This window comes from Tritonibacter mobilis, from assembly GCF_001681715.1.
GTDB classification, from domain to species: Bacteria; Pseudomonadota; Alphaproteobacteria; order Rhodobacterales; family Rhodobacteraceae; genus Epibacterium; species Epibacterium mobile.
The window spans coordinates 57,672-432,968 of record NZ_LNWY01000006.1 but is presented as its reverse complement, the minus strand read 5'-3'; the positions used below and the strand labels follow the sequence as shown (position 1 = coordinate 432,968).

The window sequence follows — 375,297 nt, the reverse complement described above, 5'->3', positions numbered from 1 at the left end:
GTCTCGGTGATCCTTGGCGGATTTGGCGGCAGCACCGGTCCCGCGATGGAGGTCGAGGGCGAGCAGGTAGCGATTGACGCCGATGGCGTGGCCGCAGCCCTGGAAGAAGCCGACAGCGTGGTGATCATCCCCGGCTACGGCATGGCGGTGGCGCAGGCGCAATCCAATGTGGCCGAGCTCACGCGCCGCCTGCGCGCCAAGGGCAAGAACGTGCGCTTTGCGATCCACCCGGTGGCGGGGCGCTTGCCCGGACACATGAACGTGCTCTTGGCCGAAGCCAAAGTGCCCTATGACATCGTGCTGGAGATGGACGAGATCAACGACGACTTCCCGGAGACGGATGTGGCCATCGTGATCGGCTCCAACGACATCGTGAACCCGGCCGCGCAGGAAGACCCCAACTCGCCCATCGCCGGCATGCCGGTTCTGGAGTGCTGGAAAGCAAAGCAGGTGTTTGTCTCCAAACGCGGTCAGGGCACCGGCTATTCCGGCATCGAGAACCCGCTGTTCTTCAAGGACAACACCCGCATGTTCTACGGCGACGCAAAACAATCCCTCAGCACGCTCCTCAATATCATCGAGTGAGGTCAGTGCAGAAAACCCAAAGAAGGGCGCCCTGAGATCGGGGCGCCCTTTTTCATATGTCTAGAGCGCAATCCGAAAAGTGGGAACCGGTTTTCGGATAATTTTGCGCGACAATACAAATGGATAGAGCATCGCCCATGTTGCAGATTTGCAGGACGATGCTCTAGTTTTATGTCCACAATTTCGCATAAACGGCGCACCCTCTAGGGGATCAATCGCCACTTTCACCCGTCGTGGTCACGCTCTCAGTGGTGGGCGCATCAATCGCCTGCCCTTCGACGCTTGTGAGGTCATCCCCAAGCCCGAAGATCGCAAGACCAAGCAAGATCAGCGCAACGAGAGCAATCAGCCAGTAGAGCCCGCGCTTGCGCTGGCGAACCTCACGCTGGGTGGTCATCGGTGTGTCAGCTTCAGACATGAGCTTCTCCTTTCAAATGAGGACGAAGGGAGCTTGCCCGTCTGCCCTCGGTTGCATAGGTCTTGGAGGTGAAACGCACGCGCCCCGGCGCAGGTTCCCAAAAATCGCGAAGGATGTATCCATGAACGACGCCGCTCCAAGCACCCAGCCAGAGACGTTCTACCTGAAGGACTATGCCCCGTTTGGCTTTGTCGTGGAGAGTGTCGAGCTGACCTTTCGCCTCGCTCCGGAAACCACGCGGGTGCTGTCAAAGATCCGCTTTGCGCCCAATCCAGACGCCCCAGACCGGCATTTTTTCCTGCATGGTGAAAAGCTTAAACTGATATCTTCACGCATCAATGGTGAGGCGGTCACGCCAGTTCTGACCGACACGGGACTAACCTGCGATGTGCCGGATCAGCCATTCACCTGGGAGGCGGAGGTCGAGATCAACCCACAGGCCAATACCGCGCTTGAAGGGCTGTACATGTCCAATGGCATGTATTGCACCCAATGTGAGGCCGAAGGGTTCCGCAAGATCACCTATTACCCCGATCGCCCTGACGTAATGAGCACTTTTAGCGTGCGCATTGAGGGCGAGGAAAAGGTCATGCTGTCCAATGGCAACCCCGGTGATCGCGGGGCGGGCTATTCCGAATGGCACGATCCATGGCCCAAACCGGCTTATTTGTTTGCGCTGGTGGCCGGCGATCTGGTCAATCATCCGGATCGCTTCTCCACAGGCTCCGGCAAGGATGTCGAACTCAACATCTGGGTGCGCCCCGGTGACGAGGACAAATGTGCCTTTGGTATGGAAGCGCTGAAAAAGTCGATGACATGGGACGAGGAAGTCTATGGGCGTGAATACGACCTGGACGTGTTCAATATCGTCGCGGTGGATGACTTCAACATGGGTGCGATGGAAAACAAGGGATTGAACATTTTCAACTCTTCTTGTGTTCTGGCCAGCCCAGAGACCTCTACAGATGCAAATTTCGAACGTATTGAGGCGATTATCGCCCATGAGTACTTTCACAACTGGACCGGGAATCGGATCACCTGTCGAGATTGGTTCCAGCTCTGTTTGAAGGAGGGTCTGACGGTCTATCGCGATGCGCAGTTCACGGCCGACATGCGCTCTGCCCCGGTGAAGCGGATTGAGGATGCGATTGACCTGCGGGCGCGCCAATTCCCCGAGGACAATGGCCCCCTCGCCCATCCGGTGCGCCCCGAGGCGTTTCAGGAGATCAACAACTTTTATACCGCAACCGTCTATGAAAAGGGTGCCGAGGTGATCGGCATGCTGAAACGGCTGGTTGGGGACGAGGCCTATTACACCGCGCTTGATCTCTACTTTGAACGTCACGATGGGCAGGCCTGCACCATTGAAGACTGGATCAAGGTGTTTGAGGATTCCACCGGTCGCGATCTGGCACAGTTCAAGAATTGGTACAGTCAGGCAGGCACGCCGCGTGTATCGGTGCAGGACTCCTATGAGGGTGGAACCTATACGCTAACGTTCCGCCAGACCACGCCGCCGACCCCCGGTCAGGATCACAAAGACCCAAAGGTCATTCCGATTGCGGTGGGACTACTCAACCCCAATGGCGACGAGGTGGTTCCAACCACCGTGCTGGAAATGACAAAGGCCGAACAGAGTTTCCGCTTTGAGGGGCTGTCGGCCCGTCCGATCCCGTCAATCCTGCGGGATTTCTCCGCGCCGGTCATTTTGACGCGCGAAACCTCGGCCGAGGAGCGTGCGTTCCTGTTGGCCCACGACACGGATCCCTTCAATCGTTGGGAAGCGGGGCGTGAGTTGGCCAAGGCCTCGCGCATTGCAATGGTGACCGAGGGCGCAAGCCCGGATGCGCAATATCTGGACGCACTGCAATCTCTCGTGCGGGATGATGCGCTTGATCCAGCCTTCCGCGCACTGGTGTTGTCGCCCCCTTCCGAGAGCGAGATTGCGCAGGCGCTTGCCGATCAGGGTGTGACGCCCGACCCGGATGCCATCCACGATGCGGCCGAAACCTTTGCTCAGACATTGGCTCAGAATCTCTCAGATAGCCTGCCTCGGTTGTTTGCGGCCACTAAGGTCGAGGGGCCTTATAAGCCGGACGCGCGGGATGCGGGCCTTCGGGCGCTCAACGGGCGCATTCTGGCGCTTTTGACCCGCATAGATGGCGCAGAGGCCGCGGCCAAACAGTTTGAAACGGCCGACAACATGACAGTGCAAAACACCGCACTGGCGTGTTTGCTAAAGGCCGAAAAAGGCGAGGCGCAATCACAGGCGTTTTATGAGCAATGGCAAGACGACCGGCTGGTGATGGACAAATGGTTTGCACTGCAGGTTGCCACCGCACGTCCTGAACGTGCCCCCGGCGTGGCCGAAGCGCTGACCCGGCATCCGCTCTTTACCATCAAGAACCCCAATCGCTTCCGCGCGGTGATGGGGGCCTTGTCGATGAACCATGCCGGTTTCCATCAGGCGGATGGCAGCGGCTATCGCCTATTGGCAGATCAGTTGATCGCGCTTGATCCGCTGAACCCACAGACCACTGCCCGCATGTGTACCGCGTTGCAGACGTGGAAGCGCTATGATGCGGATCGGCAAGAGAAAATCCTGACCGAGCTCAAACGGATCAAAGCAGTAGACGGCCTGAGCCGCGACACCAATGAGATGGTGAGCCGCATCCTTGATGCCTGAGACGGGCGACACAAATCTCCGCGCGTTCCGTTTCAGACGGGACGCGCGCTCGACTGGCACCATATTGGTGATCAGCGCATGGGCGCTGGCGGTAGGCATGATCGCGTTCATGTTTGGGGCGCGCGGCTGGATTGTTGTGCTCCTGACCTTGCCGCTGCTCCCAGCCCTTTGGGAAATGTGGCGCAACCCCGTGGCGTGGCTTGAACTCTCCGAAGATCGCTTGCGCTGGCAGAGCGTGCGCAGTAGCGCCGATATCGCACTGGGCGAAATCGATCATATCTTACTGGTGACACGCTGGGATTTTTCCATTCGCGCGACCGTTCACACGCGCATCGGCACGCATCATCGCATTCCTGCAGAGGTCACTCCCAAGTTGTCCGCCTTTGAGGAGGCATTGGCCGCGCGCCAGATCGCAATGAAAAAACAGCATTTTACTGTTCCCTAAGCCGCACCAATCGGCGGCCTTCTGCCCGGACTTTTCGCGCTATCGGCAAAATGCCGCGCTTTTGCCGCCATTACCCGGCGGCCTGTCGAAATTGATCTGGGGAACACCCCGCCCCTGCCATGTTTGCGCCTCAAATCTTTCAGACAGTTTGGTTCAGAACAGACTGCTGAAAATAATTGGGACCAGCTGATGCCACTCTCTGCACCACCGGCAAAAGACGGTTTAAAAAAAGCGCTCCGCTTGATCGCACCTCGCGTGTCGACGTTGCTTGCCCGTGATGGGATGAATTTTCCAAAGCTCCGTTTGCCGGTATCGCTGGCATCGGCACGGGCACAGGCCAAGGAACCGGAAGCCCCCTTGCGACTTGAGGACGTGTTGTCCATCCCGGTGCCCGCGACCAATGCAGAGGACGAAGCCGCCGATGCCGCCATTGCCCAAGGGCAATTTCTGGCGCGCCAAGAACGATGGGACGATGTCGAGGCGCGGATCATCGCGGCAGATACTGCCCGCGAAGCGACGCCCGGCGGCACGCCCATTGCGGATCTCATTGCCTATGGGGCCCGAGCGGATGTCATAAATGCTGTTGAGCATGCGCTGAGCGAAGGCCTGTCGCCCTCCGAACGTGTCACACTGGATGGAATTATGTCGCTGGAACGGATGCGGCTGGAATGTGAGCGCACCCCGGTCATGTCCACGCTGGTGGCGCTTGCCCATCTGGATATTGCCTGGGCCTGCCGTCGGATTTCAAAGCGCAAAGCGAACCGGCAACGGGCGACCCTGACGTCGCGGTCAGAAGCTCATCAAAACCGTGCCAAAGCGCTGTTGCTGCAAATCCCGGCGCAAGCGGCAGCCAAACCCTTTGTAGCGGCAGCGCGTTGCGCGCTTTACAGTGCGGATCGCTCGGCCGATCTGCGGCAAATCGCCGATGATTACATTGATCTGATCCGCCTCGACCCCGGCAACCCGCGCCATTTGCGCGCGCTTGGGACGCATCTTGTGGAACAAGGTGCTGAAGGCTTGATGGCACTGGAATTAGAAGCACGCCGCGTCGCTTCCTTGGTGCAGGACCACTGGGGCGCTGCGGGATATACTTGGGTCTATTTCGACGCGCTAGCGCAGTCCGATGCCGCTTGTCAGGGTGTCGATGTGGCGTTTTTTCTGGATGGTGTGGCCGATATCGTTGCCCGTGCGCCCTCGCAGGAACGCATCAACCTGATGTCAGCCTATTGTAGTATCGCCCTGCGCTCACAGGCTGAAACGCCAGCCGAGGTTGCACAGATCCGGGCACAGATCGCTGAGGCCGCCCATTGGCTGATCCGCAACCATTTGCGTGAATTGCATCCGATGATCTGGGCGCATGCATCAACCGGATTTGACAATGACACGCAGGTGCGGTCCGTTCGGCAATTTGCCGAACGGGGCAGAATGGATGCGCTGCGCGCCATTGCAGATCTGTTTCGCGATGACATTGAGGCGGGCTATCGGGTGGTTTTCACAGACACCGGTCCCGAAGTCACCGCAGGTTAGAGGGGGCGCTGCCCCCTCGGCCCTTGCAGGGCCTCTCCCCCGGGATATTTAAGGTTAGAAGAGGACAGGGGCAGCGCATCTCCCTTGCGCTATTTCTTCTTGAACGCGTCCATCAGAGCCGCGCCCAGCGCACCGGTGTCGTTGTTGGCTTTGCCTTTGGGCGTGGCCGACATCTTCTGTCGTGAGTGTTGCGATGAACGCCCCTTAGCGCCATCGCGCTGGCTCCCCTTTGCGGGACCACGGGCATTGCGATCATCCCGTGCAGACGCGCCACCGTCTTTTTTCATCGTAAGACCGATGCGTTTGCGGGGCACGTCGACCTCGACCACCGTGACTTTCACCACCTGACCGGTTTTCACGATCTCATGCGGGTCTTTCACGAATTTGTCGGCCAGCTGGCTGACGTGCACCAACCCGTCCTGATGCACGCCGATATCGATAAAGGCCCCAAAGGCCGCGACATTGGTCACCGTGCCTTCGAGTACCATGCCCGGTTTGAGATCGGTGATCTCTTCCACACCATCGGTGAAGCTGGCGGTCACAAAGGACGGGCGCGGGTCACGACCCGGCTTTTCCAGCTCCGCAAAGATATCCCGAACAGTGGGCAGGCCAACGTCGCCCGCAACAAATGTTTCAGCGCGCAGGGATTTTAGTGCAGCAGCATCACCCATGATTTGGCGAATATCGCGCCCACAGGCGGCCACGATTTTACGCGCGACATCATAGCTTTCGGGGTGTACGGCGGACGCATCCAATGGCTCTTTGCCGTCTTGGATACGCAGGAACCCCGCGCATTGCTCAAACGCCTTGGGACCGAGACGTGCGACTTTCAACAGCTCCTTGCGGGTGGCGAATGCGCCGTTGATATCGCGATGGGCCACGATGGCTTCGGCGAGGCCGGGGCCAAGGCCCGAGACATGCGCCAAGAGCGGGGCTGAGGCCATATTGAGGTCAACGCCCACCGCATTCACCACATCCTCAATGACTGCCTCCAGCGATTTGGAGAGTTTGTGCTGGTCAACGTCATGCTGGTACTGGCCGACACCGATGCTCTTGGGTTCGATCTTGACCAGCTCCGCCAGCGGGTCCTGCAGGCGCCGCGCGATTGAGACCGCCCCGCGCAAGCTGACATCCAGATCCGGGAACTCCCGCGCGGCCAGTTCAGACGCGGAGTAGACCGACGCACCAGCCTCAGAAACCACTACCTTGGTCGGGGCTTTCACCTTGGCGGGCAGGTTATTCAGAACCTCTGCCACCATGCGTTCGGTTTCGCGGCTGGCGGTGCCATTGCCAATCGCGATCAGTTCGACGCCGTGTTCTGCGATCAGCTTCAGGATGGAGACCTGCGCCCCGCGCAGATCATTTTTGGGTTGAAACGGGTACAGGGTCTCGGTGGCCACCAATTTGCCGGTTGCATCAACCACCGCCGCTTTGACGCCGGTGCGAATGCCCGGGTCCAGCCCGAGAGTCGGTCGCGCACCGGCCGGCGCTGCAAAGAGCAAGTCCTTGAGATTGCGCGCAAAGACGGCGATCGCCTCATCCTGTGCCCGCGTGCGCAGATCGCCCATCAACTCCAGCATCATCGACAGCGACAGTTTCACCCGCCACGTCCAGCCCGCCACCTTACGGAGCCATTTGTCGCCCGGTGCACTGCCGCGCACATCCAGCACCGCCGCGACCATCTCCTCGGCCCGCGTCACACCCTCTTCGCCCGGAGGTGCAATGTCCAGCGTCAGGATGCCCTCATTGGAGCCCCGCAGCATCGCCAGCGCCCGGTGCGAGGGCGTGGTTTTCCAGCTTTCAGAGTGTTGAAAGTAATCCGAGAACTTTGCGCCTGCCTGTTCCTTACCTTCGACAACCTTGGCGCTCAGTACGGCCTCGGATTGCATATAGGTCCGCAAACGCCCCAACAGATCGGCGTTTTCAGTCAGGCGTTCCGTCAGAATGTCACGGGCACCATTCAGGGCCGATTTGGTGTCTTCTACCGCCTCAGAAAGATAACCTGCCGCCAGCGCCTCGGGGTCGGCTCCGCGATCCGTCAGAATTGCATCCAGCAGCGGCTCCAGCCCGTTTTCCCGCGCGATCATCGCCTTGGTGCGGCGTTTGGGCTTGTAGGGCAGATAGATGTCTTCCAGTTGTGCTTTGGTCTCCGCCTTGGCGATGGAGGCCGCCAGATCATCCGTCAGCTTATCCTGAGATTTGATCGACTCAAGGATCGCCGCACGGCGTTTCTCCATCTCGCGCAGATACTCCAGACGCTCCGACAGGGTGCGCAGCTGCGTGTCATCCAACCCGCCAGTGACCTCTTTGCGGTAGCGCGCGATGAAGGGCACGGTCGCGCCTTCGTCCAGCAGCGCGACGGCAGCGCTGACCTGTTTGGCGTTGGCACTGATTTCACCGGCGATGGTCTGGCTGATGCGTGCTTGCGTCTGGGGCATGGTGTCCGCGGTGGTCAACGGGGCGTCTCCTCTGGCAACCTGATCCGGGGCTACAGATACCACCGGGAAATCTGTCTTAGCCGGGGTCACGTCGCCCGCCAAGGGGGCAAACCGCAGCAAGCGGTGCGCTGCCGCGCGGTCCAGACACCAAAGCCCCTTGCTCCTGTGCGCTCTCCCGCCTAGAACGCCAAGGAACACATGGATCAATCGCAAGAAGGGCCGCTCGATGCTCGACCTGACATATGAACTCCCCAAGCCCAAAGTGATCGCGGGTGCCAAGCATGACTGGGAACTGGTCATCGGCATGGAGGTGCATGCCCAGGTCAGCTCCAATGCCAAGCTCTTCTCGGGGGCCTCGACCCAATTCGGCGCCGAACCCAACTCTAACGTGGCCTTTGTGGATGCGGCGATGCCCGGCATGTTGCCGGTGATCAACGAATATTGCGTCGAACAGGCGGTGCGCACGGGCCTTGGCCTCAAGGCAGATATCAATCTCTGGTCCGCCTTTGACCGCAAGAACTATTTCTACCCCGACCTGCCGCAGGGCTATCAGATCTCCCAGCTCTACCACCCCATCGTGGGCGAAGGCGAAGTGCTGGTGGAACTTGGCGATGGCACGGCGCGCATGGTGCGGATCGAGCGCATCCACATGGAACAGGACGCCGGCAAATCCATTCACGATATGGACCCGTCCATGTCCTTTGTGGACCTGAACCGCACCGGCGTGTGTCTGATGGAGATCGTCTCGCGCCCGGACATCCGTGGCCCCGAGGAAGCCGCCGCCTACATCGCCAAGCTGCGCCAGATCATGCGTTACCTTGGCACCTGCGACGGCAACATGCAGAACGGCAACCTGCGCGCCGATGTGAACGTTTCCATCTGCCGCGCGGGCCAGTACGAGAAGTATCAGGAAACGCAGGATTTCTCGCATCTCGGCACCCGTTGCGAGATCAAGAACATGAACTCCATGCGCTTTATCCAGCAGGCGATCGAGGTCGAGGCCCGTCGTCAGATCGCCATTGTCGAGGCTGGCGGCGAAGTGGAGCAGGAAACCCGGCTCTATGATCCCGACAAGGGCGAAACCCGTTCGATGCGCTCCAAAGAAGAAGCGCATGACTATCGTTACTTCCCCGACCCCGATCTGCTGCCTCTGGAGATCGAACAAGACTGGGTGGATGGCATCAAGGCCGCCCTTCCCGAGCTGCCCGACGATAAAAAAGCGCGCTTCATCAAAGACTTCGGCCTGACCGATTATGACGCTTCCGTGCTGACTGCAGATCTGGAAAGCGCCAACTATTTCGATGAGGTCGCCAAGGGCCGCAGCGGCAAACTGGCCGCGAACTGGGTCATCAACGAACTGTTCGGTCGCCTGAAAAAGGACGACAAGGACATCACCGACAGCCCGGTTTCGCCCGTGCAACTTGGCGGTGTGATTGATCTGATCGCCTCTGGCGCCATCTCCGGCAAGATCGCCAAAGACCTCTTTGAGATCGTCTATACCGAAGGCGGCGACCCGGCCCAGATCGTCGAAGAGCGCGGCATGAAGCAGGTCACCGACACCGGTGCGATTGAGGCAGCTCTGGACGAGATCATTGCTGCCAACCCCGCACAGGTGGAAAAGGCCAAAGAGAACCCGAAACTTGCAGGCTGGTTCGTCGGTCAGGTGATGAAAGCCACCGGCGGCAAGGCCAACCCCAAGGCCGTGAACGAACTGGTCGCGAAGAAACTGGGCTAAGGCGACGTCCTGCCCTTCCAATGAAAAAAGGCGACCTCCGGGTCGCCTTTTGTGTATCGCTCTGGCTGTTTGCAGCGCCTATTCCGCCGCCATCGCGCGCTCTTCCTTAAGATAGCTCAGCAGATCAGCGTTGCGGCAATAGTCGGGCGTGCGCTCGACCTCCTCGGTCAAACCACCCAGATAGCGAGAGCAGGTCTTGGGACAGGCGCAGCGCGTACAGCGCAATACCGCCTCGGCAATCTCGTCGAACTGCAAGTTGCCATTTATGGCTTCTTCTTCGAGATCGAGACCGACCGCTTTGCCCATCTTGTCAAAAAGGGCTGCGTGGGTTTTGAGCTTGTCCGGGTCAATCATGCTGCGCGCTCCTGTTCTCTCGTTCAGGGAAAAGCATGCCGTCACCCGACACATAGCGCCTTGATGCAGGTCAAATAGAGGTTTTACGCCTGCGCCTCAGAGCGCTTCTATATAGGCGCGGACTGCATCCTGCACCCGGCGAAATCGATCTCCACCGAGTTTTTTGCCCCCATACCAACGCGTTACGATGATCACATGATCGCTGAGGCCCTCACGTTCCATCATGCGCAGGATCACCATCCCGGCGCCACTTTCACCATCGTCAGCCTTGAGCGCACCGGTGGGCAGCATTGCGGCCCATGTATTGTGGGTGGCCTTGGCGTAGCTGCGTTCTGCTTTGAGGGTGGCGAGCACTGCATCCACATCCTCGCGGCTGCGCACGCATGCACCACTCACCGCGTATTTTGATCCGCGATCTGTCAGTACCACGCCAAGCTTTTTGAGGGCCAGCCGCGTGACCTCGGTATCCTTTGACATGATGCCCTCTCAGTTCAGGCGGTATTTGCGGATGGTTTGATTGACCAAACGGATGCGATCCGGATTGGCGGGATGGGTGCCCAGAAATGCATCACCGGGATCGGGGATCGCATCAAAGTACTTGACGCCAATGCTCGGGCGGTAGCCCGCCTGATGAGTGATGATCGTGCCGAGCGTGTCGGCTTCGAGCTCAAACGCCTTGGAATAGCTGCGTGCGCCCACAACTGCGCCGACATATTGGGCATTGGCCACCTGCTCCGGCGTGCCCCCTTCGAGGGACACCAATTCACCGAGGAAAACCGCTCCCTTCACCGCATTGATGCGTTGCTGATCGAGATGGCCAAGGATGTGGTGGGCCATCTCGTGGCTCATGACGAAGGCCATCTCGTCGGCATTGCGAAAGCTCTTCAGCATCGTTCCTGTAAAAATCACCACCGGACGACCGCTGCGGTCTACGGTTTGAAAGGCGTTCGCCGGTGCTGCGGGATCAAGATCAAGCTGGACCTGGAAATCACAATTGCGGTTTGGGTTCTTCTTCCGGCACTGTGCCTCGCCCACAGGCTCTACCTTCTGCGCCACATCAACAAAGGCACGATAATGCGGATCGTCCGGGTTGATCCCGGTACAAGCTGCAACCCAGAGGACGAGAAGAATCAGGAAACGGCGCATGGTACTCCACAATCGGTTGCCTCAGGCTAGCCCGGATTTTGCAGTATATGCAATCAACTGCCCGTCACAGATACTGGAACCGGTTGTCGAACGCGACTTGCCAGCGTAGCGAAACCGGTGGCAAGCTCAGGTCATGTTTACCATTGAGCATGAATTTGATTCCACTGTGATCACGCTCGTCGATGAGGGTAAAACCCATCTGAACGAGGATGTGATCATCAATGCTTTCGCCGAATGTGTCACAATCGAACAATTCGATCCCCGCACCAATTCGACGTTACGCATCACCTTGTCGCCCGAACAGGTTCAAGACCTCGCTGCGGCACTGGACCTGCCCGAGGGGGTTTACCGGCTGGTGATGGAAAAGAACGGCTGACCCAACCCGTGGCTCGCCTCAGCGCGCGCGTCACTGCTCTGTCAGAACAAATGTCTTATCCCGGCTGGTTGCCCCGCGACGCAGGGTGATCTGCGACGGTGCTACACCCAATGCGCGCGCCAAAAGTGCTGCCACATCCGCAGTTGCCTTGCCGCCCTCTGGGACGGTGGTCACCATCACTTTGATCACATCCCCTTGCCGCAGCACTGCGTTATAGGCCGCTTTTGGCGTGACACGCACCGTGATCTCTGCGCCGGGTTGAGCCAGATCACTCAGGTCGGCCAACGCGCGTGCTTTAGGTTTTGCCATGGGTCATGGTCCTTGCTGAGGCGCGCAAAAAGCCTGTTGTGCGTTGGCGCCACTTTCATGTGCGATGATGCCCGTGGACACATTCTCGTGGCAGCAATACACCCGCAGAAGATGCGTTCCCAGCCCCCAGTCCCGCGCACTCAAGTGACTGGCCCCGCAAGGCCGCTTTCCCCTTGAAACCCGCCTCCAGCTGCCCGACATAGGGCAAGACAAGATGTAAAAAGGTTTTACATATGCCACAACGCAATGATGCCGCCCTCGACTTTCTGCACAATCGCCGCTCTCGCCCGGCCAAAACGCTGATCGCGCCTGCTCCCACACGTGAAGACCTCATGCCGCTGCTGACGGCAGCCGCCCGTACGCCGGATCACGGCAAGCTGGAGCCTTGGCGTTTTATCGTGGTGGAAAAGGGTGCGATGCAGCGGCTGGGTGATCTCACTGCAGAAGCGGGCACGCGTCTGGGCAAATCCTCCGAGGATATCGCCAAGGCACGCAGCCAGTTTGACCTCGGCCAGCTTGCAGTGGTGGTGGTTGAGATCCAAAAAGACAGCCCCAAGATCCCACCATTGGAGATGACCTATTCTGCAGGCGCCGTTTGCCTCGCCCTGCTGAACGCCGCACTGGCGGCGGGTTGGGGCGCAAACTGGCTCTCTGGCTGGATGAGCCATGATCGCGGATTTTGCAAAGCTGCCTTTGATCTGGCGGAAAACGAACGTATCGCGGGCCTCATCCATATCGCCACCGAAGGTGCCGTGCCGCCTGAGCGCCCACGTCCGGATGTCGACGCGATCACCACATGGGTTGAAACATGATCTTTACCGCCTTTGGCAATGCTCTTGGCCAAATTGGAGACCCGCGCTTTCGCCGGGTTCTCTTTCTCGGTGTGGGGCTTACGTTTGCGCTGCTGGTTGCGGCCTATGCAGCGCTTTTGATCCTGATCCAATCGCTGGTCGGGCCTGAAACGACATTGCCGCTGATTGGTCAGGTGACATGGCTGAATGATCTGCTTTCGGTCGGATCATTCTTCTTCATGATGCTGCTGTCGGTGTTCTTGATGGTTCCGGTCGCCTCGGCGATCACATCGATGTTTCTGGACGAGGTGGCCGCCGCCGTCGAGGCCAAACACTATCCCCACTTGCCGCCGGTTCCGGGGTTATCGATTTGGGAAGGCGTCAAAGACACCGTGAATTTTCTCGGCGTTTTGCTCACTGCAAACGTGCTCGCGCTCATCCTCTATGTGATGTTCCCCCCAGCGGCGTTGTTCATTTTCTGGGGTCTCAACGGGTTCTTGCTGGGGCGTGAGTATTTCACCCTCGCCGCCGCGCGCCGGGTTGGGCTGGTGGAAGCCAAACGCCTGCGGCGACGCCATGGCGCCACGATCTGGGCAGCGGGTGTGTTGATGGCGATGCCGCTGTCGATCCCGTTGGTGAACCTGCTGATCCCGATCCTGGGCGCTGCGACCTTCACGCATATCTTCCACGCCCTCTGGCGTCAGCGCTGATGCATCACAGGCCGGGGGCTCCCGCGCCTGTGCGCTGCATCAAAGATGCAGCACAAACAGCCTTGGGCCCAGCGCCCCTTCGGGGCGCAGGCCCACTACGTGCCCTAACGATGCTCTTCTGCAGCGATGGCGACCAAAGCCCGGTTATAGGCCTTGAGCGCATCGATATGATGGATGACCCCAATCAGGGTCATCTTTGGCTCTCCGGTCTCTTCGGAGAGCTCTTCTTCATCGACCACGGGAATGAACTCCACCCCTGCCCTGTCAAAGATCGGCAATGCCGCCTCCAGCGTCGCAGTTGGGCTGATTGCAATGCCTTCGTCTATCAGCAATTGCGCGCTCTCAGGATCTGAGGCTGACAGCGGGCGCATGACTTTTCCGACCCGCAGCGTGCCCAGAAGGTAGGCCTGTGGTCCTGCGGCGCAGTGAATGTCACGCTTTTCCAGTTGGGTCAGGAAAAACGACCGATCCACAAGGCGCGAGGCCAGAGCGGTGGACATTGACACAGAGACCATCACCGCAAGACCGATCTGCCAGTCCCCCGTCAGTTCGAACACGATAAGCGTGGTTGAGATGGGCGCGCCCAGCACCGCCGCCGCCACAGCCCCCATCCCCGCAAAGGCATAAAGCGTGTGGGTGCCCGACACATCTGGCAGCAGGTTGGTGGCGATAAGCCCGAAGGCAAGCCCCGTCAAAGCACCAACCATCAGGGAAGGCGAGAACACGCCCCCGCCCATGCGCCCGCCCATCGTGATGGAAACGGCGGCCACTTTGACGATGGTGAAGAGGATCGCCTGGCTGAGCAGCAATTGACCAGATAGCGCCAGAACCGTGGTTTCATAGCCAACGCCGATAATGTGGGGAAACCAGATCGCGATCATGCCGAGCAGAAAGCCAGCAGCTGTCGGACGCAACCAGCGCGGCACGCCAAGCGCGGATTGGACCGCACTCCCTAACCTGTCGGTCACGAAGATCGAGCGCATCAGCACCACCGCCACAACGCCGCAGATCAGACCAAGGATCAAGAAGGCGGGCAATTCCACGTAGAACTGCAACGCGCCGGGGGTTGTGAGAACGAACTCGGTCACATCGCCATATTCCAGCCGGTTGATCACCGTGCCAGCAACAGAGGCCACCACGATCGGGGCAAAGGTATTGACCGAGAAATGCCGCAGCACCACTTCCATGGCAAAGAGCGCACCCGCGATAGGTGCGTTAAAACTCGCAGAGACCGCTGCCGCCACCGCACAGCCCAAGAGGTCCCGCCCGGTAACCCCATCGGCGCGAATGCGATCGCTGATCCATGTGGAAATCATACCTGCGATATGCACCACAGGCCCTTCTCGGCCCGAAGACCCGCCGGTAGAGAGCGTCAGAAACGAGGCGCAGGCTGAGGCAAGCCCTTCACGGATCTCGACACGCCCGTCGCGCAGGGCCGCACCCTCGATCACATCGGCAACAGAGCGTACACGGCCGTCCGGCGTAAAGCGATGCAGGATTATCCCCACAATCAGCCCCCCAAGCACCGGGACTAAAAGCAGCACATACCAAGGCAGCGTGGCGGCGAAACTATGCAGATAGTCGACGTCCTCCGCACCATAGACCGCGCCCTGCAATGCGGTGATCCCCTTGCGAAAGAACAGTGCAGCAAAGCCTGCAAGGATACCGATGATCATGGCAATCAGCCAAAACTGTAGCTGGCTCGGGCCACGGTGGACCAGAACACGCTGCGCATCCTTCAGGCTCGCCTTGGCTTGGGCAAAATATTCGGACAGTGCAGAGCGTTCAAATCGCGCCATTTAGGTTCTCCGATCCCTTCACTGACCTATCAGGGCCACACCCATCCTGTGATGGTTAACAAATATTCTTGCGGCGCGTAGCTAGACGTCTGCCAGCAGAGCTTTGGCCGCCGCGCGTGCCTCTGGTGTGATGCGGTCCCCCGAGACCATACGCGCGATTTCATCAATCCGCTCGTCATCACTGAGTGGCACCACTTGCGATAGCGTCACGCCCGCCTCAACGGATTTCTGCACCCGCCAGTGATGAGCCCCCTGCGCCGCCACCTGCGGCGAATGGGTGACAACCAGCACCTGGCTGCCATCTGCGAGCGCCTTGAGCCGCCGCCCAACCGCATCTGCAGTTGCGCCTCCCACCCCACGGTCGATCTCGTCGAAGATCAGCGTTTTTTCTGCATCCTCGCCGCGCAGACAGACCTTAAGCGCCAGCAGGAAGCGGCTCAACTCGCCACCGGATGCGATCTTATTAAGCGGACCCGCAGGCGCGCCGGGGTTTGTCGCGACGGTGAAGGCCACCGCATCCACACCTTCTGGGCCCGGTTCTGCGTCAGCGATCAAGGTTTCAAACACCGCGCGTTCCATTTTCAACGGTGCCAGTTCCGCCATTACCGCCGCATCCAACGTCGCCGCGCTATCGCGACGTTTGGCGGACAGACGGCCTGCTGCGGTCTGATATGTGGCCTCTGCGGCCTTCAGCGCTTTTTCCTGATCCGCAAGATTCTGATCACCCGCATCCAGTGCCTGAAGTTTTTCGCGCAACACATCCGCATGCTCTGCCAGATCATCTGGCTGGACATTGTGTTTGCGGGCCAAGGCGCGGATCGCAAAGAGGCGCTCTTCACAATCTTCCAGATCGCCGGGGTTAAAATCGAGCCCTTCGAGAAACCGCTCCACCCCGTCCTGAGCATCGCCCAACTCGATCATGGCGCGGCTCAGGGCAGCCAATGGTGCATCAAGCGCTTCGCCCGCATCACCTGAGACGGCTTCCAGCCAGCGTTGCGCCTCTCCCATCGCGCCCTCCGCCCCTTCAGACAGCAGGCTGTGCGCGCGGGCAATGTCGCCCCGGATACGCTCAGCGGCCTGCATATGACGGCGGCGGGTGTCTAAATTCTCATCTTCGCCGGGTTCCGGGTTCAACTGGTCCAGTTCGGACACCGAATGACGCAAGAATTCCTCTTCTGCGCGCACGTTTTCCAAGGCTGCACGGGTATCGGCCACCTGCTTACGCGCGCGGGCTGCGGCGCTCCATGCGGTGCGCACCTCTTCCACTTGGGCAGTGGCATTGGCAAATTCATCCAACATCGCCCGGTGGCCACGCGGATTAAGGAGGCCCCGGTCGTCATGCTGGCCATGCAGCTCCAGCAATGTATCAGAAAGCGCTCTGAGCACCTCGCCCGAGCAACGGCGATCATTGACCCATGCCGTTTTACGCCCATCCGCGGTGTTTACCCGCCGCAACAGCAGACTGTCAGAAACCGGCAACCCAGCCTCTTCAAGCACCGCCCGCGCCGCGTGTCCCTCGGGCAAATCGAATTCCGCAACGACCTCCCCTTGCTCAGCACCTTGGCGCACCAATGCAGCACGTCCGCGCCAGCCCAGCACAAAGCCCAGAGAATCAAGAAGGATGGATTTACCGGCACCGGTTTCCCCGGTGAGTACATTCAGACCCGGCTGGAACGTCAGTTCCAGATGGTCGATGATCAGAAGGTCGCGAATATCAAGCGCGCGCAGCATCTAGATGCCCCGTATTGAGCGCGATCCGAACGCTGCACACCAACGCTCGGATCCAATTGCGCAGAACTGTAGTCCGTCAGAGCCATTGGCCCTTGATCGACTGGCGATAGATCTTGGCGAGCCAGTTGTTGCCACGATCCTTGAGCTTGAGGCCCTGCGAGGTCAGCAGTTTGTAGCCATCCTCGTACCAATCTGTCGATTGGAAGTTGTGACCCAGAATAGCGCCCGCAGACTGTGCCTCATCTGTCAGGCCGAGCGACAGATAAGCCTCGATCAGGCGATACAACGCCTCGGCCGTGTGCGAGGTGGTCTGGAAATCCTCAACCACCACACGGAAGCGATTGATCGCTGCGGTGTAGTGCTGGCGCTTCAGATAGTAGCGACCGATCTCCATCTCCTTGCCCGCAAGGTGATCAAAGGCGAGGTCGAATTTCAGGATCGCGGAAGAGGCATATTCACTATCGGGATAAACCTCGATCACCGTGCGCAGCGCCTGCAACGCCTGGAATGTCAGCCCCTGATCGCGCCCGACCTCATCAATCTGGTCATAATAGCTCAGCGCCAGAAGATACTGAGCGTACGCTGCATCCTCATCAGTGGGGTAGAAATCTATATAGCGCTGTGCAGCGGAGCGACTGTTCTCGTAATCCTCGGCCTGATGATAGGTGAAGGCCTGCATGATCAGCGATTGCTTGGCCCATTCAGAATAGGGATAGAGCCGCTCAACCTCGGAGAAATAATAAGCCGCATCCTGTTCGCGGTTGCGAGCAAGCTCAAACTCACCGCGTTCGTAGATCTGAGCCGGAGTAAATACTTCGAGATCTTGTCCCGAGCGCTGTGCATCACCATCCGCACCACCGCACGCGGCAAGAGTCGCCATCAGTGCGACCACTCCGATCCCTTTGGCTGCTGCCCTGATGCCGATCATTCCTGCCTCACTTCACCGTCTCGTTCTGCAGCCTCGCGACCGCGTCCTTTCGCCTGCGTCTTGGCGCTGGCGGGGCCTAACATCCCATGTATGGGACGGGGCGTCGCCACGGTCTAGCACATTCATATGATGTGCAAAACGCCTTTCACACTGCTCAAGCTCAATTGGCAGAGAAAGCCGGTGAGGGTCAAGTCTGCTTGCTTCCTCAAACCGCAGCATTCCATGGCCTCAAACACGCGCACCGATCCACAAAATGAAAAACGGCCGACGCAAGCCGACCGTTTCATATCTGATTGGAGTATTTGCACGACCCGCGATCAGGCGACGCGGCGCACCTGAGCAGGGATTTCGGACCAGACCAAGCCTTGGCCCGGCAGGCGTGCGGTCATGATCGGATCACAGGTAACTTCGCGCACGGCACCCGGCGTGTCAAAGAGCGCACGAAGCAGAGTATTGGTGAGCGAGTGCCCTGCCCGTTCCCCGACATAGTGACCAAAGATCGGCAGGCCTGCCAATGCAAGATCCCCAAGTGCATCGAGCATCTTATGACGAACAGGCTCATCCGGGTGGCGCAGACCAGAACCTGCATGGACCACAGGGCCATCAAAAACCACTGCGTTCTCTCCTGGCACACCGCCGAGCGCGAGACCATTGGCCTGCATCGCCTCAACGTCGGAGCGACGGCAGAATGTGCGGCTGTCGCAGAGTTCGCGAGCAAAAGTGCCGTTACGCAGGTCCAGTTCGCGGCTCTGATGGCCAATGCCTTCTTCCGCAAACTCGATGTCAAAAGAGATTTTCAACCGGTCGCAGGGCAACAGGGTTGCGCGCGCGTCCTCGGTTTCCACCATGACCGGTTTCAGCACTTTCCATGCACGGACAGGTACGCCCAGACGACGGATGCCAGTCGCCATCATCTTGCGGACAAATTCTGCAGATGAGCCATCCATGATCGGCACTTCAGGTCCGTCGATCTCGACACGAGCATTGTGGATACCGCAGCCTGCAAGCGCCGCCATGATATGCTCTACGGTTGAAACCGACACACCGGCTCCGTTCACAAGACGTGTACACAGCGCGGTGCGCTCCACCATGTCCCAGCGCGCTGGAATGAGTGTGTTACCCAAGGCAATGTCGGTCCGCATGAAGGTGATGCCATGCTCGGCGGGAGCCGGGCGCACAATCATCTTGGCCGGTTTGCCTGAATGCAGGCCGGTGCCTTCAAAGGTAACTGCTGCTTTGAGCGTGTTTTGCACAATGTGCCTCATGGGTAGCTTCGGCCTCTGGGGCCGCCTTGCCGGTACACCTAAGGGCTCTGTGCACTAGCCTCAATTCAATCTTTGTAACCGAATGAAACATGAATATTACAGTTTGGCAAAACACCGCTGAGGCCAACCTAACCTCATGAAAATAAAAAATAAAAGACCGCCTTTCGGCGGCCTTTTTTCACGTATTTATTGACAGATCAATTGGCCTGACGACGCAGGAAAGCCGGAATTTCAATCCGCTCCTGATCTTCATCATGCGGCTGCTCAGCCTGTTGGGGCTGTGCGTTCTGCATGCTCGGCTGGACCCGTTGCGCCGCTTGGGGACGATTTTGCGTCGTCTCCTGCGGATGGCCGGTCATACGATTGATCAGAGAATTCAGGCCGAAACGACGCTGCTCTTGCGCATCTGCTGCACGACGCTGCGGTTGCTGCTGTTGCGGCGCGGCCGCTGCAGGTTGCTGCTGTTGCTGGCCACCCTGATGACGCTGAGCCGCCTCACGCAGACGCACGATTGCATCCTGTGATGGCGTTCCCGGCGCCGGGGCACGCGGTGCAACGAACACTTCAGCCTGCGTTACTGCGGGTTGCTGCTGCACAGGTTGCTGTTGAACCTGCTGCGGCTGCTGTTGTTGCATCTGCTGCTGAGGTTGCGGCTGATACGCAGGCGGCGGCAGACCATCGGTCGCATCCGCGCTTTCGCGCACATCCTCGATCAGGTCATCGCTTTGTGCGCCCTGCTGTGAGTCAAACTCGGAAAAGAGCGAAGGCTCTTGCCCGGCAGGAACCTCAGCCGCTGCCTGAGCAACCGGGGCTGCAGTTTCCATCGGCTCGGTCAGCTCCAAGGGTGCGCGACGGTTTTCTTCAACGCTCACGGTTTTGGTCAGCGGAGCAGACATCGGACGGCGCGGAACCGGAACCTCATGGGCATCTTCAGACGCGTCGATACCCGTTGCAACGACGGAAACGCGCATCTTGCCTTCCATCTCGGTATCCAGCGTGGAGCCAACGATGATGTTTGCGTTCGGGTCGACCTCTTCGCGGATGCGGTTTGCCGCCTCGTCCAGTTCAAACAGGGTCAGGTCATGCGCACCGGTGATGTTGATAAGCACACCTTTGGCACCCTTGAGGCTGATTTCGTCGAGCAGCGGGTTGGCGATGGCCTTCTCGGCAGCCTGAATGGCGCGATCTTCGCCTTCACCTTCTCCGGTGCCCATCATCGCTTTGCCCATCTCATCCATCACGGCGCGAACGTCGGCAAAGTCGAGGTTGATGAGGCCCGGACGGACCATCAGGTCGGTGACGCCTTTAACACCCTGATAGAGCACGTCATCCGCCATGGAGAACGCCTCGGTAAAGGTGGTTTTCTCATTGGCGAGACGGAACAGGTTCTGGTTCGGAATGATAATCAGCGTGTCGACGACTTTCTGAAGGCTCTCAACACCCTCTTCCGCCTGACGCATCCGCTTGGCACCCTCAAACTGGAAGGGTTTGGTCACGACCCCCACGGTCAGAACGCCAAGTTCGCGTGCCGCCTGCGCAATGATCGGAGCCGCGCCGGTACCGGTGCCACCACCCATGCCCGCAGTAATGAAGCACATATGTGCGCCTGCGAGGTGGTCCACGATCTGTTCGATGCTTTCTTCTGCTGCAGCAGAGCCCACCGAAGGACGTGCGCCCGCACCGAGACCTTCGGTCACTTTAACGCCGAGCTGCACCCGATTCTTGGCCGCGTTTTGCTGCAACGCCTGCGCGTCGGTGTTAGCCACAACAAAATCTACGCCCTCAAGCTGCTTGGCGATCATGTTGTTGACGGCATTGCCGCCCGCACCGCCTACACCAAATACGGTGATCTTGGGGCTCAGCTCTTCTTGTCCGGGCATCGAAAGGTTCAGGGTCATGCTTTTTCCGCCTGTGTTTTTAGCCCTCCCGCAAGGGCGTCGATTGTCACTCTTCTGCCTTAATCTTATCGCGACGCATGAGTCTCGTCATCCCCAAAAGCGCATTGCCCCACAAAATATGGGCCAAAAGGCGTGGGAACTTGCCGAATATCGCCTTTCTGGCGAAATATGGTGTAAATTACAGGACCAACACACAACAGAAGGTCACCCCGCACGCAAAACGCGGACGGCAAAAACCTTAACTTCAGATTGCGGCGAACCCCTGCTCGGCCTCGCACATCGCTGATTTTCAGCCTATTTCATGCAGCTTTACCTGATCCGCACGGGCCTGTCACGACCAATGTGGAGAAGCTGTGGGAAACCTGTGGGTAACTTTTGGCGCATTTGCGGCAATCGGCAAAGGTTTGCCGAGCGCCGCGCAAATCACCAGTTGTCCTTAAACCAACGCACGACGCGGCGCATCGATCCACCCGCCATCCGGTCCACAGGCGCATCGAAATCCCACCATTCATCCTGCGGATGGGCAGCAAAGAGACACATCCCCACCGCCGAGGCAAAGCCCGGCCCGGTCACCGCCTGTGGCAGCCCGTGCACCCGCATCGGGCGCCCCAGACGGACCTGCTGGCCAAGGATGCGGCTTGCAAGCCCATCAAGCCCGAGGATCTGGCTGGAGCCGCCGGTCAGAACGATTTGCTGGCTGGGCAGATGGTCGAACCCGGCGGCGTCGAGACGGACGCGCACCTCCTCCAAGATCTCCTCGACCCGGGGACGCATGATCCCGATGAGTTCGGCCCGGCTGACCGTGCGGCGGTCGCGCTCCCAGTCGCCGGTCTCGCCACCGATGTCGATCATGTCACGGTCATCCGCCCCGGTGGCATGCACGCCCCCCGACATGGTCTTGATCCGCTCAGCGGTGGCAGTCGGCACCCCGAGCCCCATGGAAATGTCGCTGGTGATGTGATCACCGCCCATACGCACCGCATCGGCATAGATCATGTGTTTCTTCATGAAGATCGACACCGAGGTGGTTCCGCCCCCCATGTCGATACAGGCCGCGCCCAGCTCCTGCTCGTCCTCAACAAGGGCGGAAATGCCCGACACATAGGCCGAAGAGGCAATCCCTGCGAGTTCCAGATCACAACGCTGCACGCAGCGCACCAAGTTCTGGATCGCCGCCGCCTCGACCGTCAGCATATGCATATCAACCGAAAGCGCCTGCCCCATCTGGCCGCGTGGGTCCTCAAGACCGGAACGATTGTCGAGTGCGAAATTCACCGGCTGCGCGTGCAGCACCTCGCGCCCCGCGCCATATTCCGGCACCTCGCAGGCGGCCAGCACGCGGGCGATTTCATTCTCGGTGACTTCCTGCCCTTCGAGTTCGACCGTGGCGTCCAGCCCATAAGAGCGCGGCAGGGCGCCGGAGAAACAGGCAATCACATGATCGACCCGAACCTCGGCCATCTTCTGCGCCGCCTGAACGGCAGTGCGAATGGCGCGCTCGGTTTCCTGCATGGCGGAAATCTCGCCAAACTGTACCCCGCGCGAGCGTGTGGTGGCCGCACCAATGACGCGGAACCCCGACTGCCCCGCCAGCGAGCCGATGGAGTTGTCCTCACTCAGCCGCCCGATCCCGTCGAACCGCAGCACCAGACAGGAAATCTTGGAACTGCCCACATCCAGAATGGCCACCACACCGCGTTGCATGGCCTGGCGGCGCATCTGCCGCATCGCACGTTGGGATTGATACAGATCTGTCATATCAATAGGAGCTCTCATTCAATTGACGGATGCGCCACCAGTCCTCAACGGCTGGTGCATTCATCCGCACGGTCAGACGGGCGGGCAGGCGCAAATCCACGACAGCCACGTCCCGTTCCAAAAGGTCTTTTACTTCACTTACGGCAATCACCCGCTCAAGCGCTGCCACCGGGCGTTCCACCGGCAACTGAATGCGCTGACCGCGATCCAGCACAACGTCCCAGCGCCGTTCACCAATGCGCACGATGCCGCGCAAGCGATCCCCAAGTGGGCGCGCCGCCGCAAACAGACGCAGGGCCTCCGCTGCGCGTTTGTCCGCGCCCCGCCCTGCAATCAGCGGCAGTTCAGGATGAAGGCTGCGCTGACCAAGTTCGGCCACAAAGGCACCGGTTTCATCGAGCAGCGCCAGACCATCCCGGCTGCGCCACACAATCGCAGGCTCACGCTCCACCACATCGACTTGCAGGATGCCACCGGGGCGGATGCGCACGGCTGCGGTTTTGACCGGATCAAGCCCCACAATCAGATCGCGAATGGCTGGAAGATCCAGATCAAAGGAGCTTAGCGGCAAATCCAGAGAGGTGACTTCGCGGATGTCGGTCGCAACACTCTCTCCTGCCCCGTCGATGGCCATCACGTTAACCATGAATTCAGGGCGGGTCTCAAAGGATGCGCGCGCCTCATTATAAAGAGCCACCAAGTGATCCCGGCGCGCCTCGCTCGCCAGATAACTGCCCGCAGCGATCAAAATGACACCAAGCGGCAACCCCACACGCAGCCCGGTGCGAATACCGGGGGTGAGCATCCAGCGCTGAATACGATACTTCAGCCGGGAGGGCGCGGGATCGGCCTTTCCCTCGGCGGCACGATTGCGAGACATACGGGAGGTCAACGCTCGCATGAGGCGTCCTCCACCAGCCATGCGCACAGCTGGCCAAATGTGATCCCGCAATGCTCCGCCTGTTCAGGCGACAGAGAGGTTGGCGTCATGCCCGGCTGTGTGTTGGTCTCAAGAAGCACCAGCCCCTCGGCACCGCGTGCCTCATCCCAACGAAAATCTGTACGTGAGATACCGCGACAGCCAAGCACGTGATGGGCGCGAGCCGCGTAGTCAAGGCAGAGATTGGTGATCTCTTCGGGCACATCCGCAGGCAGCACATGGCGCGACCCGCCCGTGGCATATTTGGCCTCATAGTCGTACCAACCATCGGTGAGGATGTCGGTCACGCAAAGTGCGCGATCGCCCATCACCGTCACTGTCATCTCGCGACCCGGCGCATATGTTTCGACCATCACCCGCGCGGGCATCTCGTCCGAGAGCTGCGGCGGGCTGTTTGCGGCCTCATGCACGATATAGATCCCGACGGAGGAGCCCTCATTGTTGGGCTTTACCACATAAGGCGGCGCGATCACATGCCCGGCCATCACCTCATCTTTTGAGGCCAGAACGCTATCCACCACCGGCAGACCAGCGATGCGATAGGCCGCTTTGGAACGTTCTTTGTCCATCGCCAAGGCGGAAGCCAGCACGCCGGAATGGGTGTAGGGAATGCGCAGCCATTCAAGGATGCCCTGCACGCAGCCGTCTTCGCCCCAACGACCATGTAGCGCGTTGAAAACCACATCCGGTTTGATGTCTTTGAGTTGCGCCACAAGGTCCTGGCCTGCATCGACCTCGATCACCTCATAGCCCTCCCCCCTCAGCGCGCGGGCGCATTCACGCCCCGTCGACAGTGACACCTCGCGCTCCGCAGAGGGGCCGCCCATCAACATCGCAACCTTCGGGAGTGTTCCGCTCGCTCCACCCACGATCACTGCCTCAATTTTACTCGGGCATTTGCGCCCGTATTATCATTATAACGGCACCGGTTTTCCGGCTCCCGTACAGCAATTCTTTGTCTCGACAGCGGGGGCCTGTTCCCCTTTGCCGAATTTTCACACCTGCGAACACGTCACGGCCCGCTCCGACAGTGCCCAGATTATGACTAAAGCGTTACAGCTTCATTAACCAAGGTAACCTGTCAGCGCGCCCTGATCCCCTCGAAACCTCGCCGCAGAGCCCGGACGGCACATCGCCACACTGGCCCAAATTCATGAATTCACTTGAGTTTTCGGAGGTTACGACCGCTCAGGATCGCCCACACGCATGATTTCCCATTCTAGCCAAATGCCGGAGTCCGCGTAAACCTTTTTTCGCACATTTTCGCCCAATCCTTCAAGATCAGCGGCTGTTGCATCACCGGCATTAATCATGAAGTTGGAATGTTTTACGCTCATTTGCGCGCCGCCAAGGGTCGCGCCCCGCAATCCGGCGTTGTCGATCACCTTCCACGCCTTGAGGTCCATCACGTCATCTGCCTTGCCCGTGGAGGAAAATCCCGCCGGATTGCGAAAGGTCGATCCCGCCGAGCGCTCTTTGGTGGGCTGGCTTTCGTCACGCTTACGCAATTGTTCTTCCATGCGCGTGGCGAGTGCATCGGGATCGCCCTCAGGGCCGCATAGCGTGGCAGAGACCAGTACAGCCCCCTTTGACAGATCGGTCTGGCGATACTGGAAATTCAGGTCTTCAGCGGTCAACGTTTTTAGACTGCCATCGCGCAACACCACCTGTGCTGAGACAAAGACATCCGCGACATAGGAGCCATAGCATCCGGCATTCATTCGCACAGCCCCGCCGATACTGCCGGGAATGGTGCGCAGGAACGTCAAATCCACCCCAGCCTCAGCAGACTTGCGGGCCACATGCGCATCCAACGCCGCTGCGCCTGCGGTGACGGTGTCGCCCTCGATTTCAATCGTGTTGAACCCCCGACCAAGCCGGATCACCACTGCGCGCAAACCGCCGTCCCGTACGATCAGGTTTGACCCGACCCCCATGGGAAAAACATCCACATCTGCAGGGAGATCCCGCAGGAAGCTCTGCAAATCCTCAAGATCTGCGGGCTGAAACAGGTAATCCGCAGGCCCGCCCACGCGCAGCCAAGTGAGGTCAGAGAGGTCTCGGTTCGGCGTCAGTCGCCCGCGTACGGCAGGAAGGTCGGTCATAATGGCTCGCTTCAGGTTTTGCGGTGGGTTTAGGCCATGCCCATCCAAAGGAAAACCCCTGAGCCATTCACCCGCGCCGCAATCCGCGCAGCCAGCGCACCAGATAGATCACCGGCCAGCGCAGGATCGACATGCCCGCAACCAGCATCGCCAGCCCCCACCATGGGCCATTTTCATAGGTAACATATCCGAGGATCGGGATGCCGATTGCGATCAGCACATAGGCGCGGGTCCAGTGGTTGTCTTTTGACGGGATCAGCGCCAGCACATTGGCCAGCACCACCCAGAGACAGGCAAGGATCAACGAGGTGTTCATGGCCGGGGACCTCCACTCTCGGTCCCGCCAAAGGAGCGGCGCAATAGGTAAGTCAGAGGTTTGCGGAACATCGACAGCAGCGCAAACAGGCCAAAACCTGCGGCGGGCAAGCCAAAATCTCGATACAGCAACCAGATCAGGGCGGGCGCAATCAACAGAAGCAACAGCCCGGGTGGGCGTTGGTAGCGTAGCGGCAGGAACGCCACCTCGCTCGCACATAGCACCCAGACCGCGCTGGCAATGAGCGAAAGGGACATCATCTGCCCCTCCCCTCTGCCGTCGCGGGCCGGAGTGCGTCCGACCTCACCCCTTCAGTCTTTCGGGCAAGCCGTTGGCCCAAGCCGAAATCGTACCGGCACCGAGGCACACAACCATGTCGCCGGGGCGCGCCTGTTCGCGCACCAGACGCAGCAGATCGTCCTCGTTGAGGATCGCGCGGGCATGGCGGTGGCCGTGGCGGATCAGCCCCGCCACCAAATCATCGCGGCTCGCGCCCTCAATAGGGTCTTCGCCGGCGGCAAAGACCTCGGCAATGGCGACCACATCGGCGTCATTAAAACAGGCGCAGAAATCGTCAAACAGGCTCGACAGGCGCGAGTAGCGGTGGGGCTGATGCACCGCGATGACACGGCCCTCACCCTCAGAACCAATGGCCTGACGCGCAGCCTTCAGCACTGCGGCAATTTCCACCGGGTGGTGGCCGTAATCGTCGATGATGGTGACGCCGTCGACTTCGCCCACTTTGGTGAAGCGACGGTTCACGCCGCCAAAGGCCGCAAGTGCTGCGCGGATCTCGTCCAGCTTCATGCCGAGGTGACGGCACACCGCCACCGCCGACAGCGCGTTAGAGACGTTGTGATCGCCCGGCATCGGCAGGGTGCAACCTTCGATCTTTTGCCCCTCGGCCTGCAGCAGGATGTCGAAATGCGCAACGCCGCCTTTGTAGGTGAGGTTCACCGCCCGCACGTCCGCTTGTGCGTTAAAGCCATAGGTCACCACGCGGCGGTCGGAAATCCGTCCCACCAGCGCTTGCACCTCGGCGTGGTCGGTGCAGCAGACCGCAAGACCATAGAAGGGGATGTTGGAGACAAACTCATAAAACCCGTCGCGCAGCCGGTCAAAGTCGCCCCAGTGTTCCATATGCTCGGGGTCGATATTGGTCACCACGGCGATGGTGGCGGGCAGCCGGTTAAAGGTGCCGTCGCTCTCGTCGGCCTCGACCACCATCCATTCGCCCTGCCCCATCCGCGCGTTCGATCCATAGGCGTGGATGATGCCGCCGTTGACCACGGTGGGATCAAAGCCGCCCGCGACCATCAGCTCGGCCATCATGGTCGTGGTAGTGGTTTTCCCGTGGGTGCCGCCGATGGCGATGTTGGATTTGAGCCGCATCAGCTCGGCCAGCATCTCGGCCCGGCGCACCACCGGCAGGCCACGCGCGCGGGCTTCGTCCAGCTCGGCATTACCGGGTTTGATCGCGGAGGAGATCACCACCACTTCGGCGTTTTCCAGATTCTCGGCGCGCTGGCCCTCGAATACTGTGGCTCCGAGGGTTTCCAGCCGCTGGGTGATCTTAGAAGATTTCAGATCCGAACCCTGCACCACATAGCCGAGATTGAGCAGAACTTCGGCGATGCCAGACATACCGATGCCGCCGATGCCGACAAAATGGATTGGGCCGACGTCGCCGGGCAATTTGGTGGCAGGGGTCATTGGGCAGCTTCCTCGGACAAATGTTCAACAAGCGCCACGAGACGATCCGTGGCATCGGGGATACCTGTGCTCAATGCTGCGTTCGCCATCTGGGTGGCCCCTTGGGCATTGGTCAGGACTGCGGCGATTTGCTCTGCGAGTGATGCGGTGTCAAGGGCGCTCTCCGGGATACGAATGGCACCGCCTGCTTCAACCAGCCCACGGGTATTGGCAGTCTGGTGATCCCCTGCAGCTGTGGCGAGCGGGATCAGGATCGAAGGCCGCCCGATCACCGAAATATCCGCAATAGAGGACGCACCAGAGCGCGAAATCACCAGCTGCGCCTCGGAAATGCGCGCAGGCACATCGGTAAAGAACGGCTGCACCTCGGCATCAATCCCCGCATCGGCGTAAAACTGCGCAACACGCGCCTGATCCTCATCGCGGGCCTGATGGCTGACGCGCAAATGGCGGCGAATGGCTTCGGGCAGCGCGGCAATTGCGCCGGGTACTACATCCGACAGGATGCGCGCGCCCTGGCTGCCGCCGATCACCAATAGCGACATCGGATAATCGCCGGGCGGAATATAAGGCGCGCCCTGACGTTCCAGCACCGCGCCGCGCACCGGATTGCCGACATGTACGCCCTGCGCGCCCTCCGGCAGCTCCGTGGGCCAGACGCCGCACGCGACCTGTGCCACGCGGGTGGCGAATTTCTGGTTCACTTTGCCCAGCACGCCGTTTTGTTCGTGGATCATGCGCGGCAGCCCCAACAGCGTCGCCGCCCCCAGTGCCGGGATCGAGGGATAGCCGCCAAAGCCGATCACCACATCGGGTCGTTCACGCCGCATTTCCAGCGCCATCGCCGCCACGCCAGCCGCGATGCGGGGCGCGACCATAGCCTTTGCCAGCAGGCCGCCACGCGCAAATGTGGCCGAAGAAACTTCGGTGATCTCGGTCATATGGGGAAAGCCGCCGGTATAGCGCGCACCACGCGCATCGGTAGAGAGCTTCACCCGCCAGCCTCTGCGCAACATCGCTTCTGCCAAGGCCTGCGCGGGGAACATATGCCCCCCGGTGCCGCCCGCCGCCATCAGGAGCAGTTTCTGTGTCATCTTGTGCCTGCCTTCGCGTTCTTATCCGTTGACCGGCCCACCTCTCTTATCCGCGCCCACGTCCGCGCAAGGCGTCCGCGATTTCGCCCTGAGGTCGGGACCGGGTGAAGGCTAGGAGCATACCCATTGCGATGCCGCCTGCAATCAGGGAGGAGCCGCCATAGCTTACGAACGGCAAAGTCATGCCTTTCGCGGGCAGAAGACGCACCGCAACACCCATGTTGATCATCGCCTGAACGCCGAATGTGCAGGCCAGACCCGCCCCGGCGAGGCGGATGAATGTGTCCCGCTCGCGCATCAGGCGGAACAGCGAGCGCACAACGATCATCGCATAGAGGAAGATGATGATGGAGACGAGCACCAGACCGTACTCCTCGGCCGCGACGGCAATGATGAAATCGGTATGCGCATCCGGCAGTGACCACTTTACCTGTCCTTCGCCGACGCCGACACCAAACAGACCACCCTCACGGATCGCATTGGTGGCATAGCCAAGCTGCGTGGTCGGGTCGAGGTCCGGGCTCAGAAAGCCGTCAATCCGGCGGGCAAAGTGTTCTGAGTTGGAATAGGCAACGACGCCGCCAAAGATCACCACGCCGGCCATGCCCACCAAGAGCAGCATCGGCGCGCCGGCGACGAAATACATCACACCCCAGCCAAAGAGGATCAGACAGGCCTGACCGAAGTCGGGTTGCAGCACCAATAGCATCACAACTGCCATGCAAAGCCCAAAGGACAGCAGCGTCCCCGGAGGGCCATAAATCTGCTGGCTAGCGGCGATCATCCAAGCGGCAAGCACGATGAAACCTGGCTTTAGAAACTCCGACGGTTGCAGCGACGCAAAACCAAGGCTGTACCAGCGCACCGCACCTTTGCCAAAATCGGTGCCAAATATGGGCAAGAGCGCCATCGCCACGAAAGCAAAGATAAAACCGATCACCGCCAACCGACGCACCAGCGTCGGCGACATCATCGAGGTCAGCATCATCGCCACCAATGCGCTACAGCCAAAAAAGGCCTGACGTTGAACATAGTGAAAATTGTCCAGACCGTTGCGCGCCGCCAGCGGAACCGACGCCGCCAGCCCCAGAAGCAGGCCAACAATGAACAGGGACACGATGAAAGTCGTCGTCCACTTGTCCAGTGTCCGCCACCATTTCGGGAGGATCGGCTCCCCCTCTTGCGCGGGAAGCGCGCCATAGACCATCTCAGTCATGGGTTCACTGCCTTGATTGGGCCCATAGATGCAGGGCCTGTTTCGCCTCGATGTGTCCCGTTTTTGGGACTTATTGGCTAAAGTGTAACCCGATTGCGCCGATCAGGCCAGCATCTTCCGGGCATCCAGCCGGGGAAAATGACATCATTCCGCCCCGCAGTGGTCACATTTGCTTTTGCAGCTGCGACTTGCGTGGTGCGCGCTTTCATGGTCGATGCGGCCCATGCGGATAAAAACCTTGATTCTCGGCGCTGGCGCAGCTGGCATGATGTGCGCGGCGCGCGCAGGGGGCGACTGCCTCGTGGTGGATCACGCCAAGGCACCGGGCGAAAAGATCCGCATTTCTGGCGGCGGGCGCTGCAACTTTACGAATATGTATGCAGCACCGGAAAACTACCTCTCGCAGAATCCGCATTTCTGCAAATCGGCGATGGCGCGCTACACCCAGTGGGATTTTATCGAGCTGGTCACCCGCCACGGTATCGCATGGCACGAGAAAACCCTTGGCCAGCTGTTTTGCGACGACTCCGCCCGACAGATCGTCACGATGCTGGTGAAAGAGCTGCGCGATGCGGGCGCAGATCTGTGGTTGCAAACCTCGGTGGTCGATGTGTCTCATGGCAGCGACGGTTTCACCGTGCGGCTGGAACGCGAAGGCAAACCCGTGACGGTCACCGCGCAAAACCTCGTGCTGGCAACGGGGGGCAAATCGATCCCCAAAATGGGCGCAACGGGGCTTGCCTATGAGATCGCCACGCAGTTCGGCCTTCATGTACTGGACACCCGCCCTGGCCTTGTGCCCTTCACCTTTGGGGCGGATCGGTTCAAACCCCTTGCGGGCGTGTCGGTCCCTGCACGCATTTCCAATGCCGAAGCCAGTTTTGATGAGGCCCTGTTGTTCACGCACCGTGGACTTTCTGGCCCTGCGGTCCTGCAAATCTCCAGCTATTGGCGCGAGGGCGAGGAGATCGCAGTGCACCTCTTGCCGGATGTGGATCTCTTTGTGGCCCTGCGCGAGCAACGCCAACAGAGCGGGCGTAAGGATCTGACCACAGAGCTTGCCCGCCATCTGCCCACACGGTTGGTAGAGGATCTGGCGGCAGATGGCAGCCTCAAGGGGCGATTGGCCGATCAGTCCGACGCAGCGCTTCAGGCGCTGTGCGACCGGCTGAAAGACTGGCGATTGAAACCCACAGGCACCGAAGGTTACCGCACCGCCGAGGTCACATTGGGCGGCATCGACACCGATGCGCTGTCGTCGCGCAGCATGGAGGCCAAGGCGATGCCCGGCCTTTATGCAATTGGCGAAGCAGTGGATGTGACCGGCTGGCTTGGCGGTTATAACTTCCAATGGGCATGGGCGTCAGGCCACGCCGCAGGAACCGCTATCCGGGGTTAATCGTTGGGGCCCTGACCGTTCAGACGCGCCGTGACCTCTGCAATAAAATCCTCGCCGCGTTTTTCAAAGCTGTCGTATTGATCAAAGCTCGCCGCTGCTGGAGCCAAGAGCACAGTCTCCCCCTCACCCGCATCGGCCATCGCATGTTCAACCGCCGCTGCCATAGTGGTGCAGACCTCCGCATCGACGTTGAGTTGCATGGCAAATTGCGCCGCCTCGCGACCGATCACATAGGCTTTGAGCACCTCACCTGTCGCACCCTTCAGCGCCTCAAGCCCGCCCTCTTTTTCAAGGCCGCCGCAGATCCAGCGGATTTTTTTGAATGCACTCAGCGCCTTGGCCGCGCTGTCCACATTGGTGGCCTTGCTGTCATTTACATAAGACACCCCATTCACCTGCGCGACACGCTGGCTGCGGTGTGGCAGGCCCGGGTAGGTCTTCATCGCAGCCTCGATCACCCGCGGCGCAAGACCAAGGGTGCGCGCCGCCGCATAGGCCGCGCAGGCGTTTTGGTGGTTGTGCGCGCCGGGCAGGCCGGGAATGTCGCGCAGATCAATTGATCCCGCCTGCCGACCCTTACGGTACTCCGACAGAAACCCTTTGCGGGCGAATACGCTCCACCCCGCACTGCCAGAGAGTTTTTGCCCCGATGAGACGCGGATCACCCGGTCATCACCATTGCCCTCACTCATTTGCCCCGCAAGGAACAGGCCCTCATCCTCGTCGATGCCAATGACCGCGCGGTCAGGGCCACCTTCTGCAAACAGGCGTCGTTTGGCAGCGAAATAGCCCCCCATGCCCGCGTGGCGATCCAGATGATCCGGGGTGAGATTGGTGAAAACAGCCACATCCGGGGTGAGCGCACGCGCCAGATCCGTCTGATAAGATGAGAGCTCCAGCACCACGACACCGCCGTCCACGGGTGGGTCGATATCCAACACCCCGCGCCCGATATTGCCCGCCATCTGGCTGTTGCGCCCGACATGTTCAAGAATGTGGTGCAACAGCGCGACCGTGGTCGATTTCCCGTTGGAGCCGGTCACCGCGATCACTTTTGGCGGTGTGTCGAACTCATCCCATTCCGACGTCGCCACTGAGCGGAAGAACAGGCCAATGTCATTGTCCACCGGGACACCCGCGCTCAATGCCGCACGCACCACCGGGTTCGGTTTGGGATAGAGGTGCGGGATACCGGGTGACACGATCAGGGCTGAGATGCCTTCGAATGCGCCCTGCTTGCTCAACTCGCGGCAGGTGAACCCCTCCGCTTCTGCGGTTTCGCGCGCGGCAGGATTGTCATCCCAACAGATCGCCTCGGCCCCGCCCTCGCGCAACGCACGTGCAGTGGCAAGCCCCGAACGCCCCAACCCCAGCACTGCCACGTTTTGTCCTGTGACACCTTTGACCGGGATCATGCTTCACCTCATTTATAGTGGTTTAAATCGGCGCGACATTGCACCTGAGCGCGGCCAGAATGCAAGCGCAGACAACATGTGGCGGGAACCACCTCCCCACACAGGCCGACGACAAGTCACCCGGTGTTGTGGCGCAGGGTCACCCGCTCACCAAAGCAGCCAGCGCAACGAAAAAGGCCTCCCGCTGGGGGAGGCCTTGAGGATCAATCGTCCATCTTCAGTGCAGAGATAAACGCCTCTTGCGGGATATCGACACGACCAAATTGGCGCATCTTTTTCTTACCGGCTTTTTGCTTGTCCAAGAGCTTGCGCTTCCGGGTAGCATCGCCGCCGTAGCATTTCGCGGTCACGTCCTTGCGCATCGCGGAAAGGGTCTCGCGGGCGATGACCTTGCCGCCGATGGCCGCCTGAATCGGAATCTTGAACATGTGGCGCGGGATCAGCTCCTTGAGCTTTTCGCACATCGCACGCCCCCGCGCTTCGGCGCGGTCGCGGTGCACCATCATCGACAGCGCATCCACAGGCTCATCGTTCACCAGCACCGACATTTTGACCAGATTATCGATACGGTAGCCGATCATCTGATAGTCAAAAGAGGCATAGCCCTTGGTCACCGACTTCAACCGGTCATAGAAATCAAAGACCACTTCGTTCAGCGGCAGATCATAAACGACCATGGCGCGCGACCCCGCATAGGAGAGGTCTTCCTGAATGCCGCGGCGATCCTGACAGAGTTTCAACACATCGCCGAGATATTCGTCCGGCACCAGAATGGTCGCTTTGATGCGCGGCTCTTCGACGTGATCCACTGTGGACAGATCGGGCATGTCAGCAGGGTTGTGCAGTTCGGACATCACACCGTCTTTGCCAAAGACGTGATAAACCACGGAGGGCGCGGTTGTGATCAGTTCGATATTGTATTCGCGCTCGATCCGGTCACGGATCACCTCAAGGTGCAAGAGCCCCAAGAAGCCGCAGCGGAAGCCAAAGCCCAGTGCCGCAGAGGTTTCCATCTCGTAAGAGAAAGACGCATCATTGAGGGCAAGTTTCTCAATCGCGTTGCGCAGGTCCTCGAATTCGGAACTGTCCACCGGGAACAGACCACAGAACACCACCGGCACCGAGGGTTTAAAGCCTGGCAGCGCAACCTCGGCACCCTTTTTGTCATGGGTGATGGTATCACCCACTTTGGTATCACGCACCTGCTTGATCGAGGCGGTGATAAAGCCGATCTCGCCGGGGCCAAGCTCATCAACGGTCTGCATGGCAGGGCGGAACACGCCGATGCGCTCAACACCATAGCGGGCGTTGGTCTGCATCATTCTGATTTGGTCACCCTTTTTCAGAACGCCATCCATGATGCGCACCAGCACGATGACGCCGAGGTAGGCATCATACCAGCTATCCACCAGCATCGCCTTCAGAGGGGCGTCGCGCTCCCCTTTTGGTGCGGGCAGGCGCTTCACGATTGCTTCAAGGGTTTCCTTGATGCCAATGCCGGTTTTGGCTGACACCTGAATGGCATCTGTCGCATCAATGCCGATCACATCCTCGATTTGCTCGGCGACGCGATCACAATCGGCGGCGGGCAGGTCGATCTTGTTGAGAACCGGTACGATCTCATGATCTGCATCGATTGCCTGATAGACATTCGCCAGTGTTTGCGCCTCAACCCCTTGGGTCGAGTCGACCACCAGCAGAGAGCCTTCTACCGCGCGCATGGAGCGGGAGACCTCATAGGCGAAGTCGACGTGACCGGGGGTGTCGATCAGGTTCAGCACATAGCGTTCACCGTCGTCTGCCTCGTAATCGATGCGGACGGTGTTCGCCTTAATGGTGATGCCCCGCTCGCGCTCGATGTCCATGGCGTCGAGCAGCTGCTCTTTCATGTCACGATCCTGCACCGTCCCCGTCGATTGGATGAGGCGGTCAGCAAGCGTGGACTTGCCGTGGTCGATATGAGCGACGATGGAGAAATTGCGGATTTTCGAGAGCTCTGTCATGACAAGCGCATATGATTGGGATTTTGCATTTGGTCAAGGTGGATCGTGCGCTTGTCCGCCAGTGAAATGCACGCAGATGCGACGTGTTGCCGCCTACGAGATCCTAAGCAGCCAAACTCCGCTGTCTCCCCATTGAAATATCCCGTTGAGATGTGGAATAGGTGGTCAAATTTCTCGTATTCCCAACCGTGCCAACCGGAGAATGATGATCGTGTTCCGACTGACCCTCGCCGCCTGCCTATGCGTGACCTCCACCCTCTTTGTCGCACCGTCAGCTGAAGCCGGCGCGATTGAGCGCGCATGCCGCAATTCAAATAGAAGCGCTGCCGAGGCAAACCTGTGCCGTTGCATCCAGCAGGTCGCCGAAGGCCGATTGACCAAATCCGAACAGCGCACCGTCTCCAAATGGTTTGCTGATCCCCACCGGGCACAAGAAGTGCGCCAATCAGCACGCAGCAGCGATGCTCGCCTGTGGAAGAAATACAAAGTTTTTGGAAGTGACGCCGAGCGCATCTGCGGTTAATGCTGCGCATACCGTCAACTTTGATCTTTGATGGGAAAATGGTTAATTGGCGCCGCCCGTGACCATTTTTCTTTCAAAAACGTGAAACTTCTTATAAATCATCTGAATTGATAACTTTTTCCTTTTCAAACTAATAAAATAAAAATAGAAACATTGAAGATTGTTTCGCATGCAGGGAAATCCTGTGATGTGTAGTGTTCAGACGCTCCCCCGGCAGAAGCATCGCGTGACGGAGTTTGAATGAAATTGGACTTTTGGGAGCCAACCTATGCTTATGAAAGGCGTTACTCTCCGAGGGCTAGAAGTTTTTGAAGCTTTGGCCAAGTCGGGTTCTGTTGCGCAGGCTGCCGACATTACTGGTCTTAGTCAGCCAGCGGTCAGCCAGCAGCTTCGCAACCTCGAAAAAGCCCTTGGCTCCGATCTCGTAGATCACGGTCGTCGCCCCATGGTTCTAACTTCGGCCGGGCGCAGCTTCTTGTCCCGCACTCAGGCGGTTTTGAGCGAATTACGACTGGCCCAGAGCGAGCTTACGGTGATGGATCTTTCACATCTGCCCGCGCTTTCCATGGGGTTGATTGATGATTTCGACAATGATCTGACACCGCGTCTTGCGACCATTTTAGCCGATAGCCTGACCCAATGCCGCTTTAAGATGGTCACCGCGTCCAGCCATGACATTTATAAAGCCATGGCAGAAAAAGAACTGCATATCGGCGTCGCCGCTTCCACCGGAGAGCTGCGTTCCGGCATGAACGAATATCCGCTGGTCGAAGATCCGTTCATCGTTGTTGCGCCGCGCGGCCGCGTCACCGACCCGGATGACGTTGGAAATCAACTGAATCACCTGCCTTTGTTGCGCTATGCCCGTGATCAATTGATCTCTCAGCAGATCGAATCTCATCTGACCCGCCACAAGATGGAGTTTGATGACCGTTTCGAAATCGGCTCTCATCTTGCGCTGATGGCAATGGTTGCACGCCGCATCGGTTGGGCGATCACCACGCCGCTGGGTTACATGCGTGCCGCGCGTTTCCACGAAGAGATCGACGCGTTTGCCCTGCCCTTCGCAGGCTTTTCACGTCGCATTTCTCTGTTTGCGCAGTCGGATTGGCCGGACACGGTTCCGCTCGAAGTTGCTGGCACTGTGCGTCGCCTTACCCAAAGCCAGATCATCGCACCCGCAATCAACCGCCTGCCATGGCTGGCCGGGCAATTGCGCGTGCTTGAGAGCTAAGGCCTACCGACGCCCCCTCCCAATCACCGCTACGAAATCTTGCGCTGCAATCCAATTGCAGCGCTTTCTAATAGGTCTAGGCAGCCGTCGAAGTCGCGGGAGTAATAGGGGTCAGGCACCTCATCTGCAGCCCCCTCCGCAGCCAAGGGCGCAAATAGCTCGACCGGGGTGGTATTTCCGGCTGGACGCAAGCTCTCCACGTTGCGCCGGTTTTCTTTATCCATCACGAAGATAAAATCAAAATTTCGAAAATCACTCGTAGTGAATTGTCGTGCCCGCAAATCGCTCATATCAATTCCACGCGCGCCTGCTGCGGTCGCCATAGGCGCGTATGGCGGCTCTCCCACGTGGAAATCCGAGGTGCCAGCACTATCCGTTCGTATATGAGGGCATCTTTCTCGAAAAAGCGCCTCCGCAGCGGGCGATCGGCAAATATTTCCAAGGCAGACAAACAATACGCTTTTCACGGAAGATCCCTTTTAGATTTGAAATGCTGAAATTAAGTATTTTCGGCACCTGCCAGACTATGCAAGTTTATCAACATAGCGACCATGAATAAACCGCGACACAAGGGGCCTGACATGAGCAAGATTGTGATCCTCACCGGTGCCGGGATTTCAGCAGAAAGCGGGCTCGGCACATTTCGCGGCGAGGGCGGGTTATGGTCCCAGCACCGGATCGAAGATGTCGCAACACCTGATGGTTTTGCCCGTGACCCCGAGCTGGTGCATCGCTTTTACTCCGCACGCCGCCAACAGGCCGCAGAAGCCCAGCCGAACGCAGCCCATCTCGCCCTCGCGCAGCTCGAACAACACTGGGCGGGAGAGGTCGTCATCGTGACGCAAAACGTGGATGGGCTGCATGAAGCAGCAGGTGCGCGCAATGTGCTCCACATGCACGGCACATTAAGAGGTGCTCTCTGTGCTGCCTGTGCGCATCAATGGCAGGCCCCTATGGAGATGACACTGGAGACAACATGCCCCGCCTGTGGCGCTCAACAGGCGCGCCCCGATGTGGTCTGGTTCGGTGAAATTCCCTATCACATGGAAGAGATCATCTCCCATCTGGAAGAGGCCGATCTGTTCGCGTCCATCGGGACTTCTGGGCAGGTTTACCCAGCCGCGTCCTTTGTGCAGGAGGCGGCAGTCAATGGCGCTGATACGGTTGAGCTGAATCTGGAACCCTCGGAGATCAGCCGGGCCTTTGGTGTGCGTCATTTTGGCCCTGCAACAGAGATTGTGCCAAAATGGGTTGAAGGCCTGCTGACGGGCAGCAACGCATAAAAAAGCCCCGACACATGCCGGGGCTTTGCCTTCATCTGTCTGCGGTCAAAGGGCGGCAGACGATCAGTTGGAATGCTCGCTGTGGTCGCCGTGATTATCGTGGCCCGCATGCCCTTCTGTCGGCTGACGGTCCATATCCACCTCGATCCGAACCGGGACCTCTCCGGCCTTTTCAAACACCAAGGTGACGTCGATTTTATCGCCATCCTTGAGTTCACGGTTGAGGCCCATGAACATGATGTGATCGCCACCCCGCTGGAACATATGCGTCCCACCTGCCGGGATCGCAAAGCCCTCTTCTACAGGCATCATCTTCATAACGCCGTTGGCGTCTTCTTTGCTGGTGTGCAACTCCACCCGCTTGGCCACGTCAGAGCGCGCCTCCACAAGGCGGTCATCGGTGTCGCCCTGATTGAGGACCTCCATGAAGGCCCCGCCCGACATTTTATTGCTGGACCGCGCATAGGCGTCCTGCACGACCATTTCCGCCGCAGCGGTGCCCGCAAGAGCGAGGGTTGCAATCGCGGAAAATGCTGCCGAGCGGCTGAGAGATTTAAAGGACATCTGTTGTCTCCTTGAGAATTTGACTGTTGGCTCCGGGCACATGCGTGCAACCGGCCTGACGTAAAGTTTGGGAACAGGTCAGACCAACGGCGGCGCGCGCGCACGGGCCGTGCGCTCCGTTGCAACATCGCTCTGCGCGCGCGAGGGAAGTCGATGCGCTTGCCGCGTCACGGCAGCGGGCGCACGGAACACCATCGGGCTCTGAGCCAGATCAAGGATGTGATTGATGCAGTCCGGGCAGATATGCGGCGCGCCCGTCGGTTCGCCGTTCTCGTCGACATAGACGGTCACAGGCCCCGTGCCGGTGCACAGGATGACCTGCCCCGTCGCATCGCGCGCAAAGCGGCTGGCAGCGGCGCTATGGCCGGTCAGCAACAATGCCGCCGCGAGCAGCAGGGCGGTATACCGTCTAAGCAATGTCATTGGCGCAATCATATCTCAGGAAGACAGACATGCCACAAGCCCAGACCCAAAGCCGCGGGCAAAGAGTCGCGGACATGAATCATTGGCACCAAACGGAAAAAGACCACCGAGATTCGCACTCGGTGGTCTTTTAAAATTCTTGGGCAGGATCAAGAAATCATGCGGCCTATCAGGCCTGCGCGGCTTGTGCCTTTGCGATTTCTTTTTTGACCTTCAGCGCCGCGTCAGACAGCTCTGCGTCTTTTGCTTTGGCAAGGAAGGCGTCCAGACCACCGCGGTGATCAACCGAACGCAGGGCTGCAGCAGAGATGCGCAGCTTCACACCGCGTCCGAGAGTCTCGGACTGCAGGGTGACGTCGTTCAGGTTCGGCAAGAAACGACGCTTGGTTTTGTTGTTGGCGTGGCTGACATTGTTGCCAGTCATCGGGCCTTTTCCGGTCAGTTCGCAACGGCGCGACATGGTGTTATCCTTCGTATCTGCGGCGTCCCGACCCGAGTACAGCCTGCCCGGCCTTTTGGAATCAGTCGCCAAATTACAAGGGCGCTGCCATTGGCTGCGCCCGAAAACTGGTTGGATGCGTTTAGGAGGAATCGCGAAGATGGTCAAGCCATATGCGACGCTTTTATGGCAGACCAGCCGACATTCCCGCGCCATCCCCTCCAGCGCTGGCGGGCTTTTACAATTTCGGGGCCAAGATGCAAGCGTGTGCACGCCATATCAGGCCATGAGCACCCCCAACCGTCGCACCTGAGTCGCAGGTCTTAGCCCACGCGCGACGGATCAAGGTCCGCGACACCCAAACCCGTCAACAGATCGCGCGCAGCCTCTTGTGGGGTTTGCGCGCCCTCGGCCACCTTTTTCGACAATTCCGTCATGCGCGACTTTGCCCAAGAGGTCTGAAGCCGCGCCAAAAGCGCCTGTCGCACCTCCTCAGAAAACCAATACTGCGCCTGCTGCGCCCGGTTTTGATCCCAAAACCCGTTTTCGCGCCTCCACCCGGCCAGCGCCTGCACCTCTGCCCATGCGGTCTCCAGCCCAGCGGCCTCGATCGCGGAGACGGTCAACGCCTTGGGGAAACCATCCGGATCTTGCGGACGTTTACGCAACAGCCGCAGCGCCCCGGCATAATCGGCGCAGGTGCGAGTCGCGGTCGCTTTCAGATCGCCATCGGCCTTGTTGATCAGAATCATGTCTGCGATCTCCATGATGCCGCGCTTCACGCCCTGGAGCTCGTCGCCGCCCGCCGGGGCCAGCAACAACAGGAACAGATCGGACAGTTCCGACACAACGGTTTCCGACTGCCCCACCCCCACGGTTTCGATCAGCACCACGTCAAAGCCTGCCGCCTCGCACAGCGCCACCGCATCGCGGGTGCGGCGGGCAACACCACCAAGGTGGCTCTGGCTCGGACTGGGACGAATGAAGGCCGCGCGCTCACGGCTGAGCCGCTCCATCCGGGTTTTATCCCCCAAAATTGATCCACCGGACCGCGCCGAGCTGGGATCAACCGCCAACACCGCAACCCGCAGCCCCTGCCCAATGAGCATCATGCCAAAGGCCTCGATAAAGGTGGATTTGCCCACCCCGGGCGTTCCTGACAGACCGATCCTAAGTGCCTGACGGTCGCTTTTGGCCAGACGCGACAGCAAGTCATCCGCCTGCGCGCGGTGATCCGGACGGGCGCTTTCCACCAATGTGATGGCGCGGGCCAAGGCCCGACGGTCCGCGTTTAAGATCCTGTCACTCAGCTGTGCGATGTCCATGGCGCGCCTCTCGTCCTTGCCGGGCATTGATGGCGCAGCCGGGGCGCGCTTGTCCAGTGGCCCTGCCGCAAAACCTCAATGCCGCTTCGAAACATGCGCTTGATATTGGAAAGGAATTGCCTTGATGCGCCGTTACCTTGTCCTCGGAGGGGTTATCCTGCTCGCGGCCTTCATATCGCCCGTAGCTGTATTCGCGAATGACCCCAGCACGAGCGATCAGCAGCACTATGTCGTGCGGGGCCTCGGCGTCAAACTTGGCACTTTCACTCTTGCCAGCCAGCGCAGCGGTGGCACCTATGGCGTGCGCAGTCGCTTTACCTCGACCGGTGCGGTGGCGCTATTGGCAAAGGTTCATTTCGAAATGCAGGCACGGGGGCGCTGGACCTCCGCAGGCCTTCGGCCCGCGTGGTTCCTAGAAAACGTCAACACCGGGCAGCGGCAATCGACGGCCCAACTCGAGTATACAAATGGCGTGCCCCGCGTCACGGGTGGGCGTCTTGGCTCTGACACCCCGCCTCTTCGCCCGGACAACCAGCGCGACACAGTTGATCCGGCGACCGCCATTTTCCGCGCGGTGGCACCGCAGGCCGTAGATGATCTCTGCTCTTTCGATCAGCCGATCTTTGATGGGGCACGGCGCACGCGGCTGGTGCTGGGCTCGCCACGTCCAAAGGGAGCGGGGTTTGTCTGCCGGGGCACATTGCACCGCGAAGACGGCTACAGCGCGCGAGAACTGGCGCGGGCAAAGTCCTTTGATCTCGAACTCAGCTACGAGGCCGGGCCGGATGGGCGTTTCCACATGTCCACCGCCAAAGTCGCCACGGTTTTTGGCACTGTCACGCTGCAAGGTGGGCTTACGCAGGCTGGACGTTAAGCCCGCGATTGGCGATAAGCGCCGCCATGATACGGCTCCCGATTGATGACGCGCTCCCCGACCTGATTGATGCTCTGCGCGCGCGGGGCCGTGCGGTGTTGCAAGCGCCCCCCGGTGCGGGCAAGACCACCAAGGTGCCGCTTGCGATCCTTGAAGCAGGCTTGACCACCGGGCGCATCCTGATGCTGGAGCCCCGCCGCCTCGCCGCTCGCACCGCGGCAGAGCGCATGGCGTCAACATTGGGGGAAAGCCCCGGCCAGACCGTCGGCTACCGGGTGCGCGGCGAGGCCAAGACCTCAAAATCCACCCGCATCGAGGTTGTGACCGAAGGCATCCTGACCCGGATGCTGCAATCGGACCCGGATCTGCCGGGCGTCGGCGCGGTGATCTTCGACGAATTTCATGAACGCTCCCTCAATGGCGATTTGGGGCTCGCCTTCTGCCTTGAGGTTGCAAGCGCCCTGCGCGACGATCTCTTGCTGCTGGCGATGTCCGCCACGCTGGATGCAGGCCCGGTGGCGGCCCTGATGGATGCGCCCATCGTCACCTCCGAGGGCCGCAGCTACCCGGTCGAAACCCGCTGGCTCGACAGCCCCCTGCCCGCCAAGGCACGCAAACTGGACGCGCTGGTGGATCTGGTCACCCGCGCGGAAGGTGAGACCCGCGAGACCGGTGGTGGCCTTTTGGTGTTCCTGCCCGGCGAGGGCGAAATCCGCCGTGCCGCCGGCGCGCTGGAGACCCGGCTGCCCGGCCATTGCCAGATCCGCCCGCTGTTTGGCGCCCTCCCCTTTGCCGAACAACGCGCCGCCATCGCTCCCGTGTCCGAGGGGCGCAAGGTGGCGCTGGCGACCTCCATCGCCGAAACCTCCCTGACGATCGAGGACATCCGCGTCGTGGTGGATATGGGACAGGCCCGGCGCGCGCGGTTTGACCCCGGTGCAGGCATGTCGCGGCTGGTGACGGAACGGGTGACCCGCGCCGAAGCCACCCAGCGACAGGGCCGCGCCGGTCGCGTGGCCGAGGGCACTTGCTATCGGCTCTGGTCCAAGGGCGAAGAGGGCGCGCTGATGGCCTACCCCCCGGCCGAGATCGAGGCCGCAGACCTCACCGGTCTGGCGCTGGAACTGGCACTTTGGGGGGCGGATCCCGCAGATCTGCCGCTGCTGACCCAGCCCCCCGCTGGTAGCCTGTCCGAGGCGCGTGCCCTGTTGCAGATGCTCGGCGCGCTGGATGGGCAGATGCGGATCACCGACCATGGCCGCGCGCTGGCCCGCCTGCCCCTGCACCCGCGTCTGGCGCATATGCTGGCGGTGGCGGGACCAGAGAGCGCCACACTGGCGGCGCTGATGGCGGACCGCGACCCGTTGCGCGGCGCGCCGGTCGATCTGGCACTGCGTCTTGAGGCCCTGCGGGATCTCCGCCGCTTCCGCGACCGCCGCCCCTATCAGGTCAAGACCCCCGCTCTGCAGGCCATCACCAGTGAGGCAAAGCGCCTGCGCCGGCAACGCGGCGGGCAGAGCGACACTTCGGCCAGCGCCGAGGGCAGACCCGCCGCCGCCACATCAGAGCCGCTCTCTCCGGCGGCCATGGCCGCGCTGGCCTATCCGGATCGGGTGGCCCAGCGCCGCAAGGGCGACGATGCCCGCTATGTGCTCTCCGGTGGCAAGGGCGCGGTGCTGGAAAATTCCGACCCGCTGGCCGCGGCCCCCTATCTTGTCGTCACAGACAGCGACGGCAATCCGCGCGAGGCCAAGATCCGCCTTGCGGCGCAGATCACCCTGGCCGAAATCCGCGCGTTGTTCGCAGATCAGATCCACTGGCAGGATCTCTGCAGCTGGTCCAAACGCGACCGCCGCGTGGTGGCGCGCAAACAGGAGCGCTTTGGCGCGCTGGTGCTGGACGACCGCATCTGGAAGGACGTCCCGCCCGAGGCCACCGCCACCGCCATGCTTGACGGTGTGCGTGACCTCGGCCTGCGCCTGTCGCCCGCCGCCGCGCGTCTTGCCACCCGTATCGAACTGCTGCGCGCCGAAGGCCACGACCTGCCGGATTTCTCCGAGGCGGGCCTGATGGCAACTCTCGAGGACTGGCTGCTGCCCATGCTCACGGGCGTGCGCTCAGACGCCGACTGGAAGGGTTTCGACGCACTCCCGGCCCTGCGCGCCGCGCTGACGTGGGAGCAGACCCAGCTCCTTGACCGCGAGGTTCCGGGCAGTTTCATCACGCCGCTTGGGCGCAAGATCCCCATTGACTACGCCAGCGACACACCGGGGATTGAGGTCCGCCTGCAGGAGATGTTCGGCGTCACCCGCCATCCGACCGTCGCGGGTGTGGCGCTGAAGGTCACGCTCTTGTCGCCCGCCCGTCGCCCGATCCAGATCACCCGCGACCTGCCGGGATTCTGGTCCGGCTCCTATGCCGATGTGCGCAAGGACATGCGCGCGCAGTACCCCAAACACCCCTGGCCCGAAGATCCCACCCAAGCCGAAGCAACCCTGCGCGCTCGCCCGCGCAAGTGAATGGCCGATGCAACGATGATATAAGAGCAACGGTAGCGAAAGTTTAACACAAAGAAGTTGTACTCACCCCAGAACAAGACTATCTGCACTTCCTCGTTCAGCTAAAGAGTATAAGAACACGCCCAAAAGGCTTCGAGCATTCGATGCAACAGTTACTGCAGAAATTCTGGTCTCAGACCTTTCTCCCCATGCTGTCGCGCCCGCGCAGGCTGCAGGTTGCTGCGCTGTGCTTTCGCCGCACCGACACGGGGTGCGAGGTATTGCTTGTAACAAGCCGAGATACAGGCCGCTGGGTCATCCCGAAAGGCTGGCCCATGGAAGGTAAATCCAGTGCGGAAAGTGCCGCACAGGAAGCCTGGGAAGAAGCAGGCGTGCGTCAGGGGCAGTTCGATGAGGCTCCGGTGGGGCGTTTTGAATATGACAAACGTCTCGATAACGGCACTGCGGAGCCTTTGGAGACTTTGGTCTATGCAATCGAGGTCGAAGATCTGCGCGATGATTTTCCAGAGGCTCACGAGCGCAAGCGCAACTGGGTTCCACCTCAGGAAGCCGCGCAAATGGTGCGCGAACCTCAGCTTCAAGACCTTCTGAACAGCTTCCGCCCCTCTTGAATTCGCTGTTACCCTTCGCCCTTATCCTTGCCCACAAGGCATCCGGTCATTCTGCCCGATATGCCGGGCATACCGTAGCCAATTGTCGTATTGACGAAAGTTCCCTGTGATGGCGCGCCCTGACTGGAGATTGCTGGACAAAGATCTCGCCCGTCTCAACCAGATGGAGCGCACCACAGGCTATGTCGTGCGCCCGCTTCTGGGGCTTGGATTGGCGCTCGCATTCATGGCATTGGCCGGTGTCGAGGCCGCACTCGTGCTCGGCACATCGCCCACAACCATCATGGCCATGGTCGCCGCAGTGTTTGGTGCTTATCTGGCGCTCAACATCGGGGCCAATGACGTGGCCAACAACATGGGGCCCGCGGTTGGTGCCAAGGCGCTTCCGATGACCGCGGCCCTGATTGCCGCCGCCTTGGCCGAGGTCTCGGGCGCGCTCCTTGGTGGCAGCGAAGTGGTTGCGACGGTGTCCAGCAAGCTGATCGACCCAGAGGCCATGAGCGCCCCACAAACCGTTGTGCAGGCGATGATGTCGGCGATGATCGCTTCGGCGCTCTGGGTCAATCTGGCCACATGGATGGGCGCACCAGTTTCCACCACCCAGAGCATCATCGGCTCCATTTTGGGCGCGACCACCGCAGCGGCGGGATTTGGCGCGGTAGATTGGTTCACCTTCAGTGGTATTGCGACCAGCTGGATGCTGTCACCGCTCATCGGTGCTGTGCTTGCGATGGCGCTTCTTGCTTTGATCCGCCAGCTGATCACCCAACAGGATGACAAAATGGCAGCAGCGCGGCGTTGGGTTCCGCTGTTGCTGGCCGGAATGGGGGGGGCTTTTGGTACGTTCTTTGTGCTGAAACTGCCCGAAAGCCTGTCGTCTACAACGTCCAGTCAAGCGCTCTTGGCCGGGGTTGGTGTGGCGCTGTTATCGTTCCTCATTGCGCGACCGCTTATTCTGCATCGCGCCGCGCAGCTGGAGCATCAAAAAGGCGCGATCAAAGCGTTGTTCCGACTGCCGCTGGTGATCGCAGCGGTGCTGATGTCTTTTGCTCACGGGGCCAATGATGTCGCCAATGCCATCAGCCCGCTGGCGACCATCGTACATGTCATGGGCCAACAGGAGGCAGGCACTCACCCGGCCGAAATCAATGCGCTGGCCTCGCTCCATGTCCCATTCTGGGTGCTGATCATCGGCGCTTTTGGGATGGCGATGGGGGTGCTGCTGTTTGGCCCTCGGTTGGTCAATATGGTGGGCAACCAAATCACCAAGCTCAACCCCATTCGCGCCTATTGCGTCTCTACCTCTGCAGCTCTCACGGTGATCGTGGCCAGTTGGCTTGGGCTGCCAGTCTCATCGACGCATGTGGCCGTCGGTGCGGTCTTTGGCGTGGGGTTTTACCGCGAATATGCGGCCGCTCATGCGCGCCGTGCTGGGCAAAAGGCGGAGCGGCCCGGCCTTCCACGCGAAGATCGCAGCCGCCGGCGCTTGGTGCGTCGCAGCCATGTCCTGACCATTCTGGCGGCATGGCTGATCACGGTTCCTTTATCCGCCGCGCTCTCTGCCGGCATCTATGCCTTGATGCATGTATTCTCGGTCTGATCAGCCGCCTCGCACATCTGCCTGAAGCAGAGAGGCACTGACCGGCATCGCCATCCCGACGCGCGCGCCAAGATTTGACAAGTCTTGCAATAGCGACAGATCTGCCTCTTTCGCGGAGCCACCTTGAACCATCGAAACCTCTGGCCAGACCAAGGTGTTCAATAGACCACCCACTCGCAAGGCCCTGAGCCGCAAGGACAGCGGCAAGCCCCGCGCTGGTTTTGGGCGAATGCCCGCTTTTCGCAGCACAACCAGCACCTCTTCAAGCAGGTCGGCACACAGGTTGCGCCACACGCGGTCCCGCAAGAGCGCGCGTGGCGCAATCCCTGCAAGGCTCGCGCACAGCGGCAACAGCCTGGCCAATTTGCTCCCCCAAATCACACCCGAAATATCAGACTGAGCTTTGACATCGAGACAGGGTACGCTCAAATCTCGAGCCCAAATGCCTGCTTCTTCCGCGACGCGCATTGGCCCGCCTGCCCCATAACGGTGCACCCAGAGTGCTTCATCTTGCGAGCCCTCGATATGTTGGTCCACACACCATGGCGCAAGGCCCAAGACCATCTGCCGTCCCGTGGGTGGGTCCGGCGGTAGCACGTAGTTTGCGGAGGTCGCAGAAGTGACGTTCAGCACCATGGTGCCCACAGGCGCGTTTGATGTGATTTCGGACCAGACTGTTGCGGCTTCCAATTCGTCCAGATCCAGCAGAACCACAAGATCAGCACACCGCAGAGCGTCGCGCGCCGGCAGACAGTCCAACACATCCGGCCCGATCCGTGCATCTAGCCCGCTGGGATCGGTAAGGCGCAATCCGCCGCGTTCAAACTGCGCTTGGGTTTGTGGAGCCACAGCCCATGTCACCCTATGCCCGGCCGCCGCCCAAAGCCCTGCGCAAAACCCCGCCAGAGCCGGAGCTCCCAGCACAACGATATGGCCCTCACTCACAACGGCACTCCCTTGCCGGTCCACTCAGCGCCACTGTGTCAGACGCGGGCGGTCCTGACCAGATCTGACCCGGGGAACGCAACGCGCCGGGCCAAAGGCCCGGCGCTACGCCCAACGGGAGGAGCTGCATTTTAATGCGGCTGTGACGGGCGGGAGCGCTCCCGCCGTGGGCAGATCAGACGCCCAAACACCAGCGCATCACGGCCTTTTGCGCGTGCAGCCGGTTTTCCGCCTCATCAAAGATCACGGACTGTGGACCGTCCATCACCGCAGAGGTCACTTCCTCTTCGCGGTGTGCAGGTAAGCAGTGCATAAACAGCGCATCCGGTTTTGCATGCGCCATCAACGCATCGTTCACCTGATAGGGGCGCAGCATGTTGTGACGCCGCTCTTTAGATGACTGGCTGTCGTGCATGGAGACCCAAGTGTCTGCCACCACCAGATCAGCACCCTCGACCGCCTTGGCCGCGTCGCGTTCGATGGTGATCTTAGATCCGGCCCTGCGTGCAAGGCCGATGAACTCATCCTCAGGATCCAGTTGCGAGGGGCCTGTAAAGGTCAGATCAAAGCCAAATTGCCCCGCCGCGTGAATGAATGAGGCGCAGACATTATTGCCGTCACCCGTCCAGACAACTTTCTTGCCTTTGATCGGGCCACGGTGTTCCTCATAGGTGAGGATATCGGCCATGATCTGACAAGGGTGCGTGCGGTCGGTAAGCCCGTTGATGACTGGCACATCCGCGTATTCCGCCATTTCTGTCAGAACTGTTTCATCAAAGGTCCGGATCATGATAAGATCGACGTAGCGCGACATGACACGCGCCGTGTCGGCAATGGTTTCGCCATGCCCGAGTTGCATATCCTTACCCGAAAGAACCATCGTCTCGCCACCCATTTGGCGCACACCTACGTCAAAGGACACTCGGGTCCGCGTCGATGGTTTTTCAAAGATCAGCGCCACCATGCGGCCAGCAAGCGGCTGGTCGTCATCGGGCGTGCCCTTGGGCCGGCCCAGACGCGCAGATTTCATCTGGCCTGCCTGATCAATGATTGTGCGCAGATCAGCCGGTGAGGTTTTATGGATATCGAGAAAATGGTTCATACTGTCGTCGCTTTCTGGAGAGGGAGACGTGGGGGCCAGCCCCCACACCCCCGAGATATTTATGAAAAGATGAAGATCAGGCGGCTTCAACCGCCGCGGCCGCAGCCTCAAGGCGCAAGATGGCTTCGTCGATGTCGGCATCTGAAATCGTCAGCGCAGGCAGCAAACGGATCACATTGTCGGCTGCAGGCACTGTGATGACCTCAGCCGCGTAGCCCGCCTTGACCACCTCTGCATTCACCGCCTTGCATTTGAGACCCAACATCAGACCGGAGCCCCGGACTTCTTCAAAAACCGCTGGATGGGACGCCACGAGACCTTCGAGTTTCTGACGCAAAAGACCTGCCTTGCGGTTTACCTCGGCGAGGAATTCAGGAGCCGCTACATGGTCCATCACCGCGCAACCCACCGCGCAACCAAGCGGGTTGCCGCCATAGGTCGAGCCATGGGTTCCAGCGGTCATGCCGGAGGCAGCGTTCTCTGTGGCCAACACTGCACCAAGAGGGAAACCGCCGCCAATGCCCTTGGCGACCATCATGATGTCCGGAGTGATCCCTGCCCATTCATGCGCAAAAAGCTTGCCGGTGCGACCTACGCCGCATTGCACCTCATCGAGGATCAAAAGAATGCCATGTTCGTCACAGAGGGCACGCAAATCTTTGAGATCCTGATCGGGCATCGGGCGGATGCCGCCTTCGCCCTGCACCGGCTCGACCAAGATGGCCGCAGTGTTTTCATCAATGGTCGCTGCGACCGCCTGTGCATCGCCCCACGGCAGATGCACAAAACCGGGAAGCAGTGGACCAAAGCCTTTGGTCATTTTCTCAGACCCTGCCGCAGCGATACCCGCAGAGGAGCGCCCATGGAACGACCCTTCAAAGGTGATGATTTCGACCTTCTCAGGAGTGCCCTTCTCAAAATGATACTTACGGGCCATTTTAACGGCCAGTTCACAAGCCTCGGTGCCGGAATTGGTAAAAAATACCGTATCAGCAAAGGTTTCCGCGACCAACTTATCCGCCAGCGCCTGCTGCTGGGGGATCTCGTAAAGGTTCGAGACATGCCAGAGGTTTTGCGCCTGACTGGTCAGCGCCTCCACCAGAGCGGGATGTGCATGGCCCAGCGCGTTTACCGCAATGCCAGAGCCCAGATCCAGAAAACGTCGGCCATCCGCCTCGATCAGCCAAGACCCTTCGCCTTTGACGAAGTTCAAGGGCGCCCGGTTATAGGTCGGAAGAACGGAGGGGATCATCTGAAACATCCTTTAAGAGAGATCTAACGGGGTCAGGACCAAATCAGTGCCCCACCACGGGGCGACGGTCAACAACTGGTCCGGTTTGGTTTGAAAGGGGGCGCCATTTTGAAGAACAAGCGAGGCGCGCGGGATCAAAAGCGCTGCGATTGGCAGCGTGTCAGGCACATTGGCGTCGACGTCGAGTCGACAAGAGAGTTGCGTGTTTGATCATAAGAAGGCTCCATAACGGAAGCATCAACGCGTGGAAACCCCCTTCGGCACCTATTTTGGAACAAAACGACGGGCGCACTGACTGGCGTGCTGGATGGGCACAGGAACAATGTCTGGAATGCATCGATCAACCGCGCAACCTTTGCGCTTGCCTTTAGGGGCGCGCTGTCGCACCGATTGTCGCATGACGCATGAGACCCCACAAAACCCTCCCCTTGCCGCGGCACTGATCCTACTGGCAACTGTGTTTATTGCAGGCACCACCCTGCTGGCGAAATCGCTCGGCACAGATGTGCTGGGGCCGCCCTTGCATGCGCTGCAAATCAGTCAGGGGCGGTTTGTCTTTGCCTTTATGGGGATTTCAGCGGCCGTTGTGGTCTTGCGTCAGAAGATCCACAAACCCCATTGGGGGCTGCATATCGGGCGATCCACGTTTGGCTGGGGCGGTGTCACGCTGATGTTTGCCTCTGTAGCCTTTATTCCGCTGGCAGACGCAACGGCCATTTCATTCCTCAACCCGGTGATCGGCATGATGCTGGCGATCCCGTTTCTCGGCGAAAAGGTCGGGCCGTGGCGGTGGCTTGCGGCTGCGATTGCTCTTGCGGGGGCAATGATTCTCTTGCGGCCAACACCTGAGAGTTTTCAACCTGCAGCGTTGCTGGCACTTGGCGCGGCCCTAGCCATGGGGGCTGAGCTGATCTTCATCAAGAAACTGGCAGGTGGCGAGCCGCCGGTGCAGATCCTGTGGGTCAACAACCTGATTGGGATGGTTATTGCCTCTTGCGCCGCGCTTGCCGTCTGGCAAATGCCAACAGCAGCGCAATGGGGGGCGCTGGCCGCGCTCGGCGCGCTTATGGCCTGTGCGCAGGCCTGTTTCGTCAATGCGATGGCGCGGGCGGATGCGTCATTTGTGGCCCCATTTGCCTATGGGACACTGGTCTTTGCAGCGATCTATGATGCGGTGATCTTCGGCGTTGTACCAGATTGGGTCACAATCCTCGGGGCTGGCATTATCCTGTCTGGCGCGGGGCTGCTTGCATGGCGTGAAAGCGTCAATGGCAAGCGCCCCACAGTCACAGAACGCCTGCCCCGCCCCGAGACAGAGCGCTAGTTTTTCAACCGGTATCCTGTGCGCAGCATTTGCCACGCCAGCGCAACAATGACAGCTGTCGCCCCCAGGCAAACGAGCGCGCCGAAGGCCGGATCGCTGTCAGATACGCCAATCATGCCGTAGCGCACCCCATCGATCAGGTAGAACACCGGATTGACGTGTGAAATTGCATAGAGCACCGGTGGCAGCGCCTCGACCGAGTAAAAGGTGCCAGACAAAAACGCCAATGGCGTCACCACAAAATTGGTGATCGCCGCCATCTGATCGAACTTATCTGCAAAAACCCCGGCGACAATGCCCAGCCCGCCTAGGAACGCCGCCCCCAAGATGACAAAGCCCAGCGCCACCAGCGGGTGAGCGGGCACCATTCCAAGTACCAACACCAAACCGAGCCCGATCCCGACCGCAACCAAAGCGCCGCGCGCTATCGCACCCGCAAGATAGCCGAGCAGGATCTCAAATCCCGACAGCGGCGGCATCAAGGTGTCGACTATATTTCCCTGCACCTTTGAAATCACAATCGAAGACGATGTATTGGCGAACGCGTTCTGGATCACCGTCATCATCATAATGCCCGGCGCGATAAAGGACATAAACGGCACCCCCATCACATCCCCACGGCGTGGACCGATTGCGATGGAGAAAATCAGCAAAAACAGCGCTGCCGTCACCATCGGTGCCAGCAGGGTCTGAGTGTAGACCACCAGAAAACGTTTGATTTCACGCCCGGCGAGCGTCTTGAGACCCAGCCAGTTCACCCTGCCAAACCGGCGTTCACCCACTTCGATGCGAAAGCTCGACTGTGTGTTGTTATCTGACATGCCACCCTCATATTCTCGCTACCCCCTGCATAATCGCTCATCACAGGGATGCAAGCTGCGGTTCTATGCAATGAGACGTCGGTTCATGGCTTGTATCTCGCCCGCCAGTGACTATTGTAGGGCGGTACTCTGGAATTCGATGGCGGCCACAGGTTTCTTGAGGCCGCTATTAGCTTTGAAAGGCACTTTATGTCCTGGACAGACGAGCGCGTCGAACTGCTCAAGAAAATGTGGGGCGAAGGCCAGTCGGCCAGTCAGATCGCAAAAGAACTTGGTGGCGTGACCCGGAATGCGGTCATCGGCAAGGTTCACCGCCTCGGTCTGTCCAACCGCACCACCGGCGGCGGCAGCAAGGCTGCGGCCGAGCCGAAGGAAAAGCCAGCGCCTAAGGCGGCCGCAAAGCCCAAGGCCCAGCCCAAGACCGAACCGGCACGCCCGGTGACGCCGGAGCCGGTGGCCGAAGCCCCCGCAGTGGAGCCAAAGCCCTCGACCCCTGCGCGCAAGCAGATCATTCCGGCAGGCCAACCCCTGCCGCCGCAGCCGTCTGCCAATGAGATTCCGGCGGAGGCACTGGCAAAGGTCAACGAGATCGAGAAGAAAGCCAAGAAGCTCTCCTTGATGGAACTGACCGAACGGACCTGCAAATGGCCCGTTGGCGATCCCGCGACCGAAGATTTCTGGTTCTGCGGCCTTCCGGTGCAGCAGGGTAAACCCTATTGCGAAGCGCATGTCGGTGTTGCTTTCCAGCCAATGAGCTCGCGCCGCGACCGCAAACGCTAAGCTTGGCGCGATCAATGCTACCGCAAACCCCGGCATCCAAATTGGATTCCGGGGTTTTTCTTTGTGTGTTGGCACCAAAGATCCATTCGCACCTGAGTTTAGACGGAAGCCCATCCTAGGAGTGCATCTTCGCCCCTTTGGTAATTTTATCGACCACTTTCTTCTCTTCTCGAAGCGCCAGCCCCACGAGGTTTAAGTCTGCGGCTCCAAACTCTGCGACCACAGCGCGGTTGGCGGCGTCGTGCCCTGTGGCGAACATCTCCTCTGTGTAGATCGACATCCCGGCGCCCCGCGTCACGGCCCGTTCATAAATCTTGCGAAGACCTGCGACATCACTTGCAAGCACGATCACCGGCTGGATCGCCAATGCGTTGTAGGTATTGCCGTCCCCATCGCGGTAGCTCTCACCAATCAGTTCTGGCGCTGCGCCCACAATACCTGACATCAAAAACGCTGTAACATTGAGTTTCTGCCATGTGGCAAGATCTGCGTTCAGCACAATGGCGATCTTGGTATCAAATTGCATCACTCAACCCTCAGCCTGCAGATATTTCGGGTTAGCAACCGTCAGGGCGCTGTCGGCGTCTCCGGTGTTGAGCGTGCCTGCCGGTTCCACCATGATGACCACTGGCTCGGGCGTGAGAGCGCGCGGGCGATGTTCCATGCTCCTCAGCACACATAGGAACTCACCCTGCCCCAGTTCGACAGTGCCATCGCGAAAATCTATCGCAACACGACCACGCAACACAAAAAACGCCTCGTCTTCCGATGGGTGACTGTGCCAATCGAACTGGGGACCGAATTTTGCGACCTTAACCTGCGCATCGTTTACATCTGCCACGATATGCGGATCAAAGACCTGCGTGATCTGCGCATCTACCTGTTCGAGAATATTGAGTTTGTTCGGCGGCAAAGGGATACTCCTTATTGCACGGTGGCGGGTTCGCAACGCGCCAGCCGCTAATCTTCTGTGCCGTCCAAGGATCCGCCCATGACCGACACGTCATCAGAGCAACAGATTGTCAGAGCGACGCCGCGCGGTCTTGAACGATCCTGCGCATTGCCCAGCGCAGGTGACTGGCTGCGAGTTGCGCCCAATACGCAAGGTCTGGAGCGGATCGAGGCGCATTTTGATGGCCATGCCTACGCCCCGCACCGCCACGATACCTATGCAATCGGCTATACGCTCAACGGCGTGCAGAGCTTTCGCTATCGAGGGGCACGCGCAGACAGTCTTGCCGGGAATGTAATCGTGATCCACCCTGATGAGCTGCATGACGGCGAAGCCGGGCATGAGGCCGGATTTTCCTACCGGATGCTCTATATCGCACCCGCCCGCATTCGAGAGGCGCTGGGAGGCGAAGCGCGCGCCCTGCCCTTTGCGCGCGACCCGGTTTTCACCGATGGCGCGTTGTTGCAGGCACTCCACATCGCCTGCGCAGATATGCAGCGCCCGCTAGAGCCGCTGCAATTGGATCAGGTGATCACTTTGCTGGCTCAGGGTTTGCTGTCCAAAGACCATAGCGCTGGCCGTCTGCGCCCCACACGCATCGATCATCGTGCCATTGAGCGGGCGCGCGCTTATTTGCACACCAACGCGGATCAGGTGGTGCGTTCAGAAGAGTTGGAAAATGTTACTCAACTCAATCGCTACAGCTTGTCCCGGCAATTTCGCGCTGCACTTGGCACCAGCCCTTACCGTTACTTAACGCTGCGCCGCGTGGATCGCGCGCGAAAAGCCATCTCTGAGGGCATGTCGCTTGCGGAGGCGGCAGCGTATGCGGGCTTTAGCGACCAGCCGCATATGACCCGTCAGTTTACCGCTGCGGTGGGCATGTCGCCGGGGCGCTGGCAGCAGGTGGTATGCCCGCCGCCGCGCCCTTGATCTGAACCTATGCGCTGCGACGAATGGCAGCGGTGGCCACCCCCATCGCCACCAATGCGCCGCCGCCCAGACGCGTGAGCATGGGCATCACCGCTGGATGACGGATGCGCTGGCGCAGTTTGTCGCCAAGCAACGCATAGGCCAGTGCGTTCAGGGCGGCAAAACCCACGAAGGTTGCAACCAGAATGCCAAATTGCGGCAGCAATGTTGCCTGCGGATTGATGAACTGCGGCACAAAGGCGATGAAAAACACGATGGATTTAGGGTTCAGTGCTGTCACCGCCGCTGCATGTGCAAAGACACGCCCCGCCGCCGCATCTGCCACGTCCCCCACCGGATCGAGCGAGGCTGCCGCGGCGCTGCGATAGAGTTTGATCCCCAAATAGATCAGATACGCCGCGCCCACCCACTTCAGCAGCAAAAACAACTCCGCCGAAGCGAGCACCAAGGCCCCAAGCCCCGCAAGAGAGCCCGACATTGCCACCAGATCGCCCAGCGCAACACCGGCAGCCGTTGCAACCGCCACGCGTTTCCCTTGGCTGATCGCATAGCTCAACACCAAGAGAACCGTGGGGCCGGGGATGAGCAGCAACGCAATGGAGGCGGAGGCAAACGCGAGCCAGACATGAAATTCCATATTCTCAAAACCTCTTAACTCTGATCTGCACTCAGCCAGCTACAGTTTTCCCGTTCTGTAAAGTCCAATTTCTGCACACAGACGCCGCAACAAGAAAGCCCCGCAACAAGTGCGGGGCTTTTGCAGGATCTAAGCCGAGGCGTTTAGTCCTGTGCAGGAGCGCTGGATGAAAAATTCGGGATCGGATTTGTCGACGCAGGATTTGGGTCGATATCCGGCCAATTCCCTTCGGCGAGAGTAATGTTACCGGGGATGTCTTCTTCCCAGAAACCCACCACATTTTTGGTGATATTCAGGTAGAGTTTATCGTCCACGATCCGCCACAGATTGGGATTGCCCGGCACCTTGCCCCCTTTGGATACACCATAGGCGCAGTGACCGTCATAAGCAGGAGCAAAATAGGCCGGGTTTTCAAGGAAAGTGTCGCGGTTTGCCTCAGTGGCGAAAGCGAATGTCGCGCCGTTGTATTCCGCCGTTATGTCAGCCTTGCCGGGCACTGCGGCGGGCTGTGCTTGCCCGACCGGAGCCTGCGCAAGACTGCGGTAAGCGACAACATCATAGCCGGAAACAGCAAAACCGGTGTCATCGACAAACTGCTCACCCGCAAAGGCAGGCAGACCAAAAGACAGGGCTGCCACCGCAGCCAAAGCAAAACGTTTCATCGCGAATTCCTCTTCTCGCGCCGGGCGGCACGACATATGTCGGTTGACCTGCGCCAGCCGCAGTGTCTGCAGCGAAGATACGCGAGAATGGCCTCAGGCGAAGCACCTCTCACGCGCCTGTGTTAAGAGACGAGACCGCGTGAGATAACTGTGATCGCTTTCAACCCTTGGGCTGAGTTTTCTCATGACGCGCACGCCCGATCTGGCCAAGATGTGTAAATTCAAAGCCTTGCGGTGACTTTAACCCATAGCCGAGCATCCGATCCAAACCGCAATGCGCCAACCAGAGCGCGCCAAGCTCCCACATCAATGGGGCTTGCCACAGGTGACCCAGCGCTAATGTAACAATTCCGGCGGCGTATAGGTGAACCATGTTGTAACAAACCGCCCCAACACGCCGCCCGAACAGATAGGCGAGAAAGCTCAGGTCAGGGGTGAAAAACAACAAAACCGCAGCCCAAATCGGCAGCATCGTTTCCGCACCGGCATATAGCCACAGGCCAGCGGCACAGATCACTGCCCCCTCGGCCTTTTGCCATGTCACAGCTAGGGGTGTGGGTGCGTCCATCAATCGAGCCTGCGTACAAGGATCTGATTGCCCTCGCCCCTACGGGTTTCAAGGATCTTCATCGTTGCGATCAGGTCTGAGAGTTTGCGCTTGCCATAACTGCGGGTGTCGAAATCGGGGCTGGCGGCTGTGATATATTGGCCGATCTGCCCGAGTGAGAACCATTCGTCCTCCTGACTGATCGCATCCATTGCGCGCAACACCAGTTTTTGTGGATCTTCCAGCTCTGCCGGAGCTTGATCATCCTGCGCCATGACAGCCTGTTCGGGCGCTTCCCCAGTGGTGTGATTTGCGGGTTTCGGTTTTGGCTTTTGCGGTTTTGGCACCTCATTGAGGAGGTTTTCCACATAGATGAACCGCTTACAGGCCCGTACAAATGCAGCCGGCGTTTTGCGCATGCCCATGCCGTACACATCCAGCCCCTGTTCACGGATACGGCTGGCCAATCGCGTAAAATCGCTATCCGAAGAGATCAGAACAAACCCGTCAAAGCGGCCCGAGTGCAGGATATCCATTGCATCAATCACCAGCGCAATGTCGCTGGCGTTCTTCCCGGTGGTATTGGCAAATTGCTGATGCGGGACAATGGCATAGGCTGCGAGTTTGTCTTTGCTCCACCCTTGCGGACCGCCACCCGAAAAATCCCCATAGATGCGCCGAATGCTGGCCTCGCCCAGGGACGCAATCTCTTCGAACATAACCTCGGCATGTTTGGCAGAGATATTGTCCGCGTCGATCAGGACCGCCAATAGGGGTGGTTTTTCGCTGTTAGCCATAAAATGTCCTGCCTGTGTAAAAGTCAGCGTGAAGCGCTTGCCCCATACATACCCTGATGCGCGAGAATAGAAACCGCTGAGGCCGATACAGGGCTCCCTTTGCCGCCGATCACTGCGCATTGATCGGCGGCGCACAAACCAGTGTGCAAATTTTAACCCCTGCCAGACCTTCCAGTCGTTGGAATTTTCACTATCGTCCCCATTTGAGGTGAAGCCCTGCCCGACGGGCGGCCCGATCACCAACGTCTGACACGAGAAGAAAGAGGCCCTGCATGAGCGATTCGACCTATACCCCTCCGAAGGTCTGGACCTGGGAGCAAGAAAGCGGTGGCCAGTTCGCCTCCATCAACCGCCCCATCGCCGGTGCCACGCATGACAAAGAGCTGCCGGTGGGCGAACACCCTTTCCAACTTTATTCTCTGGCAACGCCCAACGGCGTAAAGGTCACAGTGATGCTGGAGGAGCTTTTGGCCGCTGGCATCAAAGAAGCAGAGTATGATGCGTGGCTGATCAAGATTGGCGACGGTGACCAATTCGGCTCCGGCTTTGTGGAGATCAACCCGAACTCCAAAATCCCGGCACTGCATGACCGTTCCGGCGGTGCGCCTGTGCGAGTGTTCGAGAGCGCCTCGATCCTGATGCATCTGGCCGAGAAGTTTGGTCATTTCCTTCCCAAAGATGGTAGCGCGCGTACCGAAGTCCTGAACTGGTTGTTCTGGCAAATGGGCTCCGCGCCGTATTTGGGCGGCGGGTTTGGCCATTTCTATGCTTACGCCCCAGAAAAGTTCGAATATCCCATCAACCGTTTCACCATGGAGGCCAAGCGCCAGTTGGACGTCTTGAACCGGGAACTGGCGACCAAGACCTATATCGCAGGCGAAGAGTACTCGATTGCCGATATGGCGATCTGGCCGTGGTATGGCCAGTTGGTGCTCGGCCGTCTTTACGATGCGGCAGAGTTCCTTGATGTGGAGAGCTATGAGCATGTGATGCGATGGGCCAAGGCCATTGATGCCCGCCCCGCAGTCCAGCGTGGCCGCATGGTGAATCGCGCCTTTGGAGAGCTGTCCTCCCAGCTGCGCGAACGCCACTCTGCCGAGGATTTCGAGACCAAGACGCAGGATAAACTGGAAGCGGCTGAGTAAACGCCCACCCCTGCGGGGGCCTATGGCAACGCCCCCTGTCAGAATTGAGCCGAGCCTCAAGCCCCATAAGGGGCTTGAGGCTGCGCCGGGCCGAACGGCCCGGCGCCCCGCCCAACGGGAGCGGATCATTTGAATGATCCAGCGACGGGCGGGAGTGTTCCCGATTCAAAGCGCTATTTTGCGATTATTTCAGGCGCGGCGGCTTGTCCGGATCAGACCCCGGTATCTGCGGTTGATAAGACCGTGCGGCCTCAACTTCCGGCAAGTCAAAGCGCAGACCGACACGCGCCAACCGCGCGGACATCTCGTCACTGGCGGAAAAAAAGCCCACATCCAAAGCGCCCGCTTCAATACCAGAGAATGTCAGCGCTTCGCCTGCCGCTTTGGCCAATGCCGGCTCAGCCCCCTCTTGCGCGCCAACAAATGCCAGCAGATGCCCACTGCCGCCACTCTCATAGGTCACAGCCACCAGATACGCCATGCGCGCCAAACCAGCAGCGGTTGCAAGTTTTGCGTCCAAGGCGGTCAAAAGCACCTCCGGCAACCCTCGCGGTGGGCGCACCTCTGAAATGGCAGCCTCCACTTCGCCCGGTGCATGAGACAGGGTTTCCGCAAGCCACCCCATCGCCGCGTCTGGAATGAGAATTGAAGACGGCGCAACCTCAAGATTGACCCCCAATCCTATTCCCTGCCCGGCGAGCATCGAGGCGATCACCCGTCCCGACAATGCCGCATAGGGCACAATCCGGTTGGCAAACTGCGCCAGCCGTTCCTCACGATCAAACACCAGAACAAAACGCCCCTCGCCAGTATCAAAGATCTCGGGGCTGATCCGGTCGCCTTCGGGTTCTTTATCCAACAGGATAAACAGCTCACTGTCGGCCAGCCGCTCAAAGAACCGCAAACGTGCCGCATCGTCTTCTGGAGCGGCTTCCATTGCCGCATGGGCCTGATCAAGCGGGGTTGTTTCAGTCATATCGCATCAGCTCCTTCACCCGAGCGCGCAGAACCGGGATCAGCTCCGCCTCAAACCAGGGGTTTCGTTTCAGCCAAGCCGTATTGCGCCACGAGGGATGAGGCAAGGCAAAGACCCCATCCGGCAAACTGCGCCAATCTCGAACCACTTCTGTCACGCCCTTGCGGGTCTTGAGGTGGTAGCGGTGCGCATGCCCGCCGACGATGATGCGCAACCTCACGCGGCACAGGGCTTCCATCACTCGGTCATGCCATGTTTCACCGCAGATCGGTGGCGGCGGTAGATCCGCATTCTTGGCATCATATCCCGGAAAGCAAAACGCCATTGGCACGATTGCCACCCGCGATTGGTCATAGAATTCTTCCTCATTCAACCCAAGCCAATCGCGGAGCCGATCTCCCGATGGATCGGTAAAGGGCTTGCCGCTTTCATGAACCCGCAACCCCGGTGCCTGCCCTGCGATGAGAATCCGGGCACCCGGCTGAAACCACACCACCGGACGCGGCTGATGGGCTGTCTTTGTCGCGGCAAATCGCGTTGCGCAGAGTGTACATGCCGCAATCTGGTGTTTGAGAGGCGCGCTGTTCATCTGGTTCGATCCACTTGCCTTGTGCAGCCCGTCTTTGTGTTCTCGAATACCGGACCGCTGTTGATCTGCCACAACACTACCAAATCAGCAGCACCGCATTGCTCAAATTCGACATATTTGCGCCTAAATCAGCGCGTAGTCCGTTAACTAACTTGTGCTAGGGCTGGATTTACAGGCATTCGCAGTCCCATCGAAGATGGAAATACCGCCGGTTATCTGCATTCGGCACCCTCCTTCGATGTTCGAAGGCAAAAAGACAACACAGCGGTGCAGGGCCAATCACCTTATGGTGACCAGCTCTGCCCACATCCGAGGTAAAGAGGCTATATACTGAGCAGATCATGTTGGAATTCGTGAACGTCAGCAAATCCTATTGGACCGGGACTCAGCGCAAGATCATCCTGGACAAGGTCTCCTTTCAGGTGGAGCTTGGGACCTCGCTTGGCATTCTGGCACCCAATGGAACCGGCAAGACAACGCTGATCAACATGATGGCAGGCCTTGAAAAGCCCGATGAAGGCGAGATCAATCGCGGCTGCAAAATTTCCTTCCCACTCGGTTTTATGGGCGGCGTCGTGAACCGCCTCTCCGCCATGGAAAACAGCCGCTATATTGCGCGCCTTTATGGTTTGGACCCGGACTATGTCGAAAGCTACTGCCGTTGGCTCTGCGGGCTAAATGAGTATTTCGATCAACCGCTTGGAACCTATTCCGCAGGGATGAAATCCCGATTTTCCTTTGCGCTGATGCTGGCGCTGGATTTCGATATCTATTTGATCGACGAAGGCATGCCCAGTTCCACAGATGTGGAGTTCAACCGCAAGGCCGGTACCATTTTGCAAGAGCGACTTGAGACCACGACAATCGTCATCGTCTCTCACCAGCCCCGCACACTGGAGAAATTCGCCAACAGCGCCGCTGTTTTGATGAATGGGCAGCTCCATATGTTTGAAACCTTGGAAGAAGCGAAACAGCTCTATGACTACGAAACCCAAGGCTAAAAAATTTCGCATCCGCCGCACCACGTCCGAGGCGGAACAGGCCAGCGAGACCGAAGCAGCGACCGCACGTCCGGTTGCCCCCCCACAGCCACAAGGTTCTGATGGGGCCGTGACTAATGGGACGCCGTCCTCTCAGGGTGGCGTCAAGGGCTCGCAGCCAGCCGGAGCGACTGCACAAGAGCGTCCCTCCACCACTGAGGGCGCGAGAGTCCGCGAGGGGCAAGTTTCTTCCGCCAACGAGGAAGCAGGCGCAACGGACATCGAAGAAATCAAGCGCGAGGGGCTTACAGGTCGCCAACTGCGCTTGGCCCGTCGGGTTGCACAAAAGCATGACCTGCCAGCAACATCCGATTACGATGCCGTTCGCCTGTTGCGTCAACGCGGGATCGATCCGTTTAAACGCGCCAATATGCTGGAGCTTGTCGTTCCTCAGGGACAAAAAAGTAACGTACCGGCGACCCAACCAGCAGCAAACGCACCCAAACCACAGACGCTGCCCCAAACCGTCGACAAGGGAAAAACCAACGTTGCCGCGCCCGGACAACTTAGCCCGGCAGAACGGCGTAACCGTGAAATCCGTTCGATACAGCGCGACATTGCCCGGCGGCGCCGGCGCAAAATGGCACTGTTGGGGGCACGGCTGGGGGCCTTCGTGCTTCTCCCGACTTTTATCGCGGGCTTTTACTACTATAACGTCGCGACCCCTATGTATGCGTCGCATTCGGAATTTTTGGTGCTTAAGGCTGACAGCGCCGGGGCCTCCGGGTTTGGCGGCTTGCTGAGCGGCACCCAATTCGCGACCAGTCAGGACTCGATCGCTGTTCAGGCGTATCTCCAGTCCAAAGTTGCTATGCGCCGCCTCGATGAAGAGGCAGGCTTTCGCACGCATTTCTCTCAGGATTGGATTGATCCCATCCAGCGGCTTACACCGGATGCCACCAATGATGACGCGTATAAGATCTACAAACGCAACGTGAAAATTGGCTACGACCCGACCGAGGGCGTTGTGCGGATGGAGGTATCCGCCGCAGAACCAGAGGTCGCCGCCGAATTTTCGCGCCGCCTTATTTCCTATGCGCAGGAAAACGTGAACCATCTGTCCGAACAAAAGCGGGCCGACCAAGTGGGCGACGCTGAAGATGCGCTGGAGTTGGCGGAACAACAGCGTCGCGATGCTCAGGCTGAACTGGTGCGCCTGCAACAACAAGGTTCTGTTCTCGATCCTGAAGGGGTGATCGCGTCATTGCGCTCGCAGATCAATACCTTCGAGTTGCAGTTGCAGCAAAAACGTCTGGAACTCGCCGCGCTTGAGGACAACCTGCGTCCCAACGCCGCCAAGGTTGAAGGCACCGCAGCCGACATCAAACGGCTTGAAGCTCTGATCGACACGCTCAACAAACGTATGACTGACGCATCGCAGGGCGAAAACTCGCTGGCCTCGCTGAGTGTGAAAATCCAGATGGCGCAGGCTGACCTTGCGACACGGGACATGATGTTGCAATCGGCCCTGCAGCAGGTCGAACAAACCCGGATGGAGGCCAACCGGCAGGTACGCTACCTCACCACCGCGGTCGAGCCAGTTCCCGCCGACACACCTTCATCCCCGCGCAAGTTCGAAAATACGATTTTGGCTTTCCTGATCTTTTCCGGTATCTACCTGATGTGTGCCCTCACGGCATCCATTCTTCGGGAACAGGTCTCTTCGTAAGCTCATGAAAAAAATTGACATCAATGGTCTCACCATTGGCAATGACTGTCCGCTGACCGTCATTGCCGGCCCCTGCCAACTGGAAAGCGCCGATCACGCGCAGATGATTGCCGGTAAGCTCAAGGAAGCTTGCGATGCTGTGGGGGCGCAATTTGTCTTTAAGGCCTCCTACGATAAAGCCAACCGCACCTCCCTCTCTGGCAAACGTGGGCTTGGCATCGACAAGGGGCTCGATGTTCTCGCAGGTGTGCGTGATACCTTTGATGTGCCAGTTCTGACCGATGTCCACACTGAGGCTCAGTGCATCGTCGCCGGTGACGTGGTTGATATCTTGCAGATCCCAGCCTTTCTTTGCCGCCAAACTGACATGCTGCTGGCCGCCGGAAACACCGGCAAAGCCGTGAATATCAAAAAGGGCCAGTTCCTGGCACCATGGGACATGGACAATGTTGTGTCCAAAGTCGAAAGCACAGGCAACGATAAAATCCTGCTGACAGAGCGCGGTACCTCCTTTGGTTACAATGCTTTGGTCGCGGATATGCGCGGCCTGCCCCGTATGGCGCAAACCGGCTATCCGGTGGTCATGGATGCCACCCACTCGGTGCAGCAGCCGGGCGGTCAAGGCGGATCCACCGGTGGCCAGCGCGAATTTGCTCCGGTGATGGCGCGCGCTGCTGTTTCTTTGGGCATTGCTGCCGTTTTCATCGAAACGCATGAAGATCCGGACAATGCGCCCTCCGACGGGCCAAATATGATTTACCTGAAAGACATGCCGCAATTGATTGATACATTGATGGGCTTTGACAAACTTGCCAAAGCCAACCCGATCCGTATTTGATTTACAAAGGACGAGTATTTCCCATGCCCAAACCGCTGCCAGAGGTCACCCCTAACAGCTGGAGTTTCCTGCGCGACGCCATGATCAAACCCACAGGGTTTCGTGAATATGATGCGCGCTGGAAATATCCCGAAGAAATCAATCTACCGGGGATGACTGCTCTGGGGCTTGGGCTGGGTACGCAAATGATCCGTCGCGGGATCGAACCGGTGATCGCCGTTGGCAATGACTACCGCGACTATTCTTTGGCGATCAAAAATGCGCTGATCCTTGGCCTGATGCAAGCCGGCATCAAGGTAAAAGACATCGGCCCCGCGCTGTCGCCCATGGCCTATTTTGCACAGTTCCACCTGGATGTGCCTGCCGTCGCCATGGTCACAGCATCTCATAACCCAAATGGCTGGACTGGCGTGAAGATGGGCTTTGACCGCCCCCTCACGCATGGACCGGATGAGATGGGAGAACTGCGCGACATCGTCCTCAACGGCGAAGGTGAGCGCCGCGATGGTGGATCTTATGAATTTATTGAGGGAGTGAAAGAGGCCTATATCGACGATCTCGTGGGGGATTTCAAAATGTCCCGCCCGCTGAAGGTCGTCTGCGCCACCGGAAACGGTACCGCCTCTGCCTTCGCACCAGAGATTTTCGAACGCATCGGGGTCGACGTTGTCCCCAGTCACAACGCGCTGGACTACACGTTCCCGCACTACAACCCCAACCCCGAAGCCCTTGAAATGCTGCATGATATGTCCGACAGCGTAAAGGCATCGGGGGCGGATCTGGCGCTTGGGTTTGACGGCGACGGGGACCGCTGCGGTGTGGTTGATGATGAGGGTGAAGAGATCTTTGCTGACAAGGTCGGCGTCATCATGGCGCGGGATCTGTCAAAGCTCTATCCAAATTCCACTTTTGTTGCAGATGTGAAATCCACGGGCCTCTTTGCCTCCGATCCGGAACTCCAGAAAAACGGCGTTAAGGCCGATTATTGGAAAACGGGCCACAGCCACATGAAGCGGCGCGTCAAAGAGATCGGCGCCCTCGCAGGCTTTGAAAAGTCCGGCCACTATTTCCTCGCCGAACCCGTGGGGCGCGGTTATGACTGCGGCATGCGCGTGGCCGTAGAGGTCTGCAAAATGCTGGACCGGAATCCGGATATGAAAATGTCCGACCTGCGCAAGGCCCTGCCCCGCACCTGGGCCACCCCAACCATGTCGCCTTATGCGGCAGACACCGAAAAATACGGCATCCTCGCCCGGTTGGTTGAAAAACTCGTCGCAAAACACGAGGCGGGCGAGAGCCTCGCTGGCCGCGCCATCAAGGACGTCGTGACCGTAAACGGTGCCCGGGTGATCCTCGACAACGGGTCTTGGGGGCTCGTGCGTGCCTCATCCAACACCCCCAATCTGGTGGTGGTCTGTGAAAGCTCCGAGAGCGAAGATGAAATGCGCGCGATCTTTGCAGATATTGATGCGGTGATCCGAACGGAACCCGGCGTTGGTGAGTACGACCAAACAATCTGATCCCAACCTGTCAGACTAAAAAAAACCGCGCCATCCTGCTTTGGGGGGCGCGGTTTTTACATCCCTAGAGGCTTTCATCTTTTCACAAATATCTCGGGGTCCGGGGCAGAGCCCCGGTCTCCCCTTCGAAGCCAGACCGCCCTCACTGACCCCTGCGTCAGGCTTAATTGCCCCCGAGAAACTTCAACAACTGCTTGCGGGCCTCTTCCTCGACCCGGCGTTTCAACGCATCATTGACGTCTTCCTTGGTTTCCACTGGAACACCCAATTCCTCGCTGAGCTTGTCACGCACCGCTTGCTTGGCCTTTTCCTCAGCCTCATCCAGCTTAGGTTGAACCAATTTGCTCAGGTCCGGTTTAATTTCAGGATCAAACCAGGAACCACGAATGCGCACCGGCACCGATACGCCAGATGAGGTCTCGCTCGCAAATGCGGTCGGCGTAAAGGTATAATCCAGATCCTGGGCACCCAATCCGACACGCCCCTCGCCTTCGGCCTTCAGAACCTTGAGTGCGGCACGCAGATCATCGTTACGCAGCGTTCCATCCGCCATCGCAAAACTCGCGCTCAGCCCTTCAAAAATCGTGGTGCCGCCGTTGCCACCGTTCGGGTCCATGATTGCCTGCAAGTCAAAGCCAGTAAAGAACCCTTTGCCAAGCTCGACATTCCCTTTGCCGTCCAGTGACCGCATGATCTGGTCCATGGAATTTCCGACACCCAGAAACTCCAGCGTGCCCAATGCTTCACCGTTGAGCTTATCGTATCCTGCGAGTTGCCCCAGCGCCTCGCGCATCTCGATATTGGCAAACTGCAATTTACCCGCCACCGAGAGACCGTTTCGATTGTTGGCAATCAAATCACCTTGCAGCGAGCCTCCAAATGCCTGCACTGGCAGGAACGACAAAACCGCCCGTGCGCGCTCAATTTTCAGCGTCAATCGGCTGGGGCCAAGCGTCACAGAAGAGGTCTTTAACCCTTGGACATCCAGCGAGATTTGCCCATCCGCAAGGCCAAGCATAGAAGCATCGATGGGATCTGTAGACCACCCCTGAGAAGATGCCTCCGACCCTCCGCCTGCACCGCCCGCAGTCGTTCCGAGGGCATCAAGCGCGCTGAAGTCCAATACGTCCCCTTTCAGCGCAGCCGTAACCTGCATCGGCGAGGCCCCGAGGTTCAGATCCGCACCACCTCGCAGCGCATTCTCATCCAAGGACAGACTCAGATCCCGCAATGAGATGCGGCCATCAGGCGTGTAGGTCGTATCGGCAGCAAAGAGCACCTTGCGTCCCAGCCCCCGCGGGATCTCGACAGGTTCCATTCCCAGCGCCGCCATCAGTGCACGGGTGTCTTCGCTTGCGCCCGTGATGCGGCCATCAAATGCGCCGGTCAAATCGGCAAGCCCGTCAAAACGCGCCTTGCTGGCCTCTGCGGTGAGGCTCATCCCGATAGAGGTCACCTCTCCAAGCAGGAAGCTCTTGAAACGGCCTACCTCGCCTTGCAGCCGAACCGGTTTACCAGCCGGGCGCAGGGTCAGATCTACATTTGCGGTGCCATTCGGATCAGGCCATTTCAGGCTCAGATCCACTTGGTTCATCTCAATAACGTCCTGCCCAAAGGGGGCATAGCGCAACGACGCCCCGTTCAGTGTCACCGCCTCAATCGCAAAAGACGCCTTATCGCCACCGGTCTCAGACGCTGTACCATCCGCCGGAGCATCAGAACTGCCTCCTTCGAACACCCAATTCCCAATGCCATCTTCGCGCGTTTCAAGGTTCAGGTGCGGGATAATGGCGGTGAGTTCTGTGATTCGAATATCGCCACGGATCAAATCTGCGGCATCCACCCCGATCGTCAGGCGTCCTGCAGTCAAAAGCGGCTCAGGCCCGGCCCAATCCGCATTTGCAAACGCGACGTTATCGGCCTGAATACCAAGCGTAGGCCAAAACGAGAATCGCACGTCCCCGCCAAAGACCACCTGCCGCCCGGTCTGTTTTTCGATCTGCTGGGCTGCAAGCTCGGCGATTTTTTGCCCCGGCAGGAAGGTCAAAATGGCAATCCCTGCGGCAACGGTGATCACGATGGCGGAAAGAATACGGAGGATCAGGCGCATAGCTCGTGGCCCTTTCTGGGGATGCGTATGGTGTTTGCCCGCAAAGTCAGGGCTTTGGCGCAGATTACAGGCCTTGCGCGAGGGATCAATCCGCACTTCCGCGAAAATCCTGCGTCAACGCAAGCAAATTAGCCGTGATCTAAACACCGCGTCAGACTTCATCATAGGCACCGCGCAGACCAGTTGCTCCGCGTGTCAAATCCTCCATTCCCAAGCGCCGCACTCCGGTTTATAGGACGCCAATGACCAGCAATCCGCCAGATCTTCGCCCCGACCTCGCGCCGAAACCAACCTTTGGCGTTGCCCCCCGACCTGACCAGCCGACCCTTGGCATGGTGTCTTTGGGCTGCCCCAAAGCTCTGGTGGACAGCGAACGCATCCTGACCCGATTGCGCGCCGAAGGCTACGGGATCTCGGCCGACTATGCCGGTGCCGATGCGGTGATTGTGAACACCTGCGGGTTTCTGGATAGCGCCAAGGCTGAAAGCCTTGAGGCCATTGGCGAGGCGTTAAAGGAAAACGGTAAGGTGATCGTAACCGGGTGCCTCGGCGCGGAGCCGGATTACATCCGCGAGCATCACCCGCGTATTCTTGCCGTGACCGGTCCACATCAATATGAGCAGGTGCTGGATGCCGTGCATCAGGCGGTGCCCCCCAGCCCCGATCCATTTGTGGATCTGCTGCCCGCAACCGGTGTCAGCCTCACCCCGCGACACTTTAGCTATCTGAAGATTTCCGAGGGCTGCAATCACAAGTGCAAGTTCTGCATCATCCCCGATATGCGCGGAAAGCTGGCGTCACGTCCCGGTCATGCGGTGCTGCGTGAGGCGGAAAAGCTCGTCGGTGCGGGTGTTCGGGAACTGCTGGTGATTTCTCAGGATACTTCTGCCTATGGGCTTGATCGCAAATATGACGTGAACCCGTGGAAAGATGGCGAGACCCGCAGCCATATCACCGATCTCAGCCGTGCCTTGGGAGAACTTGCCCCCGCCGACGAGCTGTGGATACGGCTACATTATGTATACCCCTACCCGCATGTGCGCGAGTTGATCCCGCTGATGGCCGACCCGAACAATGCGGTGCTGCCTTATCTGGACATCCCTTTTCAGCACGCGCACCCGGATGTGCTGCGCCGCATGGCCCGCCCGGCGGCAGCGGCAAAAACACTGGACGAAATCCGCGCATGGCGTGACATCTGCCCCGACATGACCCTGCGCTCGACCTTTATCGTCGGCTACCCCGGCGAAACAGAAGCCGAGTTCCAGCACCTTCTTGACTGGATGGATGAGGCGCAACTGGATCGCGTCGGCTGTTTTAAATATGAAAACGTCGATGGCGCGCGCTCAAATGATCTGCCCGATCATGTCGCAGATGAGGTCAAACAAGACCGCTGGGAGCGCTTCATGGCAAAGGCGCAGGCGATCTCTGAGGCAAAGCTTGCCGCCAAAGTCGGCCAGACCTTGCAAGTGATCGTGGATGAGATCGACGCGGATGGCATTGCCACCTGCCGCACCAAAGCTGATGCGCCGGAAATCGATGGCAATCTCTTCATTGATGAAGGGACAGAGGGGCTGAGCGTCGGTGATCTCGTGACGGTCGAGGTGGATGAAGCCGGGGAATACGATCTTTGGGGCGCATTGCGCTAAAACGCCTTGGCTTGATGCGCGGGAAAACAGGCATGGTGCAGCACACGGCAAACATCACCTTGACCTGCCTGCGCACCGTCACAATCTTGCATACAACAGCAGGAGATTTTGCATGACCAACACCTTTGACGATGTCCTTCAGGCGCGCCTTGTGCGCTATGCCGCGATCGACAGCCAAAGCGATGAGAACTCGCCCTCAGCACCGAGCACCGAGATCCAGTTCAATATGCTGAACCTGTTGTGCGATGAATTGACCACAATCGGCGCGCAGGATGTTGAATTGACCGACTACGGCGTCGTGCTGGCCACCATCCCCGGCAACACCAATGCGCCCACGGTGGGGTTCCTTGCACATGTGGATACCGCTCCGCAGTTCAATGCAACCGGCGTAAAACCGCGTGTGATCAAGGGGTACAACGGTGGCGACATTACCTTTCCCGACGATCCGGAATTGGTGCTCTCTCCGACCGAGCATCCCTATCTGGCAGAGAAGATCGGCCATGATTTAATCACGGCCTCGGGCACCACGCTGCTGGGCGCGGATGATAAGGCCGGTGTTGCGATCATCATGACAATGGCAGAGCATCTGCTACAAAACGCTGATGCCGCCCGCCCGCCGATCCGCATTGCCTTCACCCCGGACGAGGAAATCGGGCGTGGTGTGCAACCGCAGCTCCAGAAAGATCTGGGCGCAGATTTCGCCTATACACTCGATGGCGGTGAGGCGGGTGAAGTGGAATACGAGAGCTTTTCCGCTGACCGCGCGGTGGTGAAAATCACCGGTGTTTCCATCCACCCGGGCCTTGCCAAGGAAAAGATGGTCAATGCGATCCACCTTGCGTCAAAAATCATCCAGACCCTGCCTCAGGCCACGATGACACCGGAAACCACCGACGCGCGCGAAGGTTTCATCCACGCCACGGATATGTTCGGTGGCTCATCCGAGATGGAATTGCGCTTCATTCTGCGCGATTTTGAGATGGCCGACCTTGAGGCCAAAGGCGCCTTGTTGCGCAGCGTGTGTGATGCGGTTGCCGCGACTGAACCGCGCGCTGAAATCACCTGCGAGATCACACCGCAATATCGCAATATGCGCTACTGGCTGGAAAATGACATGACGCCGGTTGAGCTTGCACATGCAGCCTGCCGCGATGTCGGACTGGAACCGGTATCCGTTCCGATCCGTGGCGGTACCGATGGCTCTCGGCTTACGGAATTCGGCACACCAACGCCGAACATCTTTACGGGGATGCAATGTATCCATGGCCCCTTGGAGTGGATCTCGGTTCAGGATATGTCGCTGGCAACGCAGATGTGCCTGAAGCTGGCAGCGCGCGCCGCTGTTGTGCCAAAGTAACAAACGCTTTTGATCTTCTTTCTCTCTGCCCCGCAAAGCTGCTAGGCTGCAGGCGTGGGCCGCACAGGAACAATCGATGCAGAACTACGAGTATAAGGTCGTCCCCGCCCCCAATCGGGGCAAGAAGGCACGCGGCGTGAAAACCCCCGAAGCCCGTTTTGCCAATGGGATCGAAGGGGTGTTGAATGAGATGGCCGCGCAAGGCTGGGAGTTTCAGCGTGCCGAAATGCTACCCAGCGAAGAGCGCTCAGGTCTGACCGGAACCAAAACCACATGGCGTAATTTGCTGGTCTTTCGGCGGGCGTTGAACGGCGGTGGCCACATGGTCCCAACATCCGAGACCGCGGCTGAACCTGTGCTTGCAACAAACGCTGCGCCCGAAGCCGCGGCCGCAGCGGCAACTTCGGAACCAGAAGCGGAACTGATTGCCGAAACCCCGCGCGTCTCCGCGCCCGAAGCCCATCATGCGCCCGAGCCCGCCCCACTTACAGCCATCGCAGGCGACCCCGAAGCGCCACCAGAAGCCATCCCGGTTCCCGGACCCGGCGCTCGCCGCATGGTTGCCGATGATGGTGTAGAAGAGTTGAGCCCGGTATCTGGCCTTACCGCAGCGCTCAAAGCGCGCGCCAGCCGCGGCAAACCGCAAGACTGACCCAAGCGGTTTGGTGACCCGGCCACCTCTTTGGTGGCCGGACACAAAGTCTTAGCTGCCGATATCCAAGGCCAGCGCATGAATGCGCGGCACAATATCGCCAAGGGCTTTATGCACGGCGCGATGCTGGGCCACCCGGTTCATCCCCTGAAAGGCCTCTGAGCGGATCAACACGTTAAAATGGCTTTCGCCCTTTCCGTCGTGCCCCGCATGACCGATGTGACTATTGCTGTCGTCCACGACCTCTAAGCGGCTGGGCGCAAAGGCTTCTTTCAAAGTGGTTTCGATCTCGTCTCTTACGCTCATTGTAGCGTTACTCCGCCTGTTGTTCATAAAACTGTGCCCGCCCCCCTTTTATCTCTCGACCGTTAGACTAAACTGCTGCCTCCGAGTCGAACAGATGCGTCTAGAAGGTGCTCCCGCATGACCAAATCCGATCCCTTTGGCTTCGATATGTCCATTCGCTCCGCGAAAAAGAAGAACCCACGTGGGCGGCGGAGCATGTCCGGCGCCTCGGAAACTTCGGTGCGCATATGCGATCACGAAGGATGCGAAGAAGCCGGTAAATTCCGCGCGCCTAAAGCCCCCGACGTGCTTGATGACTTCTTCTGGTTTTGTCAGCAACATGTGCGCGAGTACAATCAGAAATGGAACTTCTTTGAAGGCACCACTGAGGCCGAGATGAATGCGCAGGCCTCTAAAGACAAGGTCTGGGAGCGCACAACCAAGCCGCTTGGCGATCCCGAAGCGCGCGCTTGGGCGCGTCTGGGTATCGAAGACCCACATCAGGTTCTCGGCAACAACGCCACCCGCAATCCCGGTAAAAATGGTCAGTCTGCAGGACGACGTCTGCCGCCGACCGAGCGCCGCGCCATTGAAATCCTTGAAGCCAAGGATGACTGGACCAAGGCCGAAATCCGCAAGGCTTACAAAAAGCTCATCAAGGTCTTGCACCCGGATATGAACGGCGGCGACCGCAGCCAGGAAGAGCAGCTGCAAGAAGTCATGTGGGCTTGGGATCAGGTCAAGGACAGCCGCAGTTTCAAGTAACTGCATAGCGCACACTGCATAGACTGCATTGAGTGAACCGCCCGACCCGTCATGGTTTGGGTGGTTTTTCGTTGTGTCATCCCGCAAGCGTGAAAAGGAGTGAACCTCTCAAGACGTCAGAGAGCGCGATTTATTGTTACATTGAGTTGTTAGGCGATGCGTCATCCGAGGTATCGCCCGGATCGTCAGTCACAAAGTCCACGACCTCCGCACAAAGGATCCGAAGACGCCATGTACGACCTTCTCCTGACTTTTCATGACATCGCATTGCTGGTGGCCATTCTCTCCGCGGTCTCATTGGCTGCGCATCTGGGACTAAGCCTGAAACGTCCCGACCTTGGCCTGTGGCCTGCGGCCGAGGGCTGGCGGCACCATCTGGCCTTTGGCCTCTTTCGGGTTTTCTGCGGGGCGACTGTGGTCTTTGCTCTTGCCGAAATTGGCGTGAACGGCTGGGGGCATTGGGCACGCTACGTTGTGGGTGTGCCTCTCATGGTGATGGCCTTTGGTATTACGCTCTGGGGCTACCGCTTCCTCGGGATCGACAACACCTATTGCGACAGCAGCGGGCTCGTCACCGGCGGGATGTATGAATATTCCCGCAACCCGCAGTATGTGACATCCGTATTGGCCACGGTTGGCCTTGGTATCACGACGGGATCTTGGATCACCGTCGCCCTCGCCCTCGTCCTTTTCGCGCTCTATTTCCTGTTCGTATTGAACGAGGAGCGCTGGCTCCTCAAAGGCTACGGTCAGGCCTTCGCCGACTACATGCGCACTACCCCGCGTTTTGTGGACGAGCGCAGCTTGGAGCGTCTGCGCGCCGCACTTTGATCCTCGCCAGGTGCAGTTCTCTGCCTCTATTCAGGACGGCTCCCTTCCACGGGAGTCGTCTGACGTTTGGCCGTCCGTCAAGGCGAGCATTATGTCGGCATTTTTTGACGCTATCGGCGGCGCAAGACACCTTCGGCGTATCAACACAACGGTTTCCCTTGCCCTCATCGGCATCTTCAGGCACCAATCCTGCGATTACGTGATAACGCATCCCAAGATTGACCGACGGGCCACCTGACAGACGCCAATTGCCCGCGCCCGAGACTGACAAGACAAGGACTGACACCTATGACCGACGGCCTGCTGGATATGAACGCAAAACCGACTGAGACGATTTCGGTTCGTGAGGTCTTTGGCATCGACACCGACATGACGGTGAAGGGCTTTGCTGAAGGCACCGACCGCGTTCCCGCGCTGGACCCCACCTATAAGTTCGACCCTGACACCACGATGGCGATCCTTGCGGGCTTTAGCCACAACCGTCGGGTCATGATCCAAGGCTACCATGGCACCGGCAAATCCACCCACATCGAACAGGTCGCCGCGCGCCTGAACTGGCCTTCGGTGCGTGTGAACCTCGACAGCCACATCTCCCGGATCGATCTGATCGGTAAGGACGCAATCAAGCTGCGCGATGGCAAACAGGTCACCGAATTCCACGAAGGCATCCTGCCCTGGGCGCTGCGCAATCCCGTGGCGATCGTATTCGACGAATATGACGCGGGCCGCGCCGACGTGATGTTCGTGATCCAACGTGTGCTGGAACATGACGGTAAGCTGACATTGCTGGACCAGAACGAGATCATCACCCCGAACCCGTTCTTCCGCCTGTTCGCAACCGCCAATACCGTGGGTCTTGGCGACACCACCGGGCTTTATCACGGCACCCAGCAGATCAACCAGGCCCAGATGGACCGCTGGTCGCTGGTGGCGACGCTGAACTACCTGCGTCACGATGCGGAAACCGCCATCGTCCTGTCCAAGGCGCCGCATTACAATACCGAGAAAGGCCGCAAACAGATCGCCCAGATGGTGACCGTCGCGGACCTCACGCGCACCGCCTTTATGAACGGCGACCTGTCGACCGTGATGAGCCCGCGGACCGTAATCAACTGGGCGCAGAACGCCGAGATCTTCCGCGACATCGGCTATGCTTTCCGCCTGTCCTTCCTCAACAAATGCGACGAGCTGGAGCGCCAGACGGTGGCAGAGTTCTACCAGCGCTGCTTTGACGAGGAACTGCCGGAGAGTGCTGCCAACGTAAGCCTCGGCTGACCCAAACAGGAGCAGACATGCACATCGGATTGATCGGAGGGATCGGCGTCGCCGCGACCATCGTTTACTATCAGCGGCTTACAGCTGCTGTGGCAGAACGCGGGGCGACGCTCGATCTCACCATCAGTCACGGTGACATTCAGACCCTGATCCAGAACAACCTCGCTGATGACCGGCAACCACAGGCGGAAATTTTCGCGCGCCAGATCGACCAACTCAAGGGCGCAGGCTGCGATTGCGTGGCGCTGACTTCTCTGGGCGCGCATTACTGTGTCGAAGAATTGAATGCGCTGTCCAGTCTGCCGGTTGTTTCCGGCGTTGCGCCGCTGGACGCCTATTTTGCCGCCGAAGGGTTGGGAACCGTAGGTCTTCTTGGAACGCGCGTTGTGATGCGGACTCGGCTCTATGGTCAGTTGGAATTGACCCGCGCCGTGGCACTGGATGATGAGATCGACACCCTCGGCCAGACCTATCAGGACATCGCAGTGGCGGGCATCTGTGCGCCTGGCCAGCAAGCAGAATTGCTGGACGCGGGCAAACGTATGGTGCGCGATCTTGGGGCCGACGCGATAGTGCTTGCCGGTACAGATCTGAACCTAGCCTTTGACGGTCAGGGTCCGGGGTATAGAGTAATTGATGCGCTGGACGTGCATGTGTCGGTTCTGGCCGACCTTGCATCCGGACGCCTGAGCCTAGACGAAGTGGCAATGACGAGATGAGCAAACCCTCAGACAACCCGGCAGATCCGTTCAAGAAGGCATTGGCCGAGGCCACCAAGGTCATGGCCAATGATACCGAACTGACGGTGAACTACTCGGTCGACCCCTCTGGAATGAGCGGCGACACCATGCGCCTGCCGCAGGTCTCGCGACGCATGACCCGCGAGGAGGTGCTGCTGGCCCGCGGCACCGCCGACGCACTCGCCCTGCGTCGCAAGTACCATGACGAAGGCGTCGCCAGCCGCTACGCGCCATCAGGCGATATGGCGCGCGAGCTTTATGACGCGATGGAAAGTGCGCGGTGCGAGGCAATGGGCGCGCGCGACATGCCCGGCACAGCCTCCAATATCGACGTCAAAATCCAGAACGAAGCGCTGCGGCGTGGCTACGATCAGGTCACATCTGCATCCGAGGCCCCCTTGGCGGTCTCTGCCGGCTACCTGATCCGCCACCTTGCCACCGGACGTCCCCTGCCCGAAGCAGCCGCCAACGTAATGGAACTATGGCGCGGGTTTATCGAGGCGCAAGCCGGTGAGACGCTGGAGAACCTCGACGAGACCATCTCAGATCAGGCGGCATTCGCGAAATTCGCCCGTCGGGTGATTTCCGATCTTGGTTATGGCGACCAGCTCGGCGATGACCCGGATGACCTCGATGACGAGATGAACGACGAGTCCGAGGAATCGGCTGAGGAAGAGGAACAGCCTGACAGCTCTGGTCAGGACGACAGTGACGAAGAAGAGGCCGACGCCTCTCCCGAGCAAGCGCAGGAACAACAGCAAGACGAAAGTCAGGCGCAGGTTTCTGCCGACGATATGGCCGAGGAAGAAGTCACGGATGAAACCGAGATGCCGGATGGTGAGGCACCGCTCGAGCCGCCCGCGCCGCAGCCGGTATCAGATGCGGACCCCGATTACCGCGTGTTCCTCGATACTCATGACGAGGAGATCGCGGCCGAAGATCTGGCCGAACCACAAGAGCTGGAGCGCTTGCGCGCCTATCTTGATCAGCAGTTGGAGCCCCTGAAAGGTGCGGTGTCGCGCCTCGCCAACAAACTGCAGCGCCGTCTGCAAGCACAACAGAACCGTTCTTGGGAGTTCGACAAAGAAGAAGGTGTGCTGGATGCGGGCCGACTGGCACGGGTCGTGGCCAATCCCACAACGCCTCTGTCCTTCAAGGTCGAGAAAGATACCGAATTCCGCGATACCGTGGTGACGCTGCTCTTGGATAACTCCGGCTCGATGCGCGGTCGCCCGATCTCCATCGCTGCCATCTGTGCAGATGTTCTGGCCCGCACGCTGGAACGCTGCAACGTCAAGGTAGAGATCCTCGGCTTCACCACCCGCGCGTGGAAAGGCGGGCTGTCGCGTGAGGCTTGGCTCAATGATGGACGCCCACAGCTGCCCGGGCGCTTGAACGACCTGCGTCACATTATCTACAAGAGCGCCGATGCGCCCTGGCGCCGGGTGCGACCAAACCTAGGCCTGATGATGAAAGAGGGTCTTTTGAAGGAAAACATCGACGGCGAAGCGCTGGAATGGGCACACCGTCGCATGGTCGGACGACCAGAGGCGCGCAAGATCCTGATGGTAATCTCTGACGGTGCCCCGGTGGATGACTCGACGCTGTCGGTGAACCCTGCGAACTATCTCGAAAAACACCTGCGTGATGTGATTGCGATGGTGGAGAAGAAAAAGCAGGTCGAACTGCTGGCGATCGGCATCGGCCATGATGTGACCCGCTATTACGACCGCGCGGTGACCATTACCGATGTGGAGCAATTGGCGGGCGCAATGACCGAGCAGCTCGCCGCGCTCTTTGACAGCGACCCGCGTGCCCGTGCCCGTGTCATGGGGATGCGTCGGGCGAGCTAATGACTTTCGCCTGCGGCGGGCAGCGGAATGCTCCCGCCCCTTATGACTGCATCAAAGATGCCGCCAGACGCGTTGGGCCCGGCCGCGCGCCTGACGACGCGCCGCACTCCGCTACCACCCTTTTGTTCCAATAGAGCTGTTCTTGACGCGACCGCGCCGCGCCTTTCCAAAGGGAAGGCGCGGCGCTTGGCCCAACGAATGCCACTGCCCTGCATGGGGCAGTGGTATTGGGCGGGAGCTTTTCCCTCTTGCGTTTGAGATCTTTCCGCAGCCGGGCTTGTTTGCAGGTCTGTGATCTGTAACAAAACAACTCCCGGTCGCACCGCACCGTAACTCAGCTTCAATTTGTCCGATTGCCACACTCTGGGTGCATGCCGGATATTGCCGCCACATTCAGGAGAGAGAGATGTTTCAGACCTTCGATGTTACAGCACGCCCGGAACAGGGCCTGGATCGTCTCGCCGCATTGCGCTCCCAGCTTGAGAACGAAGGCCTGGACGGATTTCTGATCCCCCGCGCCGACGCACATCAGGGGGAATACGTGGCGCCGCATGATGAGCGGCTCTCTTGGCTCACAGGATTTACCGGGTCGGCGGGGTTCTGCGCTGCGCTACACAGCGTCGCTGGCGTCTTTATTGATGGGCGTTATCGCACGCAGGTCAAAAGTCAGGTGGCAGACGTGTATACGCCCGTACCTTGGCCCGATGTGACACTTGGTGATTGGCTGGTGGAGCAGCTACCTCAGGGCGGAACCATCGCCTATGATCCGTGGCTCCACTCAATGCGTGAAATTCGCGAATTGAATGCGCGGCTAAAGTCTTCGCAGGTTTCTCTCATCGAAAGTGACAATCTGGTAGATCGGATTTGGCCCGATCAGCCCGCACCCCCCATGCAGCCCGCCATCGCACATCCGGAAGAATACGCCGGAGAAAGCGCGCAATCGAAAGCCCAGCGTCTTGCCGATGGGCTGCGCAAGGGTGGGCAGTCTGCAGCCGTCATCACCTTGCCTGACAGTATTATGTGGCTGTTGAATATTCGCGGATCAGACATTCCGCGCAATCCCGTCGCCCATGGGTTTGCCATTTTGTATGACGATGCGCGTGTGGATCTGTTCATGGCGACACAGAAGCTGGCTGGGCTGGATCTCGGCGCGCATGTGACATGCCATGCACCTGAACATTTCCTCGACGCTGTCCAAACCCTCGATGGCCAAGTGGCAGTGGATGAGCGCAGCCTGCCACAAGCTGTCGCCAACGTCTTGGGCGACAAGATCGCCTCTGTCGGTGATCCCTGCGCCCTGCCCAAAGCACGAAAGAACACCGCCGAGATCAAAGGCAGTGCCGCGGCGCATGTGCGCGATGGCGCAGCCGTGGTCGAAACCCTTGCATGGCTTGACGCCCAAGCCCCCGGAACGCTCACCGAGATCGATGTTGTGAAAACGCTCGAGGGATTCCGCTCTGCTGATCCTGCATTGCGTGATATCAGTTTTGAAACCATTTCCGGCACCGGTCCCAATGGGGCCATCATGCATTACCGCGTGACAGAGGAAACCAATGCCACCCTAGAAGATGGCCATCTGCTCGTGCTCGACAGTGGTGGTCAGTATCTGGACGGAACCACCGACATCACCCGCACCATTGCAATCGGCACGCCGGGGCATGAGGAATCGCAGGCTTTCACCCGCGTGCTGCAGGGCATGATTGCTGTCTCCAGACTGCGTTGGCCCGAGGGGCGTTCTGGACGTGAGCTTGAAGCAATTGGCCGCTTGCCCTTGTGGATGGCAGGTCAGGACTTCAACCACGGTCTAGGTCACGGGGTCGGTGCGTTTTTAAGCGTCCACGAAGGCCCGCAGGGGCTTTCGCGTTTGAATACCGTGTCGCTTGAACCCGGCATGATCCTCTCCAACGAGCCGGGGTATTACCGCGAGGGGGCCTTTGGCATTCGAATTGAGAATCTGGTGGTCGTTGAGGAGGCTCCGGCCCTTGACAGCGCCGACGCAGACCGCAAGATGCTCGCGTGGCGCACGCTGACGTTTGCGCCCATCGACCGCCGTTTGGTGGTGCCCGAGATGCTGTCCCCGGGCGAGCGCGACTGGCTCAACAGCTATCACGCAGAGGTAAACCGCATGATCGCACCGCGCGTCAGCGCAGCTGCGGCTAAGTGGTTGGACGCGGCCTGTGCGCCGCTCTGATACTCGACTGTTACATTGACCGGGCAGAAGCCTTACCAAAGCTAGAAGGAGGGGGAACCCGATGACCAAGATCACGATCCAAAAAGCGACAGGCCGGTGGGTCGTCCGTTCAGGTGGCGCCATATTGGGCGAAACCGAGAATGCACTGGAACTGATCGAAGGCGACTTGCCTGCGGTCATTTATTTCCCCCGCGAAGACGTCGCCATGGCGTTCCTCGACAAATCGGAGAAAACCAGCCACTGCCCCCATAAGGGGGATGCCACCTACTACTCCATCGTCAATAAATCCTCGACCGATGAAGATGCTGTCTGGAGCTATGAGGCGCCTTTGGCGACGGCTTCAGAAATCAAGGGGCATCTGGCGTTTCTGCCCCTTCCCTCGGTCAAGGTCGAGCAGATCTGATCCGCCTTCGGCAACACACGCTTGCCGGGCAATATGATCTGATATCAGATCAATAATTTATCATTAGAATTGACAAAGCCGGGCTGATTGACAGTCCGGCTTTTTTGCAACAGTTTTCCACTTTCTTGTTTCACGCAAGCAGCGGTTTCCATTTTTTTGAAGAAATCACCCAATTCGAGGATGCGCCAATTAACAGTCTGCCGCGTCGGTCAGACTTTCGCAGGTTGGAAAACGGGGTACATTCGCAGCGATCCTGCGCTATGCCGTCAACACCACTTCACTCAGGCTGCGGCGCAGATCATCAGCGCTATCTCGACTAGGAGATTCCTGAGAATTACATGTCGTTTCAACGACATAGTTGATGAGAGCCGTCAGCGCTGCCCGCTCGTTTTCCTGCTCATTTTTTGTCCCTAAGGACCCGATCTCACTCGGATCGCCTGCCCAAGCACGCATTATTTTCTTCCACCCGATGCCTGCTATTGTTAATCTTTTAGTAGTAATAAGTGCCCGGATTAACCTTTGTTATCAAGTCCTAAATGCTGGTGGCCACATGCATAGAATTGACATCTCTCAAATCAGTGGGAGGGTGTTACGCGTTTTCCTGACGGTTTATGACGAGAAATCCGTCAGCCGTGCCGCCGATGTGCTGAACAGCAGTCAATCGACCATTAGCCACAACATTGAGAAACTACGTGGACTACTGGGGGATGCACTCTTTGTTCAATCAGGACGTGGCATCGTTCCCAGTGCACGCGCGGATGCCCTCGCGCCCAAAGTCCGCCGCATCCTCATCGAAATGGAAGGGCTTGCGGATCAGGGGATCTATGATCCGATCACCGATCCTGATCCATTCATCATCGCGCTCAGTTCTAGCGTTTTGGACGGCGAACTACAGACCATTTACACGGCGCTCAGGGCAAGCCTTCCGCAAAAACACCTCATATTCCGAGACCTCGGTAAGCAGACCCAAATCGAACCCCTCTTGGAAACGAGGCAGGTGGATGTCGTTTTGACATTGCGGCCGCGGTCGTACTCCAACACCCTGTGTCACATGGCGCTATCGCAGGACACTATGCGGGTATTCTATGATCCCAAAGTACGTGGCCCGGTCGAGAGTATTGCCGATTACTGTTCTGCCTCGCATGCGACCGTGGCGTTTGGACAGGGCCGTAAGAGCGTGTTGCAGACCGAACTAGAGGCACTGGCCATACATCGCCGGATTATCTTGGGGGTTCCAAACCTCTGGATGCTGATCCGGCTGCTGCAGGGAACCGATATGCTGGCCAGCCTGCCCGCGCGCGCCGTCCGCAATACCGAAGGCATTCTGGCCTCTTCCCCCTTCCCTGTTGAGCTGCCTCCGAACCAATACGATCTGGTGTGGCATCGCCGGTTCTCAAATTCCGCACGGTTGCAATGGTTGCTGATGACGATTGAAACCGCGCTATCCCACCGTGGGCAAAGTCAACCTGATGAGGCCGGGCATGATACGCTGCGTATGCTTTGGAATGAATAACCCCGCGCGAGTCAGCACTCAGCACGGGGCAAACACATCAGAACAGAAGGTCGGAACGCAGCTCAGAGACTTCGGGGCGTTCCAGCCTTGAGTGCTCAGGGGCGCTGCGGCAACCGACCAAACCAGTCAAAGTCGCTGACACTGACCGCCCCTGTCAAAATGACCCCGGCAATGACCGCCCAGATCACGGCAGCTGCACCGGTGGTGATCCATGCCTTCTGCTTCAGATAGTGGCGCTCAGGTGCCCCGGCATGAGTGCCCGGCACAATCTCTCCCGCATCTCCCTGCGTCTGCAGCCGGATCGGGATGACCACCAAAAAGGTCATGAACCAGATGACCGCATAAAGCACGATACCGGACGTGATACCCATGAGACGTTCCTTTCAAAAGGCTGAGGCATGCAGAGGGGCGTGATCGCGCGCTCTGCGGTGCATCTAGCGTCAAACCTGTTCGAGTTCCACCAGGCAGCCGTTGAAATCTTTGGGATGCAGGAAAAGAACTGGCTTACCATGGGCACCGATTTTCGGCTCTCCTGTTCCCAGAACGCGGGCTCCTTGTGCTTTGAGGTGGTCGCGCGCTGCAAGGATGTCTTCGACTTCGTAGCAAATGTGGTGAATCCCGCCAGCTGGATTTTTGTCAAGGAACCCTTGGATCGGAGACCCCTCCCCCAGTGGATAGAGCAGTTCTATCTTGGTGTTGGGCAGCTCGATGAATACCACCGTCACACCATGGTCCGGTTCATCTTGGGGGGCACCGACATTTGCACCGAGCGCATCTCGATACTGAGCCATAGCAGCCTCCAGATCCGGTACAGCGATGGCGACATGGTTTAAACGTCCGATCATGGCAGGCATCCTTGGTTTTGAAACGATATGTCTGCGTAAAGATCAAAACCGCATGTTTCTTGCAAGCCCGCACGCACACGCCACGGTTGAAACTGACCGCGTCCAGACGTCACGTCGCCGCCTATTAAGAACTTGTTAGCCCAGAATCCATAGCGTTGAGGGCATGTAATCAGTGAGGTCAGGACATGGACGATTCGGATCTTTTTGCTTCCGCAGCCCGACTTGGGAGCGGACGCCGCCCGCTTCTGGGTTTGACGATCCTAGTAGTAGAAGACAGCCGCTATGCTTGTGAGGCAATGCGTTTGCTGTGTTTGCGCAGTGGCGCGCGCATCCGTCGGGCCGATAGCCTGAAGTCAGCGCGCAAACACCTGCAGGTCTATCGCCCGTCTGTCGTCATTATTGACCTCGGCCTCCCCGATGGCTCGGGCGCTGAATTGATCGAGGCGCTCTCGACAGCCTCGCCGCGCGTTGCGGTCATCCTTGGTACCTCTGGCGATGAGAATGCCGCGAGCGCCACGATGCAGGCAGGGGCCGATGGATTTTTGCCAAAACCGATCCTGTCTCTCGCCGCATTTCAGAATGCGATCCTCAGCAATATGCCTCCCGAGCGCCAACCGATTGGGCCGCGCCCGGTCACCGATGAGGCGGTGGAGCCTGATATGCTCGCGTTCCGTGATGATATGGCGCATGCCGCAGAGGTTCTGGACGAGGCCAAGGACGAACGCACGCTGGACTATCTGGCGCAATTCCTAGGTGGTGTCGCCCGCAGCGTCGGAGATACGCCACTGGCAACTGCTGCGACCCGTCTGGCGGAAACCCGGAAATCCGGCGGACCGCTGGCAGTTGAAACCGCTATGATTGCCGACCTCGTGCAAGAGCGGCTTCATCGCAAGATCGCGATCTAACATGCTACAATCGTTGCTGATCGCATCACTGACTCTGATCATCGTACTCGGGCTTCAGTCCCGCCTGATCCCGAGCCGAACGGATGCGAGCAAGCCCCGGACCGCCCGTCGTCGGTTCGGGCTTCGTTAGATCCGGATCTCCAGTGCTCGCTGCAATAGATCAATCAGCGGGCCCGGGTTTCCTACCGGCACAAAATAGCGGTAGTCACCGCGCCCCGAATTGAGCGCCCCCTGCAATACGCCCTCGGGTGACAGGATCGTTGAGCGCGGAATATAGTCACCATCCGGTGCGTAGGCTTGACTGATCTCCGTTTCCTGATTGCGGTCAACCAACACGCATATGAGTTTTTGACAAAGCACCTCGACGCGGCGCTCAAAGAAAACGGACCAAAATGCGCAACACATCGGGCACCAAGTTGCGCGCACCAGCATTTAAATCGGCTTGCCTTCGACCTGCGCCCGATCCGGCCCCTCAGCATAGCTATCCCAAGAAATACCGCCTGTGTTGAAAGACGCAGCCCCGACATCTGCGAAAACGCGCGTTGGCCAAAGAAAAAGGGGCCGCCCAACTGGCAGCCCCCATCATAATCTGTCGACGCCTCAGCATCAGTCGTCCTGCGGGATCACGCGCAGGCCCAATTCCATCAGCTGCTCTGACATGGGCTCGCTTGGGGCGGCCATCATCAGATCTTCGGCGCGTTGGTTCATCGGGAACATGATGACCTCGCGGATGTTGGCCTCATCCGCCAGAAGCATCACCATCCGGTCGATACCGGCTGCACAGCCCCCATGCGGCGGGGCGCCGTACTGAAACGCGTTGACCATACCGCCAAAGCGCTTTTCGACTTCTTCCTTGCCGTAGCCTGCAATCTCGAACGCTTTGAACATGATCTCCGGCTTGTGGTTCCGGATCGCACCAGAAACCAGCTCGTAGCCGTTGCAGGCGAGGTCATACTGGTTGCCACGCACGTCCAGCGGATCACCATTGAGCGCATCCATCCCGCCCTGCGGCATGGAGAAGGGGTTGTGCTCAAAGTCGATCTTGCCGGTCTCTTCGTCCTTTTCATAAATCGGGAAATCCACGATCCAAGCAAAGGCAAAGCGGTCCTTGTCAGTGAGGTTCAGCTCTTCACCAATCACGTTGCGCGCCCGGCCAGCGACCGCCTCAAACGTCTTCGGCTTGCCGCCAAGGAAGAAGGCCGCATCCCCAACGCCAAGACCAAGCTGCTGGCGGATCGCCTCGGTGCGCTCAGGGCCGATGTTTTTCGCAAGCGGACCGGCCGCTTCCATTTCACCGTCTTTCTCGCGCCAGAAGATATAGCCCATCCCCGGCAGACCCTCTTTCTGCGCGAAGGCATTCATGCGGTCACAGAATTTGCGGCTGCCACCGGTGGGCGCGGGGATGGCGCGAATTTCGGTGCCTTCTTGCTCCAGCAGTTTGGCGAAGATCGCAAAACCAGAGCCTGCGAAATGCTCAGAAACCACCTGCATCTTGATCGGGTTGCGCAGGTCCGGCTTGTCCGAACCATACCACAGGGCCGCGTCCCTATAAGAAATCTGCGGCCACTCGTTGGCTGCGTCCACCTTGCGGCCCTGACCGAACTCCTCAAACACGCCCGCGATCACCGGCGCGATCGTGTCGAACACATCCTGCTGGGTGACAAAGGACATTTCCATGTCGAGTTGGTAAAAATCGGTGGGCGAACGGTCGGCACGCGGATCCTCGTCGCGAAAACAGGGCGCGATCTGGAAATACTTGTCAAAGCCCGAGACCATCATCAGCTGTTTGAACTGTTGCGGCGCCTGCGGCAGCGCGTAGAACTTGCCCGGATGAAGACGCGACGGCACGAGAAAGTCGCGCGCGCCCTCGGGGCTCGATGCGGTGATGATCGGTGTCTGGTACTCATTAAAACCCTGATCCCACATCCGGTTGCGGATCGAGCGGATCATGTTGGAGCGCAGCACCATGTTACGCTGCATCTTCTCGCGGCGCAGGTCGAGGTAACGATAGCGCAGGCGGGTTTCTTCTGGGTATTCCTGCTCGCCAAAGACCATCAGCGGCAGCTCTTCGGATTTGCCCAGAGCTTCGATGTCACGGATGAACACTTCGATCTCACCGGTCGGGATCTTGGCGTTCACAAGGCTCTCGTCACGCGCCTTTACCTCGCCATCGATGCGGATACACCATTCGGAGCGGACCTTTTCGATCTCTGCAAATACGGGGCTGTCGGGGTCGGCCATGACTTGCGTGACGCCATAGTGGTCGCGCAGGTCGATGAACAACAGGCCGCCGTGATCTCGGACACGGTGGACCCAGCCGGAGAGGCGAACGGTTTCGCCCACGTGAGATTTGTTCAGTTCGGCGCAGGTATGGCTGCGAAATGCGTGCATGGATCTGGTCTCTTTCGGTCTGCGGCGGGGGCACGCGTGCGTGTGCCGGGCCCAAGCAAAATTCAACCTTCCGTACACAAGGTTCCCGCCCGGTTGTCAAGCAACGTGGGCGATTTGGTGCGCTTTCGCGACCGTTCACCGTAGAATGCCAGCGCATAACAAGCACGGGGGCTCTCCCGCCCGTCGCGGAGCGCATTAGAAAATGCCTCCGCTCCCGTTGGGCCCGGCGCGGGTCCCCACGGGGACCCGCGGTGGCAGGGCACGCCGAGGGTGCGGGAGCCGTCTGCTATTTCTGAATCAAAACGGCGGGAATTTCGCCGCGCAGCGCGTTAACAAGATGGATTGCCTTCGCATCCCTCAGGTCTGCAACCCTTAGGACGGCCTCTCGCACGTGGCCCGCGTCAATCAAGCTCTGACGATACACTCCGGGCAAGCACCCCGAGGACAGTGGTGGCGTCACTCGCGGGCCTTTTTCAAGTGTCACGACAATATTGGTGATTGTACCTTCACAGATTTCAGCGCGTTCGTTGCAAAACACCAGTTCATCAATCCCTGCGGGCAAAGCGTGCCTTGCACTGTCATAAACCCCACGCCGTGTTGTCTTGTGGCGCAGAAACGGATCTCCGGACCATAGGGACGTATCCGCTATTGCAAATCGCCATCTATCGGCAGACGCGGGCATCGCTGTCGTCGTCAGCTCAAACCGCCCGTCTGGGGCGAGGGTCAATCGACAGCGCAATGGGACAGCATCGGACAGGCCAGCCACCCCACCGCGTGCCTGTGATAGGTCGAAATCGATCCCAAAGACCTCTGCGGTGCGCGCCATGCGCGCCAGATGCAATTCAAGCCGCGCCACGCCCAGCTTTGGCACAAAAGCAAAGGTCTCGATCAGGCGGAAATCGGGGTCGTCACTTGCGCGAAACGGGCTTTCCACAATGCTTCCTCATATTCCGAGCTGGCGGTGCTGTCCCACACCAACCCGCCGCCTACGTTGAACGTGGCCGCGTCGCCCTCCAGCATCATGGTGCGGATGGCCACGTTAAATTCTGACCGTCCGTCCGGCGCAGCCCAGCCGATGGAGCCACAATAGATATCGCGCGCCCATGGCTCCAGCTCGTGCAGCACCTCCATTGCGCGGATTTTTGGCGCTCCGGTGATAGAACCGCAGGGATAAAGCGCTGCGAATATATCAGCCAAACCAGCCCCGGCCTTTAGCCGTGCCCGCACCAGTGACACCATCTGATGCACGGTGGCGTAGCTTTCTACTGCAAAAAGTTCAGGCACTTGTACTGAACCGGTTTCCGCGATCCGGCTGATGTCATTGCGGAGGAGATCGACAATCATCAGGTTCTCAGCGCGGTTTTTTTCATCCACCTGAAGGAACGCGCGGCGGCGGGCGTCCTCCACTGGGTCCTGACTGCGCGGTTGCGTGCCTTTCATGGGCCGCGTTTCAATTACGCCATCAGGGGATGTGCGAAAGAACAGCTCCGGGCTGCGCGACAGGATCGTTGGCAGACCGTCTTGCGTGATGAGCGCACCGTATCCCACTGGTTGACGCTCGGCGAGGGCAGCATAGAGCGCCTCCGCCCCGCCCCAAACCTTCGCATCAATCGGAAAGGTCAGGTTGGCCTGATAAATATCGCCTGCGCCTATATAGGCTTTTACGGTATCAAAGGCCTGCCTATAGCGCGCCGCACTCCAGCGCGCTGTGCTCTCCCCAACCCCAGCATCGCCGGCCCAAAGCGGAACATCAGCCTGCACCGGCGCGCGATAGACCCCAAATTGCAAGAGCGGCAGACGCCGGTGCGTGGGAAGCTTATGCTCCAGTCGCGGCTCCAGCGCATAACCCAGCTCATATGATGCATATCCCGCGACCCAATGCCCCGCGCTTCGCGCGCGGTCCAGAGCTGCCAGCGCCGGGCGCACCTCATGGGGCCGCTCCGCGTGGATCAGCTCCAGCGGTGCCTCGAACTGCGCCGCAGCCCCAAATGGGCCATTGTCAAAGCGGATTTGCACCGTCAGGGTCTCCGTGAGCAGTCAATGTCTCCCTTGCCCCCGCATATAGCGGTTTGGCCGCCACACGAAAGGCCCGAAAACGGCAATTTGCACCGCAACGCCGATCCCCCTTGCACCTTTCGTCTCGCTGCCTATAACGCAGGACAATTTGGGCGCTGCCCGCGCCTGATTCAGACTGCCACGCCGTAATTTCTGTCAAAAGGACGCCCGCCATGCCGAAGAGAACCGATATCAAGTCGATCATGATCATTGGCGCCGGGCCCATCGTCATCGGCCAGGCCTGCGAATTCGACTACTCCGGCGCACAAGCCTGTAAAGCGCTGCGCGAAGAAGGTTACCGCGTTATCCTCGTGAACTCCAACCCGGCAACGATTATGACCGACCCGGGCCTTGCGGATGCCACCTATATCGAACCGATCACACCTGAGGTGGTCGCCAAAATCATTGAGAAGGAACGCCCCGACGCGCTCTTGCCGACCATGGGCGGGCAAACCGGCCTCAACACCTCGCTCGCGCTTGAGGAAATGGGGGTGCTGGAAAAATACAACGTCGAGATGATCGGTGCCAAGCGCGAGGCCATTGAGATGGCCGAAGACCGCAAGCTCTTCCGCGAAGCGATGGACCGCCTCGGCCTTGAAAACCCTCGGGCCACCATCGTCACCGCTCCGAAAAAAGACAACGGCAGTGCGGATCTTGAGGCCGGGGTGCAGATCGCGCTCGAGGCGCTTGAGGATATCGGCCTGCCCGCGATCATCCGCCCGGCCTTCACCCTTGGCGGCACCGGCGGCGGTGTGGCTTACAACCGCGAAGACTACATCCATTACTGCCGCTCTGGCATGGATGCCTCGCCGGTGAACCAAATCCTCGTCGATGAGAGCCTTTTGGGCTGGAAAGAATATGAAATGGAAGTGGTCCGCGACAAAGCGGATAACGCCATCATCGTCTGCTCGATTGAGAACGTCGACCCGATGGGTGTGCACACTGGCGACTCGATCACTGTCGCTCCGGCATTGACCCTGACCGACAAGGAATACCAGATCATGCGTACCGCCTCGATCGCAGTTCTGCGCGAGATCGGCGTCGAGACTGGTGGTTCCAACGTGCAATGGGCCGTGAACCCCGATGATGGCCGCATGGTCGTGATCGAGATGAACCCGCGTGTGAGCCGTTCTTCGGCGCTCGCCTCCAAAGCGACCGGCTTTCCGATTGCCAAAATCGCCGCGAAACTCGCCGTGGGCTACACGCTCGACGAGTTGGACAACGATATTACCAAAGTAACGCCTGCGTCCTTTGAGCCGACCATCGACTATGTGGTCACCAAGATCCCGAAATTCGCCTTCGAGAAATTCCCCGGCTCCGAACCTTTCCTCACCACCGCAATGAAATCCGTGGGCGAGGCCATGGCGATTGGCCGCACCATCCACGAATCGATGCAAAAAGCGCTCGCCTCGATGGAATCCGGCCTCACCGGCTTTGACGAAGTCGATATTCCCGGTGTGCATGCGGGTCTCTGGGAAAGCGTTGGCGCCGACGATAAGGCAGCCGTCATCAAGGCCATCAGCCAGCAGACACCGGACCGGCTGCGCACCATCGCGCAAGCCATGCGTCACGGTCTGTCGGATGCCGAAATTCAGGGCGTCACCAAATTTGACCCTTGGTTCCTCGCCCGCATCCGCGAGATTATCGACGCCGAGCGTGAAATTCGCAAAAACGGCCTGCCGATGCGCGAAGACAAGCTGCGCGTCCTCAAGATGCTCGGCTTCTCCGACGCCCGCCTCGGCGCGCTCACCGGTCGTGACGAGGACAACGTCCGCCGCGCGCGCCACAACCTTGGCGTCAAGGCGGTGTTCAAACGTATCGACACCTGCGCGGCAGAGTTTGAGGCGCAAACACCCTATATGTACTCCACCTATGAGAGCCCGATGATGGGTGAGGTGGAATGCGAAGCGCGCCCCTCAGATCGCAAAAAGGTCGTCATCCTTGGCGGTGGTCCGAACCGTATCGGTCAGGGCATCGAATTCGATTATTGCTGCTGTCATGCATGTTTCGCGCTTACGGATGCGGGCTATGAGACCATCATGGTCAACTGTAACCCGGAGACCGTCTCGACTGACTATGACACCTCGGATCGCCTGTACTTTGAGCCCCTGACGATGGAGCATGTGATGGAGATCCTGCGTGTCGAGCAGGAAAACGGCACGCTCCACGGCGTTATCGTCCAGTTCGGCGGCCAGACCCCGCTCAAACTCGCCAACGCGCTGGAGGCCGAAGGCATCCCGATCCTCGGCACCACACCGGACGCCATCGATCTGGCCGAAGACCGCGAGCGGTTCCAGGCACTGGTCAACGAACTTGGCCTGAAACAGCCAAAGAACGGCATCGCCTCCACCGATGAACAAGCGCTGAAAATTGCTGAGGAAATCGGCTTCCCGCTGGTGATCCGCCCCTCCTATGTGCTGGGTGGCCGCGCGATGGAAATCGTGCGCGATATGGATCAGTTGAAGCGCTACATTAAAGAGGCCGTGGTGGTCTCTGGCGACAGCCCGGTGCTGTTGGACAGCTATCTGTCCGGTGCGGTGGAACTCGATGTGGATGCGATCTGTGATGGCACCGACGTGCATGTCGCTGGCATTATGCAACACATCGAAGAGGCTGGCGTCCACTCCGGCGATAGCGCCTGCTCCCTGCCGCCCTATTCCCTTGATAAGGACGTGATTGAACGCATCAAGGAGCAGAGCTTTGCGCTGGCCAAGGCGCTCAATGTGGTTGGCCTGATGAACGTGCAGTTCGCGATCAAGGACAATGAGATCTACCTCATCGAGGTGAACCCGCGTGCGTCCCGGACCGTACCTTTTGTCGCCAAAGCCACCGACAGCGCAATTGCATCCATCGCGGCCCGCGTGATGGCGGGGGAGCCGCTCTCAAACTTCCCGCAACGCGCCCCTTACGAGCCCGATGCAGGGTATGATGTGAACACCCCCATGGCCGATCCGATGACGCTTGCAGACCCGGATATGCCTTGGTTCTCCGTCAAAGAGGCCGTGCTGCCCTTCGCCCGGTTCCCAGGCGTCGACACCATTCTGGGTCCAGAGATGCGCTCCACCGGCGAGGTCATGGGCTGGGATCGCAGCTTTGCGCGTGCCTTCCTCAAGGCTCAGATGGGGGCTGGCATGGTCCTTCCCAGCAAGGGCCGCGCGTTCATCTCAATCAAAGATCAGGATAAAACCGAGGTGATGCTCGACACCGCCCGTATCCTGATTGGTCAGGGGTTTGAACTGGTCGCAACCCGTGGCACCCAAGGCTGGCTTGCCGGTCACGGGGTCGAATGCGCCATTGTGAACAAGGTCTATGAGGGCCGTCCGCATGTGGTGGACATGCTCAAGGACGGTGGCATCCAGCTGGTGCTGAACACGACCGAAGGGACGCAAGCCGTCGAAGACTCCAAACCGATGCGTGAAGTGGCGCTCTATGACAAGATCCCCTACTTCACAACTGCGGCTGGCGCTCATGCTGCAGCACGCGCCATTCAGGCGCAGGCTGAAGGTGAGGTCGAGGTAAAAAGCCTTCAGGGCTAAACACCAGAATGCGTGCCCACTGGCACTCTATCGAAGAAGAAACGCCCTCGGTTTTCGGGGGCGTTTCTTTTTGATCTCTACCCATCGGCTAAGAGCGGTTGGATCGCCATAGGCGATCCGATCCGGGGGGTTGCAGCGCAGGCCCACTCGGGCCTGCGCTGCAACCGCCACCCTCCAATCCTCTGCATGATATGGTGGAATGCGCTCTGGCCGACCCAAATAGTTTCAGACAATTGGATCTGATATTTGCGCGCATCTAACGGCGCGCCCGTTGCGACGACTCATCTGCGGCTGCACACTCATTCCTGCATAGAGCGGCCCAGAAGGGCAGCGGAAGATCATGTTCCCTCCGGTCATCATTTGCTCTCTCACCCCTCACAGATGGCCAACCTTTGATCTCCCCATAACGGAAAAGCCCCGTGGCTCAGGTCCACGGGGCTTTTCTTATTTTGAAGATATGCCACTCTGAGAAATGGACATGTCGGCCGCATCGCCCTCAAAACAGATGAGGGCGATTGTCTTAGACTGCGGCAGCAGCTTTTTGTTCCTGCCGTTCTACCCCTTTGAAAAAGATCAGATAGAAGACAGGCGCGGCCACCAGCGTAAGGACGGTTGCAAACGCCAAACCACCCATGATCGTGACAGCCATAGACACAAAGAACGCATCACTCATCAAAGGCGCCATGCCGAGGATGGTCGTGATCGCCGCCAGCATCACCGGTCGCAGACGCGACACAGAGGCCTTCACAATGCTCTCGCGCAGCGGCAGCCCCTCTTCGCGCCGAACAATGTCGATTTCCTCCACCAGAACAATACCATTCTTGATCAGCATGCCCGACAGGCTGAGAAGCCCCAGAAGTGCCGTGAACGTAAAGGGCAACCCGGTGCCCAAGAGGCCAAGAACGACACCGTTGACGCTCATCGGGACCAACAGCCAGATGATGATCGGCTGACGGATCGCGTTGAACAACAGCACCGAGATCAGCACCATAATCAACAGCGACAAAGGCAGCTGCTTGCCGAGGCTTTCATTGGCTTCGGAGGAGTTTTCATGCTCCCCGCCCCATTCCATCTTGTAGCCCACCGGCACCTCAATGGCCTCAATCGCAGCCTGCACCTCACTGAAGGCCGTGGCCGCTGTCACGTCCGGCAGGACATCTGCCCCAACAGTGATCGTGTAGACCCGGTCGCGGCGATGCACGAGTGTGTTCTGCACCTCATAAGTGATCCCGTCGATCATCTGTTCAAGCGGGATCCAGCTGCCAGACGTTTCAGAGAAAACCACCTGATTCATGACATTATAGGGATCCTCAGGCGGCTGGCGCATGACGATCGGGATAAGCCGCTCGCGCTCGCGGAACACACCCGTTGTCACCCCATTGGTGGAAAACTGCAGCGCGTTAGAGATCGCCTCACGGGTGATCCCCGCCGTTTGTGCCCGGTCCGTTGCATAAATCGGCTTTAGCACCAATTCCTGCTCGCGCCAGTCATGACGGATATCACGTGTGAGACTGCTCTCGGTTTCAAGCACAGTCTTTGCTTCTTCCGCGAGTTTGCGCAGCACGGCCGGATCCGGTCCGGAGAAGCGCACCTCAACAGGTGCGCCGCCACCGGGACCAAAGACCAGCCGCTCGGTGCGGAACTCCCCTTCCGGGAAATGCTCCTTACCCCAAGCCTCAAGTTCCGCCTGCAACGGCGGGATCTGCTCTAAGTTTTCGGTGCGGATAATCAAATGTCCGTAGCTCGGGTTCGCCTTTTCCGCGGCATAAGTCAGCAGGAAACGTGTTGCGCCCTGCCCCACGAACGTGGCTGTGGACACCACGTCATCGCGCGCAGCAAGCCACTCCTCAACCTCCGCCATATGTGCTGACGTGGTCTCGATCGCGGTTCCCTGCGGGAGTTTGTAGTGCACGTAGAACAAGGGTGTGTTGGAGTTCGGGAAGAACTGCTGCTTGATCAGACCAAAGCCCATGAAACACATCACGGTTATGCCAACCAAACCAACCACCACGAGCCAACGCGCTTGCAGTGCCCCGCGCAACAACGCCCCATAGCTGCGGAACAGGAAGCCACTGTAGCTGTCCTGATCGTCGCCAGAGCCACGTTTGAAGAAGTAGTGCCCCAGCAAAGGGGTCACTGTCAGCGCCAAGATCCAGCTCAACAGCAATGAGATGCCAATCACCGCAAAGAGGGAGAACATGAACTCACCCGTGGCATCCGGACTGAGACCGATACCCGCAAAAGCCATGATGCCGATGACCGTCGCCCCCAGAAGCGGGATCTGCGTTTTGGATGCAGCCTCATGGGCAGCCTCGCGTGAGGATTTGCCTTTTTGCATGGAGATTTGCATGCCTTCGGCAACCACAATGGCATTGTCCACCAACATCCCCATGGCGATGATTAGCGCACCGAGCGAGATACGTTCCATCTCGATCGAGAACAACGCCATGAAAAAGAGCGTCCCCACCACCGTCAAAAGCAGCGTTGAACCAACGACAACAGCCGCACGCCACCCCATGAACAGCGCCAGCACCACGATCACAATCGCGACCGACATGGCAAGGTTCACAAGGAAGTCGTTCGAGGCTTTTTCAACCACGATATGCTGTTGATAAATCGGGTGCAGTTCGACGCCAAAAGGAATGTCGCTGTCCAATTCCGCCAGCTTGGCGTCCACACGGTGACCAACATCAACGATGTTTTCATTGGCAACCCCCGACACACCAAGCGTGAACGCCTCGACACCGTTGAAACGGATCAGCTCGTTTGGATCAATCTCGCGCCCACGCCAAACGTTGGCGACGTCGATAATATTGATGGTTTCACCGCCGACACCCACCGTGAGGCCCGCAATTTCCGAGACGGAATCTGACCCTTCCGGCGTCTGCAGGATCGTGTTCATCGACCCGGCCTTGATCTCACCTGCAGGCGTGACCGAGTTGGATGTCGCAATGGCATTGGCGATCACGTTCACCGAAACCCCGAGGTTCGTGGCAATCGGCATGTCAGGCTCGACATAGATCGTCTCGTTGCGCAGTCCTGCGATGTCGACATCTGCCACGCCGTCGACGGTCAGAAGTTCCCGACGGAGATAAGTGGAGAGTTCGTATTTCTCCTTGTCGGAAAAGCCTTCCGCCGTCACAGCGTAGAAAATCCCAAACACATCACCAAAGCTGTCGTTGACCAGTGGTTCACTGACCCCGTCCGGCAGCCCACGCGCGGCATCACGCACTTTGGCCCTCAGTTTCGTCCAGATTTGCGGCAGCTCAGAGCCGTCATATGTGTCTTGCATTTCCACTTCGATGATCGACACGCCCGGCCGGTTCATCGATGTGATTTCTTTCACCTCCTCCATCTTCTGGATGGCGGATTCCAATGGTTCGGAGACTTCCAACGCTACTTGTTCGGCGCTGGCGCCTGCATAGGTGGTCTGGATCACCGCCTGTTTGATGGTAAAGGCCGGGTCCTCCAGTCGACCCAGAGAGAGAAAGCCCCAGATGCCCCCGAACAGGGCAAAGAGCATGATCAGCCACGTGTAGAGTGGCCGCTGAATAGATCCGCGTGCAATGTCCATGTTTCAGTGCCTCAGTTGCTGAAGCCGACAAAGCGACGTACGGCTTGCCCATCCTTGAGCGCAGCGCCCCCGGTCAGAACAACCTCGTCACCATCGTTTACACCCGACAGCACATCAAAGGTGCCAAACTGGTTGGGTTCGATTTCGACCTCCGTCCATGTGACCGCGCCCGCATCGGCACCTGTCGGGGTGAAAATCATAACCCCTGTCACACCCTCTGGTGTTGTCACAATGGCCGTCGCAGGCAATGCAATGCGGTGCAGCCCTGTCATGACGCGCACACTCACGGTGGTCGACGCGCCCGGTAGAATATGGCGGTCTTCTGGCGGCTCCATCGAAAGGGTCACCCGGTAGGTTTGCCCCACCGCAGAGGCCTCTGCGACATATTCGAGGATCTCAAGCGGATACTCATTCTTGCTACCGGGAAAGGTCGCCACGATTTCAAAGGCATCGCTCTCATTGGCCTTTTGGAACAGTAGTTCAGGAACGTCGATTTCCACGTGCAGCTCTGACATGTCATGAAGGCGCGCAATGGGGGTGCCTGCAGAAACGGTCGAGAATTGCGCAACCTCACGCCGTGCAACAAGCGCATCAAAAGGCGCATAGAGCGTGGCATGATCGAGATTGGTTTGCGCGGTGCGAAGCGCGACTTCGGCAAGACCAGCCGCAGTTTCGGCGTCTTCAATCGCCACTTGGCTCACAGTGCCCGCAAGACGCGCGTTGCGCTCCTTGTTCCGATCTGCCTGCTGCTTGTTCAAAACCGCCTGCTCAAGCTGCAGTTTGAACGTCTCCAGATCAAGCTGCGAAATCAATCCGCCTTCCGGGATGACATCACCTTCGGTCACCGGCAGTTCCAGAACCTGACCGCCCACCTGAAAGGCCAGATCAACCGTTTCTTTCGCTGCGACCTGACCAAAGAACCGCCGCTCCAGCGGGGCTGATCCCCCATCGGCGGTCATCAATTTGACCGGCTTTAGCAGTTCCTTGTCTAGCGTTTCATCCTGCGCCTGCGCTGCCAGTGGCCCCGCAAGAACCACCCCAAGCATCACAGCCCGGATAGATAACATTGTCATGTCTGATCTCCTTCACAGGGTCCCACAGCGCCCGACTGAACGGCCTTATTGTGAATTTTTTGTGCGAGCCGGGCGAGGATTTCCGCTTCATCCCGCGTCAGGCCCGATGTTTCGTAAAATATCCCGGATGCCGCATCGACCAATTGCTCTCGACGCTTGCGTCCCTCATTCGTCAGTTCCAACAACCATGCTCTGCCATCACCGGGGTCCCTCACCCGGTGGATCAGACCTAGTTGCTCCAGCACAGCCGCAGCTGCTGTCATTGCAGACGGCGTCTTGCGCGTCAGCCGTGCCAGTTCCCCCATGCGGCGAGGCCGCGCGAGGATAAGCAGCAACTGGTGCTCAGAGCGCCCCAGCTGCCCCTCAAGACAGACATCATTCAGACGTTGCTCCAACTGCCAGTGCAGTGCAAAGACCCCCATCATGGCCTGCACTTCCGGCGTGTAAAGTTCCCAAATATCTGAATGTTCAGTGGTCATATCTCGACTCCTGCACGCCAAATAGTTCACCGCGTGAAGTATTTAAAGGTACATGTCCGGTTTTTCGCGGAAATTTCCTCAAAAACACATCCAACTGCCCCAAGGGCATGCAGGCCAGGTTACGATGCTGCCCTTGACCTTGAGTGTTGAAACGGGCCCTATATGCGCCACCTTGAGACAAGGCCCGAACAGTGGGCCCGCGACCTGGGACGTTAAAATGTACACAGCTGCCATTACCGGCACCGGGGTCTACACCCCATCCGAACGCATCACCAACGCAGAACTGGTCAAGGCCTTCAACGCCTATGTGGACCTGCAGAACGCAAAGCATGCCGAGGCCATCGCCGCCGGTGAACGCGAGCCCCTCCAGTATTCTTCCGAGGAGTTTATCCTCAAAGCCTCCGGTATCGAGAACCGCTTTGTCATGGATAAAACCGGTGTGCTTGACCCTGAAATCATGCACCCGCAGTTGCGACAGCGCAGCGATGACGAGCCTGGCATCATGGCGGAAATGGCCGTTGATGCCGCCCAAAAAGCGCTGGCGCAGGCCGGGAAGACTGCCGCAGACATCGATCTGGTGATTTGCGCAGCTTCCAATATGGAGCGCGCCTATCCCGCCGTCGCCATTGAGATCCAACAGCTGTTGGGTATCAACGGCTTTGCATTTGATATGAATGTCGCTTGTTCCTCAGCAACCTTTGGCATTCAGGCTGCCGCGGATATGATCCGCTCCGGCTCCATCCGCGCGGCATTGGTCGTAAACCCAGAAATCTGCTCTGGGCACCTGGAATGGCGCGACCGAGATTGCCACTTTATCTTTGGTGATGTGGCCACCGCGACGCTGATTGAGCGGAGCCAAGACGCCACTGGCGCGCATTTCGAGATCCTCTCAACGCGCTGCGCCACCGAGTTTTCCAACAACATCCGCAACAACAACGGCTATTTGCGCCGCTCCCGCCCGGATGGGGTGGCCGACCGTCGTGATATGCAATTCATGCAAAACGGTCGCAAAGTGTTTAAGGAAGTGTTGCCCATGGTCAGCCAGCACATCGCCGACCATATGGCGGCAGAAGGTGTGGAAGCCACGGATCTCAAACGCCTTTGGCTGCACCAAGCCAATAAAACCATGAATGATTTCATTGGCAAAAAGGTTTTGGGACGCACCCCAGAACCAAAAGAGCAACCCAACATCCTGCAAGACTATGCGAATACCTCATCTGCTGGATCAATCATCGCCTTCTCGCAATATTCGGACGAATTGGTGGATGGTGAGACCGGCCTGATCTGCTCTTTCGGCGCAGGGTATTCTGTCGGCTCTGTCCTTCTGCGCCGCAAATCCTGACGCCACTCCCCAACAAAAAAGCGCGCGCCCGGTCAGGGCGCGCACCGCTTAATCACATCAGGCTCTTAATGTGCCTCAGCTGGTCTTCGACACACGTGCGTGAACGGCCTCAACAGTCTCCACACGCTCGGAATAGCGATCCGTCAGATAAGCGCTGCGTCCACGTGTGAGCCACGTGAATTTCACCAACTCCTCCATCACATCAACGATCCGGCGGTAATAGGCCCCCTCAGGCAGCCGATCCCCCTCGGCAAACTCAAGCCAGGCCTTGGGTATGGACGATTGGTTGGGGATCGTGACCATGCGCATCCAGCGGCCCAGAATGCGCATCTGATTGACCGCGTTGAAACTCTGCGAGCCGCCACAAACCTGCATCACCGCAAGCGTCTTGCCCTGCGTTGGTCGAATGCCGCCCAATGGAGCAAGAGGCAACCAGTCAATCTGCAGCTTCATGATCCCTGTCATCGCGCCGTGACGCTCTGGACTGGACCAGACCATCCCTTCGGACCAAAGCGCAAGACTGCGCAATTCCTGGACCTTGGGATGGTCTCCCGCGCCTTCGTCATCAACCAACGGCAAACCAGAAGGGTCGAAAGCCCGTGTTTCACAGCCTAAGGCCCGCAGCACGCGCGCGGCCTCCTCAGCTGCCTTTCGCGAATAACTAACCTCGCGCAGTGAGCCATAAAGCAGCAGAATGCGCGGCGGATGACGCGGGTCGTCAGGTGCAGCCAACAAATCTACATCAATAGGATGCAACGCACCGTCTACGATTTCTGGTAGATCATCGAGGTCCACAGGCATGAGACCAGCCGTTTCAGCCACTCTCTTCTTCCAGATGCAGCTTCATATCCAAAAGCACCTGCTGCAACAAAACCGTTTCCTTCAACAGGCGTTTGGCCTCGTTCACAGTAATAATGCCATCCGCGATCGCATCTTGATACTCGCTCATCAGCTGCGCAAAACGTCGGCTCAATGCGATAACATCTGTGTTTACACCGCCGGGGCGTGACACGGCACCCTTCTCACCAGACGCGTATGACAGCGTGATATTTTTCAGATCCGCAAGCGCAGAAGTGACATGCGGAAATGACGCAGCCCCTTCGAGTTTTGCAACTGCATCGACCGGGATGAACCTGTCGGCATGCTCCGAATTCTCAGAATAATAGCGCCCTAATGTGGCTTTTGATTTTCCGGTGATCTGGCAGGCGGCCTCGATCCCCACATCCTTCACAAGTGCTTCGGTATGCTTCTTCAGATACGTCCCGATATCCGCCATAATGCTCTTTTACCCAAGTGGATGTCCCCGCGCATACGCATCGGGGAACCTCGCGATTAATTTCCCATTAAGTTTGCTTACCCGAATTGCCATATCTTTGCCAGACCCGGCGTGACGGCTTGATTTTCAAGAGTGGTGTGAGTGTGTGTATCGGTCACGCTGGATCTAAAGGGCCGGCCCTGTGAGTGAGTGATCGGTCTTTTTAAAGAGGCAATTGGTCTGCCCGATCTGATGTCCCCCAAAGGACAAAAAGCATTTCAGTATTAAGCGCTTGGCGTTCTGGACTGCACTCTATCCTTTGGGGGCGTCACACCACACGAATATGTGATAATTGCGTGACCACATTAAGGTCACACTCTGCTCCTCAATGCGTTTTTTGACCGAACCGAGCACTGCAACCGGCGCGATGACGTTGCGGCAACGCCCCCTCGCCCAGCAACGGCCCAGCACATCAGAGCTTTCATCTTTTCTAAAGCTTGCGATGCGGTTAGACCCTGCCCATGGCCAAGCTCTATTTTAACTATTCCACGATGAATGCGGGCAAATCCACGGTTCTGCTGCAGGCGTCTCACAACTATCGCGAAAACAAAATGCAGACCTACCTGCTCACCGCGCGCGTCGATGACCGCGCGGGCACCGGTCGGATTGCATCTCGTATCGGCATCAGCGCCGAGGCGGACATCTTCGCCGCAGAAGACAACCTGTTTGAGAAAATCGCGAACCGCCTGAAACAGGGATCCGTTGCTGCGATTTTTGTCGATGAGGCCCAGTTCCTGACCCGCGAACAGGTCTGGCAACTGGCCCGTGTGGTAGATGATCTGCGTGTTCCGGTGCTGGCTTTTGGTCTCAGGGTCGATTTTCAAGGCAACCTCTTTCCCGGTTCCGCCACCCTGCTGGCGCTGGCGGACGAAATGCGAGAAGTCCGCACCATTTGTCATTGCGGAAAGAAAGCCACGATGGTGGTCCGCCAAGACGATCAGGGCAATGTGTTGACCGAAGGCGATCAGGTTCAGATCGGCGGCAATGAAACCTACGTCTCACTCTGCCGCCGCCACTGGCGCGCTGCAATGGGCGATCTCCCAGCGTCATCAGACGGCAGCTAGGCCATTCTTCTAACCCAAAATATCCCGGGGTGAATGGGCCCCATAGGGCCCAGAGGGGCAGCGCCCCTCATGTGACAGGCGTCAGGACAACAGATTCAAACCGGATTGGGAACAGCCTCTCCCCGCAGGGCGGCTGCGACATTGTCCAGCGCCATATGCCCCATGGCACTGCGCACCTCTTCTGTCGCGGTGCCCAGATGCGGCAGCAAGGTGACATTTTCCAAGGCCCGCAATGCTTGCGGCACGTGGGGCTCAAACTCATAGACATCAAGACCCGCCCCAGCGATCTGACCGGTTTGTAGCGCAGCAATCAGTGCCGCTTCATCCACCACTTCCCCACGGGCAATATTGACCAAATGCGCATGAGAGCGCATCGCACTCAACACCTCTGCGTTGATCAAATGATGCGTTCCTGCACCACCGGGAACGGCCACCACCAACATATCAATTGACGCCGCCAAGGCGATCAGGCTTTCCGCACGAACAGCCGGGTAATCCGTCGTTTTATCGCTGCGTGCCAGATAGGAAATCTCCATCCCAAAGCCGAAATGTGCCCGGCGCGCGATCGCATTACCTATCCGCCCCAATCCAACGACCCCAAGCCGTTTACCAGACAGGTGCAGACCCAACATCTGCGTCGGGTGCCAGCCCTGCCACTGGCCAGACCGCACCAACCGCTCTCCCTCGGCAGCGCGGCGGGCGGTCATCAGCATTAGCGTCAGGGCAATATCCGCCGTGGCATCCGTAACCGCACCGGGCGTGTTGCTCACTTCGATCCCAGCCGCACGTGCCGCAACCGCGTCGATGTGATTAAAACCAACCCCGAAGTTTGCCAGCAACCGGCAACGCGGTTTTGGAACCTCTGCAAATATCGCAGCGCTAAAGGCATCCCCCAATGTCGGCACCACCACGTCGAAATCTCGAAGGCTCGCAATCATCTCCTCACGGCTCATCGGTTGTGTGCTCTGGCGGAACTCCACATCAAATTCTGACCGTGCGCGCGCTTCAACAGCTGAGGTCATCGGCCGCGCGATCAGAACACGTCCATTTGCATGCGTGCCCATCAGTGCATCCGCCCACCGGTTGGCACATCAACCGGAACATCACCATCCGGGCCGATCAATACGATCTCGCCACTCTCATCCGGCAGACCCAGCACGAGAACCTCTGACATGAATTTTCCGATCTGGCGTGGTGGGAAGTTCACCACTGCCATCACCTGTTTTCCGACCAAAGCCTCGGGCGTGTAATGCGCCGTCACTTGAGCCGAGGATTTTCGCTCGCCAATCTCATCGCCAAAATCGATCCACATCTTGATCGCAGGCCTGCGGGCCTCCGGATAGGGTTCTGCCCGCACCACCGTGCCCACACGCACATCGACCTTGAGAAAGTCATCAAAAGAAATCTCAGCCACGGGACAATTCCTCCGAACGCTTCGCGGCAGCCTCAACCGCGCGCTTGAGCAGCGGCGGGAAGCCTGTGTTTTCATCCATCAAAACCTCGAGCGCCGCCTGCGTGGTCCCATTCGGGCTGGTCACATTGACCCGCAGCTGGCTTGGGTCCTCATCTGCGGCCTCCGCAAGCGCGCCCGCGCCCGCAACCGTCGCTTTTGCCAATTGCATCGCAAGCTCCTCAGAGAGCCCCCGCGCCACACCTGCTGCTGCCAATGTCTCAATCATATGAAACACATAGGCAGGCCCAGAGCCACTGACGCCGGTCACTGCATCCATTTGACCCTCATGCTCAAGACGCACAGTCTGCCCCACAGCTTGCAGCAAAGCCTCGGCCTGAGCCAACTTCGTCTCATCCACATGCGCGTTTCCGATCAAAGCCGTAATCCCGCGACCGACCGCCGCGGGTGTGTTGGGCATGGCGCGGACAATCGGCGTTCCCTCCCCGAGCATCGTTTCAAAGGTTGCAATCGACGTGCCTGCCGCCACAGAGATAAACTGCGTCCCACCACCGCCATAGGATTTCGCAGACGGCAGCGCCGCCCCCATGACCTGCGGTTTCACGGCAACCAGCACAATCGCAGGCTGCTCTGGCACCTCGGCGTTGATATGAACACCGGTTCCTTTCAACCACTCGGAGGGATTGGGGTCCATTACAAAGACCGCTTCGCGTGGCAGTCCTCGTTCCAGCCAGCCCTTCAGCATGGCCGACCCCATCTTACCGCAGCCCAAAAGAACCAGCCCTCGCGCTGCGATCTGTTCTATATCCATGATATCCCCCATCTGTCCTGTTGGTTGCTGCCAGTCTGCGACCGGTCGATGGGGGTAAGACTTACGCCCGGCCGTAGGCCTCTGCAATGGCGACCTGCATCGCTTCTTTCGCGGGACGCTCGCCCCATACCATCAACTGGATTGCAGGGTAGTAGCGCTCGCAATTGCTGACAGCGGCCTGCACAATGGCATCCACCTGTTCCGGAGTGGCCATCTGCCCGCCCGAAAGCACCAGCCCATAGCGATACAGCATCAGCTTATGTTCCGGCCAGTAGCTGAACGCCCCGGCCCAGCACTGATCATTCATGTGATTGATCAGCTCATAAAGCTGCGGCACTTTCGCCTCTGGCGGCTCCATCTCAAAGCTACACACCAAGCGCAGGGTCTCGTCGTAATCAGACCAAGCAAGGGTCAACGAGTAAGTGCGCCACTGCCCTTCGACCGCCATCGCGATCTGGTCGTCGGCGATCCGGTCGAAATCCCAGTCATGATGGGAGGCGAGGTTCTCGACGATATCGATGGGGTGAAGGTCGTCCTGCAGCTCGTGCTCGGAAAGTGCCATGATGCCACCTCTCTGGTCTCTAGCTTACGGAGCCCCGATGCGCCCCTAATGCTAGCTGTCTGATCTAAGGACGGGGCGAGTTCCCCCGTTCCCTACTAAATATGGTGATCCTGCCGTCCGCATCTGGCAACCCTTTATTTGGGGACAACTGCAATAAGTTGTGGATGACTGGAAAAAACGTGCAAAATATCGTTGTTGCGTTAAGCTGACATAAGAGCGTTACCCGAACCGCTTACACTGGCGGCCCGGGATAGGAGCTGGCGGGCCAGACCCATCGCCTGGTCTCACGAGATTTCACTCTTTGCGCCGTTAACCATTCGAATCTTGCGACGGGAGCCGGAGATCTCTCCCAGCTCACTATTGGGTCAGTCCAACGGCCCCGGGCGTCAGCGCCACTGTCGGAGCGCAGTCTCCGACAGTGGCTCAAACTGAAAAAGGGATGCGTGAACGCATCCCTTTTCCCATTGAGCAGCGCACGCATTCAAAACACTGACACCGCCAGTGCCTGTACGGCGCGCGAAATCAGCCTTAGTTTGACTTGGCTTCCAGCGCGTCCAGACGGGCTTTCAGCGTCTCGTTTTCTTCGCGGGCCTTTTGTGCCATGGCACGCACCGCATCGAACTCCTCACGGGTCACAAAATCGCGATCCGCGAGCCAGCGATCAATCATGCTTTTCATCGCTGTTTCGGCTTCATCCTTCGCGCCTTGCGCCACGCCCATGGCATTGGTCATCAATTGCGAAATATCATCCATAATCTTGTTGCGGGTCTGCATGGCCATCTCCCGGTTCATGTCTTACCTACGTGAGGCTTACCCCCTATATGGGCACTTGAGGCGCAAACGGCAAGCCGTTGACAGGACTTGCCCCAAAGAGGCACAGAGGACCCCATGCTGGCAGAAATGATCCAATTCCCAAACCTGTCGCCGGAGATATTTTCCATCTCCCTATTCGGGACGGAATTTGCGCTGCGCTGGTATGCGCTGGCCTATATCGCAGGCATCCTGATCGCGTGGCATCTGGCTGCGCGCGCCGTCAAACGCCCTGCACTTTGGCCCAATGAAGCGGCGCCGATGACGCCCCGTCAGGTCGAGGACCTGATGACCTGGATTATCCTCAGTGTGATCCTTGGTGGCCGCCTCGGGTATGTCCTGTTCTATCAGCCCTCTGTCTATCTAGAAAATCCCGCACAGATCCTACGCATCTGGGAAGGCGGCATGGCCTTTCATGGCGGTCTTCTGGGAGTTGTGGTGGCCACATGGCTCTATGCCCGCGCGCAGAATATCGACAAACTGCAAATTGCCGATCTGGTCGCCCACACCGTTGCGCCGGGCTTGCTGCTTGGGCGGCTTGCAAACTTCGTCAATGCCGAACTCTGGGGCCGCGCCACTGATTTGCCATGGGGTGTGGCCTTCCCGGGGCGCGCTGCACAGGACTGCGGCCAAGCCTTGGGCGAAATCTGCGCACGCCACCCCAGCCAGCTCTATGAAGCCGCGATGGAAGGGCTGATCCTCGGCGCACTCATCCTTTGGATGGTCTATCGCCGCAACGCGTTTCATGCGCCGGGCCGCATTCTTGGCACCTTCCTTGCAGGGTACGGTATCGCACGGTTCATTGTTGAGTTTTTTCGCCAACCTGACGCGCAGTTCATCTCTGACGGTAACCCTCTGGGTCTGGCGTGGCAGATCGGCGGCTACGGGCTCACTCAGGGTCAGGCTCTCTCAGTGCCGATGATTGCTCTGGGTCTTTGGTTCATCCTACGTGCACGCCACGCGGCCACGACAGAGTCCCGCGCATGAGCCTCATGGACACACTGCGCCGCCGCATTCATCTCGACGGCCCGATGAGCGTGGCTGAGTATATGTCTGAATGCCTGCTCCACCCCGAGCACGGGTATTACACGACGGCCACCGCAATCGGTGCGGAAGGTGACTTCATCACTGCGCCGGAAATCAGTCAGATGTTTGGCGAACTATTGGGTCTCGCGCTGGTTCAGGCGTGGCTTGATCAGGGTAGCCCAGCGCCATTTACACTGGCGGAGCTTGGTCCCGGTCGCGGAACACTGATGGCAGATATGCTGCGTGCAACACGCGCGGTGCCGGGTTTTCACGACGCCATGGATCTGACGCTCATTGAGGCCTCTCCGCGCCTGCGCAACCTCCAAGAGATCGCGCTTGCGCCTTACGCGCCGCGCTGGCTGCCATCGGTTGAGGATCTGCCGCAACAGCCACTTTTTCTGGTGGCCAATGAGTTCTTCGACGCATTGCCAATCCGACAGTTTCAGCGCGACGAGACCCAATGGCGCGAACGGCGGGTGGGGCTGACTGATGATGCCAGCGCCTTGGCCCTTGGGCTTGGTGCAGCCGCGCCGCAGCCTGCCCTTGCCCATCGGATCGAGGACACCAAACACGGTGATCTGGTTGAACATTGCGAAATTGCCGCGGTCGTGACCGAAGCCATCGCCCAGCGCATAGCCGACCATGGTGGCGCAGCCCTAGTGGTCGATTACGGTGACTGGCGCTCACTTGGTGACACGTTACAGGCGTTGCGCGCCCACGCACCCACTGACCCGCTGCAAGACCCCGGTCAAGCCGATCTGACAGCACATGTAGATTTCGAAGCGATATGTAATGCCGCACGGATCTCGGGATGTGCCCACACACGCCTGACACCACAGGGGGTGTTTCTGGAGCGGCTCGGCATCACCGAGCGTGCGCGCTCGCTCGCGAGCGGGCTAGAAGGCGCGCCGCTCGACCAGATTGTTTCTGCACATCGACGGTTGACGCACCCGGAGGAAATGGGAAACCTGTTCAAAGTGCTCGGCCTCTATCCCACTCAATCCCCTCCCCCCGCAGGACTGGAAAAATGACACTCGAATCCGTCAAATCCGCTCTATTGTCTCCCGTTGCGCACGGCTTTTTTACCCGCAAAGGCGGGGCGTCTTCGGGGGTGTTTGAGGGTCTCAACTGCGGGGTTGGGTCATCTGACCAGCGCGAGGCTGTCATGCTAAACCGGGCCCGTGTTGCGGATGCGATGGGGGCGCCAACTGGGGCGCTCTTGGGTATGCATCAGGTCCATTCGGCAGATGTGGCTGTGATTGATGCCCTGCCCACAGATCCTGACGCGCCAAGACCCAAAGTTGATGCAATGGTGACCACGAACCCGGATGTGGTGCTTTCTGTCTTAACGGCGGACTGTCAGCCTGTGCTTTTTGCCGACGCTTCAGCCGGAGTGATTGGGGCTGCACATGCAGGCTGGCGTGGTACTCTCGATGGCGTGCTAGAGGCCACGGTCGACGCAATGCTCACATTGGGCGCGACACGAGACGGCATACGCGCCGTGATCGGTCCGACCATCTCTCAGCGTGCGTATGAAGTCGGACCAGAGTTTTTCGAGGACTTCCTAGCGCAGGATCAGGCAAACGCCCGCTTCTTTGCCCAAGGCGAGGGCGATCGAATGCTCTTTGACCTTCCGGGCCTTGGGCTCGCCAAGCTGCGCGGTGCCGGGGTCGACGCCTGTGAGTGGACGCGACACTGCACTTATTCAGACCCGGAGCGCTTTTATTCATACCGTCGCGCAACGCACGCAAAAGATGCGGACTACGGACGGTTGATTTCCTGTATTCGCCTGTAGGTCTGAAACGCGCGCAAATTCCATTCAATTTGTGGCAAATCACACCTGACTGCGCCACAATCCACGTGTGTTTGCACGCCAGCGCCCCTTCCCCTGCGTCATCCAGCACCTTTTACGCATGAAAATCAAACCCGTAGATTCTCTTGCCGCTCCTATACTTTTGATACCGACCGCTCCGCGTCTTTCCATGTATCGGTCATATTCAGACCTCAATGTTCGTCGAAAACAGTCTCCATGAAAGAATTCAACCACCGCCTCAGGTGGACAGGAGACAAAGAATGCCCGCGCAATCACGCTTCGTGAAATCCATCGTTTCGACTTCCAAATCTCAGGATGTGAAAATGCCATGGACACGCGGCGCAACGCGCAAGGCCATGATTGCCCGGCGCCAGAAGGCAACGATTAAGGCTGTTTCTGTCGCCAAATCCGCCTGACCGGTCTCAGACCGTGTCTTGAGCGGCCGCCGGAGAATCCGGCATCCCTGTGGGATTCCCCTGCAGGATTCATAACCCAGTCCAGCCAACCTCTGGCTAAGGCATCTGAAATGCGCGTGTCCAACTTTCTGCGGGTTGCACGTATCGGAATAGATCCTGATAGGGCGCGAGATTGGGCATAAAGTCACGCGTATGTGCATCGGTGGGGGCCGAAGCGCATGCCAAGAGTAAAGAGGACCGGTAATTTGACCTTACCTCAGTCATTAGAGCGCGCTGCCGCCAACATAGCCAAAGTCAAGCCACTGATGCCGCAGGCTCAGGCGTTGCCCGGTGGGTCCAAGCCACAGCTACGCCGCTATGAGGTTGCAAGCCTTTTGCCAAACGGTAACCCGGCTGAGACCCGGCACATTGCTCCGGCCCTGCCCCTGTTTGAGCAAGCCTTTACAGCTTTCACACGTGGCTCACTGATTGAAACTGACTTTGGCCCGGTCGCAATTGAGGATCTCTATCCCGGTGACCGCGTGCTGACGCGGGACGGCAGCTACCAGCCATTGATCTGGAAGGGCATGACCACAATGGTGCCCGGCCATAAGGCCGCCACCGGGGCGCAGCTTTCGCTGACCAGCTTCATGGCCGACAGTCTTGGCATGGAGAAACCAATGTCATGTGTGGTGACAGGGCCTTCGGCACGACTCTTGCGCACGCCGATTCACCTGCGGCACGCCGAAGGCGATAGCCCCCTGCTGACGCCGGTGGTGGAATTCATAGATGGTATGAACATCGTCGAGACCACGCCCCCCGCACCGGTGGACATGTATCATCTCTGCGTTGCGCAACATGCGGTTATCAAGGTTGGCGGGCTTGAGTTTGAAACCTACCATCCCGGCCCAGATGCGCTAAAGCTGGTGAGCTATCCGATCAAGACGTTGTTCTTGAACATGTTCCCGCACGCGGACAAGATCTCCGATTTCGGTGCACTTGCCTTTGATCGGGCCCGCACGACGCAGGCCTGATCACGGGTTCTAATGCTACGGCGAGGCTTGTTCAGGCTTCGCGCGACAACCGCTCTTCGAGCACATCAAACGGCACACCCGGTTCATCCTTGGCGCCCCGGATGACAAGCGATGTTTTGACACTGGCCACATTTGGCGTGGTCAGCAAATCGCTGGTGAGAAAGCTTTGGAACGTCGACAGGTCTGGCGCCACGCATTTCAGGATGAAATCGACCTCGCCATTCAGCATGTGACACTCGCGCACCAAGGGCCAGCTGCGGCATTTTTCCTCAAACGCGCTCAGTTCAGCTTCGGCCTGGCTTTCCAGCCCGACCATCGCAAAGACCTGCACCTCAAAGCCCAGTTCACGGTCATTCACTTCTGCATGATAGCCGCGGATCAATCCCGCTTCTTCAAGCGCGCGTACGCGGCGCAAACAGGGCGGCGCAGAAATCCCGACGCGCTTGGCCAGTTCGACATTCGTCATCCGGCCATCGGCCTGCAGCTCCGACAGAATCTTCCGGTCAATCGGGTCCAGACGTGTGGTGACCATTGGGTGGCTTTCTCCTGAAAATTGCGTTTCTTATAGCAGAGACGGGCTGTCACGCAACATTATTTCACAAACTGGCAACATTCTTGTAGCGCGCTTCGCTCTGCTTGGGCGTGTCCATTCACACCTCAGCGCGCTCGCACCTGTGACGAGAACGAACGAAGGTCTTTAAGCATGCTCGCGTCGCAGTTATATGCAGTCTCCGACGGCGGCAAGACCGCAAGCACAAATCATCTGGGGAAAAACCATGAGCGAAACGCGCCACACAAAGGTTCTTATCATCGGCTCCGGCCCAGCAGGCTACACGGCCGCCGTATATGCCAGCCGCGCGATGCTGGAACCGATCCTTGTGCAGGGCATCGAGCCGGGCGGCCAGCTGACCACCACCACAGAGGTGGAGAACTGGCCCGGTCACACCGAGATCCAGGGTCCTGATCTCATGATCAACATGGAATCCCACGCCCGCGCCATGGGCACCGAGATCATCGGTGACATCATCACCTCACTCGACACGTCCAGCCGCCCGTTTGTGGCCAAGGGTGACAGCGGCACCACTTATACCGCGGATGCAGTGATCCTCGCCACCGGCGCGCGCGCCAAATGGCTGGGTCTACCCTCGGAAGAGAAGTTCAAGGGCTTTGGCGTTTCCGCCTGCGCCACCTGCGACGGGTTTTTCTATCGCGGTCAGGAGATCGTGGTGATCGGTGGCGGCAACACCGCCGTCGAGGAAGCGCTGTTCCTCATCAACTTTGCCTCCAAGGTCACCCTGATCCACCGTCGCGACGAGCTGCGCGCCGAAAAGATCCTGATCGACCGGCTGATGAAAAACGAAAAGATCGAGCCGCTGTGGTTCCACGAACTCGATGAAGTGGTCGGCACCGATGCGCCCTTGGGCGTTGAGGCCGTGCGGGTGAAACACACCAAGACCGGCGAGATCACCGAGATCCCGGCCAAGGGTGTGTTCGTCGCCATCGGTCACGCCCCTGCAACCGAGTTGGTCAAAGATGTGCTGGAGACCCATAACGGCGGCTATGTGAAGGTAAAACCCGGCACGACTGAGACCTCAATCCCCGGTATCTTTGCAGCAGGCGATCTGACTGACCACAAATACCGTCAGGCTGTCACCTCTGCCGGTATGGGCTGCATGGCCGCGCTTGATGCAGAACGCTTCCTTGCCGAGCAGGAGTGAACTGGTAAGATTCTCCGGCACCGTCTGGAGGATCTTGTTCGCGGACCAGTCTAACGCTCCATTTGAAGCCGCCCGCGCGCCTGCCGGGCGGTTCCACCACTCTGGTCAGTTTGCGATATACACGTCCCTCACCGCAGAAGGCTGTGGCGTCGCGATCAAACGATATGTCACCGCCCGTGATCCCGCTCGGGTGATCCTCGCGCTAGATGTGCGCAATGCCAGCTTACTGGATGTCACGCACAACAATGACGCCTCGATGGTGTGGCAAGATGTTCACGAAAGCGGGCAGCCATCGCCAACTTGGGCTTTTAGCGATCAAGCCCGCGCACATAATGCAGATGGAATTCTATATTCCTCTCGCTCCCGACCCGATTTGACACATGCTGTATTTTTCAGCGCGGACATCTTTTCGGGTCGCATTAACACCTGCCAACCTTGGCCAAGAGCCACCGAACCTCGTCTAGAAGAATAGCGAGGGCCACAAGGAGGGTTTTACCTTTAGATGGCAGATAACGGCACTGAAACGCGGACGTGAGGCATATCAAGCGTGACACAAGCACTTTGGCAGGGAAACTGGGTCCACCGCAGCCGGCTTATCTCCGGCCTTGTGCTGTTCACCTTTGCCTTCTTTCACTTCTTGAATGTCGCGGCGGGCCTCGTTTCGCCCGATTTGATGGAAGCAGTGCAAGAGGTTCGCGAACCCATTAGCAAAAGCCCCCCCGGTCAAGTGCTCCTTTACGGGTCTCTCTTGGTACATGCGGGTCTAGCGCTTTGGCAGGTTGCGATGCGGCGCACTTTGCGGATGGCCTTCACACAGTGGCTGCAATTGCTCCTCGGTGTGCTGATCCCACTGCAACTGATCCAGCATATCGTACACACCAATTACGCGGCCCGAGTTCAGGGGTATGAGGACGAAATGTCCTCCGTTGTGTTGATGCTGTGGTCCGGCCCCGAAGCCTTACATCAGTATCTGCTGCTGCTGGCGGTATGGATACATGGATGCATTGGTATCCATATGTGGCTGCGCCTGACCCGTTGGTGGGGGCCACTGGTTCCCTACATGATCGGTATTGCGGTTCTTATGCCCACCCTTGCGCTTGCCGGGCTGGTGACCGAAGGGCGACGAATGTGGGGATTTTTTGCAGAACAGGGCTTCGCCCAACAGATCATGGAGGATTACAACTGGCCTGATACGGCTGGGTTTGCACATCTGGCAACGGTCACCAATATCGGCGTTTGCATCTTTTTCTCCCTGTTGTTTGTGGCATTGGCAACCTTTGGCTTGAGACGCCTCATCCGCCGCACGCGTTCCGTGCGTATCACCTATGAGAACGGTCCAGAAATTGTCGCGGACAGAGGGCTGACGCTCTTGGAAATGTCCCAAATGAAGGGCATCCCCCACCCTTCCCTTTGCGGCGGCAAAGGACGTTGCACGACATGTCGAGTGATGGTGCTGGCAGGCGGCGATGAGCTTCCGCCTCCAAATGCGGCAGAGGCGCGCAGTCTGGCTGCGATCAAAGCGCCCGACAATATGCGCCTTGCCTGCCAGATCAAACCAAACGCGGCAATGACGGTAAAGCGTCTCTACACCCCCAAGGGGCGCCGCCAGATACATGCCACACAGGGCGAGGAGAAAACCATCGCGGTCTTGTTCCTCGACATTCGCGGCTTTACCGCGCGATCTGCGGATTTGTTGCCGTATGATGTTGTTTTCCTTTTGAACCGGTTCTTTGACGCAATCGTCCCAGAGGTCACCAAAGCCGGGGGCGCGGTCGATAAATACATGGGCGATGGGTTATTGGCCTTGTTCGAAACAGATGACACCGCGAGCTCAGCACAGGCCGCTTTGACCGCCACCGCAAATATCGGCGCGTCATTGGCTCGGTTTAACCGGCTGTTGGTCTCTGAGGGCGAAGACCCCATTCGCATCGGTATGGGACTGCACACGGGAACCGTTGTTCTGGGAGAGATCGGCGCAGCAGGGCATGCCCCCCGTACATTGATCGGTGCAACAGTAAATGCCGCCAGCCGTCTTGAGGCAAAAACCAAGGAGCTTGGGGTCGAACTTCTGGTCTCGCGGGATGTATTTGAGGCCGCCAGTTTGTCGCAATCAGAAGCAGAGTATCAGCAGTTTCAACTGAGAGGGGTTGAGAAAGCTGTAAGAGCACTGCCGCTTGAACGCGCATCTCACCTTCAGACAATCATTCTAGGTTCAAATTCACACAGCTGAATGAGTAGCTTTGATCGGCGTATTGCAGTGCCCCGCGAATGCTGTTCTAAATCCCAACCCATTTCCATAACCACCGGCCCAAACACGACAGAATAGGCCCATATTTTCCTTTTTTTCCTGCACCGCTAGACATTCGTCACGCTCAACGAGTATTGCCCAAACCCAGCGCTGCCATTGCGAGAGCGACGCAAGACGAGAGAGATTTCTTATGCCCATGTCGAGTAATCTGGCTCCAATCCCGGAGCTTTATGTATCTTATGATTCCGCACAAAAGCTAAAAGTCGAAGCGGCGGAACTGACCAGCCACGACCTCACCCCGCGCCAGATTTGCGACCTAGAACTTTTGATGAATGGCGGTTTCAACCCGCTCAAGGGCTTCCTCTCCGAAGAGGATTACAATGGCGTTGTAGAAAACATGCGCCTTGCGGATGGCCAATTGTGGCCGATGCCAATTACCTTGGACGTATCCGAAGATTTTGCAGCCTCCATCGAGATCGGTCAGGATATCGCCCTTCGTGATCAGGAAGGCGTAATCCTCGGCACCATGACCGTTACCGACCGTTGGGAGCCTAACAAATCCCGCGAGGCCGAGATGGTTTTTGGCGCGGATGATGACGCGCACCCGGCAGTGAACTATCTTCACAACACCGCAGGAAAAATCTACCTCGGTGGCCCCGTGACCGGCATCCAGCAGCCGGTGCACTATGATTTCCGCGCTCGCCGCGACACCCCGAACGAGCTGCGCGCTTATTTCCGCAAACTGGGCTGGCGCAAGGTTGTGGCCTTCCAGACCCGCAACCCGCTGCACCGCGCCCACCAGGAACTGACCTTCCGCGCAGCGCGCGAAGCGCAGGCCAACCTGCTGATCCATCCGGTGGTCGGCATGACCAAACCGGGCGATGTGGATCACTTCACCCGCGTGCGCTGCTATGAGGCCGTGCTGGACAAATATCCGGCGGCCACCACCTCCATGAGCCTGCTGAACCTGGCAATGCGTATGGCGGGCCCGCGCGAGGCCGTGTGGCATGGGATCATCCGCAAGAACCACGGCTGCACCCATTTCATCGTGGGTCGCGACCATGCAGGCCCCGGCAAAAACTCCGCCGGTGAAGATTTCTATGGCCCTTATGATGCACAGGATCTGTTCCGTGCCCATCAGGAAGAAATCGGCATCGAAATGGTCGACTTCAAACACATGGTCTATGTGCAGGAACGCGCCCAGTACGAGCCCAACGACGAGATTGAGGACAAGGACAACGTCACGATCCTCAACATCTCCGGCACCGAGCTGCGTCGCCGCCTGTCTGAGGGTCTGGAAATCCCTGAGTGGTTCTCCTTCCCCGAGGTTGTGGCAGAACTGCGCAAGACCAAGCCACCACGCGCGCAGCAGGGCTTCACCGTTTTCTTCACCGGCTTCTCAGGGTCCGGCAAGTCCACCATCGCAAACGCTTTGATGGTCAAGCTGATGGAGATGGGCGGCCGCCCGGTGACGCTTCTGGATGGTGATATCGTGCGGAAAAACCTCAGCTCCGAGCTGGGCTTTTCCAAAGAACACCGCGATCTCAACATCAAGCGTATCGGCTATGTGGCGTCTGAGATCACTAAAAACGGCGGTATCGCCATCTGTGCGCCGATCGCCCCCTATGCGGCCACCCGTCGCCATGTGCGGGAAGAGATCGAGCAATTCGGTGCCTTCGTTGAGGTCCATGTCGCCACCTCCATCGAGGAATGTGAGCGCCGCGACCGCAAGGGTCTGTATAAGCTCGCGCGTGAAGGCAAAATCAAGGAATTCACCGGGATCTCTGACCCCTATGACGTGCCGCAGAACCCCGAGTTGAGCGTCGAGACCGAGAATGTCGAGGTCGACAACTGCGCCCATCAGGTACTTTTGAAGCTCGAAAGCATGGGGTTGATCAACGGAAACTGATCACTCACCCTTTATGACCAGCGGCCCGCCATTTTGTGCGGGCCGTTTTTTGTTGCCCGCGCATGTTTGCAACTATGTTGGAACAGCGAGGTCGCAGTCAGGCAATAATATCAGGCAGCAGCCGGTCTTCGATCAGCGAGATTTTGTCCTTCAGCACCAGCTTTTGCTTTTTCAGACGCCGAATCGTCAGCGCATCCGCCGTGCCCTTCTCTTCGAGCGCCTGAATCGCCTCGTCGAGATCGCGATGTTCCCTACGGAACACCTCCAGCTCTACCCGGAGGACATCTTCGTTGGCCATTGCCAGATCAGACCGCTTGTTCATTTGCGACTCTTGTTAAGGACAGTGAAACAGTACGCATATTAGGCTTCCTCAGATCGCAGCGCTAGGGGCGACTGTGGAGGGAAAGGTGAACCCGGGACTTGTGAAACGGCAGATACATCCCATATCCTATAACATAGCGGTTGCCAGATTGGGACCGCAAGAAACCGTCGCTTTCGAATTAAGGACGAGAAAACAGTGTCGAAACTTACCTTGGGCTCATACCCGCATATGCTGGGCTTCGAGCAACTGGAACGCCTGCTGGAGCGTTCTGCCAAATCCGGCAATGAAGGCTACCCTCCCTATAATATCGAACAGACCTCCGATCATTCGTATCGTATCACGCTCGCTGTGGCGGGTTTTGCGGAAGAGGATCTGGCGATTACGGTCGAGGACCGGCAACTCGTGATTCGTGGCCGTCAGCGTGACGACTCGGACGGGCGCATCTTCTTGCACCGCGGCATCGCCGCGCGTCAGTTCCAGCGCATGTTCGTATTGGCCGATGGAGTCGAAGTTGGCGAAGCCGTGATGGAAAACGGTCTGCTCCATGTGGATCTGACCCGCTCGCGTCCCGAAACCGTTGTGCAAACCATCAATATCAAAAAGGGGTAAATCATGCAGACACCTGTAGAAATGGCTCAGGTTGGCGGGCGCACCGTCTACGTCAAGACTGTCGCAGTTGCCGATCTGCCCAAAGATGTGCAGGCCTCTGTGCCGGGGCGTACGCAGCTATATGCGGTACATGATGAGGCGGGCGAACAACTCGCGCTCGTTGCGGATCGCAAGATGGCCTTTGTACTGGCCCGTCAACACGACTACGCGCCGGTCGCTGTTCACTGACATCCAGTTTATAAATTTCGCAGCGCCCCGGCGTTGCCACGCCCCCGCACCTCCCTGAGGCTGCGGGGGTTTTATTTTGCGCTGCACCAATGGGTTCCGCCATGCACTGAGGCTACATGGCACCAGCCCCAGCCATTGGTGTGGCGGTTCTCAATGTGAAAAACACCGGTCACACAAGACTTCGACCCGGCATATGCGTTGCCCGGCTGTTACAAAACCGTTACAGACACGGCGCGCAAAAACGAATGGAGAGGACGGGTGTCCCAAAACGACCTAGAGCCGCGTCACCTTGAAACCCTGGACCGCGACCTTGATCGTCTGTCCTCGCTGGAACAGGCAACGGCCTATGTGGGGCGATCCAACGTCGGGCTCGGGATCGCCTTTGTGTTTATCCTGATCGTCGCCGCCGCGACTGGGCTAATGCTGGGCGATGCCAACAACACGGTGATCGTCGTGATCGCCGCCGCTTTTGGGGCCTATATGGCGCTCAATATCGGGGCGAATGATGTTGCCAACAATATGGGGCCTGCGGTGGGCGCCAATGCGATGTCGATGGGCTTTGCCATCGTTGTCGCCGCCATTTTTGAAAGCGCGGGCGCATTGATTGCAGGTGGTGATGTGGTTTCTACCATCGCCAAAGGTATCATCTCGCCCGAGACCATGGCCACCTCCTCCATGTTCATCGCCGCCATGCTTGCCGCTCTTTTGGCTTCGGCACTTTGGGTGAATTTGGCCACATGGATCGGCGCGCCAGTGTCGACCACCCACGCGGTTGTGGGCGGAGTGATGGGCGCAGGCATCGCAGCTGCGGGGTTTGCTGCTGTGAACTGGGCCAAGATGGGTGCGATTGCGGCCAGTTGGGTCATCTCCCCACTGCTGGGCGGTCTGATCGCAGCCGCATTCCTGTGGTTCATCAAGTCGCGCATCATCTACCGTGAGGATAAGATCGCGGCCGCCCGGACTTGGGTTCCCGTTCTGGTGGGCATCATGGGCGGCGCGTTTGCGTCCTATCTCGCGGTGAAAGGTCTCAAGAAGCTGATCAAAATCGACCTGTCGCAGGCGCTTATGATTGGCGTGGCAGTCGCCATCTTAATTTGGCTGGTTATGATCCCTATCATCCGAAAACAGTCTCAAGGTCTTGAGAACCGGAATAAATCTCTGAAGATCCTGTTCTCGATTCCGCTGATCGTCTCTGCCGCCCTGTTGAGCTTTGCGCATGGTGCAAACGACGTGGCCAATGCGGTCGGCCCCCTGGCGGCCATCGTGCAGGCATCGACTTCGGGTGACTTCACTCATGCCGTTTCGATTCCCTTCTGGGTCATGATCATCGGGGCTTTTGGGATTTCCTTTGGATTGTTCCTGTTCGGGCCCAAGCTGATCCGTATGGTTGGCAGTCAGATCACCAAGCTAAACCCCATGCGTGCCTATTGCGTTGCCCTTTCGGCAGCGATTACGGTGATTGTGGCAAGCTGGCTCGGCCTGCCGGTAAGCTCCACGCATATCGCGATTGGTGGCGTCTTTGGTGTGGGCTTCTTCCGCGAATGGGACACTGAGCGCCGCATGCGGAAAACCAAAACCATCACACCTGATGCGCCCCGGATCGGCGCGGATGAGCGCCGCCGCCGCAAACTGGTGCGCCGTTCGCATTTCATGACCATCATTGCGGCTTGGGTGATCACAGTTCCCGCTGCCGCGACACTGTCTGGTGTGTTGTTCATCCTGATCAACCGCATGGTCGGCTAGGCACGGCCAACACTTGCTAAAATTCTTAAACGACCCGCCCAACCGGCGGGTCGTTTTGTTTTCAGGTGATGCCCGCTAGTATTCCAGGGACGAGAAGGAGCACGTGAACATGCCCAAACAGGATGTTTTTCACCGCACCGAAGCTGCAATGGGCATGACGCCACAAGTTTGGGTCCGCCATAGCAACCCATGGAGCGGGTGGAGCCGTCTGACCGTGCTGCCGCTTTTTGCCTTAGCGGTCTGGAGTCGCATATGGCTGGGCTGGGGGGCACTGGGTCCTATCCTGTTGGTTCTTGTCTGGACATGGCTCAACCCGCGCATTTTTGCCACGCCCAAGCGCACCGACAATTGGATGTCGCGTGGTGTGCTCGGTGAACAGATCTGGCTGCGTCAGAAGGATGCGCCCGAATTGCAGCACCATCGCCCTGTTGTGCGAATGCTTACGTTTATCAGCGGCGCTGGAGGACTGATCTATCTTCTGGGTCTGATCCTGCTCTCACCCGGCCTGACATTCACAGGGCTTGCAGCGGCGATGCTCGGCAAACTCTGGATGCTGGATCGGATGGTCTGGATATCTGAGGATGCAGCACGATGTAAGATAGACCACCCCAGCCAGCCAGATTAGGACATCTCCGGGTGCCCTTCAAACTGTTCGGCAGTGTCACAAATTTCGTACCACGAAGGTTTCTCTGAAACGAATTCATGGAACCGGTTACGGATATCGAGATCGGTATCGAGTGTTTGAGCCGAAATTGGAAAGCTGTCTTCGTTTGACAGAATCTCTCCAAGAGATGTTCCGCAGGTTTTGCAAAAACACCGCGTGTATTTATACGGCGTTTCCGGTTCATAGAGTGCGATATTATCCCGCCCTTGTCGCCATGTCAGACTATCACGGCGAATAAAGACCATTACGTTTGCACCCAGCTTTCGACAACGCGTGCAATGGCACGTCCCCATCATGGATGGCGGCGCATTCAGAGTGAACTTTACCACTCCACAACAACAACTTCCTTCGATCATATGGCATCTCCCTGTCGCTGGCCAATACGTGACCAGATGATAGGAACATAACATGAACATTTAGAGCCTGCCAAGTTTCGTAATGGCGTGTTTAAGATATTTCGCTTCGGTCTGAGACCGAAGCGACCAGCGCGGCACGCGCCCTGCGGGCGCGTGCCGCGCTCAACCCAACTGAGAGGCAGGACCGCATAGGAGCAGATCAACCAGACGACTATGCCATATCCCTAATCCAGCGGCGCTTCCGGCAGGTCTACTGAGCCGCGCATCAAGACAAACCCTTTTCCTCCTACACGGATACCATCTGGCGCATCGGGACGCCCTACAAGTGATACATGCGCCTGACCAGGCCGCCCCATCAGATGCCCCTGCTCGGCAATAAAGCTTGGCTTTGTCATCAAGCCGTGACGCCAAAGATACGCGGCCATCGCGCCAGTGGCTGAGCCCGTGAAGGGGTCCTCAGGTGGGCTTGGCGGCAGCATCAGCAAGCGCGAGAATGTATCGCCAATGCGCGTAAACCCCTCGAGCGTCACCAGAAACGGTTCCATCACATCTTGGCCATCCGCGCCCAGAGCCTCGCCCAATGGCGCTATCGCTGCTGCATTCAGACGCGCCGCCCTCAGGCTGTCTTGATCCTTCAGTACCGTAATGCAGAACGGGAGACCGGTTGACACCAGTTGCGGCTGACCGAGGATTGCTGCCTCAGGTAAATTGATAGCTGCCGCCACCAGTTCAAGGTCCGGACATGGGCCGAAGTGCGGGGCAACCTGCTGCATCACGATTTGATCACCGTCCAGTTCAACAGGCACAATTCCTGCAGCTGTCTCCAGCGTGATCCGCTGCCCCGAGATCAGCCCGCGATCCCGCATCGCTGCAACCGTGGCAATGGTAGGATGTCCTGCAAACGGGATCTCCCGGCTCGCGAGGAAATACCGCACTTTGACATCTGCGATGTCCGAGGGGCCGGTAAACGTACATTCAACCAGCGAGGTTTCCCGCACATAAGCGCAGGCAACCTCCTCGGGGAGATGAGCCCCGCCATGCACCACCGCACAGCCGTTGCCACCAAAGGGGCGGTCCGTAAAGGCATCGACCCAGTCAAATTGAAATTCTGGCATCTTTTGCGTCCCGAGATAGTGATTTTCGACAGGCAAACACCCATGCCCGCAAAGCTCAAGCTGTAGCGCTGTGCCGATACAATTGAGACGGCACGCAGCGAACAAAGAGATATGCGCGACCCGCCGGGCGGGCCGCACCAACGCACAACAGATAAACCCCGGCACCGTTTGGCGGAGGGTTCTTCGCAACCGCAGCAAATCTCGCGCCGCAACGCATTGCCATTTTGGTCATTTTCGCTAAGGTGCGCGCTCCTTCCACTGTAGAGGCGAGATATGGCCGACATCAAAGTAGGGATCATCATGGGGAGCCAGTCCGACTGGCCCACGATGAAGGAAGCAGCCAACATCCTTGACGAGTTGGGCGTGGCCTATGAGACGCGCATCGTCTCGGCCCACCGCACGCCGGATCGGCTGTGGGACTACGGTAAGACCGCGGCCGATCGCGGCCTGCATGTTATTATTGCGGGCGCAGGTGGTGCGGCGCATTTGCCCGGCATGATGGCGTCCAAGACCCGCGTACCTGTGGTGGGGGTACCGGTGCAAACCCGTGCTCTCTCCGGTGTGGATAGTCTTTACTCCATCGTCCAGATGCCAAAGGGTTTTCCGGTTGCAACCATGGCGATCGGTGCCGCCGGTGCCGCCAATGCAGGACTGATGGCAGCTGGCATTCTCGCCACAGGCGATCCAGAACTAGCAGCCCGCCTTGATACGTGGCGCGATGCCCTTGCCGCATCTATCCCCGAGGAGCCAACCGATGACTGATCTCGACCAAATCCTCGAACCCGGTGCCGTTATTGGCATCCTTGGCGGTGGCCAGCTTGGTCGAATGCTGTCTGTTGCAGCCTCACGGCTCGGCTTTACCACCCATATTTTTGAACCTACTGCCAATCCGCCTGCCGGCCACGTGGCTGACAAGGTGACCACTGCAGACTACGAGGACGAAGCTGCGCTGCGGGCCTTTGCCGAAACGGTAGATGTGATCACCTATGAGTTTGAAAATATCCCCACCTCGGCTCTCGATATCCTTGAGGATCTGAAACCGATCCGCCCAGGTCGCGAGGCGCTCCGGGTGTCGCAAGATCGCCTGACAGAAAAAATGTTTCTTCAAGATCTGGGCCTTGCGACGGCTCCCTTTGCTGAGGTCAATGACGCTGCCAGCTTGGATGCCGCACTCGAGCAGGTTGGCACGCCTTCGATCCTGAAAACCCGTCGCTTTGGCTATGACGGCAAGGGTCAGATGCGCATTATGCACCCCGAAGAAGCCCCTGAGGCACTGGCCGCGATGCAGGGTGCTCCGGCGGTGCTTGAGGGGTTCGTGCCCTTCAGCCATGAGGTGTCGGTCATTGCCGCACGCAGCCTCAACGGCAAAGTGGCCTGCTATGATCCCGGTGAGAATGTTCACCTCGAAGGGATCCTCAGCACCACGACTGTTCCTGCGAACCTTACGACCGGTCAAAGTATGGACGCGGTTCTCATGGCAGGTAAAATCCTGAACGCGCTGGATTATGTCGGCGTTCTGGGGGTCGAGATTTTCGTTACAGGCCATGGGCTGGTGGTCAATGAGATCGCCCCCCGGGTCCATAACTCCGGTCATTGGACTCAAGAAGGCTGCACTATCGACCAGTTTGAACAGCATATTCGGGCAGTCACCGGCTGGACCATCGGCAATGGTGCGCGTTACGCCGATGTCGTGATGGAGAATTTGATCGGTGAAGACGTCGAACGCATTGCCGACCTCGCACGCGACCCGGATTGTGCGATCCACCTCTATGGTAAGGCCGAGGCCAAACCCGGCCGCAAGATGGGACATGTCAACCGTGTAATCCACACTGAAGGTCGCGACGGATACTGACGAGCGCCCTAGTCATTTGGCCATATGGCCGAATGACTGCGCCGCAAGGAGGGCTCGTAAGGGCCTGACGCGCGGCGCGCCCCTGCCCGCCGCAGGCGCATGTGGTGCAGGTCGGAGCTGGGGGCGCTGCCCCCAAACCCCCGAGATATTTATGAAAAGATGAAAGCCTATTGGGATGCGCTCTCAGGCCAGGAAACGTGCTGCAATCGCTCCATTCATGTAGCTCACACGTCCGCCCGAGAGGGTTGCTGCGACCTGATCCTGCGCATCAAGGATCACCAGATCGGCGCGCTTGCTTTCTTCCAGTATCCCGCGATCCCTGAGACCGAGCACCCGGGCCGGACCAGAAGACACAAGCCCCCAAGCGCGTTCCAGAGGCAAAAGCCCCGACTTTTCCAACATCAGCGTAGCACGGCGCGGGCTTGGATAGTGGTAGTCTGACGCGAGTGCATCACACAGCCCCATGGTGATCAGATCCAATGCGGAGGCATTGCCTTTGTGACTGCCTCCACGCACCACATTGGGTGAGCCGAGGATAATGTGATCCCCCGCAGCCCGCGCCGCTTCGGCGGCCTCAGCGGTCTCGGGAAACTCTGAAATCCGTGCGCCCCGCTCGCGCCAATTTGCCCGATCACCCGCAGTGTGATCATCATGGCTCCCGATCCGGACGCCCTTGTCGTTAAGTACCTTACAAAGCGCATCCAGAGCGGCAGGCACGTCATCTTTGCCGGCATGCAGGTCCAGCAGCATTTGAAAGTGCTTTTCCGGGTTGCGCCCGGCCTTCAGCGCCTGACCGGTCAGGCGTGGGGGCTTTTTTCCCTCTGCAAGCCGATCATGCGGCAGGTGATCATTGAACACCACATAGGGCACACCCCATTTTGAAATCTGCTCCGGTAGATCCGCATAGGCATCAAGCAGGTGGATCTCAAACCGCAATTGCGGAATGAGATCAGTGACCAAATGCTCACGCACTTCGGCAATTCCGGCAAAAACCTCTGCGGCAAACTCTGGTCCGCGCAAGCCCCCTTCCCAAGAGTAGAACTGCGCAAGCACACCTGTGGTGATGCCATTGGCGGCAAGCTCGGCCTCAGTCGCGCGGATGCCCTCAGCCATCTGCTTCATTGCGCCGCGACGCGGAGCCACGTGGCGCTCAAAACCGTCACCATGTAGGTCGATAATACCGGGCAGGATGCGATAACCGCTGAGATCAATTTCTCTGGCCTCACGGACATCTTGCAGGACACCATCTGCAAGACCTATTGCCCCGCCGCGCTCTAAACCATCTGTGCGCAGCACATCCGCGCCCACCAACCGCAGCGCAACCGTTCCTTGTCCACTCATGTCCTAGTCCAACCCGTTGAGGCCACCATCCCAATCGCGACCCAATACCCCATCGAGCCAGCCAAGCGAAGGCTCAAAACTCCCGGTCTCGATAAACTGCACCACCTGTGCAATCACACGCGGGTTGTTCATCAGATAAGTATGGGTCACCGGCAGGACCAACTGGCTTTTCATCCCATCAACCGCTGTGCTTGCAACCGACACTTTGCCATCGTCCGGTCCGGGGATCAGCGCAGAGAAAACAGGGTTCAACGACTGATTGCCCGCGATCACGCCAACCGGATAATCCACTGGCGGCAAGCGTTTCGGCAGGCTGTTTGGGCCAGTTCCCAGCTCTCGCCCTGCGGGCCCGTGTATCAGATCAAAAACCGCCCAATCGCCCATCTCGTCGACCAGTTCGCTACCCTGATTGGGAGGCGCAAGCATCACTACACGACCAAGTGTCACAGGCCGGGTATGAGACAGCCAGTAACGCACCAGAATACCGCCCATCGAATGGGTGACCAGATTGACCGGTTCTTGTGTACAGGCATCAAAGGCGCGCGGCAGCACCGCATCCGCAAGGCGTTCAACCGTGTATTCCGTCGAAGGATAACCCGGTCGCACAACCTCATAGCCTCGGGCCACAAGGGCTTCTTCCATCAACAGAAAAGAGGTTTCAGTGCGCGCCAGCCCATGCAACAGGATCACGCATCCTTTCTGCGCCTCCACATCACTGATTTCGGGTATATGCGATTGTAGAGGTGCCTCTTGTGCGCAAAGCGGCGAGGCAAGACTGAGAAGCATAAAAGCAAGGCATTGTCTGATCATTCACAGCACATAGGCACTCTCATATGATCAGGAAAGCCCCTACCCTTCTGGAACCCTCCTGCGTGGGCGTGCAGGACACAGGATCACCGCTGCAATCCCCCCTAGCACAGCAGCCGTGCCCAACAGCAATCGGGTACCCACGGGTTCGCCAAGGATCACCGCGCCTGCAAAAATGGCAATGACAGGCACACTCAATTGGACGGTGGCAGCCACAGGGGCGGGTATCTGGGGCAAGACCCGGTACCACAGAGCGTACCCCAGCCCCGACGTCACCGCACCAGAGATCACCGCGAGCAAACATCCAAAAGCCGTGACCACAGCGCCGCCATTCATGAACCAGACCACGGGCAGGATCATTCCAGTCGCAAGAAGGAAATTCACAGCACTGGAGGCAAGCGGCGTTGTCGTTCCTCGTCCGACCAGACTGTAAATGCCCCAACCAAGCCCCCCTGCCGCCATCAACAGGACAGCCCAAAGCGGTGCGGCGGCTTCTCCGCCCGGCCACACCACATACGCAAGCCCCGCAAGTGCGACACAGGCACCAAACATTTGCGCGGCAGACACCGGCTCACGCTGAACAAGGCTCCAGCCAAACATCGAAACCTGCACAACACCAAACAGCACCAAAGCGCCAAGCCCCGCATCCAGCGCGACATAAGCCACTGAGAAACCAACCATATAAAGAGTGAGCGAAGCACCTCCGGCCATTGATCGTCGCCAACCGTCGGTCGGGCGTTGTCCCTGCACGAGACACAAGGCCCAGAGCGTCACCGCCCCGGACGCCAATCGCAACAGCCCAAAACCAGTGGCGTCCATATGCCCCGGTCCAATCGCCCATCGTCCCAGAATGGAATTCGCCGCAAAGGCGATCATAACGAGTGTTGTGAGGGCGATCAGCCGCATGGATATGTCCAACGCAATAGTTTCACAGACCTTCAAGAGGCCTCGGGCAACGAGCCCGCCACGCGCCGCTTTGTCAAGGAACAGTCAGACACAAACCTGTGGACCACTCCGCTTGGTTGCGCATCAATAGCCCACCCTTTGCCTCACCGTTGGTATCATCCACGGCACCGGGGCAGAGATCACCTCTGCCCCGGCCACTTTAGAAAATGGGAGGAGGGTACCATCTCGGCGGATCTGCACGATCATATGTCGATGGTAAGCCGATATCCGCGCGAAGATGCGCGTTGAGGCTTGCATCGATCACACCGGCACGCGGAGGCCGCGTGATCAGGATCATGCGCACCGCCAGCACCAACCGACGTATCAGGCTGAGGCTGCGGAAGTGCTCCTCGACAACAAGGCGAGCAAGCATTGGGTTGGGTGCCATATCAGGCAAAACAGGGTTAGGCGTCATGAAAACTCTCCCCCGGCACACCGGGGCTCCTATCGTGTTGAGTTTGAAAAAGTGATGGATCGATACACTGATGCCCGATGAGTGGGCGGAGGTGTTGAAATCCCCTCAGTGCGAGCAAACCTGTGACAACAAACATCACAAGCACACGCCATGAGCGAGTGAACTTCAAAGATCTATCAACAAGTGGAAGTGGTGTTCAGCTCAATCCAGAGCCCATCGAATGAGATCGTTCAGCAGGTGCCTGCTGGTCGACCCATATATGCGCCGCCCACGTATAGGCCTGCACCAAATTGATCGGCCCAAACAGCGGTAGAGCGCATCTTGATCACAAAATTGGTCATAGGTGCCTCCTTCTGCCTTGGGTTGAACACAGGCGTCTCGTAACATGGCGGTACAAAATTCAGGTAGCGATAAATTGTGCCGACACAATCACTGTGGCCGCTCGGCAACTTTGCCGATGGCAAAAACGCAAGTTGCATCCGGGACAGATCGCCACAATGCGGCAGCGATACTTGCACGTCACGCCCCCGAGTGGGCCGCCCTGCATATGCTACGCGGTAGACACTGGCTCAGCTGCACCTCCTGCGCTGACGCGACAGCGACTTCAGGCCGTCGCAACACAAAAAAGGGCCGCCCAAAGGCGACCCTTTCGGCCCCGAGGGGCCATCATCCAAGACTGGATGGCGTGACTTACATCATGCCGCCCATGCCGCCCATGTCGGGCATGCCACCTGCAGGTGCCGCGCCTTCTTTGGCCGGTTTGTCTGCAACCATGGCCTCAGTCGTGATCAGCAGACCCGCGATGGAGGCTGCGTCTTCCAGTGCGGTGCGGGTCACTTTGGCCGGATCGATCACGCCGAAGGAGAACATGTCACCATATTCTTCGGTCTGCGCGTTGAAGCCGAAGTTCTTGTCTTCGGATTCGCGGATCTTGCCTGCAACCACAGCGCCGTCGACGCCTGCGTTCTCAGCGATCTGACGCAGCGGTGCTTCGAGCGCGCGGCGCACGATGGCGATACCTGCGTTTTGGTCTGCGTTCACACCGGTCAGACCATCGAGGGATTTGCCGGCCTGAACCAGAGCAACACCACCGCCGACGATCACGCCTTCCTGCACAGCTGCGCGGGTTGCGTTCAGAGCATCGTCCACACGGTCTTTGCGCTCTTTGACTTCCACTTCGGTCATGCCGCCGACGCGGATCACAGCAACACCGCCGGCCAGTTTGGCAACGCGCTCTTGCAGCTTCTCACGGTCGTAGTCAGAGGTGGTTTCTTCGATCTGAGCGCGGATCTGAGCAACGCGTGCTTCGATCTCTGCTTTCTCGCCCGCACCATCAACGATGGTGGTCTCGTCTTTGGTGATCTGGATTTTCTTGGCGGTGCCAAGCATGTCCATGGTCACGGACTCGAGCTTCATGCCGAGGTCTTCGGAGATCACTTGACCACCGGTCAGGATCGCGATGTCCTGCAGCATGGCCTTACGGCGATCGCCGAAGCCCGGTGCTTTGACAGCTGCGATTTTCAGGCCGCCGCGCAGTTTGTTCACAACCAGAGTTGCCAGCGCTTCGCCTTCAACGTCCTCAGCAATGATGAGGAGCGGCTTCTGGGACTGGATCACTTGCTCAAGGAGCGGAACCATCGGCTGCAGGGAGGAGAGTTTCTTCTCGTGCAGCAGGATGAGGCAGTCTTCGAGCTCTGCGGTCATCTTGTCGGCGTTGGTCACGAAGTAGGGCGACAGGTAGCCGCGGTCGAACTGCATCCCTTCGACAACATCGGTCTCGGTTTCCAGACCTTTGTTTTCTTCAACGGTGATGACGCCGTCGTTGCCGACTTTCTGCATCGCATCCGCGATCTGACGGCCGATTTCAGCTTCGCCGTTGGCGGAGATGGTGCCAACCTGTGCAACTTCGTCGGAGTCTTTGACTTCGCGCGCCATGGCTTTGATCGCTTCGACAACTTTGTCGGTTGCCAGATCGATGCCACGCTTGAGGTCCATCGGGTTCAGGCCCGCTGCAACCTGCTTCAGACCTTCGCGAACGATGGACTGAGCCAGAACGGTCGCGGTGGTGGTGCCGTCACCTGCTTCGTCGTTGGTGCGGGAAGCAACTTCCTTCACCATCTGCGCGCCCATGTTCTCGAACTTGTCTTCCAGTTCGATTTCCTTGGCCACGGAAACACCGTCTTTGGTGATGCGCGGTGCGCCGAAGGATTTTTCCAGAACCACGTTGCGGCCTTTGGGGCCGAGGGTCACTTTAACAGCGTCTGCGAGGGTGTTCACACCCTTCAGCATACGGTTGCGGGCATCGGTGTCGAATTTGACGTCCTTAGCAGCCATTTTTCAGTCTCCTTGAGAATACTGTAGTGTTGCGCGATGTGGGGTGTGTCGGAGCGGAGCTCAGACGATCACACCCATGATGTCGCTTTCTTTCATCATCAGCAGCTCTTCGCCGTCGACGGTGACTTCGGTGCCGGACCATTTGCCGAAAAGGATTTTGTCACCCTCTTTAACGGCCATCGCGATCAGCTCGCCGCTGTCCTTGCGTGCACCTTCGCCACACGCGACAACAACGCCCTCGGACGGTTTTTCCTTGGCGCTGTCGGGAATGATCAGACCACCTGCGGTTTTTTCTTCGCTTTCGGTACGGCGAACCAGCACACGGTCATGAAGCGGTTTCAATGCCATCTTTGCAGCTCCTCAAAAGGCTCAAAGTGTTTTCCTTTCCCCACGCCCAGAATGGGCCGCGGAGACGTTAGCACTCACCTCAGTCGAGTGCTAACTGCGGGATAGTTAGGCATAGCGAAATCGCGAGTCAACATGAGGCGACCAGAAAATTTGCGGTTCTTTGTGACAGCCCAGGCTAGCGTATGCGAGGGGCGCTGCCCCTCACACTCCCCGGGATATTTCTCGTTAGAAGAAAAACAAAAGGCCCTCAGGTCATTTCGTCTTTGGCTGGGCGGGTTGCGGTGTGGATGTGAGCCAGTTTTGATGCTCAGTTCGCCCCTTATCGGTCAGCGCATAAATTCCTTTCTCTACCCGCTCAAACCAGCCGTAATGATTGGAATACATCACTTGCGTTGCACGCGCGATTCCAGTGGTTTTGACAATATCCGCGCCGCGAGCCGGGCCGTATTCCAAAAGATGCAATGCGCAGGTCAGCGCATCCTGACGATACCCTGTCATCAGCCCGCCGCGTGTCGCCCCACCGGTATTAGGGTCGCCCTGGATGCGCGCAAATTCGCGCAGCAAGCGGGCAATTTTCACTTTGGATTTGCGCGGCGTATAAGGTCCGGGATCGCAATGAACCTCAGTACGACCATCCGCACGCACAGTGATCAACCCCAGCCCCAGACGGCGGCAAAGTGCAAGATTGTCTTTGAGAGTTCTGCGCGCGACTTTGCCGGTGGGGCGCGGGACAGCGATGTATACCGTATCTGATACCGCCAGTCGCGTAATCGCCTGATGGAACAAGCTGAGCGAAAAGCGCAGTTTCAGCTCTACAACCACCGGGGCCTCGCCACCGCGGATCGCGACCACATCGGCAGCCCCAACCTCGCCCTTCACCTCGTAGCCTTGCGCCTCAAGCAGCGCTTTGACCGGGGCATATAGATCCTGTTCACGTTCCATCACGGCCATGCTTGCCCCGCCCCGGTCGCAATGGCAATGTAGCACAACAGGAAAATTTCGAGCGGTGCGTCATGACTGGATTATTCTCTCGCCTCCGTCCCGTAGGCGGCTGGTTGGCGCGACCTTTGGAATCGTGGCGCACGGCACTAAGGGTTCGCCGCCTATTGGTCAGCGCGTCGATCTGTCTGCTGCCCCTGAGCATGGCGAACCCACTTCAGGCAGCCTGCACAGGCACGGATCTGCGCCGGACTGCTTCGCCCGAACTGCTTCGCGAGGTTCACGACGAGCTTGCTCGCACGCCCTATGCAAAAGGGTTGAGCTGGATTGCAACCAAAGACGAACGTCGGCTGCATATCATCGGTACCATGCATCTGAATGACCCCCGTCACGACGCCTTGGTCGCGCATATGACCCCAGCCATTGAACACGCAGATGCCGTGCTTTTGGAAGTGAACCGCGAGGACAAAGCCCGGCTGAACCGCGCGCTGGCTGAGACTCCTTCGATGGTATTCATCACCGATGGGCCAACGTTGATTGACCGGCTGCCACAAGAAGATTGGCAGCATATCGCGGCTCAAGCCAGTGCTGCAGGCATTCCGCCCTTCATGGCCGCAAAGATGCGCCCGTGGTTTCTGTCCTTGTCGCTGTCGGTTCCGCAATGCGCCCGCACCATAAAAGATGTGACCGACGGCCTTGATGCAAAGTTGATGCAGGTTGCCGAAGCGGCGGATGTGCCAACATTGTCGCTCGAAGATCCGCTTCGGCTGTTTCAAAAGTTGGATGCGGCGCCATTGGAGGAACAAGTCGAAGAACTGCGCAGCTACATCGCCATGATGGGGGTTGGGCCGGATGATTTCTACACAATGGTAGAGAGCTATTTTGACGGCGAGGTGCAGGAATACACCCTGTTGCAGCTCAAGCAGTTTCTTGCGGCCGAAGGCGAGATACCTGTAGCGGAGCGTCAGGCTCAACTCGACGAGTTACTGGAAACGCTCCTTTATCAGCGCAACCGCGATTGGATTCCCGTAATCGAAGCCACGGAGGGTGCGCAATTGGTCATTGCAATCGGGGCTGCCCATCTGCCCGGCGACCAAGGCGTGCTAGCCCTGCTGGAGGCCGAAGGCTACCAGATCGAAAGGGCCCCGCTATGATTGCCCGATTGAGAAAGCAACATCTGCTTCAGCGGCTGACACAAGGGCTGCGTAGCGCAGCTGTGATATTGCTCCTGTCGTCCTTCTCTCTTGGAGCTGGCACAACGGACGCCACCGCCCGGTGCGGGGGCATAGATTTGCGTGATCACCTGACCGACAGCGCCCGGGCGCGACTTGACGCTGATCTGGCCAAAGTGCCCTATGCCCTCGGAAATCACTGGATTGCAACGCGCGGCGCGCAACGTATCGATGTGATCGGCACCCAACACAGCGGCGATGCGCGCATGTCATCCATGATGCGGCGCATCCGGCCTTTGATCCGTCAGGCGGACGCGGTCTTTCTGGAAGTGACCGAGCCGCAAATGATCGCGGCCGATAGTGACCAAAGCGCTTTTGCCCGGTATTTTCTGCTGCCTCCCGGTCAGCGACTTGATCGAATGATGCCCGCAGACGACTGGAAGCTTCTGACCGCGCGCCTCGCGGCGCTTGGGATCGCGCCCGAGGCAGCTGCGAGAATGCAGCCGTGGTATCTCTCGGATTTCCTCACGGGCACCGACTGCCGCAAGCGCGGCTTTGGCAGCCAGCGGGGGCTGGACGACCGCATCGAGCGCACCGCCCGAACCGCCGGCACCCCTACATTGGGATTAGAAGCCCCGGAGGCTGGGCTGGCGGCGCTCGCGTCAATGCCGCTGCCTGATCAGGTCAAGATGTTGCGTTTTGATCTGCGCAGCAAAACCCGCCACGAAGACCTTTACATTACCCTGTCAGAATCCTTCTTCGACGGTCGTCTCACCGAAGGTCGCATCCTGCTGAGTTGGATGATCTACCGCGATCTCGACGTGCCCCGCCGAGAGGTGCATCGGCTCTTGGCGAGTTTCGACCGCGTTGTGCTGGAAAAGCGCAACCGCGCTTGGGTCAAACGGCTCACCGCGCGGCAGGAGCCACGTCTTGTTGTTGCGGTGGGGGCTGCACATTTGGCGGGTGACACCGGGCTTTTGAACATGTTGCGCCGCGCCGGGTATCAACTGGCGCCTGCACAAGACTGATCACGCCCGTGACCATGCCTGGTCAGCGCCCCGCCAGAGAGAACGCAAGGATCGGGATGGCGTTTTGCGCGCAGAGCCCGTTAATTTTTGCTTCGACGACCTGCCCCGCGCCAAAATAACTGGCGTTGGGGGTAAGAAGCTGTGGTTGATTATCAACGGTAACCAAGGGCGCATTATCGACATAGAGCTGCGCCGACAGATCGCTGCACCCTGCAGTGCTGTAAAACGCGATGGAAAACTCGCGTTCTTTGGCAAAGCCACCCAGCAGGATGTTATCGCTGGGACGTACATCCACATGCACCGTATCTAGAGGTGTACCAGAATCGCGCATTGCCACCCAGTCGCATTGCACGACCTGACCTGCACCCGCTTCACGTAGCGCGAGTTGTCGCGCCTCTACAAACGCCGCACCACTTTCGTTGATCGGCCAGCGGTACTCCCCGGCCTCTGTCACCAGCAGAAAGCTGGGGAACTCCTGATCGTTGGAAATCCCCTCGCATGTAATCTTGATCAGGCGGCGCTCAGTCATGTCATTGATGATCCACTGTTTGTCGACATCCACGCTGCGCCAACTGCCACTATAAAATGGCTGCGGCGAGGCATCGCTCTTTACCGCGTCGTTGCTGTCCTCCGCCAATACAGAGGTCGCCCCCAAGAGAAGAAGAACCGCGCTGGCAATTCGGTTTTGTAATGTGCTCGTCATTTAAAATATCTCCGCGACTAAGGGGGACGGCAAGTGCCACATATCAGGATAGGCATATGAGGCATTTCCCAGCAAGCACGTGCGCTCCAACACCGAACCCAGCCATGCGCTGCGCAGGAACCGGGGGCGCGACTGACGCGGGGTGACAAACCATGCGTCCCTGTTATAAGGCGCGGCAACAGACCCCGTCAGACAGGATCGTATTCATGACCATTCAAGTTTTCGGCCACAAATCTCCCGACACCGATTCCACCGGCTCCGCCATCGTCTGGGCTTGGTATCTGAACGAGGTGAAAGGCGAAGCGGCAACCCCCGTCCTCTTGGGCGAACCCAACACCGAAGCCGCCTTCATGCTGAAGCGCTGGGGCTTTGAGAAGCCAGCCATCATCGCCGACGTTGAAGCCGACGCACCGGTCGTGATCGTAGACACCAACAACCCGGCAGAGCTGCCTGCCTCCATCAACTCTGCCGATATCCGGGCGATCATCGATCACCACAAACTGGTCGGCGGTCTGGAAACCAAAGGCCCAATCGACATCACCGTGCGCCCGCTGGCCTGCACCGCCACCATCATGCATGATCTGATGGGCACCGATGCAGACCGCATGCCCGAGGACATCAAAGGTGCCGCGCTGACCTGCATTCTGTCGGACACGCTGGAGTTCCGCTCCCCCACCACAACCCCGCATGACCGTGCCGTGGCGGAAAAGCTGGCCATAGACCTCGGCCTCGACATTGCTGACTACGCAGCAGAGATGTTCGCCGCCAAATCCGATGTCTCTGCGTTTTCCGACGCCGAGCTGATCCGTATGGACTCCAAGGAATATGAGGTCGACGGCACCAAATTCCGCGTCTCCGTGCTGGAAACCACCGCACCGGAAATCCCACTGGGCCGCAAGGACAGCTTGATGGAGACGTTCAAAACCGTGCAGGCCGAAGACGGCGTTGATCAGGTGCTGCTGTTCGTGGTCGACATCCTGAAAGAAGAAGCCACCCTGCTGGTGCCAAATGATCTGGTGAAAGCCGTGGCAGAGAAGAGCTTTGGTGCCACAGTTGAGGGTGACCTCGTGGTGCTGCCCGGCGTAATGTCGCGCAAAAAGCAGATCATCCCGAACCTCAAGGTCTGATAGGCTGCACAACCTGCTGCAGATAAGAGCAAGGCCCGCTGCTTTCAGCGGGCCTTTTGATTTCTCTTTCGAACTTTGCCGATCCCAGACGGGAACTCAGTTGGCGTTGCGCAGACCGACCTGACCATCGATTTGGGCTTTGGTTGCAAGAACTGTCGCTACGCGCCTGCGATCTGGTGGATGGGTGCCCCAAATCGAATAGCCGCCCCCCGACCCGCGGGCCGCTTCTGACCTGGCAAAAAACTTTGCGCCCTCGACCGGATCATAGCCCGCATCATAAGCGATCCGGGTTCCAAGCGTGTCGCTTTCCAACTCATACGATTGCGAATAGACGATCCCACCCGCGCTGGCGCCAACGCCCATACCGATCCCCACAGCATCACTACTGTCGCCAACGATACCGGCCAGCGCCCCACCAATGAGCGCGCCAGCGAGCACTTGTTGCTGCTGCTTTTCGACATGCCTGCCGATCAGGTGCCCATATTCATGCGCCAGCACAAAGGCGACCTCATCATCGCTTCCGGTGTCCTGAATAAGCGGCAAGGAGATCCGAATGATAGGTTGCCCATTCTGATAGGTGAAATAGGCGTTGCGTTCATCCATCTCGCGATCAATGGCGATATCGACGTTGCAATTTACACCGGTCTTGAGCCGCAAACAGGTCTCACGTCCCGCACGCATCACACGGGGTTCGACACGCGCGAAACGTACTTCAGCGGCGCTGCGCGACAGGGTTTTTGGGGGCGGGCTTTGGCGCGCCTCGGCAAAAAGCCGCGCGGCTTCGTCAGAGTAGGCACCTCCCGTATCCGGCAACTCGTAGGTTGTCCCACAGGAGACCGCAGTAAGAAGTCCCGCCACCATCAACGCGGGTAAGGGAAAGCGCGAAAAACGGTTTAACATCATCTCTCTACTTTTGCATCTGGCGGCACGCCAAGACTAGATCGCCAAGAGATTACCACCCCCCGCTGCCACCACAAGCGAAAGAAGCCACCGCTTTGCCGAAGGCATACCCCCGGCAGCGATGTGCAGCCTGCAAATCGCTCAAACGGCGGCGAGCTGTGCCAGATGGGCGTTCAAATCATGTCCGACGCCGGATGCATTCACCGTGTCAAAATAATCATGCCAACCAGACGCGACGATCCCGTCCACCAAAGCCCTCATGGCCACTGCATCGGGTGCGCGCCAGATGGCAAAAAATTGCTGCGTTGGCGCATGCAGCATTCCCGCATCCACCTTGCCCAGCGCCAGCGGCTCGATACCAAGCTCCATCAAAGGCCCCATGCCCGCACCGATCCCATCAAAAAACTGACGCCGCGCCTCGGCATCAAGGTTCAGCCACGCGGGCTTAGGGGAATAAAGCTCAGCTAAATAATGCGACATGATTGTAGTCCTTTGAAATCACGTTTGTTTCTTTTTTGCGATAGAGCGCAGAGCGCGTTTGCAGATACGGGCTGTGGCCGGATTGCCGTTCTCTTGTTGCCAGCGATCACATAGAGATTGCACCCATCCCGGCTGATCCTTGCTGGCATCGTTGAGCCAATTTCCCACCGAATCCTGTACGTAGGCCGCAGGGTCCGCTCGCAGGGGCTCTAAAACCGGCAGAGCCTGCTCGGGGCGTTGACGTAACGGGGTAAGGTGCGCGCACCACACGCCGCGCGGGCGAATGGCCTCTGATGCGAAACGTCGGATGCGCTCGGAGGGATCAAGTGCCCAGACGCTCAATTCTGAAATCGCATCATCAAGGTCTGCTGCAATATTAGGGCGCAGCGCAAGCCACGCCCATTCGCGAACCCCGAAATGTGCATCATCTGCCAGACATCGCATGGACATAAGCCGCGTGCGCAGGGGCATCTCCTCTTGTTCGGCGATGAGATAGCAAGCCCAGCCGCGCAGAGTGTCCGATTTGTGCTGACAAAGCGCTGCGCCCATGCCCTGCGGGTAGGCATCGTGGATCAACTTCGCCGCCAAGGCCATGCGGCGCGTGATCCCCGCCCCGGAGGCGGCTTGCATTGCCGATAGCCGCTCTTGCCCGATGTCGGGAAAGGTTGCGCGCATGAGCGCTGCAAAATCCACGGCAAGACACTCCGTAAGTGTCGTGGACTCGGCCTGACCCGTGTTTAACAGGTTAAGGCGCTCTGACGGGATGTCTGCAACACGCATTTAGGCACCCTCAGCGCTCGGCGTATCGGTGTGTTTACCCTCCGCCAGATTGTGCCTGACCCGCGCCAACAGGTTTGAGAGCGTCTTGCGATCCTCTGGTTCGAACTCATTGAACAGCGATGCAATCCACTGACTGTGCTCGTCAAAAAGCGCGTCTGCCAAGACTTGTCCGGATGGGGTCAGCGTCACCAAGATCTTGCGCCGATCCTCACGATGGGCCTGCCGGGACACATATCCGTCGCGCTCCAACCCATCGAGAAGGCCCGTTACCGTGGCGCGCGTCACCCCCGCCCGTGTCGAAAGCTCATGCGGTGCGAGCCCTTCGGATCGATCGTGCAGCAGGCAGAGCAACACAAATTTCCCTTCGGACAATCGGTGTGGTGCAAGCCGGAGGGCGCACGAGCGATCAATTGCGCTTGCCAGAGCTAGCACTTCAAAACAGAGACGAATGCCACCGGCATCCCCCCGGCCCCGCCTCTGTGCCTCTGCGATCATTGAGATATGTTTTTGTTCCAGCGATTCCATATGGCACCTTATGATTAGGTGCCTTACTATAATCAAGCTCTAAGAACACACCACATAGAACCTTATCCCCCTCAGCCCGGTGAATGGCCACTTCGCACAAATGCAACACAGCCATGCAGCTATGGCGCATGAGATGTGCTATACAAAGCCTCAGCCTTGCGTTATACGCGCGATCTTGACCCAACGGGCGCAGGAAAGTGCCCTCTTTGTGATACGAACGGATCCCCCTCTTGATACCCACCTTGCAGCAGGCGCTGGAGCGCCGTGGTTACACGTCTCTCACCCCTGTTCAGGAGGCGGTCTCGGACCCGGAACTGGCAGGTGCGGATCTTTTGGTGTCCGCCCAAACCGGTTCCGGTAAAACAGTTGGCTTCGGCCTCGCCATTGCGCCTACCATTCTGAATGAGGACGGTCAGTTCGAACGTGCCGCCAGTCCGTTGGCTCTGGTTATCGCCCCCACCCGCGAGCTGGCGCTGCAAGTAAAGCGTGAGCTGAGCTGGCTTTATGGCGATGCAGGCGCAGTTCTGGCCTCTTGCGTGGGTGGGATGGATATGCGCGACGAGCGCCGTGCGCTTGAACGTGGGGCGCATATCGTTGTCGCCACACCGGGCCGTTTGCGCGATCACATCACCCGTGGCTCCATCGACCTGAGTGGCGTGGCCGCCGTGGTTCTGGATGAAGCAGACGAGATGCTCGATCTCGGGTTCCGCGAGGATCTGGAGTTCATTCTCGAAGAGACCCCGGAAGATCGCCAGACCCTGCTGTTTTCGGCCACCGTGTCAAAGCCGATCGCCGCACTGGCGCAGACCTATCAAAATGACGCGCAACGGATTTCAACAATCAACAAATCCGAGCAACACAGCGATATTTCCTATTTCTCTCATGTGGTTGCCCCCCATGACATCGAGAATGCGATCATCAACGTCCTGCGGTTTCACGAGGCTCCCAACGCCATCGTTTTTGCCAATACCCGTGCCGCAGTGAATCGCTTGCTGACCCGTCTGTCGAACCGCGGTTTTCAAGTTGTGGCATTGTCTGGCGAGTTGTCGCAATCCGAACGCGCAGGCGCTTTGCAGGCCATGCGTGACGGGCGCGCCCGGATCTGCGTCGCAACCGATGTGGCAGCACGCGGCATCGACCTGCCGAACCTCGATCTGGTGGTGCATGCTGATCTGCCGTCGAGCCATGAAACCCTGTTGCACCGGTCTGGCCGTACTGGCCGCGCGGGCCGCAAGGGCGCAAGTGCCCTGATGGTGACGCCGCGCTCCGTACGCAAAGCAGAGCGCCTGCTGCGGGATGCCAAACTTTCTGCAGAATGGGTCGATGCGCCATCCGCCGACGAGGTCCGTGGCCGCGATCTGGAACGGATGCTTTCGGATACCGTCTGGACCGAAGAAGCCCCAGAAAGCCAACAGGAAACATTGGTAAAGCTGGTCGAGAGCTTCTCGCCCGAGCAACTGGCGGCAGGGTATCTGCGGCTGTGGTCGGCAGCACGCTCGGCACCGGAAGAGCTGACCGATGTGGCCGCGATGGACACCCGCAAGAAAAAAGAAGACCGCGCGCCCTTTGGGCCGTCTGTCTGGTTCGCCATTGAGGGCGGTCGGGACGCAGGCGCAGATCCGCGCCGCCTGTTGCCGATGCTGTGCAAGGCTGGTGGCATTGATAAAACTGCCATTGGAGCCATTCGCATCGTTGGCGACAAAAGCTATGCCGAGATTGCCGAAGACAAGGTCGAAGGTTTCATGGCAACCCTCGGTGGTGACATGGCGCTGGATGATGGCTCCGCACTTGAGCGCCTGAACGAGGCCCCGAACCTGCCTGAGCGTAGCAAACCTCCGTTCCGCAAGGGCGGTGGACGCGGCGGCTTTGGCGGTGGCAAGCCCGGATATAAGGGCGAACGCAAAGGTGGGGGCGACTACTCCAGCGACCGCAAACCCTATCGCGGGCGCGACCGCGATGACGCAGCTGACCGGCCCGTGAAACCCCGCCCGGCCAAGCCCCGTCCCGCTGGTGACAAACCGGGCTATGACAAGCCACGTGGCGAGCGTTCCGAAAAGGGCAAATTTGACAAACCACGCGGGGACAAGCCGCGCGGCGACAAACCTAAATTCGACAAGCCCCGTGCAGATAAACCTCGTGGGGACAAGCCGAAGTTCGAAAAACCCAAAGGTCCGCCGCCCCCAAAAGGCAAACCAAACAGCAAAAAGAACAAAGCCCGCCGCGCTGATGCGACCAACACATCAAAGCGTTTCACCCCTCCGGGTCGAAAAGGGTAAAAGCCGCGACAACCTGCGGATATGAAACAGCGCCCTCGCTCGGGGGCGCTGTATTGCATTGTGGCGATCCATCGCCTGCCCTAGCCAAATCCGGCTGCCTCTGCCATAGGATGGGCAATCCTAACCGCGCATGAGGCCGCACCATGAGCCAGATCATCTCCACCCTTTCCGAGGTCTCCGACCGATACAAGGCGCTGTTTGTGGACCTCTGGGGCTGCGTCCATAATGGCATTACGGCCTATCCCGATGCAGTGGCGGCCCTGCAATCTTACCGTAAGGCCGGTGGCGTCGTGGTGCTTGTCACCAACTCTCCAAAACCGCGTGCAGGTGTGGCCGAGCAGCTCAGCCAGTTTGGCGTTCCCGATGACGCATATGACACCATTGCAACCTCTGGCGATTCCGCGCGTGCTGCCATGTTCACCGGCGCAGTCGGCTCGAAGGTCTATTTCATGGGTGAATGGGAGCGCGATGCCGGTTTCTTTGAACCGATGAAGGTGGTCGATAATCCCATTGAGATCACCCGCACTCCCCTGAAAGAAGCCGAAGGTATCGTGTGCTGCGGCCCATTCGACACGATGGCCGATCCTGAGGTGAATCGCGCTGATTTTCTTTATGCAAAACAGATGGGTATGAAACTCCTCTGCGCCAACCCTGATATCATCGTTGACCGGGGAGAGGTGCGCGAGTGGTGCGCGGGCGCACTTGCGAAACTCTATACAGAGATGGGCGGCGAGAGCCTTTATTTCGGCAAACCGCATCCACCAATTTATGATCTCGCCCGGCGTCGACTGACGGAAATCGGTCACGATATTTCAGACCGTGACATCCTCGCAATCGGTGATGGCCCACATACGGACATCTCCGGCGGCATGGGGGAAGGCGTGGACACGCTTTTCATCACTGGCGGCTTGGCCGCAAAAGACACCAAGACCGACACACAACCTGATGCCGCGTCGCTGGAATCCTATCTCACTCAGGAACAGATCGCTCCGACTTATAGCATCGGCTTTCTGCGTTAACCTAACGAAACAGACCCAAACGGGCCCGTCTTCTCCGACAGGAGAAGGCGGGCCTTTTGCTGTCGCCCAACGGGCGTCCGGTTGGCGACATCTGCCGGGTTGACTTTCTGCAGTTGCGAGGTAATAAAATTACCAATCAAGCAACAAATGAAACGCATTATTGCCAAACGGCCATCTCTGAGAGGTAAGATGTTGGATAATTTCCCCCGCGGAACCATCTGTATCGAGGATATCGAGATGGGTATGATCCGTTACCTGCGCAAGCAAGTGACCGATCGCGACATCGAACTGTTTGCCGAAGTGTCCACCGACCGCAACCCAGTGCATCTGGACGAAGATTACGCTCAAGACACCATGTTTCACGGCCGCATCGCCCATGGCATGCTGACCGCTGGCCTGATTTCTGCCGTGATCGGCGAGCAACTCCCCGGGCATGGCACGATCTATATGAGCCAGAACCTGAAATTCCTCGCTCCTGTACGGCCGGGCGACATGGTTTTGGCAGAAGTAGAAGTGACCGACATCCAGATCGACAAACGCCGCGTGAAGCTGGACTGCCGCTGCATTGTAGACGGTAAGAAGGTGTTGACCGGTGAAGCCATGGTTATGGCCCCGTCCCGAAAGTTCGACTGATCCTGCGAAATACTGCCTAACGACGCAAAAGAATATCTTTGCAACAGTAACACTTACAGAGCCCACAAAGCCACCTGTCAGCGTGAAACATCGCGATACTTCGCTGCTGCACCGTCACCGTTAAGTTGCGATTTGACCGCAACTTTGACGCACTTTACTTTTATCCTCGCGATAAAAGGGCAGACAGGTCGGGAAGATGCAGATCATTATACATGCCGGGGCGCATGGCACAGAAGAAGATCGGCTGATGAAGACCTTGCTGCGCAACAAGGAGGATTTCCTTGAGCGCGGCACATCCGTTCCCGGTCCTGCAAAATATCGCTCTCTGCTCAAGGATTGTATGTTGGCAGCCCAAATGGGGGAGCCCTCCCCTGATTCACGCGATTTTCTCTGGGATGCTATCCTCGAAGAGGAAACCGCCGAGCGCGTCATCCTGTCCAATCCACATTTCTTCGGCTCCCAGCGCGACGCGCTCGAAGGTCAAAGGCTATATCCCGAAGCAGAGCAGCGCCTGATGGCAATGAAAGCGCTGTTCCCCGAAGACGACCTGCACCTCTTTATGGCTATCCGAAGCCCTGTGAGTTTTTTGTCCAAACTACTGGAAAAAGCAGGCAACGGACGCAGGCAAACGGTTCTGAACAACACCAACCCGCTGGATCTGCGCTGGTCCGCAATGGCAGCCCGCATCCGCACCGCCGTGCCAGATGTCCCGATCACGCTCTGGTGTTACGAGGATTCTCCATTCCTTTGGGCACAGATCTTGCGCGAAATGGGCGACATGAAACCCGACAGCAAGATCAGAGGTGGCATGGATCTCTTGGCGTCGATCATGACGCGCGAAGGTATGCGCCGCCTGCGGCAATATTTGCATGAGCGCCCTGAAATGACCGAGGTCTTCAAACGCAAGGTCTTTGCCGCGTTTCTTGATAAATTCGCGCTGGAAGAAGAACTCGAAGAAGAGTTGGACATCGCCGACTGGACGCCGGAATTCGTCGAAGAGATCGAGCAAGCCTATGACGCAGATGTCGCCCAGCTGCAAAAAATTCCCGGCGTCACCTTGCTGACACCCTAGTCTGTGACGGCCTCTTTCGCTGGTGCCAAAGGTGTTTACGCTCAAGGTGCAGGGCGATAGGAAGGTCTGGTGAATTTCCCAGATCACAAAGAGAGTGTCATGTCCGGGCAGGTCTTCAACATCCTAATCGTCGGCCAATCTGGCCGATTGATGTATGAAGCCGTCCTGTTTGCAGCATCACTGCGTCACATGAGCCCGAACTTTCAGGGTCGCTTGATCGTTGCGGTGCCGCAGCCGGGCCATCTGTGGTCACAAGATCCATCCATCCGAAACGAACCGGTGCTCGAAACGCTCTCGCGTCTGGATGTCGAAATCATCCCCTTTGAAAACCATCACTTCGGGCAGGCCTATGCCTATGGCAACAAGATCGAAGCACTCTCTGTGTTGCCAAAAGATGAACCCTTCGTGTTCTTTGACACGGACACATTGATCACCGGTGATATTGGCGCTGTACCTTTCGATTTCTCTCGCCCCTCAGCCAGTTTGCGCCGCGAGGGCACGTGGCCAAAGCCGACCTTATATGGTCCCGGATATAGCGAAATCTGGCGTACACTCTATGACCGGTTCGGGCTGGATTTTGAAAGCAGCCTCGACCGCTCTCAACCGGACGAGTATTGGAAGCGCTACCTTTATTTCAATGCAGGTTATTTCTACGGCCCCTGCCCGCATGTCTTTGGCTCACGGTTCTTGGAGTATGTCGTTTCAATCCGGGATGATCTGCCGCAGGCACTGGTGTGCCAGTCGCTTGATCCATGGCTCGATCAGATCGCCCTGCCTTTGGTGATCCATTCCCTGGGCGGTGCGCGTGACAGCCTGCCAGACGGCTATCTCGATGGCTCTACCAGCTGTCACTACCGGACCTTTCCGCTGCTCTACGCGCGTGAGAGCGACCATGTCGTGGCCACCCTAGAAGAGGTCTGCGCCCCAAACTGGATCAAAAAGGTCCTCAAATCCTATGAGCCAATTAAGCGCTTGGTCTATCAGGGCAAAGGTCAGCGTGTACGGGTGCTCTTTGATCGCGACAACCTCCCCCGACGGGAGCAAGCCATTCGCAATAAAATTAAATCCGAAGGCCTGTGGATGCGCTGAGGCCGGGCTTTGCCGCACCTTCCCGAACACTCGTTCCATAGCAACGCTTAAATTCAGAGAACTGTCCCACCGGCTTTTGCTTGCACTGACGCCGCGCCCGGTGTGTGCTGTCGAAATATCAACACCGATTGCGACACAAGGGAGAGTTTAAATGTCCGACGGCCCAACCTATGGCTTTGATACGCTGCAAATTCACGCAGGCGCACGCCCTGATCCGGCCACCGGCGCAAGGCAGACACCCATCTATCAATCCACAGCTTATGTGTTTCGTGACGCAGATCATGCTGCGGCTCTCTTTAACCTGCAGGAAGTAGGATACATCTACTCTCGCCTGACCAACCCAACGGTAGCGGTCCTGCAGGAACGTCTGGCAACACTCGAAGGTGGCGTTGGCGCGGTTTGCTGTTCGTCTGGCCACGCGGCACAGATTATGGCGCTCTTTCCCTTGATGGGGCCGGGCAAGAATGTGGTCGCTTCAACGCGCCTTTATGGCGGCACCGTCACCCAATTCAGCCAAACCATCAAACGCTTTGGCTGGTCCGCGAAATTCGTCGACTTCGACGATCTCGACGCCCTGCGCGACGCAATCGACGATGATACCCGTGCCGTGTTCTGCGAATCTGTCGCCAACCCTGGCGGCTATGTCACAGATGTGCGTGCGGTTGCGGATGTTGCCGATGCCGCTGGTTTGCCACTGATTGTCGACAACACGTCTGCGACACCCTATCTGTGCCAACCGATTTCTCAGGGGGCGACCTTGGTGGTGCATTCCACAACCAAATATCTCACCGGCAACGGCACTGTGACCGGTGGCTGCATCGTGGATTCGGGTAAATTCGACTGGTCCGCCTCAGATAAATTCCCCTCCTTGTCCGCACCGGAACCCGCATATCACGGGCTGAAATTCCATGAGACCTTCGGAAATCTGGCCTTCACCTTCCATGGTATCGCTATCGGCTTGCGTGATCTTGGCATGACCATGAATCCGCAAGCGGCGCATTACACTTTGATGGGGATAGAGACCCTGTCATTGCGCATGCAGCGTCACGTTGAAAACGCAGTGAAGGTCGCAACATGGCTCGAGGACGATCCGCGCGTGGACTATGTGACCTACGCTGGTCTGCCATCCTCGCCCTATTCCGACCGCGCGAAACGTTGTTATCCCAAAGGCACCGGTGGCCTGTTCACCGTTGCGCTCAAAGGGGGCTACGACGCCTGTGTCAAATTCGTCGACAGCCTTGAGATATTCTCGCATGTTGCAAATCTGGGCGACACCCGCTCTCTGGTGATCCACTCGGCCTCCACCACCCACCGCCAACTGACACCCGAGCAGCAACAGGCGGCCGGAGCTGGCCCGAATGTCGTGCGTATCTCGATCGGCATTGAAGACGCAGATGATCTGATCCGCGATTTGGATCAGGCTCTTGCAAAGGCCTGCGGCTAGGGTAACACGTCGGCGAAACACCCTTTTCAAGACTGCAAAAGGCCGGGAAAACCCGGCCTTTTTCTATTTAATAACAGTCAGGTACCGTCAATCAATTCGGCCCCGAAGGTTCTTTGATGTCAAAGGTCACAGACACGCTGTGGCTCAGGCTCAACGAACCGGGGGAAATTGGCATATCTGAGGAGCGCGCCATTTCCATCGCCATCATCGGTGCACCGCCCGCAGGCCCGCCATCGCGGATTTCACGCACGGATCCAAGCGCCATACCGGACGCCTCGGCCAGTTGACGGGCTTTCTTGAAGGCGTTTTCAACCGCCTGAGTGCGCAGCAAATCTTCTGCCGCATCCCGTTCGCTGTAAGAGAAGGTCAGCCCACGGAATTCATTTGCTCCGGCATCCAGCACATCGTCCAGAACACCGCCCATCGCGTCGAGATCGTGCAAGGTCACGCGCAGCAGGTTGGAGGCTTCAAAACCCGTTACCTCGCGGCCATCCACACCGTCATGTTTCACTTGGCTCCAGACCGGGTGCATGGAGATCTGCTGCGTTTGCATGTCTTTTGCATCAATGCCGCTTTCTCCGAGGCTGGTCATTACCTCGTTCATACGCGCCGAAACCTGTTCCATGGCCGCTCCGGCTTCTTTGGCCTGAGCCCGCACACCAAGTGTGATGTAAGCCTGATCCGGCGCCACATCTGTGGTCGCCTCACCCGTGACATGGATCTGCCGCAGCTCTTCCGCGCTTAGGGAGAAAGGGGCAAGGGCAACGGCGCCAGCCAACATCAGGGCTGCGGTTTTTGTGTTCAACATCTGGTTTCCTCAACTTGTGTAGGTCTGTCCTCTAAATGGGAGCGGCAAAACCCCGCGCGCAAGGGGAGCTATTGCGCTTTTACTTCCACTCGGCGGGTTCCTGCTCTATGGTTTGCGCAACGATAACGGCGTCCCGGCACGGGGTGTCCCGGTATGAGATCTCGGCCCTCTTGGGTTGTATCACACCGGGGGCAACGTGGCTCCTACGGGTGAGGCGCGCAGACAGAAGATCCTGATGACCTGATGAAACCGGAGTTCGCGCTCTCTCTTTCGTTTGATGGCATTACAGTGCTGACCCGTGGCGCGGGCGGCTGGTATCGTTTGGGTTCGGTATCACCGGACGCAGAAGATATGGCCGCGCAGCTCGCGGAATTGCGCAGTCAAGCCATTGCACTGTCCGACAAGCCCCTGCATTCCAAATTGGTGCTGCCCGATACTCAGATCCGTTATCTTAGTATCGAGACAGGCGATCTGCCTCATGATGCGCGGATTTCCGCAGCTTGTGACGCGCTGGAAGGGGCAACGCCCTATCCGGTCTCTGAACTGGCCTTCGACATCAGCGCAGATGGCGCAACCACTCATGTCGCAGCTGTCGCGCTTGAAACACTTCAAGAAGCTGAGAGCTTTGCATCCGAACATGGATTTGGCCCCGTGAGCTTTGTCGCCGCGCCCGGTGACATGCCATTTTTGGGCGAACCATTCTTCGGAACTGCCAAAGCTGCGCGCAAGCTGAAGGTCGAACCGGATGGTATTGCAGTTGTCGAGGTTCCTGCACCGATCCCTGAAGAGACATCTGCGACCAACACCGCAGAGACTGAAGAGCCGAACCTATATCCTGAAGACGCGGCGGATGACGAACTCACTCCGCGCAGCGGCATTCCCATCATCTTGCCTGCGGCCCCGCCCCCCGCAGAGCCCCCAAAGACCACCGGCGCGGAGACCGCAGAACTGATCACTTCTCACGCATCGTCGGACGACACCTCAATCACAGAGGACACCGACACCCTTGATGTGGACACCGATGAGGCTGGCCCCGCGATTGGCTTTACAACGCGCCGCAGCCGCGATCAGGCCCCCGAACTCAGCACAACACCTGCGGAGGTCTCTCAGAAACCTGCGCCGAAGGTGATCTTGGCGGAAACGACAAAAGCGGTGGATACGCCGCACTCCAAAGCGCCCGTGCTAACCGGTCCCAAAGCTGCAACGTTTGTTGCCGCAATATCAACCGTACCTGCAGCGCCGAACCTCGCTTTGCCGACGCCGGTTCTCGCACATACCACATCCGCACCGCCAAAACCTGAAGCGCCAGCCAAAGCGCAGCCTATAGCTTCGCCTAGCGGCGACCTCACCACTCCGCAGGCCCGCCCCCTGCGGTCTCGATCCGGTCGAATTGGCCTTATGGCAGCGGGACTGGCAGCCGCTTCTGCGATTGGCGCTTGGGCCGTGGTTCAGCAATTGCCCGATTTGTGGTCCGACCTCAAACGCGCAGACCTTGTTGAAACCGAAGACCCTGTGGCGCCGCCCGTTCTTGCCACCTCTGCGTCGAACACAGACCTCAACAAAGAGCTGACGACCACCATCAGCACTGACGGCACCACACCGACCGCAGCCGATGGGGCACAAACAGTCTCGTCAAAAGAACTGACCGTCACCGATGCCGCCGTCCTAGAAGCCCTTGGTACGCCTGTCGTGGACGAGGTTGCACCAATAGATGGCCAAGATCTGATCATTGCCTCCCTGCCCTCGCCGCGTGACATTTCCACCGGCGCTGCCGGACAGGCGCAAACCGCAACCACTGATGATGACGCAATCTTTGAGGACAGCGAGGAGATAGACCCAGAGGCGCTTGCCGATGGCATGGTGCCGGAAGATGAGACTGCGGGTTTTGCCGTTGATGCAGGCACGGACCTCGAACAAGCCGCGCAATATGCCGCAACCGGCATTTGGCAAAAAGTGCCTGAAATTTCAGATGTGCCGTCGGTCATCAGCCTCGACAACGTTTATGTTGCCTCAATCGACAACACCGATCTGTCTCAGGACGCTATTGCCCTACCCGCGCAAACCGCGATCGACACAGACACTCCCTTTGGTGCTGTTTCCAGCCCCACAGAAGCGGGTCGACAGTTTGACCTTGATGAACGCGGCTTGGTAAAGGCGACGCCGGATGGCACGTTGAACCCTGATGGGATCATGGTGTACGCAGGTCGGCCCGTGAAAATCCCACCAGCAACCCCAGACCGCCCGACAGCACGTGAACTAGAAGCCGCAGATGAGGCTGCACGGATTGCACGTCTTCAGCAGGTGCGCCCACGCACACGCCCAAATGACTTGGTGGAACAGACAGAGCGGGCTCAGCTTGGCGGGGTGGTGCGTGCGGAACTCCTGTCCAAACGCCCAAAGCTGCGCCCTGAAAGCCTGAAGACCGAAGAGCAAGAGAGCCAACCGGCAACCGCTCTGGCGGTTGCCGCAGCGCCGCAACCGCGTGCGCGCCCTGCAAATTTTGCCAATCTGGTTGACCGTGCCCAGCGTCGACAGGAGCAGACGCAAACGGCCGCCGTTACCGCCGCCCCGGCTGCTGTCACGCCAGCAATTCCGTCCTCTGCGTCCGTCGCACGGCAAGCGACCACACAGAGAGCCCTGAACCTCAGACGGCTGAACCTCATTGGGGTGTATGGCAAACCTTCTGACCGACGCGCTCTGGTGCGCCTTCCTTCAGGCCGTTACGTCAAAGTCAAAGTGGGTGACCGCCTCGACGGTGGCCGCATCGTCGCCATTGGCGACGGCCAGTTGCAGTACCAAAAAGGGAGCCGAAACACGGTTCTCAACCTGCCAAACGGGTAAGGGGTGCAACCACCGTATTGGTCAGTAACCGCAGTCAGAATATGAGAAAGCCGGGCAGTTCGCCCGGCTTTCTCATTGCATCTGTTGGTTAGTCACTACGGGGACCGACGGCAGATGTCATGTTATAGTCATTCAGCCGCAGCGATCTCACCGTTGTTGATCTGCTCCTGCTCGATCGATTCAAACAGCGCTTTAAAGTTGCCCTCACCAAAGCCATCATCACCTTTGCGCTGAATGAACTCAAAGAAGATTGGCCCGATCACGGTCTTGGAGAAAATCTGCAACAGAATGCGTGTCTCACCACCGTCCAAGACGCCCTCACCATCGATAAGGATGCCGTGTTTCTTCATGCGATCCAGCGGCTCTTCGTGACCTGTCACGCGATCATGGCTCATGTCGTAATAGGTTTCAGGCGGCGCTGGCATGAATTGAATGCCGCGTTCGGAAATATCGTCGGTTGCATCATAGATATCGCGCGCACCCACCGCGATATGCTGGATACCCTCGCCATTGTATTTCTTCAGATAGGCCACGATCTGGCCAGTTTCGCCGCGATCCTCGTTGATCGGAATGCGAATACGACCGCAGGGCGAGGTCAACGCACGGCTGAACAGACCAGTGAACTTGCCCTGAATGTCAAAGAAACGAATTTCTTTGAAGTTGAACAACTCACCATAGAAATGGAACCACTTGTCCATATTCCCCTTAAATACGTTGTGGGTCAGGTGATCGAGGTAATAAAAACCCACACCACGCGGCTTGGATTGCTTTAGCCATTCGAATTCTTCGTTATAGGGCGAGGTCTCGTAATACTGGTCGATGAAGTAGATAAGCGAGCCACCGATGCCTTTGATCGCAGGCACATCCATGGTCTTGTCGTCACCTTCATAAGGTTCTGCGCCTTTGGCAACCGCGTGATCAAAAGCCTTTTTTGCATCCACAACGCGCCAGCCCATTGAAGGTGCGCAAGGGCCATGAAGCTCGACAAATTTCTCCGCAAAGGAGCCCTTCTCTGCGTTCAGGATGTAGGTGATATCACCTTGCTGCCACAGCTCGATCCCCGGCTTCGTCTTGTGGCGTCCCACCAGTTCGTAGCCCATTTTTGCAAACAGTTCGCGCAGCTCTTCCGGGTTCGGACTGGCAAACTCTACAAATTCAAAACCATCGGTGCCTGCGGGGTTTTCATCGCTGATGACCGATTTAGGGGCGTCGTGAGGGAAAGGTCCCATGCGTAACTCCTGAGTTGCTTGCTGCGTTTCTCCAAGTCTACCGCATCTGGGACGCATAATTTGCGCAAAATCACCACGCAAACTTTCATGTCGCGCGTATTTCACGCATAGTTTGCTGATCGTATGGGGGAATCGCGCATGCTGGACGGAACTGATATTAAATTACTCGCGCTCTTGCAGAAAAACGCTCAAGCGACGGCTCAGGAGTTAGGCGAGGCATTGAATCTCTCGCCCAGTCAGGCAGGTCGGCGGCGACAACGGCTAGAGACAGAAGGCTATATTCAAAGCTACGTCGCCCGCCTTGACCCCGGCAAACTGGGCCTCGCGGTACAGTGCTTTGTGCAGGTTCATCTGCACAGTCATGGCCCCGATAATGCCGCGAGCTTTGCGCGGCTGGTGGCAAACCGTGCAGAAATTACCTCCGCTTGGACCATGACAGGCGAAGCGGATTATCTTTTACGGGTCTACTGCCATGATTTGCAGGAGTTAAATACGCTATTGCACGAAATCATTTTACCCCATCCAGCGGTTGGACGCGTCCACAGTCAAATCGTAATGGCACAGTTAAAAGGCGATAGTCCTCTTCCAGTTTAAGGATGTGTGAACCACTGCAACACTATCTTGAGTGCAAACAAATCATCAGATGGAATCGCCCTCGTGTCTTTTGTCGACCGCCGCATTGAAGCCCGCCCCAGCAGCGGAGCCGCCCCTTTCGAGTTGAACGAGGTTTTCTTCTCCCGCACCGATGAGCGTGGGATTATTTTGGCATGTAACTATGTGTTTCAGAGGGTGGCCCACTATGAATGGGACGAGATCCTTGGCGCACCGCACAAACTTGTACGCCACGGTGATACGCCAAAAGGGCTCTTCCACCTGTTTTGGGAGACGCTGAAATCCGGCCGGACGATCGGTGCCTACGTCAAAAACAAATCCAAAGATGGGCTATATTACTGGGTTTTTGCGACGGTTGTACCCTGTGAGGGTGGTTATCTTTCCGCTCGCATCAAACCAAGCAGCAAGCTCTTCACGGAAATTCAGGCGCTGTATGCCAAAATTGTAAAGGCTGAAAAAGAGGGCGGACTTTCACCGGAAGAAAGCAGTCAGATCATGATCGACTGGGTTCACGAGAAAGGCTTTGACGACTATCAGCATTTTGCCTCCCATGCCTTGGCCGAAGAACTTATTGCACGGGACGAAGGTCTCGGTCGCAAGGTAGATCCTCAGATTTCCGAACTGCGAGACATGCTGCGCAATGCGGAAAAACTCCTGGATGAAACCCATGGCCTCGTCAAAGATTTTGAAGCCATGCACACGATTCCGCACAACCTGCGTGTCATTGCATCGCGTATTGAACCGTCGGGCGGCCCCGTCACTGTTCTTTCGCAAAACTACGGCGCCATGTCGCGGGAAATGTCGGATTGGTTCGAGCGCAATGTGATGGGGGAGAACACCAACTTCGCCACGGTTAAGCACTCGGTGAACTCCAGCCTCTTTATCGCAGGCATGACCCGCATCCTCATGGAATGCGACTCACAATTGCAAACTGAACGCCGCGATCTCGGCGATGTGGATATGGAAGACGAGCGCCGTCGGCTCGCGGAACTGGTCAAACAACAGGCCAGCTTTGCGCAAAAAGGCATGGCTGAGGTTGATATTGAGGCGGTGCGGATCATTAACGCCTGTCAAGTGATGCATCGACATTTCCTTGGTCTCAGTTCGACGCGCGTCCTGTGTAAAATCGAAAGCGCCCGCCTGCCCTCCTCCGGAGAGACCCTGTCTGACATCATTGATCAACTTGGTGCATTTCAGGAACGCATTTCCGAACGGCTCGAGCATATCGCAAAGCTCGGTGAAGAAATCCGCTCTCTCGAAGGCGAATAATTACCTCAGTCAGGTTGGCGTGTTATGACGACACGCCAACCTGAACAGGCAGACAGCCCGCGCATACTGAGGCAGTTCTGTCACGCTGGCGAAAATTAACTCATCATCCGAGCACAGAGCCTCAAGACGACCTATCTCGTTGCCAACCCTTCAAAAGCTGGCAATATTCTCCCATGGATAGTTTTCTCTCACAGGCATCGATTTATCTCGCCGCAGCGGTCATCGCCGTCCCCATCGCTGCCCGTCTCGGGCTGGGATCCGTCCTCGGCTACCTTGCTGCTGGTATAATCATTGGACCGATCTTGGGGCTCGTAGGATCCGAAGCCGAGGAATTGCAGCATTTTGCCGAATTCGGCGTGGTGATGATGCTATTTCTCATCGGTCTGGAGCTTGAACCACGCGCGCTTTGGGCAATGCGACACCATTTGATAGGCTTGGGTGGCCTTCAAATTACCGCTTCGACCGCCTTACTCGCGGCAGCGGCAATATTCTTCGGCCATAGCTGGCAGGTGGGCCTGGCGGTAGGGCTTGCATTGTCACTGTCCTCCACTGCGATCGTCTTGCAAACTCTTTCTGAGAAAGGGCTGACCCGTACCGGGGGCGGCAGAGCGACATTCTCTGTTCTGCTCACACAAGATATCGCTGTGATTCCGATCCTTGCCCTCCTGCCTCTATTGGCTGCACCGCATGCGATGTCTTTGTCGGAAGATGGCTCAATCGTGAGAACGGATGACGCGCAAGACGCAGCGCATCATTCCTTGTCTCTTGTCGAAGGGCTGCCCGGCTGGGCCGTAACGCTGATGACAATCGGTGCGGTCGCCTTTGTGATCCTCGCAGGCGTATATCTGACACGCCCCGTCTTTCGCTTCATCCACGCGTCAAACCTGCGCGAAATGTACACTGCACTGGCGTTGCTGATCGTTGTTGGGATTTCGTTCTTGATGACGTTGGTTGGCCTGTCCCCCGCTCTCGGCGCTTTTCTCGCGGGCGTGGTTTTGGCCAACAGCGAGTTCCGCCATGAACTGGAAAGCGACCTTGAACCCTTTAAAGGGCTGCTCTTGGGGCTCTTTTTCATCACCGTGGGTGCCGGCATCAACTACAAGCTGTTCCTCGCAGAGCCGGGCGATGTAATTGGTCTCGCCCTTTTGGTTATACTCGCAAAAGGGACGGTGCTCTACTTTGTGGGCAAAGCCTTTGGCCTGAAGCGGCGCAACCATTGGCTCTTTACCCTTGGCCTTGCACAGGCCGGGGAATTTGGCTTTGTGTTGCTGGCTTTCTCGTTGCAACTCAATGTTGTGACTCCCGATCTTTCGGAAAAACTGCTCTTGGTGATCGCTCTCACAATGCTGATCACGCCGCTGCTGTTCATCCTATATGAAGTTCTGTCCAAGCGGATGAAAGAGGCGCAGGTCGAACACACACCCGACGAAATTGATGAGGAAGGCACTGTCATCATCGCGGGGATCGGGCGCTTTGGGCAGATCGTGCATCGCCTTGTGAACGCAAGCGGGTTCAAGACCGTTCTTCTCGACAGTGATATGAAAGCCGTCCAGTTGATGCGCCGGTTTGGGGTCAAGAGTTTCCTCGGCGACCCCACGCGCCCTGAACTGCTAAAAGCTGCGGGGATCAGCAAAGCAAAGGTGCTGGTTGTTGCTTTGGACGATCAGGAAAACGCAACGAAACTGGTGGCGTATGCACGCCGCAACTACCCAAACATCCACATTGTCGCGCGCGCCTACGATCGGAATCATGTGTTCGCGCTTTATAAGGCTGGTGCCAATGACATCGTGCGTGAGATGTTCGACAGCTCCCTGCGGGCTGGCCGTTACGTGTTAGAGAACATTGGCCTCAGCGAGTATGAGGCGGCCCAAGCCGAGCAGACATTTTATGCGCACGACCGCCACACGGTGCGCGAGTTGGCGGCGCATTGGATACCGGGCACGCCTGCAAGCGAAAACCCGGCCTATATCAAACGCGCAAAGGAATTGGAAAAGGATCTGGAAACGGCGCTGTTGTCTCTGGCCGAAGAGCACGTCAAACGCTCCGCGTAAACCTACTGCGCATTGGCTGCCCCGTCCCGGCGGGTCAGCCGTCTGAAACGCCAGCCTCGGCAAAGGTCGCCATGCAGCTGTGGCACGCCAGTGCCCCCTTCAGGACCTGAATGGCCAAAGCGGCCCCCGAGCCTTCTCCAAGGCGCAGCCCCAGCGACAAGAGCGGCGATTTTCCCAGCCGTGAAAGCAGCGCCTGATGACCGCCTTCCGCGCTCTGATGGCCTGCAATTGCATGATCCAATGCGTGATCCGAGATCTCGACAAGACACGCGGCCGCAGCACAGCAAATGAACCCATCAAGGATCACCGGGATGCGCCGGATGCGTGCGGCGGCAATCGCTCCGGCCATTGCTGCGACCTCCCGACCGCCAAGGCAGCGCAAAACGTCCAGACCGTCGCGACTGTCATGAAGCGCCACAGCCTCGGCGACCACCTGTGTTTTCAACGAGAGAGCGTCATCCCCTACTCCGGTGCCTCGTCCCGTCCAGTCGCTGGCCACACCGCCGTACAGAGCATTGCAGATTGCCGCAGCAGATGTGGTGTTACCGATGCCCATCTCGCCGACAACCAGCAGGTCAGTGTCGGAATGCACAGCTGACCACCCTGTTTGCAATGCTTGAAGAAGGTCTGCCTCGCTCATCGCGGGCTCACGCGTGAAATCCGCAGTCGGACGTTCCAAGTCCAACGCATGCACATCCATGCGTGCGCCAGCAAGCCGAGCCAGCTGGTTGATCGCCGCGCCACCTGCCTTGAAATTGGCAACCATCTGCACGGTGACCTCGGACGGAAAGGCTGAAACTCCACGCGCTGTCACGCCGTGATTCCCAGCAAATACAATCACTTGCGGGGTTTCGATTTCTGGGCGATCCGTCTTGCGCCAACTTCCGTACCAAATCGCGATTTCTTCCAATTGCCCCAACGCGCCAGGCGGCTTGGTCAATTGACCGTTGCGGGCCTCGCAGGCAGAACGAGCTGCGGCATCCGCGGCAGGCGCCTGCGCGAGGGCATTGCGAAAATCGGAAAGCGTATTCAGGTCTGGCAGCATCAAAAGCCTCGTTGCGTCGCACCGCACCGCACAGGTAAAGCGGTGTCAGACCTGTTTACCGCTCTCGCCCCGTGCCGAGAAGCCCTGCCAGAGGCATCGACATGCGAAAAAACGACTTCAAAGCAATCGATTTGCTGCTGGCCTTGGTTCTGTTGACCCGTCTGCCCTTGCCACATCTGCCCAAAGCCTCTTTTGCACGGCAGTCGCGTGCGGTCTGGGCCTTTCCATTGGCCGGTGCGGTTGTTGGCCTGTTGGCAGTGATCACCGCAGCATTGGCATTGATGTGTTGGCCCCCGATGATTGCGGCGGGTTTAACCCTTGCGGCGCAAGTGGCGCTGACTGGAGCCATGCACGAGGATGGGCTGGCAGATACCGCTGATGGGTTTTGGGGAGGTTTCGAGCCTGCACGACGGCTAGAGATCATGAAGGATAGCCAGATCGGCACATATGGTGTGCTCGCCCTGATCCTTGGGCTTGGGCTGCGCTGGAGCATTCTTGCAGCACTGTTTAGCACTGGAGCAATCTGGGCCCCAGTTGCGCTTGCGGCACTTAGCCGTGCTGCAATGCCGGTGATGATGGCGCGTATGCCCAATGCGCGCGGGAGCGGGTTGGCACACACGGTTGGTCGCCCCGGCCGAACCGCAACGACCTTTGGCATTCTCATTGCTCTGCTGTTGGGCTTGCTTTGCATGGGTTGGGCGATTTTGGGGGCGGCACTGATTTTGGTTCCCCTGCTGATTGGTCTGCGCAGGCTCGCCATGGCCAAGATTGGAGGCCAGACCGGAGATGTCTTGGGCACCACACAACAACTGAGCGAAATCGCACTGGGGCTGATGTTGCTCGCATTGATCTGACGCAATGAAAAAGGCCGCCCTTATCGGGCGGCCTTTCGAAATTTCAGCCCTCAGAGATCAGGCCGCGCGGGACGTCAGAACCTCATCCACCTGCTTCGCGGCAGCGATCTCATCACCACCGGATACGGCTGCAACCTCACGGGTCAGACGCTCGAGCGCTGCTTCATAAAGCTGACGCTCAGAGTAGCTCTGCTCGCGCTGGTCATCGGTGCGGTGCAGGTCACGCACCACTTCTGCGATGGAGATCAGATCGCCAGAGTTGATCTTCTGTTCGTATTCCTGCGCCCGGCGGGACCACATGGCGCGCTTGACCTTGGCCTTACCCTTCAGCGTCTTCATCGCCTGATTGATAACATCAGGAGAAGACAGCGAGCGCATGCCAATGTCGACAGCCTTGTGAGTCGGAACCCGCAGGGTCATCTTGTCTTTTTCAAAGGTGATCACGAATAGCTCCAGCTTGTAGCCGGCCACTTCCTGCTCCTCAATCGAGATGATCTGTCCAACCCCATGGGCTGGATAGACAATAAAATCGTTGGGGCGGAACTCGAGCTTCTTCGATTTGGTCATACAGGTCTTTCCTCGCGATGACACGGCAATCATGCCGTTTTGGCTACGCCAAAGAGGACCCTCGCGGAACATAATCTATGCCCGCCGGGTGTCGGTTCGGCGCAGAAAACCCACCAAGAGACCCATCTTAGCGTGGGTCATCACGGCAGGCGGTATTCTACGTGTTTCATTTCATCGATAGAATATAGCATAAAAACGCGCCCTCCGAAAGGCGGAGAGCACGTCATTGTGAGGCCTAGCGCGGCGTTTCACGTCGAATTCGCGCAATTATATCGCGCGACATGGCAGAGCTTAGCCGCCCTCACCCGGAGCTTCGGAGAAATACTTCTCCAGTTTGCCCTCTTCGCCATCACGCTCCTCATAACCCGGCATCGGATCCTTTTTGGATACGATGACCGGCCAGAGTTCGGCATACTTGCGGTTAAACTCCACCCATTGATCCATATCCGGCTCAGTGTCCGGACGAATCGCGTCGGCGGGGCATTCCGGCTCGCATACGCCACAGTCGATGCATTCATCGGGGTGGATCACCAGTGTGTTCTCACCCTCGTAGAAACAGTCAACCGGGCATACCTCGACGCAATCGGTGTACTTGCAAGCAATACAATTGTCCGTAACGACGTAGGTCATCTTGGCTTGGATCCCGTTTCAAGTGTCTGGGCGATTAGCTAATCCACAAGAGCAACGGCTTCAAGCCGTCAATGCCCTTCCCAGACACGAGTAAGACCAAGCGCCCTGCGCTCTTTCTTATCCGGGCGACCTTTTCCTTCGTATTTCGGATTGGCAGGCGGTTTGTCCTGCTTCTCTGTCATATCGAAGTACAATGTCTGGGCTTCGGGCGCAGGTCCGCGCCGTTCAGAGAGCGCGAGGATGCGTATGACGCGCACCTGATGCCCCTGAGAGAAGGTCAGAACGTCACCAACAGCGACGTTCTGAGAGGGTTTTGAGGCCTTGGAGCCATTCACGCGGACATGACCGGCGCCGACTTGTTTGGCCGCCAGCGAGCGGGTTTTGAAAAACCGCGCATGCCACAGCCATTTGTCGACCCGCATCTTGTCCGCGTGATCGCTCATCGCGAGATCAATCGCCCTGCTTCAGCCCCATAAGAGCTGCCGCAAAGGGATTATCGGGATCGATCTGCTTTTCCTTCTTGAGCGGACGCGCAGAATAGGTTTTGCCGCCCTTGTCGCCACCGCGATCCGGGCGACCGCCTTTTTTGCCGCCGGGTTTGCCTTGCGGTTTGCCCCCGCTGCGCGGCTTGCCCCGCCCAGCGCCATCCGCTTTAGCGCCACGGCCCTCACCACGGCGTTGACCGCGTGCGTTGTTGCCCTGACGATTATTGCGCCCCCAAGTGAAGGTGTAGAACACCTCAATTTCAGGTTCCTCCACAGCAGCGTCTGCGGCCTCACCCACAGGGGTTTCCGTCTCAGCGGTCTCGGCAATCGGCTCAGCGACATCGGCGTCAGAAGGTTCTGCTGCAACGGGTGCAACACCTTCATCTGCGATCTCTGCAGTGCCTGCGGGAACATCGGCCGGTGCATCTGCCGCAGTACCCTCGACAGGCGCTGCCGCCGGGGTGTTTTCAGCCTCAGCTGCTGCATCCATAACCGGTTGGTCCGCTGCAGGGGGGCCGCCATCCTTCACGACCTCATCAACAGCTTTGACCTTAACCCGTTCGCCCTTTTCGGCGCGGTAGCCAAGGCCCTGCATCAGGTCAGAGAACTGCTCCAGCGTCATACCGGTGATCGACAGCATATCGGGTTTGGCCTCAAAGCCCCCACGGCTGTCTTCGTTGCGCAGCAGATCAGCCAGACGCTCCAGCATGTCGATACGGATCATGCGCTGACCTGCGGAACGATAGCCTGCCATCGTGTCATAGCCTTCGGGCGCATCCGGCATGGAAGGCACGGTGACCAGCCCCGGAGGCGGTGCCTCTGGGAATTCCTGCAGACCATTTGCAAGCGACCACAACAGCAAACGCAGGCGAGTCGGTGCAGGTTTCAGCAGCAGCGGCATGAAGATAGTGAACTGACCGAATCGAATGCCGTGTTTGCGCAGCGCACCACGGGCATCCTGGTCCAGATCTTTCACTTCCTGCGCAACGCCGGCACGGGGCAGAATGCCCAGTCCCTCAACCATGCGGAAGGCAAAGCCACGCGCAAGCCCGGTCAGTGCCTCATCTTTTTGCAGGTTGATCAGAGGCTCAAACAGCGCCTGAATCTTGCGAGAGATGAAATGTTGCAGACGGCGTTCGACCTTTTGGGCCACATCTGGCCCCGCAGTCTCATCGACAAAAACCTCGATCTGCGGAGAAAGCGCATCCGCACCGGCAACAAGTTTGCCGACCGCATGCTCACCCCACATCAGGCCGCCCTGATCAGTGTAATCAATTTCAGTATCGGGTGCATTGTAGAACCGGTCCGCGCGCAGATGATACTGCGGAGCGAGCGCTTGCAAGGACGCCGATTTCAGCGCCTTGGCTTCTGCGCCCTGCGCGGTTTTGTCCGGCGAGAACCGGAAGCCTTCAAGCTTACCGACGAATTCGCCTTCGACGGTGACTTCACCCTGGTCATTTACTTCGGCCAAAAGGGCCTCCTTCTGTTTGAGCCGCCGCAGCAAAACTGATGTGCGCCGGTCCACAAATCGTTGCGTAAGACGCTCATGCAAGGCGTCAGACAACCTGTCTTCTACAGTGCGGGTCTCCTCCCGCCAATGACTTTCGTCACGCAACCAACCGTTTCGCTGCGCGACATAGGTCCAAGTGCGGATAAACGCCAAGCGTTTCGACAATGTGTCAATATCACCTTCCGTACGGTCAAGTCGCCGAATTTGGCGAGAGAACCACTCATCCGGCACCACTCCGCCGTCCTGCAGATAACCAAAGATCCCGCTGAGCAGTGAGGAATGCTCTGCATGGCTGATGCCGCGGAAATCGGGTATGCGGCAGACATCCCACAAAAGACGTACCGTTGTCGCATCACTGGCCCTGTCGCGAATTGCCGCATCCTGCGCCAGAGATTTGAGCGCCATCAGATCATCGGCCTCACGCGCCTTGATCAGTACTTCATGGTTGGGACTTGATTCGAGCGAGGCAATCAGTGCCTCAATCGTGCCAAACCGCAGATCCGCAGAGCGCCAGTTCAGTTTTTGTAGTGGCGTAAAGCGATGATCCATGATCGCCTGCGCAACACCCTCGTCAAGCGGACGTGCATCACCTGTGACGCCAAAGCTGCCATGGCTCATTCCTCGGCCCGCACGACCTGCAATCTGTGCCAGTTCGTTAGGCGCAAGCGGGCGCATCCTGCGGCCATCAAACTTTGAGGTCGACGAAAATGCAACGTGATCCACATCGAGGTTCAACCCCATGCCGATCGCATCCGTCGCCACGAGGTAATCCACCTCGCCGTTTTGATAGAGCGCCACCTGCGCGTTTCGTGTCCGGGGCGACAGTGCGCCCATCACCACCGCAGCGCCGCCCTTTTGACGGCGGATCAACTCGGCGATGGCATAAACACTATCGACGCTGAAACCCACAATGGCGGTTCGCGGTGGCATGCGGGAGATCTTTTTTGACCCTGCATAGACCAGTTCCGACATCCGTTCGCGGCGCACGAACTCGACACCCGGCACCAGTGCCGAAATCGGCCCGCGCATGGTATCCGCGCCCAGAAACAGCGTCTCTTTCAAACCGCGGGACCGCAACAGACGGTCGGTAAAGACGTGACCACGCTCCGGATCGGCACAGAGCTGGATTTCGTCAATCGCGAGGAAATCACAGCCCATACCCTCTGGCATCGCTTCCACCGTGCAGATCCAATACTGCGCGCGCGGTGGCACGATACGTTCCTCGCCGGTCACCAATGCCACAACCGAAGGGCCACGTAGCTTTACGATTTTATCGTAAACTTCACGCGCAAGCAGACGCAGCGGGAAGCCCATGATCCCGGTCCGATATCCAAGCATACGGTCAATGGCGTAGTGGGTCTTACCTGTATTGGTCGGGCCAAGGACGGCCACAACCCGGGATGCAGAAGTCATTGCATCAATCTCCACGCGCCTGGATGCGACTCAACGGCCTGACATCAGGGAATAAAATCAGGGATCACCCGTTTGCAGACCTCGTTAAAGTGCCTGCCCGCCCACCACTGTGGACAGACGATCCAGAGCCTTGGTTACTTCCTCATGATACGGATGTATAGCCTTGGCCCGCTCGTAAGCAGCATAAGCGCGCTCTGGATCTCCAAAGAACTCAAACACCTGCCCAAGACCGAAGATGGCGTTGTAGTCGTTTGGGTTCAAGGCCAAGGCACGCTCCAGATCGGCAACGGCGGGGCCAAACAGCTCTGCGTGGAAAAAAGCGCGTGCCCGCTCAGACCAGCCCTCTGCAAAATCGGGCGCATGATCCGTAAGCGCAGTCAGGTGCTCTATCGCCGCCGGCCAATCCTGCCGTTCCATCGCATCGCGCCCCCGGCGCAACAAAAGATCCATGGCAGCAGAACCGCTCTTGCTCCAAAGGGCCTGTAATTCCCGCTCCACCGCTGCAGCGTCTGTCGGGTCGGCGTCCTCGAGACGTTCCAAAAGCTCTGCTTCGCTCAATGCAGAGAGGTTCGCCCCTGACTGCGCCGCCAAAATTGAAGGCAAACAGGGGATGACGACCAAAGAGATTGCCGCCACGATAGCTTTGAGATTCGTGCAAGTTCTGCCCATAGTGCAAAGGGTAACGGCACCGGGCCGAATTACCAGTGCCCGGACCACAGGATTCACGGTTTTGTGCGCAGGCACAGACCCTATACACAGGAAAGACAGTTATGAGCGACACTCTGGAACAGGCAGCCGCAACGCTGAACGAGAAGATGGACGGCGGTTTTGAAAGCTCTGCCAAGTTCGAAATCACCGGGATGGGTTCCATCATTCTTGACGCCAATGGCGCGCGCGTCGGGGACGAAGAGGCAGAGGTCACGATGACTGCAGATGCAGAGACCTTTCAGGAGATCCTCTCCGGCGAACTCAACCCGACGGCGGCCTTTATGGGCGGCAAGTTGACCATTGACGGCGACATGGGCGTCGCAATGCAGCTGGCACAAGCGCTGGCCTGACGACAATGAAGGATCAGCCAATGGCAGAGACCTCCCCCGCGCCGTTTTTCACTGAGATCGCGCGCGGCCCGGATGGTGGCGAGGCCCATTGGCTGGCCACCCGCGATGGCCAGCGTATTCGTGCAGGCCATTGGCGACCAGCAGGTGAGGCACTGGGCACAATCCTGATGTTTCCCGGCCGCACCGAATATATTGAAAAATACGGCCCCTTTGCATCTGACATGACCGAGCGTGGCTTTGCCGTGCTGGCAGTGGACTGGCGCGGACAGGGGTTGGCTGACCGTGCGCTGGCAGATCGACGGCTCGGCCATGTCGATCATTTTGATGATTTCCAGCAGGATGTCGCCGCACTGATGGATCATGCCAGAACGCTTGATCTGCCACAGCCATGGTACCTGATTGGCCATTCCATGGGCGGCGCCATTGGCCTGCGCGCGCTATACGAGGGGCTGCCGGTCGCAGCCTGCGCCTTTACTGCGCCCATGTGGGGCATTCGCATTCCCTTCGCGTTGCGTCCTGCGGCCCGTTTGCTGGCGCGATTTGGGGCGGCGCTTGGGCTCAGTGAAAAGCTGGTCCCCACAACCACCATTGAACAATACGTTCAGGTCACCCCGTTTGAAGGCAACACGCTGACCACAGACGCGGATATGTACGCGTTTTTACAGCTACAGATGGCGAAAAAACCGGATCTCGTTTTGGGAGGCCCCACAGTCCAGTGGTTGGCACAGGCGATGATTGAATGCGCCGCCTTGCGTGAAAAAACCTCTCCAGATGTGCCCTGTGTTACGTTCTTGGGCGAAAACGAGCAGATTGTCTCCACCGAAGCCGTGCATGATCGTATGACGCGCTGGCCATCGGGGACATTGGATCTGGTCCCTGAGGCACAGCATGAAATTCTGATGGAGCAACTCCACATCCGAACCCGTGTCTGCGATGCCATTGCCACCCACTTCAAGAAACATAAATTAACTCAATGACATAAATCCTCTGTAGGCGGGTAGAACATCTGAACTGACGACCAGCGCCGCGCACCCACAGGGTGCGCGGCGCTGGTCGTTTCGGGCAAAGCCCGAAGCGAAACACCTCTCAGAGGTTTCTACGCAACCCACCCGCTCTACGCTTGTGCCTCCGGGTTCGGGGACCTAAGTGTTTGAGGAACCGATACACGGGCCACCGCGGCGTTCTCTTAGGCCGCTTGCACGCCCATTCAGCCACCAGACGGAGGTCCTATGTTCCAACTCCCCTTCCCCGTACGCGATGCCAATGCCTCTTCCGGATCTGGAGATCTTGGCAAATTGCCGGAATGGGACCTGAGCGATCTTTACGCAGGCGAAGATGCGCCGGAATTGTCCCGCGATCTCGATTGGCTGCAAAAAGAATGCGCAGGTTTTGCCGCGGATTATGAGGGAAAGCTCGCCGATCTCAACGCCGATGGCTTGTTAACCTGCGTGCATCGCAATGAGAAAATCAACAACATCGCCGGTCGCATCATGTCCTATGCGGGCCTGCGCTACTACCAACTGACCACCGATGCCGATCGTGCTAAATTCCTGTCCGACGTTCAGGAAAAGGTCACCATCTTCACCACGCCGTTGGTGTTCTTCACGCTGGAGATCAACCGGATCGAGGACGCGACCCTGGACGCGCTGTTTGCCGCCAATGCCGATCTCGCCCGCTATAAGCCGGTGTTCGACCGCATCCGCGCGATGAAGCCCTATCAGCTCTCCGACGAGCTAGAACGGTTCATGCATGACTTGGGCATCGTCGGCGACGCCTGGGAAAAACTCTTTGACGAGACCATCGCCGGCCTCACGTTTGAAATCGGCGGCGAGGAGCTGGGCATTGAGGCAACGCTCAACTTCCTGACCGAACAGGACCGCAGCAAGCGTGAGGCTGCCGCGCGCGAGCTCGCCCGCGTCTTTGCCGACAACATCAAGATCTTTGCCCGCGTGCACAACACGCAGGCCAAGGAAAAAGAGATCATTGACCGTTGGCGCGGCATGCCCAGCCCACAGATGGGCCGCCACCTATCAAACGATGTCGAACCCGAGGTGGTCGAGGCCCTGCGCGAGGCGGTCGTGGCCGCCTACCCCAAGCTCAGCCACCGCTACTACGAGTTGAAGCGCAAATGGCTTGGCCTGGACCGCATGCAGGTCTGGGACCGCAACGCGCCCTTGCCGATGGAGACAACGCGCATTGTCGACTGGGACGAAGCGCGCGCCACGGTGATGGAAGCCTACGAGGCCTTTGATCCGCGCATGGGCGAGCTGGCACAGCCGTTCTTTGACAAGGGCTGGATCGACGCGGGCGTGAAACCCGGCAAGGCTCCCGGGGCCTTTGCCCATCCGACCGTCACCAATGTGCACCCCTATGTGATGCTGAACTACCTCGGCAAGCCGCGCGACGTGATGACACTGGCGCATGAGCTGGGCCACGGCGTGCATCAGGTGCTGGCCGCAGATCAGGGCGAGATGCTGTCCTCGACGCCGCTGACGCTGGCGGAAACCGCATCCGTGTTTGGCGAGATGCTGACTTTCCGCAAGATGCTGGAGAAGGCCAAGACCAAGGAAGAGCGCAAGGTGCTGCTCGCCGGCAAGGTCGAGGACATGATCAACACGGTTGTGCGGCAGATCGCCTTTTATGACTTCGAGTGCAAACTGCACGCCGCCCGTGCCGAGGGCGAACTCACACCCGAGGACATCAACGCCCTATGGATGAGCGTTCAGGCGGAATCCCTGGGCGAAGGCTTTGACTTCATGGAAGGCTACGAGACTTTCTGGGCCTATATCCCGCATTTCGTGCATTCGCCCTTCTACGTCTATGCCTATGCCTTTGGCGACGGCTTGGTGAATGCGCTCTACTCGGTCTACGCCGAGGGCGCCGAGGGGTTTGAGGACAAGTATTTCGACATGTTGAAAGCGGGTGGCTCCAAGCACCACAAAGAGCTGCTGGCGCCCTTTGGTCTGGACGCCTCCGATCCGAAATTCTGGGACAAGGGTCTGTCGATGATCTCCGGCCTCATTGACGAGTTGGAAGCGATGGAGGACTAACACCTCCCCCTCTTCGTGAGGAGCGCGGCAATCCGCCTCTCGCGCCTGGAAACGCCCGCCGCATCGTGACGGCGGGCGTTTTTTATGCATCTTTGCGTCAGTATGGCAGTAGAATCGAACATAAACTTCTTGCGGCTGAGCCAGTCCGACCATGAGCTGGTCCGCCATATCGAGGTCGCCCCTGAGCAGATCGTCTATTGCGGCACGGTCGATATGGCTTTCGCTGCGCTTGAAGAAGAACTCGACCTCTATGCGATACTCGCAGAGAACAAAGCCGTTGGGTTCTTCAAAATAGATCTGAAGTTTCCGCGCACCTATAGCTTCGCACGCGCGGGGGATCTGGGGCTGAGGGCTTTCATGATTGACCATCGCCAACAAGGACGCGGTCTGGGCAAAGCCACCTTGCAAGCGTTGCCGGCTGCATTGCGCAAATTATACCCCGCAGCACAAGCCTTGGTTCTGACCGTAAACCTGCGCAATCCAATCGCAGTCCGAAGCTACCTTGGGGCCGGATTTGTCGACACGTGCGAGCTCTATGAAGGCGGGTTAGCGGGCCCGCAACACGTGATGCGCCTGCCACTGGCAAGGGCCTGAAACCACCCCCTATCCTTATTTCAACTGGCTGTCTTTGCTGCCGCGCCTGTTGATCCCACCACGGGCTTTCAACGTACCATCGCGTTCCTGCTGGCACTCGATACAGAGTTTTACACCCGGTATCGCACGTTGCCGGGCCACAGGAATTTCTTCTTCGCAATCTGCACAATGTGTGAGGCTCTCGCCTTGCAATGCTGGGCGGGACTTAAGCCGTGCAAGCTCATCCGAGATTGATGCCTCAATCTGCTCACTCACCGCGCCATCTTTTGCCCAGCCACCCGCCATCTAAGTCACCCTCACGTATCTCGGAGTAAGATTTTAGCACCGGCCTCCCGCAGGAGACCAGCTACAGAGATAAACTGGTGCGATTTGCCCGCCGATCAAAGATCGGTTGCAACCTTGAACACACCGTCGATCATCGCCTGGGTTCCGCGCGAGAACTCCAGCGGGCATGGGTAGGCCACACCTTCGCGCAAACTGCGCCCGAAGGCTTCCACCTGCAGCTTGTAATGGTCTGCAACCGGGAAACGCTCCTCGCTCATCCGTCCAGAACCTCCCGCATGGGACGACTGGTGTAGCTCCAGTCGTGCCTCGCCAAAGACGCGGGGATTAAACGGTGCGGTCAGGCGCAACACCCCTTTGTCTCCGTGAAACGCCATCTCTTGATGAGGCTGAAGACGGGTGCTCACATAGGCGGTGTAAAGGAAGCTCGGGAACTTTGCCTGTACGTTTGACAGCACATCAACACCGTTTTCCCATTCGATCTGCGCGCTGATCTCTTGCGGCTCTTCACCAGTCACAAATCGCGTTGATCCAAAGACATAAACGCCAATGTCTCGCAACGCACCGCCCCCGGTTTCTGGTCGGTTGCGAATGTTGTCGACATCGGCCCGGTTATCGAAAGAGAATCTACCTGAGACATGTTTGACCTGCCCAAGCGCGCCGGATTGCACCAGTTCACGCGCGCGTTGCCACTGCGGGTGGTGCACAATCATATAGGCCTCTGCCGCCAGAACGCCCGCCTCACCTCGCGCTGCAATCAGTTGATCGAACTCCGCTTCGTGCAGCGCGGCTGGCTTTTCCACCAGAACATGTTTTCCTGCCTGCATGGCCTTGAGCGCCCATTCCACATGCAGGTGATTGGGGAGCGGGATGTAGACCGCATCAATTGAGGGATCCGCCAGCAGCGCCTCATAACTCTGGTGGACTGCAATTCCCGGCGCAAACGCCTGAAACGGAGCCGCCTTCTCCGCACTGGAGGTCGCAAGCGCCGCAAGCTCCGCCCCATTGGCGGCATGAATAGCCGGTCCCATATGTTCACGCGCGAACTTTGCCGCACCCAGAATGCCCCAGCGCACAGGTTTCGTCATTTTAGGTCTCCCACGATCCCAACCTTACAGTGTTTGCGCTCACAGTAGCTATATAACCGCGCCTCAGCAAACATCGCGCAATACATCTGGAATGACGCATAGGGTTGAACTTGCGATTTCTTGTCGTAGCCTGTCCTCAAAAACCTCATGAGGATCTTATCAATGGCAACTCTTGCGAGATGGTTCAGACGGCTGTTGGTTATCGGCGCTTTGGCCATCGTTGCGTTTTTTGTGTTCGCGCCTGCCTACCTCGACAAGCAGCGCAATCCGGTTATTGAGCATGCCCCCTACGCTATCAGTGACGCCGCACGCACCCTGCACAACAGTCTGGTGATTGGTGATCTGCACGCAGATCCGCTGCTGTGGAAACGCGACCTCACCAAGCGCAACACGCGCGGGCAGATGGATATTCCCCGCCTCATTGAGGGCAACGTCACGCTGCAGGTCTTCACCGCCGTGACCAAATCGCCGGCGGGACAGAATATTCACCAGAATGAGGCTGACGCACGGGACAACATCACCCTGCTTGCGATCGGGCAGCTTTGGCCAGTCCCCACATGGACCTCCCTTTATGAACGCGCACTACATCAAGCAAAGAAGCTGCATCGATTTCAGGAACGGTCTGACGGGCGCCTGCGGATCATCCGCACCGAAGCAGATCTGGATGCCCTGCTGGACCTGAAACGCGCAGGTGAGGACGTGGTCGGCGGTCTGCTCGGCATCGAAGGGGCTCACCCGCTCGAGGGCGATCTCGATAAGCTGCAGGGGCTGGTGGATGCGGGATACAGGCTGATCGCGCTGCAGCATTTCTTTGACAATGCGCTTGGGGGCTCTCTGCATGGGACTGGAGATCATGGCCTCACTGAATTTGGTCGTGCCGTTGTCACCGCCACTGTTGAGCAAGGGCTGATCCTTGATGTTGCGCATTCAAGTCCGCAGGTGGTGCGTGATGTGATTGCCATAACCGACGTCCCCTTGGTGTTGTCGCATACCGGCATCCACAAGGCTTGCCCGGTCAAACGCAACCTGCCTGATGATCTGATGCGCGACATCGCCGCGACCGGTGGTGTGATTGGAATCGGCTATTGGGCGAACGCGGTTTGTGACACCTCCCCCGCAGGCGTTGCGAAGACGATACGCAGTGCAATTGAGGTGGTCGGCGAGAATCATGTCGCGCTTGGTTCTGACTTTGATGGCTCGGTTAAGACGGCTTTTGACACCTCAGAGCTTGCCGCGCTTACTCAGGCGATGCTCGATGAGGGCCTGAGCGAGACACAAATCCGCAAGATCGCGGGCGGCAATATGCTCCGCGTCGTTCGGGCCCGCCTCGACTAACGGCAATCCGTTTTTGAAACTTACCTCACGCTATTGAGTTGCAAGGATTTTTCCTTGCAACTCAAATCTGACTTCAAAAGTCAGGAACCTAATCCCGACAACAATAGTCAAGCATTTGATTTTGTTGAATTTTCTCGTTGACGCCTCTCAGATCAAAGGATAAAAAGGTCTCAACTGCAGCAAGCCAGATGAACAGGCCGCCAGCAGCAAGCCATCCAGCAAGGCACCTTCGGGTCCCAGCCAGATCGCAAGCGAAGCCAGCTCCCCATGTCATCAAGCCAGCATAAAGCAGTCCGCGCTGCTGCCCGCCACGCAGATACGTCGCCAGCACCGCAGCGCTATTCAGGCAGATCGTTCGCAAGCTCAGCCCGACCATTGCCGTACTTTGGCATGTCCAGCTGCCCGCCTGATCAACCAAGAACTTCTTATTGAAATTTGGGGAATGCTCACGCGCGCAACCGTGCCAGCCAACCCTCCCCCAGATTATCTCGACGCCTCTACAATCTGCGTAGCATCAACACAAAAGGGGCCACCCCGATGGGTGACCCCTTTCCATGTCCGCGCCGAGGGAGAAAGGCGCATCATTGGACAATTTCTGCGAATGGCAGCTCAGACGGGCTGCAACATCCCTTTGCCAGCAGCCAATTCGCGCATCTTCTTTTGCAGCTTCTCAAACGCGCGCACTTCGATCTGCCGGATACGCTCGCGGCTCACGTCGTACTGAACGCTCAACTCTTCCAGCGTCTTGGCCTGATCTGCCAGACGACGCTGCGTCAGAATATCTTTCTCGCGATCATTGAGAACGCTCATTGCCTCCGCCAAAAGCTCGCGGCGCGCCTGCAACTCGTCTTGGGCCTCGTAATCTCCAGCCTGGTCGGCACCCTCATCCTCGAGCCAGTCCTGCCACTGCATGGTGCTATCACCATCGCCGCCGACCATCGCATTGAGGGATGCATCCCCACCGGACATCCGGCGGTTCATCGAGATCACCTCATCCTCGGTCACACCAAGGTCGGTTGCGATCTTCTTCACCGCTTCTGGGCGCAAATCGCCATCTTCCAGCGCACCGATACGGGCCTTTGCCTTGCGCAGGTTGAAGAACAGCTTCTTTTGCGCCGAGGTGGTGCCAAGCTTCACCAGAGACCAGGACCGCAGGATATACTCCTGAATCGAGGCACGGATCCACCACATTGCGTAGGTGGCCAGTCGAAAGCCTTTTTCAGGGTCAAAGCGCTTCACCGCTTGCATCAAACCGACGTTGGCCTCGGAAATTACCTCCGCTTGCGGTAGCCCATAGCCGCGATAGCCCATAGCGATTTTAGCTGCCAGACGCAGGTGGGACGTGACCATTTTATGCGCCGCCTCAGTGTCTTGCTCTTCGACCCAGCGCTTGGCCAGCATATATTCCTCTTCCGGCTCCAGCAGCGGGAATTTGCGGATTTCCTGCAGGTAGCGGTTCAGCCCACCTTCGGGAGACGGGGCGGGAAGATTTGCATAATTTGCCATCAGAACTGTCCCTTTCGAATTTGCAAGGACTTCAAGATCAGCCCATTTGAGTGTTGTGGTCGCCGTTTTCAAGCGACCCTTACCCAGTGTTATACAAACACAACTACGCGTCCTCTGTGAAATGCGTCACAAAAGATCACGAAAAATCTCACACTTCCCATAACCATCTGAATAATATGAAAATAAATCAATCCTCGGAACAACCGTGACACACCATTCACACCAGATCACGGCACTGAGAGTACTGTTTCATCCCCAGTACCGTTTCGATCAATTGCGTCGTTTTTCACCAAAAACCACGTTCTATTCACCTTTTTCCAAATACCTCCGGGGTGAGAGCCGAACAGCTCAAGGGGCAGCGCCCCTGCTTCAACTCACATCATACCCAACCGAGACAATCGCCGCATGCAGCGCTTTGACAAAGAGGCTCTCTAGTGGTGTGGGCTCAGCATCTTGGCGCTGCATCAACCCGACCGGACCCTTTGTAAGAGATGTGTCAAACGGCAGGCGGATCAACCGCCCGTCCGAGAGCTCATTGCGCACGACCCCATGTGAAATCATCCAAATCGCGTCCGTGTCTCGAGTATAGACGCGCGCAAAGGCACCCGAGACAGTCTCAATGCGTTGCGCCGGTTCTGACAGTCCGTGACTGATCAACCAGCGCTCCACCTGCGGGCGAATGGCGGCCGTGGTCGGCGGAAATATCACTGGCCAACGAGACAGATCGCCGAGATCAGGCGCTGCGAGACAGGGATGGTCCGGTCTGACCACGCACACCACCTCTTCTGTGTAGAGTTGAGTAAAAGACACCCCTTGCATGGAAGCGGGGTCCCCCATCCGACCAATCACCATGCTCACCGCACCGTTGCGCAGCATATCAATCAGCATGCCATGCGGCCCATCCGACAGCCGCAGAACGGCTTCTGGCGCGAGTCGTTGAAACCCTTCAGCCACTTTTGGCATCAGCCCCGCCGCAACACTGGGCAACGCGCCGACCTTCACCTCCTGCTTCAGGATGCCGCCGCGCGTTCTGTCTATGCTTTCCAACCCATGATCGAGCGCCGCCAGACTCATCCGGGCAAAATGCGCAAAAACCTCGCCCGCTTCGGTCAGCTCAACTCCGGCCCGACTGCGCAATAACAGCGTTGTACCGAGGATCTCTTCCAGTTCTTTTAGCGTGCGCGAGATGGCAGGCTGCGTCAGATGCAATCGCTCGCCCGCTGCCTTGAGGCTCCCGCATGACACGACCTCCAACAGACATTGCATGTGTCGGATTTTGACCAGTCGGGAGAGGTTATAGTTTACCATATTGGTATCTATATTTCTGAAATACTCATTTTTGAATGCAGAAATCGCATGATAGCCTCCATTTCAACAGGAGGAGAGTTTCATGCGCACACAGGTTGTGATTGTCGGCGGTGGCCCGTCGGGGATGCTTTTAGGGCAGCTCTTACACCTCAATGGCATTGACACCATCGTGCTGGAACGCCGCACCAAAGCGCATGTGCTGAGCCGCATCCGGGCCGGCATCCTCGAACAGGGTATGGTCGAACTGATGCACAAGGCGGGCGTCGGTGCGCGGCTGGAGCGCGAGAGCTTTCATCACGAGGGCACTCAGATCGCCCACAATGACCGGATGTTCGGCATCAATTTCAAGCAGCTGATCGGCGAATCGGTGATCCTCTACGGCCAGACCGAAGTCACCCGCGATCTCTATGAGGCGCGTGAGAAGGTCGGCGCACAGACGATCTTTGACGTGGCGGATGCCGCCATCCACGACGCGGACACCGATGCGCCCTATGTGACTTTCCACAAAGACGGGCGGGAACAGCGCATCGACTGTGATTTCATCGCAGGTTGTGACGGGTTCCATGGCGTCAGCCGCCGCACCATTCCGGCCTCCGTGCGGACCGAATATGAAAAGGTCTACCCCTTCGGCTGGCTCGGCATCCTCTCAGAAACCCCGCCGGTCAACGAAGAGCTGATCTATGCTAATTCTGAGGACGGCTTTGCGCTCTGTTCGATGCGCAATGCCAACCTCAGCCGCTATTACGTGCAGTGTTCTTTGGGTGATGACGTCGGCGACTGGACCGACACGCGGTTCTGGGACACGCTGCGCCGCCGCCTGCCCGCCGAGGTCGCCGAGGCGCTGGTGACAGGTCCCTCTATCGAGAAATCCATCGCGCCGCTGCGGTCGTTTGTGAGCGAGCCGATGCGCTGGGGGCGGTTGTTCCTCTGCGGTGATGCCGCCCATATCGTGCCGCCCACCGGGGCGAAGGGTCTGAACACCGCAGCCTCGGACGTGCATTACCTCTATACCGGGCTGCTCCGGTTCTATCAGGACAAGGACAGCGCAGAGCTGGATCGCTATTCCGAAAAGGCGCTTGCTCGCGTCTGGAAGGCAGAGCGATTCAGTTGGTGGATGACTTCACTGCTGCATCGGTTCCCGGATCAAAGCCCTTTTGATGTAAAGATGCAGGCGGCGGAACTGGCCTTCCTGCGTGACAACGAGGATGCGCAGCGGGTGCTGGCGACCAATTACGTCGGGTTGCCCTACTGATGCAGGCGGCGCGACTGACACATGCCACGCTGCATTGGCGCGCGGATGGCGACCCAAACGGGCCAGCGGTGGTTTTTGCCAACTCGCTGGGCACGGATCTGCGACTCTGGGATGCGGTGATCGACCGCCTACCCAAGCATTTGCGGTTGATCCGGAATGACAAGCGAGGTCACGGCCTCAGCTCCTGCCCCAAAGGGCCCTATTCCATCGACGATCTCGCCAATGATGCGCTGGAGCTGTTGGATCATCTGGGTGTTGAGACTTGTGTTTTTGTCGGCCTGTCCATCGGCGGCATGATTGCGCAAACCCTAGCGGCCCGCGCGCCGGAGCGGATCTCGGCGCTGGTGCTCTCCAACACCGCAGCGAAAATGGGCGAGGCGCAGATGTGGCAGGACCGGATCGCGGCCATCGAGGCGAGCGGCATTGCGGCCCTGTCGGGTGCGGTGATGGAGCGCTGGTTCGCACCCGATTTCCTGAGCACCGACGCCTACATACCGTGGCGGCACATGCTGGAGCGCACACCACAAGCGGGTTACATCGCCTGTTGTCAGGCCATTGCGGGCGCAGACCTCAGCGAGACCACCAAAACCCTGTGCCAACCGACCCTCGGCATCGCGGGCAGTGCGGATGGCGCCAGCCCTGCCGCGCTGGTGGAAGCCACCATCAACCTGATCCCCGACGCACAGTTCACTGTGATCGAGGACACCGGCCATTTGCCCTGTGTCGAGGCGCCCGAGGCCTATGCCGGGGCGCTATTGGAGTTCCTAGAGGAGTTGGGCCATGTCTAAACAGTCCCAAAGCGACCGCTATGTCACCGGCATGACCATCCGCCGCAAGATCCTGGGCGATGACCACGTGGACCGGGCCGAGGCGAAGAAAACCGCCTTTGACGCGCCATTCCAGACGCTGATCACAGAAACCGCCTGGGGCAATGTCTGGGCCAGCGACGGGGTCTCAGACCGTGAACGCTCCATGCTGACGCTGGCGCTCCTGGCGGCATTAGGCAACTTTGACGAGATCCCCATGCACATCCGCGCCACCGCCCGCACGGGAGCGAGCAAAACCGATGTGCTGGAGGCGTTTCAACATGTGGCCATTTACGCAGGGGTGCCGCGCGCCAATCACGCGCTGAAACTGGCCAAGGAAACCTACGCGGAAATGGACCGGGAGGGGAAACAGACATGACCAACGGCTATGTAAACCGCGACCGGCGCTGGCATCCGCCCAGCATCACGCCCGACTACAAGACCTCCGTGGCGCGCGGCCCGCGCCATGCGCCGCTGTCCTTTCCCACCACTTTGGTCGAGGAAACCGGGCCGGTCTTTGGCCACGACATGCTGGGCGAGCGGGACAACGACCTGATCCTGAACTTTGCCAGCGGCGACGGCATGGCGATCGGCCCGCGCATCATCGTGCATGGGCAAGTGCGCGACGAGTTTGGCCGCGGTGTTCCGGGTGCCCTGATCGAAGTCTGGCAGGCCAATGCGGGCGGGCGCTATCGCCACAAGAAGGAAAGCTATCTGGCGCCGCTGGACCCGAATTTCGGCGGATGCGGGCGCTGCATCAGCGACGAACAGGGGTTCTATGAGTTCCGCACCATCATGCCCGGCCCCTACCCTTGGCCCAATACGATGAACGATTGGCGCCCGGCGCATATCCATTTCTCGATCTTTGGCCACGGCTTTGCCCAGCGCCTGATCACCCAGATGTATTTCGAGGGCGACCCGCTGATCTGGCACTGTCCCATCGTCGACACCATCCCGACCCGCGAGGGGATCGAGAGCCTGGTCGCGGCGCTCGACATGGCGCGCACGGTTCCGATGGATGCGCGGGCTTACAAGTTCGACATCACCCTGCGCGGCCGTCGCCAGACGATGTTTGAAAACCGCATGGAGGGGCTGTGATCATGGTGCAACCGTTGAGCTATCTGAAGGAATCTCCCTCGCAGACCGCAGGGCCTTACGTCCACATCGGATGCACGCCGAATTTTGCCGAGATCGAAGGCGTCTACCCGCAAGACCTCGGCCATGAGATGATTACCGGCAACGTGCAGGGTCAGCGTATCCGCATCACCGGCCGCGTTATCGACGGCACCGGCACGCCCTTGCGCGATGCGCTGGTGGAAATCTGGCAACCGGATGCGGCAGGGTTGTTCAACTCCCCCGCCGAGACGCGCGGCACGGCAGATCCGAACTTCACCGGCTGGGGGCGCTGTGCCTCGGATATGACGACGGGCGAATTTGCCTTTGACACGGTCAAACCCGGCGCGGTGCCCTTTGTCGATGGCCGCATGCAGGCGCCGCATGTGACGCTCTGGATCGTGGCGCGGGGCATCAACCTTGGCCTGCACACGCGGATGTATTTCCCCGACGAGGCGGACGCCAATGCCGCCGACCCGATCCTCAGCCGCATTGAACATCAGGCCCGCGTCAAAACCCTGATTGGCGCGGATAAGGGCGACGGTCATTACCATTTCGACATTCGCCTTCAGGGGCACAATGAAACCGTGTTTTTCGACATCTGAGGCCAGATCATGAGCAACCCTTGTATCCTTTGCGTCGCGATCACCGGCTCGCTGCCCACCAAGGCCAACAATCCGGCGGTGCCGATCACCGTGTCCGAACAGATCGAGAGCACCCATGAGGCGTTTGAGGCCGGGGCCAGTATCTGTCACGCCCATGTGCGCAATGACGACCAGACGCCATCGTCCGATCCGGAAAAATTCGCAGCGCTAAAAGAAGGGCTGGAGAAACACTGCCCCGGCATGATTGTCCAGTTTTCCACCGGCGGCCGGTCGGGCGCGGGCAAGACGCGCGGCGGCATGCTGCCGTTGCAGCCCGACATGGCCTCCTTGTCGGTGGGGTCGAACAACTTCCCCACCCGCGTCTATGAAAACCCGCCGGATCTGGTTGACTGGCTGGCTGGCGAGATGCGAACGCATCACATCACACCGGAGGTCGAGGCCTTTGACCTCAGCCATATCCTGCAGGCGATCCGGTTGCATCAGGAGGGTACGCTCTATGGCAAGCTCTATGTGCAATTCGTGATGGGCGTGAAGAACGCGATGCCCGCCGACAAGGAGGTATTTGACCTCTATGTCGATCTGGTCCAACACCGCGCACCCGGGGCCAATTGGTGTGCCGCCGGAATTGGGGCGAACCAGCTGATCGTAAACGAATGGGCCATTGCCGCCGGTGGGCATACGCGCACGGGGCTTGAGGACAATGTGCGGCTGGATCGCCAGACGCTCGCGCCCTCCAATGCGGCACTGATCCGGCGCGCGGCGGAGCTCTGCGAGAAATACGAACGCCCCGTCGCCACCTGGCAACAGGCGCGAGATATCCTTGACGTGCCCCTGCGCGGCTGATCTGGTTTCATCATTCCGCCTCAAAGGACTGCCCCACTCGTGAACCCGCTGACCTCGACCAACCCCTATTTTGCCGGTCTCTTTGCCGATGATGAGATCACGGATCTGTTCAGTGGTCCTGCGACCGCAGAGGCTTTCCTCGCCCATGAGGTCGCGCTGACCCGCGCGGCGGCAGAGGTCGGGCAGATCGAAGCGGATCTTGCAGCGCGGGCAGTGGCGGCGATGGTGGGGTTCGCACCCGATGTGGTGGCATTGCAGGCGGATCTGAAGACAGACGGCATGGCGGTGCCGGGCTATGTGCGGCAACTCAAGGCGCATGTAGGCGCAGAGCTTGCCCCTGCGATCCATCCCGGTGCCACCAGTCAGGACCTGATCGACACCGCGCTGATGCTGGCGATCCGCGCGGCAAACGCGATTTACCTGTCGCGGCTGGAGGCGTTGAACAACGCACTGGAGGAGTTGGGGCGGACACAAGGCGAAAACGCCCTGATGGCCCGGACTCGAATGCAGGCAGCCCTGCCGATCACCGCCGGGCACCGGATCACCACCTGGGCCGCGCCTGTGGAGCGCCATACAAATCGGCTGGAGGTCTTGCGCCCCGAGGTGGAGTTGTTGCAATTCGGCGGTCCGGTGGGGGATCGCCAGCGCAGCCAGCCGCATGGCGATGCGATGGCCCGGTTCATGGCAGCCGAGTTGGGGCTGAGCGCCCCTGTCCGCAGCTGGCACACGGAGCGGGATGGGTTGGCGACATACGCCAGCTGGCTCTCGGCCCTGACCGGCAGCCTCGGCAAGATCGGGCAGGACATCTGCCTGATGGCACAACAGGGCGTGGATGCGCTGGCGCAGCAGGGCGGCGGCAGCAGCTCCGCCATGGCGCATAAACAGAACCCGGTGACGGCGGAACTGCTGGTGACGCTGGCGCGCTATAACGCAGGCCAACTGCCGTTGATGCATCAGGCGATGGTGCATGAACAGGAACGCTCTGGCGCGATGTGGACGCTGGAGTGGATGGTGCTGCCGGCCATGATGACCTGCACCGGCGCCGCCCTGCGTCTGGCCACCGAGCAGATACAGGCGATCACCCGGATCGGGGAGCCCCCCTCCCCCAGCTGACCCGCCACCCAAAACTTTTTTCAAAAAAATTCTCCCCTGCTGCATCCAAATGCGGCCCTGACGGAGTCTCCCCTCTGACAGCGCACGGATGGTCCGTGCCTCAGTCAAACAGTGAGGAGCTTTTTATGCATCCCCTTAAGACCGCTTTTGTGACCGCATCCATTTTCGCAACCGCCCAGCTGGCGCAGGCGGACAACCATGCCGCCCCGATGGCGATCGGGCTGAGTGGCGACAATATGCTGCATATGATCAATGCCGAAACCGCCAGCGTCACCGGCTCAATGCCCGTCAAGGGCGTCGACAAACTGCTGGGCATCGACCTGCGCCCGGCAACCGGTCAGCTGATCGGCGTCACCTCCACCTTTGACATCGTCGAGATCGACCCCAAGACCGGCGAGGCCACGGTGATTTCCACCATGGATAAGGAACTGCCGATTACCGAGGGCGCACCGGTGATCGTGGACTTCAACCCCAAGGCCAACAAATTGCGCTTCATGAGCGGCACCACCAACCACCGGGTGGACATCGAAAGTGGTGCCGTGACCGTAGATGGCTCGCTCGCCTTTGAGGAGAAAGACATGCACGCAGGCGAGGCTCCGGCCATCGTCGCGGCGGCCTATATCAACTCCTACGGACAACCGGATGCGACGGCGATGTATGACATTGACGCAACCATCGTGGCGCTGATCCAGCAGACCTCGCCCAACGATGGCACGTTGGCGGCAATCGGCAAGCTGGGTATCGAGGGCACCGAGGCCTATGCGTTTGACATTGCAACCGATGCGCAGGGCAATAACACTGCGTGGCTGGCGGCAGGCAGCACACTGAATACGGTGTCTCTCGAAAGCGGCAAGATCCTTGAGAGCTGGGAAATCAAAGGAGCCGATGCGCCATTGCGTGACATTACTTTCATGACCGCGATGTAAAATCACAAGTTGCATACCCTACACAAATTCGTGCTATGGTTGCATTTGTGAGTACGAGTACACCTGGGGCACTTATCGCCTGTAGGACTGTTGCTTCGGGGGCGCAAGGAACCCACTCCCTGCGCCCCCGGCTCTCGATATATAAGAAAAATCATCACATTGACCGCCAGAGTCCGCAGCAATACGCTTCGTCTGACGATGCCTCCTCTCAGCGATCAAAAACCGGCTTAGAAAGATGGCGTCAGTTTAAGTGCCCATAGGGATGAGGACAGGCGAGTGAGCGAACTGGCAGAGCGGATCAAAGCCTGCGCCAAAGGGGACCGCGCGGCACTCCGCGCGATCATGTACACAGAAGGGTCGCGGCTACTTGGCATTGCGATCCGGATGTTGCGACGGCGTGATCTGGCAGAGGATGCAGTGCAGGAGTGCTTTGTCTCGCTATGGCGCAAGGCGCATCAGTTTGACGCCAATCGCGGAGCGGCACAGGGATGGCTGACCACTATTTTGCGCAACCAGTGCCTGACGATGCTGCGCAAAGAGAGCTGGGAGATCGCCGAAGATGCCGAGACGCTAGAGCGTCGGCAAGATGAGGATATCGTGATGGACGCCTATGGCAGGTTGGACGCAAATAGCGATCTGCGCCGTTGTCTGGACCGGCTTGAGCCACCAAAACGGATCGCCATCCTGCAGGCCTATGTGCTCGGGTATACCCACGGCGAGATATCTGGCCGCATTCAGGCGCCGCTCGGGTCTGTTAAGGCCTGGGTCCGGCGTGGCCTAATCGCCTTGCGGGAGTGCCTGTCATGAGTGATGAACGATCCCTGAGAGATGTGGCAATGGAAGTTGCGCTTGGTCTTTCAGATGAGGCCGAGACGGCCGAGCTTGAGGCGCGCGCGCTGCACGACCCCGAAGTCGCAACAGCGTTGGAACAGGCGCGCGCACGGCTTTCAGAGCTGGACGACACCGCCACGCCCGAGGCGCTGCCCGATGACATGTGGTCGCGGATCACAGCCCAGTTGGACGTGGTCCCAACAGCGATTGCACCCGGCTCCGTGCCGCAGTTCGATGCCGAGACCGATACGATCCTCCCCGCAAACGAGCCGCATGCGCCACGCAACTGGTTCATCGCGGCCTGTGCCGGGCTGGCGGCGTCACTTGTGCTGGCTCTGGCTCTTGGCTGGTCGGTGATGACACGCCCCGACCCGACGGTGATCGCGGTGCTGATCAACGACACCACAGGCGAGGCCGTCGCCGTGGTTGAGGGCACCGAAGAGAACCTGACCCGCGTAACCCTGCTGGGGCAGACCGCAGTGCCCGAAGGGCAGGTCATGCAGGTCTGGACCAAACCCGAGGACGATGGCCCGCCGGTTTCGCTTGGTCTGCTGACGGACAACCGGGGCACCGCACTGGCAGTAGATGGGTTGCCGCCACCGGGGCCGGAACAGCTCTATGAGATCACGTTTGAGCAGACGGGCGGCTCTCCCACTGGACTACCAACCGGACCGATCCTCGGCAAAGGGCTGGCAAAAGAAGCGCTTTAGGCCGAAACAAAATAGGGGGCGCCGCTTGGCACCCCCTTTTGCATCATCCCTGTCAGACGACGGCTATTTCACGCGTCAGGCTGCCGCTTTGATCGACTTGTCCTGCTTGGCTGCGACACCTTCGACCAGCACCTTGTGCAACGCACCAATTACTGGTTTCAGGTCTTCGCGTTCTACGATGAACTGAACATCCACATTTCGGGGCCCTTGCGAGGCCCCAAGGCTCGCCAGCCCCACGTCCGCAATCGCCTGAAGACCGCGTGTCAGCACCGACAATCCCTTGAGATCGCGCCCAATCGCAGAGGCCATGGACAGCAATCGTGCGGAGATCTCCGCATTCGGGTAGATCTTTGCCAGATCCTTCTCCACCCGTTTCAGGACCGTCAGAGAAGTGTCGAGGTAATGGGTGATCGTGTTGGCGTTCGACGTTTTGGAAACGATACGCACATCGTGACGCGTCAGCACCTCAAGGATCGCAGCATCATAGCCCTTCACCCCGACCATATCCTGCTCGAAGACCTCCAGCGCGATGATATCCAGCCCGGTGATCATCTCAACTGCTGGGGTATCTGCGGGCTTGTCGTCGATCAATGTACCCGGATCTTCGGGTTCAAAGGCGTTGGTCACCCGCAGCGGCACATCGGCCTGCCGCAGGGTCTTGGCCGCCTTGGGGTGGATCGCCTCCATCCCCATGTTCGACATCTGATCCGCCACGTCATAGTTGGTGTGGCCGAGCTTTTGCGCAACGCCCTCGCCCACCAGTTTCGGGTCGGCGGAGGAGAGGTGGAACTCCTTGTGGATGATCGCCTCGCTGGCGCCGGTGAGGGCGGCCAGACAGGAGAATGTCACCTCGGAATAGCCACGATCAAACTCGCGCATCAGACCTTCGGCGCATTGCGCATAGCCGGTGACGATGGGCATCTCACTGGCGGGGTCGACGTCGTTGAGCGCACCGGAAATACGTTCCTCCAGCGTCACGTCACCTTCGTCACGCCAGCCGGAGAGGTCCACAAAGCGGGCATTCACCCCCACGCGCTGCAACAGGAGCGCGGTGACAAAGGCGGAATGCGCCTCGCCCAGCCCCGATAGCAGTTCACGGATTTGCAGCATGTGTTCCGCCAGACGAAAATGCCCGTAGCTGCACAGGCGCTGCAGATCGATCAGGCAGTTGCGAGCGCCTTCGATACGTTCGGAGACAAAAGCATCTGCCTGCGCCACATCACCGGCATTGTCGAGCACCGCCTCATGGGCTTTGCGCATCTCGTCGCCGACGCGGCTCAGGGCCTCGTGCCAGCCATGGTCGGATTCGGCGTCGGCAAACCGGGCATAGACGCCCGGCTCACCGGTTTTCTTGTGTTCGAGCAGCAGATTGGTGATGCCACCAAAGGCAGAGACCACAAAGACGCGACCATAAAGATCATCCGCCTTGCGCCCGCCGGTAAACAGCGTGTCCACCAGCTCGTTCACGCGGGACATCGAGGTCCCACCAATTTTTTCAACAGTATGTGTCATGCGTCACCTGTTCCTCAGGCCAGCTCCTCCGCAGGAGCATAAGAGCCGTCCTCGCGATGGACTTCGGTGCCGGTCACCGGCGGATTGAAGCAGCATGCCATATGCAGTTCTTCCTCGGCCCGCAGGATGTGCTTGTCATGCAGGTTCAGCGCATACATGACGCCGGGCTTGATCTCGTGGGTCCCGCCGGTGGCGATATCGGTGATCGAGCCCTTGCCTTTCATGCAATAGACACTCTCGAAGTGGTGCTTGTAGTGGAACTGATGCTCCGAACCCGCTTCGAGTACGGTGATGTGGAAGGAAAACCCCATCCCGTCATCGGCCAGCAGCATGCGGGTGGAGGTCCAGCGCGCATCAGAGACGGAGCGGTCGGTGTTTTTCAGTTCGTTGAAATCGCGTACGATCATGGGTCTTGGTCTCCGGTCTTCAGATTATTGCGCGGCAATTTTGGTTTTGGCGGCCACTTCGCGGGCGGCGGTGCTGAGAATGGCAAAGCCTTCGCAGAACAGCTGCTCGGAGGTGGTGAGCGGTGCGAGGATCTTAACCACCTCGTCATTCGGACCAGAGGTTTCCACCACCAGACCCAGCTCATAGGCGCGGGCACAGATGTCGCCGGCCAGATCGCCGCATCCGACATCCACCCCCTGCATCAGACCACGGCCCTTGAGGTATGCTCCGGGGATGTGGCTCGCCACTTCTTGCAGGGCGCTTGTAACCAGCTCAGACTTGCGTGCGAGCTCTGTTTTAAAGGCATCATCGGCCCAGAACTTCTCGATCGCCACGCGGGCAGTCACAAAGGCATGGGTGTTACCGCGGAAGGTGCCGTTGTGCTCGGCAGGGCCAAAGACGTCATGCTCTGGGCGCACCAGAACCAGTGCCATCGGCAGGCCAAAGCCGGATACGGATTTCGCCATAGTGACGATATCGGGCTTCACACCCATTTCGTCGAAGGAGAAGAAGGTGCCGGTCCGACCGCACCCTGCCTGAATGTCGTCGATGATCAGCAGCGCGCCATGGGCATGGGCGATGGTTTCAAGCTTTTTCACAAACTCGGCGGAGGCCGCGTTGAGGCCACCCTCGCCCTGAACGGTTTCCAGCATGATCGCTGCCGGGGCGTCGATGCCGCCGGAGGGGTCGGAGAGCATCTTTTCAAGCAGTGCCGCACTGTCGACACCATCAGCATAGGCTTCAAATGGCATGCGCGTCACGCCCGCCTTGTCCATGCCAGCGCCGCCACGGTGGTAGCCGTTACCAGTCGCTGCCAGCGCCCCCATGGTCACACCGTGAAAGCCGTTGGTGAAGGAAATCACGTTGGTGCGACCGGTGACCTTGCGGGCGATCTTCATCGCGGCCTCGACGGCGTTGGCGCCGGTCGGGCCGGTGAACATCACCTTGTGATCCATGCCGCGCGGCGTGAGGATCAAGTCGTTGAAACTGTGCAGGAAGGCTTCTTTGGCCTCGGTGTGAAAGTCGAGACCATGGGTGATGCCGTCCTTCAGGATGTGCTCAACCAGCGCATCCTTCATATCGGGGTCATTGTGGCCGTAGTTCAGCGAGGAACAGCCCGCCAGAAAGTCGATGTAACGGGTGCCGTCTTCGGTGAACAGCTCGGACCCGCGTGCGGTGTCAAAGGACGCGGTGAACGAACGGCAGTAGGAGCGCGCATTGCTTTCGCGGCGCTTATAGATAGACGAGTTTGTTTCCATGTCTTTGGGCATGGGGGAATCCTTTTCGGATAAGATAAATTCTGGATGAGGAGAGGAGTTCAGGCCGCGCGCTTCAGGACCTTGGCATCACTGTCGAGAGTGATGGTCACCATATGCTCGGTGTCATGCGCGCCGTCGAAATGGGCCTCTTTCTCGAAATGCGGCTCGTCGCTAAGCTCCCCGCCGATATCGCAGGCAAAGCTGCGGAAGAGGCCCCAGGAGGCCGCATTGTCTTTGGTGATGGTTGTTTTCAGCACGGCGGCGTCGCTGATGCCATCACGCGCGATCAGCGCCTTCAGCATCTTCTTGCCCAGTCCCATGCCGCGCGCGGCTTCACCCACCGCGACCTGCCAGACGAAGAACGCATCATCGCCCGGGATCATGTGGCCGGAAATCCAGCCAACGATTTCGCCATCAAGCTCCGCCACCACGCAGGTGTCGCGGAAGTGATCCGCCTGGATCAAGTTGGCATACATGGAGTTGCGGTCGAGCGGCTCGCAGGCCTTGACCAGCTCCCAGATTTCGGCCCCGTCCGTCGCGTTTGGCTTGCGCAGGCGGGGCTGGCAAGTTCGGGGGCTATCAGTCTCAGTCTGCAAGATGTCTTTAGGCATCGCTCACCGTCTCCATTTTCGTTCGCCTTTCTAAATATAGCGAAGATGTAAAAACTTCAAGAACCTCAGTAATTTTATTCCCCAATGTGATTATTGCCTGATTTCAAAGAGAAATACTGTTTAGAAAGGCAAATTATGCTGTAAAAAACTTGCTTCGTCACAAGGAAACACTTCGACAATACTTAGTGTATTGAAGGAATTCGCCATCCGTGACACTTTAGAGCGCTATGAATGACCGCCCGCGTAACAGAACTGACGAAAGCCTGATTGCACTCAGACGTATTCTGCGTGCAACGGAGCTTTATTCCCGCAATCTGGCGCAGGCCTCTGGTCTAACGCCAGCGCAGTTGCGCGTGCTGCAATTGCTTGCAACCAGCGGGGGCAGCGCCACCCCCAAAGAGCTGGCGCAGACCATGGGTGTGGCTCAGGCTACGGTGACTGCTCTTGTCGATAAAATCGTCTCACGTGGGATGGCGACACGTATGCGCTCCGAGGCGGATCGTCGACAAACCAATGTCGTGCTGGAACCTGCGGGGCGCGAGGCCGTCAAAGCGGCACCGGACGCGCTGCAGCAGCGCTATGTGCGCGCCTTCGAACAGTTGAAAGACTGGGAGCAGGCGCAGCTGCTTGCCTCGCTCGAACGCGTGGCCGCGATGCTTAATGCGGACGATATGGATGCTGCTCCGGTACTGACCACGGGCGACATCAAGGGCGTCGGCCGTCCGAGCTGAGCCACCTGTTGCTATTCAAACCAGTGATTTGAAGCGCGCATCCAGATCGACAAAGTAGCGCAACCAAACACGAGGATCGCATTCACGTTCCGCGTTAGCGCGGGCGCGCGCTGCTCTCTCTCGCGCACCAGCAGGGTCGTCCGCGATTGCGCGCAAGGCCTGCGCCATATCAGCGGCCTCCTGCGGTTGCACCATCAAAGCCGTTTGCCCATCGACATAATCCGCCACCCCCACTGAACGTGTGACCACCAACGGCACACCAAGCCTTTGCGCACCTACCATCGTCACATGCCCATTGGGGGTATGACCTGAGCGCAAGGCGATCGCCATCCCGCAGGATTGTTTGGCAATTGCCCATGTCACAGGAGCAGGCAAGTTGGTGAAGATCTTCACATTGTCGGGAAATGAAATGCCTTCGACGCTGGCAGGACGCGCCACGATCGCCAAGCGTAACTCTGGTGTTATACGCATCGCGTCGGCGAGGACGCGGTAATCCCGCCCCTCTCCGCCGATGGCACAAAGATAGGGGCGTTCAAACGGCCTTGGTTGATCTTCCGCAACCTCGGGCACCTCCATCGCCCACGGCAAGAAAGTGAAGCGTTCAGACGGCAAATCAAACAGCTCAGCGTAGAGCCGGACTTCATACCGCGAAAAGACCGTGAACTCCTGCACAGCCTTGAAATGGCGGCGCGACAGATCAAGGCGGCGGCCCGTGGGCAAATGGGTGTAGTTGAAAGCAAAAGCGATGTGAGAGCAGTTCGGAGCGATCACACGCGCCATGGCCGCTGTCGCCAGTGTCACGTTCGGCAAATGCGACACCAACACCGCGCTTTTTCTTTGGCGCGCAGCCCAGACTGCAGACAGGCAGGCCCGATACCGCCCCAGAGCTGGGCGCGTGATGCGCCGCTCTAACATGTTGCGGGGACGCCCGTAGTGCATGTCCCAAGTCAGTTCAGGCGAGGTGTTGTAGGGTTCCAGAAAGCGCCAGTCTCGATCTGCGAGATCGGAAATATTGATATAGTGCATCTCTCATCCCATTGGCGTCGGACCCGCAATCAACGACGCTCTGTTGCCGAGACTGCCTGACCCCGCAGTTGAAGACAATGGGTGCGCAAGAGGTTGAAATTCGATTCGTTCGTGCAGGATCGACTGAACAAAAGGTCAGAACACATCAACCCTGAGGACAATCACACCAATATGAGGTGATTGTTCCTGTGAATTGATGCTAATTTGAGCTAAATTCGGCTCAAGCTTAACTGAATTTTGACATTGTTAGAGGTCAGCGAGAAGCTGCTGACATCAAACAAACAGCTTTGCAGCTGCTGCGGAACGGGGGTGGGGACTCCTGTCGCGATGCGGCCAGTGGCGTTGCAGGGCAACTAGTCGGGTTGTGGGGAACCGTGTCAGCAATTTCGCTTAAAGTGATTGCGGCAAGCTGTGGCTTGTCGCCTGCCAGCATAGTGCCGTTTGGCATCAAAGGGGCTTCGGAGTGAGCCGCTTTGCATTCCATTACGAAAAGCTCGCCGTAAAGGCGGATGCGCATAAGGTTTTTGATGACCCGCGCAGGCTGCGCTTTCGTCGTGTGCGTGCCATCGTGGCCCTCAGCATGCTCTGTTTGATGGCGTGGCTTTATCTGTTTCTGAACGGCACGTTTTCTTGGCATACCGCCTGGGATGAAATCACAGGAAACTGGCCTGAACAGCAAGTGCTTGCGCTGCCTGCAACAGATCCCGTGACACAGACCGACGATATACGTCTGGCATCATTGATGCCCGTGTTGCCTCCAAAACCCTCCTGCGAGGCCCCCAGTCAGCCGTTTTTTGCGGCCATGGCAGGCCCTACTGCGCCCGTGGTCTACGGCCATATCCCATCGGATAATGATTGGGGTCAGTTGTCCCTGACCGAGAGCTGCAATCAATTGAGCGTCCTTGTTCCCGACTGGCTTCGCATCGAGGCAACGGCCAGTGGTGCCAAAGTCTCGATGGAAACAGAGGAAAGTCGCGCGCCCGTCATGGAGTACCGCAGCAAGTCCGGCAATGCGCCCGACCTGATGCCCAAGATTGAGCTGGATACCGGCGAGGACAAAGCCGCCTTCATCAGCGCAATCAGCAGCAAAGCTGTCGCCCAGCGCACCACCGCACAGGTGATAGAACATCTGCGTCCGCTCTACCCGCAAGGTGCGTGCCTCAGCATTCCCGGTTTGGAAACCTCTGACCTTCCGGCACTTCAGCCTTTCTTTCAGACACTGAGCTCAGGGTTGAATGCCGAAGGCATGGCCTCCTGCATCGTTCTGAGCGGCACATCATCCGCGTGGAAGTCAAAGGAGACCACCGCGCTTTTTGATAAAGTGATCCTGAAGCTCTTCCTAGATCCATGGGTTGGCACCGCCCCGTCACCGCTCGCCGCCGATGTTTGGTTTGAAGAAACCGCAAAATCCGCAGCAGAGCAGATTGGCAAAGACAAGCTCGTCGTAGCGCTTGGGAATTTTGCGGTGGAATGGACCTCCGGCAAGCCTTTGCCCGATGTGCTGCCTTATGCAGCCGCCATGGAACGTATCGCAGATGCCGGGACGAAAGTCCGGTTCAGTGCCAAAACCTCTGGCAGCCTTGCGTCCTACCGCGATGCTGAGGGGCGCAGCCGCAAGATTTGGATGCAGGATGCAGCAAGTCTGATCAATCAGATGGCCATCCTGCGCGATCTGGGCATCACCGACAATGGGATTTGGTCGCTGGGCCTCGAAGATCCCGGCATCTGGACCGTGCTACGCAATCGCAACCTCAGCACGCAGACACTGAGCGCAGAACTGGCACTGGTAAAGCTCGACAACTACGTCAATTATTCTGGCGAGGGGGCGCTGTTGCGACTGACCCACCGTCAGTCCCCCGGCATCCGTCAATTGAACTTTGACACAGAAACCGGGCGCGTAATCGGGCAAACCTACGATCTGCTTCCCCGTCCCTATTCGCTTGAGCGTTACGGCAAACCCGCAGGTCGCAAGGTCGTACTCACCTTTGATGACGGCCCGCATCCGGTTTACTCCGAACAGATCCTCGACATCCTGAAAGAGACCAAGACGCCTGCAACATTCTTTGTGACTGGCAGAAGTGTCATGGACGCGCCTGCGGTCTTGAACCGCATGATCGATGAAGGGCACGAAATCGGTGCGCATACCTTCTCCCATCCGCGCATGGATCAGGTGTCCAAAACCCGCGCAACGCTTGAATACTCCATGCTGGACAAGGTCGTAGCGGGTGCAGCGGGTCGTCAGATGACGCTCTATCGTGAACCGTTTCAACGCAGCGGCGGCCCGGTCACCGCGGATCGTGTCGCAGCGCTGGAAATCGCGTGGGATCGCGGCATGCAGGTTGTGGGCATGGACGTCGTGCCCCACGACTGGACGGGCTGGAGTGGCCGCGAGATCGCCGACTTTGCGATCAAGGAAGTCGAACGCGGCGCTGGCAACGTCATCCTGTTGCACGACGGCGGTGAAGACCGGACGGCATCGGTGGAAGCGACACGTTTTATCATCTCAGAGCTTGGCGCCTTGGGCTATGAATTCACAACCATTGCCGATCTGACCGGCAGCACACGCGCAGCACTGATGCCGGTTGCCGAAGGCGGCTATCAAACCTTTGACCGTGTCTCTTTCTCTCTGGTTGCATGGGGACAGGATGCCATCGTGACCCTCTTCTGGCTCGCACTGGCAATCGGCGTGATCCGCTCGCTCGCCATCTTGCTTCTTGCTCTGCTCAACTGGCGGGGCCATCGCACCGTTTCCCTCACCAATCCTAAGGTTGCGGTGATCATCCCCGCACATAACGAGGAAAAAGTGATCCGCAGCTGCATCCAAAGTGTGCGGGCGAGCGACTACAAGAACATCGAGATCATCGTCGTGGATGATGGGTCCAGCGACAACACGTTGAACGAAGTCTTTACATTCTCGCACAACCAAGAAGTGCGCGTTATCTCGCAGCCCAATCAGGGCAAATGGAGCGCCTTGAACCGTGCCCTCCTCAACACTTCAGCCGATATCGTGGTCTGTATTGATGCGGATACTCAGGTCGAGAAGAGTGCGATCAGTCATATGGTCAGACATTTTGACAACCCCAAGATCGGCGCGGTTGCGGGCAAAATCATGGCGGGTAACAAAGTCAATCTGCTGACCTGCCTGCAGGCACTTGAATATACCACGGCGCAAAACGTCGAACGCAAAGCTTTTGACCTCATCAACGGCATGCTCGTGGTACCGGGTGCCTTGGGTGCATGGCGTGTGGCTGCGCTTCGAAAAACGGGGCACTTCAGCGACGAAACCATGACCGAAGACACCGATTTGACCATTCAGGTCAATCGAGCCGGCTACCGCATTATCTACGAGGCAAATGCGCGCGGCTATACCGAGGTCCCCGAGCGGATCGGGCAACTTTTAAAACAACGTCTGCGTTGGTCCTTTGGCATGTTCCAAAGCGCATGGAAGCACAAGAAAGCAGTGTTTGAGGGACGCTCTGTCGGACTTGTCTCCATTCCTGACATGTTTATCTTTGGCTACCTCTTCCCGCTGCTTGCTCCGATTGCTGATCTCTTTGTCGCGCTTTTGCTATACCGTTTGGTCAGCGGTGGCTGGGATGGCAGCGCCGCCAGTTCGCAGGATATGCAGTATCTTCTGGCCTATCTCACATTGCCTGCGCTGGAGTTCCTGATCGCGGCCTTTGCCCTTGCACGGGACAAAGACGAAAGCATGTGGTCGCTGTTGTTGTTCCCGATCCAGCGGGTGTTTTACCGCCCAATCCTTTACTATTCCGTCATTCGCGCCATCCTGCGTGCACTCACCGGCCGTCTGTTCAGCTGGGGCACTCAAAAACGGTTGGGGCGTGATTATAGTTTGGCGACGAGCGGCACATGAAACGCAGAACCTTCCTCAAAGCTCTCGGTGTCGGCGCTGCGTTGATCCCGGTAAAAACCTTTGCCGCTGACTTTATCGGCGCAGTGACTCCGCAAACCTATCCGGTGATCACGGGAATAGACGCGTCAACCTCCGTGCCACATCTGATTGCCGTGCTTGATACCCTGTGGGAGCGCAATATCCCTGTGACCTGTGTGGTCTCGCCGTTCGATGCCGAAGGTCAGGTGTTGTCACCCCAACACCCTGTAGCGCGTGTGCTCGCGGGATATCTACTGGGTGGCAGCGGCATCGAGGTGGCACCGTTTCAGGCCGATCTGGCAACCCTATCCCAGCATTTTCAGGCGCGCGCTGCACATAACGTGCTCAACGCGCTTCGTGAAATGTTGAACCCGGTAGAAAGAACACTCGGAATCCCCATCCGAGTTCAGACCCTGGCCTGTCACGACGTGACGCGCCCCGCCTCCCCCACGGCGGTGCGCTCGGCCGGGGTCTTCAATATTCTGAGCCTCCCTCAGAAAACCGCAGCTGTCGTTTCTGAAACATGGGAAAACGGTGTTGCGCGGCTGTTTGGCGGCACGCTTGTGGACTTGGCCAACCCAGTCACGCTCGCAGCTGACGCGCGGACGCCAACACAGAACGTGGCCTATCTGTCAGCCAATGCGTTCTCAGATTTCTCGATCGAAGATCTGACAGCAGCGGCAGAGCTGTTTGCCGAAAGCCTGGTGCAGCAAGAGGTTGACGGGAGAGCCTCGCTGTTACCTGTGTCTGATCTGCAGTTGCGCGACGCTTATGATTTCAAACGCAATCTTTGCCTCCACCTGCTGGAAGGGGCGAGTGAAACTCTGTCTGATACTCCATCGGCCCTCGCTAACCTTCTGGACCGGCTCAAATTACCTTATTCGTCAGGCGTGGACGCAGGCCCTGAAGACGAACTGGCGATCTGGGTGCCGACCGAGATACCAACATCCGAAAATGATGCAAACCCTCAGCCGCACACTATTGAGATCACAGGAGTTTCCGCGAATGGCACTCCCACCATCAGTACCACCCGTCCCCTGAGTGCAGGCATCGCGGTTCGCCTGAGCGGGGGGGCTACGGCGCGGCGTGGCATCGGCGAAGACGGCGTTTTAACGCTCCGCCGTCGCGACTTGACCCGCCCCATCACCGCCGAAAGCCTACAAACCGACTTTGCAGGGCTGCAGGATATGGTGATCGTCTTGCGTGACCGTGATTTCACCGATGACGTCACCCTCACATTGCTGGAACGGCAACTCATCAACACCCTTCGCGCACCTGTCACGCAGTTCACGACGCTTACCCGCCAGATTGAGTGTCTGGTCCCAAACGGGCCGCTGCCATATCGCTATCGCCGTGTTGCAGCCGCGCAGCCAGAGCTGATCTCTCAGCGCGAGAAGCTGCCAGATCAACAACGTGCGGAATTGATGGAAGATGCAAGGGCAGCATGGCGTTATCTGGAGCAGTTCACAAATCCTAAAACGGGTCTTTGCCCTTCAACGGTAGACTCCTCTCCGGGTGGGCGGCTGCATGAAGCCGTCACCATGTGGGATGTCGGTAGTCACATTAACGGGCTTGTTGCGGCAATACAAATTGGCCTGCTCGACGAAAAAGGTTTCGAGACCGCGATTAAGAAGATTCTACCCAATATCGCGGGTCGCGTCTCGCAAGACCGTCGCCTGCCGCAAGGCTGGATTCGCACCGATCGCGCGCGCTGGGGCAATAAAAACTTTGACGGCAGCGACGCAGGGCGCCTCCTCGCTTCACTCGACAATCTGCGCCGCCATAGTGGCTTTGGCGAGCAGTTGGTGGAGCTGGTTGGATCATACGACCTCGATAAGATTATCATCGACGGCGAAATCCATTCTGTAACCGAAGGTGAGCTACATAGCTCTTACGTCTCACACAGCGCACACTACTCGGCGTTGGCCTTTCGGCGCTGGGGCCATGCCGCCCGCTCCCCCTACGAGGTCTATGCGGGTAAATCAGAACCCGACGGACAGATGGCCCTGCTTGAAGCGGTGGCACGGATTGGCCCAATCGGGGCCGAGCCGCTGCTGTTGGAAGGGCTGGAGTTGGGCATGTCGCGCCAGAGCGCTTATCTTGCGGATGTATTGTTCACCACCCAACTTGAGGACTTTCGCGAAACCGGCCGCTTGATCTGCGTCTCCGAAGGGCCGATCGATACCAGCCCGTGGTTCCTCTATCAGGGGCTGCAACTGGATGCCGAGACCCGCACATGGGCGATGGATACGGTTGGCAGTGAACCCGAATATCGCACGCCAGAGTTCCGGGATGAATATCTCGCGGTGAGCAGCAAAGCCGCCTATCTTTGGTCGGCGATGCAGCCCCATTCCTATTCGGACACTTTGCGCGAATACGTCCGCAACACCGCCAAAACAGAGAACGGCTTTTCCTCAAGCATATTTGTGAAATCCGGGCGCCCTACACGAGACTACACCGACCTCAATACCAACAGCATCATCTTGCAAGCAATCGCGCATCAGCTGGAAACCTCCGGCTGACGCGCGACGCTGAGCGCCATATCAGAAGGTGCGGCATCCGGTTGCCGCAATTTCGCCGGGCGTAACCGGGTATCCCGGACGTGGGTTCAGGACCACCGATTGAATGCCCGTAATATGACGCATGCAGGCATCAACCGAAGCCTCATCCATACGGCGACCACCGACATAGATGTCGATCCAGTCATGCCCGCGATGCCCGGTGTGACAGGGCCCATCCTGAGGGCGCGGACCGTCGCCGCACATATCCTCGACGATTGCGTATTTCTGCAGTTTCTCGATGTAGAAACGCGTTCCGGGTCGGTAGTCCATCACGCTACGCCCGCCTGTTTTCTTGTGGCCGACAGCAAGCGTGATAGGGTCTTCATAGGTTCCGACTCCACCAGCGGTGCGGTGAATCACAGGCCGGGCAATCTGAGCCGATCCACGCGGCGTATTATCCCACCAGCTATAGCCAGTTAGAAATACGTTCATGCTTTGCTCTTGATCGGGCGCGATTGCAACACGGGTCAGACCAGACAGGTCATTGTCTACATTAAGCCGTGTGCTCACACTGCTGAATTCATGGTAGTCGGTGCGCACATTGTCACCACATGCGGAAAGGGCAATCGTTAACGCGGCTGCCGCGACAGCCTTGAGAGATACACTTGTCATGAGACCATCCTACTGAACAGAAACACTCCGGCTGCAGTGAGATCCTCACACCGAAGTTACCTCAGAAGGTGGGTCATAGGTGTTGACGAAACCCTAACAAATACACCTCTAACAAATTGAAAGGATTATAAATATTTCCATTAATTTAGTTCAAATTTGAACAGTCTACTTGGCTTCCAATATGCTGCGGCCTTATGCAAGACGAGCTGCGTGGAGCGTGTTCACCTGAATAACCTCACACCCCGCATCCGCACATTTGTCCAATATCTCTTTGGAAAACGCAGCCGCCGACACCACCACATCGTAGTCCCAAAGCACATGCTTACGGCAGGGCAACTCTCGGCCCAGTTTGGCCTGATCCACCACCAGAACCTTGCGCACAGCGCAGCCTGCAACCGCCACCCGTGCTGCGATCTCATCGGTGTTGTAGTCCAAAACCTCGCCAGCCAGAGAGATGCCTCCACAGCTGAAAATCGCAATGTCGACCAGATAGTCAGCAAAGAAATCCCGGCTCGCGGTTCCGATCAGATCCAGATCCCGCAATCGCACCGCTCCTCCGGCAAGTGATACCGAGGCTCCCTCGGCGCCTTGCATGGCAATCACCGCATGGATGTTGTTGGTTGCAACGAACAAATCCTTACAGGTGGCCGCCAAAATCCGCGCACAGGCTTCGACTGTCGTACCAGTGCCCAGCGCCACACGACTGCCGTCGCCAACAAGCGATTTAACCGCAATGGCGATTTGCTGTTTCTCGCTGCGCGCAACAGACATTCTGGGCGCATAGCCAATGTTCTCAGACTGTTGCCGAAGCCGGGCATTGCCGTGGCGGCGCTGAACAAGTGCGGCCTCATCAAGCTCTCGCAAATCGGTTCGGATTGTCTGAACCGATACCCCCAGCCGCGTGGCCAGATCCGTCGCAGACATCTCGCCTTGCTCGCACAGCAGCCTGATGATCGCATCACGACGCCGATTTAGCTCGCCTCTTCGCATTCGCTTTCCTTTGAAAGTGAACTTCAACACATCAGCAGTAACAACCACGGACGTGGCCGGGCAAGATAATATTAGATTTAGGAAACTGTCACAAAACCGTTTCAGACTCAGGCGATACGGGCGGCGTCATAACTTTCGAACGAAAGCCAAACGGAGATTCCGGATGAAACCCCTTCTGCCCGCTGCCCTTCTCGCTCTGACCGCCTCGGCCTCCTTTGCCGAGACGCTGACCCTCTATACATCGCAACCCAATGCCGATGCGCAAATGACCGTCGATGCCTTTATGGAGGCCAACCCCGACATCGAGGTGGAGTGGGTTCGCGACGGCACCACCAAACTGATGGCGCGCCTTATGGCCGAGATCGAAGCTGGGAACCCGCAGCCTGACGTTCTGCTGATCGCAGACACCGTAACCCTTGAGGGCATGGCCCAGAACGGTCAGTTGCAGGCCTATAAATCCCCCGAAGCCGACGCCTACGATCCCGCGCTTTATTCGGCGGATGGCTATTACTATTCGACCAAGCTGATCACCACTGGCATCGTTTACAACACCGGCGCCGAGATGCAGCCAAGCTCTTGGGCCGATCTCGCCGATCCGGCGTTGAAGGGTCAGATCGCCATGCCTTCGCCGCTTTACTCCGGTGCTGCCCTTATTCACCTTGCCACCCTGACAGGTGACAAAAACCTGGGCTGGGATTACTACACCGACCTCGCCACCAACGACGCTCGCGCCCAAGGTGGCAACGGCGGGACATTCAAGGCCGTCGCCTCGGGTGAGAAACCCTACGGTGTCGTTGTCGATTTCCTCGCCATCCGTAACAAGGCTGACGGCTCTCCGGTTGAGTTTGTGTTCCCCAAAGAGGGCGTCTCTTATGTGACTGAGCCAGTTGCAATCCTTGAAAGCGCCAAAAACGTGGATGCTGCGCAGAAATTCGTTGATTTCGTACTGTCCCAAAAGGGTCAGGATCTGGTTCTGGACATGGGCTATATCCCGGCCCGCAATGACATGGATGTTCCCGCAGGTTTCCCGGCGCGCGCAGATATCAAGCTGATGTCCTTTGATCCCGCTCAGGCGCTGGCAGATGCCGATGCCAACAAAGCGAAATTTGCAGAGCTTTTTGGCGCGGAATGAGCCTCGTCGCCACAAACTCCAGCAGCAGCCGGTCCGAGGGCCGGCTGCTGTCGCTCATTCTTGCCGTGGCGGTGCTGATCACACTCGCACCCGTCGCACGACTGTTTTTCGAAGGCATCACGGCAGGAGGCAACCTCAATCTCGGGTTCTTTACCGAGGTTCTTGCCAAACCTGCGACCCTCTCTGCCCTGCGCCATTCGCTGATCACCGCAGGTTTCGGTACAGTGATTTCGGTGTTGATCGGCGGCACTTTCGCCTTTCTCGTGGCGCTCACGGATCTGCGCCGTAAGGGCGCGCTGGTCTTTTGCCTGATGATACCGATGATGATCCCGCCGCAGATCACAGCCTTGTCCTGGACGCAGATCATGGGGCCTTCGTCAGTGTTCCTAAAGACACTTGGCCTTGCGCCACCGCTTGGCGCGCCGCAGCCTTTATACTCTGCCGGGGGCATCATCCTGCTCATGGGCATTCAGCACACATCGATCATTTTCCTCACCCTGCGCGCCGGTCTGCGTGCGATCCCTCAGGAGGTTGTCGAAGCGGCTCGCATCTCTGGCGCAAGCGGTCTGCGCATCTGGGGGCAAATCGTATTGCCATTGACCCTGCCGAGCCTCTTGGCCGGTATCGCGATCACGTTTGTAACTGCATTGGGAAATTTCGGCATTCCTGCCATGCTGGGCATCCCCGCAGGTTATGCCACCCTGCCAACGCTGATTTATCAACGGCTTGCAGGCATGGGCACAACTGTGCTGGCCGAAGTCGCGGTGCTTGCGATCCTGATTGGCGTGGTCGCCATCTGCGGCATCTTGCTGCAACGATTTTTCCAACAACGCCAACGCGTGCACCTGGTGGGCAGCACTGGCCGCCCCCTTTCTATCCCATTGGGGCACGCCAGACTGCCGGTTGAAATCGCGCTTTGGACAGTGATTGCTGCCATTTTGGTACTGCCTATGGCCGGACTACTGGCGACGTCTCTGGTGCCTGCTTATGGTGTGCCGCTCAGGTTCGATACCATCTCACTTGATGGCTGGCATGAGGCGCTTTTCCGTCAGCCCGTCACACGGCGAGCCTTCCTCAATTCCTTTGTACTCTCGGTGAGTGCGGCAGCGCTACTGATGGCGCTTTGCCTGCCGCTTGCGTGGCTGATGGATCGCCACAAGACGCCGCTGGGCCGGGTCTTTGATAGCCTGTTAGACCTGCCATATGCCCTGCCCGGCGTGGTACTGGCGATCGCGATGATCTTGCTGTTGATCAATCTGCCTTTCACTGAGCTCACACTCTACGGCACCATCTGGATCATTTTCCTTGCCTATCTGGCGCGCTTCTTTGCGGTCATGTTCCGCCCCGTGCAATCGAGCTTGCGACAACTTGACCCCGCCATGGATGAGGCCGCGCAATCGGTTGGGGCATCGCTGTCACGACGGCTCAAGGACATTATCCTGCCGCTGTCCGCACCTTCCGCGGCGGCGGGGGCGATCCTCGTTTTCCTCACCGCGTTCAACGAACTGACCGTGTCTGCCCTCTTGTGGTCATCGGGCACAGAGACGCTCGGTGTGGTGATCTTCAATCTCGACGACAGCGGCGAGACGGTGATGGCCTCCGCCGTCGCCATGACGATCGTCTTTGTCGTGATGTTCCTGATGGCGGTGATCCAAGCAACCTCCCGCCGCCTGCCCAAAGGAGTAGTGCCATGGCAGAGCTGACCCTGTCCCATGTGGCCAAGCATTTCGGTGATGCCGCCGCGCTCAAATCCGTCTCCACCACCGTACGCGATGGCGAATTTCTTGCGCTGCTTGGCCCGTCAGGCTGCGGCAAGTCGACCCTGCTGCGTCTTTTGGCGGGTTTCGAGCAACCTACAGAAGGCCGCATCCACATTGGCCAACGCGAGGTTGCCAATGCCGCCAGCCGCCTCAACGTGCCACCCGAGGATCGCAATATTGGCTTTGTGTTCCAATCCTACGCACTCTGGCCTCATATGAACGTGCGCCGCAATGTGGGGTATCCGCTGGAAATCCGCAAACTGTCCAAAGCAGATCGCGACGCCCGTATCGATGCTGCGCTTAGTGCCACGGAACTCACCCCCTATGGGGACCGCATGCCTTCTGATCTCTCTGGCGGGCAGCGTCAGCGTGTGGCGTTGGCCCGATGCCTGGTTTCTGATCCAACGGCCGTCCTGCTGGATGAGCCACTCGCAAATCTCGACGTGGCTTTGCGTGCATCTATGCAAGAGGTGTTCAGCGATTTTCACCGTCGAACCAGCGCCACTATGGTCTATGTCACCCATGATCAGGCCGAGGCAATGGCCATGGCCGACCGCATCGCGGTGATGAACCAAGGTGTGATCGTACAACTTGATACGCCCGAGGCACTCTATACCCGCCCGCGCAGCCGTTTTGTTGCCGAGTTCATTGGCGAAGGCGCAGTGGTACCATTGACCGGCGCGACGCACGGTGACGCAGGTGCAGAGGCCACGTTGCTCGGCATGCGCCTGAGGGTGGAAACGGACACAGAGCACCCGGCTCTCGCCTGCCTGCGCCCAGAAAACCTGCGCATTACGGAAACCGGCGATATCCGCGCCCGTGTTGAGCGCGTCACCTACCTTGGCGGTCGCTATCGCCTCGATCTTACCGCAGCGAGTGGAGACGCGCTGGTCACGCAATCCGCCACACGGCTCCAACCCGGCGACCAAATCGGCCTTGCGCTTAGCGCGCCTTGGGCCTTTGCCGCCGCCTGACAGGATCCCACTCATGAGCACCATTACCGTTCTCTCCGGCATCGGAGACAAGGGCCCTGCCGCCATGCGCCTTGATACCGGGCGTCACCGCTGGTTGCTGGATTGTGGCTTCGGCCCGGAGGCCAACGCCAATTTCGACCCCAAGTGGCTCGACGGGGTCGATGCGGTCTTTGTGACTCACGACCATATCGACCACATCGGCGGTGCGGCTTACGCAGTCGAGGCAGGCCTGCCGATCTACGCCACACGCCGCACATCACAGGCCCTGCCCCCCTCCGCACAGGTAAGGGAACTGCCAGAACGCGGGGAAACCCTGATCGATGGCATCCGCCTGACCACTGGCCGCAACGGCCACGCGCTTGGCGGCGTCTGGTTCCACTTTAATCTTGGAGAGGGCCTGTTCTACTCCGGCGATTGGTCGGAAGAAAGCGACTGGTTCGCTTTTGACGCACCGCCGCAAGCTGCCACCGCCATCATCGACTGCTCATATCATCTCAGCGACGTGCCGCAGTCCCGGCGTCTCGAGGATCTTGATGCGCTGATCGACACTCTGCCCGGTCAGATCTTATTCCCCGTGCCTCCCTCGGGACGCGCGGGTGAGCTTGCCTTGCACCTCATGCGCCGCTTTGGACCCACAGCTGTTCTGCTTGATCCGGAATGTTGCCACACCCTACGCGCCGCATTGACCTCGGGCGGTGTTGCGCCCAGCGCAGATGAAATCGCGCCGCTGCTGGACCGAGGCCCGTTGGATGAAGCGCGTTTTCTGATATGTGATACCCCCAACGCAGATGGCGGAGCCGCCTGGGCATATGTACGTGCCTGGCGTGAGAGCGGTCGCTTGGGACGTGACGCACATGTGATTTTCACAGGCCATATGACGGCCCATGCACGTGGGATCGAGGCCGTTGAAGGCGGGTACTTCCGCCGCTGGAATGTCCACCCCCCCCTTTCAGATCAAATCGCTATGATACACCGCCTTGGTGCAAAACGATTTGCACCTGCATTCTGCACGATGCCAGAGGACTATCTGGTGGAAGCAGGGTTTGGTGCACAGGTTTTTATGCATGACACGTTGGACTTATAATGAAGAACCTCCCGCCCCTGCCCCCGCGCAGCCTATGTTTGATCCGACATGGTGAAACCACCGCCAACCGTGACGCGATCATCGCCGGGCGGCTCAACGTCTCGCTGACAGAACAGGGGCGCAACCAAGCGCGCGCGTTAGCTCAGACCCATTGGCCAGAGCCTATCACGGTTTTTTGCAGCCCGATGGAACGCGCGTGCGAAACAGCGCATCTTGGTTTCCCAATGTCAAAGCCGACAGTCATTTCTGGTCTGCATGAACGGGATTGGGGCATATTCGAAGGCCAGCCGCTCTCGGAGCTTCCACCACGTGAGCGCACCCCCAAGGACGGAGAAGGCTGGCGAGACATGGTGCTACGCGTCCATGCCGCAATCACCGAAGTTTGCTCAATCGCCGTTGACAGTCTTCCAGTGCTCGTCTGCCACTCGGGCGTCATACGCGCAACGCGTTTGCTCGCAAAACAAGAGGGTGTGGGGATACGCCCCGACAATGCACGGCCAATCCTGTTCGACTATCGCGACGGACACCACGCAGAAACACCCCTTGATTAAATTCCCCCAAGGAGTTCGCTCTACGCGCTCGGGGTCCCGGCACCTGCCTCTACGGCTATTTAGATCAATTTGAGAGATATTTTGTTAATTTTTCTCTTCTAGCATCCAAACGGACCCAATCATGGATGCCATCGAACAGGTATTCCATACCAACCGACGTTCAGCCTTCCCCCAACGGAACGGCGGAGGAAACCGTGCTAGATTCGACCCTATCAGACAACTCAAGCTGCCTGATTTTTATGCCCGCGCGAAACTGTGAATTGTTCGCGGCAGAAGCCATCAGGAGTGTGTCACGTCAGACTATGGATGATGTCTTCATTCTCTACGTCGACGACGCATCAGAAGACCAAACAGGCGAGATCGCGCAGCATTACCTGAAAGAGCTCTTTCCAGGTCGGCATGCGTATATCCGCAATGACACGCGCATTGGGAAGTCTCATAACATCTGGAAACACTTGCGACCGCGAGCGGATGAGGCCGAATTCATCGGAATTTTGGATGCCGACGACCAGCTTGCAGATATGACCATCTTGGACAAACTCGCGCAAAGATACGGTGCCGGCAAGGACGTGGTTTGGACCAACTATTTTATGGATAACGGGCATCGCGGCATGAACGCGGCGCTGGATCCGGAACTCTCTCCGCGCAAGCAGAGATGGAGCACCAGCCATTTCTTCAGCTTCCGCGCCGCGTTGCTGAAGAACATTCCCGAAAGCTACTATAAAGATCAGGAAGGAAATTGGTTTCAGGGCGCATGCGATGTGGCCTTGGCGCTTCCTATTCTGGATCAGACGCGCAACTACGAATTCATCCCCACACCGGCCTATCGGTATACGTCCAGCAATCACCTGTCGTTGCACAACAGCACCCCAAAGGTGAATGCGATCACGTCAAAGATCCAGTTGCAAAACTCAAACCAAGTTTTTGCAAAACCACCCCTTCCCCTTTTCACCAATGCCAAGGTTGAGGAATCCGTTTCCATGCACCCGCCAGACACCACAGCCACGCATTCTGCCGCCCCGCTCTCCACCAACATCTGGAGCGAGAAAGCCGCGCAACTGCTAATCGCGCGCCATCCCACGCTACTGAACGCACAAGCAATCTGTGGTGCAGATCATCTCTCTGCCCTGCAACTTTGGTCCATCAGCGAGTTGTTGCAATCAGCCAGTGGCGAATGCCTTTTTATCGGCGCCCCGGATACTGCGCTGATTTTGACCGCACTCGCGAAAGACACGCCAAAGATCCACCTGACCTGCCTCGTCGAAGAGAAAGAGGACGCGCCGCACTTGCAGGCACGCCTTGCATTGTTGGGGCTGTCAGAGCAAACCAAGGTGATCTCAGGCCCTCATGCCAAGGTAGAAATGAACCAGCAGAGCTGTTCTTTCCCCGCATGTACCGAACTGGAGGGGCTTTCACCGCTTTCCTTGATCGTGGTCGATGGACGCGCCTCCGAGAATGAGGAAATTTATACAGCGATTGCGCTTCCCGCGGTCTCGGAGCACCTCGCAGAACGATCCTTCCACTTCTGTGCGCTGACGGGTGAAGTTTCCACAGCACAAAAGGTTGCGACCAGCTTGGGGCAACTCACGGTTGGTCTGGAATTTTGCACCGGCGCGCTCGGCGGGACGGGTCTTGTGTGTTTTCCTGCAAATCAGGAGTAACGACCAATGGGCCTTATGACCTCTTCGCAGGCGATATCAAAACATGCCAAAGGCGGCCGCGTGAATACCCCCGCCACTAAGTCGATAAAGCGCTTTACCGCATTTAATGTGGATATTGCGCTGAGCCTGCCCACGACAACCGATCATGTCCAACGCACCATTCGCGAGAACGGCGTATTTTATGAGCAGCAAATGCTCGCAGAGCTGTCCGCACTTTTGCCCGAGTCCCCCTGCATCGTGGATGTGGGGGCCGGTATTGGCAATTACAGCCTGTTTTTCGCCCTTATCGCAGGCGCGCGCACCCTCTGTTTTGAGGCAGACCCGCAGGTCTTCAGCACGCTTGAGCAAAACATCGCGCTGAATGACATGGTAACCCCAGTCGAACCGCACGAGGTCTCACTGGGCGCGGAACCTGCGTCCGGCACTAGCGAACATATTGCGACCCTTGATACATGTCTGGCTGATCAACATGTCGATTTGATCCGCCTCGCCCCAAGCGGAACAGAAGCGGACGTATTGCGTGGTGCCACCGCCGTTCTGGAACGCAGCCATCCGATGGTTGCTGTACAACCCGCATCACTTGATGCGCTTGCCGAGATTGAGGCGCTGCTGCGTCCTTTTGGGTATCGGAAAACTCGCAGATATGGCGACGCACCTGTCTTCCTGTTTGAAAAAGGGTTGAAAGCAAGTGCGGATCAAGGTTCGTATACCCAGCAACTTTTAGAGAGCGTCAAACAAAACCTCCCGCAAACCACCGGCATTTATGCAGGTCTTTCGACAACGCCGGGAAATGAAGTCGCGTTGCGCGCAAGCGTCATGTCTCTTTTGCCGCAGGTAGACGGTTTATTCGTCTACCTCGCAGGATATTCCGAAGCACCAAACTTCCTGAATAAGTTTGACAAAATCAAATATACCGTCAGCAAAGAAACTGCGGACTTCAGTGAGGTTGGGCGCTTTTGGGGTTTGGGTCAGGTTGAAGATGCGGTCTTTATCACATGTAGTGACGAGATCATCTATCCCACTGATTTTACTGCGCGCATGGTTGCCGAACTGGCGCAAACCAAAGGCGTGGGCATGGCCTGTGTCGAAGGCACACTCTTGGTGCAAGTGAGCGGGGATGCCCAGTCGCAGCCCGCCAGCAGCAGCTTTGCATTGGAGCGAGAACTGATCCGCCGCAGACGCGTACATATCCCTGCGACAACGGCCTGCGCCTTTCACACCAAAACTGTTCCAGTCTCTTTTGCAGAGTGCGATCCGGGCATCCCTGCAGATGCACAGATTGCCACTTACGCGGAGACGCATAATATCTCACGCTATGTGATCCCCAGACCAGCGGCGTGGTTGCAAACCCTCAAGACCGAGCGCAGGACTGCGGGCAAAACCGACAAGGGAGCGCTGAGGACTATCCCGCCGCTCTCTCTTGCATCCTCTGAGGATCGCGTGCCTACCATCGTGCTGTCTCTTGAAAAAGATGACAACATCATCTCGGCACTGAGCGCTTTGAAACCTAAGGTCAGGGACTTGGCCCTCTGCATTGTCTGTGATGCCGCGACGGACCGCCTGAAGACGCTTGTCTCTCAGCATCAATGCAAATGGGAAATCCACCTGTTGGAACGAAAATCTCCACTCTCAGAGTTTTATCAAAAGCTCTTGGAAGACAATGCCGAGCGGACCACCTATCTGGAGGTTCGAGGCCGAGGGTTGGAACCGCTCACTCTTGACGACGGCCTAAATGAGTGGATCGACGCGACATTCTCAAAGAGTGAGCACTCATGATCCATCGCGCCTTAGCATGGCCCCAACTGACAAATAGGAAGCAGGCGCAGCACAGTGCCTGCTATTCCTGATCTGGAACCTCACCCGTATCTTCCGGCGACGCTTCGGAAACCGGGTTGAGGCGCACATAGGTAAGGGCCGCGCTGGCTTCGAGGTTTTTACTGCGGATTTCATCGAGAATCTCTGGCAAGACGCGCGCGCTCGAACTGCCGTCTCGCAACAAGGCCGCGCGGGTAAGAGGCGCGCTGCTGGACACGGCAAGGATCAGCTGTGGTGCAGCCTCGGCTCCCTGTGCCAGTGTCAGCCCAAAGTCCAGCGTATAGCCTCCAGAACCAGTGCTGCTGAGACGCTGTGTCAGATTGTAGAGATTTCCATTGGGACTAACGAGCGCCACCCAAACAGGCCGCCCCACCTGACTGTTTATCCGCGCCTGCAAAGCCGCGCCGCTTTCAACCTCGTCGGCCGAGAGTGACAGGCCAATCGGGTGCGGCCAACGCCCTTGCAAAGTGCGCACAAAGTCCAACGCACTGCATTGCTCAGAATTGACCTCGCGGGGCAACACCGATGGCCTTGCGCCAAACCGTTCCTCATAGGCCGCAGGTAACCCCTCAAAGCCGCCATCGGTGGTCGAATATGTTTCTATCCGACCCGCATTCTGACCTGTAGACAGCCGTGTGCTGAAACTACACGCTCCGGTGTCGAGCAATGCCAAGAACCCCTCTCTGGTATCACCCGCAACCGAAGGGAGATCACCATTGGAGGCAGCCGATGTGTTCTCCTCCTGCGCCGCAGTTTGTTGCTCTGCACCTACATTGAGTACCCCGGATTGCCACGCGTACCAGCCGCCACCGGCAGTCACCACACAAAGCAACCCCGCCCACAACACCCCATTTCGGCGTTTGGGTGGCTCCTCCTGAAATGGGTTCGGGGCAATAGCCTGCGCCGTAGGGTAAGCAGAGACATGTGATGTATGGGCAGGTGTTGGCACCTGTAGCCCGGTCATAGTCCCTTGCGGTGGCAGCGACAAATGTGACGCCGTTGTTGCGCCAGCCTGTCCGATATTGTGCGGAGTGAAACCATCTTGAAAATAATGCGCAGGAATTGCTGAGGGGTTTTCCAGATAATTCAGCACATCACGCATCGTGGCCGGGCGATGGGTGGGCTCTGGCTCCAGCATATGAGACAAGAGCGGGCGAAACTGCGCCGGAACATCACTGAGATCAGGGATCTTGCGGCGCGCTTCGACGGCCTCAACGATGGAGCTGCCCATATCCAGCGGCTTGCCCCGCAACGCAGCCGCAGCAAGCAGACCCAATCCGTAGACATCCACCGCCGCACCCATCTGTCCCCCAAAGTGGCCCAGCTGTTCCGGCGCGACATATTTGAATTTTCCGGCAAATTGCCCGGCGATGGTCCCTTCCGAGAGGGTTTGCGCCTTGGCGATGCCAAAATCGATCAGGCGCGCCTCGCTAATGATACCGCTGGCGAGCATAACGTTGTCGGGAGAAAGATCTCGGTGCACCACCCCCTTGGCATGCGCCTTGGCAAGCCCGTTGGCGATACGCTCAATCAGCGTCTGCCCTGCCGCAGCAGGTAACGCACCGTATTGGTGTATGTGATCGGACAGCGGAATGCCGTCGATGAACTCCATCACCAGAAAATAACGGTCCAGATCACGATCATGAACATAGTTGTAATAGCGCACGATCGCATCGTCGTGCAGCAGACGCAGGGTACGCGCCTCGCGGCGAAACATCTCGCTGGCTTGTGCATCCCGGATCAGATCCGGACGGATCGCCTTGATCGCCACGGGATCTTCGGTCCCAACCTCAACGCCGCGATAAACCTCGCCCATGCCGCCACTCTTGAGCGCCGCTTGGATTCGGTAGTTATTGTTGATGACCGTCCCCGGAGCCAGCGTGATCTGTGCCGGATCTTTTATCTCAGTTGACGTCGGCGCAGGGATCGGTTGCAACTCGGTTGCCTCACTCCCCTCTGGGACGGACGGCGACGAGGGCATCGGTACCGGAGGCGATGAAGGATCAGCAGGCGCTACCTCGATAGACGGATCAGCAGCGATCAGGCGCGTTCGCTCATCATCCTCGTCGTGGACCTCGGGCGTGAGGCCGTCTTCGGGTTTATCTGCATCACTCATGCGAGGTCATCCAGGACATCTTCATCCAATGCATCGCCCTCACCAATTGGGGTCTGAGTACAGCGGAGTGCAACCACGGTGACATTGTCCTTCGCACCTCTTGCGAGCGTTTCGCGGATCAATTCATCACAGGCCTGTTGCGGCGGCAGAGCGGCAAGGCACTGTGCAATCTCGTGGTCTTTCATATGTTCTGTCAGGCCGTCCGAGCATAACAGCAACACATCTCCCGACTGCAACTGCCCCTGAATCTGGTCGCATTTCACAGTGTCATCGACCCCTACAGCGCGGGTGATCACATTCTTGCGCGGCCAGTTTTCGGCCTCTGTTTCCGAGATGGTTCCCGCCGCCAGCAATGCGTTGACTTCAGTGTGATCGCGCGTTTGCTGCACCAATTGCCCCGCGCGATGCAAATACACGCGACTGTCGCCCGCCCAGATACACGAAAACGCCGGCCCATGCGCCAGCACGATCACAACAGTTGCGCCAATGGTGCTGCCACCAAGCTCTGCACTGCGCGCCCGGATCACATCATTGGCCCGATGCAGCCGCTCCATCGTTCGCGCGACCAGATCTTCTGGTGAGACAGCGCAGCCCACCGTGTCGAGATACCGCACAATGGTCTGGCTTGCGAAATCTCCGGCAGCGTGACCGCCCATGCCATCCGCGACGACCCACAAGCCAAGGTCAGGACGGGCGAGCAGTGAATCTTCGTTGATTTCGCGGCGACATCCAACATCCGTTGCAAGGCCTGTCTCAAACCCGAACTGCAGCGCATTTGTCATCACTCGGCCCCTTCGCGCGCATGAGGTGCTCCGGCCAATAGCCAATGCAGTGCCGCAGCAGACGGAAGACCGGCACAGCCAAGCCAGACTGCGGCCTTTGTTTCCGTCGCAGGAGACCACCAGTAACTGCGGTTGAGCAATGCGCGTTCTGCATCTGCCCCGCCCGCAGCATCTAACAGCGCCGCCAGATCGCCATTGGGCTGATGCGCCCAAAGAGTGTCTCCGGTGCGGGCGGTTTCCTCATCCTCCTCAGGGAGTTGCAATTGCAACCCATCCAGCAAGGCAGACCCACCCTGCCCCGGCTGCATCGCCGAGAAATGTGCCGAAAGCGCCTCATAAGCAGACTGGTCGCCATCCTTGATCGGGGCTGCGACCGCCGCGCCCTGAGCGATCAAAATCAACGGGTAGCGCCGCCCGGCCCGATCCTGAGAGCACCGCATCACCCCCATCAAACTGCGCCCAAGCACAGCGCGCCCGATCCAGAACCTCAAATCCTGAGCCTGTTGCCAGAACGCAGGCCACGCCTGCCCTTGCTGGTCGCGGATCTCTGCAAGAGCCTGTTCTAACCACGTCTCCAAATGCTCAATGACAGATGTCTCGACATTGGCGCGCAGGAAGTCCCCATACCCCGGGTGTTTTCCCAATAGTCCAATTTGGGCTGTCATAGGCGTTACTCCAGCGAAATCGGGCAGGAAAAATTCGTCAGTTCCGGCATCAGGAAGGGCACCGTGGTACTGTCAAACTCGATCCGGTAGTTGATGGAACGCCCGCCGATTTCGTGACGCACGTCCACAACATTGCCCGTCACCTTGGCGCGCCCACCGCGCAAGAAGTTCACAATGTCCCAACGCCCATCCGCAAAACTAAGGGTGGAATCGCGATTGCGTTTTTCAGGGAACAGCTGGACCGAGACACCAGAGGATTGCCCCGGCCAAGAGAGCGCGGCCGGGCTGCTGCCGGGCTGGGTACGCACAGAGGCACCGTTCACGGACAACACGGCGAGCTCGACCGAGGGCGATGAATCCGTATGGATCACAGACATCCCCACTTCGGGTTCCGGCGCCCCCGTGGCAAAGAAAGCCAGTTGGATCGCCTGCGCATTATCAAATTGGCGCAAGGTCTGTGGGGACAGTCGTTGTCCAATGGCACTACCGGGTGCGGGACGCAACCCATCCGGCGTGCGGATCACATGTGGCTGCAGATAGGAGCTGTAATAGCGATCCATGCGCCCACCCGGGCCGAAGAACTGACCGAACACCGCAGGCGACACATGCCGACCACCCCCGAACGGGAACAATGGAGCGATGAAATCACGGCAGAACTGGCTAACATCATCGTTAAGCGCCCGGTTGAGCTGCGCCATCGATGCATCCTGCGCCTCAGAACGGAACTCCGTTTCGGCCTCATTGAGCAGACGAGCCAGCGGTGCGGGCAAGGCGGTGTTGTTCATGGTGAGTGCAAGAAGCGTCTCGTTCAACATCACCTCATCTGCGGGCGTCGGCGCGACTGCCGCCTGACGGCGATTTTCGCGCAGATCCCCCAGTGACGAGAGGACGATATCGATAGGACGCTGCCCCGGTTCACCTTTAAGCAGGCTATGCCATTGGGCGAAATCGTTAGAAATCCGCTCCACCTGACGGCGTTGCAGATCCTCAGCGCCCGCCTGACCAGCGGCCCCGGCCTGCGCCTGCACCTTGCTGCTGTTGCGGAAGCTGTCCATTGCGACCCGCTGGAACACGCCGGACTGGCTGTAAATCCGGCTAAAGACCGCATCCCCCATGCTGGCGCTCAGATCACCGCCAGAGGCAGCAACCGCAGCTGGATCAAGGTTGTCGAGTTGCTCATAGAGACGCACCAGACGGGTTTCGCTCTCGATGGCCTGCACGAGGTTGAGGAGCGGTGACCCCACTGGCGAAGACGCCGCCGCAAGGGCCGCATATTGCGGTGCATCTTCGGACATGCTTTTCAGGCCGATCCGCGCCAACATTTCTTTCCACGCTGCCGTGAATTCCAGCCGGTACATCCGGTGCAGCTCGCCCTCAAGACCCGCAAGCTGGGTGTCATAGCCGACCCGCGTTGCAGCCTCTCCCAACACCCATTGATCCTCGCGCAGGCGGCTGCGCGCAGAGGTCAGCTCTTCCAGAAAATAGCCCCAATACCCCTCAAAGGTATAAAGCGCAGGTACCCCAACCGTATTCAGCGGCGCGCCATCGGTGGTGTCCAGAACCTGTTGCACATTTCCTTGCAAGCGCTCCACCAAGTTGAAGTCGGCAATACCGGAGGTCGCCACGCGTTCCTTGATCGAGGCATAAGCCTGATCGGCAAGCGGCAAATTCACGATAGATTCTCGGGCTTTACGCAGAATTTCCGGGTCGATCCCAATTTCGGGCCTGCGGTCACCATCCAGCGCCAACATAGCAGTAAGGTGCGCCTTCAACTGCTCGCGCTCATCATACTGCCCGGTGGAATTGAACTGCGCGCGCCACAGCGTTTCAAAGTAGTTCACCACAGCCGCATCATTGGCTTCTACGTCGCCCTGCCCTTCACCGCCAAGCAGCAAATAAACCTTGAGCGCGCGGTAGACTTCCGCCGTTTCCTCATCCGCGATGAGCTGCGGAATAGCGTTTTCCATGTGCAGGATCAGGCGCGGGCGCAACATACGCTCCAGCCCGTCGGAGTATGCCCGCTCTGTCGCACCAGACAATTCCTGATACCGCGAAAGCCCCATACCCTCCCAGAAACTGGGCTCGCGCGTGTCTCCGTAACCGGTGGTCATATCTCGCAAATCCTGCAGATATGGCATCACCACAGAGGGATCACTGTCATCTATCACTGAACGGGACAGCTCGTTGCGAGCCGCATCAAAGAACGCCACCGCATCCTTTTCCGCACTACGGGTAAGGGTCGCGTTCTGCCAGTAGCTATAGCCAAAAGCCCCGACGGTGCCGAGCGTGACAAGCACAATGGAGATCAACGCAGCACTGCGCAAAACAGCGGTGCGACGCATCGCGATGCGATCATACCCGACCCAATCACGTTCCTCAAAAATCACCTTTTTGACGAGGTCGTGCAGGAAGTAGGATTTGCCCTTACCCGACATGAAGGCGGGCTGGAACATGTCGCTGCTGTCACTGTTGCGCGACATCTCGCCCAGTACCTGATCGACGGGCGTGCCCTCTTGTGTGCCGGAGGTGAAATAGAACCCGCGCAGGATGGCATTGGTCTTGTAGCGGGTTGGTTCGAACACCACCCGCAGGAATTCGCAGATATTGTCGCGCAGCATGCCCATCTGACCGGGCAGACCAAAGATCGCGATACGGCTGGCACCGTCAGGCTCTTCATTCATGCGGTCGATGACCTCATCAGAGAGACGGCTCAGGAGCAGATCGAATTCCGTGCCCGCTTGTTTGTAGGTATCAAGCTGGCGGTCCTTGGTCTGAAAGGTCACACCCCAAGCTGCTTTGCGTCTGCTCAGGCTGAAACTGGAGAAATACTCCCTAAATCCTGCAACCAGATCCGCTTTGGTAAACAACACGTAGACCGGGAAATCGATGCGCAGCACCTCGTGGATTTCCGCCAGACGCGCCCGCACCGTTGCCGCATGCGCCGCGATTGTCTCGCTGGAACCCGACATCATGTCTTCGATTGAAAACGCAAGGATCACGCCATTGACTGGCTGATCCGGGCGGCCCTTTTTCAACAAACCAAGGAACGCATCCCAGCTGGCCTTGTCCGCTGCGGCGTCACTGTCGTGCATCGTATAGCGACCGGCCGTATCAATCAGCACCGCATCTTCGGCAAACCAGAAATCGCAATTACGCGTCCCGCCAAAACCCTGCGCCTTGTCTGGGAGTGCCTCTTGGCCGGGAAACTCGATCCCGGCGTTGGTCAGCGCCGTGGTTTTCCCGGCTGCCGGAGGACCGATGATCACATACCACGGAAGATCGTAGAGATAGTTCTTACCGCCCGCTTTTTTCAGCTTCGCCATCGCCTCTTGCATACGTTCCGTCAGGACGGAGGCATCCCCCACGGGTTCGTGCAACAAGCTGTCTTCGAGTTCCTGCGCGCGGCGGCGACGACGGCGCCAGCGGATACCATAAACCAGCGCAAGAATGGCAAGGAAGATGCCAATAACCATGGCGCGGAACCAGATCGATGCGGCCAGCGCAAAGCCCGTCATCGGAAAGCCAAACCAGATCGCGGCGATCAATGCCAGCACGCCAAGGATGGCAAATGCCACCCGCGCCCAAGGCTTTTTCATCCAGCGAAACATCTGGCTAAAGAGGTTGAAGAACCAGCGCATATCAGTTCTCTCTCGGGATCAGAATTTCGACGCGCCGATTGCGGGCGCGGCCTTCACGGGTGCCATTGTCTGCGATCGGATCAACCGGGCCTTTGCCCTCGACCGTGATGCGATCAGGGGCCTCAAGCTGTGCCGCCAAAAGGTCAGCAACGGTCTGTGCCCGCGCCTTTGAAAGCTGCTCGTTTGATTTGAACCGCCCCCGACCGGACATCGGCACACTGTCGGTGTGACCCACGACGCGGATCGGCCCTTGCTCTGCATTGAGCGCCTTGGCAGCCGATGCGATCAAAGAGTCGATATCGCTGGTCAGATCTTCGGAGCCGGAGCGGAACCGCAGCGCCTCGCTCACCCGGATCAGCACCCAATCGTTGGTCCGATCAAGTTCAATCTGACCGGTTTCCAGCTCGCTCTCCAGCGCGGCCGACAGACGCTCCATCTGCGTGCTCGGTGGTGCTTCATAGGGGCGCACAACGGGTTGCGTGCGTTCGATTGCAATGCTTGGCTGACCACGGTGCAGCGCCAAGATGCCGTCTCGTACCTCAGCGCTTTGTTGGGTCAGCACGGTCGACAGCGTTGCAAAAAGCCCAGTCACCACCACCGCCGACAGGCTCAATGCGATCCAAAGCGGCAGTTTGCCCTGATTGCGACGCCCTCCCATGGGAACCGCACTCCAACGCGGCGAAATATCATCATCGGGACGAGGCTGCACACGGCGCAGGGTTTCGTAAATCGCGTTACGAATGCGGGCGCTTTCTACCGTGCCATTGGGCATCGCTCTGTATTGTCCCTCAAACCCGAGCGACAGACAGGTGAGCATCAGTTCCAACAGATGGAACCGTTGGCCGGGCGCGCGCATGGCCTCATCCATTTTCTGGAAGAACCCCACGCCGGACGAGCGATCACCAAAGAACCGCGCCGCCATCGAGTATTCCTGCCACATGCCGCGATTGGCTCCGGGCAGGTTCTGCACGATGTCATCTGCGGTTGCCGACAGCGCATATTTCGCGTCAAGCACATCCTGCGACGGCAGCCCCTCGGCCTGTGCACGGCGTTCAAACCCGTCAATCTCGCGGGTGACGTGGTCAATCAGTGGTCCCGCCTGCATTTCGACCAATCCGGTCCGCAAACGTCCCAGCAACACCAAGAGATCCGCAGATGCCGCGATCAGGGGGTTAGAAGACTTGCCGGCACCGCTGCCCTTGGCGTTCAACGCATCGGCAAGTGAGATCCGAGGCTGTTGTTGGGCGTGCTGGTGCTGCGGTGCTTGTCCGATTTCGGGGAAAATCCCGTTCCCGGCTGCTGCCTGGCCGGTGCCCGGCGTGTAATAGGGCTGCTGTGGTGCCGGGCGCGGCGGTTGCGCCGAGGGCATTGGCGCAGGCTGGGGTTGCGGCGCAAGCGGCCCACGATGCCACGTGTCATCCGGTGACGGAGGGGCATAGCCCCCGCCCGGCGCTGGCGGAGGTTTGGGTTGCCCGAAAACGGTTTTTTCCGGCGCAGATCGCGGCGGAGACACAGGTGAGATCGGCTGACCAAATACCGTCTTGTCGTCGTCGTCCGACATTACGCCCCCTCTGGCACTGCCCAGCATTCCAGTTTCATATCAGGCCAATTGCCCGCAAAATGCATGCCGATGGCCGGTGCGGTGGAGAACTCGCGCCACAGATCTGAGGATTTATCCAACAGGAAGTAGACACTGGTCGACACCACACGGATCTGACGCGGTGGGTTGGGCAGATGCACCAATCCAATCCCCGGCAAGTTGTTGCTGACGATCTGTTTCATCGCCGTCGATGGTCCCACCTTGCACAAGCGCGGGAATTCCTGCTGTACCTGTGTCAGCGGCAGCCCGGACGAGACCTCAATCACAAATGTAGCCTTGGCAAACAGGCTGCGGTCGTTGACCAGCGCCGCATAAGAATTCGCACGCACCTCGTTGAGCGGCAGGCGCACCGCACGCCCTACGTCACGGGCCAGCAATTGCTGGATATCCTGCACAAGCGCTGTGAAGCCGCTGCGGCTGGCCTGGTGGTCGTAGCGCGCATAATCCGGTGCCTTGCGCGCCCCATGATCAAAGGTCGAAAGCTCGCCAGCCAGTGCCAGAAGTTTCTCATAGAGCCGCTCTGGGTGGAGATTGGCGAGCCCCTGCATATGCCGCAGCACCGGCAATTCCCGGTTCAGCACCATCAGCATTAGATAGTCCGTCGCCTGCATACCACCGCCAGAGGTCGGATCAGCAGCAAACCGGGCAAGCGTGTCCAGTTTTGCTTCGATCCAGCCAATCACACGGCTAAGATACCCCTCATAGGCCGGATGCACGCGCGTCACCAACCCAACGGGTGGAACAGTATCATCCAACGTCACGATGCCATCGCGCATCTCGATGATACGGCCAAGGCGGATGTTCTGGTATCCGGGTCGCGGCGTTTTGCGCAGCACCAGTTCCAGCCGGGGTTGCGCAATTTCCACCAGATGCTCTGAACGGCTGTTGGAGGCGTTGTTGACCACCGTCTCCGCATCCAAAACGTAGCGTGTTGCCGCATCGGCAGCAGCGGGGGAAACATCCTGCCCACTGACGCTTGCATCTGGCAAAGTCAGCCACACGTCCAGCCCCTGCGCTTCATCTTCGGGCACCGATACCGGAACCGGTAACGGCACCGAACCGGGCGCGTCAAAGGCGATCCCATCGGGCATTATCCCGGCCACTGCGCGCAGGCCGATCTTTCCCTGCTGCGCCAAATCCCGATCAAACCGTAATTCGCTCACGCCCCAAGGATAGGGCGTGATGGTCGCCGTGCGTTCCCGCAACTGGTGTTCCAGATAGCGGTCTGCTTGCTGTAGATGATGTGGTTGAAGGAAGAGCCCCTCTTTCCACGCGACTTTACTGAAATTCGACATGTGCTGTTCAATCGCTTCTGTTTAACAAGGACCCTAGTCCCGTGCGGAAACGAAACAACCTTTAAGGCCTCCCTCCCTGCGGTCAACACGTCCCAGTGGAATATTCTAGAACTGAATACGGAACTGCGCCGTCAGCCCCCAACTATCAAGCTTGTCACTAAAGCGGCTGTCCAGTCGGACGGACGTGTCCAGCTGACGCCCCGGCATCGCGCTCCCCGGCTGCAAAATTTTGGTAAAGTTCATCCCAAGACTAAGTTCGCCGTACGTACCCAGATTGCTGCTGGAGCTGCTCAACACATCACCGCTGCGGTCTGTGGTACCGGACTCATAGAGGTAGAAGTTCGACACCGCAGGCGACCCAAAATCGTGATAGACCGTGGCCGTGGCAAAGTAGTTGAAGGCTGCCGTTCCGGAGGGTGCGATCTTTGTTTTCGCAAGTGTCAGCCCGGCAAAGCCCACGCGGCTCTCGATATCTTCGATCTCCAGCTCACCATTGGAAAAATAGAGCGTATCTGTCTCAATATTTGCCAAAGAGAAGCCCAGTGTAGGCACCAGACGCAGATCTTTTGCCTCATTCAGAGGGATAGACAGACCCGCAGAGGCCCCGATGGTGACGCCCTTGCTGTCGTAAGATTGATCTTTCACGCCAAAGCTCAGGTCTTCGGCAGTGAGCGTCGCATCGCCGGTCAGCGTCCGCACAGCATCCAAGGCCGCTGCATTCACACTATTGTCGAGATCAAACGCGGTCTTGTCACCCCGGACCTGAACATCTGCAAAGAGCACCCGGCCGCTGTTGGCAAAGCTGCGCGAGGCCGCGATGTAGGCGCTGCCATAGCTTTGCGAGAAGCTGGTCCGGTTGGTGCTGGTCAGCACGTCGGTGTTCACTTGTCCGGTATTTGCGTCAAAGAAATAGACCGGCTGCGTCGTGGTACCGCCGTTGTAACCGGCAACACCACCAAAGCTCAGGTCCCAACCGTTGAAGGCCCCGCCAAAGCAAGAGTAATCCGCACCGATCTGCATCCCGTGATAATTCGCGGTCAGCTCACTGTTGTAAGTCCCAAGCGCCGTTTCGGACGAGCCGGACGCTGTCGCGCGACCACCGGTCGCCCGGCTCCATGTGCCAAATCCGCAAGGCTCATCCCCCGGCACCGCAAGCCCTGTTACAAACGGGCTTGTCGGGCGGTTCACAACGCTGCCGATCAACGATTGCGTCAGCGCCAGCCCCGTGGCGAGACCGCCAACCGCCGGGTTGGCACCACTTTGCAACTGATAGGCATCGGCGTCAGTATTGTTGACCAACGCAAAGACCGCAGCCCCAGAATTGGGCAGGCCGTTCACGGAATAGCTGTCCAACTGGCCAGAGCCGTAGCTCAGCACGTTCACGGTGCCCAAAAGATCGACCGCATCTGCATCCGTCAAATTGAAGTTGAAGGTCGCGTTACCGGATACCGCACCTGCCACCTGGATTTGGTCGCCAACCAGTTCCTCGCCTTCGAGGGTGATGTCGAGTTCGATCGTCCCATTCAGCACCGCATCGCCAGCGATCATAAACACATCGTCTCCGGTGTCATCACCCAGATCGAGAATTGCGCCCGTTTGATGGGTGAAGTCGCCCGCCCCCGTTACACTCCCGTCGGCAATAATCGTCCCGCTGTTGATGACCGCAGATGTGATGGTCGCACCATCACTCAGACCAATCGAAGAGCTGTTGGTCAGGGTCCCCGATGTAAGGGCACCACTGCCAGAGACCCGCAGCACGGCATCCGTTACAAGCATCGTATCAGACCACGCGGGTCCGCTCGCGGAGTTGGTCAGATTGCCATGTGCAAGCGTATCATTGACGAACATGCTTCCCGCATTCGTCAGCGTCCCGGTCACGGTCGAAGCGCCGTCAACCATAAGCATGCCAGTATTGCCGAGGGTTCCCGCCACGCTGCCACTCAGATCCAAGGTACCCGCGTTTGATAGATTGCCACCAACAGCGCCGTCCAGATTGACCGAACCGCCAGAGCCGTTTTGCAACGTCCCCCCGACAGAGCCCCCATCTGCGATCTGAACAGTTCCGTCGTTGTTCAGATCCATATCGAGATTGCCGCCAGCGCCAACGCTCAGGTTCGCGAAACCAGTGTTGGCAAAAACCGCATCCCCGGTTGCATCCAAGGTCGCAGAGGTCAGCGTGAAGCTGCCGGAGTTTGTAACTGTGCCCGCACCCGCAAGCGTCGTTGTACCAGAGTTGATGGCAAATGTTCCGCTGCCACCATGGGTGATCGAGGTCACGCTGTCCAAATCACCATTAACCGTGACGCTGGCGCTGTCTTGGGTGGTGATCGCGCCACTCACTGTGCCGCTCAGGTTTGCAGTGGCATTGCCCTGATTGGTCAGATCGCCATTGATCGTTCCGGTCGATACCAGCGTAGCATTGTTGGTGACCGCACCACCAAGCGTGCCGGAGTTGTCCAGACTACCGCCGCTCAGCACTGTGGTCCCTGCAATGGTATTGCTGTTGGTGACAGACCCACCGCTGATGGTCGCATCACCAGTGACCGATCCCGTGTTGGTGAAGGTACCATCGCTATTGGTCAGCGCCCCAACCGTGCCCGCGTTGCTGGCAGTGCCTGCGTTGCTCAGCGCTGTGACGCTACCATTGGTATTGATCACCAATTGGCCCGTGCCGCTGTTGGTCAGCGCAGCCACGACCCCATCATTCACAGTTGCCGTGTTTGTGTTGTTCAACCCCGCAACAGTGCCACCGCCGACGGTCACCGTGCCATCGTTGTCAATCGTGCCACCAACCGTACCATTGGTGTTCAATGTCCCGGCAGCGGCAACGTCGACATTTCCAGTCAGTGTGCCGCTATTCTCAACGGTACCGCCACTGACGGTACTTACCCCCGTCACGGTTCCGGTGTTGGTGAGTGTCCCATCGGTATTGGTGAGTGTCCCGATTTCGCCCGCATTGCTTGCAGTACCAGCGTTCGCCAATACTGTGACTTCGCCATCGGCCTCAATTGTCAGCTGACCAGAGCCGCCATTGTCAAGATCCGCGACCACACCATCACTTATTGTCGCGGTACCGCTATTGTCGAAGTCAGAAACGCTGCCCCCCGTGACCGTCGCGGTGCCACTGTTGTCCAGCCCAGCCACCGTCCCGCTGGTTACGGTGGTCACGCCGCTGTTGGACACTGTTCCATTGATGGTGCCACTGGTCGACAATTCAGCACCGCTTGCAACGGAGACATTGCCCCCTAGAGTACCGCTGTTCACCAGATCTCCACCGGTGATCGTGCTGGTGCCCGTGACCGTGCCCGTGTTGGTGAAGGTGCCATCGCTATTGGTCAGCGTACCCACCTCACCCGCATTGCTCGCAGTGCCCGCATTGGTAAGAACTGTAACCTCACCATCTGCGCCAATCGTGAGCTGCCCCGCCGTGCTGTTATCGAGATCAGCAACCACGCCATCGTTCACCGTCACCGTACCGCTGTTGTCCAGATCGGCAACCGTGCCGCCCTCTACCGTAGTGGTGCCCGCGTTGGAAACGGTCCCTGAAATAGTGCCGCTTGTCGTGAGGCTAGCGTCGGCACCCACACCTACGGTGCCCTGCATCACGCCGGTGGCGGCATTGGTAATATTGGTGGTGCCGCTGGTTGTAATCGCCCCACCGATGGTTCCGCTATTGGTCAGCGATGATGTACCGGTAAGACTGACAGTTCCCGTGACCTGACCGCCGACGGAGTTGGCAAGTGTGCCATTCCCGTTCACCCCAACCGACCCAACAGTTCCCGCATTTGTTGCAGAGCCATTGTTGACGGTCATTTCCGTTACGGTGCCACCAGATTGCACGTTAAACGTGCCCGCACCAGCCAGATCATCTACGGTACCGCCAGAAATGGTAATCACGCTGCTGCCGTTACCATTCAAATCGTTAACCGTGCCGCCAGACACATTGACCGTACCGCTATTGCTTGTCAGTACCGCAACGGTACCACCGGACACATTCGCTGTACCCGAGCCAGCTACCGAGGCAACGGTGCCGCCAGTTACGTTTGTGGTACCGGCGTTGGTGACATCTCCGACAGTGCCACTTGTGGTGAGGGTGCCGTTGGTCCCAACCGTCACATCTCCGGTCAGCGTACCACCGTCGTTGTCCAACGTACCGCCCGTCACAGAGCTGGTACCGGTAACGTTCCCCGTATTCGTGAATGTTCCACCCGTGTTGGTGAGCGTACCAACCTCACCTGCATTGCTCGCGGTGCCCGCATTGCTCAGCGTGGTGACCGTGCCGCCGGACCCAATCGTCAGATCACCGCTGCCGGAGTTGTCGAGATCCGCAACAACACCGCCACTCACGGTGGCATTGCCCGTGTTGTCCAGATCCGCAACACTTCCATCCGTCACAGTGGTGGTCCCGGCGTTCGTCAGCGTGCCCGTGACAATGCCGCTGGTGGTGAGATCACCATCCGCTCCGACTGTCACAGCCCCCGTCAAAGTGCCGCCGTCATTGTTCAAAGACCCATCCGTCACCGTGGTCGTATCGGCAAAGGTTCCAGAGTTCGTCACCGCACCGCCGGTAATATCAACCGCCCCGGTCAGGGTGCCGCCGTCGTTGTTCAGCGCGCCCCCGGAGACGGAGGTGGTGCCGCCGAACACACCTGTGTTGGTGGTCGCGCCGCCCGTCACCTCGACCGCGCCATTCACCTGACCCACGTTCGAGAATGTGCCGGCACTCTGGACCCCGTTCTGGATCGTCCCGGTGGCCGTGTTGGTCAGCACAGCATCGGCCTCGTTCATCAGCGCTCCGCCAGAGGTGGAGATCGTCCCTGCGTTAGTGATCTCCCCATGGGCGCCGTTGGTCAGGCTAGCGACGCTCAGCGATGAACCGGTGCCAAGCGTGATCGTGGCGTTCGACCCCGCCACACCGCTGTTCACCATGGTTGTGCCAGAGCCAGTCACAATATCACTGTCACCAATCGCAAGCATGCCGCCAGCCGCATTGGTGAAGGTATCATCTGTGCCATCACCCAACGTCAGCGTGTCATTGCCACCATCAGCGGTCGAGATCGTGCCGGAGTTCGTCAGACCATCGCCATCATTGTCTGTATCGGCGTTGAGCGTGCCCGAACCGGTGAAGGTAATCGTCCCGGTTGCCTCGTTATTGATATCGCCCGCATCCTGCACGGTGCCACCGTCACCAACGGTGATAATACCGCCGTTGTTCAGCGTGTTACCTGTCCCGCTCAGCGTCGCATTGCCGCCCAGCGAAATCGATCCGCCGTCTTCATTGTCGATCGTCTCAGCCTCAAGCGTGGCGCCCGTTCCAACGGTGATGTCACTCTCGTTGGTAAGGGCACCTATGCCCGTAAAGGCAACCCCATCCGCAACCCCGAGAGAACCACCTTCGACATTCACATCATTGCCGTTGCCCGCAACGTCCCCCACGATATCCGACTGGGACCCGTCAATCGTGGTCAGATCACCGACGAGATCGGTATCTAGAGTCAAGACGCCTTCATTTGTCGTATCACCAATGAGGTTCACACCGGTGCCGACAATCGAGGTCTCGCTCAGATAGATCTCATCCGCCGTGATATCCAGGCCATGCGTGCCCCCATTCAGGGTGCCCGTATTGGTCAGACTGTGACCACCCGTCACATCAAGAGAAATCGAGCCGCTGCCGTTCGCTTCAATGGTGCCGTTATTGACCACATTGCCATTGATCGCTGTGTCGGTCTCAAGAGACAGCGTGGCATTTGCACCACCCTCAATGGTGACATCACCGCCAAAGCTGCCGCCGTTGTTTGTGACGGTCCCGTCGGTGATGGTGGTGCTACCGGAAACCGTGCCGGTATTCGTGAATGTACCACCCGAGTTGGTGAGCGTGCCGACCTCACCTGCATTGCTCGCGGTGCTTGAGTTGCTCAGCGTGGTGACCGTGCCGCCAGCCCCAATCGTCAGATCGCCGCTGCCAGAGTTGTCCAGATCCGCAACAACACCGCCACTCACGGTGGCGTTGCCCGTGTTATCGAGATCTGCAACCTCACCGCCACTTACCGTAACATTGCCCGTATTGTCGAGATCCGTAACCTCACCGCCACTTACGGTGGCATTGCCCGCGTTGTCCAGATGCGCAACACTTCCATCCGTCACAGTGGTTATGCCGTCGTTTGCGATCGTGCCCTGCACATCACCACTCGTGGTCAGCGTGCCGTTGGTCCCAACCGTCATATCTCCGGTCAGCGTACCGCCGTCGTTGTTCAGCGTGCCGCCCGTCACAGAGCTGGTACCGGTAACGTTCCCCGTATTCGTGAATGTACCACCCGAGTTGGTAAGCGTGCCGACCTCACCCGCATTGCTCGCGGTGCTTGAGTTGCTCAGCGTGGTGACCGTGCCGCCAGCCCCAATCGTCAGATCGCCTCTGCCGGAGTTGTCGAGATCCGTAACAACACCGCCACTCACGGTGGCATTGCCCGTGTTCTCCAGATCCGCAACACTTCCATCTGTCACAGTGGTGATGCTGTCGTTTGCGATCGTGCCCTGCACATCACCACTTGTAGTCAGCGTGCCGTTGGTCCCAACCGTCACATCTCCGGTCAAGGTGCCGCCGTCGTTGTTCAGCGTGCCGCCGGAGATGGAGGTGGTGCCGCCGAATACGCCTGTATTGGTGGTCTCGCCGCCCGTCACCTCGACCGCGCCATTCACCTGACCCGCGTTCGAGAAGGTGCCGGCGCTCTGGACCCCGTTCTGGATCGTCCCGGTGGCCGTGTTGGTCAGCACAGCATCGGCCTCATTCATCAGCGCTCCGCCAGAGGTGGAGATCGTCCCTGCGTTGGCGATCTCCCCATGGGCGCCGTTGGTCAGACCCGCGACGCTCAGCGAGGAACCGGCGCCCAGCGTGATCGTCGCGTTCGAACCCGCCGCACCGCTGTTCACCATGGTTGTGCCAGAGCCATTCACAGAATCGCTGTCACCAATCGCAAACGTGCCGCCAGCCGCATTGGTGAAGGTATCGTTGCTGCCATCGCCCAACGTCAGCGTGTCATTGCCACCAGCAGTGGTCGAGATCGTGCCGGAGTTCGTCAGACCATCGCCATCATTGTTTGTATCGGCGTTGAGCGTGCCCGAACCGGTGAAGGTAATCGTCCCGGTTGCCTCGTTATTGATATCCCCCGCATCCTGCACGATACCACCGTCACCAACGGTGATAATACCGCCGTTGTCCAGTGTGTTGCCTGTCCCGCTCAGCGTCGCATCTTCGCCCAGCGAAATCGATCCGCCGTCTTCATTGTCGATCGTCTCAGCCTCAAGCGTGGCGCCGTCTCCAAGTGAAATCGTCCCGCTGTTATTCAATTCGCCCGAGCCAGCGGTCGTGCTCACGGTCACATGTGTGTTTGCCGCTAGATTAACGCCTTTGTCTGGGGCTGCAGAAGCATTGTCCAATGCGCCAATCGTCGACTGAGTGGCACTATCGAAATCCAGCTTTCCATCGACCCCGACAGTTACTGCTGAGGAGGCGATACTCCCCGTCACCGACAGCTCACCAGACGTCACTTCCGTCGCACCCGTGTAACTGTTTTCGCCAGTGAGAGTGACTTCCGCTGTCGCACCATTCACCGTGAGACCGCCGGCCCCGGAGATCTCTCCACCCACAGCTGATGGTCCCGACGTCAGCGTCAACGTGCCAGAGGTCACCTCAGTGGTGCCCACCCCGTTCAAGCTCGCGATCGTCTCCGAACCACCCAGCGTCACGGCACCGGCATTTTCCAGTTCCGTGCCAGCAGCCAGCGCGCCGCCATCCGTCGTCAGCGTGCCGCCCGAGGCGACATTCACATCCGTCGACGCCAAGGTTCCAGACCCCGTCACCGACAGCGTGCCGGACGTCACTTCCGTTGCGCCCGTGTAGGTGTTCTCGCCAGTGAGAGTGACTTCCGCTGTCGCACCATTCACCGTGAGACCGCCGGCCCCGGAGATCTCTCCACCCACAGTTGATGGTCTCGACGTCAGCGTCAACGTGCCCGAGGTCACCTCAGTGGTACCAGACCCGTTCAGGCTCGCGATCGTCTCCGAACCACCCAGCGTCACGGCACCGGCATTTTCCAGTTCCGTGCCAGCAGCCAGCGCGCCGCCATCCGTCGTCAGCGTGCCGTTTTCCTCAACACTCACATCCGTTGACGCCAAGGTTCCAGCCCCCGTCACCGAAAGCTTGCCAGACGTCACTTCCGTTGCGCCCGTGTAGGTGTTCTCGGCCTCCATCACGACGGTCCCGCCGCCGCTCACCTCCACCCCAAGCGCGCCGCCTGTTTGCTCAAGTGCCCCGGCAAGCCGCGTCGTAGTGTCTGCTCCGGCCTTCACCTCTAATAGCTGGTCCCCCTCGGCAGTAATTGTCGCGTTAGAGACGAAATCAGCCAACATGGTGAAGACCGCGTTGGCGCGCAGGCGCAGGCTCATATCAGAGGCAAAGGCAGATCCTGTGGCAGTTGCTGCGACGTTTACGGTGGGATCCACTCCATCGAGTACAAGGGTGCCACCCGACAACTGCGTCCCGGTCTGGATGTCGAGCGAGTTGACGGTGAAAGTATCCTGAGTTCCACCCGTATCTGCAAGGCCGACTGCACTATCCACACCCGGGTCATCAAAGACGACGCCACTGCTGGCGTCATCGGGAACGTCACCTCCGTCCCAGTTCCCGGCATCCCCCCACAAAGCGGTGCCGTCACCGTTGGTCCAAGTCTGAGATCCAAGAGGTTGGGCCGTGAGGCCAGCATAAATTGCGGTGGTTCCGAGCAGAAGAATGCGCATTAAAATACCAGACGTTAGAAACTATGCAAAGGCGAGAAGGCGGCTCGCGCCGCACCAATAGCGAGCAAAAAAGCAAGTTAAGGAGATATGTCAATAAAACAACGGTGAAACTTAACCAATTATTTACCCTTGCGACACCATCGCGGGCTGCGCATCAAATCCCAATATGACCGTTAGTTCATTGTTATATATTGATATTCATGATCATAGCTGACCCCACGTCAGCAACTTATGGTCGCAGACCTCCAAAACCAAGCAACCTAGCAGTGCGCGTGATGCCGGAGCGCCACCAGTTGTCTGCAGATCGGACCTTCTGACAGTAACACAACGTAGAGGAGACCGTCCGCCGTTCTCTCCCCCTTGCGTGTTCGAGTACAAACGATACAAATTGAGCAGCATTCTCAGCCAAGCGCATGTCGCCACAGCTCTTTTCATCGCCCTTGTCATCGCCCCTGTATTTTGCAGATCCCCGGCCCCTAGCTTTTTGGACAACGACCGCCGTGACCTCAGACCTAAATGAAATAAACTCTCCCGCCGGGCAGCCGTCCTCGGATAACGATGACTTTGATAAAACGCAGCCGCCGCTGTCGGCCCTGCGTCACGAAATCCCGACAGGGCTATACCGCCAGATGCCGCAACTTGGGCGGCTCACGCAAAACCACCCGCGCGACAATGAGGACGGTTTGACGTTTTTGATGCGCCTGCGTGCATCAACGACGCCAGAGGATGCGGTAACCTTTACGGCATTTGCGGCAAAACCAAAGATGGCGATCTGGTGGGGCTATGAATGCCTGCGGCATGCGGCCAGCGAACTGAGCGCCAATGATCGGCACATGATGGAGCTTGTTGCAACATGGACCACCTACCCCGACGACGAGAACCGCTTTCGCACCGCGCGTGAGGCTCTTTATGCACCGGTACGTAGCCCTGCAGTCTTTTTGGGGCTGGCGGTCACATGGTCTGGCGGCAGCATTGCCCCCAACGACCCCGCACAGGTTCCCGAACACCGGGCACCTCGTGCAATCAACTCTGCCGTGTTATCGTGCCTGAGCGGCGCGGCGCTGAACAATCGGCCCATCCAGCTCGCCCGTTTTATTGACCTTGCAGCCCCGCTCTTTCGCTCCTTCTAATCACCCCAACCACACATTCGGGGTAGCCCAAACGTGACACGAGACCAAATTCGACTATGACACTGACCCTGCGACTGGAAAATTTTGAATTGCTGCAGGACGGCAGCCCAGCCTGGATCACGCTACAGGAAAACAGCATCAACGTCGGGCGCAACCGTGCCATGGATTGGGTGCTACCCGATCCGTCACGGCACGTCTCCGGGCATCACTTTGATGTGAGCTTTCATGATGGTGCCTATTGGCTGACAGATGTGTCGACCAACGGGACCTTTATGCAGGGGCAGCATCACCGCATCCAAGGAGCGGTTCAGCTACGTGGCGGTGAGCGGCTGGTCGTCGGGCATTATATCATCGCGGTGGAGAGCGGGGCCGCTGGCGCGCAGCCTGCTGCAATACCACAGCCCGGCTATGGGACGAGCGACGAAGAGGTTGACCCATGGGATTTGGGGCTGCAGCCGCAAGATCCGGTCAACCCATTGCCACGTGCACCTGCCAGTGCGCACGCTTTTGATGACGTGGCACAAGAGTTCCTGCAACTCACGCCACAAATGCCACCGGCGCAGGCCGCACCTGCCACACCACCACCCATCCCGTCACCGCCACCAACGACCCCATCGCCTTATGTGCCGCCCGCCGAACCTGCGGCAGGACAAGCGCCCATTGCGCCGATGCCGATGCCCTCGCCAGCCTCCCCCGCTCATCCGCCGCAAGCCACCCCGGCGACGCCTCCCAGTCAGGCGATGCAAGCCGCCGCCCAACCGGCGCAGGCGCCCGCAGCCGACAGTGGCGCGGCTGTTTTACGTGCATTTTGCGAAGGCGCGGGGCTTGATCCGCAACTCGCAGGCAGCGCTGATCCTGAAAAGCTCGCTCATGCGCTTGGACAGGCGGTGTCCTCGGCCACGGGAGAGATCATGCGCATGTTGCAAGATCGTGCCAGCGTCAAACAGTTCACCAAAGGTGGCGAGCGCACCATGCGCAACGCCCATGGCAACAACCCTTTGAAATTCCTGCCCGATCCTCATCAAGCCATGGACACCATGTTTCTGACCCCGCGCGAAGGCTTCATGGAGGGGCCCGAGAGCTTTGCCTCGGCGCTTGCAGACTTGCGCGGGCATCAGCAGGCCGTTTTTGCCGCGCTGCAACCTGCGCTTGCTGCGGTTCTCATGGGGTTATCGCCCGAGGAAATCGAATCATCCGAAGAGGGGCGCGCGCTTCTGGGCGGCAGCCGTCGCAGTAAACTATGGGACAGCTATGTCGCGCGTTGGGACAAGAAGGCCTCTGAGGCAGAGCACGGCATGTTGGACGTCTTCCTGAAGGCATTTGCACAAGCATACGCGGACGCTGCCGCCAAACATGGGAAATTTGACTGAACCGTCACCCTTGACGACACTCCATAGTTGATTAACTTCACCCCAAGAATTTCGAAGTGAAAACTCTGGGTTACAAAAAAATAGGATTGATTGATGCGCACCAGCGCGCGCGCCACACCTCTCTCAGACGATTTGCCCTGCGGGCCGGACCTCAACGCAAGTTTTGATCCGGCATACGAGGAGTATTACTTTGGTGCGGTCGGACGGCTACCCGGTTTCTACATGCAACCGGGCGTGGAGCGCCCTGATGGCAGTCGCTCCCCTGATCGCCTGTTTGATCCCAAGGACGTCGATCACCGGGCAGAGACACGCGAAATCGATGCGCTGCTAGACCGCACGCGCGATCTTCGTTTGCTGTCCTTGCAGGCCCAGTGGGATGCGTTGGCGGGTAATCGCAGCGCGTTGCGCGATACCGTCGAGGCCATGGCGACCTTGCTGGAAACCTTGCCAGATGCGGTCCACCCGTCTCTTGAAGATGGTCCCGCCGAGCGTCGTGATGCGATCAATGACCTGAACCAGACGGTCACAGTGGTGCAGCCATTGATGTTCATGGGGCTCACTGGCACCACCGAGGTTACTCTGCGAAAAATCCGCGTGGCCAAAGGTGAAAATGCGCCGCTCGAGCATGAATCCGAAATCGAGCTCAAGCCCCTGCTGGATGCATTGACCAATCCGGGCAACAAGAAGCAGGTGGAAGATGCCCATCAGGATTTCACGACAATCCGCTCGGCCGCGTCGCGGATAAAGTCCGCCTGTACGACTCATCCAGCGACACCGTTTCAGCCGAATTTCGAGCAGCTTTTTGCAGTTCTCGATGAAATCTTGGACGTGCTGACCACCGCGCGCCCCGACTTGGCCACAAGCGCAGCACCCGCGCCTGCGCCCGCAGAAATCGCCGCTGAAAAACCTGATCTGCAGGCCCCGCCTGCACTCGCCACGGCCCGCACGGCCAATGTTGAGCCGCTGCGCACACCGGTGCAAATCGTCAGCCAACTGCACGCGCGAAGAGTGCTGGAATCCTGCGAAATCTACTATCGCAAGAACGAGCCCTCCTCTGCGGCTTTGCTCTTGGTGACACAGGCGCGCCTGCTGATCGGCAAACCTCTGGTTGAGGCGCTGCAAGCTTTGTTGCCGTCACAAGCATCCGCGGCAGTTGTAGATTTTGGTGCACCAACAGGATTTTTGCTGGGCGCGGATCGCTTGGCGGAACTGAGCGGCGCGCTGCCCGATACCTCGGATGCGGCGACTGAATTGCCGCAAGATCCCGGCCCTGATCCAAAAATCGCCTCTGCTGCTCAGGCCGCTCAGGCCTTGCAATCGGTCGAAGTGTATTTCCGCCAGACCGAACGCTCCAGCCCGGTCCCGGTTCTTCTGAAACGTGCTCAAAGCTATCTGGATATGGACTTTCAATCTCTGATTGAAGAACTTATACCTCAGGAGAACACAGCCTGAGATGGCAAAAGCATATAGATCCTCGTCATTGCGACGCACATTAGCCCTCGCGGGGCACACAACAATCTTCCGGTTCAGCATGAACCGCACCTAACGGGAGTAGCCAGCATGGCCTCAGATTCAGGTTCCAGCTTCATCAAACGCAACCGTCCGCCACGCGTGCAGATCCAATATGAGGATCCTTTCGACAGCGAACAAATGGTCGAGTTGCCCTTCGTCATGGGTGTCATGTCGGATCTGTCCGGCAACACCCCCGGCGTCGAAAAAGCGCCCGTCGAAGAGCGCACCTTTGCGGATGTGACCAAAGACACCGTAGATGACTACATGGCGTCACTGCAGCCGGGCATGACCTTCATGGCCGAAAACCGCCTGAGCGGTGATGGCGGTGAAAAGCTGGGCGTTGAGCTTAAATTCGAAAGCCTTGCTGATCTTGAGCCTGCGGCCATCGCGCGTCAGGTTCCGGCGCTGAAAAAACTGCTGGAAGCGCGTGAACAGCTTGCAAACCTGCAGCGCTACATGGCGTCCAAGCCCAAGGCGCAGGACCACCTCAAGAAATTGTTGGAAGACCCAGAGCTGATGGCAGCGCTGGCGGAACGTGCCGCAAAAGAAGAAACCGATGGCGAGGACGCCTGAGCGCACTGAGCGTTCGGACAGGGACAGGTGACACATATGGACAACGAAGCACAGGTACAGGCTGGCGAAGGCGCCGCAGAACTGGATGAACTGTCGGAGTTCTCCGACATTCTGAAACAGACGATCAAACCGCGCACCGATATCGCCGCACAAGAAGTCGATAACGCGGTTGTGGCATTGGTGCGTGAAGCGCTCGACGATCAATCCGTGGTCGCCGAAGATATGATCGATACCGTGGACGCAATGCTGGCGAAACTGGACAAAAAGCTGTCCGACCAGATGAACGCGATCATCCACAACGAAGAATTCCAGCAGTTCGAAGCCAGCTGGCGCGGGCTTGCCTATACGCTCAACAACGCTGAGACCGATGCGACGTTGCGTGTGAAGGTACTGAACGTCTCCAAAAAGGAACTGCAGGGAATGATGCGTCGTTTCCCCGGTGCCAAATGGGACAAATCTCCGCTGTTCAACATTGTGTACGAGCAAAACCTCGGCACGCTCGGCGGTAAACCTTTCGGCTGCTTGGTCGGCGATTATCACTTCGATCACTCCTCGCCGGATGTGAACCTTCTGAACTCCATCGGCAAGATTTCCGAGGCCGCGCTTGCGCCCTTCATTTCTGGTGCCTCGCCCAATCTTCTCGGGCTTGACGACTGGAACGAAATTTCTGCTCCGCCGGATCTTTCTGAAATCTTCGAGACACCGGAATACGCCCAGTGGAACAGCCTGCGCGACAGCGAGAACTCTCGTTTCGTTGCGCTGACCCTGCCCCGCGTCCTGTCGCGTGAACCCTACAGCCAGAACTCCAATTCCGTGGTTGAAGAGTTCAACTTCGAAGAAGAAACCGACGGTCACGCAGGCACGCAATATGCGTGGATGAACTCCGCCCATGCGATGGCGGCCAACATCAACCGCGCATTCAAGGAACACGGCTGGACTGTCCGCATCCGCGGCGTCACCTCCGGTGGTGAAGTGGCGAACCTGCCGACCCATGTGTTCGATACCGGCGATGGTGCCAAGGATCTGAAGTGCCCCACCGAAGTGTCGATCACCGACCGTCGCGAAGGCGAGTTGAGCAAGGCGGGCCTGATTGGCCTGATCCACCGCCAGCACACCGATAAGGCTGCCTTCATCGGCGCTCAGAGCCTCTATCGACCCAAGACCTACGTCGACGATCAGGCGACCGCGTCGGACAACATGTCCTCGCGCATTCCCTACATCTTTGCCGTATCGCGCTTCAGCCACTATCTGAAGGCGATGGTGCGCGACAAAATCGGTCAAAGCCCGGATGTCTCGCAGCTTCAGCGTGACCTGCAGGCATGGGTGAATAAATACGTCTCCGGCAACCCGGAAAGCGCAAGCGAGATGGAAAAGGCCAAAAAGCCACTGGCCGGAGCCAAAGTAGAAGTTGTCGAGGACGAACTGAACCCCGGCTACTATCAGGGCAAGTTTTTCCTCAAACCTCATTTCCAGATGGAAGGTATGGATATCGGCATGAGCCTTGTGTCGAAACTGCCATCTGGGAAGTAATTCGTTTTCCCCCCTGGAGAGCGATATGTAGCGCCTAAAGGAGTTATTTCATGGCGATTGATTGTTTTTTGAAACTTGACAACGGCATCGTTGGCGAATGCCAGGATGACAAACATAAAGACTGGATCGACATCCTGTCCTGGGGCTGGTCCATGTCTCAGTCCGGCACCACCCACATGGGCGGCGGCGGCGGCGGCGGTAAAGTCGACGTGCAGGACATTCAGGTCACCAAATACGTCGATAAAGCGACGCATGACCTGATCAAGCGCTGCTGCTCGGGCGAACATATTAAGTCCGGCCAGCTGGTGGTTCGCAAATCTGGCGGCACCGCTCCTGTCGATTACCTCAAAATCGACTTCGAAGACGTGATGATCACCAACTACCAGACCGGTGGCAGCAAGGATGGCCTGGACCGCGTTCAGGAAACCCTGACCCTGAACTTCCGCCGCTTCCAGGTGACCTACACCTTCCAAGAGCAGTCCGGTGCCGCTGGCCCCGAGAGCCTCGCAGGTTGGGAAATCGCCGAGAACAAGGAATGGGGCAAGTAAGACCGCCCTCTTTCGGTTCTACGGATTTTCGGGAGGGCCGCGTCCTGCGGCCCTCCCCTTTCGAGCAGATTGGCCCGTGTTATTGCAACGGACCCGACGCTCCACGTTATTTTTAGTCCCGGTGCAGAAGGTACAAACATGCGGCGCGGCGATGCGGACAATTCTGAAACCGATGATCCCCGCTGGCAAACGGGCCGCAAGGCAAAGACGTCGATCCTGCAGGTCTTTCGGGCGTCTCACAATGAAAAGGACGCGCATCACCGTCGCGAAATATCCGGTGATGGCATCACAAAGCTGACCTCTGCGCGCAAACAACGCCGCTTTGGCGTCTCGGAAACAGAGTTGCGACAGCATCTTGAGGCTGATCTGGCGGCCCTTCTCAATACCATCCACCTTGAGGCGATCTGTCCATTGGACGATGCACCGCATGTGGCCGACTCTATCGTCAACTACGGGTTTCGCGATCTCAGCGGACTTGGCAAAGTCGCTCTTAATACGCCTGCAGTGGTGGCAACGCTGCGCGAGTCTCTGATCCGGTTCGAACCGCGATTGATCGCAGAGAGTCTGGACGTCCAGATCCGCGATACCAGCAATGGTAAGACGCATCACCTTGCAGTGTTTGTGACCGCTGAAATGCTCGGCGACCCCGTCGATGTATCTCTGGATTTTGACGCTGAAATCGACCTCGGCGCGGGCAAAATGTCCCTCTCTCACCTGCGGGTGAACGCATGAGACGCGCATTAAGAGACGCCTATAATCAGGAACTTGGCCTTCTGAAGGAACGCGCAGCGGAGTTTGCTGGCGAATATCCGGGCCTTGCTGATCGGCTTGGTGGCCTCCTTGAGGAGAATATGGACCCTGCAGTGGCAGGGCTTCTGGAAGGCTCTGCCTTTCTCTCCGCCCAAGTGAAGGTCAAGATGGATGAGGAATACCAGACCTTCACCCGCGAGTTGCTGGAACAGATCTTTCCCGATGCACTCGCTCCGACCCCCAGCGTCATGCTTGTCCGGGCGCAGGCCCCGGCCGACAGTCCGGAAATCGAATCCGGTCTTTCGTTTGCGGCAGGCGAGTATATGGACGCCCGTTTCCTCGATGCGCAACAAAGGGTGTCGTGCCGCTTTGCGCTGGCTTCCCCGCTGACAGTTTGGCCGATTGGCGTAACACAGGCCACCTATCATGCCAGTGCAGGACCGATCAGCGCCTTGGGGCAGGAAATCGCCGCCAGCACCAAAGCGGGCCTTGTGGTTGATGTGGCGCGCCTCGACAACGACGGCCAACCAAACCCCACCGAGACGCTAAATACGCTGGAGATGGACAGCCTGACGCTGAACTTCACCGCGCCGATGGACGAGGCGGCCATTCTCTACGAGCAGATTTTCTGCGATTGTACGCGGGTCTCACTGCGCTGGCTCAATGCGCAGGGTGATCCGGTCTTTGCCCGTCTCGCCCCGAACCAGCTGCACAAGATTGGCTTTGACGAAGGTGAGCAGCTCTTTCCGCACCAAAAGCGCTTGTTTGATGGGTTTGCACGGCTGCGCGAGTTCTTTGTGTTCCCGCGCAAGTTTCTGGGTTTACGGCTCACCGGCCTGCGCGATGTGCTGCCGCATGTGCGCAGCAACACGGTTCAATTGGTTTTTGAATTTTCCAGCCCACGGCAACGGCTGGCGGCAAATCTCGACCCGCAGGATCTTGCGGTCAATGCCGCGCCTGCGGTCAATCTGTTCGAAGAAATGTCGAGCCACCTGCATCTGGACCGCAAGCGCCACGAATACACCATCACGCCCAATTCCTCGCCGATCACCCATTACGAGGTGCATCACATCACCGAGGTCTGGGCGCATTATACTGATCGGCAAAGCAAATCCGAGGTGCATCCGCTCTATGCCTTGCCACCCGAGGGGCGCAGTGCCCGTCAGGCGCTTTATTACACCACGCGGCGCAAGCCCCGCCGACGCACGCTGGCAGAACAGCGCAACGGCATCCCGCGCAATCTCTACCGTGGCACCGAGACCCTGATCAGCCTCTACGAGCCACCGGAGCAAGAACCAGCCAATCGGCTGCAGGTCAAACTCTTGTGCTCCAACCGCCATCTGCCGGAATATTTGCCGATCGCGGACAGCGCCGAGAGTTTTCACCTATGCGACGACCAGACCGTGGCATTGAAATGTCTTGCCGGACCGTCCCCACCGCGTGACAGCCTTGCAAACCGTGAAACCACCGCCAACCACCGCACAACTGCTGGGGATACCTATTGGCGCCTGTTGTCCTATCTGTCGCTCGGCACCTCTGGCGTCCAAAGCCCTGATGGCGGCATGTCCGCGGCGTCTTTGCGGGAAATGCTCTCTCTCTTTGCCGATCTCTCCGACAGCGTCAGCGAGGCGCAAATTAGCGGTGTGCGCAATCTGGAATGCACCCCGGTGACCCGCACCATTGCCGCACCAGACGGATATCACACCGCGCGCGGGCTGCTGATCCGCGTGACTTTTGACGAAACCGAATTTGAAAGCACCGGCATCGTTCCCTTAGGCGCGGTGCTGGATCATTTCTTTGCCGAATATGCGGCGGTCAACAGCTTCACCCAAACGGTGATACACAGCTTGCAACGGGGCGAAATCACGCGCTTTGCGCCCCGCTCTGGTACAGGGCCGTTGTTGTGAGTGGTGACGTCGTCTCAGCTGCGGCCTCGCCGGCCGCAACCCGCGTCAGCGAGACGCTGGAACGCCGCGAGCACCAGGAAAAAGCCGCCAGCGGTGTTGGTCTGTTTTCGCTCCTGCGAGAACTTGAGCGACGTGCAGGTCACAAACCAGCCATTGGCCAGAACAAGCGGCTGCGCGATGCCATCGTGCATCTGGGTCAAGACCCGGCCCTTGCCTTTCCCACCCGCGATGTGGCGCGTGTTGACCTGACCCAAAGCACCCCACGCCTGCGGGCGCAGTTCATGGGGTTGTTCGGCGCATTCGGCGCGCTACCGCTCAACTGGACCGAAGAGGTTGAGTCGTGGTTCTCTGCCGGGGACGAGAGCTTCGTCGCCTTTTGCGACATCTTCACCGCACGGTTTCAGGAGCTGTTTTTCCGCGCATGGTCCGATGCCCGGGCAATAAGCCAGTTCGACCACGCCGATAGTGACCGGTTTCAGGCTTATATTCTATCGCTTCTTGGCTGTGGCACCGCAGCCAACCGGTCCGGGGCGCGCCCCGATGACATGACCAAGCTACATCTGGCACCACTGGCAACCGGGCGCGTCAAAAGCCCCGTACGCCTGCGCCAAATGCTGGAGCTGCATTTCAACGGTCGCGCCCGTTTTCGGATCGAAGAGCACGTTCCCTGCTGGCTCGAACTCGAACCAGATGCGCATTGCCTCTTGGGGGCCCAAGGCTGCACCCTCGGTGAGAACAGTGTTCTGGGCGGGTATGTGCAATCCCTCAGTGCCAAGATCCGCCTTCACGTGATGCTCAGTGATCTGGCCCAATATCAGCGTTTCCTTCCCGGCGGCCCCGATCACGCGGCGCTTCAGGATATTGTGTTCTGGTATCTCGGACAGGCCTTTGACATTGAAACCGCGCTATGGCTGCCGCGCCCGCAAATATCGACCGCCGTGCTGGGAAAAAGCACACAAGTAGGTTGGCTCGCCTGTGTCGGTTCGATCAGCACGCCCGACCTCCCGACCGCGACCAGCCCCCTACCACGCAGCGCCGATGGATACCTGCAAGTGAGCCGCTATCCGCTGCTTCCCGAACCCTTTGACCAAGATGAATTGAAGTCCTCCGCCGCCTGACAGGTGTGCGGCCCAATCGAGGCCCCTGTTTCATGACTGAAATTACAATTGAAAAATACGCCGGCAAGATGAACCGCGCAGGCTATGATGCCTTTCTTCAGGGCATGCGCGACGCCAGAACAGCGCGAAATCGCTACGTCGATCTCTGCCACTGGCTGTTTCATTCCGTCTCCAACCAGAACGCCGACATCTCCGTCACCCTGCGCCAGCTGAACCTTGATCGCGGTCGCGTGCTCAAGGACCTGTCGGGCGCGATGGACCGTCTCGACAAAAATGTGACGGAAACACCGGGCATCAGCGATCATCTTGCTGACGCGCTGAACCACGCCTGGACCTATGCGACACTGTTTTTTGGCGAGGCGCAGATCCGCACCGGCCACGTTCTGACCGCGCTGCTCAACGATCCCTCCCTGCGTCGGCAGTTGCTGCGCTACTCTTCCGTGTTTGAACAGATCTCTGCCGAACAGCTGGGTCAGGACAGCCGCAGCCTCTGGGCGGGCAGCGAAGAGGACACGATGCGCCCGATGGATGGCGCGAACCTCTCAACAGCCGAGGACAGCGGCGCTGCCTCTCAGGGCAAAGGCGGCACCACCGCGCTTGGCCGGTTTGCCAAGGACATGACCGCCGCAGCGGGCGAGATGGACCCGATCAAGGGCCGCAACGACGAGATCCGTCAGCTCATCGATGTGCTGCTGCGCCGACGCCAGAACAACCCGATCCTGACGGGCGAGGCCGGTGTCGGCAAAACCGCCGTGGTCGAGGGTTTTGCCCAGTTGCTCGCCGCCGGGGATGTGCCGCCCAAGCTCAAGGGCACGCGCCTGTTTGAGCTGGACATCCAGTCGATGCAGGCTGGTGCCTCGATCAAGGGCGAGTTCGAGCAGCGCCTGAAATCGGTCATTGATGAGGTCCAGTCCTCGCCCGAACCGATAATCCTCTTTATCGATGAGGCCCATACGCTGATCGGTGCGGGCGGTCAGGCCGGAACCGGGGACGCCGCCAATCTGTTGAAACCGGCGCTGGCCCGCGGCACCCTGCGCACCATCGCCGCCACCACCTGGAGCGAGTATCGCCAGCACATCGAAAAAGACCCGGCCCTGACCCGACGGTTCCAGCCGGTAAATGTAGATGAACCCTCAATCGAGGTCTGCTGCGACATGCTGCGCGGTATCCTCGGCCCGATGCAGGACCACCACAAAGTGCGTATTTCCGACGCTGCCATCGTCAGCGCGGTCACGCTCTCGCACCGCTACATCCCGGCCCGGCAACTGCCGGACAAGGCGGTCTCGCTTCTGGATACCGCCTGCGCCCGGGTGGCGCTTAGCCAGTCCGCCCTGCCCGCCCTTATCACCGCCACCCGCGCCCGGATCGACGCGCTCGAGGCAGAGCTTGCCGGCAAGACAGAGGCCCGCGATCTGGGCGAAAGCCACGAAGACCGCATCGCCGAGATCAAAACCGAGATCGTTGAACTGACGGACCGGCTGGCCGCGCTTGATACCGGCTACGCCCGCGAAAAAGAGATCGTCGATCAGGTGCTCGACCTGCGCCAGCGCCTCAAAGCGCAGACCTCTGACACGCCCGGCGCACAGGACGCTGCCAACAGTGAAACAGCGGACGCCGGGCCACCGGAGGCGAACTCCTCTGACGCAACAGCCGACATCGACCCGGATGCCTTGCGCCGCGAGATGCAGGCGCAGATGACCGCGCTGGACGAGACCAACCCGGACGAGCGCATGGTCTTCGCCCATGTGGACGAACAGGCCGTCGCCGCCGTAATCTCGGACTGGACCGGCATCCCTGCGGGTCGAATGATGCAAGATGAACTCGACGCGGTGCTGAACCTCTCCGATGATCTGCGCGCCCGCGTCATCGGTCAGGATCACGGCCTCAAATCCATCGCCAAACGCATCGAGATCAGCCGCGCGGGCCTTGGCAACCCCAACAAGCCCATCGGCGTCTTCATGCTCTGCGGCCCCTCTGGTGTCGGCAAGACCGAAACCGCGCTGGCGCTGGCAGAGGCACTTTATGGTGGCGAGCAGAACGTCATCACCATCAATATGAGCGAATTCCAAGAGGCCCATACCGTCTCGCTCCTGAAAGGCGCGCCTCCGGGCTACGTCGGCTATGGCGAAGGCGGACGCCTGACCGAGGCCGTGCGCCGCAAGCCCTACTCCGTGGTCTTGCTCGACGAGATCGAAAAAGCGCACCCGGATGTGCACGAGATCTTCTTTCAGGTCTTTGACAAAGGCGTCATGGAAGACGGCAATGGCCGCATGATCGACTTCAAGAACACGTTGATCCTGCTCACCTCGAATGTGGGCACCGAGGTCATCATGGACCGTGTCGGCCCCGACGGCAGCGCAGCAGACCTTGATCTGGAGGAACTCGACGTGGCGCTGAAACCCAGCCTGCTGGAGGTCTTCCCCCCCGCCTTGCTAGGCCGCATTGTCACTATCCCATACCTGCCGCTCAGCACTGATGTCCTTGGCGGCATCACGCGCCTGAAGCTCTCTGCAGTCGAAAAACGCCTCAAGGGCGCGCATGGCACTGAACTGGTCTATGGCGACGATGTGATCGAGCATATCACCAGCCTCTGCCGCGACCCCGACAGCGGCGGGCGGATGATCGACAATATCATCTCCAATTCCATCCTGCCGGAGCTGAGCCGCAAGGTGCTAAAAACCCTTAGCACCGGAGGCGAAATCCATCGCGTCACCGTGACCGCCGATACTGAGGGCTTCCACTACGCCCTGAGCTGACCTTTTTCCCACTGGTCTTTCAATCCACTTTATTCCTCAAGAGAGTTCCCATGCCCGAAACGCTTCAGACTGGTAACTGCACCATTAAAACCGACAGCCGCGATATCACGTTAGAAGAGACGCTGCTTTATGTTGTCGAGATCAACAACGATATGGCCGAGGCCAGCGGAATCGACCTTGTTACGGCGGCCACCGCAGGGATCGACAGCGCAGGCGCTGCGAAACTTGTGCAAACCCTTGGCCTCAGCGGTCGCGCCTACATCAAATCCGTCAACGGCAAAGAATACGTGATCATCAAAGGCTACCCCGGCCAGCGCGCCACATTGACCGGCACACGCTATCTGAGTTCAAACCCCAAGGTTGCCAAACTCGTGCTTGGCTCCAAACAACTGGCCAAAGGCGCGGTGCGCATGACTGGTATCGCAGTGGTCGCCTTTGCTGCGTTGCGCGTGGTTGAACACGTGCTGTCAGACAATGATCCGCGTCTGACCCAGTTGCTGGGAACAATTGCGTCAGATGTTGGCAAATTCGCGGTTTCCGCCGGGGCGGGTTTCCTTGCTGGGATGGCAGTGGGCGCTTTGACGACAATCGCCGCTGGTCCGGTGATCGCAGCCGTCATCGTTGGGATTGGCGTGTCGATCCTGCTGGATCGCGTGGATCGTAAGTTTGGCCTCACCGAAACACTTGTACGCGCCATCGAGGATACCGTGGATTCCTTTGAAAATCCCTTCCGCGTGCTCGCCCGTCAGATCCGCGCGTGGGAGCAGCATCTGATCAATCAGGCGCTGAAACACACCGGACCCTATTGATGTCCCGCAGTGTTGCGATTTGCATACTCGCCGCGTTCTCCTCGCTGGGGATTGCGGTGGCTATTTGGGGGCTGTGGGATATTTCCGCAGCCCTGAACGCTCTGTCTGCATGTGCAGAACGCGTGTATTTTGACACCAGCAGTTTCTGGTTCCTCGCGCTCGCTGTATTGCCGTTGTTCCTGTTGCTTGCACCGTTGTCAAAGCGCCATCACGCCCGCCTGTTGGCTGGGATTGTGGCATTGGCCTTTCTTCTTCCAGCCGCTGGTTTTTGGGTGCTCAAACGCAGCTCTGATGCGCAAGGTTACGTATTCGCCCCGGAACTGGCGCTCTTTTCTTTGCAAGAGACCTCCGCAACGCCCGCGCAGAGCTGTAGGCCCTGAGCGCAGGCTGCCTCCTCAGAGATCTGCCAGCAAAGCATCAATCCGGGTCATATACGCCTTCACCTGTGGTGGGATCACCACTGCGACACGCTGCCCCCGCGATTGCATCTTGCGATCGGCCCACGTAAGAAGGTCCGAGATGTTCTTACCGCGCAAGAACGGGTTGGCAGAGACCACTCCGGCCCCCATCACCTCTTCCACACTCAGATTCGGGTCACTGGAAAGCGCCTGATTGGCCCCGGCCGCGCCAAGGAAATGCGCCAGATACAGCCGCCCTGCAGTGACCTGATGCCCACGTGCGCGCAGATAGCTTTCACTTTCCTGCGCCAGACGTTGCACCATGTCGCGGCTTAGTACCGGATCGTTGCGCAGATCCAGCAGTTCCTCCCGGGTCAGCTGCTCAACCAGATCGGGGCGATAGGTATTCATCATGCGCACCCAGGTGCTGGAGATGAACTGCCCAGCACCGGTGGCCGAGGATAGCGGGTTTTGCGCCGTGGCATTGCCACCGCTTTCGACATGGATAATACGATCCACAAGCGACGCGACCGCACTGCTGCCATATTGTGCGGGGTCGGTCGGGCGACCATCCACCCAAAGCTCGAAATGCAGATGCGGGCCGGTCGAACGTCCTGTGGTCCCCACATAGCCAATCTGTTGACCCGCCGCGACGGTGACACCCGGTGCAATCCCGTCCGCAAAGCGTTGCATGTGGGCATAGCGCGTCTCCATGTTGCCCTCATGCGTGATTGCCACGAGGTTGCCGTAGCCGCCACTGTCCCCGGCGGCGCGGATCGTGCCCGCCCGTGCAGCAAAGATCGGCGTGCCCTCGGGGGCTGCCCAATCCACCCCATTGTGCGGCTTCATTTTCTTGAGGATCGGGTGCATGCGCATTCCAAACCCGCTGGTCTTCACCCCTCGCACAGGGATTGCCAGCCCGGCCCCAAGCCGCATCCCACTGACGCCCGCTTCTCCCGCGTCAAAGCAGCCAAAGCCCCCTTCCGGCCCCGGTAGCGCCGTCACATAGCAGCGCATCTCTCCCGAAGGCCCCTCAATCCCCGCATAGAGGATTTGCCCGGCACTTCCGGTGTCAGGCTGGCCTGAAAACAGCAGGGTGATCCGATCCCCCTGCTCCGCCAGACGTTCCAGATCAAATCGGCGCGACATCATCACGATCAACTCACCCACGATACCAGTGGGCACACCGTTGCGCAGCGCAGTGGAGTATAGCGCATCCATCAAGCGCACATTGCGCCCCGGCATCTCAGTACTGACCAGCTGGCCAGAGCGTTGCAGCAAGTCTTTTTCCGCCCACGGGTCAGCAGCGCTGGCAAAACGACCCGGCCCGTTTTGGGCAAGGCTGACCAAGAACCTGTCCGGGCCATAAAGCGACAGCTGTAAAAGCAACGGCGTATCCGCCTGTCCCGTCCGGTTACGAGAGCGCAGCGCGACCACGCTTCCTGCAACAAGGGTCTCACCCAACTCGCCGATCCGAATGGTGGCGGAGGCAATACTCTCGGCCTGCGCGGCATCAATGCCACTGTCCACCAGCACATCGCGCAGCGACCTGTCGGTGTTTAGGACAATGATCTCGTCGTTGAACAATGCAGAGCGGCGAGTCGATGGGATCGTCAGCGCCACGCTGGCGTCACGCGCCAGCAAGGTATTGCGCCCCTCTTCTTGCGCCGCCTCCAGCGCATCGCGTCGTTGCGCCTGAAACAGCGCAAAATCATCGCGTCCCGACGGCAGTTGCAGGACCAGATTGCGCCCCGCCGTCAACAGATCATCCTGCAACAACGAAATCGGCAAAGGCTCTGGCCGGCCGTCGCGGATCAATGGCTGGCCTGCGGGTAAGGCCAATTCTCGCATCGCCTGATCGCCGGTCTCTTCCACATGCAGCATCATGGGCGCACGGCGCAGATTGAGCATTGCCCGCACCCGCGCCTGCTGCACCGAAGGATCAGGCACCGCCGTCTCCGTCGGCACCATCGCCAGTTCTGCATCAAGATCCGCGCCACTGCGCCCTATCCACCAAAGACCAACGCCGGACAGCGCCGCAAGAACCGCCGTCGCACCACCAAGCCGCAGAAAGAGGCGGCGCCGCCGACGCTTGCGGGCTTGCGTTTTCGCCTTACGAAAGGCTGGATTGATGGTATATGCCATCCGGTCTCAGCCTAGCGAAACACACCACCCAGTGCCGCACCGGGAGCGATCTGGGTCTGCGCGGGGGTGCGCGGTGCAGCCGGTTGGGCGGCTGGACCGCGCGTTGTCGGCGCCGGGCTGGTATTGCGCCGAGGCTGCGGCACGGCAGCCACGGGGGCCGTACAGGTCACATCTTCACGGCCAATAATATCCCGATAAAGCGAGACCTCCGCCGCCTGCGTCGCCACCTGCACACCCGCTTCGTCATAATAGCGCACCACCGCGCGTTGCGACCCTGCCCCCCAAGCACCATCAACGCGACTGGTATAACAGCCCATACGCGCCAATTCCTGCTGCAATGCCCGCACCAGCAATGGACCCGGTGGATCAAAAGCACCACTTGCCAGCAATCCCGCATAAAGATCCGGATCTTGCCGCATCAATCTTCGGCGCGCCTCGACATTGTCATAGCTGATCTCATTGCCAGACAGATCAGACGGATCAAGGGCCGCATCAAAGTTCTGATCCGCGCCTTCAATAAGGCCCACGATAATCGAAGGTTCCGGCAGCCCATCCGCCTGTGGTAGCGCCGCGAGCTGCTGATTGGAAACCGGAGAGAAAATCACAACCGGAGCTGATGCATCCGACCGTTTCGGTCTGCGCTGGGTAGAGGCCGCAGGCACGCTTACCGGCGTCAATCCTGCCGGTGCGCTGGCGGGGATCACCCGCACCACATCGGTAATCAGCACCTGATCTCGTCGCGCCGGTGTGGACGCGACCGCATCGCTTTGTGGCTGCGGTTGATCCGGCAAATCATCAAGTTCGCCCTGCTGCACATAAGCTGCAAGTTCCGGCACCATCAGCGCCTCGGCCTTCCCGACCTGTTTCAGGGTATCACTCAGACGCTCTCCAGCGGGCGGACAGGCCTGCGCCGCCCCCGCACTGGCCAGCACCACGACACTCAGATCAGATATCCCCTCACCAATCTCGGGTAGTGGCGCGGCGGTCCGCGCATCTCCTGCGCAGTTTTCGAACATCAACAATACATGTTTCAAACCCGCACTCTGCAAACGTGCAATGCCGGAGCCTATCTCAAATCTGCGCCCGTCGACCTGCATTCCGCCCTCCAACGGGCCTGCAAAATAGAACGCAACCTGCGTCTTTCCGCTTAAGTCGTCAAAATCAGCGGAGACGGCGTCATAGCTGGCATTTCGCAGCAAAGTTACGGGCGCCCCGCCAAAGTCTTCTAGGGCGCGTGCGGCGTAATAACTGTCAGCAAAGGCGCGCCCCGCACCCTGGCCTGTGTCGCCGACCACCAAGGCAGACCAATCCTGCGCGGCGGCGACGTCACTCCACAGGCATCCGCACGCCCCCAGCACATAAGCAAACCAACGAGAGGAAAACGACAAAACCAGCCTCAATGCATCTTGAAAAGAAGGAGCATCCTTATTGCTGCAACCTTACCTTGCAGCGTTGCGAGAAGCGACCGCAAGATGCCTTTAATCCGCAGCAGACCGCAGAAAAAATGTCCAGCTGTCGGACTGCTGCGTGTCTACCTCATGAAAACGGGCATCAATATAGCCGCGAGTCAGGCACTCTTCTTCTCCCCGGATCTGAAACCGCCCGGTATCCACACACATGGACGCAACACCATCCAGCAGCGCACGCCCAAAGACATCCTTGGCAAACACATAGACAAAACGAGATCGCAAACTCTGACTAATGACCTCCGCGCATTGGTTGGGGCCGACCACCCACCACCCAGAGCTTTCAAATGCACCGTCGTTGAAAGCAGAGATCGCAACATTCGCAACATCCAACGTCTGGTTGCAAAAAGTGAACTTCGCCTGCCCCGCATTGGGCACAAGCGTTGTCAAAGCAGCAACGACCCCAGACAAAACGCTTAGCTTCATGTTTTACATACTCTTTTCACATCGATAATTCAGCTACTCGACTGCACGCACACACGTAATACGTGCGAAATTCGCAACAATCATATTAGCCTGCGTGCAAACAATGACTGAAAGGGCTGGCATTTGCCAACCAGAGATCTACATTGGAAGACATGGTTCGGTACATTGTGATCATAGCAGGCACGGCCTGCCTTTCTATCACCGCAGGGCTCGGCCTTGCGCTCAGTCACAATGCTTTGTCCGGATCTGATGAAGGCAGCAGCGCACGGCTGAGTTCATTGACGCGCCTGCAAGCACCGGTTCCTGAATTGCGTGCAGAGCCGAGCCTACAAACCCCACGCGTCGAATCGCATACCTCGCCTGCATTTGATACACGCGCGGACCTTGCGCGTGTGGCATCCTTTGACACTCCGGCACGGCTGTTGCCAAACGCCAGCCCCACGCAGGCTGATGCAGCTTTGCCGGTGATTGGCTTAAGCACCCCACCCCCCTCACCGGCAGTGACACCGGCATCCGCTGATGCATCGCATGAGGTCACGCGTACGCTGGATGTACGGCCGCTGAAACGCCCTGTTTCGACCACTGCAGAAGACCGCTATGTGGCAACACCTCTGCCACAGACCTATGAGCGCACCGCATCTGTGGCGCCTGCGCCGCTGTATCAAAGTGAGCCTCAGCCGGAACAGCAGCTGGTTTCGCTGCCGCCGCAGTTGTCGCGCCGCAGCAGCACCTCCCCCAGCCCCAGTTTCTTCATCGGCGTTTTCCGCTGATTCTCTCCCTCTGGGAGAAATAAATCCCCAAATTCCCGGTTGACCTGTGCGCTGGATTATCGCCCAAATGGCCGCGATTTCTTTATTCAGACTCATTGGGGGTATCATGGGCATTATGACTGCGGCCAAGACAACGGTTCTGGCTACCGCGCTGCTGACACTACAGGCAACTGCGCTCTGGTCTCAGGATGCAACGCAGGACGCCGAGGCATTTCAGCTCGACCTCAACTCCGTGACAGAAACGACAGAAGGCAGCTGCCGCCTGACCTATGTGGCGGCAAATCAGTCCTCAACGGCTCTCGATCGCGCCTCCTATCAGATTGCTCTGTTTGATGGCCAAGGTGTTGTCACACGCCTGCTGGTGCTTGAATTCGGTGCCCTCAGCGAAGGCAAAACAAAGGTTCTGCAATTCGACTTGGCCGAAACGGAATGCGGGTCGATCTCCCGCATCGTGGTCAATGATTCCCCCGCCTGTATCGCAGGCGATGGAAATCCCAGCGACTTGTGCATGAATGGGCTTGTCGCAAGCTCGCGCACCCCAATCCAGTTCGGTATTTAAACCACGCCCTTTTTGCATTGACGCGCGGTCCCGCCTGACGTGACCGCGCTGTGGAGTAACCCCATGAGTAATTTTCGGGCGGACATGTTTGATCCGCTGACACTGGTCGTTTTTGCAGCGCTGGGCGTGATGTCCCTCACCGTACTGTCGGTCTTTATCTTCAAACTGCTCCAGTTCTCGCGCCTTGGGGTTGGCAAACGGCAGATGGCCGAACAGATCATCAACACATGGCTCTCCGGTCAGGCCGAAGCCGCGATGCAACAGGCGGCAGCGCGCAAATCCGTGCTCTCGCGCATCCTGCACGCAGTCTTTACCGGGCTGCGTGCCCGCCCGGGTGAAACAGCCTATGCCGAGGAACTGGGTCGCCAGACCGCGATCTCAGAGCTTGCAACCCTGTCTGATCGTATTCGCCTGCTGGAAATCGCCGTGCATGCGGCCCCCATGTTGGGCCTCTTGGGCACCGTGATCGGCATGATCGATGCGTTTTCGGTACTGGCCCAGACACAGGCCGCGGCGGACCCTGCCGCACTCGCGGGGGGGATCTGGACCGCGCTGACCACAACGGCGGCCGGGCTTGCGGTCGCACTTGTTGCATATTTTCTGACCAGTTGGCTGGATGCACGGATTGAGCGTGAACGCAATCTGATCGAAGTGCTGATCTCTGCTGCTATTCACGGGCGTGTTGATCAGTCCGCCCGCCAGCAAGGCTAAGACCTAATGCACATCAACCGGCTTGATCTTCCTGTCCGAAAGCGGCGCGTGACCTTCACGCTGACGTCGCTTGCGGATGTGATGTTCCAGCTTCTGGTCTTTTTTATGCTATCGTCGAGCCTCACACCCTACGCGCTTTTGACACTGAACCGAACCGATGCGGCCTCGGATCAGCGGGTCGGTTCCGGCGCGGGTTCCAGCCCCGACACCCCTCTGCCCAGTGGCGCCGCCGTTTCCGCGCCTCTCTGGAACATCGGGGCAGATGGCATGGTCATCCAAGGGCAAACTTTCGGGTTTGAAACACTCCCCGATCTTGTTGCCGCATTGGGCGATGATCTCGCCCCTGCGTCGGTGATCTTGATCGTCAAATCATCGGCCCGTGTGCAGGATCTCGCTACTGTGCTTGCGCATCTACAGGCTGCCGAGGTCACAGCCGTACAGATCAGCGCTGGGGGGCTATAGCCATGGTGCGCCGTACTCCCCTCTTGCCGCCGCGCGCACAGCGGGTGCAGACCGACACCTCGCTGGCCATCGTGAATGTGGTTCTGCTGCTGCTTTTGTTCTTTCTCGCCAGCGGGTCGCTGATATCTGCGCAGGATACTGATATAGACCTTCCGACGACACAGGAGCTTTTGCCAGAACAACTGCCCAGCCCGCTCTTGGAGGTGCGCCTCGACGGCAGCCTGTTACTGGACGGCGAGCCTGTAGCGCTCTCTCAGCTTGATGACATGCTGGAGGGCGGGCAGTCACTCTATGTGCTGATGGAACGCACGGCACCGGCGCTCGATTTGCTTGAACTGCTGGCGCAGCCCCCCTTTGGGACGCTCAATGTCACATTGGTCACAATCCACGAGCAGGCAGACACGTGAGCATCCTCCCCTATGGCCAATCCGACACGCCCAACTGGCTCCTTGCCGGTAGCGGCTCATTAGTGACACATGTCGCAGTTGGCGCTTTGCTTCTGGGCGGGTTACATCCCTTCCTGACCGGACCGGGAGTGGCACCCGACCAGCCACGATACAGCGTGACCCTGCAACCACTGGATTCCGACACCCTCGCGGGGCTTGAACTTCGCGAGGGCATGGCTGGCGCTGAAGCTGTAACCGAAAGCAGCACACCAGAGCAGCTTGCAGCCCTGGAAGGCGAGGCAGAACGCCTCTCTCCGGAAGAGAGCGAGGTGGAGAAACTCACCGCCCTCACTCCCGCTCCGACAGCGGCACTCCCCGTCGAAGCGCTCCCTCCGGTCATTGCCGATCCGGTCTCACCCGATGCCGAACCATCAGCGACAGACGCCACAACACTTCCCCCTGAAGAGGTGCCAACCTCGCCGACGGCCCCGCTTTCGCCCCTTATTCCCGAGGACACCAGCCCGCTGATCCCGGAAACTGTCACAGCACTTTCGTCGTCAACTGGCGATCAGGTGGCGGTCGCTCCGATCACATCGGGCGCGGCGGTGGCTGCACCCGTTGTGATCAGCCAGATCGCGAGTGTGGAGCCTGTTACCGCCCTACCCTCACCCGTTAGCGGTGCCACCGATCCGGGGCGCTCCACAGGTTCCACGACCGCCCGCCCGCCCGCCAGTGCGCAGGATCTCGCGGTGGGTGATCTCATCCGCAAAATTCGCTCCAACGCCGGGGAGGAATGTCTGCTCACCCTGCCCCGTCGTGACGGAGAGGATGGCGTCGGCCTCGATATGATGGCTGCTCAGGACACCGCGTTCTCGCGCTTTTCCGAGACCGTTCTCACCCAGTCGGATAGCGATTTGCGGCAAACCCGCACCCTGCTTGACCCGCGGCAATGCCCGGCAGTGGAATACATCAAGGACAATCGGGACTATCCAGCCACCCGGCTGGGCCTGCGGCTTGATGCGAGCAGTGTCGCCAGCGGGACGCGCCTGACTGGCGTATTGCGCGGCACGGCCGGCAAATACGTGGCGTTGTTGTTGGTGGATAACAATGGCGTCGTGCAGGATCTGCAGCGCTTTTTGTCTCAATCCGGTAATTTCACCCGGTTTGACGTCCCCGTCACCCGATCCGGCCCGCGCCGGGACACAGCCCAGATGCTCATCGCCATCGCCAGCCGCAGTCCCATGCAACAGATCCGGGACCGGAATGGTCGTCTGGCAGAGGATGTCTTTGCAGGGCTGCAAGGAAGCCTCTCAGGTCAGGCGGCGCTGGCCATCACGACGTTCGACGTGCGCTAAAGCAGCAGGCACACACAGCCCGTTGCGAACAGATCTAACGCCAGATCAACTCATTCAACGCCGATTGTATTGAGTTTGAACGCGGCCATATTCCGGATGATCCGGTGCTCAAGCGCTTTTAGTTCAGGAAGAAAATGGCTGGGATGGTAGGATTCGAACCTACGGTACACTGTACCAAAAACAGTTGCCTTACCACTTGGCTACATCCCAACACTGTCTGTGAGGGGCCTTCTAATGACAGTTTGGAGGGGCTGCAAGGGGTTTTTCCGAAAAAATGCCACCTCTCTCAAAAAATGCTCAGATATTCTTTGAGAACACATAGTTACCAGCTCATACGCCCGACAACTTCGGGCCCTGCAGGGCGCATATTCACCAAAAAAACCCCTTCAAAACCATGCGGTTCCAAAGGGGCATTGCCTGAGTGGTGGCGGGTAGGCGTTATTCTGGAACACCTGCCTCCCGCAACGCGCTGGCCCAATCAGGGCCGGACGGGGTGAAGGCGGCAGCATGTTCCTGCATGTAGCGCGACAGTGAAAAATCCGGCGTGACCTTCATCAGGCACTCGACCACATCACGCGCCTCCTGTGCGCGGCCCGACATCTGCAGAGCGATCGCTTTGGTACGTAAGGTCGACGGATAGCTGTCATTCTCCTGCAGCGACTGATCTGCCAGTTCTATCGCACGATTGTAATCGCGTGCCGCAAGACTCACAGAGGCTGCGAGTGAATCAAAATAGTACCGCTGCGGCCCCAGCGGGGTAAGTTTGCGCGCCGCCTCTGTCAGCAACACCCCCTCATCCGGGCGATTCTGCATGGCGCGGGTCGCCCCCTTCAACAACAGCGCCAGAGCCTCGTTTGGGTTGTCCTGCAACGCCTTGTCGTAGGAGTATTGCGCATTGTCGAAGTCAAACGTCAGATAGCTCGCGATCATGCCCTTGAGCGTATGAGCCAGAGAGAACGCCGGGTCCTGCGCCAGCGCTGCATTGGCGAGATTCTCCGCCATCAGGGTGCTTTTGCGACGATCGTCCGACAGCCCCTTTTGAACCCGCATCACCTGCCAAATGCCTGCCCATGTCAGAACGACAGGGTGGTGCATCTCGCGTTCCATCAGCGTGTCGAGGATCTCGTTCGACTTCTCAAACTGATCGTGATGTTTGCTCTGCATCATCACGATTGCAGCCATCAGCAATGTATGATTGGCGAGATTGGAAAGCGGTCGAAAACTGACCAATCGCACGGCCTCTCCAACAACAGTTTGGCCAATTTGGCTGGTGGCATCACGCAAAGACCCGCTCTGCCCCATTAAGAGATCTGAAAGACTCCCGCGAAACTCCCGAGACCAAATGACTTTTTCACGATGCGCGTCATGCAAATCAATTTGCGAAATGAAATCATGACCGCTCACAAAAACAGAGCCAGAAACGAGGTAACTGACCCCGGCAATTGAGGAAACTTCTGCGGGGCGGACCTCTTCGATGCTGAATTGCCGGGACGCCATGTAGGATGTGACGGAAAACGCCTGACTACGCGATAGCTGCCGTGACAATTCTTCGGACAAGATCGCACCAAGTGGCGCACTCGCCCCACCCGGCGAGCGCTGGGCAAAAGGCAATACTGCAATCGACGGCAGCAATTCGTCCAATATGACGCGGCTTCTGTCGCGCGGTGCCCAAGGCTGCTCTTGCACAGATGTTGCGGTGTTTGCACTCTGCGATCGCATCTCTGACAACCAGTCGGCAAAGGCATGTTCATGTGGAAGTTCAAAGCCTTCCATGAATTCTCCGCGCGATGTGTCCTGCTCCACCTCGATCATGCTGAGATCAAGCGTCACCCGTTCCCGGTTGGCGCGCAACGCAGCCGACGCGGAGGGTCCGATGTGTTTTCGCAGGGTAGACAATGCCGTACGCAGGCTTGCTTTGGCCTGCTCCGGCTGAGCAAAACTCCACAGCGTATGCTCAAGAAACGCCCGAGTTCGAATGCCTTCTTCGGCGGTAATCATCAGAGCCATAAGCGCCTGATGTTTTGCGCCAAGTTGAATTGGTTCTCCGTCTGGCCGGTAAACACCAAACGCGCCATATTGACGAACTTTCAAAACTACAACCATTGGATACTCTCGCCATACAAGTTACGCGAACCACAAGAGCAAAAAAACAGATAAATAAGCGCCTGCAGCCTTACGGTAACCATTAAAACAGCAAATACCCAAACCGACAAACAAAAAATAATTCCTTTGAGAAAACCCCATCAACGCAACGAGTTAACAAAGTGCAAACAGGTAAATCATGAATTTAACGAAGGTAAATTGCGCACAACCTATGGTAGCTAAACAAAATGATTCATATGCAATCAGAGAGGGATCGCGGCACGGGAAAGCCTTGATAACATGCGGGTTTTTGCATGCATTTTGCGGTGAAGAGTCACGCCCCTCCTACCCTAATCTCGTGAAGGATATCCGCTTCGTCCCCCCTTCGATTTCGTCGAGAACCACACGCCGCCATCACCACTTTGAGTAGCCGTCGGGCAACCGGTGCGCAGGATATCAGCCCTGCACCGGCGACTGCTCGAACTTTCACCACAAAAATATCGCTAAACGCGCGCGCCCTCAGGACAGGGCGTCACAGCAGCGCTTGAACATATTGAGAACGACGCTCCGCGATTCTCCGCGCCAGTGTCATCTGAAAGTCATCTGCTTGTAGCAATGTGATGCTAGGCGGTGGCGCATACAGTTTTAAAAAGATGAAAACTCCATGCTGCTTCCTCCCTTCAATGCTCCGGGCAATTTCTACCGTGGCAATCTCCATACGCATTCCGATGTCTCTGATGGTGCACTGCCGCCGGCTGAGGTGTGTCGCCGATACAAGGCGCAAGGATATGACTTTATCTCTCTGACCGATCACTTCGTGGGGCGATGGGACTATCCGATCACAGACACCACCCCTTACCGCGACGCGCAATTTACAACGCTTCTGGGGATCGAAATGCACTCTGGCGCGCAGGATAATGGCGAGCTGTGGCACCTTCTCGCGGTTGGCGTACCCGCAAATTTCGCCCCCTCACACACGCCTGACTTTCAGCCCGTAGATGGGCAGGAAACCGGCCCCGAAATCGCCCAGCGCGCACGCGAGGCCGGAGCGTTTGTCGCCATCGCTCACCCCCAATGGTCTGGCCTGACCGAGCACGACGCCCGCAGCATCGAAGCGGCCCATGCCGTGGAGGTCTACAACCACGGCTGTCACACCCTGTCGGATCGCGGCACCGGCATGCCCATACTCGAACTGCTGCTGAGCGAAGGGCGCAAATTGAACCTGATCGCAACGGACGATGCCCATTTCAAGGGCCCCGATGCCTTTGGCGGCTGGGTCATGGTCAAGGCCGCGGCCAACACTCCCGAGAACCTTCTCGCTGCGTTAAAAGCCGGGCAATTCTACGCCTCACAAGGCCCCGAAATCCACGGCATCTGGTATGAAGGCGACAAGGTCCGCGTAAAAAGCTCCGCCGCAAGCACCGTAATCGTTCAGGGCGACAACAACGCCACGATGGATGTATGCGGTGAAAGCCTGACGGACACGACCGTCGAACTTGGGCGCTTGCAAGACAGCCCGTGGCTGCGGGTCACGGTGATTGATCGAGCAGGCCAGCGTGCTTGGTCAAATCCCTTCTGGCCCAGCGGATTGTAAAACGGCCCCCTGCTGCGCGACGCCTCAGGGGGTAAATGCAACAGAACCTTAGAGTATCAAACGCGGGCGGCCTTAGCCCGCGTCTTCACATTCGCCCGACAGGTCCTTCAGGATGGGACAGTCGGGGCGATTATCGCCAGAACAGCAGGTGATCAACTCACTCAAGGTGGCGCGCATCGCCTCCAGATCATTGATCTTTTCCTCGATCTTGCTCAGATGCGCCTGCGCCAACTGCTTTACGTCCGCGCTCGCACGGCTGTCGTCCTCGTAGAGACCCAGCAGCAGGCGGCAGTCCTCAATCGAAAAGCCAAGCGCGCGTGCGCGACCCAGAAACGCCAGTTTGTGCAGATCCCGCTCTTCAAAGCAGCGGTAGCCATTGGCGCTGCGATTTGGGCAAATCAGACCGATGTCCTCATAGTAGCGGATTGTCTTGGCCGGGAGACCCGACCTGGCCGCAACATCACCGATGTTCATCTGTCTGTGCCTCCCACAACCTTGCTGCAGAAACAGCCTATAGCGTTATCCTGCGTCTCCCCCAAGATGGACATGACTGCAAGCAATCTCAAGCCACTCCACGGAAACTTGAGCGCAGGCGTGCTTGTGACGCAGCACACTATGCTTGCGTCGGTTTTGAGCACCTCTCCCCTCTCATGCGCCCGCTATAGGTATGAGGACCGCTATCACGCGCCGCCTGCCGTGGTTTTCGATGGTTGCGCACGCCCCTTGGCGTGATGTACCCCTGAACCCACTGGTGCAGCGCCCAACGGCCCCGCAAAATACGGTCGCAACCGCGATCTCAAGAGCCAAGACCCGTTTGTTTACGCCTGCCCTGCCATTCCAAACGCGGGCGTAACGGTCTGAAAAGTCTGAGAAGAAGGACAAAGTGATGATCAAGACCCGCGCCGCAGTGGCCCTCGAAGCAGGCAAGCCGCTGGAAATCATGGAAGTGAACCTCGAAGGCCCAAAAGCGGGTGAGGTTCTGGTAGAGATCAAGGCCACCGGCCTGTGCCATACGGACGAGTTCACCCGTTCTGGCGATGACCCCGAAGGTATCTTCCCGGCGATCCTGGGCCATGAGGGCGCAGGTGTGGTGATCGAGGTGGGCGAAGGCGTCAAAAGCCTGAAACCCGGCGATCACGTGATCCCGCTTTATACGCCCGAGTGCCGCGAGTGTGATTACTGCCTCAACCCCAAGACCAACCTGTGTCAGGCGATCCGCTCCACGCAGGGTCAGGGTCTCCTGCCTGATGGCACAACCCGTTTCTCGCTTCCTGACGGGACGCCGATCCACCACTACATGGGCTGTTCCACCTTCGCCAACCACACTGTGGTGCCCGAAATCGCGCTGGCCAAGATCCGTGAGGACGCCCCTTTTGACAAGGTTTGCTACATCGGCTGCGGCGTCACCACCGGCATCGGTGCGGTGATCAACACGGCCAAGGTCGAAATCGGCTCTACCGCCATTGTGTTTGGCCTCGGCGGCATTGGTCTGAACGTCATTCAGGGCCTACGTCTGGCTGGCGCGGATCAGATCGTGGGCGTTGACCTCAACCCCGGCAAGGTCGAGATGGCCGAGAAATTCGGTATGACCGACTTTGTGAACCCCTCCGAAGTTGAGGGCGATTTGGTGGCGCATCTGGTTGAACTCACTGGCGGCGGTGCCGATTACACCTTTGACGCCACTGGCAACGTCAATGTCATGCGCACCGCGCTTGAAGCTGCCCACAAGGGCTGGGGCGAGAGCATCATCATCGGTGTTGCGCCCGCAGGCGCCGAGATTTCTACCCGTCCGTTCCAGCTGGTCACCGGCCGTTCGTGGCGCGGTACGGCCTTTGGTGGGGCCTCTGGTCGCACGGACGTCCCAAAGATCGTGGATTGGTACATGGACGGCAAAATCGAGATCGACCCGATGATCACCCACAAGCTGACGCTGGACCAGATCAACGAAGGGTTCGAGCTGATGCATCAGGGCAAATCCATCCGCGCCGTGGTCGAATTCTGATCATACTGATCTGAAACGCAAAAGGCGGGCCCCGGTAGTCCGCCTTTTTCTTTGTCACCTCTTACGGGGCCTAATGTGGTCCATCCGCAACCGCGTCAAGCTTCACATCATACCCCCAGAGCCGGCGCAGGTGTTTTAGAACCTCATCCCGGTCGGCCTCGGCCAGATGCACATTGTCGCGCACTTTGTGAGTAAGCTTGAGCGTGCGATCCCCTTTTAGATCCGCATCGCTCACCTGAATATCGGGTTCGATATAGGCCAGATCATATTGCTTCGCGAGGTCGCGGCGAATGGCCTTATAGCCCGCGCGATTGTGGATCTGGCTGATCACCAGCTTTGGGTGCGTCTCATCATCCGTCAGCGTGAACAGCTTAAACTTGCGGATCAGGTGCGGCGACAGATACTGCTGAATAAAACTCTCGTCGCGGTAGTTGGCCCAGGCATTGCGCAGCACCCCACGCCAGTCAGGATCGCCCGCAATATCCGGGAACCACTCGCGGTCCTCCTCGGTCGGCTCCTCGCAGATGCGGCGAATGTCCTGCATCATCGCAAAGCCCAGCGCATAGGGGTTGATACCGGAGTAGCGCGGGTCGTCATATTCTGGCTGCATCACCACATTTGTATGGCTGTGCATCATCTCCATTAAGGCGCCCTGAGTCACAAGACCCTGATCATAAAGCGCGTTGATGATGTAGTAATGCACAAACGTCGCGCAGCCTTCATTCATCACCTTGGTCTGTTTTTGCGGATAGAAATACTGCGCCAGCATCCGCACGATGCGCAGAATTTCGCGCTGCCACGGCTCCAACACAGGGCTGTGTTTCTCAAGGAAATAAAGGATGTTTTCCTGCGGCAGGTTCATGCGCTTGCGCCGTTCAGAGTGATCCAGATCCTCATCTTGCGCGTCTGAATCACGCTTCAGCCCCAGCGTTGCATCCGTCCAGATATCCAGCGCGCTTTGCCCCTTCTCGTAAGCCTCGCGCAACTGCTGCATGGCGCGGCGTTCCTCAATCGTCGGTTTGGGTGGGCGACCATAGCGAAAAACACCCTGCGACTGTAGCGCATGGGCTGCGTCTAGAATTTCCTCCACCGCATCAAAGCCATAGCGCTCCTCGCAGGCGGCAATGTAGTTTTTGGAAAAGGCCAGATAATCCTGAATCCCATCCGCATCAGTCCATTGCTGGAACAGATAGTTGTTCTTGAAGAAGTGGTTATGCCCAAAGGCCGCATGCGCCATCACCAGCGTCTGCATCGCCATGGTGTTCTCTTCCATATTGTAGCTGATGCAGGGGTTGGAGTTGATGACAATTTCATAGGCAAGGCCCTGACGCCCCGTGCGATAGAGCGCCTCGTCGCGGGCAAAATGTTTGCCGAACGACCAATGCTGATACATCAACGGCAACCCGACACAGGAATAGGCATCCAGCATCTGCTCGGCCGAGATGATCTCAATCTGGTTGGGATAGACGTCCAATCCCAAATCACCCAATGCGATTGTCTCAATCGCATCGCGCGCTTTCTCCAAGAGCTCGAACGTCCACTCTGGCCCATCGAACAGCGGTGTGGTGGTGGTTTTTGCGGTCTCCATACGGGTCAGCCTTTCACCTTGGGCAGGAAGAACTCTCGGAAGATCGGGTAAATGTGGCCCGGCTCAGAGACGCGCTGCATCTCAAAATGCCTGCAGGCCTCTTTGACTTGCCGGTAGTTCTGCCACAGGTCCTCGCCCGCCTCGGTATTGTCCAACAGCATCTGCGCGCTTTCTTCGACAATCTCGACATATGCGTAGAACTGGCACATCGGCAGCAATTGCTCGGTCAGGATTTTACGACAACGCACGGAGTCATTGCCGAAATTCTCCCCGTCCGAGGCCTGCGCGCCATAGATGTTCCATTCATCCGGTGGGTAGCGTTCGTCGATGATTTCCTTCATCTTTTCCAGCGCCGTAGAGACAATCGTCCCGCCAGTTTCGCGAGCGTAAAAGAACGTCTCTTCATCCACTTCCTGCGCATAATGGGTATGGCGCACAAATACGATTTCGGTGTGCTCATAGCCGCGCGTCAGGAACAGATGCAGCAAGAGGAAAAACCGTTTCGCCAGATCCTTTTCGCGCTCCTGCATGGAGCCGGAGACATCCATCAGGCAGAAGACCACCGCACGGGAGTTGCGGATTTTTTCCGGCACAAAGGTATCATACCGCAGATCCAGCGGGTCGATGTAGCCCACGACGCGGCGTTTGCGCTTGATGCCGTCGAGTTTTGCGGTGAGCTCCGCCAGTACCTGTTCTTGACTGGGCGAGCGCTCCTCCAATTCTTCTAACTCGGCAATCTGCGCCTCCAGCTCACGCTGACTCTTGGTTGTGGGGCGCTGCAGGGCAATGCGACGGCCCAGCGAGTTGCGCATGGTGCGCACCAGATTGAGGTTATTGGGGGTGCCTGCCGTGGTCAGACCCGCGCGACGCGTACCGATGGTTTCGGTCTCAACGGTGGCCTTTTCCACCAGATCGGGCAGTTCCAGCCCATCAAACAGGATTTCAAGGTACTCATCCCGCGTCAGGGTAAAGGAAAACTCGTCATCGCCCTCCCCATCCTCAGAGGCCTTACGCCCTCCCTCGCCCGCTCCACCTTGGGGTCGGTCAATGGTATCTCCGACGACAAAATCCTTATTGCCCGGCAGCACGTATTGGCGATTTCCGCCGGGGCCATGATATAGACGTGGCTCTTTTAACCCCTTAGAGGGAATGGTGATTTTTTCACCATTTTCCGGAACGCTCTCGCCGCTGCCAATGGATTTTTCCCGCACCGAGCGATCCACGCGTTCCTTGATATTTTCGCGCGCGCGTCTGAGGAACCGTTGCCGGTTCCCCAAGCTTTTGCCTTTTGGATTTGCGCGCCTGTCGATGAAGTGGTGCATGAAGACACCTCCCGCCTGTTAGCCCGCCTTGTTCACCCGCATGTACCACTCAACAAGGCGTCGGACCTGCCTGTCGGTGTAGCCATGGGCGCGCATGCGCTCGACGAACTCCTGATGCTTGCTTTCGGTCTTGCTGTCTTTCTTCGACCCGAAAGAAATCACTGGGAGCAGTTCCTCAACCTGAGAGAACATATGCTTTTCAATGACATCGCGCAGCTTTTCATAAGAATTCCACGCTGGGTTCGAGCCGGTGTTGGCGCGGTGCCGCAGAGCAAATTTCACAACCTCGTTGCGGAAATCCTTAGGATTGGCGATGCCCACCGGTTTCTCGATTTTCGAGAGTTCCGCGTCCAGCACCTCACGGTCGTAGAGCTGCCCGGTATCGGGGTCTTTATAGTCCTGCTCTTCGATCCAAGCATCCGCATAAGAGATATAGCGGTCAAAGACGTTCTGGCCGTATTCGGTATAGCTCTCCAGATAGGCCTTCTGGATCTCGTTGCCGATAAACTCCTCATAGCGCGGCGCAAGCTCGGTCTTGATGAACTCCAGGTACTTCTGTTCTGTCTCCTGCGGGAACTGTTCGCGTTTGATCATCCCCTCCAGCACATACATCAGATGCACCGGATCAGCTGCGACCTCTTTGGTGTCGTGGTTGAAGACCGACGACAGCACCTTAAAGGCAAAGCGGGTAGAAACCCCGTTCATGCCCTCGTCAACGCCCGCGCGGTCCTGATACTCCTGCACGGTTTTGGCCTTGGGGTCGGTGTCTTTCAGGCTCTCGCCATCATAGACCCGCATCTTGGAGTAGAGATTTGAGTTCTCATGTGGCTTCAGACGCGTCAGGACCGAGAACCGGCTGAGGATCTTGAGGGTTTCCGGCGCACAAGGCGCTTCGCGCAGCTCAGAATTCTGGATCAGTTTTTCGTAGATCTTCGCCTCGTCCGAGACCCGCAGGCAGTAAGGCACCTTCACTATCGACACCCGGTCGATAAAGGCCTCGTTGTTCTTGTTGTTCTTGAACGTCTGCCATTCGCTCTCGTTGGAATGCGCGAGGATCAGACCGTTAAAGGGGATCGCGCCGAAACTCTCGGTCCCCATGTAGTTGCCTTCCTGCGTGGCGGTCAGCAGCGGGTGCAGCATCTTGATCGGTGCTTTGAACATCTCAACAAATTCAAGCACACCCTGCGTGGCCCGGTTCAAACCACCGGAAAAGCTGTAGGCATCCGGATTGTCCTGACTGTAGTGCTCCAGCTGGCGAATATCGACCTTGCCGACGAGGGTGGAGATGTCCTGATTGTTCTCATCCCCTGGCTCGACCTTGGCGACACAGATGCGACGCAGGCGCGAGGGGTGCAGTTTCACAACTGTGAACTTATTGATGTCGCCCTCGAACTCATCAAGGCGTTGCACCGCCCAAGGTGACATCAGGCCCGGCAAACGATGAGTGGCAATGCCGTATTCTTCTTCAAGAAGTTTGCCCATGCGGACAGGATCAAACAGGCCCAGCGGGCTTTCAAAGATGGGCGACATCTGATCGCCCGCTTTGAGGACGTAGATCGGCTGATCCTCGACAATGCGCTTTAACCGTTCCGCCAGCGATGACTTGCCGCCGCCAACCGGCCCCAGCAGATAGAGGATCTGTTTACGTTCCTCGAGCCCCTGTGCGGCATGGCGAAAATAACCCACGATCCGTTCGACCGTGTCCTCCATGCCGTAGAAATCCTTGAAGGCTGAGTAGCGTTTGATCGTCCGGTTCTGGAAGATCGGCCCCAATCGGGCGTCCTTTGATGTGTCTACCAGTTCCTCGTCACCGATGGCCTTCAACATGCGTTCTGCGACATTGGCATACATGCTGGGATCATCGCGACAGGCCGTGAGATAGTCCTGCAAAGACATTTCCTGCTCGCGCGTCTGGCCATAGGCCTCTGCAAAAAGCTCTGCAACTTTATTCATCGGGGTCTCGCCTCCTGGTTAACGTCGTTACCCGTCCTCCTGGGTTCAGGGATTGCACGCGAAAAGAGCGGCCTGACGAGGGCCATAAAGGTATCCGCGTTTGTCGTTGTTATTTGAGTCTGCTCGGCGCATTGGGCCGCGTTACCAGTCGGCATCCCAGCCTCTACCTGATGGTAGGAGGGATTCCACCGCTGCCAAGGGGCTTAGCGTCGGATCTGTTTTATTCGTAGCATACACTACATATGCCACTCTTGATACCAAAGTTTGGTATATTTTCGGTTAACGCTGGTAAATTTACACGTCACTTTGCTTCAATTTTATGCGACATGCGTGTTTGACACAGCCCAACAGGCAGCTCCTCAATAAGCGCAATACATGGGCTAGCCGCCCGCAGGCCCTGTCTGTTTTCGCCAGAATTATGGTTAATCTAATATTAACGAGTTGCAGTATTTCTACGGGATCGAGGACACGCATTGGCGTGCCTGACCAAAAGTGAGGTGTTTGAGGCACGCTATGGCTTCAAACCGGGCACCGAGGGCCAAACACGGTCTGGACAGGTAAACTAAGTTGAATGCATATTAACCTCAATAACGCCGCAAAGTCGGCATAAGGCAGACACATACAGGCTAATGAACCAAGCGACGCGAGGTGATTCATACCGCGTGCGCGTTATAAAGTGAGCAGTTAAGCATGAGCACCGTTGCATTTATTACCCGCAACGCTTCGGGTACCAATCAGCATGGGACCTCTGCAGAAGGGTCCCCCTCAGTCATTTCAACCACCGACGCCAAGGATATCTCTCTCAACCTCGATCCGAGCGATGTGCAGAGCTACACCCGGCGTGGCCGCGATCTGCATATTACCCTGGCCGATGGTACGATCGTCGAGCTGGACGGGTTTTATGACACCGCAGCCTCCGGCCCCAAAAATCTTTTCCTGAGCGATGAAGGCGATTTCATCGAGGTTGTGCTCGAAGACAAAGCCGATGGCATGTTGTTTGCGAGCTATGAGCCGCTTGACCTTTCTGGCAAGTGGAGCGCTTACGACGACATGGTCTTCCTTGACGTTGATCGTATTGAACCAGTGGTTGCGCCGCTGGTTGCGGCCCCGTTCCTTGGTGGCCTCGGCGGTCTGGGCGCAGCCGCGGCAGGTGCCGCTATCATCGCCGGCGGCGGTGGTGACGGAGACGGTGGCGGCGGTGGTGGAGATGGTGGCCCCATCGTTCCGACCGTAAACGACGCCGATGGCACCTATGACGTCCCAGAAGGTGACCCGGATGGGGTGACGATCTCTGGCACGGGCGAGCCCGGCTCCACCGTAGAAGTAGACATTGGCGGCGTGACCGGCACCACAACCGTTGGTGACGACGGGACTTGGTCTGTTGATTTCCCGACCGACGACCTGCCCGACGATGGCGTATATGAGACCACCGTGGACGTCGTAGCGCCCGATGGCACCACCTATGATGATGTCGATGGCCCCACCATCGACATCGACACGGAACCGCCAACGGTCGTTATCACCGAAGGCACTCAGTCGGTGAATGACATCGTCAATGGCGATGAACAGGAAAGCGGGACTATCATCAGCGGGACCGGTGAACCCGGCGCGACGGTTACTCTGGAAATCGAAGGCAACAGCCACACCACCACCGTCGACGGCGATGGCAACTGGACGCTGACCTTTACCCCGGACGAAATTCGCACCGGCGAATACGAAACCGACATTAAGATCACCACCACAGACCCCCACGGCAACAGCACCGTGACGCAGGATGTGTTGGAAGTGGACACGGAGACCTCGGTCGCTGTGAATTCCGGACTGTCAGGCGGTGACGATATCGTCAACGCAGCTGAGGCCGCTGCCGCCGCAGGCGTTGCCATCACCGGCACCGCCGAAGCGGGCGCGACGGTCGAAGTGGTCGTGGAGGGCGTCACCCGCACCACCACAGCCGACAGCAATGGTACCTGGTCGGTGACCTATGAAACTGGCACTCTGCCCGGCGGGACGTATGACGCTGATATTTCAGTGACATCTACCGATACAGCGGGCAATAGCGCCACCACGCAGTCCACCATTGCCATCGACACAGAAGCCGCAGTCACCATCGACAGCAACCTTGCAGGCGGCGATGACATTGTCAGCGCAGCCGAGGCAGGCGCTGGCGTCGCGATCACCGGCACCGCCGAAGCGGGCTCTTCTGTCGAGGTCGTCGTCGAAGGGGTGACACGGACCACAACCGCAGACGCCAACGGCAACTGGAGCGTTACCTACGAATCCGGTAGCCTGCCGGGTGGGGAATATGATGCGGATATCTCCGTGACCTCCACCGATGCAGTGGGTAACACCGCTACGGCCGCCTCCACGATCAAAGTGGACACTGAGACCGAAGTGACCATCGACACTGGTCTTGCCGGTGGTGATGACATTGTGAACGCAACAGAATCTGCCGCAGGCGTTGCCATTACCGGCACCGCAGAAGCAGGCGCAACTGTTGAGGTTCTCATCGAAGGTGTCACCCGCACGACAACCGCTGACAACAGCGGCAACTGGACCGTAACCTACGAGCCGGGCACCCTGCCCGATGGCGAATATGACACGTCGATCTCCGTGACCTCGACCGATGCGGTTGGCAACACCGATACGACAACGTCCTCTATCCGTGTCGACACCGACGCAGGTTTTGTGAAGCTCAGCGACGCGCCGATCGAGACTGACGACATCATCAACAACAACGAGCGTGCGGATGGGGTTACCATCACAGGGACCGCGACCGCAGGCGAGACTGTTACCGTCACCCTCGGCACCGCAAGCGGCACCACTGTCGCGGATGCAAACGGCAACTGGTCCTATGACTTTGCCGCAAGTGAGATCCCTGAGGGCACCGACAATCTGGATGTGACCGCGTCGATCAGCGATGATGCTGGCAACACCGAAACCGACACCGATACAGTCGCGTTGGATACCGAAGTGGTGAACTACACCTCCGCGGATCAAAACGACACGGTGAACGTGAACCTTGAGGATATGCAGCAAGGCTTTACCCTGCAGGGGACAGTCGAGCAGGGGTCCAGTGTTTCGGTTGAGATCAACGGCACCACGCATGATGCGACGGTAGATGGAAATGGCAACTGGAGCCTGACCGTCGACGGCGATGATATCGGTACCTTCCCGCAAGGTGGGCTAAACGCCACTGTCACAGCGACCGACCCTGCAGGCAACGTCGACACGCTTGTGCAGCCGATCAGCATCGATACGCTGTATGACACGCCAGAATTCGCCGGAACGACCGCCATTGCGGGGCAAATCCACGACATCTACCTTGATGACTCAGGCGATGCCCGGTCTCTGTACTCGCTCGACAGCAGCGGTAACGCGACACAGGTGGGTGCGACGGAAACGGCCTCGGGAATTTCTGGGATCGACAGACTCGACCTCGACACTCCGATCTCAGACGGCGCCAACCTGATCATTCAGAGCACCGATGACGCGGGCAACAAGTCCTCGACCCTGGTGATCGACCAAGAAAACCCCAGCGCAAGCCTGCTCTCTGGTCTGGACGGGTTCAACATCGACGCGATTGATCTGGTGTTCGAAAACGGCACGGACGGGGCCAACCTTGTTCTGACCGAAGACCTGATCAAGGATCTGTCGAACAACTCCGACACCCTGACGATCCGGGCAGATGAGCTGGCGAATGTGAACCACGAAGTCACGCTGAATGGTGCGACAGAGGTCACATCGACGGTCGATGGCTACAGCGCCTATGTGATTGGCGATGCAACCGTGTTGATCGAAGAAGATGCCGGTATCAGCCTGAACGGTACGCTTATCTAAGAATGCATCGCGCAGCCTGTTGCCGCCGTTTAACGGCATCGCGACGGGCTGCGCGACCGCGATAACCCGTGGACAAACCACGGGATACTCTGAGGCACGAGGGATATCTATGGCTCTGGCACGACGCATTTCTGCCGTTGCACTTCTGTGCAGCCTGACGGCGTGTGGTCTGCCACTCCCCGGCACCACGTCGGGTACGCAGGACGGCACCGCAGCGCGCAGCAATTTCGCGCAGGCTGAGGATGCTCCGCAATCCGAAGTCATCACCGCACTTATGCAGCGGCAATCTCTTCTTGAGAACGGCAGCACCTACGATACGGTCGCAACTGCTGCGCTTTCTGCCTCCGCGCGCGCCTCCGAGGCGGCACTGATCAGCGCCAAACTGCGCGCTGAAGCGAAATCAAAAAACTGGCTCCCATCCTTGCGCCCGAGCGTCAGCCTGAATGATCTGGGCGAGATGGTCGCAAGCATGCTGCTGGAGCAGGTTCTGTTCGACAATGGTCGACGCAAGGCAGAACGCGCTTTTGCCGCTGCCGATGTCGAGGTTGCAGCCGTGACCCTGTCGGCTGATATGAATGACCGCGTAAAATCCGCGCTTTCACTCTATGTTTCGGGTCTGCGCGGCGACGAGAAAGCCGCCTATGCCCACCGCGCCATCCGCACCATGCGCGATTTTGAGCGTGTGGTTGTGGGGCGGGTGAACGGCGGTGTCTCTGACCGCTCCGATCTCAATGTGGTGCAGTCCAAAATCAGTGGCATGCAGTCAAGCATGGCCACCGCCAACGATGCCGCCCGCACCGCGCGCGCAGAGCTGGAAGCGATGACCGGACAGAGTTTTTCCGCGTCACCACAGCGCCTTAACATGAGCTTGCCGCCAGATGGCCGCAACTACCTGAGCGTACTCAAAGCACAATCCGAAGCGACCCGCACCATTGAGCAGGCCAAAATGGAACGCGCAGGTCTGTTGCCGCAGGTCTCTGCAACCGGTCAGGTTGGCAGCGAAGGCAGCGGCGCAGGCGTGCTGTTGAACCTTGCTGAACCGTTGGGGTTTGGCACCCCTGCGGCCTTGCGCGCGGTCGAAGCCTCAAAAGAGGCGGCGCTGCGCCGTATTGGCGAAGCCGAAGAAGAAGCGCGGCGCGAATACAGCCGCGAAATGCAACGTCTGGCGTCCTATCGCCGTCAGGAACGCGAGGCGCTGGCGCTCTCAAAAGCCAGCCGTGAAACATATAATCTGTTCAAAGCCCAGTTTGAGGCCGGGCAGCGTCCGGTCATGGATGTGATCCCGATCTACGAAGAACTGGTGAAGCGGGAACAGGCCTATATCGACGCGAAATACGAAGTGGTCATGATCCAACTGGCACTTGCCGCCTCTCTGGGTCTGCTTGCAGATGGGGACAAGATTTGACGGATCAGGACAACCAAACTCCGACATCGCCCACAACCAAGCCCGCCAAACGCGGGCTGAAGTTGTCTTCGATTTCCCCTAATCTGACGCGCAAACGACGCAACGCCGCCGCCAATGATGCAAATGGCCCGGTGAAGATCTCCATGATCGCACCGCTAAGCGAACCAGAACAGGTTGCCTCTGCTCCGGCACAACCCGAGGGCAAAGCCTCCCTGCCTAAGCTCTTGCAAAAAAAAGAAAAAACACCCGATGCGCAGGCCAGTACAGATGCGCCCAACCTGCCGCGCGCGCCAGAATCTGCGGAGTGCGTAGAGCCTGCTCAGACAGCTCAGGACGACGCTCAGGTCGCGCCCGCGTCAAGAGCTCTCCCCTCGCATGACACCGCATCCGACGATCATCAGATCCGATTGAAAGCACGGGCGCAGATGCTGTGCCGTCTTGCAGCCCTGCGCGGCTGCACGCTGAGCCCTCAGGATATGCTCGAGCAGCTGCAGGCCAGTGGCCCGGCCTCCCTACGCCCCGAGGCCATGATGAGCGCGCTGATTACATCCGGTCTGAAAGCGCGTGTGCAGCAGGTCAAGACCCCCAAGCCTCAGCACTGGCCCGGCATCGCGATCATGCAAGGTGGCCAACCGGTTCTTGTGCTCTCACAAGGCAAAGCCGGGTTTGCGGTCCATGACACCTCCTGCCCCGATAATCGTGCGGAGATCCCAACGCAGGAATTCATGCCCTATTTCACGGGCCAGATCCTGACCACGCGCGCGACCCTGTCGCAATTGACGCAGCGCCACACGCCGCAGCTAGATACCTCGCATTGGTTCTGGGGCGAATTCCCCAAGTATCGCAGGCAGATGGGTGAAATCATGCTAGGCTCGCTGGTGGCAAATGTGCTGGCCGTGGCCGTGGCGTTGTTCTCCTTACAGGTCTATGACCGCGTCGTTCCGCATCAGTCGCAGGCGACGCTTTGGGTGCTCGCCATTGGTGCCTTGCTGGCCATCGGGATGGAAGGCGTGCTCAAACTGGCGCGCGCGCGCATCACCGACGCAGCCGGTCGTCAGATCGATATGGCGGTGCAGCACAAGCTGATGCGCCGGGTGATCGGTCTGAAGATGGACCAAAGCCCCCTGCCCCCTTCTGGGCTCTTTGCGGCGTTGAGGGATTTTTCCTCGGTGCGCGAGTTCTTTACGTCCTCGACGCTGTCGACATTGGCCGATGTGCCGTTCATCGCGGTGTTCTTGCTGTTGGTGGCCTCCATTGGTGGTCCGGTGGTCTATGTGATCATCATTGGCGGCGTGCTGATGCTGCTGCCCGCCTATTTCATACAGAAGAAAATGCTGGCGATGACCCGTCAGGCGCAGGGTGCTTCCGCCAAGAGCGGCCGTTTGCTGCATGAGGTGGTCAGCGAGATGGAAACCATCAAAACCCAACGCGGCGAGGAGCGTGTTCTGCGGCTTTGGGATGAGCTGAACCTGTTGTCGTCACAGGCCTCCAACGGGCAGCGTAAACTTTCAAGCGCGCTGACGTACTGGTCTCAGGGTGTGCAGCAAGCCACCTATATTTGTGCGGTGATCTTGGGCACTTACATGGTGTTTGCCGGTGAATTCACTGTCGGCACCATCATTGCCACCGGTATTCTTACCAGCCGCACCCTGGCGCCGCTCACGCAATTTGCGGGCACGCTTGCACGCTGGAGCAACGTGCGCGCGGCTCTGGATGCGCTCGACGTGATTGCCGCCGCACCACAGGAACGCGAAAAGGGGCGTGCATATCTGCGCCGTGAAACCATTGAAGGCGGCTTTGAGCTGCGCGAGGTGGTGTTTCGCTACGACGCGGACAGCGCTCCGACAGTCGATGTGCCTGCCGTTGCCGTGATCCCCGGTCAGCGGGTTGCAGTCCTTGGCGTCAATGGCTCCGGCAAATCCACGCTGCTGAAACTGCTCGCGGGGCTTTACACGCCTGAACGAGGTCGCGTGATGCTGGACGGCACTGATATGAGCCAGATTGAACCGCGCGACCTGCGGCGCAACATTGGCTATCTGGGTCAGGATGTGCGGCTCTTTGCGGGCACATTGCGCGACAACCTCAATCTGTCCTATCTGCCGCATGAAGACGAGCGGGTGATGGAAGCGCTGGAATTTGCGGGACTTGCACCTTTTGTGAAGTCGCATCCACGCGGACTGGACCTGCAGATCGGTGACAGCGGCGCGGGCCTGTCCATCGGGCAGCGTCAGGCCGTGGGCTGGGCGCGTCTGCATCTGCAAAACCCATCCGTTGTCATTCTGGACGAGCCAACCGCCGCACTGGACCAGACGCTGGAGCGCACCTTGGTGAGCCGCCTTGACAGCTGGCTTGGTACCCGCACCGCCATTATCGCCACACACCGTATGCCGATCCTGTCGCTGACCAACCGCACCTTGATCCTGCAGGCGGGTCGGATGGTCGTGGACGGGCCGCGGGACGAGGTGCTGGCGCATCTGAACGGGGGGAGCAAAGCCTCATGAGCATCGCAGCAGACATGGACATCCTTGAAGGCACCCATGGCGCCAGCCGCATGATCAAGCTGGTGGCGCTGGTGCTGGTCTTGTTCGTCACATGGGCAGGCTTTGCCTCTGTGGATGAGATCGTGCGTGCCGACGGGCAAGTGGTCTCTTCTTCACGCTCCCAGATCGTGCAGAACCTTGAGGGCGGCATTCTCGCCGAACTTTATGTACGCCAAGGGGATACAGTTCAGGCGGGTCAGATCCTCGCCAAGCTGCAGGACACCAAGTTCCGCGCCGCTTCTGACGATCTGCAAGACCAGATCGACGGGTTGGAAATCAAACAATACCGTCTGGAAGCCGAAATCGAGGGCGCATATGAATTTGCCGTCCCCGATGCGCTGGCCAGTCGATCCCCCGACATCCTCGCCTCTGAACGCGCGCTCCTGAAGGCCCGCCAGAGCGACTATGACAGCCGCCGCAACAGCGCCGAGGACATTCTGCGCCAGCTCAAGAACGAGCTTTCGAACCTGAAATCCCTACACGAACAGAAGATTGTCGCGCTGCTAGAGGTGAACGAAGCCAAGAAAAAAGTGAGCGATGCACAGGCAAAGTTCGACGAGATCGGCACACAGGCGGAGCTCACTCTGGCTGAAGAATACTCCGAGACGCTGCGCCTGCTGACGTCGCTGCGGCAGGAACAACGGCTGGCCCGCGATCAGCTGAACCGTACGGTGATCACTTCGCCCATGGCAGGCATCGTAAACAGTCTCGCCGTCACCACCATCGGTGGCGTTGTGCGCCCGGGCGATGAGATCCTTGAGATCATTCCGCTGGGGGAAGAGTTGTTTGTTGAAGCACGGGTGAAACCTGAAAACATCGCCAATGTGCAGCGTGGACAGGATGTAACCATCAAGCTCAGCGCCTATGACTACACGATCTACGGCTCGCTTCGGGGCAAGGTTGATGTTGTCTCGGCAGATACATTTGAAGATGAGCGCGACCCGCGTGCAGCGCCCTTTTATCGTGTCACTGTGCGCGTCGATCGCTCCAGCCTGACAGCGCGTCAGCAACAAATTGAGATTCGCCCGGGGATGCGGGCCACCGCAGAATTGCAGACGGGGTCAAAGACCATCCTGACCTATCTGCTGAAACCGCTCTATAAATCCCGCGAAGCATTCCGGGAGCCATAGGAGCGGATATGACAATACCCGGTCGCCATTCTGGCGCCGGATCATGTCATCCGTATTTGGAACGTTCCAGCCACCAACCTGCCCTTTTGGCGGGCTGAGGCTATCCAGTCCTCAAACCTTTGATGTCAGATCGCGTTTTGCATCATCGCGCGCAGGGTCCGGTCCAATGTGGTGCCGATCGACACCCGGCGTTGCCCCATTGCAGCTTTTGACGAGATCACAGAGACGATTTTGGGGGGCTGGCCCGGAATGATCTCCAGAACCGGCGCACCAGAAGCACCAAAGTCGACTCGGCACGACATCACGAGTGTCCGTGTGCGTCGCGACAGCACCTGACAGTTTTGCTCTCGGTTCGCGCGGGTTGCATTTGTGTAGCTGTATGACAGCACATCCACATTCGCGCCCCGATCCGCTCTGGCAGACATGGCAAAGGGTCGGATATCAGAGCGATTGATCGGCTGCGACAGACGCAAGACTGCAATATCGCTACCAAGTTGCGCATCTCCGCCTGCGCGGAATTGATAGGACGGATGCACCACCGCTTTGGATATCGAGCGCGCCGCTTTCACTTTGCGACCGTCCAGTCCCGCCTCAAAGCGGATCCCACGCGGGTTTATCCGCTGACCAGTCCGCGCATCATAGACGCAATGCGCTGCTGTCAGCACGAGGTTTGGTGCAATCAGTGTACCGGTGCACATATATTTTCCGGCGATATTCAGTCTGCCAACAGCTTCCCACCCCGGAAGACTGCTGGCTCTGCCATCTTTCGCTATAGCTGCCCCGGACACACCTAACGACAGGCATGCCGCGACTATCGCAAGCAATAGTCTCATGTTTCCACTCCATATTCCCACATTCACACACTCGTTCAGGCGTGCGGCTGGAATATGGCTGGTCCCTGTTGGCCTTGGACCAAAACATGGATTGATTGTGTCAGTCTTAACAAATCTTAACCCCCCCAGGTCAGATGCAGTTCAAGATGCCAGAAAATTAAGAAATTGCAGGCGGAAAAGTTAACAATTTGGACAAATTCTCACTAATAGCCTGTATTTTAAAACAAATTGTATCGTTTATCGCATCGATCAGAGCTGATTGTCCTCAGTTTGGGGGGTAATTTCTCCGCAAAACATGGGGTCCCACCGCCCAAAATTGTCACTATTGCCACATTTCGCCGGATTTAAGATCCCTTAACCGTGCGCCGGGTCGTTAAACTTTTACGCACCGCAGCGAGACTCACCCCTACCAGAGCCCCTTCAGCTAAGTGTGAAAAATCCAAAACCATGGCAACGCGACAGCTGTTCGCAGATATGGTGATCGCAACACGCCTGCGACCACTGGCAGAGGAATTTAACGGCTCTCCGCTCAGGTTTTTGTTGCCATCGATCATTATTTCGATAAAACGCGAAATATGGAAAAAGAGATTCCCCTTCGTCTGTCCGTTCTAGGACACCCCCAGCGCCTTTTGGTGTTTCGGCTGTTGATGCGTCGCTATCCCGACCGTGTCCCAGCCGGAGAGATCGGCGCTGCGCTGGATGTGAAGCCCAGTACATTGTCGTCATATTTGTCTGCTTTGATGCAGGCCGGATTGGTGACGCAAACCCGCGAGGGCACATGGCTCAACTATCAGGTCGATATGAACGGCATGCGCGAAATGCTCGATGCGCTGTTTTTCGATTGCTGCCGTGGCCGCCCCGAACTCTGCATGCCTGTTCTTTCTGACGTGATCCCGGAGACTCCTGCCATGACCGACTCGAAATTCAACGTCCTGTTCATCTGCACCGGCAACTCTGCCCGGTCGATCTTTGCCGAATCTATCCTACACACTGAAGGGGGCGATCGGTTCAATGCTTACTCGGCCGGCACCAAACCCTATACTGAGCTGAACCCCTTCGCGCTTGAGGTGCTGCGCAACAAGGGACATGACACAGCCACACTGCGCGCCAAGAACGTCAGTGAGTTCACCACCGACACCGCGCCGAAGTTCGATTTTGTCTTCACCGTCTGCGACGGGGCTGCCAATGAGGAATGCCCCGCTTGGGAGGGTCAGCCCATTTCTGGCCATTGGGGCATGCCCGACCCGGTCAAGGCCGAGGGCACTGACGCCGAACGCAGCCTCGCGTTCCAGCAGGCCTATGGCACGCTCAAGAACCGCATCCGCGCCTTTGCCGCCCTGCCCTTTGCGGAGCTGGACCGGATTTCACTGCAAAAGGCGGTGGATGACATCGCGCGCAACCACTGAATTCGCACCGCTCTGACCCTCACGGAAGTATAAGGACAGCACATGACCGTCTATGCATTGAACGGCCTTGGCCGGATGGGCAAACTGGCCCTGAAACCGCTGCTGGAACGCGGCGCTCAGATCGCCTGGATCAACGATGCGGTGGGCGATGCGGCGATGCACGCCCATCTTCTGGAGTTCGACACGGTGCATGGCCGCTGGGACGCGGAGATCACAAGCGATGACGACAGCATCACCATCGATGGCACCCGCCTGCCCGTCCTGAACCAGACCCGCATCGCGGATCTGCCGCTCGACGGCGTCGATGTGGTGATTGACTGTACCGGGGTTTTCAAAACCGAGGCCAAGCTTGCCCCGTATCTCGAGGCGGGCGTCAAAAAGGTCGTGGTCTCCGCCCCGGTCAAGGATGGCGATGCCGCCAATATCGTCATGGGTGTCAATGACGACATCTATGATCCCGCCCTCCACCGCATTGTGACCGCCGCGAGCTGCACCACCAATTGCCTCGCGCCGGTGGTGAAGGTGCTGCACGAGGGGATCGGCATCAAACATGGCTCGATCACCACGATCCATGATGTGACCAACACCCAGACCATTGTTGATCGCCCGGCCAAGGATCTACGGCGGGCACGTTCTGCGCTCAACTCCCTGATCCCGACCACCACTGGCAGCGCCACCGCGATCACGCTGATCTACCCGGAGCTCAAGGGCAAACTGAACGGCCATGCGGTGCGGGTGCCGCTGCTGAATGCCTCGATCACCGATTGCGTATTTGAGGTTGCCCGCAAGACCACCGCCGAGGAGGTGAACGCCATGTTCCGGGAGGCGGCGACCGGCGCGCTTTCTGGTATCCTCGGCTATGAGGAACGCCCGCTGGTGTCGGCGGACTACACCAATGACACGCGGTCCTCCATTGTGGATGCGCCCTCGACCATGGTTGTGAATGGCACCCAGGTGAAGATCTACGCTTGGTACGACAACGAGATGGGTTATGCGCATCGTCTGGTGGATGTGGCCCTGATGGTGGGTGCGAAACTGTGACCTCCACGCCCGCGCAGAACGGCCTTGCCGCCTATGTGGCGGTGACGGCGGCCTATTGGGCCTTCATGCTGACCGATGGCGCGCTCCGGATGCTGGTGCTTTTGCACTTTCATACGTTGGGGTTCAGCCCGGTGCAGCTGGCCTATCTCTTTGTCTTGTACGAGATCGCGGGCATGGTCACCAACCTCTCGGCAGGTTGGATCGCGGCGCGGTTTGGCCTGACGACGACGCTCTATGCCGGGCTCGGCCTGCAAGTGGTGGCACTGGTGGCACTGACGCAGCTTGATCCCACCTGGCAGATCGCCACCTCGGTCGGTTTTGTGATGGCGGTGCAGGGGCTGTCGGGCGTGGCCAAGGATCTGGCCAAGATGGCGTCGAAATCTGCCGTCAAACTGCTCGCCCCGCGCGAGGGCGACGGGCTGTTTCGCTGGGTGGCGGTGCTGACCGGATCGAAGAACGCGGTCAAGGGGTTGGGTTTCCTGCTGGGCGCAGCCTTGCTCGCGCTGGCGGGGTTCACATGGGCAACGCTGGGTATGGCGATCATCCTCGGCCTGATCCTGATCGCGGTGCTGATTGCGATGCCCGCAGGCCTGCCCACCGGACGCAAGGGCGCAAAGTTCTCCGAAGTGTTCTCCAAATCCGCCAATATCAACTGGCTGTCGGCAGCGCGGGTGTTCCTGTTTGGCGCGCGCGACGTCTGGTTCGTGGTCGGCATTCCGGTCTATTTCTACGCGGTGCTGTCGGACGGCACCGAAGAGGGCAACCGCGCGGCGTTCTTCATGATCGGTACGTTCATGGCGATCTGGGTTATCTGCTATGGCGCCGTGCAGGCCGCCGCGCCCCGCATCCTGCGCGCGCCATCGCGCAGTGAGGCTGACCTGATCGCCGCCGCTCGCCGCTGGGCCGGCATGCTCGCGGTGGTGCCCGCCGTCCTCACGGCGGCAGTGCTGATGTCAGACCAACCTGCGCTCTGGCTCACCGTGACGCTGGTGGCTGGCCTCCCGCTGTTTGGGGCGCTTTTTGCGGTGAATTCCTCGCTCCACTCCTATCTGATCCTCGCCTTTTCCAAGGACGAACGGGTCACGATGGATGTGGGGTTTTATTACATGGCCAATGCAGGCGGGCGGCTATTGGGCACCGTCCTGTCGGGCCTCACCTATCAACTGGGCGGCGTTGCAGCCTGCCTCGGCACGGCCACCGTGATGATCGCCCTCAGCGCGCTGATCGCCGGTCGCCTGACCGCCCCAACACCAGAAAGCACCCCGGCATGAGCATCTTTGAAAAATACCTGAGCATCTGGGTGGCGCTGGCCATGGTTGCGGGCATTGCGCTTGGCAATCTCTCCCCTGCTCTCGTGGGCACCATTGCCGCCGCCGAAGTCGCCAATGTCAATCTGGTGGTGGCGGTGCTGATCTGGGCGATGGTCTACCCGATGATGATCGGCGTGAACCCCAAGAGCCTGCGGGATGTGGCACGCCAGCCCAAGGGGCTTGCGATCACGCTGGTGGTCAACTGGCTCATCAAACCCTTCAGCATGGCCGCCCTTGGCGTTTTGTTTTTCGAGGTGGTCTTTGCCCCCTTCCTGAACCCCGCTGACGCCCAGCAATATATCGCCGGGCTGATCCTGCTCGGGGCCGCGCCCTGCACGGCCATGGTGTTTGTCTGGTCGCAACTGACCAAGGGCGACGAGAGCTATACGCTGCTGCAAGTCTCGGTGAACGATCTGATCATGGTGGTGGCCTTTGCCCCCATCGTGGCCTTCCTGCTCGGGGTCACCGATATCGAGGTGCCGTGGAGCACGCTGATCCTCTCGGCGGTGTTGTTTGTGCTGCTGCCCCTTGTGGCCGGTCTCTGGACCCGGAGCCACCTGGGGGATGAGGCGCGTATCGCCGCCTTCCTGGCACGGATCAAGCCGCTGTCGGTCATCGGCCTGATCGCAACCGTGGTGATCCTGTTTGGCCTGCAAGGTCAGGTCATTCTCGACCGCCCCACCGTGATCGCCATGATCGCCGCGCCGATCCTGATCCAGAGCTATGGCATTTTCTTCATCGCCTATGGCGCCGCCTATGCGATGCGGGTGCCACATCGGATCGCCGCCCCCTGCGCGCTGATCGGAACGTCGAACTTCTTTGAACTGGCGGTCGCGGTTGCAATCAGCCTCTTTGGCCTCAATTCCGGCGCAGCATTGGCAACTGTCGTTGGCGTGCTGGTCGAGGTGCCGGTGATGCTGACCTTGGTGGCCTTTGCCAACCGCACCCGCGCCAAGTTCTCCTTGACCGACGCCAAAGGTCAGGCAAGCTGATCTCGCACCGAGTATGGGAGGTCTGAAATGCCAGATGTAACCGCAAGCTGCCTGTGCGGCGACATTCGCCTGGTGGCATCGGGGGAACCGGAAAGCGTCGGCCTCTGTCACTGCCTCGACTGTCGCAAACACCACGGCGCGGTCTTTTGGGCCGCCGCCATATACCCGGAAAACGCGGTGACTGTGACGGGCGGCACACAGCAGTATCAGGGGCGTCATTTCTGCCCCAGATGCGGCTCTTCCGTTTTTTCATGCAGCGATGGCGAGGTGGAAGTTCACCTTGGCACGTTAGACAAACCCGACCAATTCACCCCGACCTATGAGCTTTGGACAGATCGCCGGGAAAGCTGGCTGATGCCGCTCGCGGGTACGGCTCAATATTGCCGCGACAGATCCTAGCCCTACCTTTTGTCGCAGGAAATGAGCCGGGCGATTCCCCTCGTTTCAGGGACCGGATGCGCCCGCACCGAACCTCACCGGATCGAATCTGTGGATAAGCATGGGGGTAAGGCGCAGGATCAGGACGGATGTCCTTACAATGCAGACACAATGCAGGGGCGCGACATTTAGGTGGCCTGTGGACAACAAAAGACCCGCTAACCCTACACCATATATTGACCATTTCGTGCTTCTGCATCAATATCGTGTTGCTTTGGTTCTTTCGAGGCGACTCGCAAGCGAAGAGGGAAACTGGTGTAAATCCGGTGCTGCCCCCGCAACTGTAAGCGGTAAGTCCCGCCCGTGCCACTGATGCGATCGCGCATTGGGAAGGCGGGATGGGGCGTTTGAGCCGCAAAGCCAGGAGACCTGCCAGAGCACGACAAACGACGACCGCGGCGGTGGGCCCGGACGCGTCATTTGGTACTGGTAACAGTGCCGGATTACGTGACTTCTCCGCCCGGTAGGACAACACCTGAGGGGATCTTGCAGATGAGCATCACTGTCTATTCAAAACCTGCCTGTGTGCAGTGCACCGCCACCACCCGCGCCCTTGAGGCGAAGGGGATCTCTTTTGATCTCGTTGATCTGACGGAAGATGCCGCTGCCATGGAAATGGTGCAGGGTCTTGGCTACCGTCAGGCACCCGTGGTTGTCGCAGGCGAAGATCACTGGGCAGGCTTTCGTCCCGATCTGATCGGCCAGTTGGCATAAGAGACAACGGTGACCGGGCTTGTCTATTACTCCTCCCGTTCGGGCAATACGGCCCGTTTGATGGAGCGACTGGGGCTTAAGGCTCTGCGGCTGCCGCAGACAGAGCCTTCCCCGGAAGTAGATGCGCCCTATGTATTGGTGACGCCAACCTTTGCCGATGGCGAAGGGCGTGGTGCGGTGCCAAAATCGGTCATCAAGTTTCTGAACAACACGCGCAATCGTGCCCTTCTGCAGGGCGTGATTGCCGGGGGCAACCGCAACTTTGGCACCACTTTCGCCCTCGCGGGGGATGTGATCGCCAAAAAATGCGATGTCCCCGTCCTCTACCGCTTTGAGTTGGCGGGAACCGAAACAGACATCGCCCGCATCCGCGCGGGCCTCGCCCGGTTCTGGGCGGCACAGGAGCAGCAGACATGCTTGACGCAAGCGTAACCGCCGATCTCGACTATCACGCGCTGAACGCGATGTTGAACCTCTATGATGACGAGGGCAACATCCAGTTCGACGCCGACCGCATGGCGGCCCGGCAGTATTTCCTACAGCATGTGAATCAGAACACCGTGTTCTTTCACTCGCTGGACGAAAAACTCGGCTACCTCGTTGAGAAAGGCTATTACGAGCCTGAAGTGCTGGATCAGTATTCCCGCAACTTCCAGCGCAAGATCTGGGATGCGGCCTATGGCAAGAAATTCCGCTTCCCGTCCTTCCTCGGTGCGTTCAAATATTACACGTCCTACACGCTGAAAACCCGCGATGGGCAGCGCTATTTGGAGCGCTACGAGGACCGCGTGGTGATGAATGCGCTGACGCTGGCACGCGGGGATGAAAAACTCGCGATGAAGCTGATGTCGGAGATCATCGACGGCCGCTTCCAACCCGCAACGCCCACCTTCCTCAATGCGGGCAAGAAGGCGCGCGGCGAGTTTGTGTCCTGCTTCCTGTTGCGTCTTGAGGACAACATGGAGTCGATCGGGCGCGGCATCAACTCGGCGCTGCAACTCTCGAAGCGCGGCGGTGGCGTGGCCTTGATGCTGACCAACATTCGTGAACACGGCGCCCCGATCAAGGGCATCGAGAACCAGTCTTCGGGCGTCATCCCGGTGATGAAGCTTCTTGAGGACAGTTTTTCTTATGCCAACCAGCTGGGCGCGCGTCAGGGCGCAGGCGCGGTCTATCTGAACGCGCATCACCCGGATATTCTGCGTTTCTTGGATACCAAGCGCGAAAACGCGGATGAGAAGATCCGCATCAAGACGCTGTCTCTGGGCGTGGTGATCCCCGACATCACCTTCCAGCTCGCCAAGAAAAACGAGGACATGTATCTGTTCTCGCCGCATGACGTGGAAAAAGTCTACGGGCAGGCCTTCTCGGAAATCTCGGTCACCGAGAAATATCACGAGATGGTCGACAACCCACAGATCCGCAAAAAGAAGATCAATGCGCGCGCGTTCTTCCAGACCATCGCCGAAATTCAATTTGAATCCGGCTATCCCTACATCATGTTCGAGGACACGGTGAATGCGGCAAACCCCATCGCGGGCCGCATTGCCATGTCAAACCTCTGCTCCGAAATCCTGCAGGTGAACGAGGCCTCCGAGTTCAACGACGACCTGTCTTATGCGCAGATGGGCACGGATATTTCCTGTAACCTCGGTTCCATGAACATCGCACGTGCGATGGATGGTGGCGATCTGGCCGGCACCGTGGGCACCGCAATCCGCGCGCTCAATGCTGTGTCGGAAATGTCGAGCATCGATTCTGTGCCTTCCATCCGCAAGGGCAACGAGGAAGGCCACGCTATTGGTCTCGGTCAGATGAACCTGCATGGATACCTCGCCCGCGAGCGCATCCATTACGGCAGCGCAGAAGGGGTGGATTTCACCAATATCTACTTCTGCACCGTGCTTTATCATGCGCTCAGCGCCTCTAACGCATTGGCAAAAGAGAAGAAGGCAAAGTTCAAAGGCTTTGAAGACTCCGCCTATGCCGATGGCAGCTTCTTTGAGAAATATGTCGATCAGGACTGGCTGCCGGAAACCGACCGGGTCAAAGAGCTGTTTGAAGCCGCAGGCATCGAGATCCCGACCCGCAAGGACTGGGAAGCGCTGCGCGACAAGGTGATGAAGCAAGGGCTTTATAACCGCAATCTGCAGGCGGTGCCGCCCACTGGTTCGATCAGCTATATCAACTATGCCACCTCTTCGATCCACCCGATCACCGCCAAGATCGAGATCCGCAAGGAAGGCAAGATTGGTCGCGTCTACTATCCCGCGCCCTATATGACCAACGACAACCTCGAGTATTACCGCGATGCCTATGACATCGGTCCCGAGGCGATCATCGACACTTATGCGGCGGCAACGCAGCACGTCGATCAGGGACTGTCGCTGACCCTGTTCTTCCCGGCGGAGGCCTCGACCCGAGACATCAACCGCGCGCAAATCTATGCGTGGAAGAAAGGGATCAAGACGATTTACTACATCCGCCTGCGCCAACAGGCGCTGGAAGGCACCGAGGTCGAGGGCTGCGTGTCCTGTTCGCTGTAAATCGGGAGGGGGCGCTGCCCCCGGCCACCTCCGTGGCCTCCCCCGAGGTATTTTGGAAAAGATGAAGGGGCGCGGCCCCAAGCTGCTGAGATTGAGTGTATGAAAGACATGACCCAAGCCCGAGCTGTCCCCAAGGCAATCAACTGGAACCGACTTCAGGACGACAAAGATCTGGAGATCTGGAACCGTCTGACGGTAAACTTCTGGCTGCCGGAGAAAGTGCCGCTGTCCAACGACATTCAGTCCTGGTCGCAGCTGACACCAGATGAGCAGACCCTGACCATTCGGGTGTTCACCGGTCTGACGCTGCTGGACACGATCCAGAATGCCGTGGGTGCGCCGACGCTGATGCAGGATGCGATCACCCCGCATGAAGAGGCGGTGCTCAGCAATATCGCCTTTATGGAGGCGGTGCATGCGCGGTCCTATTCCTCGGTGTTCTCGACCCTGTGTCAAACCACTGAGGTAGATGAAGCCTTTCGCTGGTCGGCGGAAAATGAACATCTGCAGGCCAAATCCCGGCTGATCCTTGATGAGTATGATGCCATCGCCTCGCCGCTGCGCAAGAAGATCGCCAGCGTGTTCCTTGAGAGCTTCTTGTTCTATTCGGGCTTTTATCTGCCAATGCACTGGTCAAGCCGCGCACGCCTGACCAACACTGCCGACCTGATCCGCCTGATCATCCGCGATGAAGCCATCCACGGCTATTACATCGGCTATAAGTTCCAGCGCGGCATGGAGCGTTTGGACGAGGCTGAGCGCAAGGAACTGAAGGATTTTGCCTTTGGTTTGCTGTTTGACCTTTATGACATAGAGGCGCGCTATACAGAGCAGCTCTATGATGGGTTGGGGCTCACTGAGGATGTGAAGAACTTCCTGCACTACAACGCCAACAAGGCTCTGCAGAACCTCGGATTTGAGGCGCTGTTCCCGGAAGAAACCTGCCGTGTGAACCCGGCGATCATGGCGGCGCTGTCGCCCGGATCGGATGAAAACCACGACTTCTTCTCCGGTTCCGGCTCAAGCTATGTGATCGGCAAGGCAGAAGCCACAGAAGATGAAGACTGGGATTTCTGAACAAGAAAAGCCGCCGCAGAGATCCTGCTGGCGGCTTTTTCCTTTGGTATTTGAAAAGCGTGCAACTGAGACAATGGGCCAACGCTCTCGGTTCAAAACCGTATGCAATGGGGTGCGATTGCCGGATTACGGCGCAACCTTATGGTTTGGCGAGCCGCTGACAATGACACCACCCACCGATGTCTGACACCCGAGATAGGCCACAGGCTTGCCGTCATCCGTAGACAGGGAAGACCCCGAGGTGATCACCGCACCGCAGGTGGTTTTATCGCCAATCCGTGCGACTGGGCGACCATCGATGGTGGCCGAGCCTCCGCTGATGATCTGACATTTCCTGCACTTTGGGCAGGCATGTTCGTCTCCAACGCGTGCAACTGGTAGCATAATTCACCCTCCCCTGATTGGGCTCAGTCTTTCTGAGTGACGCATTCTTCGACCAACGGCAGAGCGTCGCGTGCTGCGTTTTGCAAGGTGGGCACCTGTGCGCTGCCGCTGCCGCCCATGCTCACCGCACCTTTCAGGTTGATGCTGCCCGCCTCAAGCGTGATGCCGGATGCATCCAAAGTGATCTTACCGCCCGGGCCCTTGATGACGAATTTCTCGTAGGCCATCAGAGTGTGCTTCGCGGTGTTGTTGGTGATCGCCTCTGTGACATTCAGGGTCGATTTCCCAAACACGGTTTCCTCGTGATTGCGCCCGATTTGCACCAGATGATCGGCATAGATGTCCTGTTTGTGGATGTTTCCAACCACATGCACGTGATCCTTGCCGTATTTTTCCTGCTGGTCACGCCCTACCTGATAGATCACGTCCTGTCCGATGTTCTCGCGCTGGTCGCGCCCCACCGACATGGTTTCATCCTGACCTACAGCTTGCGAGCGGTCGCGCCCGATGGAGTTGGTCTCGTCCCGCCCGATGGTCTTGGAGCGGTCATTCTCAATGACGATCTCCTGATCCTTCTGACCGTGCATATAGATCAGCTCTTCGTCGCGCTCATCCTCAAAGGTCAGCTCGTTAAAGCCGCTGCCCTTGTGGGTGTCGGTTTTGAAGACGGATTTGGTCTTGTTTGCGGGCAGCGGATAGGGCGGTTTGTTCTTGCCGTTGTAAACACAGCCCGACACCAGCGGTTTATCCGGGTCGCCCTCAAGGAATTCGACCACAACTTCCATACCGATGCGAGGGATCACCATGCCGCCCCAGCCTTGGCTTGCCCAGTTCTGCGACACCCGACAGCGCATAGAGTAGGCTTTTTCGAGATCCCAGTGGAAATGCACCAGAATGCGGCCGTACTCATCGCAGTCAATTTCGCCTTCACCAACCACAACAGCGGTCTGTGGGCCTTGCACAACCGGGCGCGGCGTGGTGCGCGGTGGCACCATCGGCGCAGTGGTCGGCATCAGTTTATAATCCCCGACAAAGGGGCGTTCTTCCGCGACCGCCTCGCGGTTGGAGCCATAGCTTTGGCTGACAAAACGATACCGCGCAGCAAGACAAATGTGGTCACTGCCATTCCCCGGCACCGCGTCGCCTCCGGCGAGATGCACCACGTGACCGGGGCGAAAACCGATCAGATCGCCAGTGGCTGCATGACGTGCGTCATTGCCGCGCTCTTCTTCGCACCGCAATTGCGCGACCTTGTTGCCACGACCCAGGTCGAGGTAATCGCCCGGATAATCATAGGCTTCAAGCTGGCCCTCGGCATATTGCGCATCGCCCATGCGATCCGATTCCATAGCGGCCGTGGGCGTTTTAAAGTTGTAATCCATAAGACGGGTTGCACCCGTGGTCAGGCGCCGCTCTGGGCCCCATTCCCAGAAATGCTCGCCGCCGGTGCCCTTGTTCTGGCCCATGCCATAAAACGGACGCGTGCCGAAGGTCTCATGCTTCAGCACATCGTCGGTCATCACCAGCGTATGCGCGCCTTCTTGGTGACGGAAGTGGAAGGACAGACCGAAACGCTCCATCAGACGTCGTGCAAAGGCCAGATCGCTCTCGCGGTATTGCACGGTATATTCAAGCTCCGGGTAATCCCCGATAAGTGCCACCTCCAGATGCGGCTCACCTAGGTGGGCATAGTCGGAGAGCAGCTCTTCAATAATCTCAACCACGGTTTTATTGTGGAAAATGCGCATATTGCGCCGCTGACCTGCCAGCCAGAACCAAGGCCGCAGACGCAGATCGTAGCGCCAGCCATTTTCGCTGGGGCCTTTCCATCGCGCCTCGGTGACGATGCCGTCAAAATGCGCAGGCCCATCAGCACCGACAAGCGTTACAGTCGCATGGGTACCCAGCAGCGAGTCGAAATCGAGATCGTCACGGGTCGCAACCGCCTCGACCGTGAAATCGAACAGCCCGCTTAGCGCTTCGTCGCCGTCAAACCGCCGCAGAACCAGAATATCCGGCCCCAAAACGGTGGTGAGTCGCCCGAGTCGGGCGTCTTGCGAAAATACACTCATCAAACATGCCTCTTAAAGATGCGCGGACTGTATCAAAACAACTAGGAGGGTCAACATCATGCGCGTTCTTTCCAAGCTGCGTCCCGCTCCCACCCGTTTCAAATATGGTTCAGATCGTTCGGGACAAGCCCATTGGATTGACGTGCCGACGAGGCAATATCCCTCGAAATTCAATATTATTGCCTGATCAGGATGGCAGAATAGCCACTCCAACCGGAAGGGGAATTTTGCCAACGGCGTAACATCGCCGCATTAGATCCAACTTTCTTCAGCGCGTCCCACAGGGACCAAAAGAAAACCTCTGCCCACAGGGTGTGCGGGCAGAGGCCAGAACCTTTATTTCGGCGTTGCAGACCGGATCAGAGGAACATCTGCGCCACGATTGCAGAACCGACGTAAGTGCCTGTCATCACCAGCACCGCCACCACGGCGATCTTCCAGCCAGAGGTCTTGGCGATTTCGATCTCACGCTTGGCAATCGCGATACCCGCGTAGGCCAGACAAGGCGTTGCCAGCGTCAAAAAGTTCACATGCCCGACCTTTTCCAGCACCCAAGCACTGCCCGGTGTCCACGGCAGCGTCATCACGATGCCGACCAAGGAAATCCACGCAACGGAGGGCAATTTGAACGGCACAAGCTCCGTCAGCAACAGCCCGACCATACAGATCAGCCACAGGACGATCAGCCCAACCAGCCCTTCGGGCACGGTGCTGTCGGTGGCGACGGTATTGCCCACCAGCGCCACCACACTGACCACGATCAGCGCGGCAGCATGCACATCAAGACTGAGTTTTTCCTCAACAGTGGGATCTTCGAAAGATTGCGTATCGCTCATGATTATTCTCCCGCCTGAGGGGCTGCGTTTTTGTCTGACCCGAGCCAGTCATAGAGTTTCTCCGTCACGGGCAATGCCACGAACACACAGAGATACATGCCGGTGGCATAGGTCAGCACGTTGCTGGCCCCGGCCAATGCGAGAATCTGATCTTTCATCTCTGGCACGGCGCTCACCAGTGCACCGGAACAAGCTGCCATCATTGAGCCCGAGCCAATGCCACAAGCCATGGCCAGAGCCTCAATTGAGAACATCCCAGTTGTAGCGAGGATCGATGCGAGAATGGCAAAGATAAAAGTGCCAAAAAGCGTGCCGATCACATAGACCCCCATGACGCCCGCGCCCTCTTGGCTTTTGAGACCGTATTTATCCGCGATAATCGCAATATTGGGCTCGCGCGCGACGGAGAAACACGCCCCAATCGACTCGCGCCCCATGCGCAGCACCAGCACCGCAACAGGGAATGCCAGAATAATCGTCGCGAGGTTGCCCAGCTCTTGCAGGATCAACGCCGGACCTGCAGCGATGATGGTTTCCATCGACGGGCCGATGATCGTGCCGAATTTCGCAATAAAGGGCATGATGGCGATCACGATCATTGGCGAAGCCGCCTTCACGTCTCGATCTTTGATCCAGACCTTGGCCGCGCTGACCACATTCGGGTTGATCAACAGCCCCAACACAAAGGCGTAGAGCAGCGGCAAAAGCAGGATCGCACCAAAGCCAATCGGCACCTTAATGACGCCGATCGCCTCAGCGATTACGGTGATGACAATTGCGCTGAGATGCAATCGCCAGTCTAACACGATGTCCTTGATATCCATGGATTATACCTTCCGTTGGTTCCATTTGCGCCCTTCTGACCGGGGCATTTGGTTTTGACAATGGGGCCGCCGGGTTTGAGGCCCCATTTAGTGTTTCTTGTTAGGATTTTATCCGGGGGCGTAGCCAAAGCCCTGCACCGGGTTTTCGGACGTTTCGACCCAGACTGATTTGGTCTGTGTATAGGCCGCAAGCGCCTCACGCCCGGATGAGCGGCCATAGCCGGAGCGGCCAAACCCACCAAAGGGCGACATCACGTTGATGGTCTTGTAACTGTTGATCCAGAAGGTGCCCGCGCGCACGTTCGCCGCCACCCGGTGCGCCCGCCCCACGTCGCGCGTCCAGACTGCCCCCGCCAAGCCATAGGGCGTGGCATTGGCAAGGTTCACGGCCTCTTCTTCGTCATCGAAGGGCAGAACCGAGACCACAGGGCCAAAGACTTCCTCATTGGCGATCTCCATCTGCGGCGTCACCCCATCCAGAACGGTGGGCGCATAGAAGAATCCGCCGCAGGAAGAGAGCGCATCTGGCTTGCTCCCGCCGCTTGCGATCCGTGCGCCTGCCGCGGTGGCCTCTTTCACCATTGCGTCGATCTTGCTCCATTGACGCAGGTTGTTGACTGGCCCCACTTGCGTCATCGGGTCCATCGGCACGCCCACCGGGATACGGGCGGCAGCGGTCGCGAGTTTATCAACCACCTCGGCCTGTACCGAGCGGTGCACCAAGAGGCGCGAGCCTGCGACGCAGCTTTGCCCACAGGAGGCAAAGATCGCCGCCTGCGCGCCCACGACGGCTCGGTCGATATCGGCATCGTCAAAGACGATGTTGGCCGACTTGCCACCTAGCTCCAGCACCGAGGGGATCAGACGCTTGGCGGCCGCAGCCGCGATCTTACTACCTGCCTCTGCAGATCCTACAAAGACCACCAAAGCAGTCTCGGGGTTGTCGATCATCGCCTGACCCGATCCCGGACCATCGCCCGCAATCACATTGACTAGTCCCTTGGGAGCGCCGGCTTTTTCGCACAGGATGCCGATCACCACCGAGGTCAGCGGCGTCAGCTCTGAGGGTTTGATCATCACCGCGTTGCCCGCACAAATCGCAGGGGCAACCTGCCAGCAGCAGGTAAAGAGCGGGGCGTTCCACGGTGTGATCTGCGCCACCACGCCAAGCGGTTCTTGGCGGGTGTAGTTCAGATGGCTTGAGGGAACCGGGATCACATCGCCGGTGATTTTGTCACACCAGCCCGCGTAATACTCAAACATCTCTGCCATCCGCGCAGGCTCACCGCCAGTGTCGCGCACGGGCCGCCCGGACGACAGCGCCTCAAGCTCCGAGAGGGCCGTGGCGTGCTGGCGGATTTGGCGTCCGATCTCAAACAGGATGCGCCCGCGCTCTGATGCGGTCTTGGCGTACCATTCCTTTTGCGCTGCTTTGGCGGCCTCTGCTGCGCGTGCCACAACCTTAGCGCCTGCATCACGGTAGCGGGCAAAAACCGCACCAGTGGCCGGGTCGGTCAGTTCCAGCTCTGCGCCCGTTCCGGGTACAAGTGCGCCGCCCACATAGGATTGCACCTCCGCCGAGCCGGTCAGTTCGTGCAGCAGATCCGCAACGCGGGCTGACGTATCGATCATATCCTGTGTCATCAATTCTTCTCCTTCGCGCTCAGGCGATCGACCTCTGGGTCCCCCATGAGCATAAAATCATCGCTATCCTTCAGGCCGGAGTGACCTTCGGCCCAAAGCGTTGCAGCGAGGTCGGCCACGGGCGTTGCCACCCCGGCCTCCGCCGCCAATTCGCGGGCCAGTCGCAGATCCTTGCGCATCAAGCCAGTGGAGAACCCGCTGTCAAAACTGCGCGGCAGCACCCAATTTGGGTAATGGATTTCCGAGATCGCGCTGCGGCCCGTAGCGGCATTTACGACCTTCAGCATCTCTTCTGCGTGGACGCCTGCAGCCTCTCCCAGACGCAGGGCTTCCAGTGTGGTGACCATGTGATTGGCGACCAGCATATTGTTCACGAGCTTGGCGACATTGCCCGCGCCACTGGGGCCGACATGCATGATCTTTGCGGCCATGGCCTCTAACGCGGGCATCGCCGCCTGGACCCATTGCGCCGCACCACCAAGCATGACCGAAAGCTGACCGGAGGCCGCGCCAGCGGGGCCACCACTGACGGGTGCGTCCAAAAACCCATGGCCAGCCGCCGACAATTCCGCAGAGAGCGCACGGCTGATCGCCGCCTCAGAGGTGGAGGTATCGATGATGATCTTCGTAACCTGTCCCTGTGCCAACAGATTTGCGCCCAGAGCCGATTGAACAACCGTCTGAACATGCTGCGCGGTTGGCAGGGACAATACGATCACATCTGCATCCGCAAAGACTGCATCGGTGGTCTCGACAGTGGTCACACCCGCATCGGTGGCGCCTTCGCGCGCCGGATCTGCAGGGTCAAATCCCACCACAGTGAATCCTGCTTTCAGGAGGCTGGTGGCCATCCCCAATCCCATTGCGCCAAGGCCGATAACCCCTGCCCGCGTGCCGTTCGTCGCTGCCATATGTGTCTGCTTCCTATTGTGTTGCGCCTATACCGGGCCCTTCACATCAGGAAACCGCAGTCAAGGTGATCACAGGAAGAGTGGCATTCGCGCACAGTGCGTTGCTCTTGCGGCAACGCAGGAGCCCGTCAGTTGCGAAACGCCAGCATATTTTCGGCAAGATGTCGCGCCACCAGCGCAACGGACCTTGGCAGGCGGCGACGGGCGCGCACCATCAGATGCGTACTGACCTGCTGAAGCGAGGTTTCCTCAATATCAAGCACCGCCAGATCGCCCCGTTCGGCCTGACTGGTTGCGGAAAAGCGCGGCAGAAAGCTCACCCCGACGCCTGCGCAGACATAACGGATCAACAGCGGGATTGAGGCCGTCTCCACCTGCACCCGCAGCGCCAGCCCGCGATCTGCTGCCGCCTGCCCAACGAGATGGCGGATCGCATAGCCTGTATTGAGCATAGCCACCGGATGCTCCAGCACCTCGGCCAGGCTCACACTCGTTCGTTCTGCGAGCGGCGAGTTGCGCGGCACGATCGCACAAAGGGATTGCCGCGAATGGGCCAGCGACCGCGTTGCCTCCGTCATCAGCGGATTATAGGCGATACCGATATCGCTTTCGCCTTCTATGACCTTGCGCTGCAGCTCATCCGTGCCCGCATGATCAATGACGAAACGCAGCTCGGGATGCGCGCGTGTCAGGCCCAGCAGGCCGTTCTCCATCAGGTCCGCAGCAAAGCCCTCACCGGTTGCGATCCGCACGATCTGGCTACGTCCATCACGAAAATGACCGATCTGGTCCAAAAGATAGGTCTGCTCGTCGCGCATATGCTGGGCGTGTTCGCGCAGCAGCTCTCCGGCTTCGGTCAAAGCGACGCCTTTGGAGCTGCGTTCAAACAGGGTGACCCCAAGCCGCGCCTCAGCCTCGGCGATTTTGCGCGAAATTGCCGATGGGACAACATTCAGGCGATCCGCCGCGCGGCGGATCGAGCCTTCATGCGCTACCGCGAGGAATTCGCGCAGGAATTTGGTCTCTAGCGCGTCCATCAGGCCGCCAAGACACGCCGTACCAGACGCACCCAAAACTCTGCACCAACCGGAAGCACCGCGTCGTTGAAATCGAACTTCGCCGAATGCAGCCCCGGATTTTCACCCTCACGCGCAGCCCCAAGCCAGATATAGGCTCCGGGCACTTCATTGAGCATAAAGGCAAAATCTTCTGATGCCATGCTGGGGGCCGCAGTTGCGGTATCTAGCCCCATCTCGGCGGCAACGTCACGCGCCACAGCGGCCTCAGCGGCGGAATTGATCGTCGCCGGATAGCGGCGCTGATAGTCGATACGCGCCGCGCAGCCCTGCGCGGCAGCACAGGCATTTGCGACCTCTTTTATGCGGGCCTCAATGGTGTCGCCCGCCGCAGGATCAAACCAGCGCGCTGTGCCGCGCAACACCGCCCGGTCCGGGCAAACATTCCATGCCGAGCCAGAGTGGATTTGCGTCACCGACACCACGCCCGGCTCCAGCGGAGAGAGGGACCGCGCCGGGATTTCCTGCAAGGCCGACGCCATTGCCGCCGCAGCTGCAATTACCCCGTCCGACTGTTCTGGCATCGCCCCGTGCCCGCCACGTCCGGCCACCTCAATTTCAAAGACCGCAAAGGCCGCCATCATCTTGTCATCGCGCGCCACCATGCGCCCCGTTGCAAGCCCCGGCCAGTTGTGAATGCCATAGACCTGATCGACCGGAAATTCACGAAACAAACCCTGTTCGATCATCACCCGCGCGCCACCGTCATTTTCTTCGGCGGGCTGGAAGATCAGTGTCACGGTGCCTTGTTTTACACCTTCCTCAGCGATCTTTCGCGCTGCCAGCAGCAGCATCGCGGTGTGCCCGTCATGACCGCAGGCATGCATCTTGCCCGGTGTGCCAGACGCATAATCCAGCCCCGTGGCCTCATCCATGGGCAGTGCGTCGATATCGGCGCGCAGACCAATCGCCGGCGCGCCCTGCCCCATTTGGGCCACCACGCCGGTGCCGGCCAAGCCGCGATGCACTCGCCACCCCCATTCCCCCAGAAGCGTTGCGATTTTTTCGGAGGTGCGGTGCTCCTCAAACCCCAGTTCCGGGTGGCGGTGAAGGTCGCGGCGCAAGGCGATGGCGTCATTGATGTGCGAAGTGTCGAACATGGTATCTCTCAGGTCTTTGGTATTTCTTGAAAGCTCAGCAGGATGCCGCCCAGACGCGTGACGTCGCCGAGGACCAGCGCACCGTCAACCTCACGAGAGGCAAAATTCGCAGCTGCAATAAAGGGGCGCAACCGGGACAGCGACTCGCACCGGATATCCAGCGAGATGACAGATGGCGCACCATCTGGGGCTAGTTCATCCGGCAACGCACCAAAGAGCATGGGCGCAGTGGCGCGGCTGACAACGCGCCAATCACCGTTCGCGGTCGCGACCGCAAAGCCCCAGTCGGTGTCCCGAACGGCATCCGCGCCGTGCAAAACCGCCAGCCAATCGCGCACCGCAGGCTGGGCGTCAGGTTCCGCCAGGATGGTTGCAGAAGCGAAGCCGTGAGCTCCATTGGGATGGTCCATCCAGTCCGGAAATTCAATCAGGTCACGGCGGTGTTGCTGACAGGCGAACATGCTGAGCCGGGGCAACCCTGCCCGCGTGAATATCTTGAGCGTGGTTTTGGTGCGGTCCGGTGTGCCGTCATCGCGTATCACATCGCGCCCAAACTCAATGGTGCCCTCACAGGTGCCCCCCTGTGCTACGACGCGCGCTTCATCCGCCGCCGCATCGCGGGAGTTCAGCGCCGAGAGGCAAACCCCTTCGCGCTCTGCCAGCCAATGCTGCACGTGACGCCCGAAACAGAATTCACCCGCAGCATATGTGTCGAGCAGGTTTTCATCCTGAATCCCCACCAGTTCCAGCAGTTGATCGCGAAAAATGACCAGTGCCGTAGAGGTGCCCCACGGGTGCATTCCCGGCGGTTTCATCAAAAACCCAAGGCTGCAGTAGGTTTTGCGCATCATCGGCAGATCGCGCACGCACACCAACGGGTGATCAATACCAAGCGAACTCATGCACCCTCTCCCCTAAGCTGTTCTAATGATGTGAAGCCGGCAAACCGCGCCGACCCGCGATCTTGCGCGCGCGGCCCGGTGACAACATGACCCGCAGGCACATCGCGCGTCACCACCGCTCCGGCAGCGATGGTCGCGCCTGCGCCGATTTCCACCGGCCCGAGGATCGTCGCCCCGGCTCCGACGACGACACCGCGCCGCAAAATCGGGTGACGGGCGTCTCCCATATCGACAAAATTCGACCCCAAGGTCACGCCATGCCAAAGAGACACATCATCCTCGATCACAGTGGTCTGGCCGATCACCAGCCCAAGCCCATGATCCACCCAAACCCCGCGACCTATCGTGGCCTGTGGCCAGATCTCGACGGAAAGCGCGCGGGTGAATTGTAACTTCAAACCCAGCGCCAGCGGCTCACGTCCAGCGGTCCACAACGCGCGGGTCAGACGGTAAGACAACAGCGCCTGAAACCCATGCGCCATATGCAGTACCTGCGCAGCCCCTCCGGGCGCCTCATCCCGCGCGGTCGTGGCAAGGAGATCGTCGAGAACAACCTCCACCAATTCGGCCGAGCACGCAAAGATATCTGCCGCTGTGCGGCGCACCAGATCTCGGAGTTCTGTCTCTGGCATGCAGGAAGCAAGAACAGTGGCAAGGAGCGACGGAACATCTGAAATCTGTTGCGGATCATAGCCGTAGACCACACGCAAATCGGGATCTGCCTCAAACAAACTGCGCACGGCGGGCAGCAGGCTTCGTCTCAGTGGGTTGGCGCGCATCATATCCTCACTCGCTGCTCCTGATCGGAGACTGCACAGATCACGCGATCTTCACAAGACACAGTTCGGCAGCGCAACGTTGCCCGTGCGAGAACGCGTTGGACATCTCAAAAGAACGCCACTGCGCACAAAACCTATCCTGCCAGCAGCCGAAGCCCTTGAGTCACATCGGTGCGCACCGCAAGCCTGAGCCCCGGCTCATCGCCCGCCTTCAAGGCGGCAATGATCAGCTTGTGGTTCTGCGGTGGCTCAGTTCGGCCCAACCGTCCATAAAGCGCCCGCATGGTCGGTCCCAACTGCAACCAGACCGTCTCCGCCATTGCCAGCATCGCAGGCGCCTGCGCACGCAGATAGAGCGTACGGTGAAATTCGAGATTGGTCCGAATATACCCCACCGCGTCGCGTTTGGAGATCATCTCCGCCACGGTGCCATTGATCGCTTGCAACCGGTCTATCAACGCCATATGCGCCCGCGGTAGCGCACGCGAGGCCAGCTCCACCTCAATCAGAGCGCGCAGGGCGGCCAGTTCTTCGATCCGCTCATTGGACAACTCCGGAGTTGACACGCGCCCGGACGACGACAAAAAGAGCGCCCCTTCTGCCACCAATCGCCGTACTGCCTCTCGCGCGGGCGTCATCGAGACATCATAGTCCTTGCCAATACCGCGCAGGGTCAGCGCCGCTCCCGGTGCAATCGCCCCGTGCATGATACGGGTTCGTAAGGCGCGATAGACGCGATCATGGGCGGAACCCGTATTTTCAGCAGTGGGCCGATTGCCCGTCAGCAGCTTATCCATGACGCAGCATGTGATCACAAATCATCGGAAGATCAATCCCCCTCGACGCTCTCGTCGAAACGATAACGGTGTAGCGCATTGCCTTCGCCCTGCAACCAACGGCGCTGCGCACGGTAATCGCCATGTATTTTCTCAACGACAGCCCAGAATGCGCGCGAGTGGTTCATCTCTTGCAGATGTGCAACCTCATGCGCTGCGACATAGTTCAGTATTTCAGGCGGGGCGAGAATGAGCCGCCAAGAGTACATCAAGCCCCCGGTCGATGAACAGGACCCCCAGCGAGACCGCGTATCACGCAGAGTGAGGCTCGTGTACCCGCTCCCGAGCCGGGCCGCATAAAGATCTGACGCTGCAGCCAGCCGATCCCGTGCCAATTCCCGCAAGTATCGCTGCAGCCGCCGCGCAGGTGCGGGCTCCGGCACCAGTAGCATATCGTTTTCGCGCATCACACGGCGTCCTGTACCTACACGGATGGACACCTCTCGCCCCTCAACGGGCAGGGTCGTCCCAGGGCCTACATCAATCCGCTCTGGCTGTTTCGCCAGATGACCTCGGATCCATTCTTCCTTTTCCAGCAGAAATGCCCGCCCCTCCCGCTCGGAGACCCGTTTGGGCAGCGTCAGGGTTACCCGCCCATCGAGCGAAGAGATCCGCAGAGACATGCGGCGAGCCTGCGCAGACCTGCGCAAAGTCACTCGTACTTCCGGTTCACCCGCGAGGCTCAGTTCCGGCATCACGTTCCTCCTCATACGCCACAGGCGAGCAAAGGCTTTGACAGGGTAGGCGGCATATGGCAAGGCACCTGAATCGTCTCACCGACTCATGCTATTTTATAAGGGAATCCACATGCCCAAGGAAGAATGGGGTACGAAACGCGTCTGCCCGACCACTGGCAAACGGTTCTACGACCTGAACAAGAACCCGATCATCAGCCCCTACACCGGCGAAGCTGTCGAAATTGACACCACCAAGAGCCGTATGATCGAAGCCGACGCCGAAGATGCCGCAAGCCTGAAGGCGAAGCAGAACAACGATTCTGACGATGCGGTCCTCGACGATGATGATGATGCCGTTGATATGGATCTCGGCGATGACGTGCTGGACGACGACGATGAAGAGGACAACGTCTCCCTCGACGAACTCGCCGATGTCGCGTCTGAAGACGAAGAGACCTGATCACTTCAATCTCCCCCGCGCTGGTCAATAGCACCGGGGGAGATTGCTCATCGGTACAACACAGCGCCAAAGAACACAGGTGGCGACCTCGCATCTCACGGCTCCGATAGCAGACGCGCATGTCACAAGCGTGCCGCTCTCAACACCCAGCGCTTGTCGTTCTCCGCACTCAGGCTACAATATCAAGCCGAACGTCTGGACGACTCTGGGGACATCTTGTGGATAAACATATAAACCTCGTTAAGCTCTCTGTAGGCACGGAAAGCGTAGAGGGTTTGATGGACTGGCAAGCGGTCTATGCCAAACGCTGGCAAGATGGGCTGCCCCGTCACGTTACCCGCATGTGGCCCAAACGTGAGCCGGAAATCCTGCAAGGTGGGTCGATCTATTGGGTCATCAAAGGGTTGATCCAATGCCGTCAACGTATTCTGCGGATGGATGAAGTGTTCGGCGATGACGAGATCCGACGTTGTGCGATCGTCCTTGATTCCAAAATCCACCGGACACATACGGCACCGAAACGCCCCTTCCAGGGATGGCGCTATCTAAAGCCGGAGGATACTCCATCTGACCTCCCATCAGGGCGTGAGAGCGAAGAGCCATTGCCTGCGGAACTCTCTCAGGCACTGGCTGAAATCGGTGTGGTTTGACGCCACAGAAGAATAGGGGCTTTGCCCCTCCTGGCGATGGCCAGTTCACCCCAGGATATTTTATGTTAGAAGAACCCAAAAGGCCGCGATCCCCGCGGCCCTTCCTCTTCTAACCCAAATATCCCGGAGCGCGAGGCAGAGCCTCGCATCAACCGTTAGCTATCAATTTTAGCTAGCAGCGTCTTGAGCGCAGATTTTTCCTCTGACGTGCATTTCGCCACCCGGCTGCGCCACAGCGTTGCCTGACTGCGCAGCACCAGGCCATCCGACAGGATTTTCAGGTGGTTGGCGCGCAGGGTCTCTCCGGTGGAGGTAATGTCGGCCACCATTTCGGCGGTCTCGTTTTTGACCGTGCCTTCGGTTGCACCCTGACTATCGATCAGCTGGTAATCCGCAACACCTGCATCCGCCAAGAACTCACGAATGAGACGGTGATATTTGGTAGCGATCCGCAGTCTGTGGCCATGGGTACGCCGGAACGCCGCAGCCACAGCATCGAGATCTTCAAGCGTGTCCACGTCGATCCAGAACTGCGGCACCGCGAGGATCAGGTCGGCCTCGCCAAAGCCCATCGGCTCCAGCTCCTCAACCTGTTGCTCCCAACGCGGCAGTTTTTCATGAACCAAATCGGTGCCGGTCACACCTAGGTGAATGCGGCCCGCCGCCAGTTCACGCGGAATTTCTCCGGCCGACAGTAGAACCAGATCCACCCCTTCGACGCCCTCAACCGCACCTGCGTATTCGCGATCAGATCCGGTGCGCGACAGGGTGATGCCGCGTTTGGCAAACCAGTCGAAGGTCTTCTCCATCAGCCGCCCCTTGGACGGCACACCCAGTTTGATGCTCATGACCGAACCTCCCCTTCAAGCGTCAGGATCAGGTCAGGGCGGATCACACCACCCACCGCCGGGATTTCATCCTCCTGCCCCAGATAGCGCGTCAGCGCGTCATAACGCCCCCCCGTTGCGATGGGGGGCAGGTCCGGACGGCGTTCGGCGTAAAAGCCAAACACAAAGCCGTCATAGTACTCCATAGAAGTGCGGCCATATGAGGCCTCAAAGTCGAGCTGATCGATCGCGATCCCACGCGCCTTCATCGCAGATGTGCGGGCCTCCAGCCGATCTAGGGCCGGCAGGATCGCCGGCAGATCGACCGCAATATCGCGCATTTGTTCGAGCGCATAGGGCACCGTTTCCCGCACCGCCAGCAAGGCCTCCAGCGCTTCCATCTCATGTTCCGAGATCGGCGGCGCTGCCGCATCCGCACGCAGGGTTTCTACCCGCGCATCGATCTCGGCAGCGCGGCGTTTGCCGATCTCCGGTGCGGTGCCGGTCAGCGGGCCCGTGGTCGACAATAGTTTCTTGCGGCTCTCGGACATTGGGGTACGCCCGGCAAAGCGATCCAAGAGCGCGCGGAACCGGCGCGGACGCCAGATATGCCGCCGCAGCGCCGATTTGCGGACCTCCGTGGTGTTGAGCCCCTCGACCGCCGCCAAGAGGATCCCAATATCACCGGTCGCCACACGCAATTCCAATCCACGCAATTGCAGTTGAAACAGCGCGAAAACTTCGGCATCCGCGTCCGCCGGGTCGGTGCGGTCAAAGACCTCATAGCCGACCTGCACAAATTCATTGGCCCGGTCCGGGTCGTGTTCCTGACGGCGAAACACCTGCCCCGCATAGGTATAGCGCGCAGGTTCCGCACCGCCCTTCATATGCATCTGCACCATTGGCAGGGTGAAATCCGGGCGCAGCATCTGCTCGCCCCGCAGTGCGTCTGAGGTCACGTAGGCGCGCGCACGGATATCCTCACCATAGAGATCCAGCAGGATATCAGCAGGTTGCAACAGCGGCGGGTCGACGACAACGCCGCCCGCCACTTCAAAGCGCTGACGCAACAGCGCCGCGCGGGCTTCGATCTGGGAACGGTTGGGCATGTTCAGCCCTCCTGATCTTTGGCTTGGCTGGCGAGGATGTCACGCACCTTCGCGACCAGCTCCGTGCGGGGCACTTCGAACTGGCTCGGGCGTTCTTTCCACTCTTCCAAGGTGGCGCTTTCAGCGATCTTGGCACCGAGGATCAGATCCTTGATCTGGATCACATCGCGGTCCTTTTCATCGCCACCTTCGATCACAGCCACGGGCGAATGGCGTTTGTCCGCGTATTTCAACTGGTTGCCAAAGTTCTTGGGGTTGCCAAGATAGACCTCGGCTCGGATGCCAGCCTGACGCAGTTCCGCGACCATGGCCTGATAGTCGGCCATGCGGTCGCGATCCATCACCGTCACCACCACCGGGCCGGTGGGGGTCGCGGCCAGGCGGCCCTTTTCGCGCAGCGCCGCCAGCAGACGGTCAACCCCGATCGACAGACCCACCGCAGGCACCTCTTGGCCAGTAAAGCGTTTCACCAGACCATCGTAGCGCCCACCGCCCGCAACCGAGCCGAACTGGCGCTTTCGGCCCTTTTCATCAAAGATTTCAAAGGCCAGCTCGGCCTCGAACACCGGACCGGTATAGTAGCCAAGCCCGCGTACGATCGACGGGTCGATCAGGATGCGATCGTCGCCATAGCCCGCAGCCGCAAAGAGCGCGCCCATCAGTTCCAGCTCGGCAACGCCCTCTTGGCCGACCTTGCTGTCGCCCACGGCGGCGCGCAGGTTGGTCATGGTCTCTGCCACGGTGTCGCCCTTAGACGTCAGGAACGCCAGCACCGGCTCTGCCTGCTGCTCCTCAAGCCCCACACCGTCGATATAGGCGCCAGAGGCATCAAGCCGCCCCTTGCCCAGAAGCTCGCGCACACCGCTCTCGCCCACCTTGTCGAACTTGTCGATGGTGCGCAGAACGTCGTCGCGCTTGGGATCCTCCTCGGCAAGGCCCATCGCCTCCAGCACGCCGTTCAAAACCTTGCGGTTGTTGACGCGCACCAGATAGTCGCCACGCGGAATGCCAACCTTTTCAAGCGTATCCGACAGCATCATGCAGATCTCTGCATCCGCCGCCATGGAGGCCGTGCCAACCGTATCCGCATCGCATTGATAGAACTGGCGATAGCGACCGGGGCCGGGTTTCTCGTTGCGCCAAACAGGCCCCATCGCAAAACGACGATAAGGGTTGGGCAGGTCGTTGCGGTGCTGTGCATAAACGCGGGCCAAGGGGGCGGTCAGGTCATAGCGGAGCGCCATCCAGTCGCCCGGTTTGCCCTCGGGGTCGTTCTCGTCGGCCTCTTGCCACGCAAAAACGCCTGCGTTCGGGCGATCCACGTCGGGCAGGAACTTACCCAGCGCCTCGACCGTTTCCACGGCAGAGGATTCAAGCGCCTCGAAGCCGTAATGATGGTAAACCTCCGCAATGGTGGCCAGCATATGCGTGCGCTGGGTCACCTCTTCGCCGAAATAGTCACGGAATCCTTTGGGCGTAATTGCCTTGGGACGGGGCTGTTTCTTGGCTTTGGCCATTGTGGCCTCCTTGCGGGTGGTTTCTCGCGCTTGCGTCTAGCCCAAGGGGCCTCAGTGAGCAAGGTGCGACGCCCTGCGCACGCCCCATGGACGCCTGCCCGCGCCCGCGTTACATCAGTCCGCAACACAGGAGGCATACCCCATGCAACATCTCGAAGAACAGATCGCCTATCTGACCCGCACCGTCGATGAGCTGAACGAGATCGTGACCAGCCAGCAGTCGGACATCGACCTCCTGAAGCGGCGCGTGCAGATGCTGATGGAGCGCGAGGCCCAGCGCGAGGCCGAAGGCAGCGGTGGCGCGATTTTTGGCGACGAGCGCCCGCCCCACTACTAAGTGCCAGAGGGTTCGCGGCGGCTCTGGCGCATGATCCCAGCTGCCCCTTTCGCGTCTGCGATAGCTCTTGCCTTGCGGCTCAAAGTTTGGACAAGATTTTATATAAATTGACCCGTCTGCTCATTTTGACGCGCAAGGAGACATGACCCATGGTCCCGACGATCAAAACTCTACTGTCCATTTCGCTCGTAGCGAGCCTGCCTGTGGCCGCTGCAGCTGATCCGAAGCCCAGAAATGCGCGCCCCGCACCTGCTGGCAAAGTGATCGCAACCTACTCAGGAAAAACCGACATCTGGGGACAAGACTGTCAGGGCGGGATCTATTTCTCCCCGAACAATCAGGCGCGTGCCTGGTGCTCTGAGCAGTCTGAAAATATGGCTGCGGGCACATGGAGCGTCTCTGCCGATGGCACCCTTTGTCAGGACCTCACATGGTTCTATCCAGACGGCAGTGGCGCAGGCAGCTCTTCCTCAGAACCCCTTTGCATTCAACACGTTGTGAACGGTTGGGGCGTGATGTACCGCAGCTGGCCCGGCGACTCTGAATGGTGGCCTGTGACCTCCTCCAACAGCAGTTTCAAGCGTGGCTATGTGTTCCAGTCCGACGTGAACGCCGCAAAGAACAAACTCGGCCTTTAAGCCTGATCCAGAGTGATGCGATGAGGGCGCTGAGGTTTATCTGACCCTCGCGCCCTCATTAATTTCTAACGCTGTGTTTTCTATCAAAGCAGCGCGCGCGATCAGACCTTGGACGCGCAAAGAGCTGGGGGCTCATACGCCCTACGGTGATGAGAATGCGTCACCGCACCTTAGCACCAAAGACGCGCATACTTGCTGTCTTAACGATTCCCAAAGGACGGACACCCCGACGCCGGTCTCGACAATTCCGTGCATTCCCCATGACTGTCCCAAAAATCGCAACAGAGGCAGGTCACTCACAATTAAACGCGGAGCTTGGTCTGCGCAGAATAGCGGCCTCAGATCTCCTCCACGTCCATCACACCCTCAAGGCTTTTGAGCGCGCCTTTGATCTGCGGATTGATCGGGAACAGCTGGCCAAGATCCATTTCCACATCTCCCGGCAGGTTCGGGTCCTGCAAATAGACGTAGATCTCACCGGGGCTGGCATTCTTTGCGGCCTTCTTCGCATCCTCCAGCACCGTCGCCACCGTCGCTACCGCCGAGGCACTCTCTAGGTAGACTCGCAGACTGGATCGACCCGCATCGGCAATCGCAGAGTCCACTGGCCCAGCCGAGCGCATCAACAGCTTCAGCTGGTCGCTTTCCATGGTGGCCTCGGCCGTGATCACCACTTTCGATCCGGTTTCCAGATGATCGCGGCTTTTCTCCAGCACATCAGAGAAAATCGTCACCTCATAAGCGCCCGTGGTGTCGGATAGCTGTGCGAAGGCAAAGCGATTGCCGCGTGCGGATTTACGTTCCTGCCGCCCCGCCACAACGCCCGCCATCTTCGCCATGAAGGGGCCGCGCTCCGCTTTCGCCATCACCTCGTCCAGCGTCATCACGTCCTTGCGTTTGAGCGCAGGCATGTAGTCATCCAGCGGATGCCCGGTCAGATAAAAACCAACCGCCTTGAACTCCTCGCTCAGACGTTCGGCTGGAAGCCAATCGGGGACTCCCGCCATACGCGGCTCCGGCAAGTCATCGCCCGCCTCCCCGAACAAAGACACTTGGTTGGAATTCTTCTGCTCCTGAATGGCGGCAGAATATTGCACCAGCCCCTCAAGGCTCTCAAACACACGGCGACGGTTGCTATCCAGCACGTCAAACGCCCCGGCCCGTGCGAGCATCTCGAGCGGGCGCTTGCCCACACGTTTCAGATCCACGCGGCGGGCAAAATCATAAAGCGTCACAAATGGCTGGTCTCCCCGCGCTGTCACGATCAGGTTCATGGCATCGACGCCCACATTCTTGAGCGCGCCCAGCGCATAGATCAGCTCACCGTCGACCACGTCAAAGGTCGCAAGCGAGCGGTTGATGTCTGGCGCTGCATACGGAAGCTGAAGCCCTTTCTTCACTTCCTCAAAGTAGATCGCGAGCTTTTCCGTGAGGTGAATATCGCAGTTCATGACGCCCGCCATGAACTCCACCGGGTGGTTCGCTTTCAGCCACGCGGTTTGATAGGACACCACCGCATAGGCTGCCGCGTGGGATTTGTTAAAGCCGTAGTTGGCGAATTTCTCCAGAAGGTCGAAAACCTCTGAGGCCTTTTTCTTATCGACGCCGTTTTCTGCCGCGCCCTTCTCAAATTTCGGGCGCTCGGCGTCCATCGCCTCTTTGATCTTTTTACCCATCGCACGACGCAACAGGTCCGCGCCGCCAAGGCTATAGCCCGCCATGACCTGCGCGATCTGCATCACCTGTTCCTGATAAACGATAATACCTTGAGTTTCCTCAAGGATATGGTCGATCAGCGGATGCACCGAGGTGATCTTGCGCAGGCCATTTTTGACCTCGCAATAGACCGGGATGTTTTCCATCGGGCCGGGACGATAAAGCGCCACAAGCGCCACGATGTCCTCGATACAGGTGGGTTTCATGCGCTTCAGCGCATCCATCATGCCGGTGGATTCCACCTGAAACACCGCCACCGTCTTGGCGCGCGAATAGAGGTTATAGGTCACCTCGTCATCCAGCGGGATCAGGTTGATCTGGTTTTCCGCCCCCTCTGCGGGTTCATAAAGCTCGGTCCCGTCCGCCCCGACATGCAGATCCCGTCCCGATTTAAAAATCAGCTTCATCGCGTTTTCGATCACGGTCAGGGTCTTGAGGCCAAGGAAGTCGAACTTCACCAGTCCAGCCTGTTCCACCCACTTCATATTGAACTGGGTCGCGGGCATGTCGGAACGCGGATCCTGATAGAGCGGCACCAGCGCATCCAGAGGCCGGTCGCCGATCACAACCCCCGCTGCGTGGGTGGAGGCATTTCGCAGCAGCCCCTCCACCTGCTGGCCATAGGTCAGCAGCCGGTCCACTACCGGCTCATTTCGCGCCTCTTCTGCCAGACGCGGCTCATCCTGCAGGGCTTTTTCGATGGAGACGGGTTTGACGCCTTCGACCGGAATCATCTTTGAGAGGCGATCCACCTGACCAAAGGGCATCTGCAGTACCCGGCCAATGTCGCGCACCGCAGCCTTGGACAAGAGCGCACCAAAGGTGATGATCTGCCCCACCTTGTCGCGGCCGTACTTCTGCTGCACATATTTGATCACCTCCTCGCGGCGATCCATACAGAAGTCGATGTCGAAGTCGGGCATGGAGACCCGTTCCGGGTTCAAGAAGCGTTCAAACAGCAGGCTGTAGCGCAGCGGATCAAGGTCGGTAATGGTCAGCGCATACGCCACCAGCGAACCCGCACCAGAGCCCCGCCCCGGCCCCACTGGGATACCCTGCTCCTTGCCCCATTTGATAAAGTCTGCAACGATCAGGAAATAGCCAGGGAATCCCATGCTCTCAATGATACCCAGCTCAAAATCCAGTCGCTCCTGATATTTCTCAACTGGCACCGCATGAGGGATCACCGCGAGGCGCTGCTGCAGGCCCTCATTGGCCTGGCGCCTCAATTCATCCACCTCGTCATCGGCAAACTTCGGCAAAATCGGATCACGGCGATAGGCCATGAAAGCACAGCGTTGCGCGATTTCCAAAGTATTTTCAATCGCCTCCGGAAGATCGGCAAAAAGCGCGATCATCTCCTCTTGGCTTTTGAAATAATGTTGTGCAGTCAGACGGCGACGTGGTTCCGCCTGATCGACATAGGCCCCTTCGGCAATACAGATCAGCGCATCATGCGCCTCGTACATCTCGGTTTTGGGAAAATAGACGTCATTGGTCGCCACCAAGGGCAGATCCATCGCATAGGCCATCTCCACATGGCCCCGCTCGGTCAGCGTTTCCGCCTCAGGCTGGCCGTCCTCGCCCGGATGGCGCTGCAGCTCTACATAAAGGCGGTCAGGGAACATCTCTTTCAGGCGCTGCATCAATGCCTCAGCGGCGGGGCGTTGTCCCTGCTGCAGCAGTTTGCCAATCGGCCCCTCCGGCCCACCAGTGAGGCAGATTAAACCAGCGGAATTGGCCTCAAGCTCCTCAAGCGAGACCTGCGGCAACTGCCCGCCGTTGTTCACATAGAGGCACGAGGACAACCGCATCAGATGCTCATAGCCCGCCTCATTCTGCGCCAACAGAACCACTGGTGCGGGAAACTTCGGCTTTTCACCGGGATCGCTCTTTTCAAAGGTCAGATCGACCTGACAGCCGATGATGGGCTGAATCCCTGCCCCCGAGAGCGTTACGGAAAATTCCAGTGCTGCGAACATCGAATTGGTATCGGTGACCGCGATTGCGGGCATCTGATTGGATGTGCACAGATCCGGCAGTTTCTTCAGCCGAACGGCCCCCTCCAGCAGAGAGTATTCGGTGTGGGTACGCAGGTGGATGAATCGAGGAGAAGCTGTCATGGCCAGACCCTACCCCCGCGCGCGCAGGTGGGAAAGATATGATCGTCCGGCACGACCGTTACGACCTCACCTCGGTTCCCATTGAACAGGGCTCGCCGCCTGCGAAAAAGACTACCTGCATGAGCACAAAACCTTGCCAGATCACACGGCTCTCAGCCATAGGTCTGCACAAACACCGCAGGAGAGATCCAAATGACAGAAACCATGATCGCAGTGATCGGCGGCTCAGGCATCTATGATATCGACGGGCTGGACGATGCCACCTGGACAACCGTTGAAACCCCTTGGGGGGCACCTTCGGATCAGATCCTGACCGGGCGCTTGGATGGCGTGAAGATGGCATTCTTGCCCCGGCACGGTCGCGGCCATGTTCATGCCCCGACCGATGTGCCTTATCGCGCCAATATTGACGCGCTGAAACGTCTGGGCGCAACAGATGTGATCTCTGTTTCTGCCTGTGGGTCCTTCCGCGAGGAAATGGCTCCCGGCGATTTTGTCGTCGTCGACCAGTTCATTGACCGGACCTTTGCACGCGAGAAGAGCTTTTTCTCGTCTGGTTGCGTGGCACATGTCGCGCTTGCACATCCCACATGCCCCCGCCTGAGCGACGCCGTTGAGGACGCAGCCCGCGCAGCACACATCAATGTGCACCGTGGCGGCACATATCTGGCGATGGAAGGACCGCAGTTTTCGACGCTGGCGGAATCCAAGATGTACCGCGAACAATGGGGCGCGGATGTGATTGGTATGACCAATATGCCAGAGGCGAAACTCGCCCGCGAGGCGGAGCTGTGTTATGCATCTGTGGCGATGGTTACCGACTACGACAGCTGGCACCCGGATCATGGGGAGGTCGATGTAACGGCCGTTATCGCCACGCTCAAGGGCAATTCCGAAAAGGGACGTACCCTGATAAAAGGCCTGCCCGCCCGCCTTGGCAGCACACGCGCGCCCTGCCCCCATGGCTGCGACCGCGCGCTGGAGTATGCGATAATGACGGCCAAGGAAAAACGCGACCCGGCACTTCTTGCTAAACTGGATGCGGTGGCGGGACGGGTTCTGTGAGGGTCGTTTTATGCAGATGAAGCTTGCATGAACGCCCGGCATCAGCCACACCGCCATGGTTCGGTCGGGGCTGATGTCTCCGCCTTGTCCGAGATTGCGAAGCCAGATCAGGGACCCCACCCCCATGAGCACCTCCAAGACCGTCAAAGACTACATCCGCACCATCGTCGATTTCCCTCATGAGGGGATCATGTTCCGCGATGTGACCACGCTGTTTGCCGACCCGCGTGGATTTCGCATGGCCGTGGATCAGATGCTGCACCCCTATGCGGGGCAGCGTATCGACAAGGTCGTAGGGCTTGAGGCGCGCGGCTTTATTCTGGGCGGCGCTATTGCGCATCAGCTGGGCACCGGTTTTGTGCCCGTGCGCAAGAAAGGCAAATTGCCCGGCGCAACCATTTCTCAGGAATACAAACTGGAATACGGCGAGGCGGTCGTAGAACTGCACAAGGACGCCATCCAGCCCGGCGAGAAAATCCTCGTGGTGGATGACCTGCTTGCCACCGGTGGTACGGCAGGTGCAGGTATCAAGCTGATCGAGAAGCTCGGCGGAGAGATCATCTCCTGCTCGTTCATCATCGACCTGCCGGAACTTGGCGGTCGCAAACATCTCGAAAGCCTCGGGATGGATGTGCATGTACTTTGTGAATTTGAGGGACTGTAAGGCGAAGATCTCGCCCAGATTACTCACGCAGGATCACAGCTTCACACGCAAGCGTGACTGGATTTCCCAAAGGCTCCCAGCTTAGGGGGCTTTTTCTTTGTGTCAAACCAACACTGGCAAAGATCCGCCAGATCCAGAAACGGCGCTGTTTCGTTGTCCTACACAGATGCCGCGGTCGCGGCGTCCAACGTGATAGAGACAAGAGGAGTTACCCCATGTTCCGCAAGTTTGCACTCGGTACCGTCGCCAGCTTTGCCGTCGCCACCGCTGCCTTCGCCGACGGCCATTCCAAAGACATCGTTGATATCGCATCGGGCAATGACAATTTCGACACATTGGTTGCTGCTGTTTCCGCTGCCGATCTGGTGGATACACTGAAAGGCGATGGCCCGTTCACCGTGTTTGCCCCGACCGACGCCGCCTTTGAAGCCCTGCCTGAGGGCACCGTCGAGGAACTGCTGAAACCTGAAAACAAGGAGCAGCTTATTTCCATCCTCACCTACCATGTGGTGCCGGGCAAAGTGATGTCCTCGGATCTGACGGACGGCATGAAAGCCGCCACCGTTCAGGGCGCTGAGATCACTGTCGACATCGATGGCGGTGCCATGGTGGATGAGGCAAAGGTGATTCAGGCTGATATTGAAGCCGAAAACGGCATCATCCACGTAATCGACAAGGTCATCATGCCGGGCAGCTAATGCCTTCTGACCGCACCACATCACTCACGAATCGAGAGGAGCCTTCGGGCTCCTCTGCTTTTGGCCTCTTCAGGGCAAGCGCAGCCAGCGCGGCACATTCGCTGTATATTGTGTGAATGCATCTCCATGGGCCGTGAGCAATGCCGCCTCTTCACTGCGGATCTGCATCTGCGCTGAAGCGATGAACAGGATGACACCGAACACGCCTGCCAGTGTCGGCACCGCCAACGCCACGCCAATCAAAAGCGCCGCCTGACCTACAAAAGTCGGATTGCGCGACAGGGTGAACAAACCGGCGCTCACCAACTCTCCAATGGCATCGTTGGAGACACCAACACGCCACGATGCGCCCATCGCCATCTGTGCGGCAAACGCAAACCCGGCACCACAAATGGCCAACATATGCCCGATGAAGGTCAACCAAGGATATCCGGTCCACCCGCCGAGGCTGAGTGCAGAAAGATCTGGCATCAAGGCCCAGATCACAGGCCCCAACAGCGCCAAGGCAAAACTGGCGCGAAATCCCAAGGCAGCGATGCGATCCCGCCCTCGCGCCGCCCCAAAGAGCCATACAGAACGTCCCGCAGCCTTTGAGGCCAGTCTTGACCCTGCCAAGAGGGACAAGATGTAAAATGCGAGCACCAAAACACTCGCGGCTTGCAATAGGGACATTTTAGGCCTCAACACATTGAACTAACTAAATACTGCGTGCTCTATCTGGGTCTTCAGTGGGCAAGGCTGCAATGCCGGGGTCATCACGTATCCGTGATAATCGTAAGTCTGGGCGCTATCGCATCACAGCGCCGGGATTCATGATGCCATGTGGATCAAGCGCCTGTTTGATGGCCCGCATCGCCGCGAGCTTCATGGGGTCACCATAGCGTTCAAGATCACCGACCTTCATACGCCCGATCCCATGTTCTGCACTCATGGACCCGCCGTAATCATAGACCAGATCGTGGATGATACGTTTGACCTCCCCGCGCAGCGCGTCGTATTCCGCACGTGACCGCCCGGCACCGGGAAAGACGTTGTAATGCAAGTTACCGTCTCCCAAATGACCAAAGCAATTGATTCTAAGAGAAGAATCCAGTTCAGAAATGGCTTTCCAGCCGGCGGGAATGAACTTTGGTATCCGCGAAATCGGCACCGAGATGTCATGGCTCGACACAGACCCGATCAGGCGATTCGCTTCGGGAATATGTTCCCGCACGGCCCAGAGCGACTGACGTTGAGCTTCAGATTGTGCGATAACACCATCCTCTGCAAGCTCCGCCTCCATCGCGTGCCCAAAGAGGTCAGCCAGTGCGTCTTCGGCATCTTGCCCCTTACCAAGACCCAGCTCAATCAAAACGCACCACTCGGGGCGGGGATCAAAGGGTTGGCGCAGTTCGGGGAGCTTCTCGGCCAGAAAGTCCAAACCCTGACGGTGAATTAGCTCAAACGCGCTCACCCCCTCACCCACCGCGTCGCGCACCATTGCCAGCAACTCCACTGCAGCGGCAGGGTCGCGCACGGTGAAAATAGCGGTGCCAGCATTGGCGGGAATGGGAGAGAGTTTCAGCGCGGCGGCCGTGATCACCCCCAAGGTGCCCTCCGCGCCGATCAACAAGTTTTTCAGATCGTAACCGGTGTTGTCTTTTCTGAGCCGCGACAGACCATGCCAGATCTCTCCTGTGGGCAGCACGGCCTCCAGCCCAAGGCAAAGATCACGCGCATTGCCATACCGCAACACATTCACGCCGCCCGCATTGGTTGAAAGATTACCGCCAATCTGGGCGGTGCCTTCTGCAGCAAGCGAAAGCGGAAACAGACGCCCGGCATCCGTGGCAGCCGCCTGCACCTCCGCGAGTACCGCCCCAGCCTCTGCAATCAGCACGTTTTCCTGCGGATACACCGCACGAATTTTGCGCATCCGTTCGAGCGACAGAAGGATCGGTGTAGCGCCTTCCGGCATCACTTGCCCGCCCACAAGACCGGTCCCGCCACCGTAGGGTACAACGCCGACACACCCTACATGGGCGGCTTGGATGATCTCTGCGACCTCTTGCGTGTTGCGCGGCAGGGCAACGGCTGCAGCCTGCCCGCTGTAGCGCCCACGAGGTTCTTCGAGATAACGCACATCAGGTCTGCGCAGCGTATCCGCAGGCAAACGGGCAGAAAGAGCATCAAGGAAAGCGGGATCAGCGGATTTCAATGTCATAAGCAATGCATCCGAAATCCACGCCATAAAGGCAAGACCAGTTGCTCCAGCCTTCTGACGTCTGTGCAGCGGCCGATCAGGCTTGTCCCACCATCGTCTTGCCACGCCTGTCATTGCGCAGCGCGGCATAAAGCACATGCGTGCGCCAGCGTCCGTTGATCTGCAGATAGGACTGCGCCACGCCCTCGTATTTGAAGCCGGAGCGCTCTAGGAGCCCGCGAGAGGCGGCGTTCTCCGGCAGGCAAGCGGCCTCAATACGGCTTAGATCAAGACGGGTGAAAGCATGGTGGACCACCGCGCCGATGGCTTCGCGCATGTACCCCCGGCGGGAAAATTGCGCGCCAGTCCAATACCCGATGGTGCCCGCCATGGCCGGACCGCGCCGGATATTATCCAGCGTGATGGCCCCGACCAGATGATCGTCCTCGCGCCGGATCAGGAACAGCGGCAGGGCCGACCCCTGTGCAATGGACCGCTTGGCCCAATAGACCCGGTTGGTAAAGGATTTGCGGCTGAGGTGATCGGGCGACCAAGCTGGTTCCCACGGCACCAGATGATCTTTGCTCTGCTGACGCAGAAAGGCCCAGTACCGGAAATCCGCGTGCACCGGCGGGCGGAGCGTCAGACGCTCCGTCTCCAGTTTCACCGTCCGACGGGCCAGAAGCATCAGGCAGCGCGCCTCCGGGCGACCTCCTCAAGGCTCGGCGCATCGGCGACCGGACCATAAAGAGCAAGGGCCGCAGGCGCTTCGCGTGCGATCTGTGCCGCCATGGCGCGTACGTCCGCAGTGGTCACCGCATCGATTTTCTCAACTGTGGCCTCAAGGCTGGGCACGCGGTCCCAAATCTGCACCAGTCGTGCCAGACGTTCGGCACGGTTCGAAGGGCTCTCCAGCCCCATCAGCATGCCCGCCTTCATTTGCGCACGCGCGCGCTCAACCTCGGCATCCGACATATCATCGGCGGCGCGTTTCAGCTCGTCCACGGTGATGCCCACAAGATCGGCGACCTGTTCGCCCGCCGTGCCGGCATAGATGGTCATCATGCCCGTGTCCTCATAGGCGCCCGCCTGAGAGAAAATCGTGTAGCACAGGCCCCGCTTTTCGCGCACTTCCTGAAACAGCCGCGAGGACATGCCGCCACCAAGAGCCGCCGCATAGATCTGCGCGGTGTAGATGTCGTCGGCGCGGTAGCTGGGGCTTTCAAAGGCCAGCGCCACATGAGCTTGCTCCAGCGCCTTGTCGCGCCGGGCCTCACCGCCGACAAAGCTGGCGGTCTCCACAACGTCTTGCTGTTTGGGCTCCAGATCGCCAAACATCTCTGTCGCGGCCTTGACCAGCCGGTCGTGATCGACCGCACCGGCTGCCGACAGGATCATCTGGCCCGGTCCATAGTGTTCAGCCACAAAACGGCGCAGGTCTTCCTTGGTAAAGCTGCGCACCCGTTCGGCGGGGCCGAGAATCGAGCGGCCAATGGCCTGATCCCGGTAGCTTTCTTCCTGTAGCCAGTCGAAGATGATGTCGTCCGGCGTGTCCAGCGCCTGACCGATCTCTTGCAGAATCACGCCGCGCTCAACCTCGATCTCGCGCTCATCAAAGACCGAGTTCAGAACGATGTCCCCAATCACGTCGAGCGCGAGGTCCACATCATCCTTCAGCACGCGCGCGTAATAGGCCGTGACCTCGCGACTGGTGTAGGCATTGATATAGCCGCCCACGTCCTCGATGGCCTCGGCAATCTGCAACGCGGTGCGCCGCTTCGTGCCCTTGAACGCCATATGTTCGAGGAAATGGGCCACCCCATTCTGTTCGAGCCGCTCGTGGCGGCCCCCTGCCGAAACCCAGATACCGAGGGCTGCGGATTGCAGCCCCGGCATATACTCAGTGACGATACGAAACCCGTTTGGCAGGGTGTCTTGTTTAACGGTCAATTGGCGATGTGCTTTCTGATGTGATCTTCGATGGTGCCGAGATCATTGGCGATCCGGGTCACCCGTTCCGACCTTTCATACAGATCTGCCATGCGGGGGGGAAGAGGCGGATGCACGCCGGAGGCATCTTCGACCGCTGCCGGGAATTTCGCCGGATGCGCCGTGGCGAGCGTGACCATAGGCACGCCGTCCTGAAGGTGCTCATTGGCGACCTTCACACCCACCGCGCCATGGGGGCACAACAGCTCGCCCGACGCGGTCAGTTCCGATTTGATGGTCGCAGAGGTTTCCTCCTCGGAGGCGCGGCCCGAGGTATAAATCTCGCTCAGCGCCTGCATTGCGCCTTGGCTCACGTTAAAGCCACCACCGGTTTTCAGCTCGTCCATCAGCTGCGCCACGGCCGCACCGTCCTGATCGTAGGCATAAAACAAGGCCCGCTCAAAGTTCGAGGACACCTGAATATCCATCGAGGGCGAAATCGACGGGATGGTTTCACCCTTGAAGTACCCCTCGCCCGAGAGGCAGCGGTGCAGGATGTCGTTCTGATTGGTGGCCACCACGAGCTGTTCAATCGGCAGACCCATTTGACGTGCAATAAAGCCTGCAAAAATGTCCCCGAAGTTGCCGGTGGGCACGGTGAAGGACACCCTGCGATGCGGCGCACCAAGCGCCACGGCGGCGGTGAAGTAGTAGACCACCTGCGCCAGCACGCGGGCAAAGTTGATCGAGTTCACCCCCGCCAGATGCACCGAATCGCGGAAATCGAAATCGTTGAACATGTCTTTGACCGCAGCCTGACAATCGTCGAAATCGCCATCGACGGCGAGTGCGTGAACATTGGCGTCATCCGGCGTGGTCATCTGGCGGCGCTGCACTTCCGACACGCGGCCATGCGGGTACATGATAAAGACGTTGACCGCATCCAGACCCCGAAACGCCTCGATCGCCGCCGAGCCTGTATCGCCAGAGGTCGCGCCGACGATGGTCACGCTGTCGCCCCGGCGCTTGAGCGCGACCTGAAACAGCTGACCAATGAGCTGCATGGCGAAATCCTTGAACGCCAGCGTCGGGCCGTGGAACAGCTCCAGCAGGAAGTGGTTCGGGGCCATCTGTTTCAGCGGCGCGCGGGCGGCATGTTCAAACCCTGCATAGGCGCGGGCGATGATGCCCTTGAACTCGTCTTCGGTGAAAGAACCGGACACGTAGGGCCACATCACGCGATAGGCGACCTCCTCATAGGGCAGCCCTGCAAACCCCGCGATCTCCTCAGCCGAGAGCGTCGGGATCTCCGCCGGGACATATAGCCCGCCGTCGCGGGCAAGCCCTGTCAGCATCGCTTCTTCGAAGGTGAGTTCAGGCGCTTGGCCGCGGGTGGAGATATATTTCATGGCGTCAGTTCCTGTCAGGTTTTGGCGCGCGTACGCAAGAGAAAGGCGGCGGTCATGGCCGCCCAGATCAGGGCGAGCGAGAACCATGTGATGACATATTGCAGGTGGTTGTTCGGGATGCCTTCGGTGGAGACCGGCAGCGGCGTGGGGTTTTCGGCCCCCGCACGCACCACGACCAACAACGGTTCGGTGTTCAGACGATCAGACATATACGCGATGTCACGGGCATAGAGGATATTGGTATCCTCTTCTGGCGGCGGGGTGGTCCAGTCACCTTCATCCGGCCAGAGCAGGTTCCCTGTGAGGACCGCGGCCCCAGTGGGGCGCGTATCATCCTTATCCTTGGCCCGGATGTAGCCGCGATCCACAAGGATACGGCGTCCGGTGTCGGTCACGAAGGGGGAGATCACGCGGTAGCCCGCCCCCTGCGCTTCGGTGACCCAGAAGACATGCAGCTCTTCGGGCTCAATCTCACCGGAGATCGTCACGGCGCGATACCGGTCCGCCTCGATCGTAGGGGCGTCCGGCAAGGGCACCGGCGCGGCGGTGATGCGTGTCTCAATGGTGGAAAGGATGTTCTCTTTCCATGTCAGCCGTTGCATCTGCCAGATGCCCAGCGACACGAGCGCCAAGAGGCCCAAGCCCCCGACCACTGCGAGAAAGATCACGCGCCGCATCAAACGACCCCTCCTGACCCGATTGCCATTTTCACCCCTGAGATATGCAAGAGGCGCGCGAGGTGATCCCCGCGCGCCCCGTTAGATACGTGCTGATTGCCGAAAGGAAAACCGCAATCATGTACCCACTACATTGTGATCAGTGCGCCAGACCGGCGGTGCCCCAGATGTAGACGGCCACGAAGAGGAACAGCCAGACAACGTCAACAAAGTGCCAGTACCAGGCCGCCATCTCGAAACCAGCGTGGGATTTCGGGGTGAAGTCACCCTTCATTGCGCGGATCAGGCAAACGATGAGGAAGATGGTACCCAAAATAACGTGGAAACCGTGAAAGCCGGTCGCCATGAAGAAGTTGGAATAGAATTCGTCACCGCCGAACTCCCACCCCTTGTGCAGCAGGTGTACATACTCGTAGCCCTGCAATGCGGTGAAGAAGATACCAAGCGCGATACCGATGGCGAGACCGTTGATCAGACCTTTGCGATCGTTTTCATGCACAAGCGCGTGGTGCGCCCATGTCACGGCACAACCAGACAACAGCAGCACCAATGTGTTGATCAGCGGCAAATGGAAGGCATCGACCGGGTAGATATCAGGCGCGACATATTCGCTGCCGACATACCGCTCCATCGGATACATGGCGTGTTTAAAGAAGGACCAGAACCACGCGAAGAAGAACATGACTTCGGACATAACGAAGAGAATGAACCCGTAGCGCAGGCCGATCAGAACAACTGGTGTGTGATCTCCCGCCTTGTTCTCAGCGACGGTCTCAGACCACCAGCAAAAGGCAGAATAGAGCACCGCAACGAGGCCGGCCCAGAACAGCCACGCGGTGACGTCGTGCATCCAAAGGACAGCGCCAAACAACATGACGAAGGCGCCAACGGAGCTCAGCAGCGGCCAAATTGAAGGCGGCAGAATGTGGAAGTCGTGATTTTTAGCATGCGCCATTTAAGTGTCCCTCACCAAAGCGGCCTTAGTTCAGTTCCGTCTCTGCCCCGGATGTATCCCCGGTGTCGAGGGCAGCATAGCCTTCGGGCAGATCGATCTCATGAAATGTATACGACAAGGTGATCGTATGCACATATTTTGCCTCCGGGTCCTCGACGATCTCGGGGTCCACGAAGAAGGTCACGGGCATCATAACCCGCTCCCCCGGTTGCAGCACCTGCTCGTTAAAGCAGAAACACTGAATTTTTTCAAAGTAGTAACCAGCTGAATACGGCGCGACGTTATACGACGCCTGCCCGGCAACCGGACGATCCGTAGGGTTGTAAGCTTCGTAGAATGCAAGACCGGTCTCGCCGATCTTCAACTCCATGATGCGCTCTACGGGTTTGAATTCCCATGGCATGCCTCGGTCTTTTGAGGCGTCAAACCGTACTTTGATCGTCTTGTTCAGCACCTGATCGGAGCCAGCTTCGGCCACCTGGGTGACGCCGCCAAATCCCGTGACACGACAAAACCAGTCGTAAAACGGCACCGAGGCCCACGCCAGACCACCCATCAGTGCGACCACACCAACGAGTTGGATCACTGTTTTTTTAGGACCGCTCATTGCCATGGGGTTACTCCGTGCCTTCAAATTCTGGGAAGGTGAAGCCTGCCGAGGTCACCTTGACCATGGTCAACGCCAGTACCAGCACGACGAATCCCGCAAGCAGCAGGCCAACACCCACGTTGCGGCCTCTGCGGCGGCTGTGGATTTCGTGTTCTTTGCGCAGGCTCATATTACCAGCCTCCCAGTCCATAGGGTTTCAACAGCGCCTCCATCAGGATCGCGCCAAAGTGGAGGAACAAGTAGAGCAGCGACAGTTTGAAGAAAGTGCGCTCAACCTTGAAGTTATCCATCTCACAGATGTCTTCATCACGGCGCCAGATTTGCACAGCGCCCTTCAGGAACAGCGCATTAAGAACCAGTGCGACCGCCAGATAGATCGGTCCACCTACGCCGGTAAAAGCCGTGGCGAGCGCAAAGATCGCGAGAATTACCGTATAGACAAGGATATGCTTGCGGGTGGAGCGGCGTCCGTGGGTCACGGTCAGCATCGGCACATCCGCCATATCGTAGTCATTACGCATAAAGAGGGCCAAGGCCCAAAAATGCGGCGGCGTCCAAAGGAAGGTCAACGCAAACATCAGCCAGGGCTCGATCGACATGCTGCCGGTTGCAGCAATCCAGCCAATCACCGGCGGAAAGGCTCCTGCCGCACCGCCGATCACGATATTCTGAGGCGTCGCACGTTTGAGCCACATGGTGTAAACCACCACGTAAAAGAAGATGGTAAAGGCGAGAAACGCACCTGCAAACACGTTGGTCGCCAGCGCCAGCATGATCACAGACATACCAGACAGCGCGAGCCCGAGGCTCAGCGCTTCGCCTTTATCGACCTTGCCCGCAGGGATGGGACGCGATTTGGTGCGTTTCATCACCTGATCGATGTCGGCATCCCACCACATGTTGAGCGCGCCTGAGGCACCGCCACCGATCGCAATGAACAAGATAGCCGCGAACCCAACAACGGGGTGTACCCCCATCGGTGCTGCCATCAGGCCAACGAACGCGGTAAACACCACCAGCGACATCACCCGAGGCTTCAGCAGCGCAAAGTAATCGCCAAAGGAGGCGTCCTCTTCGCGGGTCATGCTTGCGTTAATGCTGGCGTCAGTCATGTTTCAGGCTCTTCTCAGGTCAGTGACGACCACGCAGTTGGGCGTGGTCGTTCTTTGTCTAGGCCAAAGATACGCCGCCTTAGCACCTGATCGGGTGCAGCGTATCTACCGGATGAACGTGATCAGTTGGAGGCAACATCGTAGGACTGTGGCAGCCCTGCGTATTCCTCAATGGCACCGTTCAGCCATTCTTCATAGGCTTCTTCGCTCACGACTTTGACAGTGATCGGCATATAGGCGTGGTCTTTGCCGCAAAGCTCGGAACACTGACCGAAGTAGATGCCTTCTTTGGTGGGCTTGAACCACAGCTCTGCCAGACGACCGGGCACGCCATCTTGTTTCACACCAAATGCAGGCAGCGCCCAGGAGTGAATCACGTCTGCAGCGGTGATCTGCATTACGATGGTTTTATTCACAGGAACAACCACTGCGGTGTTGGTTGCCAGCAGGAATTCATCGCCCGCATAACCCGCTTCTTCCAGTTTCAGCTTCATCGCGTCGTTGTAAACGAAGGGAGTCACATCTGCATCCGCTGGGCGTGCGCTTTCGTCCAGCGTCGCCGGGTGACCAATCAGATAGCTGTCAAACGCGAACTCGTGATCGACATATTCATAGCCCCAGTACCACTGGTAACCTGTGACCTTGATGGTCACGTCACCTTCTGGGATTTCCTGCTGGCGGAACAATTCAGGCAAGCTGAAGGAACCGATGACGATCAGCACCAGGATCGGAACCACGGTCCATGCAATTTCAATCGGGGTGTTGTGGGTGAAGCTCGCCGCGTTTGGGTTGGCACGACGGTTAAACCGCAAGATTGCGTAGAGCAGCAGACCACCCACGAACACACAGATCGCGGTGATGATGATGAGAATCATGTGATCCAGCTGGTGAATGCCTTCTGCAAGTTCGGACGCCGCCGGCTGAAAACCGAGGTTACCGTCAGTCGGCTTACCAATGGTTTCCAGACCTTCTTGCGCCATGGCTGGAAGGCTAGAAAGGGCGGCGATAAAGCCCGAAAGCGTCAAAGCATTCTTCATGTCGTTTCCTGATCGCTTGATCGTTGCATGGATTGGGGTCGCGGAATCGTTTCTAAAAACTCTACCGCGCCCGTTGTCTTTGTTGCCGTTAAAAATCATATTCTCGGGAGGTTATAAAGAGGGTAGCGCGCGTCATAGCGTCTCTTTCTTGACTTAGATCAAAAAAATCGAGGCCGATTTGATGGATACAACCGCTTTTTCCCCGTTTGAAACCACTCTCCCCGAGGATGAGGCTCTGCCGTTGTTGCGCCAAGCACTGGCTGGCGCCGACGATGGCGAGATCTTTGCCGAGCGTACAAAATCCGAAGCGCTGGTGTTTGATGATGGCCGTCTGCGCACCGCCAGTTACGATGCAGCAGAAGGATTTGGCCTGCGCGCCGTACGTGGTGAGGTGGCCGGTTACGCTCATTCGACCACCATGTCCTTATCTGCATTGCAGCGCGCAGCTGAAACCGCAAGGCTTGCCGTGGGGGACGGTGGCGGCACCATGGCCCCTGCCCCGCAGGCGACCAATCAAAAGCTATATGGCGATCTCGACCCAATCGCAGCACAAGCATTCCCGGTCAAAGTGGAGACGCTGCGCGAGATCGACAGCTTTGCCCGTGAACTGGATTCGCGCGTGGTTCAGGTATCGGCAACGCTTGCCGCGTCCCTGCAGGAAATCGAAATTCTGCGCTCTGATGGCACCCGCGTGCGCGACGTGCGCCCGATGACGCGCGTGAATGTCTCGGTAATTGTGGAAGATGCCGGTCGGCGTGAAAGCGGCACCGCCGGTGGCGGCGGGCGTGTTGGACTCGACGGGCTGATCGAACCGCAGGACTGGCAGGCCAGAGCCCGCGAAGCCCTGCGTATCGCCTTAGTCAACCTAGAGGCCGAGCCTGCCCCTGCCGGGGAAATGGATGTGGTGCTTGGCCCGGGCTGGCCAGGAATTCTGCTTCATGAGGCCATCGGTCATGGGCTTGAAGGTGATTTTAATCGCAAGGGATCGTCCGCTTTTGCCGGTCTCATGGGCCAACGCATCGCAGCGCCCGGTGTCACAGTGTTGGACGATGGCACCATTCCGGACCGGCGCGGCTCTATCACGGTCGACGATGAAGGCACGCCAAGCCAGAAAACCACATTGATCGAGGATGGCATCCTCGTGGGCTACATGCAGGATCGCCAGAACGCGCGCCTCATGGGAGTTGAGCCAACGGGCAACGGACGTCGCCAGAGCTATGCTCACGCCCCGATGCCGCGCATGACCAATACATATATGCTCGGCGGTGATGCCGCGCCTGAAGATCTGGTCAAGGACATCAAGGACGGGATTTGGGCCGTGGGATTTGGCGGTGGTCAGGTGGATATCACCAATGGCAAGTTTGTGTTCTCCTGCACAGAGGCCTACCGCGTCAAAGACGGCAAGGTCGGAGCACCGGTCAAGGGGGCCACTTTGATCGGCGATGGGGCAACTGCCTTGCAGAAGATCCGAGGTCTTGGCAACGACATGGCGCTTGATCCCGGCATGGGCAACTGCGGCAAACAGGGCCAATGGGTGCCCGTCGGCGTGGGGCAGCCCAGTGTCTTGATGGGCGGCTTGACGGTTGGGGGGTCGGCAACCTGACCGCCTGCCCTCAAAAACAGCACACGCATAAGACGACTCACCCGATCTGGGCGAGTCGTCTTTTCTTTTCAGCCCCCTAGGTGACGCAAGGGAAGCCCCTGCGCTCACGGCTCTTTAACAAATCACGGTTTTTGGGCCCGTTTGAGTCCGAAAACCGGCCTGTGTTTACCATAAGCCTTATGGCAAATCGCGGTCACACATCATCGTGCGATATGTCACGGCCCTTTGTTTTCAATGGCATAGCCAAAAGTATCGAAAAATCTCGATAAACTGTCGCGATGTTCACCACCTGTTAACCTCTCAGGCCTTAATCCTAATATTGCAACAAGGCGAGGCGAGGGCATGACCGGAGAAGCATATTCTTCCACTCACCCCCCACTCCCACCCACCACGGAAGATCAAAGGTATTCCTGGCTTCGCCTGTTGCGCTCCCGAGGCATCGGGACCGTGACCTTCTACCGGCTTTTGGCCGAGTATGGTTCAGCACAGAATGTGCTTGAAAAGCTGCCTGAAGTGGCAGCGACTTCAGGCGTCAAAGGGTATAAAACATACTCAAAAGATGCATTGGACGCCGAGTTTGAGAACGCAAAAGCCGCCAACGCGCGGCTTTTGTGCTTTGGAGATGCCAATTATCCCAGCCTGCTTGCCAACATCCCCAACCCTCCCCCGGCACTATGGGCGATTGGCGATCTGTCGCTTCTGGCACGGCCCGCGATTTCGATTGTTGGTGCGCGTAACGCCTCTTCACTGGGGCGGCGCATGGCCTATGGGCTGGCGCGGGATCTCGGAGAAGCGGGCTACCTCGTTGTATCCGGCCTTGCCCGAGGCATTGATGCCAGCGCCCATGAGGGAGCACTTGGCAGTGGAACGATTGCGGTTCAGGGCGGCGGCGTAGACATTATATACCCAAGTGAAAATGCACGCCTTGCCACAGCACTCGCGGAGCAAGGCCTGCGTCTTTCAGAACAGCCGATGGGGCTGCAACCGCAGGCCCGACATTTCCCACCTCGCAATCGTATCATCGCAGGGCTAGGCCTTGCGACAATCGTGGTAGAGGCCGCGATAAAATCCGGAAGCCTGATCACCGCCAGAGACGCTTTGGATCTGGGGCGTGATGTGATGGCCGTACCCGGCCACCCCTGCGATGGGCGCGCCAGTGGTGGCAATCTCCTGATCCGAGACGGTGCAACCTTGGTGCGCGATGCCCGTGATATCATTGACGCATTGCCGCCGATGCAGATGGAACGCGCCGTTCGGCGTCCCCACATCAATGACCTCCCGTCGCCGCCACCAGAGCGACGCAGCCTGCGTCAGACCGCCGCGCTACACCAACAAATCCTAGACCGCCTTGCCGTCGCCCCCACTCCCGAAGGACAGCTGATCGATGACCTCGATACCCCCGCGCGAAAGATACGTACCGTGCTGACCGACCTTGAACTCTCTGGCGAAATTGGTCGTGGGCCGGGCGGCGTGATCATCAAAAAACGCTGAATCCGCCCCTGCAACACATCATCATCAGCCATTGCTACACGGGCTGTTTTCTTCGCGTGGATTGACATTCTCCCCTTGCGCGACACATTTTGCCCGGCCATAGAGCCGATTGAACCCGTATGGAAAGGTGCCCAATTTTATGCCAGTCGTCGTCGTCGAATCCCCGGCCAAAGCCAAAACGATCAACAAGTATCTGGGCTCCGACTACACGGTTTTGGCATCCTACGGACATGTGCGCGATCTGCCCGCCAAGAACGGATCGGTCGAACCGGATGATGATTTTGCCATGACTTGGGAGGTCGGCAACGACTCTAAGAAACATGTGCGCGCCATTGCCGAGGCCCTCAAAAATGACAACGCACTGATCCTCGCGACTGACCCCGATCGCGAAGGCGAGGCGATCAGCTGGCACCTGCAAGAGGCGCTGACAAAGCGCCGGTCGATCAAGAAAGACACCGATGTCAAACGCGTGACCTTCAACGCGATCACCAAGGATGCCGTCGCTGAGGCGATGAAAAATCCCCGCGATGTGGATATGCCGCTGGTGGAGGCCTATCTGGCCCGCCGGGCGCTGGACTATCTGGTGGGTTTCAACCTGTCACCCGTACTGTGGCGCAAACTGCCCGGCGCACGGTCTGCCGGGCGCGTGCAGTCGGTCTGCCTGCGCCTGATCGTCGAACGTGAGATGGAGATTGAGGCGTTTAACCCGCAGGAATACTGGTCGGTGCGTGCAAATCTCACCACCCCGCGCGGTCAGTCTTTTGAGGCGCGCCTGACAGTTCTGGGCGGCGAGAAGCTCGATAAATTCAGCCTCGCTAATTCCACTGCAGCCGAACTTGCGGTGCAGGCTGTCTCCAGCCGCAAGATGTCGGTGCTGTCGGTCGAGGCCAAACCCGCTGCGCGCAATCCGTCTGCGCCGTTCATGACATCGACCCTGCAACAGGAAGCGAGCCGTAAATTCGGCATGGGTGCAAAGCAGTGCATGAACGCGGCGCAGCGCCTCTATGAGGCCGGTCTGATCACCTATATGCGGACCGACGGTATCGACATGGCCCCAGAGGCCGTGACTGCCGCGCGTGACGAAATCGCAAAACGCTACGGCAAGGACTATGTACCGGGCGAGCCGCGCATCTATAAAAACAAAGCCAAGAACGCCCAAGAAGCGCACGAATGTATCCGCCCCACCGAGATGAGCCGCGACGCCGCGAGCTTGAAGGTGAGCGAGGACGATCAGCGCAAGCTTTATGATCTGATCTGGAAGCGCACATTGGCCTGCCAGATGGCCGGTGCCCGGTTGGAGCGCACCACGGTCGATATCGGCTCTGACGACAAGCAGGTAGTGCTGCGTGCCACCGGTCAGGTGGTGCTGTTTGACGGTTTCATGCGCGTCTACGAAGAAGGCCGCGACGATGTGGTGGACGAGGACGACAAGCGCCTGCCGCAGATCATGCAGGGCGAGGCGCTGAAATTCGCAGGCTCTCTTGCAGCGCAGGCTGAAAAAGCAGGCAAAGACGGTTCTGTCCTGTCGCAGGATGGCGCAACATTGGCGCTGCAACACCACACACAGCCCCCGCCGCGCTATACCGAGGCCACGTTGGTCAAACGTATGGAAGAACTGGGCATTGGCCGCCCTTCGACCTATGCCAGCGTCATCACCACGATCCAGGACCGCGAATATGTCCGCAAGGACAAGAACCGCCTGTTCCCCGAGGACAAGGGGCGGATCGTGACCATCTTTTTGCTGAACTTCTTTAAGCGCTACGTGGAGTATGACTTCACCGCGGCGCTGGAAAACCAGCTCGATGATGTGAGTGCAGGCGGCAAGGACTACAAGGAACTTCTGGATAGCTTCTGGCGCGATTTCTCGGCGGCGATTGCCGAGACATCCGATCTGCGTATTTCCGAAGTGCTGGACATCCTGGACGAGGCGCTTGCCCCCCAGCTCTATCCGCCGCGCGAAGATGGCGGCGATCCGCGCCTCTGCCCGAAATGCGGCGCGGGGCAGCTACACCTGAAAACCTCGCGCACCGGCGGCTTTGTCGGTTGTGGCAACTACCCCGAGTGCAACTACACTCGCCCGATCTCTGGTGAAGGCGCCGAAGGCTACGAGCGCATTCTGGGCGAGGACGACGGTGATGAGATCCACCTGAAATCCGGTCGGTTCGGACCTTATGTGCAGCGTGGCGAGGCGACGCCTGAAAACAAGAAGCCGCCACGTTCGTCGCTGCCGAAACAGGGTAAGGACTACCTGCCGGGCTGGGGGCCCAACGATATCACGCTAGAGCAGGCGGTGACCTTGTTGACGCTGCCGCGCGAAATCGGCGCACATCCGGACGGGGGAGTCGTGTCCTCGAACCTCGGTCGGTTTGGCCCCTACATCATGCATCAGCGCCCGGACGAGGAAAAACCCGTCTATGTGAACCTCAAGGAAACGCTCGACGTCTTTGAAATCGGTATGAACCGCGCGGTGGAACTGCTGGCGGAAAAACGCGCCAATCCGGGTCGGGGCCGATCTGCCGCGGCTAAACCGCTGCGCGAGCTGGGCGAGCACCCGGATGACAAAGCGCCGGTGAACATCATGGATGGGCGCTACGGGCCCTATGTCAAATGGGGCAAGGTGAACGCCACGTTACCCAAGGACACCGAGGCCAAGGATGTGACCATGGACATGGCGGTCGAGCTTTTGAACGAGAAGGCTGCCAAATCCGGCAAGAAGAAAGCCCCGGCGAAAAAAGCGGCGACCAAGACAACCGCTGCGAAGAAGAAAGCGCCCGCAAAAAAGAAAGCGGCCAAAGCGTCAGGCGAGTAACAGCGAGGCGGGGGCGCTCCCGCCCGTCGCACCTGCATGGATATGCAGGCCCTCCCGTTGGGCCGAGCGCCGCGCTAACGCGCGGCGTTTGGCGTTCTACATCAGAGCAGTGCGCAAGAGCGCGGACATCGCGTCCTCAAAGATGTCCGCGCGCCCCTGCCCCTGTGCGATCGCAAGAGCGGCCCGGTCAAACGCCGCTGACAGAACCAGCGCACGAGCCTCCAGCTCCGGCTCGGACAGTGAGGGCTGTGCCGCAGCAAGCCCTGCTCGCAACGCCGCCCTGCCACCCCCAGCATCAATCCTGTCCATCTCCATCGCGCCCAGCACTGCCGGGCCATCGATCAGCAACAGCTGTGCACGCCCTTCGTTTTGCATCGCGGCAAAGAACGCGCGGCTTCCCGCAGCCAATGCCTGCGTTTCATCCGCCTGCTTCGCGGCGGCGTCTATGGCGGTGCTGACGGCCTCTGCCTCAGCTTCCACCACCGCCCGGAACAGGGCTTGCTTGTCCTCAAAGTGGTGGTAGAGCGCGCCGCGCGTTGCCCCGGCCGCGCGCACGATTTCTGGTGTGCTGGCCTCGGCATAGCCTTTTTCCACAAAAAGCGTGCGCGCCGCCGTCATCAATCGCGCCCGCATCTGCGCGCGGCGTTCTGCATTCGGGGTGGATTTACTTTTCTCTTGCATACATGCAGCCTGTTTGTTTATCAAAAACATACTGCCTGTATGTTATTCACGGAGAGAGACAGATGAAACCCACTCAATTCTACCCGGTTATCCAGACGCGGAACGTCGAGGCCACGGCGCAATTCTACCAACAGCACTTTGGCTTCTCGCCCGCCTTTACGTCGGACTGGTATGTCCACCTGCAATGCGATGCCGATCCAAGCGTGAACCTCGCCATTCTCGACGGCGGGCATGAGACAATCCCCGAAACCGGGCGGGGCCTGACCAGCCATCTGTTACTGAATTTCGAGGTCGAGGATGCTCGCGCGGAGTACACCCGCCTGACGGGCCGCGGCCTAGAGGTGGTGAAACCGCTCTGCGACGAGGACTTTGGCCAGCGTCATTTCATCGTCAAAGATCCCAATGGCGTTCTGATTGATATCATAACCCCCATCGCTCCCAGCCCCGAATTCGCCGCGCAATACAGTGCAGAAGCGCTCCCCGGCTGATCCATTCACCTTTTCCCAAATACCTCCCGCCGGAGGCGCGGGGCCACCCGGCCCCTTTGCACGATCGGTAGAAATACGCAGAACGTTCCGTATTCGTTGACTCGACATTGCGACTGGGGTGATTAGCTTGACCCAGAGGAAATGGAAGGGAGAGTTCCATGAAGAAGGTATACGGCTCTGCCGCCGAGGCCCTGGACGGGGTGCTGTTTGACGGCATGACCATCGCGGCCGGCGGCTTTGGCCTCTGCGGCATTCCCGAATTGCTGCTTGAGGCGATCAAACAGGCGGGCACCAAGGATCTGACCTTTGCGTCCAACAATGCGGGCGTCGATGACTTTGGCATTGGCATCCTGCTGCAGACCAAACAGGTCAAGAAGATGATGTCGTCCTACGTGGGCGAGAACGCGGAATTCATGCGTCAGTACCTGTCTGGCGAGTTGGAGCTGGAATTCAATCCGCAAGGCACCCTCGCGGAGCGCATGCGCGCTGGCGGCTGCGGTATCCCCGGTTTTTATACAAAGACCGGTGTCGGCACTCAGATTGCCGAGGGCAAAGAGGTAAAAGTATTCGACGGCGAGGAATACATCCTTGAGCGTGGTATCTTTGCGGATCTGTCGATTGTGAAGGCTTGGAAAGCCGACGAGACCGGCAACCTCGTGTTCCGCAAGACTGCCCGCAACTTCAACCCGCCTGCGGCCATGTGTGGCAAGGTCTGCGTGGTCGAGGTAGAAGAGATCGTGCCCACTGGCAGCCTGGACCCCGATCACATCCACCTGCCCGGCGTTTACGTGCACCGCCTAATTCAAGGCGAGCATGAAAAGCGCATAGAAAAAGTGACCACCCGCCCGCGTGAGGAGGCTTGATCCATGGCTTGGGACCGCAACCAAATGGCCGCACGCGCGGCACAGGAACTCGAAGACGGCATGTATGTGAACCTCGGCATCGGCATCCCGACGCTGGTGGCCAACTATGTGGGCGACAAGGACATCACGCTCCAATCGGAGAACGGCATGCTGGGCATGGGCCCCTTCCCCTTTGAGGGCGAAGAAGACCCGGACCTCATCAACGCTGGCAAGCAGACCATCACGGAACTGCGCCGTACGGCCTATTTCGACAGTGCGACCTCCTTTGGCATGATCCGCGGTGGCAAGATCGCTGCCGCGATCCTTGGCGCTATGGAAGTCGCGGAAAACGGTGATCTGGCGAACTGGATGATCCCCGGCAAGCTCATCAAAGGCATGGGCGGTGCAATGGATCTGGTGGCCGGTGTAGGACGCGTGATCGTGGTTATGGACCATGCCAACAAACACGGCGAATCCAAACTTTTGAAAGAGTGCACCCTGCCCCTGACAGGCAAAGGTGTGGTGGACCGCATCATCACCAACCTCGGCGTTTTGGATGTTGTAGAAGGTGGATTGAAGATCGTGGAGGTGGCCGAAGGTGTCACCGAAGACGAACTGCGTGCCGCAACTGCGGCAACAATCGTCAACTAAATTCTTCACCTCCCTCTTCGAGGAGGTGGGCGGTGGCGCGGAGGGCAAATGCCCTCCGCGCCACCGCCCCGGTCGGATCGCGACGCGATCCGATCCGGTCACCCAAGTGACCGCATTGCGCAACTCGCAAATTGGGATTGATAACTATGCCGTTGCCCTATTTCATTGCTTCGAACACGCAGCCGTCAGAGATCATGATCGGTGGTGTCGTACAAAGATTCCTCGCAATGCGATACGCAGCCAGCACCTTCGGCACATAGTCCCGTGTCTCAGCAAACGGAGGCACCCCGCCATGCTCGCGTACAGCGCCTGCGCCTGCATTGTATCCTGCCAGCACCAATATCGGATCGCCTGAAAAGTCGCTCGCTAACTGATTCAGGAACTTCACGCCCCCGGCAATGTTCTGCTGAGGGTCAAATGCGTCGACAACACCGTATTGCGTTGCAGTATCGGGCATCAACTGCATCAGGCCCTGCGCTCCGACCCGGCTGATTGCATCAGGCTTGCCGCCGGACTCCACTGCCATAACGGCCAGTACCAGCGCAGGCGAAACCTCCGTGCCGATGGTTGAGGTCAACATCTGAACACCGTAGGCCGCAATCATGTTCTGCAAATCCTGCAGGCGCGGCGTCGATATATCGCTGCGGGTTTCGAGTACTGCCAGCCCGTCCTGAAGACGCCCGGGGGATGCACCGGCCAGATCAGAGCCAACCTCTTCCCAGAACCACTCATACCGCGCGGGCGGCTTGGGCACCTCAATCGAACCATCCTCGGCGGCTTCGACATCAGAAGTACCTTGGGACGAGGGGGAGGCTTGCGGGTCAATCTGCACGGTAATGCGCTTATGCGTGCCGGGGGTGGGCGGTCGCACACGCTTGGCCTCAAAATCCGCAAAAGGCGCAGGGCTCTCTTGCGCATGTCCCGCAACCGCGATCACGAGACCGCAGAACATCGCCAGCCCCCGTTTCACTCTCATTCTGCCCGCTCACTACCTGTTATCTGCGAAAATCTTCTGCGATCAGGCCCCGAAAATCCAGACCAACGGTGCAGATTTGGCCCATTTCGCCACATTTGCACCCCAATTGACGCGTTTGCGCAGGGTCAACGCGCAAAAGATACCTAAAATATCATTTAAGAATATAACCTTACCCATCTTGCTAACCTTTTTTTAATCTTAACGGCGAATTTCCGGGTTTCGGCCCAATTCCTGCCACCCTCACTCGGGATAACAGGCTCATCCAAAGCGGGACATCATCTGAAGGTGAGAGAGCAGATGAACGAAACGCCCCGCTGGATGCCAACATTTACCGATCCTCAGGAGGGACGAACCATGATCAAATTCTTCAAAAACTTCCGCAATGACGAATCCGGCGCCGTGACTGTTGACTGGGTTGTGCTGACCGCTGCTGTCGCCGTACTCGGCACTCTGGTTTACAGCCAGATCTCCGGCAGCATCGAAACAGCGACCGGTAACACCGGCACATTCCTGACCGACAACGGCTCCACCAGCTACTAAGGTTAATCGCACCAGTTTGCGAACGGGATAAGCTCCCTAAGAATAGTGTTCTGGGCCGATCGCTTGAATGGCCCAGAACCCACCTCAAGGTACTTTTGATGGAGTACACCCATGAAGACACTGAAAACATTCAGAGACAGCGAAGACGGAGCTGTCACGGTCGATTGGGTCGTTCTCGCGGCTATGATCGCCGCACTCTGTGTACTGGCTGCGACGCTTATGAATGGCGAGGTCTCCACAGCCCTCAGCAACTTGGCGCAGGACATTCACACAGTGATCGCCAGAGTGAGACCTTGAACGGAAACTGAACGAAATATGTTTCTCGACCTGCAATGCACTATGCCCAATTGGCCGTCTCAGTTTTTACTGAAACCAGACATCGCGTTAGAGAACCGTACAGTACCTAATCACCTCCCGCCCTCGGTGCATTTACGCCCTGAGCATCACTGAAAGGGACCAACATGAGAGCCGTATTCGGACTTGTGCTCGTCGTGGGTGTCGCCTTGGCCGGCGGCGCCGTCATGATGGCAAAGAACTACATCGAAGCCTACCAGAATGCGTTGGCACACGAACGGTCGAACCGCGAAGCTGCAGTTCCGACCGTCAATGTATTTGTAGCCAATAAAACGCTGACCTATGGCGAAGAGCTCACCAAGGAGAACGTGCGCGCAGTTGCATGGCCGGAGAACGCCCTTCCCGAGGGGATATTCAGCGAAGAGAGCGACTTGTTTCCATCGGATAGCCCCAAAGATGCACGCTACGTGCTGCGTACGATGGAAAAGAACGAGCCCCTCTTGGCTGTGAAGATAACCGCTCCGGGTGAAGATGCTGGGATCACCTCCCGACTGGAGAAGGGCATGCGCGCCTTCGCCATTCGTGTTGACGTTGCCAGCGGTGTATCCGGGTTCCTGCGACCCGGTGATCGGGTGGATGTTTATTGGAGCGGCCAGCCGCCTGCGCGCAGCGGCCAAGAGCGTAGCGGTGAAGTCACCCGCCTGATCCAAAGCAATATCGAATTGATCGCGGTTGATCAGATGTCGGGCGGCGATTTCAGCAATGCCATCATCGCACGCACGGTTACCGTGAAAGCTCAGCCCGAAGAAGTGGCACGGCTCGCTCAGGCTCAATCCACAGGCCGTTTGTCGCTTGCATTGGTTGGCGCACAGGATGACACCATCGCCTCTTTGGTCGAAGTTGATCAACGGTCGTTGTTTGGACTGGGAGATGTCGAAGCGCCGGAACCTGTAAAAGAGAACAGGGTTTGTACCATCCGCAACCGACGCGGCGCGGAAGTGATCGAAATTCCGATCCCCTGCACAGATTAAAATTCCCGAATGGGAACATATATTTATAGCGGGCCCGCAGATCGAAACGATCTTGCGGGCCTGTTGCGTTGTGTCCGCTCACCCTCACTCAATTTGTTAATAAACACATCGAAGTCATTGATTCTTGCAATGAAACAAGAACTCGCGCACATTAGGCGCAAATTCGGGGCGCTAAGACCCCACTTCAGAGGCGTGATCGGAAAGGCAGGTCACATGTCAGTTAGACGTTATTGTGCGGCGGCCCTTACTGGGCTGACCCTTTTATTATCTTATGCCCCCTCTCCAGTCATGGCGCAGGGGATCAGCGTGTTGAAGAAGGGTACAAACGCCGTTCTTGATGTGCCGATGAATCGTGCTGTGGTGGTTGAGGCGGATGTGCCCTTTGCGGAACTCAGCATCGCCAATCCAGGCATTGCGGATATCTCTTCCCTGTCGGATCGTACAATCTATGTGCTGGGCAAGTCTCCGGGCATGACCACGCTCACGCTGCTGGATGGATCTGGCGGGCTGATCACCAACGTCGATGTACGCGTCGCGGCAGATGTGAGTGAATTCAAACAGCGCTTGCAGCAAATTCTTCCGAACGAGAAGATTGAGGTTCGCACGGCCAATGACGGCATTGTTCTGTCAGGCACGGTATCAAGTGCGCAGCGTCTCCAGCGGGCGCTTGATCTGGCAGAACGCTATGCGCCGGATCGTGTTAGCAACCTTATGACTGTAGGCGGTATCCAGCAGGTGATGCTGAAAGTCCGCTTTGCCGAGATGGAACGCTCTGTGAGCAAGTCGCTTGGTGGTTCCATGCTGATCGGATCTTCGGATGGCAATGTTTCCACCGGAACATTCCTCAACAGGCCAGAAGGCGGGGGTGTGTTTGGAACCGATAGCCCTGTTAACCTCAAAGCTGATACCTTGGGAGCTGCCATTTTTGGTTTCGACATTGGCGCGGTACAATTCAACGTCCTGCTCGAAGCACTCGAACAAAAAGGTCTTGTGCGCACATTGGCTGAACCCAATCTGTCTGCACTCTCCGGACAAGAAGCCAGCTTCCTCGCGGGCGGGGAATATCCAGTTCCCGTTGCTCAGGAAGAAGGCGTTGTAACCGTTGAATTCAAACCCTTTGGTATCGAGCTGAACTTTATTCCGCGTGTTGTGGACGGAGATTTGATTAATCTCGAGCTAAAAGCAGCTGTATCGGCTATAGATACTACAAACGCAGCCACGTTTGATGGCTTCTCGATAAACGCCTTCTCCCGCCGTGAAACTGCGACAACGGTGGAATTGCGTGACGGCGAGAGCTTTGCCATCGCAGGCCTCATCGAGGATGAATTCCGCGACGGTGCTGCACAAGTCCCTTGGCTTGGTGATGTGCCGGTACTTGGCGCTCTGTTTCGCAGCGCGGATTACGAACGCAACCAAAGTGAGTTGGTCATCATCGTTTCGGCACATCTTGTAACGCCGACTCGTGGCGAAGCTCTGGCCCTGCCAACCGATCGCATTCGTCCGCCAAGCGAAAAGAACCTGTTCTTGTTTGGACGTACCGAGCGCGCACAATCGGGCGCGGCTGGGGAGGTTGCCAACCAAGACTTCAACGGCTCTTATGGCTATCTTCTTGACTGACCCTGACACACGGTGGCGCAGATGTTGAAACACGCAGCAATTTTCGGATTGGCCCTGATCACCGGGGCCTGCGCCTACCAAGAAGCGGGTGCGCCTCTCGGCTCGCAGTATTTTGGCGCGGCGAACGAAAACAATACGGCGGTGCTCTCTGGGGACCGCAGCTACCGGATCCAGCTGGCGACCCGGTTTGCAAACGAAGTGCCGACAACGATCAACTTTGATTTTGACAGCGCCCGTTTGGATGGGAATGCACGTCAGGTTCTGGATGCGCAGGCTGATTGGATTCGCCAGTTTCCAGAAGTGCGCTTCCGGGTTTACGGCCACACAGACGCCGTCGGTAGCCAGTCCTACAACAAGCGGCTTGGCCTGCGCCGGGCACGCGCGGCGGTCAACTATCTGGTTGCACGCGGGATCGCTCGCAATCGGCTCGAAGCGGTCGCCTCTTTTGGTGAAACCCAGCCCCTAGTGCTGACCGATCAACGCGAACGCCGCAACCGGCGTACGGTCACCGAAGTCAGCGGTTTCGTTGCCGCCCGCGTCAATGAGCTGGATGGTAAATACGCCGCCATCATCTATCGCGATTACGTCGAAAGCGCTGTGGCCCCCACCTCGCTCTCTGCAAAAACTGAACTGTCTGAAAACTGATTCTGTTGTGTTTCTGCTCGCCCGTTCTGGGCGAGCAGCCGGTCACTCCGCCAGATGGTAATAAATTGTTAGGCATGATTAACATTCCCAACAATCGGAGTTTTTTGGCCCCAATCTCGCCCACATTGAGAACGACACTGATCCCATAGGCGCCGTGTACCTTGTGATGGAACCGGCGCTGGTCCAACATCGGCTGGGTGCCGGGGCCAAACAATGTGGGGATACTGGCGATGACAAGTGGGATTTCGCAAACGGAGGCTGTGCCGATCGCAGCCTGTACAATCAGTCGGGACGTTCAGAACTTCGATCTTCTGATCGAGGATATGGAATCTGCTATGGGCGAAGCTTGGGGCGACCTTGGCTTTACCGAAGCACTGGCTTTCTTCTATCAATCCGAGGCCGAAGCCCTTGAGTTCGTGGCTCTTGCCATCGATGCGGAGGATGAAGAAAACCTGCCGTTGATGACGGAAATCATCACTCAAGCGAAATCGCGAAACATCAAGGTGATCCTTGTCGCAGAGGACGTCACCCCCGCAGCGCTGCACAAGTTGTTGCGTCAGGGCGCAGATGAGTTCATCCCCTACCCGCTCCCGGAACAGGAACTCGCGGCGGCAATTGACCGCCTGCGTGAACCCGCCGAAAGCGCCGCACCCGCAGCGGCACCGCAACGCGCGCACAAGCTACATGCTGACAGCCAACGCGAAGGCGCGGTGATTGTGACACAGGGCCTTGCGGGGGGTACCGGAGCATCGACATTTGCCGTGAACCTTGCGTGGGAGTTGGCCGAACTCAACACCACCGAGCGCCCATCTGTGTGCCTGCTCGATCTGGATCTGCAAACAGGCTCGGTTTCGACATACCTTGACCTGCCGCGCCGCGAAGCAGTCATGGAGATGTTGAGCGAAACCGAAGCCATGGATGAAGATATCTTTGGTCAGTCTCTGATGTCATTTCAGGATAAGCTGCAGGTTTTGACGTCTCCCGCCGACATGGTGCCGCTGGAGTTCATCACGCCCGAAGATATTTTGCGCGTGGTCGAAATGGCGCGAAGCCACTTCGATTTCGTGGTGATCGACATGCCGCACACGATGGTGCAGTGGACTGAAACGGTGCTGAACCTCGCGCATGTCTACTTTGCCATGATCGAGTTGGATATGCGTTCGGCGCAAAATGCACTTCGGGTCAAACGGGCTCTTCAATCTGAGGATCTGCCGTTTGAGAAGCTGCGTTTCTTGCTCAACCGCGCTCCGAAATTCACCGACCTGAACGGCAAAAGCCGGGTTAAGCGCCTCGCTGAAAGTCTTGGCATCTCTATCGACGTGCAACTGCCGGATGGTGGAAAAACCATTCTGCACAGCTGTGATCACGGGCAACCGCTGGCGATCTCTGCGCCCAAGAACCCATTGCGCAAGGAAATCGCCAAGTTGGCGAAAAACTTGCATGAACTGGGACGTGCAGAAGCCGAAGCCGCCTAAGCCGCCACGCGTGCGCACCTGAAGGTATCGACATGTTTTCCAAGTACAAGAAGCAAAGCCCCGCCCCTGCCGCTCCACCCCCGGCCGCGAGCGCAAAACCGGCTGCAAGCCCCGGCGCCCCGGCAGCAGGAGTCAAAACGATCCTGCGCCGCCCGGATCAGCGCACTGCCGCCGCCCCTGCCCCGCAGGATCGTGACCGCAAGCGCAAAGAGCGGCTAAGTGAGATCAAGATCGATCTGCACCGGGAATTGCTGGAAAACCTGAATCTCGCAGCACTTGAAAAAGCTTCTGAGGCGGAGCTGCGCGGAGAGATCGCTTCGATTTCTGGTGAAGTCCTGCAGGAAAAGAGCATTGTTCTCAACCGCGAGGACCGTCAGCAGCTTATCAAAGAACTCTATGACGAGGTGACAGGCCTGGGTCCACTTGAGACCCTCCTGAAAGACGATACCGTCTCTGATATTCTCGTGAACGGCCCGCAACAGATTTTCATCGAACGTGGCGGCAAGCTGGAACTCAGCGACATCACCTTCAAGGATGAAAAGCACCTGATGCGGATCATCGACAAGATCGTCTCAGCCGTGGGACGTCGTGTCGATGAGTCCAACCCTTACGTTGACGCCCGTCTGCAGGATGGCTCGCGTTTTAACGCCATGGTTCCGCCTATTGCGGTGGATGGCTCGCTGGTGTCGATACGGAAATTCAAAAAGGACAAGCTGAAGATTGATGATCTGGTCAACTTCGGTGCCTTTACAGAAGAAATGGCGGCCTATCTTCAGGCGGCCGTGTCGACCCGCCTGAACGTCATTGTCTCTGGTGGTACTGGCTCGGGTAAAACGACAACACTCAATGCGCTGTCGAGCTTTATCGACAACGCGGAACGTATCCTGACGATTGAGGATACAGCGGAACTTCAATTGCAACAGACCCATGTGGGCCGGATGGAAAGCCGCCCGCCCAACGTCGAAGGCAAGGGGGAAGTATCCCCGCGCGACTGTCTGAAGAACGCTCTCAGGATGCGCCCGGACCGGATCATCGTGGGTGAGACCCGTGGCGCTGAGGTAATCGACATGTTGCAGGCCATGAACACCGGCCACGACGGGTCAATGACCACGATCCACGCCAACTCTGCCCGCGATGGTATTTCGCGTCTGGAAAACATGATCGCAATGGCCGGGATCGAGATGCCGATCAAAGCCGTGCGCAGCCAGATTGCATCGGCTGTGAACCTGATTGTGCAGGCCTCGCGTCTGCAGGATGGGTCGCGTCGGATGACCTCGATCACCGAAATCACCGGGATGGAGGGGGATGTGATCTCGATGCAAGAGATCTTTCGGTTCCAGCGCGTTGGTCTGACACCAGACAATAAGATTATCGGCCATTTCACCGCGACAGGTGTGCGCAGCCACTTCTCCGAGCGCTTCCGCCTCTGGGGTTACGACCTGCCGTCGTCGATCTATGAGCCAACCGTGATGGAGACACGCTGATGGAATTTGGGATTGAGCCACTCATCTACGGGCTGATCTTTATCGGCGTTCTGGTGCTTGTCGAGGGCATCTATCTGGTCGCGTTCGGCAAATCCATCAGCCTCAACAGCCGGGTGAACCGCCGTCTGGAGATGCTGGAAAAGGGTGGCAACCGCGAACAAGTGTTGGAGCAACTCCGCAAGGAAATGCAGCAACACCTGAACTCACAGTCCATCCCGCTTTATTCGCTGCTGGCAGAAAAAGCGCAAAAGGCGGCCATCGCGTTTACACCTGTTCAGTTGATCATGATCATGGGTGTATTGTGCGCGGTTGCATTTGTGGGACTGAGCATCGGCACACAGGCCGCATTACCAGTCAAAGTGCTTGGATCAGTCATCATCGGCGTTGGCGCAGTGTTTTTCTGGGTAAACTCCAAAGCCAAAAAACGCATGGCCAAATTGGAAGAACAACTCCCGGATGGGGTGGAGCTCATGGTCCGCTCACTGCGGGTTGGGCATCCGTTTTCGTCGGCGGTGCAAATCGTGGCCAAAGAAGTCGACGACCCCTTGGCGACAGAGTTCGGGATCATCGCAGATGAATGCTCCTATGGTCGTGACGTGGGTGAAGCCCTCAAAGAAATGGCTGAACGTCTCGACATGCAGGACTTGCGGTTCCTCGCCGTGGCCGTGACCATTCAACAGCAATCAGGTGGTAACCTCGCCGAGGTTTTGGCCGGGTTGGCCAAAGTGATCCGCGCCCGGTTCCGTCTGTTCCGCCGTGTCAAAGCGATCACCGCCGAAGCACAGTGGTCGGGCAAGTTCTTGTCGGGTTTCCCGCTGTTTACGCTTGGCGGCACATTGGTGATGGATCCGCATTACTACGACTCGGTGCTCGACCATCCGTGGTTTATGCCAGCTTGTTTCATTGTGGGCGGCATGCTCACAGCGAACATCTTTGTGATGCGCAAGCTGACAGATATTCAGGTCTGAGGAGGCAGCTATGAACCCGTTGACCTATATGCAGGACTTGTTGATCCACTACCTTGGCGATTTCGGGCCGCTTCTGGCCGTTGGCTTTATCGGTTTGGTTTTGATCATCGTCGCGGTTGTTTTCGCCCTCAACCAACCGGAAGATCCGCTCAAGAAACTACAGCGGGATCTGGCATCCAACCATAGCGCCAAACCTCAGAACGAGCGCCTGCGCCAGGCAAACCGCAACGAACAGCTCCAGAAGTTTGCAAACTTTCTGGAACCACAAGACGCCGAAGAACTGTCAGCGATGCAGCTGAAACTGCGTCAGGCGGGCTATCAGTCCAAGGATGCGGTGCGCCTGTTCCACTTCCTGCAGTTTGCGTTGGGTCTAAGCGGTTTGGCCCTTGGGTTGTTCTTCGTCTATGTGATGAATGCAGATGTGGACTATACCACGAACCAAATGGCGATGCGTGTGCTTGGTCCGGGTGCTGCCTGTTACTACCTGCCACGCTACTGGATCACGCGGCGCATTGAGGAACGCAAACAAGCCATTACCCGCGCCTTCCCTGACGCACTTGATATGATGCTGGTCTGTGTCGAAGCAGGGCAATCGCTTGATCAGGCCATTGTGCGCGTCGGTAAGGAACTGCGTGCATCCTATCCCGAACTGGCAGAAGAGTTCGAGATTGTCGCTTACGAAATGAAGGCCGGTAAGGAAAAGGATAAGGTGCTGCGAGACATGGGCACCCGTTGTGGCGTGCAGGATGTGGCATCCTTTGTCACTGTCATGATCCAGTCGGCGGCCTTTGGTACATCGATCGCGGATGCCCTTCGGGTTTATGCCGGGGAAATGCGTGACAAGCGCGTGATGCGCGCCGAGGAGGCCGCAAACAAGTTGCCAACGAAAATGACCCTTGCCACAATGGGCCTTACGGTTCCGCCTCTGCTGGCAATCTTGATTGCGCCTTCTGTCCAGGGGCTGGGAAACATAGGAAAATAGGCCTCGCACAATGAACTTTCGAAACAGGCGCCATTACCTCATTCGCCTTGTTTCACCCACAGCCGCCATCAGTGCCGTCGCGCTGGTGGCGGCTTGTGTGTCGGGACAAGGTGAACGACTTTCTCCCGTTGGCTCCGATGGCGTATGGGCGCCCGGTGTTGACCGGCGTGGCGACACTGTCAGCGGTTTGGAAGTCGGCCATAGATTGCTCGCCGCGGGTCAATATGAACTCGCCATGGATGCGTTCAATCGTGCCGCATTAGAAGAGGGTCTCACCGCAGAAGTTCTTTCGGGGCTTGGCTCAGCCAGTCTCGGTCTGGGACGGCTTGGGCAGGCAGAAACCCTACTGCGTCAAGCGGTCGACAAAGAACCACAATGGCCCGAAGCACTCAATAATCTGGGCACGGTCTTGCTGGAACAACGCAAATACGCCGAGGCCGAACAGATACTGCGCCGCGCCTATGCGCTGGACAATGGCCAAAGTGACGCAATCCGCGATAATTTGCGCCTCGCACTCGAAAATCTTGACAACACAGGGCATAGTGTTGCCACAGGCGAACAAGATAAACTGGTGCGAAAAGGTGGCGGCGTATACCGCATCGAAACGACACCGTAACGCCAGAGGCAGAGCAGAAGAGGACGCAGCAAAATGCGCCACATGGTTCTATTGTCCGCAGGGCTGATCGGGGCGCTGGCCCTTGCGTCTTGCAGCAAGGAAATTGACAAAGAAGCCGTCGATCGCGCGCTTCAGGACGTCAATGTCGTCGATGAAAGCAACCTCAACAGTGTGGTGCTGAACAGCGCTGATCCGAACGAGGCCGTCTCCTATTTTCAACGCAGCGTAAAGCAGTCGCCTGATCGGGTTGATCTGAACCGTGGTCTTGCCGCTTCGCTCATTCGCGCCAAACGCTACACCGAGGCCGCAGCCGCATGGCAGCGCGTTGTCGACCTGCCTGACGCGCAAAGCGCCGACAGTGTGGAACTGGCCGATGCGCTCATTCGCAACAATGAATGGGAGAAGGCCCGCAAGGTGCTCGATACTGTGCCACCGACGCATGAGACCTTCAAACGCTACCGTCTCGAAGCGATGATCGCCGATTCCGAACAGAATTGGAAAGCGGCCGACAGTTTTTATGACACTGCGGTCGGTCTGACGACCAAACCTGCAGGCGTATTCAACAACTGGGGTTACTCAAAGCTCACACGCGGCGATTACAGCGGCGCAGAGCGGCTCTTTGGCGAAGCACTGCGTCAGGACCCAAACCTGTTCACAGCAAAAAACAACCTTGTGCTCGCACGGGGTGCACAGCGCAATTACAGCCTACCCGTCATCAGCATGACGCAGACGGAACGGGCACAGCTATTGCACACAATGGCGCTTTCTGCGGTGAAACAGGGGGATGTCAGCACAGGCGAGGGCCTGTTGCGCGAAGCGATTGAGACCCACCCGCAGCATTTCGATGCCGCCGCACGCGCCCTGGAAGCGCTTGAAAACGGCTGATCGGAGCCTGAGCAAATGCATTTCCCACCTCAGGCTGCTTTGTGGTTCCTGCCTTTTGTTTTACCGTTGTGCTACGTGGTGGCCCTCACGGATCTGCGAAGCATGCGCATCCCCAATTGGACCGTGGATACGCTTGCGCTGATCTACATCATCCTTGGCTTACTCGTGATGCCAACTTGGGCAGATTACGGCTGGCAATTGCTGCATCTGCCTGCGGGTATCGCCATCGGATATCTTTTCTACGCCAGCGGCCTTGTTGGTGCGGGGGACGCGAAATTTGCTGGTGCAGCAGCGCCTTACATGGCGTTTGCCGATCTTAAACTGATCATCATTATCTTTGCCGCCGCGCTTTTGTCGGGCTTCTTGGCACATCGCCTCGCCCGCCACACCCCGTTACGACGCCTCGCGCCCGACTGGCAAAGCTGGAACGTCGGCGTCAAATTTCCGATGGGTCTGTGCCTCGGTGCAACGCTTGCGATCTACCTCTGCCTTGCTGCATTTGTGACGATCTAAACCAGCCTCCGCACCCCGCGCATATGGCGGAAATTTCCTGAAAATCACCTCGGTCCTTCGCGGAAATGCTGCAGGCCTGCCGTGGTCTTGCCACAGTATTGAATATTCTCTTTCCAAGACCTGAACGACGGCTGCGCCGTCCTGATCGCGCGAAAGAGGCTCGCCCAATGAACATGCAGAACCTGACCGTCATGTCACCCCCTGCCCCCAAAGGGCTGGCAGAAATGCGCCTGCCATTGGTGATGATGCGGGATATCCTGCTTAAGACGATGTTCCGCAAGAACATTGACATGGTAACCGAACTGGCGAGCGCGATCTGCCTGCCCACCTCGGTCACGCAGGAACTCGTGGACATGGCGCGTGAGCAAAAGCTCCTCGAAGCCACAGGGACACTCAACGCCAACTCCGGCAATGAGATGGGCTATCAACTGACCGACGCAGGCAAGGCACGCGCGCTGGATGCTTTGTCACAGTCGGAGTATTTTGGCGCAATGCCGGTCCCCTTGGATGTCTACCGCGAGCAGGTCAAACGCCAGTCGATCCGCAATATTATGGTGACACGCCAGCAGCTTACATCCGCGATGGGCCACTTAATCCTGCCGGATAGCCTGCTGGATCACCTCGGCCCCGCTGTCAGCGCGGGTCGCTCCATCTTGATGTATGGCCCGCCGGGCAACGGGAAATCCTCCATCTCCAACGGTATTCGCGATGCGCTTGGCGATCGGGTCTATGTCCCGCGCGCCATTGAATATGCGGGGCAGGTCATCACGGTCTACGATCCGATTGTCCACACCGAAGTCGAAGCCGAACCCGAGGACCCCAACGCCCTGCGAAAGCGCCGCCGCTTTGACGAACGCTATGTTTGCTGTGAGCGTCCCACGGTGGTCACCGGTGGTGAGCTGTCCCTGTCGATGTTGGATCTCGTCTATAACCCGACCGCACGGACCTATCAGGCACCGCTGCAACTCAAATCCACTGGCGGTATTTTTATCGTCGATGACCTTGGTCGTCAGGCAGAAAGCCCACAAGCGCTGGTCAACCGCTGGATTGTGCCGCTTGAAGAAAACAAGGATATTCTTGCTCTGCAATCGGGCGAAAAGTTCGAAGTCCCCTTTGATACATTGGTGATCTTCTCCACCAACTTCCATCCCAACGAGATCTTTGACCAAGCGGCCCTGCGCCGGATCTTCTTCAAGATCAAAATCGACGGCCCGGATCAGGAAAACTTTCTCAAGATCTTTGCGATGGTGGCCCGCAAGAAAGGCATGCCGCTGGACGAGGCCGCCTTGGTGCACCTCCTCAAGACCAAGTATCCAACCATCAACAACGTCTATGCGAACTATCAGCCTGTGTTCCTGATCGACCAAATGATTTCGATCTGTGAATTTGAGGGCATCCCCTATCAGATGTCGCCGGAACTGATAGATCGCGCTTGGGCGAATATGTTCGTCAAGGATGAGGTGATCGTGAAGTAAGCCCCTTCATTGTGCACGCAGGGTGGTCGCAACGTTATGCGCCACCTCCTGCTCTTTGATCGATAAGGTCAGCAGTTGAAAACACAGGGGCAGGAAATGGAAACACGTATCCGTCAGAGCTTTGCCAAACAGAGCATGATGCAAACCTTTGGTGCAGACCTAACGCGCGTCACAGAAGGTGAAGTGCAAATCACTGCGCCGGTTCTGCCCGGCAGTCGCCAACAACACGGAGTTGCCCATGCTGCGCTCACGTTCGCGCTTGGCGACACTGCCGCAGGCTATGCGGCACTCACAAAAATGCCGAATGATCACGAGGTCATGACGGCCGAGATCAAGATCAACTTACTTGCGCCCGGCACTGGGGATTACCTGCGCGCGACGGGCCGTGTGATCAAACCTGGTCGTCGATTGATTGTCGTAACCGCCGAAGTCCACGCGATTACGGACGCAGAAGAGAAGCTCATCGCCATACTGCAAGGCACTATGGTCCCCGTCGCACTCTGATTAGCGACCCCATTGCGCGCACATTTGAACAAAAACTCCCGCTCGGTGCATCCGGCGGGAGTTTAGCGTTGAGCGATCTGGCTCCGATTTATGCCGTCAGCCCTTCAGGCTCCGCGAGGTTGTTCGCGCGGCAGCACGCAGTCACCGTATTGGCCAGCAGACACGCGATGGTCATCGGCCCAACGCCACCGGGAACCGGGGTGATCGCCCCGGCACGAGCGGCTGCGCTTTCGTAGTGCACGTCCCCGACAAGGCGGGTCTTACCCTCGCCTTTCTCAGGCGCATCAATCCGGTTGATGCCTACGTCGATAACGGTCGCACCTTCCTTGATCCAATCGCCCGGCACCATCTCGGGTCGGCCGACGGCGGCCACAACGATATCCGCACGACGCACCACGTCCGGCAGATCCTTGGTGCGCGAGTGGGCAATCGTTACGGTGCAGCTGTCGCCCAGCAAGAGCTGCGCCATTGGTTTACCGACAATGTTGGAACGCCCAATAACAACCGCATCCATGCCAGACAGAGACCCATGATGGTCACGCAACATCATCAAGCATCCAAGCGGCGTACAGGGCACCATGGATTTCTGCCCGGTGCCCAACAGACCCACGTTCGAAATGTGGAAGCCATCGACGTCCTTTTCCGGCGCGATGGAGTTGATCACCAGATCCTCGTCCAGATGTTTAGGAAGCGGCAATTGAACCAGAATACCATGCACTGACGCGTCGTTATTGAGCTGGCCGATCAGTGCCAGCAGATCTGCCTCTGAGGTGTCGGCATCCAGCTTGTGCTCGTAAGAGTTCATACCGACCTCAACGGTCTGTTTCCCCTTGGAACGCACGTAGACCTGAGAGGCGGGATCTTCACCCACCAGCACAACAGCAAGACCGGGGGTGATGCCGTGCTCTTCTTTCAGGCGGGTCACATGTTCGGCCACCTGACCGCGGACCTTGGCCGCAAAGGCCTTACCGTCGATGATTTCTGCTGCCATTGTATCAATCCTTCTCAGGGTGCCGACCTCAGGGGTGGGTCAGCTCAAGTCTCGGGGATTTCACGCGCCTCACGCGAAATCGACCAATCCACCATATCGCGCCAAATGCGTTCGACCAGCTGAGGATCAAGGCCCTCGGCCTCGGCCACGCGACACGCATTAGCGATGACTTCCTCCACCCGAGACTGGATACGCGCAGGCCATCCATTTGCCTGTTTCAGAGTCACGGCACGATCAATGTAATCGGCGCGGTCCCGAAGCAGTTTTACCAACTCCACGTCGATGGCATCGATCGCCTGACGCAGTTCGGACATGTCGGCGCAGTCTTGCGGCGGTTTGCGGTGGGTCATCTCTCTTTCAAAACTCCTGCGGCCCGAGGCATTTGCCCCGGGCCGCAGATTGCCCATTTCGAGCCTTAGAACAAGCCTTCGATCAGACCTTCTTCGTTTAGGCGGATGCTTTCCGCCGCCGGGGTGCGTGGCAGACCCGGCATGGTCATGATCTCGCCGCAGACAACCACGATGAAGCCAGCACCTGCCGAAAGACGTACCTCACGCACCGGAACGGAGTGACCAGTGGGTGCGCCGCGCAGGTTCGGATCAGTCGAGAAGGAATACTGGGTCTTCGCCATACAGACCGGCAGATGACCGTAGCCCGCCTCTTCCCATTCTTTCAGTTGGTTGCGGATCTTGGCATCAGCCAGAACCTCGTCGGCGCGATAAATGCGCTTGGCGATGGTTTCGATCTTCTCAAAGAGCGGCATTTCGTCCGGATAGAGCGGACCAAAGTTCGCGGTGCCGCCTTCGACCAATTCAACCACTTTTTCCGCCAACGGTGCAGAGCCCTCAGAGCCAAGCTCCCAGTGACGGGACAGAACCGCCTCAACGCCGTGGGAGGCCACGTATTCCTTCACCGCGTTGATTTCTGCGTCGGTGTCGGTGACGAAGTGGTTGATCGCGACAACCGCCGGCACGCCAAAGGATTTGACGTTCTCGATATGGCGGCCAAGGTTCGCACAGCCGTTTTTGACCGCATCGACGTTTTCCGCACCAAGGTCGGCTTTGGCCACGCCACCGTTCATTTTCATTGCGCGTACAGTTGCGACAACCACCACCGCAGATGGAGCGATGCCCGCTTTGCGGCACTTGATGTTCATGAACTTTTCAGCGCCAAGATCGGCACCAAAGCCCGCCTCGGTAACAACATAGTCGGCGACTTTCAGCGCGGTCTTGGTCGCGATGACAGAGTTACAACCATGTGCGATGTTGGCAAACGGGCCGCCGTGTACAAAGGCGGGGTTGTTTTCCAGAGTCTGCACGAGGTTCGGCTGCATCGCGTCCTTCAGGAGCACGGTCATCGCGCCTTCGGCCTTGATGTCGCGGCAATAGACCGGGGTCTTGTCGCGGCGATAGGCCACGATGATGTCGCCGAGACGCTTTTCCAGATCCTTCAGGTCGTTTGCCAGGCAGAGGATCGCCATGACCTCGGAGGCCACGGTGATGTCAAACCCGGTTTCGCGTGGGAAGCCGTTGGACACACCGCCGAGCGACGCGGTGATCTGGCGCAGGGCGCGGTCGTTCATATCGACCACACGACGCCATGCAACGCGGCGGATGTCGATTTCCTGCTCGTTGCCCCAGTAAATGTGGTTGTCGATCATGGCCGACAGCAGCGAGTGAGCGGAGGTGATCGCGTGGAAGTCGCCGGTAAAGTGGAGGTTCATTTCCTCCATGGGCACAACCTGCGCGTTGCCGCCACCGGCTGCGCCGCCCTTCATGCCGAAGTTCGGCCCGAGGGACGCTTCACGGATGCAGATCATCGCGTTTTTGCCGATGCGGTTCAGGCCATCCCCCAAACCCACGGTGGTGGTGGTCTTACCCTCGCCCGCTGGCGTCGGGTTGATCGCGGTCACAAGGACCAGCTTGCCATCCTGATTGCCCTGCACGGAGTTGATGAACTCTTGGCTCACCTTCGCCTTGTCGTGGCCATAGGGCAGAAGGTCTTCGGTTTTCATACCCAATTTGGCGCCGATTTCCTGAATCGGGAGCTTGTTCGCCGCGCGGGCGATCTCAATGTCACTCTTATAGCTCATAGCCTAGTTTCCTAGATGTGGAGTTGCAGGGCCCGGTGGCGGACACCGAGAATGACTCTACGATTAGCGAGTCTGAAACAAACCGCGCCATTGGTTTCCGACATAATTGCGATCCAGAACGTCGCGGGCCCTTTTCCCGAAACTATCGAAACAGGCCGAGATGCCATGCGGGGTCTTCAGTGCTCGCCGACCCAGGCTGGTTGATCGGGCACAAACAGGCGCAGGCTATCGCCGCGTTTCAGCTGTCCGGGACGTTCAACCCATGCGGTGACACCGCGCCGATTCTCGGCTGCTGTCTTGAACTTTGGTCCAAACCCGGTGTGATCTTTCTCAATCTCCCGACCCGGCAGGACACAAGGGCGATTCTCGATATCAACCGTAAGCGTCACCCCATCAGACCCCTGCAGTCGGGCCGCTGGCGGCACATGGGTAAAGTCGGGGATGCCACGCAACACGATGGTCGCTCCCAGATGTCGCGGATCAAGCTGCGCCAAGCCCATATCCGCGGCGATCAAAGCAAGCTCTTCCTCAGAAACAATGGTCACCTGACGGGTGTTACGAATTTCGGTGCCGGGTGTGTAGAGATTTTTCACCCGCACACAGGACGGCCGCTGGGCTCCTTCGTGCCGCTCACCCGCAACACCGCTGAAACCGAAGTCCAACATGTCGCGGGCCTCGGCTTGAATACCGGCATTTGCGGGAACCATGCCCAACCAAGTAATCTCACCCAAGAACTCGGTTTCACGTAATACGGGCATGTCGCTGTCTTTCTGCTGTCGAAATATGCGGGCAGTCTAGACAAAGTTTCACCGACAACAAGGCGTGATCATGCTTTCTTATCTCGCCAAATTTGCGCTCCAACGAGACAGATTGACCATGCCACAATTGCCGCAGCGAAGAGCTCCAGCAGCTCCTCATAGACCATCGCGGTCTCTATAAGCTGCGGATCGAGCGTCACACCGAAATCCGCAAATTTACGCCCGATGCCGTCGATGCTCTTGGCCACAACGATGGAACCAACAGCGAAGACGCCGCCCCATGCCCATGCACTCAGATGCCGCAGGCCCGTCATCAGAATGGGCACATTTACCCGTAGCAATCGCCACAGCACGATCAGCACCAAGAGAATGACAAGTCCGCCGATGGTCTTCTCCCAAAGCGGCGCATCCCCCGAGTAGAGGCGTAGCTGCAAAATGCCTTCGCTTAGGAACCGCTTGTCGAAATCCAACTCGCGGGCGCACAATAGCGAGAACAACATCGGAACCTGCCAGTGCTTTCGCAGTGCGGATAGCGTGGCAAAATAGAACACCATGATTGCGCACAGCGCCCAGAGCGCGGCTGAGACTTTCTCAACCGGGCCGTCCTCATGCAAGCCAGAGTGAAAAGGCGTGTAATAGAAAGCAGTCGCCAAAACTGCAAATCCGACGCTAGCAGCAATCAATGCTGAAAACGCAACCGGCGCAGAAATGATTTTTGTCGCATGACCTGCCTGAGAGCCAGTCGCCACATGGGTCGTGTTTGAATGCATGAACGCACCAGAAATAGAAAAGCTTCTGATGTAAATTTGAACTGCGTGGTTCAGTTTCAAGGCCCATGTGACAGTTTAGTGACAACGCTCACGCCGAAGTGAATGGCGCCTTCGCTGCAAAACGAAATAGCCGCAGGGACGCTGCGGCTATTTCTTCATTCATCACACACAGAGACCTGCCGTTACGAAGACGGCTCCGGCTCCATATCCCCTTCGGGCGGGGATTTCTTAGGCTTGGCCTTCGGAATTGCCGTGACAGAAGTCGCTCCGGTATCCGCATCATCATCGGCGTCATCGTCCGCCTGCGGCGGCTCACCGTTCATTACACGTTTGATCTCTTCTCCGGTAAGGGTTTCATATTCCAGAAGACCCTGCGCCAGACGCTCCCACTCGTCTTTGTGCTCTTCCAGGATCTGATATGCACGTTTGTAGGCGTCCTCGATGAAGCGGCGCACCTCTTCCTCGATCAGTTCCTTGGTGTTGGCAGAGACGGAGAACCCGGCGGTATTCCCAGAGTAGCCCTCATGCGCTTCGGCGTAGTCGATATTGCCGACCTTGTCGGACATGCCCCAGCGCAACACCATCGCTCGGGCCAACTGGCTGGCCTGCTGGATGTCGCCTGCGGGACCGTTGGAGACGTGACCTTCGCCGTATTTGATGATCTCGGCGGCCTTGCCCGCCATGGTCATCGCCAGCTTCTGTTCACATTCATCCTTGTGCCAGTTCAGGCGGTCCATTTCTGGCAGACTCACCACCATACCAAGCGCGCCGCCCCGGGGAATAATGGTCGCCTTATAGACCGGATCGCACTCGGGAAGTTTCAGCCCCACAACGGCGTGCCCTGCCTCGTGGTATGCGGTCTTTTCCTTCTGATCGGCGGTCAAGACCATGGAGCGGCGCTCCGCCCCCATCATCACCTTATCCTTGGCGTTCTCGAAGTCTTCCATGGTGACAAAGCGGCGCCCGACACGCGCGGCCATCAGCGCGGCCTCATTGACCAGGTTCGCCAGATCCGCACCGGAGAAACCGGGGGTACCACGTGCGATGATGCGCAGGTCCACGTCGGCGCCCAGCGGTGTTTTGCGGGCGTGCACACCGAGGATTTTCTCGCGACCTTTGATGTCGGGGTTGCCGACGGTCACGTTGCGGTCAAAACGACCGGGACGCAGCAGGGCCGGATCGAGCACATCCTTGCGGTTCGTTGCCGCCAGAATAATGACGCCCTCATTGGCCTCGAAACCGTCCATTTCAACCAGCAACTGGTTGAGGGTCTGTTCACGCTCGTCATTGCCGCCGCCATAACCGGCACCACGATGACGGCCCACGGCGTCGATCTCGTCGATAAAGACAATACAGGGCGCATTCTTCTTGGCCTGCTCGAACATGTCGCGCACGCGGCTTGCACCAACACCGACGAACATCTCGACAAAATCGGAGCCGGAGATGGTGAAGAACGGCACACCGGCCTCACCCGCGATCGCGCGCGCCAGCAGTGTCTTACCCGTGCCCGGAGGGCCCACAAGCAGCGCACCTTTGGGGATCTTGCCGCCGAGACGGGAGAATTTCTGCGGGTTGCGCAGGAATTCCACGATCTCTTCCAGCTCTTCCTTGGCCTCGTCGATGCCAGCGACATCGTCAAAGGTGACGCGACCATGCTTCTCGGTCAGCATCTTGGCCTTGGACTTGCCAAAGCCCATGGCACCGCCTTTGCCGCCGCCCTGCATGCGGTTCATGAAATAGATCCAGACACCGATCAGCAGCAGGAACGGCAGAAGAGTCAGCAGGAACGACTGGAAGGTCGATTGCTGCTGTTTTTCCGCGCGCACGGGAATGTTGTTGTCGATCAGCATCTGGGTGACTTCGGCGTCTCCCGGCTTGATCGTGGTGTAGCTCTGGCCATCGGAAGTCGTGTAGCGAACCTGTTCGCCATCCAGCGTCACAGTGCTGACGTTTCCACCGTCAACGGCGGTCACGAATTCCGAATAAGTCTTCTCGCGGCTCTGTAGTGTGCTGCCGGACCCGCTGAACAGATTGAACAGGGTCACAACGAGCAGGAACAGAACTACCCAGAAGGCGATATTGCGTGCGTTGCCCAAAATGGCTCTCCCAAGAATTCCAAGGACGCCACGGCACTAGCACGCGACGACCATCAGTTGCACCTAAAATAAGGATGATTTGGTCAGGTTCAATGCGATAAAGCGGGTCGTTCCCATGTCTCGGGCCGTCGGATTGCCGCAGCAGCCCAGTCTGAGCGCTCCTCAAGCGGTGGAACGGCGATCAAGTTCGCATCCTGCCACACCGACGGGAGCGACTTTAGCAGCTCTCGCGGGGCCTCATATTGACGCCAATCGTCGATTGAGACGAGCCCATCTTCACCAAGCGCGCGAATCTCCACCTGCTGCGTCCAATCCTGTGGTGCGGAAATTGCCCACGCCGCGTCCCACGAAATATGTTTGCTGGCGCTTGGCAAATACGAGAGACCGACTTGACGCACTGCCGCATACTCACGGCCGATCCAGATCTGACTACCGCGAATGACGATCTGGCAGCCTTGCAAGGTCACGCCACGGCCGTCTTTCAAAGCCTGCAATGCATCCAGAACTGGCGCGCGTCGTGGCGGGTATTCTGCACCGTTCACATATGCGATTGCTGCCAGCAGCATGCGGCGGGCCAATTCATCGTCAAGGGTGGTAAAGCCTGTATGATCAAGCACAACCATGCCCAGACGCACCTGTCCAAGCGTCGCGGCTGCCGCTCGCATCGCGGCCTCAAGGGCATCATCAGCCATCCGCATATTGTCAGCCACCGCCGTCAATGCGTCTACGGTCAGGCCAATAGGTTCCAGTGCTTTCAGTGCATCGCGAACGCGGACGCGCTCAAATTTCATATCGAGATTGGAAGGATCGTCGACCCAGTTGATTTCACGGGCAGTCAGGTAAGCGCGCAGATCGCTGCGACGAACTCCGAGCAAGGGACGCAAAATCTCGATGCCGTCCCGATGGTGGCGCGATGCCATACCGGACAAGCCGGCCACACCAGAGGCGCGCCGCAAACGCATCAAAAAAGTCTCGGCTTGATCGTCTGCGGTATGGCCGACAGCAACCGCTTCAATTTCACGCGCAGTCGCCCACTCCCCTAGCAATCGATAGCGGGCGGCGCGGGCTTCGGCCTGAAGATTCCCAGATTGAGCAGGATGCTGCCATGTCAGAATGTCATGCGACAACCCGAGATCTGCGGCCTGCTGTGCGACCCCTCGTGCCTCGATCAGCGAATCGGTACGGAGGCCATGGTCCACAGTGGCGATCGCAAGGTCTGCACCGCTCTTGCGCGCCAGTGCCGCTAGCAAATGCATCAACGCAACGGAATCGCTGCCACCGGAGACAGCGATGCCGAGCTTTGAGGGCAATACACCGATACGGGCCCTGATCTCAGCGATCAGGGCCTCTTCTGTCGGCGTCAGGAGCACGCCAGTTTAGACCGCTCCGCCTCTGCAGCGGTCACCGCAGGATCATTGGGGAAGCGTACGGCGACTTCTGCCAGCGTGATGCAAGCCTGATCGGTCTGTCCCAAACGCCCAAGCGCAGCGCCCAGTTCGAACAAAGCTTCGGGTGCAATGGCGCCAGCGGTATCACCGGTGAAAGCCGCTAGGTAGGAACGCGCAGCTTCGCGGGTGTCACCCAACCCGTCCTGCGCCTTGCCAAGACCAAAATCTACTTTGGCGGTCAGCGGGCTTCCCGGGTAGGCAAGCTTGAAATTCGCAAACCGATCCGCAGCGGCCTGATAATTTTCAGCTTCCAGATCGCTCATCGCCAATTTGTAGTCGGCCTCTTCACCAACGGCGAGTTCACCGCCCCCCGGGAGCGCACTACTCTCGCCGCCAGTGGCGGGCAATGTTGCCTGTCCAGTATCCGTCTCTCCCTCGACATCACCACCCAGGGTGGTGGTCTCTCCGAGCTTTGACAGGTCTCCGCCTTCCAGTTCGACAAGACGGAATTCTAAATCGCCAATCCGGTTGGTGCCGTCTTTGACAATGCTCTGGACGCGATGCTGCAATTGTTCCGTCTTGGCCGTAAGCCTTTGCAGCTCCGCCTCAATCGCCGTTACGCGATCCAGAACGGACGACCCTGCCAGCGACGCGGACGGCGCGCCCGTAGTCGACAGCTCCCGATTGAGACGCTGTACTTCCACATGCAGAACCGTCAACTCCTGACGGATATCCGCCAAGGTTTGCTCCCTGTCCTGCGCCACGCCGGGGATGGCGCTGACCGCAATCAGCGCCGACGCCAGCAAGATCTGCCGCAAGTTACTCATCCGTCTCAGCTCACTGCGCCACCCGCCAGCACGGTCACCGCGCGACGGTTTTTGTTGTAGCAGCTTTGTTCAGAGCAAATCTCGATCGGGCGCTCTTTGCCGTAGGAGACCGTCTGAATACGGCTGGCTGCGACGCCCTGAGAAATCAGGTATTCGCGTGCAGAGTTCGCACGGCGCGCGCCAAGCGCGAGGTTGTATTCACGGGTGCCGCGTTCATCCGCGTGGCCTTCGATGGTCACCACATAGGCCGGGTTGGCCGTCAACCAGCGCGCCTGACCGTCAAGGATCCCCTGCGCCTCCGGCGAGATGCTGGACTGGTCTACGAGGAACAGCACGCGATCGCCGATGGCTTCGCGGAAATAGGCCGGGCTGGACGGGTCTGCCGTGCTACCGCCACCGATGCCAGTGCCGCCATTGCCAGCGTTGGTGTCATCCCAACGTGCATCAGAACAGGCCGCAAGGGCGAGGCCCGCGACCAGAAGGATTGCTTTATTGATACCGCTCATTTGAAATCGCCTCGTGTGATCGGACATTTCTTACCGAAGTGTTAGCACATTGTACCCGACCGCGCCACGGGCTTGCACGCGTGGTATGCGGTCGGGCGGTTCATTAGTTTTGCAACGGGGACCAAGACGGGTCAGATGCGCCGTCCGGGGTTTTTACGGGTTTCAGGTTACGCCCGGAAATATCCACCGAATACAGCCGCGCCTGACCGCTGGCACCTTGGGTTTCACGGGTGAACATGATGACCCGGCCATTGGGCGACCACGTCGGCCCCTCGTCAAGGAACGATGCGGTCAAAAGACGCTCTTCGCTACCATCTGTACGCATGACGCCGATATGGAAACGGCCCGCGTTCTGTTTCGTAAAGGCGATGTAATCGCCGCGTGGGGACCAGACCGGAGTGCCATAGCGCCCCTGTCCAAAGCTGATCCGCTTTGCTTCGCCCCCGGACACCGGCATCACATAAAGCTGCGAGGTCCCTGAACGGTCGCTCTCGAACACCAGTTGACTTCCGTCGGGCGAGAAAGATGGAGCGGTCTCAATCGAGGGCGCACTGGTCAGCCGCTGAGGGTTGCCCGAGTTGATATCCATCGAGAACAGGTCCGTATTCCCACCTGCGGATTGAGAATAGACAATGGTGTGGCCATTGGGCGCAAATCGGGGCGCAAAGCTCATGGAGCCGTTCCCTGCCGACAAAATCCGGCGCTGCACCCGCCCCACATCCAGAACATGGATCTGCGGAAAGCCGCTCTCATAGCTGGTATAAAGCACCCGGTCACCGGTGGGCGAGAACCTTGGGGCAAGCACGATCGACGCAGAATTGGTCAGATACTGCACGTTGGCCCCGTCGTAATCCATGATGGCAAGGCGTTTCTTGCGGTCATCCTTCGGGCCGGTTTCCGAGACAAAGACAACACGGCTGTCAAAATATCCGCTCTCCCCGGTCAGGCGCGAATAGATCGTATCCGCCACCTTGTGACCAATGCGACGCCAGCCATCGGTGGTACCGGAAAGCTGCAGGCCCGACCCCAGTTCTTGCCCGGCAAACACATCATAGGCGCGGAAACGCACGGTGATCCGGTTGCCGGACAGGCTGACCGAACCGGTAATCAGCGCCTGTGCGTTGATCGCTTTCCAGTCGGTGAAATTCACCGCCGCATCAAAGTCTGTGTAGGGCGAGATATAGGCCACTTTGGGGATCTCACGGAACAGGCCTGAGCCGACCAGATCCTCTGCAATCACCCGGGCAATATCTGCCGAGTATTGCGCCGCCGCAGGAGATTCGGCGATGAAATCGGGCACCGCAAAGGGTAACGGCTCAATCACCCCATCGGTGATCTCAATCCTGAGCGGCCCGTCCTGTGCCTGCACCGCCCCAACGGGCAGCAGCATCGCAAGGCCAAGGAGTACTGTCGCTATCGCGTTTCTCATCTGATCCGCATTCCTTCGGGATTAAATGTCATCTCAATATCACGCCACTGCGCATATTTGTCAGCCGGAAGATCAAATCCTCTTGATCCACAGCGGATGATTGCGCGGCGCGCGGCCTCATAGGCCTGCTTTGCTGAGCTGTCAGATCCGCCGGAGCTGGACAGCATGCGAATTGAACCGATATCCGGCATACCTTCACGAGAGAGCGTAACACCAACGACGACAGATGTGCGCAATGCTTCGCTGGACAATGAGCCAACGTTCCAACATTGCGACACCGCGACCCGCAGCGCATCTTTCTCTCCCCGCGTCATAGGTGGACCAGAAGGCTCTGGTGCTTCCACTTCGCCCGATCCCGCCAGCGCCTCAGCCAGCGCATCATCCACTGCAGAACTCTCAACCTCCGGGTTTGGTTCCGGCGACGGAGTCGTTTCTTCTTCGCGTGCAGCGGTTTGCGTTTCAGCCTCAGGCTGAGGCTGCGGGCGATTCGGACGCGTTCTTGGACGGACGCTGGCCAACGGGGCTGTGGGTTCAGCATCATCTGCTTCGGCCTCAGTTACGATCCGGTCGCTGGCCGCCTCGGGGGCGGTTGCTTCTTGAACCGGTTGATTGGCTTCAGCCCCCGCATCAGGTGCAACCTCTTCCTGCACCACATCGGAAATTTGCGTGTCGGGGTCGGGTGGGCGCACGGGCTCCGGCGCAACGCGATCCGTTTGCTGCGCGGTTTCAGGCTCTGCTGTCTGCGGCAGATCGGTCACAATCTCGGGGACATCCGGCGCATCGGGTATGATGCTCGGCACCTCTGGCACAGGTTCTGGCGCAGGCGGTTCTGCCTCTGCGTCTTCTGCCGGTGTTTCAATCGGCTCTGGCTGCACGGGTGGCTCTGGCGTCGGCGTTGGACGCTCCGGAATTGCAGGTGTGCTCTCCGTGACAGCGGGTTCTTGCGGCGCAACAGGTTCTTCGGCCACTTCAGGTGCCGCTTGCTGCTCGCTCAACCGGGCAAACTCCTCAGCCGAGATAATTGACACATCCTGACTTTGGAATGGCAACGGCTCGGGATTGAGCCACCCACCCACAAGCGCCCATGTGATCAGGAGACCGTGCCCTGCTACAGAGATCTTCGTGCCGGTTTGCACATTATCACCCGTATTACTCGCCCGGAGCGGCAGGCCGCCCGTCGAACGCAGGTCCACCTGTATCCGTCACCAGACCCACATTGGCAAATCCGCCCGCATTGAGTGCACCCATCACCTGCATCACATCGCTATAGGCAATCGCCCCATCCGCGCGCAGATAGACCCTGTCGGACGCGCGCTCAGCGGCGATCGCACGCAGGCGTGCAACGAGTTGATCCCGCTCAACCGGAGTCGTTTGGATCTGGATGTCACCAGAGGCCGTCATTGTTACAGTGAGCGGCTCTTCGTCGTCCCCCGACAACGCGCCCGCCGCCGTCTTTGGCAGCTCCACGGGAACGCCCACGGTCATCAAGGGCGCTGCCACCATAAAGATGATGAGCAGCACCAGCATCACGTCCACGAACGGCGTGATATTGATTTCCGCCATCGGCCGGGCACGAGAGCGCCGCCGACCACGCCGACGTCCACCGCCCGCGTCTTTTTGCTGAACCGCTGCACCCATGGCTCAGCTGTCCAACTGGCGCGAGAAGATCGTGGCAAACTCGTCGGCAAAGGCCTCGTAGCCGCCAATAATCCGATCCGAATCTGCAGAGAGCTTGTTGTAAAAAATAACCGCCGGAATGGCCGCCAGGAGCCCCAAGCCCGTCGCCAAGAGGGCCTCGGCAATGCCCGGCGCCACCACGGCAAGGTTGGTGTTTTGCTGCTCTGCGATCTCTATGAAGGCATTCATGATGCCCCACACGGTCCCAAAGAGACCAATGAAGGGCGCGGTAGAGCCAATGGTCGCAAGAATTTGCAACCCACCTTGCAGGCCTTCGCTTTCCTTAGAGATCGCCACATCCATGGACCGGTCTATGCGCGCCTGTGCTCCGGGGATCAGCGCGCCATCCGTGCGGTGACTGCGACGCCATTCGGTCATGCCAGCAGCAAATATGCGTTCGGAATGCCCTGACGGATCTGCTCCGATGTCCTCATAGAGTTCATCCAGCGGATTGCCTGACCAAAACGCGCGTTCAAACACCTGCGCTTCACGCCGTGCAGACCGATAGGTGATCAGTTTTTGCGCGATAATTGACCACGACCAGATCGATGCCCCGATTAGCATGATCATCACTAATTTTACAGTGAGCGTCGCCCGCGCGAACAGCCCCCACATGGAGAAATCAATCTCCTGTGCCAGTGCCAGAGTTTCTGCTTCCATTTGCCTGCTCTATAGCCAGTTGCCACGTCGTTTTGGTTGCGCGGCCTAATTGGGGCGGACGCTAGCGCAAAACAAGCGCCATTGCCAAGGAAACAGGGGGATTGCCGCCTATTGTTACAAGGATGCGCGAACTTCTGCCGGAAGACGCACCGGTTTGCCGCTGTGCATATCCATACAGACAGCTGTCACCTTGGCACGAAACAGCTCGCGCCCCTCTCGCCGGACAATTTGCGACATAGTCAGTCGGGCTGTGGTCATTTTCTCAGGCACGGTTTCCACGGTAAGCTCATCCTCAAACCGTGCAGGCGAGAGGTAATCGGCCTCAATTCGGGTCACCACCCAGACGATGCCAGCATCGCGCATCGCATTTTGATCGACCCCCAAACGGCGCACATAGTCGCTGCGTGCGCGCTCGATGAACCGCAGGAAATTGGCGTGATAAACAACGCCACCCATATCGGTGTCTTCGTAATATACCGTGATCGGGAACTGATGGGTCATACCTTACCGTCCGCGTTCTCTGACTGCGGCGCTTGCAGCCTCGCATAGAGCCTCAGCGCATGACTCGCGTCTTGCGCCGCCACAGGCATCATCCGATCGTAGGCGGCGGCAATCACCCCCGCGATCTCCGGGCGCAGGATCGTATTGCCATTCTCCGGCAGAACCGCCAGCGGCGACACCTCGGCAAAGGCACGCTCACCCCACAAGAGCATCACCTGCACCGCTTGGGTCAGCGCGAGTGTTTCCGCGGGGACTTCTGCCATCGCACCTTTCATACGCAGAAATACAAATGCCGCTTGAATGGCACCCTGATCGTCAAAGCGGAATGCGCGGTACTGGCTGGCATCTTCCTTTGCGAGACGGTTCACAAGCGGGGCAAGCCCGGGAATCATGCGATCGAGGTCTGGAACCTCCAGCAATTCCCCCCACTCCCGGAAGAAGAAAAACATCAGGTTCGCGCCGAGCTCAGGATCTGTTTCTGCCATCTGATGCCCTGCGAGCGTGACCACAGCCTCAACCGCACCTTTGACCGTCACCAAGGTCTCATCGGTGACACCAAAGACGATGGGAGCAATCGGGCGTCCCCAACGGGCAAAGGCATAAGCCCCGTCTTCCCGGGTAAACAGCGCCTCGATTTCCTCTGGCAGCAGGAGTGCAGACATGTGCGGCCTCGTCATATTATTCGCTCGTCGGGCGTTTGTACGGGCGTGTCAGGACTGCAGCAAGGGGGAAGTCTCTTTGCCTTCCCGTCACTTATCCTCAGTCAGGTAAGCACCCCATTTGCGCTCAAACGCTGCACCCGCATCAACGCCTTGCCAGTCCGCAAACAACAGCAAGAAGCCAAGAAGGTCTGCAACCTCATTTTCCAGGTCGCTTTTGCTGCCGTCCTTGCGAGTCTGCCCCGCAAGGCTCAGGTAAGCAGATGTCACTTCGCCCAGCTCTTCGGTCATTTTGCCCAGATACCACGCAGCATCCCGCGTAACGCCAAAACGCCGGGCATAGAGGTCAGAAACCTGCTTTGCGGCACTGGTTAGCTGGGTGAGATCCTGCACAGTGCGCTCCTGATTGTCATTCAAAGAGATCGTTTTGCGATTTCGGTGGTGCAATACCGAGATGTTGCCATGCCTTTTGTGCCAACATCCGTCCACGCGGCGTACGCTGGATCAGCCCTTGCTGCAGCAGATACGGCTCAATGACCTCCTCAAGCGCGTCGCGACTTTCGCTCAATGCAGCGGACATTGTCTCAATGCCGACAGGGCCGCCGCCATAATTCTCGGCAACCAGTCGCAAATAGCGCCGGTCCGCACCATCCAATCCCAGTTTGTCCACACCAAGACGCGTCAGCGCACCATCCGCCAGCTCTCGGGTGATCGTTCCATCGCCCTCGACAACCGCAAAGTCCACCACGCGGCGCAAGAGCCGCCCAGCGATCCTTGGGGTGCCGCGCGCGCGCCGCGCGATCTCACGCGCCCCTGCATCGTCAGCAGGAGCACCTAATTTGCGGGCATTGCGGCTGACGATCTCAAAGAGTTCATCCACAGTGTAAAACTGCAGCCGCGTCGGAATCCCGAACCGGTCCCGCAACGGCGTGGTCAAGAGCCCCATGCGCGTCGTTGCCCCTACCAGTGTGAAAGGCTGCAGCTCAATGCGAACCGTACGTGCCGCAGGCCCCTCGCCAATCACCAGATCCAGCTCGAAATCCTCCATTGCCGGATAGAGAACTTCTTCAACGGCCGGATTCAGGCGGTGGATTTCATCAATGAACAACACATCGCGCGCCTCAAGATTGGTGAGGATCGCAGCCAGATCGCCCGCCTTTGCAAGCACCGGCCCGGAGGTCATGCGAAAGTTCACGCCCAACTCGCGCGCCACAATCTGCGCAAGCGTCGTTTTCCCAAGCCCCGGCGGGCCATGAAACAGGGTGTGATCCATCGCCTCACCCCGCCGGCGGGCAGATTCGATAAACACCCGCAGGTTGGCGCGCGCCTCCGCCTGACCGATGAATTCGCCAAGACCCTGCGGGCGCAAGGCGCGGTCGTTGTCTTCGGGCAGCGGATCGGGGCGCAGGGTGGGGTCCGCGTCAATCATTCACTCGTTCCCTCAGTCTTTGGGTGCCAGCAAACGCAACGCTGCGCGGATCAGCTCTGCCTCGCCTGCTTCGGGATTATCGGCAGCCGCCTCAGCCACCGCACCTGCGGCATCAGAGGGGCTGTAACCAAGGTTGCCCAGTGCCGACAGGGCGCCAGCCGATGCGGCCGCCGCGCCGGTGGGGGCTTTGGGGGCGGCTTTGCGCGCGGGTTTCACCGGCGCATCTGAGGTTGGCTCGACCACCGCCTCCAGATCCGGCCCCTCCAATGCCTCGGTAATCGTACCACCCATTGCCATCACAGACGGGGCTTTGTCCTTGAGGTCCAGAACGATCCGTTGTGCGGTTTTAGGGCCGACCCCTTTGGCCGCTTTCACCGCAGCCCAATCTCCCAGCGCAATCGCGCGACTAACGCCTTCGGGGCCAAGCGCACTCAGGATTGCCAGTGACACCTTAGCGCCAACGCCCTGCACCGACGTCAGTAAACGATGCCATTCCTTCTCCACCAAGGAGGTGAACCCAAAGAGCTGCATCAAGTCTTCGCGCACCAGTAACTCGGTATAGAGTTGGACTGCCTCACCCACGGATGGCAGGCTCGCGAGCGTGCGGTCAGAGCAATAGACGATGTAGCCGACGCCACGCACGTCGATCATCACATGGTCGGGTGCCCTATACTCAAGCCGCCCAGTCAGTTTTCCGATCATGCGCCTACCTCTTTGAGTCGTCGCTGGTTGCTGCCTCCGTAATAGGCATGACAGATCGCAATCGCCAGTGCATCCGCCGCATCCGCGCCTTTGGGGGCACAGCCCGGAAGTTGCAGTTTGACCATATGCAGCACCTGTTCCTTTTCGGCATGACCGACGCCAACCACCGTCTTTTTGACTCGGTTGGGCGCATATTCCCCGGTGGGCAGTCCGGCCTTGGCCAATGTCAGCAAGGCCACACCTCGCGCCTGACCGAGCTTGAGCGTGCCAGCCCCGTCCTTGTTCACGAACGTCTGTTCAATCGCAGCTTGATCCGGCTGATAGGCGTCAATGATCTCGGTGACCTGATTGTGCAATGACAACAGCCGTTCTCCCAGATCATCTCCGTCAGAATGGCATAGTCCATTGGCAACATGGCTGAGACGCGCGCCATTTGATTCGATGACGCCCCATCCAAGGGTTCTGAGCCCCGGATCGATCCCAAGTATTCGCATCTCACTGCCCGATTTTTGTGTCTGGTTCTTACAATTTGGTGATCCGATTAGCACAAAACGCGAACACATCCAATCTAATTCGCCTTTCGTCCAATCCGCCGAACACGCCGCACTTCGATGTTTTGGTCCAGAAGCTGGCCGAAATTTTGCGATTTATGAAACAAATACGACGCGCCGAAACGCAGTAACGACACCAATTCCTGCAAAAGGCACAGAAGGCGTCAAACCCCTTATTCGCAGGGCTTTGAGACATGCAAAAATCGCATGGGTCGCATGCAATTTCACCCCTTGCGAGAGCAGATTTCGACCTCTATTTGCCGCTCACCCGCACCAAAGCGGACAAACGGATAGCACTCAGAAAGACACTAGATATGGCTGCAATCGACACCACTCGCACCGCGCAAGGCACCTCCGGCCTGATCGGCCGTATCGGCGCTCTTGTTCACACCACATCTGCCAAACTCATGGCATGGAACGACGCCCGCCTGACCCGCAAAGCGCTGAGCGCGCTTTCGGATCGGGAACTGGCGGATATCGGCCTCTGCCGTGGCGACATCGACCAGATCAATTCAGACTCGCCGCTGGTCTGACAGAAAGCATCAGGTCATCTGTCATATTTGGCAGGTCCAAATGAAAACGCCGCGTTCCGGATAGCCCGGACGCGGCGTTTCTATCTCTATCAGGGTAAAATGACCCTGTGATGCTGTCAGCGCAGCAATGGTCGCAATTCTTCTGCGATCCGATAAGAAACCGGGTCTCGCTGCATCAGGAACGCACCACCGCGCTCAATCATCGACCCTTCACCCAGCTGCGCCACACGATAATCGTAGCTCGCGTACCCAAGCGCCGCCATCAGGAAAGCCTTAAACATCAGGCCAACCACGACAAACAGTATGAAGACCTTTCCGGAAATTCCGGAACGGACGACTTTCTGTGGCTCGACAACAATCAGCCCATCCGAACGCATACGCGCTCTGAAACCATGCGCAGCTTTGGCATGTTTTCGATCCAACTGACGAAGTCGGTTTCGAAACTCCGCGTGTTGATGGTTCATAAAACGTAACTCCGAACTGGCCCCCACCAGCGGATGAAAAGAAGTTACGCTAGGACAACGGCGAAGTCATGGCGATTGTGTAAAATTTGCCTAAACGGCCACCGATCTTCGATTACTTGCGCAAAATCAGCGTGGTCCATTCACCAATCTCATCACGTTTGACAAGATTGATGCCATTTTGTGCATAAACCGAAATCACATCATCCGCCTGCTCGTTCAGGATACCAGAGAGAATCGCGTAGCCGCCATCACGCAAATGGGCCGCAATGTCGGGCGACAGGGCAACCAAGGGCCCTTTGAGGATATTTGCAAAGATCAGATCATAAGGCGCGGCGGCCTTTAACGCAGGAGCGTCAAAGCCTGCAGCTTCTAGGCATTCCACCGCGCCCTTCATGCCGTTGGCCTCCATATTGGCCTCAGCCACGTCGACCGCGACTTGATCAATGTCGCTTGCAAGGATCTGCGCCTCCGGCCAGACGCGCGCGGCCGCCATCGCCAGAACAGCCGTACCACATCCAATGTCGGCGACTTTCTCGCCTTTGAGCCCTTCGCCGAGCAGATGATCCAGTGCTTTTAGGCAGCCCAGAGTCGTGCCGTGGTGCCCTGTACCAAAGGCCATCGCTGCCTCGATCAAAAGCGGGATCTTGTCGCCGGGCACTTTGTCTGCATCGTGGCTGCCGTAGACAAAAAAGCGCCCAGCCTCCACCGGTGCCAACTCACGGCGCACATGCGCAACCCAGTCGGTTTCTGGCAGTTCTGAGACGGCAAACGGTTTTGCCTTATGCAGCGTGGCGAGCAACGCGAGGCCTGCTTGGTCCGGAACTTCGGTGAAATAGCCTCCCACCTCCCACAAACCTGAACCATCCTCGACCTCGAACACGCCCACCCCCGTGGGTTCCGGGTTCAGACGTTCCATCGCATCCCCCAGTGCCTCTGCCTGAGCTTTTCCGGTCAGCGTGGTGAGGGCGGTGAATGTAGGCATGTCGGGATCTCCGAAAGAACAGGATGGCGCATAGGTTGCTCTGCGCCTACGCGAGCCTTGCACATATGGTCAAGGGGCGAGCGGGAAACTTGACCACGCCCGGCCTCGCTATTGTGCCAGTGTCGGGGCCTTTAAGCGGGCAAAGATCGTTTCATTCCCGGGTTCAGGATGACGCGGGATCATCAAGGACAACATCAAAGACACAAGCGCCATAAGTGCGGCCAATGCAAAGACCATCGCCGGAGACGCCACCCACAACAGACCAAGCAACACCGGCAAGAAAACCGCAGCGATATGGTTGATCGTGAAGGCCACGGCGGCAGTAGGGGCAATGTCAGCTGGGTCTGCGATCTTTTGAAAATAGGTCTTGAGCGCCAACGCCAGTGCAAACAGGATATGGTCCACCACATAAAGCGCCGCCGCGAGCATCACGCCCCAGCCGAACCAATAGATCCCGCCGTATAGAGCAAAGACCGTGGCCAAACCGGCATACTCAAAGATCAAAGTCCGGCGTTCCCCGAAGCGGGATACAAATCGCCCAAGCATCGGTGCAGCCACCATATTGACCAGCAGGTTGATTAGATAAAGGCTGGTTAGATGATGAACCTCGAACCCGAAGCGCTCGACCATCATGAAGCCTGCAAAGACCACAAAAATCTGCCGCCGTGCTCCCGCCATGAACTGCAGCGCGTAATAGAGCCAGTACCGGCGTCGCAGCACCATCTTTTTGTTCTGAGGGGTTGGGCCATCAAATTGCGGGATCGCAAAAAGGCAGAACAGGGCCACCAGCACTGTAAAGCCTCCTGCCGCCATGTAGACAGCGTTGTAGGACAGATTGAGTGGTTCCCACAGCACTACGATTACGCCATAAACCACCAATGTTGCGGCGGAACCGGTCGCCACCAACCACCCCAGCATCTGCGGTGCGCGTTCCTTGGACAGCCATTGAAGCTGCAAGGACTGTGCCACTGTTTCAAAGTAATGAAACCCGATAGAGCTGAGGACGGTGATAACCAAAATACCCTGAAGCGTCGGGAACCACGCCGTCACCGCCGTCGCAGCCCCAAGCAAGGCGAGGGATAAAAGCCCCAATACCTGCTCGCGCATAAAGATAATCAGGAAGATCACCAAAAACGCCAGAAACCCCGGAATTTCGCGCAAGGTGTGCAGCACGCCAATGTCAGCACCGTCAAAACTTGCAACTTCAATGACGAAGTTATTCAGCAGCGCTGACCACGTATTGAAGGCCACCGGCATAGCAATCGCCATGAGGAATAGCAGTGTGACAGGGCGGCGCCAGAACGGCAGTGCGCGGGACTGTTCGAGGGTGATAGGCGTAAACATAGCTCGGCTTTAGAGCGCTTTTGGCAGCCGGGCGAGAAAAGAATTGTATCAAAACCCGCTTCATCGCGCACAGGTCTCCCTGCATTTCTGCATCCACACGCTCTGTGCCGGGCGTTCTACAAGAAGTTCTGCGGGTCAATATCCACATTCAGGCGCAAATCGCCCCTGAGCTTGAATGGCGCAGTCCATCGGGTAATGGCATCTTGCAAAGGCACGCCCTTGTCGGCCTTCACCAGCAGCCGCACCCGATGACGCCCGCGCACTCGCGCGATCGGGGCTGGTGCTGGTCCGAAGAGCTGCGCACCAACCTGCCGCAACGGCCCGTCGTTTCGCGCCAGCGCGCCGCCCAGATCAAAGACCTGCGCCAGATCCGTGCCCGACAGGATAATCCCTGCCATACGTCCATAAGGGGGCACACCTGCCGCCTGTCGCTGTTCGGCCTCCGCACGCCAGAAACTTTCTTCGTCACCTGAGAGGATCGCGCGGATCACCGGATGCTCTGGCTGAAAGCTCTGCATCAAGGCCTCTCCTCGCCGTTCCGCCCGCCCAGCGCGCCCTGCCACCTGCCGCATCAGCTGGAACGTGCGCTCTGCCGCGCGCAGGTCCGACCCCTGTAGGCCAAGATCTGCGTCGATGACCCCCACAAGCGTGAGCAGCGGGAAGTTGTGCCCCTTCGCCACAAGCTGCGTGCCGAGGATGATGTCCGCCTCCCCAGCGGCGATTTCTTCGATCCGCTGTTTCAGCGCGCGAGCCGAGCCAAAGAGATCAGAACTGAGCACCGCGATGCGGGCCTCTGGAAAAAGTGCCGCCGCCTCTTCGCCCAGCCGTTCGATACCGGGGCCTACGGGGGCCATCTTGCCTTCGACCTTGCAGGATGGGCATTCGGTCGGCACCGGTTTGGTTTCACCGCATTGGTGGCACATCAGACGTTTCATGAACCGGTGCTCGACCATGCGCGCATCACAGTTATCGCAGGCCACCTGCGTGCCACAGGCCCGGCAGATCGTCACCGGCGCAAAGCCACGCCGGTTCAGGAACAAGAGGGACTGCTCGCCGCGTTCGAGCCTGAGCTTCATCGCATGTTTCAGCGTCGGAGATATCCAAGTGGAGGGCAAAAGCTCCTCGTTGCGCATATCAATCGCGCGCATTTCGGGCAGCACCGACTCGCCAAAGCGCGACGTCAGATCGAGACGCTGGTATTTGCCCGCCTCCGCATTCGCCCATGTCTCAAGGCTCGGTGTCGCCGATGCCAGCACCACCTGGGCCTGACACAAGGACGCTCGCCAGACTGCCAGATCCCGCGCGTTGTAAAGTACCCCTTCTTCTTGCTTGTAAGAGGTGTCGTGCTCTTCATCGACGATGATCAGTCCGAGATCGCGAAACGGCAGATAGAGCGATGAGCGCGCGCCAATCACCAGCTGCGCTGCCCCCTGCCCGACCATGCGCCAGACCCGGCGGCGTTCGGTCATGGTCACGCCGGAATGCCACTCGGCTGGCACCGCGCCAAAACGTGCCTCCACCCGTTTCAGGAATTCCGCCGTCAGCGCAATTTCAGGCAGTAGCACCAAGGCTTGCCGGCCTTTGCGCAGGCAGGCGGCTACAGCCTCAAGGTAAACCTCCGTCTTACCAGAGCCGGTGACACCCTTCAGCAATGTGGTGCCGTAGCGCCCCCCATTCACCCCGGCCTCAAGTGCGGCGGCGGCGGCGGCCTGATCCTCCGACAGGGTCTTGCCCGGCAGCTCCGGGTCCAGCGGCGGGAACGGCAGGTCGCGGGGGGCTTCCTCCTCGCGGATGGCGCCCTGTTTGACCAGCCCCTTGATCACCGAGCTGGTCACCCCGGCCAGCCCGGAGAGTTCAGACGCCGTAAACGCCGCGCCTTCATATTCGTCCATCACGTCGAGGACCTTGGCGCGCGCATCGGTCATGCGGTCGGGTTCGCCAGCCCCGCGACGCAGGACCTTTCGCATCGACGGTGGATCAGCCAGACCCGGCGCACGCGTTGCCAGCCGCAGCATCATCGACATCGGCGTCAGCGTGTATTGGGCGGCACGTTCCAGAAAACTCCGCATTTCCGCCCGCATCGGGGCCAAATCCAGCACCCGGATCACCGAACGCAGTTTTGCTGCGTCGAAATCACCGGCCCCCGGCCCCCAAACCACGCCGACAACTTTGCGCGGCCCCAAAGGCACTTCGACAAAGGCCCCAAGGAAACAGCCCCCTTCGGGCGCGCGATAATCCAGCAGGCGGTCCAGGGGCTGCGCTGTCAGTACCCCAACCCGCTCACCTTGGGCAAAAAACTCCGGACTGTCGCCTTGCTGCGTCATTCTTCGCGTGACCCTGCTCTTTTTCCTGTTCCAGACGGTAGGCGCGCGGAACTGTTTACGCTAACATGCGCGCGGACGCGCCCTGCCCTGCCTCATGGTCTTTCGCACTTTCCGCCGGACCTCCTATCAGGTAAAGCCAAGGCGCACCGAGGCCAAGCCATCCAGAGGACCAAAGCCCATGAAATTCTTCGTAGACACCGCCGAAATCGATGCCATCGCCGAGCTGAACGATCTTGGCATGGTCGACGGCGTCACCACCAACCCCTCCCTGATCAAGAAATCCGGCCGTGACATTATCGAAGTCACGAAGGAAATCTGTGATCTGGTCGACGGTCCGGTATCCGCCGAGGTCACCGCGACCGACGCAGAGACAATGATCGCTGAGGGGCGCAAGCTCCTTGAGATCGCGGAAAACATCACCGTCAAAGTGCCGCTGACGTGGGATGGCCTCAAGGCCTGTAAGACCCTGACCGACGATGGCCACAAGGTCAATGTGACCCTGTGCTTCTCTGCCAATCAGGCGCTCCTGGCCGCCAAAGCGGGCGCGACTTTCATTTCGCCCTTCATCGGTCGTCTGGACGATATCAACATCGACGGTATGGAGCTGATCGAAGATATCCGCACCGTCTACGACAATTACGGCTTCCAGACAGAGATCCTCGCGGCCTCGATCCGGACTGTGAACCACATCCTCGACAGTGCCCGTATCGGTGCAGATGTGATCACCGCCCCACCCGCTGTGATCAAGTCGATGGTGAGCCATCCGCTGACCGACAAGGGTCTCTCGGCCTTCCTCGCCGACATCGAAGCCGCTGGCATCAAGATCCTCTGATCTCTGGTTTCAGTGCAAATTAGTTTGGTGGCGCTCCTTTGGGGGCGCCATTTTCATTTGCAATCAGCATGTTATCGCCGAACTCAGCATTCTCCCCTGTACCAAGAACTATTTTTGCAATTTTTCGCGCGCGCGGGCGCAACCCACATGTTATAGTAAACAAAACCCGATCAGAGGTTGAGACGAGACGATGAGCAGTATGACCGTTGGGCTGGATGACAGCCTGCGCAAAAAAATCATTGAAAAGCCCGATATGGTGCTGGACGATCCCAACGTGATGCGCGCGCTGGTGGCAGCGAATGAGCGCGCCATGGGTTCCAACATCGTTGATCTGCGCGGCATTGCGATGGAGCGGCTGGAAACCCGGCTTGATCGGCTTGAAGACACGCACCGGTCGGTGATCGCAGCCGCCTATGAGAACCTCGCTGGAACCAACCAGATCCATCGCGCTGTGCTCCGGCTGCTGGACCCCGAGAGTTTTGCGAGCTTTATGGAGATTTTGCGCGGCGATCTGCGTGATATCCTGCGCGTCGATGCGCTGGCGCTGATTCTGGAGACCACGCAGGAAGAGGCGGGAGCCGCAGTCGAACGCGTTGGTGACATCTTAAAGTTCACCGAAGCCGGATTCGTAGAGTCCTACCTGTCACAAGGCTGCACCTATGGCGGCGATCGCTGCGTGACCCTGCGCCAAATTAAGGCAGGGCCTACGCGCATCTACGGCGACCGCGCCCCCGATCTGCGTTCTGAGGCTTGTCTGCGTCTTGATCTTGGTGCAGGTCGCCTGCCCGGCCTTTTGGTGTTCGGCGCGGAAGATCCGCATCAGTTCACCCCGCAACATGGCACCGACCTGCTGACCTTTTTTGGCGGGGTATTTGAGCGCTGCATGCGCCGCTGGCTGTCTTGAGCACGGGTGATCCCACATTGATTTCTCCTGCGGCGCGCGATGCGCTGCAGATCTGGCTCGACGGTCTCGGCGCGCTAGAGGGAGCAGCCGACAACACCCGCACCGCCTATCGCGGCGACGTGGCAGATTTCCTCGCTTTCATGAGCCTCCATTTTGGTGGCCCGCAGGGTCTTGGTGCCCTGAGTCAGATTACCACAGCCGATATGCGCGCGTGGATGGCTTCGTCCCGCAATGCGGGCACAGGCGCGCGCTCTCTTGCTCGCAAACTCTCTGCAGTGAAAAAGTTCTACGGCTGGCTGGCCAAGCGCGAGGGATTTGAACCCACGGCGGTTCTGTCCACACGTTCGCCAAAGTTTCAAAAGAAACTGCCACGCCCGCTTGATAAAGACGCCGCACGGGCGATGATTGATACGGTTGAGCTACAATCCCAACAGGATTGGGTCGCCGCACGGGATGTGGCTGTTGTTACTCTGTTGTATGGTTGTGGTCTGCGTATATCCGAGGCGCTTGGCCTGCTTGGCAAAGACGCCCCCCTCCCCGCAACCCTCAGGATAAAGGGCAAAGGCGGCAAAGAGCGGATCGTACCAGTGCTGCCCGCTGCACAACAAGCCGTGAATCGCTATCTGAAACTCTGTCCGCACCCGCAAGAGGCCAGCTTGCCCTTGTTTCGTGGCGTGCGCGGTGGCGGGCTGCATGCACGTATGATCCAAGGCGTGGTCGCCGATGCCCGCAGGCAACTGGGCTTACCCGCAACCGCGACCCCTCATGCCATGCGGCACAGTTTCGCGACTCATCTTCTTGAGGCCGGGGGCGATCTTCGTGCGATTCAGGAATTACTCGGCCACGCATCGCTCTCCACGACGCAGGCTTACACCGCGGTGGATACGGCTCATTTGATGGAAGTTTATGCGCGGTCGCATCCCAAAGCGTAACCCGATCAACAGTGCACAGGTTTCTGCGTGATCGTGTTTGAGGGAGCCGATTGAAGCAAAAACGCAAGGCTTGCTCTGCGCTTCTGGGTTGCGGGTTACGGCGAAATTCGTCATCACGGGCGAATGACGATTGAACTCCGTGCCTTGTCCGTCCACCTCCTGACTGCAACCGGTGCTGTATTTGCCATGCTGGCGATGCTTGCAGCGGTCGATGCAAAATGGGATCTGATGTATCTCTGGCTGGTGGTGGCCTTTGCCGTCGATGGTGTAGATGGCCCCCTTGCGCGACACTACGACGTGAAGCGTAATGCGCCGCAGTTCGATGGCGTGCTTTTGGACCTCATCATCGACTACCTCACATATGTGTTCATCCCCGCATTCGCGCTGTTTAAATCTGATCTCATGTCAGGTTGGACAGGCTGGGCGGCGATCATCGTCATCACCTTTACCAGTGCGATGTATTTTGCCGACACCCGCATGAAGACGAAGGATAACTCCTTTTCCGGCTTTCCCGGCTGCTGGAACATGCTGGTTTTGGTGATTTTTGCGCTGGAACCCAATCACTGGGTTAGCCTCGGTCTGGTCACGCTTTTGTCGGCCACCCAGTTCTTGCCCCTAAAGTTCATCCACCCCGTTCGCACGGAGCGCTGGCGCGCGCTCTCTCTGCCCATCGCGTTGGTTTGGACCGCTCTGGCTGGTTGGACCGCTTGGGTGCAATTTGCGCCCGGTCAGCTGGTCCATTGGGCGCTATTGGTGACATCGGTCTATCTGCTGTTTGTTGGCATTGCCCAGCAAATCATCCCTTCGCGGGACTGAGACCACCCCCAGCAAACCTCTATCCGAAGCACGAAATCGCGCGCTGACATGTCGATTGGCGTGACTTTTTACTGATCTTTTCCGCTCAAAAGCGCCGAATGCAGGTTCGGTAAACCGGCTGTTAAGCATAACTCGTGAAAGTCATGGGGTATGTTTTGTTTCCGAGTTTTGGCGCAGGAGTGCGAACATGTCGATGCAAGAAGACAGTTCTTCGGTCAACGCCCGCCAGCAAGCCGCTGTCGATGGCTACAGGGCCTTTGGTAATAGCATGGCCACGCAGCAACTTGCGCGTGCCATGGCGGAGCTTCGCGAATCCGCCGCCGGTGCCCATTTCCCGCGCGAGGCTGCACCAAGTGACCGGCCAGCAGGCCCCAAACCCATCGCGAGCGAGCAGGACACTGCGCAGCAGGCCTTTCTGGCGCATCGCAATCTGCACCGAATGTCTGAGCGGGAGGCAAGCCGTCTCTATGCGGGGGCCAAGGCGGTTATTTGATATCCTCAGCCCCAAGGATCATCAAGGCAGAACACCTGAGTCTTAGGTGAAATCGCCTGTAAAAACCGGATCAGGATACCCCACCCGCGCCAGATACAAGCCGTGCCCCGGACAGACCGGACCGCAAGCGGCCCGATCTTTGGCAACAAGCGCATCGCGGACATCTTCGGGCGTCCATGCTCCCGCGCCAACACGCTCCAGTGTCCCGACAAAACTCCGCACCTGATTGTGCAGGAAACTCCGCGCACGCACATGGAAATGCACCTCTGGGCCAGAAAGGCCCTGCACCTGTTCTACCCGCAACTCATCCAGCGTCTTCACCGGGCTTGCCGCCTGACAGATGGAGGAGCGGAACGTGGTAAAATCGTGATTGCCCAGCAGCATGTCAGCGCCGGCCTGCATCGCTTCCACGTCCAGTCTGTGGTTGATCTGCCAGACCTGTCCGGCATCATGGGTCGCGGGCGCGCGGCGCATCAGGATCCGAAACAGATACTGCCGCTCTATCGCGCTGAACCGGGCGTGCCAGTCATCATCTACCCGCGCAGCGTCTACAATCGCTATGGGATCGGGCTTCAAGTGATAATTTAGCGCCTCACTCAGACGAAACGGGTCCCAGTCCTTTTTGAGATCACAATGGGCAACCTGCCCCAACCCGTGAACGCCTGTATCCGTACGCCCCGCCGCAGCGATTGTATGCTCGCCCGGCTCCAGCTTGGCCAAGGCAGCTTCAATCGCGCCCTGCACGGAGGGCTGATCCTTCTGCCTCTGCCATCCGGCAAAAGGCTTTCCATGATATTCGACTTTGAGAGCAATACGCGGCATGGGCGCGAGGTACCCCGCCAAAGCAAAACTGGCAAGCCCCGCGCCGCCACCTTGCACTGCAAGGCTGGCAACCCCATCCCAGCATGCTTATGTTCAGTCCCTAAGGCTGTGACGAGAAATTTCGGGACGAACGCTTTCTCGGGCAAGACAGCGATTGGCAGGCAGGGGGCAGAAAGTGTCGCGAGGAACAGGCGTTACAGGATTGGCTGCGGATGTGGCCGATGGAGTTTTGCGAGGCGCGGAGACATTGGGCGGGGCTTTGGCCAGCCCCTTTGCCGCACCGTCGTTGCGACTGGGTGTCACTGGCCTTGCTCGGGCGGGTAAAACCGTCTTTATCACCTCACTGGTCGCCAACCTGATCAACCGGGGGCGCATGTCCCAGCTTTCGGCACATCAGGATGGGCGCATCGAGGCCGCCTATTTACAGCCGCAGCCGGATGACACTGTTCCGCGCTTTGATTTTGAAAATCACCTCGCCGCTCTCACGGGGCCGGAGCCGCATTGGCCCGACAGCACGCGCGCGGTGTCCGAGTTGCGTCTGAGCCTGCGCATTCGGCCCAGCGGATTGTTTGGCGGAGTCACAGGGCCACGCATCCTGCATCTGGACATTATCGACTATCCGGGAGAGTGGCTGCTGGATTTGTCGTTGATGGACAAGGATTACGCGAGTTGGTCGGCCGACGTCCTGCGCCGGATTGAAACCCGCGAAGAAGCCAAAGCCTTTAAAACCGCTGTTAAGGCGGCCTCCCCCGCTGAGGCCCACGATGAACCCGTCGCGCAGGGGTTGGCCGCCGCTTTTGCGGACTATCTGCAGTCCGCACGCAAAGCCGGATATTACGATTGCACGCCGGGGCGGTTTTTGTTGCCCGGCGATCTAGCAGGCTCGCCCGTGCTCACATTCGCGCCGCTGCCTTCGGGCGAGGCCCCGCGGGGCAGCCTCGCACGCGAAATGGCCCGCCGGTTCGAGGCCTATAAAGCTCAGGTGGTACGCCCCTTCTTTCGCGATCATTTTTCCCGCATCGACCGGCAGGTGGTGTTGGTCGATGCCCTCGGCGCGTTGCATTCCGGCCCCCCCGCCATGGAAGACCTGCGCCGGGCAATGACGGATATCCTGAGCACCTTTCGCCCCGGTTCCAACCGGTTCCTCAGCCAACTTCTGCGCGGCAAGCGGGTGGAGAAGATCCTTTTTGCCGCTACCAAGGCCGATCACCTACACCACCTTCAGCACCCTCAACTTACCGCCATTATAGAGGCGTTGACTGCAGAAGCCCGCGACCGCGCGCAATTTGCGGGCGCAGAGACGGCGGCGCTCTCCCTCGCGGCATTGCGTGCTACGACAGAGGAAATGCGCCCCCATGACGGGACAGAGCTACCCTGCGTGCGCGGGATCTTAGCTGAAAACGACAAAGCTGCTGCGCTCTATCCCGGTCGCTTGCCAGAGGATCCCCGACACCTGCTGACCCCTGCACGGCAGGGGGCGGGAAACTGGCTCGACGGCAGCTATGCCTCTATGCGTTTTGCCCCGCAACCGCTGACGCTCAAGCCAGGCGATGGACCGCCCCACATTCGGCTGGATCGGGCCGCAGAATTCCTGATCGGTGATCGCCTGTGACTTACGTTTTGCGCCCCGCAACGCCGCTCGATGCCAGCAAGATCGGCGAAATCCTCTATCGTTTTGAGCATGAAACACCATGGATGCCCAAGGAGCATTCGCGGGTTGAGGCCATCGCCTTTTGTGATCGTATGATCTCGCGCGGGTGGGTCACTGTGGCCGAAGATTGCTCAACAGGTATGATCCTCGGGTTTTGCGCGCAGGATGGGGCAGAGGTTTGTTCTCTTTATCTGTCGCCAGAGCACACCGGTTGCGGCATCGGCAAACGATTGCTGGACCACGCGAAACGACAGGCCTCAAAACTGAAGCTTTGGACCTTTCAGGCCAATCTCGCAGCCCAGCGGTTTTATCTGCGCGAAGGGTTTGTCGAGAAAAAACGCACGGATGGTCAGCGCAACAGCGAAGGCCTGCCGGACATCGAGTACCATTGGCACGCCCAAGAGATGGAGACCGCCACATGAGCCGCGACCCCATTGTATTTGACGTAGAACCCGACGATCAAACGGCTCCGAATGTCAGCGAGGCTCCACCGGTGCCTGATCTTGACGCACCCACAGCGGTGCAAGCCTCGGTCACCGCACTGGGCAAAAACAAACGCTCCGGCTGGGGCGGTTGGATCTGGGGGCTGGTCGCCGGTCTGATCACCACCATCGCAACAGTGGCCGCGTGGGACTATGCCAACAACCTGCTCGACCGGATGCCTGTGCTCGGCCTTGTCTTTACGGCAGCATTTGCGGGGCTTGTCCTTGCGGCACTGGCCTTTTGTGCCAAAGAACTGGCCGCGGTTGGTCGGGTTCGCCGCGTCGAGGGGTTGCGACAGGGATGTCGCACGGCGCGTGGCGGCACCTTGAAAGAGGCGCAAACGCAGATCGCGGCATTACAGCGGTTTTACAACGGGCGCGCGGATCTGGAATGGGGTTTGCGCAACCTCAATGAGCGAAAAGACGAGATCCTCGATGCGGATGCATTGGTTGACCTTGCCGAAGCAGAGCTGATGCGTCCACTGGACGCACGCGCGGTCGCAGAAGTCGAAGCCGCCGCCCGCCAAGTAGCAGGCGTCACGGCACTGGTTCCGTTAGCATTGGCAGACGTGCTGACCGCATTGGTCTCGAGCCTGCGCATGATCCGGCGCATTGCTGAGATTTACGGCGGGCGTTCTGGCCTATTCAGTTCATGGCGACTCACGCGTGCAGTGCTCTCTCATTTGGTTGCAACCGGTGCGGTTGCGATTGGCGACGACCTGCTAGAGCCGATCCTTGGTGCGTCTGTGCTTTCCAAACTCTCTCGTCGCTTTGGAGAAGGTTTGGTGAACGGTGCATTGACCGCACGGGTTGGCATTGCAGCGATTGAAGTTTGCCGTCCCATGGCCTTTGAAAATCAGCAAAAACCACGGCTGGCAAAGGTGCTTCAGCGAGCGCTCAGCGGCTTTGCCAAGTGATTTCCGAGCAAAACTCTCGCATTTTAACACCCGACTAAATCCATCAACTATTTGAAAATAAACAAAAAATCTCTTGCACTCCCTCAATTTAGAATCTATCTAAGTTACAGAGCCAAACACGGCCCTGCCCTTAGGGCCGTTCAGCCAAGGAGAGTGATATGACTACTTCCGCATGCAGCAGCTGTGCCTTCTATGAAGACCACAAAGCCAACAATGAACAGACGCTGGAAAACGCCGGTCTGTGCCGCTTCAACCCGCCGGTATTTCAACCAGAAGCAGCAGAGCGTGGGTACTGGCCCGTTGTCAAAAAAGATGACTGGTGCGGTCATTTTGAAAACGAAGCTGCCTGATCGCAGGGCAGCCAAGTGATTTGAGCAAACGCCAGCCAAGCCAGCCAGTTCGCCAGACATCTCCCTCGCCCGCCAGCATTCGCCAGCCAGCCCGGTAGATATCCAGCCCACCCGCAAGCACGCCAGTCATGCTCAAATCAGTACAGCAAGCCAGCCCGCGTTTCCTCGCCAGCCCGCTCGCTATTTCAAACCGCCTGAGGGTCCCCTCCGGCGGTTTCTTTATGGAATGCGCCTCCGCGCTATCCGAGACATTCAGATCAACCGCGGTGGCTCCCCCTTTGGCTGACGCATCGATTCAATGCCGGTGCGAAACCCTTCGCCTATACGATCTGCCAGATGCCCCCACTGCACGGCCTGCTCAGCGCTGAGTTCACGATTGAGCACGTTGTGAAACAAACCGAGCCAAATGGGGAAATGCTCTGGCTTCACATCTGGACGGGCCAGATGCTCTCGCATCGGGAACCCATCGTAGACCCGTTCGCGCAGGATAGCATTGCGCCAGAAATTGGCGATTTTTGCCTCATGTTCCGGCCAATCGGAGACATGCGCCGCGAACACTGGCCCGATGACAGGATGACGCCGTACCTCGCTGTAAAAGACGCGCACGACACGCCGGATATCATCCGTCGTAATGTCGAAACGAGCCAATGGATGCGCGTCCTGCATAGTCTCTCCGCTCCGCTCTGATAGCGCCCTCAAGGTAATAATAAAAACGCCCTGCAAAAAGGGGCGCATAGCGTCGCACCCTGCTGGATCCGCAGACGCACTTTACCCTTGCGCCGCAAGCCCCTATAAGCGCCCTCATGACACCGACTGCAACACGACGTGTGGCCATCATTATTCGAATTATAAACCCGGCGCTCTGAGTAGACGAGACGCCGGGCAAAGGTGCTTGAGTGATCGCACCGAACCGAATATCCCCAAACCGACCCGTTGATGCAAAAGGACGCCACCGATATGTGCGCCGAAAAAACCGAAGCCACGCCCGAATACAAAGACACGCTGAACCTTCCCAAAACCGATTTCCCCATGCGCGCAGGCCTGCCCAAGCGCGAGCCCGCATGGCTGGAACGCTGGGAGGAGATCGGCGTCTATGATCGTCTGCGCGAAAAGGAAGGCCGCCAGCCTTTCGTCCTGCACGACGGCCCCCCCTATGCAAACGGCCATCTGCACATTGGCCATGCGCTGAACAAGACCATCAAGGACATGATCGTCCGCTCGCATCAGATGATGGGTTTTGACAGCCGCTATGTGCCGGGCTGGGATTGCCACGGTCTGCCGATCGAATGGAAAATCGAAGAGCAGTACCGCAAGAAGGGCAAGAACAAGGATGCGGTGCCGGTCATCGAATTCCGTCAGGAGTGCCGCAAGTTCGCCGAGGGCTGGATCGACATCCAGCGCGAGGAGTTCAAGCGTCTGGGCATCACCGGCAACTGGCCAAATCCCTACATCACCATGGATTATCATGCCGAGGCGGTGATCGCCGAGGAGTTCATGAAATTCCTGATGAACGGCACGCTCTATCAGGGCTCCAAGCCCGTGATGTGGTCGCCGGTTGAAAAAACCGCGCTGGCCGAGGCCGAGGTCGAGTATCACGACAAGGAAAGCTTCACCATCTGGGTGAAGTTCAAGGTGGTTGATGCGCCAAGCAGGCTGGGCGCTGTTGGCCCCGGGAAAACTCCGTTAAACGAACAGGATACGCGTGGACCTTCCCTCGAAGATGCTTACGTCGTAATCTGGACCACCACCCCCTGGACCATGCCATCAAACAAGGCAGTAGTATACGGCGATGATATTGCCTATGGCCTCTATAAGGTGAGCGGCACGCCGGAGGAATGCTGGGTCAATGTCGGCGACAAGTATGTGCTGGCGGATAATCTGGCGGCTGATGTTTTCAAGCGCGCGCGTTTGGAGGATGACCAATGGACCCGCTTGCGTGACGTAACTACAGAAGAATTGAAGCAGGTCAGCCTCGCCCACCCGCTCGCCGGGGCCGAAGGTGCCAACGGTGAATGGGATGATATCCGCGACTTCCGCGCTGCTGATTTTGTGACCGACACCGAAGGCACCGGCTTTGTGCACTGCGCGCCCAGCCACGGGATGGAGGAGTTTGAACTCTACCGTGATCTTGGGATGCTGGAGCAGGTCATCACTTATAACGTGATGGACGATGGCGGCTTCCGTGCCGACCTGCCGTTCTTTGGCGGCAAATACATCCTCAACCGCAAGGGTGGCGAAGGCGACGCGAACAAGGCGATCATCGACAAGCTGGTCGAAGTTGGCGGGCTGATGGCGCGCGGCAAGATCAAGCACAGCTATCCGCACTCTTGGCGCTCCAAGGCACCGATCATCTATCGCAACACCCCGCAGTGGTTTGCGGGTGTGGACCGCAAGCTGGATGACGGCATGGGCGACTATGGCGACACAATCCGCGAGCGCGCGTTGCGTTCCATCGACGAACTGGTGAAATGGACCCCGCAGACCGGCCGCAACCGTCTCTATTCGATGATTGAGAACCGCCCGGACTGGGTGCTGTCACGCCAACGCGCGTGGGGCGTTCCGCTCACATGCTTCACCAAAAAGGGCGCACTGCCTACGGATGCGGACTATCTTCTGCGCAATGCGGAGGTAAACGCCCGCATCACTGCTGCCTTTGAAGAAAGCGGCGCGGATGTCTGGTATGAGGACGGTTTCAAAGCCAAGGTGCTCGACGGGATCGTGAACCCGGATGACTATGAGCAGGTGTTCGACGTGCTCGACGTGTGGTTCGATTCCGGCTCCACCCATGCCTTTGTGCTGCGCGACCGCGAAGATGGCACCAAGGACGGGATTGCCGACGTTTATATGGAAGGCACCGACCAGCACCGCGGCTGGTTCCATTCCTCGTTGCTGCAGGCCTCTGCCACCAAGGGCCGCGCGCCCTATCGCAACGTGGTGACGCATGGCTTCACGCTGGATGAGAAGGGCATGAAAATGTCCAAGAGCCTCGGCAACACCATCGTGCCCGAGGAAATCGTCAAGCAATACGGCGCCGACATCCTGCGTCTATGGGTGGCCCAGACCGACTACACCGCCGACCAGCGGATCGGTGCGGAGATCCTCAAAGGCACTGCCGACAGCTACCGCCGCCTGCGCAACACCATGCGCTACATGCTCGGTAGCCTCAGTGATTTCAGCGAGGATCAGCGGGTAGAGCCTGCAGATATGCCCGAGCTGGAGCAATGGGTACTGCACCGCCTGGCCGAACTCGATCACACCGTGAAAGCGGGCTATAAAGCGTTTGATTTCAACGGTGTGTGGCAAGCGATCTTTAACTTTGCCACCGTCGATCTGTCGGCCTTCTACTTCGATATCCGCAAGGATGCGCTCTATTGCGATGGCGACACGTTGAACGCCCGCGCCGCACGCACGGTGCTGGATATCCTGTTCCACCGTCTCACCACGTGGCTCGCGCCGATCCTCGTCTTTACCATGGAAGAGGTCTGGCTGGAGCGCTTCCCCGGCGAGGACAGCTCGGTTCATCTGGTGGATATGCCGGACACGCCGCGCGACTGGATTAACGAACCTCTGGCCGCCAAATGGGCCAAGGTGCGTCAGGCGCGTCGCGTTGTGACAGCTGCCCTTGAGGTTCAGCGTACAGATAAGGTGATCGGTGCGTCGCTAGAGGCTGCGCCCGTGGTGCATGTGCGCGAGGCGGATGTCTTGGCGGCGCTGGAGTCGGTGAACTTTGCCGATGTCTGCATCACCTCTGGCGTGCAGTTGACCAATGACCCAAGTCCGGCAGAAGCCTATCGTCTGCCGGAAATCGAAGGGGTCTCGGTTGTCTTTGAAAAAGCCGAAGGCGAGAAGTGCCAGCGATGCTGGAAGATCCTGCCAGATGTGGGCACGCACGCCCATCCGGGCACCTGTGGCCGCTGCAACAGCGCGCTAGCGAGCTGATAGGCAACACACGCTAAAAGAACAAACGCCCGGAGATGTTTCTCCGGGCGTTTTCATTTGGTGCGTCACCAACAGTTCGTTCAGGCGGCAATCCGGGATAAGACATCTTGAGTATTGGTATACATTTCCTGTGCAAAACTGCCTGAGGAAATGCCACGAAAGACATTATCCTGCGCATCCGCAGCTTGCTGCCGCATCTGACTATTCAGCAAATTCTCCAGCGGAGGCAGGCTGATCGGGTCGAGTGCGTCTGGCAGCGGTGGCAAGGGCCCTTCTGCTCGGATCGCATTCTCAGACGAAGGCACGGCAGATGCGCTGTCGTAGGCTGCAAGGCTATCGCTGCTGAACAGTGAATCCAGATCACGATCTTTTGGCGCTGGGTCATCACTCAGGAAATTGCCCAAGCGACTGTTGGCAAACTCAGCACCCGTGGCGCCGCTACCATTCGACGACAGAGCCACCGTATCTGTCACGGTAAAGACAACCGGCGTGATATTGCTCGAGGGCACACCAGAATAGGGGCGCATTGCTGTAATCATCTCAGTTCCTTTCCACCTGCGTGTCGGGTCGAGACTTCCCAATTTGGGGGTCAAAGGAATTATACTTGAGAAAACGTGGCTTCGGGCGCGGTCAATAGGCTTTTAGGTATTTCATCCAGACACAGGAGATCGCCTATCGCTACGGAGCCAGTATCTTTTTTGCGCGTTCATAGTTCTGGCGCGCGATCAAGGCACTCATCGGGATCGGCCCTTCAACGCTACCCGATATGAGACCTTGTAAATACCGGGATTGCGCAATGCTGCCTGCGCAGCTCGACGTTATATCTTCATGTTCGATGACTGTAACAGATTTCTGTTTTAAATCAGGGTCGTGTAGGACGAATTCCTGCTGGTTCAACGCTTGCTCGCGCTGTATGGCGAATGCCATCCCCCTTGACTTGCCAGTCGTCAAAGCGTCCCCTGCTTCCTGCGGGGCATTCTGCTCCCGCAGGGATTTATGCGACGGAACGACACCCTGCGTATGGCCCCGCAACATGCGGTAGACCCCAAGGTCGGCGGTGACAGGGTTCATGGATTTTCTTTCGGTCGCACAAATTATGTTCTCTCCATTTTAAGAAAATTTTCAATTCGGTCACTGAAATAGCGTCGTCTCCGGCGCGCGCAGGAGGATAGCTCACCGCTGCGAAGGTCGTACTTACCTCTCCCATAGGATGGACGCATGGCGTGGCTGCAGACGAACAAAGCCCTCCCGGAGGGGAGGGCTTTGCGGGAGCGATCACAGACCGCTATGTGGTGAGGGTGTTACTCTGCCGCTTCGGCGTAGTCGTCCATCGGTGGGCAGGTGCACACCAGATGGCGGTCGCCGTAGACATTGTCGACGCGGTTGACCGGCGGCCAATATTTGTCGACGCGGAAGGCCCCCGGAGGGAAGCAGCCCTGTTCGCGCGAATAGGGGCGATCCCAGTCTTTCACCAGATCTTCCATCGTGTGCGGGGCGTTCTTCAGCGCGTTGTTTTCGCGCGGCATCTCGCCTGCTTCGACGGCCTTGATCTCGTCGCGTATTGACAGCATCGCCTCAATGAAACGGTCCAGCTCAGCTTTGGTTTCCGATTCCGTCGGCTCCACCATCAACGTGCCCGCAACCGGCCAGCTCATGGTCGGCGCATGGAAACCGCTGTCCATCAGGCGCTTGGCCACATCGTCAACGGTCACATCCGCACTGTCGGCAAAGGGACGGGTATCCAGAATGCACTCATGCGCAACCCGGCCGGTCGGCCCCTTATAGAGGACGTCATAGGCCCCTTCGAGTCGCTTCGCGAGGTAGTTCGCCGACAGGATCGCCACCTTGGTCGCCTGCGTCAGGCCCGCGCCGCCCATCATCAGGCAATAGGCCCAGGAGATGGTCAGGATCGAGGCCGACCCCAGAGGTGCCGCCGACACCGGCCCCTCAACGCCGCCGGTTTCCGGATGGCCCGGCAGATGCTCGATCAGGTGCGATTTCACCCCGATCGGTCCCATGCCGGGGCCGCCGCCGCCGTGCGGGATGGCAAAGGTCTTGTGCAGGTTCAGGTGGCTGACGTCACCGCCCAGATCGCCCGGGCGGCTGAGGCCCACCATGGCGTTCATATTGGCACCATCAATATAAACCTGACCGCCCGATTCATGGGTGATCTTGCAAACCTCATGCACTGTTTCCTCAAACACACCATGGGTCGAGGGATAGGTGATCATGCAGCCCGCAAGGTGCTCGGCATGTTTTTCTGCTTTGGCGCGGAAGTCCTCAAGGTCGATATCGCCCTTTTCGTCGGACTTTACCGGAACCACTTTCCAGCCCACCATCTGCGCCGACGCCGGGTTGGTACCATGGGCGCTCATCGGGATCAGACAGATGTTGCGATGCCCCTCACCGCGCGCCTTATGATAGGCAGCGATGGTCAGCAGTCCCGCATATTCCCCCTGCGCGCCGGAGTTCGGCTGCATGGAGATCGCATCATAGCCGGTGATATCGCAGAGCTTCGAGGACAGATCGGTGACCAGTTCGCCATAGCCTTCCTGCTGATCCGCAGGTGCGAAGGGGTGGATGGTCGAAAACTCCGGCCAGCTCAGCGGCATCATTTCCGCCGCCGCGTTCAGCTTCATGGTGCAGGAGCCAAGAGGGATCATCGCCCGGTCCAGCGCCAGATCGCGGTCCGCGAGGCGACGCATGTAGCGCATCATCTCGGTCTCGGCCCGGTTCATGTGGAAGATAGGATGCGTCAGATATTCCGTCTTGCGGTGCATGTTCTCAGGCACCCGGTACTCGGGGCTGAAATTGTCATCTGCGCGCACGATGCCAAAGGCACGCCAGACCGCCTCGATGGTCTCGGGGCGCGTGGTCTCATCGACAGAGATCCCCACACGGGTTTCACCCACGCGACGCAGGTTGATGCCCTCATCAACGGCGGATTTCATCACCGCCGCCTGCAGCGGGCCGACATCCACGGTGATGGTGTCAAAGAACGCCTGCGGGTCAACTTTGAAGCCTGCTTCCTCAAGACCTTTGGCCAGACGCACGGCCTTGCGATGAATGCGCTGCGCGATTGCCTGCAGACCTTTGGGGCCATGGAAAACTGCATACATCGACGCCATTACCGCCAGCAGCGCCTGCGCGGTGCAGACGTTGGAGGTCGCCTTTTCGCGGCGAATATGCTGTTCGCGCGTCTGCAGCGACAAGCGATAGGCTTTGTTGCCATGTGCGTCGACAGACACGCCGACGATGCGGCCCGGCATGTTGCGTTTATAGGCGTCCTTGGTCGCCATATAGGCTGCGTGCGGTCCACCTGCGCCCACCGGCACGCCAAAACGCTGGGTGGAGCCAACTGCGATATCCGCCCCCATCGCGCCCGGCTCTTTCAACAGAGTCAGCGACATCGGGTCGGCCGAAACAACGGCGATGCCCTTGTGCTCATGCAGCTTGGCGATGTGATCGGTGAAGTCACGCACATGGCCATAGGTGCCCGGATACTGGAACAGCGCACCAAAGACCGCTTCGGGGTCCATCTTGTCGGGGTTGCCAACGATCACCTCGATCCCCAGCGGTTCGGCGCGGGTTTTTACCACCGCGATGTTCTGCGGGTGGCAGTCGCGGTCCACAAAGAAGGCCTTTGCCTTCGACTTGGACACGCGCTCCGCCATGGTCATCGCTTCGGCGCAGGCGGTTGCCTCGTCCAGCAGCGATGCGTTGGCGATCTCCAGACCGGTGAGATCCGAAATCATCGTCTGGAAGTTCAACAGCGCCTCAAGGCGACCCTGCGAGATCTCGGGCTGGTAGGGCGTATAGGCCGTGTACCACGCGGGATTTTCCAAAATGTTGCGCTGGATCGCGGGCGGGGTCACGGTGCCGTGATAGCCCTGACCGATCAGCGAGGTCATCATCTTGTTCTTGCCTGCGACCTCACGCATGTGAAACAGCAACTCGCGCTCGGACATCGGGCGACCAAAGTCCAGCGCCGTTTTCAAACGGATGGATTTCGGCACGGTCTCGTCGATCAGCGCATCAAGGCTGTCGGCACCAACCACCTTGAGCATCTCGGCCATTTCCTCGGGCGAGGGGCCGATGTGACGCCGATTGGCAAAATCATAGGGAAGGTAATCTGTCGGTTCGAAAGGCATCTTTTGCCTCCTTCAGGGTCTGTCAGATCTCGGGATCAAAGGCATGCAACAACGGGTCGGGCGCGCCCGGTGATGCCCTCGCAGGTAAAAGACGGGCCCGCGCCGGATGGCGGCGGGCCCGGAAACATCAGCCGATGAAGTCTTTGTAGCCGGCTTCGTCCATGTAGTCGTCCATCGGAGACATGTCGGAGACCTTGAGCTTGAAGAACCACGCCTCGCCTTCAGGGTCGTCATTGACCTTGGAGGGCGCGTCCACGATGGCCTCGTTCACTTCGACAACTTCACCGTCCAGAGGCGCAAGAATGTCGGAGGCCGCTTTGACGGATTCGATCACCACGATCTCATCGTCTTTGGAGACTTCGCTGCCGACTTCGGGCAGTTCAACAAAGACCACATCGCCCAGTTGCTCTGCCGCGTGCGCGGTGATGCCAACGGTCACGATCTCGCCTTCGACCTGCAGCCATTCGTGTTCTTCGGTATATTTCATGGGTTCTCTTCCTGTGTTGGCCGTTCTTTTCGGGGACGGGTGTTCAGCGTTTAAAGTTGGCTGCCACAAAGGGCAGTTTTGCGACGGTGACCGGCACGCGCTTGCCGCGCAGCTCACCGAATATCTGGGTCTCAAGGGCTGCGTGCTCTGCCGTTACATAGCCCATAGCGACAGGGCCGCCCACGGTTGGACCAAAGCCACCAGAGGTTATGGTACCGATCGGCGCGCCCCCTTCGGCAGCGGCATAAAGCACAACGCCTTCGCGCATCGGCGCGCGACCTTCGGGCTTCAGTCCCACACGCTTGCGCGGAGCATTCCCGCCGAGATCGGCAAAGACCGCATCCGCACCGGGAAAGCCGCCCGCGCGGTCGCCATCCGGGCGACGTACCTTCTGGATGGCCCAGCCCAGTGCGGCCTCAAACGGGCGCGTTTCGGTGTCGATGTCGTGGCCATAAAGGCAAAGACCACCCTCAAGCCGCAGCGAGTCCCGCGCACCAAGGCCGATCGCCTCAACGTCGGGCTGCTCCAGCAGCGCACTGGCAAACTGCGCCGCCACTGCCTCGGGTACGGAGATTTCATACCCGTCTTCGCCGGTGTAGCCGGACCGCGAAATCCACAGCTCGGCCCCCGCATAGTCAAGTGTCGCCACATCCATGAATTTCATCGCCGCAACACCGGGCACCAACGCCTCCAGTGCCGCCTCGGCAGCGGGGCCTTGCAGGGCCACAAGCGCACGGTCGGTGACTGGCTCGACGCTGATTTCAGGTTCCAGTGCGGCTTTCATACGGGCGATGTCGGCGTCTTTGCAGGCGGCGTTCACGACGACAAACAGATGGTCGCCACGGTTGGCAAACATCAGATCATCCTCGATGCCGCCAGCATCATTCGTAAACAGACCATAGCGCTGACGCCCCTCAGAAAGCCCCAGCACATCCATCGGCACCAGTTTTTCAAAGGCGTTTGCGACGGCCTCGTAGCTCTCACCGCGCAGGATCACCTGCCCCATGTGGCTGACATCAAAAAGCCCGGCCTTTTCGCGCGTATGGGTGTGTTCCTTCATGATCCCCAGCGGATATTGCACGGGCATGGAATAGCCTGCAAAGGGCACCATCTTGGCCCCGAGGCTTTCGTGCAATTCAGTAAGGGGGGTGGTCTTCAGATCCGACATTTCGGCCTGCCTTCCGCGTCTGCGGCCGGTGCGGTCAAATCACAACATGTCAACGCGTCGTTTGGCATCCGGCATCCAAGGTTTTGCACAGGCTCCGCCTGCGCGCTTTGATGCCCCCTCTGTCCCTTCGCCTGAGATCGTTATCCCTTCGGCGTCCCGGTCTGGCCGGGCCCTCTCCAGAGTAGTTACGCGCACACGGTCCTTTTGGCCTGAGAGTTTCCGGGGCGGTTGCTCCTTCGGCACCGAATTCCTCGGCCTGTGACGCCTTGGATCGGTTCTCCCATGTACTGCGGCGGACGCTACCAGCGGGCCGCATCTGACGCAAGACGGAATCGGTCCCCATCCTGTCGCAAATGGTTACCTATTTTGCCACCAAGGCAATTGTATCAAGCGATACGCATTATTGTGCGGGTGGATTGCCGGACGCAAAAAGCGCTGCCATAGCTTTGTGCATGAAGATAGTGATCAACGGATTCGGCCGTATTGGCCGCACGATCTTACGTCAGATCCTGACCAGCCCACGTGGCTCCGGGATTGAGGTGGCTTGCATCAACGACATCACCGATCCTGAGATGTGCGCCTATCTGTTTCAATACGACAGTACATTTGGCCCCTACCCCGGCGAAGTCTCGCTGGACGACGGTGCGCTCTGTATTGATGGGAGGCGTATCCCGCTCCATCAGCAAGCCAATGTGACCAATCTGGACCTCTCTGGCGTTGATCTCCTGATGGAATGTACTGGCATCGCGCGCACCACGGATCTGGCAGAACGTGGCCTAACGGCCGGAGCGAGCAAAGTCCTGATTTCCGGGCCTTCCCCTGCGGCGGAGGTCACTGTGGTCTATGGTGTGAATGATGATGCGCTCGCCGGTGCGCAGATCGTGTCAAATGCGTCCTGCACCACCAATGCGGTGGCCGGTCTTGTGCAACTGGTCGATGAGGTCGCGGGGATTGAAACCGGTCACATGACGACGATCCATTGCTATACCAACTCCCAACCTATGGTGGACACCCCGCGCGGTGATTTCGCCAGATCGCGTGGTGGCGCGCAGTCCATGGTGCCCACCACAACCTCTGCCACGCATCTGATCGATGTTGTCCTACCCCATCTGGCCGGGCGCATTTCGGGCGCGGCTGTGCGGGTTCCCACCGCCAGTGTCTCTGCGGTGGATCTGGTGGCCTCCCTCCAAAGCGACTGGGAAGAGGCACGCTTGCTGGCTGCGCTCAAAGACGCCGCCGCGCATTCCCCCATTCTCGGCTGGACCGAACAACCTCTGGTCTCCTCCGATCTGCGCGCGCGTCCAGAGTCGCTGATCATCGCCGCACCAGAGGCCCGCATGGTCGGTGGTCAACAATTGCGGACTTTTGGCTGGTACGACAACGAGTGGGGGTTTTCGGCCCGTATGCTAGATGTGGCGCGCGCCATGCACTCAGGCGCGTGATCGGCAAATTTCCGCCACCACAGGCCCACATCGCAACCTCACGTAGAACCATTCTGCGGGCGGAGGTTTTACGGCGCAGGTCAAGCGTGTAGCGTCAAACGCATATGCCGTGCGCCGGTTTTAGCCAACCGCGGCCCAACAGTTCATACGATTGCCCGCTGCCGGAGACTTCATGATCAGCTTTCGCCATTCGCGCCGGACCGCATTGACCCTGTGTCGCGCCCTGCGTCCTCTTTCACTGGCAATCGGCTTTAGCGCAGCATTGCATACGGCCCCGTTGATTGCGCTTGAGGCAAATCTCACCGCCCCCAAAGCAACTGAGGACCTCACCGACCGGTTGCGTGCGTCCAGCGCAGCACTGGGACTTGGCAGCAACTCAGAAATTCAAGAAGTCATCGCCGCCTCTCTGTCTGATTATCGCACGTTGGTGCAGGTGCTCTATGATGCCGGGTATTTTGCACCGGTGGTGAACATCCGAATTGATGGTCGCGAGGCCGCAGCAATCAACTTGCTCAACCCGCCCAAGGCCATCAAAGATATCGCCATCACCGTCGATCCGGGGCCTGCATTTGTGTTTGGCCGCGCGGAGGTTGCTCCTTTGCCGACGGGCGCTACGGCCACCTTGCCTGAAAATTTTGCACCCGGACAACCGGCCAGCACCGGCGCTATTCAGGAAGCCGCGACCGCAGGCCTGAGCGCATGGGATCGTGCGGGCCACGCCAAGGCTGAACTGGCCAGCCAGTCGATCACTGCAGATGCCGTCAAACATCGGCTGGACGCAGAACTCCGGATCGCACCGGGACCGCAACTGCGCTTGGGCAAGCTCAGGATAAAAGGCGAGTCTGACGTGCGACGTGAGGCCATGCAGCGCATTGCAGGTTTTGCAACCGGGCACACGTATCACCCTGACCTCGTTGCCAAGGCGGCCAATCGCCTGCGTCGTACCGGCGCATTTTCAACCGTTGCGCTACGACAGGCCGAAACCCCGAACCCAGATGGATCGCTCGATTTCATCGCCGAAGTAGAAGATCTGCCCAAACGTCGTTTCACCTTTGGGGTGGAGATTTCTTCGTCCGAGGCGATGGAACTGAGCACCAGTTGGATGCACCGCAACCTGTTTGGGGCTGCGGAACGTTTGAAAATCGATCTGTCGGTCAGCGGTATTGGCACCAGCGACATCGACAGCAGCATCACTGCTCGCCTTGACCGCCCCGCCGCTCTTGGGACAGACCGAACCCTGTTTTATGTCGGCGCACTCGAACAACTGCGTGAGGAGCATTATTCGGCCCGCAGCGCAACCGCAGCCATCGGGGTGCGGCGCACGGTCTCCGATACAACCTTCGTCGAGGGCGCTCTGGGGTTGCGCTACGTGAAAGCAGATGACGCCTATGGCAATAACCGCGAGTTTAAATACCTCGCTGCGCGTCTGCGGGGCGAAAAAGACAAGCGCGACATCAAGACCAACCCAACTTCCGGGTATTATCTGGACGGGGAAATCGTCCCCTTTGTCGGGATTTCCGGTGGCGATCCGGGTGTGCAGATCAATATCGACGCGCGTGGTTATAAGGCGCTTGGCAGTTCTGATCGCGTGGTGCTCGCGGGGCGGGTGCAACTGGGATCCATTGTTGGTCCTGACCCCAGTGATGTATCACCAACCTTCCTCTATTTTTCGGGCGGGGCCGGGTCCGTGCGGGGGCAAGAATATCAGTCGCTTGGCATCGACACGCCCGGTGGCACCGCTGGCGGGCGGTCCTACCTCGCCCTTTCCGGCGAGGTGCGCGGGCGTATCACCGACAGCATCTCGCTGGTGGGCTTTTATGATGTAGGGTTTGTAGACCAGAACAGCTTTATCAGTGGCGACAGCGAATATCATGCGGGTGCCGGGATCGGCCTGCGCTACGATGTAACCGGGATTGGCCCCATCCGACTGGATCTTGCGATGCCCGTTTCTGGCGACACTGACGACGGCTTGCAGTTTTACATTGGCATAGGACAGGCGTTTTGAAACATAAGTTCCGCAGCCTCATTGTCATCGGCGGCCTGACCGCCAGCACCGCGCTGACACCGGTGTCCCTGATGGCGCAGGACGCCTCCGAGTCCGGTGGCCTTCTGGTATCGTTCTTGGAGGACACGCTTTCCGGCGATAGCCGCGCCATTAGCGTGCAGGGGCTGGAGGGCGCATTTTCCTCACAAGCCAAGATCGCCAAACTGACAGTGTCCGACGAGGACGGCGTCTGGCTGACAGTGGAAGGGGCCGAACTGGATTGGAATCGTCTGGCATTGGTGCGCGGACGTTTCTCTGTGAACCACCTCAAGGCGGATCGTATCATCGTCGAGCGCAGCCCCAAATCGCTGCCTGCTGACCCGGACCTGCCCACACCAGAAGCCACGCCCTTTTCACTGCCTGAATTACCCGTAGCGCTGGAAATTGGCGAAATCTCAGCCAATGAAATCCTGCTGGGCGAGGAACTTGCCGGGCAAGAAGCGGCCCTATCCGTTAATGGCGCGCTGACTCTCGCTGATGGTGCATTGGATACCAGCCTGCGCGTCGCGCGGCTGGACCGGCGTGGTGATGCATTGACGCTGAAGGCCTCATTCGCAAACTCGACAGAGCAACTGGCACTGGATCTCGCCTTGAACGAGGCAGCTGGCGGGCTGTTGTCGACCGTCATGGACCTTCCCGGCCGTCCGGATCTGAGCCTCGCGGTAAAGGGCGAAGGGCCACTGGCCGATTTCACCGCAGACATCGGTTTTGCCACCAATGGTAACGACCGGATCACCGGCACCGTCAGTCTCGCGGGATTTGCGGATGTGGCGGGTGGCGCAGAGGCAGGACTGGCATTCGCCGCTGATCTGGGCGGCAATATCGACCCGCTCCTGCCACCGGATTATCGCCCGTTCTTTGGCCCCGGCCTGCGCGCCAACGTGAAAGGGCGCACCTTGGCTTCCGGTGGCGTTGAACTGGACAATCTCGTCCTGCGCACCCGTGCATTGCAAATGACCGGGGCGCTGTTGCTTGAGGGTGGCAACTTGCAGACCGCCAACCTCAAGGCCGCCATCACGCCACCGCAGGGTCAAGCCGCTGTGATCCTGCCGGTTTCGGGCGCAGACACCACCGTTGCTGCCGTCACCATGGATTTGAAAAAGCCCGAAGGCGAAAACTGGACCATCAACGCAGAACTCGACAGCCTGCGCACCCCGAACATGAGCATCAAACGCGCTGTCATCAGCGCCGCGGGCGAATTGGATCAAAGCGCAGGTTTCGCGCTGGATGGTGCCCTTGATGCCCGTCTCAATGGATTTGTTCTTGCAGATCCAGCCCTTGCGGCAGCAACAGGCAGCGATCTGACGCTGAGTGCGCGTCTGACCACCGAAGATGGTGCGGATTTCCTGATCCGTGACCTCGACCTGCAAGGCGATACATATGCCGCACGGGGAGAACTGAGATTTAACGGCGTCGAGGGCGACGTACGTATCGCAACCGAACTGGCGCTTGAGGCGGAAAACCTGACCCGCTTTTCCGACATTGCCGGGCTGGATCTGTCGGGTGCTGCCACCGCAGATGTCACAGGGCATTACCAACCGCTCAGTGGGGCATTTGGTGTGGATCTGTCACTGCTCGGGCAGGATCTTGGCACTGGCATCGCGGATGTGGACCCACTTTTGGTGGGCGATAGCACGCTAAAGTTGGTCGCCGCACGTGATACAGCAGGGCTGCGCATTGACCAGTTCGATTTAAAAACCGCCGAAGTAACTGCCAACGGGCAAGGGACGCTGGACAGTGGCGAAGGCGCGCTGCGCCTGGATGCCAAGCTCGCCAAACTCGAGCGTTTTGTGGCGGAACTTCCCGGTCCACTGACACTGGCCGCGAATTTCGACCGCACCGGAGACCGTCTTGATGGCACCGTGGAATTGCGCGGGCCGCGTAAAACCTCAATGGATCTGGACGGCAGCTTTACCCTCGCCGGGGCGGCTGACTTTGGCTTTGAGGCTTTTGTCGGCGCGCCAGAGGCCTTTGCGCCACAACTGGCCGACGCGCCACTGATTGCCGAAGGCACCGCAAGCCGACGTGAGGCACAATGGACGGGCCAAGCCTATGTGAGCGCAACCGGCGGCGCACGCGCACGCATCAAAGGCGGCTTTAGCGAAACAGACGGTGCCGTTGATCTTGATCTTTCGACTTTGATCGCACGGGTCGAACAATTTGTCCCTTCAATCAAAGGCGAAGCGACAGCAAAACTGACCGCAACCCGACGCGATGGGCAATGGCAAGCAGAAGGCGATGTGACCGCCCCCGGTGAAACCACCGCGCGGTTTGATGGTGCTTTTACGGAAAGCTCTGGCGATGTTGATCTCGACCTAAAAGCTGAGGTGGCGGATGTGCGCGCCTATGCGCCCACCCTACCCGGTCAAGCCTCAGCCGATATCTCTGCGACCCGGCGCTCAGGAGAATGGAAGGGCGGTGGTGAAATCACCGGCCCAGCGGGTGCCTCTGCCAAAGTGGACGGCCAGTTCGATGAGGCTGACGGCTCTGCTCGCGTGAATTACGACGCTGTGGTACGACAACTGCAACAAATTGTACCTGGGCTCGACGGGGTCCTCACTGCCAAGGGGGATGCCAGCCGCGCCGACGGGGTGTGGACGATCGAGAGCACCGCTGACGGTCCGCTTGGGATCGACTCTCGCGTTGCCGGCACATGGGATGAGACCCAGTCCATTGCGGATATCACCGCCAAAGGTTCTCTGCGTCTGGAGGGCGCCAACGCCTTTTTGAAACCCAATCTTATCAAAGGGCTTGCCCGATTTGATCTGGCCCTGCGCGGCCCGGCACAGCTCAATTCACTCAGCGGCACAGTGACCACATCCGATACACAACTGGTTCTGCCACAGGCCGCACAGGCCATTGATGGCATTTCTACCCGCATCGCGCTGAACAACGGCTCCGCCTCGCTTGCTCTCTCCGCCCGCCCTCGCGATGGCGGTCGCGTGCAGGTCAATGGTCCCGTATCTCTTAGCGCGCCCTACTCGGGTGACTTGCGCATTTCACTATCCGACGTGGTTTTGACCGATAACCTCTCCTATGACACCTCGCTTGGGGGACAGTTGCGCCTGTCGGGGCCACTTGCGGGAAACAGTAGCCTCACGGGCCGTATTGATGTGGGCGAGACGAGCTTTAACCTCAACACCGCTGGTGGTGCTGTTTCGGCCGCCCCCATCCCGCCCATTCGCCATAAGGGCCAGTCCCGCGCGCAAATCGCCACCAGATCCCGCGCTGGCCTGATTGAGACAGGGTCAGGTGGTTCAGGAGGCAACAGCAATATTGCCCTCGACGTGTTGATCAACGCACCAAACAAGATTTTTGCCCGAGGCCGTGGCCTCAACGCGGAATTGGGCGGTGCGATCACCCTGCGCGGGACCACCTCTAATCTGGCACCTTCGGGGCAAATCGGCCTGATCCGGGGTACTTTCGATATTCTTGGACGCCGATTGAACCTTGATGAGGGTCGCATCACCTTGTTGGGTGATCTGAAGCCCTATCTGGAATTTGTATCCAGCGCCAATACGGAACAAGGCACCGCAACGCTCTCGATCTCCGGTCAGGTTGACAGCCCGCAGATCGAGGTCACATCAGAGCCGCCGCGCCCCAGCGAAGAAGCGCTGGCCCTGCTGCTGTTTGGTGACAACATTCAGGACATCTCACCTCTGGCGCTGGCCCGTCTGGCCAGTTCAGCGCTCACATTGAGTGGCCGAGGTGGCGGCGCGAATAAGGCGCTGCGCAACAGCACCGGGGCAGACAACGTCGATATCGGCGTCGACAACCTCGGCGTTGGCCAGCTTGGTCTGGGTGGGTATCTTGCAGATAACATCTATACCGATGTGAATGTGACCGCAGAGGGCAACAGCGAGTTGTCGATCAACCTTGACCTCACCAAGTCACTCACCGTGACAGGCAAGGCCGATAGCGAAGGTGAAACCGGGCTTGGGGTGTTCTTCAAACGGGATTATTAAAGGGGGCTGACCCCAATCCTGCACCGCCAACCCATTGCGCATCTTGCGCTTTGCTGGTGCTTGCATAGGATTGGGCGGTATTTTCAACGCATTGTCTGGCGCATGACCACAACTCCCGCAAAGATGACTGCCCCCTTACCCATTGATGCCATTGTCATCGGGCGCAATGAGGGCGCGCGTCTTCTGGCTTGTCTCGACAGTCTCAAGGGGCAGGTTCACAGGATCATTTATGTTGATAGCGGATCGACTGATGGTTCGGTCGCCGCCGCGCAGGCGCGCGGTGCTGAGGTTGTGGAGTTGGACATGTCGCGTCCCTTCACAGCAGCGCGGGCACGCAACGCAGGGCTTGCACATCTCGGAGAGACCACCGAAGGCAGGCTGGTGCAATTCGTCGATGGGGATTGCGTGCTGGCTGCCGAATGGTTGCCGCAGGCGGCAGCTTTCCTCGCGCAACACCCCGATGTTGCGATCGTTTGCGGGCGCAGACGCGAGCGCGCACCGGAGGAAAGTGTCTACAACAGGCTCTGCGATCGGGAGTGGGACACCCCAATCGGCGAGGCACGCGCCTGTGGAGGTGATGCCTTGATGCGGCGCGGGCCGCTACAGGATGCAGGCGGCTATCGCGAAACGCTTATCGCAGGTGAAGAGCCAGAACTCTGCGTGCGCTTGCGCCAAGCCGGATGGAAGATCTGGCGTCTTGATCTGGAAATGACCCTGCATGACGCGCAGATGTTGCATTTTTCACAGTGGTGGAAACGCACCAGACGCGCGGGTCACGCATTTGCCGAAGGCGCTTTCTTGCATGGCGCTCCACCAGAACGCCATTGGGTCAAGGAAACAAGACGCGCGCTCCTTTGGGGGGCTGTATTGCCCCTGATGACCGCCGCAGCCCTATTGGCAGCGCCAATGTTTGCCGGGTCAATCGCTCTTTTGTACCTGCTCCAGTTCTTGCGCCTGTCCCGGCGTATGGGGGGCACGGCAGCGTTTTATTCCATTGTTGGAAAATTCGCGGAAGCCTTGGGAGTGTTAGAGTTCCACATCAATCGGCTGCGCGGCAATCAGCGCACTTTGATTGAGTATAAATAATCTGTGCCAAACCTCTCAGGGTTTTGAAGCCGCGCGTAAACGCAAGGCCTGCGCAATCTGTCCCGGCAGGATAGCAAAGCACTGCATATATCTGGGAAAGAGTCGCATCGGATTGGACAGCATGCGCCACAGCCACTCCAGCGCCAATTTGCGCATCCATCGTGGCGCGCGCCGCTGTGCCCCGACAATAAAATCCAAACCTGCGCCGATGGATGCAAACCCGGTCTGAGGTGCAAGGCTGCGGCCAAGTTCAGAAAACTGCTCTTGTTTTGGCGCGCCCAGCGCCAGAAAACACAGGCTGATCTCTTGCGTGGCAAGTTCCTTCAGGATGTCGCGAGCCTCTTCGCCATGCGGGTCAAACCCATAACTCGGTGCCCGCACATAAGCCACATTGAGACCGGGCACCTTGTGCATCAGCGCGGATTGCACCTGCTGCAAGATTGGGTCGGTTGATCCCACAAGAGCGACTTTGACCCCCGCGTTTGCCGCAAGTTTGCACAATGGGATCACCAGGTCAGATCCCGGCACGAGTTCGACCGGGCGATCCGCCAAACGAGACAGCCACACGATGGGGCGCCCATCGGCGACGATAAAATCCTGACGCTGGTAGGCCTTCAGAAACTGCTGATCACCCGCAAGTTTGACAAGATGGTCCAGATTGACTGTCGCCAAGCCAAAACCTTCCTTGCGATCAAACCGATCCTTGATGAGCTTCTTCAGTTGGTCGGCATCCGGCACGTTCACTTCAATTTCTTGATTTTCAAATGCGAATTTCATCTTGCTCTCGATCCAGATCACTAAAGTGCCTGATTTTATTACCCCTGCCCTAAGGGCTTGTGCCAGTTCTT

At 58.7% G+C, this 375,297-nt stretch carries 336 protein-coding genes, 1 tRNA gene, 1 pseudogene and 2 riboswitches; of the genes and pseudogenes, 168 read left to right on the top strand and 170 right to left on the bottom strand.

Annotated features, from left to right (window positions below; all coding sequences use genetic code 11):
• The coding region (locus UB90_RS08880; RefSeq protein ID WP_162559168.1) for an NAD(P)(+) transhydrogenase (Re/Si-specific) subunit beta at positions 1-585 on the top strand (585 nt) is incomplete at its 5' end.
• Between the two features lie 211 nt (positions 586-796).
• Here the strand turns inward: UB90_RS08880 and UB90_RS08875 are convergent.
• Positions 797-1,003, bottom strand: a complete 207-nt coding sequence (locus tag UB90_RS08875) for a hypothetical protein (protein ID WP_065326817.1) — start codon at positions 1,001-1,003, stop codon at positions 797-799.
• 121 nt (positions 1,004-1,124) lie between these two features.
• Between UB90_RS08875 and pepN the strand changes: the two genes are divergently transcribed.
• The 3 genes from pepN (at position 1,125) to UB90_RS08860 (ending at position 5,661) form a co-directional block, all read left to right on the top strand.
• Positions 1,125-3,689 carry an aminopeptidase N gene (gene pepN, locus UB90_RS08870; protein WP_065326816.1) on the top strand — a complete coding sequence of 855 codons (2,565 nt, stop codon included), beginning with the start codon at positions 1,125-1,127 and terminating at the stop codon, positions 3,687-3,689.
• The gene (locus UB90_RS08865) at positions 3,682-4,134 is read left to right on the top strand and encodes a hypothetical protein (protein WP_065326815.1); all 453 of its coding nucleotides are present in this window, start codon (positions 3,682-3,684) and stop codon (positions 4,132-4,134) included. Before pepN ends, UB90_RS08865 begins: the two co-directional genes overlap by 8 nt.
• A gap of 240 nt (positions 4,135-4,374) precedes the next feature.
• The gene (locus UB90_RS08860; RefSeq protein WP_227512059.1) at positions 4,375-5,661 is read left to right on the top strand and encodes a hypothetical protein; all 1,287 of its coding nucleotides are present in this window, start codon (positions 4,375-4,377) and stop codon (positions 5,659-5,661) included.
• A gap of 89 nt (positions 5,662-5,750) precedes the next feature.
• Here the strand turns inward: UB90_RS08860 and UB90_RS08855 are convergent, their stop codons facing one another.
• Positions 5,751-8,099, bottom strand: a complete 2,349-nt coding sequence (locus UB90_RS08855) for a Tex family protein (protein ID WP_065326819.1) — start codon at positions 8,097-8,099, stop codon at positions 5,751-5,753.
• A 226-nt stretch (positions 8,100-8,325) separates the two neighbouring features.
• Here UB90_RS08855 and gatB point away from each other — a divergent pair, with 226 nt between their 5' ends.
• The gene (gatB, locus tag UB90_RS08850; RefSeq protein ID WP_065326813.1) at positions 8,326-9,834 is read left to right on the top strand and encodes an Asp-tRNA(Asn)/Glu-tRNA(Gln) amidotransferase subunit GatB; all 1,509 of its coding nucleotides are present in this window, start codon (positions 8,326-8,328) and stop codon (positions 9,832-9,834) included.
• A 78-nt stretch (positions 9,835-9,912) separates the two neighbouring features.
• Here gatB and UB90_RS08845 read toward each other — a convergent pair whose 3' ends face one another.
• The 3 genes from UB90_RS08845 to UB90_RS08835 form a co-directional block, all read right to left on the bottom strand.
• Positions 9,913-10,188 carry a DUF6455 family protein gene (locus UB90_RS08845; RefSeq protein ID WP_065326812.1) on the bottom strand — a complete coding sequence of 92 codons (276 nt, stop codon included), beginning with the start codon at positions 10,186-10,188 and terminating at the stop codon, positions 9,913-9,915.
• Positions 10,189-10,284: 96 nt separating this feature from the next.
• A complete protein-coding gene (locus UB90_RS08840) occupies positions 10,285-10,665 on the bottom strand; it encodes a YigZ family protein (RefSeq protein WP_005609738.1) in 381 nt (126 codons plus the stop codon).
• A gap of 9 nt (positions 10,666-10,674) precedes the next feature.
• Positions 10,675-11,334, bottom strand: coding sequence for a M48 family metalloprotease (locus UB90_RS08835; protein ID WP_065320753.1), 660 nt, complete (start codon positions 11,332-11,334; stop codon positions 10,675-10,677).
• A 133-nt stretch (positions 11,335-11,467) separates the two neighbouring features.
• Here UB90_RS08835 and UB90_RS08830 point away from each other — a divergent pair, with 133 nt between their 5' ends.
• A complete protein-coding gene (locus tag UB90_RS08830; protein WP_005609744.1) occupies positions 11,468-11,710 on the top strand; it encodes a hypothetical protein in 243 nt (80 codons plus the stop codon).
• Positions 11,711-11,740: 30 nt separating this feature from the next.
• Here UB90_RS08830 and UB90_RS08825 read toward each other — a convergent pair whose 3' ends face one another.
• On the bottom strand, positions 11,741-12,019 hold the full coding sequence (locus tag UB90_RS08825) for a DUF167 domain-containing protein (protein ID WP_005609747.1): 279 nt from the start codon (positions 12,017-12,019) through the stop codon (positions 11,741-11,743).
• Positions 12,020-12,252: 233 nt separating this feature from the next.
• Between UB90_RS08825 and UB90_RS08820 the strand changes: the two genes are divergently transcribed.
• Positions 12,253-12,831, top strand: a complete 579-nt coding sequence (locus tag UB90_RS08820) for a nitroreductase family protein (protein WP_065326811.1) — start codon at positions 12,253-12,255, stop codon at positions 12,829-12,831.
• Positions 12,828-13,520, top strand: coding sequence for an EI24 domain-containing protein (locus tag UB90_RS08815; RefSeq protein ID WP_005609753.1), 693 nt, complete (start codon positions 12,828-12,830; stop codon positions 13,518-13,520). The genes UB90_RS08820 and UB90_RS08815 overlap by 4 nt, the downstream gene beginning before the upstream one ends.
• 104 nt (positions 13,521-13,624) lie before the next feature.
• Here the strand turns inward: UB90_RS08815 and UB90_RS08810 are convergent, their stop codons facing one another.
• The 14 genes from UB90_RS08810 to ftsW form a co-directional block, all read right to left on the bottom strand.
• A complete protein-coding gene (locus tag UB90_RS08810) occupies positions 13,625-15,319 on the bottom strand; it encodes a chloride channel protein (protein WP_065326810.1) in 1,695 nt (564 codons plus the stop codon).
• Positions 15,320-15,400: 81 nt separating this feature from the next.
• On the bottom strand, positions 15,401-17,050 hold the full coding sequence (gene recN / locus UB90_RS08805; protein WP_065326809.1) for a DNA repair protein RecN: 1,650 nt from the start codon (positions 17,048-17,050) through the stop codon (positions 15,401-15,403).
• Positions 17,051-17,126: 76 nt separating this feature from the next.
• Complete coding sequence (locus UB90_RS08800) at positions 17,127-17,978, bottom strand: outer membrane protein assembly factor BamD (RefSeq protein WP_009178973.1); 852 nt, start codon at positions 17,976-17,978, stop codon at positions 17,127-17,129.
• A 317-nt stretch (positions 17,979-18,295) separates the two neighbouring features.
• Positions 18,296-19,243 carry a UDP-3-O-acyl-N-acetylglucosamine deacetylase gene (gene lpxC, locus UB90_RS08795; RefSeq protein WP_005609841.1) on the bottom strand — a complete coding sequence of 316 codons (948 nt, stop codon included), beginning with the start codon at positions 19,241-19,243 and terminating at the stop codon, positions 18,296-18,298.
• 197 nt (positions 19,244-19,440) lie between these two features.
• Entirely contained in the window at positions 19,441-21,141 is a 1,701-nt protein-coding gene (gene ftsZ / locus UB90_RS08790) for a cell division protein FtsZ (RefSeq protein ID WP_065326808.1), read from the bottom strand.
• A 423-nt stretch (positions 21,142-21,564) separates the two neighbouring features.
• Positions 21,565-22,899 (bottom strand): cell division protein FtsA, encoded by a 1,335-nt coding sequence (ftsA, locus tag UB90_RS08785; protein WP_009179265.1) that lies wholly within the window; start codon positions 22,897-22,899, stop codon positions 21,565-21,567.
• Between the two features lies 1 nt (position 22,900).
• Positions 22,901-23,800: a cell division protein FtsQ/DivIB gene (locus UB90_RS08780; RefSeq protein ID WP_065326807.1), complete on the bottom strand. Its 900-nt coding sequence runs from the start codon at positions 23,798-23,800 to the stop codon at positions 22,901-22,903.
• On the bottom strand, positions 23,788-24,672 hold the full coding sequence (locus UB90_RS08775; RefSeq protein ID WP_065326806.1) for a D-alanine--D-alanine ligase: 885 nt from the start codon (positions 24,670-24,672) through the stop codon (positions 23,788-23,790). Before UB90_RS08775 ends, UB90_RS08780 begins: the two co-directional genes overlap by 13 nt.
• Positions 24,673-25,017: 345 nt before the next feature.
• The gene (gene murB, locus UB90_RS08770; RefSeq protein ID WP_065326805.1) at positions 25,018-25,944 is read right to left on the bottom strand and encodes a UDP-N-acetylmuramate dehydrogenase; all 927 of its coding nucleotides are present in this window, start codon (positions 25,942-25,944) and stop codon (positions 25,018-25,020) included.
• A 67-nt stretch (positions 25,945-26,011) separates the two neighbouring features.
• Complete coding sequence (locus tag UB90_RS08765) at positions 26,012-26,260, bottom strand: DUF2484 family protein (RefSeq protein WP_009178985.1); 249 nt, start codon at positions 26,258-26,260, stop codon at positions 26,012-26,014.
• Positions 26,257-26,520: a DUF2484 family protein gene (locus tag UB90_RS08760; RefSeq protein ID WP_065326804.1), complete on the bottom strand. Its 264-nt coding sequence runs from the start codon at positions 26,518-26,520 to the stop codon at positions 26,257-26,259. Before UB90_RS08760 ends, UB90_RS08765 begins: the two co-directional genes overlap by 4 nt.
• Positions 26,521-26,563: 43 nt before the next feature.
• Entirely contained in the window at positions 26,564-27,973 is a 1,410-nt protein-coding gene (murC, locus tag UB90_RS08755; protein ID WP_009179233.1) for a UDP-N-acetylmuramate--L-alanine ligase, read from the bottom strand.
• Positions 27,970-29,067, bottom strand: a complete 1,098-nt coding sequence (locus UB90_RS08750) for a UDP-N-acetylglucosamine--N-acetylmuramyl-(pentapeptide) pyrophosphoryl-undecaprenol N-acetylglucosamine transferase (protein WP_065326803.1) — start codon at positions 29,065-29,067, stop codon at positions 27,970-27,972. Before UB90_RS08750 ends, murC begins: the two co-directional genes overlap by 4 nt.
• A gap of 46 nt (positions 29,068-29,113) precedes the next feature.
• Complete coding sequence (ftsW, locus tag UB90_RS08745) at positions 29,114-30,283, bottom strand: putative lipid II flippase FtsW (protein WP_005628759.1); 1,170 nt, start codon at positions 30,281-30,283, stop codon at positions 29,114-29,116.
• 223 nt (positions 30,284-30,506) lie between these two features.
• On the opposite strand from ftsW, the gene UB90_RS08740 reads away from it, so the two are divergent.
• Positions 30,507-31,682, top strand: coding sequence for a BaiN/RdsA family NAD(P)/FAD-dependent oxidoreductase (locus tag UB90_RS08740; protein WP_065326818.1), 1,176 nt, complete (start codon positions 30,507-30,509; stop codon positions 31,680-31,682).
• Here the strand turns inward: UB90_RS08740 and murD are convergent.
• Positions 31,679-33,097, bottom strand: a complete 1,419-nt coding sequence (gene murD / locus UB90_RS08735) for a UDP-N-acetylmuramoyl-L-alanine--D-glutamate ligase (protein WP_065326802.1) — start codon at positions 33,095-33,097, stop codon at positions 31,679-31,681. The two genes, UB90_RS08740 and murD, sit on opposite strands and share 4 nt — an antisense overlap.
• Positions 33,098-33,300: 203 nt before the next feature.
• Positions 33,301-35,100, bottom strand: a complete 1,800-nt coding sequence (gene lepA, locus UB90_RS08730) for a translation elongation factor 4 (RefSeq protein WP_065320769.1) — start codon at positions 35,098-35,100, stop codon at positions 33,301-33,303.
• Between the two features lie 202 nt (positions 35,101-35,302).
• Between lepA and UB90_RS08725 the strand changes: the two genes are divergently transcribed.
• The gene (locus UB90_RS08725; RefSeq protein ID WP_005628747.1) at positions 35,303-35,623 is read left to right on the top strand and encodes a hypothetical protein; all 321 of its coding nucleotides are present in this window, start codon (positions 35,303-35,305) and stop codon (positions 35,621-35,623) included.
• A 268-nt stretch (positions 35,624-35,891) separates the two neighbouring features.
• A complete protein-coding gene (locus UB90_RS08720) occupies positions 35,892-36,857 on the top strand; it encodes a LysR family transcriptional regulator (RefSeq protein WP_065326801.1) in 966 nt (321 codons plus the stop codon).
• A 29-nt stretch (positions 36,858-36,886) separates the two neighbouring features.
• On the opposite strand, the gene UB90_RS08715 is transcribed toward UB90_RS08720, so the two are convergent.
• A complete protein-coding gene (locus tag UB90_RS08715; RefSeq protein ID WP_065326800.1) occupies positions 36,887-37,324 on the bottom strand; it encodes a low molecular weight protein-tyrosine-phosphatase in 438 nt (145 codons plus the stop codon).
• 114 nt (positions 37,325-37,438) lie between these two features.
• On the opposite strand from UB90_RS08715, the gene UB90_RS08710 reads away from it, so the two are divergent.
• Positions 37,439-38,140: an NAD-dependent deacylase gene (locus UB90_RS08710; protein ID WP_065326799.1), complete on the top strand. Its 702-nt coding sequence runs from the start codon at positions 37,439-37,441 to the stop codon at positions 38,138-38,140.
• Positions 38,141-38,203: 63 nt separating this feature from the next.
• On the opposite strand, the gene UB90_RS08705 is transcribed toward UB90_RS08710, so the two are convergent.
• The 4 genes from UB90_RS08705 to meaB form a co-directional block, all read right to left on the bottom strand.
• A complete protein-coding gene (locus tag UB90_RS08705; protein WP_065326798.1) occupies positions 38,204-38,704 on the bottom strand; it encodes a copper chaperone PCu(A)C in 501 nt (166 codons plus the stop codon).
• 78 nt (positions 38,705-38,782) lie between these two features.
• On the bottom strand, positions 38,783-39,127 hold the full coding sequence (locus UB90_RS08700; protein ID WP_074712519.1) for a hypothetical protein: 345 nt from the start codon (positions 39,125-39,127) through the stop codon (positions 38,783-38,785).
• Between the two features lie 169 nt (positions 39,128-39,296).
• Positions 39,297-39,587, bottom strand: coding sequence for a 50S ribosomal protein L28 (gene rpmB, locus UB90_RS08695; protein ID WP_005661592.1), 291 nt, complete (start codon positions 39,585-39,587; stop codon positions 39,297-39,299).
• A gap of 302 nt (positions 39,588-39,889) precedes the next feature.
• Positions 39,890-40,891: a methylmalonyl Co-A mutase-associated GTPase MeaB gene (meaB, locus tag UB90_RS08690; RefSeq protein WP_110613671.1), complete on the bottom strand. Its 1,002-nt coding sequence runs from the start codon at positions 40,889-40,891 to the stop codon at positions 39,890-39,892.
• A 124-nt stretch (positions 40,892-41,015) separates the two neighbouring features.
• Between meaB and UB90_RS08685 the strand changes: the two genes are divergently transcribed.
• The 4 genes from UB90_RS08685 (at position 41,016) to UB90_RS08670 (ending at position 46,495) form a co-directional block, all read left to right on the top strand.
• Positions 41,016-41,765, top strand: coding sequence for a DUF3108 domain-containing protein (locus tag UB90_RS08685; protein WP_065326795.1), 750 nt, complete (start codon positions 41,016-41,018; stop codon positions 41,763-41,765).
• Positions 41,766-41,791: 26 nt separating this feature from the next.
• A complete protein-coding gene (gene hrpB, locus UB90_RS08680; RefSeq protein ID WP_065326794.1) occupies positions 41,792-44,284 on the top strand; it encodes an ATP-dependent helicase HrpB in 2,493 nt (830 codons plus the stop codon).
• A 143-nt stretch (positions 44,285-44,427) separates the two neighbouring features.
• A complete protein-coding gene (locus tag UB90_RS08675; RefSeq protein ID WP_005662206.1) occupies positions 44,428-44,895 on the top strand; it encodes an NUDIX hydrolase in 468 nt (155 codons plus the stop codon).
• Between the two features lie 109 nt (positions 44,896-45,004).
• A complete protein-coding gene (locus UB90_RS08670; protein WP_065326793.1) occupies positions 45,005-46,495 on the top strand; it encodes an inorganic phosphate transporter in 1,491 nt (496 codons plus the stop codon).
• On the opposite strand, the gene UB90_RS08665 is transcribed toward UB90_RS08670, so the two are convergent.
• From UB90_RS08665 to UB90_RS08655, 3 genes are all read right to left on the bottom strand, one after another.
• Entirely contained in the window at positions 46,496-47,440 is a 945-nt protein-coding gene (locus UB90_RS08665) for a 2-dehydropantoate 2-reductase (RefSeq protein WP_065326792.1), read from the bottom strand.
• Positions 47,441-47,615: 175 nt separating this feature from the next.
• Positions 47,616-48,542 (bottom strand): ornithine carbamoyltransferase, encoded by a 927-nt coding sequence (gene argF / locus UB90_RS08660; protein ID WP_009178867.1) that lies wholly within the window; start codon positions 48,540-48,542, stop codon positions 47,616-47,618.
• A gap of 76 nt (positions 48,543-48,618) precedes the next feature.
• Positions 48,619-49,794: an aspartate aminotransferase family protein gene (locus UB90_RS08655; RefSeq protein ID WP_065324131.1), complete on the bottom strand. Its 1,176-nt coding sequence runs from the start codon at positions 49,792-49,794 to the stop codon at positions 48,619-48,621.
• A gap of 397 nt (positions 49,795-50,191) precedes the next feature.
• Between UB90_RS08655 and UB90_RS08650 the strand changes: the two genes are divergently transcribed.
• A complete protein-coding gene (locus tag UB90_RS08650; RefSeq protein ID WP_065324484.1) occupies positions 50,192-51,118 on the top strand; it encodes a DMT family transporter in 927 nt (308 codons plus the stop codon).
• On the opposite strand, the gene UB90_RS08645 is transcribed toward UB90_RS08650, so the two are convergent.
• A complete protein-coding gene (locus tag UB90_RS08645; protein WP_009179193.1) occupies positions 51,115-51,939 on the bottom strand; it encodes an ABC transporter permease in 825 nt (274 codons plus the stop codon). The genes UB90_RS08650 and UB90_RS08645 overlap by 4 nt on opposite strands.
• Before the next feature lie 189 nt (positions 51,940-52,128).
• Between UB90_RS08645 and UB90_RS08640 the strand changes: the two genes are divergently transcribed.
• Positions 52,129-52,719, top strand: coding sequence for a GcrA family cell cycle regulator (locus UB90_RS08640; RefSeq protein WP_065324130.1), 591 nt, complete (start codon positions 52,129-52,131; stop codon positions 52,717-52,719).
• A gap of 115 nt (positions 52,720-52,834) precedes the next feature.
• Here UB90_RS08640 and UB90_RS08635 read toward each other — a convergent pair whose 3' ends face one another.
• Together UB90_RS08635 and UB90_RS08630 are read right to left on the bottom strand one after the other, a co-directional pair.
• A complete protein-coding gene (locus UB90_RS08635) occupies positions 52,835-53,245 on the bottom strand; it encodes a DUF2000 family protein (RefSeq protein ID WP_065324129.1) in 411 nt (136 codons plus the stop codon).
• A 3-nt stretch (positions 53,246-53,248) separates the two neighbouring features.
• Positions 53,249-53,632 (bottom strand): cupin domain-containing protein, encoded by a 384-nt coding sequence (locus UB90_RS08630; protein WP_065324128.1) that lies wholly within the window; start codon positions 53,630-53,632, stop codon positions 53,249-53,251.
• A 78-nt stretch (positions 53,633-53,710) separates the two neighbouring features.
• Between UB90_RS08630 and UB90_RS08625 the strand changes: the two genes are divergently transcribed.
• On the top strand, positions 53,711-54,604 hold the full coding sequence (locus UB90_RS08625; protein WP_065324127.1) for an AraC family transcriptional regulator: 894 nt from the start codon (positions 53,711-53,713) through the stop codon (positions 54,602-54,604).
• A 7-nt stretch (positions 54,605-54,611) separates the two neighbouring features.
• On the opposite strand, the gene UB90_RS08620 is transcribed toward UB90_RS08625, so the two are convergent.
• The 4 genes from UB90_RS08620 to UB90_RS08605 form a co-directional block, all read right to left on the bottom strand.
• The gene (locus UB90_RS08620) at positions 54,612-55,241 is read right to left on the bottom strand and encodes a LysE family translocator (protein WP_065324126.1); all 630 of its coding nucleotides are present in this window, start codon (positions 55,239-55,241) and stop codon (positions 54,612-54,614) included.
• Positions 55,242-55,384: 143 nt separating this feature from the next.
• The gene (locus UB90_RS08615) at positions 55,385-55,903 is read right to left on the bottom strand and encodes a YHS domain-containing (seleno)protein (protein ID WP_065324483.1); all 519 of its coding nucleotides are present in this window, start codon (positions 55,901-55,903) and stop codon (positions 55,385-55,387) included.
• Between the two features lie 160 nt (positions 55,904-56,063).
• Entirely contained in the window at positions 56,064-56,471 is a 408-nt protein-coding gene (locus UB90_RS08610; protein WP_065324125.1) for a DUF4260 domain-containing protein, read from the bottom strand.
• Entirely contained in the window at positions 56,471-57,247 is a 777-nt protein-coding gene (locus UB90_RS08605) for an NYN domain-containing protein (RefSeq protein WP_065324482.1), read from the bottom strand. Before UB90_RS08605 ends, UB90_RS08610 begins: the two co-directional genes overlap by 1 nt.
• 272 nt (positions 57,248-57,519) lie before the next feature.
• Between UB90_RS08605 and yghU the strand changes: the two genes are divergently transcribed.
• Positions 57,520-58,392 carry a glutathione-dependent disulfide-bond oxidoreductase gene (yghU, locus tag UB90_RS08600; protein ID WP_065324124.1) on the top strand — a complete coding sequence of 291 codons (873 nt, stop codon included), beginning with the start codon at positions 57,520-57,522 and terminating at the stop codon, positions 58,390-58,392.
• 184 nt (positions 58,393-58,576) lie between these two features.
• Here the strand turns inward: yghU and UB90_RS08595 are convergent, their stop codons facing one another.
• Together UB90_RS08595 and UB90_RS08590 are read right to left on the bottom strand one after the other, a co-directional pair.
• Positions 58,577-59,368: an SseB family protein gene (locus UB90_RS08595; protein WP_065324123.1), complete on the bottom strand. Its 792-nt coding sequence runs from the start codon at positions 59,366-59,368 to the stop codon at positions 58,577-58,579.
• Entirely contained in the window at positions 59,361-59,957 is a 597-nt protein-coding gene (locus UB90_RS08590; protein WP_065324122.1) for a uracil-DNA glycosylase family protein, read from the bottom strand. The genes UB90_RS08595 and UB90_RS08590 overlap by 8 nt, the downstream gene beginning before the upstream one ends.
• 341 nt (positions 59,958-60,298) lie before the next feature.
• Here UB90_RS08590 and UB90_RS08585 point away from each other — a divergent pair, with 341 nt between their 5' ends.
• From UB90_RS08585 to UB90_RS08570, 4 genes are read left to right on the top strand one after another with little or no spacing between them, the layout of a single operon-like run.
• Positions 60,299-60,958 (top strand): ABC transporter ATP-binding protein, encoded by a 660-nt coding sequence (locus UB90_RS08585; RefSeq protein ID WP_005614477.1) that lies wholly within the window; start codon positions 60,299-60,301, stop codon positions 60,956-60,958.
• Positions 60,936-62,666, top strand: coding sequence for a capsule biosynthesis protein (locus UB90_RS08580; RefSeq protein WP_065324121.1), 1,731 nt, complete (start codon positions 60,936-60,938; stop codon positions 62,664-62,666). Before UB90_RS08585 ends, UB90_RS08580 begins: the two co-directional genes overlap by 23 nt.
• Positions 62,667-62,670: 4 nt before the next feature.
• A complete protein-coding gene (gene kdsA, locus UB90_RS08575) occupies positions 62,671-63,504 on the top strand; it encodes a 3-deoxy-8-phosphooctulonate synthase (RefSeq protein WP_065324120.1) in 834 nt (277 codons plus the stop codon).
• Positions 63,505-63,527: 23 nt separating this feature from the next.
• Entirely contained in the window at positions 63,528-65,024 is a 1,497-nt protein-coding gene (locus tag UB90_RS08570) for a phosphomannomutase/phosphoglucomutase (RefSeq protein ID WP_065324119.1), read from the top strand.
• Between the two features lie 163 nt (positions 65,025-65,187).
• Here UB90_RS08570 and UB90_RS08565 read toward each other — a convergent pair whose 3' ends face one another.
• Positions 65,188-67,134, bottom strand: a complete 1,947-nt coding sequence (locus UB90_RS08565) for an AsmA family protein (protein WP_065324118.1) — start codon at positions 67,132-67,134, stop codon at positions 65,188-65,190.
• A 242-nt stretch (positions 67,135-67,376) separates the two neighbouring features.
• Between UB90_RS08565 and rimO the strand changes: the two genes are divergently transcribed.
• The 3 genes from rimO (at position 67,377) to UB90_RS08550 (ending at position 70,789) form a co-directional block, all read left to right on the top strand.
• Entirely contained in the window at positions 67,377-68,780 is a 1,404-nt protein-coding gene (gene rimO / locus UB90_RS08560) for a 30S ribosomal protein S12 methylthiotransferase RimO (protein ID WP_065324117.1), read from the top strand.
• Positions 68,781-68,892: 112 nt separating this feature from the next.
• A complete protein-coding gene (gene pepT, locus UB90_RS08555; protein WP_065324116.1) occupies positions 68,893-70,137 on the top strand; it encodes a peptidase T in 1,245 nt (414 codons plus the stop codon).
• 76 nt (positions 70,138-70,213) lie between these two features.
• The gene (locus UB90_RS08550; RefSeq protein ID WP_065324115.1) at positions 70,214-70,789 is read left to right on the top strand and encodes a DUF4177 domain-containing protein; all 576 of its coding nucleotides are present in this window, start codon (positions 70,214-70,216) and stop codon (positions 70,787-70,789) included.
• Between the two features lie 51 nt (positions 70,790-70,840).
• Here the strand turns inward: UB90_RS08550 and UB90_RS08545 are convergent, their stop codons facing one another.
• The gene (locus tag UB90_RS08545; RefSeq protein ID WP_005614506.1) at positions 70,841-71,095 is read right to left on the bottom strand and encodes a BolA family protein; all 255 of its coding nucleotides are present in this window, start codon (positions 71,093-71,095) and stop codon (positions 70,841-70,843) included.
• 117 nt (positions 71,096-71,212) lie between these two features.
• On the opposite strand from UB90_RS08545, the gene UB90_RS08540 reads away from it, so the two are divergent.
• The 8 genes from UB90_RS08540 (at position 71,213) to UB90_RS08500 (ending at position 80,645) form a co-directional block, all read left to right on the top strand.
• Positions 71,213-71,839 (top strand): DnaJ domain-containing protein, encoded by a 627-nt coding sequence (locus UB90_RS08540; protein ID WP_009178758.1) that lies wholly within the window; start codon positions 71,213-71,215, stop codon positions 71,837-71,839.
• A 231-nt stretch (positions 71,840-72,070) separates the two neighbouring features.
• A complete protein-coding gene (locus tag UB90_RS08535; protein ID WP_005614509.1) occupies positions 72,071-72,670 on the top strand; it encodes a methyltransferase family protein in 600 nt (199 codons plus the stop codon).
• A gap of 288 nt (positions 72,671-72,958) precedes the next feature.
• Positions 72,959-73,945 (top strand): cobaltochelatase subunit CobS, encoded by a 987-nt coding sequence (gene cobS / locus UB90_RS08530; protein ID WP_005614510.1) that lies wholly within the window; start codon positions 72,959-72,961, stop codon positions 73,943-73,945.
• A gap of 17 nt (positions 73,946-73,962) precedes the next feature.
• Positions 73,963-74,664 (top strand): aspartate/glutamate racemase family protein, encoded by a 702-nt coding sequence (locus UB90_RS08525; protein ID WP_065324480.1) that lies wholly within the window; start codon positions 73,963-73,965, stop codon positions 74,662-74,664.
• Positions 74,661-76,538, top strand: a complete 1,878-nt coding sequence (cobT, locus tag UB90_RS08520) for a cobaltochelatase subunit CobT (RefSeq protein WP_065324479.1) — start codon at positions 74,661-74,663, stop codon at positions 76,536-76,538. The genes UB90_RS08525 and cobT (UB90_RS08520) overlap by 4 nt, the downstream gene beginning before the upstream one ends.
• 406 nt (positions 76,539-76,944) lie before the next feature.
• Entirely contained in the window at positions 76,945-78,729 is a 1,785-nt protein-coding gene (locus UB90_RS08510; protein WP_065324478.1) for an aminopeptidase P family protein, read from the top strand.
• Positions 78,730-78,790: 61 nt separating this feature from the next.
• Positions 78,791-79,132 carry a DUF427 domain-containing protein gene (locus UB90_RS08505; protein WP_005632411.1) on the top strand — a complete coding sequence of 114 codons (342 nt, stop codon included), beginning with the start codon at positions 78,791-78,793 and terminating at the stop codon, positions 79,130-79,132.
• Positions 79,133-79,718: 586 nt separating this feature from the next.
• Entirely contained in the window at positions 79,719-80,645 is a 927-nt protein-coding gene (locus tag UB90_RS08500; RefSeq protein ID WP_227512058.1) for a LysR family transcriptional regulator, read from the top strand.
• Positions 80,646-80,740: 95 nt separating this feature from the next.
• On the opposite strand, the gene UB90_RS08495 is transcribed toward UB90_RS08500, so the two are convergent.
• Positions 80,741-81,016 (bottom strand): DUF1467 family protein, encoded by a 276-nt coding sequence (locus UB90_RS08495; protein WP_005632406.1) that lies wholly within the window; start codon positions 81,014-81,016, stop codon positions 80,741-80,743.
• Positions 81,017-81,085: 69 nt separating this feature from the next.
• Positions 81,086-81,490: a methylmalonyl-CoA epimerase gene (gene mce, locus UB90_RS22430; RefSeq protein ID WP_009179081.1), complete on the bottom strand. Its 405-nt coding sequence runs from the start codon at positions 81,488-81,490 to the stop codon at positions 81,086-81,088.
• Between the two features lie 185 nt (positions 81,491-81,675).
• Here mce and UB90_RS08485 point away from each other — a divergent pair, with 185 nt between their 5' ends.
• Positions 81,676-82,395, top strand: coding sequence for a response regulator (locus UB90_RS08485; protein WP_065324475.1), 720 nt, complete (start codon positions 81,676-81,678; stop codon positions 82,393-82,395).
• A gap of 126 nt (positions 82,396-82,521) precedes the next feature.
• Here the strand turns inward: UB90_RS08485 and UB90_RS08480 are convergent, their stop codons facing one another.
• The 4 genes from UB90_RS08480 to UB90_RS08465 all read right to left on the bottom strand — a co-directional run bounded on the left by UB90_RS08480 (position 82,522) and on the right by UB90_RS08465 (position 86,802).
• The gene (locus UB90_RS08480; protein WP_131818788.1) at positions 82,522-82,731 is read right to left on the bottom strand and encodes a thioredoxin domain-containing protein; all 210 of its coding nucleotides are present in this window, start codon (positions 82,729-82,731) and stop codon (positions 82,522-82,524) included.
• A gap of 270 nt (positions 82,732-83,001) precedes the next feature.
• Positions 83,002-84,786 carry an aspartate--tRNA ligase gene (gene aspS, locus UB90_RS08475; RefSeq protein ID WP_065324473.1) on the bottom strand — a complete coding sequence of 595 codons (1,785 nt, stop codon included), beginning with the start codon at positions 84,784-84,786 and terminating at the stop codon, positions 83,002-83,004.
• 286 nt (positions 84,787-85,072) lie between these two features.
• Positions 85,073-85,720, bottom strand: coding sequence for an aminotransferase class IV family protein (locus UB90_RS08470; RefSeq protein ID WP_065324472.1), 648 nt, complete (start codon positions 85,718-85,720; stop codon positions 85,073-85,075).
• The gene (locus UB90_RS08465; RefSeq protein ID WP_065324471.1) at positions 85,675-86,802 is read right to left on the bottom strand and encodes an aminodeoxychorismate synthase component I; all 1,128 of its coding nucleotides are present in this window, start codon (positions 86,800-86,802) and stop codon (positions 85,675-85,677) included. The genes UB90_RS08470 and UB90_RS08465 overlap by 46 nt, the downstream gene beginning before the upstream one ends.
• Positions 86,803-87,014: 212 nt before the next feature.
• Between UB90_RS08465 and carB the strand changes: the two genes are divergently transcribed.
• A complete protein-coding gene (carB, locus tag UB90_RS08460) occupies positions 87,015-90,377 on the top strand; it encodes a carbamoyl-phosphate synthase large subunit (protein WP_065324470.1) in 3,363 nt (1,120 codons plus the stop codon).
• 520 nt (positions 90,378-90,897) lie between these two features.
• On the opposite strand, the gene UB90_RS08455 is transcribed toward carB, so the two are convergent.
• The 3 genes from UB90_RS08455 to UB90_RS08445 are packed head-to-tail and all read right to left on the bottom strand — an operon-like array spanning position 90,898 to position 95,503.
• The gene (locus UB90_RS08455) at positions 90,898-93,951 is read right to left on the bottom strand and encodes an efflux RND transporter permease subunit (protein WP_065331930.1); all 3,054 of its coding nucleotides are present in this window, start codon (positions 93,949-93,951) and stop codon (positions 90,898-90,900) included.
• Positions 93,952-93,962: 11 nt separating this feature from the next.
• A complete protein-coding gene (locus UB90_RS08450) occupies positions 93,963-95,024 on the bottom strand; it encodes an efflux RND transporter periplasmic adaptor subunit (protein ID WP_009178680.1) in 1,062 nt (353 codons plus the stop codon).
• Positions 95,021-95,503, bottom strand: coding sequence for a MarR family winged helix-turn-helix transcriptional regulator (locus UB90_RS08445; RefSeq protein ID WP_005616486.1), 483 nt, complete (start codon positions 95,501-95,503; stop codon positions 95,021-95,023). The genes UB90_RS08450 and UB90_RS08445 overlap by 4 nt, the downstream gene beginning before the upstream one ends.
• A gap of 217 nt (positions 95,504-95,720) precedes the next feature.
• On the opposite strand from UB90_RS08445, the gene UB90_RS08440 reads away from it, so the two are divergent.
• The gene (locus UB90_RS08440) at positions 95,721-96,845 is read left to right on the top strand and encodes a beta-ketoacyl-ACP synthase III (RefSeq protein ID WP_065324468.1); all 1,125 of its coding nucleotides are present in this window, start codon (positions 95,721-95,723) and stop codon (positions 96,843-96,845) included.
• Positions 96,846-96,920: 75 nt separating this feature from the next.
• Here the strand turns inward: UB90_RS08440 and arsH are convergent, their stop codons facing one another.
• Together arsH and UB90_RS08430 are read right to left on the bottom strand one after the other, a co-directional pair.
• Complete coding sequence (gene arsH, locus UB90_RS08435) at positions 96,921-97,646, bottom strand: arsenical resistance protein ArsH (protein WP_065324506.1); 726 nt, start codon at positions 97,644-97,646, stop codon at positions 96,921-96,923.
• Positions 97,647-97,659: 13 nt separating this feature from the next.
• Complete coding sequence (locus tag UB90_RS08430) at positions 97,660-98,121, bottom strand: hypothetical protein (protein ID WP_005616493.1); 462 nt, start codon at positions 98,119-98,121, stop codon at positions 97,660-97,662.
• Between the two features lie 500 nt (positions 98,122-98,621).
• On the opposite strand from UB90_RS08430, the gene UB90_RS08425 reads away from it, so the two are divergent.
• Positions 98,622-99,224, top strand: coding sequence for a thymidine kinase (locus UB90_RS08425; RefSeq protein WP_065324467.1), 603 nt, complete (start codon positions 98,622-98,624; stop codon positions 99,222-99,224).
• Between the two features lie 95 nt (positions 99,225-99,319).
• Here the strand turns inward: UB90_RS08425 and UB90_RS08420 are convergent, their stop codons facing one another.
• The 5 genes from UB90_RS08420 to UB90_RS08400 form a co-directional block, all read right to left on the bottom strand.
• Positions 99,320-100,288, bottom strand: a complete 969-nt coding sequence (locus UB90_RS08420; protein ID WP_065324466.1) for a 2-hydroxyacid dehydrogenase — start codon at positions 100,286-100,288, stop codon at positions 99,320-99,322.
• Positions 100,288-100,638, bottom strand: a complete 351-nt coding sequence (locus UB90_RS08415; protein WP_065324465.1) for a tRNA-binding protein — start codon at positions 100,636-100,638, stop codon at positions 100,288-100,290. The genes UB90_RS08420 and UB90_RS08415 overlap by 1 nt, the downstream gene beginning before the upstream one ends.
• Positions 100,631-101,446, bottom strand: a complete 816-nt coding sequence (gene proC, locus UB90_RS08410) for a pyrroline-5-carboxylate reductase (RefSeq protein ID WP_065324505.1) — start codon at positions 101,444-101,446, stop codon at positions 100,631-100,633. The genes UB90_RS08415 and proC overlap by 8 nt, the downstream gene beginning before the upstream one ends.
• Positions 101,447-101,507: 61 nt before the next feature.
• Positions 101,508-102,008, bottom strand: coding sequence for a type III secretion system chaperone family protein (locus UB90_RS08405; RefSeq protein WP_005616499.1), 501 nt, complete (start codon positions 102,006-102,008; stop codon positions 101,508-101,510).
• Between the two features lie 528 nt (positions 102,009-102,536).
• Positions 102,537-102,782 (bottom strand): accessory factor UbiK family protein, encoded by a 246-nt coding sequence (locus UB90_RS08400; RefSeq protein WP_005616501.1) that lies wholly within the window; start codon positions 102,780-102,782, stop codon positions 102,537-102,539.
• A 114-nt stretch (positions 102,783-102,896) separates the two neighbouring features.
• Here UB90_RS08400 and lgt point away from each other — a divergent pair, with 114 nt between their 5' ends.
• The 5 genes from lgt to UB90_RS08380 all read left to right on the top strand — a co-directional run bounded on the left by lgt (position 102,897) and on the right by UB90_RS08380 (position 107,086).
• Positions 102,897-103,805: a prolipoprotein diacylglyceryl transferase gene (lgt, locus tag UB90_RS08395; protein WP_065324464.1), complete on the top strand. Its 909-nt coding sequence runs from the start codon at positions 102,897-102,899 to the stop codon at positions 103,803-103,805.
• Positions 103,802-104,875 (top strand): class I SAM-dependent methyltransferase, encoded by a 1,074-nt coding sequence (locus tag UB90_RS08390; RefSeq protein ID WP_065324463.1) that lies wholly within the window; start codon positions 103,802-103,804, stop codon positions 104,873-104,875. The genes lgt and UB90_RS08390 overlap by 4 nt, the downstream gene beginning before the upstream one ends.
• Complete coding sequence (pgeF, locus tag UB90_RS08385) at positions 104,872-105,639, top strand: peptidoglycan editing factor PgeF (RefSeq protein ID WP_065324462.1); 768 nt, start codon at positions 104,872-104,874, stop codon at positions 105,637-105,639. Before UB90_RS08390 ends, pgeF begins: the two co-directional genes overlap by 4 nt.
• A gap of 278 nt (positions 105,640-105,917) precedes the next feature.
• Positions 105,918-106,073, top strand: a complete 156-nt coding sequence (locus UB90_RS22915) for a hypothetical protein (RefSeq protein ID WP_165610548.1) — start codon at positions 105,918-105,920, stop codon at positions 106,071-106,073.
• A gap of 245 nt (positions 106,074-106,318) precedes the next feature.
• Positions 106,319-107,086 (top strand): Hint domain-containing protein, encoded by a 768-nt coding sequence (locus tag UB90_RS08380; protein ID WP_227512057.1) that lies wholly within the window; start codon positions 106,319-106,321, stop codon positions 107,084-107,086.
• 31 nt (positions 107,087-107,117) lie between these two features.
• Here the strand turns inward: UB90_RS08380 and UB90_RS08375 are convergent, their stop codons facing one another.
• Positions 107,118-107,618 carry an Lrp/AsnC family transcriptional regulator gene (locus tag UB90_RS08375; protein ID WP_005616514.1) on the bottom strand — a complete coding sequence of 167 codons (501 nt, stop codon included), beginning with the start codon at positions 107,616-107,618 and terminating at the stop codon, positions 107,118-107,120.
• Positions 107,619-107,862: 244 nt separating this feature from the next.
• On the opposite strand from UB90_RS08375, the gene trxB reads away from it, so the two are divergent.
• The 4 genes from trxB to UB90_RS08360 all read left to right on the top strand — a co-directional run bounded on the left by trxB (position 107,863) and on the right by UB90_RS08360 (position 112,961).
• A complete protein-coding gene (gene trxB / locus UB90_RS08370; protein WP_065324460.1) occupies positions 107,863-108,804 on the top strand; it encodes a thioredoxin-disulfide reductase in 942 nt (313 codons plus the stop codon).
• Positions 108,773-109,276 (top strand): RES family NAD+ phosphorylase, encoded by a 504-nt coding sequence (locus UB90_RS22425; protein ID WP_081285545.1) that lies wholly within the window; start codon positions 108,773-108,775, stop codon positions 109,274-109,276. The genes trxB and UB90_RS22425 overlap by 32 nt, the downstream gene beginning before the upstream one ends.
• Positions 109,277-109,351: 75 nt before the next feature.
• On the top strand, positions 109,352-111,034 hold the full coding sequence (locus UB90_RS08365) for an adenylate/guanylate cyclase domain-containing protein (protein ID WP_065324459.1): 1,683 nt from the start codon (positions 109,352-109,354) through the stop codon (positions 111,032-111,034).
• Positions 111,035-111,242: 208 nt separating this feature from the next.
• The gene (locus tag UB90_RS08360; protein WP_065320814.1) at positions 111,243-112,961 is read left to right on the top strand and encodes a bifunctional sulfate adenylyltransferase/adenylylsulfate kinase; all 1,719 of its coding nucleotides are present in this window, start codon (positions 111,243-111,245) and stop codon (positions 112,959-112,961) included.
• Positions 112,962-113,058: 97 nt separating this feature from the next.
• Here UB90_RS08360 and UB90_RS08355 read toward each other — a convergent pair whose 3' ends face one another.
• The gene (locus UB90_RS08355) at positions 113,059-113,283 is read right to left on the bottom strand and encodes a YdcH family protein (protein ID WP_009178884.1); all 225 of its coding nucleotides are present in this window, start codon (positions 113,281-113,283) and stop codon (positions 113,059-113,061) included.
• 195 nt (positions 113,284-113,478) lie between these two features.
• Between UB90_RS08355 and UB90_RS08350 the strand changes: the two genes are divergently transcribed.
• From UB90_RS08350 to UB90_RS08335, 4 genes are all read left to right on the top strand, one after another.
• A complete protein-coding gene (locus tag UB90_RS08350; protein WP_005616528.1) occupies positions 113,479-113,892 on the top strand; it encodes an Hsp20 family protein in 414 nt (137 codons plus the stop codon).
• 3 nt (positions 113,893-113,895) lie between these two features.
• Positions 113,896-114,120 (top strand): DUF1150 family protein, encoded by a 225-nt coding sequence (locus UB90_RS08345; protein ID WP_005616529.1) that lies wholly within the window; start codon positions 113,896-113,898, stop codon positions 114,118-114,120.
• A 258-nt stretch (positions 114,121-114,378) separates the two neighbouring features.
• Complete coding sequence (locus UB90_RS08340; protein WP_065324458.1) at positions 114,379-115,863, top strand: inorganic phosphate transporter; 1,485 nt, start codon at positions 114,379-114,381, stop codon at positions 115,861-115,863.
• A 109-nt stretch (positions 115,864-115,972) separates the two neighbouring features.
• Complete coding sequence (locus UB90_RS08335) at positions 115,973-116,488, top strand: DUF6653 family protein (RefSeq protein WP_065324457.1); 516 nt, start codon at positions 115,973-115,975, stop codon at positions 116,486-116,488.
• Here UB90_RS08335 and UB90_RS23055 read toward each other — a convergent pair.
• Positions 116,485-116,883, bottom strand: a complete 399-nt coding sequence (locus tag UB90_RS23055; protein ID WP_065324456.1) for a GFA family protein — start codon at positions 116,881-116,883, stop codon at positions 116,485-116,487. The two genes, UB90_RS08335 and UB90_RS23055, sit on opposite strands and share 4 nt — an antisense overlap.
• 224 nt (positions 116,884-117,107) lie before the next feature.
• Positions 117,108-117,998, bottom strand: coding sequence for a PhzF family phenazine biosynthesis protein (locus UB90_RS08325; protein WP_065324455.1), 891 nt, complete (start codon positions 117,996-117,998; stop codon positions 117,108-117,110).
• 273 nt (positions 117,999-118,271) lie between these two features.
• On the opposite strand from UB90_RS08325, the gene purE reads away from it, so the two are divergent.
• Both purE and UB90_RS08315 read left to right on the top strand, forming a co-directional pair.
• A complete protein-coding gene (purE, locus tag UB90_RS08320; protein ID WP_065324454.1) occupies positions 118,272-118,760 on the top strand; it encodes a 5-(carboxyamino)imidazole ribonucleotide mutase in 489 nt (162 codons plus the stop codon).
• Positions 118,753-119,850, top strand: coding sequence for a 5-(carboxyamino)imidazole ribonucleotide synthase (locus tag UB90_RS08315; RefSeq protein ID WP_065324453.1), 1,098 nt, complete (start codon positions 118,753-118,755; stop codon positions 119,848-119,850). The genes purE and UB90_RS08315 overlap by 8 nt, the downstream gene beginning before the upstream one ends.
• A gap of 183 nt (positions 119,851-120,033) precedes the next feature.
• Here UB90_RS08315 and UB90_RS08310 read toward each other — a convergent pair whose 3' ends face one another.
• The 7 genes from UB90_RS08310 to UB90_RS08280 all read right to left on the bottom strand — a co-directional run bounded on the left by UB90_RS08310 (position 120,034) and on the right by UB90_RS08280 (position 126,991).
• On the bottom strand, positions 120,034-121,191 hold the full coding sequence (locus tag UB90_RS08310; RefSeq protein WP_065324452.1) for an alpha-D-ribose 1-methylphosphonate 5-triphosphate diphosphatase: 1,158 nt from the start codon (positions 121,189-121,191) through the stop codon (positions 120,034-120,036).
• A 3-nt stretch (positions 121,192-121,194) separates the two neighbouring features.
• A complete protein-coding gene (locus tag UB90_RS08305) occupies positions 121,195-121,977 on the bottom strand; it encodes an esterase/lipase family protein (RefSeq protein ID WP_227512056.1) in 783 nt (260 codons plus the stop codon).
• Positions 121,978-122,040: 63 nt separating this feature from the next.
• On the bottom strand, positions 122,041-122,904 hold the full coding sequence (locus tag UB90_RS08300) for a DMT family transporter (protein ID WP_065324450.1): 864 nt from the start codon (positions 122,902-122,904) through the stop codon (positions 122,041-122,043).
• 199 nt (positions 122,905-123,103) lie between these two features.
• Positions 123,104-123,358 carry a hypothetical protein gene (locus UB90_RS08295; protein ID WP_065324449.1) on the bottom strand — a complete coding sequence of 85 codons (255 nt, stop codon included), beginning with the start codon at positions 123,356-123,358 and terminating at the stop codon, positions 123,104-123,106.
• A gap of 690 nt (positions 123,359-124,048) precedes the next feature.
• A complete protein-coding gene (gene groL, locus UB90_RS08290; RefSeq protein WP_009179073.1) occupies positions 124,049-125,692 on the bottom strand; it encodes a chaperonin GroEL in 1,644 nt (547 codons plus the stop codon).
• A gap of 60 nt (positions 125,693-125,752) precedes the next feature.
• Positions 125,753-126,040 carry a co-chaperone GroES gene (locus UB90_RS08285; protein ID WP_009178812.1) on the bottom strand — a complete coding sequence of 96 codons (288 nt, stop codon included), beginning with the start codon at positions 126,038-126,040 and terminating at the stop codon, positions 125,753-125,755.
• Between the two features lie 252 nt (positions 126,041-126,292).
• Positions 126,293-126,991, bottom strand: a complete 699-nt coding sequence (locus tag UB90_RS08280; RefSeq protein WP_065324448.1) for a DUF2161 domain-containing phosphodiesterase — start codon at positions 126,989-126,991, stop codon at positions 126,293-126,295.
• Between the two features lie 191 nt (positions 126,992-127,182).
• On the opposite strand from UB90_RS08280, the gene UB90_RS08275 reads away from it, so the two are divergent.
• Both UB90_RS08275 and UB90_RS08270 read left to right on the top strand, forming a co-directional pair.
• Positions 127,183-128,133, top strand: a complete 951-nt coding sequence (locus UB90_RS08275; RefSeq protein WP_065324504.1) for a TraB/GumN family protein — start codon at positions 127,183-127,185, stop codon at positions 128,131-128,133.
• 137 nt (positions 128,134-128,270) lie between these two features.
• Complete coding sequence (locus UB90_RS08270; RefSeq protein ID WP_065324503.1) at positions 128,271-129,179, top strand: TraB/GumN family protein; 909 nt, start codon at positions 128,271-128,273, stop codon at positions 129,177-129,179.
• A 22-nt stretch (positions 129,180-129,201) separates the two neighbouring features.
• Here the strand turns inward: UB90_RS08270 and UB90_RS08265 are convergent, their stop codons facing one another.
• Positions 129,202-129,882: a hypothetical protein gene (locus UB90_RS08265; RefSeq protein ID WP_065324447.1), complete on the bottom strand. Its 681-nt coding sequence runs from the start codon at positions 129,880-129,882 to the stop codon at positions 129,202-129,204.
• A 206-nt stretch (positions 129,883-130,088) separates the two neighbouring features.
• Between UB90_RS08265 and UB90_RS08260 the strand changes: the two genes are divergently transcribed.
• Positions 130,089-131,009, top strand: coding sequence for a manganese-dependent inorganic pyrophosphatase (locus UB90_RS08260; protein WP_065324446.1), 921 nt, complete (start codon positions 130,089-130,091; stop codon positions 131,007-131,009).
• A 96-nt stretch (positions 131,010-131,105) separates the two neighbouring features.
• Here the strand turns inward: UB90_RS08260 and UB90_RS08255 are convergent, their stop codons facing one another.
• The 4 genes from UB90_RS08255 to UB90_RS08240 all read right to left on the bottom strand — a co-directional run bounded on the left by UB90_RS08255 (position 131,106) and on the right by UB90_RS08240 (position 133,694).
• Positions 131,106-131,909, bottom strand: coding sequence for a M48 family metalloprotease (locus UB90_RS08255; RefSeq protein WP_235859287.1), 804 nt, complete (start codon positions 131,907-131,909; stop codon positions 131,106-131,108).
• A gap of 141 nt (positions 131,910-132,050) precedes the next feature.
• Positions 132,051-132,389, bottom strand: a complete 339-nt coding sequence (locus tag UB90_RS08250; RefSeq protein ID WP_065324444.1) for a DUF6616 family protein — start codon at positions 132,387-132,389, stop codon at positions 132,051-132,053.
• An 18-nt stretch (positions 132,390-132,407) separates the two neighbouring features.
• A complete protein-coding gene (locus tag UB90_RS08245; protein ID WP_065324443.1) occupies positions 132,408-133,169 on the bottom strand; it encodes a DNA alkylation repair protein in 762 nt (253 codons plus the stop codon).
• Positions 133,170-133,694 (bottom strand): MarR family winged helix-turn-helix transcriptional regulator, encoded by a 525-nt coding sequence (locus tag UB90_RS08240; RefSeq protein ID WP_065324442.1) that lies wholly within the window; start codon positions 133,692-133,694, stop codon positions 133,170-133,172. It abuts the gene before it with no gap.
• A 230-nt stretch (positions 133,695-133,924) separates the two neighbouring features.
• On the opposite strand from UB90_RS08240, the gene UB90_RS08235 reads away from it, so the two are divergent.
• The 6 genes from UB90_RS08235 (at position 133,925) to UB90_RS08210 (ending at position 141,227) form a co-directional block, all read left to right on the top strand.
• On the top strand, positions 133,925-135,970 hold the full coding sequence (locus UB90_RS08235; protein WP_065324441.1) for a DEAD/DEAH box helicase: 2,046 nt from the start codon (positions 133,925-133,927) through the stop codon (positions 135,968-135,970).
• Between the two features lie 143 nt (positions 135,971-136,113).
• Entirely contained in the window at positions 136,114-136,989 is an 876-nt protein-coding gene (locus tag UB90_RS08230; protein WP_065324440.1) for a TIGR01459 family HAD-type hydrolase, read from the top strand.
• Between the two features lie 189 nt (positions 136,990-137,178).
• Entirely contained in the window at positions 137,179-137,622 is a 444-nt protein-coding gene (locus UB90_RS08225; protein WP_005606024.1) for a MaoC family dehydratase, read from the top strand.
• 196 nt (positions 137,623-137,818) lie between these two features.
• Complete coding sequence (locus UB90_RS08220) at positions 137,819-138,694, top strand: hypothetical protein (RefSeq protein WP_065324439.1); 876 nt, start codon at positions 137,819-137,821, stop codon at positions 138,692-138,694.
• Positions 138,695-138,793: 99 nt separating this feature from the next.
• Positions 138,794-139,783 carry a hypothetical protein gene (locus tag UB90_RS08215; protein ID WP_065324438.1) on the top strand — a complete coding sequence of 330 codons (990 nt, stop codon included), beginning with the start codon at positions 138,794-138,796 and terminating at the stop codon, positions 139,781-139,783.
• A 151-nt stretch (positions 139,784-139,934) separates the two neighbouring features.
• Positions 139,935-141,227, top strand: coding sequence for an O-acetylhomoserine aminocarboxypropyltransferase/cysteine synthase family protein (locus UB90_RS08210; protein WP_065324437.1), 1,293 nt, complete (start codon positions 139,935-139,937; stop codon positions 141,225-141,227).
• Positions 141,228-141,318: 91 nt separating this feature from the next.
• Here UB90_RS08210 and UB90_RS08205 read toward each other — a convergent pair whose 3' ends face one another.
• Positions 141,319-142,035, bottom strand: a complete 717-nt coding sequence (locus UB90_RS08205; protein ID WP_009179241.1) for an SIMPL domain-containing protein — start codon at positions 142,033-142,035, stop codon at positions 141,319-141,321.
• A gap of 243 nt (positions 142,036-142,278) precedes the next feature.
• Here UB90_RS08205 and UB90_RS08200 point away from each other — a divergent pair, with 243 nt between their 5' ends.
• Entirely contained in the window at positions 142,279-144,876 is a 2,598-nt protein-coding gene (locus tag UB90_RS08200) for a hypothetical protein (RefSeq protein ID WP_065324436.1), read from the top strand.
• A 128-nt stretch (positions 144,877-145,004) separates the two neighbouring features.
• Here the strand turns inward: UB90_RS08200 and hppD are convergent, their stop codons facing one another.
• Positions 145,005-146,105: a 4-hydroxyphenylpyruvate dioxygenase gene (gene hppD, locus UB90_RS08195; RefSeq protein WP_065324435.1), complete on the bottom strand. Its 1,101-nt coding sequence runs from the start codon at positions 146,103-146,105 to the stop codon at positions 145,005-145,007.
• A 138-nt stretch (positions 146,106-146,243) separates the two neighbouring features.
• Here hppD and UB90_RS08190 point away from each other — a divergent pair, with 138 nt between their 5' ends.
• The 3 genes from UB90_RS08190 to UB90_RS08180 all read left to right on the top strand — a co-directional run bounded on the left by UB90_RS08190 (position 146,244) and on the right by UB90_RS08180 (position 150,037).
• The gene (locus tag UB90_RS08190) at positions 146,244-146,699 is read left to right on the top strand and encodes an Lrp/AsnC family transcriptional regulator (RefSeq protein ID WP_065324434.1); all 456 of its coding nucleotides are present in this window, start codon (positions 146,244-146,246) and stop codon (positions 146,697-146,699) included.
• 63 nt (positions 146,700-146,762) lie between these two features.
• The gene (locus tag UB90_RS08185) at positions 146,763-147,986 is read left to right on the top strand and encodes a PAS domain-containing protein (RefSeq protein ID WP_009178860.1); all 1,224 of its coding nucleotides are present in this window, start codon (positions 146,763-146,765) and stop codon (positions 147,984-147,986) included.
• Between the two features lie 173 nt (positions 147,987-148,159).
• Positions 148,160-150,037, top strand: a complete 1,878-nt coding sequence (locus UB90_RS08180; RefSeq protein ID WP_009178631.1) for a monovalent cation:proton antiporter-2 (CPA2) family protein — start codon at positions 148,160-148,162, stop codon at positions 150,035-150,037.
• Between the two features lie 34 nt (positions 150,038-150,071).
• On the opposite strand, the gene cobT (UB90_RS08175) is transcribed toward UB90_RS08180, so the two are convergent.
• On the bottom strand, positions 150,072-151,082 hold the full coding sequence (gene cobT / locus UB90_RS08175) for a nicotinate-nucleotide--dimethylbenzimidazole phosphoribosyltransferase (protein ID WP_065324433.1): 1,011 nt from the start codon (positions 151,080-151,082) through the stop codon (positions 150,072-150,074).
• Positions 151,083-151,183: 101 nt separating this feature from the next.
• On the opposite strand from cobT (UB90_RS08175), the gene cobS (UB90_RS08170) reads away from it, so the two are divergent.
• Entirely contained in the window at positions 151,184-151,936 is a 753-nt protein-coding gene (cobS, locus tag UB90_RS08170) for an adenosylcobinamide-GDP ribazoletransferase (RefSeq protein ID WP_065324432.1), read from the top strand.
• A 57-nt stretch (positions 151,937-151,993) separates the two neighbouring features.
• Here cobS (UB90_RS08170) and UB90_RS08165 read toward each other — a convergent pair whose 3' ends face one another.
• The 5 genes from UB90_RS08165 to UB90_RS08145 all read right to left on the bottom strand — a co-directional run bounded on the left by UB90_RS08165 (position 151,994) and on the right by UB90_RS08145 (position 157,210).
• The gene (locus UB90_RS08165) at positions 151,994-152,503 is read right to left on the bottom strand and encodes a CarD family transcriptional regulator (RefSeq protein WP_005606047.1); all 510 of its coding nucleotides are present in this window, start codon (positions 152,501-152,503) and stop codon (positions 151,994-151,996) included.
• A gap of 291 nt (positions 152,504-152,794) precedes the next feature.
• On the bottom strand, positions 152,795-153,133 hold the full coding sequence (gene fdxA / locus UB90_RS08160) for a ferredoxin FdxA (protein ID WP_005606051.1): 339 nt from the start codon (positions 153,131-153,133) through the stop codon (positions 152,795-152,797).
• A 68-nt stretch (positions 153,134-153,201) separates the two neighbouring features.
• On the bottom strand, positions 153,202-153,576 hold the full coding sequence (locus tag UB90_RS08155) for an RNA-binding S4 domain-containing protein (protein ID WP_065324431.1): 375 nt from the start codon (positions 153,574-153,576) through the stop codon (positions 153,202-153,204).
• A 7-nt stretch (positions 153,577-153,583) separates the two neighbouring features.
• Entirely contained in the window at positions 153,584-156,541 is a 2,958-nt protein-coding gene (locus tag UB90_RS08150; protein WP_065324430.1) for a helicase-related protein, read from the bottom strand.
• An 84-nt stretch (positions 156,542-156,625) separates the two neighbouring features.
• Complete coding sequence (locus UB90_RS08145) at positions 156,626-157,210, bottom strand: tetratricopeptide repeat protein (RefSeq protein ID WP_065324429.1); 585 nt, start codon at positions 157,208-157,210, stop codon at positions 156,626-156,628.
• A gap of 101 nt (positions 157,211-157,311) precedes the next feature.
• On the opposite strand from UB90_RS08145, the gene UB90_RS08140 reads away from it, so the two are divergent.
• From UB90_RS08140 to UB90_RS08125, 4 genes are all read left to right on the top strand, one after another.
• Positions 157,312-157,599, top strand: coding sequence for an SCP2 sterol-binding domain-containing protein (locus UB90_RS08140; RefSeq protein WP_005606065.1), 288 nt, complete (start codon positions 157,312-157,314; stop codon positions 157,597-157,599).
• 20 nt (positions 157,600-157,619) lie between these two features.
• On the top strand, positions 157,620-158,576 hold the full coding sequence (locus tag UB90_RS08135) for an alpha/beta hydrolase (RefSeq protein ID WP_065324428.1): 957 nt from the start codon (positions 157,620-157,622) through the stop codon (positions 158,574-158,576).
• Positions 158,577-158,828: 252 nt separating this feature from the next.
• The gene (locus UB90_RS08130; protein WP_065324427.1) at positions 158,829-160,649 is read left to right on the top strand and encodes a M3 family oligoendopeptidase; all 1,821 of its coding nucleotides are present in this window, start codon (positions 158,829-158,831) and stop codon (positions 160,647-160,649) included.
• A gap of 102 nt (positions 160,650-160,751) precedes the next feature.
• Positions 160,752-161,243 carry a GNAT family N-acetyltransferase gene (locus UB90_RS08125; RefSeq protein WP_235859286.1) on the top strand — a complete coding sequence of 164 codons (492 nt, stop codon included), beginning with the start codon at positions 160,752-160,754 and terminating at the stop codon, positions 161,241-161,243.
• Positions 161,244-161,258: 15 nt separating this feature from the next.
• Here the strand turns inward: UB90_RS08125 and UB90_RS08120 are convergent, their stop codons facing one another.
• Complete coding sequence (locus tag UB90_RS08120; RefSeq protein WP_005630114.1) at positions 161,259-161,528, bottom strand: DksA/TraR family C4-type zinc finger protein; 270 nt, start codon at positions 161,526-161,528, stop codon at positions 161,259-161,261.
• A gap of 95 nt (positions 161,529-161,623) precedes the next feature.
• Entirely contained in the window at positions 161,624-162,613 is a 990-nt protein-coding gene (locus tag UB90_RS08115; RefSeq protein ID WP_065324425.1) for a Gfo/Idh/MocA family protein, read from the bottom strand.
• 162 nt (positions 162,614-162,775) lie between these two features.
• Here UB90_RS08115 and UB90_RS08110 point away from each other — a divergent pair, with 162 nt between their 5' ends.
• Positions 162,776-163,948, top strand: coding sequence for a dipeptidase (locus tag UB90_RS08110; protein ID WP_065324424.1), 1,173 nt, complete (start codon positions 162,776-162,778; stop codon positions 163,946-163,948).
• A gap of 609 nt (positions 163,949-164,557) precedes the next feature.
• Here UB90_RS08110 and rpoH read toward each other — a convergent pair.
• Together rpoH and pcaQ are read right to left on the bottom strand one after the other, a co-directional pair.
• Positions 164,558-165,454, bottom strand: coding sequence for an RNA polymerase sigma factor RpoH (gene rpoH / locus UB90_RS08100; protein ID WP_005630124.1), 897 nt, complete (start codon positions 165,452-165,454; stop codon positions 164,558-164,560).
• Between the two features lie 369 nt (positions 165,455-165,823).
• Positions 165,824-166,762: a pca operon transcription factor PcaQ gene (gene pcaQ, locus UB90_RS08095; protein ID WP_065324422.1), complete on the bottom strand. Its 939-nt coding sequence runs from the start codon at positions 166,760-166,762 to the stop codon at positions 165,824-165,826.
• A gap of 82 nt (positions 166,763-166,844) precedes the next feature.
• On the opposite strand from pcaQ, the gene pobA reads away from it, so the two are divergent.
• The 10 genes from pobA to UB90_RS08045 all read left to right on the top strand — a co-directional run bounded on the left by pobA (position 166,845) and on the right by UB90_RS08045 (position 174,961).
• Positions 166,845-168,014, top strand: coding sequence for a 4-hydroxybenzoate 3-monooxygenase (gene pobA, locus UB90_RS08090; RefSeq protein ID WP_065324421.1), 1,170 nt, complete (start codon positions 166,845-166,847; stop codon positions 168,012-168,014).
• A complete protein-coding gene (gene pcaD, locus UB90_RS08085; protein WP_065324420.1) occupies positions 168,014-168,802 on the top strand; it encodes a 3-oxoadipate enol-lactonase in 789 nt (262 codons plus the stop codon). Before pobA ends, pcaD begins: the two co-directional genes overlap by 1 nt.
• The gene (gene pcaC, locus UB90_RS08080) at positions 168,795-169,199 is read left to right on the top strand and encodes a 4-carboxymuconolactone decarboxylase (RefSeq protein ID WP_065324419.1); all 405 of its coding nucleotides are present in this window, start codon (positions 168,795-168,797) and stop codon (positions 169,197-169,199) included. The genes pcaD and pcaC overlap by 8 nt, the downstream gene beginning before the upstream one ends.
• Entirely contained in the window at positions 169,196-169,918 is a 723-nt protein-coding gene (gene pcaH / locus UB90_RS08075) for a protocatechuate 3,4-dioxygenase subunit beta (RefSeq protein ID WP_065324418.1), read from the top strand. The genes pcaC and pcaH overlap by 4 nt, the downstream gene beginning before the upstream one ends.
• A gap of 2 nt (positions 169,919-169,920) precedes the next feature.
• Positions 169,921-170,538, top strand: a complete 618-nt coding sequence (gene pcaG / locus UB90_RS08070; RefSeq protein WP_065331928.1) for a protocatechuate 3,4-dioxygenase subunit alpha — start codon at positions 169,921-169,923, stop codon at positions 170,536-170,538.
• 9 nt (positions 170,539-170,547) lie between these two features.
• Complete coding sequence (locus UB90_RS08065; RefSeq protein ID WP_065324416.1) at positions 170,548-171,381, top strand: beta-keto acid cleavage family enzyme; 834 nt, start codon at positions 170,548-170,550, stop codon at positions 171,379-171,381.
• Between the two features lie 39 nt (positions 171,382-171,420).
• Positions 171,421-172,494 carry a 3-carboxy-cis,cis-muconate cycloisomerase gene (locus UB90_RS08060; RefSeq protein ID WP_081285542.1) on the top strand — a complete coding sequence of 358 codons (1,074 nt, stop codon included), beginning with the start codon at positions 171,421-171,423 and terminating at the stop codon, positions 172,492-172,494.
• A 125-nt stretch (positions 172,495-172,619) separates the two neighbouring features.
• On the top strand, positions 172,620-173,420 hold the full coding sequence (locus tag UB90_RS08055; RefSeq protein WP_065324414.1) for a DUF4394 domain-containing protein: 801 nt from the start codon (positions 172,620-172,622) through the stop codon (positions 173,418-173,420).
• A gap of 276 nt (positions 173,421-173,696) precedes the next feature.
• Positions 173,697-174,227 carry a sigma-70 family RNA polymerase sigma factor gene (locus tag UB90_RS08050; protein WP_065324413.1) on the top strand — a complete coding sequence of 177 codons (531 nt, stop codon included), beginning with the start codon at positions 173,697-173,699 and terminating at the stop codon, positions 174,225-174,227.
• On the top strand, positions 174,224-174,961 hold the full coding sequence (locus tag UB90_RS08045) for an anti-sigma factor (RefSeq protein ID WP_065324412.1): 738 nt from the start codon (positions 174,224-174,226) through the stop codon (positions 174,959-174,961). Before UB90_RS08050 ends, UB90_RS08045 begins: the two co-directional genes overlap by 4 nt.
• A gap of 75 nt (positions 174,962-175,036) precedes the next feature.
• On the opposite strand, the gene UB90_RS08040 is transcribed toward UB90_RS08045, so the two are convergent.
• Genes UB90_RS08040 through ectA form a run of 4 tightly spaced genes read right to left on the bottom strand, consistent with a single transcriptional unit; the run spans position 175,037 to position 178,790 of the window.
• A complete protein-coding gene (locus UB90_RS08040) occupies positions 175,037-176,473 on the bottom strand; it encodes an aspartate kinase (protein ID WP_065324411.1) in 1,437 nt (478 codons plus the stop codon).
• 14 nt (positions 176,474-176,487) lie between these two features.
• On the bottom strand, positions 176,488-176,880 hold the full coding sequence (locus tag UB90_RS08035) for an ectoine synthase (protein ID WP_065324410.1): 393 nt from the start codon (positions 176,878-176,880) through the stop codon (positions 176,488-176,490).
• A 24-nt stretch (positions 176,881-176,904) separates the two neighbouring features.
• A complete protein-coding gene (ectB, locus tag UB90_RS08030) occupies positions 176,905-178,191 on the bottom strand; it encodes a diaminobutyrate--2-oxoglutarate transaminase (protein ID WP_065324409.1) in 1,287 nt (428 codons plus the stop codon).
• A 47-nt stretch (positions 178,192-178,238) separates the two neighbouring features.
• Complete coding sequence (gene ectA, locus UB90_RS08025; protein WP_065324408.1) at positions 178,239-178,790, bottom strand: diaminobutyrate acetyltransferase; 552 nt, start codon at positions 178,788-178,790, stop codon at positions 178,239-178,241.
• Positions 178,791-179,017: 227 nt separating this feature from the next.
• Here ectA and UB90_RS08020 point away from each other — a divergent pair, with 227 nt between their 5' ends.
• The gene (locus tag UB90_RS08020) at positions 179,018-179,521 is read left to right on the top strand and encodes a MarR family winged helix-turn-helix transcriptional regulator (protein WP_005620956.1); all 504 of its coding nucleotides are present in this window, start codon (positions 179,018-179,020) and stop codon (positions 179,519-179,521) included.
• A gap of 15 nt (positions 179,522-179,536) precedes the next feature.
• Here UB90_RS08020 and UB90_RS08015 read toward each other — a convergent pair whose 3' ends face one another.
• Positions 179,537-180,547: a glycosyltransferase gene (locus UB90_RS08015; protein WP_065324407.1), complete on the bottom strand. Its 1,011-nt coding sequence runs from the start codon at positions 180,545-180,547 to the stop codon at positions 179,537-179,539.
• A 463-nt stretch (positions 180,548-181,010) separates the two neighbouring features.
• Here UB90_RS08015 and UB90_RS08010 point away from each other — a divergent pair, with 463 nt between their 5' ends.
• Complete coding sequence (locus UB90_RS08010) at positions 181,011-184,421, top strand: glycosyltransferase (protein ID WP_065324406.1); 3,411 nt, start codon at positions 181,011-181,013, stop codon at positions 184,419-184,421.
• On the top strand, positions 184,418-186,961 hold the full coding sequence (locus tag UB90_RS08005) for a DUF3131 domain-containing protein (protein ID WP_065324405.1): 2,544 nt from the start codon (positions 184,418-184,420) through the stop codon (positions 186,959-186,961). Before UB90_RS08010 ends, UB90_RS08005 begins: the two co-directional genes overlap by 4 nt.
• Positions 186,962-186,982: 21 nt before the next feature.
• Here the strand turns inward: UB90_RS08005 and UB90_RS08000 are convergent, their stop codons facing one another.
• Entirely contained in the window at positions 186,983-187,612 is a 630-nt protein-coding gene (locus tag UB90_RS08000) for a hypothetical protein (protein WP_065324404.1), read from the bottom strand.
• 192 nt (positions 187,613-187,804) lie between these two features.
• Positions 187,805-188,602, bottom strand: a complete 798-nt coding sequence (locus UB90_RS07995) for a DeoR/GlpR family DNA-binding transcription regulator (protein WP_065324403.1) — start codon at positions 188,600-188,602, stop codon at positions 187,805-187,807.
• 163 nt (positions 188,603-188,765) lie between these two features.
• Between UB90_RS07995 and UB90_RS07990 the strand changes: the two genes are divergently transcribed.
• From UB90_RS07990 to UB90_RS07960, 7 genes are all read left to right on the top strand, one after another.
• Positions 188,766-189,734: an ABC transporter substrate-binding protein gene (locus tag UB90_RS07990; protein ID WP_065324402.1), complete on the top strand. Its 969-nt coding sequence runs from the start codon at positions 188,766-188,768 to the stop codon at positions 189,732-189,734.
• Positions 189,731-191,437 (top strand): ABC transporter permease, encoded by a 1,707-nt coding sequence (locus UB90_RS07985; RefSeq protein WP_065324401.1) that lies wholly within the window; start codon positions 189,731-189,733, stop codon positions 191,435-191,437. The genes UB90_RS07990 and UB90_RS07985 overlap by 4 nt, the downstream gene beginning before the upstream one ends.
• A complete protein-coding gene (locus UB90_RS07980; RefSeq protein ID WP_065324400.1) occupies positions 191,425-192,468 on the top strand; it encodes an ABC transporter ATP-binding protein in 1,044 nt (347 codons plus the stop codon). Before UB90_RS07985 ends, UB90_RS07980 begins: the two co-directional genes overlap by 13 nt.
• A 13-nt stretch (positions 192,469-192,481) precedes the next feature.
• Positions 192,482-193,552 carry an MBL fold metallo-hydrolase gene (locus tag UB90_RS07975; protein ID WP_065324399.1) on the top strand — a complete coding sequence of 357 codons (1,071 nt, stop codon included), beginning with the start codon at positions 192,482-192,484 and terminating at the stop codon, positions 193,550-193,552.
• A complete protein-coding gene (locus UB90_RS07970) occupies positions 193,552-194,103 on the top strand; it encodes a histidine phosphatase family protein (protein ID WP_065324398.1) in 552 nt (183 codons plus the stop codon). Before UB90_RS07975 ends, UB90_RS07970 begins: the two co-directional genes overlap by 1 nt.
• A gap of 239 nt (positions 194,104-194,342) precedes the next feature.
• Positions 194,343-195,764, top strand: a complete 1,422-nt coding sequence (locus UB90_RS07965) for a glycosyltransferase family 2 protein (RefSeq protein ID WP_227512053.1) — start codon at positions 194,343-194,345, stop codon at positions 195,762-195,764.
• A gap of 6 nt (positions 195,765-195,770) precedes the next feature.
• A complete protein-coding gene (locus UB90_RS07960; RefSeq protein WP_065324396.1) occupies positions 195,771-197,540 on the top strand; it encodes an FkbM family methyltransferase in 1,770 nt (589 codons plus the stop codon).
• A gap of 61 nt (positions 197,541-197,601) precedes the next feature.
• Here UB90_RS07960 and UB90_RS07955 read toward each other — a convergent pair whose 3' ends face one another.
• The 7 genes from UB90_RS07955 to UB90_RS07925 all read right to left on the bottom strand — a co-directional run bounded on the left by UB90_RS07955 (position 197,602) and on the right by UB90_RS07925 (position 216,468).
• Positions 197,602-199,695, bottom strand: a complete 2,094-nt coding sequence (locus UB90_RS07955) for a serine/threonine protein kinase (protein ID WP_065324395.1) — start codon at positions 199,693-199,695, stop codon at positions 197,602-197,604.
• Positions 199,692-200,477 (bottom strand): PP2C family protein-serine/threonine phosphatase, encoded by a 786-nt coding sequence (locus tag UB90_RS07950; protein ID WP_065324394.1) that lies wholly within the window; start codon positions 200,475-200,477, stop codon positions 199,692-199,694. The genes UB90_RS07955 and UB90_RS07950 overlap by 4 nt, the downstream gene beginning before the upstream one ends.
• Positions 200,477-201,142 carry a type VI secretion system-associated protein TagF gene (gene tagF / locus UB90_RS07945; RefSeq protein ID WP_065324393.1) on the bottom strand — a complete coding sequence of 222 codons (666 nt, stop codon included), beginning with the start codon at positions 201,140-201,142 and terminating at the stop codon, positions 200,477-200,479. Before tagF ends, UB90_RS07950 begins: the two co-directional genes overlap by 1 nt.
• Positions 201,143-201,147: 5 nt before the next feature.
• Entirely contained in the window at positions 201,148-204,780 is a 3,633-nt protein-coding gene (gene tssM, locus UB90_RS07940; protein WP_065324392.1) for a type VI secretion system membrane subunit TssM, read from the bottom strand.
• 1 nt (position 204,781) lies between these two features.
• Positions 204,782-206,341 (bottom strand): type IVB secretion system protein IcmH/DotU, encoded by a 1,560-nt coding sequence (gene icmH, locus UB90_RS07935; protein WP_065324391.1) that lies wholly within the window; start codon positions 206,339-206,341, stop codon positions 204,782-204,784.
• Entirely contained in the window at positions 206,341-207,675 is a 1,335-nt protein-coding gene (tssK, locus tag UB90_RS07930) for a type VI secretion system baseplate subunit TssK (protein ID WP_005638310.1), read from the bottom strand. Before tssK ends, icmH begins: the two co-directional genes overlap by 1 nt.
• Positions 207,676-207,780: 105 nt before the next feature.
• Entirely contained in the window at positions 207,781-216,468 is an 8,688-nt protein-coding gene (locus tag UB90_RS07925; protein WP_065331927.1) for a beta strand repeat-containing protein, read from the bottom strand.
• A gap of 500 nt (positions 216,469-216,968) precedes the next feature.
• Between UB90_RS07925 and UB90_RS07920 the strand changes: the two genes are divergently transcribed.
• The 12 genes from UB90_RS07920 to UB90_RS07865 all read left to right on the top strand — a co-directional run bounded on the left by UB90_RS07920 (position 216,969) and on the right by UB90_RS07865 (position 230,851).
• Positions 216,969-217,598 (top strand): DUF6931 family protein, encoded by a 630-nt coding sequence (locus UB90_RS07920; protein ID WP_065324389.1) that lies wholly within the window; start codon positions 216,969-216,971, stop codon positions 217,596-217,598.
• A gap of 56 nt (positions 217,599-217,654) precedes the next feature.
• Positions 217,655-218,968: a type VI secretion system-associated FHA domain protein TagH gene (gene tagH / locus UB90_RS07915; protein ID WP_065324388.1), complete on the top strand. Its 1,314-nt coding sequence runs from the start codon at positions 217,655-217,657 to the stop codon at positions 218,966-218,968.
• Between the two features lie 93 nt (positions 218,969-219,061).
• Complete coding sequence (locus UB90_RS07910; RefSeq protein ID WP_065324387.1) at positions 219,062-220,420, top strand: type VI secretion system protein TssA; 1,359 nt, start codon at positions 219,062-219,064, stop codon at positions 220,418-220,420.
• A gap of 108 nt (positions 220,421-220,528) precedes the next feature.
• The gene (gene tssB / locus UB90_RS07905; protein WP_005614119.1) at positions 220,529-221,053 is read left to right on the top strand and encodes a type VI secretion system contractile sheath small subunit; all 525 of its coding nucleotides are present in this window, start codon (positions 220,529-220,531) and stop codon (positions 221,051-221,053) included.
• A gap of 36 nt (positions 221,054-221,089) precedes the next feature.
• Positions 221,090-222,583, top strand: coding sequence for a type VI secretion system contractile sheath large subunit (gene tssC, locus UB90_RS07900; RefSeq protein ID WP_005614120.1), 1,494 nt, complete (start codon positions 221,090-221,092; stop codon positions 222,581-222,583).
• 50 nt (positions 222,584-222,633) lie between these two features.
• Entirely contained in the window at positions 222,634-223,131 is a 498-nt protein-coding gene (locus UB90_RS07895; RefSeq protein ID WP_009178194.1) for an Hcp family type VI secretion system effector, read from the top strand.
• A gap of 138 nt (positions 223,132-223,269) precedes the next feature.
• On the top strand, positions 223,270-223,863 hold the full coding sequence (locus UB90_RS07890) for a type VI secretion system baseplate subunit TssE (RefSeq protein ID WP_065324386.1): 594 nt from the start codon (positions 223,270-223,272) through the stop codon (positions 223,861-223,863).
• Complete coding sequence (gene tssF, locus UB90_RS07885; protein ID WP_065324385.1) at positions 223,860-225,788, top strand: type VI secretion system baseplate subunit TssF; 1,929 nt, start codon at positions 223,860-223,862, stop codon at positions 225,786-225,788. Before UB90_RS07890 ends, tssF begins: the two co-directional genes overlap by 4 nt.
• Complete coding sequence (gene tssG, locus UB90_RS07880; RefSeq protein ID WP_065324384.1) at positions 225,785-226,906, top strand: type VI secretion system baseplate subunit TssG; 1,122 nt, start codon at positions 225,785-225,787, stop codon at positions 226,904-226,906. Before tssF ends, tssG begins: the two co-directional genes overlap by 4 nt.
• 32 nt (positions 226,907-226,938) lie before the next feature.
• On the top strand, positions 226,939-229,662 hold the full coding sequence (gene tssH, locus UB90_RS07875; RefSeq protein WP_065324383.1) for a type VI secretion system ATPase TssH: 2,724 nt from the start codon (positions 226,939-226,941) through the stop codon (positions 229,660-229,662).
• Positions 229,663-229,712: 50 nt separating this feature from the next.
• Entirely contained in the window at positions 229,713-230,471 is a 759-nt protein-coding gene (locus tag UB90_RS07870) for a hypothetical protein (RefSeq protein ID WP_005658825.1), read from the top strand.
• A complete protein-coding gene (locus UB90_RS07865; RefSeq protein WP_065324382.1) occupies positions 230,471-230,851 on the top strand; it encodes a hypothetical protein in 381 nt (126 codons plus the stop codon). Before UB90_RS07870 ends, UB90_RS07865 begins: the two co-directional genes overlap by 1 nt.
• A 15-nt stretch (positions 230,852-230,866) precedes the next feature.
• On the opposite strand, the gene UB90_RS07860 is transcribed toward UB90_RS07865, so the two are convergent.
• The 3 genes from UB90_RS07860 to UB90_RS07850 form a co-directional block, all read right to left on the bottom strand.
• Complete coding sequence (locus UB90_RS07860; protein ID WP_065324381.1) at positions 230,867-233,014, bottom strand: peptidoglycan DD-metalloendopeptidase family protein; 2,148 nt, start codon at positions 233,012-233,014, stop codon at positions 230,867-230,869.
• Positions 233,015-233,025: 11 nt separating this feature from the next.
• Positions 233,026-234,402 (bottom strand): peptidoglycan-binding domain-containing protein, encoded by a 1,377-nt coding sequence (locus UB90_RS07855; RefSeq protein ID WP_065324380.1) that lies wholly within the window; start codon positions 234,400-234,402, stop codon positions 233,026-233,028.
• Between the two features lie 90 nt (positions 234,403-234,492).
• Positions 234,493-234,906, bottom strand: a complete 414-nt coding sequence (locus UB90_RS07850) for a DUF1036 domain-containing protein (RefSeq protein ID WP_065324379.1) — start codon at positions 234,904-234,906, stop codon at positions 234,493-234,495.
• A 152-nt stretch (positions 234,907-235,058) separates the two neighbouring features.
• Here UB90_RS07850 and UB90_RS07845 point away from each other — a divergent pair, with 152 nt between their 5' ends.
• The 6 genes from UB90_RS07845 (at position 235,059) to UB90_RS07820 (ending at position 239,149) form a co-directional block, all read left to right on the top strand.
• A complete protein-coding gene (locus UB90_RS07845; protein ID WP_065324502.1) occupies positions 235,059-235,676 on the top strand; it encodes a hypothetical protein in 618 nt (205 codons plus the stop codon).
• A 106-nt stretch (positions 235,677-235,782) separates the two neighbouring features.
• Positions 235,783-236,235, top strand: a complete 453-nt coding sequence (locus UB90_RS07840) for a hypothetical protein (protein WP_074712503.1) — start codon at positions 235,783-235,785, stop codon at positions 236,233-236,235.
• 63 nt (positions 236,236-236,298) lie between these two features.
• A complete protein-coding gene (locus tag UB90_RS07835) occupies positions 236,299-236,946 on the top strand; it encodes a MotA/TolQ/ExbB proton channel family protein (protein ID WP_227512052.1) in 648 nt (215 codons plus the stop codon).
• A 6-nt stretch (positions 236,947-236,952) separates the two neighbouring features.
• Positions 236,953-237,408, top strand: coding sequence for an ExbD/TolR family protein (locus UB90_RS07830; protein ID WP_065324378.1), 456 nt, complete (start codon positions 236,953-236,955; stop codon positions 237,406-237,408).
• 2 nt (positions 237,409-237,410) lie between these two features.
• Positions 237,411-237,815 (top strand): biopolymer transporter ExbD, encoded by a 405-nt coding sequence (locus UB90_RS07825; RefSeq protein ID WP_065324377.1) that lies wholly within the window; start codon positions 237,411-237,413, stop codon positions 237,813-237,815.
• Positions 237,812-239,149, top strand: a complete 1,338-nt coding sequence (locus tag UB90_RS07820; protein ID WP_065324376.1) for a serine/threonine protein kinase — start codon at positions 237,812-237,814, stop codon at positions 239,147-239,149. The genes UB90_RS07825 and UB90_RS07820 overlap by 4 nt, the downstream gene beginning before the upstream one ends.
• Before the next feature lie 135 nt (positions 239,150-239,284).
• Here the strand turns inward: UB90_RS07820 and UB90_RS07815 are convergent.
• Together UB90_RS07815 and UB90_RS07810 are read right to left on the bottom strand one after the other, a co-directional pair.
• Positions 239,285-239,359, bottom strand: a tRNA-Gln gene (locus UB90_RS07815).
• 228 nt (positions 239,360-239,587) lie between these two features.
• Positions 239,588-241,252 (bottom strand): transcriptional regulator, encoded by a 1,665-nt coding sequence (locus UB90_RS07810; RefSeq protein ID WP_065324375.1) that lies wholly within the window; start codon positions 241,250-241,252, stop codon positions 239,588-239,590.
• A 643-nt stretch (positions 241,253-241,895) separates the two neighbouring features.
• On the opposite strand from UB90_RS07810, the gene UB90_RS07805 reads away from it, so the two are divergent.
• Positions 241,896-242,825, top strand: a complete 930-nt coding sequence (locus UB90_RS07805) for a PHP domain-containing protein (RefSeq protein WP_065331926.1) — start codon at positions 241,896-241,898, stop codon at positions 242,823-242,825.
• A 72-nt stretch (positions 242,826-242,897) separates the two neighbouring features.
• On the opposite strand, the gene cueR is transcribed toward UB90_RS07805, so the two are convergent.
• A complete protein-coding gene (cueR, locus tag UB90_RS07800; RefSeq protein ID WP_005623046.1) occupies positions 242,898-243,299 on the bottom strand; it encodes a Cu(I)-responsive transcriptional regulator in 402 nt (133 codons plus the stop codon).
• Between the two features lie 415 nt (positions 243,300-243,714).
• Between cueR and UB90_RS07795 the strand changes: the two genes are divergently transcribed.
• Complete coding sequence (locus UB90_RS07795) at positions 243,715-244,827, top strand: S-(hydroxymethyl)glutathione dehydrogenase/class III alcohol dehydrogenase (protein ID WP_039983327.1); 1,113 nt, start codon at positions 243,715-243,717, stop codon at positions 244,825-244,827.
• Between the two features lie 70 nt (positions 244,828-244,897).
• Here UB90_RS07795 and UB90_RS07790 read toward each other — a convergent pair whose 3' ends face one another.
• From UB90_RS07790 to UB90_RS07780, 3 genes are read right to left on the bottom strand one after another with little or no spacing between them, the layout of a single operon-like run.
• Positions 244,898-246,415, bottom strand: a complete 1,518-nt coding sequence (locus UB90_RS07790) for a SpoVR family protein (protein ID WP_065324340.1) — start codon at positions 246,413-246,415, stop codon at positions 244,898-244,900.
• A 5-nt stretch (positions 246,416-246,420) separates the two neighbouring features.
• Positions 246,421-247,737, bottom strand: coding sequence for a YeaH/YhbH family protein (locus UB90_RS07785; RefSeq protein ID WP_065324339.1), 1,317 nt, complete (start codon positions 247,735-247,737; stop codon positions 246,421-246,423).
• A gap of 18 nt (positions 247,738-247,755) precedes the next feature.
• Positions 247,756-249,690: a PrkA family serine protein kinase gene (locus UB90_RS07780; protein WP_009178112.1), complete on the bottom strand. Its 1,935-nt coding sequence runs from the start codon at positions 249,688-249,690 to the stop codon at positions 247,756-247,758.
• Positions 249,691-250,380: 690 nt separating this feature from the next.
• On the opposite strand from UB90_RS07780, the gene UB90_RS07775 reads away from it, so the two are divergent.
• The 4 genes from UB90_RS07775 to UB90_RS07760 all read left to right on the top strand — a co-directional run bounded on the left by UB90_RS07775 (position 250,381) and on the right by UB90_RS07760 (position 258,602).
• The gene (locus UB90_RS07775; protein ID WP_065324338.1) at positions 250,381-253,527 is read left to right on the top strand and encodes an Ig-like domain-containing protein; all 3,147 of its coding nucleotides are present in this window, start codon (positions 250,381-250,383) and stop codon (positions 253,525-253,527) included.
• Between the two features lie 109 nt (positions 253,528-253,636).
• Entirely contained in the window at positions 253,637-254,932 is a 1,296-nt protein-coding gene (locus tag UB90_RS07770) for a TolC family protein (RefSeq protein WP_005613984.1), read from the top strand.
• Positions 254,929-257,433 carry a type I secretion system permease/ATPase gene (locus UB90_RS07765; RefSeq protein ID WP_065331925.1) on the top strand — a complete coding sequence of 835 codons (2,505 nt, stop codon included), beginning with the start codon at positions 254,929-254,931 and terminating at the stop codon, positions 257,431-257,433. The genes UB90_RS07770 and UB90_RS07765 overlap by 4 nt, the downstream gene beginning before the upstream one ends.
• Positions 257,430-258,602, top strand: a complete 1,173-nt coding sequence (locus UB90_RS07760) for an HlyD family type I secretion periplasmic adaptor subunit (protein WP_009177800.1) — start codon at positions 257,430-257,432, stop codon at positions 258,600-258,602. Before UB90_RS07765 ends, UB90_RS07760 begins: the two co-directional genes overlap by 4 nt.
• A 125-nt stretch (positions 258,603-258,727) precedes the next feature.
• Here UB90_RS07760 and UB90_RS07755 read toward each other — a convergent pair whose 3' ends face one another.
• The gene (locus UB90_RS07755; RefSeq protein ID WP_065324336.1) at positions 258,728-259,300 is read right to left on the bottom strand and encodes a trypsin-like serine peptidase; all 573 of its coding nucleotides are present in this window, start codon (positions 259,298-259,300) and stop codon (positions 258,728-258,730) included.
• 710 nt (positions 259,301-260,010) lie between these two features.
• Here UB90_RS07755 and UB90_RS07750 point away from each other — a divergent pair.
• The 9 genes from UB90_RS07750 to nrdF all read left to right on the top strand — a co-directional run bounded on the left by UB90_RS07750 (position 260,011) and on the right by nrdF (position 268,959).
• Positions 260,011-260,841, top strand: a complete 831-nt coding sequence (locus UB90_RS07750; RefSeq protein WP_065324335.1) for an arsenate reductase/protein-tyrosine-phosphatase family protein — start codon at positions 260,011-260,013, stop codon at positions 260,839-260,841.
• A 42-nt stretch (positions 260,842-260,883) separates the two neighbouring features.
• Positions 260,884-261,882 (top strand): ArsJ-associated glyceraldehyde-3-phosphate dehydrogenase, encoded by a 999-nt coding sequence (locus UB90_RS07745; protein ID WP_065324334.1) that lies wholly within the window; start codon positions 260,884-260,886, stop codon positions 261,880-261,882.
• Complete coding sequence (gene arsJ, locus UB90_RS07740; RefSeq protein WP_065324333.1) at positions 261,879-263,153, top strand: organoarsenical effux MFS transporter ArsJ; 1,275 nt, start codon at positions 261,879-261,881, stop codon at positions 263,151-263,153. Before UB90_RS07745 ends, arsJ begins: the two co-directional genes overlap by 4 nt.
• Positions 263,150-264,184, top strand: coding sequence for an ACR3 family arsenite efflux transporter (gene arsB, locus UB90_RS07735; protein WP_065324332.1), 1,035 nt, complete (start codon positions 263,150-263,152; stop codon positions 264,182-264,184). The genes arsJ and arsB overlap by 4 nt, the downstream gene beginning before the upstream one ends.
• A gap of 27 nt (positions 264,185-264,211) precedes the next feature.
• Positions 264,212-264,583, top strand: a complete 372-nt coding sequence (locus UB90_RS07730; protein ID WP_065324331.1) for a GFA family protein — start codon at positions 264,212-264,214, stop codon at positions 264,581-264,583.
• Between the two features lie 237 nt (positions 264,584-264,820).
• A riboswitch (cobalamin riboswitch) is annotated at positions 264,821-265,013 on the top strand.
• A gap of 101 nt (positions 265,014-265,114) precedes the next feature.
• On the top strand, positions 265,115-265,336 hold the full coding sequence (nrdH, locus tag UB90_RS07725) for a glutaredoxin-like protein NrdH (RefSeq protein WP_005619300.1): 222 nt from the start codon (positions 265,115-265,117) through the stop codon (positions 265,334-265,336).
• 9 nt (positions 265,337-265,345) lie between these two features.
• Entirely contained in the window at positions 265,346-265,768 is a 423-nt protein-coding gene (gene nrdI, locus UB90_RS07720) for a class Ib ribonucleoside-diphosphate reductase assembly flavoprotein NrdI (protein ID WP_065324330.1), read from the top strand.
• Positions 265,750-267,882 carry a class 1b ribonucleoside-diphosphate reductase subunit alpha gene (gene nrdE / locus UB90_RS07715; protein ID WP_065324329.1) on the top strand — a complete coding sequence of 711 codons (2,133 nt, stop codon included), beginning with the start codon at positions 265,750-265,752 and terminating at the stop codon, positions 267,880-267,882. The genes nrdI and nrdE overlap by 19 nt, the downstream gene beginning before the upstream one ends.
• Positions 267,883-267,981: 99 nt before the next feature.
• Positions 267,982-268,959, top strand: a complete 978-nt coding sequence (gene nrdF / locus UB90_RS07710; protein WP_065324328.1) for a class 1b ribonucleoside-diphosphate reductase subunit beta — start codon at positions 267,982-267,984, stop codon at positions 268,957-268,959.
• Positions 268,960-269,085: 126 nt separating this feature from the next.
• Here the strand turns inward: nrdF and UB90_RS07705 are convergent, their stop codons facing one another.
• From UB90_RS07705 to UB90_RS07650, 13 genes and pseudogenes are all read right to left on the bottom strand, one after another.
• On the bottom strand, positions 269,086-269,343 hold the full coding sequence (locus tag UB90_RS07705) for a PAAR domain-containing protein (protein ID WP_039983096.1): 258 nt from the start codon (positions 269,341-269,343) through the stop codon (positions 269,086-269,088).
• A 23-nt stretch (positions 269,344-269,366) separates the two neighbouring features.
• Complete coding sequence (locus UB90_RS07700; protein ID WP_005619289.1) at positions 269,367-271,415, bottom strand: type VI secretion system Vgr family protein; 2,049 nt, start codon at positions 271,413-271,415, stop codon at positions 269,367-269,369.
• Between the two features lie 359 nt (positions 271,416-271,774).
• Complete coding sequence (locus tag UB90_RS07695; RefSeq protein WP_065324327.1) at positions 271,775-272,251, bottom strand: hypothetical protein; 477 nt, start codon at positions 272,249-272,251, stop codon at positions 271,775-271,777.
• 2 nt (positions 272,252-272,253) lie between these two features.
• Positions 272,254-273,075 (bottom strand): DUF3100 domain-containing protein, encoded by an 822-nt coding sequence (locus tag UB90_RS07690; protein ID WP_065324326.1) that lies wholly within the window; start codon positions 273,073-273,075, stop codon positions 272,254-272,256.
• A gap of 108 nt (positions 273,076-273,183) precedes the next feature.
• Positions 273,184-274,719, bottom strand: a complete 1,536-nt coding sequence (locus UB90_RS07685) for an aldehyde dehydrogenase family protein (protein ID WP_065324325.1) — start codon at positions 274,717-274,719, stop codon at positions 273,184-273,186.
• Positions 274,719-275,135, bottom strand: a complete 417-nt coding sequence (locus UB90_RS23215) for an NAD-binding protein (protein ID WP_264753308.1) — start codon at positions 275,133-275,135, stop codon at positions 274,719-274,721. Before UB90_RS23215 ends, UB90_RS07685 begins: the two co-directional genes overlap by 1 nt.
• Positions 275,136-275,636 (bottom strand): annotated as a pseudogene (locus tag UB90_RS23210) (NAD(P)-dependent oxidoreductase); the annotation flags it as partial. It lies immediately after the preceding gene.
• 122 nt (positions 275,637-275,758) lie between these two features.
• Positions 275,759-276,667 (bottom strand): LysR family transcriptional regulator, encoded by a 909-nt coding sequence (locus tag UB90_RS07675; protein ID WP_065324323.1) that lies wholly within the window; start codon positions 276,665-276,667, stop codon positions 275,759-275,761.
• On the bottom strand, positions 276,667-277,806 hold the full coding sequence (locus tag UB90_RS07670) for an amidohydrolase (RefSeq protein WP_065324322.1): 1,140 nt from the start codon (positions 277,804-277,806) through the stop codon (positions 276,667-276,669). Before UB90_RS07670 ends, UB90_RS07675 begins: the two co-directional genes overlap by 1 nt.
• An 8-nt stretch (positions 277,807-277,814) precedes the next feature.
• The gene (locus UB90_RS07665) at positions 277,815-278,708 is read right to left on the bottom strand and encodes a VOC family protein (RefSeq protein WP_065324321.1); all 894 of its coding nucleotides are present in this window, start codon (positions 278,706-278,708) and stop codon (positions 277,815-277,817) included.
• Entirely contained in the window at positions 278,705-279,490 is a 786-nt protein-coding gene (locus UB90_RS07660; RefSeq protein ID WP_227512051.1) for a serine O-acetyltransferase, read from the bottom strand. The genes UB90_RS07665 and UB90_RS07660 overlap by 4 nt, the downstream gene beginning before the upstream one ends.
• 131 nt (positions 279,491-279,621) lie before the next feature.
• On the bottom strand, positions 279,622-280,284 hold the full coding sequence (locus UB90_RS07655; protein ID WP_005649814.1) for a GntR family transcriptional regulator: 663 nt from the start codon (positions 280,282-280,284) through the stop codon (positions 279,622-279,624).
• Between the two features lie 32 nt (positions 280,285-280,316).
• A complete protein-coding gene (locus UB90_RS07650) occupies positions 280,317-281,018 on the bottom strand; it encodes a M48 family metallopeptidase (RefSeq protein ID WP_065324320.1) in 702 nt (233 codons plus the stop codon).
• A gap of 112 nt (positions 281,019-281,130) precedes the next feature.
• On the opposite strand from UB90_RS07650, the gene UB90_RS07645 reads away from it, so the two are divergent.
• Positions 281,131-281,460: a TIGR02300 family protein gene (locus UB90_RS07645; protein ID WP_005649809.1), complete on the top strand. Its 330-nt coding sequence runs from the start codon at positions 281,131-281,133 to the stop codon at positions 281,458-281,460.
• Positions 281,461-281,678: 218 nt separating this feature from the next.
• The gene (locus UB90_RS07640) at positions 281,679-282,110 is read left to right on the top strand and encodes a DUF1489 family protein (RefSeq protein ID WP_065324319.1); all 432 of its coding nucleotides are present in this window, start codon (positions 281,679-281,681) and stop codon (positions 282,108-282,110) included.
• Between the two features lie 155 nt (positions 282,111-282,265).
• On the opposite strand, the gene hisG is transcribed toward UB90_RS07640, so the two are convergent.
• Genes hisG through hisS form a run of 3 tightly spaced genes read right to left on the bottom strand, consistent with a single transcriptional unit; the run spans position 282,266 to position 285,563 of the window.
• Positions 282,266-282,958 carry an ATP phosphoribosyltransferase gene (hisG, locus tag UB90_RS07635; protein ID WP_065324318.1) on the bottom strand — a complete coding sequence of 231 codons (693 nt, stop codon included), beginning with the start codon at positions 282,956-282,958 and terminating at the stop codon, positions 282,266-282,268.
• Complete coding sequence (locus UB90_RS07630) at positions 282,955-284,046, bottom strand: ATP phosphoribosyltransferase regulatory subunit (protein WP_065324317.1); 1,092 nt, start codon at positions 284,044-284,046, stop codon at positions 282,955-282,957. Before UB90_RS07630 ends, hisG begins: the two co-directional genes overlap by 4 nt.
• A gap of 2 nt (positions 284,047-284,048) precedes the next feature.
• Entirely contained in the window at positions 284,049-285,563 is a 1,515-nt protein-coding gene (gene hisS / locus UB90_RS07625) for a histidine--tRNA ligase (protein WP_065324316.1), read from the bottom strand.
• A gap of 142 nt (positions 285,564-285,705) precedes the next feature.
• Between hisS and UB90_RS07620 the strand changes: the two genes are divergently transcribed.
• Both UB90_RS07620 and UB90_RS07615 read left to right on the top strand, forming a co-directional pair.
• Positions 285,706-285,900, top strand: coding sequence for a SlyX family protein (locus UB90_RS07620; protein ID WP_005619763.1), 195 nt, complete (start codon positions 285,706-285,708; stop codon positions 285,898-285,900).
• A 149-nt stretch (positions 285,901-286,049) separates the two neighbouring features.
• Positions 286,050-286,538 carry a DUF995 domain-containing protein gene (locus UB90_RS07615; RefSeq protein WP_005619765.1) on the top strand — a complete coding sequence of 163 codons (489 nt, stop codon included), beginning with the start codon at positions 286,050-286,052 and terminating at the stop codon, positions 286,536-286,538.
• Positions 286,539-286,876: 338 nt separating this feature from the next.
• Here the strand turns inward: UB90_RS07615 and dnaE are convergent, their stop codons facing one another.
• Complete coding sequence (gene dnaE, locus UB90_RS07610; protein WP_065324315.1) at positions 286,877-290,377, bottom strand: DNA polymerase III subunit alpha; 3,501 nt, start codon at positions 290,375-290,377, stop codon at positions 286,877-286,879.
• A gap of 192 nt (positions 290,378-290,569) precedes the next feature.
• On the opposite strand from dnaE, the gene UB90_RS07605 reads away from it, so the two are divergent.
• The 3 genes from UB90_RS07605 to UB90_RS07595 all read left to right on the top strand — a co-directional run bounded on the left by UB90_RS07605 (position 290,570) and on the right by UB90_RS07595 (position 292,804).
• Entirely contained in the window at positions 290,570-291,442 is an 873-nt protein-coding gene (locus tag UB90_RS07605; protein ID WP_065324314.1) for an S-methyl-5'-thioadenosine phosphorylase, read from the top strand.
• Between the two features lie 124 nt (positions 291,443-291,566).
• Positions 291,567-292,106 carry an adenine phosphoribosyltransferase gene (locus UB90_RS07600; protein WP_005619769.1) on the top strand — a complete coding sequence of 180 codons (540 nt, stop codon included), beginning with the start codon at positions 291,567-291,569 and terminating at the stop codon, positions 292,104-292,106.
• A gap of 215 nt (positions 292,107-292,321) precedes the next feature.
• Complete coding sequence (locus tag UB90_RS07595; protein WP_009177968.1) at positions 292,322-292,804, top strand: fasciclin domain-containing protein; 483 nt, start codon at positions 292,322-292,324, stop codon at positions 292,802-292,804.
• Positions 292,805-292,873: 69 nt separating this feature from the next.
• On the opposite strand, the gene UB90_RS07590 is transcribed toward UB90_RS07595, so the two are convergent.
• From UB90_RS07590 to coxB, 11 genes are all read right to left on the bottom strand, one after another.
• Positions 292,874-293,476, bottom strand: coding sequence for a methyltransferase family protein (locus UB90_RS07590; protein ID WP_065324313.1), 603 nt, complete (start codon positions 293,474-293,476; stop codon positions 292,874-292,876).
• Between the two features lie 115 nt (positions 293,477-293,591).
• On the bottom strand, positions 293,592-295,007 hold the full coding sequence (locus tag UB90_RS07585; protein ID WP_204161347.1) for an FAD-binding oxidoreductase: 1,416 nt from the start codon (positions 295,005-295,007) through the stop codon (positions 293,592-293,594).
• Positions 295,008-295,083: 76 nt separating this feature from the next.
• Positions 295,084-295,674: a GNAT family N-acetyltransferase gene (locus UB90_RS07580; protein ID WP_065320928.1), complete on the bottom strand. Its 591-nt coding sequence runs from the start codon at positions 295,672-295,674 to the stop codon at positions 295,084-295,086.
• Positions 295,674-296,936: a M16 family metallopeptidase gene (locus UB90_RS07575; protein WP_065331924.1), complete on the bottom strand. Its 1,263-nt coding sequence runs from the start codon at positions 296,934-296,936 to the stop codon at positions 295,674-295,676. The genes UB90_RS07580 and UB90_RS07575 overlap by 1 nt, the downstream gene beginning before the upstream one ends.
• Positions 296,933-298,324 carry a threonine synthase gene (thrC, locus tag UB90_RS07570; protein WP_065324311.1) on the bottom strand — a complete coding sequence of 464 codons (1,392 nt, stop codon included), beginning with the start codon at positions 298,322-298,324 and terminating at the stop codon, positions 296,933-296,935. The genes UB90_RS07575 and thrC overlap by 4 nt, the downstream gene beginning before the upstream one ends.
• Before the next feature lie 14 nt (positions 298,325-298,338).
• Entirely contained in the window at positions 298,339-299,001 is a 663-nt protein-coding gene (locus UB90_RS07565; protein ID WP_065331923.1) for an SURF1 family protein, read from the bottom strand.
• 139 nt (positions 299,002-299,140) lie between these two features.
• Complete coding sequence (locus tag UB90_RS07560; protein WP_065324309.1) at positions 299,141-299,956, bottom strand: cytochrome c oxidase subunit 3; 816 nt, start codon at positions 299,954-299,956, stop codon at positions 299,141-299,143.
• A gap of 25 nt (positions 299,957-299,981) precedes the next feature.
• Positions 299,982-300,569, bottom strand: coding sequence for a cytochrome c oxidase assembly protein (locus tag UB90_RS07555; protein WP_009178039.1), 588 nt, complete (start codon positions 300,567-300,569; stop codon positions 299,982-299,984).
• A 4-nt stretch (positions 300,570-300,573) separates the two neighbouring features.
• Positions 300,574-300,735 carry a hypothetical protein gene (locus UB90_RS07550; RefSeq protein ID WP_005619797.1) on the bottom strand — a complete coding sequence of 54 codons (162 nt, stop codon included), beginning with the start codon at positions 300,733-300,735 and terminating at the stop codon, positions 300,574-300,576.
• A gap of 1 nt (position 300,736) precedes the next feature.
• Complete coding sequence (gene cyoE / locus UB90_RS07545) at positions 300,737-301,678, bottom strand: heme o synthase (RefSeq protein ID WP_065324308.1); 942 nt, start codon at positions 301,676-301,678, stop codon at positions 300,737-300,739.
• A 122-nt stretch (positions 301,679-301,800) separates the two neighbouring features.
• Positions 301,801-302,715 (bottom strand): cytochrome c oxidase subunit II, encoded by a 915-nt coding sequence (gene coxB, locus UB90_RS07540; RefSeq protein WP_039983100.1) that lies wholly within the window; start codon positions 302,713-302,715, stop codon positions 301,801-301,803.
• Between the two features lie 181 nt (positions 302,716-302,896).
• Between coxB and tldD the strand changes: the two genes are divergently transcribed.
• From tldD to topA, 3 genes are all read left to right on the top strand, one after another.
• Positions 302,897-304,318 (top strand): metalloprotease TldD, encoded by a 1,422-nt coding sequence (tldD, locus tag UB90_RS07535; protein ID WP_065324307.1) that lies wholly within the window; start codon positions 302,897-302,899, stop codon positions 304,316-304,318.
• Positions 304,319-304,660: 342 nt separating this feature from the next.
• Positions 304,661-305,809 (top strand): DNA-processing protein DprA, encoded by a 1,149-nt coding sequence (gene dprA / locus UB90_RS07530; protein ID WP_065324306.1) that lies wholly within the window; start codon positions 304,661-304,663, stop codon positions 305,807-305,809.
• 139 nt (positions 305,810-305,948) lie between these two features.
• The gene (gene topA / locus UB90_RS07525; protein WP_065324305.1) at positions 305,949-308,618 is read left to right on the top strand and encodes a type I DNA topoisomerase; all 2,670 of its coding nucleotides are present in this window, start codon (positions 305,949-305,951) and stop codon (positions 308,616-308,618) included.
• A 96-nt stretch (positions 308,619-308,714) separates the two neighbouring features.
• Here the strand turns inward: topA and UB90_RS07520 are convergent, their stop codons facing one another.
• Positions 308,715-309,299 (bottom strand): TetR/AcrR family transcriptional regulator, encoded by a 585-nt coding sequence (locus tag UB90_RS07520; RefSeq protein WP_065324499.1) that lies wholly within the window; start codon positions 309,297-309,299, stop codon positions 308,715-308,717.
• A 62-nt stretch (positions 309,300-309,361) separates the two neighbouring features.
• On the opposite strand from UB90_RS07520, the gene UB90_RS07515 reads away from it, so the two are divergent.
• The 3 genes from UB90_RS07515 to UB90_RS07505 all read left to right on the top strand — a co-directional run bounded on the left by UB90_RS07515 (position 309,362) and on the right by UB90_RS07505 (position 311,280).
• On the top strand, positions 309,362-309,787 hold the full coding sequence (locus tag UB90_RS07515; protein ID WP_065324304.1) for a VOC family protein: 426 nt from the start codon (positions 309,362-309,364) through the stop codon (positions 309,785-309,787).
• A gap of 158 nt (positions 309,788-309,945) precedes the next feature.
• Entirely contained in the window at positions 309,946-310,650 is a 705-nt protein-coding gene (locus UB90_RS07510; protein WP_005639212.1) for a CoA transferase subunit A, read from the top strand.
• Between the two features lie 3 nt (positions 310,651-310,653).
• Positions 310,654-311,280: a 3-oxoacid CoA-transferase subunit B gene (locus UB90_RS07505; protein WP_005639216.1), complete on the top strand. Its 627-nt coding sequence runs from the start codon at positions 310,654-310,656 to the stop codon at positions 311,278-311,280.
• Between the two features lie 157 nt (positions 311,281-311,437).
• Here UB90_RS07505 and UB90_RS07500 read toward each other — a convergent pair whose 3' ends face one another.
• Positions 311,438-312,256 (bottom strand): lytic transglycosylase domain-containing protein, encoded by an 819-nt coding sequence (locus tag UB90_RS07500; RefSeq protein ID WP_065324303.1) that lies wholly within the window; start codon positions 312,254-312,256, stop codon positions 311,438-311,440.
• Between the two features lie 354 nt (positions 312,257-312,610).
• Here UB90_RS07500 and UB90_RS07495 point away from each other — a divergent pair, with 354 nt between their 5' ends.
• From UB90_RS07495 to UB90_RS07430, 14 genes are all read left to right on the top strand, one after another.
• Positions 312,611-312,796: a Flp family type IVb pilin gene (locus UB90_RS07495; protein ID WP_065324498.1), complete on the top strand. Its 186-nt coding sequence runs from the start codon at positions 312,611-312,613 to the stop codon at positions 312,794-312,796.
• A 111-nt stretch (positions 312,797-312,907) separates the two neighbouring features.
• Positions 312,908-313,093: a Flp family type IVb pilin gene (locus UB90_RS07490; protein WP_005607458.1), complete on the top strand. Its 186-nt coding sequence runs from the start codon at positions 312,908-312,910 to the stop codon at positions 313,091-313,093.
• Between the two features lie 164 nt (positions 313,094-313,257).
• Positions 313,258-314,121, top strand: a complete 864-nt coding sequence (gene cpaB, locus UB90_RS07485; RefSeq protein ID WP_039983104.1) for a Flp pilus assembly protein CpaB — start codon at positions 313,258-313,260, stop codon at positions 314,119-314,121.
• 213 nt (positions 314,122-314,334) lie between these two features.
• Complete coding sequence (locus UB90_RS07480) at positions 314,335-315,738, top strand: type II and III secretion system protein family protein (RefSeq protein ID WP_039983106.1); 1,404 nt, start codon at positions 314,335-314,337, stop codon at positions 315,736-315,738.
• 21 nt (positions 315,739-315,759) lie between these two features.
• Complete coding sequence (locus UB90_RS07475) at positions 315,760-316,383, top strand: OmpA family protein (RefSeq protein ID WP_065324302.1); 624 nt, start codon at positions 315,760-315,762, stop codon at positions 316,381-316,383.
• A 230-nt stretch (positions 316,384-316,613) separates the two neighbouring features.
• On the top strand, positions 316,614-317,858 hold the full coding sequence (locus UB90_RS07470; protein ID WP_009177561.1) for an AAA family ATPase: 1,245 nt from the start codon (positions 316,614-316,616) through the stop codon (positions 317,856-317,858).
• Between the two features lie 32 nt (positions 317,859-317,890).
• The gene (locus tag UB90_RS07465) at positions 317,891-319,342 is read left to right on the top strand and encodes a CpaF family protein (protein WP_065324301.1); all 1,452 of its coding nucleotides are present in this window, start codon (positions 317,891-317,893) and stop codon (positions 319,340-319,342) included.
• Entirely contained in the window at positions 319,342-320,310 is a 969-nt protein-coding gene (locus tag UB90_RS07460; RefSeq protein WP_009177888.1) for a type II secretion system F family protein, read from the top strand. Before UB90_RS07465 ends, UB90_RS07460 begins: the two co-directional genes overlap by 1 nt.
• Before the next feature lie 10 nt (positions 320,311-320,320).
• Complete coding sequence (locus UB90_RS07455; RefSeq protein ID WP_065324300.1) at positions 320,321-321,292, top strand: type II secretion system F family protein; 972 nt, start codon at positions 320,321-320,323, stop codon at positions 321,290-321,292.
• Positions 321,293-321,302: 10 nt separating this feature from the next.
• Positions 321,303-321,908: a tetratricopeptide repeat protein gene (locus tag UB90_RS07450; RefSeq protein ID WP_065324299.1), complete on the top strand. Its 606-nt coding sequence runs from the start codon at positions 321,303-321,305 to the stop codon at positions 321,906-321,908.
• Positions 321,909-321,941: 33 nt separating this feature from the next.
• Positions 321,942-322,793 (top strand): tetratricopeptide repeat protein, encoded by an 852-nt coding sequence (locus UB90_RS07445; RefSeq protein ID WP_065324298.1) that lies wholly within the window; start codon positions 321,942-321,944, stop codon positions 322,791-322,793.
• A gap of 15 nt (positions 322,794-322,808) precedes the next feature.
• Positions 322,809-323,306, top strand: a complete 498-nt coding sequence (locus UB90_RS07440) for a prepilin peptidase (protein ID WP_065324297.1) — start codon at positions 322,809-322,811, stop codon at positions 323,304-323,306.
• Positions 323,307-323,473: 167 nt separating this feature from the next.
• A complete protein-coding gene (locus UB90_RS07435; protein ID WP_065324296.1) occupies positions 323,474-324,781 on the top strand; it encodes an ATP-binding protein in 1,308 nt (435 codons plus the stop codon).
• Between the two features lie 96 nt (positions 324,782-324,877).
• On the top strand, positions 324,878-325,285 hold the full coding sequence (locus tag UB90_RS07430; RefSeq protein ID WP_065324295.1) for a PaaI family thioesterase: 408 nt from the start codon (positions 324,878-324,880) through the stop codon (positions 325,283-325,285).
• Between the two features lie 88 nt (positions 325,286-325,373).
• On the opposite strand, the gene folD is transcribed toward UB90_RS07430, so the two are convergent.
• The 19 genes from folD to ruvC all read right to left on the bottom strand — a co-directional run bounded on the left by folD (position 325,374) and on the right by ruvC (position 342,264).
• Positions 325,374-326,276 (bottom strand): bifunctional methylenetetrahydrofolate dehydrogenase/methenyltetrahydrofolate cyclohydrolase FolD, encoded by a 903-nt coding sequence (gene folD / locus UB90_RS07425; protein ID WP_005628026.1) that lies wholly within the window; start codon positions 326,274-326,276, stop codon positions 325,374-325,376.
• A gap of 44 nt (positions 326,277-326,320) precedes the next feature.
• Positions 326,321-326,626 carry a chorismate mutase gene (locus UB90_RS07420; RefSeq protein WP_193600238.1) on the bottom strand — a complete coding sequence of 102 codons (306 nt, stop codon included), beginning with the start codon at positions 326,624-326,626 and terminating at the stop codon, positions 326,321-326,323.
• Between the two features lie 65 nt (positions 326,627-326,691).
• Complete coding sequence (locus tag UB90_RS07415) at positions 326,692-328,368, bottom strand: formate--tetrahydrofolate ligase (RefSeq protein ID WP_009178184.1); 1,677 nt, start codon at positions 328,366-328,368, stop codon at positions 326,692-326,694.
• Positions 328,369-328,544: 176 nt separating this feature from the next.
• Positions 328,545-329,126 (bottom strand): MOSC domain-containing protein, encoded by a 582-nt coding sequence (locus UB90_RS07410; RefSeq protein ID WP_065324294.1) that lies wholly within the window; start codon positions 329,124-329,126, stop codon positions 328,545-328,547.
• A gap of 68 nt (positions 329,127-329,194) precedes the next feature.
• Positions 329,195-329,896: a hypothetical protein gene (locus tag UB90_RS07405; protein WP_227512050.1), complete on the bottom strand. Its 702-nt coding sequence runs from the start codon at positions 329,894-329,896 to the stop codon at positions 329,195-329,197.
• Between the two features lie 182 nt (positions 329,897-330,078).
• A complete protein-coding gene (gene ftsH / locus UB90_RS07400; protein ID WP_005628012.1) occupies positions 330,079-331,992 on the bottom strand; it encodes an ATP-dependent zinc metalloprotease FtsH in 1,914 nt (637 codons plus the stop codon).
• 89 nt (positions 331,993-332,081) lie between these two features.
• Complete coding sequence (gene tilS / locus UB90_RS07395) at positions 332,082-333,362, bottom strand: tRNA lysidine(34) synthetase TilS (RefSeq protein ID WP_065324292.1); 1,281 nt, start codon at positions 333,360-333,362, stop codon at positions 332,082-332,084.
• Positions 333,353-334,207 (bottom strand): tetratricopeptide repeat protein, encoded by an 855-nt coding sequence (locus UB90_RS07390; RefSeq protein WP_050774601.1) that lies wholly within the window; start codon positions 334,205-334,207, stop codon positions 333,353-333,355. The genes tilS and UB90_RS07390 overlap by 10 nt, the downstream gene beginning before the upstream one ends.
• A gap of 5 nt (positions 334,208-334,212) precedes the next feature.
• Positions 334,213-334,713: a peptidoglycan-associated lipoprotein Pal gene (pal, locus tag UB90_RS07385; RefSeq protein ID WP_005628003.1), complete on the bottom strand. Its 501-nt coding sequence runs from the start codon at positions 334,711-334,713 to the stop codon at positions 334,213-334,215.
• A gap of 103 nt (positions 334,714-334,816) precedes the next feature.
• Complete coding sequence (gene tolB, locus UB90_RS07380) at positions 334,817-336,142, bottom strand: Tol-Pal system beta propeller repeat protein TolB (protein ID WP_065324291.1); 1,326 nt, start codon at positions 336,140-336,142, stop codon at positions 334,817-334,819.
• Positions 336,139-337,278, bottom strand: coding sequence for an energy transducer TonB (locus UB90_RS07375; RefSeq protein ID WP_065324497.1), 1,140 nt, complete (start codon positions 337,276-337,278; stop codon positions 336,139-336,141). The genes tolB and UB90_RS07375 overlap by 4 nt, the downstream gene beginning before the upstream one ends.
• 13 nt (positions 337,279-337,291) lie before the next feature.
• A complete protein-coding gene (tolR, locus tag UB90_RS07370; RefSeq protein WP_005627994.1) occupies positions 337,292-337,780 on the bottom strand; it encodes a protein TolR in 489 nt (162 codons plus the stop codon).
• Between the two features lie 3 nt (positions 337,781-337,783).
• The gene (gene tolQ / locus UB90_RS07365) at positions 337,784-338,479 is read right to left on the bottom strand and encodes a protein TolQ (protein ID WP_005627991.1); all 696 of its coding nucleotides are present in this window, start codon (positions 338,477-338,479) and stop codon (positions 337,784-337,786) included.
• Between the two features lie 114 nt (positions 338,480-338,593).
• Positions 338,594-338,980: a tol-pal system-associated acyl-CoA thioesterase gene (gene ybgC, locus UB90_RS07360; RefSeq protein ID WP_005627988.1), complete on the bottom strand. Its 387-nt coding sequence runs from the start codon at positions 338,978-338,980 to the stop codon at positions 338,594-338,596.
• A complete protein-coding gene (locus UB90_RS07355; protein WP_065324290.1) occupies positions 338,977-339,642 on the bottom strand; it encodes a hypothetical protein in 666 nt (221 codons plus the stop codon). The genes ybgC and UB90_RS07355 overlap by 4 nt, the downstream gene beginning before the upstream one ends.
• 87 nt (positions 339,643-339,729) lie before the next feature.
• On the bottom strand, positions 339,730-340,032 hold the full coding sequence (locus UB90_RS07350; RefSeq protein WP_227512049.1) for a nucleoside triphosphate pyrophosphohydrolase family protein: 303 nt from the start codon (positions 340,030-340,032) through the stop codon (positions 339,730-339,732).
• Between the two features lie 16 nt (positions 340,033-340,048).
• Complete coding sequence (gene ruvB / locus UB90_RS07345) at positions 340,049-341,068, bottom strand: Holliday junction branch migration DNA helicase RuvB (RefSeq protein ID WP_005627980.1); 1,020 nt, start codon at positions 341,066-341,068, stop codon at positions 340,049-340,051.
• A gap of 12 nt (positions 341,069-341,080) precedes the next feature.
• Entirely contained in the window at positions 341,081-341,770 is a 690-nt protein-coding gene (ruvA, locus tag UB90_RS07340) for a Holliday junction branch migration protein RuvA (protein ID WP_065324288.1), read from the bottom strand.
• The gene (gene ruvC / locus UB90_RS07335) at positions 341,767-342,264 is read right to left on the bottom strand and encodes a crossover junction endodeoxyribonuclease RuvC (RefSeq protein WP_065320956.1); all 498 of its coding nucleotides are present in this window, start codon (positions 342,262-342,264) and stop codon (positions 341,767-341,769) included. Before ruvC ends, ruvA begins: the two co-directional genes overlap by 4 nt.
• 371 nt (positions 342,265-342,635) lie before the next feature.
• Between ruvC and UB90_RS07330 the strand changes: the two genes are divergently transcribed.
• Complete coding sequence (locus UB90_RS07330) at positions 342,636-342,854, top strand: DUF1127 domain-containing protein (protein WP_005621115.1); 219 nt, start codon at positions 342,636-342,638, stop codon at positions 342,852-342,854.
• A gap of 116 nt (positions 342,855-342,970) precedes the next feature.
• Here the strand turns inward: UB90_RS07330 and UB90_RS07325 are convergent, their stop codons facing one another.
• From UB90_RS07325 to UB90_RS07310, 4 genes are all read right to left on the bottom strand, one after another.
• Positions 342,971-343,318 (bottom strand): hypothetical protein, encoded by a 348-nt coding sequence (locus UB90_RS07325; protein ID WP_225261739.1) that lies wholly within the window; start codon positions 343,316-343,318, stop codon positions 342,971-342,973.
• A gap of 112 nt (positions 343,319-343,430) precedes the next feature.
• On the bottom strand, positions 343,431-344,300 hold the full coding sequence (locus UB90_RS07320) for a 50S ribosomal protein L11 methyltransferase (RefSeq protein WP_009178130.1): 870 nt from the start codon (positions 344,298-344,300) through the stop codon (positions 343,431-343,433).
• Positions 344,301-344,408: 108 nt separating this feature from the next.
• Positions 344,409-345,644 (bottom strand): MFS transporter, encoded by a 1,236-nt coding sequence (locus tag UB90_RS07315; protein WP_065324286.1) that lies wholly within the window; start codon positions 345,642-345,644, stop codon positions 344,409-344,411.
• Positions 345,645-345,760: 116 nt separating this feature from the next.
• Positions 345,761-347,968 (bottom strand): primosomal protein N', encoded by a 2,208-nt coding sequence (locus UB90_RS07310; RefSeq protein WP_065324285.1) that lies wholly within the window; start codon positions 347,966-347,968, stop codon positions 345,761-345,763.
• A gap of 178 nt (positions 347,969-348,146) precedes the next feature.
• Here UB90_RS07310 and fsa point away from each other — a divergent pair, with 178 nt between their 5' ends.
• The 5 genes from fsa to UB90_RS07285 all read left to right on the top strand — a co-directional run bounded on the left by fsa (position 348,147) and on the right by UB90_RS07285 (position 351,945).
• Positions 348,147-348,800 (top strand): fructose-6-phosphate aldolase, encoded by a 654-nt coding sequence (gene fsa, locus UB90_RS07305; protein WP_009177961.1) that lies wholly within the window; start codon positions 348,147-348,149, stop codon positions 348,798-348,800.
• 190 nt (positions 348,801-348,990) lie between these two features.
• The gene (locus tag UB90_RS07300; RefSeq protein ID WP_065324284.1) at positions 348,991-349,704 is read left to right on the top strand and encodes a DUF484 family protein; all 714 of its coding nucleotides are present in this window, start codon (positions 348,991-348,993) and stop codon (positions 349,702-349,704) included.
• Entirely contained in the window at positions 349,701-350,636 is a 936-nt protein-coding gene (locus UB90_RS07295; RefSeq protein WP_065324283.1) for a tyrosine recombinase XerC, read from the top strand. Before UB90_RS07300 ends, UB90_RS07295 begins: the two co-directional genes overlap by 4 nt.
• A gap of 123 nt (positions 350,637-350,759) precedes the next feature.
• Entirely contained in the window at positions 350,760-351,452 is a 693-nt protein-coding gene (locus UB90_RS07290) for a CDP-alcohol phosphatidyltransferase family protein (protein ID WP_065324282.1), read from the top strand.
• Between the two features lie 187 nt (positions 351,453-351,639).
• Positions 351,640-351,945 (top strand): hypothetical protein, encoded by a 306-nt coding sequence (locus UB90_RS07285; protein WP_009177594.1) that lies wholly within the window; start codon positions 351,640-351,642, stop codon positions 351,943-351,945.
• Positions 351,946-351,987: 42 nt separating this feature from the next.
• Here the strand turns inward: UB90_RS07285 and truA are convergent, their stop codons facing one another.
• Entirely contained in the window at positions 351,988-352,767 is a 780-nt protein-coding gene (gene truA, locus UB90_RS07280; RefSeq protein WP_065324496.1) for a tRNA pseudouridine(38-40) synthase TruA, read from the bottom strand.
• 175 nt (positions 352,768-352,942) lie between these two features.
• Between truA and UB90_RS07275 the strand changes: the two genes are divergently transcribed.
• From UB90_RS07275 to UB90_RS07260, 4 genes are all read left to right on the top strand, one after another.
• Positions 352,943-354,379 (top strand): YcjX family GTP-binding protein, encoded by a 1,437-nt coding sequence (locus tag UB90_RS07275; RefSeq protein ID WP_074712522.1) that lies wholly within the window; start codon positions 352,943-352,945, stop codon positions 354,377-354,379.
• Complete coding sequence (locus UB90_RS07270; protein ID WP_065324280.1) at positions 354,376-354,840, top strand: GNAT family N-acetyltransferase; 465 nt, start codon at positions 354,376-354,378, stop codon at positions 354,838-354,840. The genes UB90_RS07275 and UB90_RS07270 overlap by 4 nt, the downstream gene beginning before the upstream one ends.
• Complete coding sequence (locus UB90_RS07265; RefSeq protein WP_065324279.1) at positions 354,837-355,817, top strand: YcjF family protein; 981 nt, start codon at positions 354,837-354,839, stop codon at positions 355,815-355,817. Before UB90_RS07270 ends, UB90_RS07265 begins: the two co-directional genes overlap by 4 nt.
• Positions 355,818-355,975: 158 nt before the next feature.
• The gene (locus UB90_RS07260) at positions 355,976-356,167 is read left to right on the top strand and encodes a hypothetical protein (protein ID WP_005609522.1); all 192 of its coding nucleotides are present in this window, start codon (positions 355,976-355,978) and stop codon (positions 356,165-356,167) included.
• Between the two features lie 252 nt (positions 356,168-356,419).
• On the opposite strand, the gene UB90_RS07255 is transcribed toward UB90_RS07260, so the two are convergent.
• Positions 356,420-356,833: a group III truncated hemoglobin gene (locus UB90_RS07255; RefSeq protein WP_065324278.1), complete on the bottom strand. Its 414-nt coding sequence runs from the start codon at positions 356,831-356,833 to the stop codon at positions 356,420-356,422.
• Positions 356,834-357,124: 291 nt separating this feature from the next.
• Between UB90_RS07255 and ileS the strand changes: the two genes are divergently transcribed.
• Positions 357,125-360,106, top strand: coding sequence for an isoleucine--tRNA ligase (gene ileS / locus UB90_RS07250; protein ID WP_065324495.1), 2,982 nt, complete (start codon positions 357,125-357,127; stop codon positions 360,104-360,106).
• 80 nt (positions 360,107-360,186) lie between these two features.
• On the opposite strand, the gene UB90_RS07245 is transcribed toward ileS, so the two are convergent.
• From UB90_RS07245 to gcvT, 5 genes are all read right to left on the bottom strand, one after another.
• Entirely contained in the window at positions 360,187-360,645 is a 459-nt protein-coding gene (locus UB90_RS07245; RefSeq protein WP_009177519.1) for a hypothetical protein, read from the bottom strand.
• 139 nt (positions 360,646-360,784) lie between these two features.
• The gene (locus UB90_RS07240; RefSeq protein ID WP_065324277.1) at positions 360,785-361,177 is read right to left on the bottom strand and encodes a hypothetical protein; all 393 of its coding nucleotides are present in this window, start codon (positions 361,175-361,177) and stop codon (positions 360,785-360,787) included.
• 230 nt (positions 361,178-361,407) lie between these two features.
• Positions 361,408-364,257, bottom strand: coding sequence for an aminomethyl-transferring glycine dehydrogenase (gene gcvP / locus UB90_RS07235; protein WP_065324276.1), 2,850 nt, complete (start codon positions 364,255-364,257; stop codon positions 361,408-361,410).
• A gap of 127 nt (positions 364,258-364,384) precedes the next feature.
• On the bottom strand, positions 364,385-364,744 hold the full coding sequence (gene gcvH / locus UB90_RS07230) for a glycine cleavage system protein GcvH (RefSeq protein ID WP_005609533.1): 360 nt from the start codon (positions 364,742-364,744) through the stop codon (positions 364,385-364,387).
• A gap of 43 nt (positions 364,745-364,787) precedes the next feature.
• Positions 364,788-365,912: a glycine cleavage system aminomethyltransferase GcvT gene (gene gcvT / locus UB90_RS07225; RefSeq protein WP_065324275.1), complete on the bottom strand. Its 1,125-nt coding sequence runs from the start codon at positions 365,910-365,912 to the stop codon at positions 364,788-364,790.
• 186 nt (positions 365,913-366,098) lie between these two features.
• Positions 366,099-366,205, bottom strand: a riboswitch (glycine riboswitch).
• 159 nt (positions 366,206-366,364) lie between these two features.
• Here gcvT and UB90_RS07220 point away from each other — a divergent pair.
• The 4 genes from UB90_RS07220 (at position 366,365) to UB90_RS07205 (ending at position 374,449) form a co-directional block, all read left to right on the top strand.
• Positions 366,365-367,354: a type I glyceraldehyde-3-phosphate dehydrogenase gene (locus UB90_RS07220; RefSeq protein ID WP_204161346.1), complete on the top strand. Its 990-nt coding sequence runs from the start codon at positions 366,365-366,367 to the stop codon at positions 367,352-367,354.
• 172 nt (positions 367,355-367,526) lie between these two features.
• Entirely contained in the window at positions 367,527-369,359 is a 1,833-nt protein-coding gene (locus UB90_RS07215; RefSeq protein WP_065324274.1) for an autotransporter assembly complex protein TamA, read from the top strand.
• A complete protein-coding gene (locus UB90_RS07210) occupies positions 369,356-373,363 on the top strand; it encodes a translocation/assembly module TamB domain-containing protein (RefSeq protein ID WP_065324273.1) in 4,008 nt (1,335 codons plus the stop codon). Before UB90_RS07215 ends, UB90_RS07210 begins: the two co-directional genes overlap by 4 nt.
• Positions 373,364-373,465: 102 nt before the next feature.
• Positions 373,466-374,449, top strand: a complete 984-nt coding sequence (locus UB90_RS07205; RefSeq protein WP_065324272.1) for a glycosyltransferase — start codon at positions 373,466-373,468, stop codon at positions 374,447-374,449.
• 15 nt (positions 374,450-374,464) lie between these two features.
• On the opposite strand, the gene UB90_RS07200 is transcribed toward UB90_RS07205, so the two are convergent.
• Positions 374,465-375,226: a WecB/TagA/CpsF family glycosyltransferase gene (locus UB90_RS07200; RefSeq protein WP_065324493.1), complete on the bottom strand. Its 762-nt coding sequence runs from the start codon at positions 375,224-375,226 to the stop codon at positions 374,465-374,467.
• Positions 375,227-375,297 lie beyond the last annotated feature (71 nt).

What these genes read in the sequence shown, in the direction of transcription:
- UB90_RS08130 (WP_065324427.1), top strand. Translation starts at nt 158,829, where the DNA reads ATGTTCCAACTCCCCTTCCCCGTACGCGATGCCAATGCCTCTTCCGGA.
- hppD (WP_065324435.1), bottom strand. Translation starts at nt 146,105, where the DNA reads ATGGGACCTTTCCCTCACGACGCCCCTAAATCGGTCATCAGCGATGAA.
- UB90_RS07780 (WP_009178112.1), bottom strand. Translation starts at nt 249,690, where the DNA reads ATGAATAAAGTTGCAGAGCTTTTTGCAGAGGCCTATGGCCAGACGCGC.
- kdsA (WP_065324120.1), top strand. Translation starts at nt 62,671, where the DNA reads ATGAAAAAAATTGACATCAATGGTCTCACCATTGGCAATGACTGTCCG.
- UB90_RS07750 (WP_065324335.1), top strand. Translation starts at nt 260,011, where the DNA reads ATGGAAAAAGAGATTCCCCTTCGTCTGTCCGTTCTAGGACACCCCCAG.
- UB90_RS08145 (WP_065324429.1), bottom strand. Translation starts at nt 157,210, where the DNA reads ATGGGCAGAACTTGCACGAATCTCAAAGCTATCGTGGCGGCAATCTCT.
- hisS (WP_065324316.1), bottom strand. Translation starts at nt 285,563, where the DNA reads ATGGCCAAAGCCAAGAAACAGCCCCGTCCCAAGGCAATTACGCCCAAA.
- UB90_RS07220 (WP_204161346.1), top strand. Translation starts at nt 366,365, where the DNA reads ATGAAGATAGTGATCAACGGATTCGGCCGTATTGGCCGCACGATCTTA.
- trxB (WP_065324460.1), top strand. Translation starts at nt 107,863, where the DNA reads ATGAGCGAAACGCGCCACACAAAGGTTCTTATCATCGGCTCCGGCCCA.
- UB90_RS07925 (WP_065331927.1), bottom strand. Translation starts at nt 216,468, where the DNA reads ATGCGCATTCTTCTGCTCGGAACCACCGCAATTTATGCTGGCCTCACG.
- UB90_RS08675 (WP_005662206.1), top strand. Translation starts at nt 44,428, where the DNA reads ATGCAACAGTTACTGCAGAAATTCTGGTCTCAGACCTTTCTCCCCATG.
- UB90_RS07770 (WP_005613984.1), top strand. Translation starts at nt 253,637, where the DNA reads ATGGCTCTGGCACGACGCATTTCTGCCGTTGCACTTCTGTGCAGCCTG.
- UB90_RS07255 (WP_065324278.1), bottom strand. Translation starts at nt 356,833, where the DNA reads ATGCAGGACGCGCATCCATTGGCTCGTTTCGACATTACGACGGATGAT.
- UB90_RS07495 (WP_065324498.1), top strand. Translation starts at nt 312,611, where the DNA reads ATGATCAAATTCTTCAAAAACTTCCGCAATGACGAATCCGGCGCCGTG.
- UB90_RS07675 (WP_065324323.1), bottom strand. Translation starts at nt 276,667, where the DNA reads ATGGACGCGCTAGAGACCAAATTCCTGCGCGAATTCCTCGCGGTAGCG.
- UB90_RS07705 (WP_039983096.1), bottom strand. Translation starts at nt 269,343, where the DNA reads ATGCTACCAGTTGCACGCGTTGGAGACGAACATGCCTGCCCAAAGTGC.
- groL (WP_009179073.1), bottom strand. Translation starts at nt 125,692, where the DNA reads ATGGCTGCTAAGGACGTCAAATTCGACACCGATGCCCGCAACCGTATG.
- carB (WP_065324470.1), top strand. Translation starts at nt 87,015, where the DNA reads ATGCCGAAGAGAACCGATATCAAGTCGATCATGATCATTGGCGCCGGG.
- UB90_RS07895 (WP_009178194.1), top strand. Translation starts at nt 222,634, where the DNA reads ATGGCGATTGATTGTTTTTTGAAACTTGACAACGGCATCGTTGGCGAA.
- murB (WP_065326805.1), bottom strand. Translation starts at nt 25,944, where the DNA reads ATGACCGACCTTCCTGCCGTACGCGGGCGACTGACGCCGAACCGAGAC.
- UB90_RS08180 (WP_009178631.1), top strand. Translation starts at nt 148,160, where the DNA reads ATGGATAGTTTTCTCTCACAGGCATCGATTTATCTCGCCGCAGCGGTC.
- ftsZ (WP_065326808.1), bottom strand. Translation starts at nt 21,141, where the DNA reads ATGACCCTGAACCTTTCGATGCCCGGACAAGAAGAGCTGAGCCCCAAG.
- gcvH (WP_005609533.1), bottom strand. Translation starts at nt 364,744, where the DNA reads ATGAAATATACCGAAGAACACGAATGGCTGCAGGTCGAAGGCGAGATC.
- pcaG (WP_065331928.1), top strand. Translation starts at nt 169,921, where the DNA reads ATGGTGCAACCGTTGAGCTATCTGAAGGAATCTCCCTCGCAGACCGCA.
- UB90_RS07690 (WP_065324326.1), bottom strand. Translation starts at nt 273,075, where the DNA reads ATGGATATCAAGGACATCGTGTTAGACTGGCGATTGCATCTCAGCGCA.
- UB90_RS08300 (WP_065324450.1), bottom strand. Translation starts at nt 122,904, where the DNA reads ATGCGGCTGATCGCCCTCACAACACTCGTTATGATCGCCTTTGCGGCG.
- UB90_RS08820 (WP_065326811.1), top strand. Translation starts at nt 12,253, where the DNA reads ATGCCACAACGCAATGATGCCGCCCTCGACTTTCTGCACAATCGCCGC.
- tssM (WP_065324392.1), bottom strand. Translation starts at nt 204,780, where the DNA reads ATGCGCTGGTTCTTCAACCTCTTTAGCCAGATGTTTCGCTGGATGAAA.
- UB90_RS08360 (WP_065320814.1), top strand. Translation starts at nt 111,243, where the DNA reads ATGCCCATGTCGAGTAATCTGGCTCCAATCCCGGAGCTTTATGTATCT.
- UB90_RS07600 (WP_005619769.1), top strand. Translation starts at nt 291,567, where the DNA reads ATGAGCACCTCCAAGACCGTCAAAGACTACATCCGCACCATCGTCGAT.
- UB90_RS08505 (WP_005632411.1), top strand. Translation starts at nt 78,791, where the DNA reads ATGACCAAGATCACGATCCAAAAAGCGACAGGCCGGTGGGTCGTCCGT.
- UB90_RS08165 (WP_005606047.1), bottom strand. Translation starts at nt 152,503, where the DNA reads ATGACCAAATCGAAGAAGCTCGAGTTCCGCCCCAACGATTTTATTGTC.
- UB90_RS08760 (WP_065326804.1), bottom strand. Translation starts at nt 26,520, where the DNA reads ATGATGTCCCTTTCGCTCATTGCCAGCGCGGTCTGGGTGCTATGTGCG.
- purE (WP_065324454.1), top strand. Translation starts at nt 118,272, where the DNA reads ATGGCCGACATCAAAGTAGGGATCATCATGGGGAGCCAGTCCGACTGG.
- UB90_RS08115 (WP_065324425.1), bottom strand. Translation starts at nt 162,613, where the DNA reads ATGACGAAACCTGTGCGCTGGGGCATTCTGGGTGCGGCAAAGTTCGCG.
- UB90_RS08800 (WP_009178973.1), bottom strand. Translation starts at nt 17,978, where the DNA reads ATGATCGGCATCAGGGCAGCAGCCAAAGGGATCGGAGTGGTCGCACTG.
- UB90_RS08685 (WP_065326795.1), top strand. Translation starts at nt 41,016, where the DNA reads ATGCGCCGTTACCTTGTCCTCGGAGGGGTTATCCTGCTCGCGGCCTTC.
- UB90_RS07560 (WP_065324309.1), bottom strand. Translation starts at nt 299,956, where the DNA reads ATGGCGCATGCTAAAAATCACGACTTCCACATTCTGCCGCCTTCAATT.
- murC (WP_009179233.1), bottom strand. Translation starts at nt 27,973, where the DNA reads ATGACCCCTGCCACCAAATTGCCCGGCGACGTCGGCCCAATCCATTTT.
- topA (WP_065324305.1), top strand. Translation starts at nt 305,949, where the DNA reads ATGCCAGTCGTCGTCGTCGAATCCCCGGCCAAAGCCAAAACGATCAAC.
- meaB (WP_110613671.1), bottom strand. Translation starts at nt 40,891, where the DNA reads ATGGACATCGCACAGCTGAGTGACAGGATCTTAAACGCGGACCGTCGG.
- UB90_RS07520 (WP_065324499.1), bottom strand. Translation starts at nt 309,299, where the DNA reads ATGCAAGAGAAAAGTAAATCCACCCCGAATGCAGAACGCCGCGCGCAG.
- UB90_RS08240 (WP_065324442.1), bottom strand. Translation starts at nt 133,694, where the DNA reads ATGGAATCGCTGGAACAAAAACATATCTCAATGATCGCAGAGGCACAG.
- UB90_RS08125 (WP_235859286.1), top strand. Translation starts at nt 160,752, where the DNA reads ATGGCAGTAGAATCGAACATAAACTTCTTGCGGCTGAGCCAGTCCGAC.
- UB90_RS07650 (WP_065324320.1), bottom strand. Translation starts at nt 281,018, where the DNA reads ATGCCGGAACTGAGCCTCGCGGGTGAACCGGAAGTACGAGTGACTTTG.
- UB90_RS08620 (WP_065324126.1), bottom strand. Translation starts at nt 55,241, where the DNA reads ATGGAATTTCATGTCTGGCTCGCGTTTGCCTCCGCCTCCATTGCGTTG.
- UB90_RS08250 (WP_065324444.1), bottom strand. Translation starts at nt 132,389, where the DNA reads ATGTCGCATTATTTAGCTGAGCTTTATTCCCCTAAGCCCGCGTGGCTG.
- UB90_RS08285 (WP_009178812.1), bottom strand. Translation starts at nt 126,040, where the DNA reads ATGGCATTGAAACCGCTTCATGACCGTGTGCTGGTTCGCCGTACCGAA.
- mce (WP_009179081.1), bottom strand. Translation starts at nt 81,490, where the DNA reads ATGATCGGACGTTTAAACCATGTCGCCATCGCTGTACCGGATCTGGAG.
- fsa (WP_009177961.1), top strand. Translation starts at nt 348,147, where the DNA reads ATGAAATTCTTCGTAGACACCGCCGAAATCGATGCCATCGCCGAGCTG.
- UB90_RS08485 (WP_065324475.1), top strand. Translation starts at nt 81,676, where the DNA reads ATGGACGATTCGGATCTTTTTGCTTCCGCAGCCCGACTTGGGAGCGGA.
- UB90_RS08405 (WP_005616499.1), bottom strand. Translation starts at nt 102,008, where the DNA reads ATGGCACTTTCCGAGCACGAGCTGCAGGACGACCTTCACCCCATCGAT.
- ftsA (WP_009179265.1), bottom strand. Translation starts at nt 22,899, where the DNA reads ATGACAGATCTGTATCAATCCCAACGTGCGATGCGGCAGATGCGCCGC.
- UB90_RS08020 (WP_005620956.1), top strand. Translation starts at nt 179,018, where the DNA reads ATGAATGACCGCCCGCGTAACAGAACTGACGAAAGCCTGATTGCACTC.
- UB90_RS08005 (WP_065324405.1), top strand. Translation starts at nt 184,418, where the DNA reads ATGAAACGCAGAACCTTCCTCAAAGCTCTCGGTGTCGGCGCTGCGTTG.
- UB90_RS07850 (WP_065324379.1), bottom strand. Translation starts at nt 234,906, where the DNA reads ATGAAGCTAAGCGTTTTGTCTGGGGTCGTTGCTGCTTTGACAACGCTT.
- UB90_RS08045 (WP_065324412.1), top strand. Translation starts at nt 174,224, where the DNA reads ATGAGTGATGAACGATCCCTGAGAGATGTGGCAATGGAAGTTGCGCTT.
- UB90_RS08035 (WP_065324410.1), bottom strand. Translation starts at nt 176,880, where the DNA reads ATGATCGTACGCGATTTCAACGAACTGAAAAACACCGACCGCTCCGTC.
- ftsW (WP_005628759.1), bottom strand. Translation starts at nt 30,283, where the DNA reads ATGACTGAGATGGTCTATGGCGCGCTTCCCGCGCAAGAGGGGGAGCCG.
- ileS (WP_065324495.1), top strand. Translation starts at nt 357,125, where the DNA reads ATGTGCGCCGAAAAAACCGAAGCCACGCCCGAATACAAAGACACGCTG.
- UB90_RS07500 (WP_065324303.1), bottom strand. Translation starts at nt 312,256, where the DNA reads ATGAGAGTGAAACGGGGGCTGGCGATGTTCTGCGGTCTCGTGATCGCG.
- UB90_RS07445 (WP_065324298.1), top strand. Translation starts at nt 321,942, where the DNA reads ATGCGCCACATGGTTCTATTGTCCGCAGGGCTGATCGGGGCGCTGGCC.
- nrdH (WP_005619300.1), top strand. Translation starts at nt 265,115, where the DNA reads ATGAGCATCACTGTCTATTCAAAACCTGCCTGTGTGCAGTGCACCGCC.
- tagH (WP_065324388.1), top strand. Translation starts at nt 217,655, where the DNA reads ATGACACTGACCCTGCGACTGGAAAATTTTGAATTGCTGCAGGACGGC.
- rimO (WP_065324117.1), top strand. Translation starts at nt 67,377, where the DNA reads ATGACCAGCAATCCGCCAGATCTTCGCCCCGACCTCGCGCCGAAACCA.
- UB90_RS08765 (WP_009178985.1), bottom strand. Translation starts at nt 26,260, where the DNA reads ATGAACACCTCGTTGATCCTTGCCTGTCTCTGGGTGGTGCTGGCCAAT.
- UB90_RS07670 (WP_065324322.1), bottom strand. Translation starts at nt 277,806, where the DNA reads ATGTTCGACACTTCGCACATCAATGACGCCATCGCCTTGCGCCGCGAC.
- thrC (WP_065324311.1), bottom strand. Translation starts at nt 298,324, where the DNA reads ATGAAATATATCTCCACCCGCGGCCAAGCGCCTGAACTCACCTTCGAA.
- UB90_RS07505 (WP_005639216.1), top strand. Translation starts at nt 310,654, where the DNA reads ATGGCTTGGGACCGCAACCAAATGGCCGCACGCGCGGCACAGGAACTC.
- UB90_RS08205 (WP_009179241.1), bottom strand. Translation starts at nt 142,035, where the DNA reads ATGTTGAACACAAAAACCGCAGCCCTGATGTTGGCTGGCGCCGTTGCC.
- UB90_RS08780 (WP_065326807.1), bottom strand. Translation starts at nt 23,800, where the DNA reads ATGCGAGCGTTGACCTCCCGTATGTCTCGCAATCGTGCCGCCGAGGGA.
- UB90_RS08315 (WP_065324453.1), top strand. Translation starts at nt 118,753, where the DNA reads ATGACTGATCTCGACCAAATCCTCGAACCCGGTGCCGTTATTGGCATC.
- UB90_RS07515 (WP_065324304.1), top strand. Translation starts at nt 309,362, where the DNA reads ATGAAACCCACTCAATTCTACCCGGTTATCCAGACGCGGAACGTCGAG.
- UB90_RS07320 (WP_009178130.1), bottom strand. Translation starts at nt 344,300, where the DNA reads ATGCCTACATTCACCGCCCTCACCACGCTGACCGGAAAAGCTCAGGCA.
- UB90_RS08265 (WP_065324447.1), bottom strand. Translation starts at nt 129,882, where the DNA reads ATGACGAGCACATTACAAAACCGAATTGCCAGCGCGGTTCTTCTTCTC.
- ectA (WP_065324408.1), bottom strand. Translation starts at nt 178,790, where the DNA reads ATGCCTAAAGACATCTTGCAGACTGAGACTGATAGCCCCCGAACTTGC.
- UB90_RS08245 (WP_065324443.1), bottom strand. Translation starts at nt 133,169, where the DNA reads ATGCGTGTTGCAGACATCCCGTCAGAGCGCCTTAACCTGTTAAACACG.
- cyoE (WP_065324308.1), bottom strand. Translation starts at nt 301,678, where the DNA reads ATGACTGACGCCAGCATTAACGCAAGCATGACCCGCGAAGAGGACGCC.
- UB90_RS07760 (WP_009177800.1), top strand. Translation starts at nt 257,430, where the DNA reads ATGAGCATCGCAGCAGACATGGACATCCTTGAAGGCACCCATGGCGCC.
- UB90_RS07615 (WP_005619765.1), top strand. Translation starts at nt 286,050, where the DNA reads ATGGTCCCGACGATCAAAACTCTACTGTCCATTTCGCTCGTAGCGAGC.
- UB90_RS08700 (WP_074712519.1), bottom strand. Translation starts at nt 39,127, where the DNA reads ATGACATTGCTTAGACGGTATACCGCCCTGCTGCTCGCGGCGGCATTG.
- UB90_RS08450 (WP_009178680.1), bottom strand. Translation starts at nt 95,024, where the DNA reads ATGACAATGTTATCTATCCGGGCTGTGATGCTTGGGGTGGTTCTTGCG.
- cueR (WP_005623046.1), bottom strand. Translation starts at nt 243,299, where the DNA reads ATGAACATCGGTGATGTTGCGGCCAGGTCGGGTCTCCCGGCCAAGACA.
- UB90_RS08625 (WP_065324127.1), top strand. Translation starts at nt 53,711, where the DNA reads ATGACCGACACGTCATCAGAGCAACAGATTGTCAGAGCGACGCCGCGC.
- UB90_RS08015 (WP_065324407.1), bottom strand. Translation starts at nt 180,547, where the DNA reads ATGCACTATATCAATATTTCCGATCTCGCAGATCGAGACTGGCGCTTT.
- UB90_RS08540 (WP_009178758.1), top strand. Translation starts at nt 71,213, where the DNA reads ATGACCAAATCCGATCCCTTTGGCTTCGATATGTCCATTCGCTCCGCG.
- UB90_RS07240 (WP_065324277.1), bottom strand. Translation starts at nt 361,177, where the DNA reads ATGAACCCTGTCACCGCCGACCTTGGGGTCTACCGCATGTTGCGGGGC.
- UB90_RS07460 (WP_009177888.1), top strand. Translation starts at nt 319,342, where the DNA reads ATGGAATTTGGGATTGAGCCACTCATCTACGGGCTGATCTTTATCGGC.
- pcaQ (WP_065324422.1), bottom strand. Translation starts at nt 166,762, where the DNA reads ATGGTAAACTATAACCTCTCCCGACTGGTCAAAATCCGACACATGCAA.
- tolB (WP_065324291.1), bottom strand. Translation starts at nt 336,142, where the DNA reads ATGAGAAACGCGATAGCGACAGTACTCCTTGGCCTTGCGATGCTGCTG.
- UB90_RS07890 (WP_065324386.1), top strand. Translation starts at nt 223,270, where the DNA reads ATGCGGCGCGGCGATGCGGACAATTCTGAAACCGATGATCCCCGCTGG.
- pcaC (WP_065324419.1), top strand. Translation starts at nt 168,795, where the DNA reads ATGTCTAAACAGTCCCAAAGCGACCGCTATGTCACCGGCATGACCATC.
- UB90_RS08345 (WP_005616529.1), top strand. Translation starts at nt 113,896, where the DNA reads ATGCAGACACCTGTAGAAATGGCTCAGGTTGGCGGGCGCACCGTCTAC.
- UB90_RS07605 (WP_065324314.1), top strand. Translation starts at nt 290,570, where the DNA reads ATGACAGAAACCATGATCGCAGTGATCGGCGGCTCAGGCATCTATGAT.
- UB90_RS08545 (WP_005614506.1), bottom strand. Translation starts at nt 71,095, where the DNA reads ATGAGCGTAAGAGACGAGATCGAAACCACTTTGAAAGAAGCCTTTGCG.
- icmH (WP_065324391.1), bottom strand. Translation starts at nt 206,341, where the DNA reads ATGTCGGACGACGACGACAAGACGGTATTTGGTCAGCCGATCTCACCT.
- pobA (WP_065324421.1), top strand. Translation starts at nt 166,845, where the DNA reads ATGCGCACACAGGTTGTGATTGTCGGCGGTGGCCCGTCGGGGATGCTT.
- UB90_RS07830 (WP_065324378.1), top strand. Translation starts at nt 236,953, where the DNA reads ATGCACATCAACCGGCTTGATCTTCCTGTCCGAAAGCGGCGCGTGACC.
- UB90_RS08310 (WP_065324452.1), bottom strand. Translation starts at nt 121,191, where the DNA reads ATGAGTGGACAAGGAACGGTTGCGCTGCGGTTGGTGGGCGCGGATGTG.
- tssB (WP_005614119.1), top strand. Translation starts at nt 220,529, where the DNA reads ATGGCCTCAGATTCAGGTTCCAGCTTCATCAAACGCAACCGTCCGCCA.
- UB90_RS08585 (WP_005614477.1), top strand. Translation starts at nt 60,299, where the DNA reads ATGTTGGAATTCGTGAACGTCAGCAAATCCTATTGGACCGGGACTCAG.
- UB90_RS08495 (WP_005632406.1), bottom strand. Translation starts at nt 81,016, where the DNA reads ATGGGTATCACGTCCGGTATCGTGCTTTATGCGGTCATCTGGTTCATG.
- UB90_RS07330 (WP_005621115.1), top strand. Translation starts at nt 342,636, where the DNA reads ATGGCTGCAATCGACACCACTCGCACCGCGCAAGGCACCTCCGGCCTG.
- cobS (WP_065324432.1), top strand. Translation starts at nt 151,184, where the DNA reads ATGCGAAAAAACGACTTCAAAGCAATCGATTTGCTGCTGGCCTTGGTT.
- ruvA (WP_065324288.1), bottom strand. Translation starts at nt 341,770, where the DNA reads ATGATCGGAAAACTGACTGGGCGGCTTGAGTATAGGGCACCCGACCAT.
- UB90_RS08590 (WP_065324122.1), bottom strand. Translation starts at nt 59,957, where the DNA reads ATGAACAGCGCGCCTCTCAAACACCAGATTGCGGCATGTACACTCTGC.
- UB90_RS07420 (WP_193600238.1), bottom strand. Translation starts at nt 326,626, where the DNA reads ATGACCCACCGCAAACCGCCGCAAGACTGCGCCGACATGTCCGAACTG.
- pepT (WP_065324116.1), top strand. Translation starts at nt 68,893, where the DNA reads ATGACCAACACCTTTGACGATGTCCTTCAGGCGCGCCTTGTGCGCTAT.
- UB90_RS07965 (WP_227512053.1), top strand. Translation starts at nt 194,343, where the DNA reads ATGCCCGCGCGAAACTGTGAATTGTTCGCGGCAGAAGCCATCAGGAGT.
- ybgC (WP_005627988.1), bottom strand. Translation starts at nt 338,980, where the DNA reads ATGACCCATCAGTTCCCGATCACGGTATATTACGAAGACACCGATATG.
- UB90_RS08565 (WP_065324118.1), bottom strand. Translation starts at nt 67,134, where the DNA reads ATGCGCCTGATCCTCCGTATTCTTTCCGCCATCGTGATCACCGTTGCC.
- UB90_RS08525 (WP_065324480.1), top strand. Translation starts at nt 73,963, where the DNA reads ATGCACATCGGATTGATCGGAGGGATCGGCGTCGCCGCGACCATCGTT.
- gatB (WP_065326813.1), top strand. Translation starts at nt 8,326, where the DNA reads ATGCTCGACCTGACATATGAACTCCCCAAGCCCAAAGTGATCGCGGGT.
- UB90_RS08065 (WP_065324416.1), top strand. Translation starts at nt 170,548, where the DNA reads ATGAGCAACCCTTGTATCCTTTGCGTCGCGATCACCGGCTCGCTGCCC.
- UB90_RS07775 (WP_065324338.1), top strand. Translation starts at nt 250,381, where the DNA reads ATGAGCACCGTTGCATTTATTACCCGCAACGCTTCGGGTACCAATCAG.
- UB90_RS07565 (WP_065331923.1), bottom strand. Translation starts at nt 299,001, where the DNA reads ATGCGGCGCGTGATCTTTCTCGCAGTGGTCGGGGGCTTGGGCCTCTTG.
- fdxA (WP_005606051.1), bottom strand. Translation starts at nt 153,133, where the DNA reads ATGACCTACGTCGTTACGGACAATTGTATTGCTTGCAAGTACACCGAT.
- UB90_RS08150 (WP_065324430.1), bottom strand. Translation starts at nt 156,541, where the DNA reads ATGACTTCTGCATCCCGGGTTGTGGCCGTCCTTGGCCCGACCAATACA.
- tolQ (WP_005627991.1), bottom strand. Translation starts at nt 338,479, where the DNA reads ATGGAAGCAGAAACTCTGGCACTGGCACAGGAGATTGATTTCTCCATG.
- UB90_RS07595 (WP_009177968.1), top strand. Translation starts at nt 292,322, where the DNA reads ATGTTCCGCAAGTTTGCACTCGGTACCGTCGCCAGCTTTGCCGTCGCC.
- arsB (WP_065324332.1), top strand. Translation starts at nt 263,150, where the DNA reads ATGAGCATCTTTGAAAAATACCTGAGCATCTGGGTGGCGCTGGCCATG.
- UB90_RS07205 (WP_065324272.1), top strand. Translation starts at nt 373,466, where the DNA reads ATGACCACAACTCCCGCAAAGATGACTGCCCCCTTACCCATTGATGCC.
- UB90_RS08140 (WP_005606065.1), top strand. Translation starts at nt 157,312, where the DNA reads ATGAGCGACACTCTGGAACAGGCAGCCGCAACGCTGAACGAGAAGATG.
- cobT (WP_065324433.1), bottom strand. Translation starts at nt 151,082, where the DNA reads ATGCTGCCAGACCTGAATACGCTTTCCGATTTTCGCAATGCCCTCGCG.
- UB90_RS07730 (WP_065324331.1), top strand. Translation starts at nt 264,212, where the DNA reads ATGCCAGATGTAACCGCAAGCTGCCTGTGCGGCGACATTCGCCTGGTG.
- UB90_RS07300 (WP_065324284.1), top strand. Translation starts at nt 348,991, where the DNA reads ATGAGCAGTATGACCGTTGGGCTGGATGACAGCCTGCGCAAAAAAATC.
- UB90_RS07655 (WP_005649814.1), bottom strand. Translation starts at nt 280,284, where the DNA reads ATGGATAAGCTGCTGACGGGCAATCGGCCCACTGCTGAAAATACGGGT.
- UB90_RS07695 (WP_065324327.1), bottom strand. Translation starts at nt 272,251, where the DNA reads ATGAGCGATACGCAATCTTTCGAAGATCCCACTGTTGAGGAAAAACTC.
- UB90_RS08455 (WP_065331930.1), bottom strand. Translation starts at nt 93,951, where the DNA reads ATGGACATTGCACGCGGATCTATTCAGCGGCCACTCTACACGTGGCTG.
- UB90_RS07450 (WP_065324299.1), top strand. Translation starts at nt 321,303, where the DNA reads ATGAACTTTCGAAACAGGCGCCATTACCTCATTCGCCTTGTTTCACCC.
- arsH (WP_065324506.1), bottom strand. Translation starts at nt 97,646, where the DNA reads ATGCCTGTGGACCTCGATGATCTACCAGAAATCGTAGACGGTGCGTTG.
- UB90_RS07405 (WP_227512050.1), bottom strand. Translation starts at nt 329,896, where the DNA reads ATGCATTCAAACACGACCCATGTGGCGACTGGCTCTCAGGCAGGTCAT.
- folD (WP_005628026.1), bottom strand. Translation starts at nt 326,276, where the DNA reads ATGGCAGCAGAAATCATCGACGGTAAGGCCTTTGCGGCCAAGGTCCGC.
- UB90_RS08510 (WP_065324478.1), top strand. Translation starts at nt 76,945, where the DNA reads ATGTTTCAGACCTTCGATGTTACAGCACGCCCGGAACAGGGCCTGGAT.
- UB90_RS08040 (WP_065324411.1), bottom strand. Translation starts at nt 176,473, where the DNA reads ATGACACATACTGTTGAAAAAATTGGTGGGACCTCGATGTCCCGCGTG.
- UB90_RS08605 (WP_065324482.1), bottom strand. Translation starts at nt 57,247, where the DNA reads ATGGCTAACAGCGAAAAACCACCCCTATTGGCGGTCCTGATCGACGCG.
- UB90_RS08825 (WP_005609747.1), bottom strand. Translation starts at nt 12,019, where the DNA reads ATGGCAAAACCTAAAGCACGCGCGTTGGCCGACCTGAGTGATCTGGCT.
- truA (WP_065324496.1), bottom strand. Translation starts at nt 352,767, where the DNA reads ATGCCGCGTATTGCTCTCAAAGTCGAATATCATGGAAAGCCTTTTGCC.
- UB90_RS08705 (WP_065326798.1), bottom strand. Translation starts at nt 38,704, where the DNA reads ATGTCCTTTAAATCTCTCAGCCGCTCGGCAGCATTTTCCGCGATTGCA.
- UB90_RS07785 (WP_065324339.1), bottom strand. Translation starts at nt 247,737, where the DNA reads ATGCACCACTTCATCGACAGGCGCGCAAATCCAAAAGGCAAAAGCTTG.
- UB90_RS07215 (WP_065324274.1), top strand. Translation starts at nt 367,527, where the DNA reads ATGATCAGCTTTCGCCATTCGCGCCGGACCGCATTGACCCTGTGTCGC.
- UB90_RS08710 (WP_065326799.1), top strand. Translation starts at nt 37,439, where the DNA reads ATGAGCAAGATTGTGATCCTCACCGGTGCCGGGATTTCAGCAGAAAGC.
- UB90_RS08055 (WP_065324414.1), top strand. Translation starts at nt 172,620, where the DNA reads ATGCATCCCCTTAAGACCGCTTTTGTGACCGCATCCATTTTCGCAACC.
- UB90_RS07910 (WP_065324387.1), top strand. Translation starts at nt 219,062, where the DNA reads ATGCGCACCAGCGCGCGCGCCACACCTCTCTCAGACGATTTGCCCTGC.
- ruvB (WP_005627980.1), bottom strand. Translation starts at nt 341,068, where the DNA reads ATGATTGACGCGGACCCCACCCTGCGCCCCGATCCGCTGCCCGAAGAC.
- UB90_RS08865 (WP_065326815.1), top strand. Translation starts at nt 3,682, where the DNA reads ATGCCTGAGACGGGCGACACAAATCTCCGCGCGTTCCGTTTCAGACGG.
- tssC (WP_005614120.1), top strand. Translation starts at nt 221,090, where the DNA reads ATGGACAACGAAGCACAGGTACAGGCTGGCGAAGGCGCCGCAGAACTG.
- UB90_RS07200 (WP_065324493.1), bottom strand. Translation starts at nt 375,226, where the DNA reads ATGAAATTCGCATTTGAAAATCAAGAAATTGAAGTGAACGTGCCGGAT.
- UB90_RS08815 (WP_005609753.1), top strand. Translation starts at nt 12,828, where the DNA reads ATGATCTTTACCGCCTTTGGCAATGCTCTTGGCCAAATTGGAGACCCG.
- UB90_RS07845 (WP_065324502.1), top strand. Translation starts at nt 235,059, where the DNA reads ATGGTTCGGTACATTGTGATCATAGCAGGCACGGCCTGCCTTTCTATC.
- UB90_RS08655 (WP_065324131.1), bottom strand. Translation starts at nt 49,794, where the DNA reads ATGATCCCCTCCGTTCTTCCGACCTATAACCGGGCGCCCTTGAACTTC.
- UB90_RS08325 (WP_065324455.1), bottom strand. Translation starts at nt 117,998, where the DNA reads ATGCCAGAATTTCAATTTGACTGGGTCGATGCCTTTACGGACCGCCCC.
- UB90_RS08775 (WP_065326806.1), bottom strand. Translation starts at nt 24,672, where the DNA reads ATGTTGATGGGCGGCCCCTCTGCGGAGCGCGAGGTGTCACTGTCGACG.
- recN (WP_065326809.1), bottom strand. Translation starts at nt 17,050, where the DNA reads ATGCTGCGCGCGCTTGATATTCGCGACCTTCTGATCATCGACCATCTG.
- UB90_RS07265 (WP_065324279.1), top strand. Translation starts at nt 354,837, where the DNA reads ATGAGCCGCGACCCCATTGTATTTGACGTAGAACCCGACGATCAAACG.
- UB90_RS08420 (WP_065324466.1), bottom strand. Translation starts at nt 100,288, where the DNA reads ATGGGCACGCATGCAAATGGACGTGTTCTGATCGCGCGGCCGATGACC.
- UB90_RS07455 (WP_065324300.1), top strand. Translation starts at nt 320,321, where the DNA reads ATGAACCCGTTGACCTATATGCAGGACTTGTTGATCCACTACCTTGGC.
- UB90_RS07865 (WP_065324382.1), top strand. Translation starts at nt 230,471, where the DNA reads ATGTCCCGCAGTGTTGCGATTTGCATACTCGCCGCGTTCTCCTCGCTG.
- UB90_RS08610 (WP_065324125.1), bottom strand. Translation starts at nt 56,471, where the DNA reads ATGGACGCACCCACACCCCTAGCTGTGACATGGCAAAAGGCCGAGGGG.
- UB90_RS07860 (WP_065324381.1), bottom strand. Translation starts at nt 233,014, where the DNA reads ATGGCATATACCATCAATCCAGCCTTTCGTAAGGCGAAAACGCAAGCC.
- coxB (WP_039983100.1), bottom strand. Translation starts at nt 302,715, where the DNA reads ATGAAGAATGCTTTGACGCTTTCGGGCTTTATCGCCGCCCTTTCTAGC.
- UB90_RS07645 (WP_005649809.1), top strand. Translation starts at nt 281,131, where the DNA reads ATGCCCAAGGAAGAATGGGGTACGAAACGCGTCTGCCCGACCACTGGC.
- UB90_RS07840 (WP_074712503.1), top strand. Translation starts at nt 235,783, where the DNA reads ATGGGCATTATGACTGCGGCCAAGACAACGGTTCTGGCTACCGCGCTG.
- UB90_RS08000 (WP_065324404.1), bottom strand. Translation starts at nt 187,612, where the DNA reads ATGACAAGTGTATCTCTCAAGGCTGTCGCGGCAGCCGCGTTAACGATT.
- UB90_RS07665 (WP_065324321.1), bottom strand. Translation starts at nt 278,708, where the DNA reads ATGAGTTCGCTTGGTATTGATCACCCGTTGGTGTGCGTGCGCGATCTG.
- UB90_RS08720 (WP_065326801.1), top strand. Translation starts at nt 35,892, where the DNA reads ATGCTTATGAAAGGCGTTACTCTCCGAGGGCTAGAAGTTTTTGAAGCT.
- hrpB (WP_065326794.1), top strand. Translation starts at nt 41,792, where the DNA reads ATGATACGGCTCCCGATTGATGACGCGCTCCCCGACCTGATTGATGCT.
- UB90_RS08830 (WP_005609744.1), top strand. Translation starts at nt 11,468, where the DNA reads ATGTTTACCATTGAGCATGAATTTGATTCCACTGTGATCACGCTCGTC.
- murD (WP_065326802.1), bottom strand. Translation starts at nt 33,097, where the DNA reads ATGATCCCGGTCAAAGGTGTCACAGGACAAAACGTGGCAGTGCTGGGG.
- UB90_RS07355 (WP_065324290.1), bottom strand. Translation starts at nt 339,642, where the DNA reads ATGTCTGCACTCCTGCTGCCAGAGGAAATCGAGGCGCTGTTTACCCGG.
- UB90_RS08210 (WP_065324437.1), top strand. Translation starts at nt 139,935, where the DNA reads ATGTCCGACGGCCCAACCTATGGCTTTGATACGCTGCAAATTCACGCA.
- gcvT (WP_065324275.1), bottom strand. Translation starts at nt 365,912, where the DNA reads ATGTCGGATCTGAAGACCACCCCCCTTACTGAATTGCACGAAAGCCTC.
- dnaE (WP_065324315.1), bottom strand. Translation starts at nt 290,377, where the DNA reads ATGACAGCTTCTCCTCGATTCATCCACCTGCGTACCCACACCGAATAC.
- UB90_RS07700 (WP_005619289.1), bottom strand. Translation starts at nt 271,415, where the DNA reads ATGAGTGTATTTTCGCAAGACGCCCGACTCGGGCGACTCACCACCGTT.
- UB90_RS07960 (WP_065324396.1), top strand. Translation starts at nt 195,771, where the DNA reads ATGGGCCTTATGACCTCTTCGCAGGCGATATCAAAACATGCCAAAGGC.
- gcvP (WP_065324276.1), bottom strand. Translation starts at nt 364,257, where the DNA reads ATGCCTTTCGAACCGACAGATTACCTTCCCTATGATTTTGCCAATCGG.
- UB90_RS07260 (WP_005609522.1), top strand. Translation starts at nt 355,976, where the DNA reads ATGACTACTTCCGCATGCAGCAGCTGTGCCTTCTATGAAGACCACAAA.
- UB90_RS08440 (WP_065324468.1), top strand. Translation starts at nt 95,721, where the DNA reads ATGTACACAGCTGCCATTACCGGCACCGGGGTCTACACCCCATCCGAA.
- UB90_RS07390 (WP_050774601.1), bottom strand. Translation starts at nt 334,207, where the DNA reads ATGAGTAACTTGCGGCAGATCTTGCTGGCGTCGGCGCTGATTGCGGTC.
- yghU (WP_065324124.1), top strand. Translation starts at nt 57,520, where the DNA reads ATGAGCGATTCGACCTATACCCCTCCGAAGGTCTGGACCTGGGAGCAA.
- UB90_RS08855 (WP_065326819.1), bottom strand. Translation starts at nt 8,099, where the DNA reads ATGCCCCAGACGCAAGCACGCATCAGCCAGACCATCGCCGGTGAAATC.
- hisG (WP_065324318.1), bottom strand. Translation starts at nt 282,958, where the DNA reads ATGAGCATCAAACTGGGTGTGCCGTCCAAGGGGCGGCTGATGGAGAAG.
- UB90_RS08120 (WP_005630114.1), bottom strand. Translation starts at nt 161,528, where the DNA reads ATGGCGGGTGGCTGGGCAAAAGATGGCGCGGTGAGTGAGCAGATTGAG.
- cpaB (WP_039983104.1), top strand. Translation starts at nt 313,258, where the DNA reads ATGAGAGCCGTATTCGGACTTGTGCTCGTCGTGGGTGTCGCCTTGGCC.
- UB90_RS08580 (WP_065324121.1), top strand. Translation starts at nt 60,936, where the DNA reads ATGACTACGAAACCCAAGGCTAAAAAATTTCGCATCCGCCGCACCACG.
- UB90_RS07315 (WP_065324286.1), bottom strand. Translation starts at nt 345,644, where the DNA reads ATGTTTACGCCTATCACCCTCGAACAGTCCCGCGCACTGCCGTTCTGG.
- UB90_RS07620 (WP_005619763.1), top strand. Translation starts at nt 285,706, where the DNA reads ATGCAACATCTCGAAGAACAGATCGCCTATCTGACCCGCACCGTCGAT.
- UB90_RS07980 (WP_065324400.1), top strand. Translation starts at nt 191,425, where the DNA reads ATGGCAGAGCTGACCCTGTCCCATGTGGCCAAGCATTTCGGTGATGCC.
- UB90_RS08740 (WP_065326818.1), top strand. Translation starts at nt 30,507, where the DNA reads ATGCGGATAAAAACCTTGATTCTCGGCGCTGGCGCAGCTGGCATGATG.
- UB90_RS08645 (WP_009179193.1), bottom strand. Translation starts at nt 51,939, where the DNA reads ATGTCAGATAACAACACACAGTCGAGCTTTCGCATCGAAGTGGGTGAA.
- UB90_RS07660 (WP_227512051.1), bottom strand. Translation starts at nt 279,490, where the DNA reads ATGATGCGCGCCAACCCACTGAGACGAAGCCTGCTGCCCGCCGTGCGC.
- UB90_RS07790 (WP_065324340.1), bottom strand. Translation starts at nt 246,415, where the DNA reads ATGGAGACCGCAAAAACCACCACCACACCGCTGTTCGATGGGCCAGAG.
- UB90_RS08835 (WP_065320753.1), bottom strand. Translation starts at nt 11,334, where the DNA reads ATGCGCCGTTTCCTGATTCTTCTCGTCCTCTGGGTTGCAGCTTGTACC.
- UB90_RS07590 (WP_065324313.1), bottom strand. Translation starts at nt 293,476, where the DNA reads ATGTCCCTATTGCAAGCCGCGAGTGTTTTGGTGCTCGCATTTTACATC.
- UB90_RS08230 (WP_065324440.1), top strand. Translation starts at nt 136,114, where the DNA reads ATGAGCCAGATCATCTCCACCCTTTCCGAGGTCTCCGACCGATACAAG.
- lepA (WP_065320769.1), bottom strand. Translation starts at nt 35,100, where the DNA reads ATGACAGAGCTCTCGAAAATCCGCAATTTCTCCATCGTCGCTCATATC.
- nrdF (WP_065324328.1), top strand. Translation starts at nt 267,982, where the DNA reads ATGAAAGACATGACCCAAGCCCGAGCTGTCCCCAAGGCAATCAACTGG.
- argF (WP_009178867.1), bottom strand. Translation starts at nt 48,542, where the DNA reads ATGAACCATTTTCTCGATATCCATAAAACCTCACCGGCTGATCTGCGC.
- ectB (WP_065324409.1), bottom strand. Translation starts at nt 178,191, where the DNA reads ATGCCCAAAGACATGGAAACAAACTCGTCTATCTATAAGCGCCGCGAA.
- UB90_RS08550 (WP_065324115.1), top strand. Translation starts at nt 70,214, where the DNA reads ATGCAGAACTACGAGTATAAGGTCGTCCCCGCCCCCAATCGGGGCAAG.
- lpxC (WP_005609841.1), bottom strand. Translation starts at nt 19,243, where the DNA reads ATGAGGCACATTGTGCAAAACACGCTCAAAGCAGCAGTTACCTTTGAA.
- UB90_RS07480 (WP_039983106.1), top strand. Translation starts at nt 314,335, where the DNA reads ATGTCAGTTAGACGTTATTGTGCGGCGGCCCTTACTGGGCTGACCCTT.
- UB90_RS08840 (WP_005609738.1), bottom strand. Translation starts at nt 10,665, where the DNA reads ATGTCAAAGGATACCGAGGTCACGCGGCTGGCCCTCAAAAAGCTTGGC.
- UB90_RS08430 (WP_005616493.1), bottom strand. Translation starts at nt 98,121, where the DNA reads ATGGCGGATATCGGGACGTATCTGAAGAAGCATACCGAAGCACTTGTG.
- UB90_RS07755 (WP_065324336.1), bottom strand. Translation starts at nt 259,300, where the DNA reads ATGTGCACCGGTACACTGATTGCACCAAACCTCGTGCTGACAGCAGCG.
- UB90_RS08845 (WP_065326812.1), bottom strand. Translation starts at nt 10,188, where the DNA reads ATGATTGACCCGGACAAGCTCAAAACCCACGCAGCCCTTTTTGACAAG.
- rpmB (WP_005661592.1), bottom strand. Translation starts at nt 39,587, where the DNA reads ATGTCGCGCCGTTGCGAACTGACCGGAAAAGGCCCGATGACTGGCAAC.
- UB90_RS07975 (WP_065324399.1), top strand. Translation starts at nt 192,482, where the DNA reads ATGAGCACCATTACCGTTCTCTCCGGCATCGGAGACAAGGGCCCTGCC.
- UB90_RS07410 (WP_065324294.1), bottom strand. Translation starts at nt 329,126, where the DNA reads ATGCCCGTATTACGTGAAACCGAGTTCTTGGGTGAGATTACTTGGTTG.
- UB90_RS07435 (WP_065324296.1), top strand. Translation starts at nt 323,474, where the DNA reads ATGAACATGCAGAACCTGACCGTCATGTCACCCCCTGCCCCCAAAGGG.
- UB90_RS08670 (WP_065326793.1), top strand. Translation starts at nt 45,005, where the DNA reads ATGGCGCGCCCTGACTGGAGATTGCTGGACAAAGATCTCGCCCGTCTC.
- pcaD (WP_065324420.1), top strand. Translation starts at nt 168,014, where the DNA reads ATGCAGGCGGCGCGACTGACACATGCCACGCTGCATTGGCGCGCGGAT.
- UB90_RS08445 (WP_005616486.1), bottom strand. Translation starts at nt 95,503, where the DNA reads ATGACCACTGAACATTCAGATATTTGGGAACTTTACACGCCGGAAGTG.
- UB90_RS08220 (WP_065324439.1), top strand. Translation starts at nt 137,819, where the DNA reads ATGCAGATCATTATACATGCCGGGGCGCATGGCACAGAAGAAGATCGG.
- UB90_RS07990 (WP_065324402.1), top strand. Translation starts at nt 188,766, where the DNA reads ATGAAACCCCTTCTGCCCGCTGCCCTTCTCGCTCTGACCGCCTCGGCC.
- UB90_RS07970 (WP_065324398.1), top strand. Translation starts at nt 193,552, where the DNA reads ATGAAGAACCTCCCGCCCCTGCCCCCGCGCAGCCTATGTTTGATCCGA.
- UB90_RS07290 (WP_065324282.1), top strand. Translation starts at nt 350,760, where the DNA reads ATGACGATTGAACTCCGTGCCTTGTCCGTCCACCTCCTGACTGCAACC.
- UB90_RS07985 (WP_065324401.1), top strand. Translation starts at nt 189,731, where the DNA reads ATGAGCCTCGTCGCCACAAACTCCAGCAGCAGCCGGTCCGAGGGCCGG.
- UB90_RS07810 (WP_065324375.1), bottom strand. Translation starts at nt 241,252, where the DNA reads ATGGTTGTAGTTTTGAAAGTTCGTCAATATGGCGCGTTTGGTGTTTAC.
- cobT (WP_065324479.1), top strand. Translation starts at nt 74,661, where the DNA reads ATGAGCAAACCCTCAGACAACCCGGCAGATCCGTTCAAGAAGGCATTG.
- UB90_RS08190 (WP_065324434.1), top strand. Translation starts at nt 146,244, where the DNA reads ATGCTGGACGGAACTGATATTAAATTACTCGCGCTCTTGCAGAAAAAC.
- UB90_RS23055 (WP_065324456.1), bottom strand. Translation starts at nt 116,883, where the DNA reads ATGATCGAAGGAAGTTGTTGTTGTGGAGTGGTAAAGTTCACTCTGAAT.
- UB90_RS08335 (WP_065324457.1), top strand. Translation starts at nt 115,973, where the DNA reads ATGCCCAAACAGGATGTTTTTCACCGCACCGAAGCTGCAATGGGCATG.
- lgt (WP_065324464.1), top strand. Translation starts at nt 102,897, where the DNA reads ATGCTGGCAGAAATGATCCAATTCCCAAACCTGTCGCCGGAGATATTT.
- UB90_RS07510 (WP_005639212.1), top strand. Translation starts at nt 309,946, where the DNA reads ATGAAGAAGGTATACGGCTCTGCCGCCGAGGCCCTGGACGGGGTGCTG.
- pcaH (WP_065324418.1), top strand. Translation starts at nt 169,196, where the DNA reads ATGACCAACGGCTATGTAAACCGCGACCGGCGCTGGCATCCGCCCAGC.
- UB90_RS07475 (WP_065324302.1), top strand. Translation starts at nt 315,760, where the DNA reads ATGTTGAAACACGCAGCAATTTTCGGATTGGCCCTGATCACCGGGGCC.
- UB90_RS07310 (WP_065324285.1), bottom strand. Translation starts at nt 347,968, where the DNA reads ATGACGCAGCAAGGCGACAGTCCGGAGTTTTTTGCCCAAGGTGAGCGG.
- rpoH (WP_005630124.1), bottom strand. Translation starts at nt 165,454, where the DNA reads ATGGCAAATTATGCAAATCTTCCCGCCCCGTCTCCCGAAGGTGGGCTG.
- UB90_RS07430 (WP_065324295.1), top strand. Translation starts at nt 324,878, where the DNA reads ATGGAAACACGTATCCGTCAGAGCTTTGCCAAACAGAGCATGATGCAA.
- proC (WP_065324505.1), bottom strand. Translation starts at nt 101,446, where the DNA reads ATGGATATAGAACAGATCGCAGCGCGAGGGCTGGTTCTTTTGGGCTGC.
- ruvC (WP_065320956.1), bottom strand. Translation starts at nt 342,264, where the DNA reads ATGCGAATACTTGGGATCGATCCGGGGCTCAGAACCCTTGGATGGGGC.
- tssF (WP_065324385.1), top strand. Translation starts at nt 223,860, where the DNA reads ATGAGACGCGCATTAAGAGACGCCTATAATCAGGAACTTGGCCTTCTG.
- UB90_RS08305 (WP_227512056.1), bottom strand. Translation starts at nt 121,977, where the DNA reads ATGCTTCTCAGTCTTGCCTCGCCGCTTTGCGCACAAGAGGCACCTCTA.
- UB90_RS08390 (WP_065324463.1), top strand. Translation starts at nt 103,802, where the DNA reads ATGAGCCTCATGGACACACTGCGCCGCCGCATTCATCTCGACGGCCCG.
- UB90_RS07440 (WP_065324297.1), top strand. Translation starts at nt 322,809, where the DNA reads ATGCATTTCCCACCTCAGGCTGCTTTGTGGTTCCTGCCTTTTGTTTTA.
- UB90_RS08375 (WP_005616514.1), bottom strand. Translation starts at nt 107,618, where the DNA reads ATGGTCACCACACGTCTGGACCCGATTGACCGGAAGATTCTGTCGGAG.
- UB90_RS08810 (WP_065326810.1), bottom strand. Translation starts at nt 15,319, where the DNA reads ATGGCGCGATTTGAACGCTCTGCACTGTCCGAATATTTTGCCCAAGCC.
- UB90_RS08260 (WP_065324446.1), top strand. Translation starts at nt 130,089, where the DNA reads ATGACCATTCAAGTTTTCGGCCACAAATCTCCCGACACCGATTCCACC.
- UB90_RS23215 (WP_264753308.1), bottom strand. Translation starts at nt 275,135, where the DNA reads ATGCATGTCGGCCCCAGTGGCGCGGGCAATGTCGCCAAGCTCGTGAAC.
- nrdE (WP_065324329.1), top strand. Translation starts at nt 265,750, where the DNA reads ATGCTTGACGCAAGCGTAACCGCCGATCTCGACTATCACGCGCTGAAC.
- UB90_RS08750 (WP_065326803.1), bottom strand. Translation starts at nt 29,067, where the DNA reads ATGACACAGAAACTGCTCCTGATGGCGGCGGGCGGCACCGGGGGGCAT.
- UB90_RS07550 (WP_005619797.1), bottom strand. Translation starts at nt 300,735, where the DNA reads ATGAGCCTGCGCAAAGAACACGAAATCCACAGCCGCCGCAGAGGCCGC.
- pgeF (WP_065324462.1), top strand. Translation starts at nt 104,872, where the DNA reads ATGACACTCGAATCCGTCAAATCCGCTCTATTGTCTCCCGTTGCGCAC.
- UB90_RS07995 (WP_065324403.1), bottom strand. Translation starts at nt 188,602, where the DNA reads ATGCGAAGAGGCGAGCTAAATCGGCGTCGTGATGCGATCATCAGGCTG.
- UB90_RS08535 (WP_005614509.1), top strand. Translation starts at nt 72,071, where the DNA reads ATGTACGACCTTCTCCTGACTTTTCATGACATCGCATTGCTGGTGGCC.
- UB90_RS22425 (WP_081285545.1), top strand. Translation starts at nt 108,773, where the DNA reads ATGCAGAACGCTTCCTTGCCGAGCAGGAGTGAACTGGTAAGATTCTCC.
- pal (WP_005628003.1), bottom strand. Translation starts at nt 334,713, where the DNA reads ATGAGCGGTATCAATAAAGCAATCCTTCTGGTCGCGGGCCTCGCCCTT.
- UB90_RS08650 (WP_065324484.1), top strand. Translation starts at nt 50,192, where the DNA reads ATGACGCATGAGACCCCACAAAACCCTCCCCTTGCCGCGGCACTGATC.
- UB90_RS07950 (WP_065324394.1), bottom strand. Translation starts at nt 200,477, where the DNA reads ATGACAAATGCGCTGCAGTTCGGGTTTGAGACAGGCCTTGCAACGGAT.
- tldD (WP_065324307.1), top strand. Translation starts at nt 302,897, where the DNA reads ATGGATACAACCGCTTTTTCCCCGTTTGAAACCACTCTCCCCGAGGAT.
- cobS (WP_005614510.1), top strand. Translation starts at nt 72,959, where the DNA reads ATGACCGACGGCCTGCTGGATATGAACGCAAAACCGACTGAGACGATT.
- UB90_RS07835 (WP_227512052.1), top strand. Translation starts at nt 236,299, where the DNA reads ATGAGTAATTTTCGGGCGGACATGTTTGATCCGCTGACACTGGTCGTT.
- UB90_RS07955 (WP_065324395.1), bottom strand. Translation starts at nt 199,695, where the DNA reads ATGAGTGATGCAGATAAACCCGAAGACGGCCTCACGCCCGAGGTCCAC.
- UB90_RS08155 (WP_065324431.1), bottom strand. Translation starts at nt 153,576, where the DNA reads ATGAGCGATCACGCGGACAAGATGCGGGTCGACAAATGGCTGTGGCAT.
- UB90_RS08635 (WP_065324129.1), bottom strand. Translation starts at nt 53,245, where the DNA reads ATGCAATTTGATACCAAGATCGCCATTGTGCTGAACGCAGATCTTGCC.
- UB90_RS08135 (WP_065324428.1), top strand. Translation starts at nt 157,620, where the DNA reads ATGGCAGAGACCTCCCCCGCGCCGTTTTTCACTGAGATCGCGCGCGGC.
- tagF (WP_065324393.1), bottom strand. Translation starts at nt 201,142, where the DNA reads ATGACAGCCCAAATTGGACTATTGGGAAAACACCCGGGGTATGGGGAC.
- UB90_RS07470 (WP_009177561.1), top strand. Translation starts at nt 316,614, where the DNA reads ATGACAAGTGGGATTTCGCAAACGGAGGCTGTGCCGATCGCAGCCTGT.
- UB90_RS07415 (WP_009178184.1), bottom strand. Translation starts at nt 328,368, where the DNA reads ATGAGCTATAAGAGTGACATTGAGATCGCCCGCGCGGCGAACAAGCTC.
- UB90_RS08425 (WP_065324467.1), top strand. Translation starts at nt 98,622, where the DNA reads ATGGCCAAGCTCTATTTTAACTATTCCACGATGAATGCGGGCAAATCC.
- UB90_RS07465 (WP_065324301.1), top strand. Translation starts at nt 317,891, where the DNA reads ATGTTTTCCAAGTACAAGAAGCAAAGCCCCGCCCCTGCCGCTCCACCC.
- UB90_RS07285 (WP_009177594.1), top strand. Translation starts at nt 351,640, where the DNA reads ATGTCGATGCAAGAAGACAGTTCTTCGGTCAACGCCCGCCAGCAAGCC.
- UB90_RS22915 (WP_165610548.1), top strand. Translation starts at nt 105,918, where the DNA reads ATGCCCGCGCAATCACGCTTCGTGAAATCCATCGTTTCGACTTCCAAA.
- UB90_RS07745 (WP_065324334.1), top strand. Translation starts at nt 260,884, where the DNA reads ATGACCGTCTATGCATTGAACGGCCTTGGCCGGATGGGCAAACTGGCC.
- UB90_RS07630 (WP_065324317.1), bottom strand. Translation starts at nt 284,046, where the DNA reads ATGCCCAACCGTTCCCAGATCGAAGCCCGCGCGGCGCTGTTGCGTCAG.
- dprA (WP_065324306.1), top strand. Translation starts at nt 304,661, where the DNA reads ATGACCGGAGAAGCATATTCTTCCACTCACCCCCCACTCCCACCCACC.
- UB90_RS08110 (WP_065324424.1), top strand. Translation starts at nt 162,776, where the DNA reads ATGGCAACTCTTGCGAGATGGTTCAGACGGCTGTTGGTTATCGGCGCT.
- UB90_RS07825 (WP_065324377.1), top strand. Translation starts at nt 237,411, where the DNA reads ATGGTGCGCCGTACTCCCCTCTTGCCGCCGCGCGCACAGCGGGTGCAG.
- UB90_RS07245 (WP_009177519.1), bottom strand. Translation starts at nt 360,645, where the DNA reads ATGATTACAGCAATGCGCCCCTATTCTGGTGTGCCCTCGAGCAATATC.
- UB90_RS08275 (WP_065324504.1), top strand. Translation starts at nt 127,183, where the DNA reads ATGGCGAACCCACTTCAGGCAGCCTGCACAGGCACGGATCTGCGCCGG.
- UB90_RS08875 (WP_065326817.1), bottom strand. Translation starts at nt 1,003, where the DNA reads ATGTCTGAAGCTGACACACCGATGACCACCCAGCGTGAGGTTCGCCAG.
- UB90_RS07870 (WP_005658825.1), top strand. Translation starts at nt 229,713, where the DNA reads ATGCCCGAAACGCTTCAGACTGGTAACTGCACCATTAAAACCGACAGC.
- tssH (WP_065324383.1), top strand. Translation starts at nt 226,939, where the DNA reads ATGACTGAAATTACAATTGAAAAATACGCCGGCAAGATGAACCGCGCA.
- UB90_RS08595 (WP_065324123.1), bottom strand. Translation starts at nt 59,368, where the DNA reads ATGACTGAAACAACCCCGCTTGATCAGGCCCATGCGGCAATGGAAGCC.
- UB90_RS07580 (WP_065320928.1), bottom strand. Translation starts at nt 295,674, where the DNA reads ATGCTTCTGGCCCGTCGGACGGTGAAACTGGAGACGGAGCGTCTGACG.
- pepN (WP_065326816.1), top strand. Translation starts at nt 1,125, where the DNA reads ATGAACGACGCCGCTCCAAGCACCCAGCCAGAGACGTTCTACCTGAAG.
- UB90_RS08400 (WP_005616501.1), bottom strand. Translation starts at nt 102,782, where the DNA reads ATGCAGACCCGCAACAAGATTATGGATGATATTTCGCAATTGATGACC.
- tssK (WP_005638310.1), bottom strand. Translation starts at nt 207,675, where the DNA reads ATGTCGAATTTCAGTAAAGTCGCGTGGAAAGAGGGGCTCTTCCTTCAA.
- UB90_RS08255 (WP_235859287.1), bottom strand. Translation starts at nt 131,909, where the DNA reads ATGTTAAACCGTTTTTCGCGCTTTCCCTTACCCGCGTTGATGGTGGCG.
- UB90_RS08200 (WP_065324436.1), top strand. Translation starts at nt 142,279, where the DNA reads ATGAAACCGGAGTTCGCGCTCTCTCTTTCGTTTGATGGCATTACAGTG.
- aspS (WP_065324473.1), bottom strand. Translation starts at nt 84,786, where the DNA reads ATGCACGCATTTCGCAGCCATACCTGCGCCGAACTGAACAAATCTCAC.
- UB90_RS08640 (WP_065324130.1), top strand. Translation starts at nt 52,129, where the DNA reads ATGTCCTGGACAGACGAGCGCGTCGAACTGCTCAAGAAAATGTGGGGC.
- UB90_RS08615 (WP_065324483.1), bottom strand. Translation starts at nt 55,903, where the DNA reads ATGAAACGTTTTGCTTTGGCTGCGGTGGCAGCCCTGTCTTTTGGTCTG.
- UB90_RS07585 (WP_204161347.1), bottom strand. Translation starts at nt 295,007, where the DNA reads ATGACATTGAAATCCGCTGATCCCGCTTTCCTTGATGCTCTTTCTGCC.
- UB90_RS07325 (WP_225261739.1), bottom strand. Translation starts at nt 343,318, where the DNA reads ATGAACCATCAACACGCGGAGTTTCGAAACCGACTTCGTCAGTTGGAT.
- UB90_RS07805 (WP_065331926.1), top strand. Translation starts at nt 241,896, where the DNA reads ATGCTGCTTCCTCCCTTCAATGCTCCGGGCAATTTCTACCGTGGCAAT.
- UB90_RS08355 (WP_009178884.1), bottom strand. Translation starts at nt 113,283, where the DNA reads ATGAACAAGCGGTCTGATCTGGCAATGGCCAACGAAGATGTCCTCCGG.
- UB90_RS07685 (WP_065324325.1), bottom strand. Translation starts at nt 274,719, where the DNA reads ATGACACAGGATATGATCGATACGTCAGCCCGCGTTGCGGATCTGCTG.
- UB90_RS08215 (WP_065324438.1), top strand. Translation starts at nt 138,794, where the DNA reads ATGTCCGGGCAGGTCTTCAACATCCTAATCGTCGGCCAATCTGGCCGA.
- tolR (WP_005627994.1), bottom strand. Translation starts at nt 337,780, where the DNA reads ATGGGTGCAGCGGTTCAGCAAAAAGACGCGGGCGGTGGACGTCGGCGT.
- UB90_RS08570 (WP_065324119.1), top strand. Translation starts at nt 63,528, where the DNA reads ATGCCCAAACCGCTGCCAGAGGTCACCCCTAACAGCTGGAGTTTCCTG.
- UB90_RS08280 (WP_065324448.1), bottom strand. Translation starts at nt 126,991, where the DNA reads ATGGCCGTGATGGAACGTGAACAGGATCTATATGCCCCGGTCAAAGCG.
- UB90_RS07555 (WP_009178039.1), bottom strand. Translation starts at nt 300,569, where the DNA reads ATGGCAATGAGCGGTCCTAAAAAAACAGTGATCCAACTCGTTGGTGTG.
- UB90_RS08725 (WP_005628747.1), top strand. Translation starts at nt 35,303, where the DNA reads ATGATGATCGTGTTCCGACTGACCCTCGCCGCCTGCCTATGCGTGACC.
- UB90_RS07490 (WP_005607458.1), top strand. Translation starts at nt 312,908, where the DNA reads ATGAAGACACTGAAAACATTCAGAGACAGCGAAGACGGAGCTGTCACG.
- UB90_RS08295 (WP_065324449.1), bottom strand. Translation starts at nt 123,358, where the DNA reads ATGACGCCTAACCCTGTTTTGCCTGATATGGCACCCAACCCAATGCTT.
- UB90_RS08225 (WP_005606024.1), top strand. Translation starts at nt 137,179, where the DNA reads ATGTTGGATAATTTCCCCCGCGGAACCATCTGTATCGAGGATATCGAG.